This is a genomic window from Sphingomonas sp. BGYR3 (assembly GCF_025153455.1).
Taxonomy (GTDB): Bacteria; Pseudomonadota; Alphaproteobacteria; order Sphingomonadales; family Sphingomonadaceae; genus Sphingomonas.
Genome location: NZ_JANZNT010000001.1, coordinates 973435 through 1428843, shown reverse-complemented (window position 1 = coordinate 1428843; position 455409 = coordinate 973435). Strand labels below are relative to the sequence as shown.

General features: G+C 66.5%; 428 protein-coding genes, 11 tRNA genes and 1 pseudogene (2 of these 440 cut by a window edge). 228 read left to right on the top strand and 212 right to left on the bottom strand.

Features of this window, described 5'->3' with window-relative positions; translation table 11 throughout:
• Window positions 1–933, top strand: partial view of a DUF2332 family protein gene (locus NYR55_RS06625; protein ID WP_260020411.1) — the 3' portion only. Its footprint begins 96 nt before the window's first position; the window shows 933 of its 1029 coding nt (coding positions 97–1029); the start codon falls outside the window, past its left edge; the stop codon is at window positions 931–933.
• Between the two features lie 7 nt (window positions 934–940).
• On the opposite strand, the gene NYR55_RS06620 is transcribed toward NYR55_RS06625, so the two are convergent.
• The 5 genes from NYR55_RS06620 to NYR55_RS06600 all read right to left on the bottom strand — a co-directional run bounded on the left by NYR55_RS06620 (window position 941) and on the right by NYR55_RS06600 (window position 5097).
• Window positions 941–1831, bottom strand: coding sequence for an alpha/beta hydrolase (locus NYR55_RS06620; protein ID WP_260020410.1), 891 nt, complete (start codon window positions 1829–1831; stop codon window positions 941–943).
• On the bottom strand, window positions 1828–2760 hold the full coding sequence (locus NYR55_RS06615) for a pirin family protein (protein WP_260020409.1): 933 nt from the start codon (window positions 2758–2760) through the stop codon (window positions 1828–1830). The genes NYR55_RS06620 and NYR55_RS06615 overlap by 4 nt, the downstream gene beginning before the upstream one ends.
• Window positions 2761–2846: 86 nt before the next feature.
• Window positions 2847–3083, bottom strand: a complete 237-nt coding sequence (locus NYR55_RS06610) for a DUF1289 domain-containing protein (protein WP_260020408.1) — start codon at window positions 3081–3083, stop codon at window positions 2847–2849.
• Between the two features lie 15 nt (window positions 3084–3098).
• Window positions 3099–4511, bottom strand: a complete 1413-nt coding sequence (locus NYR55_RS06605; protein ID WP_260020407.1) for a DEAD/DEAH box helicase — start codon at window positions 4509–4511, stop codon at window positions 3099–3101.
• 97 nt (window positions 4512–4608) lie between these two features.
• Entirely contained in the window at window positions 4609–5097 is a 489-nt protein-coding gene (locus NYR55_RS06600) for a hypothetical protein (RefSeq protein WP_260020406.1), read from the bottom strand.
• A gap of 88 nt (window positions 5098–5185) precedes the next feature.
• Between NYR55_RS06600 and NYR55_RS06595 the strand changes: the two genes are divergently transcribed.
• Together NYR55_RS06595 and NYR55_RS06590 are read left to right on the top strand one after the other, a co-directional pair.
• Entirely contained in the window at window positions 5186–6673 is a 1488-nt protein-coding gene (locus NYR55_RS06595; protein ID WP_260020405.1) for an FAD-binding oxidoreductase, read from the top strand.
• Window positions 6674–6704: 31 nt separating this feature from the next.
• Window positions 6705–7502 carry a SapC family protein gene (locus NYR55_RS06590; protein ID WP_260020404.1) on the top strand — a complete coding sequence of 266 codons (798 nt, stop codon included), beginning with the start codon at window positions 6705–6707 and terminating at the stop codon, window positions 7500–7502.
• Between the two features lie 275 nt (window positions 7503–7777).
• Here NYR55_RS06590 and NYR55_RS06585 read toward each other — a convergent pair whose 3' ends face one another.
• A complete protein-coding gene (locus NYR55_RS06585; RefSeq protein WP_260020403.1) occupies window positions 7778–8635 on the bottom strand; it encodes an N-formylglutamate amidohydrolase in 858 nt (285 codons plus the stop codon).
• A 133-nt stretch (window positions 8636–8768) separates the two neighbouring features.
• Between NYR55_RS06585 and NYR55_RS06580 the strand changes: the two genes are divergently transcribed.
• Window positions 8769–9143 (top strand): response regulator, encoded by a 375-nt coding sequence (locus NYR55_RS06580; protein WP_260020402.1) that lies wholly within the window; start codon window positions 8769–8771, stop codon window positions 9141–9143.
• A 53-nt stretch (window positions 9144–9196) separates the two neighbouring features.
• Window positions 9197–9271: transfer RNA gene (locus tag NYR55_RS06575), tRNA-Val, on the top strand.
• Between the two features lie 38 nt (window positions 9272–9309).
• Here the strand turns inward: NYR55_RS06575 and NYR55_RS06570 are convergent.
• From NYR55_RS06570 to NYR55_RS06545, 6 genes are all read right to left on the bottom strand, one after another.
• Window positions 9310–10068 carry a FadR/GntR family transcriptional regulator gene (locus NYR55_RS06570; RefSeq protein WP_260020401.1) on the bottom strand — a complete coding sequence of 253 codons (759 nt, stop codon included), beginning with the start codon at window positions 10066–10068 and terminating at the stop codon, window positions 9310–9312.
• A 51-nt stretch (window positions 10069–10119) separates the two neighbouring features.
• Window positions 10120–11271 carry an aldose epimerase family protein gene (locus NYR55_RS06565; RefSeq protein ID WP_260020400.1) on the bottom strand — a complete coding sequence of 384 codons (1152 nt, stop codon included), beginning with the start codon at window positions 11269–11271 and terminating at the stop codon, window positions 10120–10122.
• Between the two features lie 130 nt (window positions 11272–11401).
• Complete coding sequence (locus NYR55_RS06560) at window positions 11402–12361, bottom strand: Gfo/Idh/MocA family oxidoreductase (RefSeq protein WP_260020399.1); 960 nt, start codon at window positions 12359–12361, stop codon at window positions 11402–11404.
• A gap of 4 nt (window positions 12362–12365) precedes the next feature.
• Window positions 12366–13139: a GDSL-type esterase/lipase family protein gene (locus NYR55_RS06555; RefSeq protein ID WP_260020398.1), complete on the bottom strand. Its 774-nt coding sequence runs from the start codon at window positions 13137–13139 to the stop codon at window positions 12366–12368.
• Window positions 13140–13258: 119 nt separating this feature from the next.
• Window positions 13259–14767, bottom strand: coding sequence for a tryptophan 7-halogenase (locus NYR55_RS06550; RefSeq protein ID WP_260020397.1), 1509 nt, complete (start codon window positions 14765–14767; stop codon window positions 13259–13261).
• Window positions 14764–16293 carry a tryptophan halogenase family protein gene (locus tag NYR55_RS06545; protein WP_260020396.1) on the bottom strand — a complete coding sequence of 510 codons (1530 nt, stop codon included), beginning with the start codon at window positions 16291–16293 and terminating at the stop codon, window positions 14764–14766. The genes NYR55_RS06550 and NYR55_RS06545 overlap by 4 nt, the downstream gene beginning before the upstream one ends.
• A gap of 162 nt (window positions 16294–16455) precedes the next feature.
• Between NYR55_RS06545 and nadC the strand changes: the two genes are divergently transcribed.
• Both nadC and NYR55_RS06535 read left to right on the top strand, forming a co-directional pair.
• Window positions 16456–17310: a carboxylating nicotinate-nucleotide diphosphorylase gene (nadC, locus tag NYR55_RS06540; RefSeq protein ID WP_260020395.1), complete on the top strand. Its 855-nt coding sequence runs from the start codon at window positions 16456–16458 to the stop codon at window positions 17308–17310.
• 74 nt (window positions 17311–17384) lie between these two features.
• A complete protein-coding gene (locus tag NYR55_RS06535) occupies window positions 17385–17840 on the top strand; it encodes a hypothetical protein (protein WP_260020394.1) in 456 nt (151 codons plus the stop codon).
• A gap of 49 nt (window positions 17841–17889) precedes the next feature.
• Here the strand turns inward: NYR55_RS06535 and NYR55_RS06530 are convergent, their stop codons facing one another.
• From NYR55_RS06530 to aroA, 7 genes are all read right to left on the bottom strand, one after another.
• Entirely contained in the window at window positions 17890–18324 is a 435-nt protein-coding gene (locus NYR55_RS06530) for a DUF4112 domain-containing protein (protein WP_260020393.1), read from the bottom strand.
• Window positions 18325–18331: 7 nt separating this feature from the next.
• Complete coding sequence (locus NYR55_RS06525) at window positions 18332–19777, bottom strand: ABC transporter substrate-binding protein (protein ID WP_260020392.1); 1446 nt, start codon at window positions 19775–19777, stop codon at window positions 18332–18334.
• A gap of 54 nt (window positions 19778–19831) precedes the next feature.
• A tRNA-Leu gene (locus tag NYR55_RS06520) sits at window positions 19832–19918 on the bottom strand.
• A 68-nt stretch (window positions 19919–19986) separates the two neighbouring features.
• The gene (locus tag NYR55_RS06515; protein WP_260020391.1) at window positions 19987–20271 is read right to left on the bottom strand and encodes an integration host factor subunit beta; all 285 of its coding nucleotides are present in this window, start codon (window positions 20269–20271) and stop codon (window positions 19987–19989) included.
• Between the two features lie 176 nt (window positions 20272–20447).
• A complete protein-coding gene (gene rpsA / locus NYR55_RS06510; protein WP_260020390.1) occupies window positions 20448–22151 on the bottom strand; it encodes a 30S ribosomal protein S1 in 1704 nt (567 codons plus the stop codon).
• Between the two features lie 247 nt (window positions 22152–22398).
• Entirely contained in the window at window positions 22399–23040 is a 642-nt protein-coding gene (locus tag NYR55_RS06505) for a d(CMP) kinase (protein ID WP_260020389.1), read from the bottom strand.
• A gap of 4 nt (window positions 23041–23044) precedes the next feature.
• Window positions 23045–24385 (bottom strand): 3-phosphoshikimate 1-carboxyvinyltransferase, encoded by a 1341-nt coding sequence (gene aroA / locus NYR55_RS06500; RefSeq protein WP_260020388.1) that lies wholly within the window; start codon window positions 24383–24385, stop codon window positions 23045–23047.
• A 113-nt stretch (window positions 24386–24498) separates the two neighbouring features.
• Here aroA and NYR55_RS06495 point away from each other — a divergent pair, with 113 nt between their 5' ends.
• Window positions 24499–24819, top strand: coding sequence for a TIGR02300 family protein (locus NYR55_RS06495; protein ID WP_260020387.1), 321 nt, complete (start codon window positions 24499–24501; stop codon window positions 24817–24819).
• A 78-nt stretch (window positions 24820–24897) separates the two neighbouring features.
• Window positions 24898–24973: transfer RNA gene (locus NYR55_RS06490), tRNA-Ala, on the top strand.
• 65 nt (window positions 24974–25038) lie between these two features.
• On the opposite strand, the gene NYR55_RS06485 is transcribed toward NYR55_RS06490, so the two are convergent.
• The 7 genes from NYR55_RS06485 to uvrA all read right to left on the bottom strand — a co-directional run bounded on the left by NYR55_RS06485 (window position 25039) and on the right by uvrA (window position 31723).
• Window positions 25039–25254, bottom strand: coding sequence for a hypothetical protein (locus NYR55_RS06485; protein ID WP_260020386.1), 216 nt, complete (start codon window positions 25252–25254; stop codon window positions 25039–25041).
• A 76-nt stretch (window positions 25255–25330) separates the two neighbouring features.
• Window positions 25331–25543, bottom strand: a complete 213-nt coding sequence (locus tag NYR55_RS06480) for a cold-shock protein (protein ID WP_260020385.1) — start codon at window positions 25541–25543, stop codon at window positions 25331–25333.
• Window positions 25544–26258: 715 nt separating this feature from the next.
• A complete protein-coding gene (locus NYR55_RS06475) occupies window positions 26259–26714 on the bottom strand; it encodes a PA2169 family four-helix-bundle protein (protein ID WP_260020384.1) in 456 nt (151 codons plus the stop codon).
• 79 nt (window positions 26715–26793) lie between these two features.
• Complete coding sequence (locus NYR55_RS06470) at window positions 26794–27003, bottom strand: hypothetical protein (protein ID WP_260020383.1); 210 nt, start codon at window positions 27001–27003, stop codon at window positions 26794–26796.
• A 64-nt stretch (window positions 27004–27067) separates the two neighbouring features.
• Window positions 27068–27727 (bottom strand): hypothetical protein, encoded by a 660-nt coding sequence (locus NYR55_RS06465; RefSeq protein ID WP_260020382.1) that lies wholly within the window; start codon window positions 27725–27727, stop codon window positions 27068–27070.
• 6 nt (window positions 27728–27733) lie between these two features.
• A complete protein-coding gene (locus NYR55_RS06460) occupies window positions 27734–28597 on the bottom strand; it encodes a DUF4747 family protein (RefSeq protein WP_260020381.1) in 864 nt (287 codons plus the stop codon).
• A 231-nt stretch (window positions 28598–28828) separates the two neighbouring features.
• Complete coding sequence (uvrA, locus tag NYR55_RS06455) at window positions 28829–31723, bottom strand: excinuclease ABC subunit UvrA (protein ID WP_260020380.1); 2895 nt, start codon at window positions 31721–31723, stop codon at window positions 28829–28831.
• A gap of 157 nt (window positions 31724–31880) precedes the next feature.
• Between uvrA and NYR55_RS06450 the strand changes: the two genes are divergently transcribed.
• The 6 genes from NYR55_RS06450 (at window position 31881) to NYR55_RS06425 (ending at window position 38821) form a co-directional block, all read left to right on the top strand.
• Entirely contained in the window at window positions 31881–32339 is a 459-nt protein-coding gene (locus NYR55_RS06450; RefSeq protein WP_260020379.1) for a hypothetical protein, read from the top strand.
• Window positions 32340–32546: 207 nt separating this feature from the next.
• Entirely contained in the window at window positions 32547–33422 is an 876-nt protein-coding gene (locus NYR55_RS06445) for a dienelactone hydrolase family protein (RefSeq protein ID WP_260020378.1), read from the top strand.
• Between the two features lie 212 nt (window positions 33423–33634).
• Window positions 33635–35332: an ABC transporter transmembrane domain-containing protein gene (locus tag NYR55_RS06440; RefSeq protein ID WP_260020377.1), complete on the top strand. Its 1698-nt coding sequence runs from the start codon at window positions 33635–33637 to the stop codon at window positions 35330–35332.
• Window positions 35316–36383, top strand: coding sequence for an efflux RND transporter periplasmic adaptor subunit (locus tag NYR55_RS06435; protein ID WP_260020376.1), 1068 nt, complete (start codon window positions 35316–35318; stop codon window positions 36381–36383). Before NYR55_RS06440 ends, NYR55_RS06435 begins: the two co-directional genes overlap by 17 nt.
• A complete protein-coding gene (locus tag NYR55_RS06430; RefSeq protein ID WP_260020375.1) occupies window positions 36380–37828 on the top strand; it encodes a TolC family protein in 1449 nt (482 codons plus the stop codon). The genes NYR55_RS06435 and NYR55_RS06430 overlap by 4 nt, the downstream gene beginning before the upstream one ends.
• A 99-nt stretch (window positions 37829–37927) precedes the next feature.
• Window positions 37928–38821, top strand: a complete 894-nt coding sequence (locus tag NYR55_RS06425) for an ROK family protein (protein WP_260020374.1) — start codon at window positions 37928–37930, stop codon at window positions 38819–38821.
• Window positions 38822–38833: 12 nt separating this feature from the next.
• Here the strand turns inward: NYR55_RS06425 and NYR55_RS06420 are convergent, their stop codons facing one another.
• From NYR55_RS06420 to yajC, 4 genes are read right to left on the bottom strand one after another with little or no spacing between them, the layout of a single operon-like run.
• Entirely contained in the window at window positions 38834–39211 is a 378-nt protein-coding gene (locus tag NYR55_RS06420) for an Mth938-like domain-containing protein (RefSeq protein ID WP_260020373.1), read from the bottom strand.
• A gap of 34 nt (window positions 39212–39245) precedes the next feature.
• A complete protein-coding gene (gene secF / locus NYR55_RS06415; RefSeq protein ID WP_260020372.1) occupies window positions 39246–40217 on the bottom strand; it encodes a protein translocase subunit SecF in 972 nt (323 codons plus the stop codon).
• 10 nt (window positions 40218–40227) lie between these two features.
• Entirely contained in the window at window positions 40228–41829 is a 1602-nt protein-coding gene (gene secD / locus NYR55_RS06410; RefSeq protein ID WP_260020371.1) for a protein translocase subunit SecD, read from the bottom strand.
• Between the two features lie 4 nt (window positions 41830–41833).
• Complete coding sequence (gene yajC, locus NYR55_RS06405; RefSeq protein ID WP_260021582.1) at window positions 41834–42175, bottom strand: preprotein translocase subunit YajC; 342 nt, start codon at window positions 42173–42175, stop codon at window positions 41834–41836.
• A gap of 148 nt (window positions 42176–42323) precedes the next feature.
• On the opposite strand from yajC, the gene NYR55_RS06400 reads away from it, so the two are divergent.
• Window positions 42324–42400 (top strand) — tRNA-Pro (locus NYR55_RS06400).
• A gap of 169 nt (window positions 42401–42569) precedes the next feature.
• On the opposite strand, the gene NYR55_RS06395 is transcribed toward NYR55_RS06400, so the two are convergent.
• The 5 genes from NYR55_RS06395 to rpmI all read right to left on the bottom strand — a co-directional run bounded on the left by NYR55_RS06395 (window position 42570) and on the right by rpmI (window position 46466).
• Complete coding sequence (locus NYR55_RS06395; RefSeq protein WP_260020370.1) at window positions 42570–43322, bottom strand: ThuA domain-containing protein; 753 nt, start codon at window positions 43320–43322, stop codon at window positions 42570–42572.
• 130 nt (window positions 43323–43452) lie between these two features.
• Window positions 43453–44274 (bottom strand): MipA/OmpV family protein, encoded by an 822-nt coding sequence (locus NYR55_RS06390; RefSeq protein ID WP_260020369.1) that lies wholly within the window; start codon window positions 44272–44274, stop codon window positions 43453–43455.
• A gap of 96 nt (window positions 44275–44370) precedes the next feature.
• A complete protein-coding gene (locus NYR55_RS06385; RefSeq protein WP_260020368.1) occupies window positions 44371–45549 on the bottom strand; it encodes a glycosyltransferase in 1179 nt (392 codons plus the stop codon).
• Window positions 45550–45882: 333 nt separating this feature from the next.
• Entirely contained in the window at window positions 45883–46248 is a 366-nt protein-coding gene (gene rplT / locus NYR55_RS06380) for a 50S ribosomal protein L20 (protein WP_260020367.1), read from the bottom strand.
• A 14-nt stretch (window positions 46249–46262) separates the two neighbouring features.
• Window positions 46263–46466, bottom strand: a complete 204-nt coding sequence (gene rpmI, locus NYR55_RS06375; RefSeq protein ID WP_260020366.1) for a 50S ribosomal protein L35 — start codon at window positions 46464–46466, stop codon at window positions 46263–46265.
• 256 nt (window positions 46467–46722) lie between these two features.
• Here rpmI and NYR55_RS06370 point away from each other — a divergent pair, with 256 nt between their 5' ends.
• Window positions 46723–47799, top strand: a complete 1077-nt coding sequence (locus tag NYR55_RS06370; RefSeq protein ID WP_260020365.1) for a glycoside hydrolase family 43 protein — start codon at window positions 46723–46725, stop codon at window positions 47797–47799.
• On the top strand, window positions 47796–48869 hold the full coding sequence (locus tag NYR55_RS06365) for an SGNH/GDSL hydrolase family protein (RefSeq protein ID WP_260020364.1): 1074 nt from the start codon (window positions 47796–47798) through the stop codon (window positions 48867–48869). The genes NYR55_RS06370 and NYR55_RS06365 overlap by 4 nt, the downstream gene beginning before the upstream one ends.
• Here the strand turns inward: NYR55_RS06365 and NYR55_RS06360 are convergent.
• The 3 genes from NYR55_RS06360 to groES all read right to left on the bottom strand — a co-directional run bounded on the left by NYR55_RS06360 (window position 48866) and on the right by groES (window position 52093).
• Window positions 48866–49918, bottom strand: coding sequence for an acyltransferase (locus NYR55_RS06360; protein ID WP_260020363.1), 1053 nt, complete (start codon window positions 49916–49918; stop codon window positions 48866–48868). The two genes, NYR55_RS06365 and NYR55_RS06360, sit on opposite strands and share 4 nt — an antisense overlap.
• A gap of 186 nt (window positions 49919–50104) precedes the next feature.
• Window positions 50105–51748 carry a chaperonin GroEL gene (gene groL, locus NYR55_RS06355; RefSeq protein ID WP_260020362.1) on the bottom strand — a complete coding sequence of 548 codons (1644 nt, stop codon included), beginning with the start codon at window positions 51746–51748 and terminating at the stop codon, window positions 50105–50107.
• A gap of 57 nt (window positions 51749–51805) precedes the next feature.
• Complete coding sequence (groES, locus tag NYR55_RS06350) at window positions 51806–52093, bottom strand: co-chaperone GroES (protein WP_260020361.1); 288 nt, start codon at window positions 52091–52093, stop codon at window positions 51806–51808.
• Window positions 52094–52309: 216 nt separating this feature from the next.
• On the opposite strand from groES, the gene sppA reads away from it, so the two are divergent.
• From sppA to NYR55_RS06330, 4 genes are all read left to right on the top strand, one after another.
• The gene (sppA, locus tag NYR55_RS06345) at window positions 52310–54196 is read left to right on the top strand and encodes a signal peptide peptidase SppA (protein WP_260020360.1); all 1887 of its coding nucleotides are present in this window, start codon (window positions 52310–52312) and stop codon (window positions 54194–54196) included.
• A complete protein-coding gene (locus tag NYR55_RS06340) occupies window positions 54193–54762 on the top strand; it encodes a GNAT family N-acetyltransferase (protein ID WP_260020359.1) in 570 nt (189 codons plus the stop codon). Before sppA ends, NYR55_RS06340 begins: the two co-directional genes overlap by 4 nt.
• A 14-nt stretch (window positions 54763–54776) precedes the next feature.
• A complete protein-coding gene (locus NYR55_RS06335; RefSeq protein ID WP_260020358.1) occupies window positions 54777–55445 on the top strand; it encodes a DUF2490 domain-containing protein in 669 nt (222 codons plus the stop codon).
• Window positions 55446–55520: 75 nt separating this feature from the next.
• A complete protein-coding gene (locus NYR55_RS06330; RefSeq protein WP_260020357.1) occupies window positions 55521–56192 on the top strand; it encodes a DUF2490 domain-containing protein in 672 nt (223 codons plus the stop codon).
• Window positions 56193–56208: 16 nt separating this feature from the next.
• On the opposite strand, the gene NYR55_RS06325 is transcribed toward NYR55_RS06330, so the two are convergent.
• The 4 genes from NYR55_RS06325 to lipB all read right to left on the bottom strand — a co-directional run bounded on the left by NYR55_RS06325 (window position 56209) and on the right by lipB (window position 58734).
• Window positions 56209–56850, bottom strand: coding sequence for a trimeric intracellular cation channel family protein (locus tag NYR55_RS06325; protein ID WP_260020356.1), 642 nt, complete (start codon window positions 56848–56850; stop codon window positions 56209–56211).
• A gap of 46 nt (window positions 56851–56896) precedes the next feature.
• The gene (locus tag NYR55_RS06320) at window positions 56897–57592 is read right to left on the bottom strand and encodes a hypothetical protein (protein ID WP_260020355.1); all 696 of its coding nucleotides are present in this window, start codon (window positions 57590–57592) and stop codon (window positions 56897–56899) included.
• A 114-nt stretch (window positions 57593–57706) separates the two neighbouring features.
• Complete coding sequence (locus NYR55_RS06315) at window positions 57707–57964, bottom strand: hypothetical protein (protein ID WP_260020354.1); 258 nt, start codon at window positions 57962–57964, stop codon at window positions 57707–57709.
• Window positions 57965–58017: 53 nt separating this feature from the next.
• Complete coding sequence (gene lipB, locus NYR55_RS06310; protein ID WP_260021581.1) at window positions 58018–58734, bottom strand: lipoyl(octanoyl) transferase LipB; 717 nt, start codon at window positions 58732–58734, stop codon at window positions 58018–58020.
• Window positions 58735–58795: 61 nt separating this feature from the next.
• Here lipB and NYR55_RS06305 point away from each other — a divergent pair, with 61 nt between their 5' ends.
• Both NYR55_RS06305 and NYR55_RS06300 read left to right on the top strand, forming a co-directional pair.
• The gene (locus NYR55_RS06305; protein WP_260020353.1) at window positions 58796–59626 is read left to right on the top strand and encodes a hypothetical protein; all 831 of its coding nucleotides are present in this window, start codon (window positions 58796–58798) and stop codon (window positions 59624–59626) included.
• A complete protein-coding gene (locus NYR55_RS06300) occupies window positions 59623–60357 on the top strand; it encodes a hypothetical protein (protein WP_260020352.1) in 735 nt (244 codons plus the stop codon). The genes NYR55_RS06305 and NYR55_RS06300 overlap by 4 nt, the downstream gene beginning before the upstream one ends.
• Here NYR55_RS06300 and NYR55_RS06295 read toward each other — a convergent pair.
• From NYR55_RS06295 to NYR55_RS06285, 3 genes are all read right to left on the bottom strand, one after another.
• Window positions 60321–60920: a GNAT family N-acetyltransferase gene (locus NYR55_RS06295; RefSeq protein ID WP_260020351.1), complete on the bottom strand. Its 600-nt coding sequence runs from the start codon at window positions 60918–60920 to the stop codon at window positions 60321–60323. The two genes, NYR55_RS06300 and NYR55_RS06295, sit on opposite strands and share 37 nt — an antisense overlap.
• A 7-nt stretch (window positions 60921–60927) precedes the next feature.
• Window positions 60928–61770 (bottom strand): oxygen-dependent coproporphyrinogen oxidase, encoded by an 843-nt coding sequence (gene hemF / locus NYR55_RS06290; RefSeq protein ID WP_260020350.1) that lies wholly within the window; start codon window positions 61768–61770, stop codon window positions 60928–60930.
• Between the two features lie 117 nt (window positions 61771–61887).
• Window positions 61888–62346 carry a tRNA (cytidine(34)-2'-O)-methyltransferase gene (locus NYR55_RS06285; protein WP_260020349.1) on the bottom strand — a complete coding sequence of 153 codons (459 nt, stop codon included), beginning with the start codon at window positions 62344–62346 and terminating at the stop codon, window positions 61888–61890.
• A 225-nt stretch (window positions 62347–62571) separates the two neighbouring features.
• Between NYR55_RS06285 and petA the strand changes: the two genes are divergently transcribed.
• The 5 genes from petA (at window position 62572) to NYR55_RS06260 (ending at window position 66557) form a co-directional block, all read left to right on the top strand.
• A complete protein-coding gene (petA, locus tag NYR55_RS06280) occupies window positions 62572–63153 on the top strand; it encodes a ubiquinol-cytochrome c reductase iron-sulfur subunit (protein ID WP_260020348.1) in 582 nt (193 codons plus the stop codon).
• Between the two features lie 11 nt (window positions 63154–63164).
• Entirely contained in the window at window positions 63165–64475 is a 1311-nt protein-coding gene (locus tag NYR55_RS06275; protein ID WP_260020347.1) for a cytochrome b N-terminal domain-containing protein, read from the top strand.
• Window positions 64476–64490: 15 nt separating this feature from the next.
• Window positions 64491–65330, top strand: coding sequence for a cytochrome c1 (locus tag NYR55_RS06270; protein WP_260020346.1), 840 nt, complete (start codon window positions 64491–64493; stop codon window positions 65328–65330).
• 199 nt (window positions 65331–65529) lie between these two features.
• Complete coding sequence (locus tag NYR55_RS06265; protein ID WP_260020345.1) at window positions 65530–66081, top strand: adenine phosphoribosyltransferase; 552 nt, start codon at window positions 65530–65532, stop codon at window positions 66079–66081.
• A gap of 95 nt (window positions 66082–66176) precedes the next feature.
• On the top strand, window positions 66177–66557 hold the full coding sequence (locus tag NYR55_RS06260; RefSeq protein ID WP_260020344.1) for a hypothetical protein: 381 nt from the start codon (window positions 66177–66179) through the stop codon (window positions 66555–66557).
• A gap of 6 nt (window positions 66558–66563) precedes the next feature.
• Here the strand turns inward: NYR55_RS06260 and NYR55_RS06255 are convergent, their stop codons facing one another.
• Window positions 66564–68090: a trypsin-like peptidase domain-containing protein gene (locus NYR55_RS06255; protein ID WP_260020343.1), complete on the bottom strand. Its 1527-nt coding sequence runs from the start codon at window positions 68088–68090 to the stop codon at window positions 66564–66566.
• Between the two features lie 110 nt (window positions 68091–68200).
• Between NYR55_RS06255 and NYR55_RS06250 the strand changes: the two genes are divergently transcribed.
• Window positions 68201–68533: a hypothetical protein gene (locus NYR55_RS06250; protein WP_260020342.1), complete on the top strand. Its 333-nt coding sequence runs from the start codon at window positions 68201–68203 to the stop codon at window positions 68531–68533.
• Here NYR55_RS06250 and NYR55_RS06245 read toward each other — a convergent pair.
• Window positions 68518–70689: a primosomal protein N' gene (locus tag NYR55_RS06245; RefSeq protein WP_260020341.1), complete on the bottom strand. Its 2172-nt coding sequence runs from the start codon at window positions 70687–70689 to the stop codon at window positions 68518–68520. The two genes, NYR55_RS06250 and NYR55_RS06245, sit on opposite strands and share 16 nt — an antisense overlap.
• A 99-nt stretch (window positions 70690–70788) precedes the next feature.
• Between NYR55_RS06245 and NYR55_RS06240 the strand changes: the two genes are divergently transcribed.
• Window positions 70789–71469 carry a DUF4197 domain-containing protein gene (locus NYR55_RS06240; RefSeq protein WP_260020340.1) on the top strand — a complete coding sequence of 227 codons (681 nt, stop codon included), beginning with the start codon at window positions 70789–70791 and terminating at the stop codon, window positions 71467–71469.
• Window positions 71470–71500: 31 nt separating this feature from the next.
• On the opposite strand, the gene NYR55_RS06235 is transcribed toward NYR55_RS06240, so the two are convergent.
• On the bottom strand, window positions 71501–72985 hold the full coding sequence (locus NYR55_RS06235; protein WP_260020339.1) for a diguanylate cyclase: 1485 nt from the start codon (window positions 72983–72985) through the stop codon (window positions 71501–71503).
• Between the two features lie 131 nt (window positions 72986–73116).
• Here NYR55_RS06235 and fsa point away from each other — a divergent pair, with 131 nt between their 5' ends.
• A complete protein-coding gene (fsa, locus tag NYR55_RS06230; protein WP_260020338.1) occupies window positions 73117–73770 on the top strand; it encodes a fructose-6-phosphate aldolase in 654 nt (217 codons plus the stop codon).
• Between the two features lie 6 nt (window positions 73771–73776).
• On the opposite strand, the gene NYR55_RS06225 is transcribed toward fsa, so the two are convergent.
• On the bottom strand, window positions 73777–74046 hold the full coding sequence (locus NYR55_RS06225; RefSeq protein ID WP_260020337.1) for a hypothetical protein: 270 nt from the start codon (window positions 74044–74046) through the stop codon (window positions 73777–73779).
• Window positions 74030–74410 (bottom strand): hypothetical protein, encoded by a 381-nt coding sequence (locus tag NYR55_RS06220; protein WP_260020336.1) that lies wholly within the window; start codon window positions 74408–74410, stop codon window positions 74030–74032. The genes NYR55_RS06225 and NYR55_RS06220 overlap by 17 nt, the downstream gene beginning before the upstream one ends.
• Before the next feature lie 375 nt (window positions 74411–74785).
• On the opposite strand from NYR55_RS06220, the gene NYR55_RS06215 reads away from it, so the two are divergent.
• Both NYR55_RS06215 and NYR55_RS06210 read left to right on the top strand, forming a co-directional pair.
• Window positions 74786–75709 carry a hydrogen peroxide-inducible genes activator gene (locus NYR55_RS06215; RefSeq protein WP_260020335.1) on the top strand — a complete coding sequence of 308 codons (924 nt, stop codon included), beginning with the start codon at window positions 74786–74788 and terminating at the stop codon, window positions 75707–75709.
• Between the two features lie 4 nt (window positions 75710–75713).
• Window positions 75714–76610 (top strand): tyrosine recombinase XerC, encoded by an 897-nt coding sequence (locus NYR55_RS06210; protein ID WP_260020334.1) that lies wholly within the window; start codon window positions 75714–75716, stop codon window positions 76608–76610.
• On the opposite strand, the gene NYR55_RS06205 is transcribed toward NYR55_RS06210, so the two are convergent.
• From NYR55_RS06205 to rsmI, 4 genes are read right to left on the bottom strand one after another with little or no spacing between them, the layout of a single operon-like run.
• The gene (locus NYR55_RS06205; RefSeq protein WP_260020333.1) at window positions 76607–77206 is read right to left on the bottom strand and encodes a DedA family protein; all 600 of its coding nucleotides are present in this window, start codon (window positions 77204–77206) and stop codon (window positions 76607–76609) included. The two genes, NYR55_RS06210 and NYR55_RS06205, sit on opposite strands and share 4 nt — an antisense overlap.
• Before the next feature lie 43 nt (window positions 77207–77249).
• Window positions 77250–78206 (bottom strand): glutathione synthase, encoded by a 957-nt coding sequence (gene gshB, locus NYR55_RS06200; RefSeq protein ID WP_260020332.1) that lies wholly within the window; start codon window positions 78204–78206, stop codon window positions 77250–77252.
• Window positions 78207–78261: 55 nt separating this feature from the next.
• Window positions 78262–78615 (bottom strand): YraN family protein, encoded by a 354-nt coding sequence (locus NYR55_RS06195; protein ID WP_260020331.1) that lies wholly within the window; start codon window positions 78613–78615, stop codon window positions 78262–78264.
• Window positions 78608–79453: a 16S rRNA (cytidine(1402)-2'-O)-methyltransferase gene (rsmI, locus tag NYR55_RS06190; protein WP_260020330.1), complete on the bottom strand. Its 846-nt coding sequence runs from the start codon at window positions 79451–79453 to the stop codon at window positions 78608–78610. The genes NYR55_RS06195 and rsmI overlap by 8 nt, the downstream gene beginning before the upstream one ends.
• A 45-nt stretch (window positions 79454–79498) precedes the next feature.
• Between rsmI and NYR55_RS06185 the strand changes: the two genes are divergently transcribed.
• A complete protein-coding gene (locus tag NYR55_RS06185) occupies window positions 79499–80662 on the top strand; it encodes a penicillin-binding protein activator (RefSeq protein ID WP_260020329.1) in 1164 nt (387 codons plus the stop codon).
• Here the strand turns inward: NYR55_RS06185 and hemW are convergent.
• From hemW to rph, 4 genes are all read right to left on the bottom strand, one after another.
• Window positions 80659–81804, bottom strand: coding sequence for a radical SAM family heme chaperone HemW (hemW, locus tag NYR55_RS06180; RefSeq protein WP_260020328.1), 1146 nt, complete (start codon window positions 81802–81804; stop codon window positions 80659–80661). The two genes, NYR55_RS06185 and hemW, sit on opposite strands and share 4 nt — an antisense overlap.
• Complete coding sequence (locus NYR55_RS06175) at window positions 81801–82175, bottom strand: endonuclease domain-containing protein (RefSeq protein ID WP_260020327.1); 375 nt, start codon at window positions 82173–82175, stop codon at window positions 81801–81803. Before NYR55_RS06175 ends, hemW begins: the two co-directional genes overlap by 4 nt.
• Window positions 82176–82366: 191 nt before the next feature.
• A complete protein-coding gene (gene rdgB, locus NYR55_RS06170) occupies window positions 82367–83023 on the bottom strand; it encodes an RdgB/HAM1 family non-canonical purine NTP pyrophosphatase (protein WP_260020326.1) in 657 nt (218 codons plus the stop codon).
• Window positions 83020–83736: a ribonuclease PH gene (gene rph / locus NYR55_RS06165; RefSeq protein ID WP_260020325.1), complete on the bottom strand. Its 717-nt coding sequence runs from the start codon at window positions 83734–83736 to the stop codon at window positions 83020–83022. Before rph ends, rdgB begins: the two co-directional genes overlap by 4 nt.
• A 150-nt stretch (window positions 83737–83886) precedes the next feature.
• Here rph and hrcA point away from each other — a divergent pair, with 150 nt between their 5' ends.
• From hrcA to NYR55_RS06145, 4 genes are all read left to right on the top strand, one after another.
• Window positions 83887–84930, top strand: a complete 1044-nt coding sequence (gene hrcA, locus NYR55_RS06160; RefSeq protein WP_260020324.1) for a heat-inducible transcriptional repressor HrcA — start codon at window positions 83887–83889, stop codon at window positions 84928–84930.
• The gene (gene grpE / locus NYR55_RS06155) at window positions 84927–85523 is read left to right on the top strand and encodes a nucleotide exchange factor GrpE (protein WP_260021580.1); all 597 of its coding nucleotides are present in this window, start codon (window positions 84927–84929) and stop codon (window positions 85521–85523) included. The genes hrcA and grpE overlap by 4 nt, the downstream gene beginning before the upstream one ends.
• 4 nt (window positions 85524–85527) lie before the next feature.
• Window positions 85528–85974, top strand: coding sequence for a hypothetical protein (locus NYR55_RS06150; RefSeq protein WP_260020323.1), 447 nt, complete (start codon window positions 85528–85530; stop codon window positions 85972–85974).
• Between the two features lie 158 nt (window positions 85975–86132).
• Window positions 86133–88880, top strand: a complete 2748-nt coding sequence (locus tag NYR55_RS06145) for a [protein-PII] uridylyltransferase (protein WP_260020322.1) — start codon at window positions 86133–86135, stop codon at window positions 88878–88880.
• 45 nt (window positions 88881–88925) lie between these two features.
• On the opposite strand, the gene NYR55_RS06140 is transcribed toward NYR55_RS06145, so the two are convergent.
• The gene (locus tag NYR55_RS06140; protein WP_260020321.1) at window positions 88926–90245 is read right to left on the bottom strand and encodes a hypothetical protein; all 1320 of its coding nucleotides are present in this window, start codon (window positions 90243–90245) and stop codon (window positions 88926–88928) included.
• Between the two features lie 111 nt (window positions 90246–90356).
• Here NYR55_RS06140 and NYR55_RS06135 point away from each other — a divergent pair, with 111 nt between their 5' ends.
• The 4 genes from NYR55_RS06135 (at window position 90357) to NYR55_RS06120 (ending at window position 94700) form a co-directional block, all read left to right on the top strand.
• Window positions 90357–90998, top strand: coding sequence for an ATP-dependent Clp protease proteolytic subunit (locus NYR55_RS06135; protein ID WP_260020320.1), 642 nt, complete (start codon window positions 90357–90359; stop codon window positions 90996–90998).
• 122 nt (window positions 90999–91120) lie between these two features.
• Complete coding sequence (clpX, locus tag NYR55_RS06130) at window positions 91121–92386, top strand: ATP-dependent Clp protease ATP-binding subunit ClpX (protein ID WP_347709671.1); 1266 nt, start codon at window positions 91121–91123, stop codon at window positions 92384–92386.
• A gap of 205 nt (window positions 92387–92591) precedes the next feature.
• Entirely contained in the window at window positions 92592–93464 is an 873-nt protein-coding gene (locus tag NYR55_RS06125; RefSeq protein WP_260020318.1) for a GGDEF domain-containing protein, read from the top strand.
• An 87-nt stretch (window positions 93465–93551) separates the two neighbouring features.
• On the top strand, window positions 93552–94700 hold the full coding sequence (locus NYR55_RS06120; RefSeq protein ID WP_260020317.1) for an ionic transporter y4hA: 1149 nt from the start codon (window positions 93552–93554) through the stop codon (window positions 94698–94700).
• Here the strand turns inward: NYR55_RS06120 and NYR55_RS06115 are convergent.
• Window positions 94687–96402 carry a M1 family metallopeptidase gene (locus NYR55_RS06115; RefSeq protein ID WP_260020316.1) on the bottom strand — a complete coding sequence of 572 codons (1716 nt, stop codon included), beginning with the start codon at window positions 96400–96402 and terminating at the stop codon, window positions 94687–94689. The genes NYR55_RS06120 and NYR55_RS06115 overlap by 14 nt on opposite strands.
• On the bottom strand, window positions 96399–98147 hold the full coding sequence (locus NYR55_RS06110) for a M1 family metallopeptidase (protein ID WP_260020315.1): 1749 nt from the start codon (window positions 98145–98147) through the stop codon (window positions 96399–96401). Before NYR55_RS06110 ends, NYR55_RS06115 begins: the two co-directional genes overlap by 4 nt.
• A gap of 178 nt (window positions 98148–98325) precedes the next feature.
• On the opposite strand from NYR55_RS06110, the gene lon reads away from it, so the two are divergent.
• The 5 genes from lon (at window position 98326) to NYR55_RS06085 (ending at window position 106187) form a co-directional block, all read left to right on the top strand.
• Window positions 98326–100722 carry an endopeptidase La gene (gene lon, locus NYR55_RS06105; protein WP_260020314.1) on the top strand — a complete coding sequence of 799 codons (2397 nt, stop codon included), beginning with the start codon at window positions 98326–98328 and terminating at the stop codon, window positions 100720–100722.
• A 145-nt stretch (window positions 100723–100867) separates the two neighbouring features.
• The gene (locus tag NYR55_RS06100; RefSeq protein ID WP_347709657.1) at window positions 100868–101140 is read left to right on the top strand and encodes an HU family DNA-binding protein; all 273 of its coding nucleotides are present in this window, start codon (window positions 100868–100870) and stop codon (window positions 101138–101140) included.
• Between the two features lie 106 nt (window positions 101141–101246).
• A tRNA-Val gene (locus tag NYR55_RS06095) sits at window positions 101247–101321 on the top strand.
• Window positions 101322–101771: 450 nt separating this feature from the next.
• A complete protein-coding gene (locus NYR55_RS06090; RefSeq protein WP_260020313.1) occupies window positions 101772–103367 on the top strand; it encodes a hypothetical protein in 1596 nt (531 codons plus the stop codon).
• A gap of 99 nt (window positions 103368–103466) precedes the next feature.
• Window positions 103467–106187 (top strand): TonB-dependent receptor, encoded by a 2721-nt coding sequence (locus tag NYR55_RS06085; protein WP_260020312.1) that lies wholly within the window; start codon window positions 103467–103469, stop codon window positions 106185–106187.
• Between the two features lie 90 nt (window positions 106188–106277).
• Here NYR55_RS06085 and NYR55_RS06080 read toward each other — a convergent pair whose 3' ends face one another.
• Entirely contained in the window at window positions 106278–106940 is a 663-nt protein-coding gene (locus NYR55_RS06080; RefSeq protein WP_260020311.1) for a 2OG-Fe(II) oxygenase, read from the bottom strand.
• A gap of 114 nt (window positions 106941–107054) precedes the next feature.
• Here NYR55_RS06080 and NYR55_RS06075 point away from each other — a divergent pair, with 114 nt between their 5' ends.
• The 10 genes from NYR55_RS06075 (at window position 107055) to NYR55_RS06030 (ending at window position 113977) form a co-directional block, all read left to right on the top strand.
• On the top strand, window positions 107055–107855 hold the full coding sequence (locus NYR55_RS06075) for a hypothetical protein (RefSeq protein WP_260020310.1): 801 nt from the start codon (window positions 107055–107057) through the stop codon (window positions 107853–107855).
• Between the two features lie 47 nt (window positions 107856–107902).
• Window positions 107903–107979, top strand: a tRNA-His gene (locus tag NYR55_RS06070).
• A gap of 52 nt (window positions 107980–108031) precedes the next feature.
• Window positions 108032–109081 carry a Glu/Leu/Phe/Val dehydrogenase dimerization domain-containing protein gene (locus NYR55_RS06065; RefSeq protein ID WP_260020309.1) on the top strand — a complete coding sequence of 350 codons (1050 nt, stop codon included), beginning with the start codon at window positions 108032–108034 and terminating at the stop codon, window positions 109079–109081.
• An 84-nt stretch (window positions 109082–109165) separates the two neighbouring features.
• Complete coding sequence (gene ccmC, locus NYR55_RS06060; RefSeq protein ID WP_260020308.1) at window positions 109166–109882, top strand: heme ABC transporter permease CcmC; 717 nt, start codon at window positions 109166–109168, stop codon at window positions 109880–109882.
• The gene (gene ccmD, locus NYR55_RS06055; protein WP_260020307.1) at window positions 109879–110010 is read left to right on the top strand and encodes a heme exporter protein CcmD; all 132 of its coding nucleotides are present in this window, start codon (window positions 109879–109881) and stop codon (window positions 110008–110010) included. Before ccmC ends, ccmD begins: the two co-directional genes overlap by 4 nt.
• On the top strand, window positions 110007–110441 hold the full coding sequence (gene ccmE, locus NYR55_RS06050; protein ID WP_260020306.1) for a cytochrome c maturation protein CcmE: 435 nt from the start codon (window positions 110007–110009) through the stop codon (window positions 110439–110441). Before ccmD ends, ccmE begins: the two co-directional genes overlap by 4 nt.
• A complete protein-coding gene (locus NYR55_RS06045) occupies window positions 110438–112393 on the top strand; it encodes a heme lyase CcmF/NrfE family subunit (RefSeq protein WP_260020305.1) in 1956 nt (651 codons plus the stop codon). Before ccmE ends, NYR55_RS06045 begins: the two co-directional genes overlap by 4 nt.
• The gene (locus NYR55_RS06040; RefSeq protein ID WP_260020304.1) at window positions 112390–112908 is read left to right on the top strand and encodes a redoxin family protein; all 519 of its coding nucleotides are present in this window, start codon (window positions 112390–112392) and stop codon (window positions 112906–112908) included. The genes NYR55_RS06045 and NYR55_RS06040 overlap by 4 nt, the downstream gene beginning before the upstream one ends.
• Entirely contained in the window at window positions 112905–113324 is a 420-nt protein-coding gene (locus tag NYR55_RS06035) for a cytochrome c-type biogenesis protein (RefSeq protein ID WP_260020303.1), read from the top strand. The genes NYR55_RS06040 and NYR55_RS06035 overlap by 4 nt, the downstream gene beginning before the upstream one ends.
• Window positions 113321–113977 (top strand): tetratricopeptide repeat protein, encoded by a 657-nt coding sequence (locus NYR55_RS06030; RefSeq protein WP_260020302.1) that lies wholly within the window; start codon window positions 113321–113323, stop codon window positions 113975–113977. Before NYR55_RS06035 ends, NYR55_RS06030 begins: the two co-directional genes overlap by 4 nt.
• 6 nt (window positions 113978–113983) lie before the next feature.
• Here the strand turns inward: NYR55_RS06030 and ald are convergent, their stop codons facing one another.
• Window positions 113984–115087, bottom strand: a complete 1104-nt coding sequence (ald, locus tag NYR55_RS06025) for an alanine dehydrogenase (RefSeq protein WP_260020301.1) — start codon at window positions 115085–115087, stop codon at window positions 113984–113986.
• 350 nt (window positions 115088–115437) lie between these two features.
• On the opposite strand from ald, the gene NYR55_RS06020 reads away from it, so the two are divergent.
• The 3 genes from NYR55_RS06020 (at window position 115438) to NYR55_RS06010 (ending at window position 117958) form a co-directional block, all read left to right on the top strand.
• The gene (locus tag NYR55_RS06020; RefSeq protein ID WP_260021578.1) at window positions 115438–117300 is read left to right on the top strand and encodes a potassium transporter Kup; all 1863 of its coding nucleotides are present in this window, start codon (window positions 115438–115440) and stop codon (window positions 117298–117300) included.
• Window positions 117297–117824 carry a 2'-5' RNA ligase family protein gene (locus tag NYR55_RS06015; RefSeq protein WP_260020300.1) on the top strand — a complete coding sequence of 176 codons (528 nt, stop codon included), beginning with the start codon at window positions 117297–117299 and terminating at the stop codon, window positions 117822–117824. Before NYR55_RS06020 ends, NYR55_RS06015 begins: the two co-directional genes overlap by 4 nt.
• A 57-nt stretch (window positions 117825–117881) precedes the next feature.
• Window positions 117882–117958: transfer RNA gene (locus NYR55_RS06010), tRNA-Met, on the top strand.
• Window positions 117959–118049: 91 nt separating this feature from the next.
• Here NYR55_RS06010 and NYR55_RS06005 read toward each other — a convergent pair.
• The 4 genes from NYR55_RS06005 to pdxH all read right to left on the bottom strand — a co-directional run bounded on the left by NYR55_RS06005 (window position 118050) and on the right by pdxH (window position 126167).
• Complete coding sequence (locus NYR55_RS06005; protein WP_260020299.1) at window positions 118050–122234, bottom strand: translocation/assembly module TamB domain-containing protein; 4185 nt, start codon at window positions 122232–122234, stop codon at window positions 118050–118052.
• Window positions 122234–124450: a BamA/TamA family outer membrane protein gene (locus NYR55_RS06000; RefSeq protein ID WP_260021577.1), complete on the bottom strand. Its 2217-nt coding sequence runs from the start codon at window positions 124448–124450 to the stop codon at window positions 122234–122236. Before NYR55_RS06000 ends, NYR55_RS06005 begins: the two co-directional genes overlap by 1 nt.
• 209 nt (window positions 124451–124659) lie before the next feature.
• Entirely contained in the window at window positions 124660–125592 is a 933-nt protein-coding gene (locus tag NYR55_RS05995; protein WP_260020298.1) for a cation diffusion facilitator family transporter, read from the bottom strand.
• Window positions 125589–126167 carry a pyridoxamine 5'-phosphate oxidase gene (gene pdxH / locus NYR55_RS05990; RefSeq protein ID WP_260020297.1) on the bottom strand — a complete coding sequence of 193 codons (579 nt, stop codon included), beginning with the start codon at window positions 126165–126167 and terminating at the stop codon, window positions 125589–125591. Before pdxH ends, NYR55_RS05995 begins: the two co-directional genes overlap by 4 nt.
• A gap of 138 nt (window positions 126168–126305) precedes the next feature.
• Between pdxH and NYR55_RS05985 the strand changes: the two genes are divergently transcribed.
• The 8 genes from NYR55_RS05985 (at window position 126306) to NYR55_RS05950 (ending at window position 134553) form a co-directional block, all read left to right on the top strand.
• Window positions 126306–128789, top strand: coding sequence for a circularly permuted type 2 ATP-grasp protein (locus tag NYR55_RS05985; RefSeq protein WP_260020296.1), 2484 nt, complete (start codon window positions 126306–126308; stop codon window positions 128787–128789).
• Between the two features lie 22 nt (window positions 128790–128811).
• On the top strand, window positions 128812–129690 hold the full coding sequence (locus NYR55_RS05980) for a transglutaminase family protein (protein ID WP_260021576.1): 879 nt from the start codon (window positions 128812–128814) through the stop codon (window positions 129688–129690).
• Between the two features lie 98 nt (window positions 129691–129788).
• Window positions 129789–130718, top strand: a complete 930-nt coding sequence (locus NYR55_RS05975; RefSeq protein ID WP_260020295.1) for a DnaJ C-terminal domain-containing protein — start codon at window positions 129789–129791, stop codon at window positions 130716–130718.
• Between the two features lie 50 nt (window positions 130719–130768).
• Window positions 130769–131722, top strand: coding sequence for a YihY/virulence factor BrkB family protein (locus NYR55_RS05970; RefSeq protein ID WP_260020294.1), 954 nt, complete (start codon window positions 130769–130771; stop codon window positions 131720–131722).
• Window positions 131719–132522, top strand: a complete 804-nt coding sequence (fabI, locus tag NYR55_RS05965) for an enoyl-ACP reductase FabI (RefSeq protein WP_260020293.1) — start codon at window positions 131719–131721, stop codon at window positions 132520–132522. Before NYR55_RS05970 ends, fabI begins: the two co-directional genes overlap by 4 nt.
• A gap of 7 nt (window positions 132523–132529) precedes the next feature.
• Window positions 132530–133057: an N-acetyltransferase gene (locus tag NYR55_RS05960; RefSeq protein ID WP_260020292.1), complete on the top strand. Its 528-nt coding sequence runs from the start codon at window positions 132530–132532 to the stop codon at window positions 133055–133057.
• On the top strand, window positions 133054–134124 hold the full coding sequence (aroC, locus tag NYR55_RS05955; protein ID WP_260020291.1) for a chorismate synthase: 1071 nt from the start codon (window positions 133054–133056) through the stop codon (window positions 134122–134124). The genes NYR55_RS05960 and aroC overlap by 4 nt, the downstream gene beginning before the upstream one ends.
• A 135-nt stretch (window positions 134125–134259) precedes the next feature.
• Window positions 134260–134553: a hypothetical protein gene (locus NYR55_RS05950; protein ID WP_260020290.1), complete on the top strand. Its 294-nt coding sequence runs from the start codon at window positions 134260–134262 to the stop codon at window positions 134551–134553.
• Window positions 134554–134619: 66 nt separating this feature from the next.
• Here NYR55_RS05950 and NYR55_RS05945 read toward each other — a convergent pair whose 3' ends face one another.
• Together NYR55_RS05945 and NYR55_RS05940 are read right to left on the bottom strand one after the other, a co-directional pair.
• A complete protein-coding gene (locus NYR55_RS05945) occupies window positions 134620–135135 on the bottom strand; it encodes a phosphoribosyltransferase domain-containing protein (protein ID WP_260020289.1) in 516 nt (171 codons plus the stop codon).
• Window positions 135135–136154, bottom strand: a complete 1020-nt coding sequence (locus tag NYR55_RS05940) for an adenosine deaminase (RefSeq protein ID WP_260020288.1) — start codon at window positions 136152–136154, stop codon at window positions 135135–135137. The genes NYR55_RS05945 and NYR55_RS05940 overlap by 1 nt, the downstream gene beginning before the upstream one ends.
• Window positions 136155–136270: 116 nt before the next feature.
• Between NYR55_RS05940 and NYR55_RS05935 the strand changes: the two genes are divergently transcribed.
• Complete coding sequence (locus NYR55_RS05935) at window positions 136271–137359, top strand: acyltransferase (RefSeq protein ID WP_260020287.1); 1089 nt, start codon at window positions 136271–136273, stop codon at window positions 137357–137359.
• On the opposite strand, the gene NYR55_RS05930 is transcribed toward NYR55_RS05935, so the two are convergent.
• The 6 genes from NYR55_RS05930 to lgt all read right to left on the bottom strand — a co-directional run bounded on the left by NYR55_RS05930 (window position 137316) and on the right by lgt (window position 144687).
• Window positions 137316–139847, bottom strand: a complete 2532-nt coding sequence (locus NYR55_RS05930; protein WP_260020286.1) for a glycoside hydrolase family 9 protein — start codon at window positions 139845–139847, stop codon at window positions 137316–137318. The two genes, NYR55_RS05935 and NYR55_RS05930, sit on opposite strands and share 44 nt — an antisense overlap.
• 221 nt (window positions 139848–140068) lie before the next feature.
• A complete protein-coding gene (locus NYR55_RS05925) occupies window positions 140069–141382 on the bottom strand; it encodes a cystathionine gamma-synthase family protein (protein ID WP_260020285.1) in 1314 nt (437 codons plus the stop codon).
• Window positions 141383–141469: 87 nt separating this feature from the next.
• Entirely contained in the window at window positions 141470–142243 is a 774-nt protein-coding gene (gene pgeF, locus NYR55_RS05920) for a peptidoglycan editing factor PgeF (protein ID WP_260020284.1), read from the bottom strand.
• Complete coding sequence (locus tag NYR55_RS05915; protein WP_260020283.1) at window positions 142240–142749, bottom strand: GNAT family N-acetyltransferase; 510 nt, start codon at window positions 142747–142749, stop codon at window positions 142240–142242. The genes pgeF and NYR55_RS05915 overlap by 4 nt, the downstream gene beginning before the upstream one ends.
• Complete coding sequence (locus tag NYR55_RS05910; protein WP_260020282.1) at window positions 142746–143798, bottom strand: SAM-dependent methyltransferase; 1053 nt, start codon at window positions 143796–143798, stop codon at window positions 142746–142748. Before NYR55_RS05910 ends, NYR55_RS05915 begins: the two co-directional genes overlap by 4 nt.
• A gap of 10 nt (window positions 143799–143808) precedes the next feature.
• Window positions 143809–144687, bottom strand: a complete 879-nt coding sequence (gene lgt / locus NYR55_RS05905) for a prolipoprotein diacylglyceryl transferase (RefSeq protein WP_260020281.1) — start codon at window positions 144685–144687, stop codon at window positions 143809–143811.
• Between the two features lie 143 nt (window positions 144688–144830).
• On the opposite strand from lgt, the gene NYR55_RS05900 reads away from it, so the two are divergent.
• The 4 genes from NYR55_RS05900 (at window position 144831) to NYR55_RS05885 (ending at window position 150101) form a co-directional block, all read left to right on the top strand.
• Entirely contained in the window at window positions 144831–147077 is a 2247-nt protein-coding gene (locus tag NYR55_RS05900; protein WP_260020280.1) for a molybdopterin cofactor-binding domain-containing protein, read from the top strand.
• Complete coding sequence (hemH, locus tag NYR55_RS05895; RefSeq protein ID WP_260020279.1) at window positions 147074–148081, top strand: ferrochelatase; 1008 nt, start codon at window positions 147074–147076, stop codon at window positions 148079–148081. The genes NYR55_RS05900 and hemH overlap by 4 nt, the downstream gene beginning before the upstream one ends.
• A 31-nt stretch (window positions 148082–148112) precedes the next feature.
• Complete coding sequence (gene phbB / locus NYR55_RS05890; RefSeq protein WP_260020278.1) at window positions 148113–148835, top strand: acetoacetyl-CoA reductase; 723 nt, start codon at window positions 148113–148115, stop codon at window positions 148833–148835.
• 261 nt (window positions 148836–149096) lie between these two features.
• Window positions 149097–150101: an esterase-like activity of phytase family protein gene (locus tag NYR55_RS05885; protein WP_260020277.1), complete on the top strand. Its 1005-nt coding sequence runs from the start codon at window positions 149097–149099 to the stop codon at window positions 150099–150101.
• Between the two features lie 64 nt (window positions 150102–150165).
• On the opposite strand, the gene rpmB is transcribed toward NYR55_RS05885, so the two are convergent.
• Complete coding sequence (rpmB, locus tag NYR55_RS05880; protein WP_260020276.1) at window positions 150166–150462, bottom strand: 50S ribosomal protein L28; 297 nt, start codon at window positions 150460–150462, stop codon at window positions 150166–150168.
• Window positions 150463–150575: 113 nt separating this feature from the next.
• Here rpmB and NYR55_RS05875 point away from each other — a divergent pair, with 113 nt between their 5' ends.
• Window positions 150576–151025, top strand: coding sequence for a nucleoside deaminase (locus tag NYR55_RS05875; protein WP_260020275.1), 450 nt, complete (start codon window positions 150576–150578; stop codon window positions 151023–151025).
• 94 nt (window positions 151026–151119) lie between these two features.
• Here the strand turns inward: NYR55_RS05875 and NYR55_RS05870 are convergent, their stop codons facing one another.
• Entirely contained in the window at window positions 151120–151800 is a 681-nt protein-coding gene (locus NYR55_RS05870; RefSeq protein ID WP_260020274.1) for an OmpA family protein, read from the bottom strand.
• A gap of 161 nt (window positions 151801–151961) precedes the next feature.
• Between NYR55_RS05870 and NYR55_RS05865 the strand changes: the two genes are divergently transcribed.
• From NYR55_RS05865 to NYR55_RS05855, 3 genes are all read left to right on the top strand, one after another.
• Entirely contained in the window at window positions 151962–153272 is a 1311-nt protein-coding gene (locus NYR55_RS05865; protein WP_260020273.1) for a hemolysin family protein, read from the top strand.
• 123 nt (window positions 153273–153395) lie between these two features.
• Window positions 153396–155033: a DUF1800 domain-containing protein gene (locus NYR55_RS05860; RefSeq protein WP_260020272.1), complete on the top strand. Its 1638-nt coding sequence runs from the start codon at window positions 153396–153398 to the stop codon at window positions 155031–155033.
• Window positions 155034–155036: 3 nt separating this feature from the next.
• The gene (locus NYR55_RS05855) at window positions 155037–156194 is read left to right on the top strand and encodes a DUF1501 domain-containing protein (RefSeq protein WP_260020271.1); all 1158 of its coding nucleotides are present in this window, start codon (window positions 155037–155039) and stop codon (window positions 156192–156194) included.
• Here NYR55_RS05855 and NYR55_RS05850 read toward each other — a convergent pair.
• A complete protein-coding gene (locus tag NYR55_RS05850) occupies window positions 156191–156646 on the bottom strand; it encodes an META domain-containing protein (protein ID WP_260020270.1) in 456 nt (151 codons plus the stop codon). The genes NYR55_RS05855 and NYR55_RS05850 overlap by 4 nt on opposite strands.
• Before the next feature lie 146 nt (window positions 156647–156792).
• On the opposite strand from NYR55_RS05850, the gene rarD reads away from it, so the two are divergent.
• The 11 genes from rarD (at window position 156793) to tatC (ending at window position 166815) form a co-directional block, all read left to right on the top strand.
• The gene (rarD, locus tag NYR55_RS05845) at window positions 156793–157707 is read left to right on the top strand and encodes an EamA family transporter RarD (protein WP_260020269.1); all 915 of its coding nucleotides are present in this window, start codon (window positions 156793–156795) and stop codon (window positions 157705–157707) included.
• Between the two features lie 85 nt (window positions 157708–157792).
• Window positions 157793–159517 (top strand): arginine--tRNA ligase, encoded by a 1725-nt coding sequence (argS, locus tag NYR55_RS05840; RefSeq protein WP_260020268.1) that lies wholly within the window; start codon window positions 157793–157795, stop codon window positions 159515–159517.
• Window positions 159517–160239, top strand: coding sequence for an SPOR domain-containing protein (locus NYR55_RS05835; RefSeq protein WP_260020267.1), 723 nt, complete (start codon window positions 159517–159519; stop codon window positions 160237–160239). Before argS ends, NYR55_RS05835 begins: the two co-directional genes overlap by 1 nt.
• A 44-nt stretch (window positions 160240–160283) precedes the next feature.
• Complete coding sequence (locus NYR55_RS05830; protein ID WP_260020266.1) at window positions 160284–161291, top strand: glycoside hydrolase family 3 N-terminal domain-containing protein; 1008 nt, start codon at window positions 160284–160286, stop codon at window positions 161289–161291.
• A 251-nt stretch (window positions 161292–161542) separates the two neighbouring features.
• A complete protein-coding gene (locus NYR55_RS05825) occupies window positions 161543–162367 on the top strand; it encodes a sulfite exporter TauE/SafE family protein (RefSeq protein ID WP_260020265.1) in 825 nt (274 codons plus the stop codon).
• A gap of 29 nt (window positions 162368–162396) precedes the next feature.
• Complete coding sequence (locus NYR55_RS05820) at window positions 162397–163521, top strand: histidinol-phosphate transaminase (RefSeq protein ID WP_260020264.1); 1125 nt, start codon at window positions 162397–162399, stop codon at window positions 163519–163521.
• Window positions 163522–163690: 169 nt separating this feature from the next.
• A complete protein-coding gene (locus NYR55_RS05815; protein WP_260020263.1) occupies window positions 163691–164434 on the top strand; it encodes a ScpA family protein in 744 nt (247 codons plus the stop codon).
• A complete protein-coding gene (scpB, locus tag NYR55_RS05810) occupies window positions 164421–165011 on the top strand; it encodes an SMC-Scp complex subunit ScpB (protein WP_260020262.1) in 591 nt (196 codons plus the stop codon). The genes NYR55_RS05815 and scpB overlap by 14 nt, the downstream gene beginning before the upstream one ends.
• Before the next feature lie 300 nt (window positions 165012–165311).
• The gene (locus tag NYR55_RS05805) at window positions 165312–165545 is read left to right on the top strand and encodes a twin-arginine translocase TatA/TatE family subunit (protein ID WP_260020261.1); all 234 of its coding nucleotides are present in this window, start codon (window positions 165312–165314) and stop codon (window positions 165543–165545) included.
• 59 nt (window positions 165546–165604) lie between these two features.
• Window positions 165605–166054 carry a Sec-independent protein translocase protein TatB gene (gene tatB / locus NYR55_RS05800; RefSeq protein ID WP_260020260.1) on the top strand — a complete coding sequence of 150 codons (450 nt, stop codon included), beginning with the start codon at window positions 165605–165607 and terminating at the stop codon, window positions 166052–166054.
• Window positions 166051–166815, top strand: coding sequence for a twin-arginine translocase subunit TatC (gene tatC / locus NYR55_RS05795; RefSeq protein ID WP_260020259.1), 765 nt, complete (start codon window positions 166051–166053; stop codon window positions 166813–166815). Before tatB ends, tatC begins: the two co-directional genes overlap by 4 nt.
• 89 nt (window positions 166816–166904) lie before the next feature.
• Here the strand turns inward: tatC and NYR55_RS05790 are convergent, their stop codons facing one another.
• The 3 genes from NYR55_RS05790 to NYR55_RS05780 all read right to left on the bottom strand — a co-directional run bounded on the left by NYR55_RS05790 (window position 166905) and on the right by NYR55_RS05780 (window position 169039).
• A complete protein-coding gene (locus NYR55_RS05790; RefSeq protein WP_260020258.1) occupies window positions 166905–167039 on the bottom strand; it encodes an entericidin A/B family lipoprotein in 135 nt (44 codons plus the stop codon).
• A 258-nt stretch (window positions 167040–167297) separates the two neighbouring features.
• On the bottom strand, window positions 167298–168884 hold the full coding sequence (locus NYR55_RS05785; RefSeq protein ID WP_260020257.1) for a sensor histidine kinase: 1587 nt from the start codon (window positions 168882–168884) through the stop codon (window positions 167298–167300).
• A gap of 8 nt (window positions 168885–168892) precedes the next feature.
• The gene (locus tag NYR55_RS05780) at window positions 168893–169039 is read right to left on the bottom strand and encodes a NepR family anti-sigma factor (RefSeq protein ID WP_260020256.1); all 147 of its coding nucleotides are present in this window, start codon (window positions 169037–169039) and stop codon (window positions 168893–168895) included.
• Window positions 169040–169302: 263 nt separating this feature from the next.
• Between NYR55_RS05780 and NYR55_RS05775 the strand changes: the two genes are divergently transcribed.
• Both NYR55_RS05775 and NYR55_RS05770 read left to right on the top strand, forming a co-directional pair.
• Window positions 169303–170100: a response regulator gene (locus NYR55_RS05775; RefSeq protein ID WP_260020255.1), complete on the top strand. Its 798-nt coding sequence runs from the start codon at window positions 169303–169305 to the stop codon at window positions 170098–170100.
• 278 nt (window positions 170101–170378) lie between these two features.
• Entirely contained in the window at window positions 170379–171008 is a 630-nt protein-coding gene (locus NYR55_RS05770; protein ID WP_260020254.1) for a sigma-70 family RNA polymerase sigma factor, read from the top strand.
• A gap of 23 nt (window positions 171009–171031) precedes the next feature.
• Here NYR55_RS05770 and NYR55_RS05765 read toward each other — a convergent pair whose 3' ends face one another.
• Window positions 171032–171223 (bottom strand): hypothetical protein, encoded by a 192-nt coding sequence (locus NYR55_RS05765; protein WP_260020253.1) that lies wholly within the window; start codon window positions 171221–171223, stop codon window positions 171032–171034.
• Window positions 171224–171286: 63 nt separating this feature from the next.
• On the opposite strand from NYR55_RS05765, the gene NYR55_RS05760 reads away from it, so the two are divergent.
• The 7 genes from NYR55_RS05760 to NYR55_RS05730 all read left to right on the top strand — a co-directional run bounded on the left by NYR55_RS05760 (window position 171287) and on the right by NYR55_RS05730 (window position 178234).
• Complete coding sequence (locus NYR55_RS05760) at window positions 171287–173989, top strand: bifunctional [glutamine synthetase] adenylyltransferase/[glutamine synthetase]-adenylyl-L-tyrosine phosphorylase (RefSeq protein ID WP_260020252.1); 2703 nt, start codon at window positions 171287–171289, stop codon at window positions 173987–173989.
• Window positions 173986–174456 (top strand): peroxiredoxin, encoded by a 471-nt coding sequence (locus tag NYR55_RS05755; RefSeq protein WP_260020251.1) that lies wholly within the window; start codon window positions 173986–173988, stop codon window positions 174454–174456. The genes NYR55_RS05760 and NYR55_RS05755 overlap by 4 nt, the downstream gene beginning before the upstream one ends.
• A 21-nt stretch (window positions 174457–174477) precedes the next feature.
• The gene (locus NYR55_RS05750) at window positions 174478–175278 is read left to right on the top strand and encodes a ferritin-like domain-containing protein (protein ID WP_260020250.1); all 801 of its coding nucleotides are present in this window, start codon (window positions 174478–174480) and stop codon (window positions 175276–175278) included.
• A gap of 120 nt (window positions 175279–175398) precedes the next feature.
• Complete coding sequence (locus tag NYR55_RS05745; RefSeq protein WP_347709656.1) at window positions 175399–176610, top strand: M23 family metallopeptidase; 1212 nt, start codon at window positions 175399–175401, stop codon at window positions 176608–176610.
• Window positions 176611–176679: 69 nt separating this feature from the next.
• A complete protein-coding gene (erpA, locus tag NYR55_RS05740) occupies window positions 176680–177021 on the top strand; it encodes an iron-sulfur cluster insertion protein ErpA (RefSeq protein WP_260020248.1) in 342 nt (113 codons plus the stop codon).
• A gap of 14 nt (window positions 177022–177035) precedes the next feature.
• Entirely contained in the window at window positions 177036–177806 is a 771-nt protein-coding gene (xth, locus tag NYR55_RS05735; RefSeq protein WP_260021574.1) for an exodeoxyribonuclease III, read from the top strand.
• Between the two features lie 164 nt (window positions 177807–177970).
• Entirely contained in the window at window positions 177971–178234 is a 264-nt protein-coding gene (locus NYR55_RS05730; RefSeq protein WP_260020247.1) for a hypothetical protein, read from the top strand.
• Window positions 178235–178457: 223 nt separating this feature from the next.
• On the opposite strand, the gene NYR55_RS05725 is transcribed toward NYR55_RS05730, so the two are convergent.
• Complete coding sequence (locus NYR55_RS05725) at window positions 178458–179615, bottom strand: N-acetyltransferase (protein ID WP_260020246.1); 1158 nt, start codon at window positions 179613–179615, stop codon at window positions 178458–178460.
• A gap of 209 nt (window positions 179616–179824) precedes the next feature.
• On the opposite strand from NYR55_RS05725, the gene NYR55_RS05720 reads away from it, so the two are divergent.
• Entirely contained in the window at window positions 179825–180862 is a 1038-nt protein-coding gene (locus tag NYR55_RS05720) for a fatty acid desaturase (RefSeq protein WP_260021572.1), read from the top strand.
• Between the two features lie 27 nt (window positions 180863–180889).
• On the opposite strand, the pseudogene NYR55_RS05715 reads toward NYR55_RS05720, so the two are convergent.
• The 8 genes and pseudogenes from NYR55_RS05715 to lnt form a co-directional block, all read right to left on the bottom strand.
• A pseudogene (locus tag NYR55_RS05715) lies at window positions 180890–184225 on the bottom strand (error-prone DNA polymerase); the annotation flags it as partial.
• A gap of 230 nt (window positions 184226–184455) precedes the next feature.
• Window positions 184456–185988 carry a DNA polymerase Y family protein gene (locus NYR55_RS05710; protein ID WP_260020245.1) on the bottom strand — a complete coding sequence of 511 codons (1533 nt, stop codon included), beginning with the start codon at window positions 185986–185988 and terminating at the stop codon, window positions 184456–184458.
• Window positions 185903–186697, bottom strand: a complete 795-nt coding sequence (locus NYR55_RS05705; RefSeq protein ID WP_260020244.1) for a hypothetical protein — start codon at window positions 186695–186697, stop codon at window positions 185903–185905. The genes NYR55_RS05710 and NYR55_RS05705 overlap by 86 nt, the downstream gene beginning before the upstream one ends.
• Window positions 186698–186854: 157 nt before the next feature.
• Window positions 186855–187535 carry a tRNA (guanosine(46)-N7)-methyltransferase TrmB gene (gene trmB, locus NYR55_RS05700; RefSeq protein ID WP_260020243.1) on the bottom strand — a complete coding sequence of 227 codons (681 nt, stop codon included), beginning with the start codon at window positions 187533–187535 and terminating at the stop codon, window positions 186855–186857.
• 50 nt (window positions 187536–187585) lie between these two features.
• Window positions 187586–188773, bottom strand: a complete 1188-nt coding sequence (locus tag NYR55_RS05695) for an FAD-dependent oxidoreductase (RefSeq protein WP_260020242.1) — start codon at window positions 188771–188773, stop codon at window positions 187586–187588.
• An 83-nt stretch (window positions 188774–188856) separates the two neighbouring features.
• Window positions 188857–189978, bottom strand: a complete 1122-nt coding sequence (locus tag NYR55_RS05690; protein ID WP_260020241.1) for a hypothetical protein — start codon at window positions 189976–189978, stop codon at window positions 188857–188859.
• A gap of 97 nt (window positions 189979–190075) precedes the next feature.
• Window positions 190076–191284 (bottom strand): methionine adenosyltransferase, encoded by a 1209-nt coding sequence (gene metK / locus NYR55_RS05685; RefSeq protein WP_260020240.1) that lies wholly within the window; start codon window positions 191282–191284, stop codon window positions 190076–190078.
• Between the two features lie 81 nt (window positions 191285–191365).
• On the bottom strand, window positions 191366–192916 hold the full coding sequence (gene lnt, locus NYR55_RS05680) for an apolipoprotein N-acyltransferase (protein ID WP_260020239.1): 1551 nt from the start codon (window positions 192914–192916) through the stop codon (window positions 191366–191368).
• An 86-nt stretch (window positions 192917–193002) separates the two neighbouring features.
• Here lnt and NYR55_RS05675 point away from each other — a divergent pair, with 86 nt between their 5' ends.
• From NYR55_RS05675 to NYR55_RS05665, 3 genes are read left to right on the top strand one after another with little or no spacing between them, the layout of a single operon-like run.
• A complete protein-coding gene (locus NYR55_RS05675; RefSeq protein WP_260020238.1) occupies window positions 193003–193425 on the top strand; it encodes a VOC family protein in 423 nt (140 codons plus the stop codon).
• Window positions 193422–193724, top strand: coding sequence for a polyhydroxyalkanoic acid system family protein (locus NYR55_RS05670; protein WP_260020237.1), 303 nt, complete (start codon window positions 193422–193424; stop codon window positions 193722–193724). Before NYR55_RS05675 ends, NYR55_RS05670 begins: the two co-directional genes overlap by 4 nt.
• A gap of 28 nt (window positions 193725–193752) precedes the next feature.
• Window positions 193753–194091, top strand: coding sequence for a hypothetical protein (locus NYR55_RS05665; protein ID WP_260020236.1), 339 nt, complete (start codon window positions 193753–193755; stop codon window positions 194089–194091).
• Here the strand turns inward: NYR55_RS05665 and NYR55_RS05660 are convergent.
• Together NYR55_RS05660 and cobT are read right to left on the bottom strand one after the other, a co-directional pair.
• Window positions 194067–194336: a ribbon-helix-helix domain-containing protein gene (locus NYR55_RS05660; protein WP_260020235.1), complete on the bottom strand. Its 270-nt coding sequence runs from the start codon at window positions 194334–194336 to the stop codon at window positions 194067–194069. The two genes, NYR55_RS05665 and NYR55_RS05660, sit on opposite strands and share 25 nt — an antisense overlap.
• The gene (gene cobT, locus NYR55_RS05655) at window positions 194333–196168 is read right to left on the bottom strand and encodes a cobaltochelatase subunit CobT (RefSeq protein ID WP_260020234.1); all 1836 of its coding nucleotides are present in this window, start codon (window positions 196166–196168) and stop codon (window positions 194333–194335) included. The genes NYR55_RS05660 and cobT overlap by 4 nt, the downstream gene beginning before the upstream one ends.
• Before the next feature lie 125 nt (window positions 196169–196293).
• On the opposite strand from cobT, the gene NYR55_RS05650 reads away from it, so the two are divergent.
• A complete protein-coding gene (locus NYR55_RS05650) occupies window positions 196294–197082 on the top strand; it encodes an SDR family oxidoreductase (RefSeq protein ID WP_260021571.1) in 789 nt (262 codons plus the stop codon).
• 5 nt (window positions 197083–197087) lie between these two features.
• On the opposite strand, the gene NYR55_RS05645 is transcribed toward NYR55_RS05650, so the two are convergent.
• The 3 genes from NYR55_RS05645 to NYR55_RS05635 are packed head-to-tail and all read right to left on the bottom strand — an operon-like array spanning window position 197088 to window position 200452.
• Complete coding sequence (locus tag NYR55_RS05645; RefSeq protein ID WP_260020233.1) at window positions 197088–197948, bottom strand: hypothetical protein; 861 nt, start codon at window positions 197946–197948, stop codon at window positions 197088–197090.
• Complete coding sequence (locus NYR55_RS05640; protein ID WP_260020232.1) at window positions 197945–199264, bottom strand: replication-associated recombination protein A; 1320 nt, start codon at window positions 199262–199264, stop codon at window positions 197945–197947. The genes NYR55_RS05645 and NYR55_RS05640 overlap by 4 nt, the downstream gene beginning before the upstream one ends.
• A 42-nt stretch (window positions 199265–199306) precedes the next feature.
• Window positions 199307–200452, bottom strand: coding sequence for a glycosyltransferase family 1 protein (locus NYR55_RS05635; protein WP_260020231.1), 1146 nt, complete (start codon window positions 200450–200452; stop codon window positions 199307–199309).
• A gap of 89 nt (window positions 200453–200541) precedes the next feature.
• Between NYR55_RS05635 and NYR55_RS05630 the strand changes: the two genes are divergently transcribed.
• The 7 genes from NYR55_RS05630 (at window position 200542) to NYR55_RS05600 (ending at window position 206226) form a co-directional block, all read left to right on the top strand.
• Window positions 200542–200760, top strand: a complete 219-nt coding sequence (locus tag NYR55_RS05630; RefSeq protein WP_260020230.1) for a DUF2945 domain-containing protein — start codon at window positions 200542–200544, stop codon at window positions 200758–200760.
• Window positions 200761–200953: 193 nt separating this feature from the next.
• The gene (radA, locus tag NYR55_RS05625) at window positions 200954–202333 is read left to right on the top strand and encodes a DNA repair protein RadA (RefSeq protein WP_260020229.1); all 1380 of its coding nucleotides are present in this window, start codon (window positions 200954–200956) and stop codon (window positions 202331–202333) included.
• A 301-nt stretch (window positions 202334–202634) separates the two neighbouring features.
• On the top strand, window positions 202635–203174 hold the full coding sequence (locus NYR55_RS05620; protein ID WP_260020228.1) for a CvpA family protein: 540 nt from the start codon (window positions 202635–202637) through the stop codon (window positions 203172–203174).
• A 127-nt stretch (window positions 203175–203301) separates the two neighbouring features.
• A complete protein-coding gene (locus NYR55_RS05615) occupies window positions 203302–203736 on the top strand; it encodes an iron-sulfur cluster assembly scaffold protein (protein ID WP_260020227.1) in 435 nt (144 codons plus the stop codon).
• On the top strand, window positions 203736–205529 hold the full coding sequence (locus NYR55_RS05610) for a cation:proton antiporter (protein WP_260020226.1): 1794 nt from the start codon (window positions 203736–203738) through the stop codon (window positions 205527–205529). The genes NYR55_RS05615 and NYR55_RS05610 overlap by 1 nt, the downstream gene beginning before the upstream one ends.
• Window positions 205526–205897: a diacylglycerol kinase gene (locus NYR55_RS05605; RefSeq protein ID WP_260020225.1), complete on the top strand. Its 372-nt coding sequence runs from the start codon at window positions 205526–205528 to the stop codon at window positions 205895–205897. Before NYR55_RS05610 ends, NYR55_RS05605 begins: the two co-directional genes overlap by 4 nt.
• A complete protein-coding gene (locus tag NYR55_RS05600; protein ID WP_260020224.1) occupies window positions 205894–206226 on the top strand; it encodes a DUF423 domain-containing protein in 333 nt (110 codons plus the stop codon). Before NYR55_RS05605 ends, NYR55_RS05600 begins: the two co-directional genes overlap by 4 nt.
• An 11-nt stretch (window positions 206227–206237) precedes the next feature.
• On the opposite strand, the gene NYR55_RS05595 is transcribed toward NYR55_RS05600, so the two are convergent.
• The 3 genes from NYR55_RS05595 to NYR55_RS05585 are packed head-to-tail and all read right to left on the bottom strand — an operon-like array spanning window position 206238 to window position 208038.
• Complete coding sequence (locus NYR55_RS05595) at window positions 206238–206387, bottom strand: DUF2256 domain-containing protein (protein WP_260021570.1); 150 nt, start codon at window positions 206385–206387, stop codon at window positions 206238–206240.
• Window positions 206372–207502 carry a 3-dehydroquinate synthase gene (gene aroB / locus NYR55_RS05590; protein WP_260020223.1) on the bottom strand — a complete coding sequence of 377 codons (1131 nt, stop codon included), beginning with the start codon at window positions 207500–207502 and terminating at the stop codon, window positions 206372–206374. The genes NYR55_RS05595 and aroB overlap by 16 nt, the downstream gene beginning before the upstream one ends.
• A complete protein-coding gene (locus tag NYR55_RS05585; RefSeq protein ID WP_260020222.1) occupies window positions 207499–208038 on the bottom strand; it encodes a shikimate kinase in 540 nt (179 codons plus the stop codon). Before NYR55_RS05585 ends, aroB begins: the two co-directional genes overlap by 4 nt.
• A gap of 87 nt (window positions 208039–208125) precedes the next feature.
• Here NYR55_RS05585 and NYR55_RS05580 point away from each other — a divergent pair, with 87 nt between their 5' ends.
• Genes NYR55_RS05580 through NYR55_RS05565 form a run of 4 tightly spaced genes read left to right on the top strand, consistent with a single transcriptional unit; the run spans window position 208126 to window position 211958 of the window.
• The gene (locus tag NYR55_RS05580) at window positions 208126–208311 is read left to right on the top strand and encodes a hypothetical protein (RefSeq protein WP_260020221.1); all 186 of its coding nucleotides are present in this window, start codon (window positions 208126–208128) and stop codon (window positions 208309–208311) included.
• Window positions 208292–210091 carry a hypothetical protein gene (locus NYR55_RS14915; protein WP_279338675.1) on the top strand — a complete coding sequence of 600 codons (1800 nt, stop codon included), beginning with the start codon at window positions 208292–208294 and terminating at the stop codon, window positions 210089–210091. The genes NYR55_RS05580 and NYR55_RS14915 overlap by 20 nt, the downstream gene beginning before the upstream one ends.
• Window positions 210088–210993 carry a tyrosine-type recombinase/integrase gene (locus tag NYR55_RS05570; protein ID WP_260020220.1) on the top strand — a complete coding sequence of 302 codons (906 nt, stop codon included), beginning with the start codon at window positions 210088–210090 and terminating at the stop codon, window positions 210991–210993. Before NYR55_RS14915 ends, NYR55_RS05570 begins: the two co-directional genes overlap by 4 nt.
• Window positions 210994–211007: 14 nt before the next feature.
• Window positions 211008–211958 (top strand): acetyl-CoA carboxylase carboxyltransferase subunit alpha, encoded by a 951-nt coding sequence (locus NYR55_RS05565; protein WP_260020219.1) that lies wholly within the window; start codon window positions 211008–211010, stop codon window positions 211956–211958.
• Window positions 211959–212266: 308 nt separating this feature from the next.
• Here NYR55_RS05565 and NYR55_RS14910 read toward each other — a convergent pair whose 3' ends face one another.
• Window positions 212267–213061 (bottom strand): cold-shock protein, encoded by a 795-nt coding sequence (locus tag NYR55_RS14910; RefSeq protein ID WP_279338674.1) that lies wholly within the window; start codon window positions 213059–213061, stop codon window positions 212267–212269.
• A 214-nt stretch (window positions 213062–213275) separates the two neighbouring features.
• On the opposite strand from NYR55_RS14910, the gene NYR55_RS05545 reads away from it, so the two are divergent.
• The 6 genes from NYR55_RS05545 (at window position 213276) to rpoN (ending at window position 218497) form a co-directional block, all read left to right on the top strand.
• Window positions 213276–214073, top strand: a complete 798-nt coding sequence (locus NYR55_RS05545) for a TerC family protein (protein WP_260020217.1) — start codon at window positions 213276–213278, stop codon at window positions 214071–214073.
• 31 nt (window positions 214074–214104) lie between these two features.
• Entirely contained in the window at window positions 214105–214722 is a 618-nt protein-coding gene (locus NYR55_RS05540; protein WP_260020216.1) for a ribonuclease D, read from the top strand.
• Window positions 214715–215362: an LPS export ABC transporter periplasmic protein LptC gene (lptC, locus tag NYR55_RS05535; protein WP_260020215.1), complete on the top strand. Its 648-nt coding sequence runs from the start codon at window positions 214715–214717 to the stop codon at window positions 215360–215362. Before NYR55_RS05540 ends, lptC begins: the two co-directional genes overlap by 8 nt.
• 42 nt (window positions 215363–215404) lie before the next feature.
• Window positions 215405–215914, top strand: a complete 510-nt coding sequence (locus NYR55_RS05530) for an LptA/OstA family protein (RefSeq protein WP_260021568.1) — start codon at window positions 215405–215407, stop codon at window positions 215912–215914.
• Between the two features lie 162 nt (window positions 215915–216076).
• Window positions 216077–216862 carry an LPS export ABC transporter ATP-binding protein gene (gene lptB / locus NYR55_RS05525; protein ID WP_260020214.1) on the top strand — a complete coding sequence of 262 codons (786 nt, stop codon included), beginning with the start codon at window positions 216077–216079 and terminating at the stop codon, window positions 216860–216862.
• Between the two features lie 114 nt (window positions 216863–216976).
• Window positions 216977–218497 carry an RNA polymerase factor sigma-54 gene (gene rpoN / locus NYR55_RS05520; RefSeq protein ID WP_260020213.1) on the top strand — a complete coding sequence of 507 codons (1521 nt, stop codon included), beginning with the start codon at window positions 216977–216979 and terminating at the stop codon, window positions 218495–218497.
• A 39-nt stretch (window positions 218498–218536) separates the two neighbouring features.
• Here rpoN and NYR55_RS05515 read toward each other — a convergent pair whose 3' ends face one another.
• Both NYR55_RS05515 and NYR55_RS05510 read right to left on the bottom strand, forming a co-directional pair.
• Window positions 218537–219262 (bottom strand): NAD-dependent deacylase, encoded by a 726-nt coding sequence (locus tag NYR55_RS05515; protein WP_260020212.1) that lies wholly within the window; start codon window positions 219260–219262, stop codon window positions 218537–218539.
• Window positions 219263–219435: 173 nt separating this feature from the next.
• The gene (locus NYR55_RS05510; RefSeq protein ID WP_260020211.1) at window positions 219436–220296 is read right to left on the bottom strand and encodes an MBL fold metallo-hydrolase; all 861 of its coding nucleotides are present in this window, start codon (window positions 220294–220296) and stop codon (window positions 219436–219438) included.
• A gap of 65 nt (window positions 220297–220361) precedes the next feature.
• On the opposite strand from NYR55_RS05510, the gene NYR55_RS05505 reads away from it, so the two are divergent.
• The 7 genes from NYR55_RS05505 to NYR55_RS05475 all read left to right on the top strand — a co-directional run bounded on the left by NYR55_RS05505 (window position 220362) and on the right by NYR55_RS05475 (window position 223996).
• Window positions 220362–220694 carry a metalloregulator ArsR/SmtB family transcription factor gene (locus tag NYR55_RS05505; protein ID WP_260020210.1) on the top strand — a complete coding sequence of 111 codons (333 nt, stop codon included), beginning with the start codon at window positions 220362–220364 and terminating at the stop codon, window positions 220692–220694.
• Window positions 220694–221209, top strand: coding sequence for a rhodanese family protein (locus tag NYR55_RS05500; RefSeq protein ID WP_260020209.1), 516 nt, complete (start codon window positions 220694–220696; stop codon window positions 221207–221209). Before NYR55_RS05505 ends, NYR55_RS05500 begins: the two co-directional genes overlap by 1 nt.
• A 4-nt stretch (window positions 221210–221213) precedes the next feature.
• Window positions 221214–221978, top strand: coding sequence for a sulfite exporter TauE/SafE family protein (locus tag NYR55_RS05495; protein ID WP_260020208.1), 765 nt, complete (start codon window positions 221214–221216; stop codon window positions 221976–221978).
• Between the two features lie 87 nt (window positions 221979–222065).
• Complete coding sequence (gene dapB / locus NYR55_RS05490) at window positions 222066–222794, top strand: 4-hydroxy-tetrahydrodipicolinate reductase (RefSeq protein ID WP_260020207.1); 729 nt, start codon at window positions 222066–222068, stop codon at window positions 222792–222794.
• On the top strand, window positions 222791–223462 hold the full coding sequence (nth, locus tag NYR55_RS05485) for an endonuclease III (protein WP_260020206.1): 672 nt from the start codon (window positions 222791–222793) through the stop codon (window positions 223460–223462). The genes dapB and nth overlap by 4 nt, the downstream gene beginning before the upstream one ends.
• A 3-nt stretch (window positions 223463–223465) precedes the next feature.
• Window positions 223466–223873: a hypothetical protein gene (locus NYR55_RS05480; RefSeq protein WP_260020205.1), complete on the top strand. Its 408-nt coding sequence runs from the start codon at window positions 223466–223468 to the stop codon at window positions 223871–223873.
• Between the two features lie 46 nt (window positions 223874–223919).
• Window positions 223920–223996, top strand: a tRNA-Arg gene (locus NYR55_RS05475).
• A gap of 10 nt (window positions 223997–224006) precedes the next feature.
• Here the strand turns inward: NYR55_RS05475 and NYR55_RS05470 are convergent.
• Window positions 224007–224690 (bottom strand): gluconate 2-dehydrogenase subunit 3 family protein, encoded by a 684-nt coding sequence (locus tag NYR55_RS05470; protein WP_260020204.1) that lies wholly within the window; start codon window positions 224688–224690, stop codon window positions 224007–224009.
• The gene (locus NYR55_RS05465; protein ID WP_260020203.1) at window positions 224690–226354 is read right to left on the bottom strand and encodes a GMC family oxidoreductase; all 1665 of its coding nucleotides are present in this window, start codon (window positions 226352–226354) and stop codon (window positions 224690–224692) included. The genes NYR55_RS05470 and NYR55_RS05465 overlap by 1 nt, the downstream gene beginning before the upstream one ends.
• Window positions 226355–226730: 376 nt before the next feature.
• Between NYR55_RS05465 and NYR55_RS05460 the strand changes: the two genes are divergently transcribed.
• The 10 genes from NYR55_RS05460 to NYR55_RS05415 all read left to right on the top strand — a co-directional run bounded on the left by NYR55_RS05460 (window position 226731) and on the right by NYR55_RS05415 (window position 236744).
• Window positions 226731–227282: a gluconate 2-dehydrogenase subunit 3 family protein gene (locus NYR55_RS05460; protein ID WP_260020202.1), complete on the top strand. Its 552-nt coding sequence runs from the start codon at window positions 226731–226733 to the stop codon at window positions 227280–227282.
• Between the two features lie 63 nt (window positions 227283–227345).
• On the top strand, window positions 227346–229025 hold the full coding sequence (locus tag NYR55_RS05455) for a GMC family oxidoreductase (protein ID WP_260020201.1): 1680 nt from the start codon (window positions 227346–227348) through the stop codon (window positions 229023–229025).
• Window positions 229025–229969: a TIM barrel protein gene (locus NYR55_RS05450; protein ID WP_260020200.1), complete on the top strand. Its 945-nt coding sequence runs from the start codon at window positions 229025–229027 to the stop codon at window positions 229967–229969. Before NYR55_RS05455 ends, NYR55_RS05450 begins: the two co-directional genes overlap by 1 nt.
• Entirely contained in the window at window positions 229966–231012 is a 1047-nt protein-coding gene (locus NYR55_RS05445) for a sugar phosphate isomerase/epimerase (protein WP_260020199.1), read from the top strand. Before NYR55_RS05450 ends, NYR55_RS05445 begins: the two co-directional genes overlap by 4 nt.
• Before the next feature lie 19 nt (window positions 231013–231031).
• Window positions 231032–232366 (top strand): MFS transporter, encoded by a 1335-nt coding sequence (locus tag NYR55_RS05440; RefSeq protein WP_260020198.1) that lies wholly within the window; start codon window positions 231032–231034, stop codon window positions 232364–232366.
• On the top strand, window positions 232363–233277 hold the full coding sequence (locus NYR55_RS05435; protein ID WP_260020197.1) for a TIM barrel protein: 915 nt from the start codon (window positions 232363–232365) through the stop codon (window positions 233275–233277). The genes NYR55_RS05440 and NYR55_RS05435 overlap by 4 nt, the downstream gene beginning before the upstream one ends.
• A gap of 23 nt (window positions 233278–233300) precedes the next feature.
• Window positions 233301–234107, top strand: a complete 807-nt coding sequence (locus tag NYR55_RS05430; RefSeq protein WP_260020196.1) for a DUF1080 domain-containing protein — start codon at window positions 233301–233303, stop codon at window positions 234105–234107.
• On the top strand, window positions 234104–235300 hold the full coding sequence (locus tag NYR55_RS05425) for a Gfo/Idh/MocA family oxidoreductase (RefSeq protein WP_260020195.1): 1197 nt from the start codon (window positions 234104–234106) through the stop codon (window positions 235298–235300). Before NYR55_RS05430 ends, NYR55_RS05425 begins: the two co-directional genes overlap by 4 nt.
• 135 nt (window positions 235301–235435) lie before the next feature.
• The gene (locus NYR55_RS05420) at window positions 235436–235834 is read left to right on the top strand and encodes a cytochrome c family protein (protein WP_260020194.1); all 399 of its coding nucleotides are present in this window, start codon (window positions 235436–235438) and stop codon (window positions 235832–235834) included.
• Window positions 235835–235880: 46 nt separating this feature from the next.
• Window positions 235881–236744 (top strand): sugar phosphate isomerase/epimerase, encoded by an 864-nt coding sequence (locus NYR55_RS05415; RefSeq protein ID WP_260020193.1) that lies wholly within the window; start codon window positions 235881–235883, stop codon window positions 236742–236744.
• A gap of 57 nt (window positions 236745–236801) precedes the next feature.
• Here the strand turns inward: NYR55_RS05415 and NYR55_RS05410 are convergent, their stop codons facing one another.
• From NYR55_RS05410 to NYR55_RS05385, 6 genes are all read right to left on the bottom strand, one after another.
• Window positions 236802–237467, bottom strand: coding sequence for a DUF1080 domain-containing protein (locus NYR55_RS05410; RefSeq protein ID WP_260020192.1), 666 nt, complete (start codon window positions 237465–237467; stop codon window positions 236802–236804).
• A 32-nt stretch (window positions 237468–237499) separates the two neighbouring features.
• On the bottom strand, window positions 237500–238807 hold the full coding sequence (locus NYR55_RS05405) for a dicarboxylate/amino acid:cation symporter (protein WP_260020191.1): 1308 nt from the start codon (window positions 238805–238807) through the stop codon (window positions 237500–237502).
• A gap of 11 nt (window positions 238808–238818) precedes the next feature.
• A complete protein-coding gene (locus NYR55_RS05400) occupies window positions 238819–239586 on the bottom strand; it encodes a gamma-glutamyl-gamma-aminobutyrate hydrolase family protein (RefSeq protein ID WP_260020190.1) in 768 nt (255 codons plus the stop codon).
• A complete protein-coding gene (gene epsC / locus NYR55_RS05395; protein ID WP_260020189.1) occupies window positions 239583–240572 on the bottom strand; it encodes a serine O-acetyltransferase EpsC in 990 nt (329 codons plus the stop codon). The genes NYR55_RS05400 and epsC overlap by 4 nt, the downstream gene beginning before the upstream one ends.
• 246 nt (window positions 240573–240818) lie before the next feature.
• Window positions 240819–241028, bottom strand: coding sequence for a hypothetical protein (locus NYR55_RS05390; RefSeq protein WP_260020188.1), 210 nt, complete (start codon window positions 241026–241028; stop codon window positions 240819–240821).
• A 181-nt stretch (window positions 241029–241209) separates the two neighbouring features.
• Window positions 241210–241299 (bottom strand) — tRNA-Ser (locus NYR55_RS05385).
• 193 nt (window positions 241300–241492) lie between these two features.
• Between NYR55_RS05385 and NYR55_RS05380 the strand changes: the two genes are divergently transcribed.
• The 3 genes from NYR55_RS05380 to NYR55_RS05370 all read left to right on the top strand — a co-directional run bounded on the left by NYR55_RS05380 (window position 241493) and on the right by NYR55_RS05370 (window position 244270).
• Entirely contained in the window at window positions 241493–242278 is a 786-nt protein-coding gene (locus tag NYR55_RS05380; protein ID WP_260020187.1) for a DUF1134 domain-containing protein, read from the top strand.
• Window positions 242279–242543: 265 nt separating this feature from the next.
• Window positions 242544–243560 carry a hypothetical protein gene (locus NYR55_RS05375; RefSeq protein WP_260020186.1) on the top strand — a complete coding sequence of 339 codons (1017 nt, stop codon included), beginning with the start codon at window positions 242544–242546 and terminating at the stop codon, window positions 243558–243560.
• Window positions 243557–244270 carry an ABC transporter ATP-binding protein gene (locus tag NYR55_RS05370; RefSeq protein ID WP_260020185.1) on the top strand — a complete coding sequence of 238 codons (714 nt, stop codon included), beginning with the start codon at window positions 243557–243559 and terminating at the stop codon, window positions 244268–244270. The genes NYR55_RS05375 and NYR55_RS05370 overlap by 4 nt, the downstream gene beginning before the upstream one ends.
• A 15-nt stretch (window positions 244271–244285) precedes the next feature.
• Here the strand turns inward: NYR55_RS05370 and pyrC are convergent, their stop codons facing one another.
• Window positions 244286–245323, bottom strand: a complete 1038-nt coding sequence (gene pyrC / locus NYR55_RS05365; RefSeq protein ID WP_260020184.1) for a dihydroorotase — start codon at window positions 245321–245323, stop codon at window positions 244286–244288.
• A gap of 92 nt (window positions 245324–245415) precedes the next feature.
• On the opposite strand from pyrC, the gene NYR55_RS05360 reads away from it, so the two are divergent.
• Window positions 245416–246138: a folate-binding protein gene (locus tag NYR55_RS05360; RefSeq protein ID WP_260021567.1), complete on the top strand. Its 723-nt coding sequence runs from the start codon at window positions 245416–245418 to the stop codon at window positions 246136–246138.
• Window positions 246139–246220: 82 nt separating this feature from the next.
• Here the strand turns inward: NYR55_RS05360 and NYR55_RS05355 are convergent, their stop codons facing one another.
• A complete protein-coding gene (locus NYR55_RS05355) occupies window positions 246221–247363 on the bottom strand; it encodes an aminotransferase (RefSeq protein WP_260020183.1) in 1143 nt (380 codons plus the stop codon).
• A gap of 135 nt (window positions 247364–247498) precedes the next feature.
• Here NYR55_RS05355 and mtnB point away from each other — a divergent pair, with 135 nt between their 5' ends.
• Genes mtnB through NYR55_RS05330 form a run of 5 tightly spaced genes read left to right on the top strand, consistent with a single transcriptional unit; the run spans window position 247499 to window position 251506 of the window.
• Window positions 247499–248137 carry a methylthioribulose 1-phosphate dehydratase gene (gene mtnB, locus NYR55_RS05350; protein ID WP_260020182.1) on the top strand — a complete coding sequence of 213 codons (639 nt, stop codon included), beginning with the start codon at window positions 247499–247501 and terminating at the stop codon, window positions 248135–248137.
• Window positions 248134–248685, top strand: a complete 552-nt coding sequence (locus NYR55_RS05345; RefSeq protein WP_260020181.1) for a cupin — start codon at window positions 248134–248136, stop codon at window positions 248683–248685. The genes mtnB and NYR55_RS05345 overlap by 4 nt, the downstream gene beginning before the upstream one ends.
• Before the next feature lie 45 nt (window positions 248686–248730).
• Window positions 248731–249372, top strand: a complete 642-nt coding sequence (gene mtnC / locus NYR55_RS05340; RefSeq protein ID WP_260020180.1) for an acireductone synthase — start codon at window positions 248731–248733, stop codon at window positions 249370–249372.
• Complete coding sequence (mtnA, locus tag NYR55_RS05335) at window positions 249369–250451, top strand: S-methyl-5-thioribose-1-phosphate isomerase (RefSeq protein ID WP_260020179.1); 1083 nt, start codon at window positions 249369–249371, stop codon at window positions 250449–250451. Before mtnC ends, mtnA begins: the two co-directional genes overlap by 4 nt.
• 23 nt (window positions 250452–250474) lie before the next feature.
• Window positions 250475–251506, top strand: coding sequence for a LacI family DNA-binding transcriptional regulator (locus tag NYR55_RS05330; RefSeq protein WP_260020178.1), 1032 nt, complete (start codon window positions 250475–250477; stop codon window positions 251504–251506).
• A 21-nt stretch (window positions 251507–251527) separates the two neighbouring features.
• Here the strand turns inward: NYR55_RS05330 and NYR55_RS05325 are convergent, their stop codons facing one another.
• From NYR55_RS05325 to NYR55_RS05245, 17 genes are all read right to left on the bottom strand, one after another.
• Complete coding sequence (locus tag NYR55_RS05325) at window positions 251528–251761, bottom strand: hypothetical protein (protein WP_260020177.1); 234 nt, start codon at window positions 251759–251761, stop codon at window positions 251528–251530.
• Window positions 251758–252915 (bottom strand): tRNA guanosine(34) transglycosylase Tgt, encoded by a 1158-nt coding sequence (gene tgt / locus NYR55_RS05320; RefSeq protein WP_260020176.1) that lies wholly within the window; start codon window positions 252913–252915, stop codon window positions 251758–251760. The genes NYR55_RS05325 and tgt overlap by 4 nt, the downstream gene beginning before the upstream one ends.
• Window positions 252916–252987: 72 nt before the next feature.
• Entirely contained in the window at window positions 252988–253674 is a 687-nt protein-coding gene (locus NYR55_RS05315; RefSeq protein WP_260020175.1) for an HAD hydrolase-like protein, read from the bottom strand.
• A complete protein-coding gene (locus NYR55_RS05310; protein WP_260020174.1) occupies window positions 253671–254642 on the bottom strand; it encodes a cation diffusion facilitator family transporter in 972 nt (323 codons plus the stop codon). Before NYR55_RS05310 ends, NYR55_RS05315 begins: the two co-directional genes overlap by 4 nt.
• Window positions 254643–254655: 13 nt before the next feature.
• Window positions 254656–255147 carry an EF-hand domain-containing protein gene (locus tag NYR55_RS05305; protein WP_260020173.1) on the bottom strand — a complete coding sequence of 164 codons (492 nt, stop codon included), beginning with the start codon at window positions 255145–255147 and terminating at the stop codon, window positions 254656–254658.
• A gap of 39 nt (window positions 255148–255186) precedes the next feature.
• Entirely contained in the window at window positions 255187–256686 is a 1500-nt protein-coding gene (locus tag NYR55_RS05300) for a tryptophan halogenase family protein (protein ID WP_260020172.1), read from the bottom strand.
• Entirely contained in the window at window positions 256683–257720 is a 1038-nt protein-coding gene (locus NYR55_RS05295) for a cupin-like domain-containing protein (RefSeq protein ID WP_260020171.1), read from the bottom strand. Before NYR55_RS05295 ends, NYR55_RS05300 begins: the two co-directional genes overlap by 4 nt.
• Window positions 257721–257725: 5 nt before the next feature.
• On the bottom strand, window positions 257726–258457 hold the full coding sequence (locus tag NYR55_RS05290; protein WP_260020170.1) for a SapC family protein: 732 nt from the start codon (window positions 258455–258457) through the stop codon (window positions 257726–257728).
• 141 nt (window positions 258458–258598) lie between these two features.
• Entirely contained in the window at window positions 258599–261700 is a 3102-nt protein-coding gene (locus tag NYR55_RS05285; protein ID WP_260020169.1) for a TonB-dependent receptor, read from the bottom strand.
• Between the two features lie 275 nt (window positions 261701–261975).
• On the bottom strand, window positions 261976–263010 hold the full coding sequence (gene queA, locus NYR55_RS05280) for a tRNA preQ1(34) S-adenosylmethionine ribosyltransferase-isomerase QueA (protein WP_260020168.1): 1035 nt from the start codon (window positions 263008–263010) through the stop codon (window positions 261976–261978).
• A gap of 16 nt (window positions 263011–263026) precedes the next feature.
• The gene (locus NYR55_RS05275; protein WP_260020167.1) at window positions 263027–263719 is read right to left on the bottom strand and encodes a peptidylprolyl isomerase; all 693 of its coding nucleotides are present in this window, start codon (window positions 263717–263719) and stop codon (window positions 263027–263029) included.
• Window positions 263720–263784: 65 nt separating this feature from the next.
• A complete protein-coding gene (gene coaD / locus NYR55_RS05270) occupies window positions 263785–264300 on the bottom strand; it encodes a pantetheine-phosphate adenylyltransferase (protein WP_260020166.1) in 516 nt (171 codons plus the stop codon).
• Window positions 264297–265187 carry a farnesyl diphosphate synthase gene (locus NYR55_RS05265; RefSeq protein WP_260020165.1) on the bottom strand — a complete coding sequence of 297 codons (891 nt, stop codon included), beginning with the start codon at window positions 265185–265187 and terminating at the stop codon, window positions 264297–264299. Before NYR55_RS05265 ends, coaD begins: the two co-directional genes overlap by 4 nt.
• Before the next feature lie 17 nt (window positions 265188–265204).
• Window positions 265205–265450 carry an exodeoxyribonuclease VII small subunit gene (locus NYR55_RS05260; RefSeq protein ID WP_260020164.1) on the bottom strand — a complete coding sequence of 82 codons (246 nt, stop codon included), beginning with the start codon at window positions 265448–265450 and terminating at the stop codon, window positions 265205–265207.
• Window positions 265451–265498: 48 nt separating this feature from the next.
• On the bottom strand, window positions 265499–267217 hold the full coding sequence (locus NYR55_RS05255; RefSeq protein WP_260020163.1) for an AMP-binding protein: 1719 nt from the start codon (window positions 267215–267217) through the stop codon (window positions 265499–265501).
• 98 nt (window positions 267218–267315) lie between these two features.
• Entirely contained in the window at window positions 267316–267516 is a 201-nt protein-coding gene (locus tag NYR55_RS05250; protein WP_260020162.1) for a hypothetical protein, read from the bottom strand.
• A gap of 79 nt (window positions 267517–267595) precedes the next feature.
• Window positions 267596–269275: a diguanylate cyclase gene (locus tag NYR55_RS05245; protein WP_260020161.1), complete on the bottom strand. Its 1680-nt coding sequence runs from the start codon at window positions 269273–269275 to the stop codon at window positions 267596–267598.
• A gap of 377 nt (window positions 269276–269652) precedes the next feature.
• On the opposite strand from NYR55_RS05245, the gene NYR55_RS05240 reads away from it, so the two are divergent.
• A complete protein-coding gene (locus NYR55_RS05240; protein ID WP_260020160.1) occupies window positions 269653–269970 on the top strand; it encodes a UrcA family protein in 318 nt (105 codons plus the stop codon).
• Window positions 269971–270078: 108 nt separating this feature from the next.
• Here NYR55_RS05240 and clpA read toward each other — a convergent pair whose 3' ends face one another.
• Complete coding sequence (gene clpA / locus NYR55_RS05235; protein WP_260020159.1) at window positions 270079–272403, bottom strand: ATP-dependent Clp protease ATP-binding subunit ClpA; 2325 nt, start codon at window positions 272401–272403, stop codon at window positions 270079–270081.
• A 133-nt stretch (window positions 272404–272536) separates the two neighbouring features.
• Window positions 272537–272734, bottom strand: coding sequence for a DUF1192 domain-containing protein (locus tag NYR55_RS05230; protein ID WP_260020158.1), 198 nt, complete (start codon window positions 272732–272734; stop codon window positions 272537–272539).
• Window positions 272735–272949: 215 nt separating this feature from the next.
• Between NYR55_RS05230 and NYR55_RS05225 the strand changes: the two genes are divergently transcribed.
• The 5 genes from NYR55_RS05225 to NYR55_RS05205 all read left to right on the top strand — a co-directional run bounded on the left by NYR55_RS05225 (window position 272950) and on the right by NYR55_RS05205 (window position 280279).
• Window positions 272950–273930: an NAD(P)H-quinone oxidoreductase gene (locus NYR55_RS05225; protein WP_260020157.1), complete on the top strand. Its 981-nt coding sequence runs from the start codon at window positions 272950–272952 to the stop codon at window positions 273928–273930.
• 84 nt (window positions 273931–274014) lie between these two features.
• Window positions 274015–274611, top strand: a complete 597-nt coding sequence (locus NYR55_RS05220; RefSeq protein WP_260020156.1) for a YqiJ family protein — start codon at window positions 274015–274017, stop codon at window positions 274609–274611.
• A 2-nt stretch (window positions 274612–274613) separates the two neighbouring features.
• Window positions 274614–276338 (top strand): flotillin domain-containing protein, encoded by a 1725-nt coding sequence (locus tag NYR55_RS05215; RefSeq protein ID WP_260020155.1) that lies wholly within the window; start codon window positions 274614–274616, stop codon window positions 276336–276338.
• Window positions 276339–276481: 143 nt separating this feature from the next.
• Complete coding sequence (uxaC, locus tag NYR55_RS05210) at window positions 276482–277930, top strand: glucuronate isomerase (RefSeq protein WP_260020154.1); 1449 nt, start codon at window positions 276482–276484, stop codon at window positions 277928–277930.
• Between the two features lie 156 nt (window positions 277931–278086).
• On the top strand, window positions 278087–280279 hold the full coding sequence (locus tag NYR55_RS05205) for a TonB-dependent receptor (RefSeq protein WP_260020153.1): 2193 nt from the start codon (window positions 278087–278089) through the stop codon (window positions 280277–280279).
• A gap of 86 nt (window positions 280280–280365) precedes the next feature.
• Here the strand turns inward: NYR55_RS05205 and NYR55_RS05200 are convergent, their stop codons facing one another.
• Window positions 280366–280992: a DNA-3-methyladenine glycosylase 2 family protein gene (locus tag NYR55_RS05200; RefSeq protein WP_260020152.1), complete on the bottom strand. Its 627-nt coding sequence runs from the start codon at window positions 280990–280992 to the stop codon at window positions 280366–280368.
• A 68-nt stretch (window positions 280993–281060) separates the two neighbouring features.
• Here NYR55_RS05200 and NYR55_RS05195 point away from each other — a divergent pair, with 68 nt between their 5' ends.
• The gene (locus NYR55_RS05195; protein WP_260020151.1) at window positions 281061–281378 is read left to right on the top strand and encodes a 2Fe-2S iron-sulfur cluster-binding protein; all 318 of its coding nucleotides are present in this window, start codon (window positions 281061–281063) and stop codon (window positions 281376–281378) included.
• A gap of 213 nt (window positions 281379–281591) precedes the next feature.
• Here NYR55_RS05195 and NYR55_RS05190 read toward each other — a convergent pair whose 3' ends face one another.
• A complete protein-coding gene (locus tag NYR55_RS05190; RefSeq protein ID WP_260020150.1) occupies window positions 281592–282359 on the bottom strand; it encodes a hypothetical protein in 768 nt (255 codons plus the stop codon).
• 36 nt (window positions 282360–282395) lie between these two features.
• On the bottom strand, window positions 282396–283151 hold the full coding sequence (gene rlmB, locus NYR55_RS05185) for a 23S rRNA (guanosine(2251)-2'-O)-methyltransferase RlmB (RefSeq protein ID WP_260020149.1): 756 nt from the start codon (window positions 283149–283151) through the stop codon (window positions 282396–282398).
• 152 nt (window positions 283152–283303) lie between these two features.
• On the opposite strand from rlmB, the gene NYR55_RS05180 reads away from it, so the two are divergent.
• Together NYR55_RS05180 and NYR55_RS05175 are read left to right on the top strand one after the other, a co-directional pair.
• Window positions 283304–283389: transfer RNA gene (locus NYR55_RS05180), tRNA-Tyr, on the top strand.
• Window positions 283390–283439: 50 nt separating this feature from the next.
• Window positions 283440–283724, top strand: coding sequence for a hypothetical protein (locus NYR55_RS05175; RefSeq protein WP_260021566.1), 285 nt, complete (start codon window positions 283440–283442; stop codon window positions 283722–283724).
• Between the two features lie 157 nt (window positions 283725–283881).
• Here NYR55_RS05175 and NYR55_RS05170 read toward each other — a convergent pair whose 3' ends face one another.
• Window positions 283882–286203, bottom strand: coding sequence for a UvrD-helicase domain-containing protein (locus NYR55_RS05170; protein WP_260020148.1), 2322 nt, complete (start codon window positions 286201–286203; stop codon window positions 283882–283884).
• Between the two features lie 103 nt (window positions 286204–286306).
• Here NYR55_RS05170 and NYR55_RS05165 point away from each other — a divergent pair, with 103 nt between their 5' ends.
• From NYR55_RS05165 to NYR55_RS05145, 5 genes are all read left to right on the top strand, one after another.
• Window positions 286307–287446 carry a hypothetical protein gene (locus NYR55_RS05165; RefSeq protein WP_260020147.1) on the top strand — a complete coding sequence of 380 codons (1140 nt, stop codon included), beginning with the start codon at window positions 286307–286309 and terminating at the stop codon, window positions 287444–287446.
• A gap of 113 nt (window positions 287447–287559) precedes the next feature.
• Window positions 287560–287925, top strand: a complete 366-nt coding sequence (locus NYR55_RS05160) for a YciI family protein (RefSeq protein WP_260020146.1) — start codon at window positions 287560–287562, stop codon at window positions 287923–287925.
• Window positions 287926–287929: 4 nt separating this feature from the next.
• Window positions 287930–289144: a DUF6596 domain-containing protein gene (locus tag NYR55_RS05155; RefSeq protein ID WP_260020145.1), complete on the top strand. Its 1215-nt coding sequence runs from the start codon at window positions 287930–287932 to the stop codon at window positions 289142–289144.
• Window positions 289145–289194: 50 nt separating this feature from the next.
• Window positions 289195–289392 (top strand): hypothetical protein, encoded by a 198-nt coding sequence (locus NYR55_RS05150; protein ID WP_260020144.1) that lies wholly within the window; start codon window positions 289195–289197, stop codon window positions 289390–289392.
• A 58-nt stretch (window positions 289393–289450) separates the two neighbouring features.
• Window positions 289451–289849, top strand: a complete 399-nt coding sequence (locus NYR55_RS05145; RefSeq protein ID WP_260021565.1) for a GFA family protein — start codon at window positions 289451–289453, stop codon at window positions 289847–289849.
• A gap of 15 nt (window positions 289850–289864) precedes the next feature.
• On the opposite strand, the gene NYR55_RS05140 is transcribed toward NYR55_RS05145, so the two are convergent.
• The gene (locus NYR55_RS05140) at window positions 289865–290968 is read right to left on the bottom strand and encodes an aldo/keto reductase (RefSeq protein WP_260020143.1); all 1104 of its coding nucleotides are present in this window, start codon (window positions 290966–290968) and stop codon (window positions 289865–289867) included.
• 80 nt (window positions 290969–291048) lie between these two features.
• On the opposite strand from NYR55_RS05140, the gene NYR55_RS05135 reads away from it, so the two are divergent.
• The 4 genes from NYR55_RS05135 (at window position 291049) to pdeM (ending at window position 294761) form a co-directional block, all read left to right on the top strand.
• Window positions 291049–291669 carry a TetR/AcrR family transcriptional regulator gene (locus NYR55_RS05135; protein ID WP_260020142.1) on the top strand — a complete coding sequence of 207 codons (621 nt, stop codon included), beginning with the start codon at window positions 291049–291051 and terminating at the stop codon, window positions 291667–291669.
• Between the two features lie 65 nt (window positions 291670–291734).
• Window positions 291735–293018, top strand: coding sequence for an MFS transporter (locus NYR55_RS05130; RefSeq protein ID WP_260020141.1), 1284 nt, complete (start codon window positions 291735–291737; stop codon window positions 293016–293018).
• A 62-nt stretch (window positions 293019–293080) separates the two neighbouring features.
• Window positions 293081–294061: a retroviral-like aspartic protease family protein gene (locus NYR55_RS05125; protein WP_260020140.1), complete on the top strand. Its 981-nt coding sequence runs from the start codon at window positions 293081–293083 to the stop codon at window positions 294059–294061.
• Between the two features lie 37 nt (window positions 294062–294098).
• A complete protein-coding gene (pdeM, locus tag NYR55_RS05120) occupies window positions 294099–294761 on the top strand; it encodes a ligase-associated DNA damage response endonuclease PdeM (protein ID WP_260020139.1) in 663 nt (220 codons plus the stop codon).
• A 125-nt stretch (window positions 294762–294886) separates the two neighbouring features.
• Here pdeM and NYR55_RS05115 read toward each other — a convergent pair whose 3' ends face one another.
• The 7 genes from NYR55_RS05115 to NYR55_RS05085 all read right to left on the bottom strand — a co-directional run bounded on the left by NYR55_RS05115 (window position 294887) and on the right by NYR55_RS05085 (window position 301556).
• Window positions 294887–295783 carry a hypothetical protein gene (locus NYR55_RS05115; protein WP_260020138.1) on the bottom strand — a complete coding sequence of 299 codons (897 nt, stop codon included), beginning with the start codon at window positions 295781–295783 and terminating at the stop codon, window positions 294887–294889.
• A gap of 68 nt (window positions 295784–295851) precedes the next feature.
• On the bottom strand, window positions 295852–296580 hold the full coding sequence (locus NYR55_RS05110) for a DUF2807 domain-containing protein (RefSeq protein ID WP_260020137.1): 729 nt from the start codon (window positions 296578–296580) through the stop codon (window positions 295852–295854).
• A 62-nt stretch (window positions 296581–296642) separates the two neighbouring features.
• On the bottom strand, window positions 296643–297359 hold the full coding sequence (locus NYR55_RS05105; RefSeq protein ID WP_260020136.1) for a head GIN domain-containing protein: 717 nt from the start codon (window positions 297357–297359) through the stop codon (window positions 296643–296645).
• Window positions 297360–297496: 137 nt separating this feature from the next.
• Window positions 297497–298036, bottom strand: coding sequence for a CarD family transcriptional regulator (locus NYR55_RS05100; protein ID WP_260020135.1), 540 nt, complete (start codon window positions 298034–298036; stop codon window positions 297497–297499).
• Window positions 298037–298356: 320 nt separating this feature from the next.
• Window positions 298357–298698 (bottom strand): ferredoxin FdxA, encoded by a 342-nt coding sequence (gene fdxA / locus NYR55_RS05095; protein WP_260020134.1) that lies wholly within the window; start codon window positions 298696–298698, stop codon window positions 298357–298359.
• 37 nt (window positions 298699–298735) lie between these two features.
• On the bottom strand, window positions 298736–299059 hold the full coding sequence (locus NYR55_RS05090; protein ID WP_260020133.1) for an RNA-binding S4 domain-containing protein: 324 nt from the start codon (window positions 299057–299059) through the stop codon (window positions 298736–298738).
• Window positions 299052–301556 (bottom strand): helicase-related protein, encoded by a 2505-nt coding sequence (locus NYR55_RS05085; protein WP_260021564.1) that lies wholly within the window; start codon window positions 301554–301556, stop codon window positions 299052–299054. Before NYR55_RS05085 ends, NYR55_RS05090 begins: the two co-directional genes overlap by 8 nt.
• Window positions 301557–301846: 290 nt before the next feature.
• On the opposite strand from NYR55_RS05085, the gene NYR55_RS05080 reads away from it, so the two are divergent.
• Complete coding sequence (locus tag NYR55_RS05080; RefSeq protein ID WP_260020132.1) at window positions 301847–303268, top strand: M23 family metallopeptidase; 1422 nt, start codon at window positions 301847–301849, stop codon at window positions 303266–303268.
• An 81-nt stretch (window positions 303269–303349) separates the two neighbouring features.
• Here NYR55_RS05080 and NYR55_RS05075 read toward each other — a convergent pair whose 3' ends face one another.
• The 5 genes from NYR55_RS05075 to NYR55_RS05055 form a co-directional block, all read right to left on the bottom strand.
• A complete protein-coding gene (locus NYR55_RS05075; RefSeq protein WP_260021563.1) occupies window positions 303350–304930 on the bottom strand; it encodes a DUF87 domain-containing protein in 1581 nt (526 codons plus the stop codon).
• Between the two features lie 174 nt (window positions 304931–305104).
• Window positions 305105–305884, bottom strand: coding sequence for a TIGR02186 family protein (locus NYR55_RS05070; RefSeq protein WP_260020131.1), 780 nt, complete (start codon window positions 305882–305884; stop codon window positions 305105–305107).
• Window positions 305885–305886: 2 nt separating this feature from the next.
• On the bottom strand, window positions 305887–306798 hold the full coding sequence (locus tag NYR55_RS05065; protein ID WP_260020130.1) for a sulfite exporter TauE/SafE family protein: 912 nt from the start codon (window positions 306796–306798) through the stop codon (window positions 305887–305889).
• A gap of 85 nt (window positions 306799–306883) precedes the next feature.
• Entirely contained in the window at window positions 306884–307948 is a 1065-nt protein-coding gene (locus tag NYR55_RS05060; protein ID WP_260020129.1) for a hypothetical protein, read from the bottom strand.
• Window positions 307945–309342 carry a glycosyl transferase family protein gene (locus NYR55_RS05055; RefSeq protein WP_260020128.1) on the bottom strand — a complete coding sequence of 466 codons (1398 nt, stop codon included), beginning with the start codon at window positions 309340–309342 and terminating at the stop codon, window positions 307945–307947. Before NYR55_RS05055 ends, NYR55_RS05060 begins: the two co-directional genes overlap by 4 nt.
• 148 nt (window positions 309343–309490) lie before the next feature.
• Here NYR55_RS05055 and NYR55_RS05050 point away from each other — a divergent pair, with 148 nt between their 5' ends.
• The gene (locus NYR55_RS05050; RefSeq protein ID WP_260020127.1) at window positions 309491–315229 is read left to right on the top strand and encodes an MG2 domain-containing protein; all 5739 of its coding nucleotides are present in this window, start codon (window positions 309491–309493) and stop codon (window positions 315227–315229) included.
• A gap of 93 nt (window positions 315230–315322) precedes the next feature.
• Window positions 315323–317410, top strand: coding sequence for a penicillin-binding protein 1C (gene pbpC, locus NYR55_RS05045; RefSeq protein WP_260020126.1), 2088 nt, complete (start codon window positions 315323–315325; stop codon window positions 317408–317410).
• Between the two features lie 44 nt (window positions 317411–317454).
• Here the strand turns inward: pbpC and NYR55_RS05040 are convergent, their stop codons facing one another.
• Both NYR55_RS05040 and bamE read right to left on the bottom strand, forming a co-directional pair.
• A complete protein-coding gene (locus NYR55_RS05040) occupies window positions 317455–317979 on the bottom strand; it encodes an RcnB family protein (RefSeq protein ID WP_260020125.1) in 525 nt (174 codons plus the stop codon).
• 110 nt (window positions 317980–318089) lie between these two features.
• Complete coding sequence (gene bamE, locus NYR55_RS05035) at window positions 318090–318575, bottom strand: outer membrane protein assembly factor BamE (RefSeq protein WP_260020124.1); 486 nt, start codon at window positions 318573–318575, stop codon at window positions 318090–318092.
• Between the two features lie 128 nt (window positions 318576–318703).
• Here bamE and NYR55_RS05030 point away from each other — a divergent pair, with 128 nt between their 5' ends.
• The gene (locus tag NYR55_RS05030; RefSeq protein WP_260020123.1) at window positions 318704–319225 is read left to right on the top strand and encodes a ubiquinol-cytochrome C chaperone family protein; all 522 of its coding nucleotides are present in this window, start codon (window positions 318704–318706) and stop codon (window positions 319223–319225) included.
• Window positions 319222–319749, top strand: a complete 528-nt coding sequence (locus tag NYR55_RS05025) for a DUF177 domain-containing protein (protein WP_260020122.1) — start codon at window positions 319222–319224, stop codon at window positions 319747–319749. The genes NYR55_RS05030 and NYR55_RS05025 overlap by 4 nt, the downstream gene beginning before the upstream one ends.
• A gap of 4 nt (window positions 319750–319753) precedes the next feature.
• Here the strand turns inward: NYR55_RS05025 and NYR55_RS05020 are convergent, their stop codons facing one another.
• Complete coding sequence (locus NYR55_RS05020) at window positions 319754–320386, bottom strand: TetR/AcrR family transcriptional regulator (RefSeq protein ID WP_260020121.1); 633 nt, start codon at window positions 320384–320386, stop codon at window positions 319754–319756.
• A gap of 115 nt (window positions 320387–320501) precedes the next feature.
• Between NYR55_RS05020 and NYR55_RS05015 the strand changes: the two genes are divergently transcribed.
• The 3 genes from NYR55_RS05015 to NYR55_RS05005 all read left to right on the top strand — a co-directional run bounded on the left by NYR55_RS05015 (window position 320502) and on the right by NYR55_RS05005 (window position 325700).
• Complete coding sequence (locus NYR55_RS05015; RefSeq protein WP_260020120.1) at window positions 320502–322832, top strand: TonB-dependent receptor; 2331 nt, start codon at window positions 320502–320504, stop codon at window positions 322830–322832.
• An 84-nt stretch (window positions 322833–322916) separates the two neighbouring features.
• Window positions 322917–324176, top strand: a complete 1260-nt coding sequence (locus NYR55_RS05010) for an MFS transporter (protein WP_260020119.1) — start codon at window positions 322917–322919, stop codon at window positions 324174–324176.
• 27 nt (window positions 324177–324203) lie between these two features.
• Entirely contained in the window at window positions 324204–325700 is a 1497-nt protein-coding gene (locus NYR55_RS05005) for an AarF/UbiB family protein (RefSeq protein ID WP_260020118.1), read from the top strand.
• A gap of 6 nt (window positions 325701–325706) precedes the next feature.
• Here NYR55_RS05005 and NYR55_RS05000 read toward each other — a convergent pair whose 3' ends face one another.
• The gene (locus NYR55_RS05000) at window positions 325707–327278 is read right to left on the bottom strand and encodes a peptide chain release factor 3 (protein WP_260020117.1); all 1572 of its coding nucleotides are present in this window, start codon (window positions 327276–327278) and stop codon (window positions 325707–325709) included.
• 138 nt (window positions 327279–327416) lie between these two features.
• Here NYR55_RS05000 and NYR55_RS04995 point away from each other — a divergent pair, with 138 nt between their 5' ends.
• Window positions 327417–328247 carry an alpha/beta hydrolase gene (locus NYR55_RS04995; RefSeq protein WP_260020116.1) on the top strand — a complete coding sequence of 277 codons (831 nt, stop codon included), beginning with the start codon at window positions 327417–327419 and terminating at the stop codon, window positions 328245–328247.
• Window positions 328248–328310: 63 nt separating this feature from the next.
• Here NYR55_RS04995 and NYR55_RS04990 read toward each other — a convergent pair whose 3' ends face one another.
• Both NYR55_RS04990 and NYR55_RS04985 read right to left on the bottom strand, forming a co-directional pair.
• Entirely contained in the window at window positions 328311–329186 is an 876-nt protein-coding gene (locus NYR55_RS04990) for an aldose 1-epimerase family protein (RefSeq protein WP_260020115.1), read from the bottom strand.
• Window positions 329187–329286: 100 nt separating this feature from the next.
• Window positions 329287–330039 carry an SDR family NAD(P)-dependent oxidoreductase gene (locus NYR55_RS04985; protein ID WP_260020114.1) on the bottom strand — a complete coding sequence of 251 codons (753 nt, stop codon included), beginning with the start codon at window positions 330037–330039 and terminating at the stop codon, window positions 329287–329289.
• Between the two features lie 110 nt (window positions 330040–330149).
• Here NYR55_RS04985 and NYR55_RS04980 point away from each other — a divergent pair, with 110 nt between their 5' ends.
• Complete coding sequence (locus tag NYR55_RS04980) at window positions 330150–330992, top strand: dienelactone hydrolase family protein (RefSeq protein ID WP_260020113.1); 843 nt, start codon at window positions 330150–330152, stop codon at window positions 330990–330992.
• Between the two features lie 31 nt (window positions 330993–331023).
• Here the strand turns inward: NYR55_RS04980 and pheT are convergent, their stop codons facing one another.
• Genes pheT through NYR55_RS04965 form a run of 3 tightly spaced genes read right to left on the bottom strand, consistent with a single transcriptional unit; the run spans window position 331024 to window position 335146 of the window.
• Window positions 331024–333396 (bottom strand): phenylalanine--tRNA ligase subunit beta, encoded by a 2373-nt coding sequence (pheT, locus tag NYR55_RS04975; protein WP_260020112.1) that lies wholly within the window; start codon window positions 333394–333396, stop codon window positions 331024–331026.
• Entirely contained in the window at window positions 333393–334481 is a 1089-nt protein-coding gene (gene pheS, locus NYR55_RS04970; RefSeq protein ID WP_260020111.1) for a phenylalanine--tRNA ligase subunit alpha, read from the bottom strand. Before pheS ends, pheT begins: the two co-directional genes overlap by 4 nt.
• Window positions 334482–334525: 44 nt before the next feature.
• Window positions 334526–335146, bottom strand: coding sequence for a LysE family translocator (locus tag NYR55_RS04965; protein ID WP_260020110.1), 621 nt, complete (start codon window positions 335144–335146; stop codon window positions 334526–334528).
• Between the two features lie 171 nt (window positions 335147–335317).
• On the opposite strand from NYR55_RS04965, the gene NYR55_RS04960 reads away from it, so the two are divergent.
• Window positions 335318–336205, top strand: coding sequence for a UDP-2,3-diacylglucosamine diphosphatase (locus NYR55_RS04960; RefSeq protein WP_260020109.1), 888 nt, complete (start codon window positions 335318–335320; stop codon window positions 336203–336205).
• 5 nt (window positions 336206–336210) lie between these two features.
• Window positions 336211–337236 carry a glycosyltransferase family 1 protein gene (locus NYR55_RS04955; protein WP_260020108.1) on the top strand — a complete coding sequence of 342 codons (1026 nt, stop codon included), beginning with the start codon at window positions 336211–336213 and terminating at the stop codon, window positions 337234–337236.
• Window positions 337237–337239: 3 nt separating this feature from the next.
• Here the strand turns inward: NYR55_RS04955 and NYR55_RS04950 are convergent, their stop codons facing one another.
• From NYR55_RS04950 to purD, 9 genes are all read right to left on the bottom strand, one after another.
• Window positions 337240–338589, bottom strand: coding sequence for a hypothetical protein (locus NYR55_RS04950; protein ID WP_260020107.1), 1350 nt, complete (start codon window positions 338587–338589; stop codon window positions 337240–337242).
• A 54-nt stretch (window positions 338590–338643) separates the two neighbouring features.
• Window positions 338644–338994, bottom strand: coding sequence for a hypothetical protein (locus NYR55_RS04945; protein WP_260020106.1), 351 nt, complete (start codon window positions 338992–338994; stop codon window positions 338644–338646).
• A 55-nt stretch (window positions 338995–339049) separates the two neighbouring features.
• Window positions 339050–340150 carry a redox-regulated ATPase YchF gene (gene ychF / locus NYR55_RS04940; RefSeq protein WP_260020105.1) on the bottom strand — a complete coding sequence of 367 codons (1101 nt, stop codon included), beginning with the start codon at window positions 340148–340150 and terminating at the stop codon, window positions 339050–339052.
• Window positions 340151–340224: 74 nt separating this feature from the next.
• The gene (locus NYR55_RS04935) at window positions 340225–340830 is read right to left on the bottom strand and encodes a TIGR02466 family protein (protein WP_260020104.1); all 606 of its coding nucleotides are present in this window, start codon (window positions 340828–340830) and stop codon (window positions 340225–340227) included.
• 1 nt (window position 340831) lies between these two features.
• A complete protein-coding gene (locus tag NYR55_RS04930; RefSeq protein WP_260020103.1) occupies window positions 340832–341863 on the bottom strand; it encodes a glycoside hydrolase family 26 protein in 1032 nt (343 codons plus the stop codon).
• Window positions 341864–341920: 57 nt separating this feature from the next.
• A complete protein-coding gene (gene pth, locus NYR55_RS04925; RefSeq protein ID WP_260020102.1) occupies window positions 341921–342490 on the bottom strand; it encodes an aminoacyl-tRNA hydrolase in 570 nt (189 codons plus the stop codon).
• 62 nt (window positions 342491–342552) lie between these two features.
• The gene (locus NYR55_RS04920; RefSeq protein WP_260020101.1) at window positions 342553–343206 is read right to left on the bottom strand and encodes a 50S ribosomal protein L25/general stress protein Ctc; all 654 of its coding nucleotides are present in this window, start codon (window positions 343204–343206) and stop codon (window positions 342553–342555) included.
• A 128-nt stretch (window positions 343207–343334) separates the two neighbouring features.
• Window positions 343335–344222, bottom strand: coding sequence for a TraB/GumN family protein (locus tag NYR55_RS04915; protein ID WP_260020100.1), 888 nt, complete (start codon window positions 344220–344222; stop codon window positions 343335–343337).
• A 48-nt stretch (window positions 344223–344270) separates the two neighbouring features.
• Window positions 344271–345536 carry a phosphoribosylamine--glycine ligase gene (purD, locus tag NYR55_RS04910; RefSeq protein ID WP_260020099.1) on the bottom strand — a complete coding sequence of 422 codons (1266 nt, stop codon included), beginning with the start codon at window positions 345534–345536 and terminating at the stop codon, window positions 344271–344273.
• Between purD and xseA the strand changes: the two genes are divergently transcribed.
• From xseA to NYR55_RS04885, 5 genes are all read left to right on the top strand, one after another.
• Window positions 345535–346989, top strand: coding sequence for an exodeoxyribonuclease VII large subunit (gene xseA, locus NYR55_RS04905; protein ID WP_260020098.1), 1455 nt, complete (start codon window positions 345535–345537; stop codon window positions 346987–346989). The genes purD and xseA overlap by 2 nt on opposite strands.
• A 25-nt stretch (window positions 346990–347014) precedes the next feature.
• Window positions 347015–347212: a DUF2093 domain-containing protein gene (locus tag NYR55_RS04900; protein ID WP_260020097.1), complete on the top strand. Its 198-nt coding sequence runs from the start codon at window positions 347015–347017 to the stop codon at window positions 347210–347212.
• 53 nt (window positions 347213–347265) lie between these two features.
• Window positions 347266–348105 carry a M23 family metallopeptidase gene (locus NYR55_RS04895; RefSeq protein ID WP_260021560.1) on the top strand — a complete coding sequence of 280 codons (840 nt, stop codon included), beginning with the start codon at window positions 347266–347268 and terminating at the stop codon, window positions 348103–348105.
• Between the two features lie 33 nt (window positions 348106–348138).
• Window positions 348139–348687, top strand: a complete 549-nt coding sequence (locus NYR55_RS04890) for a superoxide dismutase family protein (protein WP_260020096.1) — start codon at window positions 348139–348141, stop codon at window positions 348685–348687.
• Between the two features lie 131 nt (window positions 348688–348818).
• Window positions 348819–349193: a hypothetical protein gene (locus NYR55_RS04885; RefSeq protein WP_260020095.1), complete on the top strand. Its 375-nt coding sequence runs from the start codon at window positions 348819–348821 to the stop codon at window positions 349191–349193.
• Between the two features lie 61 nt (window positions 349194–349254).
• Here NYR55_RS04885 and NYR55_RS04880 read toward each other — a convergent pair whose 3' ends face one another.
• Complete coding sequence (locus NYR55_RS04880; protein ID WP_260020094.1) at window positions 349255–350295, bottom strand: LacI family DNA-binding transcriptional regulator; 1041 nt, start codon at window positions 350293–350295, stop codon at window positions 349255–349257.
• 181 nt (window positions 350296–350476) lie between these two features.
• Here NYR55_RS04880 and NYR55_RS04875 point away from each other — a divergent pair, with 181 nt between their 5' ends.
• Window positions 350477–353623 (top strand): TonB-dependent receptor, encoded by a 3147-nt coding sequence (locus NYR55_RS04875; RefSeq protein ID WP_260020093.1) that lies wholly within the window; start codon window positions 350477–350479, stop codon window positions 353621–353623.
• A 125-nt stretch (window positions 353624–353748) separates the two neighbouring features.
• Window positions 353749–356445 carry a beta-galactosidase GalB gene (galB, locus tag NYR55_RS04870; RefSeq protein ID WP_260020092.1) on the top strand — a complete coding sequence of 899 codons (2697 nt, stop codon included), beginning with the start codon at window positions 353749–353751 and terminating at the stop codon, window positions 356443–356445.
• A gap of 39 nt (window positions 356446–356484) precedes the next feature.
• Here the strand turns inward: galB and NYR55_RS04865 are convergent, their stop codons facing one another.
• Together NYR55_RS04865 and NYR55_RS04860 are read right to left on the bottom strand one after the other, a co-directional pair.
• Window positions 356485–357264, bottom strand: coding sequence for an arginyltransferase (locus NYR55_RS04865; RefSeq protein WP_260020091.1), 780 nt, complete (start codon window positions 357262–357264; stop codon window positions 356485–356487).
• A 252-nt stretch (window positions 357265–357516) separates the two neighbouring features.
• Window positions 357517–358758, bottom strand: coding sequence for a threonine ammonia-lyase (locus tag NYR55_RS04860; protein ID WP_260020090.1), 1242 nt, complete (start codon window positions 358756–358758; stop codon window positions 357517–357519).
• A gap of 179 nt (window positions 358759–358937) precedes the next feature.
• Between NYR55_RS04860 and NYR55_RS04855 the strand changes: the two genes are divergently transcribed.
• Window positions 358938–360590, top strand: a complete 1653-nt coding sequence (locus NYR55_RS04855) for an amidohydrolase family protein (RefSeq protein ID WP_260021559.1) — start codon at window positions 358938–358940, stop codon at window positions 360588–360590.
• 4 nt (window positions 360591–360594) lie between these two features.
• Here NYR55_RS04855 and NYR55_RS04850 read toward each other — a convergent pair whose 3' ends face one another.
• The 3 genes from NYR55_RS04850 to NYR55_RS04840 form a co-directional block, all read right to left on the bottom strand.
• Window positions 360595–361956, bottom strand: a complete 1362-nt coding sequence (locus NYR55_RS04850) for a glycoside hydrolase family 27 protein (RefSeq protein ID WP_260020089.1) — start codon at window positions 361954–361956, stop codon at window positions 360595–360597.
• A gap of 184 nt (window positions 361957–362140) precedes the next feature.
• Window positions 362141–362851: a response regulator transcription factor CtrA gene (locus tag NYR55_RS04845; protein ID WP_260020088.1), complete on the bottom strand. Its 711-nt coding sequence runs from the start codon at window positions 362849–362851 to the stop codon at window positions 362141–362143.
• Between the two features lie 165 nt (window positions 362852–363016).
• Window positions 363017–363919, bottom strand: coding sequence for a LysR family transcriptional regulator (locus NYR55_RS04840; RefSeq protein WP_260020087.1), 903 nt, complete (start codon window positions 363917–363919; stop codon window positions 363017–363019).
• A 105-nt stretch (window positions 363920–364024) separates the two neighbouring features.
• On the opposite strand from NYR55_RS04840, the gene NYR55_RS04835 reads away from it, so the two are divergent.
• The 4 genes from NYR55_RS04835 to arfB all read left to right on the top strand — a co-directional run bounded on the left by NYR55_RS04835 (window position 364025) and on the right by arfB (window position 366581).
• Window positions 364025–364723 carry a pirin family protein gene (locus NYR55_RS04835; protein ID WP_260020086.1) on the top strand — a complete coding sequence of 233 codons (699 nt, stop codon included), beginning with the start codon at window positions 364025–364027 and terminating at the stop codon, window positions 364721–364723.
• A gap of 27 nt (window positions 364724–364750) precedes the next feature.
• Window positions 364751–365353, top strand: coding sequence for an NAD(P)H:quinone oxidoreductase (wrbA, locus tag NYR55_RS04830; RefSeq protein ID WP_260020085.1), 603 nt, complete (start codon window positions 364751–364753; stop codon window positions 365351–365353).
• 150 nt (window positions 365354–365503) lie between these two features.
• A complete protein-coding gene (locus NYR55_RS04825; protein WP_260020084.1) occupies window positions 365504–366178 on the top strand; it encodes an RNA pseudouridine synthase in 675 nt (224 codons plus the stop codon).
• Window positions 366171–366581, top strand: coding sequence for an alternative ribosome rescue aminoacyl-tRNA hydrolase ArfB (arfB, locus tag NYR55_RS04820; protein ID WP_260020083.1), 411 nt, complete (start codon window positions 366171–366173; stop codon window positions 366579–366581). Before NYR55_RS04825 ends, arfB begins: the two co-directional genes overlap by 8 nt.
• A gap of 3 nt (window positions 366582–366584) precedes the next feature.
• On the opposite strand, the gene galE is transcribed toward arfB, so the two are convergent.
• Window positions 366585–367583, bottom strand: coding sequence for a UDP-glucose 4-epimerase GalE (galE, locus tag NYR55_RS04815; RefSeq protein ID WP_260020082.1), 999 nt, complete (start codon window positions 367581–367583; stop codon window positions 366585–366587).
• A gap of 123 nt (window positions 367584–367706) precedes the next feature.
• Here galE and msrA point away from each other — a divergent pair, with 123 nt between their 5' ends.
• On the top strand, window positions 367707–368258 hold the full coding sequence (gene msrA, locus NYR55_RS04810) for a peptide-methionine (S)-S-oxide reductase MsrA (RefSeq protein ID WP_260020081.1): 552 nt from the start codon (window positions 367707–367709) through the stop codon (window positions 368256–368258).
• Between the two features lie 79 nt (window positions 368259–368337).
• Complete coding sequence (locus tag NYR55_RS04805; protein WP_260020080.1) at window positions 368338–368574, top strand: hypothetical protein; 237 nt, start codon at window positions 368338–368340, stop codon at window positions 368572–368574.
• A 108-nt stretch (window positions 368575–368682) separates the two neighbouring features.
• Here NYR55_RS04805 and NYR55_RS04800 read toward each other — a convergent pair whose 3' ends face one another.
• Entirely contained in the window at window positions 368683–370092 is a 1410-nt protein-coding gene (locus NYR55_RS04800; protein ID WP_260020079.1) for a short-chain fatty acyl-CoA regulator family protein, read from the bottom strand.
• Between the two features lie 129 nt (window positions 370093–370221).
• Here NYR55_RS04800 and NYR55_RS04795 point away from each other — a divergent pair, with 129 nt between their 5' ends.
• Both NYR55_RS04795 and NYR55_RS04790 read left to right on the top strand, forming a co-directional pair.
• Entirely contained in the window at window positions 370222–371814 is a 1593-nt protein-coding gene (locus NYR55_RS04795) for an isocitrate lyase (protein ID WP_260020078.1), read from the top strand.
• Between the two features lie 18 nt (window positions 371815–371832).
• On the top strand, window positions 371833–372027 hold the full coding sequence (locus NYR55_RS04790; RefSeq protein WP_260021558.1) for a hypothetical protein: 195 nt from the start codon (window positions 371833–371835) through the stop codon (window positions 372025–372027).
• Between the two features lie 57 nt (window positions 372028–372084).
• On the opposite strand, the gene NYR55_RS04785 is transcribed toward NYR55_RS04790, so the two are convergent.
• Window positions 372085–373035, bottom strand: a complete 951-nt coding sequence (locus NYR55_RS04785; RefSeq protein ID WP_260020077.1) for an L-threonylcarbamoyladenylate synthase — start codon at window positions 373033–373035, stop codon at window positions 372085–372087.
• Window positions 373036–373081: 46 nt separating this feature from the next.
• On the opposite strand from NYR55_RS04785, the gene NYR55_RS04780 reads away from it, so the two are divergent.
• Together NYR55_RS04780 and NYR55_RS04775 are read left to right on the top strand one after the other, a co-directional pair.
• Window positions 373082–374806, top strand: a complete 1725-nt coding sequence (locus NYR55_RS04780) for an acyl-CoA dehydrogenase (protein ID WP_260020076.1) — start codon at window positions 373082–373084, stop codon at window positions 374804–374806.
• A gap of 11 nt (window positions 374807–374817) precedes the next feature.
• Window positions 374818–375057, top strand: coding sequence for a hypothetical protein (locus NYR55_RS04775; protein ID WP_260020075.1), 240 nt, complete (start codon window positions 374818–374820; stop codon window positions 375055–375057).
• Between the two features lie 19 nt (window positions 375058–375076).
• On the opposite strand, the gene NYR55_RS04770 is transcribed toward NYR55_RS04775, so the two are convergent.
• The 3 genes from NYR55_RS04770 to NYR55_RS04760 form a co-directional block, all read right to left on the bottom strand.
• Window positions 375077–375316, bottom strand: a complete 240-nt coding sequence (locus NYR55_RS04770; protein ID WP_260020074.1) for a hypothetical protein — start codon at window positions 375314–375316, stop codon at window positions 375077–375079.
• A gap of 126 nt (window positions 375317–375442) precedes the next feature.
• Window positions 375443–375799, bottom strand: coding sequence for a GntR family transcriptional regulator (locus NYR55_RS04765; protein WP_260020073.1), 357 nt, complete (start codon window positions 375797–375799; stop codon window positions 375443–375445).
• Window positions 375800–375846: 47 nt separating this feature from the next.
• Entirely contained in the window at window positions 375847–376425 is a 579-nt protein-coding gene (locus NYR55_RS04760) for a nitroreductase (RefSeq protein WP_260020072.1), read from the bottom strand.
• A 190-nt stretch (window positions 376426–376615) separates the two neighbouring features.
• Between NYR55_RS04760 and NYR55_RS04755 the strand changes: the two genes are divergently transcribed.
• Window positions 376616–378193 (top strand): peptide MFS transporter, encoded by a 1578-nt coding sequence (locus NYR55_RS04755; RefSeq protein WP_260020071.1) that lies wholly within the window; start codon window positions 376616–376618, stop codon window positions 378191–378193.
• Between the two features lie 21 nt (window positions 378194–378214).
• Window positions 378215–378907 (top strand): NnrU family protein, encoded by a 693-nt coding sequence (locus tag NYR55_RS04750; protein ID WP_260020070.1) that lies wholly within the window; start codon window positions 378215–378217, stop codon window positions 378905–378907.
• 24 nt (window positions 378908–378931) lie between these two features.
• On the opposite strand, the gene NYR55_RS04745 is transcribed toward NYR55_RS04750, so the two are convergent.
• The 3 genes from NYR55_RS04745 to queF all read right to left on the bottom strand — a co-directional run bounded on the left by NYR55_RS04745 (window position 378932) and on the right by queF (window position 383140).
• Window positions 378932–380209, bottom strand: coding sequence for a glycoside hydrolase family 130 protein (locus NYR55_RS04745; protein WP_260020069.1), 1278 nt, complete (start codon window positions 380207–380209; stop codon window positions 378932–378934).
• A 49-nt stretch (window positions 380210–380258) separates the two neighbouring features.
• Window positions 380259–382535, bottom strand: coding sequence for a glycosyltransferase family 4 protein (locus NYR55_RS04740; protein ID WP_260020068.1), 2277 nt, complete (start codon window positions 382533–382535; stop codon window positions 380259–380261).
• 158 nt (window positions 382536–382693) lie between these two features.
• Complete coding sequence (gene queF / locus NYR55_RS04735; protein ID WP_260020067.1) at window positions 382694–383140, bottom strand: preQ(1) synthase; 447 nt, start codon at window positions 383138–383140, stop codon at window positions 382694–382696.
• 31 nt (window positions 383141–383171) lie between these two features.
• Here queF and NYR55_RS04730 point away from each other — a divergent pair, with 31 nt between their 5' ends.
• From NYR55_RS04730 to NYR55_RS04710, 5 genes are read left to right on the top strand one after another with little or no spacing between them, the layout of a single operon-like run.
• Window positions 383172–384725: a cryptochrome/photolyase family protein gene (locus tag NYR55_RS04730; RefSeq protein ID WP_279338672.1), complete on the top strand. Its 1554-nt coding sequence runs from the start codon at window positions 383172–383174 to the stop codon at window positions 384723–384725.
• Between the two features lie 54 nt (window positions 384726–384779).
• Window positions 384780–385610 carry a 3-mercaptopyruvate sulfurtransferase gene (gene sseA / locus NYR55_RS04725; RefSeq protein WP_260020066.1) on the top strand — a complete coding sequence of 277 codons (831 nt, stop codon included), beginning with the start codon at window positions 384780–384782 and terminating at the stop codon, window positions 385608–385610.
• Window positions 385568–386806: a cystathionine beta-lyase gene (gene metC, locus NYR55_RS04720; protein WP_260020065.1), complete on the top strand. Its 1239-nt coding sequence runs from the start codon at window positions 385568–385570 to the stop codon at window positions 386804–386806. The genes sseA and metC overlap by 43 nt, the downstream gene beginning before the upstream one ends.
• A complete protein-coding gene (locus tag NYR55_RS04715; protein WP_260020064.1) occupies window positions 386803–388107 on the top strand; it encodes a mechanosensitive ion channel domain-containing protein in 1305 nt (434 codons plus the stop codon). Before metC ends, NYR55_RS04715 begins: the two co-directional genes overlap by 4 nt.
• 4 nt (window positions 388108–388111) lie before the next feature.
• Window positions 388112–389248 carry a GNAT family N-acetyltransferase gene (locus NYR55_RS04710; protein WP_260020063.1) on the top strand — a complete coding sequence of 379 codons (1137 nt, stop codon included), beginning with the start codon at window positions 388112–388114 and terminating at the stop codon, window positions 389246–389248.
• A 12-nt stretch (window positions 389249–389260) separates the two neighbouring features.
• On the opposite strand, the gene NYR55_RS04705 is transcribed toward NYR55_RS04710, so the two are convergent.
• The 3 genes from NYR55_RS04705 to NYR55_RS04695 all read right to left on the bottom strand — a co-directional run bounded on the left by NYR55_RS04705 (window position 389261) and on the right by NYR55_RS04695 (window position 394256).
• Window positions 389261–390961 carry a hypothetical protein gene (locus NYR55_RS04705; RefSeq protein ID WP_260020062.1) on the bottom strand — a complete coding sequence of 567 codons (1701 nt, stop codon included), beginning with the start codon at window positions 390959–390961 and terminating at the stop codon, window positions 389261–389263.
• A 68-nt stretch (window positions 390962–391029) separates the two neighbouring features.
• A complete protein-coding gene (locus NYR55_RS04700; protein ID WP_260020061.1) occupies window positions 391030–392598 on the bottom strand; it encodes a hypothetical protein in 1569 nt (522 codons plus the stop codon).
• On the bottom strand, window positions 392598–394256 hold the full coding sequence (locus NYR55_RS04695; RefSeq protein WP_260020060.1) for a hypothetical protein: 1659 nt from the start codon (window positions 394254–394256) through the stop codon (window positions 392598–392600). The genes NYR55_RS04700 and NYR55_RS04695 overlap by 1 nt, the downstream gene beginning before the upstream one ends.
• 124 nt (window positions 394257–394380) lie before the next feature.
• Between NYR55_RS04695 and clpB the strand changes: the two genes are divergently transcribed.
• Entirely contained in the window at window positions 394381–396960 is a 2580-nt protein-coding gene (clpB, locus tag NYR55_RS04690) for an ATP-dependent chaperone ClpB (RefSeq protein ID WP_260020059.1), read from the top strand.
• 59 nt (window positions 396961–397019) lie between these two features.
• On the opposite strand, the gene NYR55_RS04685 is transcribed toward clpB, so the two are convergent.
• From NYR55_RS04685 to folD, 3 genes are all read right to left on the bottom strand, one after another.
• Window positions 397020–399965 (bottom strand): TonB-dependent receptor, encoded by a 2946-nt coding sequence (locus NYR55_RS04685; RefSeq protein ID WP_260020058.1) that lies wholly within the window; start codon window positions 399963–399965, stop codon window positions 397020–397022.
• Between the two features lie 186 nt (window positions 399966–400151).
• Complete coding sequence (locus tag NYR55_RS04680; RefSeq protein ID WP_260020057.1) at window positions 400152–400784, bottom strand: MarC family protein; 633 nt, start codon at window positions 400782–400784, stop codon at window positions 400152–400154.
• Entirely contained in the window at window positions 400781–401653 is an 873-nt protein-coding gene (gene folD, locus NYR55_RS04675) for a bifunctional methylenetetrahydrofolate dehydrogenase/methenyltetrahydrofolate cyclohydrolase FolD (protein WP_260020056.1), read from the bottom strand. The genes NYR55_RS04680 and folD overlap by 4 nt, the downstream gene beginning before the upstream one ends.
• A gap of 149 nt (window positions 401654–401802) precedes the next feature.
• Here folD and NYR55_RS04670 point away from each other — a divergent pair, with 149 nt between their 5' ends.
• Window positions 401803–403266, top strand: coding sequence for a sulfotransferase (locus tag NYR55_RS04670; protein WP_260020055.1), 1464 nt, complete (start codon window positions 401803–401805; stop codon window positions 403264–403266).
• A 109-nt stretch (window positions 403267–403375) separates the two neighbouring features.
• Here the strand turns inward: NYR55_RS04670 and NYR55_RS04665 are convergent, their stop codons facing one another.
• The 4 genes from NYR55_RS04665 to NYR55_RS04650 all read right to left on the bottom strand — a co-directional run bounded on the left by NYR55_RS04665 (window position 403376) and on the right by NYR55_RS04650 (window position 408996).
• Window positions 403376–406585 (bottom strand): TonB-dependent receptor, encoded by a 3210-nt coding sequence (locus tag NYR55_RS04665; protein WP_260020054.1) that lies wholly within the window; start codon window positions 406583–406585, stop codon window positions 403376–403378.
• Window positions 406586–406995: 410 nt separating this feature from the next.
• Window positions 406996–407292, bottom strand: a complete 297-nt coding sequence (locus tag NYR55_RS04660; RefSeq protein WP_260020053.1) for a YggT family protein — start codon at window positions 407290–407292, stop codon at window positions 406996–406998.
• Between the two features lie 78 nt (window positions 407293–407370).
• A complete protein-coding gene (gene argB / locus NYR55_RS04655; protein ID WP_260020052.1) occupies window positions 407371–408270 on the bottom strand; it encodes an acetylglutamate kinase in 900 nt (299 codons plus the stop codon).
• A 72-nt stretch (window positions 408271–408342) separates the two neighbouring features.
• On the bottom strand, window positions 408343–408996 hold the full coding sequence (locus NYR55_RS04650; RefSeq protein WP_260020051.1) for a queuosine precursor transporter: 654 nt from the start codon (window positions 408994–408996) through the stop codon (window positions 408343–408345).
• Between the two features lie 518 nt (window positions 408997–409514).
• Between NYR55_RS04650 and NYR55_RS04645 the strand changes: the two genes are divergently transcribed.
• From NYR55_RS04645 to NYR55_RS04635, 3 genes are all read left to right on the top strand, one after another.
• Window positions 409515–409916: a hypothetical protein gene (locus tag NYR55_RS04645; protein ID WP_260020050.1), complete on the top strand. Its 402-nt coding sequence runs from the start codon at window positions 409515–409517 to the stop codon at window positions 409914–409916.
• A gap of 172 nt (window positions 409917–410088) precedes the next feature.
• Window positions 410089–410571 carry a hypothetical protein gene (locus tag NYR55_RS04640; protein ID WP_260020049.1) on the top strand — a complete coding sequence of 161 codons (483 nt, stop codon included), beginning with the start codon at window positions 410089–410091 and terminating at the stop codon, window positions 410569–410571.
• Window positions 410572–411064: 493 nt separating this feature from the next.
• On the top strand, window positions 411065–412312 hold the full coding sequence (locus tag NYR55_RS04635; RefSeq protein ID WP_260020048.1) for a nucleoside transporter C-terminal domain-containing protein: 1248 nt from the start codon (window positions 411065–411067) through the stop codon (window positions 412310–412312).
• A 27-nt stretch (window positions 412313–412339) separates the two neighbouring features.
• Here the strand turns inward: NYR55_RS04635 and NYR55_RS04630 are convergent, their stop codons facing one another.
• Entirely contained in the window at window positions 412340–413209 is an 870-nt protein-coding gene (locus NYR55_RS04630) for a 3-hydroxyacyl-CoA dehydrogenase NAD-binding domain-containing protein (RefSeq protein WP_260020047.1), read from the bottom strand.
• Window positions 413210–413289: 80 nt separating this feature from the next.
• Here NYR55_RS04630 and NYR55_RS04625 point away from each other — a divergent pair, with 80 nt between their 5' ends.
• Window positions 413290–414414 (top strand): DUF1176 domain-containing protein, encoded by a 1125-nt coding sequence (locus tag NYR55_RS04625; protein WP_260020046.1) that lies wholly within the window; start codon window positions 413290–413292, stop codon window positions 414412–414414.
• A gap of 16 nt (window positions 414415–414430) precedes the next feature.
• Here NYR55_RS04625 and NYR55_RS04620 read toward each other — a convergent pair whose 3' ends face one another.
• The 7 genes from NYR55_RS04620 to NYR55_RS04590 all read right to left on the bottom strand — a co-directional run bounded on the left by NYR55_RS04620 (window position 414431) and on the right by NYR55_RS04590 (window position 422330).
• A complete protein-coding gene (locus NYR55_RS04620; protein ID WP_260020045.1) occupies window positions 414431–415180 on the bottom strand; it encodes a class I SAM-dependent methyltransferase in 750 nt (249 codons plus the stop codon).
• Between the two features lie 99 nt (window positions 415181–415279).
• Window positions 415280–418813: an autotransporter domain-containing protein gene (locus NYR55_RS04615; protein WP_260020044.1), complete on the bottom strand. Its 3534-nt coding sequence runs from the start codon at window positions 418811–418813 to the stop codon at window positions 415280–415282.
• A 225-nt stretch (window positions 418814–419038) separates the two neighbouring features.
• Entirely contained in the window at window positions 419039–419563 is a 525-nt protein-coding gene (gene rpsI / locus NYR55_RS04610; RefSeq protein WP_260020043.1) for a 30S ribosomal protein S9, read from the bottom strand.
• Window positions 419563–420042: a 50S ribosomal protein L13 gene (rplM, locus tag NYR55_RS04605; RefSeq protein ID WP_260020042.1), complete on the bottom strand. Its 480-nt coding sequence runs from the start codon at window positions 420040–420042 to the stop codon at window positions 419563–419565. Before rplM ends, rpsI begins: the two co-directional genes overlap by 1 nt.
• 136 nt (window positions 420043–420178) lie before the next feature.
• Window positions 420179–420982: a hypothetical protein gene (locus NYR55_RS04600; protein ID WP_260020041.1), complete on the bottom strand. Its 804-nt coding sequence runs from the start codon at window positions 420980–420982 to the stop codon at window positions 420179–420181.
• On the bottom strand, window positions 420982–421296 hold the full coding sequence (gene cutA, locus NYR55_RS04595) for a divalent-cation tolerance protein CutA (protein WP_260020040.1): 315 nt from the start codon (window positions 421294–421296) through the stop codon (window positions 420982–420984). The genes NYR55_RS04600 and cutA overlap by 1 nt, the downstream gene beginning before the upstream one ends.
• On the bottom strand, window positions 421293–422330 hold the full coding sequence (locus NYR55_RS04590) for a COX15/CtaA family protein (protein WP_260020039.1): 1038 nt from the start codon (window positions 422328–422330) through the stop codon (window positions 421293–421295). The genes cutA and NYR55_RS04590 overlap by 4 nt, the downstream gene beginning before the upstream one ends.
• Before the next feature lie 119 nt (window positions 422331–422449).
• Here NYR55_RS04590 and NYR55_RS04585 point away from each other — a divergent pair, with 119 nt between their 5' ends.
• The 3 genes from NYR55_RS04585 (at window position 422450) to dxs (ending at window position 425344) form a co-directional block, all read left to right on the top strand.
• Entirely contained in the window at window positions 422450–422839 is a 390-nt protein-coding gene (locus tag NYR55_RS04585) for a MerC domain-containing protein (protein ID WP_260021556.1), read from the top strand.
• A 38-nt stretch (window positions 422840–422877) separates the two neighbouring features.
• Window positions 422878–423342, top strand: a complete 465-nt coding sequence (locus tag NYR55_RS04580; protein WP_260020038.1) for a transcriptional repressor — start codon at window positions 422878–422880, stop codon at window positions 423340–423342.
• 76 nt (window positions 423343–423418) lie between these two features.
• Complete coding sequence (gene dxs / locus NYR55_RS04575) at window positions 423419–425344, top strand: 1-deoxy-D-xylulose-5-phosphate synthase (protein WP_260020037.1); 1926 nt, start codon at window positions 423419–423421, stop codon at window positions 425342–425344.
• Between the two features lie 18 nt (window positions 425345–425362).
• Here the strand turns inward: dxs and NYR55_RS04570 are convergent, their stop codons facing one another.
• The gene (locus NYR55_RS04570; RefSeq protein ID WP_260020036.1) at window positions 425363–426019 is read right to left on the bottom strand and encodes an alpha/beta hydrolase; all 657 of its coding nucleotides are present in this window, start codon (window positions 426017–426019) and stop codon (window positions 425363–425365) included.
• A gap of 124 nt (window positions 426020–426143) precedes the next feature.
• On the opposite strand from NYR55_RS04570, the gene NYR55_RS04565 reads away from it, so the two are divergent.
• The 8 genes from NYR55_RS04565 (at window position 426144) to NYR55_RS04530 (ending at window position 434110) form a co-directional block, all read left to right on the top strand.
• Complete coding sequence (locus NYR55_RS04565) at window positions 426144–426911, top strand: TlyA family RNA methyltransferase (protein WP_260020035.1); 768 nt, start codon at window positions 426144–426146, stop codon at window positions 426909–426911.
• Window positions 426912–426925: 14 nt separating this feature from the next.
• Window positions 426926–427996 carry an efflux RND transporter periplasmic adaptor subunit gene (locus tag NYR55_RS04560; RefSeq protein WP_260020034.1) on the top strand — a complete coding sequence of 357 codons (1071 nt, stop codon included), beginning with the start codon at window positions 426926–426928 and terminating at the stop codon, window positions 427994–427996.
• Complete coding sequence (locus NYR55_RS04555; RefSeq protein WP_260020033.1) at window positions 427996–431097, top strand: efflux RND transporter permease subunit; 3102 nt, start codon at window positions 427996–427998, stop codon at window positions 431095–431097. Before NYR55_RS04560 ends, NYR55_RS04555 begins: the two co-directional genes overlap by 1 nt.
• Before the next feature lie 28 nt (window positions 431098–431125).
• Complete coding sequence (locus NYR55_RS04550; RefSeq protein ID WP_260020032.1) at window positions 431126–431680, top strand: TspO/MBR family protein; 555 nt, start codon at window positions 431126–431128, stop codon at window positions 431678–431680.
• A 22-nt stretch (window positions 431681–431702) separates the two neighbouring features.
• On the top strand, window positions 431703–432008 hold the full coding sequence (locus NYR55_RS04545; RefSeq protein ID WP_260020031.1) for an accessory factor UbiK family protein: 306 nt from the start codon (window positions 431703–431705) through the stop codon (window positions 432006–432008).
• A 107-nt stretch (window positions 432009–432115) separates the two neighbouring features.
• A complete protein-coding gene (locus NYR55_RS04540; protein WP_260020030.1) occupies window positions 432116–432619 on the top strand; it encodes a YbjN domain-containing protein in 504 nt (167 codons plus the stop codon).
• Window positions 432616–433416: a pyrroline-5-carboxylate reductase gene (gene proC, locus NYR55_RS04535; RefSeq protein ID WP_260020029.1), complete on the top strand. Its 801-nt coding sequence runs from the start codon at window positions 432616–432618 to the stop codon at window positions 433414–433416. Before NYR55_RS04540 ends, proC begins: the two co-directional genes overlap by 4 nt.
• Window positions 433417–433489: 73 nt before the next feature.
• Window positions 433490–434110, top strand: coding sequence for a hemerythrin domain-containing protein (locus tag NYR55_RS04530; protein ID WP_260020028.1), 621 nt, complete (start codon window positions 433490–433492; stop codon window positions 434108–434110).
• Between the two features lie 60 nt (window positions 434111–434170).
• Here NYR55_RS04530 and NYR55_RS04525 read toward each other — a convergent pair whose 3' ends face one another.
• The gene (locus NYR55_RS04525) at window positions 434171–434677 is read right to left on the bottom strand and encodes a helix-turn-helix domain-containing protein (protein WP_260020027.1); all 507 of its coding nucleotides are present in this window, start codon (window positions 434675–434677) and stop codon (window positions 434171–434173) included.
• A gap of 91 nt (window positions 434678–434768) precedes the next feature.
• Between NYR55_RS04525 and NYR55_RS04520 the strand changes: the two genes are divergently transcribed.
• Window positions 434769–435863 (top strand): branched-chain amino acid aminotransferase, encoded by a 1095-nt coding sequence (locus NYR55_RS04520; protein ID WP_260020026.1) that lies wholly within the window; start codon window positions 434769–434771, stop codon window positions 435861–435863.
• Between the two features lie 60 nt (window positions 435864–435923).
• Window positions 435924–435998 (top strand) — tRNA-Gln (locus NYR55_RS04515).
• A gap of 39 nt (window positions 435999–436037) precedes the next feature.
• Here the strand turns inward: NYR55_RS04515 and NYR55_RS04510 are convergent.
• Window positions 436038–436832, bottom strand: coding sequence for a FadR/GntR family transcriptional regulator (locus tag NYR55_RS04510; RefSeq protein WP_260020025.1), 795 nt, complete (start codon window positions 436830–436832; stop codon window positions 436038–436040).
• A 131-nt stretch (window positions 436833–436963) separates the two neighbouring features.
• Between NYR55_RS04510 and manD the strand changes: the two genes are divergently transcribed.
• Entirely contained in the window at window positions 436964–438172 is a 1209-nt protein-coding gene (gene manD / locus NYR55_RS04505; RefSeq protein ID WP_260020024.1) for a D-mannonate dehydratase ManD, read from the top strand.
• Between the two features lie 4 nt (window positions 438173–438176).
• On the opposite strand, the gene NYR55_RS04500 is transcribed toward manD, so the two are convergent.
• Window positions 438177–439457, bottom strand: a complete 1281-nt coding sequence (locus NYR55_RS04500) for an MFS transporter (RefSeq protein ID WP_260020023.1) — start codon at window positions 439455–439457, stop codon at window positions 438177–438179.
• Between the two features lie 119 nt (window positions 439458–439576).
• Between NYR55_RS04500 and NYR55_RS04495 the strand changes: the two genes are divergently transcribed.
• Genes NYR55_RS04495 through NYR55_RS04475 form a run of 5 tightly spaced genes read left to right on the top strand, consistent with a single transcriptional unit; the run spans window position 439577 to window position 444962 of the window.
• Entirely contained in the window at window positions 439577–440080 is a 504-nt protein-coding gene (locus NYR55_RS04495) for a DOMON-like domain-containing protein (protein WP_260020022.1), read from the top strand.
• Window positions 440077–441273: a DUF1343 domain-containing protein gene (locus tag NYR55_RS04490; protein WP_260020021.1), complete on the top strand. Its 1197-nt coding sequence runs from the start codon at window positions 440077–440079 to the stop codon at window positions 441271–441273. The genes NYR55_RS04495 and NYR55_RS04490 overlap by 4 nt, the downstream gene beginning before the upstream one ends.
• Window positions 441274–441304: 31 nt before the next feature.
• Window positions 441305–442480 (top strand): hypothetical protein, encoded by a 1176-nt coding sequence (locus tag NYR55_RS04485; protein ID WP_260020020.1) that lies wholly within the window; start codon window positions 441305–441307, stop codon window positions 442478–442480.
• A 50-nt stretch (window positions 442481–442530) separates the two neighbouring features.
• Window positions 442531–443601 carry a hypothetical protein gene (locus tag NYR55_RS04480; protein WP_260020019.1) on the top strand — a complete coding sequence of 357 codons (1071 nt, stop codon included), beginning with the start codon at window positions 442531–442533 and terminating at the stop codon, window positions 443599–443601.
• Window positions 443602–443606: 5 nt separating this feature from the next.
• Complete coding sequence (locus NYR55_RS04475; protein WP_260020018.1) at window positions 443607–444962, top strand: HAMP domain-containing sensor histidine kinase; 1356 nt, start codon at window positions 443607–443609, stop codon at window positions 444960–444962.
• A 9-nt stretch (window positions 444963–444971) separates the two neighbouring features.
• Here the strand turns inward: NYR55_RS04475 and NYR55_RS04470 are convergent, their stop codons facing one another.
• Genes NYR55_RS04470 through gltX form a run of 3 tightly spaced genes read right to left on the bottom strand, consistent with a single transcriptional unit; the run spans window position 444972 to window position 447925 of the window.
• Window positions 444972–445166: a hypothetical protein gene (locus NYR55_RS04470; protein ID WP_260020017.1), complete on the bottom strand. Its 195-nt coding sequence runs from the start codon at window positions 445164–445166 to the stop codon at window positions 444972–444974.
• Between the two features lie 16 nt (window positions 445167–445182).
• Window positions 445183–446466, bottom strand: coding sequence for a citrate synthase (locus NYR55_RS04465; protein ID WP_260020016.1), 1284 nt, complete (start codon window positions 446464–446466; stop codon window positions 445183–445185).
• 19 nt (window positions 446467–446485) lie between these two features.
• Window positions 446486–447925: a glutamate--tRNA ligase gene (gltX, locus tag NYR55_RS04460; RefSeq protein ID WP_260021554.1), complete on the bottom strand. Its 1440-nt coding sequence runs from the start codon at window positions 447923–447925 to the stop codon at window positions 446486–446488.
• Window positions 447926–447997: 72 nt separating this feature from the next.
• Here gltX and NYR55_RS04455 point away from each other — a divergent pair, with 72 nt between their 5' ends.
• Window positions 447998–450148, top strand: coding sequence for a ComEC/Rec2 family competence protein (locus tag NYR55_RS04455; protein ID WP_260020015.1), 2151 nt, complete (start codon window positions 447998–448000; stop codon window positions 450146–450148).
• Here NYR55_RS04455 and lexA read toward each other — a convergent pair.
• Window positions 450142–450831, bottom strand: a complete 690-nt coding sequence (gene lexA / locus NYR55_RS04450) for a transcriptional repressor LexA (protein ID WP_260020014.1) — start codon at window positions 450829–450831, stop codon at window positions 450142–450144. The genes NYR55_RS04455 and lexA overlap by 7 nt on opposite strands.
• A gap of 57 nt (window positions 450832–450888) precedes the next feature.
• A complete protein-coding gene (locus NYR55_RS04445) occupies window positions 450889–452079 on the bottom strand; it encodes a molybdopterin molybdotransferase MoeA (protein WP_260020013.1) in 1191 nt (396 codons plus the stop codon).
• Between the two features lie 141 nt (window positions 452080–452220).
• On the opposite strand from NYR55_RS04445, the gene NYR55_RS04440 reads away from it, so the two are divergent.
• Entirely contained in the window at window positions 452221–453039 is an 819-nt protein-coding gene (locus NYR55_RS04440) for a hypothetical protein (RefSeq protein WP_260020012.1), read from the top strand.
• A gap of 73 nt (window positions 453040–453112) precedes the next feature.
• On the opposite strand, the gene moaC is transcribed toward NYR55_RS04440, so the two are convergent.
• The 4 genes in view from moaC to NYR55_RS04420 are tightly spaced (each overlapping or abutting the next) and all read right to left on the bottom strand, a layout consistent with a single transcriptional unit that may run on beyond the window.
• The gene (moaC, locus tag NYR55_RS04435; RefSeq protein WP_260020011.1) at window positions 453113–453583 is read right to left on the bottom strand and encodes a cyclic pyranopterin monophosphate synthase MoaC; all 471 of its coding nucleotides are present in this window, start codon (window positions 453581–453583) and stop codon (window positions 453113–453115) included.
• Complete coding sequence (gene trpC, locus NYR55_RS04430) at window positions 453580–454365, bottom strand: indole-3-glycerol phosphate synthase TrpC (protein ID WP_260020010.1); 786 nt, start codon at window positions 454363–454365, stop codon at window positions 453580–453582. The genes moaC and trpC overlap by 4 nt, the downstream gene beginning before the upstream one ends.
• Entirely contained in the window at window positions 454362–455345 is a 984-nt protein-coding gene (gene trpD / locus NYR55_RS04425; RefSeq protein WP_260020009.1) for an anthranilate phosphoribosyltransferase, read from the bottom strand. Before trpD ends, trpC begins: the two co-directional genes overlap by 4 nt.
• Window positions 455342–455409, bottom strand: partial view of an aminodeoxychorismate/anthranilate synthase component II gene (locus tag NYR55_RS04420; protein WP_260020008.1) — the final stretch only. It continues 517 nt past the right edge of the window; only the last 68 of its 585 coding nucleotides appear in the window; the start codon falls outside the window, past its right edge — the gene reads right to left on this strand; it ends in the stop codon at window positions 455342–455344. The genes trpD and NYR55_RS04420 overlap by 4 nt, the downstream gene beginning before the upstream one ends.

Here is a 455409-nt window from a genome sequence, read left to right as displayed (position 1 = left end):
CGGATGCTGTCCCGGGGGCCGCGAACGGCACAGATGATCGCCGATTGGCCGGGCAGCCGAAGCGAGGCGGCGGTTGCGCTGCGCTTTTCAGCGGCCATGCACGCGCTTGCCCGCAGGCGGGCCAATCCGGCGCTGGTTGCGCTCTATCACGCACTGGACGGCGATTTCGATGCCGTGATCGGGGCGACGCTGGCGGCGCATGACGATTGGGTGGCACAATGGATGCAATCCCCGCCCCAGACGAACGAAGTGTATCGCGCAGGGCCGATCATGGCCGCGCTGTTGTGTGCAGTAGCGCGGTTTTCGGTGCCGTTCGAGCTGCTGGAACTGGGATCGAGCGCTGGCCTCAACCTCAATCTGCACCGCTTTGCCTATGATCTGGGCGGCGTTCGCGCCGGCAATGCGCTCAGCCTGCTTCGCATTGCGCCGTCATGGCGCGGGCCGCCGCCACCGGCCGCCCCAGTGCAGGTGACACAGACGCGCGGGGTGGATCGCGACCCGCTCGATCCGCTGAACGAGGGGACCAAGGAGCGGCTGCGCGCCTATTGCTGGCCCGATCAGACGGAACGGATGGCCCGGCTGGAGGCGGCGCTGGCGATGGCTGCCGTGCATCCGCCGCGCATCGACCGGGGCGATGCCGCCGACTGGCTTGAGGCGCAGCTTGCCCTGCCGCAGGCCGAAGGGACCGGCCGGGCGGTGTTTCATTCCATCGTCCTGCAATATCTGGACGCGGCGGGCCGGGATCGGGTGGCGCGGGCAATGGCCGCGGCCGGGCGGGCGGCAACGGCTGCGCGCCCGCTGGCCTGGATCAGTTTCGAATGGGACGAGGGGCGATCCTGTGTGGAAATCGCCCTGACATTGTGGCCGGATGGAACGCGGCGGGTGCTGGGGACCAGCCATGCCCATGGCGCGTGGGTCGACTGGACCGGCTGAACGCTGCTCAGGCGCTGGCCAGCCAGCCCCGGATGGCGGTGTTGACGGCGGCAGGCGCCTCCCACGGCACGAAATGGCCCGCCTGTTCGATCCGCGCGATGCTGAGCTGCGGAACCAGTGCGTCCAGACCGTCCAGCTGACAGGGCAGCAGCGCGCTGTCCTTCATGCCCCAGATGACCAGGGTCGGCATGGCGATCGGGGGGAACGGGCCGTCCAGCCAGGCGGGGCGCGTGGGCGCCTCGCCGATTGCCGGCACCTGGATCGCGCTGGCCCGATACCAGTTCAGCATGGCGGTGATCGCGCCCGGTTGCGACCATTCGTCGAGATAGGCCGGCTTTTCCCCGACCAGCAGCGCGGGGTCGGCGTGCCGGGCAAAGCTGGTGTCGAAAAAGGCGGACAGGCCAATCGCGTCCAAATGCGCCTCGATCCCCGGATTGCGGAACGCAGTGATGTACTGGCTGGCGGCGCGCTGGTCCGCATCGTCGAACAATGTCCGCTGAAAGATCAGCGGGTGCGGCGCGTTGGCGATGATCAGCCGTTCGATCCGGTCGGCATGGCGCAGCGCGGCCATCCAGGCGATGGCGCCGCCCCAGTCATGCCCCACCAGGGTGAACCGGCCGATGCCCAGATGATCGGCCAGCGCGATCAGGTCGGCAACGGGATGTTCCGGCGCATAGGCCGCGACGTCCGCCGGCTTGTCCGATCGGGCATAGCCGCGCTGATCGGGCGCGACGACGAAATGGTCGCGGGCAAACTCGGCCATCTGATGCCGCCAGGTGCGGTGCGATTCGGGAAAGCCGTGCAGAAAGATCATGGCGGGGGCGGCAGGATCGCCCGCCGTCCACACATCCAGTGCAACGCCGGTGGCAAGCGCGATCCGGTGCTGCCCCGTGCTCACGGATAGCTGACCGTCTTGGGCACTTCGGGGATGGGGATATATTCCTTGTCATCGCCGGGTACGGTCGGAAACTCGCCGGCCTTCCACGCGCGCTTGGCCTCGTTGATCCGGTCGCGGCTCGATGAGACGAAGTTCCACCAGACATGGCGTTCGGTGCGAAAGGCCTCGCCGCCCGCCAGCATCACGCGGCCGCCGCGGCTGCTGGTCAGCGTGGCGGCGATGCCGGGGCGCAGCACGTACAGCAGTTGCGGCTCCAGCGTCATGCCGTCCAGCGTCGCATCGCCCATCGCCACATAGATGCAGCGTTCGTCCGCATCGGCATCGATCGGCACGCTCGCCCCCGCGCCCAGCAGGATGTCGGCATAGATGGTGCCGGCATGGGTCGTGGTCGGCGCGGTCCGGCCCCACAGCGTGCCCATGATGATGCGCGCCCGCACGCCCGAATCCTCCAGCACCGGCAATTCGGCCCGCGGCACATGCTGGAACGCGGGATCCGTCTCCTCCAGATGATCGGGCAGGGCGAGCCAGGTCTGGATGCCGGACAGCTCCGGTCCATGCGCGCGTTCCGCGCCGGGCGAGCGTTCGGAATGGACGATGCCGCGCCCCGCCGTCATCAGGTTGACCGCACCCGGCTCGATCGTGGCAAAGGTGCCGAGCGAATCGCGATGGTCGATCGCCCCGCCGAACAGATAGGTGACGGTCGACAGGTTGATATGCGGATGCGGCCGCACGTCGATCCCCTCGCCCTTGGGCAGGCGGGCGGGGCCCATCTGGTCGAAAAAGATGAACGGGCCGACCATCGTCCGCGGACGGGAGGGCAGGGTGCGATGCACCTTGAACCCGCCAAGGTCATGGCTGGTCGGGCGGATGACCTGATGAATCAGGCTGTCGGCAGCCGAATCGGCTCCGAAATCGGTCCAGTCGCTCATCGGATATCTCTCTTCTGGCGCGGAATCGCGGGTCGGGGATCAGAATAGCGCGAGGCGGGGCGCAAGTCGCCCCATTTGCCAGACGGTCAGTTCGGCCCGGCGGGCGAGCCCGCTTGCGCCAGCACCGTCATTCGCTGATCCAGCCGGTTCAGGATCGCACGGCGTTCATCGTCGCCGGCGTCGCGCCAGGCGGCGATTTCCTGACCGGTCCGGCCGCAGCCAAGGCACCAGCCGGTTGCCGGATCAAGGCGGCAAATGCCCGTGCAGGGGCTCATCACCCCCTCTGGCGCCACATAGTCCGCAAAGTCATCGTCCGCTTGCATGGCAGGCGCTCCGGCTCAGCGGCCGAGCGTGACCTCAAGAAACGCGGGGAATGGGCCGTTCCAGCCATCGTCCGGGCCGTCATCGGCGGCGGCGCGGTGATCGCGCCGTTCCGGGCGCGGGGCTGGTTCCTGCCGGCGCGGTGCCGCAGGACGCGGTGCACGCTCTGCCCGTTCTGGCCGCTCTGCCGGTTCCGGAGCCGCTGCCTTTGCCGGTGCATCCGACCCCTTGCCGCGCGATCGGCGACGGCGTGGGGCGTCGCCCTCGGCCGGCTTGTCCGCCTCGCCGCTGGCGGGCGCATCGGCGATCGTTGCCGGCGTCCGGTCGAGCCGCGGGATCTGCTGGCCCGTCAGCTTTTCGATATTGGCGATGTTTTCCGCATCCTCCGCCGTGACGAAGGTATAGGCGGTGCCCTTTGCGCCCGCCCGGCCGGTGCGGCCGATGCGGTGGACATAATCGTCCGGATGCCAGGGCGCATCGAAATTGAACACGTGGCTCACGCCCTTGACGTCCAGACCGCGGGCCGCGACGTCGCTGGCGACCAGAATGTTGATCTCGCCCGCCTTGAACCGGTCCAGTTCGGCGATTCGCGAAGATTGATCCATGTCGCCATGGATTTCCCCGGATCGAAACCCGTGCCGCTTCAGGCTCTTGTTCAGTTCGCGGACGGTCGTCTTGCGATTGCAGAACACGATGCCCGTCTGCACATCCTCCGACTGGAGCAGGCCGCGCAGCACGTCGCGCTTCTTCATCGCGCTGGTCTGCACGATATATTGCGTGATGTTCGTGTTGGTCGTCGCCGGGCGAGCGACCTCGATCGTCTTGGGATTCGACAGGAACTTGTCCGCCAGCTTCTTGATCGGCGGCGGCATCGTTGCCGAAAACAGCAGCGTCTGGCGATTGACCGGCAGCTTGGAACAGATCGTTTCGATGTCCGGGATGAAGCCCATGTCGAGCATCCGGTCCGCCTCGTCGATGACGAGCATGGAACAGCCGGTCAGCAGGATCTTGCCGCGTTCGAACAGGTCCATCAGGCGACCCGGCGTGGCGATCAGCACATCGACGCCGCGCTCCAGCGCCTTGACCTGATCGCCCATCTGAACGCCGCCGATCAGCAGGGCCATCGAAAGCTTGTGGTTCTTGCCGTATTTCTCGAAGTTTTCCGCCACCTGAGCGGCAAGCTCACGTGTCGGTTCAAGGATCAGGCTGCGCGGCATCAGCGCGCGGGTGCGGCCCTGCGCCAGAATGTCGATCATCGGCAGCACGAAACTGGCGGTCTTGCCCGTGCCCGTCTGCGCGATCGCGATCAGGTCGCGCATCATCAGCACGGACGGAATGGCCTGTGCCTGGATCGGCGTCGGCTCGCTGTAGCCGGCCGTGGACACCGCCTTCAAAAGTTCATCGGAGAGGCCGAGATCGGCAAAGCTCATGCAAATGTCCGGAAAATGGGCACGCCGAATGGTCGCGCCGCCGCATCGGCGCTCGCGGATTTATGCCCGAATGTCAAGCGTTGAGGGTGTTTGGCGGCTATTGCGCCGGAACCAGGGCATGAAAGGAATTGATCTGGCACTGCCCGCCGGAGCGGGAACGCACCCAATCGCGCTCCGCACAGATTTTGCCGTCGCTTGCCGGTTTCAGATAGACGCCGGAATAAAAATTGAGCGCCGGGCAATCGCTGCCCAGCCGCGCCCGCACCCGTTTGCCGCCGCTCATCACCAGGTCGACACTGTCCGGACGCGTGATCGTGGCAGCGGCAATCTCTCCCAGCGGCAGACAGCGGCCCGCGCGCTTTTCCACCCAGGTGATCGGCGGCGGGGCGGGCGCGCGGGAGGATGCCGGGCTGACACTGGCGGCCAATGCGGTGGTGTTCGGCACCCGGATGACGATTCGCTGGATGCTCATGGTGGTCGTGACGACGCGGCGCTGGCCCTGAACAGGCGGATCAGGCGGCGCACCGGGCAGCAGGGCGCCCGTCACCGCGATCATCAGCCATGTAAACGGGTTCGAGATCGTCATACCTCAGGAACTATAGAGCGGGGGTTTTGAACTGCCGATGAACTGGCCGCAAGGGCGAAAGCCATGCTAGGGGTTTTGACGTATGGCTATGAACGCGCGACCGGCATCGGCGGAAATCGCCGCCCCGACCCCGGCACAGGCGGCGTTGCTGGAAGTGCTGGCAACGCGGCTGCCACCGCAGGCGATCATCACCGACCCTTCGACCATCGACCCCTGGCTGCATGACTGGCGCGGCCGGTATGACGGCATCGCACCGGCGATCCTGTCGCCGGCCACGACGGCGGAAGTGGCGATGATCGTGCGCGCCGCTGCCGATCACGGCGTCGCGCTGGTGCCGCAGGGGGGCAATACATCCATGGTCGGGGGCGCCACGCCGCCGCCGGACGGATCGGCGCTGATCCTGTCGTTGCGCCGGATGCGGGCCATCCGGTCGCTGGATGCGGAAACGGGCCTGGCCGTGGCAGAGGCTGGCGTGATCCTGGCTGACCTGCATGATGCCGCCGCCGCCGCCGGGCGGCGCTTCCCTCTGACGCTGGGCGCGCGGGGCAGCGCGACGATCGGCGGCCTTGTGTCCACCAATGCCGGTGGCACGCAGGTGCTGCGATTCGGCACGATGCGTGCGCTGACCGCGGGGGTTGAGGCGGTGCTGCCCGACGGCACGGTGCATGACGGACTGATCCCGCTGAAAAAGGACAATCGCGGCTATGACCTCAATCAGCTGCTGATCGGGGCGGAAGGGACGCTGGGCGTCATCACGGCGGCCTCCCTGCGCCTGGTGCCCGCAATCGCGGCACGGGCGGTCGCCTGGGTCGGGCTGGACAGCCCGGATGCGGCGCTGAAGCTGCTGCGTGCGTGCGAAGCGCGGGGGCAGGCGGTGGAGGGGTTCGAGATCATCCCCGGCGATTCGCTCGCGTTGGTGCTGCGGCATATCCCGGGCACGCGGTCGCCGGTCGCCGGGACGCACCCCTGGCACGTGCTGATCGAGGCGGTGTCGACCGACCTTGCCGCGCTGCCCGATCCGGCTGCGGCGCTGGAACCGGTGCTGGCCGACGCGCTGTCGGGCGGCCTGATCCACGATGCCATGATCGCGGCGAGCGAGGCACAGGCAGACGCGCTGTGGCGCATCCGCGATTCGCTGTCGGAGGCGGAGCGCGCCGCCGGCCCTGCGGTTCAGCACGACATTTCGGTTCCGGTGCCGGTCATGCCGCGCTTCATGATCGAGGCTGCGGCGGCGGCAGAGGCGCGCTTTCCCGGGACGCACGCCACTGCATTCGGCCATCTGGGCGACGGCAATGTACATTTCCACGTCCGCGCGCCGCACGGTGCGGATCGGGATCGCTGGTATGCCGAGGATGCCCCGGTCATTACGCGGTTCGTGCATGATCTCGTGACTGCGGCGGGTGGGTCGATTTCGGCTGAGCATGGCATCGGCCAGATGAAGATCGCCGAACTGGAGCGGCTGGCCCCCCCGGCGCGACTGGCGGCGATGCGGGCGATCAAGGCGGGGCTTGACCCCGCCGGACTGTTCAATCCGGGGAAACTGGTCAGGCTTGCGGGCGAGGCCCCGGTGCCATAGACGCGCGGGAACGTTGATTCAGGAGATCGGGATGGCCACCGCGCCGCAAAACCAGTCGTTGCCGCTGTTCTATAATGAGCTGACCCCGCTTTCGAGCGAGACCCATGCGGCGTTCAAGCTGCGCCGGTCGCCCGGTGCGCGGTTCATGGTCAATACCCATGCCGTCCCGCTGACGGTCGAGGAATTTCCGCTGGTGCAGCGCAGCCAGCCGATCGTGTTCTCCGTCGGCGACGATCCCGTGCCGCTGGCGCTGTACGGCCTGAACGAGGGCGTGAACCTGTTCTTCGACGAACAGGGTCAGGTGACCGAGCAGGGCCTGTACATCCCGGCCTATGTCCGTCGTTATCCGTTCCTGCTGGCCCGGCTGCGTCCCAATTCCGATGAATTGTCGCTCTGCTTTGATCCGACGACCGACACAATCGGCGCGTTCGACGAGGGCGAGCCGCTGTTCACCGATGGCAAGCCCAGCCAGCTGACCGAGGCTGTGCTGCAGTTCAACGAGCAGTTCGAACAGGCGGGCATGAAGACCAACGCCTTCATGCAGGAGCTGAAGGCGCTCGATCTGCTGATGGACGGCGAGATTTCCATCCAGCCCGAAGGCGCGCCGCAGCCCTTTATCTATCGCGGGTTCAAGATGGTCGATGAGCGCAAGCTTGCTGACCTGCGCGGTGATCAGCTGCGCAAGATGTCGCAGAACGGCATGCTGCCGCTGGTTTACGCGCATCTCTTCTCGCTCGGCCACGCGCAGCAGCTGTTCGAGCGTCAGGCGATCCAGGGCAAGATCCCCGGCGTCGAGTTCACGGCCAATCCGGCGCCTGCCCAGGCCTGACCGCGCTGACACTCTAAACGCGGGCGGCGGATGAGCGATCATCTGCCGCCCATTTGATTCGTGGCCCGTTCGCGACGACCGATGGGAGTGAAAGCGCCGCAAAGCGCGCCGCGCCGCCCCCTTGAACAGCAATACAGCCTTGCCTATGTTGTTCTTGCGCAGCGGTTCCGTGTTCCCCCTTTCGCGGACCTGCGTGGCACGCCTTGGCGTGTCTCCTCCCTGAACCTTGGCCACCTCGTGCATTGCGCGAGGTGGTTTTTTATGTGCCGTCGGGATTATTCGGCGGCCAGCCGCTGCGGCATCACTTCGTCCAGCACGGCATCCAGCATCGCGCGCAGGGCGGCGGTCGTTCGGTCCAGCCCCGGTCCCGGCTGATCCAGCCGGTGATCGAGGTACAGCATCCGGTCCAGTTCGATCTGCACCGCATGGATGCCGGACGTCGGTGCGGCGTGCCGATCCAGCAGATGCCCGCCGGCATAAGGTGCGTTCAGCGCAACGCGCAGCCCAGTCGATCGCGCCGCATCCTCGATTCGCGACACCAGGCGGGGCGCGGCGGAACGACCGAACCTGTCGCCGATCACCAGTTGCGGCGCGCTGCCGGCGGGCAGCAATGGCGGCATGGAATGCAGGTCGATCAGCACGGCGACGCCGAATCGCTGCCGCGCCCGGGCCAGCAGCGTGGCAATCGTGCGGTGATAGGGCCGGTGGTCCTGCTCGATCCGCGCCTCGATCTCTGTCGCCAGCCAGCGGCGGCGCCAGATCGGGCCGCTGCCCACCGCACGGCGCGGTACCAGGCCAAGGCCGCTGCGGACGCGGGGCGACCGGTGCGGCAGGCGCTGGGCAATGCCGGCCTCCTCAATCGACGGATCGCGTTCGTCCTCCCCGCGATTAAGGTCGATCCAGGCGCGGGCGCGGCGGGCGATGACCAGGGTTTCGGCAACCCGCGCGGCCAGCGCCACGGCATCGACGTGCCGGTCCTCCAGTGGCCTCAGCGCCGCCAGCGGCACGCCTAGCGCGGCGCAGAGCGATGGCGGATAATCGCGCCCGGCGTGCGGAACGGACAGCACCAGCGGCGTTTCCGGATCGGCCGGACCGATCAGATCATGGCTATGGGACGATTCGCCGGGCTGCACGGCGCGAATGCTAGCCTGCGGGCTGTCCGCGCGCCAACCCCCCGAAAGAACGCCACGGCAGGGACGGGCTGGAAAATCTTAAGGGCTTGCCGCATAAAATGGGCGAATAGGGCCGCCTGACACCGGAGAAACCATGTACCGTATCCTGCTCGCCGAGGATGATCGCGGCATGCGCGAATATCTGACGCGTGCGCTTGAGCGCTCCGGCTATGCCGTTTCGGCCGTCGATCGGGGGACCGACGCGATCCCGCTGCTGGAAAATGAGCCGTTCGACCTGCTGCTCACCGATATCGTCATGCCCGAAATGGACGGCATCGAACTGGCGCAGCGGGCGGGCGTGATCGCGCCTGACCTGCGGGTCATGTTCATCACCGGCTTTGCCGCCGTGACGCTGAAGGCGGGCAAGGCGCTGCCCAATGCGCGCATCCTGTCCAAGCCGTTTCACCTGCGCGATCTGGTGCTGGAGGTCGACCGGCTGTTCGCGCGGGACGATAGCGGGGCGATTTGATCAAGATGCCGCTTGCCAGCGGCTTGTTCGCTGGCTAAAGCCCGCATCCCGGCGGGCGTGTAGCTCAGTGGTAGAGCACTGTGTTGACATCGCAGGGGTCGCAAGTTCAATCCTTGCCACGCCCACCATGAAAAGCCCCGCTGCCTGACCCAGGCGGCGGGGTTTTTTACGCCGCAGCACCCTCGATCTGCATGGGGTCCAGGCCCCCTTCCATCAGCGCCTTGGCATCGAGCAGCAGCGTGCGGGCCGTCTGTTCGGACCGATCCGCATCGCGCGACAGGATTGCCTCCATCACCTCACGGTGCTGCGCCAGCTTTGCCTCCTCATCCCGGGCGATATTGTCAGTGTAGCGGATGGAAAAGTGCAGTGCCGCCGATACCAGCGGCTTCAGGCGGCAGTAAAAGCTGTTGCCGCTGGCATCGAGGATCGCAAGGTGAAAGGCGATATCGGCGGCCAGCGGATCATCGGCCCCGCGATGGGCAGCCGACATTCGGGCAAAGCCGGCACGGATACGCTCGTGCGCCTCTGCACTGCCCCGGCGGGCTGCCATGGCCGCTGCCAGCGGTTCGATCCCCAGACGGACCATGGTGAACTCGATCAGCAGCGGCAGCGAGAAATTGCGGCGCAGCGTCCAGCGCAGCACATCCGGATCGAACAGGTTCCATTGCGAAGGCTGGGTGACGGACGTGCCCAGCCGGGGCCGGGCGGTGACCAGCCCCTTGGCATTCAGCACCTTGATCGCTTCGCGCAGCACGGACCGGCTGGCGCCGTATCGTACGCCAAGGTCCGCCTCCACCGGCAGCAATTCGCCGGGGGCATGGACACCGGTGACGATGGCGGTGCCCATATCCTCGACAATGGCGCGGGTCCGACGCCCGAGACCAGGCTCAGCAAAATCCAGCGCAGTCTCGATATCAGCGGTCATGTCGCCTGTGTTACGGCGCATGACCGTTGACGGCAAGCGGGCGTCCCGGCCCTATTTTTCGGTCGAGAACGCAAAGATCGTGCGGCTGGCATAGGGCTTGCCCGGGCGCAGGATCGCGTCGGGAAAGCCGGGCTGGTTCGGCGAATCCGGAAAATGCTGGGTTTCAAGCGCAACTGCCGAGCGGAAGCCATAGGCGTTGCCGCCCTTGCCCGTCACGCTGCCGTCCAGGAAATTGCCGGAATAGAACTGGATGCCCGGCTCGTTCGTCGAAATGGTGAGCACGCGGCCGGAACCCGGATCGGCGAGCACCGCGGCCTCGCGCATTCCCGAACCGTTCAGCACCCAGTTATGGTCATACCCCTTGCCGATCGCGATCTGCGGATGCTTGGCCCCGATGTCGCGGCCGATCGGCTTGGCGGTGCGGAAATCGAACGGCGTCCCTTCGACCGGAGCCAGCTCGCCCGTCGGGATCGCCGTCGGGTCGGTGGGCAGATAGCGGTCTGCATTCAGCTTGAGCGTGTGATCCAGCACCGTCTTGGCGTTGACGCCGGCCAGGTTGAAATAGGCGTGCTGGGAAATGTTGAACGGTGTCGCCTTGGTCGTTTCCGCGCCATAATCGACGATCAGGCGATTATCGTCGGTCCAGACATAGGTGACGGTGGCCGTCACCTGACCCGGATATCCCTGATCCCCGTCCGGGCTGACCAGGGTGAAGCGGACGCCCGGGCCATCGGCGGTGTCGACGCGGCGGCCGGACCAGAGCGACTTGTCAAACCCGACCTCGCCGCCATGCAGGTGATTGGGCGCGTTGTTGGTCGCCAGCTGATAGCTTTTGCCGTCCAGCGTGAACCGCCCCTTGGCGATGCGGTTGGCAAAGCGGCCGACGACCGCGCCGAAATAGGGGCTATCGGTCAGATAGGGCGCTGCGGTGTCAAAGCCGAAATTGACATCGGCCAGCTTGCCGTCGCGATCCGGCACGTCCAGCGTCAGGATGGTCGCGCCAAGGTCCATGATGGTCAGGCCAGCGCCGCTTTTGTTGCGCAATTCCCATTTGGTGACGAACCGGCCGTCCGGCAGGTTTTCCATCGCCTTGTCCGTGATGGTGATGCCCGTATCGGCCGGCGTGCTGGCCGCTTCGGTGCCATTGCCCGCATCTCCGCCGCCCGAGCATCCTGCCGCCGTCACGCCAAATGCCATTGCCATCAACAAACCCTTCCGCATCCGTCCTCTCCCTTTCCCGTTTCTGTTGGCGGGCCAGCGTGGATCGGTGTTCCACCCGGCGGTTCGCATGCTCTTCAGACGCGCACAAGTATAAATGATTGCGCTAACAATCCTAGAATTCAAATGGCTCGGCGCTGCGCCGTTCGCCGAGCAGAAACGCGTCGGCAACCAGCTTTATGGGCGAAAGATCGACATCGCTTGCGCCCGTGTGCACCAGTTCCGCAAAGCGGCGATACAGGCGGCGATATTCATGATCGGGGGCGTGCTGTTCCGCCCCATCGCCGATCCTGAGCACCGACCCGCCCATCGACAGGGTCAGGTCGCCAGCATCGGTGGTGACCATCATGTCCCAGCTTTGCGGCCCCGTCTGCAGAAAATCGAAATCGGCATCGACTGGCGTGTCGCCTGAACGAAGGGCAAGCCGGGCGGCGATCGGGGCAAAGCGATTGGCGGGGAAATACAGCCGGGCCGCCTCGACCCGCACAGGCTGCGGCAGGATGCGGGTCAGGATCGACAGGGCGTTGATGCCGGGATCGAATACGCCAAGACCACCCGGCTCCAGGATCCAGTCCTGTCCCGGGTGCCACACCCGGATATCCTCTTTCCAGCGGATGGAGACGCGGTGGATCGCCTTGTCCGCCAGCCATTCACGGGCAGTGGCGACGCCAGCCGCCTCGCGCGAATGCCATGTGGCGAACAGGGTAACGCCGCGCCGGTCGGCTTCCTCGGCCAGCAGCTCGACCTCGCGCACCGTGGCGCCGGGCGGCTTTTCGATCATCAGATGCTTGCCCGCCGCCAACGCCAGCATCGCCTGATCGAACCGGCCCTGGGGCGGCGTGCACAGGGATACCGCATCCAGATCCGGTTCGCCCTCCAGCATCGCCTGAAGCGTGGGATAGCGGATCAGCGGATCGCCGGCCGGCATGCTGCGGCTGGCAGCGGCGCGCAGGCTGATTTCCGGGATATCGGCAATCGACGGCAAATGCTGATCGCGTGCGATCTTGCCGATCCCGACCAGACCGATGCGCAGCGGGGAAGCGGTCGTCCCGACAGACTGGCGTGCGTCAACCATCGGATCAGACCTTCAGCCGCTTGAGCACCGGGGACAGGACGCTGGCCATGACGTCATAGCCCGCATCGGTCGGGTGGACGCCATCGTCCGCCATGCCCGGTTTCATGCCCCCATCCGGCCCGGCAAGGGCGGGGTGGTAATCGACATAGGTCGCCTTCTGCTCGGCGGCGAACTGACGAAGCCAACGATTATGGGCAGCGATGGGCCCCAGCACGTCGAGGCCCGGTCGCCATGGAAATGCCGATGCAGGCGGGATGGATGCCAGGATCAAGCCGATGTCGTTCGCTTTGGCAATCGCGGCCATGGCGCGGAAATTATTGTGCGTGTCCTCTGCCGACATCGGGCCGGTGTTGCCGGCAATGTCGTTGGTGCCGGCCATCAGATGCACATAGCGCGGCTTCAGGTTGACCACATCCTGCTGAAACCGGGCGAGCATCTGCGGTGTCGTCTGGCCGCCGATGCCGCGCCCGATGCGTCCGGCCGAGAAAAAGGCGGGTCGCTTGCCGCGCCATCCTTCCGTGATCGAATCGCCCATGAACACGATGCCCACGGGCTTTCCGGCGGCCAGCACCTCGGCATTTTCGGCGCGATAGCGGAACAGGTGGGGATAATCCTCTCGCATCAAACGCTGCCAGCGCGCGTCCCAGCTTTCGCCGGGCACCGTATCGCGCACCTGCGCTGCGCCAGCAACGCCGGTCAGCGGCAGCGCAGCCGCCAGTCCCAGCAGGTGCCGACGCGCAATGGGCATGCCGCGTCCGGTGCCGACCTGATTCATCATCCCTCCCAACTAGCAATGCCGGACCGCGCAAGGGCGCCGTCCTTTTGTCTGATAATATCCCGCAGCGATCTAGCCCAGCCCGCCCCGCTTTAGCAATCGCCGATGATCGCGGTTGCCGATCACCCCGTCTGTCGAACCAGCCGGTCCTGCAGCCATGCGGAATAGGGGCGGGCCGATGCGATCGCCGCCTCTACGCCCAGCCGGTGTGCCTGCTGTGCCGCCTGGCGTTCCGCATCGGGCGTGCCGAGCAGCCTGCCATTGGCCCCCGGCGTCATGCCAATGCCGAGCAGGAGTTGCAGCCATAGGTCGCGCGGAACGCTGTCCTCCTCGAAATAGGGCAGGCGGGCACGGCGGGTGAACTCGCCCAGGGTGCGCGCAAGGCTTTCCGACCGGTCAAGCGTCCCCACCCGCGTCCAGAAGGGGCCGGCGGGCAGGCCGGGCAGCGCGTAATGGGCGGCGACATAATCGCGCACCCGGTCGGCCAGCATCCCGGCGCGCCGGTTATATTCCGCCCGTTCCTGAGGGATGATGTCCCGGCCGGGCAGCAATTCGGCCAGCAGGTCGATCTGGCCCATCGCCAGATGCAGGTTGGTCCAGCCCAGTGGCTCGAGCGACGCGGCCGCATCGCCAAGCGCCACCAGATTGAACTGAAACGGGTCGTTCAGCCGCCCGGGACGGACGGGGACGATCGGGCCGGGCTCTGCGCCCGTGGTGCGCGCAAGCGCGGCCGCAGCGGCGTCGTCCGTCGTCGCCGCACTGGCATAGCCAAGCATCAGATGCGTGCGATCGCGCCCCGGCGAAACCGAAATCCACCCCTCCGGCACGGCGACCCAGTCATCGACGGGCGCCGTCATCGGCTGGGCCGGGCGGGCGGGCAGCATCAACCGGTCGCAGCCAAGCTGGCTGGTCCAGTCCTGGCGCTGATCGGCCTGTGCCAGCGCGAACAGCCGGGCGCCGGGTCCGGTGCAATCGAGGTAGAGGTCCGCCGCCACCTCCTCGCCATTGGCCAGTCGGACCGAGCGGATCATGCCCGCCGGATCGCGGTCGAGCGCGACCGGTTCGCCGGGGCCCCCCGTCACGCCCGCCCCTTGCGCAGCACTCATCAGCAGGCGCACATAGGCCCCGGGATCGATGCGCAGCGCATAATCAAGGTCGCTGAGCGGCGAGGCGGGATCGTCGGACGGTTCAGCAAAGCGGCCCAGTGCCGCCAACGCCGCCGCCGGACCCGCCGGCCGGTCCATCTCCGCGCTTGCCCCTGCCCGGCCGGATCCCTGCCCGACGAATCCGCCGATCAGGGCGGGATTGGGTGCAGCGCCATGGCCGGTGAACCAGGGGTCGTTGGGCCCCCAGCCGCGATACCGGCAGGCAAGCCGGTGCGTCGCCCCTGTCCGGGTAAGCAGCATATCCTCGTCCAGCCCGACCCGTTCAAAGAATCGGGCCAGCATCGGCAGGCCGGTATGCGCCATGTCGGCGATCGCGCCTTGCGGTTCGCGCGGGACGATCACCCGGATCTGGGCGCCGGGCAGCGTGCGCGCCAGCACAAGCGCGGCCGACAGCGCCACCGGGCCGCCGCCGAAAATGGCGATGCGTGCCAGCGCAGGCCGCGATGCTGCACCCGCTACCGTCATGCCGCGGCCAGCCGCTCCGCCTCTTTTTCCAGATAGGCGCGATGCCCCGGCATCCGCGCGACCGTCGCCTCGATTTCCCGTTCCAGCCCGCCCAGCGCGGCCTTCAGACCGGCAGCGGGGGGCAGGTCGGCACGGGGGTCATAGGCGTCGGGCACAATGCCCTGGCCCAGATAGACCGCGATCCAGCTCGGCTCGAAAAACAACCCCTCGCCATATTTGCTGACGCGGCCGGCCCGGCGCCACAGGTCCAGCTTGTCGGCCAGACTGTCGGGCAGCGCCATGGTGCGCACATGGTTCCAGAAATCGGAATCGGTGCGGCGCGTGGCGTTGTAATGCAGGATCAGGAAATCCCGGATGCGGTCATATTCCATGTCGACCAGCCGGTTGAACTCGGCGCGGTCGGCATCGTGCATGCCATCGGCCGGGAACAGGTCGATCAGGCGCGTGATCGCCATCTGCACCAGATAAATGCTGGTCGATTCCAGCGGCTCCAGAAAGCCGGAGGCAAGGCCGATGGCAACCACATTCCCGACCCAGCTTTCGCGCCGCCGCCCGGCCCGAAAGCGCAGGATGCGGGGATCGGCCAGCGGCTTGCCCTCCACCGCGCCCAGGATCGCGGCGCACGCCTCATCCTCCGACACATGGCTGGACGAAAAGACATAGCCATTGCCGACCCGGTGCTGCAGCGGAATGCGCCAGCGCCACCCGGCGGGCATGGCGACGGCGCGGGTATAAGGTTCGATTTCGCCCGGCGGCGAGGTGCAGGGCAGGGCGGCGGCACGATCGCAGGGTAGCCAGCCGCTCCAGTCCTCCCACGCTGCGCCCATGGTTTCGCCCAGCAACAGGCTGCGGAAACCGGAACAGTCGACAAACAGATCGCCCTCGATGACCGACCCGTTGTCCAGGCGGAGTGCCGCGACATCGCCGCTGTCGCCATGGCGGATCACCTCCACCACCTTTGCCTCGGTCCGCACGACGCCGCGCGTCACCGCATAGTCGCGCAGGAACGGGCCAAAGCGGGTGGCATCGAACTGATAGGCATAGCCATAGGTCGACGCGATGCTGCCATCGCTCAGATCGGGGATCGCGAAGCGGCGTGCCTCTGCCATGCGGACACCCATGGAATAGGTGCCGATCGGCGCATTCGCGCCCGCTGCCTGCGCGCGGAGCCAGAAATGGTGAAAGCCGACCCCGGCCAGATCCTGACCATAGGTGCCGAAGGGGTGGATATAGCGTTCGCCGATCGCGCCGAAATCCTGAAAATCGATGCCCAGTTTGAACGTGGCGTTGGTGGCGGCCATGAACGCGGCCTCGTCAATGCCAAGGCCGGTCACGAATTCGCGGACGTGCGGCAACGTCGCCTCGCCAACCCCGACGATCCCGATTTCGGCCGATTCGATCAGGTGCACATCGGCAATGCCGTCGAGATGGCGGATGAGCGCCGCCGCCGTCATCCACCCCGCCGTTCCGCCGCCCAGCACCACCACCCGGGTGCGCGGGATCATGCCGCCGTCAACGCCTGTCATGGTGCCGTTGTGGCAAGTTTCTGACCGCGCGGCCAGAGGGCATGACTGTCCCCGGCGGCACCCGCTGGAACACCAGCCTGTTGCAGACAATCGGGCGGTAGCGGCTTGCGGGTGCGCGCGGGGACCGGCATGACCCGGCGCACCGTTTCAGGAGTGCCGCCAATGTCCCTGCCGACCTTTACCCTGGACGGGTTCGACCTTGACGCCTTTGTCCGCGCGACCCTGGCCGAGGATCTGGGCACGGGCCGCGACGTGACGTCGGAGGCTGTGATTCCCCTTGATGCCCGGTTCGAAGGGGTGATGGACAGCCGCGATGCGATCATCGTCGCCGGCCTGCCGATTGCAGAGGCGTTTTTTCGCGCGCTGGATCCCGATGTCGAGATCGAGCGGCTGGTTCAGGATGGTGAACGAGTGGCGGCGGGCACGGACCTGATGCGGCTGCGCGGAAATGCGCGGGCGATGCTGACTGCCGAACGGTCGGCGCTGAACACGGTGCAGCATCTGTCCGGCATTGCGACATTGACCCGCAGCTATGTCGACCGGATCGAGGGGACGGGCGCGACGTTGCTGGATACGCGCAAGACCATCCCGGGCCTTCGCATCGTCGAGAAATACGCCACCCGGATGGGCGGCGCGACCAATCACCGGATGGGATTGTGGGACGCGGCGATGATCAAGGACAACCACGTTGCCGTCGCCGGATCGGTGGAAGAGGCGGTGCGCCGCGCCGTGGCCGCCGGTGTCGAACGCATCATCGTCGAGGTGGACCGGGTGGACCAGATCGAGCCCGCCCTGACGGCCGGGGCGACACATCTGCTGCTCGACAACATGGACCCCGCATCGCTGCGCGGGGCGGTGATCCTGGTCGGCGGGCGGGTGCCGACCGAGGCATCCGGCGGGGTGCGACTGGAAACGATCCGCGCGATCGCGGAAACGGGCGTTACCTATATCAGCGTCGGGCGGCTGACCCAGTCTGCCCCTGCCGCCGATATCGGGCTGGATTTTGCCGCGATCTGAGGCGGATGGACGGTTGCGCGGCGAACGGCGCGCGCTAGGATCGCGACTTCTGTTTCGGGGAGGACATCCACATCATGAAGCCTGCATCGATCGTTCAGTTCGACCGTTTCTACCTCGCATCGATCGTCGTCTGGGTGATCGGTGTCGGCCTTGGCTGGCAGACGGCCAATCAGCAGATGCTCGATAATCCGGCCTTTGCCGCCAATCCGGAAATGGCCGGGATGATCCCCGGCATCCTTGGCGGCGTGACGCTGGTCGGCGTGCTGTTTTCGCTTTTGTTCTGGTGGCTGGTGTCCAAGCGGGCGAGCACCGTCGGCAAGTGGATCATCACCATCCTGTGCGCCATTTCCGTCCTGTCGCTGCCGCTGGCGTTCATCAACATGGCGCAGACCGGCATGCTGAACACCATCATTAATGTCGTGGTCGTCGGGCTGACCCTGGCCGCGACGGTCATGCTGTTCCGCGCCGATGCGACCGCATGGTTCCGGGGCGACGGGAACGAGGAGCCGGTCGACCGCACCTTCGGCTGATCGTTTATGCCGATACACGGCGCGGCCAGACAGGCCGCGCCGGCAGCGTTCAGCCCTGATCGATCACCACGGTCGAGGGGTGATGCCGATCCAGATGCCGACGGATGATCCGGAGGTTGCGGGTGTTGGACCGGAAGAACAGGTCAGGTACCGCGCCGATCCAGGGGATCAGGCCGAGCAACCAGTCAAACGCCACATTGGCTGACATTCGCAGCATCGCGCCCTTGCCCATGCCCAGGTTGCGCGCTTCCCACAGCATATAACCGCCCATGATCGCGCCGATCGTCGTGCCGCCGATGGGCAGCAGGTCGAGCGCGACGTCCAGCCCGATGCGGTAATTAATGCCGGGAATCTTGATCGACCGTTCGAGCAGGTGCTCCATCGCCTCGATCCGGCGCCGCACGGATGCGGGATCGGTGCGAACCGGCAGCTTTGCCGCCATTCGGGCAAACTCTTCGCGTCCCAGTCCCTTGCCACCAGCCATTGTCCGGTCACTTCCCTTCGCGCAGCTGATCCAGCGGGTGCCAGGCGCGGGGGTTGGTCTGAAACCGGCGCAGCCTGAGCGCGACCAGCGACCAGCGGAGCGGGCGCGCAATGGGAATATAGGCATGGTCATCGACCAGCGCCACTTCCGCAGCCGCCAGCCGCTCGCGATGGGTTTCGGCATCGGCGGCATCCCGCGCCGCCAGGATCGCCTCGCGCGCTACGCTGCCACAGGGGCGGCACGCATTTTCAAGGAACCAGCGCGCCTGATCCGACGGGGCAACCCGGTCGATCACGCGCAGATCCGCGTCGGCATCGGGCGAAACCCGTTCGACGCGCAGCCCGATTGCGGCAAGGGCGGGGCCGATCCTGCCCCATAACAGGTTGCCGCCGCCATCGGGCGTCAAGGCCAGGCGGATGACCGGCTTTTGCCCGCCGTTACGCGATCGCCAGATGCTGACCCGTGCCCGGGCCGTTGCCTGTCGTTCCTCAAGGCTTTGTGTCAGCCAGGCCGGTCGTGTCGGTTCGCGGCCCAGATCCATGGGGGCGGGCAGGATGGTGTCGACGGCAGGCCAGTCGGGGCGAAAGGCTGCAGTGATCGCCGCCCGGTCCAGCGCCATTGCCAGTGCCTCGCGATTGGCGGCATCGGCCAGGAACCCTTTCCGTGTGGTCACGGCAAGGCCGAACAGACCATGGGCCGGATCGATGCGGATATTGGCGTTGCCTGCCCCCATCCGCTCGACCAGCGGCCAGTCGCGATAGCTGCCGCCCAGCACCAGGTCGCTGTGGCGCTGGACAAACCGGGCGACCGCAATGGCGGCGGGTTCGCCGCGCAACTGGATGGTGTCGGCAGGCGCTGGTTCCGCTTCCGATGCGCTGTCCGCCCGTGCGGGGTCGTAGGCGGGGGCAAGGACGATGGCACCCCGCGCGCGATCTTCGATCCGCATCGGTCCGCTGCCGCCCCCGGCCGTCACGGCAAATTCCGGCTGGGCAAGGCGCAGCAACAGGTCCGGCATCGGGCGGCGCAGGCGGATTTCGATGATCTGGGGCGTCATGGCGACGACTTCATCGACCGGGGCGAGCAGCGACTGGCCCACCGGCAGGCGGCGGCCCCGGGCAATGGCGGCGGCGGCGTCTTCCGCGGTCATGGGCTGGCCATCGGGCCGCTCGGCATCGCCGATCCGGAACACGACGCTGCGACCATCGTCGATCACGGTCCAGCGGGCGGCTAGGCCGGGCTCGATCGCGCCGGCGGCATCCAGTCTGACCAGTCCCTGCCCGGTCGCTGCGGCCAGCACGCGCTGCGGCTCATCCGCCAGATTGCCAGACTGGCCAGCCGTGCCCAGCGTTGGCCCGATCACGCTGGCGACGACGGGGATGTCATCCGGGCGACGGCCACAGGATGCGGCTGCCAACGCGATCAGTGCAATGGGGATAAGGGACAGCCGCGCCATCCCACTGGTCTATGCCGTGAACCGATCAAAGCCAACCTGATCCCCGCGCATTCCTGGTGCGGACGGCGGGACTCGAACCCGCACGAGCCAAGGCCCAAGGGATTTTAAGTCCCGTGCGTCTACCAATTTCGCCACGTCCGCATCAAGGGAAAGCGCCGGTGATGGCGGAGGCGAAAGCGCATGGCGGCGCGCGCGTCAAGCGCGGGCGATCATTCCGCCATGTTCAGACGGATGCGCATTTCCTTACCGGGCTTGAAATAGGGAACCCGTTTGGCCTGAACGGCAACGGTTTCGCCGGTGCGGGGATTGCGGCCCGTGCGGGCATCGCGGGCGCGGGTGGAAAAGGCACCAAAGCCGCGCAATTCGACCCTGCCGTCCTGCATCAGGCGGCTGGTGATCTGATCAAAGAAGATCGTGACGATTCGTTCGATATCGCGAACCGAAAGTTCAGGGTTGTCCTGCGTAAGCAGGCGAACCAGTTCGGATCGGATCATGAGCATCCTCCGGGGCAACCGCCAGGATCAGTATAAGCCCGAAATGGCGCCGTCTGTCCTGCCGAAACCCGGATTTTCTCGCATTTTCTGGTCGCACTAGCAAGCGAACCAACCTGTGCGGTGAATTTGGCGGGCGGGTTTCCCGTGTCGAACGAGAAACCCGCCAACCATATCAATTACTTCTGTTCGCGGCTCGCCTTCAGCGCTTCGCCCAGAATGTCGCCCAGCGATGCGCCCGAATCGGACGAACCATATTGCTGGACCGCCTGCTTCTCTTCGGCGATCTGCATCGCCTTGACCGAGAAGGTCGGCTTCTTGGACCGGTCAAAGCCAGTGACCATGGCGTCGAACTTCTGGCCGACCTGGAAACGCTCGGGGCGCTGTTCGTCCCGGTCGCGGCCAAGGTCGGTCCGCTTGATGAAGCCGGTTGCGCCATCGTCGCCCGCCTGCACCTCAAGGCCGGCATCGCGGACTTCAAGCACGGTCACGGTGACGACCGCATTCTTGTTCAGGCGATCGCCAGCAGCCGCGGTGACCGGGCCACCACGCTCGAGCTGCTTCATGCCGAGGCTGATGCGCTCCTTGTCCGGCTCGATCGCCAGAACGACGGCCTGGACGGTTTCGCCCTTGCGGTGCAGCGCCAGCGCGTCCTCGCCCGAAATGCCCCAGGCGATGTCCGACATGTGGACCATGCCGTCGACGTCGTTGTCCAGACCGATGAACAGGCCGAACTCGGTCGCGTTCTTGACTTCGCCCTCGACGGTCGAACCGACCGGGTGCGCCTCGGCAAAGGCTTCCCACGGATTCTGCTGCGCCTGCTTGAGGCCCAGCGAGATGCGGCGCTTTTCCTGATCCACTTCCAGAACGACGACTTCGACTTCCTGGCTGGTCGAAACGATCTTGCCCGGGTGGACGTTCTTCTTGGTCCAGCTCATTTCCGAAACGTGGACCAGACCCTCAATGCCGGCTTCCAGTTCGACGAACGCACCATATTCGGTGATGTTGGTCACGCGGCCCGACAGCTTGGCGCCGACCGGATACTTGGCGAAGGCGCCATCCCACGGATCGCTTTCCAGCTGCTTCATGCCAAGGCTGATGCGCTGCGTGTCGCGGTTGATGCGGATGATCTGGACGCGGACGGTCTGACCGATCTCCAGCACTTCCGACGGATGATTGACGCGCTTGTAGCTGAGGTCGGTGACGTGCAGCAGGCCGTCGATGCCGCCCAGGTCGACGAACGCACCATAATCGGTGATGTTCTTGACCACGCCGTCGATCACCTGACCTTCGGCCAGCGACTGGATCAGGCCCGAACGCTGTTCGGCGCGGGTTTCCTCAAGCACCGCACGACGCGACACGACGATGTTGCCGCGCTTGCGGTCCATCTTCAGGATTTGGAAGGGCTGCGGGATGTCCATCAGCGGCTGGACATCGCGGACCGGGCGGATATCGACCTGGCTGCCGGGCAGGAAGGCGACGGCGCCGCTCAGGTCGACGGTGAAGCCGCCCTTGACGCGGCCGAAGATCACGCCTTCGACGCGGGCGGTCTTGGCAAATTCGGCTTCCAGCTTGTCCCAGGCGGCTTCGCGGCGGGCGCGGTCGCGGCTGAGCATCGCTTCGCCGTTCGCATTCTCGACGCGGTCGACATACACCTCGACCTCATCGCCGACCTTCAGGTCAGCCTTCTGGCCCGGCGCTGCGAATTCGCGCAGCGGCACGCGGCCTTCCGACTTCAGGCCGACGTCGATGACGGCCAGATCATTTTCGATGCCGGTAACGGTGCCGATGACGACGCGGCCTTCAAAACCGTCGGAGCCGCCGAACATATCGTCCAGCATCGCCGCGAAATCATCACGGGTGGGATTTGCCGAAGTGGCCATAAAAACGAAGTTCCTAACAATAACATTTTCCGGCCAGCCGGTTGTTTCCGGCGGTCTTTTGGCCGAACCGTCGCGAGGGCCGAATGCCCGGCGCGACATCCTTAAAAACGCGGCATCGATTGGGGTCCGCCAAAGCGGAAAGGGCGCCCGGGGCAAATTCCCTGCGCCGCACCCCGTCGGGCACCACACCCTTCGGACGGCGCGCGCATAGCGCCGATGGCTGCGGAAAGCAAGGTTTCGCCGGTGATCAGCGCCCGGCAGGGCCCCCGCGGTTTCGCTGCGCCTCGACCAGTTCGATCGCCCGTTTCACCGCCAGATCGATCGACAGAAAGCTGGTATCGAGCGGTGCGGCATCGGCGGCCATGACCAGCGGGGCGGTTGACCGGCCCGAGTCGCGTTCGTCGCGTTCGCGGATATCGGCAAGCACCCGGTCAAAGCTGACGTCGCGGCCCATCCCCTTCAGGTCGGCATGGCGCCGCCGGGCGCGAATCTGGGGTGTTGCCTTGACGAACAGCTTTGCATCGGCGTCCGGCGCGATGACCGTGCCGATATCGCGTCCGTCCAGCACAGCGCCGCCCGGCTGGCGGGCAAAACGCTGTTGCCGCTGAAACAGGGCGCGGCGAACGAGCGGGTGGGCCGACACGATGGAGGCCGTGCGCCCCACCGCATCGTCGCGCAATTCGGGATCGGCCAGCAATGAATCGGGAAAGTCGCAACAGGCGACTGCATCGGCTTCGATCCGGGGATCAAGTTCCTCGCGCAGGACCAGCGCGGCGACTGCACGATACAGCAGGCCGGTGTCGAGATGCGGCAGGCCATAATGCCGGGCAAGCGCACGGGCGATGGTCCCCTTGCCCGACGCTGCGGGCCCGTCGACGGCGATGATCATGCCGTCACTTCAGCGCCACGCCGGCCAGCGCGTCAAGCGTCGAGAAAAAGCCGGGATAGCTGGTCGCCACCGGAGCAGCATCGTCCAGCGTGACCGGCGCGCGACAATGCTGGGCTGCGACGGACAGGCTCATGGCGATGCGATGATCGAGATGCGTGGTGATCGTTGCGCCGCCCGCCAGCGGATCCCCGCCGGTACCGTCGATGATCATGCCGTCCTCCACCTCCTCGACCCGCGCGCCGATGGCGGACAGGGCGGCGGCCATCGCGGCGATCCGGTCGGATTCCTTGACCCGCAGTTCCTCGGCGCCGCGGGCGATCGTCCGGCCGGATGCAAAGGCGGCGGCGACGAACAGGACAGGATATTCGTCGATCATGCTGGGCGCGAGGTCGGGCGGCACCTCGATCCCCGAAAGCGGCGCATGGCGGACGCGCAGATCAGCAACGGGCTCTCCGCCAACCTCGCGCTCGGCCAGCGCCTCAATATCCGCGCCCATCAGGCGCAGTGCCGTGACGATGCCCGACCGGGTCGGGTTCATGCCGACATTCAGGACGGTGACGTCCGACCCCGGCACGATGCTGGCCGCGACCAGCCAGAAGGCGGCGGAGGAAGGATCGCCGGGCACGACGATCGATTGCGGCTTCAATTCAGCCTCGCCGCGAATGCGGATGACGCGGCCGGCCGGGGATGGCTCGACAGTGAGTTCAGCCCCAAAACCCGCCAGCATCCGCTCGCTATGATCGCGGGTGGGCACCGGTTCGATAACGGTCGTGATGCCGGGGGTGTTGAGCCCGGCAAGCAGGATCGCCGATTTCACCTGCGCGCTGGCGACGGGCAGGGTGTATTCGATGGGCACCGCGGGAACCAGGCCGCGCATCGTCAGCGGCAGGCGGCCGCCGGGGCTTGCGGTGAATTCGGCACCCATGGCGGACAGCGGCTCGATCACGCGGCCCATCGGACGCTTGCTGAGCGAGGCATCGCCAACGAACGTTGCGGTCAGCCGGTGGCTGGCCAACAGGCCCATCAGCAGGCGGGTGGACGTGCCGGAATTACCCATGTCGAGCGCCTGTTCAGGCTGCATCAGGCCGCCGACGCCGACACCGTCGATCGTCCAGCGGCCATCGTCGCCGCGATCGATCCGCGCCCCCATCGCCCGCATCGCCGCTGCGGTGGCCAGCACGTCCTCCCCCTCCAGCAGCCCGTCGACGGTGGTGCGGCCGATGGCCAGCGCGCCGAACATCAATGACCGGTGGCTGATCGATTTGTCGCCCGGCACACGGACCGTGCCACGAAGCGGGCCGGCAGCGGCAATTTCGAGCGGGCGGGCGGGGGCGTGGGCGGGCATGGCGGGCGGGCTTTTGACAGTGCGCTTGCGCTATGGCAAGGCGCCGCCCACTTTACAGGCCGGGCCAGAGCGCACGGCCCGGTCCAGCAGAATCGAAAGGCAAGAGGCGGCACATGGTCAAGCCGGAATGGGGCACGAAGCGAACCTGCCCGAAATGCGCGACGCGCTTTTATGATCTGACCAAGGACGAGCCGGTCACCTGCATCAATTGCGGGTCGACCTGGTATCCCGAGCCGATCCTGAAATCCAAGCAGCCGCTGCCGTTCGAAGCGGCCAAGGGGCCGGTCGAGAAGGTCGAGACGGACAGCGATCTGGGTGCCGACGAGGATCTGGACATCGCGGACGACGATACCGATTCGCCTGATGACGAGGTGGATCTGGGCGGTGACGACGATCTGGGTGTCGATACCACCGACGCTGAAGACGAAAATTAATGGATTAAGCGAGCGCCCCTGCATCGGGGCGCTTGCATTCCCCGAAAGGCGTCGTTAGAGGCGCCTTCCCGGACATGTGGGGCCGTAGCTCAGCTGGGAGAGCGCTGCAATGGCATTGCAGAGGTCAGGGGTTCGATCCCCCTCGGCTCCACCACTTCCCTTTCCCGATCATCGTTGTCGATGGCCAGCGCCGCGGCGGCGCGGGCGGGTGGGTGTTGCCTAATCGGCGTCAGCAATAGCAGTCGGAGTGGCCGGAGCGGTCGCGGCGGCGGCTTCGCGTTCGGCGCGGGCGCGGTCGGTGCGGTCCTGGCGGTCGGCCATGTGGAGCCATGCGGCCTCGGAGCGCAGGGCGCGGTCGCGGACATTGTCGAGGATCGCTGCGTCCGCTTCGGCGCGGGCGCGGGCGGCATTTTCGCGGTAGGGCGGCTGGGCCATCATCATCCTTTCGCTGCAAGGCCGGGAATATGGACCGGACGGCAGGGGGTGCCCGCCGCCCGGCCGGTCGGGTCGATCAGTCCGCAGCGGCCAGATTGACCGCGCTGGTCTTGCCCCGACGATCCTGTTCCAGTTCGTAGGACAGACGCTGATTCTGCTGCAGCGTGATCATCCCGGCGCGTTCGACGGCGGTGATGTGGACGAATGCGTCATTGCCGCCCGCGTCGGGGGCGATGAAGCCATAGCCCTTGTCCGAATTGAAGAACTTGACGGTTCCGGTGATGCTCATGGGTATTTCCTTCATATTGGCGGCCGCGCCCAAGGCGGGCGGAGCCTCGCGCTGGCAGGAGCAGGGAATGAAGGAAGAAGGAGCCGCAAAGCGCCGAAGACCGTCGATATGCGACTGTAGCCTGACAGAGATGGGTACGCGGCCCCCGTTGCGCAAGGGGAGGGGCCGGGGCGCGGGCCGGAGTGCCGGGCCGTCCCCCCTGGAATCACCCCCACCGAGCAGCCGCCGGCCGGGCGGTCGGATTGATGGTTGGCTGACAGTTTGGACACTTTGTACCGGTTTTCATGCGGGGTGACGACACCGCGCGGGCACGCGGCGGCATTGGCCGTCGCCCGGCGGGGCGCAGGGACTGGGTGCGGAAAGTGAGGGTGCCAAAGAGGTGCCATGATCGCCCGACCGCGTGCGCCGCGCAGGGCGGCTGGGCGGGGGAGGATAGGCCGGGAACGGGCGTGTAGGACAGCGCCAAGCGCCCGAGCGATTAGCGGGGGCTAATCGCAAGGCCCGCGCACCAGCGCGGGAGCGCAGGCCGGCCGGCGGGTGGCGCAGCCAGCCCGTCCGACGGCGCGGCTTTGCCGCGACGGCCAGCCCATCCTCCCCCAGCCTTCACCGCGACAGGCTTGCCCCTCCGCCGCGGCCCGCGGCCGTCCCCCAAACGCAAAAGGCGCGGCAAGCCGAAGCCTGCCGCGCCCGTTGCCGTCGCTCTGGCGGGAGCGGGTTACTTGCCCTGAAGCGCGTGCTTCAGGTCGCGCATTTCGTCATGGCCGGCGCGGACCGAGGTCCATGCCTGACCGATGGCGGAGCGGGTTTCGGGCGTCAGGTCGTTGTCCTTCAGTGCGTCCTCGAACTTCGCCTTGATATGATCCTCGCCGCGTTCGACCTCGTTCACGATGGCGGCATCGTTCTGGCCGGTGACGGCGGATTTCAGGTTGAGGAACATGCGGTGCGCGCCGGCAAGGGCGGTGCCGTCATCCTCCGGATCGCCGCCCAGCCGGGCGACTTCGGCCTGAAGCGCGCTCGCGGCCTGACGCCGTTCGGATGCGCGGCTGTTGAACATCTGAACATAGCGGCTGTTTTCCGCATCCTTCGCGGCTTCGGTATAGCCGTCGACGCTGTCGATCGTGGTGGTGATCAGCGAATTGAGGGTGCGGATATCGTGGCTGGTATCGGCCATGGGGGTTCTCCTGCTTCCGGGTGAGGATACAGGGGCAACGCATGAGGGGCGGGAATGGGGGCGTGGGTTCGGGTGAATTTTACCAGCGAAAGCCCTTGGCAGCGGCAAGCCGGTCGATCTCTGCCAGCAGCGCCTTCTTGCTCTCCGTCCGGCGGGTGCCGCTGTTGCGCGGAACGGTCAACGGCTCGCCCGTCTCCGCCTCGATCGCGGCGCGACGTTCGACAAGCGCACGGCCATAGGCCGCCATGTCGAGCCGTCGGCCTGGCCAGTCGTCTTGATCGTCCGCCATTAGCAATAAACCTCCCGCCGGTGCGCCAGCTCGATCGTAAAGGTGGAGATTAGCCTCAAAATGTCTATCTATATAATCTTAATATTTTTGCTAATCCTTTAACTAGAGCAAACCGCCACGTCCTGGTAACTTTGGAATCCTCTTCTTCCTTTAAATCATTGCTGTTCGCAGCAACTGACTTAGCAGGCATTGTCGTAAGGCGCCCTAGCCGAAACATCGCAAGGCCAACAGAAAGCAAAAGAAAAACACCATATATTGTCAAGAAGCAGCCGACAAAATTGCCACCATAATAAGTAAAGAAAAGAGCTACCTGAAGGGCGTCTGCGAAGCCTGGCTTTCCGCCAAACGTGCGCCAATAGAAATCGCCATCCGTAGAAAGCGAAAATAACAAAGCCAAAGACTGAAACAGAACTACATGAAAAAATGTTGCATTTACCATCCTAATTAATGGCATTCCAGACTTTTTATCAATTGCCGTAGAAAGGGCTCGATGTAATGCGCTTCCCATCAATGTAAAAGTGATTGTATAGGCAGCCAAGCTAAAGCCAAGTATGGTAGGTAGGGAGTCTTTAGAGATTTCTCTCCAATCAAAAGAAATAATGTTAAATGAATATAAAATAGAAAATAGAACACTTGAATGAAAAAAAGGCGATGAAATCCATTCGACAAAACCACCGTTCTCTCGCCAGTATGTTTGAATAGTCTTCAGCAGTGATGAATACAACTTCTTCTATCCCCGTCGAAAACGGCGCGCTAGCAACTCAAACATCTGAGGTTGACTCATAACTTCTTCGTCATACTTATCTTGAACGACTTTCGGATAACTATCAGTTGTCACAACCTCATGACCATTTTTCCCATATCCCTTGGCGATGGTGCGGCCGTTACGAATGCTGGCTCCAACTAATCGGCTAAGATCTTGATCTCGGACGATACCTAATCCTTGTTCCGCCTTATAGGAAATCGTCATGCTTCTGGCATTTTTATCATCAAGATGTTCTTCTGCTTGTTCCTCAAAACCTTCACCCCAAATATCTGCATTAGGCTTTTCAATGTAAATCTCTATATCAGTAATTCTAGGGATTGAAAAAATCCGATCTATACTACCCTTGGACTGAACTATAGTCGCTTTGACATCACCAAAATCCTGAACTATTCTCTTATCGTTTAATAGTCCCTTTATAAATGAAAGAGCGGCATTATGTGTAAGCCTATTGCCGTTAGCGTAGTGCTCAAAGATTAATTCATGGTTTTTTACGTCAAATTGAAACAAATGAGGTCTTGAGTTTGGACGAAGGTTTTCAGGAATGTTGATCTTTTGCAGCTCATTATCTGACGCTTCTTCAAGTGTATCAGTATTGAGCCACTTACCATCAACATCAAATTCTAAGAATGTTGTGATAACGCCATTTATGTAGTCAGCGTCATTCCTGATTCTCTGCAGTGACGTCATTAAACCAGAGCGATCACCTCTAATATTCACTACTTGTTTAATCTCAAAAAGGCGTTGGAAAAGATCGCGATAACGTTGGTCACTGTGGGGGTGGAGCCGGATGTTGATGGCGCCAACCTCGAGTTTTAACTTTCTTGCCATTAGACCCTCCCTGCTTCAGCAGGGTGCAAGGAAGCGGCTAGGAGTCAAGGCATTTTGTTTTTCGCAAACTGTGCAGCTTTATAATATCATGTCAGTTCTGCTCATTTTTAAACGACGGCGCCAGATACCGACCCGTAAAGCTCCCCGCCACCTTCACCACCGCCTCCGGCCCCTCGTCTACGTTCTCGGTTGCTCTCAAACTCTGCTCCCGACAGGCTGGTCCCCGCGTCGCTACCCCAACAACCCCTTCAAATACCGCCCGGTAAAGCTCGCCTCCACCTTCACCACCGCCTCCGGCGTGCCCGTCGCGACAATCTCCCCGCCCTTCACGCCGCCTTCCGGGCCGAGGTCGATGATCCAGTCCGCGGTCTTGATGACGTCGAGATTGTGTTCGATCACGACGACGCTGTTGCCCTGTTCGACCAGGGCGTGGAGCACCTCCAGCAGTTTTCGCACATCTTCGAAATGCAGGCCGGTGGTCGGTTCGTCGAGGATGTAGAGCGTCTGTCCGGTGGAGCGGCGGGCGAGTTCCTTTGACAGTTTCACGCGCTGTGCCTCGCCGCCGGACAGGGTTGTGGCCTGTTGCCCGACCTTGATATAGCCAAGGCCCACTTCGGCCAGCATGGCCATGCGTTCGCGGATCGGGGGCACGGCCTTGAAGAATTCCACCGCGTCCTCGACCGTCATGTCGAGCACGTCGGCGATGGACTTGCCCTTGAACTTTACCTCCAGCGTTTCGCGGTTGTACCGCTGGCCATGGCAGACGTCGCAGGTGACATAGACGTCGGGCAGGAAGTGCATCTCGATCTTGAGCACGCCGTCGCCCTGGCACGCCTCGCACCGGCCGCCCTTGACGTTGAAGCTGAACCGGCCGGGTTTGTAGCCGCGCGCCTGGCTTTCGGGCAGGCCGGCGAACCAGTCGCGGATATGGGTGAAGGCGCCGGTATAGGTGGCGGGGTTGGAGCGCGGCGTGCGGCCGATGGGCGACTGGTCGATGTCGATGACCTTGTCGAGATGCTCCAGCCCTGTGATCCTGTCGTGCCGGCCCATGGGCACGCGCGCGCCGTTCAGCGTGCGGGCGGCGGCGGCATAAAGGGTGTCGAGCGTGAAGCTGGACTTGCCGGAGCCGGAAACGCCGGTGATGCAGGTGAAGGTGCCGAGCGGCACGCTGGCCGTCACGCCCTTCAGGTTATTGGCGACGGCATTGTGGACGGTGAGTTTCTTGCCGTTGCCCTTGCGCCGCTTTTTCGGGACGTCGATGCCGCGCGTGCCGTTGAGATAGTCGGCAGTGACGCTGCCCGGCGTGGCGAGCAGTTCGGGCAGGGTGCCGTGCGCGACGATGGTGCCGCCATGGACGCCCGCGCCCGGCCCCATGTCGATGACATAATCGGCGGTGCGGATCGCATCCTCGTCATGTTCCACCACCAGCACGGTGTTGCCGAGATCGCGCAGGCGGCGCAGCGTGGCGAGCAGCATGTCGTTATCCCGCTGATGCAGGCCGATGCTGGGTTCGTCGAGGACATAGAGCACGCCGGACAGGCCGGAGCCGATCTGGCTGGCCAGGCGGATCCGCTGGGACTCGCCGCCGGACAGGGTGCCGCTGGTGCGATCGAGGTTGAGGTAATCCAGCCCGACATTGTTGAGGAAGCCGAGGCGTTCCAGGATTTCCTTGAGGATGGGGGCCGCGATCTGCCGCTGCTGATCGGTGAGGGCGTCGGGCAGCGACTGGAACCAGGCGAGCGCGTCGACCACCGACAGGCGAGTGGCGTGGGAAATCGGCTGCTGCGCGATCTTGACCGCCAGCGCCTCTGGCTTGAGGCGGGCGCCGTGGCACGTCTCGCACGGCTGAGCCGCCTGATATTTCGACAGCTCCTCGCGCATCCAGGCGCTTTCGGTTTGGAGGAGGCGGCGGTTGAGGTTGCCGATGACGCCCTCGAACGGCTTTTTCACGTCATAGGACTTGCGGCCGTCGATGAAGGTGAGCGTGACCGGCTTGCCCTCGGTGCCGTGGAGGATGATGAGCTGAACCTCTCCGGGCAGGTCCTGCCACGGGGTGTCGAGGCTGAACCCGAATTCGCGGGCGAGGCTGGCCAGCACCTGCATGTAATAGGGGCTGGGCGGGTTGGATTTGGCCCAGGGGACGATCGCGCCTTTCTTTAGGGAGAGCGCGCCGTTGGGGACGACGAGGTCGGCGTCGAATTCCTGCCGCTCGCCAAGGCCGTCGCACGCGGGGCAGGCGCCTTGCGGTGCGTTGAAGCTGAACAGGCGGGGTTCGATTTCCGCGATGGTGAAGCCGGAGACGGGGCAGGCGAATTTTTCGCTGAACACGATGCGGTTGGGCGGAATCCCTGCGCCCTTCATCGCGCCTGCGTCCGCGGCCTCATCCTCCCGGCCCGGCACGACGCCGTCGACCAGATCGACATAGGCCAGCCCCTCGGCCAGTTTCAGCGCGGTCTCGAAGCTTTCGGCCAGCCGCGTGGCGATGTCGTCACGCACGACCAGGCGGTCGACCACCACCTCGATATCGTGCTTGTACTTCTTGTCGAGCGCGGGCGCTTCCTCGATCGGATATTGCTCGCCATCGATGCGGACGCGGGTGAAGCCGGCGCGCTGCCATTCGGCCAGTTCCTTGCGATATTCGCCCTTTCGCCCGCGCACGACGGGGGCGAGGAGGAGGAGGCGCGTCCCCTCTGGCAAGGCCAGCACGCGGTCGACCATCTGGCTGACCGTCTGTGCCGCGATGGGCAGGCCGGTGGCGGGGGAATAAGGGATGCCGACCCGCGCCCAGAGGAGGCGCATATAGTCGTAGATCTCCGTCACCGTGGCAACGGTGGAGCGCGGGTTCCGCGATGTCGTTTTCTGCTCGATGCTGATCGCGGGGGACAGGCCCTCGATATGATCGACATCGGGCTTCTGCATCATCTCAAGGAACTGGCGCGCATAGGCGGACAGCGATTCCACATAGCGCCGCTGCCCCTCCGCATAGATGGTGTCGAAGGCGAGGCTGGACTTGCCGCTGCCCGACAGGCCGGTGATGACCGTGAGCGTGTCGCGCGGAATGTCGATGTCCACGCCCTTGAGATTATGCTCGCGCGCGCCGCGGACGGAAATATGGGAAAGGCTCATTCCGGCAGTTCTATCTTTGTTCTGGAGGGGAATCCAGTAGGCGAGATAGGGGGTGCAGGGGCGGGTTGCGAGGGGCAATGGATGTCTGTGCAGCGATGGGGCGTCATGATACCCACCCGACGTGCGTGTTGGCGTACAAGTGCATAAGGGGACGAGTGTGAAACGCAGGATGAGTGCCGCGGTGCTGGCTGTTTCGTGTCTGGCGAGTGGATCGGTTGCGTCCCAGACGCCCGGTAACGACGAACTGGTCGCCGCTCTGTCGAACTGCATGACGATGAAGACGTCGGGTCAGGATCGGCTGACCACTGCACGCTGGACCATCGTGGCACTCGCCCAGGCACCGCAGCTGCGCGATGCGGTGGTTGTCGATCCTGCCAAGAAGGACGCAGCGGACCGGGAAATGGCTGCCCTGTTTACCCGGCTGTTGACCAAGGACTGTGCTGCTCAATCGCGAAATCTGTTCAAGACAGGCGACAGGGCCGGTTTCGAGGCTGCTGGCCGGGTGCTGGGCGAGATTGCGATGCGGGAGTTGACGACCAATCCCGAGGCGAACGAGTCGATGATGGCTTTCGCCGCCTATATCAACGAAGCTGATTTCAAGGCGGTGGTCGAGTAACGAGCGTCCCGACGTTCGACCGCGTCATTGGCAGGCGCGTCCATCGGTGGGTCCGGTGCCAGTGGGCGCGCGATAAGCGAGCACTGTTCGGCGTGTCCCGGCGCGCATAGTCGCCGCCTACCCCCCGTCCCTTGGCCCATGTTGCCGGGGCGGGGTTTGGGGCGTATTCCGGCGCGGCGGCGGGTCTGGCTTTGGGAGCGAGTGACGATGTGTGATCGGGACATGGCGGCGCAGGGGCCGTTCGACTGGGCGATGAACCGGCGGCAGTTCGCGGCGCTGGGCGCGGGGGCGGCGATTGCGGCCTGTGCCCCGGTGGCGGGCGATGCCGGTTCGGCGCAGGCGGGCGGGTTGAGCGAGGGCATGGTTTCCTTTCCCACCGCCGACGGCACGCTGGATGCGTTTTTCGTCCGCCCGGCATCGGGGCGTCACGCAGCCGTCATCACCTGGCCCGACATTGCCGGCGTGCGCGAGGCGTTTCGCGTGATGGCGCGGCGGCTGGCGGCGCAGGGCCATGCCGTGCTGGTCATCAACCCCTATTACCGCGACGTGCCGAGCGACACGTTCAAGGATTTTGCCGGTTTTGCGGCCGGTGGCGGATTCCAGAAGGTCGGCCCGTGGCGCGGCAAGCTGACCCCGGAGGCAGTGATGCGCGATGCCAATGCGGCGATTGCATGGCTGGACAAGCAGCCATCGGTCGACACGCGGCGCGGCATCGGCAGCCATGGATATTGCATGGGCGGGCCGTTCACCGTGTTTACCGCCGCCGCGCAGCCCGGGCGGGTGAAGGCGGCGGTATCGCTGCACGGCGGTGGGCTTGTCCGCGCCGATGCGCCGATGAGCCCGCACAAGATCCTGGGCAAGACGGACGCCAGCTATCACATCGCCGTTGCGCAGAATGACGATGCCAAGGCACCGGGCGACAAGACGGCGTTCAAGGCCGCCGCCGATGCCGCCGGCCGTCCGGCGACGGTCGAGGTCTATGCCGCCGACCATGGCTGGACCGTGATCGACAGCCCGGCCTATAACCAGGCCGAGGCCGAGCGTGCCTGGTCGGTGATGAGCGGCCTGTTCAAGGCGCTGTAACCGCACCGCGCGCCGACAGGAGCGGGCCGGGGCGGCGGCAAGCGCCGTGCCCCCGGCATCCGTTCGTTACGCGTGCATCGCCGCAATGGCGCGTCACCGGAGAATGTGGTAAAGTTCCATAGGATTTGTCTATCACTATGATAGACAGTCCATGCTTGTATCAATGCCCCAGACTCACGATTACGCAGCTGCACAATTTTTCGGGGACAGGAATGGCGGATCAGGGTCAACGCGTCGGTGTTCGCGCCTTTCTGGGCTGGATCAGTCTGGTGATGGCACCGGACGGCGGGTTCGTGCGGCTGGCACTGGTTTATGGCATCGCGATCTCTCTTCTGTCGCTGGCGACGCCGATTTCGGTGCAGTTGCTGATCAATTCGGTGGCGAACATCGCGCTGCCCGCGCCGCTGTTCACCCTGTCGGCCATGCTGTTCCTGTTGCTGCTGATCGCGGGCGTGCTGATGGCGTTCCGGGTGCATCTGATGGCGTTGTTCGAGCGGCGGCTGTTCGCGCGGATCACGGCGGAAATCACGCTGCGCGCGGTGCACGCCCAGAACCCGTTTTTCGGGGATGAGCGGCGCGGCGACCTGTTCAACCGGTTCTTCGACATGATGACGGTGCAAAAGGCGATGCCCAGCCTGTTGATCGGCGGGTTCACCATCGTGTTGCAGGGGGCCGTGGGCCTGATCGTCACCAGTTTCTATCACCCGTTCTTTCTGGCGTTCAACATGGTGCTGGTGCTGGTCCTGTTCCTGATCTGGCAGGTCTGGGCATCGGGCGCGATCCGCACGGCGGTGGGCAAGAGCCACGCCAAGCACGGCGCGGCGCACTGGCTGGAAAGCGTGGGCGGATCCAACGGCTTCTACAAGTCGAGCCGGCACCTGGCGTTCGCCATGGACAAGTCGGAGGCGGTGACCGCCACCTATGTCGATGCGCACAAGCGGCATTTCCGGTATACCTTTGCGCAGACGCTGTGCCTGTTGTTCACCTGGGCCGCGGCCAGTGCGACGCTGCTGGCGCTGGGCGGGTGGCTGATCATCCAGAACCAGCTGTCGATCGGTCAGCTGGTGGCGGCCGAACTGATCCTGTCGGGCGTGTTCTATGGCATCGCGCAATTGGGTTTCTACCTGGAGTCGCTGTACGACCTGGCCGCGGGGCTGGAGGAGCTGGCGCTGTTCTGGGCCATTCCGCAGGAGCCGGAACAGCGGGGCACCGGGCGCGGCCCGGCCGATGGATCGATCCGCTTTCGGGGCGTGCAGCATCATGGCGTGACGCTGGATTTCGAAGTGGCGGCGGGCAAGCAGCTGGCGGTGGCGACGCCGCCGGGGCTGGACCGGACCATCGCGTTCCTGCTGCGCCGGCACGAAACGGCGGAGCGCGGCATCGTGACGGTCGGCGGCGCGGACATCGCATCGTTCGACATGTACCGCCTGCGCGCGGACATCCGCGTGCTGGACCGGCCGACCATCGTGGAAATGTCGATCCGCAACTACCTGACCCTGTCATCGGCGGAGGATGCGATGGGCATCATGGATGCGCTGGACATTGTCGGCCTGACCGAACGGATCGGCGCATTGCCCCATGGGCTGGACACGCATCTGTCCAGTTCGGGATGGCCGTTGTCGGTGGGCGAGACGATGGCGCTGAAGCTGGCCGCGGCGCTGCTGGCGCGGCCGCGCGTACTGATGCTGTCGCCGCTGCTCGACCTGTTGCCGGTTGCGCGGGTGGATGCGGTGCTGGCGCGGATGCGGGAATCGCAGACGACGGTGCTGCAATTCACTCGGCGGCCCGAGGGACTGGCCCGCGACGGGCATCTGTGGATCGGGCGGCGCGAACAGCTGCATTGCGAGGGCGAGGGCGAGCTGATCGCGCTGGCGCGTGGTGAGGGAGGCAGCCATGCCCTTTCGGCCTGAACATATCGTGCATTTCCGGACGCTGGAGCAGATCCGACCGCCGCGCGCGACCCGGGCGCTGGCGTGGATGATCGTGATCGGCATCACCATCGTCACCGTCGCGCTGTTCACCGTGCCATGGGTGCAGACCAGTGCGGGGTCGGGCCAGATCGGCGCGCTGAACCCCGATGACCGGTTGCAGGAGGTGACCGCGCTGGTCCCCGGGCGGGTCGAACGATGGTACGTGCAGGACGGCCAGCGGGTGAAGCGCGGCGATCCGATTGCGCGGATCGTGGACAATGACCCCGACCTGCTGGCCCGGCTGGCCGCAGAGCGGGCGCAGGTGCTGGCCGAGATTGCGGCGGCGGAACAGGCGATGGCGGTCGCGCAGCTGGACGTGAACCGGTCGCGCCAGCTGTTCAGCGAGGGGCTGGCCGCGCGGCGCGATTATGAAGCGACGCAGATCAAGGTGGCGGACCACCGGGCCAAGCTGGCCGAATCGCGCGCGAAGCTGAGCCGGGTGGACGTGACGCTGAACCGGCAGTCGGCGCAGCTGGTGCGGGCGCCGCGCGACGGGCGCATCCAGTCGATCAATGCGGCCGCCGGCGCGACGCTGGTGAGCCCCGGCGATCCGCTGGCGACGCTGGCACCGGAGGCGCCGGTGCGGGTTGTCGAGTTGATGGTGGACGGGCGCGACGTGGCACTGATCCGGCCCGGCCGGCCGGTGCGGCTGGCGTTCGAGGGATGGCCCGCGATCCAGTTCAGCGGATGGCCATCGATTGCGCAGGGGATGTTCGACGGCCGTGTGCGATCGGTTGACCCGTCGGCGCAGATCAACGGCCTGTTCCGCGTGCTGGTGGAACCGATGCCGGGCAAGCCCGCATGGCCTGACGACGATTTCGTGCGGCTCGGCGCCAAGGCGCGCGGGTGGATTCAGATGGAGACGGTGTCGCTGGGCTATGAGCTGTGGCGTCAGCTGAACGATTTCCCGCTGGAGTTCCGCCGCCCCGCCATCGAGGGCGAGAGCAAGGCGGGCGGCATGACGTCCGGCCCGGTGGAGAAGAAGAAATGATGCGCGGCGCGCTGGTCGCGACCCTGCTGGCGCTGACGCCGGGTGCCGTGTGGGCGCAGACCATGGATCCGGTTGCGCCGCCGCCGCCCGTGGCCGAGCCGGGCCGGACCGGCGTGCTGACGCTGGATGCGGTGCTGCGGTCATCGGCGACCCATGCGCCCGCGATCCTCGAGGCGATGGCCAAGGAACGGGCGGCGGACGGCAAGGCGCTGTCCGCGCGCGGGGCGTTCGACCTGTTGTTCGAAGGCGATGCGAGTTCGCGGCTGCTGGGCTATTATGACGGCAGCTATGTAGAAGGTCAGGTGACGCGCCCGCTGCAGACCAATGGCGGCGCGCTGTACGGCGCCTATCGCGTGTCGCGCGGGGATTTTCCCGAATATTATGGCGACCGATTCACCAACCGGCTGGGCGAGGTGAAGGTGGGCGCGGTATTTTCGCTGATGCGCGACCGGTGGATCGATGCGCGGCGCACCGGTGTCGGCCTGGCCGACCGCGATATCGACCTGGCCCGTCTGGACCGCGAGATGGTGGCGATCGGCGTGCAGCGCCGGGCCATCGCCGCCTATCAGGACTGGGTGGCGGCGGGGCAGCGCGTGGCCGTCTATCGCGACCTGCTGACCCTGGCGAGCGAGCGGCAGCAGTCGATCGAGCGGCAGATCCAGCTGGGCGCGCGGCCCGACATTCTGGGCACGGAAAACCGCCAGAACATCGTCCGGCGTCAGTCATTGCTGGTCCGGTCGCAACAGCAGCTGGAAGCGGCGGCCAATGCCCTGTCCTTTTTCCTGCGCGATGCCAATGGCGAGCCGATGGTGCCGCTGGCCGAACAATTGCCGCGCGAATTCCCAGCATTCGAGTTGCCGCCGCTGACCCGCGATCTGGGCCGGCGGGTGGAGCGGCCCGATCTGGACGCGATCCTGGTGCGGCTGGACCAGAATGAGCAGCGCCGCCGGCTGGCGGAAAACGACATGCGGCCGCGCCTGGACCTGAAGGGCGAATTGTCCAAGGATGTCGGGCCGGTCGGGCTGGGCGGCGATACCAAGACGCCGACCGAGGCGATTGTCGGGGTGAAGTTTTCGCTGCCGCTGGAACGGCGGGCCGCGCGCGGGCGGATTGCCGAGGCACAGGCCGAGGCCGATGCGCTGCGCCGTCGCCGCCAGTTGATCGAGGACCAGATCCTGGTGGAGGTCAACGGCCTGGCCATTCAGGTGCAGGCGGCGGAAAAGCTGGCCGGGCTGGCGGCGGACGAGGCGGCGCTGGCGACGCGCATGGCCGAGGCGGAGCGGCGGCGGTTCACGCTGGGCGTCAGCGATTTCATCCTGGTCAATCTGCGCGAGGAAGCGGCGGCGGACGCGCAGCTGCGCCGGCTGGATGCGCAATATGCCCGGTCGGCGGCGCGGGCCGAGCTGGTCGCGGCGACGGTGGACCGGGATCAGCTGGGCCTGTGAGCCACGCCTGACCCGGATTTTCGGGGCCGTGCCGCACGGGCCGGTTGACGACCCCGCATCGCCAGCGCATCGGGTGCGCGTTCAACGGGCGGAGCGCGCATGACGGCAACGAGAGTGGCGGGGATCGAGCTGGGCGGGACCAAGTGCATCTGCACGCTGGCCACCGGACCGGACGGGGTGCTGGACCAGCGCGAGGTGCCGACCGAGGCGCCGGAGACGACGCTGGCGGCGTTGACCGCGATCCTGACCGAATGGGCAGAACAGACGCCCTATGCCGCGCTTGGCGTGGCGAGTTTCGGGCCGATCGACCTGAACCCGTCATCGCCCACCTATGGCTATATCACCCAGACGCCCAAGCCCGGCTGGCCGATGACCGACCTGTTGCGCCCGCTGGCCGCGGTGGCGCAGGTGCCGGTGGCGTTCGACACCGATGTGAACGGCGCGGCGATGGCCGAAATGCGCTGGGGCGCGGGGCAGGGGATGGACGATTTCGCCTATATCACCGTGGGCACGGGGGTTGGCGTCGGCCTGATCGTCAACGGGCGGCCGACGCGCGGGCTTGGCCATTGCGAGCTGGGGCATTTGCGCGTCCCGCGCCTGGCCGGGGATACGATGCCGAGCGGTTGCCCCTTTCACGACGATTGCGTCGAGGGGATGGCCGGCGGCGGCGGGCTGGCGCGGGCGATGGCCGGGCGCGACATGGCGTCGCTGGCCCCCGACGATCCGGTGTGGGACCGGGTGGCCCATGCCGTCACCTGTCTGTGCCATGCACTGGTCGTGACCGCCGGGCCGCGCCGCATCGCGATTGGCGGCGGCGTGTTCGGGCGGCAGCCGCAATTGCTGCCCCGGATCGAGCCGATGCTGCGTCAGAGCATCAACGGTTATGTCCCCATCCCGGATGACCAACCCTATATCGTCGTGCCGGCGCTGGGCGGGCAGGCGGGGCCGCTGGGGCCGATTGCGATGGCGATGAGCGCGCTGGCCGAGGCCTGACGCGGCAAGGCGTCATTCGAGCGGATAGAGCGCGGCCGCGACCCAGCGCAGTTCGGCCCTGAGCACGCCCCAGGCGCGGGCGGCGGCGCGGCTGTCCATGAATTCAAGCCCGATGCCGCGCGCATCCAGCGCCGCGATCAGCGCGGCGGGCGGGCGCTGCATCGTGCCGCCCGTGCCGATGATCACAAATTCCGGCTGCGGATTAAGCGTCAGCAGCGGGGCGAGGGCGTCGATGCCAAGCGCGTCCAGCGGCGGCGGCGACCAGCCATCGGCGCGTTCGGGCGTGATCGCCAGCCCTTCATAGACGCCGCCATCGACGCGGAAGCCGCGCCCGACAATGCCGGAGATCAGCGGCCCGGTGCCGCGTTGATCGCGGGTGAGATTGACCATCGGGCCGATACCCCCTGTTCAGCGCGGCGCGGCGTCAGACCTGAGCGCCGTCGCCGCCGATCCGTTCGGCACCGGCGGGTCCGGCGGTCGCTTTCTTGTTGAAGCTTTCCGGCCCGACCTTGAACTGGATGAGGATGCCGTTGCCGACGAACATCGACGACCAGGTGCCGATCACGATGCCCAGCCACATGGCGACCGAGAAGCCGAAGATCACGTCCGGCCCGATGAACACCAGCGCCGACAGGGCGAGGATCAGCGTCATCGACGTCATCACCGTGCGGGCCAGCGTTTCGTTGATCGAGAGGTTGAGCAGCGGCACGATTTCCATCTTGCGATATTTGCGCAGATTTTCGCGGACGCGGTCAAAGATCACGATCTTGTCATTCAGCGAATAGCCGATGATCGTCAGCAGGGCGGCGATGGTGTTGAGGTTGAATTCAAGCTGGGTCGCGGCGAAGAAGCCCAGGGTGACGATCATGTCCTGTGCCAGCGCAAGCAGCGCGCCGACGCCGAACTGCCATTCGAACCGTACCCAGATATAGATGGCGATGGCGATCATCGCGAGGCCGAGGGCCAGTGCGCCCTTGGTGAACAATTCGCCCGACACCTTGCCCGACACTGCTTCGACCGAGCCGATCTTTGCGCCGGGATAGTTGGTGGTAATCAGCTGGCGGACGCGGGCGGCGCTGGCGCTGGCGGCTTCGTCGCCGCCCTTGGGCACCGGCAGGCGGATCGCGATGTCGCGGTCCGACCCGAACTGCTGAATGGTGGAATCGCCAAGGCCGAGCGAATCGACACGCTCGCGCAGCTGGTCGATCTGAACATTCTGGGAAAAGGTGACGCGCACCGTCTGGCCGCCGACAAAGTCGATGCCGAAATTGAGGCCGCGCACCGTCAGCATGGCGATCGAGGCGATGACCATCGCGATGCTGATCACGCCGGCGATATGACGCCAGCGCAGCCAGTCGATGTTCACCGTGTCGGGGACGAGTTTCAGGGGACGCATGACCGGTTCCTCAGATCACAAGCTGTTTCGGCCGGTTCTTCTTCAGCCATTCAGCGACCATCAGGCGCGTGAAGGTGACGGCGGTAAAGACGGAGGTGACGATGCCGATGGTCAGCACCACGGCAAAGCCGCGGACCGGGCCGGCACCGAACACGAACATGATGATCGCGGCGATCACGTTGGTGACGTTCGCGTCGAAGATGGCGCGGCTCGCCTCCTTGTACCCGAACTCGACCGAGGCGATGACGGTGCGGCCGCGCCGCTGTTCCTCGCGGATGCGTTCGTTGATCAGCACGTTGGCGTCCACCGCCGCGCCGATGGTCAGCACGAAGCCGGCGATGCCGGGCAGGGTCAGCGTCGCGTTGAAGATCGCCATGATGCCGATGATCATCAGGACGTTCACGACCAGCGCGATATTGGCATAGACGCCAAAGCGCAGATACGCGACCAGCATCAGGATCACGACCGCGCCCGTGCCGACAATGCCCGCGATCACGCCAGAGCGGATCGAATCGGCACCCAGTTCCGGGCTGATCGTCGATTCCTCGATCACGGTCAGGTCAACGGGCAGCTTTCCCGAACGCAGGGCGATGGCCAGCTGATTGGCGCTTTCGACGGTGAACCCACCCTCGATCAGCGCGCTGCCGCCCAGGATCTCGCTGCGGATCGAGGGGGCGGAGATGACGACATCGTCGACGATGATCGCAAACCGCTTGCCGACATTCTGGGCGGTGGTGCGCGCAAAGGCGCGGCCGCCGGTGGTGTCGAAGCGCATGGTGACGATCGGCGCGCCGGTTTCGGGGCTGAATTCCTGACGCGCGTCGGTCAGCTGTTCGCCGGAAATGATCGTCTGCCGCTTGAGCGCGATCCGCTGCTGAAAGGCGGGATAGGGCAGGATTTCGCTGCCGACGGGGGCGCGGCCCTGCGCCACCAGCGCGGGATCGGCGTTTTCGTCCACCATCTTGAATTCAAGCCGCGCGGTGCGGCCGAGCAGCGCTTTCAGCTCCTCCGGATTCTGAAGCCCGGGGACCTGCACGACGATGCGGTTCGCGCCCTGACGGATGATCGTGGGTTCGCGGGTGCCCAGTTCGTCGATGCGGCGGCGGACGACTTCGGTCGCGTCCTGCATCGCCCGTTCCACCGCCTGAGCCTCGCCCGCGCTGGTGGGGGTGATCACGAACCGCTGCGTGTCGACGACGTTGAGGTCCCATTCGCGCTGGCCGGTCAGACCCGCGCCGCTGCCGATCAGGCCGTCGTCCAGCAGCCGCTGGCGCGCGGCATCGACCTGGCTTGCGTCGCGCAGCAGGAAGCTGACCCGGCCGTCGCGGACGGAAATGTCGCCAACGCCGATGCGCGGCGCCTTGCCAAGCGAGGTCTGAACCTGATCGCGCATCGATTCGAGGCGGTTGGTGGCCACATCCTCGGTCTTTGCCTCAAGCAGGATGTAGCTGCCGCCCGCAAGGTCGAGGCCCAGGTTAACCGCAGGCATCGGCACCCATGCAGGCGCCTGTTGACGGATGTTTTCGGGCAGCAGGCTGGGCACCGCCAGCAGCGAAACGACGATGACCGTGGCCCAGGTCAGCCACTTCTTCCAGCTTGGGAAGTCGAGCATGGGATCAGTCGTTCGCCGGCTTGCCGCCCAGCGGCTGAACCTCGGCCAGCGTCGCCTTGACCGCGCGCACCTTGACGTTCGGGCCAAGCTCCAGCTCGACATGCGCGTCCTCGACCCGCAGCACCTTGCCCACCAGGCCGCCGGCGGTGACCACGGTATCGCCCTTTTTCACCGCGGCCACGGCTTCGCGCAGCTGCTTCATCTGCCGCTGCTGCGGGCGGATCATCAGGAAATAGAAGGCGACGAAGATCAGGAGCAGCGGCGCCATCGAGATGATGCCGGCCATGGTGCCGCCACCAGCGGCAGCGCCGGCCGAGGTCTGAGCAAAAGCGGAGGGAATGAACATCGTGGTTACGAAACCTGTCATCGCGGCACGGCCCCGGCCGCCCGCTTCAAGCCGCGCGCTATCACGCGCCCGACCGACGCGCAACCGGCGTTATGCCGCATGGCCCCTTGCATCGCGCCCCCGTTCGGCATAGGGGCACCCCCTCGGTCGGGACGTAGCGCAGCCTGGTAGCGCATCACACTGGGGGTGTGGGGGTCGCAGGTTCGAATCCTGTCGTCCCGACCAACTTCACCCCGCACGCATCATCCATCCGCGCCAATGCGCCATTGCCACGGTTTGCCGGGCGCAAAGGCGATGTCGCGGCGCTGGCCGTTCCAGGCGAGGCTGCGCGTGACGCGCGTGCGGGCGGTGATGCGAATCGCCGCCAGCGGGTGTCCGGGATGCGACGGTCGGGTCAGCGCCGGCCCGCGCGGCCAGCAGCCCAGTCAATTCCGCCGGCCAGATGCGCGGTCATCACCGGATCGGTCCAGCCGTCCGCCGTGTGGCCGAGCCCGGTATAGAATACCCGGCCGCCGTCGAACCGGTGCGCCCATGCAATCGGCTTTGGATTGACGCCCGCCCCGCCGGTGCCGGCGGGATCGAAGGTAAGCAGCAGGGTCGAGCGGGGGTCGCGGTCCTTGTAATAATACCATTCGTCCACCCGGTCGAAGCTGTCGGGCAGGCGCGCGGTGGCGGGGTGGCGGGTGTCGTGCCGGTGCAGGCGCGCGGTCGGGGTGCCGCGCGGATGGCTGTCGAACCAGCCGCCGATCATCTGTCCATACCAGGGCCAGTGATAATGGGAATCGGCCGCCGCATGGATGCCGACGACGCCGCCGCCGCCGCGCACATAAGCCTGAAACGCGTCGCGGCGGGGGCCGACGAACCATTCGCTGGCCGGATCGTCCGGCTTGGTCGTCGTGCTGACCAGAACGATGGCGGCAAAGCCGCGCAGCGTGTCCACCCGGTCGAAGATGGCCGGATCCGCGCTGGTGGTGACGGCATAGCCGCGTTGCCGGGCAAGGGCGGCGATGGCAACCGCGCCCGGTTCGATCGAGGCGTGGCGATAGCCGGTGCTGTGCGTGAAGATCAGCAGGCCGGGCTGTGGCGGCGGCGCGGACGCCCCGGTCAGCAACAGCGCGCCCAGCAGCAATGCGATCCAGCGGCCCATGCCCGTCCCCTCCGTTCGATCCGTCAGCGTCGGATCGGTTGTCCGCGCCGTTCGATATCGCTACCATAAAGGGGTAGGGCGGTTGATCCACCCCCGAAAATCAGGGGCCGTCAATTCCGGCGAAAGGGGATCAGAGGCGGAAGCGGCGGGAGAGGCCGATGCCCAGGACAAGCTGCATCCGCTGGCCGCGTTCCTGAACCAGCGTGGAGCCACCCGCATCGCCGCTGAGCCGGTCGACCCCGCCGAACAGGGTCACCACATAGGTGCGGGACAGCGGGCGGATGACTGTGCCGCCAAGGCCGACCGAGACCAACCCGCCATCGGCGCGAAAAGCGGTAATGCCGCTGGCCGCCGACTGCGCAGGGGTGATGCCGAAATAGGTCTGTACATAGTCGCGCCCGGCCAGGGTGGCGCGCGGGCCGACCGACCAGATGTTGCGACCCACCCGGCCGCCAAGGCTGGCCGACAGGTCGATCACCAGCGCCTCGTGCCCGCCAAAGCCCTGACGCACCTCTGTGCGCAGGCGCACCTGTTCGCGCGCGCCCAACCGCTTTTCGACGAACAGGCCCGCCTCGCCCGCGGCGGGGATGTTGCCCAGGCCGATCAGGGCATCGCTGCCGCCGCTGACCAGAAAGGGCGAGCCGCCATTGCGTTCGTCCCGGCCGAAGCGCAGCTTGACCAGCGGGCCGGCGCGCCAGCCCTGTTCGCGCACGGCATTCCAGCCAATGCCGTCGGGGACGGAGGCGAAGAATTCGTCCCGGTAATTGATGCGCAGATCGGGGAAGATCGACAGGGCGGCATCAGTCGAACCCTGCCACACGGGCGAGACGACGGGGGCAAAGCCGACCGAGACGGTCCAGCCATCGGCGCCGACGCCGGGCGGCGGACCGGCCGGGCGCTGCGCGGCGGGCGGCGCGACCGGGGCGTCCTGCGCCATTGCGGGGGTGGCCAAGGCAAGTCCAAGCGCAGCAGCCGCAATGTTTCGCACGCAATACTCTCCCCGAAAAAACAACCTTGTTACGCTGGCGTCATTTTGCCGAGCGCCCGATCAAGTCAAGCGACCTATGGCATTGCGGGCCAGCGCGGCAAGGTGGGCGTGGAGTTCGGCCGCGTTTCTATCCCAACTGAACGGATCGGCGGCGGCGACGACATCGGCGGTCGCCGGCGGATTGGCCAGCAGCGCGGCGATGCCCGCAGCGATGGCGGGGGCAGAGCGATCGACGATGCGGCCTGCAGCGGGGCGGTCCACCACCTCGCGCGCGCCGCCCGCATCGGGAATGACGATGGGCGTGCCGCAGGCCAGCGCCTCGACCCAGGCATTGGCCAGCCCCTCCGATGCCGAGGCGAGCGCCATGACGTCGGCGGCGGCGATCAGCGGGGGAAGATCGGCATGGGGCAGGGGGCCGAGCAGACGGATGCGGTCCGCAGCGCCAAGGGTGTCGATCCGCGCCTGAAGCGCCGCCTGTTCCGGCCCCTGTCCCGCGATCAGCAGGGTGACGCCGGGCAGGGCGGCGACGGCGTCGATGACCAAGTCATGCCCCTTGCGCGGAATGAGCGCGCCGATGCTGACCACCAGCGGGCCGGCGATGCCGAGCGCCGCCTTTCCGCCCGTGCGGTCGCGGGGATGGAACAGGGCGCGGTCGATGCCGGTGCGGTGGACGGCCGGGCGGGGGATGCCAAGGGCGGCCATGTCGTCGGCCATGGCGTCGGATACCGCGAGCAGGCCATGCGCCGCGCGTCCGGCGGCAATCACCTGATCCGCCGTTGCTGGCGCTGTGCCCCAGTGATGAATGTCGGCCCCGCGCGCCTTGATCGACACGGGCACGCCGAAATGCCGACCGAGCGCCACGGCGGCGGGGCCATCGGGAAAGAAGAATTCGGCGTCGATCACGTCGAACGGAAAGTCGCGGCGGATGCCGTTCAGCACCGGGATCAGCGCACGGACCAGCATCGCGGCGTGCCAGCGGCCATGCGTGCCGGGCAGGTTCAGGAAGCGGGGGCGGTGGACCGTGACGTCCTTCCACCGCTCCCGCGCCGGCTGCGCGGCGAGGGTGCGATAGATGGCCATGCGGTCGAGCGGAAAGGGGGGCAGGCCGCGCGGGGCGACGACCTGAACCGTCACGCCGTCGCGGGCGGCAAGGCCCAGCGTCTGGCGTTCGACGAACACGCCGAAATTGGGGCGCGCGGCATCGGGAAAGAGCGTGGCAAGGGTGAGGACGCGCAGCATCGCGGGCGGGGATAGCAGCGGGCGATTGCGATTGGCTTAAAGAGTGCGCCGCAAGCGCGGGTCCTTGGGGCACGCCCCCACCCCCGACCCCTCCCCTGAAGGGGAGGGGAGAAGGTTGTTATCTTGGTCCGCTGAGGCGATCGCGTGAGGCTCAACGCTTGTCCCTCGTCACCCTGATCCTGGTTCAGGGTCCATGTTTACGCACGCGCATTGCGCGGGGCGGACTGGATACCGAACCCGGTTCAGCATGACGATGGAAGCTAGGAGCGCGTCGGGCACGAAAAAGGGCGCCGGGTTGCCCCGACGCCCTGATCCGTTTGCCGTAAGGCGCGCTTACGCTGCCTGGGGCAGTGCAGCCTTTGCCTGAGCGACGATCGCGGCGAAGGCAGCGCCTTCGTTCATCGCGATGTCGGCCAGCACCTTCCGGTCGAGTTCGATGCCAGCGAGCTTCAGCCCGTGCATGAACTGCGAATAGGTGAGCCCTTCGGCCCGGACACCGGCGTTGATGCGCTGGATCCACAGGCCGCGGAACGTCCGCTTCTTAACCTTGCGGTCGCGATAGGCGTATTGACCGGCCTTTTCGACCGCCTGACGCGCGATGCGAATCGTGTTCTTGCGACGGCCGTAATAGCCCTTCGCCTGATCCAAAATCCGCTTGTGCTTCGCCTTGGTCGTCGTGCCGCGCTTGATGCGTGCCATGGTCTATCCTCCTATCAACGCAGGCCGTACGGCGCCCACGCTTTCACGTGTGCGACATCGGCGTCCGACAGCACCGAAGTGCCGCGATTCTGGCGGATATACTTGGCGTTGTGCGAAATCAGGCGGTGGCGCTTGCCGGCGACGCCGTGCTTCACCTTGCCCGTGGCGGTGAACTTGAAGCGCTTCTTCACACCGCTCTTGGTCTTGAGCTTGGGCATTTTCATCTCCTCAGCTTGCGATCCCAATGAATGGCCGTGGCAGCCCGTATGAGCCAGGCCATTCCGGATGCGGGATCGCGGGGAAGCGGGGCCGATAGCCGAAGCCGCGACGGAACGCAACCACATCGCCCGTCAACGCCGGGGGTTTCCATCTCGCCTGTCCGGCGTTAATCGTGTTAGCGCTCACTTTGCCGGCACGACACGGCGACCAACGATGGATCAGGAGAGGAAGACGATGCGGATACGGCACGCAGCCATGATGATGGCAACCGGGATTTCGGCACTGGCGCTGACGGCGTGCCAGACGGCGACGACGGGCGGGGCGGCAGCGGCCAGCGCGTCGGACGGCAAGTATCTGAGCCAGCCGCTGGTCCGCGACATCTATACCGCCGATCCGTCCGCCCATGTGTGGGCCGATGGCCGCATCTATATCTACCCCAGCCACGACATCGAAACCGACATTCCCGAGGACGATCTGGGCAGCCATTTCGCGATGCGCGATTACCGCGTCCTGTCGATGGACACGGTGGGCGGGCCGGTGACGGTGCATGGCGTCGCGCTGGACATCAAGGACGTGCCCTGGGCGGGCCAGCAGATGTGGGCGCCGGATGCCGCGTCGAAGGACGGCACCTATTTCCTGTATTTCCCCGCCAAGGACAAACAGGGCGTGTTCCGCATCGGCGTCGCCACGTCGAAATCGCCGACCGGGCCGTTCAAGGCCGAGCCGCAGCCCATTCCCGGCAGCTTTTCCATGGACCCCAATGTGTTCAAGGACAGCGACGGGCAATATTACATGTATTTCGGCGGCATCTGGGGCGGCCAGCTGCAGAAATGGGCGAAGGGCAGTTATGACCCCAATGGTTCGGCAACCGACCTGGGCGACAATGCCGCGCCCGCGCTGACCGCCAAGATCGCGCGGATGAACCCGGACCTGAAAACCTTTGCCGAAGCGCCGCGCGACGTCGTGATCCTGGATCAGGCGGGCAAGCCCATCCTGACCGGCGACCATGACCGCCGCTTTTTCGAGGGCAGCTGGACGTTCAGGAAGGACGGGAAATATTATTTCACCTATTCGACCGGCGATACGCATTACCTGGTCTATGCCACCGGCGATAATCCCTATGGACCGTTCACCTATCAAGGCCGCATCATGGAGCCGGTGCAGGGATGGACCACGCACCATTCGATCATCGAGACAGGCGGCAAATGGTATCTTTTCTATCACGACACGCAGATTTCCGGGAAAACCCATCTGCGCAACGTCAAGGTAGCGGAGCTGACGTTCGAACCGGACGGCAGCATCCGGACATTGCAGCCGATCCGGCCGGAATGACGCCGCGCCGCCGCCGCCCCCGGTTGCCCATGCTGGCGCTGATCGCGCTGGCATGGCCGATGGCGGCGGGGTTCGGCCCGGATGTCGACAAGACGCCGCTGCCCGTCCATGTCGGCGGGCGCACGGTGGACGAGGGCAAGGCGGGCCAGCGGTTCGGATGGCCCGGGGTCTATGTCGAGGCGCGCTTTACCGGCGAGAAGGTGCGCGTTCAGTTTGATGCGCCGACCGATTTCATCCGGCTGAGCATCGACGGGCGCGAGCGGCAGGTGTTCCGCGCGCCGGGCAAGGTGGACACGGTGATCGAGGGGCTGGGCAAGGGCGAGCACCTGATCCGGCTGGACAAGCTGACCGAGACGCAGGGCGGGGAAAGCCGCTTCATCGGGTTTGAACTGATCGGCAAGGGCCGCGCCTATCTGGCCCCCGAACGGACGATGCAGATCGAGGTGATCGGCGATTCGCACAGCGTCGGATATGGCAATGTGTCGACCAGCCGCGAATGTACCGAGCAGCAGGTCCATGACCTGACCGACACGACCCAGGCCTATGGCGCGATGGTCGCGCGGGCGATGGACGCCGATTACCGGATCAACGCCTATTCCGGGTTCGGCGTGGTGCGCAATTACAATGGCGGCGAACCGGGCGATTCCATGGTGAACCGCTATCCCCGCGCCATTCCGGGGGCGGCGGAACCGCTGGCCGGGGGCGATGCCGAATGGCAGCCGGACGTGATCGTCATAAACCTGGGCACCAATGATTTTTCGACGCCGGTAAAGCCGGGCGAGAAATGGGCCGATGCCGATGCGCTGAAGGCCGATTACCGGGCGACCTACATCGCGTTCGTGCGCAATCTTGCGCAGGCGCAGCCCCAGGCGCGGTTCGTGCTGATGGGCGGGGACAGCTTTTTCAGCGAGGTCGAACAGGTGAAGGCCGCGCTGGACGGCGACCTGCCGGGGCGGGTGACGGCTCGGCACGTCACCGGGCTGACCATGACGGGATGCCATTACCACCCGTCGGTGGCGGACAATGCGAAGATGGCGGCGCTGGTCCGCGGGGCGATCGAGGGGCGCTAGGCCGGTTTGCGCAGATAACGGGCCGTCAGGCGGCGGCGCAGCGGCGTATCCCAGCGATAGGTGAGGAGATGCGCCAGCCCGATGGCGATGGGCAGGGTGATCGGCGCGGTCGATCCGTCCGGCGTGTAGGTGGCCGCATCCGATCCGCTGAGCATCAGGAACCGCAGCCCCTCAACCGACATGATGACCGGTGCGTGCAGCACATAGAGCGCATAGGAAATGTCCCCGAGCCAGGTGCACAGGCGGGCCACCACGCCGCGCGCCACGCTGGACGCGCCAAGCCAGATCAGCGCGGGATTGAACAGGAACAGGACAAAGGCGCTGTAGCTGCGTTCCTGACGCGGGGCGAGGGCGCACATCAGGACGAGCAGCGCCATCAGCAGCACGGCGGGCAGCGACAGGCGGGGCAGCCACTGCCCCTGCCATAGCCGGAACAGGAGGACGCCGGCGAAGAAGGAGAAGAAGGTGCGGGGAAAGGCGCCGGCAAAGCTGTGCCAGCCGGTCGTCCCGCCGGTATAGAGATAGATGCCGAGCAGCAGCAGCGGCGCGCTGATCCCGACAATGGCGATGACCCAGCGCCAGCGGATGCCGACGAACAGGAACACCGCATTGGCGATCAGTTCGAACGACAGCGACCAGCCGGGCGGATTGAGCGGGATCGTGTAGCTGTCATAGGGCAGCAGGATAAAGAAGGGCGCGGTCAGGATCGACAGGACCAGCGCGGTCGGCGTCCAGTAGGACCAGCCGAACAGCGTCATCCCGATCGCCGCAGGCAGCGCGATCAGGCAGCCGACCAGATAGAGCGGCCAGAGGCGGATCAGCCGCGCCTTGACGAACCGCACCCGTTCGGCCGCGCTGTCCAGCCGTTCGCCATAGGCATGGGCGAGCACGAAGCCGCTGAGCATGAAGAACAGATCGACCGCCATGACCGACGATGGAAAGATCGTCACGCCGTGCAGCACCAGCACCATCAGCGCCGCGACGCCGCGCAGGCCGTCCAGCGCGACGAACCTGTGCCGTCCGGCATCCCCGTCGATCGATTGCGACACCCGTTGTTCCCCCTTGTCCCCGCAGGGAGCATGGCCGAACGGCCGGGGGCGGGCAAGAGAAAGGCCGGAGGGTTGCCCCTCCGGCCTTTCGCTGTCGGTTTTCGGCGGACCGGTCGGCCGGAACCGACCGATCGCCTTCTGCCCTGAAGCGGGTGGGGCCGGCCGTGGCCAGCCCCGGCGTCAGGATCAGAAGTCCATGCCGCCCATGCCGCCCATGCCGCCGCCCATGGCAGGCGCAGCGGCCTTGTCCTCGGGCAGTTCGGCAATGGTTGCTTCGGTGGTGATCAGGAGACCAGCAACCGACGCAGCGTTCTGCAGCGCGGTGCGCACGACCTTGGTCGGGTCGATCACGCCGGCGGCAACCAGGTTTTCATAGGTGTCGGTCGCTGCGTTGAAGCCGAACGAGGTATCGCTCTGATCCAGCAGCTTGCCCGAAACCACGGCGCCGTCCTGGCCCGCGTTGCTGGCGATCTGGCGAACCAGAGCGGTCAGCGACTTGCGGACGATGTCGATGCCGCGCGTCTGGTCTTCGTTCGCACCGGTCAGGCCTTCCAGCGCCTTGGTGGCGTACAGCAGGGCCGTACCGCCGCCGGGGACGATGCCTTCCTCAACCGCGGCGCGGGTCGCGTGCAGCGCGTCGTCGACGCGGTCCTTGCGCTCCTTCACCTCGACTTCGGTCGCACCGCCAACCTTGATCACGGCAACGCCGCCAGCCAGCTTGGCCAGCCGCTCCTGCAGCTTTTCACGGTCATAGTCGGACGTGGTGACTTCGATCTGCTGACGGATCTGTTCCGTGCGGGCCTTGATCGAATCGGCTTCACCGGCGCCATCGACGATGGTGGTGTTGTCCTTGTCGATCGTGACGCGCTTGGCGGTGCCCAGCATGCCCAGCGTGACCGTTTCCAGCTTGATGCCCAGGTCTTCGCTGATCACTTCGCCCTTGGTCAGGACGGCGATGTCCTCGAGCATCGCCTTGCGACGATCGCCGAAGCCCGGCGCCTTGACGGCCGCGACCTTCAGGCCGCCGCGCAGCTTGTTGACCACCAGCGTGGCCAGCGCCTCACCCTCGATATCCTCGGCGATGATCAGCAGCGGACGACCCGACTGCACGACCGCTTCCAGGATCGGGAGCATCGACTGAAGGTTCGACAGCTTCTTTTCGTGGATCAGGATGTACGGATCAGCCAGCTCGACCGCCATCTTTTCCGGATTGGTGATGAAGTAGGGCGACAGATAGCCGCGGTCGAACTGCATGCCTTCGACGACGTCCAGCTCGAATTCGAGGCCCTTGGCTTCCTCGACGGTGATGACGCCTTCCTTGCCGACCTTTTCCATGGCTTCGGCGATCTTTTCGCCGACTTCACGGTCGCCATTGGCCGAAATGATGCCGACCTGCGCCACTTCCTGCGAACCCGACACGGGCTTGGAACGGGCCTTCACGTCCTCGACCACCTTGGTGACGGCCAGATCGATGCCGCGCTTCAGGTCCATCGGGTTCATGCCGGCGGCAACCGACTTCATGCCTTCGCGCACGATCGCCTGAGCGAGCACGGTCGCGGTGGTGGTGCCGTCGCCGGCCGCGTCGTTGGTCTTGGACGCCACTTCGCGCACCATCTGGGCGCCCATGTTCTCAAACTTGTCCTTCAGTTCGATTTCCTTGGCGACCGACACACCGTCCTTGGTGATGCGGGGGGCGCCGAAGCTCTTTTCGATGACCACGTTGCGGCCCTTCGGACCCAGCGTGACCTTGACCGCGTCGGCCAGGATATCGACGCCGCGCAGAATGCGTTCACGCGCGTCGCGGGAGAATTTTACGTCCTTGGCTGCCATTTGACTGCCCTTTCAAATCAGATTGGTTGACGAAATTGACGGTTCAGGTCGTGGCGATCAGCCGACGATCCCCAGAATGTCGCTTTCCTTCATGATCAGCAGGTCTTCGCCGTTCACCTTGACTTCGGTGCCCGACCACTTGCCGAACAGGATGCGGTCGCCGGCCTTGACGTCCAGCGGGCTGACTTCACCCTTTTCGTTCTTGGCGCCGGCACCGGCGGCGACGACTTCGCCTTCCTGCGGCTTTTCCTTGGCGGTGTCGGGGATGATGATGCCGCCTGCCGTCTTTTCCTCGGCTTCGACGCGGCGAACGAGCACACGATCGTGCAGCGGACGAAAGTTCATGGCTCTATGATCCTTCCTGAGTTCAGATAGTGGTTAGCACTCAAGCATGGCGAGTGCTAACGAAGCGGCATATGTGGCGGTGCCCCGGCATCGTCAACGGGCGGCGGCAAAAAATTGCGGCAGGATGAACGTGCGTGCGACGGGCGGTCAGAGGCGTTTACTCGATCCGGCCGATCCTCTAGCGTTTTGCGCGGCCATCAACAGGAGCAACGGCACGTGAGAGTGATCAAGGGCATCTGGAAAGTCCTGGTGGGCATCAAGGACATGCTCGTCCTGCTGTTCATGCTGCTGTTTTTCGGCCTTATCTTCATCGGGCTGGCATCGAGCCCCAATCCGTCGGCGATCAAGGACGGCGCGCTGCTGCTGGCGCTCAACGGATCGGTGGTCGAGCAGCCGAGCGAGGTCGATCCCCTTGCCGCGCTGAGCGGGCAGGAAATGCTGGCCGAACATCGCCTGTCGGACCTGGTCCGCGCGCTGGATGCGGCGATCACCGACAAGCGGGTCAAGGCCGTGGTGCTTGACCTTGATCGCTTCACCGGCGGCTATCCCGCGACGGTCGCCAATCTGGCCGATGCGGTGCGCCGGGTGCGGGACAGCGGCAAGCCCGTGCTGGCCTATGCCACCGGCTATACTGACAGCGGCTACCTGTTGGCGGCAAACGCCAGCGAGGTCTGGGTCAACCCGCAGGGCGGCACGCTGTTCGCCGGGCCGGGCGGGGCGCAGCTTTATTACAAGACGCTGCTCGACAAGCTGGGCATCAACGCGCACGTCTATCGCGTCGGCACGTACAAGTCGGCGGTCGAGCCCTATACCCGCAGCGACCAGTCGCCCGAGGCCAAGGCGGCGAACCAGGCGCTCTACGGCAGCATCTTTCAGCAATGGGTCGACCGGGTGAAGCAGGCGCGGCCCAAGGCTCAGGTCGATGCGTTCGTCCAGCGCCCGGCCGAGCTGGTGCAGGCGGCGCAGGGCGACATCGCGACGGCGAACAAGAATGCCGGACTGGTCGATCAGATCGGCGAGCGGCTGGCGTTCGACAAGCGCGTCGCCCAGCTGGTCGGTGCCGAGCCGAACAAGGCCGAGGGCACGTACAAGACGATCAAGATGGCCAACTGGATCAACGCGCATCCGGTGAAGCAGGTGGGCAGCCCGATCGGCGTCATCACCATCGCGGGCGAGATCGTCGACGGCGAAGGCGGCAGCGGCACGGTGGGCGGCGATACGATTTCCAAGCTGATCCTGGACGCGCTGGCCAAAAAGGATCTGAAGGCGCTGGTCGTGCGGGTGGATTCACCCGGCGGTTCGGCGCTGGCATCGGAAAAGATGCGTCAGGCGATCCTGGCGGCCAAGGCGCAGAAGCTGCCCGTCGTGGTGTCGATGGGCGGGCTGGCCGCGTCGGGCGGATATTGGGTATCGACGCCGGGCGACGTGATCTTTGCCGAGCCGAACACGATTACGGGGTCGATCGGCATTTTTGGGATCATCCCGACCTTCGAAGGCACGCTGGCCAAGATCGGCGTCAATGCCGATGGCGTGGCGACGACTCCGCTGACCGGCCAGCCCGATATCTATCGCGGCACAAATCCGACGGTCGATGCGATCCTGCAGTCAGGGATCGAGCGCGGCTATGCCCGGTTCATCGGCCTGGTCGCCCAGTCGCGCAAGCTGACGCCGGAGCGGGTCAACGAGATCGGCCAGGGCCGGGTGTGGGACGGCGGCACCGCGCGCCAGATCAAGCTGGTCGACCGGTTCGGCAACCTGAATGACGCGGTTGCGGAAGCGGCGAAGCTGGCCAAGCTGGACCCGGCCAAGGTGCATCCCCGGTTCCTGGAAAAGGAGCCGGATCCGTTCACCCAATTCCTGGCCCAGCTGACCAAGCCGAGCGACAGCGATGGCGAAGCGTCGGGCACCGATCTGTTCGCGCGGATGACCGCCGAGCGGCAGGCCGTGTTCGCGCAGGCGCTGGGCGATGTCCGTCGCCTGATCGCCGGGCCATCGGCGGGCGTGCAGGCGCGCTGCCTGGAATGCCAGGCCTATGGCCCCGTCCGCACCCAAGCCGGCGACCGCCGCGCCGCCCTTACCCTGATCGAAGGAGCCCTTCGTTGATCGACATCCGCGCCGCCACCCCTGACGACGCCGCTGCCATTGCCGCCATCTACGCCCCCTATGTCATCGGCGGGACGGTGAGTTTTGAAAATGTCGCGCCGGACGCTGCCGAAATGCGCGCCCGGATGGAAAAGGCCGCCGGTTTCTACCCTTGGCTGGTGGTGACCCATGGCGAGGGCGATGAGCGCGGCGTCATCGGGTACGCCTATGCCAATGCGTTCCGCGATCGCCCGGCCTATCGTTATGTCGTCGAAACGTCGATCTATGTCGCGGGCGATGCGCAGCAGCGCGGCGTCGGCCGGCTATTGCTGCACGCGCTGGTCGACACGCTGCGCGCGCAGAACTTTACCCAAGCGATCACGGTCATCACCCTGCCCAACGAGGCATCGGTGGCGCTGCATGAATCGCAGGGGTTCCGCCGGGCGGGGCAATATCGCGAAATCGGGTTCAAGATGGGCCGGTGGATCGATGTCGGGTTCTGGCAGCGCGAATTGAACGACAGCGTCGTGCCGCCCGAAGAGCCGCTGCCCTTTGCCGAGGTCGGCGTGGTTCGCCTGGCCGGCTGAGCCCCGTCGTCGCAATGATCCGCCCGATCCTGGCCGGTGCGGCGATGATCGCTGTGCCTTCGGTCGCCTATGCCGACGATCGCGGCGTCATCTGGAGCGGGGTGACCGCGCAGGGCAAGGTTGCGGGCAATGTCGTCCTGCGGATCGAGGGGCAGTGGCGGCTGACCGATGGCATCGCCAACAGCCAGCAGATCGTGCTGCGCCCGGCGATCGGCGTCGAGTTGTCCCCGGACAGCCAGATCCTGGCGGGATATGCCTATTTCCGCACGCGATCCGGGGAGGGGCGCGATCAGGACGAGCATCGCTGGTGGCAGCAGGTCCAGTTCCCGCTGCTGCGCGACGAAGAGGGGCGGCCGATCCTGATTTCCCGCACCCGGATCGAGCAGCGGTCGGTGATCGGGGCAGAGGACACGGTGTGGCGGCTGCGCCAGATGATCCGGCTGCGCCGGCCGCTGGCCGACGGCGTGACGGGCGACGTCAATGCCGAGCTGTTGTGGAATGCCAATAGCGGCGACTGGGGGCAGCTGGCCGGGCGCGAGCAATGGCGCGGGGGTGCGAACCTGAGCATCGCCATCGCGCCGCGCGTGCAGATCGAACCGGGATACATGGTGCAGTTCGTCCGGCGACCGGGCGAGGACCGCATCAATCACGTCGGCATCCTGGTGCTCGCCTATCAGCTATAACTGCGGGCGGGGTTGCAGCACAGGACCCGCCACGGCAAAGGCGGACGGCGTCGCCCCATGCCGGAGTATCGTGCCATGCGTCCCCTGATCGCCGCAATCCTTGCCATGCTGCTGCCCGCCGCCGCCCATGCGGAAGAGGATACGCAGGCCTGGGGCGCGGCCATCGCGCAAGGGACGGTCAAGGGCGATGCGTTTGTGTGGCTGGAGGCGCAATGGCGGCTGACCGACGATGCGTCGCGCACGGGCCAGGTGATCCTGCGCCCGGCGGCGGGCATCCGCTTTGCACCCGACAGCACGGCGCTGGCCGGATATGCCTATATCCGCTCGACGCCGGAGGGCGGGGCGGCGACCAACGAGCACCGGTTGTGGCAGCAGGTGCAGCTGCCGCTGGTGCGCGATGCCAATGGTCGGCCGCTGGTGATCAGCCGCACTCGGCTGGAACAGCGGATGGTGGAGGGGCGCGACGACACCGGATGGCGGCTGCGCCAGTTCGTGCGGGTGCAGGTGCCGCTGAACCCTGAAGGATCCGTGCAGGCGGTCGGCTATACCGAGGCGTTCGTCGCGCTGAACGATACCGACTGGGGCGCGCGGGCCGGGTTCGACCAGTGGCGCAATTTCGTCGGCATCGGCGTGCCGCTGGGCCGGCGGCTGCGCGTGGAGCCGGGGTATCTGAACCAGCGCATCTTTCGCCCCGGCGAGGACCGGACCAATCACATCGTGAACGCGACGCTGTTTTACCGGCTGTAACCGCGCGCGGCGCGGGTCAGTCGTCCTGTCGCCGCCCGCGATAGGAGGGCAGGGCGAGTTTCCAGCGGATCGCCGCTGCGCGAAGGCCGAATCCAGCGAGGGCAGCGGGCACGGCGGCGGCCATGACCGGCAATCCGGCGATGCTGAGCCCGACATGGGTGCCCGCGGCCAGCGCCGCTGCCGTCACATACAGTTCCGGGCGCATCAGGATCGAGGGCTCGCCAGCCAGCACGTCGCGGATGATGCCCCCGGCACAGGCGGTGATGACCCCCATGATGAAGGCGGGAACCGGTTCGACGCCATAGCCCAGCGCCTTGGCCGCGCCGAACACGGCATAGGCGGCAAGGCCAAGGGCATCCAGCCAGTCAAACCCCTGACCGCGCCACCACGCCTCTGGCGTCACCCAGATCAGCAGCGCGGCCGCCAGGCAGATGGCGGCGATGAAGGGATGATGGACCCAGAAGACCGGCGCGCCGATCAGAAGGTCGCGGATGGTGCCGCCGCCGACCCCGGTGATCAGTGCAAAGAAGCAGGCGGTGACGAGTGTCTGCCGCGCCCGCGCGGCCGCCAGCGCGCCGGTTGCGGCAAAGACGGCGATGCCGAACCCGTCGAACCAGGGCAGCAGCGGCGACAGCAGGGGCAGGGGCAGCGGCGTCATCCGGCGTGTCCGGGGCCGCGGCGATCACCCTGCCCGGGCGATCCGATCAACGCCGCCTGGGCGCTTCGCCCTGAAAGGGCGGCCCGCACCGCTTCGGCTGCCATTCGTCCTTGCGCCAGCAATTCGGCTGACCGAAGGCGGCCGGGACGCGAAAGGCATAGGCGAGTTCGGGTGCCTGCCAGCCATAGAATTGCTGTTCGCCCCACGGGACCAGCGATCCGCGCAGTTCGCGCATCCGGCGCAGGGCGACGGTATGCAGCGACCCGCGCGGGGTGAACACCACTTCCCGGCCGATGGATTCGGCGGTGAGGCAGAACATCAGCTGGGCCGAGACGGTCGAAAAGCCGGAATAGATGCGCGTGTTGAACTGATCGAGCGCGGTCTGGGCCGCCCGCTTGTTCTTGGGATTTTCGCGCTCGTAATAGGTGGCGATCGCCTTGTAGCTGTCGGCCAGTTCCTCGCGATGGTTGCGCAGCATCGCGTTGTAGTTTTCGTCGGTCAGCAGTGTCGGTTCGAACTGGCACTGCAGCGCCGCGACGTTGAGCGCGGCGCGCACGCTCCAGACGAGGGCCGCGCGCTGTTCCTCCGGCTTTGCATTGGGCATCAGCTGGGTGATGATCCCCGGCTCTGCCCCGGTGACCGGCGGCGAGGTGAGGTCATAGGGTTTGAGGAAGAATTGTGCGTGTGCCGGCGCGGCACCGAACAGCACCGCAAACAGGCATGAAACCAGAAACTTACGCATGGAAACTGACATCCTCCCCCGGGACCGGGACAAGGCCGCGGCACCGAACCTGACCCATCGATGCCCTGTTTGAATCCGACCGCGCGTCAAATCAAGGGGATGGGTGGGATGTTCCTACATCGCGTTGGCCGGTTCCGCCACATTATCCATCGCGCCGACATCGGGGGCCATGGCGGCGTTGTCGGAATCGAGCGTCGCGCCGTCCAGTACGGTCATGTCGTCGCTGATCGTGCCGTCCACCGTATCCAGCTGGTTCAGCTCGGTAATCAGCGTGTTGTCGGTCCGCGCCGCTTCCTCTCCGCCGCCGCAGCCGGACAGGGCGGCAAGGGCAAGGGCGGGCGTCAGCAGCTGGCGCAGGCGGCGGTTCATCATGTCTGTCCCCAATGGTTTGCGACCCGGACCGTCAGGTGCCGTGGCGCCCAACCCTAAAGGGCGTCATCCGCGCGCTCAACCCCGCATCGTCCGGATGCGGCCAGCCGGTCGCAAAACTCGGGAAAGCGGGCATGGAGCGCGGCATCGAAGGCGGCGGGCGTGACAGGGCGGCCAAGCGCAGCGGCGCTGGTGACCGGAAATTCCGGCAGGCCGCAGGGCACGATGCCGCCGAAATGCGACAGATCGGGCGACAGGTTGATCGAAAATCCGTGCATCGTCACCCAGCGACGGACGCGCACGCCGATCGCGCCGATCTTTGCCTCTGTCCCGCCATCGGCCGTCCAGATGCCGACCCGGCCATCCACGGCATAGGCATGGATGCCAAGGTCGCCCAGCGTCGCGATCAGCCATGCCTCAAGCTGATGCACGAAACAGCGCACGTCGCGGCCCCGGCGGGTCAGGTCGAGCATCAGATAGCCGACGCGCTGGCCCGGCCCGTGATAGGTATAGCGCCCGCCGCGACCGGCGGTGTGAACCGGAAAGCGGCGGTCGATCAGTTCGGCGGGGTCCGCGCTGGTCCCGGCGGTGTAGAGCGGCGGGTGTTCGAGCAGCCAGACCAGCTCGTCCGCCGTGCCCGCACCCACCATCGCCGCCCGCTCGGTCATCGCCTGAAGCGCCGCGTCATAATCGGTCAGGCCAGCACTGACGCGCCATTCCACCCCGTCACGCGGGGCGAGCGGGGTTGCGACGGGATGATCGGCGGCAAGCATTGGCAAGGGGCGGTCCGGGGTCTAGAGCGGCGGCCTGTTTCACTTGGGGAGAAGCGCCCTGATGGTCAATATGCGTGCGGTCTGGGCCAGGACGGCGGCGTTCCTGAACGAACGCGCCGGGATGCTGGCTCCGTTCGCGCTGGCCGCCATCTGGGTGCCGACGGTCTTGGCTGCATTGATCCCGCCGCTGGCTGCAGAGCGCGGGACGGCGGTGCAGGTCGTCGTGATCCTGGCCGGGCTGGCGCTGAGCATCCTGGCCTATTGGGGGCGCAGCGTGGTGATGACCGCCGCCATGGCCCCCGAACAGGGCATGGCCGCGCGGCGGCTGGCCACCCGGCGCTTTCCGGTGCTGATCGGCGTCATGCTGGTGCTGGGCATCGTCCTGATCGTGGCGGTATCGCCGGTGTTCCTGATCCTGATGATGTACGGCGTCGATCCGGCCGTGTTCGTCGGCGCGTCGGATCAGTTGATCCCGGCCGATGCGGCGATGATGGCGGGCGGATATTTCCTGTTGCTGATCCCGATCCTGCTGACGCTGGGCGCGCGGCTGGCGCTGGTCGCGCCGGTGGTGATCGCCGAGGGGATGGGCATTGGTGCCATCAACCGGTCGGCGGCGCTGACGCGGGGCATGACCGGCAGGCTGATCGGCATGATCCTGCTCTATGCGGCCGTCGCCTTGCTGACGACATTGGGCGTGACCGATGGCCTGGGCCGCGTGCTGATCCCCGCGCTGGGCGGCGATGGGCCATGGGCGCCGGGCGTGCTGGCGACGTTGGTGCTGCTGGCGCTCGCCGAATCGCTGCTGGGCGTGGTGGCCGCGACGTTTGTGGGCAAGCTCTATCTGGCGGCGGTGGCGCGCCAGCACCGGACAGACGCGGCGGCCGCGGCATGACCCTTCGCCTGACCGAGGGGTTCGAGGTTGCGCTGACCCTGTTGCGGCGCGACCGCAGCGTCCTGATCCCGCTGGCCGGATTGTTCTTTGCCTGGCCCGCGCTGGCGCTAAAGCTGCTGGTCCCGCCGCTGGACTTCAAAGGCGTGGCGCAGGATGCGCAGCTGGCGCTGGTGCTCGGCTATCTGGCCGACCATTCGCTGATGCTGGTGCTGTCGATGCTGATGAACAGTTTCGGCACGGCCGTCATCCTGACCCTGTATCTCGATCCCCGGCGGCTGGATGTCGGCGGGGCGATGATCGCGGCGCTGCGCAGCTTTCCCCGCTATCTGACCGGGGTGGTGCTGGCCGGACTGGTCGCGGGCATCGGGTTTTTCCTGCTGATCGTGCCGGGCATCTATTTCACCGCGCGGGCGATGATGATCGGTCCGCGCCTGATCGCGCGGGCGGACGAGCCGCTGAACGATGCCGTCGGCCAGGCGGTGGCGATGACGGCAAAGGGCGGGTGGATGATCGCGGCGATGTGGCTGACCATCCTGATCGGCAGTTTTTCGGCCAACATCGTGGCGAACGGCATCAACAGCATGGCAAAGGCGACAGGATCGACCGGGCAGATCGTGGAATTGCCCGCCGCGTTCGTGCTGGCGCTGGCCAGCGGGGCGGCGGGGCTGGCGCTCGCGCTGTTGCAGGTGGCGCTTTACTGGCGGCTGGCCGGTTCGAGCAGGGGGATCTGAGGCGCGGCATCGCGCGGCAACAGGCCGGCAAGGCGCGGATCGGCAAAGGTTTCGATCGTCCGGCGCAGCGGCTGAAACCCGTGCCGGCGGTAAAAGCCGAGCGCGGCGGGATGATCGAGGGTGCAGGTGTTGACCCGCACCTCTGCAATGCCCGGCCGCCATATCAGCGCCATCGCCATGGCCATCAGCCAGTCGCCCTGTCGCTTGCCCGTCCATTCGGGAACCAGCCCGAAATAATCCAGACTGGCCCACGCGCCGTCGATCAGCGTGAATTCCAGCAGCCCGACCTCGATCCCCCGGCGGTCGGTGACGGCGTGCACTTGTGTCCCCGGCTTGCGGATCTGCGCAAGCAGCGCGGCGTCGTCCAGCGCCAGGCGGGAAAACCACAGCCAGGGCGCGCCGACCCGTTCGAACAGGATGCGATAGGCCGCCGGCGAAGGGTCGGCCCAGCGCACCAGGCGCAGCGGCGATGGCGGCAGCGGCGCGGGGCGCGGCCGATCGCGCAGGACCAGGGTGGTCACCACCGCCGCGATCTGGCCCGGGGCGACCGGCGTCAGTCCCATCGGGCGATCAGTCCCAGACGGCTTCCGGCGGAAGGCTCATCAGAATGGCGTCGATATTGCCGCCGGTCTTGAGCCCGAACAGCGTGCCGCGGTCATAGACCAGGTTGAATTCGGCATAGCGGCCGCGCCAGACCAGCTGGGCGTGCTTGTCCTCGGCGGTGAAGGGCTGGTTCATCCGTTTGCGGACCAGGGGCGGATAGGCGGCAAGGAACGCGTCGCCGACCGATCGGGTGAGGGCGAAGTCGGCGTCGAAATCCCCTTCCTGATGATCGTAGAAGATGCCGCCGACGCCGCGATGCACGCCGCGATGGGGGATGTAGAAATAGTCGTCGGCCCATGCCTTGAACTTCGGATAATAGGCCGGGTCGTGCGCATCGCACGCGGCCTGCATCTGCGCATGGAAAAACGCCGTATCCTCGTCATAGGGGATCGGCGGATTGAGGTCGGCACCGCCGCCGAACCAGCGGCGCGTGGTGACCAGGAACCGGGTATTCATGTGCACGGCGGGGACGTGCGGATTGGCCATATGGGCGACCAGGCTGATCCCGGTGGCGAAAAATTCCGGCTTTTCGGCCGCGCCGTGAATGGACTTTGCAAACTCCCCCTCGAACGTGCCGCCGACGGTGGAGACGTTGACGCCGACCTTTTCGAACACCTTGCCCTTCATCAGGCCGCGCACGCCGCCGCCGCCCGGCTCGCCCGACGGATCGGTCCGGTCCCAGGGCAGATAGTCGAAGCTGGCGTCGGATCCCGCTTCGCGCTCGATCGCCTCGAACTCCGCACAGATGCGGTCGCGCAGGGATTCGAACCAGGTGCGGGCGGCGGTTTGCTGTTCGTCGAGCGGTTTCATGCGCGCCGTTCTAGCCATGGAACGAGCCCGGCGTCGAGCCATGGATGACTGGCATGACAATGTTTGTTGTCAGACGCGCGATACACCGCGATGGCGTCGGCCGGCGTCCGGGTGCGTTCAGTCTTGCGCCTGTGGCCAGCCGCCCGTCTGGCGCAGCGCCTCGCCCAGCACCATCGCGCAGCTGACTGCGACGTTGAGGGAGCGCAACCCCGCCGCCATCGGCACGCGGACGCGCGCATCGGCGCGGGCGTGCACGTCCGCCGGTACGCCCGACCCTTCGGACCCGAACAGGAGGATATCGTCGGCATCGAAGCTGAACCGGTCCAGCCGGTCGGCCCCGGCGATGGTGGCCAGCACGATGCGGCCGGGCGTGGCGGCAAGGAAGCCGGGCCAGTCGGCATGGCGGACCAGCCGGGCACGATCGGCATAGTCCATGCCCGCGCGGCGCAGCGCCCGATCCCCGAACGGGAACCCCATCGGTTCGATCAGATCCACCGGCACGTCCATGCACGCCGCCAGGCGCAGGATGGTGCCGACATTGCCCGCAATGTCCGGTTGATAGAGCGCAATCCGCATGAAACCGCCTTAACGGTTGTCGCGTCCGGCGCAATCGCGGCCCCGCTTATCGATTTTGACGATTGCCAGAGCGGTAAATTGTTATTGGCATTTGGGCGTTTCTCTGTCTATCACGCCGCCAGCCGCCGGGGGCAGACGGCCGTGCACCGTGCGTGCGCGCTCGTTTGTCCAACCGGAACGAGGCGTTTTCTGCGCCGAAATCCATGGTTAGCAAGGCTGATATAGATGGCAACGGTTGACAATCTGACCCCCGGCGATTCGGCAGTGAGCGCGGACGACACGCTCGCCGATCCCCGCCGCCGCGACTATCTGAGCATCGCCGCCGTGTCCTTTGCGGGCGTTGGCGCGGGCGTGATCGCGCTGCCGCTGATCAATCAGATGAATCCTTCCGCCGACGTGCTGGCGCAATCGACGACCGCCGTCGATCTGTCCGCGATCCAGCCGGGCCAGTCGATCAAGGCGACGTTCCGCAAACAGCCCCTGTTCGTGCGGAACCTGACGCCCGAGGAGATCGCCCAGGCGAACCAGGTCGATTCCGCCAGCCTGCGCGATCCGCAGACGCTGGCCGAGCGGACCAAGGAAGGGAAGAATAACTGGCTGGTCACGCTGGGCGTGTGCACCCATCTGGGCTGCGTGCCGCTGGGTGCAGGCGAGGGCGAGAACAAGGGCCCGTTCGGCGGATATTTCTGCCCGTGCCATGGTTCGGCCTATGACACGGCCGGCCGCATCCGTTCCGGCCCGGCGCCAAAGAACCTGGCGGTGCCGGAATACGCATTCACCAGCGACACCACGATTCAGGTTGGTTGAGGAGCAGAACCATGAGCTTCCCCTGGGCCAAGAAGTACGAGCCGAAGAATCCGGTCATGCAGTGGGTGGATCAACGCCTGCCGCTGCCGCGCTTTGTCTATGGTGCGGTCGGTGGCGGTTATCCCGTTCCCCGCAACCTGAACTATATGTGGAACTTCGGCGTGCTCGCGGGCGCGGCGCTGGCCATTCAGATCATCACCGGCATCGTGCTGGCCATGCACTATGCGGCCAACGCAACGATCGCGTTCGACAGCGTCGAACACATCATGCGCGACGTGAACCAGGGCTGGTTGCTGCGTTATGCGCACGCCAACGGCGCCTCGATGTTCTTCATCGTCGTCTACACGCACATCGCCCGCGGCCTGTATTACGGGTCGTACAAGGCGCCGCGTGAAATGATCTGGCTGCTCGGCGTGGTCATCTTCCTGCTGATGATGGCGACCGCGTTCATGGGCTATGTGCTGCCCTGGGGTCAGATGAGCTTCTGGGGTGCGCAGGTCATCACCGGCTTCTTCACCGCCATTCCGCTGGTGGGCGAGCCGATCCAGATCTGGCTGCTTGGCGGATATGCGCCGGACAATGCCACGCTGAACCGCTTCTTCTCGCTCCACTATCTGATGCCGTTCGTCATTGCCGGCGTGATCGTGCTGCACATCTGGGCGCTGCACATTCCGGGGTCGAACAACCCGACCGGCGTCGATGTGAAGGGCGAACAGGACACGGTGCCGTTCCACCCCTATTACACGGCGAAGGACGGTTTCGGCCTGGGCGTGTTCCTGCTGGTGTTTGCGGGCCTGCTGTTCTTTGCGCCGAACGCGTTGGGCCACCCGGACAACTATATCCCGGCCAACCCGCTGTCGACGCCGGCGCACATCGTGCCCGAATGGTACTTCCTGCCCTTCTACGCCATTCTGAAGTCGTTCACCGTCGACTTCATTCTGGAAGCGAAGCTGTGGGGCGTGCTGGCCATGTTCGGCTCGATCCTGCTGCTGTTCTTCCTGCCCTGGCTGGATGGCTCGCCGGTCCGGTCGTCCAATTACCGGCCGACCTATCGCGTGTTCTTCTGGATCCTGATCGCTGACGTGTTCGTGCTGGGTTATGTCGGCGGCGCCGAACCGACCACGCCGAACGTCATCATCGGTCAGATCGCGACCGCCTATTACTTCCTGCACTTCCTGGTCATCCTGCCGATCGTGTCGATGATGGAGCGGCCCCGCCCGCTGCCTAATTCGATCACCGAAGCCGTGCTTGCCAAGAAGGGCGGAACCAGCCCGACCAAGACCGCGATTGCCGGTGGCCCCGCCGCCGTCCCGGCCGAATAAGGACTGAACCCGACCATGATCCGTCTTGTTTCCATCCTGATCGGCATTGGCGTGGCGATCGTGCTGCTGATCGGCCTGTTCGGCTCGATCATGGCCGAAGAAGCGCCGCACACCGTCGAGCATGAATTCCACCTGAAGCCCAAGGACGTGAGCTTTGCGTCCGACGGCATCTTTGGCGGGTTCAGCAAGAACCAGGCCCAGCTGCAGCGCGGGTTCCAGGTGTACAAGGAAGTCTGCTCGGCGTGCCACTCGCTGCGCCTGGTGTCGTTCCGCGACCTGGAAGGCATCGGCTACAGCGAAGCGCAGGTGAAGACGATCGCCGCCGAATGGGCCGTGCAGCAGCCGACGATCAACGAGGAAACCGGCGAGGCCGGCACGCGTCCGAACCTTCCGTCGGATCGCTTCCCGCTGGTCTATGCAAACGAAGCCGCTGCCCGCGCGGCGCAGAACGGCGCAGTGCCGCCGGATCTGTCGCTGATGACCAAGGCGCGTCCGTACGGGCCGCAATATGTCTATTCGCTGCTGACCGGATATTCGGACGTTCCGCCGGAACTGCTGAAGGAATTCCCGAACTATCAGGTGCCGGGCGGTCTGAACTTCAACCGTTATTTCCCGACCTTGGCGCTGGCCATGGCGGCGCCGCTGGCAGCCGATGGTCAGGTGACCTATCAGGACGGGACCAACCCGACGGTCGATCAGATGGCCAAGGACGTTGCGTCGTTCCTGGTCTGGACGGCCGAACCGAAGCTGGAAGTGCGCAAGCAGACCGGCGTTGCGGCGATCCTGTTTATCCTGATCTTCACCGCGCTGGCCTATGGTGCCTATCGCAACATCTGGCGCGATCTGAAGCATTGATCGCCTGAACCGGCAAACGCATCCGGCCCGCCCGACCCAGTGTCCGGCGGGCCGTTTGTTGTCCGGCGCAGTGGCATTTGCGCTGACCGAAGCGGCTTTTAGCACGAGGCGCAGCGGCATTTTGGATTGAGCGCACCGGCATTTTGCATTGAATGCGGCGCCCGCCCGGCTATGCGGATCGGCGACAAGGGGGACGGCCATGACACAGGAAACCATCACCGGCAGCGCAGATATCGCCGCGCGCATCCGCACCATTCCCGATTTTCCCAAGCCGGGCATCCTGTTCCGCGACATCACCACCCTGTTGCTGGATGGCGAGGGACTGAAGCTGGCGGTCGAAGGGATGCTGGCTGAGGTCGAGGGGCCGGTGGATCTGGTCGCGGGCATCGAGGCGCGGGGGTTTGTCTTCGCGCCCGCCCTGGCGCTTGCCCTTGGCGCCGGCGTGCTGCTGATCCGCAAGGACGGCAAGCTGCCCGGCGCGACCATCGCCGAGGATTATGCGCTGGAATACGGGACGGACCGGATCGCCATCCATGTCGATGCGGTGGCACCGGGCGCGCGCGTCCTGCTGGTCGACGACCTGATCGCCACGGGGGGTACGGCGCGGGCGGCAGTACGGTTGCTGCGCAAGGCGGGGGCCGTGGTGACGCAGGCGGCGTTCGTCATCGACCTGCCCGATCTGGGCGGAGCGGAACTGCTGCGCGCTGACGATGTCGCGGTCCATACGCTGGTCGGTTTTCCGGGACACTGATCGCGATCCTTCGCGTTCCGCGACGACGGGTCGTTCAGCCGCCGCTCAGCGTCGGCATGGGACCATCCGGCATCAACGGAACGGGAGTGGATGCGGTGAACCATGCGCTCAAGACCCTGGCCCTGACGATCGCGGCGGGGGCCGGACTGACGGCCTGCACCGATTATGGCTATGGCGGCTATGGCTACAGCTCGGTCGCGGTCGGGATCGGCGGGCCGGTCGGCTATGCCGACGATTGGTACGACCCCAGCTGGGGCGACCCCTATTGGGGCTGGCATCGCGGCTATTATTATCCGGGCACCGGCTATTACGTCTATGACCGGTATCGCCGCCCGTATCGCTGGAACGGCTATCAGCAGCGATACTGGCAGGGGCGCCATCATGGCTGGCGCGGCGATCGCCGGGCGTTCCGACCGTACTGGAATGATTTCGACCGGGGCTGGCGCGGCGGCGGACGGCGCGGCTGGCGGCGCTGATCCTGCTCAGCGAGGCTTGGCGGCAGTTCCCGGCGTGCAGCGATAGGTGAGCCATTCATTCGGCCGTGCGGGCAAGGTCTGGCGCAGCGCAGCCTGATCGCGGGCCAGCTGATCCAGCGTCGCGCGGTCGGTCGAACACGCCTTTTGCGTCACCCCGTCGCGCAGCCTGCGCGCCTCGGCCAGCCGTGCGCCGGGCAGGTAATAGCGGCTGTCGGTCAGCGTCATGCTGGCCGGATCATAGCGCATGACGGAAACGGTGGTTTCGGTTGAGGGGACGAGGACCCGTTCCCACGCCTGACCCGCCGGCGTGTACTGGGTGGTGCCGTTCATGCAGCCATCGCCGCGCCAGTCGATGGGAACGTCCTGTGTTTCGGAAACGGTAATCCGGCTGCGCTCGGTCAGGATGGTGCAGGTCATCGGCCCGGTTTGCGCGGCACGGGTTGCGGGCGGCACGGCGGCGCCGTCGCGGGCCGCCTCTGCCAGTGCTTGTGTGCCCGGGCGCAGCAGGAAGGCAAGGATCGCCGTGATCATCAGCAGCCCGCCAAGGACCGCCAGGGCGATGGCCGGTCCCTTTCGTCCCCGGTTCGCCAGCAGCCCGGCCCCGCCCAGCGACAGGACGGACAATGCCAGCGCCAGCGCGGCCGCAGCGATGAAGTTTTCCCGCACCGATTGCTGTTCCGCGCGGGCGAGATCGAGGCGGCGGGCGCGTTCCGCCGCGCTCTGCTGTTCGGCGGCACGCGCGGCATCGGCGGTGCGTGCGGCGGCCAGATCCTCTGCCTCCCGCTGTTGTTCCAGCAATTCCTCTGCCCCGACACAGGGCACGCCGATGGTGCGCACCGGCTGTTTTGCCTCCCGCAGGAACGCCGCCAGTTCCGCCTCGGTCACGGCGATGCCGAAGCTGCTGTCCCCTTCCTCGCCGCGGGTCAGCGCGCTGTTCACGCCCAGCACCCGGCCGCACCGGTCGAGCAGCGGGCCGCCGGAATTGCCGCGCGCGATGCTGGCGGTGTGCAGCAGGACATTGGTGCCAACAAGGCTGCGCTGGCCCGACAGGACACCCTGCGAGCGGACGGGGGACAAGGGCGTGATGAAGTCGCGGGCCGAGCGGGCGGTCGCCAGATCGACATTGCCGGGATAGCCGAGCGCGACCACCGCCTCACCCTCGCCCATCGGGCCGGTGAACAGGACTAGCGGGCTGAGGCGCACGCCGTCGAATTCGATCAGGGCAAGATCGCGGTCCGGGTCGAGCGCGATCAGCCGACCCTGAACGGCGCGCGCGCCCTCTGACGGCACCACGCCGATGATGACATTGCCGGGATAGCGGGCCGCCGCCTCCACCACATGGGCGTTGGTGACGATGCGGTTGGGCGCGACGGCAAAGCCGCTGCCATGGCTGAAATCCACAACCTCGTCATCGATGACCGCGATGGTGACGATGCGGACGACGCCGCGCGACGATGCCGCGATGTCATCGGCACGGGCGGGCGCGCCAAGGCCGATCAGGAGAGCAAAAGCCAGGATCAGCCGGATGACCATCAGCGGCAGGGATTACCGGCGGGACCGTGCGCTGTCGAGCGCGGCTTGAACCCATTCTTCATCTTTTGGGCCAAAACCGGTGCCCGCCATTTTGCGTCAGGAGTTCGGCGTTGAGGATCAAGGATCGGCCATGGAAGCTGTTGGCCGGAGCCATCGTCCTGCTGATCGGGCTGATCGGGTTCGGCATGGACCTGACCGACGGGTCGATCGAGTTGCGGCGCCATGGCATGATCGACGCAGAAGAACATCCAGTCCGCTTTGCCATGGTGTGTTTCATGTACGCGCTGGGATGGGTGCTCTGGCTGGTCTGCTGCGTCGCCGTGTTCGACGAATGGCAGATGAATTACAGCCCGCCGCCGAAGGATAGGTTCATCGACCCCGATCGTGTTCGCTCGCACCGGCCCAGTCTGTGGCGGCGAGGAAGGGATCAGACAAAGCTGTAGGGATCGACATCCACGGCCACGCGGACCTTGGCGGACCATTCGACGCTGGCCAGCCAGTCGCGGATCGCATCCTGTAGCGGGGCCGAGCGGGGGGCGTGGGCCAGCAGCCGCATCCGGTGGCGGCCGCGCAGCATGGCGAGCGGAGCGGGGGCGGGGCCATAGATGTGCAGGTCATCGCCGCGCGGGGCGGAGCGGGCGAGCGCATCGGCCGTCGCCTCTGCCGCGCCCTTGTCCTCGCTGGACACGATGATCGCGGCATAACGGCCAAAGGGGGGCACGCCAGCCTCGCGCCGCGCGTCTGTTTCCGCGGTATAAAAGCCGTCGGCATCGCCGTTCACCAGCGCCTGCATCACCGCTGCGCCCGGCTGGGTCGTCTGAATGAGGACATGGCCCGGCTTTTCCCCGCGCCCGGCCCGGCCGGCGACCTGCATGATCTGTTGAAACGTCCGTTCGGCCGCGCGCAGATCGCCGCCCGACAGGCCAAGATCGGCATCGACCACCCCGACCAGCGTCAGGTTGGGGAAATGATACCCCTTGGTCACCAGTTGCGTGCCGATCACGATATCGATGGCCCCTGCCTCCATCCGCGCGACGAACTCGGCGGCGCGGGCGGGGGACCAGAGCGTGTCCGAGGTGACGATGGCGGTGCGCGCTTCCGGCCATAGCGCGCGCGCTTCGTCGGCGATGCGTTCGACGCCGGGGCCGCAGGCGACCAGCGAATCCTCCGTCTCACATTCCGGGCAATGGTCCGGGCTTTTGATCGTGTGGCCGCAATGGTGACAGGTCAGCCGCGCGATCAGCCGGTGTTCGACCATCCATGCGGTGCAATTGGGGCATTGGAACCGGTGGCCACAGGTGCGGCACAGGGTCAGCGGGGCATAGCCGCGCCGGTTGAGGAACAGGAGCGCCTGTTCGCCGCGTTCCAGCGTGGCGTCGATCGCCTTGACCAGTTGCGGGGCCAGCCAGCGGCCGCGATCGGGCGGCGTGGCGATCAGGTCCACCGCCTCGATCGACGGCAGTTCGGCGGGGCCGTATCGGCCGGGCAGCTTGAGTTCGGTGTAACGGCCCATCGCGACCTGAACCCGGGTTTCGATGGCCGGGGTGGCACTGGCCAGCACGACCGGGCACCCCTGAAACCGGCCGCGCATCACCGCGACGTCGCGGGCGTGGTAATGCACGCCCTCTTCCTGCTTGAAACTCGTCTCGTGCGCCTCGTCCACGACGATCAGGGCAAGGTCGCGATAGGGCAGGAACAGGGCGGATCGGGCGCCGACGGTCACCAGCGCGTCGCCGCTGGCGATGGCGCGCCACGCGCGGCGGCGCTGGGTGGCGCGAAGGTCGGAATGCCATGCGACGGGGGCGCAGCCGAACCGCGCCTCGAACCGTTTCAGGAACGGTTCGGTCAGCGCGATTTCGGGGAGCAGCACCAGCGTCTGCCGCCCGGCGGCGATGGCGGCGGCCACCCCCTCGAAATAGGTTTCGGTCTTGCCGGAGCCGGTGACGCCGTCGAGCAGGAACGGGGCGAAGGCGCGGGCATCGACGGCGGCGGTGATCGCATCGGCCGCCGCCTGTTGTTCGGCGCTGAGCCGCGGCGGGCCAAAGGCGGGGTCGGGCACGGGCAGGGGGCGGTCGGCCATCGCCTCAACCGGTTCCAGCGCGCCCGCCTTGACGAGGCCGCGCAGCACCGCGTCGGAGGTTTCGGCCATGGCGGCAAGCTCGCGGATCGTGCCCTGTCGCACGCCGATCCGGGCCAGCGCCTGTTCGCGCTGCGGGGTCAGCCGGTCGGGAACCAGGCCGGTGGCGCGATATTCGATGATCGTGCGATCGCCCGCCAGCGCGGCGGTGGAGGCCAGCGCCATGCGCAGCACCGATGCCAGCGGGGCGACATAATAATCCGCCGTCCATTCGATCAGCCGGCGAAGCGGCAGCGGGACGGGCGGCGCATCGGCGACGGCGATCAGGTTGCGCAGCCGGTTGTCTCCGACCGTTTCGCCGGGCAGGCGATCCTCCTCCCACACCACGCCCAGCATCTGGCGCGGGCCGAGCGGGGCGACGACGATGCTGCCCGGTGCAACGGTCATTCCCGCCGGCACGCGATAATCGAGCGGGCCGAGCGCTGAATTGAGAACGATGACGCGGGCGCGGGAGGATGCCATGACCCCCATATCGCGGTTCCATGCCGTTCCGAAAACCCCGCCCGTTCATCCGTTGGCCAGCCCCGTGCGTTATGGGGAACGCATCAAGGGAGTGAGCATATGATCGAGGGTGTGATCCGGCGCCGCCATCTGCTGATCGGCATGGCGGCGTTGCCATTGGTGGCCGGGTGTACCGGCATGGGCGGCATGGCCAGCATGGACGAGGCGATCCGGCGGCTGTTGATGCTGTCGACGCAGCGCGCCTTTGCGCGGCTGGCGGCGCAGGACGGGTTTTTCGGCGACGCGGTGCTGCGTATCGGCGTGCCGGAACGACTGGCCAGCAACCAGGCGGGCGGCGTGCTTCAGCGGTTGCTGCGCACGCCCGTTGTGCAGGGGCAGCTGCTGCGGCTGGTCAATGATGCGGCATGGGATGCGGCGGAACGGACGACGCCGATCCTGTATGATTCGATCCGCCGGATGAGCTTTGGCGATGCGATCGGCATCGTGCGCGGCGGGCCGCAGGCAGCGACGGATTATCTGGAACGGTCGGTCGGCGACCGGATCGTCGATGCGCTGTTTCCCGAAGTGGGCGGCGCGCTGCGCGAACTGGATGGCGGCGTGCTGGGCCAGTTGCTGGGTGCGGCGACAGGCGTCGATTTCACCGGCATCCAGCGCGATGTGTCGGGATCGGCCGCCCGCGCGATCTGGAGCGCCATTGGGCGGGAGGAAGCGGGCATCCGCGCTGATCCGCGCTCTACCGGCGATCCGGTGCTGGAATCGGTGTTCGGCCTGATCCGGTAAGCCCGCCGGATGCGGGCGGGGCGGCGCGGGGTCAGTCCGCGCCGCGGGTATGGCCGCTGGGCCGGAACAACAGGCCGGAATAGCGGCGTGCCGTGCCCCGTTCGATGCGCTTTGCCTCGTACAGGGCGGTGTCGGCCCGGTGGATGAACTCGCGCTGCGACCCGGTGAGCGGACCATATTCGGCATAGCCGATGGTGCCCGATATCGGCAGGCGTCCTGCACTGGTATGAACCGGCATCTTGAGGTCGCACAGCAGCCGTTCGACCAGACCGCCGATATCCCCGCACAGCGCGGAATCCGTTAGGATCAGGGCAAATTCGTCGCCGCCAAGTCGTGCTGCAAAAGCGCCGGCGAGATAGGGCGCCCGCATCCGCCGGCCAACCGCACGCAGGATGTCGTCGCCCGCCATATGGCCATGGGTATCGTTCACGCCCTTGAAGCCATCCAGGTCGATCAGCACAAGGATCAGGGGATGATCGCCCCGTGCCGCACCGTCGATTGCGGTCTGAAGCTCGCGGTTGAATGCGGCGCGATTGCCGATCCGGGTGACTTCATCGACATTGGCGGACCGGCGCAGGGTCCGCTCCATGCGGTAGCGGTCGGTAATATCCTGGATCAGGCCAGTGACGGCAACCGGCCGGCCATCCTCAAGCTCAAGTTCGCCGATTGAACGCACGCGCAGGCGACGGCCGCGGGCGGTGTCGAAATCGACCTCCAGGTGCATCGGCTTGCCGGTGGCGATCACCTCGTCCAGCGCGTTGACCACCGTTTCGCGGGCGTGGAGCGGATAGAAATCCAGCGCGCTGATCAGCGAGATGTCCGTGCCCGGATCCAGTTCGTGAATCCGGAACACGCCGTCGGACCAAGTCACGTTGCGGTCGGGCAAGGTCATGCGCCACGATCCGATCATCGCCATGCGCTCTGCCTGTTCAAAGGTGCGGCGCTGATGGCGCAGGGCCTGGGCCTGATCGCGATACTCGTTCGACCGGTTTTCAACGGCGACGATTGCCGCCCGCATCTGGATGACCTGTTCCGCAATCCGTGCCAGCGCCTGAAGCCGCTCGACCTGTTCGGCGGTGAAGCTGCGCGGCTGGACATCGAACACGCACAGGGTGCCGATCGGGCACATCACGCCGCCGCCGGGATCGCGCAGCCGCACCGGAGCGCCGGCATAGGCGCTGACCGCATTTGCCCCGCGAGTATGGGGATTGTCGCGGCTGCGCGGATCACTGGACAGGTCCTCGATCACGACAAGTTCATTGTCGCGCAGGACGAGATCGCAAAAGGCGGTTTCGCGGGACGTGCCCGGCGTGTCGATGCCCACGCGGATCTTGGCCCAGAGCTGGCAATCGTCGATCAGCGTGACCAGTGCGGTCGGCGTACCCATCAGTTCGGCGGCGAGCGCGGCTATCTGTTGCAGTTCGCTGCCCGCCATCGCCTGATGCAGGCTGAGCGATTCGATCAGATGGAGGCGGTATTCGTCCTGAACCGGGGCGAAGTCATGGGCGTGAAGCATGATGCACGGTTTAGCGCCGGTTTGGTTAACAACTGGTGCCGCGGCGATCCCGTTCGGGCCGCCCTTGCCCGCGGCCTGCGGATGGGCGAAAGGGCGGCGAGGGCGACTCCGCCGACCGCAAGAGGGATATCATGAAGTTTTTTGTCGACACCGCCGACACCGCCGAGATCGCCGATCTGGCCGCAACCGGCCTGCTGGACGGCGTGACCACCAATCCCTCGCTGATCCACAAATCGGGTCGCCGGTTTCTTGAGGTCGTGGCGGAAATCTGTGGCCTGGTCGACGGACCGGTTTCGGCCGAGGTGGTCGCGCTGGATTATGACGGCATGATGCGCGAGGCCGAGGTGGTGCGCGCCATCGCCGACAATGTGTGCGTCAAGCTGCCGCTGACGCTGGATGGCCTGCGCGCGTGCAAGGCGCTGAGCAGCCAGGGCGTGATGACCAACGTGACCCTGTGCTTTTCGGCCAATCAGGCGTTGCTGGCGGCCAAGGCGGGCGCGACGTTCATTTCGCCCTTTGTCGGGCGGCATGACGATCTGGGGTTCGATGGCATGGACCTGATCCGCGACATCCGCCTGATCTATGACAACTATGCGTTCGGCACCGAAATCCTGGTCGCCAGCGTGCGTCACCCCGTTCATGTGCTGGAGTCGGCGCGGATCGGTGCCGATGTGATGACCGCCCCGCCGGCCGTGATCCGCCAGCTGGTCAAGCATCCGCTGACCGACAAGGGGATCGAGGGGTTCATGGCCGATTGGGCCAAGACCGGCGAAACCATCGCCTGAGACGGATCAGGGTCGGCGCGCCGGCCGGGCGAGGGTGTGAAAACGGACCAGCGCGCGCCGCTCCGTCGCGGGGGCCGCATTGGTACCGATGACCGCCCGCGCCGCCAGCCGGGCGACCCGCACGCCGGATGCGCCAAGATCGCGTTTCAGCCGGTGCGCGACCGCGATCATGCCGCAAACCCCGGCCGGGCGCCCGTCGCGGATCGCCCGGATCAGCGCGGCATCGAACAGCGCCGGGACGGCCGTGCCGAGCGGTTCGTCATCCGGCGATGACATAGACGAAATCCCCGACGGTTCGGCCGGTCCGTGCCTCGCACCGCGCGGTTCCGATGGCGGAGGCGGCGGGTCGCAACCGGACCCAGGCTTCGCTGTGCGCCTCGATCGCGGCGACGAAGCGGCAGCCATTGCCCTGTTCATCGACATAGCTGAGTTCCAGCCGGTGCTGGTCCGCCTCGGACACGGGCACCATGATCTTGCCCAATGGGCTGCCCAGCCATTCCGCCGATCCGGGCGCAATGCGCGCGGTGGGAGCATTGACGAAATGGCCGGGCATCCGGTTTTCCCGCAGATGGACAGGCCGCTCGGTCCGGTTTTCGATCACTACTGTCTTTGCCGGGGCAGGGGTGAGCAGCAGTGCCATGATGGGCCATAACGACGTCGGCATAACCCTCTCCATCCATCTGCGGGTCCGCGCCATGCGAACATGGCCGACCCATGAGTGAGATGGCGGCGGGCAGGCCGCCATCCCGGGTGGTCCGACCGGGAGCCCTGGTCAGGGGGCTCCCGGCCGGCGCAGAGCCACGGGCGCAAGACCTTGGTCGCGTCCTGTCTGCGCCCCGCCGTCCATGTCGCGTGGATCGGCTTTGGGAACAGGCTCTGCGGTTGCGGACCGGTGGGGGCAAGGGGACATTGGCCCGCTGGAAAAGGAATGCCCGTGACCAACCCAAAGCTCAAATGGATTTAGGATGGTACTTTTGATAGGTTTTCGCTATGCCCGGCGGAAAGGGGAGTGCCCATGGTCAAGCTGCGCCAACTCGAATATCTCGTCGCCATCGCCGATGCGCATAGTTTCGGCCAGGCCGCGGTCAGCGCCAATGTGTCCCAGCCGACATTGAGCCAGCAGATCCGCGTGCTTGAGGAAGAACTGGGCATCACACTGGTGGAGCGGCGGGCGAACGGGGCGATCCCGACGCCGATCGGCCGCGCGATCATCGACCGGGCGCGCGCGATCCTGCGCGATGTGCGCGAGCTGGAGGCGGTGGCGCGGCAGGGGCGGCATGGCCTGTCCGGCACCCTGCGGCTGGGCACCACGCCGACGCTGGGGCCGTATCTGTTGTCGCCGATCATTTCGCGCCTGCACGAATATGCGCCGGACCTGCGCCTGTATGTCCGCGAAGGGATTCCCGCGCATCAGGCGCTGGAGCTTTCGCGCGGGCAGATCGACCTGCATCTGGGGCCGTTGCCGATCGGCGGCGAGGGCGTGGTGATCGAGCCGCTGTTCCGCGAACCGTTGCTGCCGGTGGTGGCGGCCGACCATCCGCTGACCCGGCGCGACGAGGTGACGATTGCGGACCTGCGCGGCGAAGTGATGCTGTCGATGGATCCGCGCCATCATTTCCACCGCCAGCTGGCCGAGGTTGCCAGCGATCACGGCATGGCGATCAGCCCGGATTATGAGGGCACCAGCCTGGACAGCCTGCATCAGATGGTGGCCAGCGGCATGGGCATGACGCTGTTGCCCGGCCTGTACCTGTCGTCGGAGGTCGGCGGCAGTTCCAGCCTGAAAATCCTGAAAATCCCCGGCTGGAACGTCTATCGCTCCATCGCGCTCGCATGGCGCAACGGGTCGGCATACGAAACGGAATATCGCGCGCTGGGCGAGCGGATTGCCGACCTGGCCCGTGCGATCCTGACGCGGCGCGAACCCGCCGGGAATTAGGGGCATGGAGGGGCCGCCGCCGCTGCCGCTGGAATACGCCCGGCACCTTACGCGCGACCGGCGGCGGTCGGCGCACACGGTCCGCGCCTATCAGGCGACGGCGGAGCGGCTGATCGCGTTTCTGCAGGGGCATTGGGGCGGCCCGGTCGACCGGGCGGCGCTGGGCGGAGTGAATGCGGCCGACCTGCGCGCGTTCCTGGCGCATCGGCGCGCCGATGGCCTGACCAACGCCTCTGCCGCGCGGGAGCTGTCTGCGGTGCGCGGGTTCCTGGCCTGGGCAGGCGGGGAGGGGGCGGCGCTGCCCCGGCTGAAAGGACCGCGCGTGAAAAAGGGGCTGCCCCGGCCGGTCAGCCCGGACGAGGCGGTCGCGCTGGCCGAGGATGTGGCCGAACAGGCGGATGAGCCGTGGATCGCGGCGCGCGACTGGGCAGTACTGCTGCTGCTGTACGGCGCGGGGCTGCGCATCGGGGAGGCGATGGCGCTGACCGGGGCCATCCTGCCGCTGGGCGAGACCATGGTGGTGACGGGCAAGCGGGCCAAGACGCGGATCGTGCCGGTATTGTCGCCGGTGCGTGCGGCAATCGAGGAGTATGTGCGGCTCTGCCCCTATGGCACGGCGCGCGATGCCGTGCTGTTCCGGGGCGCGCGGGGCGGGCCGCTGTCGCCCGCGATCATCCGCAAGTCGGTGCGCGCGGCACGGGTGCGGCTTGGCCTGAACGGACGGACGACGCCCCATGCGCTGCGCCACAGCTTTGCCACGCACCTGCTGGGCCGGGGGGCGGACCTGCGCTCGCTACAGGCGTTGCTGGGCCATGCCAGCCTGTCGTCGACGCAGGTCTATACCGGCGTGGATGCAGCGCATCTGATGGACGTGTATCGCAACGCCCACCCGCGCGCCTAATCCTCCTTTTTCCAGGTGATGACGCGGTAGAGATAGATGACGATGATCCCCACCGTCATCGCCACCGCGATCGGCCCGACATAGCGGTCGAGTTCGCGGAAATTGGCGCCCAGATAATAGCCGGCGGCGATCAGCACGGCGTTCCACACGCTGCTGCCCGCCAGCGTCCACAGCGAAAAGCGCCACACCGACATCCCCGTCATGCCGGCGGGCAGCGAGATCATCGTGCGAAACGTCGGCAGCATGCGGAACACGAACACGGTGATCCCGCCATGGCGCAGGAAGAAATGGTGAACTCGCTCCACATCCGCCCAGTCGAGCGTCAGCCACCGGCCGTGGCGTTCGACAAAGGGGCGAAGGCGGTGATAGCCGACGCGGCGGCCGACCCAGTACCACCAGTAATTGCCGGCCAGCGTGCCCAGCGTGCCCCAGATGAGCAGCGGCCAGAAGCTCATGTCGCCGCGCGCGATCGCCATGCCGCCCAGGCCCATGATCACTTCGGACGGCACCGGCGGCACGATGTTTTCCAGCGCCATCAACAGGAAGATGGCGACATATCCGCCCCAGGCGATCCAGTCGAGAATCCAGTCGGTCATGCCGCCCCAACGCACGAGTGCGGCAATCGCACGCAGCGCATGATCAGCCGCGGGCCGCGACCCGAGCCTCGATCGCGTCCCAGATCATGGCGGCGGTATCCGTGCCGTTGAACCGGTCGATGGCGACGATGCCGGTCGGGCTGGTCACGTTGATTTCGGTCAGCCATTCGCCGCCGATCACGTCGATGCCGACAAAGATCAGCCCGCGCCGTTTCAGTTCCGGGCCAAGCGCGGCGCAGATCTCGCGCTCCCGCGGGGTCAGGTCGGCCTGCACCGCCGAACCGCCGACCGCCAGGTTCGACCGGATCTCCCCAGCGCCGGGGATGCGGTTGATCGCGCCCGCAACCTCGCCATCGACCAGCACGATGCGTTTGTCGCCGTGTGCCACGTCCGGCAGGAATGCCTGAACCATGTGCGGTTCGCGATAGGCGGTGTTGAACACCTCCATCAGCGAGGACAGGTTCTGGCCATCGGCGTCGATCTTGAAGATCGCCTTGCCGCCATTGCCGTGCAGCGGTTTGACGACGATCGCGCCGTGCTGCGCCAGAAACGCCTTTGCCTCGTCATAGGACCGGGTGACGAGCGTCGGCGGCATGAAGCGGGCGAAATCGAGGACCCAGACCTTTTCGGGCGCATCGCGCACCGAACGGGGATCGTTGACGACGAGGGTGCGGTCTCCGATCCGCTCCAGCAGGTGGGTGGCGGTGATGTAGCTGAGGTCGAAGGGCGGATCCTGACGCATCAGCACCACGTCCGCTTCATCGCCCAGATCAAGATTGACTGGATCGCCGAGGTCGAAGTGATTACCCGGTTCGCGCCGCACGGTGACGGGATGCGCCCGCGTCCATAGCCGCCCGTCGGACCAGCTGAGGTCCTGAACCAGATAATGGAACAGCCGGTGGCCGCGCGCCTGGGCGGACAGCATCAGGGCAAAGGTCGAATCGCCCGCAATGTTGATGGTGTCCAGCGGGTCCATCTGGACAGCGACGGTCAGCGGCATGGTTGGTCATTCCCCTCGATAGCTGGCGGGCAGATAGGGGCTGGCCCGGCATATGTCACCCGATCCACGCATTCTCGATATGCCGGGGCGGATGACCGGGCGCGATGAGCAGGACGTCGATGCGGATATCCTGTCCATCGGTGGCGTATCGATGCGCCAGCGCCTCGGCAGCGGCGGCGACCCGGGCCAGGCGATGTTCGTCGATGGCGAAATCCAGGTCGGCAGGGGTTGCGCGCAGCTTTACCTCGACAAAGGCGATCAGGCCGGGACGGGCGGCGATCAGGTCGACCTCGCCCGCGCGCGTCCGCACGCGGCGGTCCAGGATGTGCCATCCCTGCTGTTCCAGCCATCGGGCGGCGCTGTCCTCACCCGCCCGGCCCATCGCCTCTGCCGCGCGGCGGTCACGCATCCGATTCGCCTTTCAGCGCCATGGCGCGTGCATAGAGTTCGCGCCGGTCGAGGCCGAAGCGTTTCGCCACCTCGCCCGCGGCCTTTGATGCGGGCAGGCGGGTCATCGCCTCTGCCAGCGCGGCGTCGGCATCCTCGATGGCGGGGGGCGGCGCATCGGCAGGCGGGCCGACGATCACCACGATTTCGCCCTTTGGCGGGGCATCGGCATAGCGTTCGGCAAGCTGAACCAGCGTGCCGGTGACGCATTCCTCGAACTTCTTGCTGATTTCGCGCGCCACCGCCGCTTCGCGATCCCCCAGCCCCTCGGCCAGCGCGGTCAGGCAGGCGGCAAGGCGGGGGCCGGATTCATAAAGGATCAGCGTGGCGCGGATGCCAGCGACCTCGCGGATCGCCTCTGCCCGCGCCCCCGATTTGGCGGGCAGAAAGCCCAGGAAGAAGAACCGGTCGGTGGGCAGCCCGGCCAGCGTCAGTGCGGCAATCGCGGCGCAAGGACCGGGAATGGTGACGACCAGATGCCCGGCCGCCCGCGCATCGCGCACCAGTTTGAACCCCGGATCGGAAATCAGCGGCGTGCCCGCATCGCTGACCAGCGCAACCACTTGTCGTGCCATCCGTTCGATCAGGCCAGGGCGGACCTGATCGGCATTATGGTCATGATAGGGTGTCATTGGCCGCTTGATGCCGATATGGCGCAGGAGGCCTGCTGTGACCCGGCTGTCCTCCACCGCGATGACATCGGCGCGGGAGAGGATGTCGGCGGCGCGCGGCGAGAGATCGCCGAGATTGCCGATGGGCGTGGCGACGATATAGAGACCGGGCGAGAGTTCGGCGTGCATGAGGACGGGAGTGGCATGACTGAGGCGGCAGGGAAACCCGGAAGGATGACGACGTGGTTCAGGCTGGCGGCAATCGGCCTTGGCCTGGCGCTGGCCGGATGTCAGGTCGTGCCGAAACAGGGGCCGCAACAGCCCGGCCCGGTCACCCGGCCACGCCCCGTGCCACCGCCGCCCGTCACCGGCGGCATCCCGGAGGACCGCGAGCGGCACCGGGTCGCGCTGCTGGTGCCGTTAACCGGTGCCAATGCCGGCGTTGGGCAGAGCCTGTCCAACGCGACCACGCTGGCCCTGCTGGACACCAATACCAAGGCGGTGCGCATCACCACCTATGACACCGCAACCGGCGCGGCGGCGGCGGCGCAGCGGGCGATTGCGGACGGCAACCGCCTGATCCTGGGCCCCTTGCTGGCCGAGGATGTGCGCGCGGTGACGCCGATTGCGCGCCGGGCGGGCGTTCCCGTGCTCAGCTTTTCCAACGACGTGTCGGTGGCGGGCAACGGCGCCTATGTCATGGGTTATTCCCCCGACCAGTCGATCGAGCGGGTGGTCGGTTTTGCCCGGCAGAGCGGCATCACCAGTTTCGCGGGCCTGATGCCGCGCGGCGTGTATGGGGAGCGGGCATCGACCAGTTTCCTGCGCGCGGTCGAAGGGGCGGGCGGGCGCGTGGTCGCCATGCAGAGCTATGACCGCAGCCAGGCATCGATCAACGCGGCGGTCGGCCGGCTGAATGGCGCATCGCCGTTCCAGGCCGTGCTGGTCGCCGACAGTTCGGGGACGGCGGCGCTGTCCATCCCGGCGATCCGGCGCGGCAAGAATGCCGGTGCGCGGCTGCTGGGCACCGAATTGTGGAATACCGATACCGGCGTGGCGGGCAATCCCGCGCTGAACGGCGCATGGTATGCCAGCGTGTCCAACGGCCTGTATCGCACCTATGCTACCAAATATCGCACCCGGTTCGGTGCCGCGCCCTATCGTCTGTCCAGCCTGGGCTATGATGCGGTGCTGCTGACCATCCGGATCGCCCGCGAGTGGAAGGTGGGAACGCCGTTCCCCGAGGCGCGGCTGGTGTCGCAGGACGGCTTTGCCGGTCTGGACGGGGCGTTCCGGTTCGGGCGCAACGGCGTGGCGGAGCGGGCGCTGGAGGTTCAGGAAATCCGTGGCGGCACGACGACCGTGGTGTCGGCGGCGCCGCGCAGCTTCGCCGACTAACGCGCCAGGTCGCGCAGCACGGCATCGAGCAGCGGCATCCCGGCGGGAGTCAGGCCGATCCGGTCGGGCGTCCGCCAGACAAGGCCGTGCCCGGCCAGCCTGTCGGCCGCGCTCATGTCGATCCGCGTGTCCGCAGGGGCATTGCCGACGTTCGTCAGGTGACCAAGGTCCAGCCCCTCGGCCAGGCGCAGGCCCATCACCATCGCCTCTGTCGCGCGTTCATCGGCCGTGAGCGCGGTTTCCTCTCGCAACCCATGGCCGTTGCGTTCGACCGCCGCGATCCAGTTTTCCGGCTTTTTATGGCGGAACGTGGCGATGCCGCCCCGCCGCCCATGCGCGCCGGGGCCGATGCCGGCATAGTCGGTATAGCGCCAGTAGCTGAGGTTATGGCGGCTTTCCGCGCCCGGCCGGGCATGGTTCGACACCTCGTACAGCGGCAGCCCGGCGGCGGTGGTCAGCGCCTGTGTCGCGTCCCACAGATCGGCGGCGGCATCGCCATCGGGGATCACCAGATCGCCCTTTGCCGCCAGCGTGGCGAAGCGCGTGCCGGGTTCGATGGTCAGTTGATACAGCGACAGATGCTCGGTGCCATAGGCGAGGGCACGGGTCAGTTCCGCCTCCCACCCCGCAAGCGACTGACCGGGGCGGGCATAGATCAGGTCGAAGCTGACGCGGCCGAAGGACGCCTGCGCCGTGGCGAGCGCGGCCAGCCCCTCGTCAACGCCGTGCGCACGGCCCAGAAAGGCAAGCGCGGCATCCTCCAGCGCCTGCAGCCCCAGCGAGACGCGGTTGACGCCCGCGGCGGCAAGATCGGCAAAGCGCGCCGCCTCTACCGAGGACGGATTTGCCTCCAGCGTCACCTCCAGGCGGTCGACCGGCGACCAGGCGGCGGTCGCCGTGTCGATGATCGCCGCGACGGTCGCGGGCGGCATCAGCGACGGCGTGCCGCCGCCGAAAAAGATCGATCCCAGCCGCCGCCCGGGCAATAGGGCGGCTTCGTGGGCGAGGTCAGCGAGCAGCGCGGCGGCCCATGCGTCCTGATCCACCGTCTCGCGGACATGGCTGTTAAAGTCGCAATAGGGGCATTTGCTGACGCAGAACGGCCAGTGGACATAGAGGGCGAGTGGGGCGGATGTCGTCATGCTTCCGCCTTCTCTCCCGTCAGGGGGAGGTGGCAGTGCGCAGCACTGGCGGAGGGGGCGGTGCCCGCATCGATCCGTTCATGGGTGACGGACATGATTTGCCGGACCACGGCATCCAGGTCGCTCGCCACGTCACGGGCGCTGAACCGTAGCGTCACAACCCCATGCGCCGACAGCCAGGCGTCGCGCGCCGCGTCCCGTCCCGGCCGGTTTCCCCGTTCATGCGCCTCACCATCCACCTCAACCGCCAATTTTGCCGGAGCGCAGTAAAAGTCCAGAATGTAGCTGCCGGCAGGATGCTGGCGCCGAAATCGGACGCCCGTCCTGTTGCCGCGAAGGGCGCTCCATAGGGCGAGTTCTGGAGGCGTCATTCGTTGGCGCAGCGCTTTCGCAGCCTGTCTTGCTTTGGTGGTTCCTGTCAGGCGCACTGGATTCCGCCCCCTCCGTCGCCGTTGGCGACACCTCCCCCTGGCGGGGGAGGAGTAGTGCGATCCTCCCCCGCCAGGGGTAGGTGGCAGTGCGCAGCACTGACGGAGGGGGCGGTGCCCGTCATCGCCGGCGCCTAGAACACCGCAGCGACCAGTTGGCGGAAGGCGTCGGCGCGGTGGCTGATGCTGTGTTTTTCCGCCGGGTCCATTTCCGCAAAGGTGCGGGTGTCGCCTTCCGGCACGAATACGGGGTCATAGCCGAAGCCGAGCGTGCCGCGCGGCGGCCAGACCAGGTGGCCGTGCGCGCGGCCTTCGAACCATTCGACATGACCGTCGGGCCAGGCGAGGGCGAGGGTGCAGGCGAAATAGGCCGAGCGGTTGGCATCGGGGCCAAGTTCGGCGAGTTTCCCCTCCACCTTGCCCATCGCCATGTACCAGTCGCGGCCCTTCGGCCCCTCATACGGATGACGCTCCGCCCAGTCGGCGGTGAACACGCCGGGCGCGCCCAGCAGCGCCTCGACACACAGGCCGCTGTCGTCGGACAGGGCGGGCAGGCCGCTGAGGTCAGCGGCCTGCATCGCCTTCAGCTCCGCATTGGCGAGGAAGGTGGTGCCGGTTTCGATGGGTTCCGGCAGGTCCAGTTCCTTGGCGCTGACCGGTTCGATGCCATAGGGGGCGAGGAGCTCGCGGATTTCGCGGACCTTCCCCTCATTATGGCTGGCGATGACCAGCTTGCCGGGCGCCAGCTTGCGGATCGCCTGGGGCGGCACGGCGTCCTCGTCCGGGGTCATCGACCGACGGCCTTTGCCTGCGCGGCGAAGATCTGCGTGCAGCCGATCCGGGCGAGGCGGAGCAGGCGGAGCAGCCCTTCCTCGTCATAGGTCGCGCCCTCGGCCGTGGCCTGCGCCTCTGCAATGTTGCCATTGCCCAGCAGCACGAAATTGGCGTCGGCATCGGCCGCGCTGTCTTCGGGATAATCAAGGTCGAGCACCGGCGTCCCCTGCCAGATGCCGCAGCTGACCGCCGCGACCTGGGCAGTGATCGGATCGACGGTCAGCTTGCCCTCTGCCATCAGCTTGTCGACGGCGAGGCGCAGCGCGACCCATGCGCCGGAGATGGAAGCGGTGCGGGTGCCGCCATCGGCCTGAATCACGTCGCAGTCGATCGTGATCTGGCGCTCGCCGAGCAGTTTCAGGTCGGTGACGGCGCGCAGGCTGCGGCCGATCAAACGCTGGATTTCCTGAGTCCGGCCGGACTGCTTGCCCTTTGCTGCCTCCCGGCTGCCGCGGGTATGGGTGGCGCGGGGCAGCATCCCATATTCGGCGGTCACCCAGCCTTCGCCCTTGCCGCGCAGCCATGGCGGCAGCTTTTCCTCGATGCTGGCGGTGACCAGCACCTGCGTGTCGCCGAACGCGATCAGGCAGGAACCTTCCGCATGGCGGGTGAAATTGGGCGTGATGGTGATGGCGCGCATTTCGTCGGGCGCACGGCCGGATGGACGCATGGGGTTCTCCTGTGGCTGTCGCTGCGTCCCCTAGACCCGATGGGCGCGGGGCGAAAGGGGCGCGCAAGGTGGCGAGGGCCGGACGGCGCAAGGGGAGAGGGATTCTGGATGCCGCTTTGATTCTGCGCAAAAATCCTTAAATCTGCGTCCATGATGGGGCCGCCGATTACCGAATTGACCGACCGGGCGCGCGATGTGTTCCGCATTGTCGTGGAATCCTATCTGGACACCGGCGCACCGGTGGGATCGCGGACGATTTCCAAGGTGTCCGCGCTGAACCTGTCGCCCGCGTCGATCCGCAACGTGATGCAGGACTTGGAGGAGCTGGGCCTGCTGGCCGCGCCGCATACCAGCGCGGGGCGGATGCCGACCGACATGGGCCTGCGCCTGTTCGTCGACGGCATGATGCAGGCGCATGAACCGTCGCTGGAGGAACGCAGCGCCATCGAGCGCGAGGCGGGGCAGGGCGGGCCGGTGGACGCAGCCATTGCCGGAACCACGGCGGCGCTGTCCGGCCTGTCCGCCTGTGCCGGCCTGGTGCTGGTGCCCAAGCGTGAGCCGGTGCTGCGCCAGATGGGGTTCGTGCCGCTGGCGCAGGACAAGGCGCTGGCCGTGCTGGTCGGCACGGACGGGACGGTGGAAAACCGGGTCATCGACCTGCCCCCCGGCCTGCCGCCCGGCGCGCTGGAACAGGCGGCCAATTACCTGTCCGCCATGCTGGCCGGCCAGACGCTGAGCGAGGCGCGCGCCCGGCTGTCGGCCGAGATCGCGCGGGAACGGGCGGAGCTGGACGCGGCGGGCCGGGCACTGGTCGAACGCGGCCTGGCGGTGTGGAGCGAGGATGGCGATCAGCGCCCGGTGCTAATCGTGCGCGGTCAGGCGCGGCTGGTGGACAGCGCGGCAGCCGAGGACCTGGAACGGGTGCGCCAGTTGCTGGACGAACTGGAGGGCAAGCAGGAAATCGCCCGCCTGCTCGATTCGGCGCGGCAGGGGGATGCGGCGCGCATCTTTATCGGCAGCGAGAACAAGCTGTTCGCCCTGTCCGGTTCGTCGGTGATCGCAAAGCCGGTGCGGGCGCTTGACGGGCGGGTGGTCGGCGTGGTGGGGGTGATCGGCCCCACCCGGTTGAACTATGCCCGCGTGGTACCCATGGTGGATTTCACCGCAGCGACGCTGGCGCGTCTGCTGGCATAAAGACGAAGCAGAACAGGGACATGATGACCGAGGAAACCGAGAACGCCGGGCAGCAGCCGGGCGGCGAAACCGTCAGCGAGGAATTGCGCGAGGCAACCGCCGAAGCAGCGCCGGAAGTGGCGATGCAGGACCGGCTGGCCGCGCTTGAAGCCGAACTGGTCGAGGCACGGCAGCAGGTGCTGTATGCCCGCGCCGATACCGAGAATGTGCGCCGCCGGGCGGAAAAGGAAGCGCAGGACGCCCGCGCCTATGCCGCGACCGGATTTGCCCGCGACATCCTGTCGGTGGCCGACAACCTGTCGCGCGCGCTGGCCGCGATCCCCGACGAGCTGCGCGCGGACGAGAAGATGAAGGGCCTGGTCATCGGGCTGGAGGCGACGGGCCGCGAGCTGGAAACGGTGTTCAGCCGCCACGGCATCACGCGGATCGAGGCGGTGGGCCAGCCGCTCGACCCCAACCGGCACCAGGCGATGATGGAAATGCCGTCGGACGCCGAACCGGGCACGGTGGTGCAGGAAATCCAGGCCGGATACATGATCAAGGACCGGCTGCTGCGCCCCGCGCTGGTGGGCGTGGCGAAGAAGGCGGAGTGACGGGGTGGCGCGGACGTCGCTTTTTGAAAAAGTGACGTTGCGCTGCTTTTGCTATCTGTCGCTGTATGGCCTGGTCGGCTGTGCCGCCGAACCCTTATGCTCGACCAAGGTTCTTCAGGTTGCACGCGATCCTGGCAGCGACCGATATGCTTCGACGGTGCTGCGAGATTGCGGGGCGACGACGGACTATGCGACCGTCGTTCTGGTCGGTCGCGCGAACGAGCGACCGTCCGATGCCGTCGAAGTGTTCGTTGCCGACAGCGACCATGGTAACGCTCCACGGGCGAATGCGGGCGGGATCTGGACAAGCGTCGTCTGGTCAGCGCCGGGCCAGCTATCGATCGTCCATGAGGCAAAGGCTCGTGTCTTCAAGCGGATAGGCACGGCGAAGGGCGGAGTGATCTCCTTCAGAGCGGGAGAGCCATACCTGTCGGTTCCCCCCGTTGACTGACGCTGAAGACACGGTCGCACGGGCGTTGAGCCGAGGCTGGGCTGATCTTTCGGGCAAGGTGCCCGACCCCGGATCAATTCCGGGGCGGCGCATTGTTTTGGGGCTGTGAACAGAAATCAGCCGTGACGCGGGGGCGTGGACCGCTTATCTGACACCCCATGCCAGAACGCTTTGCCGCCGTCCGCAATCGCCGTGAGATCATCGACCGCCGGGCGCTTGCCGAGGGGCTGGCGGCGATCCCGCAGGGCGATGCCGGGCCGATGCGGCAGGCGGCGACGGCGGCGCTGAAGGCGGCGCTGACCGCGGGCTGGGCGGAAATCCGGCGGCGGTTCGAGGAGAGCCCCGGCAATGGCATGATCGCCGCGGCATCCGGCGCGTTCCTGACCGACCAGATCCTGCGCCTGCTGTGGGATTTCACCACCGAGCGGCTGTATCCGCTGGCCAATCCGACCGCGTCGGAGCGCATGACGTTGATCGCCGTCGGCGGCTATGGCCGGGGCGAGATGGCGCCGTTTTCGGACGTCGATATCGGCTTCCTCACCCCCTATAAACAGTCCGCCTGGCACGAGCAGGTGATCGAGACCATGCTTTATGGCCTGTGGGACCTGGGGCTGAAGGTCGGCCAGTCCAGCCGGTCGATCGACGAGATGGTGCGGCAGGCGAAGAGCGACATCACCATCCGCACCGCCCTGCTGGAGGCGCGATATGTCTGGGGCGACACCGGCGTCTATGAAGAGGCTGCCCGGCGGTTCAAGACCGATGTGCAGGCGGACGGCGCGCGCAGTTTCGTCGTGGAAAAGCTGGCCGAGCGGGACGAGCGGCACCGCAAGATGGGCGACAGCCGATATGTGGTCGAACCGAACGTCAAGGAAGGCAAGGGCGGCCTGCGCGACCTGCACACGCTGTTCTGGATCGGCAAATATGTGCACAATGTCGGCGATGCCGCCGCGCTGGTCGATGCGGGCCTGTTGACCAAGACCGAATATCGCCAGTTCAAGCGCGCGGAAAATTTCCTGTGGTCGGTCAGGTTCCACCTGCACCTGCTGGCCGGACGGGCCGAAGAGCGGCTGACGTTCGATGTGCAGCCGGAAATCGCGGCGCGGATGCACTATGCCGACCGGCCGGGAAAGAGCCGGGTCGAACGGTTCATGCAGTTCTATTTCCTGCAGGCCAAGCGGGTCGGCGACCTGACCGGCCTGTTCCTGGCGCATCTGGACGAGCAGTTCGCCAGCCGGACGGCGCGGTTCGGCCTGCCGCGCATCCGCCGGTCGCCGCGCAAGCTGAACGGGTTCGTGCTGGATCGCGGGCGGCTGGCGCTGCCTGCCGACGACTGGTTCGCGGCCGATCCGGTGCGGCTGATCGAGATGTTCTGGCTGGCCGACAAGCACGGGCTGGAGGTGCATCCGCTGGCGATGCGGGCGGCGGCGCGCGATGCCAAGATGATCGACGACAAGCGCACCGATGCACGGGCCAATGCGCTGTTCATGGATGTGCTGGCGTCGCCGCGCGATCCGGCGCTGGTGCTGCGATGGATGAACGAGGCGGGCGTGTTCGGCCGGTTCATGCCCGATTTCGGCCGGGTCGTGGCGCAGATGCAGTATGACATGTACCACCATTATACGGTGGACGAGCATACCATCCGGGCCATCGGCCTGCTGAGCCGGATCGAGCGGGGCGAACTGACCGAGGATCATCCGCTGGCGTTCGGGATTTTCCCGCAGATCGTGTCGCGCCGCGCGCTGTATGTCGCGGTGCTGCTGCACGACATTGCCAAGGGGCGGGGCGGGGATCATTCGATCCTGGGCGCAGAGGTGGCGGAACGGCTGTGCCCGCGCCTGGGCCTGACCAAGGCGGAGACGGAGACGGTCGCCTGGCTGGTGCGGTATCACCTGCTGATGTCGGCCACCGCGTTCAAGCGCGACCTGTCGGATTTCAAGACGATCCTGGATTTTGCCGAGGTGGTGCAAAGCCCGCAGCGGCTGATGATGCTGCTGGTGTTGACCGTCGTCGATATCCGCGCAGTGGGGCCGGGCATCTGGAACGGGTGGAAGCGCCAGTTGCTGACCAACCTGTATGACAGCGCCGAGGAAGTCCTTCGCCTGGGCCACAAGCAGAAGGGGCGGGGCGAGCGGATTTCAGCGAAGCAGGACGCCGTTGCCAAGGCGCTGCGGTGGAGTCAGGCCAAGCGCGACAAGATGGTCCGCGTGCTGCCCGAAGCCTATTGGGTGGCAGAGCCGGTGGATGTGCTGATCCGCAACCTGAAACTGATGGAGGAGGCGGGCGATGCGCCGCTGTCCATCGCGACCGAGCCGGATGCGGAGCGTGCCGCGACGCTGGTGACCGTTTATGCCGCCGACCATCCCGGCCTGTTCTATCGCATCGCGGGCGCGATCCATGCGGCCGGGGGCAACATCATCGATGCGCGCATCCATACCACGCGGTCGGGCATGGCGCTGGACAATTTCCTGGTTCAGTCGCCGCTGGGTGGGCCGTTCGACGATGCGGGGCAGTTGCAGCGGTTGAAGACCGCGATTGCCGATGCGCTGGCCAACCGGGCGAAGCTGCGCGAAAAGCTGGACCGCAAGACGGCGATGCGCCCGCGGACCGAGGCGTTCACGATCGCGCCCAACGTCCTGATCGACAATCGCGCATCCAACCGGTTCACGGTGATCGAGGTGAATGCCCGCGACCGGCCCGCGCTGCTCCACCACCTGGCCAACGCGCTGTTCCAGTCAAAGGTGACGATCCATTCGGCCCATGTCGCCACCTATGGCGAGCGCGCGGTGGATACCTTTTATGTCACCGACCTGATGGGCGACAAGATCGGCAGCGGCACCCGGCTGCGCGCGATCGAGCGGCGGCTGCTGGAGGCGGCGGGGGGCGAGGTGCTGGCCGAGGCAGCCTGACGGGTCCGTTCCCGGCCGGCTGCGGCGCGGGGCATCCCCCGGCGATCAGGCAGCGGCGGGCATCGGGATCGCGGGGGCGCGGTATCGGGCAAGCGCCCAGCGGGCCAGCCGCACCAGCGCATCGGCCGCCAGCATGACCAGCAGGCCATAGACAAGATAGCTGTACCGCTGAACCGGCTGCACCACGGCATAGGGCAGCGCCACCGTGCCGAGATAGACGGCCAGCATCCCGTATCCCGGCCGCCGCTGCCACAGCCCGGCGGCCAGTCCGGCCAGTCCGATCGCGCTGACCACGCCCATGATGCCGGCGCGCAGGCCTGGCAGGCCGAACATCAGCTGCCAGGATTCCGGAAAGAAGAACTGGCGCAGGTGGCGCAGGAACAGCTGCGCAAAGCCGGCGGGGTGATCGGCGATCCATTGCGTCGCCTGTCGCCCCAGCCCGCGGGCATAGGCGACCTCGCCGCCCGCATCGCGGATCTTTTGCCGGGCCGGGACGCTGAAATAGGGCTGCACGGCCAGCAGGCGTTCGAAATACACCTCTCCATTCGGCCGCCCGGACAGTGCGGCGGGATGATTGGCGATGGCCAGTTCCAGGCCGGCGTTGCTGCGCAGCAGAACGGGTTCGCCCATCACCGCAGCATTGCGCATCGCCCAGGGCAGCACGATCAGGCCCAGCGCGGCGGCGCTCATTGCGGCAAAACCGGCGATGCGCGGCAGCGACAGGGTGCGGATCGCCCAGATCGCCCAGCACAGGTCGATGGCAAGGCCGGCGGGCGGACAGAGGAAAAAGGTGAATGCAGTCAGCGCGGCGATGCCAGCAAGCCGGGGCCAGCCGGGGTTGCGGCGGCCGGTCAGGTCGTGGACGAGGATCAGGTTGGCGACGACCAGCGCCAGCGTCAGCGCCCCTTCCCAGAAGCGGAAGACGATCACCTCATCCCCCATGAACACCGGGACCAAGGCCAGGATGCCGATGCCCCAGCGCAGCGCCGCGCCATCGACGCCGAGGCGGCGGAACAGCGCGAGCATCAGCACCCAGCCAAGGATCACCTGTCCCAGCGACCAGCAGAGCAGGGCGATGTTCGATGCCGCCGTATCGACGCCGAGCAGCATCATCACGCCCGCCGCAATGGCCGGACTGATCGGGGTCAGATGCGCGGTATGGCCGTATCCGGCGTAAAAGGCGTCGGCAAACTGCCCCGTGCGGGCAAGGCTGAGCGCGACTCGCGTTGCCTCTCCAGCGCCGATGAAGTTCAGCAGATTGCCCTCTGCAACCGTGAACCACGCCAGCCGCAGGGCGATGCCGACCGCGATCACGATGAGGATGAAGGGCCAGTCAAGGGCGGGGCGGGCGACGTCGCGGTGCATGGCGCCGGTTTAGGCCAGGCGGTGTTGCGATATGGTTGACGAAAGCTTGCCCTCTTGCGCTTGGCACGGGCAGGGCCGATGTAGGTCGCTCAATTTCCTGAGCGGGATTTTATGAACGACACCTTCGACCCCATGAATGCCCTGGTTCCCATCGTTATCGAACAGTCGAGCCGCGGCGAGCGCAGCTTCGACATCTTTTCCCGCCTGTTGCGGGAACGGATCGTGTTCGTGAACGGGCCGGTCGAAGACGGCATGGCTTCGCTGATTGTGGCGCAGCTGCTGTTTCTCGAGTCGGAAAATCCGAAAAAGGACATCTGGCTGTACATAAACTCGCCGGGCGGCGTGGTGACGGCCGGCATGGCGATCCACGACACCATGCATTACATCCGCCCGCGCGTCGGCACGGTGTGCATCGGGCAGGCGGCATCGATGGGCAGTTTCCTGCTGGCCAGCGGCGAGCCGGGGATGCGCGTTGCGCTGACCAACGCCCGGATCATGGTACACCAGCCGTCGGGCGGCGCGCAGGGCATGGCTTCGGACATCGAAATCCAGGCCAAGGAAATCCTGCGGATCCGCCGCCGGATGAACGATCTGTACGCAAAATATACCGGCAAGCCGCTGGAAGAGATCGAGCGTGCGATGGACCGCGACACGTTTCTGGAAGCCGAAGAGGCCAAGGCGTTCGGCCTGGTCGATCAGGTGTACGACAAGCGGCCCCAGCCGGCCGAGGAGGGTGCGACGGGGGGTGCCTAACCCCCTGTCCATCGGACCGGCGTTACCGGCCAAGCTAATTAGGCGATTGCCGGATGGTCCCGTCAGTGTAGGATGGCGGGTGGACAAGCGCCCGCCGATGCGTGCGAAGGATGGACGTTATGGTGGACAAGGTTAAGGGCGGCGACGCCAAGAGCACGCTTTATTGCTCGTTCTGTGGAAAGAGCCAGCATGAGGTGCGCAAGCTGATCGCGGGGCCGACCGTGTTCATCTGCGATGAATGCGTCGAGCTGTGCAACGACATCATCCGCGAAGAGACCAAGTCCGCGCTGATCGCGAAGAAGGACGGCGGCGTCCCGTCGCCGCAGGAAATCTGCGACGTCTTGGACGATTATGTGATCGGGCAGAAGCGCGCCAAGCGCGTGCTGTCGGTGGCGGTCCACAATCACTACAAGCGTCTGAACCACGGGGCCAAGGGCGCCGATGTCGAACTGTCGAAATCGAACATCCTGCTGGTCGGCCCGACCGGCTGCGGCAAGACGCTGCTGGCGCAGACGCTGGCCCGCATCCTGGACGTGCCGTTCACCATGGCGGATGCGACCACGCTGACCGAGGCCGGATATGTCGGCGAGGATGTGGAAAACATCATCCTCAAGCTGCTTCAGGCATCGGACTACAATGTCGAGCGGGCGCAGCGCGGCATCGTGTACATCGACGAGATCGACAAGATCAGCCGCAAGGCGGAGAACCCGTCGATCACCCGCGACGTGTCGGGCGAAGGCGTGCAGCAGGCGCTGCTCAAGCTGATGGAAGGCACCACCGCCAGCGTGCCGCCCCAGGGCGGGCGCAAGCATCCGCAGCAGGAGTTCCTGCAGGTCGACACGACGAACATCCTGTTCATCTGCGGCGGCGCGTTCTCGGGCCTGGAAAAGATCATCGGCGACCGGTTGCAGGGCAAGTCGATCGGCTTTGGCGCCTATGTGGCCGCGCCGGAAGAGCGCCGGACCGGCGAGGTGCTGCGCCAGACCGAGCCGGAAGATCTGCTGAAGTTCGGCCTGATCCCCGAATTTGTCGGTCGTCTGCCCGTCATCGCGACGCTGGAGGACCTGGACAATGACGCGCTGGTCAAAATCCTGACCGAGCCGAAGAACGCCCTGGTCAAGCAGTATCAGAAGCTGTTCGACATGGAGGGCGTCGAGCTTGGCTTTAACGACGACGCGCTGACCGCGATTGCCAAGCGCGCGATCGAGCGCAAGACCGGCGCGCGCGGCCTGCGGTCGATCCTGGAGGCGATCCTGCTCGACACCATGTTCGACCTGCCGTCGATGGACGGCGTGGAACAGGTGGTCGTGGACAAGGACGTGGTCGAGGGCCGCAAGGAACCCGTCCGCGTCTATGCCGAAAAGAAGAAGACCGGCGACGCCGCCTGACGGGCGCGTCACCCGATGAAACAGACGGGCCGGCCCCCATGGGCTGGCCCGTTTTCGTTTGTGCGATCCGCGGGCGGCGCAACGGCCCCCCGCATGGCGGCAACCGGTGGCCGGACGGGCGGATGGCTTAACCATGTCCGTCAATGTTTCGGTTACCAATGACCGGCACCCCTGAACGCCCCCTGTTGTTTCCCGGATGCCGACGATGCGTTTTTATCGTGCGACCCGATTTCTGTTCCCCAACAGCCTGCGCCTCAGGATGTTCGCCATCTGCTTTGTCGGCACGCACGTGCCGCTGTTCGCGCTGATCGGGTGGGAGGCGTGGCGCGGGGCGATCGGATGGACCCCGGTGATCGTCGTCCTGATCGCGATGCTGGCCGGCACGGCATTCAGCCTGGCGGCGATCAATGCGCTGCTCCAGCCCGTGCGGGCCAGCGCCCGCGCGTTGCGGGCGATGAGCGATGGCAAGGCCGCGCCGCTGGACCAGATGGACAGCCGCGACCTGATGGGCGCGCTGATCGCCAGCGTGAACCGGGCCGCGACCAGCGCGGGCGAGCGGATGCGCGAACTGGGCGAGGCGGCCAATCGCGATGCGCTGACCGGCCTGCTCAACCGGCGCGGCTTTCATGCGCTGATCGAAGGGGGCGAGGGCGAGGAGGAGCGGCCGGGCGGCACGCTGGCGCTGATCGACATCGATCATTTCAAGGCGATCAACGACGATCACGGCCATGGCGCGGGGGATCATGTGCTGCGGTTGTTCGCCCAGCGGCTGATCGCGGGGCTGCGGCGCGGCGATGTGATCGCGCGCTGGGGCGGAGAGGAGTTCCTGATCTTTCTGCCCGCCACAACGATGGGCGATGCCCGCGCGATCATCGACCGGTTGGCCGGTGAAAGCCGGATGGAGCCGGTTGCGGCAATCGGCGGATGCGCCATCACCTTTTCCGCCGGCCTGACTCCATGGGTCGCGGGCCATCCGCACGAAGCCGCGCTGCTGCGCGTGGATGCCGCGCTCTATGCGGCAAAACGGGCCGGGCGCGACTGCATCCGCGAAACGGCGGGAATGACGCTGTCCGCCTGATCGCAGGAGAACCGGCCGGATATCACGGCACCGCAGGAACGATCGGGCCCCCGATGCGCTTGGGATAAAGCAGCCACAGGGGAGCCAATGCCAGCATCACCGGAACAGCATCATCCTGATAAGGGGTCAGGCGCGGGCATTGATCGCGCGCTGATCGATCTATCCATCCTGCCTGTCTGGTCCATCGCATTTCCGGTGATCGGCGTGCTGATGGTACTGATCGGTGCGGCAAAGCTGGGCGGGATCGGCATTGCGGCGGCAGCCATCGTGCTGGGCGGCGCAGTGATCGCGGCGGTCCATCATGCCGAGGTCGTGGCGCACCGGGTGGGTGAGCCGTTCGGGACGCTGGTGCTGGCCGTATCGGTGACGGTGATCGAGGTGTCGCTGATCGTGTCGCTGATGCTGTCGGATAACGGCAATGCGTCGGCGCTGGCCCGCGATACGGTATTCGCCGCGATCATGATCATCCTGAATGGCATTGTCGGCATCTGTCTGCTGGTCGGCGGGGTGCGCCATCATGAGCAGCGGTTCGCGCTGCGCGGCGTGAGTGCCGCCCTGTGCGTGCTGGCCGCGCTGGCGGTGCTGACGCTGGTCATGCCCAATTACACATCGACGCTGAGCGGCCCCTATTATGCGCCGTCGCAGATGATCTTTGCCGCCATTGCCTCGCTGGTCCTGTATGGCGTGTTCGTGCTGGTCCAGACGGTGCGGCACCGCGACTATTTCCTGCCCGATGCGCCCGGCGACCTGCCCAAAGATGCCCATGCGGAGCCGCCATTGGCGCGGTCGGCATGGATGGCGTTTGGCGTGCTGATCATCGCGCTGGTCGCCGTGGTGCTGCTGGCCAAGCAGCTTGCCCCGGCGCTGGAGGCGGGGATCGGCGCGCTGGGCCTGCCGCTGGCGCTGGTCGGCGTGGCGATTGCGGCGCTGGTGCTGGCCCCCGAAAGCCTGGCGGCGATGCGCGCGGCGCGGCGCAACCGGTTGCAGACCAGCCTCAACCTGGCGCTGGGATCGGCGCTGGCGACCATCGGCCTGACCATCCCGGTTGTGGTGATCGCGGCGCTGGCGCTGGATATCCCGCTGGCGCTGGGGATCGAGCCGAAGCACGTCGCGCTGCTTGGCCTGTCGCTGGTCGTCGCGGTGCTGTCGCTGGGCAACGGGCGCACCACAGTGTTGCAGGGGGCGGTGCACCTCGTGCTGTTCGCGGCCTATCTGTTCACGATCATTGTGCCATAGCGCCCGCCTGAACCCGGTCGATCGCGTCCGATTGGCGCAGCACGCGGGCATTGGGATCGACGATCAGGTGCGCGCCCGCCGGTGCGGGGACAAAGCCGCTGCCGCCGGTCATCGCCACCCGCTGAACCACGCCGTCCACCGACACCTCGACCGGCAGGGGAAAGGGCCGGCCGCCCGGTGCCCTCCACGTCAGGCGAAGGCCGTTGGCGGATCGCTGCTCGATCAGCCGGGGCAGGGCGGCCTGGCGCAGATAGACGTCGAAGAACCAGTCGAGCCGCTGGCCCGACGCCTCGGTCATCAGCCGCTCGAACTCCGCAGTCGTGGCAAAGCGGGGCGCGAAATTGCCGGGGCGCGGATCGGGTCGGCCATAGACCAGCCGCCGCGTCGCATCGAAAAAGGCCGTGTCCCCGATCAGGCTGCGCAGCGTGTGCAGCACCCAGCTGCCCTTGAAATAGATGTCGACGCCGGGCCCGCCCAGCTTTGCCTCATACACCTCTTCCGCCGTGCGGGTGCGGCCGGAAACGATGGGTGATTTGTTGGCGATGCGCAGCCGCTGTTCAGCCATCATCGCGGCATAGCGGGCCTCGCCCTCTCGCCAGCGGCCGTAAAGCGGCTGCATGTACTGGCCATAGCCTTCGTGGAGCCAGAAATCGTCCCAGTCGGCGGCCGTCATCTGATTGCCGAACCATTCATGGCCCAGTTCATGGTGGAACAGCCAGTCGAACCCCTCGACCGACGGTTTATAATCGTTGCCATATCCGTTGAGCGTCTGATGCTCCATGCCGAGATAGGGCGTCTGAACCACCCCCAGCTTCTGGTCGGCAAAGGGGAACGGGCCGATCACGCTTTCAAAGAAGTCCAGCGTCGGGGCGAATTCGGCGAACAGGCCCATTGCCTCTGCCGTGCGGCCCAGATGCCAATAGTGCAGCGGCACCCGGTTGCCGAAGCGGCTGGCATAATCGCCCTTCAGTTCCGCATAGGCGCCGATATTGATCGTGATGAGATAGGGATTGATCGGCCCCGACCGCCAGTGAAAGGTTCGCGCGCCGCCGGTCGCCTGCACCACGCCCATCGCCCGGCCATTGGACAGGGCGACCAGCGGCGACGGCACGGTGATGCGGATATCGGCATCCGCAACCTCACCCGACGGATGGTCGATGCACGGCCAGATCAGGTCGCAGCCATATCCCTGTGCCGTGGTGGCGATCCAGGGCTGGCCATCGGGCGATCGCGCCCATACCCAGCCATCGTCCCAGGGCGGATTGGCCGCGACATGGGGTGTGCCGGCATAGACGATATAGGCCTTGATCGTCTGACCCGCCGTCGTCCGGGCGGGCAGGTCGATGGTGAGCCGCCCGTCGTGATTGCGCCAGCGTCCGGCGGCCAGTTCGGCGCCGTCGATCCGCACGGCGCTGACCGCCAGATTGGTGTCGAGATCGAGGAGCAGGCGCGATACCGGCCGCTGCGCTTCCAGCGTCAGTTCGGCAACCCCGCTCATTCCCTTTGCCTCCGGCGTCACGGCAATGCTGAGGTCGAGGTGGCGCAGGCGCAGCGCCGCCTGCTCCGCCGGTTGCTGTCCCCCCGACCGCATCGTCTGCGCCGTGATGGGCGAGTCCGCTGGCTCGCCCGCCTGCACCGGCGGGATCGCCGCCAGCATTAGTGCCGATACGGCCGCCGCGGACCCTTGCCAGAAACGGGTCACTGCGCTGCCTTTGCCTTTTCCGCAGCCTTTGCCGCGTCCTGTTGCGCCTTGAACCGCGCCTCGCTCCAGTCGCCGAACGCGCTGACCGCTTCGGTGTGGCGCAGCACGCGCGACATTGGGTCGATGACGACATGCGCCCCGTCCGGCACGGCAATGGAGCCGCGTCCGTCCGTCATGGCCACGCGCGTCACCTTCCCATCCACCGACACGTCGATTGGCATCGGAAAGGGCTTGTTCCCTTCGGTCGTCCACTGAAGCGACAGCATCCCGCCCTTGCGCTGTTCGATCAGGCGGGGTAGCGCGGCAGAGCGCAGATACACGTCGAAGAACCAGTCATAGGTGCCGCCGCTGGTCTGATTGACGAACCCGATGAACTCCGGCGTGGTGCGATAGACGGGTTTGAAATTGCCGGGTTTCGGATCGGTGCGGCCATAGATGGCGAGCCGCAGCGCGTCGAAGAACGCCTTGTCCCCGATCAGTCCCCGCAGCGTGTGCAGCGTCCAGCTGCCCTTCACATAAATGTCGCTGCCCCGGCGCGCTTCGGAATTATAGACGTCCTCTGCCGATTGCGGTTTGCCCGCGACGATCGGCGCGCGGTTGTAGATGCGCGCGACCGAACCCAGCATGTGCGCGATATAGCCGGCATCGCCCTGTCGCCACTGCACATACAGGGGCTGCATGTAACTGCCCGTCCCCTCGTGCAGCCAGAAGTCGTCCCAGTCGGGCACGGTCAGCTGATTGGCGAACCATTCATGGGCAAATTCGTGCTGGAACAGGTCGTCAAAGCCCCAGACGGTCTTTGCATAGTCGTTGCCATAGGCATTGATGGATTGATGCTCCATGCCCTTGTGTGGGGTTTCGACGACGCCGAGCTTCTGGTCGGCGAACGGATAGGGGCCGATCATCGTTTCGAAGAAATCGAGGGTGGGGGCGAACTCCGCGAACAGCTTTTGCGGCTTGTCGTCGCTGCGCGGCAGGTGCCAGAAATACATCGGAATGGTGTTGCCGAACCGGCTTCGGTACGTGCCGCTGATCTCTTCATACGGGCCGACGTTGATGGCGACGCCATACAGTGTCGGATCGCGCGCCTCCCATCGCCAGGTGGTGCGGCCGTCGGCCAGCGTGTCGACCCCCTTCAGCACCCCGTTCGACGGTGCCTTCAGCCCCGCAGGCACGGTGATGGCGATCTTCATCGTTGCCGGTTCGTAGGTGGGATGGTCGATGCACGGCCAGATGAGGTCGCACCCCTCCATCTGGACCGACGTCGCGACCCACGGCTTGCCATCCGGTGTCTTTGCCCAGGTCCATCCGCCGTCCCATGGCGGGCGGACGGCGACGTGCGGCTTGCCAGCGTAACGGATGGTGACGGCGAAGGAGGCGCCCTTTGCCACCGCGCGGGGCAGACGAACCATCATGCGCCCTTCAGGATTGGCATAGGCCGAAGCGGGCAGGGTGGTGGCGCCGACCGACACCGCCTCGACGCGATAATTGGTGTCGAGGTCAATCGCGATCCGGTCCGTGCGTTCGGTTGCGGTAAAGGACAGGGTGGCGGCACCGGCAATCGTCTCGCTGGCGGGAAACACTTCGACCGACAGGTCGACCGTGTCGAGCCGGACGCGTTTCTGCGATGGGTCCAGCGGCCCGCCCGAACTGGATGTCTGGGCAGTGATCGGCGGGTTGCCGGGGTCGGCCGATGCGGCAGCCGGAATAATCAGGACAGCGGAGAGGAGCAGGGCAGCGCGCATTCAGGCATGATCCCGTGATGATCCGGATATGCCGATGGCTGCCGCGCCAGGGGCGCGGACGCAAGCCGTTTCGCATGCGGCCATCCGCCGTTACCGGAAAAACCCGCGATTGATGGATTGCTTACATTCCCCATATACATGTCGTGAAACGTCCCCGATGGGGATGATCGGAGTTTGCATGAAGTCTTCTTATCCAGTCCTGCCGCTGCGCGACATCGTCGTTTTTCCGCACATGATCGTGCCGCTGTTCGTCGGTCGGGACAAGTCGGTCGCCGCGCTGGAAGCGGCGATGGCCGACGACAAGAGCATTTTCCTGGTGGCGCAGCTGGACCCGGCCGAGGACGATCCGGCGCGCGACGATCTGTATGACATTGGCGTCACGGCCGAGGTGCTGCAGATGCTGAAGCTGCCCGATGGCACGGTCCGCGTGCTGGTGGCCGGGCGCGAGCGTGCGCGGCTGGAGGGATTGTCGGAGCAGGAGGGCGTGCTGACCGCGCAGGTCAGCCCGGTGGCCGAGAGTGAGGCGGACGGCACCGAGGTGCAGGCGCTGATGCGGTCGGTGGTCGAGCAGTTCGAGAATTACGCCAAGCTCAACCGCAAGTTGCCGAGCGAGACGGCGGTGCAGGTCGCCGAACTGACCGAGGCATCGCGGCTGGCCGATGCGATTGCGGCGAACATCGCGGTCAAGGTGGCCGACAAGCAGGCGCTGCTGGTCGAGACGGACCCGCAGAAGCGGCTGGAGATGGTGTTCGCGTTCATGGAGGGCGAGCTGGGCGTCCTTCAGGTCGAGAAGAAGATCCGCAGCCGCGTGAAGCGGCAGATGGAGAAGACCCAGCGCGAATATTATCTGAACGAGCAGCTGAAGGCGATCCAGCGCGAGCTGGGCAATGAGGGCGAGGAAGGCGATGGCGACGAGATCGCCGACCTGACCCAGAAGATCGCCACGCTGAAGCTGTCGAAGGAAGCGCGCGCCAAGGCGCAGAGCGAGCTGAAGAAGCTGAAGACCATGGCGCCGATGAGTGCCGAGGCGACGGTGGTGCGCAATTATCTGGACGTGCTGCTGGGCCTGCCCTGGGGCAAGAAGTCCAAGCTGAAGCGCGACATTGCCGAGGCGCAGGGCGTCCTGGATCAGGATCATTACGCGCTGGAAAAGGTGAAGGACCGGATTGTCGAATATCTGGCCGTGCAGGCGCGTACCAACAAGCTGAAAGGGCCGATCCTGTGCCTCGTTGGGCCGCCGGGCGTGGGCAAGACCAGCCTGGGCAAGAGCATCGCCAAGGCGACGGGGCGCGAATTCATCCGTCAGTCGCTGGGGGGCGTCAGGGACGAGGCCGAGATCAGGGGCCATCGCCGCACCTATATCGGATCGCTGCCCGGCAAGATCGTATCGAACCTGAAAAAGGCGGGGACCGGCAATCCCCTGTTCCTGCTCGACGAGATCGACAAGCTGGGCCAGGATTTCCGGGGCGACCCGGCCAGCGCGTTGCTGGAGGTGCTGGACCCCGAACAGAATGCCAAGTTCAACGACCATTATCTGGAGATCGACATCGATCTGTCGGATGTGATGTTCGTCTGCACGGCCAATTCGCTGAACCTGCCCCAGCCGCTGCTCGACCGGATGGAGATCATCCGGCTGGAGGGATATACCGAGGACGAGAAGGTTGAGATCGCTCAGCGGCATCTGATCGCCAAGCAGATCGAGGCGCACGGGTTGAAGGCGGGCGAGTTCGAGCTGACCGAGCCGGGCCTGCGGGACCTGATCCGGTACTACACGCGGGAGGCGGGTGTCCGCACGCTGGAACGCGAGATCGCCAAGCTGGCGCGCAAGGCGCTGCGCCGCATCCTTGAGGGTAAGGCCGAGAGCGTCACGGTGACGCCCGACAATCTGGCCGAGTTCGCCGGCGTACGGAAATATCGCCATGGCGTTGGCGAGGAGGAAAACCAGATCGGCGCGGTCACCGGCCTGGCCTGGACCGAGGTGGGCGGCGAATTGCTGACCATCGAGGCGGTGACGGCCAGCGGCAAGGGCATGATCAAGACGACCGGCAAGCTGGGCGATGTGATGAAGGAGTCGGTGGAAACCGCCTTCAGCTTCGTCAAGGCGCGTGCGCCGGGCTTTGGCATCAAGCCCAGCCTGTTCGCGCGCAAGGATATTCACGTCCATTTGCCCGAAGGTGCGGTGCCCAAGGACGGACCGTCGGCGGGCATCGGACTGGTCACCGCGATCATCTCGACCTTGACCGGCGTGGCCGTGCGCCGCGATGTGGCGATGACCGGCGAGGTGACGCTGCGCGGCCGGGTGCTGCCGATCGGCGGCCTGAAGGAAAAGCTGCTGGCGGCACTGCGCGGCGGCATCACGACCGTGCTGATCCCGCAGGAGAATGAAAAGGACCTGGCGGAAATCCCGTCCAACATCCGCGAGGGGCTGGAGATCATTCCGGTGCGGCACGTCGACGAAGTGCTTCGGCTGGCGCTGGTGGAGGGGCTGTCGCCCATCGACTGGAGCGATGCCGACGAGCTGGCGGCACAGCCTCCGGCGGCGATTTCGGCGGCCGGTGATGCACTGCACCATTGATATTTGAGCAATTTTGAGCCGAATTGCCCGGAAAACGGCCGATTTGCTTTGACAGCTGGGGGTCAAGCAGCCTTACTGCGCGCCCGGCCCCAGGCCGCGATTCATTTTCGATAAACCCGTTAGTCAAACAGGGACCCACAGGACAATGAACAAGCAAGAGCTGATTGGACAGGTTGCCGAGCAATCCGGACTGAGCAAGAACGACGCCAGCGGCGCCGTCGAGGCAGTATTCGATGCCATTTCGGCAGCGCTGAAGAAGGGTGACGAAGTGCGCCTGGTCGGTTTCGGCACGTTTTCGGTCAGCAAGCGCAAGGCGTCGACCGGCCGCAACCCGCGCACCGGTGAGGAAATGACGATCAAGGCGTCCAACCAGCCGAAGTTCAAGGCCGGCAAGGGCCTGAAGGACGCGGTGAACTGATCCGCCTGGCCCCGCCGCCTGTCGGCGGGGCTGGACAAGGCGGGAAGCGGGCCTTATGGGGCCGCTTCCCGGCGGTCTTCGGACCGCAAGGACCATGGATATCCATGGGCGCGTAGCTCAGCGGTAGAGCACACCCTTCACACGGGTGGGGTCACAGGTTCAATCCCTGTCGCGCCCACCATCCGCCAAAAGCCCGTCGACCATCCGGTCCGGCGGGCTTTTTGTTTGGCGCAGGGCGCAGGGCGTGGTGGCCGGCGTGTCTGCGGCGCGAGCAATGCGGTGCGAACCCCTGCGCGGCGATCGTCTCCCGCAATCCTGCTGATGGTGTTGCCGGTCTTGCATCCTTCGACAGGCTCAGGATGAGCGGGGAGGGGTGATGGCGCGGCTTGCCGTTTGCGCGCTGCGCGGTGCAGGCCGGGGGGCCTGTGCGGATGACCTCGAAGCGGCCGATTGGTTGGCCGCCTGTCATTGAACCGTCATTTTCGTGTCACTCAACTGACCCGAAATTCCAATTTTCCTGTCATCCAACGCTCCTACCGCACGGGTCGAGGTCGACAGGGGGATGTCCGAGTCGATCGGGGGGCGGTGCAGTCCCCGTCCTTGCAACCGGAACGACCCGACGGGAGATCTTATGCGAAATCCGAACCGCCTTGCCCTCATCCTGCTGACTGGCGCTGCAGCTGCTGCGCTGTCCGCCTGTGATGGTGCGACCAGCGTCGCATCGCCCGGCGAAGGCGTGATCGTGCTGCCCGCGCCGACGCCCGCGCCGTCGCCGACCCCCAGCCCGACGCCCACCCCCCCGCCGACCACCGGCCCGGCCGCGTCCTGCCCGACCGGCACGACCAATGTCGGCACCATCGGCAATTTCCGCAGCTGCCGCCTGCCGTCGCTGGTCAACACGCTGACCCTGCCCGCGCTGGCCGGTGTCGCCTATGAACTGAACGGCCGCGTCGATGTGGGCGTCGACCGGGGCGGTGCGGGCACGGCGGGCAGCGCTGGCAGCCTGACCATCGAGCCGGGCGCGATCATCTATGCCAACACGACCAACGCCGACAACGACCTGCTGGTCGTCAATCGCGGATCGACCATTTCGGCCGAAGGGACCGAGGCGCGCCCGATCATCTTTACCGCGCAACAGAACCTGACCGGCAATGTCACCGACGAAAGCCAGGGCCTGTGGGGCGGCATCATCCTGCTGGGCCGCGCGCCGATTTCGAACTGTAACCTGAGCGGCGTGACCGGCGGCTCGGCGAATTGCGAGAACGTCGTCGAAGGCACCGGCAACGCGCTGTATGGCGGCGCGACCGCGGGCGACAGCTCGGGCGTCATGCGCTATGTCCAGATCCGCTATTCGGGCACGGTCATCACGCCGGGCAACGAGCTGCAGGGCCTGACCACCGGCGGCGTCGGTTCGGGCACGCGGCTGGAATATATCCAGATCCACAACAGCTCCGACGACGGTATCGAGATTTTCGGCGGCACGCACAACGCCCGTTACTTCGTGGTGACCGGCGCGGATGACGACAGCATCGACACGGATGTGGGCTGGAAGGGCTTCCTGCAGTTCATGATCGCGTCACAGCGGCCGAACAACACGCAGACCGACACGTACATGATGGAGATCGATTCGAACGGGAACGAAGACGCCACGCCGCGTCAGTTCGGCCGGATTTCGAACTTTACCTTCATCCACCGGTCGACCGGCGTGAACGCGGCGCTTCGCCTGCGCGGCGGTGCGGACTTCACCTTCGTCAACGGCATCATGACGAGCGGCCAGCCCTGTCTGAATGTCGTTGCGGGCACCACGGACAATGGTGGCAAATCGACCATCCGCGCCGCCAACGCATCGCTGGACGAACAGGGCCCGCCGGTGTTCAACTCCATCTATTTCGGCTGCCCGACGCTGACGGCGGAAACCGCCGTCAACAGCGTGACGGTGACCAATGCGGAACAGGCCGCGCTGGTTTCCGCCGGCACGAACAATGTGGCGAACGGCACTGCGGCCGCCGCGCTGAACGGCTTCCTGCCGGGCACCGGCGCTGCCGGCGTGACGGCGTTCAACGCCGCGTCGCTGAACCCGACGGGTACGTCGTTCCTGGTCACCACCAACTATATCGGCGCAGTCTCCGGCGCGTCCGACAACTGGTATCGTGGCTGGACCTGCAATTCCAACCGCGGCGATTTCGGCACGACCAGCGCAAGCTGCACCGTGCTGCCCGGCCTGTAAGCGACGGGGATGATGTGTCCGGCGGATGCGGCAAAAGGGGGCCGCACCCGCCGGATCATGCCCGCGACCTGATGCTCCCGAGCCGGAAACAGAACGACCATGAAGAACAAGATCGCCTTTGGCAGCCTGCTGCTCCTGACCTCAATGCTGGTGGCGCCCGCCGCCGTTGCGCGTGAGGCGGCACCGGCCGCCGATGTGCCGGGCCTGAAGACGCAGGACATGCCGCCGCCCCCGCCCGCCGAGGGCGAAGTGGCGCAGGAAACGCCGCAGGAAGAGGTCGAGATTTCCGCGCCGGGTGCCGGCAATGTCGAGGACATCGTCGTCGTCGGCCGGTTCATCCCCAATGTCGTGCGCTCGACGCCGCAGGTCGTGTCCGTCCTGTCCCAGGCGGACATCGAGCGGACGGGCGAGGGCGACATCGCCGGCGCGCTGCAGCGGGTGACCGGCCTGAGCGTCGTCGGCAACGGGTTCGTGTTCGTCCGCGGCCTTGGCGACCGTTACTCCTCGTCCCTGCTCAACGGCCTGCCGCTACCCAGCCCGGAACCGCTGCGCCGCGTGGTGCCGCTCGACATCTTTCCGACCAACGTCATTGCATCGGCGCTGGTCCAGAAAAGCTATTCGGCGAACTATCCCGGCGAATTCGGCGGCGGCGCGATCAACCTGACCACCCGCGCGGTGCCCAAGGACAGTTTCATCCAGCTGGGCGGCTCCGTCGGCTTCGACACCTATTCGACCAGCGAGCTTGGCTATGTCTATGACGGCGGGTCGCGCGATGTGTTCGGATATGATGACGGGACGCGCAGCGTGCCGCGGTTCGTGCGCGATGCCGGACAGAACAATACCGGCCTGACCCCGGAACAGGCGACGCAGCTGACCAACGCGCAGACGACGCTGTTGCAGGAAAACCGCGACATTCCGCCCAACTGGTCGGGCGATCTGTCGCTGGGCACGGCCGTGGACGTCAGCGATAGCGTTCGTGTCGGCCTGATCGCCGGGGGCGGCATTTCCAACAGTTTCCGCACCCGTTCCGCCCGTCAGCAGACGGCGATTTCCGCCGACGGCCTGCTGGCCAGCGATTTCACCACGGTGACGACCGACAACCGCATCCTGGTCAACGGCCTGATCGGGCTGGGCGCGGAAGTGGGCGAACACCGGTTCCGCCTCACCAACGTCTATATCCACGACACGCTGAAGCAGGGCATCCTGGGCGCGGGCGATTTCGACAATCTGGGCATTCCCGGTCCGTTCGCGCCGATCCCGACCTATATCGAGCAATATACCAACTGGTTCGAGCGCCAGCTGTTCACCAGCCAGTTCGTAGGCGAGCTGGATTTCGACAAGCTGCAGGTCGATTTTCGCGGATCTTATTCGAATACCAAGCGCAAGGCGCCGTATGAGCGGTTCTTCCGCTATGAATATACCGATGCCAATGGCATCAACGATTACATCAACACGCTGGGCGGCACGACGCAGACCGCGCAGATCGCGTTCAGCGACCTCAATGAGGACCTTTGGGCCAGCGCGATCGATTTCAGCTATGATCTGGACCTGGATCGCCCGGTCACGCTGTCGGCCGGATATGCGTTCAGCGATGCCGAGCGTACGGCCAGCCGCTATCAGTTCCGCTATGTCGGCCCGAACAACGCGACGCTGCCGATCGAGATCGGCCAGTTGCGGCCCGACTTCCTGCTATCGGATGCGATCATCAGCCTGTACGGCATCAACCTTCAGAACATCTCCGGCTCCGGCGCCAATGCTGCGCCCGCCTATGACGCGGGGCTGACGGTTCATGCGGTCTATGGCCAGATGGAGGCCGAACTGCTCGACGGGCTGCGCGCCACGGTCGGCTATCGGTACGAGGATGCCAAGGAAACGGTGGCGCTGCGTACCACCACGGGCGTGCAGCCGGGCACCAACCTTGAGAATAGCTATATCCTGCCAGCGGCGACGCTGACGTGGAACTTCGCCGATTCGATGCAGCTGCGCCTGCACGGGTCAAAGACGATCGCCCGGCCGCAGTTCCGCGAGCTGGCGCCGCAGCTGTACGTCGATTTCGATTCCAACCGGCAGTTTTTCGGCAACCCGAACCTGCAGGATTCGGAACTGCTGAATGCCGAGGCGCGGTACGAATGGTTCTTTGGCCGTGACGAGCGGCTGACCGTTGCCGGGTTCTTCAAGCGGATCGACAGCCCGATCGAACAGATCGCGGTGCTGGCGCCGGGCAGCAGCACGTTCTTCACCGGATTTTCGAACGCGCCCAAGGCCAATCTGTATGGCGGCGAGATCGAGGTTCAGAAGTATTTCCCGATCGATTCGCTGTGGAGCGGCGCGCGCATCCTGGCGCTGGCCAACTACACCTATACCAAGTCGGAACTGCTGATCGGCAACGAGCCGGTGTCCAACCCGATCTTTGGCGCGCCGCCGGTTGCCGCCGATCTGGTGTTCGTCAACGGCGCGCCGCTGGTCGGCCAGTCGGACCATCTGATCAATGCGCAGCTGGGCATCGAGAATCAGGACAGCCGCACCCAGGCGACGCTGCTGTTCAATTATGCCACCGACCGCGTCGTCAGCCGTGGTCCGGTGATCGACGGCCTGCGCCTGCCCGATATCGTCGAGCGGCCGGGCATCCGGCTGGACGTTGTGGTGCGGCAGGGGATCGCACTGGGCACCGACCGCGAAATCGAGCTGAAGTTCGAGGGCCGCAACCTGACGGCCACGCGGTCGCAGGAATTCCAGAGCTTTCCCAACGATGTCCGCGTCGACACCAACACGTTCCAGCTTGGCCGGATTTTCTCGGTCAGCGCCAGCGTCAAACTCTGACGGCCCCCAAGCCAGAGGTACTGACGGTGTCGGAGCCATGCGCTCCGGCACCGTTTCTTTATGTGGAAGGGCCAGGCCGCATCCGGCCGATTACCCCCAGGGGCGTTCGCGGAACCATTTGGTCAGCACATATTTGGTGCCCGCCCGCACTTTCATTCCATGATGCAGCGTGGCGGCATTGGGGCTGCCATCGGCGCGCAGATTGTTCCACGCGAGCAGTTTTCCGGTTTCGGGCTGAACGATCTTGTCGATGGATTTGAAGCGGGTGGCCCCGCCCGCATCGGGTTCGTTCAGATAGATCATGACGGTCCAGGTGCGATTGCCCGCGACCGAGCAGAACCGGTCGAAATCTACGCCGGTCGGCTCGAAATAATCGGTATGCGCCTTGAACTCCTGCCCCACGGCGTATCGCTGTCCCTGAAGCGGTTCGCCATGGGCGGGGTCGATCCCGCTAAAGGCGGTAATCCGCCGCTCCACCTCCATCACCGCGGGGGCATCGGCGGCCAGATCGCAGGTTTCGCTGGTGCGAAAGGCAGCGTCGCCATTGTCGTCGCTGATCGTCGACGGGCGGCGATCGCGGTCGATCATCGCCATCAGAACGGTGCACAGATCGCGTTCCAGAAACCCGCGCATCTGGAACAGGTCCAGCTTTGGGCTGGGCACGCGCTGAACGCCGGACTGGGCGGTGATCCGGGCGATGACGGGCTGTGCCGGATAGCCGGAACCGAGATGAAGGGGCGCCAGGTCGTTCATGCCGGAACCATGGCAAAGCGCGGGGCGAATCGAAAGGGGCTGAAGCCGGGCGACACCGCCCCTCGCCGGGCGCAATAAAACTGCAAGAAAAGCGCAACATCGCGGCGTTAGCGGATGACCGGGCGGGTCAGGGGGCTGCGGCAGGGGATGACGATCAACGGGCCGGGGGACAGCGCGACGATCGTGCCGCCATCGGCGGTCGCGGACCCCATGCTGTCGCACCCGGCGCAGGATATGGCGCTGGCCCGCGCGCTGGCCCGGCGAACCGGCCTGTTGCTGGTGGCCGGACACGGGGGCAGCGGGCGTTCGACCACGCTGGCCCGCATGGAGCAGCGGCTGGGCACTGCGGATGCTGGCGATGATGCGCCGCCGCTGCTGATCGACGGCATCCATGACCGGCGCAGTGCCGACCATGCCGTGCAGGCCGCGTTGCAGGACCGGATCGTGCTGGCCAGTATCGATGCGGCGGGTGCGCTGGCCGCGATCCAGACGCTGCGCGACATGCGGCAGGACGATTTCGCCATTGCATCGACGCTCAGGCTGGTGATCGGCCAGCAACCGGTGCTGCGCCTGTGCCCCGTCTGTCGCCATCCGGTACAGGCATCGAACAGCGTCGCCGCTCTGCTTGGGTTCGATCCGGGGTCGGTGGTGCACCATGCGCCGGGCTGTCCCGCCTGTGACGACAGCGGGATTGCCGGGCGGCTGACGATTCACGAGGTGATCGAGGTGGATTATCCGCTCCGCCGCCTGATCAACGGGGGCGGGGATGCCGCGATCCTGGCCCGCCATGCGTTCGTCCAGATGCCGACGATGGGATCGATTGCCCGGCAACTGGCGCGGACCGGCATCATTTCGGGAGCCGAGGCAGTGCGGGTTTCGCGCGGCGATCCGCTGGTTCTGCGGGACCGAAACTGATATGCTTGACCAGCGCGGGCAAGAGCCGCTAAGCGCGCGGCTTCGCGGCGACCGTAGTTCAATTGGTTAGAGCGCCGGCTTGTGATGCCGGAAGTTGCGGGTTCAAGTCCCGTCGGTCGCCCCATTGCTCCTGATGGCGGATCCGCCCACCGCCCTTTGCCCGAAGAGATGGAACCATGCCCACCGATTGGGGATTTCCCGATTTCGACGACCATGAAGGCGTCCACCTGGTCACTGACCGGGAAAGCGGCCTGACGGCGGTCATTGCGGTGCATTCCACGGCGCTGGGCCCGGCGGCGGGCGGTGTCCGATTCTGGCATTATGCCGATCACGGCGCGGCCATCACCGACGCGCTGCGCCTGTCGCGCGGCATGAGTTACAAGAACGCCATGGCCGGACTGCCGATGGGCGGGGGCAAGGGCGTGATCCTGGCCAATGCCGAGCGCGCCAAGTCGCCGGAGCTGCTGGCGGCATTCGGCCGTGCGATCGAATCGCTGGGCGGCCGGTATATCACTGCCGAGGATGTCGGCATGAGCGAGGCGGACATGCAGGCGATCGCCGCCGAAACCCGCCATGTCAGCGGCCTGCCGGTGGGCAGCGGCGCGGCGGGCGGCAATCCTGGGCCGACCACGGCGCATGGCGTCTATCTGGGCATTCGCGCGGCCGCACGCCGGGCGCTGGGCACCGACGACATGCATGGCGTTCGCGTCGCCATTCAGGGCGTGGGCAGCGTTGGCGGCGGCGTGGCGCGCAAGCTGGCGGCCGATGGCGCGGACCTGATCCTGGCCGATGTCGATTCGCGCCGGGCCGAGGCGCTGGCCGCCGAACTGGGCGCGCGGACCGTGCCGACCGACGCGATCCTGGCCGAAGAGGCCGAAATCGTCAGCCCCAACGCGCTGGGCGCGGTGCTGACCGAGGCGAGCATCGCGGCGCTGAAGTGCAAGGCGGTGGCGGGCGGTGCGAACAACCAGCTGGCGACCCGCGCCGACGGCGCCCGGCTGCACGCGCGCGGCATCCTGTATGCGCCGGATTATGTCATCAACGCCGGCGGCATCATCAACGTCGCGCTGGAATATCTGGGGCAGGGCGACCGGGCCGAGGTGGATGCCCGCGTGACGCGCATTCCGGAACGGCTGATCGAGGTGTGGGACGAAAGCGCCCGCACCGGCCAGCCCGAGGCGGAAGTGGCCGATGCCATTGCCCGCCGGCTGATCGGGCGCGGCTGACCGCAATCGAGCGGGGCTATTGCCCCACGGCCCAAAGCCGGTGTGGCATGGCCCGCATATTGTGTGTAGTGGACGGATAACGCCATGCACGCCCTAGCCAATCCAGCCCGTTTCCTGCGTATCGCCCGGCCGTTGACGCCGGTGCTGTTCTGGCTGGGTCTTGCGCTGATTCTGGTCGGGGCCGGGGCCGGGCTGTTCGTGACGCCGCCCGATTACCTGCAGGGGGATAGCGTCCGCATCCTGTACATCCATGTGCCCGCCGCGTGGCTGGGCATGGGTGGATGGACGGGCATTGCGGTGTCCAGCCTGTGCTATCTGATCTGGCGGCATCCGCTGGCCGCGCTGTCGGCGCGGGCGGTTGCCGCGCCCGGTGCGCTGTTCGCTGCATTGTGCCTGATCACCGGCTCGATCTGGGGTCGGCCGACCTGGGGCACGTGGTGGGAATGGGACGGGCGGCTGACCAGCATGCTGATCCTGTTCTTTGTCTATCTGGGCTGGATCGCGCTGGAACGCGGCGATGCCGAGCGCGGCGGCGATGGGCGCATCCCCGCCCTGTTCGGCGTGGCGGGGACCGTGTTGCTGCCGGTCATCAAATATTCCGTCACCTGGTGGAACACGCTGCATCAGCCGGCCAGCATCACGCTGACCCGCAACAGCATCGACGACAGCCTGTTATGGCCGCTGTGGCTGACCGTTCTGGGCTTTTCGCTCTGGTTCGGCGCGATCGTGCTGATCCGGATGCGGGCCTATCTGGCCGAGGCGCGGGTCGAGGCGCGGATGCGGCGGATGGCGGCGGCATGAACCCCTGGCCATTCGTGATCGCCGCCTATGGCGTGGTGATGCTGGGCGTCGTTGCCCTGTCGCTGGCCAGCTGGCGCGCGATGCGCCGGGCCGAGCGGGCATCGGATGCAATGAAGGACCGGCGATGAAGGCAAAGCATCAGCGGCTGGCCCTGGCCGGGCTGGCCATCGTCGCCCTGATGGGGGCAAGCGCGCTGGCGCTGTCCGGCCTGCAGGATCAGGCCGCGTTCTTTTATGCCCCCGCCGATGCAGTCGCCAACCCGCCAGAGCCGGGCCGCGCCGTGCGGCTGGGCGGCATGGTGGAGGCAGGGTCGATCCAGCGTCAGCCCGATGGCGTGTCGATCCGCTTTACCGTCACCGACGGCAAGGCGCGGGTGCCCGTGACGTTCAGCGGCATCGCCCCCGACCTGTTCAAGGAAGGATCGGGCGTGGTGGCCGAAGGCAGCTTTACCGGCCAGGGCAGTTTCCGCGCCACCAACCTGCTGGCCAAGCATGACGAGCGGTACATGCCGCCCGAAATGGCGAGCCGGATGAAGCCGCAGGATACCATCGCCCAATGATCGCAGAACTGGGTCTGGCCGCGCTGTGGCTGGCGGCGGCAATGGCGCTGTTTCAGCTGTGCGCCGCAGTGGCGGGCATCCGCCTGGACGGACGCAGCACGGTGGTGGCGGATCAGTTTCACGCAGCCGTCCGCCCCGTCGCGGTGGTTCAGGGCGTGCTGGCCGCGATCAGTTTCGGTGCGCTGATCTGGCTGTTCGCGGTCACCGACCTGTCGGTGCTGATCGTGGCGGAAAACAGCCATACGGCCAAGCCGATGCTGTACAAGATCGCCGGCGCATGGGGCAATCACGAAGGGTCGATGCTCCTGTGGGTGACCGTGCTGGCGGTGGCCGGCGGCGCGATCGCGATCATCGAGCGGCGGTTGAGCAAGCCGATGCTGACCGCGACGCTGGGTGCGCAGGCGGCCATCGCGCTTGGCTTTTATGCCTTTATCCTGTTCGCCTCCAACGCCTTTGCCCGGATGAACCCCGCCGCGCCGGAGGGGCTGGGCCTGAACCCGCTGTTGCAGGACCCCGGCCTCGCCTTTCACCCGCCCACCCTGTACATCGGTTATGTCGGCCTGTCGGTCGCCTTTTCCTTTGCCATCGGCGCGCTGGTCGTCCGGGATGTCGGGCCGGCCTTTGCCCGCGCGATGCGGCCCTGGATCCTGATCGCGTGGATTTTCCTGACGCTGGGCATCACGGCGGGCAGCTATTGGGCCTATTACGAGCTGGGCTGGGGCGGCTGGTGGTTCTGGGACCCGGTGGAGAATGCCTCGCTGATGCCGTGGCTTGCGGCGACGGCGCTGCTGCATTCGGTCAATGTGCTGGCGGCGCGGGACGGTCTTAGGTCATGGACGGTGATGCTGGCAGTCATCGCCTTTTCCATGTCGATGCTTGGCACGTTCCTGGTGCGGTCGGGCATCCTGACCAGCGTCCATGCCTTTGCCGTCGATCCTGAGCGGGGCACGTTCATCCTGGTGCTGCTGGGCCTCTATATCGGCGGTGCGCTGGCGCTGTTCGCGCTGCGCATCGGGACGGTGCGGCAGGGTGCGACGTTCGAATTGCTCAGCCGCGAAGGCGGGCTGGTGTTGAACAACCTGTTGCTCAGCGTGATCCTGGGCATCGTGCTGATCGGCACGCTGTATCCGATTGCTGCGGCAGCGATGGGCCAGCAGCTGTCGGTTGGCCCGCCCTTTTTCAACAAATCGACGGCGCCTATCGCGCTGGTGCTGATGGCGGGCATGGCGATCGGGCCGATGCTGCGCTGGCGCAGCGACGATCAGGCGCGGGTGACGCGCAAGCTGTTCGCGCCGGTGCTGGCGATCTGTGTCACGGCGGCGGCGACATGGCTGATGGCGCCGGGCGCGGGCTGGGCGGCGATTGCGGGCCTTGCGCTGGCCGCGGGGCTGGCGGTGGGCAGCGTCCAGCCGCTGATCGTGTCCAACTGGCGGCGTCTGCCGATGGCGACGGTCGGCATGGCGATCGCGCATCTGGGCGTTGCCGTCAGCGTGGCCGGCATGGCCAGCGAAGGCGCGTTCACGCAGGAAAAGCTGGTTGCAGCAGCGCCGGGGGAGCGGATTTCCGTGGGGCCGTTCAGCGTGACCTTTGACGGCATCCAGCCGGTGGTGGGCCGCAACTGGTCCGCCATCGAGGCCAAGCTGACCATCCAGCGGGGCGAGGCGGGCAAGCCGTTCATTCTGCGCCCGCAGCAGCGGTTCTTTGCCTCCCCGCCGACCGAAACGGCCGAGGCGGCGATCAGCACCCTGACCGACGGACAGCTTTATGCCGTGATCGGCAAGGATGATGGATCGGGCCGGGCGCAGATCCGGCTGTGGTGGAAACCCTGGGTCACGCTGATCTGGTTCGGCGGCGGCATGATCGCCTTTGGCGGAGCGCTGGCGCTGCTCGGCCGGGTGTGGCGCGAACGCCGGCAATGGCTGGCCCGCCGTGCGCGTGAGGCGATGGCATGAACCGCTGGCTGATCTGGGCGCCGCTGATCGCCTTTGCCGCGCTGGTCGTGCTGTTCGTTGCCGGGTTGCAGCGCGTTCCGCAGTCGATCGTGGCGTCCAAACTGGTCGGCAAGCCGGTTCCGGCGCTGGCGCTGCCGGCGCTGATCGCGGGCAAGCCGGGGCTGGACAAGCCGCTGTCCGGGCCTCGGCTGATCAACGTCTTTGCCAGCTGGTGCGTCCCCTGTGCCGCAGAGGCCCCGCAGCTGATGGCGCTGAAGCAGCGCGGCGTGACGATCGATGCGGTCGCCATCCGCGACACCGCGCCCGCCGCCACCCAGTTTCTGAGCGATTATGGCGACCCCTATCGCGCGATCGGGGACGACCGGGAAAGCCGGTTTCAGCTGTCGCTGGGATCGGCGGGCGTTCCCGAAACCTTTGTCGTCGATGCAGGCGGCGTCATCCGTGCCCAGCATATCGGGCCGATCCGCGACGAGGATGTGCCGAAGCTGATCGCCGCGCTGGAGGCCGCACGATGAGGGGGATGAGGGTTGCCATCGCTCTGGCGGGTGCGCTGATCGCCGCGCCGCTTGCCGCCCAGTCGGACATGCCACAGGCGCGCATGGCCAATACCCAGCTGTCCGATCCCGCCAAGGAGGCCGAGGCAAAGGCGCTGATGAACACGCTGCGCTGTCTGGTGTGCCAGGGCCAGTCGATCGCGGACAGCGATGCCGACATGGCCGGCGATATGCGCGCGCTGGTGCGGCAGCGGATTGCGGCGGGCGACAGTGCGGAACAGGTGCGCGACTGGCTGATCGAACGCTATGGCGATTATGTCAGCTATGATCCGCCGATCAGCGCGGCGACCGCGCCGCTGTGGATCGCGCCCATCGTCATGCTGATCATCGGCGTGATCGTGGCAGCGACCAGTTTTCGCAGGAAGAAGCGCGCATGATGGGCTGGGTGATCCTGACGGCCCTGCTGGTCGTCGCCGCGCTTGTCCTGTGGCGCGCGCGCGTGTCCGGCGGCGTGCTGCGGCTGGCGCTGGCGGCGCTGATGCTGGGCGCGGCGGGATATGCGCTGCAGGGGCGGCCGTCGCTGACCGGCAGTCCGACCGAGGCACAGCGGGCGACCCGCCCGATGGACCCCGGCCAGCTGGCGCTGCGGCGGTCGATGTTCGGGCAGTTCGTGTTTTCCGACCAGTATTTCATCGCATCCGACGCCATGCTGCGGACCGGCAAGACCGAGGCGGCGGCCAAGGTGCTGCTGAGCGGATTGCAGCAATCGCCGCGCGATCCCGCGCTGTGGGCCGGGCTTGGCCTCGCGTTGCAGGAGCATGACGGCAACGCGCTGTCCCCGCCGGCGCGCCGCGCCTTTGCCCGTGCGGTGCAGCTTGGCCCGGACCAGCCGGGCGTGTGGTTCTATCTGGGCCTGGCCCATGTCCGCGCGGGCGATTTTGTGCGGGCGCGGGGGGCATGGGCGCGTGCGGCCCGGCTGGCGCGGCCGGGCAGTGATGCCAGCCAGTCGATCATGACCCGGCTGGTGCTGCTGGACGGTGTGCTGGCCAGCCAGCCCGGGGCGGAAGGCGCGACCGCCCCCCGCCGCTGACCGGGATTAGGCCCAGGCTTCGAACGGCAGGTCCAGCGCATCGGCCACCGCCTGATGCCGGATGCGGCCGCCGGACACGTTCAGCCCCGCCGCCAGATGCGGATCGGCGCGCATCGCGGCCTCTGCCCCATGATCGGCCAGTTTCAGGACGAACGGCAGGGTGGCGTTGTTGAGCGCAAAGGTGCTGGTGCGCGCCACCGCGCCCGGCATATTGGCGACGCAATAATGGATGACGCCGTCCACTTCGAACACCGGATCGTCATGCGTCGTCGCGCGCGAGGTTTCGAAACAGCCGCCCTGATCGATCGCGATGTCGACCAGCACGCTGCCGCGCTTCATCGTCTTCAGCATCTCGCGCGTCACCAGTTTCGGGGCGGCCGCGCCCGGAACCAGGACAGCGCCGATCACCAGATGCGCGTTCTTGACCGCCGCGGCGATCGCCGCCTTGCTGGCATAGGCTGTCTTGATCTGGCTGCCGAAATGCATGTCCAGTTCGGCCAGCCGGTCATTGTTGATGTCATAGATTGTGACATCGGCGCGCAGGCCCGTCGCCATCTGGGCCGCGTTGATGCCGGAAACGCCGCCGCCAAGGATCGCCACGCGCGCCGGAGCGACGCCGGGCACCCCGCCCAGCAGGACGCCGCGACCGCCCTGTTCCTTTTCCAGATAATGCGCGCCGACCTGAACCGACATGCGGCCTGCCACTTCGCTCATCGGCTTGAGCAGCGGGAGGGAGCGGTTGGCGCTGGTGACGGTTTCATAGGCGATGCAGGTCGCGCCCGACGCGATCAGCCCTTCGGCCTGCGGCTTGTCGGCGGCCAGGTGCAGATAGGTGAACAGCGTGTGCCGCGCCTCCAGCATCGCGATTTCGGACGGCTGCGGCTCCTTCACCTTCACGATCATGTCGCTGCCGGCAAAGACGGCTGCGGCATCGGGGGCGATGGTGGCGCCGGCGGCCTGATAATCGCTGTCGGCGAAATCGATGCCGCTGCCCGCGCCCGTCTGAACAACCACCTGATGGCCGCGCGCGGTCAGCTCCGCCACGCCGGGCGGGGTCAGGCCGACGCGATATTCGTGGTTCTTGATTTCCTTTGGCACGCCGATGCGCATGGCCCGATCCTTCTCCGTAACGGTTGTTGGTGGCGGTTTAGCACCATGCGCCGCGTAAGGTCCGCTCGATAATTGCGCCGTTGCTGTTGCATTATATCTTGAACATCGCCCTGCGCCCTGCATCCGTTGCCAAGGCGGCGGGGGTCCGAGTCGAGCCCTTGTTCCCCGGTGCTGCGGATGCTAACGCCGCGCGTCTTCACTTGGGGCATGAACGCGGGCCTTATGAACTTGGCCGTTTGCATTTGGTGGCGGACATCACGCCCGTGAACTCGGAACCTCCGACCGATCTCGCCCCGTCGGCGCGCGATGCGTCCGACGCGGCCGCTGGCGCGCATCATCCGTCGGGTGCGCTGTGGAAGCTGTGCCTGGGGGCGGTCGGCATCGTCTTTGGCGATATCGGCACCAGCCCGATTTATGCGTTCCGCGAAACCTTTGCCGGGCATCATCCGCTGACGCCGGACGCGACGCACATCCTGGGCGTGCTCAGCCTGATCTTCTGGTCGATGATGATCGTGGTCAGCATCAAATATGTATCGGTCATCATGCGCGCCGACAACAAGGGCGAGGGGGGCAGCCTGGCGCTGCTGGCGCTGATCAACCGGCAATCGGGCGGCGGCAAGCGGTGGACCGGGCCGATCGTGATGCTGGGCGTATTCGCCACCGCACTGTTCTATGGCGACAGCATGATTACCCCGGCGATGTCGGTGCTGTCGGCGTCGGAAGGTCTGACCACCGTCGATCCGCGGTTCGGCCCGTGGGTTCTGCCGATTTCGGTCGGCATCCTGGTAGGCCTGTTCGCCATTCAGGCGCGCGGCACGGCCAAGGTGGGTGCGTTGTTCGGCCCGATCATGGTGTTTTATTTCATCACCCTGTCGGTACTGGGCATCATCCACATCGCCTCCGATCCCACGATCCTGATGGCGCTGAACCCGTGGTACGCCGTCCAGTTTTTTTCGCGGGATTTCGGCTCTGCCTTTCTGGCGCTGGGTTCCGTCGTGCTGGCGGTGACGGGGGCAGAGGCGCTGTATGCCGATATGGGTCATTTCGGGCGCAACCCGATCCGCGTGTCGTGGATGTTCTTTGTCCTGCCCGGCCTGATGCTCAATTATCTGGGGCAGGGGGCGATGATCCTGTCGCTCGATCCCGTCGCGGCGCAGGAGGCGATCAGGAACCCGTTCTTCCTGCTGGCCGACGAACCCTTTCGCCTGCCGCTGGTCATCCTGGCGATGATGGCGACGATCATCGCCAGCCAGGCGGTGATTTCCGGCGCGTTCAGCCTGACGCAGCAGGCGATCCAGCTGGGCTTCATCCCCCGGCTGCGCATCACGCACACCTCGGCCAGTGCGCAGGGCCAGATCTATATCCCCGTCATCAACTGGGCGCTGATGGTCATGGTGCTGTTGCTGGTGCTGACGTTCCAGTCGTCGAGCAATCTGGCCGCCGCCTATGGCATTGCGGTGACCGGGGCGATGTTCATCGACACCTGTCTGCTGGTCGTCGTGCTGTTCAGCCTGTGGAAGTGGAACAAGCTGGTCGCGGGCGGGGTGCTGGCGCTGTTCTTCTTGGTCGACACCGCCTATTTCGCGGCCAACCTGACCAAGGTGCCGGATGGCGGCTGGTTCCCGCTGCTGGTCGGCCTCATCGTGTTCACGCTGCTGACCACCTGGGCCAAGGGCCGCAAGCTGATGATCGACCGGTTGCGCCAGAGCGCCATGCCGATTCAGGTGTTCATTCAGTCAGCGGCGAACAGCGCGGCGCGGGTGCCGGGCACCGCAGTGTTCATGACGTCCACCCCCGACGGCGTGCCGCACGCGCTGCTCCACAACCTCAAGCACAACAAGGTGCTGCACGAGCGGGTCATCCTCCTGACCGTCAAGATTTCGGACGAACCCTATATCTCCGATGACCGGCGCACCGATCTGACCGATCTGGGTCAGGGGTTTCACCGGCTGGTCCTGCGCTATGGCTTCATGCAGGAGGCGGACGTGCCCGCCGCGCTGAAGCAGGTGCGCGAGTGCGGTTCGGCGTTCAAGATGATGGACACCAGCTTTTTCCTGGCGCGTCAGACGCTGCTGCCGTCGGCCAATCCCGGCATGGCGCTGTGGCGGGAAAAGCTGTTCGCGTGGATGCTGCGCAACGCAGAAAGCGCGATGGAGTTTTTCCGGCTGCCCACCAATCGTGTGGTCGAGCTGGGCAGTCAGGTCGAGATTTGACCGGACCCGATGACCCGTCCGGTGCGGCGCCGGTCATCGTGACGGCATTGTTCGGGCAACAGGATTTTGCCTGGCTGGACGGCCTGCGCCGCGCGCATTTCCCGCCAGAGCGCAATCAGGTGCCGGCGCACATCACGCTGTTCCACCATCTGCCGCCCGCGATCATGCCCGAATTGCGGCAGCGGCTGAATGCAGAAACGCGGGGGCAGCACGCGCCCCGGGCATGGATTGCGGGTGTCGTCACGCTGGGCCGGGGCACCGCCTTTCGCATCGAAAGCCCCGACCTGGCCGCGCTGCGCGACCGGCTGGCCGATGCGTTCACGGGGATGCTGGTGCCGCAGGATCAGGCCGGATGGCGTCCGCACGTGACGATCCAGAACAAGGTCGAGCCGCATCAGGCCAGGGCATTGCGCGCCGAGATGGAGGCCGGTTTTCGCGTCCGTCCGCTGGCCATTACGGGCATTGGCTGCTGGGCCTATCGCGACGGGCCATGGGAAGCATTATCCCGGCATATGTTCGCTTGACCGGCGCGCCCGCCCGCACTAAGTCGCCGCTTCGCCCGCAAGGGTGCCCTGTCATGGGGCGGAGTAGCTCAGTTGGTTAGAGCACGGGAATCATAATCCTGGGGTCGGGGGTTCAAGTCCCTCCTCCGCTACCATTACCCCCAAAATTATCGGCGCAGTCGCGGGATCAGGCGTCCCGCGAATGACGCAGATCGCACCCCCACCATCACCGCCGCATCCGCGGGATCAGTAATCCCGCGAATAGCGCAGATTGACGCTGGATCCGCCGAAGCTGCCCGTTTGCGACAGGAGCGACAGGGCACGGGTCAGCGCGATTTCCAGCTGGGTTGCGGTAAAGCCGCGCGCGTCGGTGATGATTTCGACATAGATGTCGTCGGTCAGATACTGGCCGGCGGCAAGGGCGGTGCCCCGGCCGGCGGTATCGTCCGCGCCCAGGATGCGGAGCCGGTCGATCCCGCCCGCCTGACGCAGTTCGCCCAGCGGGTTGAGCCCGCCTCCCGATCCGCGCAGCGAATTGAGCGCAGAGGCCAGCTGGATCGCCTGAATCGCCGACAGGTTGGTGACGGACCGGCCGAACAGGATGCGGGACAGCACCTCGTCCTGCGCCAGCGCGGGCGTGGATGTGAACGCGACCTGTGGCCGCTGGGCAGTGCCGGTGACGTTGATGATCGCCGTCACCCCCTCTGTCGTCGTCGATGCCGAGATCGCGATATTGGGGTTGAGCAGGTCATTGCCCTCATAGGTCACGTTGCCGTCGTCCAGTTCGAACCGGCGGCCGGCAAAGCTGTACGTGCCGCGAATCGCCTCGATCTGGCCGGAGATGCGCGGGTTGGCCGACGTGCCGCGCACGCGCAGATCGGCCTGCCATTCGCTTTCCAGGCCCATGCCGGACACATAGAGCCGGTTGTCGGCCCGGACGCGCAGGTCAAGGCGGAAGAGCCCAGCCGATGGTGGCGGCGTAGAGCCGCGCGGTGCATTGGCGGCCTCCAGCGCGGTGGTGCGGCGGCGCACGCCGGTCAGTTCGGCAACCTCTGCCGCGCCCTGCCGAATGATCTGGTACCGCGCCTCCGGAATGCGGATATCGCCCTGAATCTGGCCGCCGTCCGGGCCGTTGGTCAGGCGGATTTCGCCTGTGGCGGTGGCGCCGATCATGTCGCTGCGCGCAAGCCGGGCGTTGTTCAGGCGGGCGGTCACATCCACCGGAAAGCCGCTGTTCGACGACAGGCCGACAAAGCCCCGTGCCGTGACATTGCCTTCACCCGCCGTGGCGCGCAGGTCCTGCAGCTCGAACCGGTCATTGGTGAATCGGCCGGTGATCCGCATGGCGGACAGGCGCGTGCCATAGGTTTCGTTTTCGTAGACAAGGTCGTTTGCGCGGACCAGGCCGGTGATGCGCGGCGCGCCAAGCGTGCCGGAGAAGTCGGCGGCCAGGCCGATCGGTCCGGACAGCTGCTGATCCGCGATGCCACCCAGTGACCACAGCACCTCTGCCGGGCCGTTGTACCGCACCCCGCCGGTCAGCGGTGCCCCGGCGGTCAGCCCGGTGCGCGCCTGTACCCGGCCGATGGTCGCGCCGCCGCGCTGGATCAGCGCGCGCACGTCCGCCTGCCCGGCATTCAGGGCAAGGATCGACTGGATATCGACCGGGCTGGACACCGTGGCCAGGCTGGACCGGGTGAAGTTGCTGATCGCGATGCGGGCATTGCCATTGGGGTTGCCGCCCGCGCCCTGATCCACGGTAAAGCTGCCCGTGGCCGTGCCGCCGATGCCGATGCCGGGGGCAAAGGCGTTGGCGATTTGCAGGTCGAGCCGGTCAAGCTGACCCTGAAGGCTGTAGCCATTGCCATAGCGCCCGGCGATCCGCACCGCCCCCTGATCCAGCGTGATGCGGGTGGGGAGCAGGCGATAGTCATTGCCGCTGACGTCGATGCGGGCGGGTTCCTGTGTCCGGAACCCGACGCCGTTGCCCTTGCCCTTTAGCGCGACGGTCCACAGGCGAGGCGTCAGGTCGGCATTGGCGGCCAGTTCGAACGGCACGCCGGTCGTGCCGCGCGCCACCGCCTGAACCGTGCCGCGCCCGCCGCGATAATCGCCGCGCGCACGGGCTCGGGTGACAACATATTCGCCCTGACGCAGATTGGCGACCTGAGCATCGAAGGTAACGGCGGGGGCATCATCGTACAGGACCACCCGGCCGGTCGCCAGCGCCTGACCAATGGTCAGGCCCATGTCGCCGGGAATGGCGGCGTTGGTGGCGCGGGCGTTGATCGCCGCCGTCTGGAACCGCCCCTGTGCGCCAAGGTCAGCGCGGCCGGTGACGCCGGAACCGGCAAAGTCCAGCGCCCCGGCAAACGGGCCTGCGGGTGTCGCCGCAACTTGGCCGTTGAACGTGATCCCCGCGAACAGGGTGTCGCGGATCGTCGCGTTCAGGCGTGGGGCGGTGCGGACGACAAGGTTTGCGTTGAATGGCCCATAGTTGGTGCCGCCGGTGGCGGTGATGGCATAGGCATCGCCCTGGCCACGCACGCGCGCTTCCAGATTGGCAAGGCCGATGCCGACGCCCGGACGCGGCGCGCGCAGCAGCACGAGCGGCGCGGCCACGGTGCCCGATACCCGCGCGGACAGCGGACCATATTGCGTGGAGACGGCATCCGCATCGATCAGCAGCGGTCCGGCGAAATCATAGCTGCCCCGCCCGCGCGTGATGCGGAATTGCGGGGCCGACAGGCGCAGATTGTCGAACCGGACGATGTTTTCGGGTGTCAGCACGACATCCACCGCGGCCTTTGCATTGCCGCCCAGGAACGTTGCGATCCCTTCGTTGAACAGGCGCTTTGTCCGGGTCACCAGCCGCCCGCGAATCCCGTAGCCGCCGCCGGGCGCGGTGTAGAGATCGGCGTTGGTTTCAAGATCGAAGATGCCGAATGATGCGAGTTCGTAATTGTTCACCCGGCCCTGCAGCGCGCCGGTATAGCGGCCCGTCGCGACATCGGCGGCGATGATCGCGGTGGCGTTCACCCGGTCGGACCGGATGCGCAGATTGTCGGACAGGATCTGGGTGCCGTTGATGGCGATATCGCCGTTCAGCGCGACATTGGTTACCAGCCCGCCGACCGCGGCGTTCAGGCCAGCAATGCGCGCGGCGCGGGCATTGACCGGCACCAGGATGCGGTTGGCATCGATCCGTGCCTGCCCCTCGGCATAGAGCCGTTCGACCACCGTTTCGCCAAAGCCCAAGGCAGCGGCGGCCAGTTTGTAATCCACGGTCGGGGTGGCGAAGGGGCCGTTCAACGCCACATCCAGCCGCACGGCATTGCCGTTCAGATTGTCGGCAATCGCGCCGGGGGTCAGCAACTGCGCCTCTGCCCGCACGCCGTCGAACCGGCTGCGGGCGAGGTCGATCAGGCCCTGCGTGGCGACGGCCATCGCATCGGAGCGCAGGCGAAGCTGCGTGTCCAGCCGCCGGTCGCCCAGCAGCCGCGCGTCCATCGCGATCTGCAGCCGCGGCGCGGTCAGCCGCTCGACAGGGCCGGTCAGATAGAGGCCCGGCCGCGCATCGCCGCGCACCCGGAACAGGCCATTGGCCGCATCCAGAGCAAGATTGGCGATCGACTGACCGCCCAGCGTGCCGGCAAGCGTGCCGCGCCAGCGTTGCCAGCTGCCATCGCCGTCAAGCGTGGCGACCAGCGGCGCCTTTAGCCCGGCCAGCGAGCCGACCAGGCCATTGGCAGGCGCGTTGAGGCGCATGTCGACATCCAGCCGGTCGGCATCCGGAACGGCATCAAGACGCAGGGCAACCCGGTCGCCGCCGGCAAGGCCGGGACCGTTCAGCGTGACGCCATCGGCCCGCACCTGTGCCCGGCGATCCGCGATATGCGCGTCCCCGGCAAGGCGGGCGAGATAGCGGCGGCCCGCCACAGCGGGGGCAAGCTCGATCCGGTCGATGACCAGCCGGTTCACGTCGATATCGATATCGGGCAGCAGCGGCGCGTCGGGATCGGTCGGCGTTTCCTTTAGCTCCGGCAACCGGTCGACGCGGACCAGCGGGCTGGTCAGGCTGCGCACATCGACATGGTTGGACGCAAAGGCGAACGGCCGCCAATCGACGCGCAGTTCGGGCGAGGTTGCGAACACGCCCTTTTGATCGCTGGCCCGGACATCGCGCAGCACCATCGCGCCATAGATCGACCCGTCGATCCGCCCGACCTTGAGGTTCAGGCCGGATGCCAGCGTGTAGCCGCCGATCTGCCGGGCCAGAAACGCCCGGCCGGGACCGGTGTTGAGGCCAAGCACCAGCGCGCCGAGCAGCAGCACCAGGCCGAGCAGCACGATCAGGATGATCCGCGCAATCCGTTGCCAGCGGGGGCGGCGGACGATCACGGGTTCATCGACGGGCGGTGCGCTGGCCATCAGAATGCCTGTCCGATCGAGATATAAAGAGCGATGCGCGATTCACCCGGCTGGCGGTTGATCGGCGTGGCGATGTCGACGCGCATCGGCCCGAAATTGGTATAGAAGCGCCCGCCAATGCCCGCGCCGAAACGCAGATCGCTCCCCCTGGGCAGGGTGCTGTCATACACCTGGCCCGCATCGACGAACGGCACGATGCCGAAATTGCCGAAGCGATAGCGCGCCTCCAGCGCGAATTCGTTGAGGCTGCGCCCGCCAAGCGGACGGAAGATCGTGGGCGGATCCTTTTCGTTTGGATTGGTCGGGTCGAAATCGGGATTGGGTTCGATCGTGCGGGGCCCAAGCTCCTGAAAGCCGAAGCCGCGCACCGACCCGCCGCCACCCGCATAATAGCGGCGCGAGGGGGCCAGATTGTCGCGCGAAATGCCCGCAATCGATCCGGCGCGGGCGCGCCCTGCGATGACCAGATCGTCCGTGATCGGGTAATATCCCGTCACCTCGACCATCGAGCGCAGATAGGGGCGCGTGCTGCCCTGAACCGATGCCTCGGGGCTGAGGTTCAGCTTGACCCGGAAACCGCGCGTCGGATTGAGCAGGTCGTCCGACGCGTCATAGCCCAGGAACAGCGGCAGCGCGGCAATGCCATAGGTACGCCGGATGCGTTCGTTGCGGTCGAAACTGAACACATCCTCGTTCGTGCCGACCAGTTCCGCACCGAAATAATAGGTCCAGCGTTTCTGCCAGATCGGGGTCGAATCATAGCTGATCCGGGCCGACAGCGTGCCGGTGAACGCTTCGAACGCGTCGTAATTGGACCGGTTGGCGATGGCCGCGAGGCTGAAGGTGCGGTCACGCTTGCCGGCATTGGACCGGCGGAACGTGACGCCCGCGCCCTGTTCCTGCGTCCCGGCAACGGCGCTGACGATCAGCGCGCCCTCTGGCGGGAACAGGTTGCGATGGGTCCAGGTGCCTTCGACCCGGATGCCCTGTCCCGTGCCATAGCCGCCCTCGGCCGCCAGCGTGCGGGCGGGGCCGGCATTCTGGCGGACGAGCAGATCGACCTGTTCGGTGCCGTCGGGGCCGGGCGTGCCGGTCCGCTGCGGTTCGACCGAGACGGTGGAGAACAGGCCCGTCGCGATCAGGGCGTCGCGCAGATCGTCGACGCGGCGGACATCGTACAGCTCGCCCGCCTTGAACCGGGGAAAGACGGCCAGATGATCGACGTCGAAGGCCAGTTCGCCCTCTGTCTTCAGGCCGCCAAAGCTGCTGCGCGGGCCGGTGTCGACGGGCAGGGTATAGTCGCCGGTAAAGTCGCGTTCGTCGAGCACGATGTCCCGCTGACCCACCTGGACAAACGGATAGCCCTGGCGCGGCAGCTGCAGGGCGACATTCGCCTCTGCCCCCTGAACCCGGTCGGCCTCGATCGGATCGCCGGATTTCAGCGGCAGGACGCTTTCGACAAGACCCGGCGGCACGGTGGGTTCGGCGCGGACGGCAATCGCGTCCAGCCGGTATTGCTTGCCGGGCGTTGCCGACACGGTGGCGCGCAGCCGCCCGGAATTGGCCGGATTTTGTTCGACGGTCGAAATCGCGGTGCCGTCATAATAGCCGCGTGAGCGCATCAGGCGGACGGCAAGCTGTTCGTCCTCCCGCGCACGGGCAGCCACCATCGTGGCATTGGCGGCCTTGCCATCGCCTTCCCGCAGGGCCGACAGATCGTTGAACAGGTCCTTCAGGCCCAGCGTATCCAGCCCCTCGACCACCGTCGTATATCGGATTTCGACGGTGCGGGGATCGGTTTCCGCCGCAACTTCGACGGGCGGGGTGACGTCGAATCCATCGAGTGGCGGCAGCGGTTCGGCCAGCACGGGTTCGGCGGGCAGTGGCGCGGGGGCGGCGATATCTCCCGATGTTGCGGGCGAGGCCGGGTTGGCGGGCGGTGCCGGCTGTCCCTGTTCCTGCTGCCCCTGCTCCTTCGGCTTTGCCTGGTCCGCCGGCTTCCCCTCAAACGCGCTCATCGGTTCCAGCGGCGCGTTGGGATCGTTCGACAGGGCGGGCAACGCGTCCTCGAACTCCTTATCGGGGACGATCGGGGTGTCGGTATCGCTGTCCGGCGATGGTTCGGGGGTCGGCGCTGGCGCCGGTGCAGGGGTGGGCACGGTCTGTGCGGGCGCGGTGCTGCCCGATTCCTGCGCATGGGCAGCCCAGGGCAGCATGGCCGCGCTGGCCAGCAACACGTGCCGAGCCGTTCGTCCGAACCTGATTGTCACCGCCCCTCACCATTCCCGGATCAACGGCACACTTGCCCCCGATCAACGCTCCCCAACGCAGAACGCGTCGTTTGGCTCCATCTGCTGGACAAAATCGGCCGCATCTTCAAGGCTTAACCGTCGATATTCGTCGCAATGCGGGCGAATGGGGACGATCAGCCGGGACTGCGCAGCTGTGCGACCTCGTCCCGTTCGGCCAGCGGGTTGCCGGGATGATCGACCTGACCGACGGGGTCGATATGGATCAGCACCTCCATGCCCGGAAATTCGGCCTCAAGCGCGCGTTCCAGCGCCTCGACCACGTCATGGGCCGCAGCGACGGTCATGTCGGGGTCCATCCACATGTGAAACTGGGCAAAGTCGCGGTTGCCGCTGGTGCGGATGCGCAGGTCGTGCAGCCCCTTCAGCTCCGGATGACGGCTGGCAACCTCGACAAAGCGGCGCCGCTTTTCCTCCGGCCATTCCTTGTCCATCAACTGGCCGATCGCCTCGATCGAGGCGCGCCACGCGCCGAACAGCAGCCACAGCGCAATGCCGATGCCGAACACCGGGTCCGCGCCGCGCAGGCCAAGATACTGTTCCAGCACCAGTGCCGCGATGACGGCGGCGTTGAGCAAAAGGTCGCTGGTATAATGCACCCGGTCCGTGCCGATGGCGAGCGATCCGGTGCGCGCGACGACATGCGCCTGATACCGGGTCAGCGCGAGCGTCGCGATGATCGCGATGACGCTGACACCGATGCCATATTCGGCCTGGGCGACGACCCGATCTGCCGAGAGATCGCGGATGGCGCGGCCCAGGATGCCGATGGCCGACACGGTGATGACCGCCACCTGGAACAGCGCGGCCAGCGCCTCTGCCTTGCCATGGCCGAACCGGTGATCCTCGTCCGCCGGACGGGCCGCGATCTGAACCCCGAACAGTGTGACCAGCGATGCGATCAGGTCGAGCGCGGAATCGGCCAGCGAGCCGAGCATCGCGACGGAACCGGTCGCCCAGGCGGCATAGCCCTTGATCCCGCCCAGAAACAGGGCAGTGCCGACGCTGGCCAGCGCAGCCGACCGGGCGAGCCGCGCCGGATCGGTCACGGGAACAGCATCCCTTCGCGCCAGGCATTGCCGTCGCGGGTGAACACGTGGCGTTCGTGCAGCCGATAGTCGCGGTCCTGCCAGAATTCGATCCGTTCCGGGGTCACGCGATATCCGCCCCAGTGCGGTGGGCGCGGCACGTCGGCGCCGTCGAACCGGGCCTCTGCCTCGGCCAGGCGCAACTCGAACGTCGCGCGCGCCGTCAGCGGCCGGGACTGGTCCGACGCCCATGCGCCAAGTTGCGAGGCGCGCGGGCGCGTGGCGAAATAGGTGTCCGATTCGGCATCGTCGATGATCGAAACCGGCCCCTCGATCCGCACCTGTCGGCGCAGCGATTTCCAGTGGAACAGCAGCATGGCGCGGGGGTTGGCGGCCAGTTCCAGCCCCTTTCGGCTTTCCCGGTTGGTGTAAAAGACGAATCCGCGCGCATCATGCCCCTTCAGCAGCACCGTGCGGACGGCCGGGCGGCCATCCGCATCGGCCGTGGCCAGCGCCATGGCATTGGGATCGTTGATCTCGCTTGCCTCGGCCTCGGCCATCCAGCTGTCGAACAGGGTGTGGGGGTCAGTGCTCATGCGCGCTCATTACGCCGGCGGGTCAAGGTTATCCACGGGGAAGTTCGCCATGTGGTTCCTGCGCGGTTGCGCGGGGGGATGCTTTGTGGTTGCACGGAAACCGCATTCAGCGGGGGCGGTGCATGACGGGAACGGCATTTGGCTAGCCTGGCGACAGGATCGACCGGCACCGCGGACGCCGCGGAGCAATGGATCCGCGATTATTGCGGCGACGGTAATGCCGGCGACATGCTGTGCGCTGCCGACGGGGCAGAGCGCGATGCGTGGCTGGCGATGCTGGACGAACTGGCCGGCGCGTCCGGCGGCAGGCTGGACGAGGTGCGCGAGCGGGCGCAGCGTCAGGCAGACGATATCGGCACGGGATACCGCATCCCTGGCGAAAGCGAGGAGCGGCCATGGCCCCTGTCGCCGGTGCCGCTGATGATCGGTTCGGCCGAATGGGCAGAAATCAGTGCGGGCGTGACCCAGCGGGCGACGCTGATGGAGGCGTTGATCGCCGACATCTATGGCCCGGGCGATCTGGTCAGCCAGGGCGCGCTGCCCGCCGCGCTGGTCACTGGCAGCGCGCTGTTCCTGCGGCCGATGGTCGGGCTGACCCCGCCGGGGGGCAGGCACCTGCATTTCTATGCCGTCGATCTGGGCCGGGGTCCGGACGGGCAGTGGCGCGTGCTGGCCGATCATGTGCGAGCACCGACCGGCGCGGGCTATGCGCTGGAAAACCGGCTGGCCATCGGACGAGTGCTGGACGGGTTACAGCTGCGGCTGAACATCCAGCGGCACGCGCCGTTCTTTACGGCGATGCGCGACGGCCTGGCCGCCAGCTGCCGTCGGGCGGAGCCGCGCATCGGCCTGCTGACGCCCGGGCGCTACAATGCAAGCTATGCCGAACAGGCGCATCTGGCCCGGTATCTGGGCTTTCTGCTGGTCGAGGGCGCCGACCTCGCGGTGCGGGACGACAAAGTCTATGTCCGCACCGTCGCCGGGCTGAAGCGGATCGACGCGCTGTGGCGGCGGCTCGATCCGCGCCTGCTCGATCCGCTGGCGTTCGATTCCCATTCCGAAATCGGGGTGGCGGGGCTGGTCGATGCGATGGCGGCGGGCGATGTCGTGGTGGCCAATGCACCCGGTGTCGGCGTGGTCGAGGCGCCGGCACTGGCCGCGTTCCTGCCCGCGCTGGCCGAGCGGCTGGTCGGCGCGCCGCTGCGCCTGCCCAATGTCGCAACCTGGTGGTGCGGGCAGCCGGCCGAGCGCGACCATGTGCTGGCCCATCTGGACCGGATGGAGCTGTCCCCTGCCTTTTCCGATCCGCCGCTGGGCTTGCCGGGCGGGCAGGCGCTGCTCGGGTGCGAGCTGGATGCCGCCGGGCGCGCGTCGGTCGAGGCGGATATGGCGCGGCGGCCGCAGGATTATGTCGGGCGCGAAGTGGTGCGGCTGTGCACCATGCCGGTGGTGCAGGGCGACCGGATGGTGGCCCGCCCGTTCACGCTGCGCGTGTTCGCCGCGCGCGGGCCGGATGGGGAATGGGCCGTGCTGCCCGGCGGCTTTGCGCGGATCGCCGATCACCCGGACCCGCGTGCGGCGGTGATGGGCGAGGGCGTCTGGTCCGCCGATGTGTGCATCCACGGCCCCGACCCCGTCGATCCGGTCAGCCTGTTGCCCGCAAGCACGACCGTGCAGCTGCGGCGCAACCCCGGCACGCTGCCCAGCCGGGTGGCGGACAACATGTTCTGGCTGGGCCGGTATCTGGAACGGGGCGAGGCATTGCTGGCCGTGATCCGCGTCCTGCTGGGCCATTCGATCACCGCCGACACCGGCGCTGCGCTGTCCAGCGGCACGGTACAGCATCTGATCAACCTGATCGTCGCCACCGGGGCGGCCAGCGAACCGGCCGGGCGGGGGCGCAGCGAACTGGCGGCGTTCGCCATGGCGGCGCTGGGCAATGACAGCCCGTTCAGCGTGGCGGGCATCAACCGCGCGATCGCCGGGATCGGCGCGATATCGCGCGACCGGCTGTCGGCGGACATGACGCGCCTGATCGATGCGCCGTTTCCCGACCGGGGCAGCGTGCTGGACCGGGCGGGCACGCTGCAGCGCCGCTATGCCGCGATCGCCGGCCTGTCCGCGGAGCATATGGCGCGGACCGATGCCTGGCGCTTTCTGGACCTGGGCCGCCGGATCGAGCGGGGGGCGGGGATGATCCAGAATGTCCGCGCCTTCATGGCGATGCACGCGACGGCCGACGACCTGTCCACGCTGCTCGACCTGGCCGACAGCCAGATCAGTTACCGCCAGCGTTACCTGACCGGTATTGCGCGGGTGCCGGTGATCGACCTGGTGCTGCTGGATCCGGGCAATCCGCGCAGCTTGGCCTATCAGGCGCAGGTGATCCGCGAGCATCTGACCCGGCTGCCCATGCTGGCCGATGACGGGATACAGGAGCCGCAACAGGCGTTGGCGGCGGAACTGGCCGCGCTGGTCGACCTGACCCGCGCCGCCAGCATCGAGGAGGTGCAGCTGAACCGCCTGAATGCCATGCTGGCCGATCTGTCGGACGCCATCGCCCGCCGCTATTTCCTGCACGGGTCGGAGGCGCTGCGTGCCCCCGGCCTGACGCTCGCCTGATCGCGCGGGGACGGCGGCAATGATGCGCTATGCCATCCGTCACATCACCCGGTTCGATTATGCCGAGCCGGCGGGATTCGTCCGCTGCAACCTGCGGCTGAAGCCGATCCTGTGGTCGGGCCAGACGCTGGAGGCGCACACGCTGGCCATCGAGCCTGCCGGGCGGCTGGCCCCGGCCCGCGCGCAGGCGGGGCTGGCCAATGTGCAGCGGCTGGTGGTGGAAAACACGACGCGCAGCCTGGTGATCGAAAGCAGCGCGCTGGTCACGCTGACCCGGCCGATCCCGATGCCGCAGCCGGGCGACCCGACCCTGGCCGAGGTGGCGGCGATGGCGCGCGCCAGCCGCGACATGGGCCCGGCCAGCCCGGCCAGTTACCAGTTTCCGTCGCCCCGCATCCCGCTGGACGCAGAGATCGGCGCATGGTGCGCGGCCGAGCTGGATCCCCGGCGCGGCGTGCTGGAGGCAGGCATGGCGCTGGCCCGGCGCATCCAGAGCGAGTTCCTGTTCGATCCCAGCGCGACATTGGTCGACACCCCGCCGATCGAGGCGTTCCACAAGCGCGGCGGGGTGTGTCAGGATTTCGCCCAGATCATGATTTCGGGGCTGAGGACCGCGGGGCTGCCGGCTGCATACGTCTCCGGATATCTTCGCACCCTGCCGCCGCCGGGTCAGGAGCGGCTGGTCGGGGCCGATGCCACCCATGCATGGGTGATGCTGTGGGCAGGCCCCGCCATCGGATGGGTCGGCGTCGATCCGACCAATGGCATCTGGATGGCGGAGGATCATGTCGTCGTCGCCATCGGCCGCGATTATGGCGACATCGCGCCGATTGACGGCGTGGTGCTGGGTACCGGGGGTCAGACGATGCACGTATCGGTCGACGTGGCGCCGCTGGACTGACCGACACGCCGGGCGGGAATGGCTTCGTCCATCCGCCGGAATTGCGTCAGCGCCTGCTTTCCCCCACATAGGCGCGCGACAGGAGTAACGGACCTCAAATGGCAGCAGATCCCTATACCACTCTGGGCGTGGCACGCGGTGCGAGCGAGGCGGAGATCAAGTCCGCCTATCGCAAGCTGGCCAAGGAGCTGCACCCCGACCGCAATCGCGACAATCCGCGTGCGGCCGAACGCTTTGCCACGGTGACGCAGGCCTATGACCTGCTCAGCGACAAGGACAAGCGCGCCCGGTTCGACCGGGGAGAGATCGACGCGGACGGCAATCCGGCCATGCCGTTCGGTTTTGGCGGCGCGCGCGGGCCGGGTGGACAGGGCCGCCCCGGCGGGTTCGACTTTTCGGGCGACAGCGGGGATTTCACCGATATTTTCGAGGGGCTGTTCGGCGGCGGTGCAGGCGCGCGGGGCGGCGGTTTTGCCAGCGGGTTCGGCCGACGGCCCCAGCCAAAGGGCGGCAACATCCCCTATCGCCTGGCGGTATCGTTCGTCGATGCGGCCATGCTGGCCCCGCAGCGCATCACGCTGAACGATGGCAAGACCATCGACCTGAAACTGCCCGCCGGGGTGGAGACCGGCACGCAGATGCGGCTGGCGGGCAAGGGGCAGCCGGGGCCGGGCGGGGCGGGCGACGCCATCGTCACCATCGAGGTTCAGGCGCACCGGTTCTTTACCCGCGACGGCGACGATGTGCGCATCGACCTGCCCATTGGCCTGGCCGAAGCGGTGCTGGGCGGTGAGGTGAAGGTGCCGACGGTGGACGGCAGCGTGATGCTGAAACTGCCCGCCGGGTCGACATCGGGCAAGGTGATGCGCCTGCGCGGCAAGGGGTTTCACAAAAAGGGCGGCGGCCGGGGGGATCAGCTGGTCACGCTGATGATCGACCTGCCGGCCGACGATGCCGCGTTGACCGCGTTCGCCCGCGACTGGCCCGGCGCTGCCACGCATGACCCGCGCAGCCGGCTCGGCCTTTGATCCTGCCAGCCGGTGCGGAGCAAAGTGACGGGCAGCGGGTTATGACTGGCATGACTGAAGGCTCATCGCAAACACCCGAGGCACGTCGTGAACAGGGTGGGCTCCAGCAGCGGCTGGCCAATCTCGGCATCAGCCAGCGCGTGTTCGAGGTCGCCAAGCGCGTCGTTGCCGGCGTGTTTGCCGAAGGGTTCACCCATGCGGGCAATCTGGCCTATCTGAGCCTGGTCACGTTGTTCCCGTTCTTCATCGTCGCCGCCGCCATCGCCCGGCTGTTCGGCCGGACCGAGGACGGGCTGCGCACGGTCGAGGCGTTTTTGCGCACCATGCCGCCCGATGTCGCGTTGGTGCTGCAAAAACCGATCCTGGACGTGCTGCAGGCCCGTTCGGGATCGCTGTTGTGGCTGGGCGCGATCGTCGGGCTGTGGACCACGGCCAGCTTTGTCGAGACGCTGCGCGCGATCCAGCGACAGGCCTATGGCGTCAAGATGAGCCGGCCGTTCTGGGAATACCGGCTGAGCGCGATCGGGATGATCTTTGCCTCGGTCATCCTGGCGATGACGGCATTCAGCTTTCAGGTCGCGCTGACCGGGGTGGAGGCGTTCATTACCCAATTCTTCCCCTTTGCCACCGACATCCAGACGACGCTTAGCCTGTCGCGGTTCGTGCCGGGCATCGCGCTGTTCGCCGCGCTCTATATCCTGTTCTACGCCCTGACCCCCGGCGTTTATCGCCGGTCGAACAATCCGAAATGGCCGGGCGCTGCGCTGACCACCGGATGGTGGCTGGCGACGACCGCATTGCTGCCGATCATCCTGACCAATCTGGCCAATTACGACTTGACCTATGGCAGCCTGGCGGGGGTGATGATCGCCCTGATCTTCTTCTTCATCGTGGGGCTGGGCGTCGTTGTGGGTGCGCAACTGAACGCGGCGCTGGCAGAATCGCCCGAAACCGGTCTAGAGAGCGCGTCGAACAAGGACTTGGGCGCGGAAGGGAACGCATGACTGGATTGATGGCGGGCAAGCGCGGGCTCATCATGGGCCTGGCGAACGACAAGTCACTTGCCTGGGGCATTGCCAAGCAACTTGCCGAACATGGCGCCGAGCTGGCCTTTACCTATCCCAATGATTCGCTGGCCAAGCGTGTGGTTCCGCTGGCCGCCGAACTGGGATCGGATTTCTGCTTTCCGTGCGAGGTGTCCGACATGGCCAGCGTGGACGCGGCCTTTTCGACGCTGGCGGCCCGCTGGCCGACGATTGATTTCGTGGTCCACGCCATCGGCTTTTCGGACAAGAACGAGCTGCGCGGCCGCTATTACGAAACCAGCCTCGACAATTTCCTGATGACGATGAACATCAGCGTCTATTCCTTCACCGCCGTGGCGCGTCATGCCAAGGCGCTGATGCCGAATGGCGGCAGCTTGCTCACGCTGACCTATTACGGGTCGGAAAAGGTCGTGCCGCATTACAATGTCATGGGCATCGCCAAGTCGGCGCTGGATACCAGCGTGAAATATCTCGCCGTTGACCTTGGCCGCGACAATATCCGCGTCAACGCGATCTCGGCCGGGCCGATCAAGACGCTGGCGGCGAGCGGCATCGGCGATTTCCGCTATATCCTGAAGTGGAACGAGCTGAACGCGCCGCTGAAGCGCAACGTGACGATCGAGGATGTCGGCGGCGCCGGACTGTATCTGCTCAGCGACCTGTCGGCCGGCGTGACGGGCGAGATCCATCATGTCGATGCCGGGTACAATGTCGTGGGCATGAAGGCCGAGGACGCGCCCGACATCGCATTGTCGTGACGGCACGATGACGTTGACCGTCCGCCCCGCAGGTGCCGGCGACGTGGCTGGCATCGACCGGTTGATGCGCCAGAACTTCGCCGCGCCGGCCGAGGCGGAGCTGCTGATGCGGCTGTGCCTGGATGGCGACATGGTGCTGGCGATGGTGGCGGCGGACGAGGCGGGCGGCACGCTGGCCGGGGCCGCGATATTCAGCCGGATGCACGTTGAGCTGGATGGCGATCCCGTTGCTGCGGTCGCGCTGGCGCCGCTGGCCGTGCTGCCCGAATATCGGCGACAGGGGGTTGGCGAGGCGCTGGTTTCCGCCGGGTTGGAACAGCTGTCCCGCGCCGGGCTCGGCCTGTGCTTCGTGCTGGGCGATCCGGCCTATTATGCCCGGTTCGGGTTCAAGGCCGAGACGGCAGCCGGGTTCGACAGCCCCTATGCCGGGGATCATTTCATGGCGGCGGTGCTGACCGGACGGCCCATGCCGCCCGGCGTGCGCGGCGTGGCGGCGCATGCCCCCGCCTTTGCGGCGCTGGGGGAGGACGCATGAGTTTCAACACGTTCGGGCGGGTGTTCCGCTTTACCACCTGGGGCGAAAGCCATGGCCCGGCGCTGGGCGCGGTGGTCGATGGCTGCCCCCCCGGCCTGTCGCTGAGCGAGGCGGACATTCAGCCGTTCCTGGACCAGCGCCGTCCCGGCCAGTCGCGCTTTACCACCCAGCGGCAGGAACCGGATCAGGTCCGCATCCTGTCCGGCGTGTTCGAAGGGCGGACGACCGGCACGCCGATCAGCCTGATGATCGAAAACGTCGACCAGCGGTCCAAGGATTATTCGGACGTCGCAAAGGCCTATCGCCCCGGCCATGCCGATTATGCCTATGACGCCAAATACGGCTTTCGCGACTATCGCGGCGGCGGGCGATCCTCGGCGCGGGAAACGGCGGCGCGGGTCGCGGCGGGCGGCGTCGCCCGGCTGGCGATCCCGGAGGTGACGATCACCGCCTGGGTCGAGGCGATTGGCGGCGATGCGATCGATTATGCCAATTTCGATGCGGCGGAAATCGGGAACAATCCCTTTTTCTGTCCCGATGCAGCGGCCGCAGCGCGCTGGGAGGCGCTGGTCGACGGCGCGCGCAAGAGCGGATCGTCGCTGGGCGCGGTCATTGCGTGCGAGGCGCGCGGCGTGCCCGCCGGATGGGGCGCGCCGCTCTATGCCAAGCTGGACAGCGAACTGGCCGCCGCGATGATGAGCATCAACGCGGTGAAGGGCGTGGAGATCGGCGACGGCTTTGCCGCAGCGACCCTGACCGGCGAACAGAATGCCGATGCCATGCGGCCGGGCGAGGACGGGACGCCGCAATTCCTGGCCAATCACGCGGGCGGCATTGCTGGCGGCATTTCGACTGGCCAGCCCGTTCTTGTGCGGGTGGCGTTCAAGCCGACCAGTTCCATCCTGACCCCCGTCGAAACGGTGACGCGGGAGGGGGAGGCGACCGAGATCCTGACCAAGGGACGGCACGACCCGTGCGTCGGCATTCGCGGCGCACCGGTGGTGGCGGCGATGATGGCGCTGGTTCTGGCCGATCAGAAGCTGCTTCATCGCGCCCAGTGCGGTTGATTTGCGTAAGGGGCTGAATTCCGGCCGGTGAAACGGCACGGCTGACCGAAAGCCGTGGCAATCCGGCGACGGATCGATTGAACCATGGCGGGGATCGGCAGTTTTCCTTGGGTGTCCTACCAAAGGAGAGTAACTATGCTTACCAAGTTCCTCACTGCCAGCGCCCTGATGCTGTCGGCCACCGGCATTGCCGCGGCCCAGACGACGCCGGGCACGCAGACCGCCCCGTCGGCCCCGACCGATACGCAGCAGACGCAGACCCCGTCACCGGAGCAGACGCCGGACGCATCGACCGCGCCGACGACCAGCCCGACGCCGACGACGGAGCCGCAGGATCCGAACGCGACGACCAGCCCCGCGCCGGAATCGCAGACGGATGAGGCCAAGCCGACCGAAGAGAGCGAACCGGCCACGCCGCAGGTCCGCTAACGCAAGCAAACCCCCGGATTGGAAAGGGCGCGGGCCACACCCGCGCCCTTTTTCACGTCCGCGCGATCAGGCGGTGCGTTCCGGCACCTCGGCCGCGTCGGCGGCAATCGCGCTGTCCGGGGCCATCGCCTCCCACGGAAAGATGAACCAGTCCTTGGTCACTGCCCGGTCGATCATGCGGGCGCGGTAATCGACCTTTTGCGTGGAGCGGACATTGTCGAGCAGCGTGGCAAAGCGGACCTGACCCATCGCCGCGCCCTTGGCCGCCATGCGTTCGCGCAGCTTGCCGATGGTGCCGCCGGTATCGTTGATGTCATCGAGGAACAACAGCCGCTCGCCGGCCCGCGTCCGTTCCGCCAGCCGGTCGAGCGGCGCTTCGGAGAAATCAGCGTTCTTCGAAGAATAATCCACCGACAGCGTGGCCAGCCCCGTGGCGTGGCTGAGATAGACACCGGGGGCAAGGCCGCCCCGGCCGATGCCGATGATGAAATCCGGCTGCCAGTCGTCCGCCGCCAGTTCGGCCGCCAGCGCACGGATCAGATCGGCAAAGGCATCGTGCAGAATGGGCGTGAAAATCGGCATCAGGCGTGTTCCGCGACAAAGGCATCGACTGCGGCGACATGGGCTGCAATGCTGTCCGCATCAAGGAAGCTGCCGGTAAAGCTGTTGCGGGCCAGCGTTGCCAGATCGCCGTGCGACAGCCCGCGTGCCGCCGCGACCGCGCGGTAGTTTTCGGCGACATAGCCGCCGAAATAGGCGGGATCGTCGCTGTTCACCGTCGCGCGCAGGCCCAGTTGCAGCATCCGGTCGATGGGATGGGCATCCAGCGACGGGACGACGCACAGCTTCAGGTTGGACAGCGGGCACACCGTCAGCGTCATGCCCGTTTCGGCCAGCCGCCGGGTCAGCGCATCGTCCTCAAGACTGCGATTGCCATGGTCCAGCCGGTCGATGCGAAGCACATCCAGCGCCTGTTCGACATAATCGGGCGGTCCTTCCTCTCCGGCATGGGCGACCAGTTTCAGCCCGGCATCCCGGGCGCGGGCAAAGACGCGGGCAAACTTTTCCGGCGGATGGCCAAGCTCGGACGAATCCAGGCCGACGCCGGTGATCCGGTCCAGCCACGGCTCCGCCTGAGCCAGGGTGGCAAAGGCCGCATCCTCATCCAGGTGACGCAGGAAACAGAGGATCAGTTTCGAGGTAAGGCCATGCCGTTCCTCTGCCGCTGCCATCCCGGCAAGCAGGCCCTGCATGACCGTATCGAACGCAATGCCGCGGTCGGTGTGCGTCTGGGGATCGAAGAAAATCTCTGCATGGACGACGCCGTCCGCCGCCGCCCGGTCGAAATAGGCGATGGCCAGATCGCGGAAGTCTTCTGCGGTGCGCAGCACGTTCGCGCCCTGATAATAGATGTCCAGGAAATCCTGCAGCCGGCTGAACTGATAGGCTGCGCGGATATCCTCCACCGTGGCGAAGGGGATGTCGACGCGGTTGCGCCTGGCCAGCGCCATCATCAGCTCCGGCTCCAGGCTCCCCTCGATATGCAGGTGAAGCTCCGCCTTTGGCAGGCCGGTGATGAACGGTTTGGTAACGGGTGTCATGCCAAGAACGGTAGGCGCAGAGGGCGCACCGCTGCAACACGGTATCGTGTCTCCGGGGGCAGACGATCGTGACGGACAGCGTGCCGAACCGTGGCTCAAGGATATTGGAAGCGGGGTTGACCGGAGCAGCGCCACGCCCCCGCTTCAGCAATTTCGACTGGCTGCGCCTGGTGGCGGCAAGCGCCGTGATCTTTTCGCATTCCTTTCCGATTGCCGAGGACAGCGAGGTCAACGAACCCTTTGTCCGGTATCTGGACGCGCCGATTCTGGGTCTTTTCGGCGTTGCCATGTTCTTTGCGATGAGCGGATTCCTGATTGCGCAGAGCGCTGGATTCAACCCATCGTGGCGGGCATTCCTGCTCAATCGCGCGCTGCGAATCTATCCGGCGTTGCTGGTCGTACTTGTCCTGACTGCGTTCGTGGTTGCCCCGTTCTTCCACGCCCGCGGTGCGATGGGTTTCCTGACCTCGACGATCCCTTTTCGATATGTGGCAAAGGGGCTGTTGCTGCTCGACGGACTACTTCTGAGCGGCCTGCAATTCTATCCCGGCGACTATGGCTGGGTGGTCAACGGGTCCATGTGGACGATCTTGTACGAAATCGCCTGTTATGTGGCGATCGCGCTGCTGATGATGCTGGGCATCATGCGCCTGTGGGCGGTTCTGGCCATAGGGCTGGGCACGGTGCTGGTCGTGCCGTTGCTCATGTCGCCATGGGTGGGGCTGGCCGAGGCGCGGATCGTGCTCCTCGTCGTCCCGGCCTTCTTTGCGGGCGCGGCGATCCATTTCCTCTTGCGCGGCCGGCCCGCCTATCCCGCCTGGCCGATCGCCCTGTGTGCGATGCTGGCCGTGGTCGGTTTTCGCATCGGCCTGCCCCTCGAAACCTTCGGGCTTTGGGGCGCCTATCCGTTGATCTGGATCGCCACCCATCCGCGCTGGCAATTGCCGGGTCTCGATCGCTTCGGCGACATATCCTACGGCATGTATCTTTACGGCTGGCCGGTGCAGCAGGTGTGGCGCGTTCTTTTGGGCGAAGGGGCGACGTGGCAGGCGGTTTTCATGCTCAGCCTGCCGACTGCGGCGCTGTTCGGCTATGCCTCATGGCACCTGATCGAGCGTCGTGCGCTGGCCTTCAAGGCCAGAGCACGTCGACCCGACGGGATTACCGCGCCGCCAGTTCGTTGGCGGCGTTGGCGAGCTGGATGAAGGCAGGACCCAAGTTCACGACATATTCGTTTTCGCCCCAGAAGAACGGCCAGTCCTCCTTGTTCTCCGGAAAATCGGGCTTCAGCATCAGGATACCGGGCACCACGCCGCCTGCGATGAAGCTGAAATCAGCACGGTTGCTGCCATAGCTGACTTCCTTCGACCGCGTGCCGACGCCGGAGACGAGCGACAGATTGTGATAGGGATGCGTGCCCATCAGGAAATCCATCGAGCGGAACACTGCGCTGCCATCGACTATCCCGGGAAACGCCTTGTGCAGCGCATAGGCGGTCAGGCCATGGCTGACGACCGCGCCGGACCCCGCCCAGCCCCCCTCTGTCACCGGCACGCCGAACGGATTGGCCTTTGCCAGTCCGGCATCGACCGCCGCCCATTCGCGCGCCGCCGTTTCCAGCTTGCCGCGATAGGCCGCATCCATCATCGGCAGCGCCTTTATCGCGGTCTGCCAATCGACCATGTTCTTCGCCGCCAGTTCGTCCCACAGCCGGGCGACATGGGGGGCGTATTTCGTCCTGTCGCCGGTGGTCAGCAGCAGCTCGACCGCCGCGTCGAACATTTCCGCCTCAAGCGGTCCGCCGGTGGTGTTGCCGTGGCTGAAGGTGAAGGGCGGGTGCGACTGTTCCTCATCCCAGACCTGAATGGCCAGCTTGCGCGCCTTTGCCGCCAGCGCGTCGTCAACCCCGCCCAGCACGCGCGATGCCGCCGCCATCGCTGCGGCCGATCCGTAATTCAGGGCAGAAGATCTGCTGGTAAACACCCAGCGGTCATCCGGCTTGCCGCTGCGTCCGCCCTTTTCCTCGCCATATTTCAGCGACGGGTCATAGATCAGGCCATCGGTCTTGGCCGCCGCATCGCCCAGATGCGTGTATTGCGCCACGTCCGGTTCGACCACGCCGTGCACGGCATAGCCGACGGCATCGTACATCGACACGAGGTAGCGGGTGCCGTGCGCCACCTGTTGCACCACGTCCGGCTTGCCGTCCGGCACGTGCAGTTCGACGCGGCGGAGCGCAGTGTCGATCCAGGTCGTGTCGCGCGCCGGTTTCCAGCTTTCCCAGGCGTTCACAAGGCCGCGAATGGCGGCATATTGCGTCTGGGTACGGATGTCGAAATCGCCGGCGTCCAGCCAGCCGCCGACATTCAGGCCGGGGATATGCTCGCCGGGTTTGAAGCTGGTGTCGGTGGTCGGTCCCTGACGATACAGGTCGATATGTTCGTGATTGACGGGCGCCTGTCGCGCATCGTCGCGGTGCGGATCGCTGTGCCACACGCGATACGCCTCGTTCACGAACATATGGTCCATCTGGACGTTCATGAACACGTCGTTGGTGGGGTGCCAGGCATCGGCGAACACATCGGCGCTGATACGGAACGTGGCAGTGCGCGTGCCGTCATAATCGATCTGATACAGGCCCGGCGCGGTCGTCGCGGTGAAATCGGCGGTCAGATACTGGTAGCGCTTGTACTTGCCCCACGCCTTGGCCGGCACGGTGCCCGCCACTTGTTCGCCGGTTTCAGTAATGCGGATCAGTCGCGCGTTCACCGCGGGACGGGCATTGGCGTCCAGTTCAATCACCGCGACCTTTTTCTGCGCCGGGGCATAGCCAAGCTGCGAATGGCCGATATTGGGCGGACGGGTCCAGCCGGGGACGCTGTTCGCCTCCAGCGTCCAGTCGATGACCGCGCCGGTCTTGCCCGAGGGCAGGGCACCGCGCACCACGAACCAGCCATTCTGGGCCATGTTGCGCCCGTCGTGCAGGGTCAGCGGGCCGCTGGCCGAGCGGATCGTCACGCGGCGGGCGTCGTCCTCTGGCGCCAGCACCAGGGTCGATCCGGACGCAAAGGGCAGGGTTTCCGCCCCCGGCCCGACCTCTCGCCCCGACGCTGCATTGCGGTCGCCGCCCGCCACCATCGCGGAGGCGGGATAGACCGGCATGGTGCCGCCCCTGCCATCGGCGAGGAAGCTCTTGTGAAAATAGGCCGAGGGCAGGAATTCCAGATTAAACCCCGCCTTGCCCGCAAGCGCGGCCGGCAATGGTTGGTCCAGCACGACCTGCAACCGCATCGCCTTGCCTGCGGGCGTGCCGATGATGCGGTACCGGAAATTGTGCTCCGGATATTCCAGGATCGCCTCGATCGTGCCGGAGGCTTTGTCCACTTTGCGTTCGACAAGCCGTCCGATGGGATCCCATTGACCCGGCGTCGCGGACAGGCGGACGTCGCCATTGGTCGCGGTGCGGACGCCCTGCTGGATCAGTTCGACGCCGGAATGTTTGGCATCGGCGAACAGGCCATCATACCAGTTTGAAAAGACCAGCCAGTTGACGCCGCGCGCTTCCAGATACTCTTGATCGGACAGCTTCAGCCGGGTTTCGGCGACGGGCGTTTGCGCCTGATCCTGCGCGATTGCCGGGATCGAAACCCCCAGCATCGCGGCAGCCGCCACGGTCAACAGCGTGCGCGCCATCATCCTCTCCCTGTCCCAACCACAGGGTCATGCCCTGCATTTTGATAGCGCTATCATTGGGCGCGTCGGACGGGTAGGTCAACCATCATTCTTGTCTGGGAGGTGGAAGGGGAAAGCAGACCCTCACCCTTCCGCGCCTGACGGCGCTGCCTTCCTCTCCCGCTGGCGGGAGAGGAAGGGGCCTGCCGAGAAGCGGTGGGAAGGGTAAGAGTTCTTTACCGTCAAACCGCTGCCAATGCCTGATCGAAATCGGCGATCAGGTCGTCGGCATTTTCAACGCCGATCGAGATGCGCACCAGATTGTCGGTGATGTCGAGCGCGCGCTTGCGATCATCGGGCACCGACAAATGGGTCATTGCGGCGGGCGCGCTGGCCAGCGTTTCCGTGCCGCCCAGGCTGACCGCCAGCTTGGCGATGCGCAGGCTGTCGAGAAAGGCGAACGCCTCCCGCTCGCCGCCCTTCAGATAGAGCGAGAAGGTGGAGCCAGCCCCGGTGCAATGGCGGCGGTAAATGTCCGCCTGGGCATCGTCCTTCAGAAAACCCAGATAGCCGACCCGCTCCACCTTGGCATGATCGCGAAGGAACGCGCAGACCCGCGCCGCATTCTCGCCCGCCCGCGTCATGCGCAGTTCAAGCGTTTCCAGCGATCGCAGCAGCATCCATGCGGTGTTCGGGTCGCAGATCGTGCCGATGGTGTTCCGGATCGCCCGGATCATGTCCATGTGCCGTTTCGACCCCAGCACGCCGCCCGCCACCAGATCGCTGTGCCCGCCGGCATATTTGGTGAGCGAATAGACGACGAGGTCGGCGCCATGCCGCAGCGGTTGCTGCCACAGCGGCCCAAGGAACGTGTTGTCGATGGCGATGGGCGGGCGATCCTCACCCGTGCCGAACACCGCATCGCGGGCCGCAGACACCGCCTCGATATCCACCAGCACATTGGTGGGGTTGGCGGGGCTTTCGAGGTAGATCAGCGGCACCCGGCCCTTTGCCTTGGCCTGTTCCAGCACGCCCTCGATCGTCGCGCGCGATGCGCCGGCGGGGAAATCCAGCCAGTGGACGCCGAACTTGCCCAGCAGCCGCGCGATCATCGTTTCGGTCGCCGCATAGAGCGGGCCGGAATGGACGATCACGTCGCCCGGCTGGACAAAGGTGAGGAACAGGGTGGCGATGGCGCTCATCCCCGAGGAGAAGGCGAGCGCGTCCTCCGCCTCTTCCCAGACGCCCAGCCGGTCCTCAAGGATTTCCTGATTGGGGCCGTTGAACCGGGAATAGACAAGGCCGTCTGCGCCGCCCGGACGCTTGCCCGTCACCCCTTCGAAATGCCGCTTGCCCGCCGCGGCGTTGGGAAAGACGAAGGTGGAGGTGGCAAAGATCGGCGGTTTCAGCGCCCCTTCGGACAAAGCGGGGTCGAAACCGTGCCCCATCATCAGCGTGGCGGGGCTCAGTTTTCGTCCGCCGATCGTTTCGATATTCGCTTTTGGCCTGCGGCGCGGGGTGACGCCGGTCAGATCGGCCTCGGTTTCGTTGGACATGAATACTCCTGATACGGATGACCGCCCGTCTGGTGCGGGCGCGATTGCATCAGGGTAGCGGATCAAACGGCCCCAAGGAACCGCCCGTCACAGACCGATCAGGCTGATCTGGCGGCCATAGTCCGGTTCGCCGCGATGGGTGGCCCGGCGAAAGCTGTAGAAGCGGTCGGTTTGCGGATAGGTATCCTCGCCCAGCATCGCCACGCGGCCGACGCCCGCGCTGGCCAGCCGATGCGCGACATACCCCTCCAGATCGAACTGGACATGCCCCTCCCGCCCATCGGCGAAAAAGCGTTCATTGGCCGCATCGTCGGCGCAAAACCGCTCGGCAAAGGCCAGGTCGACCTCATAGCTGGCGCGGGCGATGCACGGCCCGATGGCGGCGACGATGCGGTCGCGGCGGGCGCCCAATCGCTCCATCGCATCCAACGTCCGGTCGGTGACGCCGCTGATCGCCCCTTTCCACCCGGCATGGGCCGCACCGACCACGCCCGTCTGTGCATCGGCGAACAGCACCGGGGCGCAATCGGCGGTCAGGATGCCGAGCAGCAGGCCCGGCGTGCGCGTAACCATCGCATCGGCATGGGGGCGGGCATCATCGGCAATGGCGGCATTGACGATCACCGCCTCTGCCGAATGAACCTGATACAGGGTGACGAGCGTCGCGCCCGGCAGCACCGCATCCACCGCGCGGCGGCGATTTTCGCTCAGTTCCGGCGACAATTCCGCCTGTCCGCGCCGCCCCATGTCCAGGCCGGCCATGACGCCGGTCGAAACGCCGCCCCGGCGACCCAGAAAGCCGTGCGCGACCCCGTCCAGGAGGGTGGAACGGAGCACCTCGACGGGTTTGTCGCCGTTCATAGCGCCAGCCGCAGGACGATGTCGGCATCCTCGTGATTGCCGACCTTGAACACATAGGGGCCGACTTCGTCGAACCCGTAGCGGGCATAGAAGCGGCGGGCGCGGTGATTATCGGTGAACACGGACAGATACAGGTCCTGTGCCGCCGTGCCGCGGGCGGTGTCGATCGCCCATTGCATCAGATCGGCGGCAAGGCCCGTGCCCTGCCAGGGTTTCAGTACATAAAGCTGGCGCAGTTCGATGGACGGGCCGCGCGCCTCGAACGGCAGGCTGGGCGGGCCAAGCTTGGCATAGGCGACGGCCCGCCCGTCTGCCTGTCCCATGCGCACGCGAAAGGCCGGGTCGGTCAACTCGCCCAGCCAGCGTTCGGCGCTGTGCCCGGCAAGGAACAGCGCCAGATCGTCGGGATGGTACAGATGGCCAAAGGTTTCGGTGAACGAATCGCGGGCCAGCGCCGCCAGCGTTGCGGCATCGTCCGGCGTCGCGTCGCGCAGATGAACGGTCATGCCAGCCCCGCCGGTTCGGGCCAGCCGGGTGCGGTGACGGCAATCACCTTGAATAATGCGCCCATCTGATCCGGCGCGACAAGGCGCAGCCGGTCCGCCTCGACCTGTTCCATCCGGTCGGGCGCGGCATTGCCGAGCGCGGCGGCGCGCGGGCCGATGCCGAGCGCGGTCAGCCATGCGCCCTGTTCAACAGGGCCATAGGCCAGCGCATCCTCTGCCCGTGCCGCCTCGACCAGCGTGGCGAAATCGACATGGGCGGTCAGATCGCGGCTGCCCGGTTCCTCGAACGGATTGGCATATTGATGGCCCGACACGGCCTGAAGCGTGTCGGCAAGCGTGGGGCCGCCATCATAGCCATAATCGATGACCAGCGCGATGCCGCCCTGTGCCACCAGCCGCTGGCTGAGCGCGCGCATCACCGCGACGCTGGCGGGCGAGGTTTCCAGGATCGACCCCGGCGGTGCATCGCGCAGGTGCGGCGGGATGATCTGATCGAACCCGGTCTTGCCGGGAATGGGCAGGAACAGCGTATCCTGACTGGCCACCAGCCGCTCGCGCCAGCCCTCTGCCGTCTTGATCAGCTGACGGATGGGCAGGGCGTCGAAAAATTCGTTGGCGACGATCATCAGGGGCAGGTCGTCGGGCACCCCGACCAGATCGACGTGCCATTCCGCATGGGGCACCCGTTCCGCCTGGGCCGCGCGCAGGACAGGGCTGGTTTCGACAAAATGGACGGGCGGGGCAAGGCCGACGGTCGCCATCGCGCGCAGCGCATCGGCGGCCAGCGTGCCGCGACCCGGCCCCAGTTCGACATAGCGCACCTCTGGCCGACCCGCCCGGTCCCACGCATCGGTCAGTGCAAGCCCGACCAGTTCGCCGAACATCTGGCTGACCTCTGGCGCGGTGATGAAGTCGCCGCGTTCGCCCAGCGGATCGCGCGTGGCATAATAATGGGCGTTGGCCGCGCCCATATATTGCGCGACCGGGATCGGCCCGGCCAGCGCGATGGCGCGGGCCAGCCGTTCGGGCAGATGATCCTGTTCGGCCATGTCCATGGGATCAGGCGACGCTCTGTGCACCCGCAACCGGCTCCACCCGCTGGCGCCGCCCCTTGGCCGTCAGGATCAGGTAGATGCCGCCGACGATCATGGGCAGCGTCAGGACCTGGCCCATGTGCAGCACATTTTCGAAGAAGGTGCCGGCAAACTGGCTGTCCGGTTCGCGGAAGAATTCGACGATGAACCGCGACAGGCCATAGCCGAGCAGGAAGATGCCGACCAGCTTGCCCGGTTCGTACCGCGCCCTGGTGCGCCAGAAGGCAAAGGCGAGGACCGCGAACAGCACCAGCCCCTCCAGCCCCGCCTCGTAAAGCTGGCTGGGATGACGGGGCGGGTCGATGCCGCCTGCAATGGTGCGCGGAAAGATGATCGCCCAGGCGACATCGGTCGGTTTGCCCCATAATTCGCCGTTCACGAAATTGGCGATCCGGCCGAAGAACAGGCCGAAGGGGACGCAGCACGCGACATAATCATGCACGCGCAGCCAGTTCAGCCCCTCCTTGCGGCTCATCCAGATTAGCGCAAGGCTGGTGCCGATCACCCCGCCATGGAACGACATCCCGCCGTCCCACAGCCGGAGCACGCGCACCGGATTGACCAGCATGTCGGGGGCATAGAACAGGATATAGCCGATGCGGCCGCCCAGGATGATGCCCAGCGCGGCATAAAAGACCAGATCATCGGCATGGCGCCGCGCCATCGGCGACCCCGGCTGCGCGATCAGCCGCAGCAGATACCACCAGCCGACGATGATCCCGGCGATATAGGCAAGGGAGTACCAGCGGAGCTGAAAGAAACCGACGTCGAGCGCGACCGGATGCAGCCCCAGTGTTTCGAACCGGAGATAGTCGGTGCTCTGGGCGAGCAGGGAAAGGATCACGGCAGGCTCCTGTTGGTTGCGCGTTCCATAAAGGGGGCAGGCGCAAAACCCAAGCGCGAGTGCCCGCCGCGCGCGATCTTTCCGATTTTGCATGGGCTCCCGGGCGCTGGCGCTTCCGCCCGGCGATGGCTAGAGCGGGGCGGATGGCACGCAAGGCGCAGCAACGGGGACCCGCGATCGACCGGCGGACGCTGATGATCGGCGGGGGCGCGGGCATCGGGCTGTTGCTGGCATGGAGCGTGTGGCCGCGCCGCTATCCCGATGCGATGGCCGCTGCCGAAAACGAGGTCCAGCTGGCCGGATGGGTCAAGGTCGGCCGCGATCATCAGGTGACGATCGGGATGCCGCAGGGCGAATTCGGCCAGGGCATCTGGACCGGCCTGTCGATGGTGCTGGCCGACGAGATCGGTGCTGACTGGCGCTATGTCGGGGTGGAGCCGGTGGCGGACGGGCCGAAATCGGCCAACGCCATGGCCGCCGATGCCGTGTTCGGCGACGGGCTGGCCGGCGTGCCCGGCGCGGTGCGGGATGAATGGCTGCGCCGTATCGGCCTGACCCTGACGGGGGGATCCACATCGGTGCGGCGGTTCGAGGCGGAATTTCGCGCCGCCGGTGCCGCCGCCCGATGCCTGTTGCAGATGGCGGCGGCGGACCGCTGGGGGGTCGACTGGCGGCAGTGCACCGCCATCGGGGGTACCGTCCGCCATGGCGACAAGACGCTGCGGTTCGGCGAGATCGCGGAGGCTGCGGCGGGGTTTGACGCGCCCGACCCCGCGCCGCTGCGCGACGATACCGACGGACGCCTAATCGGCCAGCCGCTGCCGCGTCTGGAAATGCCGGCAAAGATGGACGGATCGGCGAATTTCGCCGGCGATATCCGCCTGCCGGGCATGGTCCATGCCTCGGTCCGAGGCGGGCCGGTGGGGGACACCGAACTGATCGGTGCCCGGCAAAAGGCCGCGCGGGCGATGCCCGGCGTCATCGACCTGTTCACCTATGCCGATTGGGTTGCGGTGGTCGGGACCAGCTGGTGGGCGGCGGACCGGGCGCTGGACGTGCTGGCCCCCCGGTTTCGCACCGACAGCGGCATCGTCAATTCCGACAGCATCGACGCCGCGCTGGATACCGCGCTGGAGGGGTCGGGCGAGCGTATCGTGTCGCGCGGGGACCTGTCGGCCAGTTTTCGCGGCGCGCGGATCATCACCGGCAGCTATCGTGCCGGCCTGGTCGTCCATACGCCGCTGGAACCGGCCAGTGCGACCGCAGCGTGGCAGGACGGCCGGCTGACCCTGTGGATCGCGACGCAGGCGCCGTCGCTGGCGCGCGAGGCCGCCGCCGCTGCCATCGGAATCGATCCGATGGCGGTCATCCTGCATCCGATGCAGGGCGGGGGCGGGTGCGGTGCCAAGCTGGAGACGCGGGTGGCGGCGCAGGCGGCGATCCTGGCCCGGCGGCTGGAAAAGCCGGTGCAGCTCACCTGGTCGCGCGCGGAACAGAGCGTGCAGGACCGGTTCCGTCCGCCCGCCGCCGCGCGCATGGCGGCGCGGCTGGATGCCAATGGATCGATCACCGGCTGGGCCGCGCGGATTGCCGCACCGTCGACGGGGCGGGAAATGGCGGACCGGCTGATGCGGCCCTATCTGGCCCGCGCAGCCGGATCGGTCATGCCGACGGGCATTGGCGACCGCGCGGCGGTGGCGGGGGCGGAAACCCCCTATGGCATCGCCAATCTGGCCGTGGATCACCACCCGGCCGAAATCGGCGTGCCTACCGGATATTGGCGGTCGGGCGCCCACAGCTATACCGCGTTCTTCACCGAATGTTTCGTCGACGAGCTGGCTCGGCTGGCCCAGACGGAGCCGCTATCCTATCGCATCGCGATGCTTGGCGGATCGCCGCGCCTTGCCCGCTGCCTGACCACCATCGCCTCGCTTGGCGAATGGCAGGGGGCGGAACCCGGCAGCGGTCAGGGCATTGCTGCACACAGCTTTGCCGGGTCGCACATCGCCGTGCTGGCCGAGGCGCGGATGGAGGGTGCGCGCGTCCGCGTCGACCGGCTGGTCGCCGCGGTGGATTGCGGGCGGGTGATCCATCCCGACCTGGTGCAGCAGCAGATCGAGGGCGGAATGCTGGCCGGAATGGCCGCCGCCATCGCCGGTGGCACCGGTTTTACGGAAAACCTTGCGGATGTGCGCGGATTTGCCCAGATGCGTCTGCCGATGCTGTCCGAATGTCCGGATATCACTGTGGAGATCCTTCGCAGCGATGCCGAACCGGGCGGCATTTCCGAATTGGGGGTGCCGGCAGTCGCCCCTGCCATCGCCAATGCGCTCGCAACACTGGGAGGGGACCGGTTGCGGACGCATCCGTTCAGGACAGCAGACGAATGACGCTCCCTCCCGATCATCCGCCCGTCGTACCGCCCAGGATCGGCGTCCTGGTCGTCAATCTGGGCACGCCGGATGCACCCGACACCGCATCGGTCAGGCGTTATCTGCGCCAGTTCCTGTCCGACCCGCGCGTGATCGAAATTCCGCAGCTGCTGTGGCAGCCGATCCTGCGCGGCATCATCCTGAACGTACGGCCGCGCAAGTCGGCCCATGCCTATCAACAGGTATGGACCGATGACGGGTCGCCGCTGGCCGCGATCACCCGCGCCCAGGCAAATGCGCTGAAGGGCCGGTTCGGGCCGGGCGTGACGGTCGATTATGCCATGCGATACGGCAAGCCCGCCATCGTCGACCGGCTGCGCGCGATGAAGGATGCCGGGTGCGACCGCATCCTGATCGCGCCGCTTTACCCGCAATATTGCGCGGCGACGACCGCGACGGCGAATGACGAGGCGTTTCGCGAGCTCGGCCGGATGCGGTGGCAGCCGGCGCTGCGCACCCTGCCGCCCTATCACGACGACCCCGTCTATATCGCCGCGCTGAAGGACAGCCTGACCGAGGGGCTGGCCGGGCTGGATTTCGAACCCGATGCCATCGTCGCCAGCTTTCACGGGATGCCCAAGCGGACGCTGATGCTGGGCGACCCCTATCATTGTCAGTGCCAGAAGACCGCGCGCCTGTTGTCAGAGGCGATGGGCAGGCCGCTGACCGTTGCGTTCCAGTCCCGATTCGGCCCGGCAGAATGGCTTGGCCCGCCAACGGACAAGACGCTGGAAGAATTGCCGGGCAAGGGCGCGAAGAAGGTCGTCGTTTTTGCCCCCGGCTTTTCCGCCGACTGTCTGGAAACGCTCGAGGAAGTCGCGATGCAGGGGCGCGAATCGTTCATCGAGGCGGGCGGCACCCATTTTGCCTATCTGCCGTGCCTGAACGACAGCGCGATCGGCATGGCGATGCTGGAACGGCTGATCGGTCGCGAGCTTGAAGGCTGGGTGCGACCGGCTTAACCCTGTCGGGCGACAACAAGGAGAGGATCACATGGCACGAGTGGCAATCGTTACTGGCGGCACCCGCGGGATCGGCGAGGCGATCAGCCTGGCGCTGAAGGAGCAGGGGATCACCGTTGCCGCAAATTATGCCGGCAATGACGAACGCGCCCGCGCCTTTACCGAGCGGACCGGCATCCAGGCGTTCAAATGGGATGTCGCCGATCACGAAGCCACGATGGCCGGGGTCAAGGTGGTCGAGGATGCGCTTGGCCCCGTCGATATCGTCGTCAACAATGCCGGCATCACGCGGGACGGCACGCTGCTGAAGATGACGTATCAGGCGTGGAAGGAAGTGATCGACACCAATCTTGGCGGCTGTTTCAACATGGCCAAGGCGACCTTTCCCGGGATGCGCGATCGCAAATGGGGCCGGATCGTCAATATCGGGTCGATCAACGGCCAGGCCGGACAATATGGCCAGGTGAACTATGCCGCCGCCAAATCGGGCATCCACGGCTTTACCAAGGCGCTGGCGCAGGAAGGGGCGAAGTTCGGCGTGACGGTGAATGCCATCGCCCCGGGCTATATCGACACCGACATGGTCGCGGCCGTCCCCGCCGAGGTTCTGGAAAAGATCGTGGCCAAAATCCCGGTCGGCCGTCTGGGCCAGGCGACGGAAATCGCGCGCGGCGTTGCGTTCCTGTGTTCCGACGAGGCAGGGTTCGTCACCGGATCGACCCTGTCGATCAACGGCGGTCAGCACATGTATTGAGGCTTTGCCGGGATGGGCGGCCGACCGGCTGAATGCTGGTCGGCCGCGATCCTCGCTACGCTACCGGAGGACAAATCGGATTTGGCAGCCGCGATACGCAACAAGCGGCCATCCGGTATGCAACGCCATCGCGGATTGCCGCTGATCGGTTCCTGAACACCCAATTCATCTGGCGTTCATCCCGGGGAGCACCGTCCGGCGGGGGCGCAGCGGCATCGACTTTGTCAGTGTGCAGTGCCGCATGAATGGGTATGGGGGAGCGTGCGCATCCCCGTTCCCATCGTCCTTGCCGCCATGCTGTTCGTGACGCCCGGCTATGCCGGACTGGACAAGCTGCCCCTATACGGGCCGGACCCGCAGGTGACGTTCACCGAGGTAGCGCTGTACCCGGATCAGCCGGAGAGGCGCGACCTTGGCCCGCTCACCTATCTGGGCGGCATGGCGATGGCCAGTTTCGATCCCGCCTTTGGCGGCTTTTCCGCCATGACGACCGATGGGCGCACCTTTTTGCTGCTGAGCGACGGCGGCAACTGGATGCGGTTTTCGATGCCGGTGTTCGGCCGGCCGGGCAAGCCGGTCTTTGGCGACCTGACCGACGGGCCGGGCGGCGGCTGGTTGAAGGAAGACCGCGATACCGAGGCGATGACCGCCGATCCGGCAACCGGCCGGATCTGGGTGGCGTATGAACGCAAGAACGCCATCTGGCGCTATGTCCCCGGACCGGGTCCGGTTCGTTCCGATGCGCATGTCCGGCCAAAGGCGATGCGCCGATGGGAGCTGAACCGCGGGGCAGAGGCAATGGTCCGGTTTGCGGACGGCCAATTTCTGGTCCTGGGCGAAGATCCGATCTGGGGCGTGCCGGACCATTTTCCTGCGTTCCTGTTTGCCCGCGATCCGACCCTGCCCGGCGTGAAGGCCGTTCCGCTACGCTATCGGACAGAGGACAAATACCGCGTCACCGACGCGGCGGAGCTGCCGGACGGCAACCTCATCGTGGTGCTGCGGCGGTTCGACATGCCCTATCGCTGGCGCGTCAGGCTGGGCATCATCGACCGCGCGACCATCGTGCCGGACGGGACCGCTCCGGTTCGCACCATTGCCGAGTTCGGCGAGGGTACGCGCGTCGAGAATTACGAGGCGCTGGCGGTGACGCGGGAGGGAAAGGACGTGATCCTGTGGATCGCATCCGACGACAATCAGTCGATCCTTCAGCAGAGCCTGTTGATGAAGTTTCGCTTGGACATGCGAAAGGCCGGCGCGGAATGACCCGCCCGGCCTGTTGCATGGATCGTGGCCGGACACGCTGAACGCATCCGGCGGATCGAAGGGATCAGGCGCTCGCCTTGCCAGCCAGCTTGCGGGCCACGTCGCGCTTCAGGCGGCGGGCACGCAGCGACAGCGAATCGTCGCCGGTCTTCAGCAGCCAGTTGTCCAGGCCGCCATTATGTTCGACCGAACGCAGGCCATGGGTCGACACGCGCAGACGCACCGAACGCTCCAGCGCGTCGGAGATCAGCGTGACGTTCTGCAGGTTCGGCAGGAACGTGCGCTTGGTCTTGTTGTTGGCGTGGGAAACATTGTGGCCCACCTGCCGGCCCTTGCCGGTCAGCTCGCAAATGCGCGACATGATGTTCAATCCTGATTTCGGGGTTGCCCGGAAAGTCGGTGCCGCTACTGGAAAAGCGCCGGGGCGTCAACCGCTGGCTTGCACCCGGCCTTGACGCGCCGCATAGCAGCGCAATGTTTCCCCTGCCATCCCCGATGCTTGCCGCGATCGAGGCGGCGCGCGCCGCAGCGGCGGTCGGGGAGGTGCCGGTGGGGGCCGTGATCGTCCGGGACGGACAGGTGATCGCGACCGCCGCCAATGCCCCGCGCCGGATGCACGATCCCACGGCGCACGCCGAAATCCTCGCGATTCGCGAGGCTGCGCGCGTGCTGGGCCGGGAACGGCTGGAGGATTGCGACCTGTGGGTGACGCTGGAACCGTGTGCGATGTGCGCGGGCGCCATCGCCCATGCGCGCATTGCCCGGCTGTATTTCGGGGCATCGGATGAAAAGGGCGGCGCCGTGGATCATGGCCCGCGATTCTTTGCGCAGCCGACCTGTCACCACCGGCCGGATGTCTATGGCGGGATCGGCGCGGATGCGGCGGGCGCGCTGCTGCGCGATTTTTTCGGGCAGCGCCGCTAGGCCGCACCGATTCGGCGCATCGCTGCGGCACGAAACGGAAAAGGGCGAGGCATCGCTGCCCCGCCCTTTCGCGTAACGCCAGTCCGGTAAGGGATCAGCGGGCCAGTTCGTTCTGGCTGATCGGCACGACCTTGATTTCGACGCGGCGGTTTTCCGCGCGGCCGGCCTCGGTCGTGTTGTCGGCAACCGGCTGCGTTTCGCCGAAGCCGCGGGTGCCCATGCGGGCGCGGGCCACGCCGCGGGTCGACAGATAATCGGCAACCGCATCGGCGCGCCGCTGCGACAGGGTCAGGTTATAGCTGTCGCTGCCGGTCGAATCGGTGTGGCCATACACATCGACATAGGTCTGGTTGTAATCGGCCAGCACCTGCGCGACCTGATCCAGCGTGGTGCGGAACTGCGGCTGGATGCTGGCGCTGTCGGTGGCAAAGGTGATGCCCGACGGCATGTTGAGCAGCAGGTCGTCGCCCTGGCGCGTCACCTCGATATCGGTGCCGGCCGTGCGCTGGCGCAGCTCGCGCTCCTGCCGATCCATGTAATTGCCAATGCCCGCACCTGCGATGCCGCCAATGCCCGCGCCGATGATCTTGGCCGTGCGATCATTGCGGCCGCCGACGATGTCGCCCAGCAGATAGCCGCCCAGCGCGCCGCCCAGGCCGCCGATCGCGGTCTTGGAAATCCGCTTTTCGCCGGTCACCGGATCGGTGACGCAGGCGCTGGTCACTGCCATCGCGGCAACGGCACCGGCCATCATGATCTTTTGTGCAGTCTTCATCTGTGTTCCTCCGTTTTACGTCTTTGCCCCATTCTGACGCCGGGGGCCTTCATTCCACCCTACAACCGTAAAAATTGCCAGTTGTTCCGCAAGCGCATCGGACTGTTTCGCTGAACCCATTGTGAAGCGTGGGGCGTTCCGGCTAAGGCGTCATCACGCAGATGGAACCGCTTCCCCCATTTCCCTGGCTCGACGTCGTCATCATCCTTGCGCTGGTGGCGCTGAACGGCGTGTTCGCCATGTCGGAACTGGCGATCGTGTCGGCACGTCGCGCCCGGCTGGACGGACTGGCCAAGGGGGGTAGCAGGGGCGCGGTCGCCGCGATCGAGCTGTCCGAAAATCCCGGCAAGTTCCTGTCGACCGTTCAGATCGGCATCACCCTGATCGGCATTGTTGCCGGTGCCTATTCGGGCGCCAGCCTTGGCGGGCCGGTGGCGAAGCGGATCGAGATGCTGGGCCTGGATGCCGAACTGGCGCAGACGCTGGGGTTCAGCGTGGTGATCGGCATCACCACCTACGCATCGCTGATCGTCGGCGAACTGGTGCCCAAGCAGTTTGCGCTGCGCTCGCCCGAACGGATCGCGATCTGGGTCGCGCTGCCCATGCGCTGGCTGGCGGTGGCGACGGCGCCAATCGTTTGGCTGTTGGATGCGTCGAGCGCGCTGGTCTTTCGCCTGCTCGGCCTGGCCCGCGAATCGGAAAACCGGGTGACGGCAGAGGAGCTGCACCTGATCGTGTCGGAAGCGACCAAGTCCGGCGTGATCGAGGAGCATGAACGCTCCATCATCTCGGGCGTCGTGCGCCTGGCCGACCGGCCGGTGCGCGAGGTGATGACGCCGCGCACCGAAGTGGACTGGCTGGACGCCGGGCTGGACGAGGCGGCGCTGCGCGAGCGGCTGCGCGAAACGCCGCATACCCGGTTGCCGGTGGCGGACGGATCGATCGACAGCGTGCTGGGCGTCGTGCAGGCGCGCGACATCGTGGCAGCGATGGTCGCGGGCGAGCCGCTGAACCTGCGTGCGCTGATGCGGCAGGCGGCGGTGCTGCCGGATCAGCTGGATGCGATGGACGCGCTGGAAATGCTGCGCCGGGCGGACGTACCGGTGGGGTTCGTTCATGACGAATATGGGCATTTCGAAGGGATCGTGACCCCGGCCAACCTGCTGGCCGCGATCGCGGGCGAATTCGCGTCGGATGCAGAGCCGGGCGAGGGCGCGATGATCGTCGAGCGAGAGGACGGATCGCTGCTGGTCGCGGGACAAGCGCCGGCCGACCTGCTGGCCGACCGGATCGGCATCGACCTGCCCGAAGATCGCGACTTCGCCACCGTGGCGGGGCTGGCGCTGGCGGTGCTGAAGCATCTGCCGGACGAGGGCGAGGTATTCCGCGAACAGGGCTGGCGGTTCGAGATCGTCGATCTGGACGGACGCAAGATCGACAAGCTGCTGGTCAGCCGGATCGCGCGCGACTGACCCCGACGAACGGCGACCAGACGGTTTGCCGCAGCGGTGAAGCGTTGAGTGATCCGTTTGGCTGGGACAGTTTTGCGACAGACAGGCATTATCCCCGGACCGAGAGGATAAGGGATAGCGCCGATGGCCAGTCTTCAGATTGCCGAAAACCGATTTGGGCTGGGCGCCCGGCCCGACCGGTCGGACGGCGGCGATGCCCGGCAATGGCTGATCCGTCAGCTTGACGGGTTCGACCCGCGGCCGGCCGTGCTGGCATCGGTGCCGGGCAGCGAGGCGGTTGCGCGCGCTGTGATCGACTATCGCCAACAGCTGATGGAAGAAGGCGTGCAGCCGGGCAGGGCCCGCAATCAGAATGGCGATCAGGGCACGTCGCCGCCCGCCGGACAGGGATCGCCCCAGGACCAGCGCCGCGCGCGCCGCCGGATGATGCAGCAGGGCGCGAACGCCCCCATGGCCGGCCCGATGTCGGAAATGGACGGGCGCGATCCTGCGATGCCGGGCATGGCCGGGCAGGCGATGGCTGGGCAGGGGATGGACACCATGGCCGCGATGCCGCCGGGACAGCAGAACCCGATGGGCGGTCTGGAACAGCGGGTGCAGCAGTTTGTTCGGGAGCGGGGGCGTGAACTTTATCCTGTTGCGGTGGCCGCGCGCGTGCAGGCGGCTGTTGCCACGGATACGCCGTTCGCCGAGCGGCTGGTTCATTTCTGGTCCAACCATTTCGCGGTTTCCACCGACAAGCCCGCTGTGCTGGCCCTGGCCGGGCCGATGGAGTTCGAGGCGATCCGGCCGCACGTGATGGGCACGTTCCGCGACATGGTGCGCGCATCGACGCGGCATCCGGCGATGCTGATGTTTCTGGATCAGGCGCAGTCGGTCGGCCCGGACAGCGTGCTGGGCCAGCGGGCGCGGCGGCGGCAGCTGGGCCTCAATGAAAATCTGGCGCGCGAGATCCTGGAGCTGCACACGCTGGGCGTGAAGGGCGGGTATAGCCAGAACGACGTAACCGAATTCGCCCGCGCGCTGACCGGATGGACGGCGGCGGGATTCGGCCGGGGCCAGATTGCCCGGCGGTTGGCGGGACAGGCCGATGCCAGCGACGGCGCGTTCCAGTTCGTACCGCAGATGCATCAGCCGGGCGCGCGCACCATATTGGGCCGGACCTATCCCGATGGCGGGGAGGAACAGGCGCTGGCGGTGCTGGACATGCTCGCCGTCCATCCGATGACGGCGCGGCATATCGCCACCAAGCTGACCCGGCATTTCGCGGGCGACACGCCGCCGCCCGCCATGGTCGCGCGGCTGGAAAAGGCGTTTCTGGCATCCGATGGCGATTTGCCGACGCTGTACCGCGCGATCATCGATTCGCCGGAGGCATGGGTGCCGGAGCCGGTGAAGTTCCGCACACCATGGGAATGGAACATCGCCGCCCTGCGCGCGCTGAATGTCGAGGAGGCGCCCCGGTTTGCCACGGTCGGCCTGTTGGGTCAGCTGGGCCAGCCGGTCTGGCGACCCGGATCGCCCGCCGGGTTCGATGATATCGCCGCCAGCTGGGCCGCGCCCGATGCCGTGATGCGCCGCGTCGAGGCGGCGGAGCGGCTGGCGATGCGGATGGGTCGGGCGGCCGATGCCCGCGCGCTGGCCCCGAAACTGTTCCCCGACACGCTGGGCGCGGCCACCAGTCAGGCGATTGCCCGTGCCGAGGATGGCACACAGGCGCTGGCGCTGTTGCTCGCCTGCCCCGAAATGATGCGGAGATAGACGATGACGCTTTCCCGTCGCGCCCTGCTGGCCGCCGCCGGACCGGCCACCCTGTTGACCTTTGCCGCGCCCGGCATGGTGATGGCCGCGCCCGCCACCGACCGGCGGTTCGTGTTCATCATCCAGCGCGGCGCGGCCGATTCGCTGGGCATCCTGGCCCCAACCGGCGACCCGGCATTCGCTGCGGCGCGCGGCGTGCTGGCCGAGGATTTCGCAAGCGCCCCGACCATGGGCGGCCTGTTCGCGCTGCATCCGGCGCTGACGGAGGTGTCCGCCCTGTATGGCAAGGGCGAGGCGCTGTTCGCCCATGCCGTCGCCTCCCCCTATCGCGAGCGGTCGCATTTCGATGGGCAGAACGTGCTGGAGACGGGCGGGGCCGCTGCCTATGCGGTCAAGGATGGCTGGCTGAACCGGCTGCTCACCCTGTTGCCGCGCACAGAGGCAAAGGCGATTGCCATCGCCGCCACCGTCCCCGTCGCGCTGCGCGGGCCGGTGGAGGTCGCATCCTATGCCCCGTCCAACCTGCCCGATGCGTCGGACGACCTGCTGGCGCGGGTCGGCGCGCTGTATGAAAGCGATGCGCAGCTGCACGCCCTGTGGCAGCAGGCGAATGCCACGCGGATGCTGGCCGGCGATCTGGCCGCAGAGGCGGGGCGCAATGCCGCCGCGACCGGGGCGCTGGCCGCCCGGATGCTGGCCGCGCCAGCGGGCGAGCGGGTCGCGATGATCGAAACCGGCGGATGGGATACCCATGCGGGGCAGCGTGGCCGCCTGACCGGGCAGCTGCGCGGGCTGGATGCGATGATTGGCGCGCTGCGCACCGGCCTTGGCGACCATTGGGCCAGCACGCTGGTGCTGGTGGCGACCGAGTTCGGCCGGACGGTCAAGGTCAACGGCACGCAAGGGACCGATCACGGCACGGGCGCGATGGCGATGCTGATCGGCGGCGCGGTGAAGGGCGGGCGGATCGTGGCCGACTGGCCCGGCCTTGCGCCCGACAAGCTGCTGGAGCAGCGGGACCTGCGCCCCACGCTGGGGCTGGACGCGCTGATCGCCAGTGCGGTGGCCCAGCATTTCGCGCTGGACCGGGAACGGGTGGCCGCCACGCTGTTCCCGGCATTGCCGCGCAGCGCAGATGTGCCGGGCCTGATCCGCGTTTAGGGCAGTCGCCGCCAGCGATAGATGCCGCCATCGTCGGTCAGGGCAAGATACAGGTCGCCGTCGCGCACGACATAGGACGCGACCTTGCCAAGATCGCGCGCGATCAGCATGTCCCAGGTGCCCGGCGGGCACATCGCCCGCGTCGTCGCCCCGCTGGTCATCGTCAGTGTCGCCCCATCCGCGCGCCACTGGCCCATCCCCCGATTGCAGTCGAGCTGCATCGCCAGCCGCCCGTCGGCCTGAAAATCCAGCTTGTATCGGTCGGGTGCAGCCGGGCTGATCGTTCCGATGCGATCGTTCGGCGACTGAAATTCGACCAGTTGCCAGCGCGTGTTGCCAAGCGGGGGCTGGCTCATCTCGTTCTCCTTGCCCGGCGGGCCGGGCGCATTCGGCATGGGCTGGCACGCGGCCAGCATCAGTGCGGCAACCGGGATTAAATGGCTCAGACGCATGGCCGCTCTCCTGCCAGGGCGGGGATCGCCCCGCCGGTTGGGACGGGATCACAGATAGGCGGCCGGGACGATGCGGCAAGCACGGCCATGTGCGCCCAAACCACAGCTGTTTTGACGCGGCGCAGCATCGCCCCTAGATCGCGGGGGTGGAACCCGCCATCGCCCCCGTCCAACCATTGTGCCGCAAGGGGCTGACCCAGGCGTTCGGCGCCTATGTCCTGTGGGGGCTGTTGCCGCTTTATTTCGCGTTTCTGGCCCATGTGACGGCGTGGGAAGTGGTCGCCATGCGCATCCTGGGGTCGGTCGTGCTGCTGGGCGCGATCATCCTGATGCTTGGCCGGTGGGAAAAGCTGCGCTCGGTGCTGGCCAACCGGCGGACGATCGCCATGCTGATGGCCAGCGCGGCGCTGATTTCGGTTAACTGGCTGGTCTATATCTGGGCGGTTCAGCATCATCAGGTGCTGGCCGCCAGCCTGGGCTATTTCCTGAATCCGCTGGTCAACGTCCTGTTGGGCGTGACCTTGCTTGGCGAGCGGCTGAACCGGGTGCAGGGCGCGGCGATCGCGCTGGCCGCGGCGGGCGTCGCGGTGCTGGCCAGCGGCGCGGGCGCGGCGCTGTGGATCAGCCTGGCGCTGGCCTTTTCCTTTGGATTTTATGGCCTGGTGCGAAAGCTTGCCCCCGTTGAATCGCTGGAGGGGCTGGGCATCGAAACCGCGATCCTGACCCCCTTTGCCGCCGGCTGGATGTTCTGGCAGGCGGGGCATGGCGGCGTTGCGCTGGGCAGCGATGCGGCGACGACCACGTTGTTGTTGACGGCGGGCGCCATCACGGCAGTGCCGCTGTTACTGTTCGCCGCCGCTGCCCGCCGACTGCCGCTGACCGTGCTTGGCCTGATCCAGTATCTGGCCCCGACGATGCAGTTCGTGCTGGCGATCAGCGTGTTCGGAGAGGTGATGACGACGGCGCACCTGATCTGTTTTTCGCTGATCTGGGCGGGCCTCGTCCTGTTCGCCGGCAACAGCTGGATCGGCAGCCGACGACGCGCGGTCGCTGCGGGCTGACGCCCGCGCCCGCTGTCCCACCCCTTTGCCCTTGATCCGCGCATGGTCTAAGCGCCGCGCTGATCCGAACCGCTTGGAACCTGCAATGTCGCTTTATGTCCGTTTCGCCGCCCATCTGAACGCCGCGCTGGATGCGCTAGAGGCCGATGGCGTGTTGCCCGCCGGGCTGGAGCGCCGGTCGATCACGGTCGAGCCGCCCCGCGATGCCAGCCATGGCGATCTGGCGACCAACGCCGCGATGGTGCTGGCCAAGCCCGCGGGCACCAATCCGCGTGCGCTGGCCGAAGCGATTGCCGGCAAGCTGAATGCGCTGGATACGGTTGCGGCGGTGTCGGTCGCCGGGCCGGGCTTTATCAACCTGACCCTGATCGACGATGTGTGGCGCGGCGAGATGACCGAAATTGCCGGGCAGGGCGACGGTTATGGCCGGTCGACCAGCGGACAGGGCGTCACCGTCAACATCGAATATGTCTCTGCCAACCCCACCGGGCCGATGCACATGGGCCATTGCCGGGGCGCGGTGGTCGGCGATGCGCTGGCCTCGCTCCTGGAATTTGCCGGGCACCGGGTGATCCGCGAATATTATGTCAACGATGCGGGCGGGCAGGTCGACGTGCTCGCCCGGTCGGCGCATCTGCGGTACCGCGAGGCGCTGGGCGAGACGATCGAGATCCCCGAGGGGCTGTACCCGGGCGATTACCTGAAGCCCGTGGGCGCCGAACTGGCGGCGGAATATGGCGACCGGTTCGTCGGCGCGGACGAGGGCGAGTGGCTGGCGCTGTTCCGCACCCGCGCGGTGGCGGCGATGCTGGTGATGATCCGGGCCGATCTGGCGCTGCTCGGCATCCATCACGACCTGTTTTCGTCAGAGGCGGAATTGCAGGCGGCGGGCAAGCCCGAAGAGGCCGAGGCATGGCTGCGCGCCCGCGACCTCGTCTATGACGGCGTGCTGGAAGCGCCCAAGGGCGAGACGCCCGAGGATTGGGAGCCGGTCGAGCTGCCCCTGTTCCGCGCGACCAAGTTTGGCGACGATCAGGACCGGCCGATCAAGAAATCGAACGGCAGCTGGACCTATTTCGGTGCCGACATGGCCTATCATTTCCAGAAGGCGCAATCGGCCGATCAGCTGATCGACATCTGGGGCGCGGACCATGCCGGCACGGTCAAGCGCATCCAGGCCGCCGTCGCCGCGCTGACCGAGGGCAGGACGCGGTTCGACGTGAAGCTGGTGCAGATGGTGCGCCTGCTGCGCGGCGGCGAACCGGTGAAGATGTCGAAGCGGGCGGGTAATTTCGTGACGCTGGCCGATGTCGTGCGCGAAGTGGGCAAGGATGTCGTCCGCTTTACCATGCTGACCCGCAAGGCGGATGCGCAGATGGACTTTGATTTCGCCAAGGTGGTCGAGGCGTCGAAGGACAATCCGGTGTTCTACGTCAACTATGCCCATGCCCGGGTTCATTCGATGAAACGGCGCGCGGCAGAGGCGGGAATCGCCGACGGACCGGCCGACCTGTCCCTGCTTGGGACGGAGGAGTTGTCGCTGGTCAAGCTGGCGGCGCAGTTCCCGCGGGTGGTCGAGGGGGCGGCCGCGGCGCGCGAACCGCACCGGATTGCGTTCTATCTCTATGATCTGGCAGCGGAATTCCATTCGCTGTACAATGCGGGCAATGATGATCCCGCCCGCCGTTTCGTCATTGCCGACCGTCCCGACCTGACACGGGCGCGGCTGGCGCTGGGCGATGCCATCGGGCAAGTAATTCGAAACGGTCTGTCGATTATGGGTGTCGCGGCCGTGACGGAGATGGGGTGATGACCGACAGACGCATTGACGGGTTCGAGGACGGCGAAAAGCTGCCCTGGCTGGAAAGTGCGCAGGATTTCGACGAGGCCCGATCCGGCTGGTCGCGCATCGGCCTGTTGGTCGTGGCGGGCATCGTGCTGCTGGCCGCGCTCGGCTTTGCCTATTCGATGATGTCGCGCCCGTCCGGCGGCGACGGGGATGGATCGCTGATCGCGGCGCCCCAGGGCGATTACAAGGTCAAGCCGACCGATCCCGGCGGCATGAAGATGGCGGGGGAGGGCGACAGCGTCTATGCCGCGACCGAGGGGGCCGTGACCAACGCGTCGGTCGATCTGTCCCGGACGATGGAAACCCCGGTTGCGGGCAAGGTGGTGCCCAGTGCGCCCGCGCCCAAGGCAACCGGCGCGCCCAAGGTGGCGGCGCCCGTGCCGGAAAAGGCAAAGCCGCTGCTGCCCAACACGGCCGCCCCGGCTGCAGCGAGCAGCGGCGGTGGCGGATCGGTCGTCCAGCTTGGCGCCTATCCGACCAGCGTGGCCGCCGATCAGGCATGGTCTGCGCTCAGCCGCCGCTTTCCCTGGCTGGCCCCGCTGGGCAAGTCGGTCCAGTCGGCCGAGGTGAATGGCCGGTCGGTCAGCCGCCTGCGCGTCAATGCGGGCAGCGCGATGCAGGCGCGTGAGCTGTGCCAGCGGCTGAAGGTCGCGGGCGAAAGCTGTTTCGTCGCGGCGGATTGAGCGGGGCGGTTTCCCAAGCCATCCGCTTGAGCTAGGCGAAGGGCATGAAGCCCGTCATCTATGGCCTGTCCGGCCCAGCGATCACCCCCGACGAACGCGCATTTTTCAGTGAGGCCGATCCCGTCGGGTACATCCTGTTCCGCCGGAACGTGGTGGACCGTGCGCAGCTGCGCGCGCTGACCGACTCACTGCGCGACCTGTCCGGGCGGGGCGACCTGCCGATCCTGATCGATCAGGAGGGCGGCCGGGTGGCGCGGATGGGGCCGCCGGAATGGCCCGCCTTTCCCGCCGGTCCCCGGTTCGATGCGCTGTACGATATCGCCCCCGCCACCGCGATCGAGGCCGCGCGGATCAATGCGCAGGCGATCGGTGCGATGCTGGCCGAGGTTGGCATCACCGTCGATTGCCTGCCGCTCCTGGACGTCTGTCATCCCGACACCACGCCCGCCATTGCCGAGCGCGCTTATGGCCACGACCCGATGCGTGTGGCGGCGATGGGCCGCGCGGTGCTGGACGGGCTGGCGCGCGCAGGCGTGGTCGGGGTGGTGAAGCATATGCCGGGCCATGGCCGCGCCCGGGTGGACAGCCATTACGACATGCCGACAGTGGATGCGGACGAGGCGGCGCTGGAACAGGATCTGCACCCGTTCCGCGCGCTGGCCGATGCGCCGATGGGCATGACGTCGCACATTCTGTTCAAGACATGGGATGCCGAACGGCCCGCCACGCTGTCGCCGGTCGTCATTGGGGACGTGATCCGCCGCCGGATCGGCTTTGACGGCCTGTTGATGACCGACGATATCGACATGAAGGCCCTGTCCGGCACGGCGGGACAAAAGGCGGCGGGGGCCATTGCGGCCGGATGCGACGTGGTGCTGGATTGCTGGGCGCGGATGGCGGAGATGGAGGATATCGCCGCCAGCATCGGCGATGCACCGCAGGTGACGCTGGACCGGCTGGACCGGGCGATGCGCCAGCGCCGGGCCGGGACGCAGCCCGACGATTTTGCAACACTGATCGGGAAACGTGACGCGTTGCTTTCAATTGCATGAACAACCCTTGCCGCGTTGCGCGACGCTGCTAGGGTTCGGTCGCGGCGTGATTCGCAGCGCGCCGCCCGCCGGATTCCCGGCGCGACAGAGGAACCCACGATAAACCTCGCCACCGCGTGACAGCCCGTACAGGGCGCCTCGGACAGGCAGGATCGGAGAGACCTGGTTTTCACCCTTTTGAAAGGGCGTCCCATGTCACGCGGGTTATTTGTTCGGAACGGTTCGGCGCGCCTCGCACACGGGGTGCGTGCATGACTGCTGACCTGCTGATCACCATTTTGGCCATGCTGGCCGCTGGCCTGCTCGCTGGCTTTGCCGCGGGCATTTTCGGCATCGGCGGCGGCTTCGTCGTCGTCCCGGCGCTGTTCCTGGTGCTGCCGCTGTTGGGCACGGCACCGAACGAGATCGCGCATGTCGCCATCGGCACGTCGCTGGCCACCATCGTCGTCACGTCCATCCGGTCGGTTCAGGCGCACGCCAAGCGCGGCGCGGTGGATTTCGACATGCTGAAAAGCTGGGCGCCGTGGATCGTGCTTGGCGTCGGCGCGGGCGTGGTACTGGCGGCGCGGGTGCCGGGCGGTGGCCTGGCCATCATCTTTGGCGGCGGCATGATGATCATGGCCGTCCATTTCCTGTTCCCGATGTTTGCCGGGCGTCAGGTGGCGCAGGCACTGCCCGGCGGCGCGGCAAAGGTGGGGATTGCCGGCGGCCTTGGCGCCTTTTCCTCGCTGCTTGGCATCGGCGGCGGCACCATCGCGATCATCGTGATGACGTTGTGCGGCAAGTCGATCCACCGCGCGATCGCCACCGCATCCGGCATCGGCTTCATCATCGCATTGCCCGGCGTGATCGGGTTTTCGATCATCGGGTGGAACATGCCCGGCCTGCCCTTTGGCTCGCTGGGTTACGTCAACCTGCCCGCGGCGGCGGCGATTACCGCCACGTCGATCTTTTCCGCGCCATGGGGGGCCGCGGCCGCCCATCGCCTTAGTCCCGAGATGCTGCGCCGCATCTTTGGTCTGTATCTGGTGTTTGTCGGCGCAATCATGATCCGCAACGGAATGCACGTGCTGTGAACAGCATGGCTGATCGAGGAGTTCAGACGATGACGATGACCATGTCCCGGCGGTCGCTGATCCGCGCCGCTTCCGCTGCCCCGCTGATCGCGGCGGCCGGCAATTCCACCTCTGTCTTTGCCGCCAGCGCCGCCGAACCGCCGCTGTTCGGGCCGGGCGATGGCGTGGCCCTGCTGTCGCGCAACGAAAACCCCTATGGCCCCGCGCCCAGCGCGCTGAAGGCGATGTACGATTGGTCGTCCAAGGGATGCTATTATGCCGAGGGGGGTGCCCAGCGGCTGACCGCGATGATCGCGGAAAAATTTGCCGTCACCCCGGACATGGTGCTGCTGGGCAGCGGATCGACCGAGGTGCTGTCCGCCACCGCGCTGGCATGGAAGGACAAGGGGTCCATTCTGGCCCCCGAACTGTTCTGGGACACGACGGTCGGTTATGCCGAACGCAAGGGGGCAAAGGTGATCCGCGTTCCCCTGACCGCGATGCTGGACACCGATCTGGACGCGATGGCCGCCGCGATGACGCCGGACGTCAAGCTGGTCCATATCTGCAACCCCAACAATCCGACGGGCGTCCTGATCGACAATGCCAAGCTGCGCGCGTTCATCGCCAAGGTGTCGCCCCAGGCGACGGTGCTGGTGGACGAGGCGTATAACGAACTGCTCGATTTCCCGGAGCAGAACAGCGTCGTCGACCTGGTGAAAAAGGGCGAGAACGTCATCGTCGTTCGCACCTTTTCCAAGATCTATGGCCTGGCCGGGCTGCGCATCGGTTATGCCATCGCATCGCCCAAGGTGGTTCAGGAAGTGCGCGGATATGAAATGAGCATGGGCGGCAACACCGCCGGCCTGGCCGCCGCCATCGCATCGTTCAACGACACCGCCTTCACCACCTATTCCAAGGCAAAGGTGACGGAGGGCCGCCAGATGATCGAGGCCGCGGTGAAGAAGGCCGGGCTGACCGCCCTGCCGTCGCAGACCAATTTCGTGTTCGTGAAGGTGCCCGACGCCAACAAGCTGCGCACCGCGATGGCCGACCGCCAGATCATGATCCGCGGCGCCTATGGCAAATGGACCGAATGGTCGCGGGTCAGTTGCGGCAAGATCGAAGATGTGGAACGCTATGCCTCTGCCCTGCCGCAGATCATGCAGGCGTAAGGGCGATACGTCCCCATTTGAGCGGGGGGCGTTGGAGGGGACGGGTCGGGCGTGGGGGCGCCCGGCCCGTTTTCGTTTGCGGTTATGGCGAAGGGCGGCCCCGGTCCCATGCGGCGGAATTGCAAAAGCCGGGGATGACAAATCGCCCATCCCCTGCTGATATGACGGGATGGGCGAGGGGGAAGCCGATACGCTGACTGTGGACGTGGACGGGTGGGAAGGGCCGCTCGACCTGTTGCTGGCGCTTGCCCGGACGCAGAAGGTTGATCTGCGCCAGATTTCGATCCTGGCGCTGGTCGATCAGTATCTGGCCTTTATCGCCGAGGCGCGCGCGCTGAAGCTGGAGGTTGCGGCCGATTACCTCGTCATGGCGGCCTGGCTCGCCTATCTGAAATCCGGCCTGTTGCTGCCGCGCGATCCCGATGTGGAGCCCAGTCCCGAAGAACTTGCGCTGCGCCTGACGTTGCGGCTGGAGCGGCTGAACGCGATGCGGGAGGCGGGCGCCCGGCTGATGGCGCGCGACCGGCTGGGCCGCGACGTTTTTGCCCGCGGCGCGCCGGAGGGGCTGCGCACGGTGCGCCATGCGGTGTGGCAGGCGGAAATCTATGACCTGATCGCGGCCTATGGCCGGGTGAGCGCGCGCAGCCGCCCGGTGCTGCACGTGGTTGCCCGCCGCCCGGTGATGACGCTGGAAACCGCGCTGGAGCGGGTGTCCGCGCTGGTCGGGGCGCGGATCGACTGGGCGACGCTGGACAGTTTCCTGCCCGATGCGGTCGATGCGGGGTATCGCCGGTCGGCGCTTGCCTCCAGCTTTGTCGCCGCGCTTGAACTGGCGCGGCAGGGGCGGGTGGCGCTGCGCCAGCAATCGCCGTTTGCCCCGCTCTATGTCAGGGCCGCCGATGCAGCCGGATGACCCCGTGGCCGACGAGGCGAAGCGCGCGGTGGAGGCGGTGCTGTTCGCATCCTCCGCGCCGATGACGATTGCGGAGATCGCGGCCCATGTCGGGCCGGACACCGATGTGCGCGGCGCGATCGACCGGCTGACCGGCGATTATGCCGGGCGGGGCGTCGTGCTGGTCCGGCGCGGCGACCGGTGGCATTTCGAGACGGCGGGCGACCTGGCCCATTTCCTGCGCCGCGACCGGGAAGAGCCCCGCAAACTGAGCCGGGCGGGCATCGAGACGCTGGCCATCATCGCCTATCACGAGCCGGTAACCCGCGCCGAGATCGAGGCGATTCGCGGCGTTCAGATCAGCAAGGGAACGATCGACGTGCTGATGCAGGCCGGATGGATCCGCCCCGCCGGCCGGCGCGAGGTGCCGGGCCGGCCGCTGACCTATGCCACGACGCCGGCGTTTCTGACGCATTTCGGCCTGTCGAGCCGCCGCGACCTGCCCGGTATCGACGATTTGCGGGCCGCAGGACTGCTCGATCCGGTCGATCTCGCCTTTGAGCAGCTTGAGGTGGAAAAGCCCGACGAAGACGCCTAGGCTCCAAACTCGACCGGGACATGGTCGAGACGGAGCGGATTTTGGTGCACGGCTAGGCGCAAGGAGGGAGCGATGCCGAAGCATCGTGACCGACGCGCAACGACGCCGTGGGCCAAAATCCGCCCGCCGCTTTGCGATCGCCCGTCGAAGGCCGCCGAGCATCGTCGCTTGCTTGCGCGTAGCGTTGGCTACGCGACTGCGCTGCGCTTCTTGTCGGCGGCGTTCGACGGGCGATCTCGATCCTTGTCCCGGTCGGGTTTGGAGCCTAGATGCGGTGGGCGGATTCGAGGAGATTTTCCGATGGGTGGTATGAGCCTGATGCACTGGCTGGTCGTTGCCGTGCTGGTCATCCTGTTGTTTGGCGGCAGCCGCTTTTCCAACATGATGGGCGACGTCGCCAAGGGTATCAAGAATTTCAAGAAGGGCATGGCCGAGGACGATAGCAAGCCGGAGGCCGAACCGACCCGGATCGAGGGACAGCGGGTCGACCCGACGCTGGACCGCGACGCCGACCGCGCCCGCGACGCACGCTGATTTCTCGCTGACCGGGACGACGAACGCCATGCGCTGGACGATCGGCGGATTGCGCCACGATGTTTGACGTCGCACCGACGGAATTGATGCTGGTGGCGATCGTTGCGCTGCTGGTGATCGGCCCAAAGGATCTGCCAAAGGCGATGCGGTTCGTCGGCCAGTGGGTCGGCAAGGCGCGCGCGGTGACGCGGCAGTTCCGCGCCGGGTTCGACAATATGGTGCGCGAGGCCGAGCTGGCCGAGATGGAAAAGAAATGGGCAGAGGAAAATGCCCGGATCATGCGGGAATTCCCGTCCGTCGATGCATTGCCCGCCCCCCATCGGCCCGAAGCCGACGGGACGGCGGCGGCCGAGCCGGTTGTCGACCCCTATGCCGACGCGCCTGCATTGCAGACGCCCCGGCCCGACATCGTCGATAGCACGCCGGACGCACGCGATCCGGCATCCTCTGCACCGGCCGATCAGCCGGCCCCCGCCGTTCCGCCCGCACCGGATGCCCCCCGCCCGTGAACGAGATTGACGATAGCCAGGCACCGCTGCTGGACCACCTGATCGAGCTTCGCCGACGCCTGCTGTTCAGCGTGATCGCGCTGGTGATCTTCTTTTTCATCGGCTTCACCTTTGCCAAGCCGATCTTTGGCGTGCTGGTTCAGCCGCTGGCCGATGCGGGGCAGAACAAGCTGATCTATACCCAGATTTTCGAGGCGTTTCTGGTGAAGGTGAAGGTGGCATTCTTTGCCGCGCTGATGCTGTCCTTTCCGGTGATCGCCAACCAGTTGTGGCAGTTCGTCGCCCCCGGCCTGTACCGGCGGGAGAAGAAGGCGCTGCTGCCGTTTTTGCTGGCGACGCCGGTGCTGTTCACCATGGGAGCCTGCCTCGCCTATTTCATCGCCATTCCGGTCGCGCTCACCTTTCTGCTGGGCATGGAGGGCGATCTGGGCGGCGGGGTGACGCAGGAGGCGCTGCCATCCGTTGGCAACTACCTTGATTTCGTGATGCAGTTCCTGTTCGCCTTTGGCCTGGCGTTTCTGCTGCCGGTGCTGCTGATGCTGCTGGAGGCGGCGGGCCTGATCACGCGGGCGCAGCTGAAAAGCGCGCGGCGTTATGCGATCGTCGGAGCGTTTGCGATCTCGGCCGTGCTGACTCCGCCCGATGTGGGATCCCAGCTGTTGCTGGCCGTGCCGCTGGTCATTCTGTACGAGCTGGCGATCATCGGCATCTGGTTCACCGAAAAGCGCCGCAAGCGCGAGGATACGGCTGTAGAGGGCTGAGGTAGGCCCAGTTCACGCAACAAGCCGACAAAAAATGGGGCCGTGGTTTCCCACGACCCCAGCTTGGGACCGACTGCACTCAGAAACGATTATTTCGCGCCGCTCGCGGTGTCCGCAACGGTGTCGCCGACCGACTCGACGTCGCGGCCGACGCCTTCGACGGTGTTGCACGCGCTGACCAACAGGGTTCCGGCCATCAGGGCCATTGCGACGACTTTACGCATGATCATGCTCCATTCTTAACTCGCCCGATCAAAATGCTTTGAGCCGGATATGGTTCCAAGCCGGTCCGGCGGAGCGAGAAACGCAGATTTTTCCTGGAAAAAACGCCCGGAAATGAATGAACCCGGATGCGCCGCCGGGGGGGGAGGGTCGGGCACATCCGGGTTCTGTTCTTGGACAGCGAGAGCGGGGGGCGTTGATCGCTATCCGAAGGTTATAACGGTGCGGGTCGTTTCGGGTTCCATCCCCCGAAACATTTTTTATCCGTTCACCCGGCGACGGGCGGCGATGGCGATTTCATAAGCGCCGACCAGCGGATCGTGGTGCAGCGTCGCGCGAAGCTGCCGCGACAGGCCGGTCATCACGCGGCCATAGCGGCTGTCATACAGCTCGCGGAACTCGGCATTGTCGACCAGACCATTGGAACTGACGCGCAGAATGGCCAGGCCCTCCTGTTCCTCATCGGGATTGATCGAGATGGTGATGGCGGGCGAGGGGGTGGCCTGCATTGCCAGTTCGATCAGCTCGGTAATCAGGAATGCGACGGCGACGGCAACATCCTGCGATACCAGCAGCGGGGCGATGTCGATGCCGATCGTCATCCGCGATGCGGTTTCCGGTGCCGTGGCGCGCAGGTTCGACGCCAGTTCGCCGATCACCGAGCGCAGTTCCAGCCCCTGATTATCCTCAAGTTCCGCAAAATGATGGCGATGGACCACTGCCAGGGCATCCACTCGCCGCTGGATCAGGGCATAGGCCTCCAGCGCCGCGGGGACGGGGGCGGCGCGCGAATGGAAATTGATCAGGCTGGCAATCACCTGAAGGTTGTTCTTTACCCGGTGATGCACTTCGCGGGTCAGTTTCGTCTGGCGCGACAGCCCGTCGGCCAGATCGGTCTGGTGCTGCTGAACGGTGCGTGAGATATCGGCAAAGGTGCTGCCAAGATCGGCCAGTTCCTGCGACGAGATCGTACCGAACTGCGCCGCATCGATGACGTCGCCCGGCCGATAGGCGCGCACGCCGGCATGAACCAGGCGCAGTGGACGGATCAGCAGCCGGTCGACGACGAACCAGCCGATGATTGCCGCCGCGGCCCACATCAAGAGCGGCAGCAACAGGGCGATCAGCAGGGCAGAGGTGACGGCCGGCCCGCGCATCTGCAATTCAAGCCGCAAGCCGTCCAGGCCCAGCTGCGCGCGGACGCGGTCGACCCGGTCCAGCCATCCGCTGCGGGGCAGCGGCTCCAGCTGAAGGGTCTTGTCCTCATGGATCAGCGTGGTTCCGAATGCGGAGAGAAATCCCTGCGGCCGGGCCGAGGCGGCGACCATCGGGCGCGGATAGAGCGCGACGGCCCGGACGCCATTCATGCCGCTGGCCAACAGCATCAACCCATTGTCGGTCAGCCTGACCTCCGGTCCGCTGACCATGGGATCGGGCGCCCCAATGCCCGCGATCGCCGTTCCGCAGAGAAGTCGGCCGTCCCTTGTCAGGATGGCAAAAACGGCACCCTGCGCCGATTGCGCGGCAAAGACGCCCCGAATTCTGGCACAACTGGCCGCATCGTCCGGGTTTTCCGCCAGCGCCTGTGCTGCAACCGACAGGGCAGTGATATCGCCGACCAGTTCGATGGAAAGGGCGCGTGCGGCATCGGTGACAGCGGCCTGCATGCGTTCCGCCTGGTCGCGGTCCACCTGTCGTGCGGTCTGCAGCGTCGCGGACAGGGCAATTACCGCCAGCGGGAACAGGGCCCCGGCAAGGATCAGGAATACGCGGGTGCCCGTCGGCCAGCGGGATCGGCCCGGGGTGATCGATCCCGGGTCAGGTTCTTGCCGACCCGGCGAGTTCATGGCCGGGTTCAGGACAATTTGTTGAGCAGATCGAGCAATTCGCGCGGAATGCTCTCGTCAACCGCATCATGATAAACGGCACGCAATGCGTCGCCGACATCCCGTGCGGCCGCAGGTTTCCGGCTGCCCGGTTTGGTTGTCTGTGCGTCCGTCACTGCCTTGCCCGTCCGTTTATCCGTCGATCCCACACCGTCCCCCTGGCCACCTTGCAGCGTCGAATATCCCTGTTGGCATCAACCCGTCTGCTGCAGCATTTTCAAGATGTATCTGCGCGCATGAAACCAAAGAGCGGGTCGTTTGTTCCATGCCTGGATGCGATTGCGCTTGCGTACCGATTTTCATGCGCGATCAATCAGACTAACATCGCGCTGCGGAACCGATCAGGGGGGCCGTTCGCTGGAATGGAGAATGAAAAAATATGTCGCTCGGACAGCAGCTTGCGCCGCACTTGCCCTTTCTTCGCCGTTACGCCCGCGCGCTGACCGGCAGTCAGACCCACGGGGATCACTATGTCCGCGCCGCGCTGGAAACGATTGTCGAGGCGCCGGAAGAATTTCCCGACGTCGCGCCGCGTCTTGGCCTGTACCGGGTGTTTCAGTCGATCTGGATGTCCGCAAATGCGGATGACCTTGCCAAGGCATCGGGCTTTGCCGAAGAGCATGAGGCGGTCGCCCGTGCCCGGCTGGCACGGCTGGCGCCGTTGTCGCGGCAGGCATTGCTGCTGACCGCGATGGAAGGCTTTACCAACGAAGACACCGCCTATCTGCTCGATACCGACATTGACGAGGTCGAGCTGCTTGTCACCGATGCGCTGAACGAAATCGAGCGCCAGACCCGCGCCCGCGTGCTGATCATCGAGGATGAGCCGATCATCGCCATGGACCTGGAAACCATCGTCCGCGATCTGGGCCATGAAGTGACCGGCGTCGCGGTGACCCGTGACGAGGCGGTGGCGCTGGCGATGGAGGATCGGCCCGGACTGGTGCTGGCGGACATTCAGCTGGCGGACGACAGTTCCGGCATCGATGCGGTGAAGGACATCCTGTCCGAGTTCAACGTGCCGGTGATCTTCATCACCGCCTTCCCCGAGCGGTTGCTGACAGGTGAGCGGCCGGAGCCGACGTTCCTGATCACCAAGCCGTTCCAGCGTTCGACGGTCAAGGCGGCGATTTCGCAGGCGCTGTTCTTTGATCAGAGCACCGTTCCGGCGAACTGATCGCAAAAAACTCGGGGTCGATACGGACCCAATATGGTTTTGGGGGGTTCTGGTCTTATGGTTGACGATCAAGACGCCCCCCATATTTCCGCCCAGGACGCCCGGGCAGGATCAACGCCGCACATGACGCGATATATCCTCGGAGTATCGCTGGTCTTGGTAATCACACTGTTCGCCCTGCTTCTGCTGGCTTGACGCTGGCGAAACAGCCTATGACGATGGTGATGCAGGGGAGTGGCCGCATGTGCGGTGATGGGGCATCGGCGCGTGGAGTTTCCGTGACAGACGATTCCGATTTCGAGCAGGACGAGCCGCGCGCGCCGGTTGAGCCGCTGGATGACAATGCGTTCAAGAAGGAACTGGCGACCGTCATTCCGCATTTGCGCGCATTTGGCCGGTCCCTGTCGGGCAACCGTGATCTTGCCGACGACCTGGTGCAGGAAACGCTGATGAAGGCGTGGGCCGCGCGCCAGCGGTTTCAGGCGGGCACCAACATGCGCGCATGGACGTTCATCATCCTGCGCAATCTGTATCTCAGCCAGATGCGCCGTGCCCGGTTCAAGGGCGAATGGGACGATCTGGTCGCCGACCGCCTGCTGGCCGCGCCGGCGGGTCAGGACCGGTATCTGGAGCTGGACGATATCCAGCGCGCACTGTTGCACCTACCCGAAGCGCAGCGTGAGGCGCTGATCCTCGTCGGCGCGGGCGGCTTTGCCTATGAAGAGGCGGCTGAAATCTGCGGCGTTGCGGTCGGCACGATCAAGAGCCGTGTCGCACGCGGGCGTGTTGCGCTGGAGCAGTTGCTGAACGATGGACAGTTGCCGCGCCGGTCGGAATCGCCCAACACGGCGCTGGGTGCGCTCGATTCAATTCTGGATGATGTGGAGACGCTGAGCCGCGACCGCTGACGCGGGTTAAGCTCGGCAGCGACCTAATCGTGGCGACGGGGCGCCCGAGGATCGCGTTCGTCCGCACGAATGTCGATTTCCATCAGCAGCGCCACCATGTCGTCGGGCAAGCTGCGCATGTCGCCATAAGCCGAACGCAGCGCCGGCGACAGCCGATCCGCAATGCGCGGTCGATCGATCGGGATCGTCTTTGGCTGGGGGGCGGCTCGGGTCATATTCGATAAACGCTGCACAGGCTGTTTCGTTGCTCAACGCTTCGGAATATGTCCGGTTTTGGGATGGATATGAACATCGACCAGGGTCGCTTTGCCGACGCATTGCATCGGTTGGACCGATATTCGCCGTTCCTGCGCAGGCTGGCCGAACGGTTTCCCGACATCGCGGCCGATCCCATGCCCTGGATCGACGATCCGCTGGGCAGGATCGAGCCGATTCTGGCATCGGCTGACCCCGCGCCGCGCCGCCTGCGAATCGCCCGCGCGCAGATCGCACTGGCCGTTGCCATCGGCGACCTGTCGGGCGCGATGCCGCTGGAGTCGGTGGTCGCCGCGCTGACCGGATTTGCGGACCGCGCGCTGCACGAGGCGATCCGGATCGCCATTGCGGAACGGACGCCGGATGCGGACCCTGTCGGCTTTTGCGCCATTGCATTGGGCAAGCAGGGCAGCGGCGAACTCAACTATTCCTCCGATATCGATCCCATCCTGCTGTACGATCCCGATAGCTTGCCCGTGCGACCGGGCGAGGCGGCGGACGAGGCAGCGGTGCGGATCGCCCGCCGGGTCATCGACCTGCTGCAGACGCGCGACGGCGATGGCTATGTCCTTCGCGTCGACCTTCGCCTTCGTCCTTCGCCGGAAGTGACGCCGATCGCGCTGCCGGTGGGCGCGGCGATCAGCTATTATGAATCGCAGGCGCTGCCGTGGGAACGCGCAGCGTTTATCCGCGCCCGCGCGGCGGCTGGCGATATCGACCTTGGCGAACGGTTTCTGGACGCCATCCGGCCCTTTGTCTGGCGGCGATCGCTGGATTTCGGGGCGGTTGCCGAGCTGCGCCTGATGTCGCGCCGTATCCGCGACCATTATGCGCAGGGCCAGCGGCTTGGCCCCGGGTTCGACCTGAAGCGCGGGCGGGGCGGCATCCGCGAAGTCGAATTCTATGCCCAGATCCATCAGTTGATCCATGGCGGCCGCGACCCGGCCCTGCGCAGCGGTACGACGCTGCCCGCGCTGGCCGCGCTGGCCGAGGCAGGCTGGATCGATGCGTCGGTGGCGGCCACCATGGCGGATGGATATCGCCTGTTGCGGACGATCGAGCACCGGTTGCAGATGATCGACGATCGCCAGACGCATCAGCTGCCGGTGCAGGCGGAGCCGCTGAACGCTGTGGCCGGCCTACACGGCCTGGCCGACGGGGATGCGCTGATCGCCCTGCTGGCGCCGGTGTGCGGACCGATCGGCACCGCGTACGACGCGCTGGATGACGGGCGGGAGGAGCGGTTTCCGGTCAATGCCGACGATCTGGACCGGTGGCTGACCGAGAATGGCTTTGCCGAGCCGGATCAGGCGGTCCGGCGGCTGGCGGCGTGGCGATCCGGGGGGTATCCGGCGCTGCGCAGCCCGGCGGCGCAGACCGCGCTGGAGGCGGCATTGCCCGGCATCATGGCGGCACTGGCCGCGGCGGCCGATCCGCAGGCTGCGCTGGTGCGGCTGGACACGCTGTTGTCCCGCCTGCCCAGTGCGATCAACCTGTTTCGGTTGCTGGAGGCGCAGCCGGCGTTGGCCCGGCTGCTCGGCGCGATCCTGGCCCATGCGCCGACGCTGGCCGATGCGCTGGGGCGGCGGGCCGATCTGCTGGACGGGTTGATCGATGCGTCCGCGCTGGACCCCATCGGCAGCATCGAGGCGCTGGCCAAGGATATGCGGCGGGGCGATGCCCGCGATTATCAGGCGCTGCTGGATCAGGTGCGGCAGGTGGTGAACGAGCGCCGATTTGCCCTGGGGGTTCAGATCGTGGCGGCGGCGGCCGACCCGCTGGACGTGTCGCGCGGCTATTCCCGGGTTGCCGAGGCGGCGGTCGAGGTGCTGGCACAGGCGACGATCGAGGCGTTTGCGGAGCGCCATGGCAGGGTGCCGGACAGCGAGCTGGTAATCCTGGCGCTGGGGCGGCTGGGCGGCGGGGCGTTGACCCACGCATCGGACCTTGACCTCATCTTTCTGTTCACGGGCGATTATCTGGCCGAAAGCGACGGCGAGAAGCCGCTGGGGGCGGTGCTGTATTACAACCGGCTGGCGCAGCGGATCATCGGCGCGCTGTCGGTGGCGACCGCATCCGGCCCGCTGTACGAGGTTGATACCCGGCTGCGCCCATCCGGGACGCAGGGGCCGATTGCCGTGTCGCTTGCCGGATTTGACCGGTATCAGCGCGAAAGCGCGTGGACATGGGAGCATATGGCGCTGACCCGCGCGCGGCCGGTGTTCGGTTCCGATGCCGCCCGGGCCGCAGTGCAGGCGGCGATCGACGCCGTGCTGGCCGGCGACCGTCCGGAGCGGGACATTGCGCAGGAGGCGGGGGCGATGCGGGCGGAGATGGCGGCCCACAAGCCGCCGCAAGGGCCGCTGGACGCCAAGCTGTTGCCCGGCGGCCTCGTTGATCTGGAATTTGCGGTACACAGCCTGCAACTGATCCACCGCACGGCGTTTTCGGCGGACCTGCGTTTGGCGATCGGCGCGCTGATCGCGCAGGGGCTGTTGCCCCCCGCGATGGAACAGGCGCACGACCTGCTCAGCCGCCTGCTCGTCACGCTGCGCCTGGTCGCGCCGGATGCGCAGGAGCCGCCGGTGGCGACCCGCGGCCTGATCGCCCGCGCCGTGGGATGCGAGGATTGGCCGACGATGCTTGCACGGTTCGAAGCGGTGCGGCAGGAGGTCGTCGCCTGTTGGGCGGCCATCGCCGGGACGGGCGCAGCGGAGCAAGAATGATGACGATAGCGATTGGCGATCGCCTGCCTGATGTTGCCCTGACCCTGTCCGATGACAGCGTCGTCCGGTTGCCCGATTATGCCGGAAAACCGCTGGTCCTCTATTTCTATCCCAAGGACGATACGCCCGGCTGCACCAACGAGGCCAAGGATTTTTCCGCGCTGGCCGGGGAGTTCGCGGCTGCTGGCGTCACCGTGCTGGGCGTGTCCAAGGATACACCGGCCAAGCATCGCAAGTTCATCGCCAAATACGACCTCAACCTGCTGCTGGGCAGCGATGGCGACGACAACAGCGTGCTGTCGGCATTCGGCGCCTGGGTCGAAAAATCCATGTACGGCAAAAGCTATATGGGCATTGATCGATCCACATTCCTGTTCGCGGCCGATGGCACGCTGGTGCGCGAGTGGCGCAAGGTGAAGGTCAAGGGCCATGCCGACGAGGTGCTGGCCGCCGCCCGCGCGCTATAGGCGGAACGTCCGGTTCCCGGCATGACCCGTCAGAGCATTGCATCGTCGGCGCGCACCGTCCTGATCGCCAGCGATCCGGTGGACAAGGTGATGGCCGCGCGCGCCACGGCCCGTGCCTGGCGTCGCGGTCAGCTTGACCACCGGTTCGACGTGGCGATGCCCGACCGGCCGGGACGGCCCGCCGCCCCGGAATTGCTGCCCCCCAACCGGATGCCGAAACGCGGCAAGGCAGGGTCGCTGCGCGGGCGGATCGCGCTGATCCACGCGCTGGCGCATATCGAATTTGTCGCAATCGACCTGGCGTTCGACCTGATCGGCCGGTTCGGGGACCAGTTTCCGCGCGAGTTCGTGGATGATTGGATCGCGGTCGGCGCGGATGAGGCGATGCATTTCGCCCTGCTCGACCGGCGGCTGAGGACGCTGGGTAGCCATTATGGTGAAATGCCCGCGCATGACGGGTTGTGGGAGGCGGCGATCGCGACCGCCGACGATGCGCTGGCCCGGCTGGCGGTCGTGCCGATGGTGCTGGAGGCGCGCGGCCTGGACGTGACGCCAGCGACGATCGAGCGGATGGAGGCGGCCGGGGACACGGGCACCGCGCGCATCCTGACCCGCATTCTGACCGACGAAATCCGTCATGTCGGCGCAGGGACGCGGTGGTTCGAATCGGGTTGTGCGGTGCAAAACCGGGACCCGCGAACCCATTGGAAAAGCTTGGTCAACAGGCATTTCCGCGGTGCGGTTAAGCCACCGTTCAACGACTCGGCGCGGTGCCAGGCCGGTTTGACGCGCGATTACTACCTGGCTCTTGCAGAAAGCTGACGCAGCCGGTCTGTACTGTGCATCCGGAGCGGGGGGGTGCCACCCGGATCCATGTTACGCATGACCGCCATTGGGCGGCTGCACAAAGCGGGTCGCAGAACGTACATGATGCAAACAACGTTGAATTCATCGAACGCCACCCTGAGTGAGCGGTTCCGGGATTTCTTCGTAACCCGTGATTTTCTGTTTCATGACGGCCGGGGCCTTCGCCGGTTCAGCCTGAGCGGCCGGGTGCAGGCGTGGATCGCCGGCGCTGCCGCTGTCCTGTTCCTGCTGTGCCTGTATGGCGCGGTGTCCGCCACCACCCAGGCGCTGATCGCCAGCGGCGCGCTGGGCGACCAGACCCCCGCCGCCAAGGTTGCCCGCATGGAGCGCAAGGTTGCGCAGATGCAGTCCGATGTCGTCCGCCTGCGCCGTGCCGCAGCGGTGCAGGCCGCCCGCGTCGAAAAGCGGCAGGCTTTGCTGGCCGCCGCGCTGACCGGCGACACGCCCGATGCCGAGACGCTGCGTGCCGCGTTTCTGAACCATGACGATGGCGAATTCCACAATGAGCAGCTGGCCAGCGCGGTGCTCGCGCCGTTGCAGCGCGTGGAACAGGGCCAGGCCGCACTGGCGGCGCAGGCCCGCCGCACGCTGGACGCGCGCTATCGCCTGACCGCCAGCAGCCTGCGCCGGATGGGCCTGGACCCCGCCCGCCTGACCCCGGTTCGCGGCGCGATGGGCGGCCCGTTCGAGCCGGTCGAGGATGTGGCCACTGCGGGTGATGCAACCGCGCCTGCCCCCGGCACCGAAGCCGACGCGCAGTTCCGTTCGCTGTTCATGAGCTGGAAGAAGCTGGATTCCCTGGAACAGGCCGTGATTGCGGTGCCTGCGGCTCAGCCGGTGGACAATCTGACGCTGACCAGCACCTTTGGCGTGCGTTCCGATCCGTTCCGCGGCACCGCCGCCATGCACGCCGGGATCGACATTCCCGGCCCGATCGGCACGCCGATCTATGCCACCGCCGACGGCGTGGTCGGCCGGTCCGGCCGCTATGGCGGCTATGGCAATCTGGTCGAGATCAACCATGGCAAGGGGATCGAGACGCGGTACGGCCACCTGTCCAAGATTATGGTCGAGCCGAACACCCGCGTGCGCCGCGGCCAGATCATCGGCCTGATGGGTTCGACCGGCCGTTCCACCGGCAGCCACCTGCATTACGAAGTCCGCATCGATGGCCGCGCGGTCAACCCGGTCCCCTATCTGCAGGCGCCCGCCACGCTGCTGGCGGCGCAGGAGCGCGCCGCTGACGACAGCGTTTCGGTCGGCGGCCCTGCCGGCGCCAGCAAGTAAGATCGCGATCGGCCGGGCGCGGATGCCCGGTCCATTGCCCCGTCGCCTTGCAGCGCCTATTTCCCGTTCATGGCTGAACAACCCTCCCCCGAATTCGAACTGACCCCTGCCGCCGCGGCGCGCGTGGCGTGGATTGCCGAGCGGCAGGCCAAGCCGGCGGTGCTTCGCCTGTCGGTGGAGGGGGGCGGCTGTTCCGGGTTTCAGTACCGGTTCGGCCTGGCCGAAACCGTCGAGCCGGACGACCGGGTTGCGGAGACGGACGGCGTGCGGCTGGTCATCGATCCGGTCAGCCTGGACCTGGTGCGGGGCGCACGGGTCGATTTCGTCGAATCGCTGGGCGGCGCGGCGTTTCAGGTGAGCAATCCCAATGCGGCGGCCGGTTGCGGCTGCGGCACCAGCTTTTCGATCTGACGGCCGCCGTTCCGGTGAAGATCGTCAGTTACAACATCAATGGCATCAAGGCGCGGATGCCCCGGCTGGTCGATTATCTGACCGAGGAGCAGCCGGACATCGTCTGTCTTCAGGAAGTGAAGTCGGCCGATCCCGAAACGCTGGCCGAACCCATCCATGCCGCCGGGTATCGCGGTGTCTGGCATGGGCAAAAGGGGTTCAACGGCGTCGCCATCCTGACGCGGGGCGATGCGCCGACGCTGATCCGCAAGGGACTGGATGGCGAGCCGGAGGATGAGCAGAGCCGGTATATCGAGGCGGAGGTCGGCGACCTGATCGTCGCGTCCATCTATCTGCCCAACGGCAATCCGCAGCCGGGCCCGAAATTCGATTACAAGCTGCGCTGGATCGACCGGCTCCACGCCCGTGCCGCAGAACTGCTGGCGATGGAGCGGCCGGTGATTTTGGCTGGGGATTACAACATCATCCCCAATGACGACGACGTGTTTTCGGTGTCCGCCATGGCGCAGGACGCATTGATGCAGCCCGAATCCCGTGCGGGGTATCGCGCGCTGTTGGCGCAGGGGTGGACCGATTCGCTGCGCACCCGGTTCCCGGCCGGTGGTGCATGGACCTATTGGGACTATCAGGCCGGCGCATGGCAGCGCGATAATGGCTTTCGCATCGACCATCTGTTGCTGAGCCCGCAGGCGGCCGACCGCTTTGTCGATGCCGGGGTGGACAAGGCGCATCGCGGACGGGAACAGGCGAGCGACCATGCCCCGACCTGGGTTCGCCTTCGCTGAACCGGCATCCGCCGACTATTGGCATAATTCCCCGCAGCTTGGCAAAAAGAGCCAAACCCGATTTTGCTAAGTCATTGAATATACATGGTCGCAGTGTTTGGCACGGCTAATGCACTGTCGTTGGCACAGGCAACTGCCCCCGCCTGTGACAAGGGAGGAATACCATGTTTCGTGCCGTCAAGCTGCTGTCCGCCACCGCGTCCGCCATCATCGTCGCCGCCACGTTCGGCGCCGTTGCCCAGGCCCGCCTGCCCGAGCCCAAGCCCGCCCCGGCGGTTGCCAAGCAGGACGCGGTGCATACGCCCAAGGCCAAAAAGGGTCCGCGTTACTGCATCGACACCGAATCGACCGGTTCGCGCATCGTCCGCCGCGTGTGCCAGACCCGCGACGAGTGGCTGCCCCTCGGCGTCGATCCGCTGAAGCTGTAATTGCCATCGGCCTGTCCCGCGCCGTCCCCAGCGGCGTCGGGCCGGGTCCGACATCGGTCGCCGGTTGCCGGGGGATCGGCATGGCGACTTTGCCCCGTCGCCCGATCTGGTCCCAACCCAGCCGGGCGGCAAACCTGGGCCCGATTGCCGGCCGCGCTGCTGCCCCAACACAGCAGGCTGCGATCGGGCCCTTTTCATTATACCCGTGCGGTGCGTCAGCGGATCAGAGGCTGCGCGCGTACAGTTGATAGACGCGGTTGACCTTTGCCTCGATTGCGTCGGCAATTGCCTTCATCCCCTGATTATCATCGAGGATCCAGCCGATCTCGCCGCGCCGCGCGCCGAATTTCGCCACCGCGTCGCGGCGGATATATTCGATCATCATGAAGGCAAGCTGGCTCGCCATGCGCGAGGATTGCAGCCGCTTGACCACGCCCATCAGCGGGACGCGCATCGTCCGGGCCTTTGGCCTGCGCAGCCACCAGAGCAGGCGGATGAAGTTGAACGGGAACAGCTTGCCGTCGAACGGGGCAATCGCCTCGTTCAAATCGGGCAGGGTGATCATGAACGCCACCGGCTCGCCGTCGATTTCGGCGATGCGGATCAGATCCTCGAACACCACGGGTTTCAGCTTCTTGCCGACATCGTCGATTTCCGGCTGGGTCAGCGGGACAAAGCCCCAATTGTCCGACCATGCGTCGTTGAGGATCGCCAGGATCGTCGCCGCCTCTTCGGCAAAGCGGGATTTGTCGACCCGGCGGATGCGGATCTTGCTGCTTTTTTCCCCCGCCGCGACGATGCGGTTGACCAGCGCGGGAAACCCGTTGGTGATATCGAGGTCATAGGTCAAAAGCTGCTTGACCGGGGCATAGCCCGCCGCCTCGATCCATGGCTGATATTCGGCGCGGTTGTGGCCCATCATCACCGTGGGTGGATGGTCGTGACCCTGAATCAGCAGGCCCGGCTCTTCCCAGATCGACAGGCTGACCGGGCCGACGGCGCGGGTCATGCCCATTGCGGCCAGTTCCGCCTCTGCCCGCGCGATCAGGGCATGGGCGACGGCTGCGTCCTCCGCCTCGAACATTCCCCAAAAGCCGGTACCGGGGCCAAAGCCCTGATCGGCCGGCATTTCCAGCGCCAGCCGGTCGATATGCGCGCTGATCCGGCCGACGGTGCGGCCATCGCGTTCGGCCAGGAACAATCGCGCCTCGGCATGGCTGAACCAGCCATTTTTTGCCGGATCGATGCGCTCGGCCATTTCCTGACGCAACGGCGGAACCCAGTTCGGGTCGTCGCGGTTCAGGCGATAGGCGAGGTCAATGAACGCCTGACGATCGGCTTTGCTCTCCACGGGGCGAACGGACAGTTTCGGATCGGCCACGGCTGCCCCTCTTGAACTTGGGGCGGTCAACGCCCTTGTTAACGGCTGTATCGTCAAGCGAGCACGCTCGTTCGATGTCAAGAGCTGATGGCGCTGGCGACGCCACCATGCTGCCATGTTTGTTCGCCATGAGTGTTGGTGTCATGAACGCTTATGCCAGTCTCGACCGGCGGGATGCCGAACGTGTTGCAGTGCCTGCGGGCGCTGGAATGACGCGCGGCCGTGTGGCCGATGATCGCCAGATGTTGCGGACGGCGGCCGAATTGAGCCGCGATCTGCACCGTGCCCGCCCGGCCATTTACTGGACCGACCTGATCGCATCGGCGCTGCTCGGCTATGCCGCGCTGGCGCTGGCGATCGGCCTGTCGTCCGGCGTTGCGGCGCTGGCGGCGGCGACGGTGGCTGTGTTCGCGCTGTATCGCGCGGAAAGCTTCATTCACGAACTGACCCATGTGAAGCATGACCAGCTGCCCGGCTTTCGCACCGGCTGGAACCTGCTGATCGGCATTCCGCTGTTCGTGCCCAGTTTCCTGTACGAAGGGGTGCATCAGCTGCACCATGCGCGTCAGCGGTACGGCACGGCGCAGGATCCCGAATATCTGCCGCTGGCGCTGATGAAGCCGTGGAGCGTGCCGCTGTTCGTGCTGGTTTCCGCGCTCGCCCCGCTGGCGCTGATGATCCGCTTTGCGGTGCTGACCCCGCTTGCCGCGCTGTTTCCGGCGGTGCGCAACGCCCTGATCCATCGCTGGTCGGCGCTGTCGATCAACCCCGATTTCCGTCGCCGGATGCCGGAAGGACCGGCGGCGCGCCAGTGGCGCTGGCAGGCGGCGGGTGCCAGCCTGTGGGCCAATGCGCTGATCGCGGGCATGATTTTCGGTGTTATCCCGGTGCGCGCGTTCGTCATCTTCATGGCGGTGCTCAGCATGGCGGCGGTGGTCAATCAGGTGCGCACGCTGGTCGCGCATCTGTGGGAAAATGACGGCGAGGAACTCAGCCTGACCGCGCAGTATCTCGATTCGGTCAATGTGCCGCCGCCCGGCCTGTTGCCGTTCCTGTGGGCGCCGGTGGGCCTGCGCTATCATGCGCTGCATCACCTGTTGCCCGGCGTGCCCTATCATTCGCTGGGTGAGGCGCATCGCCGGCTGGCCCGCACGCTGGAACCGGATTCGGCCTATCACCGCGCCAATTATGCGGGGCTGGCCCCGCTGGTCGGCGCGCTGGTGGCCAAGACGGTCCGTCGCGGCTGAACCCCGGCGGGCCGGCCAGCGCCGGTCCTAATGAAAATCCCGCGATCCCAGCAGGATGCGCATATCGCGCGGATGCCGGTTCTGGCCGACGGGCCGCGCCACTTCGTCGACCGGGCATAAGGGCGGGCGGGGCGCATCGTCCGACAACAGGCCGAGCAGGCCGGTGCGGTCCTGAACCCGGTTGGCCATCAGGTGGACGACCCCCTCCGGGCTGCGCTGAACCTGGCCGGACACGACCATCAGCCGCGATGCCATGACTTCGCGGCGGAACCGTTCGAACAATCGTGCCCAGAGCAGGATGTTGGTCACGCCCGTCTCATCCTCGATCGTGATGAAGATGGCGTTGCCCTTGCCCGGCCGCTGGCGGACCAGCACCACGCCGCCGGTGCGCACGAACGCCCCCGCCTTTGCCGCACTGGTTTCCGCACAGGACAGCACGCCCTCTGCCCGCAGGGTCGGGCGGATGAACGTCATCGGATGATCCTTCAGCGACAGGCGGAAGCTTTGATAATCCGTTGCCACTTCCTCGCCCAATGGCATGGCGGGCAGGGCGATGGCGGGCTCCTCCCCCAGTTCGCGGGCGCGGGCGGCGGCGAACAGCGGCAGTTCGCCGGATGGCGTCCGCCGCGCCTCCCACAGCGCCGCGCGGCGGTTCATCGCCAGCGAGCCAAAGGCATCGGCATCGGCCAGCAGGCGCAGCGCACGGGCGGGCAGGCCGGCCCGCCGCGCCAGATCCTCGGTCGAGGCAAAGCGGCCCTCGTCCCGCGCCGCCGCCATCGCATCGGCCCATTCCTGGCGGAAACCGTCAATCTGACGCAGCCCCAGCCGCAGCGCCAGAGCATCGCCGTCCGGCTCCATGTGCGAATCCCAGACGCTGTGATTGATGTCGATCGGCCGCACCACGACGCCATGGTCGCGCGCGTCGCGGACGATCTGCGCCGGGGCGTAAAAGCCCATGGGCTGCGAATTCAGCAGCGCGCAGGCAAAGATGCCGGGGTGATGGCATTTGATCCAGCTCGACACATAGACCAGCCGGGCAAAGGACAGCGCATGGCTTTCGGGAAAGCCATAGCTGCCGAACCCCTCGATCTGGCGATAGCAGCGTTCGGCGAAATCGGCGGTGTATCCGCGCGATGTCATGCCGCCGATCATCTTGTCGCGGAACACATCGATGCCGCCGCGATTGCGGAACGTCGCCATGGCGCGGCGTAGCTGGTTCGCCTGTGACGGGGTGAATCCGGCGGCGGTGATGGCCAGCTTCATCGCCTGTTCCTGGAAAATCGGCACGCCATAGGTCCGGCCGAGCAGGTTCCTCAGCTCATCGGGATCGTGCGGCGGGCAGGGCGATGGATATTCCGCCGCCTCCAGCCCCGCCCGCCGCCGCAGATAGGGATGGACCATGTCCCCCTCGATCGGGCCGGGCCGCACGATCGCCACCTGCACGGTCAGGTCATAGAGCGAACGCGGCTTCAGGCGCGGCAGCATGTTCATCTGTGCCCGGCTTTCCACCTGAAACACGCCGATGCTGTCGCCCCGTTCCAGCATGGCATAGACGGCGGGATCGTCCGCCCGGATATCCACCTCCAGCGTGTGATTCCCCAGGCCATGGTCCGCCATCATGGCAAAGGCGCGGCGGATGCAGCTGAGCATCCCCAGTGCCAGCACATCCACCTTCATGATGCCCAGCGCGTCGATATCGTCCTTGTCCCATTCGGCAAAGGTGCGATCCGCCATGGCGGCATTGTGCAGCGGCACCGTTTCGTCCAGCCGGTCCTGCGTCAGGATGAAACCGCCGACATGCTGGGACAGGTGCCGGGGAAAGGGCGCGGCCAGCAACTGGCCCGACAGGTCGATCAGGCGACGGATTTCCGGCGCATCCGGATCGAACCCGGCATCGGCAAAGCGTTTTTCCGGCATTTCGCGGCTGAAACTGCCCCAGACGGTGGAAACGATGCGGGCGGTCACATCCTCGCTAAGGCCCAGCGCCTTGCCCACTTCGCGCACCGCGCTGCGCGGGCGGTAATGGATGACGGTCGCGGCGATGGCGGCGCGGTGGCGGCCATAGCGGCGATAGACATATTGCATCACCTCCTCACGCCGTTCGTGTTCGAAATCGACGTCGATGTCGGGCGGCTCGTTCCGCTCCTCCGACACGAACCGGGAAAAGAGGAGGTCATGTTCGGACGGGTCGACCGAGGTGACGCCCAGCAGGAAACAGACGATGGAATTGGCCGCGCTGCCCCGTCCCTGGCACAGGATCGGCGGATCCTGAGCCCGCGCGAACACCACCAGATCATGGACGGTCAGGAAATAGCAGGCATAATTCTGTTGCCGGATCAGCGCGAATTCCTCGTCCAGCCGCCGGCGCACATCCGGCGTCAGATCGGGGCCATAGCGGGCATGGGCCGCTTGGATGACGATATGTTCCAGCCATGCCTGCGGCTCCCACCCGTCCGGCACCGGTTCGTGCGGATATTCATATTTGAGCTGTTCCAGATCAAAGCCGATGCCGTCCAGGAACCGGATCGTCTCATCCAGCGCGCCGGGATGATCGCGGAACAGCCGGGCCATTTCCTGCGGCGGTTTCAGGTGGCGTTCGGCATTCACCTCCACCCGGGTGCCCGCCGCCGATATGGTCACGCCGTCCCGGATACAGGTCAGAATGTCGTGCAGCGGGCGTTCGTGCGGCGCGGCATACAGGACATCGCCGGTGGCTAGGACCGGCACGCCAGCCTCTGCCGCGATCGCTGTCAGCCCAGCCATCCGCCGCGCATCGCGCCCCCGCCGCTGCATCGCCCCGCCCAGCCACACCCGGCCGGGCGCAATCCGGGCCAGCCGGGCAAGCAGCGCGGCCAGCCCGTCCGGTTGCACCAGCGCCAGCGGCGGCACCGGATCGGCGCTGTCATGATCGACGGGATTGCGGCGTTCGCGCTGCGGCGTGGCGGTGCTGGTCGGCAGGACGATCAGCTGCAGCCCGTCCTGAAACGCCAGCAGATCGGGCAGGCGCAGGATGCAATCGCCCTTTTCCGCGCGCAGATTGCCGGTGGTCAGCAGCCGGGTCAGCCGGCCCCATGCCGCGCGATCGACGGGATAGGCGACGATATCCGGCGTGCCGTCGACGAACACCAGCCGCGCGCCGACGACGAACCGGGGCAGGGGGCGGCAATCGCCAGCCTCTGCCTGCGCCTCCCGCACCCGTTTCAGCGCGCTCCAGGCGCGGACCACGCCTGCCACCGTGTTGCGATCGGCAATGCCGATGCCCGCAAGGCCAAGATCGACCGCACGCAGGATCAGATCGGCGGGGTTCGACGCCCCGCGCAGGAACGAGAAATGCGTGGCGGTGACCAGTTCGGCAAAGGGTGGGGGCTCGCCTGGCTGTCGAACAGCCCGCGCCGCTGGAACAAAGGGAAGGACACACCCTGATCCTCCCCCTGGCGGGGGAGGTAGCGTCGAAGGTGTCGGAGGGGGTGGAACCCCGGCGATTGGGTCTCCGCCCCCTCCGTCACGCTGGCGCGTGCCACCTCCCCCTGGCGGGGGAGGATCATTCTGTCCCCCGCTCACGCGAACAGGCGTTTCTGTCGGGCCTTCTTCGCTCACGCGAACAGGCCGTGGACATACCAGCGGGGATCGGCGCGTTCATCGCCATACAGGCCGTGGCGGAACAGCCAGAAGCGGCGGCCGCGCACATCCTCTACCCGGTAATAATCCCGCGTCAGACCGGGATCGCCCGGCGCGCGCCGCCACCATTCGGCGCTGATCCGTTCCGGCCCCTCGGCCCGTGCCACTTCGTGCAGGGTCCGGCGCCAGCGGAATCGCTGGGGCGGCCCGTCGGGCAGGCCGGCGATCACCTCGACCGGCTGGGGCGGATCGAACAGGTGAACGGGACGCAGCGGCGGCTCGCCCGCTTCCGGTTCGGGCCAGGGGGCGGGCGCCTGAACATCCATGGCGGGCAGGGCGAGCGACGCCTGTTCGGGCATATGGCTGTCGCGCGTGACGAACCGGCGCACCCGCTGGCGACCGACGCGGGTGCTGAGCCGGTCGATCAGCGCGGCCACCGCCTCTTCCCGCGTCTCGCCCCCCTCCAGTGCCAGTTGAGCGGCAGCCAGCGGCTCGTCCTGCGGCACGGCCAGCCGGATCATGTCGAACCCGAAACCGGGGTCGATGGGATCGGCCAGCGCTCCCACCCGTTCTTCGAACAATCGCTGAATCCGCGCCGGATCGCGCAGGGGAAGGCCGCTTTCGACGGAAAGGTCGATGACATGGCCATCGCTGCGATACAGGCGCGCGACAAAGCGGCGTCCGCCCCGGCGGCGTTCCTCAAGCGCGGCCGACGCCTCGACCGCCAGTTCGCCGATCACCGCCATGGCAGTGTCGGCCGTCGCAATCGGTTCGGCAAAGCGGCGCTCAAGCATCAGCGCAGGCAGCGCGCGGCGCGGGGTGATGCGGCTGTCGCTGCGCCCCAGCACCCGGTTCAGCCGATCGATAGCCTCTGTCCCGAACCGCGCGGCAAGCGGCGCCGGCGGCTGATCGGCCAGATCGCCGATGGTCTTCAGCCCCGCCCGGCGCAGGCCATGTTCGCTTTCGCTGTCCAGTTCCAGCGCACTGACCGGCAACCGGCGCAGCGCCGCTGCCTCATCGCGCGCGGGCGCGGACTGGAACCTGGCGAGCGCCCTTGCCCCCTCTGGCGTTGCCGCCATCGCCAGCCGGATACCGCTGGCCCAGCGCCGCATCGCTGCCGATACATCCGCGATCAGCCCCGCCTCGCCATCATGGCGGTGCAGGCATCCGGTCATGTCGAGCACCAGGGCGTCTGGCGGCTCCGCCTCGACCAGCGGCGTGAACCGGTCGCACGCATCGGCGATCCGTTCCAGCCATTGCCGGTCGGCCGCCGGATCGGCGACCACCGTGATCAGCGCCGGCACCCGCGCCTGTGCATCGGCCAGCGTCATGCCGGGGGCAAGGCCATGCGACAGCGCATCGGCATCGCACGCGGTCAGCCGCATGGCGCCGCGCTGCTGGTCGATCAGGACCAGCGGGCCGTCATCCCGCCTGGCGAAGGGGCGATCGCGCAGCAGCCGGTCGGTCGGCAGGAACGGGAACCACAGCGCCAGGAAGCGCCGCTGCATCCCCGTTCCGCCAATCGCATAATCGTCCCTGTTCACGGTTCCACTCCACGCGCCAGTGGCCGCCATCCGGTCGGCCGCGCTGGCGCATCAATTCGATATCCCAGGCCGGATGGCCGGGGGCATTGGCGGCCAGCGGGACGGACGGGGCCGCCGATACCCGCCACCGTGTCTGCGCCGCATTGGGCGATGCCGCGCCGTCCAGCCGCAACAGGATCGCGGTGACCCCGTGCGATTCGGCCGCCAGCGCCAATCGCCGGCTGGCCGTCAGGTCGAGGGCGCGGGGATCGCCCGCCAGTTCGATCGCCACCGCGCCCAGTGCCGGACAGCGAAGGCCATCCACCGCCGCCCGCAGCACCGCCGCCGCATCGGGCAGCACGCCGACGATCAACCGCGCCGGGTCCATGCCGATCGCGGCCAGCCCGGACGGGCACAGCGCCCCCGCCATCCGCCAGGCCGGTTCCTCGACCAGCCACAACATCTCCCCCCCGATCAGCTGAGCGCACAGCGCCGCAAATCCCGATCCGCTGCCCGCATCCGCCGATGTCGCCAGCACCTCGTGCAACCGGCCGCGCATCAACCCACCGCCCAGCGCGCGGTCGATCGCCGGATGCCCGGTCGGCGAGCGGTCGGCCGGCCGCGCATCGACCAGCGGCCCCCGCCGTTCGATCCTGGCGATCCTGCGCCGGACAAGGCGAAGCGATTCGGACATATGTTCTACTTATGTTCCAAACGGGGTCCGCGTCAACGCCGCCTGAAATCGCTGTTCCGGGAAAGGGGGGCGCGCAGCACGACGCCGCGCCCGGTCAGCGGACGGGCGGAACCGGCGCGATCCCCGCGCCGTGCCTTACCGTATCAGCGATCCGGCGTCAGACGCGCCGGTAGCGGAAATACCAGACCTCGTGCCCCTGCCGCCGGGCCTTTCGCTCATAGCGGGTTTCGGGCCAGTCATCGGGCCGTGTCAGGAAATCGGTGGCGCTGGTGGCCAGCCATTCGAAATCGCGGCGTTGGTTCATCACCATCATCGACCAGCGGCAATAGGTGGGATCGTCGGTGCCCAGCCGGAATTCCGCGCCCGGTTTCAGCTTGGCGGCGATCAGGTCGAGCGGGCCGTGATTGACCATGCGCCGTTTGGCATGGCGCGCCTTTCGCCACGGATCGGGGTGGAGCAGATAGACGCGGGTCAGGCTGGCATCGGGCAGCCGCTCGATCACTTCCAGCGCATCGCCCATGTGCAGCCGCACATTGGTCAGCCCGCCATCGCGGATATGGCCCAGCGCGCCGACGACACCGTTCAGGAACGGTTCGCACCCGATAAAGCCATGGTCGGGCCGCATCGCCGCCTGTCCGGCCAGATGCTCGCCCGCGCCGAACCCGATTTCCACCTCCAGCGGGCGGTCATCGCCGAACAGCGTTTCTGCCGTCACCGGCCCGCTGTCGGGTACGCTGACCTGTGGCAGCAATTCCTCGACCAGCGCGGACTGGCCCTGACGCAGCTTGTGCCCCTGGCGTCGGCCATACAGGCGGCGGATGGTCGTCGGATCGTTCATGGCCGTGCGCTTTGGCGACAACCGGCCGCCGGGGCAAGCCGCGCGCGGCGTCAGGCCGCCGGCTTGCCCGCAAACAAGGCCGCTGCCTCGTCGATCCCGGCATAGGCGGCCGCCATGTCCGGCACCTCGCTGTCGTCGCCGAACCCGAAATAATCATCATCGCCCAGCGGCTGCACGACGATGCCGTCGCGCCGCGCCAGCACCGACAGCTTGCGGTAGTAAATGCCATAGGTGACGCCCGGCTGGGGCAGCAGCCAGGCGATCTGGCCGCGCACCGGCACCAGCCGCTCGTCCCCGAACAGCGCCTTTGCCGCATAGCCGGTGCAGTTCATCACCACCGGTTCGGCAATCCGGCGAAGGTCGCGGACGGAGGCGAATGTGTCGTGCACAAAGCGCCCCCCGGCGGCCAGAAACTCCGCCTCCAGCTGCCGGCAATAGGCCGCGACATTATAGGTCATCGTCGATGTCCGCCGGGCATAGGCGGTGGGGAAGGGGTGCTGTGCCGGGTCCAGCGGCTGGCTTTTGGGCACCATGTCGGCGACCATCGGGTCCAGTTCCGCGAAATGCGCTCGTCCCGGATGTGCCGCCTCCAGCGCCGCCAGCCGCGCCGCCCGCGGTTCGGCGGGCGTATCCGACAACAGATAACGGTCGGTCCATTCCACCGGATCGCCCGCCATGCCCAGATAGCTTTGGTGCATGGCAAAGCTGGCCCGCGCCATCCGTTCCCATGTCGCCGCGAAATCGGGGCCGGCGGCATCGACATGGGCGATGCGCGAGGATGGCGTCCATGCGCCCGTCGCCCAGGAAGATCGCGTGTCGGGAAAGCGATCCCTGGTATAGATTGTCACATCCGCGCCCATGCGCTGCGCCGTGATCGCGCTGGTCAGGCCGATACAGCCCGCGCCGATCACCGCGATGCGTTTCCCCTCTGCCAGCGCCAGCGGGACCGCGATCTGCGCCGATCCCCAGGACAGCGACCAGCCGCTGCCGCCATGGCCGTAATGATGCACGACCCGCTTGCCGCCCACCCGCTCCAGCTCGATGCGCGGCCCGGTGGCCAGGAAGGGGCGCAGGCACACGGTGACGCGGAACATCCGGTCGCGCCGGGCCATGACGGGGACGATCGGCGGGGTCGGGGCAAAGGTCATGCCCTGCGCCGTGGCGGCGCGCGGAGCCGTGCCAAGTCCGATGGCGGCAACCCCGCCGCCCATGATCAGGCTGCGCCTGTCGAGCACCATGGTTCCCCCCGTCGCTTTTGTTGGTCGGCCCAGCTTACGGGCTTTACTGCAAAGCGAAAGGGGGGAATGGCGGGCAATCGGCGTCAATCGCCGCCCAGTACGCCCGTGCTGATATTGACGTTCCGGTGCTTGCCGACGGTACTCACCGAACTGATCGGCTTTTCCTCGCTCACCACCGCAAGCGCCCGGTCGGGGGAGGGGAGCGCATCCTGTGTCGGCAGCACATAGGTGTTTTCCAGATCGACGAAGCGCACCACCCATCCGTCCGGCACGCCATCCTCCAGCTTCATCTGCGGGTTGACGCTGAAGCCGCGCCCGCTGTCGGATGATGCCAGGAAATAGCCGTCGGTCGCCGCATTCGCGCGGTACACGCCATCGTCGCCCAGCTTCGGGTCGCGGCACCAAGTGACGGGCTGTGCCGGTTCCTTCGCCGCCTTGCCCTTGATGTCCGCCGCCGCCACCGACATGAACGCACCCAGGATCGCCGATGCGCCGTCGTCCTTGACCGTCCGGGTCGATGCGGCGGTGGCGATTGCCGATGGGCAGTCCTGTACCGGCGTCAGCACCGCCGGCGGCGTGTCCTTCTTCCCCAGCTTGGGCCAGCGCAGTGACTGGATCGCCTGAATCGCGCGCTCGCGGGCTTGTTCCGGCGTCGCCGTCTCGCTGGAATAGCGGACCTTGATGATCCATCCTTCGATGCCGGTCATGGCGACCGCGGTGGCACGATACTGCTTTTCGGTCCGATAGGCGGCGACCAGCCCCGCCTTGTCGCCCGGCCCGCTGCCCTGAAAGGTCAGCGGATCGCCGGTCAGCACGGGCTTTCCATAGACTTCCGGCCGATGTTCGATCGACCAGCGCGCGCGGTCGAACCAGACCGGGATGGACGCACCCGCCAGCCGGTAGACATAGATGGAATAAAGGTCCGACCTATCCTCTGACTCATATTTGAATGACACGTCGCTTTGCGTCTGCGTCAGGTCCAGCGCGCTTTGCATTCGCGCACCCAGAACGGTCCCCGGTATCTCGATCCCGCTGGGTTTGTGGCGATAGGGATTGCCCGGCTTTACCTTCAGCTCGCGTGCCTGTTGCGCGGCAAGGGAAGGGGCGCCGTCAGCAGCAACAGCGAAAACGCCAATCGAATCATCATGCTGCGCCCCGCCCGACGTTGTAGCGGGAAGGGTGGCGACAAGGCCGGTACACGGCAACCGGATTCTTCCGGCGATCCGGTGCGCGCCAATGAAAAAGGCGGCGCCTCCCCGGGGAAGCGCCGCCCTTTCCTTGGTTCGTTGCCCCCTGAGGGGTTCAGGCCAGTGCGGCCTTCAGATCATCGACCAGGTCCAGCCGCTCCCACGGGAAGAAGTCGCCTTCCGGCGTGCGGCCGAAATGGCCATAGGCCGCGGTCTTCTTGTAGATCGGCTTGTTGAGGCCAAGATGCGTGCGGATGCCGCGCGGGGTCAGGCCGCCCAGCTTCTCGATCGACTGAATCGCCGCTTCGATCGCATCGTCGCCGACCGTGCCGGTGCCATGCGTGTCGACATAGAGCGACAGCGGCTTGGACACGCCGATGGCATAGGCGATCTGGATCGTGCACCGCTGGGCAAGGCCCGCGGCGACGACATTCTTCGCCAGATAGCGGGTGATGTACGCCGCCGACCGGTCGACCTTGGTCGGATCCTTGCCGCTGAACGCGCCGCCGCCATGGGGCGAAGCGCCGCCATAGGTGTCGACGATGATCTTGCGCCCGGTCAGGCCGGCGTCACCGTCCGGGCCGCCGATTTCGAAGCTGCCGGTCGGGTTGATGTGATAGACGGTCTGGTCGCTCAGCAGTTCGGCGGGGATCACGTCCGCGACCACCGATTTCACATAGGCGTGCAGTTCGGCTTCCTTGTCGCCCGTATCGTAACCCGGCGCGTGCTGGGTGGACACGACGATCGCGGTGCAGGCGACGGGCTTGCTGCCCTCGTACCGCAGCGTCACCTGGCTCTTGGCGTCCGGTTCCAGGAACGGGGCCTTTTTCGAATGACGGTCGGCCGCCATCTGCTCCAGGATCTTGTGGCTGTAATATAGCGTGGCCGGCATCAGGTCGGGCGTATCGTCGGCGGCATAGCCGAACATGATCCCCTGATCGCCCGCGCCCTCGTCCTTGTTGCCGCTGGCATCGACGCCCTGTGCGATGTGTGCCGACTGGCCGTGCAGGTTGTTTTCGAACCGGAGCGTCTGCCAGTGAAAGCCGTCCTGCTCATACCCGATCTGGCGGACGGTGTTGCGGACGGTCGCCTCGATCTCTTCCTGTGCGCCCGGCGCCCATTCGCCGTTTTCATAGACGCCCTTGCAGCGGATTTCGCCCGCCAGCACGACCAGCTGGGTCGTGGTCAGCGTTTCGCAGGCGATGCGCGCTTCGGGATCCTTGGACAGGAACAGGTCGACAATGGCGTCGGAAATCTGGTCGGACACCTTGTCGGGATGGCCTTCGGACACCGATTCGGACGTGAAAAGATAGCTGGAACGCATGGTAATCCTCTGGTCGGGATGAATGTCGCGGAAAAGCCGGGCCGTTGCCATGCCCATATAAAGCTTTCCTTATATGCGCCTCTAGCGAGCGAAGCGGCGCGCGGCAAGGGCGGCGGCTGCCAGAAGCACCGTGCAGACTAGGGCCAGCCAGTTGCCCAGCCGGGCAAAAAGGGTCGGCGGCAGCGCATCGGGCAAGGGCACGTCGATCACGCCCCGTTGCCCGTGCGGCACCGTGCCGATCAGGCGGCCGTGTGCGTCTATCACCGCCGAAATGCCGTTGGGGGTGGACCGCAGCACCGGCAACCCTTCCTCGATCGCGCGCAGTCGCGCCTGGGCCAGATGCTGGGGTGGGCCCCATGCACCGAACCAGCCGTCGAGCGAGGGATTGACGATCATGCGCGGCCGCTGGCGCGGATCGACGGTCTGACCCGAAAAGATGATCTCGTAACAGATCTGAACGCCGACCAGGCCAAAGCCGGGCACGGGGATGTTCGCCGGGCCGGATCCGGGGCGGAAATCGATGTCGCCCATCACCAGCCGCGACAGGCCCAGCGGCTGCAGGATCGAGCGCATCGGCAGATATTCGCCATAGGGGACCAGATGCGCCTTGTCGTACCGCGGGCCGATCTGGCCATCGGGGCGGATCAGGAACACCGAATTAGTTGCCGCATCGATGATCGGATCATCGCCGAACAACAGGGCGTTGCCGCCGACCAGCGCCCGGTCCTGTGGCCGAAGGCGGGCGGCGATCCGGCGGCGGGCGACGCTGGCCGGCATGTCGAAATACCAGCCGGGCGGATAATCATCCTCCAGATAATATTCCACCGACCCTTCCGGCCACACCACCAGCGTCGGTTCGGGATGCTTGGCCGGGGTCATGTCGAGCAGGGTGCGGAAGATGCGCTCCTCATAGCCGGGATCGCGCACCGATTCCTGGCCGATATTGGGCTGAAGCACGCGGACGCGGGGCGGCGGCGTCGCGTTCACTGGCCGGGTCAGCTCAACCGGCAACAGCAGCAGCGCGGCTGCGGCAACGGGACCGATCACGGCAAGGGCAAAGCGCCATCGACGCTGCACGAGCAGCAGCAGCGCGCCCGCTACCAGCATGGTCAGCCCGGACAGCGCATAGGTGCCCGTCCATGCCGCCAGCTGTGCCACGCCGCCCACCGGCAGCCACGCCACCGATAGCGGGTTCCAGCTATAGCCGGTGAACAGGCTGGCCCGCAGCCATTCGGTGACGATCCACGCCGCCGCCGTCATCAGCACGAACGCCGCGCCCGGCCGATCCCCCGTCCGCCCGAACCGCCAGGCAAGGCCCCCGGCCAGCATCGGATAGACCGCCAGATACAGCGCCAGCGCCACGACTGCGAAATAGCCGAGGACCGGCGGCATCTTGTCTTGATAATCGAAGGCGTGTTGAATCCAGTTGTTGCCGATAGTGAAATGCCCGACGCCGAACAGCCAGGACCGCCACAGCGCGGCCTTCAGCGTCGTCGCATCGTGCAGCGTCCACAGCCACACCGCCAGCGCGACCAGCAGCACCGGCCAAAGGTCCAGCGGCGCGAAACCGACGGGAGAGGCAAGGCCCGCCGCAAGGGCGATCCACGGCGCAAGGCGAGGGGGCAGCGTCATGCGCGCGCTGTAGCCGATCGGTGCGCGGCAGGGGAGGGGCTTGCTTGGCCCTCGCCCAGCCTGCCCGGCTTTGCTAGGGATGGTGCATGACCGGCCTTCGCCCCTTTCATCTCGCCATTCCCGTCCATGATCTGGCCGCCGCACGCAGCTTTTACCGCGACCTGCTCGGCTGTCCGGAGGGGCGGTCCGATGCGCACTGGATCGATTTCGACCTGTTCGGCCATCAGCTGGTCGTCCATGTCAGTGAAACGGCCCGCCCGGCAGAGGCGAGCAATCCGGTGGACGGCCATGACGTCCCGGTGCCGCATTTCGGCGTGGTCCTTACCATGCCGCAATGGGAGGGGCTGGCGGATCGGGTGCGCGCGGCTGGCGTCCCCTTCGGTATCGAACCCCATGTCCGGTTCCGCGGCCAGCCGGGAGAGCAGGCGACGATGTTTTTCCGCGACCCCAGCGGCAATGCGCTTGAGTTCAAGGCATTTGCCGACGATTCGATGTTGTTCGCCCGATGAGCGCGCCGATCGAGGTCGATCTGCCGCACCAGCTGGGCCGCACGGGTGCACGCGAGCGGATTGGCAAGGGGATCAACAAGCTGGCCGAATGGATCCCCGGCGGCAGCATCCACGATCCGCAATGGGATGGCGACCGGCTGGCCTTTGCCGTCATCGCACTGGGCCAGCGGGTCGAGGCGATTGTCGATGTTGCCGACGATCATGTCCATCTGAGGCTCGACCTGCCGCCGATGCTGGCGCTGGCGGCCGGCCGCATCCGCGACAAGCTGGAACGGGACGGCCCGAAACTGTTGACCTGATGCAACCATCGGCGCGATGCTGCGCTTCATGGCGATGAAGCAGCGTCGACTGACAAAAGGCCGGACGGTGCGCATGGTGGCCGGGGTGATCGGTGTGGCCGTCCTTGCGGGCACATTGGCCGGTTCGTGGATCGCCAGCGACCTGCGCGACATTGCCCGCCCGCCGCGCTTTGCATCCCAGCCCGCACTGGCGGAACTCGGTACCGCTGAAGCTGAGGAGGCGCGGTATCGCCGTGCCGTGGCCGACGGCACGCTGGTCGACCGGCGGCAGACGCAGCACTGGACCGGCCTGCGCCCCGTCGTTCGCGAACCGGCGGTGCAGCCCGCCTTTACCCGCGCCGATTACGAAACCGAACCGGCCCCCTGAGCCTGAACCAGCAGCCAGCTGCGGATGGCGCTGGCCAGATTGGGGGGATCGTCCGCCACGATCCGGGCCGCATCGATTGCCGCGATCAGCGCGGACAGCGGCAGGGCACGGGCGGTCGCCTCTGCCTCCAGCGCGGCCCAGAATACCGGTTCCAGACTGATCGAGGTTTCATGCCCGGCAATGGTGACGCTGCGCTTTACCGGCCCGGCAAAGCCCCCGGCTGGCGGCGCAACGGCCATGCTCATTCGCTGTCGAACAGGCTGGCCAGCTGTTCCACCATCGTGCCCGCCAGCTGATCCGCATCCATGATCGTCACCGCGCGGGCATACCAGCGGGTCACGTCATGGCCGATGCCGATGGCGACCAGCTCCACCGGCGAGCGCCCCTCGATCCACCCGATCACCTGTCGCAGATGCCGGTCGAGATAGGAGCCGCTGTTCACCGACAGGGTGGAATCATCGACGGGCGCGCCATCGGAGATGACCATCAGGATCTTGCGATCCTCGGCCCGCGCGATCAGCCGGCCATGCGCCCAGAGCAGCGCCTCGCCATCGATATTTTCCTTGAGCAGCCCTTCGCGCATCATCAGGCCGAGCGATTTCTTGGCCCGGCGCCACGGCTCGTCCGCCTGTTTGTAGACGATGTGGCGCAGATCGTTCAGGCGACCCGGCTGGGGCGGGCGACCGGCGGCCAGCCATGCCTCACGGCTTTGTCCGCCCTTCCACGCGCGCGTGGTGAAGCCCAGGATTTCGACCTTTACCCCGACGCGTTCCAGCGTGCGGGCCAGGATGTCCGCGCTGATCGCGGCAATGCTGATCGGGCGGCCGCGCATCGACCCCGAATTGTCGATCAGCAGGGTGACCACCGTATCCTTGAAATCGGTGTCCCGTTCCACCTTGTAACTGAGCGACTGCATCGGATTGACGATCACGCGGGCAAGGCGCGCGGCGTCGAGCAGCCCTTCCTCCTGATCGAAATCCCAGCTGCGCGCCTGTTGCGCCATCAGGCGGCGTTGCAACCGGTTGGCCAATTTGGTCACTGCGCCCTGCAGATGCGCCAGTTGCTGATCCAGATAGGCGCGCAGCCGGGTCAGCTCTTCCTCGTCGCACAGTTCGGCCGCGGTCACGACCTCGTCATGCGCGGTCGAAAACGCCTTGTACTCGAATTGCGGGGGCAGGTCGGCCAGCGGGCGGTTGGGGCGCACGGGCAGGATGCCGTCCTGCCCCTCATCCCCCGGCTCGCCGTCCATGTCGTCGAGCCCGTCCTGCTCCTGCTGCTGGGTCTCGCCGTCCTGGCTGTCGTCCTGAGCCTGTTCGCCGCGCGCCTCGAACTCGCCCTGGCCGTCGGCGCCGCTTTCGCTGTCCTGTTCGGCGTCGTCGGTATCGTCCTCGCCGTCCTGCGTCCCTTCATCATCGGACCCGCCGGCTTCCTCGTCATCCGGCGTGATCTCACCCTCGATCAGGTCGAGATCCTCAAGCAGCCGGGTGGTCAGCGTCTGGAATGCCTGCTGATTGTCGAGCGCAAGGGCGAGTGCGTCCAGATCGGCCCCGGCGCGATCCTCGATCCAGTCGGACACAAGCGCCATCTGCACCGACAGGCTGGCCGGCGGCGCCTTTCCGGTCAGGCGTTCGCGGATCATCAGCTGGACGGCGGTGGACAGCGGCACCTCGTCCCGGTTGCGCGCGCGTGCGATCGGATCGGAGCGCAGCCGCATCATCAGCGCGTGATCCAGATTGTCGGCAATGCCCGCATAGCCCCGCGCGCCCAGCGCCTCGATCCGGGCGGTTTCGGCGGCGTCGAACACGGCGCGGGCGACGGGATCGGCGGGCGCGCCGCGCCGGTGCAGGCCGGTGTCGTGCAGTTTCAGCCGCAGCGAAAAACTGTCGGCAAAGCCGCGCGCCTCGGCCACCTGATCCGCAGGCAGGGTGCGCGAGGGCATGGGCACGCGCAGCGTCCGCCCGGACTGGGCCGGCGCGTCTGGGGTAAAGGCCAGTTCGACGTCCGCATCGTCGGACAATGCGCGGCAGGCACCGCCCAAAACGTGCTTGAACCGGTCGAGGGGTGAGTCACTGGCCATCCCTGCCTTGTTGTGTCTCACCCGCGCCGATGCAAGGGGGCATGGCGCCGACGATGATGCTTGGCATCCCGTCATCCGGCAGCTATCCCGGCATTTCGAAAAACAGGTATGGAAAGGATGCGGCCATGGATGTGACGTCGCTGTTCCGGCTGGATGGCCGGGTCGCGCTGGTGACGGGCGGATCGCGCGGCATCGGGCGGATGATCGCAGCCGGGTTCGTCGCATCGGGCGCGCGCGTCTATGTGTCGTCCCGCAAGGCAGAGGCGTGCGAGGAGACGGCGGCGGAGCTGGGACCGGATTGCATCGCGCTGCCCGGTGACGTGTCCACGGTCGAGGGTTGCCGCACGCTGGCGGCGATGCTGGCGGAGCGGGAGGGCGCGCTGGACATTCTGGTCAACAATGCCGGTGCCGCCTGGGGCGAGCCGTTCGAACAGTTCCCCGAAAAAGGTTGGGACAAGGTGATGGACCTGAATGTCAAATCGCCCTTTTTCCTGACCCAGGCGCTGCATCCGCTGCTGAAGGCGTCGGGCAGCGCGGCGCGCCCGGCAAAGGTGATCAACATCACCTCCATCGACGGGATCCGGCTCAACCCCTGGGAAACCTATAGCTATCAGGCGTCGAAGGCGGCGCTGATTCAGTTGACCAAACGGATGGCCGCGCGGCTGATCCGCGACGGCATCAACGTCACCTCAATCGCGCCGGGCGCCTTTGCCAGCGACATGAACAAGGCGGCGCGCGATCATGGCGATGCCGTGGCGCGGGTGATCCCGGCGGGCCGGATCGGCATGGCGGAGGACATGGCGGCGACGGCCATCTATCTGGCCGGGCGGGGCGGCGATTATGTGGTGGGCGAAACCATCGCGGTCGATGGCGGGCTGGTCCATGCCAGCCTTGGCGGCAGTCTGGACGGCTGACGCGGCTAGACCACGCCCAGCGTCCAGCCTTCGGTCGCGGCAATGCGCGGGGTCAGTCCCTCCGGATGCCACAGCGCGGGATCGCCGGCTAGCGCACGCAGCCACGCCGCCGTCATCAGCACATCCGTCTGATGATCGCTGAGCGCGTCGTCGCCCGTCCAGTGCCCTGACCCGAACGCCGCCAGCGCGTCATTCAAGGCTTGGGTATGGCGCAGCTTTGACAGCCCCTTGCGCAGGCCCGCCGCGCGGGCGGCAATGCTGGTATAGATTTCGGTGACGGCCGGGCCGTAATCGGGCAGCGGATCGAACGGCCAGACGGGAATGTCGCTGCCCAGATGGTGGAGCAGCCGCATCCCGGCAAAGCTTGCCTTTGCAACCTGAGCCGCGCCGATGGCGTCATAGACGGTCGATGGCTTGCCCCCGCCGCTCTGGCGATAGCGTTGTTCGCACTGGCGAAAATGCATGAAGCGCGCCTTGGCCCCGTCCGCTGCGCCCAAATAGAAATGCGCGCCCCGGTGCCGTTCCAGGAAACTGGTCGCGCCCAGATCGGCGTCATCGCATTGCCGGTCCAGCCATGCCCAGAAGGGGCGGGCCGTGGCGGGCGCGTCCAGCCCCGGCAGATAGGCGCCGCGTTCGATCAGTGGCGGCGCGAAGCTGAAGTCGAACCCGATCAGCGTGTCGGTGCCCGCCTGCGCCTGTACCCAGCGGAGCACCTCTGTCCGCGACCATGCGCCGCCGGGCGGATCGATCAGTATCGGCGCTGCATCGCCCGCCTCTGCCAACGCGATGGCGATGCCCCGGTGCCGGTGCCCCTTTGCCCCGGACCAGTCGATCGCGGCAAAGCGGGTGAAGCGCGGCCCGCTCATTCCCCGCGCAGTGCGCCGCGTCGTTCGTCCCACCAGGCCATGCGTTCGGCGATGCGCTTTTCCGTGCCGCGATCCGTGGGGACGTAGAACCGCTGCGGCTGCATTTCGGCCGGCCAGTAATTGTCGCCTGAAAAGCCGCCTTCGGCATCGTGATCGTAGCGATACCCCTTGCCATAGCCGATGTCCTTCATCAGCCGGGTCGGGGCGTTCAGGATGTTTTGCGGGGGCATCAAGCTGCCCGTTTCCCTGGCGCTGCGCCACGCGGCCTTTTGCGCGACATAGGCGGCGTTCGATTTGGGCGCGGTGGCGCAATACAGGCACGCCTGCACGATGGCCAGTTCGCCCTCCGGGCTGCCCAAAAAGTCATACGCATCCTTGGCCGCCAGGCACTGTACCAGCGCCTGCGGGTCAGCCAGGCCAATATCCTCGCTGGCAAAGCGGGTCAGGCGGCGCAGGACATAGAGCGGTTCCTCTCCGGCGGTCAGCATCCGGGCGAGATAATAGAGCGCGGCCTGCGGGTCCGATCCCCGCAGCGATTTGTGCAGCGCGGAGATGAGGTTGTAATGCCCCTCCCGATCCTTGTCATACACGGCCACGCGGCGCTGCAGAAACTGGCCTAGCCCGGCCGGGTCGAGCGGCGCATCGAAGTGGACGGAGAACAATGTCTCCGCCTGATTGAGCAGGAAGCGGCCATCGCCGTCGGCGCTGGCGATCAACGCGGCGCGGGCATCGGCGTCCAGTGGCAGGGAGCGTTCCATGATCGCCTCTGCCCGGTCCAGCAACAGGCCGAGTGCGGCGGCATCCAGTCGGTGCAGGATCAGCACCTGTGCCCGGGAAAGCAGTGCCGCGTTCAGTTCGAACGACGGGTTTTCGGTCGTCGCGCCGACCAAAGTGACGGTGCCATCCTCGACATAGGGCAGGAAACCATCCTGTTGCGCGCGGTTGAACCGGTGGATTTCGTCCACGAACAACAGCGTGCGCTTGCCCGTCCGGGCGTGGTCGCGCGCCTCGGCAAACACGCGTTTCAAGTCGGCGACGCCCGAGAACACCGCCGAGATGGCAGCATAGCGAAGGCCGACCGCCCCGGCGAGCAGCCGGGCGATGGTCGTCTTGCCCGTGCCCGGCGGCCCCCACAGGATCATGCTGGACAGTTTGCCCGCCGCCACCATTCGCCCGATCGCGCCGTCCGGCCCGGTCAGGTGATTCTGACCCACCACATCGCCCAATGTTCCGGGCCGCAGCCGGTCGGCCAGCGGCGCATCGGGGGCGGGCGTGTCCGCAGCGGGTTGATCCGGGTCGGCGAAAAGATCGGCCATGGGCAACAGATAGGGACTGTTCGGCGGCTTGCCCATCCCGCCTCAGCGGGCGGTCAACAGGTCCCGATAGGCGTCGAGCACCGCCTGGTTCGCGGTGTCCCAGATGAAGCGCTGAGCAGCGCGGTGCCCGGCCTGACCCGACGAGCGGCGCAGTGCGGGATCCTCCACCAGTTTCTGGATCGCGTCGGCATAGGCGCGCACATCGGTGGGCGGGACCAGGAATCCGGTCACCCCTTCCTCGACCAGATCGACCGCACCCGTTGCCCGCGCGGCGACGACGGGGACGCCCGCCGCCATCGCCTCTGTCGTCACATTGCCAAAGGTTTCGGTGACCGATGGCATGAAGAACACGTCCATGCCCGCAACCGCCCGGCCCAGATCGTCGCCCGACTGAAATCCGGTGAACACCGCCTCTGGCACCCGTTCGGCAAACCAGTGGCGGGCCGGCCCTTCGCCGATCACCAGCACCTTGTGCGGCACGCCGCGCGCCTTCAACTCCGCAATCACATCGGCAAAGATGCCCAGTCCCTTTTCAAGGACCAGCCGGCCCAGAAAGCTGACCGCCACCTCATCATCGCCAATGCCGAGCGAGCGGCGCCAGGTCAGATCGCGGCGGCCGGGATTGAACCGGTCGTGATTGATCCCCCGTGACCAGATGCCGATGGGTGTCGTCACGCCCCAGTCGCGCAGCACATCGCCCATGCTGGGGCTGGGCACCATCACCCGGTCGACCCGGTTGTAAAAGCGCGTGGACAGGTTGATCGCCAGCGGCTCCAGAAAGCCGATGCCGTAATATTGGGCATAGGTTTCGAACCGGGTGTGGAGCGAGGCAAGCGTCGGAATCTTGCGCCGCCGCGCCCAGGTGACGGCGCGGTGCCCGCTGACATCCGGGGCGGACACATGGACGATGTTGGGGGCATATGCCTTGAGGTCCGCCCGCACCGATAGGGGCAGGCCCATGCCAAGCCGATATTCGTCCCGCCCGCCGGGCAGGGCCAGGGCGGGGATATCGACCAGTTCGCCCGTCGCCGGAAAGGCCGGTTCGGGCACCGTGGGCGAATAGACGCGCAGTGTGACGCCGCGTTCCAGCAGATATCCGGCGAGCAGGTTCAGCGCCTGGTTCGCGCCATCGCGGACGTAGTTATAGTTGCCGCTGAACAGGGCGATCCGCAGGTCGGTTGGCTTCATGGCGCGGGGCGATACCGCAACTCGTCGCGCATGGGAACGCTTTGCCCCGTCGATGCGTCCTGTGCGGACAGCAGCGACGGAGCAGCAGGATGGCAAACAGCTTTAAAAAGGGTCAGGCCGTGACCTGGTCGTGGGGCAAGGGCACGGCGGAGGGCAAGGTGGCGGAACGGTTCGAACGGCGCGTCCAGCGGACGATCAAGGGCAGCAGGATCGTCAAGAACGGGACCAAGGACAACCCCGCCTATCTGGTTGAACAGGCCGATGGCGGCAGCGCGCTGAAGCGCGGGAGCGAGCTGAGCGCGGCCTGATTCGGGATCAGAAGGTGGCGAAGGTGATGCTACGTCCACTTGAAAATCCGCCCCCGCATTCGTCCGGCGGGGAAGCGGGGTCAGGCCGAAGATGGGACTGCGCATCCGGCGAGCCTAGCCCGGTCATCGCCGGGTAGGACAGCGCCGACGCTTCGATATTCCCTTTTTGTTCCGGCCGTGCTAGCGCAACCCCATGGCCAAGCCGAAGAAACGATATGTCTGTCAGCAATGCGGTTCGGTCACGTCGCAGTGGCAGGGGCAGTGCGGCGATTGCGGTGAGTGGAACAGCCTGGTCGAAGAGGCGGGCGCGGTCGTCACGCCGTTTCAGGCCAAGCACAACCTGCAATCCGGTGGCCGTGCCATCGTCCTGTCCGGGCTGGACAGCGATGTTGCGCTGCCCGACCGGATGGCGACGGGGATTGCCGAGCTGGACCGGGCGCTGGGCGGTGGGTTTGTCGAGGGGTCGGCGACGCTGATCGGCGGGGATCCCGGCATCGGCAAATCGACCCTGCTGCTGCAGGCGGCGGCCAGGCTGGCACTGGCGGGCAAGCAGGTCGCCTATGTCTCTGGCGAGGAGGCGGCGGATCAGGTGCGGCTGCGCGCGCGGCGGCTGGGGCTGGGCAAGGCGCCGGTGCAACTGGCCAGCGCCACATCGGTGCGCGACATCCTGACCACGTTCGGAGATCGGGGAGAGGCGCCGGACCTGCTGATCATCGATTCCATCCAGACGATGCACAGCGACCTCATTGAAGGGGCGCCGGGCACGGTCAGTCAGGTGCGCGCCGCGTCGCAGGAACTGATCCGCTTTGCCAAGGAACGCGGCACTGCCGTCGTGCTGGTCGGCCATGTCACCAAGGACGGATCGATCGCGGGTCCCCGCGTGCTGGAGCACATGGTCGACACCGTGCTGAGTTTCGAGGGCGAGCGCAGCCATCAGTTCCGCATCCTGCGCGCGGTCAAGAACCGGTTCGGCGGGACGGACGAGATCGGCGTGTTCGCCATGGCGGGCGAGGGGCTGACCGAGGTGGCCAATCCGTCCACCCTGTTCCTGACCGACCGGGCGGAGAGCGTGACCGGATCGGTGGTGTTTCCCGCGCTGGAAGGAACGCGTCCCGTGCTGGTCGAGGTGCAGGCGCTGGTCGTGCGGCTGGCCAGCGGGGCGACGCCGCGCCGGGCCGTGGTCGGATGGGACAGCGGGCGGCTGGCCATGATCCTGGCGGTGCTGGAGGCGCGGTGCGGCCTCAGTTTTTCGACGTGCGAAGTCTATCTGAACATCGCTGGCGGATACCGGGTTCAGGACCCGGCAGCGGACCTGGCGGTGGCGGCCGCGCTGATCTCTGCGCTGGCGGAACGGCCTTTGCCGTCGGACGGGATTGCGTTCGGTGAAATCGCGCTGTCGGGCGAGGTGCGGCCGGTGGCCCATGCGGGCCTGCGGATGAAGGAAGCGGCGAAGCTGGGCTTCAACCGCGCGCTTGGCCCGGCCGCGCAACCGGCGGACAAAAGCCCGATGCGCCTGTCGGGCTTTGCCACGCTGAAGGCGTTCGTCGACCATCTGCTGGCGCGGGGCGGGTAGGCGCCAAGCTGCTGCAACGCCATCCTCCCCCGCAAGGGGGAGGTGGACCGCGACAGCGGGCCGGAGGGGGAGGATAGCCGCCGCCTGCTGCTGGGATTCCTCCCCCTCCGCCGCCTCTGGCGGCACCTCCCCCTGGCGGGGGAGGATCGATGAGGGGCGGCATCTGGTTACGGGCATCGACGTTCGTCCCCATGTGTCTCGACTTCGTTCGATACGAACGGCTAGGGGTGGACGGATGGACGGCGGCCACCCCGATGCAGGGGCGCGAACGGGGCAGGGCGCTGTCGATGAGGGATTTGTAATGGAACTGACCGCGCTGGACATCATCGTGCTGCTGACCGTTGGCGGATCGGCGGTGATGGGCCTGTGGCGCGGGTTCGTGACCGAAGTGTTGTCGCTGATGGCGTTCCTGTTCGTGATCGTCGCGCTGCGCTTTGGCCATACTCCGCTGACCGCGGCGCTGGCCGATCCGGTTGGCACCGATGCGGGGGCAGCCGTGCTGGCGTTCGCGATCATCTCCGGCTCCACCTATGTCGCCGGACGGCTGGTCGCCAATGCCATCGGGTCGCGCACGCGCAATTCGGTGCTTGGCCCGATCGACCGTGCGCTGGGGTTCGGATTTGGCGGGATCAAGGGGCTGATCGTCGCCAGCCTTGGCTTTCTGCTGATCGTGCTGGTGATCGATACGGTCAGCGGCGGGCCGACGCGCCGCCCGCCCTGGATGACGGACAGCACCAGCTATTCCCTGCTTAACGCCACCAGCGCGGGCATCGCGGAGTTTGTCGACAAGCGGCGGCGGGGCGAGCCGGTGTTCCCTGAAAGTCCGCAGCCGCGGGAGTGAGACGGTGTCTGCCAGGCGGTAACCGTGTCATTGCGAGCGCAGCGGGTGACGGGCGGTCACCCGCCCGCGCGGGAAAAACGTCCTCTCCCCCCTCGCGCTTCGGGCTGATCCAGCCTATCTGTCGGCTATGGCGGGGCAGCTTTACAACACCGAGATTTTGCGGCTGGCGGCATCGACTGCCGGGCTGAAGCGGCTGGATGCCCCAATGGCAACCGTCGAGCGGCGCTCGCCCATCTGTGGCAGCCGGGTCACCGCCGATGTGGTGCTGGACGATGATGGGCGGCTGAACGAGCTTGGCCTGATGGTCCGCGCCTGTGCGCTGGGGCAGGCATCGGCCGCGCTGTTTGCCGAATACGCGCGGGGGCAGACGCTGGCCGAGATTGCCGATGCCCGCGATGCGCTGACCCGCTGGCTTGCGGGCGAGGGCGCGGTGCCGGACTGGCCCGGTCTTGCGATCTTTGAACCCGCAATCCCGCACGCCGCCCGCCACGCCTCCATCCGCCTGCCGTTCGAGGCGGCGGCCGATGCCATGGCCGAAGCGCGCACCCGGCGGGCCGCCTGATGGAGGCGCATCACGGCCTGTCGATGACGCGGGAATTTGCCCCGCTGCTGGGCTTTGCGCTGGTGTTCGTCCTGTTGTTCCGCAAGCTGGGCCTGGGTGCGACGCTGGGCTTCCTGGTCGCAGGGGCCGTAGTCGGGCCGGAAGTGCTGGGCATTGTTGGCGATGCGCAAAACAAGCTGGTCATTGCCGAGCTTGGCATCACGCTGCTTTTGTTCCTGGTCGGGCTGGAACTGAGCCCGGCGCGACTATGGGCGATGAAGCGCGACATTTTCGGATTCGGCCTGGCACAGGTGGTGCTGTGCGGCATCGCGCTGACCGTGCTGATCGCCTATTATGCCAATTTCAGCTGGCCTGCCGCGCTGGCGCTCGGCCTGCCGCTGGCGCTGTCGTCCACGGCGCAGGTGCTGCCGATGCTGCAATCGGCCGGGCGGTTGCGCACCCCGTTCGGCGAGCGCGCCTTTTCCGTCCTGCTGTTTCAGGACCTGTCGATCGTTCCGCTGATCACCATTGTCGCGGCGCTGTCGCGCAATCCGGCGGATGCGGCGGGGCCGCCGGGATGGCAGCTGGCGCTCTATACCGTGCTGGCCGTGACCGGCCTGATCCTGGCAGGGCGGTTCGTGCTGCGGCCGCTGTTCAAGCTGATCGGCAATCTGGGCGAGCGCGAGATGTTCGTGTTTGCCGGGCTGTTCACAGTGCTGGCCAGCGCGGCGATCATGGAGGCGATCGGCCTGTCCACCGCGCTGGGGGCGTTCATCGCGGGCGTGATGCTGGCCGACAGCCCGTTCCGGCACGAACTGGAGGCGGATGTGGAGCCGTTCCGCTCGATCCTGCTCGGCCTGTTCTTTCTGGCCGTCGGCATGATGCTCGATCTGGGCGCGATTGCGGAACGGCCGGTGTTCGTCCTGTCAATGGCGCTGATGCTGATCGCGACCAAGGCTGCGGTCATCACCGGGCTGGCCATGCTGTTCGGCACCGCGTGGCGACCCGCACTGGCGCTTGGCCTGCTGCTCAGTCAGGGCGGCGAGTTCGGATTCGTCCTGTTCGCGCAGGCGCAAGGCGCGCTGCTGATCGCGCCGGAGGCGGCCAGCGTGTTCGGCGCGATCATCACGATCAGCATGGCGACCACGCCGTTCCTGATGATGTTCACCCGGCGATTCCGGGCCGAACCGGCGGGCGAGGGGGCAGAGGTGCGTGACGCGCCTCGCCATGACGGGGCCAGCGCGATCGTCGTCGGCTATGGCCGGTTCGGGCAGACGGTGGCGCAGATGCTGATTGGTCAGGGGATTGCCGTCACGCTGATCGACCGCGATGTTCAGATGATCGACGTGGCCGGCACCTTTGGCATGAAGGTCTATTATGGCGACGGCCTGCGTGTCGACCTGCTGCGGCGCGCGGGGGCGGAGGATGCGGAGCTGATCCTGCTGTGCCCCGACGGCAACGAGGTCGATGCCGAAAAGCTGAACCAGATTCACGAGGCGTTTCCCGACGCCATGGTCTTTGTCCGCGCCTATGACCGTCGGTCGGTGATGAAGATGCACGGCGCGCCGGTAGAGGGCATCGTGCGCGAAGTGATGGAAAGCGCCGTCGTGATGGCGCGAAAGGCGATGGCAGCGGTGGGCGTCGATCCGGGCGAGATCGAACGCACCGAACAGGAATATCGCGACCGCGACCTCAAGCGGCTGAAGCTGCAGAAGGAATCCGGCGACCTGTACGCCGCGCGCGAGGTGATGTTCAGCCAGAACAGCAAGGGCGGCAACGTGTCCGTCCATTCCGACGAGGCGGTGGCCAAGTGAAGAACCGGCCGTTCCGCGAACGGCTTGGCTTTGCGGTTTCCGGCATCCGGTTCGGCTGGATCAGAGAACGCAGTTTCCGGGTCCAGACGGCGTTGGCTATTGTCGCGGCCCTCGCCCTGCTGCTGCTCAGGCCGCCTGCGATCTGGTGGGGGCTGGTCGCGCTGACCATTGCGCTGGTGCTGGCGCTGGAACTGGTCAATTCGGCGGTCGAGGCGCTGGTCGACCTGCTGCATCCGGCCATTCACCCCGAGGTGAAGGCGATCAAGGACATGATGGCCGGCGCTGTGCTGCTGATCAGCATTGCGGCGCTGGGCGTCGGCGGGGCATTGCTGTTCGACCGTTTCATCCTGTCCGGAGTGTTACCATGAACGCGTTGTTGATCGTTGCTGCCCTGTCCGGGGCGATGGCCGTGGTGGCCGGGGCGTTCGGGGCGCATGGGGCGAGCGGACAGGCGCAGGAGTGGCTGAAGACCGGCGGGATGTATCAGCTGATCCACGCCGTCGCCGCCGTCGCCGCGATGCAGACGGGTGCGCGGGGGCCGGGATGGGCGTTCGTCATCGGCGGCATGATCTTTGCCGTCACGCTGTACCTGATGGCGCTGGGCGGCCCGCGCTGGCTGGGCGCGATCACGCCGATCGGCGGGGCGGTGATGATCGCGGGCTGGCTGTGGTGGGCGTGGACGGGCGTGCGCGGCTGACCGGGCGCCGCTTACCCCCGCTTGCCGTCGCGGCGGCAGCGGTCGGAACAATAGATGACATTGTCCCAGGCCCGCTCCCACTTCTTGCGCCAGGCAAAGGGGCGGTTGCACACCGGACAGGTTTTTTCCGGCAGATGCTGTTTTTTTACCCCGCGGGGAATGTCACGCCCTCCAGCGTCCGGGGTTGCGCATCGAGGAACGCGGCGACGTCCGCCAGGTCGACGGTCTTGTCGAGATAGGTCCGGCCGATCCCGCGCGCGAGCAGGAAGGGCAGGGTGCCGCCCGTCATTTTCTTGTCATGCAGCATATGGCCGACCAGCGTTTCGCCATCGGCATGGACATGGGCGGCGGCAAGGCCGTCGGGCAGGCCGCTGGCGCGCAGATGCGCCGCGACGCGGGCGGCATCTTCGTCCGGACACAGCCCCTTTGACGCGGAATAGGCAAAGGCGAGCGCCATGCCCGCCGCTACCCCTTCGCCATGCAGCAGCCGGTCGGAAAAGCCCGTCTCTGCCTCCAGCGCATGGCCGAAGGTGTGGCCGAGGTTGAGGAGCGCGCGGGTGCCCGCCGTCTCCCGTTCGTCCGCGCCGACGATCCGCGCCTTGGCCCTGACCGACCGGGCGATGGCATATTGGCGGGCGACCGGATCGCCATCGAGCAGCGCCGCGCCATGTTCTTCGCACCAGGCGAAGAAGTCGGGATCGTCGATCAGGCCGTATTTGACGACCTCTGCATAACCGGCGCGCAGTTCGCGGGCGGGCAGGCTGTCCAGCACATCGGGGTCGATCAGCACCAGCGCCGGTTGATGGAATGCGCCGATCAGATTCTTGCCCGCGCGCGTGTTGATCGCGGTCTTGCCGCCGACGCTGCTGTCCACCTGAGCCAGCAGGGTCGTCGGCACTTGAATGAAGTTGCAGCCGCGTTTCAGGATCGAGCAGGCAAAGCCGACCAGATCGCCGATCACGCCGCCGCCCAGCGCGATGACATGGTCGCTGCGTTCCACGCCCATGTCGAGCAGCCGGTCGGTCAGCACCTCCAGCGTGTCCCATCCCTTGGTTCGCTCGCCCGGGGCCAGCACGATGCGTTCGCTGGCGATGCCCGCCGCCGCCAGCGATTCGCCCAGCCGTTCGGCATGGATGGCGACATTGGCATCGGTGATGATCGGCATCGGCCGCCCGCGGGACAGCGGGGCCAGCGCCTCGCCCGCCCGGTCGATCAGGCCGCGTTCGATCCGCACATCGTAACTGCGATCGCCCAGGGAAACGGGAATGGTCGTCATCGGCAAATCGCCTCCAGGATTTTCTGAACCGTCACGTCGTGCGGTGCCTGTTGGCTGATGACGCGGACGGGCGCCAGCGCATAAACTGGGTTTCGCATGGCGGCCAGATCGCGCAGTACCGTGCCGGGATCGCGGCCGCGAAGCAGGGGCCGGTGATCGCGTTTGCGCACGCGTTCGACCAGCACGTCGATATCCGCGTCGAGCCAGACGGCCAGCGCCTGATCCAGGATCAGGGCGCGGGTATCGTCCTGGATGAACGCGCCGCCGCCCGTGGCGATGACGCGCGGACGGCCGTCGATCAGCCGGGCGATGACGCGGCGTTCGCCATCGCGGAACTGCGGTTCGCCATAGCGTTCGAAGATTTCGGCGATGGTCATGCCGGCGGCCTGTTCAATCTCGTCATCCGCATCGACAAAGGGCAGGTGCAGCCGCGCCGCCAGCCGCTTTCCAATGGTCGATTTGCCCACGCCCATCAGGCCGACCAGCACGATCGGCTTGCCGGTCCAGCGGGAATCGGTGGGGCGTGGCTCAAACATTGCGGCGGGGGCTATACATTGAGGGCGCCTGTCGGGCAAAAGGCCCGCGACAACCCCCGACGACAATAGAGGATCCGACCCCCGATCATGGCTCGCCGTAATGCGTTTTCCAGTCCTTCCCGCCGTCGCGCCGGGCCGATGCGCCCGCTGGTGATTGCCATCATCGTCCTGGTGCTGCTGGTCGGCGGCATCTTCTTCCTTGCCAGCCGCTCCACCGAAAAGGCTCCGGTCCGGGTGGAAAAGGAAGTGTCGCTTGAAAATCTGGCGCAATAGCACCGCCATATCCCTGATCGCGGTCGCGCTGGCGGCGGCGGGCATGGCGATCCCGGCGCTGGGCCAGGATGCGCCGGAAAGCCTGTTGCCGCCCGGATTTGGCGACCCGGCCCCGACCCCACGGCCCGCGCAGCCCCGCCCGGATGCACCCCGCACGCCGCCGCCGAGCGCCAGCCCGGCGCCGACCCCCGCGCCCGGCGTCGCTGCGGCGGACGATCCCCTGTCCCCGGAGGCGACGCCGACGCCCGGCGCGACGCCCAGCCCGACACCGGCCCCCGCGCTCGCCATGTATGCGCTGCCCGATTATGCCCGCCGCGGCACCGCGCAGATCGGCGTGGCCGATGCCGCCAGCCTGTCCGGCCCGATTTACGGCAATGCGAACGGCCCGCTGATCCAGATGCTGATGCGGCGGATGAATGCGCCCATCGCCTCCCGCTGGCTGTCGATCACGCTGCGCCGCGTGCTGCTGGCCCCCAGCGATACGCCGCGCGACCTGAATGGCGCGGATTTCGCCGCCGAGCGCGCGTGGCTGCTGATCCGGATGGGCGAGGCGAATGCCGCCCGCGCGCTGGTGCAGTCGGTCGATGGCGAAAATTATACGCCCAAGCTGGATCAGGTGGCGATGCAGGCGATGCTGGCCGCCGCCGATCCGGGCGGTGTCTGTCCGCTGGCCGGCACGGCCGGGCAACGATCGCGCGAGCGGGGCTGGGTGCTGGCTCAGGCATGGTGCGCCGCGCTGGAGGGCAAGGCCGCCGATGCGGGGCGCATGATCGATGCCGCCCGGCGCGCGCGGATCGCGCGGGGCATCGACCTGGCGCTGGCCGAAAAGATGCTGAGCCGGGGCGCGCAGGGTCGCCGCGACGTGACGATCGACTGGGACGAGGCGGATCGCCTGTCCAGCTGGCGCTATGGCCTGGCAACCGCGCTGGGCGAGGCATTGCCGGAACCGCTGCTGGCCGCTGCATCCCCGCAGATGGTGCTGTGGCAGGCACAGGCACCGCAGCTGGCCCCGGTCGACCGGCTGACCGCGGCAGAGGCGGCGGCGGCGGCGGGCGTCCTGTCCTCGGCCGCCTATGCCGACCTGTACGGAGCGATTGACGAAAGCGGCGTGGATGCGCCCGCGGCGGTCGCGGTGGCATCCGATCTGCGCACGGCCAATGTCGGCCCGACGCGCCAGAGCCGCATGGAAGTGCTGCGCCGGTTGTGGGACGAGCCGACGACGCCGGTCGGCCGATACGCCCGGCTGGTGCTGACGGCAAAGGCGGCGGGGGGCATCGGCCCCGATCCCGCCATTGCCGGGGATGCAGACCGCCTGATCGCGGCGATGCTGAGCGCGGGCCATGATCTGCGCGCCGTCCGCTGGCGATCGGTGGCGACGCCGGGCAGCGATGGCTGGGCGATGCTGGCGCTGGCCGACCCGGCGGGCCGGACGTTGAGCCGCGATGCCGCCGCCAGCTATCAGGGACAGGGGCGAAAGGCGCAGCTGTTCGTCGCCGCCCTGGCTGGGCTGGGGCGGCTGGCCCCGGCCGACGCCGAATCGCTGGCGGCGGACAATAATGTCCCGATCGGCGCGCAGAATCGCTGGACCCGCGCGATCCAGGCGGCGGCCAATGCGCGGCAGGCGGGGACCGTCGTCGTGCTGGCGGGGATCGGGATGCAGACGACCGACTGGCGCGGCGTACCGGCCCATCACCTGTTCCACATCCTTGCCGCGCTGCGCGCCGTGGGCATGGATGCCGAAGCCCGGATGATCGCGGCCGAGGCGATCGCACGCGGATGAGCGGGGGCGGGGACGCCGCGCTGATCGGCCGGTTCCTCGAAATGATGGCGGCAGAGGCGGGGGCGGCGCGCAACACGCTGATGGCCTATGCCACCGATCTTCGCCTGGCGTCGGCGGCGCTGGGCGGGCGGCTGGTCGATGCCGATGCGGCTGCGCTGGCGCGGCTGGCCGATGGCTGGGCCGACCTGTCGGGGGCGACGGTCGCGCGCAAGGCCGCGACGCTGCGCCGCTTTTACGGGTTTCTGCTGGATGAAGGGATGCGGGCCGACGATCCGGCGGCGGCGCTGCCCCGGCCCGGTATCCGCCGCCCGCTGCCCAGAACCCTGTCGGTCGGGGATGTCGACCGGTTGTTCGCGGCGATTGCCGAACGCACGGCGCGCGTGCCGCCGGTGCCCGCTGACCTCCGCCTGTCAGCGCTGGTCGAGCTGTTGTACGGATCGGGCCTGCGCGCGACGGAGCTGGTGTCCCTGCCCCGCAATGCGGTGGCGCCGGATCGCCCGTTCCTGATCCTGCGCGGCAAAGGCGGGCGGGAGCGGATGGTGCCGATTTCGGACCGCGCGCGTGCCGCCGTCGCGGTCTGGCGCGATCATGTGCCGGTGGATGCGCAGTGGCTGTTCCCCGGCGGCAAGGGGCATTTGTCGCGCGTCCGACTGTATCAGCTGATCCGCGCCATCGGGGCAGAGGCGGGCATTCCGCCCGACCGGATCAGCCCGCACGTCCTGCGCCACGCCTTTGCCACCCACCTGCTGGAAGGGGGCGCGGACCTGCGCGCGCTGCAGGCGATGCTGGGTCATGCCGATATCGCCACCACCGAAATCTATACCCATGTCGATGCCAGCCGGCTGGTCGCACTGGTCAACGCGCGCCATCCGCTCGTTGACGCGGGCCGTGCGCGGCCCTAACCGGGCCGGCAGCCATGACCACCATGTTCCTAGATTTCGAAAAGCCCATCGCCGAGCTTCAGGCCCGGATCGACGAGCTGCGCGACACGGCCGCCGATGGCGCGGTGGATATCAACGCCGATATCGCCCGGTTGCAGGCCAAATCCGACCGGCTGCTCAAGGACACCTATGCCCGGCTGACCCCGTGGCAGAAGACGCAGGTCGCCCGGCATCAGGACCGGCCGCACTTCACCCATTATGTCGCGGGCCTGTTCGAGGATTTCGTGCCGCTGGCCGGGGACCGCGCCTTTGCCGACGATCAGGCGATCCTGGGCGGGTTCGCCCGGTTTCGCGGTCGCCGCGTCATGGTGATCGGCCATGAAAAGGGCGACGATACCGCCAGCCGCCTCAAGCATAATTTCGGGATGGGCAAGCCGGAGGGCTATCGCAAGGCGATTCGCCTGATGGACCTGGCCGGACGGTTCGGCCTGCCGGTCGTCACGCTGGTCGACACGTCGGGCGCGTTCCCCGGCATCCAGGCCGAAGAGCGCGGGCAGGCCGAAGCGATTGCCCGTTCGACCGAGGCGATGCTGAACCTGGGTGTGCCAGTGATCGCGTCGATCCTGGGCGAGGGCGGATCGGGCGGCGCCATTGCGCTGGCCGCGGGCAACCGCGTGCTGATGATGGAACACGCCGTCTATTCGGTGATTTCGCCGGAAGGCTGCGCATCGATCCTGTGGCGGACCGCCGACCGCGCGGCCGATGCAGCCGAGGCGATGAAAGTGACCGCGCAGGACCTGAAGGCGCTTGGCGTCATCGACCGGATCGTGGCCGAGCCGCTGGGCGGCGCGCATCGCGACCGGGATGCTGCCATTGCCGCGCTGGGCGATGCGATCGAACGCGAGCTGGCGGCGATCGAGGGCGATGGGCCGGATGCGCTGCGCAAGGCGCGGCGGGTGAAGTTCCTGTCGATGGGGCGGCTGTAACGCCGGACACGCAGGGTCGAGGCGAACTGCCTCGCCCGCTTTCCTAGGCTTATCGAACCATCTTCCTTCGCCACGTGCGGCGGAGGGGGCGGGATCGCGCCGATTGTGTTCAGCCATCCTTGCCCCGCGACTCGCTGGCGCAGATCATCTTTCTGTGTTGGATGACGAGGGTGCTATCCTCCATGGCCGTGGGACCCGACCGACATGAGCGCATGGACCCGACGCCAATCACGCTGCGCACGAAAAAGGCCGGGCGGTTCGTGCCGCCCGGCCCATTCTCCTCTCCAAACCAGTTCGGTCGGCTGTAATCAGCCCGACGTCTGCAGGTTCACGGCGGCCATCTTGCCCCGCCGGTCAACCTCTAGTTCGAATTCCAGCCGATCGCCTTCGTTCAGCGTCGCCATGCCGGCACGCTCAACGGCCGAGATGTGAACGAACGCATCCGGCTGTCCATCGTCGCGCTGAATGAAGCCAAAGCCCTTCATCGCGTTGAAGAACTTGACGGTGCCCGTGGCCTTTTCACCGGTCAGCTGACGCTGCGGCGCGCCGAAGCCGCCACCAGCGCGCGGAGCGGCGTCGCGGTCACGCGGCGGGCCGCGGTCGGTAACGGGCATCGGCTCGCCGTCGATCTTGAGATCGGTGGCCGAAATCTTGCCGCCACGATCGACCAGGGTGAAGCCAAGCGGCTGACCCTCGGCCAGGCCGGACAGGCCCGCCTGCTCGACGGCGGAGATGTGGACGAACACGTCCTCACCGCCATCGTCACGGACGATGAAGCCGAAGCCCTTTTGCCCGTTGAAGAACTTTACGATGCCGGTGCCTTCGCCAACGACCTGGGGAGGCATGCCGCGCCCACCGCCGCCACCACCACCACGGAAGCCGCCACCGCCGCCGCCACCGAATCGGTCGCCGCCGCCGAAGCCGCCGCCGCCACCGCCGAAGCGATCACCGCCGCCAAAGCCGCCACCACCGAATCGATCACCGCCGCCGAAGCCGCCGCCGAACCGGTCGCCGCCGCCAAAACCGCCCTCATCGCCAAAAGAATCGCGCTTGTCTCTGCCGCGCCCGCCGCGTTCACCCCGGCGCCCTCGATCAAAACCCATTGCCCTGTTCGTCTTCCGTGCTCGGCCTCATTTCCGTCAACAAACCCGGGCGTCGGACGAGAAACGCGGGGGTTCGGGCGCGAAACCAAATTGCGCCGCTAGCCTGTGCATAACCCATTACGGCCCGTGCGGCGAATGAAATCGTCGCAACGCATTCGGTTATTGCTTAGGCGTGGCGCTTGCGCGACAGGGTGAGCCGAACAGGGAGCATCGAATGTCCGAAATCGCCACGCTGATTACCGATCCCGCCGCCTGGGCTGCGCTTGTCACGCTGGTTGTTCTGGAAGTCGTTCTGGGGATCGACAATCTGATCTTCATTTCGATTCTTTCGAACAAGTTGCCAGTGCATCAGCAACAAAAGGCGCGGCGTATCGGCATTGGTCTGGCGCTGGTCATGCGATTGGCGTTTCTTTCGATGATCGCGTTCATCGTTTCGCTGACAACGCCGGTGTTCGATCTGGGGCTGGTCGGGCCGCTGGATGAACATGGCGCGCCGGCGTTCGAGACTGCCTTTTCATGGCGCGACCTGATCCTGATTGCAGGCGGCCTGTTCCTGGTGTGGAAGGCGACGAAGGAGGTGCATCACACCATGGATCCCGAACCGTCCGGCGCTGCGCTGGACAAGAAGGGTCCGGCCTCGCTGGGTTTCGGGGCCGCGATTGCGCAGATCGTTGCGCTCGACATGGTGTTTTCCATCGATTCGATCCTGACCGCGGTCGGCATGACCGAACATGTGCCGATCATGATGACCGCCGTGATCATCACCGTTGCCGTGATGCTGGTGGCGGCCGATCCGCTGGCCAAATTCATCAACGCCAACCCGACCGTCGTCATGCTGGCGCTGGGGTTCCTGCTGATGATCGGCGCGGTGCTGATCGCCGACGGGTTCGGCGTGCATGTGCCCAAGGGATATATCTATGCCGCAATGGCGTTTTCGGCGGGTGTCGAAACGCTCAACATCCTGGCCCGCCGATCCCGCGCCCGAAAGGAAGCAGCTGGCGAGCGCCATTGAGCCCCGGCACGTTTAGGATTAGGCCCGCGCCATGACCGTATATTTCCACGAAGAAGACCTGCCCGCCGACGTGCTGCGTCCCGGTGCCGTTGCCGTCGATACCGAGACCATGGGCCTGATCACGCCGCGCGACCGGCTTTGCGTCGTCCAGATCAGCGACGGATCGGGCGACGAGCATCTGGTCCGGTTCAATCCGGGCAGCGATTATGCCGCGCCCAACCTGAAGGCCGTGCTGGCCGATCCGGATCGGGTGAAGCTGTATCATTTCGCCCGGTTCGATCTGGCCGCGATCCAGCATTATCTGGGCGTGGTCGCCGCGCCCGTTTACTGCACCAAGACCGCATCGCGGCTGGTCCGCACCTATACCGACCGGCACGGTCTGAAGGAGCTGGTGCGTGAATTGCTGGGCGCGGAGCTTTCCAAGGTGCAGCAATCGTCCGACTGGGGCGGCCCGGTGCTGAGCGAGGCGCAGCGCGATTATGCGGCATCCGATGTGCGCTATCTTCACGCGCTGAAGGCGGAGCTTGACGTCCGACTGGCGCGCGAGGGGCGCACCGCGCTGGCCCAGGCCTGTTTCGAGTTCCTGCCCCACCGCGCGGCGCTGGACCTGGCCGGCTGGCCAGAGGTCGATATCTTTGCTCATGTCTGAAGCCATCGTCCCGGCAGCGGACGCCCGCATCGCGCGCAGCCGGTGGGCGTTGCCGGGCGGGCGCCATGACCGGGTCGTCGGCATGTTGCAGACGGTGCTGCCGATCGGCATCGGCGTGCTGGCCGCGTTTCTGGTGATGGCCCCGCTGACCATGGGCGGCGATGTCAGCTTCATCCTGGACAAGAACAAGGTGGAGGTCGCACCCGAGCGGCTGCGCATCGAGCGCGCCCAGTATCGCGGGGCCGACAAGGGCGGGCGCAGTTTCCAGATCACGGCCGGTTCCGCCGTCCAGAAAAGCGCATCCGAACCCATTGTGCGGATGGACGATTTGGCCGCGCGCATCGACCTTCAGGACGGGCCGGCGGCACTGACCGCGCAGAGCGGCCGATACGACATCGATCAGCAAAAGGTGGCGATCGACGGCCCCATCCAGTTTCGCGCCGCCAATGGCTATTCGCTGGATACCCGCGATGCGATCGTGGACCTGCGCACCCGCAAGATGCAGAGCGGCGGCGCCGTGACGGGCACGACGCGCATGGGCAATTTCAGCGCAAACCGCCTGGATGCCGATCTGGAAGCGCGAACGGTGACGCTGCGCGGCAATGCGCGCTTGCGTATTGACCCGACACGCACGAAATAGCGCGTCATGATCCGCGCCATCCCGATCCTGTCCGCCGCCGCCATGCTGGGTGCGGCCCTGCTGGTGATTTCCCCGGCCGAGGGGCAGGTGCGCCACGATTCGAACGCGCCGATCGATTTCGATGCCGCGCTGATCGAATTGCAGGACAAGGCGAACCGCGCCGTCCTGTCCGGCGGGGTGACCATCCGGCAGGCGACGATGCGGCTGAACGCCGACCGGGTGACGGTCGCCTATACCGGACAGGTGATCGGCGGATCACCGCAGGTATCGCGGCTGGATGCGGCAGGCGGGGTGACGGTGACGCGGCCCGACCAGACGGCGCGGGCGCAGTTCGCGGTCTATGACCTCAATGCCCGGCGGATCACCATGGTCGGCAATGTCCGCCTGACGCAGGGAACCAACACGCTGAACGGCGGCCGGCTGACCATCGATCTGGACACCGGCCGTGCGGTTATCGACGGGCGGCCGTCGGGCAGCAGCAAGGCGCCGGGCACCACGACCACATCGGGTGGCCGCGTGTCGGGCCGTTTCTCGGTCCCCGACCGCAAATAGCCGCCGCCCCGCGCCGATAAGGGGCGGCAGGCCGCACGTTTTGCGCGGACGTTCGGATGACGGCGCGTCATGCCCCCTTGGCAGGAACCGGCAAATCATGCAGGATTCCTGCCAATTCGACAAAGCGCGGGCGCACCGCGCCAGTGCAGGACGGACGAACGCATGAACGACATAGTCGCGCCGGTTGCGGCCGATGTCTCCTCGCAACAGGCAGAGCCGATCGTGGACGATGGCCTGTCCGTCGTTTCGATCGCAAAGGCGTATGACAAGCGCAGCGTCCTGTCCGATGTGTCGCTGAACGTCGGCAAGGGCGAGGTGATCGGCCTGCTCGGCCCCAATGGCGCGGGCAAGACGACGTGCTTTTATTCGGTGATGGGCCTGGTGAAGCCGGATGCCGGGCGCATCCTGCTGGACGGCACGGATATCACCGGCCTGCCCATGTATCGCCGCGCGGTGCTGGGCCTTGGCTATCTGCCGCAGGAAACGTCGATCTTTCGCGGCCTGTCGGTGGAAAAGAACATCCTTGCCGTGCTGGAACTGGCCGAGCCGGACAAGGACCGGCGGCAGGCGCGGCTGGACCAGTTGCTGGACGAATTCGGCCTGACCCGGCTGCGGGCCAGCCCGTCAATGGCGCTGTCCGGCGGTGAGCGGCGGCGGGCGGAAATCGCGCGCGCGCTGGCCGCCAATCCGACCATCATGCTGCTGGACGAGCCGTTTGCCGGCATCGACCCCATTTCGATCGCGGACATCCGCGACCTGGTCAAGGACCTGAAGACGCGCGGCATCGGCGTGCTGATCACTGATCATAATGTGCGCGAGACGCTGGAAATCGTCGACCGCGGCTACATCATCTATGACGGCCGCGTGCTGTTCAGCGGATCGCCCGCCGAGCTGGTCGCGGATGCCAATGTCCGCCGCCTGTATCTGGGCGAGGGCTTTTCGTTGTGAATGTGTTTGCCGGAGGGCGGCGCCAGCCCGCTCCCCCACCCGGCCACCCATCGGCAGGATATTCTGAAATGGGTGGCCGGGTGGGTGAGCGAGCCGGCACCGTGTCCAGCTAGGATGTCGCTCGCGCCGCGCCTCGATCTGCGCCAGACGCAATCGCTGGTAATGACGCCCCAGCTGCAGCAGGCGATCCGCCTGCTGGCGCTGTCCAATCTGGAGATCGAGGGGTTCATTGCCGAGGAGCTGGAAAAGAACCCGCTGCTCGACGCGCAGTCCGGCGATGATGACGGCTCTTCGGGTGGCGAGATCGAGCTGCCGCCCGAACTGATCGTCGATCCCGCCGAACCGCGCGACGGCCCGGCCGATGCCAGCGAACTGCTGACCAGCGGGGGCGCCGCGGACGAGGCGGCGCTGGACGTCGATTTCACGGCAGAGACATTTCATCACGACAGCGCGTCGGATTCTATCGGCGGGCTGGACGGCGGCCTGTCGGTATCGGGCGCCAGCGGCGCGGGGCCGGAGGACGGGCCAGACCTGGATGCGATTGCCGGTGCCGACATCTCACTGTCCGATCACCTGCTGTCCCAGGCCGGGCAGTCGGTGTCGGGTGCGGACCTGTTCATCGCCGCGCATCTGATCGATCAGATCGACGAGTGCGGATATCTGACCGTGTCGCTGCTGGACGTGGCCAACCGGCTGGGCGTGCCGCTGGTCCGGGTGGAGGCGGTGCTGGCCATCATCCACACGTTCGACCCGTCGGGCGTGGGTGCGCGCAACCTGGCCGAATGTCTGGCGATTCAGGCGCGGGAGGCGGACCGTTACGATCCGTGCATGGCGCGGCTGATCGACAATCTGGACCTGCTGGCGCGCGGGCAGATCGCCCAGCTGAAGCGGATGTGCGGCGTCGATGACGAGGACATGGCCGACATGATCCGCGAATTGCGCGGATATGACCCAAAGCCCGGCTGTCGATACAGCGGGGAATCGGCACAGGCGGTGACGCCCGACGTCTACGTATCCCGCCGGGGGGCGGGATGGGCGGTCGAGATCAATTCGGCGACGCTGCCCCGGCTGCTGGTCAATCGCAGCTATTATGCCGAATTGTCGGGCAGCGCGGGCAAGGACAAGGCGGGCAGGGCGTGGCTGTCGGATTGCCTGGCCAGCGCCAACTGGCTGGTCAAGGCGCTGGATCAGCGGCAGCGGACGATCATCAAGGTGGCGACCGAGATCGTGAAGCAGCAGGAGGCGTTTTTCCTGCACGGCGTCGCGCATCTGCGCCCGCTGACCCTGGCGCGGGTGGCCGAAGCGATCGAGATGCATGAATCGACCGTCAGCCGGGTGACCAGCAACAAATATCTGAGCTGTGCCCGGGGCCTGTTTGAGCTGAAATATTTCTTCACCAGCGCGATCCAGTCGGCGGACGGCGGCGACGCCGTGTCGGCCGAGGCGGTGAAGGCGGCGATCCGCACGCTGATCCAGGCGGAGGACCCGAAGAAGATCCTGTCCGACGACACGCTGGTCGAGATGCTGAACGCCAAGGGGTTCGACATCGCGCGGCGCACCGTCGCCAAGTATCGCGAGGCGATGGGCATCGGCAGTTCGGTCCAGCGGCGGCGGCAAAAGGCGCTGGGGGGATAGCGTGCTGCTAACGGGCGGCAGGCTCATGCTTCGACAGGCTCAGCTTGAGCGGGTTGGGGTGGCCGCACCAAGCATTTCCTCCACCCAGGCGGGCACCAGTTCGCCGGCGGGCCCCATGCGGCTTTCGTGGAAGAAGATGCTGCCCGCCGAGGGATCGAGGTTCATTTCCAGTGTGCGGGCGCCGACATAGCGCGCGGTCTGGACAAAACCCGCAGCCGGATAGACTGCGCCGGAAGTGCCAATGGAAACGAACAGGTCGGCATCGCGGATCGCGGTTTCGATTTCATCCATCCGGTAGGGGATTTCGCCGAAGAACACGATGTCCGGCCGCATGGCCGGGGCGGTGCAGGCGGGGCAGACACTTCCGGGCGGCAGGTCGCCGTCATGCGGCTGGCGGTGATCGCAGGCGGCGCACAGGGCGGACTTCAGCTCGCCATGCATATGGATCAGGCGACGGGACCCGGCTCGTTCGTGCAGATCGTCGACATTCTGGGTGACCAGCAGCAGGTTGCCGGGCCATTCGGCATCGAGCCGGGCAAGCGCGTGGTGGGCCGCGTTCGGTTCGACGGTCGCCAGCGCGGCACGGCGCAGATCGTAGAAACGGTGGACGAGATCGGGATCGGCGGCCAGCGCCTGCGGCGTGCACACATCCTCGACCCGGTGTCCCTCCCACAACCCGCCGGGGCCGCGAAAGGTGGCGATCCCGCTTTCGGCGGAGATGCCAGCCCCGGTCAGGATGACGATGGATCGGAGGTCGCTTGTCATGGCTGACGGCTGACAGTTTTGACACATTGAACGGGTTTTGCACGCAGGACGACTGTCAAACGTGAGGGTTTCGCTGCGGTGCGACTGGCGGGGCGGGGGGCGGAGCGCGGCATGGGCATGGCCGCAGTTAAGCAGGCCAAATCCAACATTGCGAGTGGCTCTGCACCGACCCGTCAGATCGCGTTGAGGGGGATGCGCAGATAGACCTGACCCGTGGGCGAAGGGGGCGGCATGGCACCGGCGCGGATGTTCACTTGCAGGGAAGGCAGGATCAGGCGCGGAGCGTCGAGCCGGGCGTCGCGGGCGGTGCGCATCGCGACAAAGTCCGCCTCGCCGACCCCGTCATGGACATGGATGTTGTGCGCGCGCTGATCGCCGACCGTCGTTTCAAACGCATGGTCGGCACGTGAGGACGGCAAATAGTCATGGCCGACGAACATCCGGGTTTCGGGGGGCAGGGCGAGCAGCCGCCGGATCGAGCGATACAGCATCGCCGCATCGCCGCCGGGAAAGTCCGCGCGGGCGGTGCCATAGTCCGGCATGAACAGCGTGTCGCCGACGAACAGCGCATCCCCGACATGATAGCTGACACAGGCGGGCGTATGGCCCGGCGTATGGATCACGTCGATGGTCAGATCGCCGAGCGGCAGGGTGTCGCCATTGCTGACGAGCCGGTCGAACACGCTGCCGTCCGGGGTCACGTCGTCCGCGCCGAACAGCGGGGCGAAAATCTGCTGCACGTCAGCGATATGGCCACCAATGACGATGGGCGCGCCGGTGCGTCCGCGCAGCCAGTGTGCCGCCGAGAGGTGATCGGCATGGGCGTGCGTTTCGAGCAGCCACTGCACGGTCAGGCCATGGTCGCGGACATGAGCGAGCAGCGCATCGGCGCTGGCCGTGCCGGTACGGCCGTTATTGGGCGTGAAATCCAGCACCGGGTCGATGATCGCGGCCATGCGGGTCGCGGGATCATGCACGACATAGCTGACCGTGTTGGTGGCGGGATCGAAAAAGCCGTGGACGATGGGATGCATGGTCAATCTCCTTGGCCATTATATTAGAACTTGCTAAATTAGATTCAACTGATATATTCCACGTCATGCTTGACCTGACCCGTTTCGACCGCGCCGTTTTCGAAGCCAGCGCTTCGCGTGCCGCGGCCCTGCTGCGCCTGCTTGCCAATGAGCGGCGGCTGATGGTGCTGTGCCAGCTGGCCGATGGCGGCGAATTGCCGGTGAGCGAATTGCAGCGGCGCGTCGGCATCAGCCAGTCGGCGCTGTCCCAGCATCTGGCGATGCTGCGCGAGGACGGGGTGCTGGCCACCCGGCGCGAGGGGCAGGCGATCCATTACCGGATCGCCGACCCCGCCGCGCTGAAGGTGATGGGCACGCTGGCCGAGATCTATTGCCCCCCAGACCCGGAGTGCGTGTGATGACCCTAATTTCCCTGAGCCCCGAACAGGCCCGTGCCCGGATGGATGCCGGGCAGGCCGTGCTGATCGACATTCGCGAGGCGGACGAGTTTGCCCGCCGCCATGTGTCTGGCGCGCTGTCGCGGCCGCTGTCCGCCGGACAATTCGCCGCACCGGGCGGGGCAGAGGCGATCTTTACCTGTCGAACGGGGATGCGGACGGCGGGGGCGTGCGACCGGCTGGCCGCCGCGGTGCCGGGCACAGCCTATGTGCTGGCGGGCGGCGTCGATGCGTGGGAACAGGCGGGTCTGCCGGTGGTGACCGATGCCAAGGCACCGCTGGAGATCATGCGGCAGGTGCAGATCGCGGCGGGATCGCTGGTCCTGATCGGTGTCCTGCTCGGCCTGTTCGTCGCGCCGGGCTGGCTTGCCCTTTCGACGTTTGTCGGCGCGGGCCTGACCTTTGCGGGGGCAACCGGATTTTGTGGCATGGCGCGGCTGCTGATGCTCGCCCCGTGGAATCGCCGGACGGCCTGATGCGATGGATGCGCCCGAAACCCTGATGCTGGCGGCGCTGGGCGGGGCGCTGGTCGGCCTATTGCTGACGCTGTTCGGCGGGGGCGGGTCAGTGCTGGCGACGCCGTGGCTGATCTATGTCGTCGGCGTTGCCGACACGCATCTGGCGATCGGTACATCGGCAGCGGCGGTGGCGGTGAATGCTGCCGTCGGCCTGACGGCGCAGGCACGGGCGGGGACAGTGAAGTGGCCGTGCGCCAGCGTGTTTGCGGTGGCGGGCCTGGCGGGTGCGATGATCGGTGCGGAGGTTGGCAAGCAAACCGACGGCGCGGCGCTGCTCAACTGGTTCGCGCTGGCGATGATCGCGATTGCGGTGTCGATGATGATCCCGCGCAGGAGCGAGGGCGATCCGGCGGTGCACCTGTCCCCTGCCATGGTGCCGAAACTGGCGCTGGCGGGGCTGGGCGCGGGGCTGGCCGCCGGGTTTTTCGGCATTGGCGGCGGGTTCCTGATCGCGCCGGGCCTGATGGCGGCAACCGGCATGACCATCGCCAATGCTGCGGCATCCAGCCTCGTGTCGGTCACCCTGTTCGGCGGCGCGACCAGTGCCAGCTATGCCCTGTCCAGTTCGGTCGACTGGGCGTTGTTCGGCGCGCTGGTGGCGGGCGGAGCGCTGGGCACCGTGGCGGCGATGCCGATGGTGCGGTGGCTGGCGAGCCGTGCGGGTGTGGCGCGGCGTCTGTTCGCGCTGATGATCATGGCGGTGGCGGGCGCGATCCTGATCGGTTGAGCAGGGGGCGGGCGCTGCAATCCGCCCTTGGGTCGTCCGGTTGCCGCTGCTATGCCCCCGATGATTGCAGCAGACACAAGGAACGGCATGACCGGCATCGGCATTTTTGGCGCGGACGGGCGCATGGGGCTGGCCATCGCGGCGGTGGCGGAGCGCATGGGCGTGGCGATCGCGGGCCGCGGCGATGCGGGCGGCGACCCGGCAGCGGTGGCGGCGGTGTCTGACGTGCTCATCGATTTTTCGGTGCCCGCCGCGCTTGAGGCCAATCTGTTGGCCGCACGGGGGGCGGGCAAGCCGATCCTGATCGGCACCACGGGCTTGAGCGACGCGCATCACGCGATGATTGACGCGGCGGCGGGCGAGATTGCGGTGCTGCAGACGGGCAATACCTCGCTTGGCGTCACGCTGCTGACCGACCTGGTGCGCCAGGCGGCGTCGCGGCTGGGCGATGGATGGGATATCGAGATCGTCGAGGCGCATCACAGCGCCAAGCGCGACGCGCCGTCGGGCACCGCACTGATGCTGGGCGAGGCGGCGGCCGAGGGGCGCGGGACGACGCTGGCCGAAGTGGGCGTGACGGGCCGGGCTGGCCTGACCGGAGAGCGGGTGGCGGGCACGATCGGATTTGCCAGCGTGCGCGGCGGGACGATCCCGGGCGATCACAGCGTCATCATCGCCGGGCCGGACGAGGTGATCGAGCTGAACCACCGGGCCTATGACCGTACCATCTTTGCGCGCGGGGCAGTGCGCGGCGCGCTGTGGCTGACCGGCAAGGCGGCCGGGCGGTACACGATGCAGGACGTGCTTGCGCGTTGAAAAAGGCGGACGTCATCGCATTTTACGAGCAGCTGGCGGCGGCGAACCCGTCGCCGGAAACCGAGCTTGCCTATGGCAATCATTTCCAGCTGCTCGTCGCGGTCGTCCTGTCGGCGCAATCGACCGACGTGGGGGTGAACAAGGCGACCCGGCGGCTGTTCGCCGAGGTGCATACGCCCGAACAGATGGTCGCGCTGGGCGAGGATGGGCTGAAACAGCACATCAAGACCATCGGCCTGTTCAATGCCAAGGCGAAGAATGTCATCGCCCTGTCCGAAGCGCTGATCCGCGATCATGGCAGCGAGGTGCCGAACGACCGCGATGCGCTGGAGGCGCTGCCCGGCGTGGGGCGAAAGACGGCGAATGTCGTGATGAACTGTGCGTTCGGGGCAGAGACGTTCGCGGTCGATACGCATATCTTTCGCGTGGGCAACCGCACTGGCCTCGCCAAAGGCAAGACGGTGCTGGCGGTGGAAAAGAAGCTGGACAAGGCAACGCCCGCGCCGTTCCGGCTCAACGCACATCACTGGCTGATTCTGCACGGCCGCTATGTCTGCAAGGCGCGGACGCCCGAATGCTGGCGATGCGACGTTGCGGCCTTCTGTGCGTTCAAGCCCAAGACGCCGCCGCCCGCGGCAAAGCGCAGAACGCCGGCAAAGGAGGGCTGAACGATGCGTGCCATCATTCCGATCGCACTGATGTTGACCGCCGCAGGATGCGCCACCGCGCGCGATCAGGCCGGCGCCGAACAGCAGGCGGCCGATGTCCGCCCCGCCGCGACACCAACGGGCGATCCGGTCGACTGCATCTCAACCATCCGCCTTCGCCAGTCGCACGTCCGTTCGGACCGGGTGATCGATTTCGAGATGGTGGGCGGCAAGATGTATCGAAACACCTTGCCCAACCGCTGTCCGTTGCTGGGACTGGAGCGGCGCTTTTCCTATGAAACGCGCATCAACCAGCTGTGTTCGGTGGACATCATCCGCGTGCTGAGCGTGCAGGGGGCCGGATTGCAGCCGACGGGCGCGTGCGGCCTTGGCCCGTTCCAGCCCGTGAAGCTGGAAGGACAAAGCCGCTAAAACAGGCTGGCGCGGCGCGGAATGCTCTGCTAACCGGCCTGACCACGCACCCATAGCTCAGCTGGATAGAGCGCTGCCCTCCGAAGGCAGAGGCCAGAGGTTCGAATCCTCTTGGGTGCGCCATTACTTCCGATCAGACGGGCGGCAGGCCCAGTTTTGTCAGCACACCGCGCAGATGGGCCAGCGCCTCTGTCGTGGGGCCGGGATAGGGGCCGGTGGTCGGCGTGTTGCCCAGATAGCCGATCTGCTGCCAGCCTTCTTCCGTCGAATAATAAGCGAGCAGGGCGATCGAGCGCACGCGGTCGAAGAATCGTGCCGCCTGCTCCAGCCCCGGCTTTACCCGTCCGCGAAAGGCGATGTCGTCGCAGATCGCGGCGCGCTGGGCATTGGTGACCGCGGCAAAGGGCTTGCCGAAGCGGGCGGTGCTTTCGGCATCGATCCAGGCAAGGCCGGGGACGATCAGCGACCGGTCGTCCTGTTGCGCGGGATAGGGCGCGCTGATCCATTCATCGACGAACGCCGGGACGCCGAGCGCTGAGGCGGCACTGGCGCCGATGGCGGGTTCGGCGGGGAGCATCATGTCGACCAGCGCGGTCGTCGCCGCGCGTTCCGCCGCAGTCATGGTGAGCGGCCACGGCACCTTTGGATCGAGCAGGTCGGGATCGCCGCCATAGCCGGGCGCGGTGATCGGGGGCAGGGCGTCCGCGGGCCATTTCACCCCCTGAAGCCCCATGCCGTGCGCGGCGGCGGGCAGGCTGGCCATGGCAGCGGCGAGCCAGGCGATCGTCGTGCGGCGATCCATCACGGGTCCGGTCATCACAATTCCCCCTGACGCAGGCGCGTCGCGACATGATCGGCGGTGCGCATGGCCAGCGCCATGATGGTCAGTGTCGGATTCTTGTGCGCCTTGGACGCAAAGACCGATCCGTCCGCCAGATAGAGATTGTCGACATCCCAGCAGCGGCCATAGCTGTCGGTCACCGACGTGCGCCGATCGCTGCCCATGCGGGCGGTGCCGACTTCGTGAATGATCTCTCCGCCCTTGGCCATGCTGCGGTCGATGGGCCCCGCGTCGTGCAGCCGGCCGCCCATGGCAGTGACCAGATCGCCGACCGCCTGGCGGAAATGCTGCACCATGTTGCGCTCCTGATCGGTCTGGCCGAAATGGAATTTCAGCACCGGGATGCCGAACTTGTCCTTGGCCACCGGATCGATTTCGCACCAGCTTTGCGCGTTGGGGATCATTTCGCCGCGCAGGGCAAAGCCGATGCCGGTGCCGTACTGGCGCCAGGCATCGCGGCGGAGCGACGGGCCATAGCCATCCAGGCTCGTCATCCCCGGTTCGCCGAACCCGCCATAGAGTTCGATATGATAGCCGCGCGCGAAATTGAGCTTGCCCGCCTTTTGCTCCTGATACTGCCAGAAGGGGACATAGACGTGGAGGCCCATGGCCCCGTCCTCGTTATAGCGGGGCCGCCCCTCCAAGGCGGGGAAACTGGCCGACAGGTTCGATCCGACCGTGTCCATCAGGTTGCGCCCGACCTGGCCGCTGGAATTGGCCAACCCTTCTGACCGGCCCGAAACCTTGGTATTCAGGAGGATGCGGGCGGTTTCGCCCGTGCTGGCGGACAGGATGACGACGCGGGCCTTTGCCTCGCGCTGGGCGCGGGTCTTGCGGTCGATATAGCGGACGCCCGATGCCTTGCCGGTGCGATCCACCATCACTTCATAAACCATGGCGTCGGTCTGCACCGTCAGCTTGCCGGTGGCCCTGGCATAGGGGATCAGCGAGGTCGTCGTCTGAAACGCCGCGCCGATGGCACAGCCGCGCCCGCAATCGGACGCCCAGTAACAGGGCTGGCGATCATCGACCTGCCGCGTCAGCACGGCGCGGCGGGCGGGAATGACGGGCATCCCGACCTTTGCCCCGCCCGATTTCAGGAACAGTTCCCATGCCCGCGGCTTGGGCGGATCGTGCAACACGCCCGGCCCGCTGTCCGGATGGTTTTCAAGCCCCGGATTGTCGCCATAGACGCCGACGACCGTTTCGGTGCGATCATACCATGGGGCCATTTCCTCGTAGGATACCGGCCAGTCCACCCCCAGCCCGTCGCGGCTGAACGGTTTGAAGTCATAGGGCCCCATGCGGAAGGAATTGCGGCCCCAGTGATTGGTGCGGCCGCCCAGCATCCGGTTGCGCCACCAGAGGAAATCGGTCCCCTCCGCCTTGGTATAGGGCTCGCCCGGAATGTCCCATCCGCCATCGACGGCAGCCAGATAATAGCCGAAATCCTTGTCCGGCGTGCCCACCCCGCGCAGCGGCGCATCGCGCGAGGGGCTGAGCATCGGGGCCTCGTTCGGGTCATAGTCGCGGCCAGCCTCCAGCATCAGGACGCGTGCGCCGGCCCGGGTCAGCATCCAGGCCGCCATGCCGCCGCCCGCACCCGATCCGACGACGATCGCATCATAGCTTTCCTGCATGGCGTCCTTTCCCCCGACACTGACCTGTGGCTGCTGATGACAGCCTTGTCAGGCATGGATCAGCCGAACAGCAGCGGCCGTCAACCCGGCTTGGCAGGGATCCGGCATGCGGATCGCACGAAAACGGACGCCACCCGATCGTCACGCGACAGGAACGATCCCCGGCGGCCGGTCGTGCATACCAATTCTTTTTTGCCGATCCGACGATAGCATTTGGCCCGCTGGACAGACCGCCCTAAAGCATATGTATTAGTACGGTGTGCGGCCGGGATGGTATGACAATGATGTCAACCATGGATATCGGCGATTTTGGCCAGGACGATGTGCCCGGTTTCCAGGATCGGGCGACGCGCCGGGCGGAATGAGGGAGAGAGGCATGGTTGATCGGCGATTGGTGTTGGGCGGGTTGATGGCATCGCTGGGTGCATCCGTCTTTGCGCCGCTGGCGCGGGCGGAAGCGGCTGGCGTGCTGGTCGGCCACGCAATGCCCGACACCCCCGTCTTCAATGATGCGCAGCGCGCGCTGCTGGCCGAACTGGGCGAGCGGATCATTCCGACGACCGACACGCCGGGGGCAAAGGCCGCCGAAGTGCACGCCTATATCGAACAGCTGCTGGCCGAATGGGCGATGCCGGACGAGGCCGGGCTGATCAAGGCGGGGCTGGATGCCGTCGATGCCAAGTCGCGTGCGGATTTCGGCAAGCCCGCCACGGCGATCGATCCGGCGCAGCTTGACGGCCTGCTGACCCAGGCGATGAACGGCACGCTGGGCGACCGCGCCTTTTTCCCCGCGCTGAAGCAGATGGTGATTACGGGATATTACACGTCGGAAATCGGCGTCACCGTGGAGCGCAGCTATCTGCCGGTGCCGGGCAAGTATGACGGCGCCTATCCCTATGCCGAAGTCGGGCGCGTCTTTTCCGCCTGAACCATTTCCCCCGCGATGGCCGATGGCCCGCAGATGCAATTCATGAAGAAGGTTTGAGAGCAGATGGCGACGACGAACCGGTATGACGCGATCGTTGTGGGATCGGGTGTCAGTGGCGGATGGGCGGCCAAGGAGCTGACCGAAAAGGGGCTGAAGGTCCTGGTGCTCGATCGCGGCGTGATGGTGGAGCACGGCAATTACGATTATGACGGCAAGCCGCCGTTCGAGATCCCGGCCCGCGACCGGATGCCCGCCCGCGAGCTGCAAAGCGACTATTTCATCGCGCGGCACGGCTATGTCGCGCCGGGCATGAAGAAGCATTACAACAACGACCGCCTGAACCCCTATGCCTATGAGGACGGGGACAAGTTCTACTGGATCCGGCCGGGCGCGGTGGGCGGCAAGTCGCTGATCTGGGGCCGCTGGTCGTTCCGCTGGGCCCCCATCGATTTCGAGGCGAACAAGCGCGACGGGCACGGGCTGGACTGGCCGATCCGGTACGAGGACCTTGAACCCTGGTACAGCTATGTCGAGAAATATGCCGGCATTTCCGGTTCGCGCGAAAACCTGTCCTATCTGCCCGACAGCGAGTTTCAGCCGCCCATTCCGATGAACGTCGCCGAGACGTGGCTGAAGGGCAAGCTGGAGAGCGCCTATCCGGGCCGCAAGCTGATTAATTGCCGCGTGTCGAACATGACCGAGGACAAGCCCGATCAGGGCCGGACCAAGTGCCAGTTCCGCAATCAGTGCGGTCGCGGCTGTTCGTTCGGCGCGTATTTTTCCAGCCAGGCGGTGACGCTGCCGGCCGCGCAGGCGACCGGCCGGATGACGCTGCGGTCCGATGCGCTGGTCACCAACCTGATCTATGACGCCAAGAAGAAGCGGGCGACCGGCGTGCGGGTGGTCGATACGCAGACCGGCCAGGCGGAAATCATCAATGCCCGGCTGATCATGATGGCCGCGTCCACCGCCGCGACGGTGCAGATCCTGATGAATTCGCGCGCCGAGGGCAGCGAGCGGAGCCATTTCGATACCAGCGGCACGCTGGGCCGGTATCTGATGGACCATATCTTCCGCACCCATGCCTCTGGTGAGGTGCCGGGCAATCTGGACCTGATCGAATATGGCCGTCGCCCGGGCGGCGTCTATATTCCGCGCTTCCGCAACCTGGAAGGCGATGACGGCCTCGGCTTCCGCCGCGGCTATGGCTATCAGGGTTCGGCCAGCCGGTCGCCGCTGATGAAGCCGGGCTTTGGTGCGGACATGAAGCACGGGATGCGCGGCTATGGCCCGTGGATGTTCGGCATGACCGCGTTCGGCGAATGTCTGCCCTATGAAGACAATCGCATGACGTTGCACCCGACCAAGAAGGACCGGTTCGGGATGCCGCAGGTGCAGTTCAACGTCACGTTCCGCGAGAATGAGCTGAAGCTGATCGAGGATGCGCGCCAGCAGGGCGAGGCGATGCTGAAGGCGGCGGGCCTGATCAACGTCACGTCCGGCCGGCAGGAACATGTGCCCGGCGACGGCATCCACGAAATGGGCGGCGCGCGCATGGGCGCCGATCCGCGCCAGTCGGTGACCGACAAGCACAGCCGCCTGCACGATGCGGAAAATGTCTATGTCGTCGACGGGTCGCAGATGACGTCGATTTCCTGCGTCAATCCGTCGCTGACTTTCATGGCGCTGTCCGCCCGCGCGTCGGACCATGCGGTCAAGGCGATCAAGGCCGGCCGCATCTGATGCCGGATGCGAACGCGTTCGACCCCGCCGGCGACGGCCGCCCGATGATCGGGCGGCGGCAGGCCATCGGGCTGGCCGGAGCGGCCGTGGCGGCGGGCATGGCGCCGTCGATCGCGATGGCGGCGGCCCGCCCCGGCCTGTCCGGTTGGGCCGTCAATGTCGATACCTGGTGGCGGGACCGCCCGCTGGAACAGCGGATCGACGCGGCGGCCGCGATGGGATTCGACAAGATCGAGATCTGGGGCGTGGAAGCGCCCAAGCGCGACGCCGCCGCCATTGCGCGCCAGTGCCGCGATGCGGGCATTTCGATCGTCCAGTTCACCGCCGTGCCGCAAAAGATCGCCGACCCCGCCCAGACCGAACAGCAGTTTCTGGACGCGGTGAAGCAGACGCTGGATTTCGGCGTGACGCTCAATTCCCGGATGGCCACTGTGGTCGGGCATCAGGCGATCGAGGGCGTCCGCTATGCCGATGCGCTGGCCCGGTATCAGGACCGGCTGGCGCTGGCTGCGCCGCTGGCGGAAAAGGCGGGGCTGACGCTCATCGTCGAACCGTTCAACCCGCGCGATCATCTGGGCTTTTTCCTGTACGGGTCGGACGACGCGCTGAAGGTGATGCGCGCGATCAACAGCCGGGCGCTGAAACTGAACTGGGACCTGTTCCACATGCAGCGGGCCGAGGGCGACCTGATCGACCGGTTCCGCAAGGGGATCGACCAGATCGCATACGTCCAGATCGGCGATTCGCCCGCCCGCAACGAACCGGGGACAGGCGAGGTGGATTTCGGCCGCGTGCTGACCGCGGTGCGGCAGGCGGGTTATGCCGGGCCGATCGGGCTGGAATTTTTCCCCAGCAAGGGCAAGCCCGACCGGCAGCTGCGCAGCGAGCTGGAGGCGCTGGCCCGGCAGTTTGAACCGAATGGCAAGAAGGCAAAGACACGATGAAGGGTCCGGCGATTTTCCTGGCGCAGTTCATGTCGGACGAAGCGCCGTTCAACACGCTGGCCTCTGCCGCGAAATGGATGGCCGAGGCGGGCTATGCCGGCGTGCAGATCCCGACATGGGATCCGCGCTGCATCGACCTGGCCAAGGCAGCCGAGAGCCAGGATTATTGCGACGAGATCGCCGGCATCTGCCGCGAGGCGGGGGTGGAGATCACCGAGCTGTCCACGCACCTGCAGGGTCAGCTGGTTGCGGTTCACCCGGCCTATGACGCCGCGTTCGACGGCTTTGCGCCGGAAGGCGTGCGCGGCAATCCGTCCGCGCGCCAGCAATGGGCTGTGGAGCAGCTGCACCTGGCGGCAAAGGCCAGCCGCCGCCTTGGCCTCAATGCCCATGCGACCTTTTCCGGGGCGCTGGCCTGGCCCTATCTCTATCCCTGGCCGCAGCGGCCGGCGGGGCTGGTCGAGGAAGCGTTTGGCGAGCTGGCCAAGCGCTGGCGGCCGATCCTGGATGCGTTCGATGAACAGGGCGTCGATGTCGCCTATGAAATCCATCCGGGCGAGGATCTGCACGACGGCGTGACCTATGAGCGGTTCCTGGCGCTGGTCGACAATCACCCGCGCGCCAACATCCTGTTCGACCCCAGCCATTACGTGCTGCAGGCGCTGGATTACCTGTCGTTCATCGACATTTATCATGAGCGCATCCGCATGTTCCATGTGAAGGATGCCGAACTGAACCCCACCGGCCGATCGGGCGTCTATGGCGGGTTTCAGGACTGGGTGGACCGGCCGGGCCGGTTCCGGTCGCTGGGCGACGGACAGGTCGATTTCGGGGGCATCTTCTCGAAACTGACGCAATATGGCTATCAGGGCTGGGCCGTTCTGGAATGGGAATGCTGCCTGAAGCATCCCGAGGACGGCGCGCGGGAAGGCGCCCCGTTCATCGCCGCGCACATGATCCGGCGGCCTGAACGCGCATTCGACGATTTCGCGGCGGGCAGCGATCCCGCCGTCAACCGCAAGCTGCTCGGCCTGGACGGCTGAACAAGGGGCGGGCCGCACAATGGATAAGACGATGATGGGGGATGGTGCAGTGAGCGAAGGCGTGTTTGATCGGGCACGGTTGTTCTGGCTGAGCGTCATGGCGCTGTTTACCGCCGCTGCCGGACTGGCGCTGCGCGGGGCGATTGCCGGCGGGCTGAAGACGGAATGGATCGACCCCGTCGCTCCGTTGCAGGCGGGCGAGCTGATCGCGGGCGCGCTGGGTGCGGCGTTCCTGGGCTTTGCCATCACCCTGTTCGTGACCAGCGCGCTGCTCGACCAGATCGGGATGAAGCGGATGCTGCTGGGCAGCGGCCTTTGCTTCATCGTCGGGACGGCGGCGATCGCGCTGGCCGGGACCATCGCCAGCGGCATGACGATCTATTGGATCGTGTGGTTCGGGATGCTGGTCAGCGGCATCGGCTGGGGCCTGTGCGAGGCGGCGATCAACCCGCTGACCGCGCAAATCTATCCCGAAGAGGCGACCCACCGGCTGAACGTGCTGCACGCATGGTTTCCCGGCGGCATCATCATCGGCGGCCTGCTGGGCTTTTTCCTGGGCGATGCGCTGCCGTGGCAGGCGATCATCGGCCTGACCATCATTCCGGCGATCATCACCGTGGCTATGGCGGCGACCACCCGGTTCCCGCCGCCGCTGCGCGCGCAGAGCGGGGTATCGTTCGGCGAGATGATGGGCGAGGTGTTCCGCCGCCCCAGCTTCTTCATCTGGTTCGGCGCGATGTTCCTGACCGCCGCGTCGGAACTGGCCCCCGGTCAGTGGATCGACGTGGCGCTGACCAACCGGGTGGGGATGCGCGGCATCCTGCTGCTCGTTTACGTCAACGCGCTGATGTTCGTGTTCCGCCACTTTGCGGGCCGTCTGGCGAACAAGATTTCCAATCCCGGCCTGTTGTGGCTGTCCAGCCTGCTGGCCATGATAGGGCTGTATATGCTGTCGCTGGCACAGTCGCCTGCGGCCGCGATTGCGGCATCGACCGTCTGGGGTCTGGGCGTCTGTGTGATGTGGCCGACCATGCTGGCGTCGGTGGCGGAACGCTATCCGCGCGGCGGTTCATGGGCCATGGGTCTGGTCGGATCGGCGGGCGCGCTGGCCAGCTATGTCGTGCTGCCGCGTCTGGGTGCGATGTATGACGAGGCGAAGATCAGCTTTGCCGGCGGGGCGGACGCCTATGCCGCGCTGGTCGGCGAGGCGAAGCTGGCGGTCGAGGATCTGGCGGCGTCGGCATCGTTCCAGCGACTGGCGATCCTGCCGCTGATCCTGCTGGTCGTGTTCGGCATCGTGATCCTGCGCGAACGGGGCAAGACGCGCGCGCAGCTGGCGGGCGAGGCGGCGTGACCCTTAGCCGCCGGGCGATCCTGGCTACCGGGCTGGGCGCAGCGGGTGCCGCCGCTGCACTGCCCGTGGCGCAGGACAAGACGCCATCGGCGGCCAGACTGGCGCTCAACTTTGCGCCGCATCAGGGCAGCTTTGCCAGCAGGGGCAGTCTGACCGATCAGATCGCCTTTGCCGCTGATCAGGGCTTTCGCGGCTGGGAAGATAATGAGGCGGGCAAGCGGCCCGTCGCCGAGCAGGAGGCGATGGCCCGCGCGCTGGCCCGGCATGGCATGACGATGGGCGTGTTCGTCGCGTCGCTGCCGCAATGGTCGACGTTTCAGCCGGTGCTGGGCGGCGAGGACGATGCGCCGCGTCAGGCGTTTCTGGCCGATATCCGTGCGGCGGTGAACGTCGCAAAGCGGCTGAACGCGAAATGGACGACGGTGGTGCCGGGGTTTCTGGACCCGCGCGTGCCGATCGACATGCAGACCGCGCGGATCATCGATGTGATGCGGCGTGCCGCGGACATCATGGCCCCGCACGGGATCGTGATGGTGATGGAGCCGCTGAACACCCGCACCGATCACCCGCGGGTGTTCCTCCAGACCATTGCGCAGGGCTATGCGCTGGCAACCGCGGTCAACAGCCCGTCGGTCAAGGTATTGGCCGACCTCTATCATGAGCAGATCCAGTCCGGGAACCTGATCCGCGCGCTGGAGGCGTGCTGGGACCAGATCGCCTATCTGCAGTTCGGCGACAATCCGGGCCGCAAGGAACCGGGCACGGGCGAGATCAACTATGCCAATATCTGTGCCTGGCTGAAGGCGCGGAGCTATGCCGGCGTGATCGGCATGGAACACGGCAATTCGGTAGCGGGCCGTGCGGGCGAGGATCGGCTGATCGCCGCCTATCGCACGATCAACCCGGCCTGAGCAGGGCGGACAAGGAGGAAGATGTGAAGCGTTGGACAATCGGGGCCGTCGCGGCGTTGACGGTGACGGGGGCGGCCAGCCTGGCCGCGGCACAGGACAAGCCCGGATTTCGGGACACCCCGATGCTGCCCGGCGGCAAGTGGCACGTGCATGATCCCGATCGCCCCGCACCGACCGTGGTGACGCCCGGCCCGGTCGTCGGGGCGCCGCCATCGGATGCGGTCGTGCTGTTCGACGGCAAGTCGGCCGATGCGTGGACCACGACGGGCATCCCCTGGCTGGTCAAGGACGGGGCGCTGACGGTGCCGCCGCGCGTCGGGGGCAAGGACAGCACGCTGATCAGCAAGCAGGGATTCGGCGACGTTCAGCTGCATCTGGAATTCCGTTCCCCCAACCCGCCGCAGCGGACGTCACAGGACCGGGGCAACAGCGGCATATCGTTCATGCAGCGATATGAGGTGCAAGTGCTCGACGGGTATCAGAACCCGACCTATGCCGATGGTACGGTGGGTTCCGTCTATGGCTGGAAGCCGCCGCTAGTGAACCCGTCGCGCAAGCCGGGCGAATGGCAAAGCTATGACATCGTGTTCGAACGGCCGCGCTTCGATGCCGCCGGTAAGGTCGAACGACCCGCCTATGTCACCGTGTTCCTGAACGGCGTGCTGGTGCAGCATCGCCAGCGGATGCTGGGCACGACGGTGTGGCGAAAGGTCGCGACCTATGAGCCGCATGGCGATTCGCTGCCCATCCAGTTGCAGGATCATGATTCGTCGGTGTCGTTCCGCAACATCTGGGTCCGCCCGCTGAAGCTGGACGAGGCGGGCGAATGAGCGGCGCGACCCCAAGGCTGCGGTACGGCATGGTCGGTGGCGGGGAGGGCGCGTTCATTGGCGCGGTCCATCGCATCGCCGCCGCGATGGACGGCGAATGGGACCTGGTCGCCGGGGCATTCAGCAGCGATGCGGCCCGAAACACCCGGTCGGCAGCGGCCGTCCATGTGGTGCCGGACCGCGCCTATCCGACACTGGAGGCGATGCTGGCGGGCGAGCGGGCGCTGCCGCCCGAACAGCGGATGCAGGCGCTGGCCATCGTCACGCCCAACCATCTGCACAAGCCGGCGGCGATTGCCGCGCTGGATGCGGGGTTCCACGTTTTTTCCGAAAAGCCGATGGCGCTCGACCTGGCCGAAGCGCTGGAGATCGAGGCGGCGGTTGCCCGGTCCGGGCGGCTCTATGGCCTGGCCTTTACCTATAGCGGTTATCCGCTGGTGGCCGAGGCGCGGGCGCGGATCGCGCGCGGCGAACTGGGCCGGATCCGGCTGGTCGAGGTGGAATATCTGCAGGGCTGGCTGTCCACCGCAATCGATGCGGACGGGCAGAAACAGGCCGAATGGCGCACCGATCCCGCCCGTGCGGGGCTTGGCGGCTGCATCGGCGATATCGGCACCCACGCGTTTCAGCTGGCCGAACATATCAGCGGCCTGTCGGTCGAGGCAGTGAGCGCGCAACTGAGCATCCATGTGCCGGGCCGCAGGCTGGACGACGATGTCGCCGTGCTGATGCGGCTGGCGGGCGGGGCGACCGGCACGCTGCGCACCAGCCAGGTGGCGGCGGGCGAGGAAAACGGCCTGAAAATCCGCGTCTATGGCGAAACGGGCGGCATGGAATGGCGGCAGATGGAGCCGAACACGCTCGTCATCCGCTGGCACGACCGGCCGGTCGAGACGCTGCGCGCAGGCGGGCCGGGGCTGGACCCGCTGGCCATCGCGCGCCAGCGCACCCCATCCGGGCATCCCGAGGGGTATCTGGAGGCGTTCGCCAACCTGTATCGTGCGTTCGGCCGGTCGATCCATGCCGGGGCAAGCGCGACGCCGGCACCCGGGTCGCCCGACTGGTTCCCCGGCATCACCGATGGCATCCGCACCATGACGTTCGTTCAGGCGGCGATCGCCAATTCGGCGGGCAATGACAAATGGACCGGGCTGGCCGATGTGGAGCGGCTGGCACGGCAGGGGGGACACTGATCCCCGCGGGCACCGGGATATTCAGGCGAGGGCAAGGCCCGCGTCCGTAACCCGGCGCAATGAAGACAAGGACTTGAGGCTGTACCCGCCGCACCGGGACAAGGTTGCGGAGGGCCAGCGCGAATGGAGGCAGACATGAAGAAGACCGTTCTTTCCGGGGCCGCGATTGCAGCGGCAATGACCATCGGCTTTACCGCGTCCAGCCAGGGCGGGGCGACCCAGGCGCAACCGGGCCAGTCGGGCCAGACGGCGTTCGCCCAGTGCCGGGCGTGCCACACGGTGAACAAGGGCGGTGCCAATGGCGTCGGCCCCAATCTGAACGGTGTGGTCGGGCGCAAGGCGGCATCGGTCGCCGGGTTCAATTACAGCCCCGCGCTGAAAAAGTCGGGCATCACCTGGACCGAGGCAAAGCTGGACGCGTATCTGGCGAATCCTGCGGCGACCGTTCCGGGCACCAAGATGGTGATCCGCGTCAACGATGCGAACAAGCGCGCCGCGATCATCGCCTATCTGAAGGCCGAAGCCGCCAAGTGATCATTGATCCGCGCCGCCGGGCGGCCGGGTCCAACGGGAGGGACATATGAACACCACACGTCGTCAGATGCTGGCCGGGGCCGTCGCGGTCGGCGGAGCAGCCGCACTGGCCCCGGCCGCCTTTTCGCAGGCAACCGGAGGCGGCGCGATCAAGGGCGTCGGGCTTCAGCTTTACACCATCCGCGCGGCATTCGAGAAGGATCCGGTCGCTGCGCTGGAGCGGGTTGCGGCCATCGGCTATCGCGAGGTCGAATATGGCGGTGGCGGGTATGACAAGCTGGACCCGGCCATGCTGCGCAAGACGCAGGACCGGCTGGGCCTGACCGCGCCGTCGCTGCATGTCGGTTATCAGCAGATCGTCGAACAGCCCGACCAAGTGATCGAGCGCGCGCGCGTCCTGGGCGCGTCGGTCATCGTCGTCCCCTATGCCGAAGCGCCGCTGCGCGAGGCGGCGGCATGGCGCGGGCTGATCACCGGCCTGAATCGTTTTGGCGAGCGGTCGAAAAAGGCGGGCATCCAGCTGGCCTATCACAACCATGATTTCGAATTCACGGTGAAGCATGACGGGCGCAGCCTGTACGACCTGATGATCGCCGGGCGCGACCCCGCGCTACTGAAGTTCGAGCTGGACCTGTTCTGGACCATTGCCGCGGGCCAGGATGTCAATGCGCTGATCGACCGGCTGGCAGGGGACATCGTCGCCTATCACGTCAAGGATCGCACCAAGGACGGGGTGATGGTGAGCGTGGGTGCCGGCGTCATCGATTTTGCCGCGATCTTCAAGCGGAACGCCAAGGCGGGCGTGCGCCACCTGTTCGTCGAGAACGATTTTGCGGCGACCCCCTATCGCCCGGACGAGTTCCCCAGCATCGAGTTCAGCTATGCCACGATGAAGGCTCTGGGCTATTGATCCGGCGCAGCGGGCGGCCCCGAACGGTCGCCCGCTGTTTCAATGCCGCCCGCTGCGTCAGAAGGTGCGGATACGGATGTTGCGGTACCACACGGCGTCGCCGTGATCCTGCAGCGCGATCTTGCCCCGCGGTTCGCGCGCGAAATGCGGCATGGCGGCGAATTTGGATTCCGCGACCCTGCGGTTCCAGGCGGGATCGCCATAGCGGGTGGCGACGACCCGCTTTCCGTTTAGCCAGTGTTCGATCCGCCCGTCGCGGGACAGGATGCGCACCTTGTTCCACTGACCCACCGGCCGGGCGGCGGCAGATGCGGGGACGATCAGGTCATAGAGCGCACCGGCGCGGTGCGAGGGCAGCTTACCATCGGCGTGGCGGGCATCGTCCAGCACCTGCATTTCCGGGCCGGTCAGATAGGTCTGATCCGTGTCGGCCAGTTCGCGCACGAAATAAAGGATGCCGCTGTTACCCCCGGCGGAAATCTTCCATTCCAGTTCCAGCTCGAAATCCCCGAAACTGTCCGCGGTGACCAGATCGCCGCCCGTGCCATCGCGGCCCAGGGTAAAGGCGCCGTCCTGAACCCGCCATTTCGTCGGCACCGGCGCGCCCTTGAACCCGGACCAGCCGGCAAAGTCGCGGCCGTTCGACAGGCTGCGCCACGCCGACGGCGCGGCAGCCGTTGCCGGGGTACAGGCGATCAGGGCAGCGATCAGGGCCAGGCGCATCGTCACTCTCCTTGTACGGTCCGGCGGACCGATCAGGCGGCGACCATCGTTCCTGCCGATGGCTGTTCCCGATCGGCCAGCAGGCCGGCGCGTTTCGATACCACCAGCGGCACCAGCGCCTGACCGATGACGTTCACGGCGGTGCGGCCCATGTCAAGGATGGGATCGATGGCGAGCAACAGGCCCACGCCCTCCAGCGGCAGGCCAAGGGTGGACAGGGTGAGGGTCAGCATCACCACCGCCCCCGTCAGCCCCGCCGTCGCCGCCGATCCGAGGACGGAGACGAGGACGATCAGCAGATACTGTTCGACCCCCAGCGCGATGCCATAGAATTGCGCGACAAAGATCGCGGCGATGGCGGGATAGATGGCGGCGCATCCGTCCATCTTGGTCGTTGCGCCCAGCGGCACGGCAAAGGCGGCATAGGCGGAGGGCACGCCCAGCGCGCGCTCCGTCACCTCCTGCGTCACCGGCAGGGTGCCGATCGACGAGCGGGAGACAAAGGCCAGCTGAGCCGCAGGCCAGACCCCGCGATAAAAGGCGATGGGCGACAGGCCATTGGCTTTCAGCACGACCGGATAGACGATGAACGCCACCGCCGCGAGACCGAGATAGACGGCAAGCGCGAACCAGCCGAGCGAGGCGAGCGCATCCCAGCCATAGCGCGCCACGGCATCGCCGATCAGCGCCGCCGTGCCGATGGGCGTCAGGCGGATGACCCAGAACAGCAGGCGGCGGACGATCGCCTGAAGCGAGGCGTTGAAGGCAAGGAACGGTTCGCCCGCCGGGCCGACTGCGACCGCCGCCGCGCCCAGCGCCACGGCGATGACGATCAGTTGCAGCACGTTGAACCCGAGCGCGGTGGTGGCGGCGCCATCCTTCAGACTGGTCGATGCGGTCAGGCCAAGGGCGTTGCCCGGCACGATCCCCTTCAGGAAATCGAGCCACGATCCGGTCGTCGTCGGCGCCTTTGCCGCGGCGATATCGACACCTGCCCGCAGGCCCGGTTCAAGCACGATGCCCAGCACAATGCCGATCAGGACCGCGGTAAAGGCCGTGATCGCGAACCAGCCGAGCGTTGCCGCGACCAGCCGCCCGGCATTGTTCAGCGTCCGCAGCGCGGCGACCGATGCGATGATGGCCGTGACCACGATGGGCGGCACCAGCGCCTTCAGCAACTGAACAAAGATCGTGCCGATGGTGCGCATCGCCTCTGCCAGCGCATTGCCATCGCCCAGCCCGCGCGCGAAAAACCCCAGCAACAGGCCGATGGCCAGACCGATCAGCACCTGAAGCCCGAAATTACCCCTCAACCCCGCGGCCGGGTTCGCCTGTGCCATCCTGTCGATCCTTACAGTTCGCGGCGCAGCGACGCGCCCATCCGCTGAAACAACCGGGCGCTTTCCGGGGCGTCGGCCTGCCATTCGGGGTGCCATTGCACCGCCAGCACCTCTGCACCGCAGGGCCGGGCATGAAATGCCTCGATCAGGCCGTCCTCCGGATCCGTCGCTTCGATGGCCAGCCCTTCGCCCAGCCGGTCGATCCCCTGACGATGCACGGAATTGACCGTCAGCCGCCGCTGGCCGGTCAGCCCGGCAAGCACGCCGCCATCGGCCAGATCGACGCTGTGCGCATGATCGAACAACGCCTCGAACGCGCCGTCGCGCTCCACCCCGTGATGGCGGCCCTCGCCCAGATCAAGGTGCAGCGACCCGCCGAACAGCACGTTCAGTTCCTGAAGCCCGCGACAGATGCCAAACACCGGCCGGGCCGTTTCGATCATGCGGGCGGCAAGGCGCATGGCCACTTCGTCCCGCTGAACGTCCAGCCGCTCGGCACAGGCGTCGCTGTTGATGCCATAGCGCGCGGGGGCGACATGGCTGCGCGATCCCGTCAGCAACAGCCCGTCGAGCCGCGCCGTGACCGATGCGATGTCCACCGCATCGGTGATGGCCGGGACCAGCAGCACGGTTACGTCGGACAGGCGGTGCAGCGGCTCGATAAAGCGGCTCGCTACCGACTGGATCGGCCGGTCGAACCGTTCGTTGCAGCACAGGACGCCGATGACCGGGCGCGGCTCCACATCATGCCGGGGCACCCGATGCCAGGGCAGGCTCATGCGCGCGCGCCCTTCAGCGCGGCAGCAACATGGATCGCGGCTTCCCCGTCCAGCTGGACGGCGCCCGGCTGAACCACCACCGCGCCTGCCGGCACATCCTCCAGCAGCCAGACATTGCCGCCGACCGTCGCGCCATCGCCGATCTGGATGCGGCCAAGCAGCGTGGCCCCGGCATAGATGACCACATCGTCCCCGATCACCGGGTGCCGGGCAAAGCGTTCGCGCGGGGTCAGGCCGGTCGCCGCCGCCGGGCTGCGCGCGCCCAGCGTGACGTGCTGATACAGCCGGACATTGGCACCGATGACCGTTGTTTCGCCGATGACGACGCCGGTGCCATGGTCGATGAAGAACCGGGGGCCGATCGTCGCGCCGGGGTGGATATCGATGCCGGTTCTGGCATTGGCCAGTTCCGAAATCACGCGCGCCACGATCACCGCGCCCAGATTGTACAGCGGATGCGCCAGCCGGTGATAGAGGATCGCGTGTGCGCCGGGATAGCTGATCAGGATTTCATCGACGCTGCGTGCCGCCGGATCGCCCGCGAACGCCGCCTCCACATCCGCGTCGATCGCCGCACGCACATCGGGCAGATGCTCGGCGAAATGGGCGACGATCTGTTCCGCCTGATCCGGGTCAAAGGGGTGGGGCGTTTCCGCCTGCCAGTAATCCAGTTCGGCTGCGACCTGATCGGTCAGCAGCGCAAGACCGCGACCCAGCTCTGCCGCGACCCACGCGTCCTCGGTCGCCGGATCGCCCGAATAGCTGCCCAGACGGCGGGGAAACAACGCGCCGGAAATGGTTTCGACGGCAAGCTGCACGTCACGCGGTTGTGGAAAGCGGCTGATCGCGCGGCGGCCATCCTGACGCACGCGCCACTGGTTGCGCGCATCGCGCAGCGCCGTGACCAGCGGTCCCAGCCGGTCGGCGCCCCATGCGCCCGGTTCGATCAGCCTGTGCACCGTCATCGGCATATCCCGCTGTTCCATTACAGCGTTCAATATCGACCGATTTGATGGGATATGCGACCAACATCTGGTTGGCACCGGCCAAATCCGGCTTGCCCAAGGTGCGACGGACGTGACGACCGCGGCGCGGACACGTCAAAAAGGCCCGGCACGAGGCCGGGCCTTCAAAGGCAACGCCGGGAGCATTCTGGCGTTGTACAAAGCCCTGTTTCCCGGGATCGGCGGCGCGGATTCGGCCACGCCGCAAACCCCATAAGCGGGACGGGCTTATTCGGTGATGTTGTCGCCGCTGTTGCCCAGCGCATCGATCGAGGCGCCGTTGTCGATGCTCAGCTCGTTGCCCAGCGATTCGTCCAGCACCACGTCGTTCGACACCAGATTGGCATCGGCATCGGCCACGTTCGCTTCACCCCCGCCACAAGCGGCCAGCGTCAGCGAAAGCGCGGCGGCAGCGGCAAACCCGAACTTCTTGATCATGTCATTCCCCATCAAAATTGGCGGCAGCGCGCGCGGCGAGAACCCCCCGCTACGCCCCGATTCCGTGAGTGATGGCATATTCCTATCGAGTCAATAGGAAATTAGTCCAAACGATCAGCACCGGGCAGCTGCGCCCGGCCGGCGCAGGATGGCCGGTGTCCATTTCCGATGAAGATCGAGGTGGCGGAGACGGAGGGATTCGAACCCTCGATACGGTTTCCCGTATGACGCTTTAGCAAAGCGTTGGTTTCAGCCACTCACCCACGTCTCCGGATGCGCCGAGCGGTGGGCTATAGCGATGGGCAGGGGGTTGATCAACCGGGGGATTTCATTGTCGGTCCGGCCGATCGTTTCGCGGGCAATCCGGTCATCCAGCGCAAAATCGATTCGGGTCGTCGTCTGTTCATTGCCGGGACAGGCGGCGCGGGCATAAGGTTAATGCTGGCCGACCCGGGGGTTTTGATATGAAGCGGTTTGTGTTGAGCATCATGCTGGCGATCGGCCTGGCGATGCCGGGTCTTGCGCATGCGCAGATCGCGACGGTCGATCCTAACACCGCGATGGATCAGGACCTGAACGGCACGCTGCCCCCCGCGTCGCCGCCGCCGGTGACGACCACCAATCCGCCGCCGGTCCAGCCGACGACGCAGGACGGCGTTCCGACCGACGATCCCTATGCCACCACCCGCAGCCCCTATGGCCAGCCCTATGGCGCGCAGAGCGGCACGGCGCCGGCGGGCACCACGACGGCGGACGCCGACACCACCAAGACCTATCGCGAACAGGACCTGATCGGCGCGGCCGAGGGCGTGTTCGGCAAGGGTGCCGAGGGCCTGGCCGGGATCATCGAAAACATCCTGAAAGATCAGGGCGAGCCCAGCGCCTATATCGCCGGGCGAGAGGCGGGCGGCGCGTTTGTCGTCGGCCTGCGCTATGGCTCGGGCACGATGAGCCACAAGCAGCTGGGACAAGCGCCGGTTTACTGGACCGGGCCGTCGGTGGGCTTCGACATTGGCGGCGATGCGGCCAAGGTGTTCGTGCTGGTTTACAACCTGGCCGAACAGCAGCAGCTGTATAAGCGATTCCCCGCCGCAGAGGGCCGCGTCTATTTCGTCGGCGGCTTTTCGGCGAGTTACCTGCGGCGCGGCGATACGGTGCTGATCCCCATCCGGCTGGGCGTCGGATGGCGGCTGGGCGCCAATGTCGGCTATATGCGGTTCAGCGAAAAGCAACGCTGGCTGCCGTTCTGATTGAAGGCAGGTCGATAACGCCCACGCCGCCCGCATCCCTCAGACTGGCGGCCCGATCTCCGAACGTGCTGCGGCGCTTGCCTGTCACATTTCGATCAAGATGCATCGGTTCAACGCAGGTTGGCACAACAGGCGGACGCGTCCCGCAAAAGTGCCGGTCAGACATGAGTTGGTTCCCCGGCAATTGATGGATTTCGGCATAGGGTGAACGCAGATCACGAAAGCCATTGGTAGCGAGTGACCCGACGGCAATCCCTTGCTACCATTGGCTATCGTCGCCGGTACTGCTGGATCGCCCTTGGGTTTTGTTCTTATCAAGCACGATGTGGCGATTGCACTGGCGGTCGTACCCAAGCTGTTCAGGCGGATCGATGACTGGCTGACGGTAATGGTTGCCGTACCGCTGCTGGCGCTGATTGCGCGGGTGGCGGTCGGCGGGTTGCCGTCTGATCGCCGATCGATGCTGGGCGTTGCAATCACCGCATTGATCGCAGCCGGTGTAGCGAAACTGCTGATTGAACGCTTACGGTTTCATCGCGCCGATGGGGTGCTTGCGCATGAAGCGCAACGGCTTCGCGCGCGTGTCGGATATGCGGTGTCGCTGACCCTCGGCGCATTTGTCATGGCGATTGCAACGCTGGCTGTCCTGGGCCTGTTCGATGAAAACGGCATCCTGATCGGCGGGTGTATCGGTCTGAGTGTGGGGGTGCTCCTGCCCCTTGTGCAGGCACATGGCCATCGCCTGAGGGGCCGGATTGCGTCGCCGGGGCTTCACCGCTTTCCCCGTGCGTGGATTGCGGCGGCGGCGGTGTCGGTTGGCGTTGGCGTCGGGAGTGTATTCATTCCTTCCAGCCATGATTTGAACGCCATCGTCATCATAAGCTATGCATTGGGTGTGCTCGCACTGACCGCGCGGGTAGACGCAGAGGTTGTCCGGTTCATGACGCTGGTCGGGCATGGCGGACTATCGCTGTTGCGCCATTGGCTGTCGGTCCAGATTGCGCTGCTTTGGCCCCTTGCAATTCTGCTGATGGTGGCGGGGAGTTGGCCCCTGGCCATAGCCATTTGTCTGGTTTCGATAGCGGTGCCGCTTGTGACAGCATTGCGCATCCTTGCCTATCGCGCACTGAGCCCGCTGGTTGCGGACTGGACGGTGGCATTGGTTGTCGGCGCCGCCGGCTATGCAGGCTTTACCCTGCCACCGCTTGGCGGCGTGATCATTGCGATCGCCATGCTGGGGTTGGCCCGACGCGGGGCGAACGCACGATGGTTGCTGCAATGACGGCTGCGCTGACGATCACGGGTATTGACGTCAGCCGAGTCGGGCGGCGGATCGTGCATGATGTCACCGCATCTGCGATGGTCGGACAATGGCTGGGCGTGATCGGTGCCAACGGATCAGGCAAGACCACTCTGCTGCGCGCCATCGCAGGGCGATTGCCGATTACGGCAGGCAGTTGCGCAATTTTTGGCCGCGAAAGCGCCGCAGACCGTGATGCGCGGGCACGGACGATCGGTTTTGCTCCGCCAATCGAGCATTTTCCGGCGGCCTTGCGGTTGGGTAGCCTGCTGGAACTGGCCGGCGATCCGCTGGAGGTTCAGGAGCAACGAAACCGGGGTCTTTGGGAAGCGCTGGGGATCGGCGCGCTGCTCGACATCCCGGCGGCCGAATGTTCGTCGGGGATGCGCCAGCGTGCCGCCCTTGCCATGGCCTTTGCGCGGCCGTGTCGCATCGTGATCCTTGATGAACCGTTCAACTGGCTGGATCCGGTGGCGGCGTTTGATGTGCGTGCGGTTCTGGCCCGGTTGGTGGCGGACGGGCTTGTCCTGATCACCGCGCTGCATGACCTGACGACATTGTGCGGCTTTTGTGACAGCGGGATCGTGATGGCCAAAGGTCGCATTAGCCTGACGCTGGATCGTGCCATGCTGCATGCCGGACGCAATGATGCCGCACGCTTCGAAAGTGATCTGGTAGCTGCGCTCCGCTGAACAGCGCTATGTGGGTCAGCCGACCATTCGCCAGCCCAGCGTTTCGCCGGCATGGAAGGGCACCACGCTGGTGCCGGCTGCCGGGATGGATGCGGCCACCGTTTCGCCGCCGCGGGTCAGCGTGATCGTTTCCTCGTTCACCGGCAGGCGGTAAAAGGCGGGTCCGTTCAGCGAGGCGAATGCCTCCAGCCGGTCGAGCGCGCCTTCCTCGTCGAACACCTGCACATAGCTTTCGATGGCATGGGGCGCGTTGAAGATGCCGGCACAGCCACAGGCGGTTTCCTTGCGCTCCAGCGCGTGGGGTGCGCTGTCCGTGCCGAGGAAGAAGCTGGCCGAACCGGAGGTGGCGGCGCGGCGCAGCGCCAGCCGGTGCTTTTCGCGCTTCACCACGGGCAGGCAATAGGCGTGCGGGCGGATGCCGCCATCGAAGATCGCGTTGCGATTGAGGTGCAGATGCTGCGGCGTGATGGTCGCGGCGATGTTGTCGCCGGCGCTTTCCACGAACTGCACCGCATCCTCGGTCGTGATGTGTTCGAACACGATGCGGAGGCCCGGAAAGTCGCGGACGATGCCGGACAGGATGCGGTCGATGAACACCGCCTCCCGATCAAAGATGTCGACATGATGGTCGGTCACCTCGCCATGGATGAGCAGCGGCATTTCCGCCGCCTCCATCGCCGTCAGCACGCCGCGGATGTTCGCGATATCGGTAACGCCGTGCGAGGAATTGGTCGTCGCATGGGCCGGATAGAGCTTGCACGCGGCAAAGGATCCGCGCCGGAAACCCTCGACGATTGCAGCGCCATCCGCCCCATCGGTCAGATAGCAGGTCATCAGCGGCGTGAAGTTCATGCCCGGCGGCACCGCGGCCAGGATGCGGTCGCGATAGGCATCAGCCTGATCCGCGCTGGTGATCGGCGGGGCCAGATTGGGCATCACGATGGCGCGGGCGAACTGGCGGGCGGTGTACTGCGCCACGGCCTGCAGCATGGCGCCATCGCGCAGATGGACGTGCCAGTCGTCGGGGCGGCGGATCGTAAGCGTATCAGTCATGCCATCGCCCTTAGGCAAAAAGCGGCGTCAGCGAAACACCCCGGTGCGGGGCTGACGCGCCCGGTGCGGCGGCCTATATCGGCGCGATGGACATGATCCCCACCGAACTGGCCGACCGGGCCGTCATTGCGATGCGCGGTGCGGATGTGCGCCCTTTTCTGCAGGGGCTGGTGACGAACGATGTCCTGTCGGTCGCGCCGGAGCGGCCCGTCTGGGCCGGGCTGCTGACGCCGCAGGGCAAGGCGCTGTTCGATTTCATCGTGTGGGACGATGGCGCGGACCTGCTGATCGATTGCGAGGCGGGTGAGGCCGACGCGCTGATCCGGCGGCTGTCCCTGTATCGCCTGCGCCGCGCCGTCACGATCGATCGGACGCAGATCGCGGTGCACTGGTCGCCCGATGATGCCGCGCGGGGCGTGGCCGATCCGCGCCTGGCGGCGCTCGGCCACCGTTGGCTGGGCGAGCCGGGCGGGGGGGATGCGTCCCCCGCATGGCGGGCACACCGGCTGGCGCTGGGCGTGACGGAGGGTGCGGGCGAACTGGGCCAGGACAAGACGCTGTGGCTGGAATGCAATGCCCGCGAGTTGAACGGGGTCAGTTTCACCAAGGGCTGTTATGTCGGCCAGGAGAACACGGCGCGGATGCACCACCGGTCAAAGGTGAACCGCCGCCTGATGGTCGCCCCGCTGGGCGAGGCGGGGGAGCGGACGCGCGCCACCTATCCCGACCTTGGCCTGATGGTCGAGCATCGCCGGGTGGAGGCACCGGGCGATGCGATAGTGCCGGAATGGTGGGGGGATTTGGCCCAAGGTTAGCGTTCGGGATACCCCCTCTCCAAGCGCCGCTAGCCGCTGAAGCGGCAAGCTATGCTATCCTCCCCCTCAAGGGGGGAGGAGTTCAGGGTCTCGCCCGCGCCAGCCGTTCGATCGCGGCGTCCAGTGTCGCGTCGGATTTGGCGAAGCACAGGCGGACATGGGTGGTCACCGGGTCCGCGGCGAAAAAGGCGGATAGGGGGATGCTGGCGACGCCGGCATGGTCGATCGCCCATTCGCTGAATGCCACATCGCCCATCGCAATGCCGCTGGCCGGCAGATCGACTGACAGGAAATAGGTGCCGGCGCTGGGCGTCGTAACGAACCCCGCCTGTGCCAGCCCCGATGCCAGCCGGTCGCGCGACCGCTGAAGATCCGCTGCCATCCCCTCGATCCAGCCGCGTTCATGGGTCAGGCCATGCGCGACGCCCCATTGCAGCGCGGGCGGCGTGGTAAAGGTGATGAACTGATGCGCCTTTGCCAGCACCGAGGACAGGGCGGGCGCAGCGCACAGCCAGCCGACCTTCCATCCCGTCAGCGCGAACAGCTTGCCGGCCGAACCGATCTTGATCGTCCGTTCGCGCATTCCCGCTTCGGTAATCAGCGGGCGATGGCGGCGGCCGTCGAAGGTCACGCCCTCCCACACCTCGTCGCAGATGGCGATGACGTCGTGGTCCACGCACCATGTGGCGATCATCGCGCGGGTGGCATCATCCATCATCGCGCCGGTCGGATTGACGGGATCGTTCAGCAGGATGAAGCGCGGCCGGTCGGCAGCCGCGTCCAGCATCTCGCGCGTCAGCCGCCAGTCGGGCGGGGCAAGCGTGATCAGCCGCGCATCGCCGCCCGCCCGCTGAACCAGCGGCAGATAGGCGTCATAGAGCGGCTGGACGAGCACGACCTGATCGCCGGGCGACACCAGCGCCAGGATCGCGGCGGCCAGCGCCTCTGTTGCGCCGGAGGTGACGATGACTTCCTGTGCCGCAAAATCGGTGCCCTGCGTGTCGTTGTACCATCCTGCCACCGCATCGCGCAGCACGGGCAGGCCCGGCATCGGGGGATATTGGTTCGACTGGCCGGTCAGCGCGGCGGCAGCGGCGGCGATGACGGCGGGGCAGCCATCCTCTTCCGGAAATCCCTGACCCAGATTGATGGCGCGGCTTTCGCGTGCCCGGGCGGACATCGCCTCGAATATGGTGGTGCCGAGCGAGGCAAAGACGGGGTTCAAGCAATAGGTTCCCGGTAATTTTACAGACGGGGCAGCGTTGCCTGCTTCGCCCCTTCGCCGCAAGGGGGCGCGGCGGAAGGGCGGGTGGTCGGGTGATCCTTGTGGCTGACCGGGCTTGCGCCTAAATCCCTGAAGATGAGCATAATTGCCCCAAAGACGGATACCGCAGAGGGAGCGATCGCGGCGTTGATCGCGGCGACCGCGCGGCTGGATGCGCGCGGGCTGGCAGCGGCGACCAGCGGCAATCATTCGGTGCGGCTGGACGCCGAAACGATCGCCATTACCCGGTCCGGCACGCACAAGGGGCGGCTGACCCCCGCTGATCTGATGCTGGCAACGCCGGAGGGTGAGCCGCTGGAGCCGGGTCGGCCATCGGCCGAAACCGCGCTGCACGCGCTGATCTATCGCCAGTTTCCTGACGCTGGCGCGATCCTGCACTGGCATTCGCCGGGCGGCGTTGCGCTGAGCCGCACCCTGGGCGACGCATTGGTGCTGGCCGGGCACGAGATGCTGAAGGCATATCCGGGCGTCGAGACGCACGACACCGAACGGGTCATCCCGGTGGTCGACAACAGCCAGGACATGGGCGAGATCGAGGCGGCGCTGGGCGGGCGGTTGACGGCGGAGGATACCGCGCCGGTGTTCATGATCCGCGCGCATGGCATCTATGGCTGGGGCCGGGATGTTGCCGAAGCCGAGCGGGTGGCCGAGGCGACGGAATTCATGATCGCGGCAGAGATCGCCGCGCTGACGATCAGGGGAGCAAGACCATGAGCCGGTTGCGCGTATATGCCGAGGATGCGCCCGATGCGGTGCTGCTGGACAGCGCCGATGGTGCGGTGATCGTGCGGGAGATGGCCGGGATCGGCGTGCGGTTCGAACGCTGGCCGCTGCGCGATGTGCCGCATGGGGCGGATAATGACGTGATCCTGACGCTGTATGCGCCGGAGATCGACCGGCTGAAGGCAGAGGGCGGCTATCAGTCCGTCGATATCGTCCGCATGGTGCCCGATCATCCCGACCGGGCGAGCCTGCGGACCAAGTTCCTGGACGAGCACGCCCATGCCGAGGACGAAGTGCGATTTTTTGTCGAGGGCGAGGGGTTGTTCACGCTGCACGCCAACGGCCATGTCCATGCGCTGCTGTGCACGGCAGGCGACCTGATTTCCGTACCGGCGGGCATGACCCACTGGTTCGACATGGGGCCCAGCCCGACCTTTACCGCGATCCGCCTGTTCGTGAATCCGGACGGCTGGGTGGCGAAATTCACTGGCGACGATATCGCAAGCCGATTTCCACGGCACGACCCGGTCGCGGCATAGCACTTGCCCCTCCCCTGACGGACAGGGGCTTGATAAGGGCGCTGCATGACCAAGCCCAAGGCCCTGCTGCTCGATATCGAGGGCACCACATCCTCCATCGCCTTTGTCGCGGAGGTTCTGTTTCCCTATGCCCGCGCGCATCTGCGGGATTGGGTGGCGGCGCATCCCGATGCGGCCGCGGCCATCCTGAACGAAGTGGCCGCGATGGAACCGGGCGATCCGGTCGACACGCTGATCCGGTGGATCGACGAGGACCGCAAGGTAACGCCGCTCAAGACCATTCAGGGGATGATCTGGGCCGATGGCTATGCCGATGGCACGATCCGCGGCCATGTCTATCCCGACACGGTGGCGGCGCTGGCCCGGTGGCGGGCGGCGGGCGTGCCGGTGCACATCTATTCCTCCGGCTCGGTCGAGGCACAGAAGCTGTTGTTCCGTCATTCCGAGGCGGGCGACCTGACCCCCCATCTGGGCGAGCATTTCGACACGCGGGTGGGCGCAAAGCGGGAGGCGGCGTCCTATGCCGCGATTGCTGCCGCGCTGGGGCTGCCGGCCGGCGAGGTGCTGTTCGTCAGCGACATGATGCCGGAGGTCGAGGCCGCGCGGGCCGCAGGGATGCAGGCGCTGCTGATCGACCGGGTGGGCGGTGCAGGCGATGTCGCCACGCTGGCGGAGGTACTGCCGTGAAGCTGAACGGCGTTGCCACCCGGTCGATCATGCGGACGCAGGATGGGGCGGGGTGCCGCATCCTGGACCAGCGGCTGCTGCCCTGGGAAATCCGGTGGGTCGAAATCCGCGATGCACAGACAGCCGCAACGGCGATCCGCGAGATGTGGACGCGTGGGGCGCCGCTGATTGGCGAAACTGCCGCCTATGGCCTGGCGATGGCTCTGGCGGTCGATCCGTCGGACGAGGGGCTGACGCGGGCGGACTCGTTGCTGGGGGCGGCGCGGCCGACAGCGGTCAATCTGCGCTGGGCGCTGGATCGGGTGGGGCGCATCGTCCGGCCGCTGTCGCCGGATCAACGCGCCGCCGCCGCCTTTGCCGAGGCGGACCGCATCTGTGACGAGGAAGTGGCGATCAACCGCGCGATCGGCGAACACGGCCTGGCGCTGATCCGCGATCTGGCGGCGCGCAAGGCGGGGCAGACGGTCAATGTCCTGACGCATTGCAATGCCGGATGGCTGGCGACGGCGGATTACGGCACCGCGACCGCGCCCATTTACCTGGCGCATGACGAGGGCGTGCCGGTCCATGTCTGGGTCGACGAGACGCGGCCGCGCAATCAGGGCGCGCTGTTGACCGCATTCGAACTGGCCGGGCATGGCGTGCCGCATCACCTGATCAGCGACAATTCCGGCGGCCTGCTGATGATGCGGGGACAGGTGGATGCCGTGATCGTCGGCACCGACCGGGTGACGGCGAACGGCGATGTCTGCAACAAGATCGGCACCTATCTGAAGGCGCTGGCCGCGCACGACAATGGCGTCCCCTTTTACGTGGCGCTGCCGTCCACCACGTTCGACCCGGCGACGCCCGATGGCGCGGCAGTGCCGATCGAAGAACGGTCGGGCGATGAACTGGCCTGGCTGACCGGGCCGACTGCCGATGGCCGGATTGAAACGGTGCGCGTCACCGCATCGCCCGCCGCCAACCATGCGTTCGACATTACCCCTGCCCGGCTGGTGACGGGATATATTACCGAGCGCGGCGTCCTTGACCGGGACGGCCTGGCGGGGTTGCACCAAAGCGGGTTGCCAGCGTAGGTCATCCGCGAAGGAAGGACCGTTTGACCAAATCGCCGCCCCGCCTGACCTCCGTCGAACTGGCCGAACGCGCTGGCGTTTCGCAGCCGACCGTATCGCGGGCGTTGCGCAACGATCCGAGTGTCGCTGCCGAAACGCGCGAACGGATTCAGGCGATTGCGCGGGAAATGGGCTATTCGCTGAACGTGCCCGCATCGCGGCTGCGCACCGGGCGCACGCAGACGCTGGCGCTGGTCGTGCTGGCCCCGCCGGGCGGCCGGGCGGGGGACGTGAACCCGTTCTACCTTTCCCTGCTGAGCGCAATCTCGGTCGCGGCGGCCGAGCATGGCTATAGCCTGCTGGTCAGTTTTCAGGGCGCGGGCGGCGATCCATTTTTCGGCGCCTATGAGGATTCGGGGCTGGCCGACGGGGTGATCGTGATCGGTTCGGGGCAGAACCGCGACGGCTGGGCCTTTTTTGCCAGGCTGGCCGAACAGGGCAAGCGGATCGCCGCATGGACCGGATCGGTCGAAGGGATTGCCGCCGTCCATGCCGATAACCGCGCGGGCGGACGGCTGGCGACCGAGCGGCTGATCGCGCGGGGGTGCAGCCGCATCCTGTTCCTTGGCCCCAGCGACAACAGCCTCAGGCAGTTTGGCGACCGGTGCGTCGGGTATCGCGCGGCGATGGCAGCGGCCGGGCTGGCCGCGATCGAGGTGGATCCGGTCGCCGTCCCCTTTGGCGGGGATCGCGAATCCTATGGCATTGCGGCGATCGAATGGGCGCTGGGCATCGGCCTGACCTTTGACGGCGTGTTCGCCGCCAGCGACCTGGTTGCGCTGGGCGCGATGCAGCGGTTGCAGGAAGCCGGGATCAGCGTGCCGGGCGCGGTGCCGGTGATCGGGTTCGACGGCATCCGCGCCGGACTGTACGCCAGCCCGCCGCTGACCACGATCGAACAGGATTACGACCGGGCCGGGGACGAGCTGGTCGAATTGATGCTGGCCATGCTGGACGGGCGCGAGTTTACGCCCGCCCCGGTGCCCGTCCGCCTGCTGGAACGTGCCAGCGCCTGAACGGGCCGGGCCAGCGACCGCTTACTTCTTGCCCTTGCCCCGATTGGCGTAGAGCAGGGCAGCGACCAGCGCAGCCGAACCGACGCCGATGCCCGCGGCCAGGCCAACGGTGCTGCTGGGCCAGCGCTTTTTCTGGGCATCCGCTTCGGCCGGGTCGTTGGCCTTGGCCTCCTCGATCGCCTGCAGCGTCGATTTCGCGCTCAGCGCGACATCGGTGATTTCATTGCCCACGGGTTTGGTGGTTTCGTCCGTCAAGATTTCCCTCCAGTCGCATCAGCCGCCTTGCCGCTGGAATAGCGGCTGCGGAATTCATTGGCGAATAGCGTCAACCGACCCTGGCCGATGGCGTTCCGCAGATCCTGCATCAGCGCCTGATAAAAGGCGATATTATGTTCGGTCATCAGCATCGCGCCCAATATTTCGCCCGATTTAACGAGGTGGTGCAGATAGGCGCGGCTCCATTTAGTGCACACCGGACAGGCGCAGTCGGGATCGAGCGGGCCCTGATCCTCGGCAAAGCGGGCGTTGCGCAGGTTGATCGGGCCGGACCGGGTGAACGCCTGTCCCGTGCGGCCGGACCGGGTGGGCAGCACGCAATCGAACATGTCGACGCCGCGTTCGACCGCGCCGACAATGTCGTCCGGCTTGCCGACGCCCATCAGGTAGCGCGGCTTGGCCGCATCCAGCTGACCCGGCGCGTAATCGAGGACGCCGAACATCGCTTCCTGCCCTTCGCCGACCGCCAGGCCACCAATGGCATACCCGTCAAAGCCGATGTCGAGCAGCGCATCGGCGCTCGCTTTGCGCAGCCCCTGATCCAGCGCGCCCTGCTGAATACCGAACAATGCGTTGTTGGCGGCATGATCGCCGCCCGCGTCGAATCCGGCCCGCGACCGGCGCGCCCAGCGCATCGACCGTTCCATGGCGGCGGCCTGTACCTCTCGCGTCGAGGTGGTGGGGACCAGTTCGTCGAACGCCATGACGATGTTCGACCCCAACAGTCGCTGAATTTCCATCGACCGTTCCGGCGACAGCATGTGCCGCGTGCCGTCGAGATGCGATTTGAAGACGATGCCTTCCTCGCTCCGCTTGGTCAGCTCGGATAGGCTCATCACCTGATAGCCGCCGCTGTCGGTCAGGATCGGGCGATCCCAGCCCATAAAGGCGTGCAGGCCACCCAGCCGCGCCACCCGTTCCGCCGTCGGGCGCAGCATCAGGTGATAGGTGTTGCCCAGAATGATGTCGGCCCCCGCCGCGCGCACGTCCTGCGGCTTCATCGCCTTGACCGTGGCGGCCGTGCCGACGGGCATGAAGGCAGGGGTGCGGATGGTGCCGCGCTGCATCGCGATCTCGCCAGTGCGGGCGCGGCCATCGGTGGCATGGATGGTGAACTGAAAACGGGAAGGCATGACGCGCGCCTTAGGCGCTATGGCCGGCAAAATGAAGCGGGCACCTGCGCACCGGGGCGCTGGCAGATGCGCCTATCGGCCCAGGATCGTGCGGACCACATGGTCGGGGCCGGTAAACAGCCAGTCGGGGTGCATCGCGCCCAGGATGCCGGGATTGGCATAGCCCCACAGGACGGCGCCGCACCGCACCCCCGCCTTGCGCGCGGCGGTGACGTCGCGCGTTTCATCGCCCACCGACAGCGCCTCGTCCGGACGGACGTTCAGCTTGCGCATCAGCCGCCGGAACTTGCGCGCCTTGCCGAACAGGCTGGCCCCGCATTCGAAATGTTCGACCAGCGCGACATTGTCCGGCCCCAGCACGGCCTTTGCATTGGCTTCGGTGTTGGACGTGCAGATGGCGATGCGGATTCCCGCGTCATGCACCTGTGCCAGCATGTCGGATACGCCGGGAAACAGTTCGATCCGGTGGGCATTTTCGGCAAAGCGCGCCTGAACATAGCGGGCGATTGCGGGCAGGCGCCAGCGGGAGATGCCGACCGCGCGGATCACCTCGCGCGTGGTGCGGCCGCGCAGCGTCTCGATCTCCTCTGGCGAGACATGACGAAAGCCGAACCGGTCGGCCAGTTCATCGACGATCGACAGGAACCAGGTACCGCTGTCCGACAGCGTGCCGTCGAAATCGAAGATCGCCAGCCGGCAGATCGGGTCAGCGGGATCGGCAAGGATTGCAGGCGCAATCGGCGCCTCGCCATCGCTCAACGATGCCCTCCATGCAGCCGACATTCGGTTCCCGTTCCCGTTTCAACCTGAACGGTCATGTGCCCGATCCGGTGATCGTGCGCTAGCCGATGTTGCAGTGCGAGCAGAAAATCGTCGCCGGGGTGCCCGTCGGGCATGACGAGATGTGCGGTCAGCGCCGCTTCGGTCGTGCTCATTGGCCAGATGTGAAGGTCGTGCACCCGCGCCACGCCGGGCTGGGCGGCCAGCATCGCCTCCACCGCCACCGGGTCGATCCCCGCGGGAACGCCGTGCAGCGCCATCGCAACCGATTCCCGGAACAGGCCCCAGCCGGACCACAGGATGACGGCGGCGATGACAAGGCCGACCAGCGGATCGACCCACCATGCCCCGGTCAGCAGCAGGATCGCGCCCGCCGCGACCACGCCGGCCGACACCGCCGCATCCGCCGCCATGTGCAGGAACGCGCCGCGAATGTTGATGTCGCCATGCCGTCCCCGCGCAAACAGCAGCGCGGTGCCCAGGTTGATGACGATGCCGATGCCCGCAACGATCATCACCGTGAGGCCAGGAACGGGCGCGGGGTCGACGAACTGACGCACCGATTCGGCGGCAATCACGACAATCGCCGCCATCAGCATCAGCGCATTGGCGAGGGCCGCAAGGATCGATGCGGCGCTGAGCCCATAGGTGAACCGCGCAGAGGGCGAGCGCCGGGCCAGGCCGGAGGCGATCCATGCAATGACCAGGCCCGCGACATCAGTGAGGTTATGGCCAGCATCGGCCACCAGCGCGATCGACCCGGTCCAGAACCCCCATGTCCCCTCGATCAGGACAAAACCGAGATTGAGCAGCGTACCGATGGCAAATGCCCAGCCGAAATCGCCGGCCGGGGCGTGCCCATGACCGTGACCATGGCTGTGCCCATGACCGTGGCTATGACCGTGGCCATGATTGTGGCCGTGGGCATGGGAATGATGGACGCCCATGGCGATTGCCGCTCTATCGCCTGCGCTGCGGGGGGCGGTCGCGGCGCATGTCGCCATCCATGCCGCGCGCACCCGCGATGGTGAGCATTTCGGCACGGGTCAGGCGGCCGTCCTTGTCCCGGTCCATCCGGTCGAACCCCTGGTTCATCGCGGCCAGACATTCGTCGGGCGTGATCCGGTCGTCCCGGTCGCCATCGACCGCAAAGGGGCTGGGCAGGGCATTGCGATCGCCCAGATAGCGTTCGGCCCAGTCCGACCACGCGATATAGCCGGCCGCAACCCCGCCCTTGTCCAGCATCGGGCGAAAGGTGCGATCGACGCAGGCGACCAGTTCGGCCCGCGCCAGCACGGCATCGCCATCCCCGTCGCATCCGGCAAAGAACAGCGCCAGCGGCTCTGCCATGATCAGCGCGCGCGGCATGGTCTGCACGACCGGCGGCGGGGCGGGGGGCGCGGCCTGCTGACCCGACAGGGCGAGCAGGGCGGCAAGGGCAATCGCACTCATCCGATCAGCGTGGCCGCGCTTGGCAGCGGGCGCAAGGGGTCAGGCCGCGCGGGCCGGACAATATCCCGCCACGAAATCCGCATGATGCGGCATCTGGCCCACCGCACGGTCGATCTGCTGCTTCAGGTCGCGCAGCGATTCCGCCAGCCGGGGCGGCGGGATCATGCGCGCGACGGCGTGCCAGTCCTGCGGCTCGACCCGCTGGCCCAGCATCACCTGAATCCAGCTGTCGACCCGGAAGATATCCTCGCCCGCCTGAAACGCCTGTGCGCTTTCGCGCCACAGGGTCATGCGCGCCCGCAGGCTGTCGGGCAGGGTCATCGAACGGCACCGCTGCCAGAACGGACTATCGTCGCGCTGGGTCGCGGCATAGTGCAGGATGATGAAATCGCGCACGCCCTCCAGCTCGGCAATGCTGATCGCGTTGAACCGGTCGGCCAGCGCCTGATGGCTGCCCATGCCGAACGGGAACATCTGGATGAGCCGCGTGACCGCGATCATCATCAGGTGGATGCTGGTTGATTCCAGCGGCTCCAGAAACCCGCTGGACAGGCCCATTGCCACCACGTTGCGTTCCCATAGCCGCGCGCGGCGGCCGGTGGTGAAGCGCAGCTGGCGCGGTTCGGTCAGCGGCCGACCCTCGATCGCGCCGAGCAGCCGGTCGCGCGCCGCGTCGTCGGACAGATAGTCGGTCGAATAAACAAGACCGTTGCCGACCCGCGTCTGCAGCGGGATCTGCCAGCGCCAGCCGGCATCATGCGCGATGGCGCGGGTATAGGGCACGGCCGGGCGCACCGCTTCGGTCTGCACCGCCTGCGCCGCGTTCATCGGCAGCCATTCGCTCCAGTCGACATAGGGCACGCCCAGCGTCTGGCCGAGCAGCAGGCTGCGAAAGCCGGTGCAATCGATGAACAGGTCGCCGGCGATCACCGTGCCGTTTTCAAGGTGAAGCGCGGCGATATCGCCGGTTTCGCCATGCTGTTCGACGCGGGCGATCCGCCCCTCGACCCGGCGGACGCCCTGCCGTTCGCTGATCGAGCGGAGGAAACGGGCATAGGCGGTGGCGTCGAGGTGAAAGGCATAGCTGATCTTTGCAGCGTCCGAGACGTAAAATTTTTCCGCGTCCGCCGCCTGATGCTCGAAACAGTAATCGCCGATCGGCCCGGCAATCCCCTGTCGCCGCGCCTCCAGCCAGATATGCTGAAAATCCGCCATCCAGGTGGATTTGCCGACCACGCCGAAGCTGTGGAGATAGCGGTCGCCGGGCCGTGCCCAGTTTTCGAACGCGATGCCCAGTTTGAACGTCGCCTGGGTGGCGGCCATGAATTCGCGCTCGTCGATGCCGCACAGGGTGTGGAACGACCGGACGGTGGGGATCGTCGCCTCGCCCACGCCGACCGTGCCGATCTCGTCCGATTCAACGAGGGTGATGTCGATGAGCGCGCCCAGCTGTTTCGACAGGGCGGCTGCGGCGCACCATCCGGCGGTGCCGCCGCCGGCAATCACGACACGGGTGCGGGCAGGGGAGCGATCGGTCATCGGTTCATCTTTTGCAGGATCATGGCGCGCAGGCGGCGCGCCTCCATCGGGTCCATCGGCGCGGCAAGCGGTCCGCGGGCATGGGGGGGCAGGGGATCGCCCGCGCGGGTTGCGGGGCCGAACACATAATGGTCGAACAGGGCGCGCCACGCCGCCTTTTCCCCGTCCGGCCGGTCGCGCAGCGAAATAAGGCCATGCAGCAGGGTCAGCATCGGCGTGTCCATGTGCGGCGATGCCTGGTTCCACCAATAGTTGATCATGGCGTTGAACGGGTCCAGCGCCTCGACCTGATGCCACCACAGCGCGGGATAGATCAGGGCATCGCCCGGTTCCATTTCCGCAACCTCCGCCGCGGCAAGGGCATCGGCGAAACCGGGATGCCGCGACAGGTCGGGCGCGGCGAAATCGACCGTGCTGATCACCTGACCCGCGGGCGTGGGATCAAGCGGGCCGGGATAGAGATTGCCGATCTGATCCGGCGGGAACAGGGTGAAGCGGCGGCGGCCGACCATCGTCACGGCGATGTTGTTCGACATGTCGAAATGCGCGCGTGCGGTGGTGCGGTTACCGATCCAGATGCTGACCAACGGCGGATGCGCGGCAAGCGACGGATCGCCAAAGGGCAATGCCGCCTGTGCGCGCAGGCCGGGCAGATACAGATCGAGATCGGTCGATCCGACATACAGGCTTGGCGCGGCGGGATCACCCAGCGTGGCGGCGATCCGGTCCAGCGTTTCCGACAGCCCGGCACGGGTGGCGGAAAAATTCAGCCCGCGATACTCGTCGGCATAGCCGAACCGTCCGCCAATGGCGGGATCGCCGCAATAGACGGTGATCGGGCGGCCGCCATCAAAGGTCTTGAGATAGGCGATGGCATGATCCGGCCCGGCGCGGCCTGCCGCGACCAGCGGCAGATCGCGGGCGATGCCGCGCAGGATCGCCGGCCGCCCCTCTGCGATCAGATCGGCGATGGGCAGCGTGGCTGCATCGGTTCCGTCGATCACGCGGGTCCGGGCAGGCACGGGCAGCGCCATGGCCGCTACTCCCCCTCTGCCGCTGCCAGCAGCGCGACCTTGCGGTCGATCAGCGCGCTGATATTGCCGAGCGAGGCGATCAGATACAAAGCGGGGGCAAGGAAGCCGCGCGCGTGCAGCGTGCCCAGTTCATCGCCGCTGAGATCGGCAAAACGCGCCTGGCTGATCGTCAGATAGTCCTCAAGCGCATAGATTTCGCGATCGTTGAGCGCCAGTTCGAGTGCGATCGGCTCGATCAGGTCAAGCGCCTCCCACGCCGCATAGCAATCGGCGGCGACGACGTGCCCCTCATGGATGGTCCGCAATACCTCGATCGTCGCGTCGAGCACCGGGCCATTGCCGCCATGGGGCAGGAATACCGGATGGCCCATGCCGCCATCACTGACGATGCGGGGATGATCCAGATCGATATGGATCATGGGTTCGCGCACGCCGTCGCGCTCACCCAGTCCGATCAGGAACGGGCCGCGCGCCATCAGCGCGGGGATATAGCGCGCGTCCCAGCGTTCGTCAGTGACGAACAGATTTTCGCCCCGGTCAAGGCCAAGCAGGGCAACCGTCTGCAACGCGCCGTCCTCATCGCGCATCAGCAGCATGGGATAATCGCGCTGCACGGCCTCGAACTCATTGGGCAGCACGGCGATCTGGTTCACCGCCTCCCCAAAGCGGGCGCCATGGCCCGGCGCGATCTTCAGTTCGGCATGGTCGATATTGTTGAGCAGGGCATAGTTGGTCATGGCGACAGTCTATCGGATTTGCGGGTGGGCGCGATCCCCCCCAGGGGCAGCGGATGGAAAAAGGCCGTTGCACACAGGCAACGGCCTTTCCCCCCCTCCTGAGCGGGTAAACGAAGCGGCCTTGTGAAAGGCCGCCCGTCATCAGAAGCGGTAACGCGCGCCGACCAGGATGCGCGGCTTCAGCTCCTGAGCGAACACCAGGTTCGTTTCGGTGCGGGCATATTGCCGCAGCGATTCGCTGGTCAGGTTGATCGCTTCCAGCGACACCGCAATGTTGTCCGAGATGTCGTAGCTGATGTTCGCATCCAACGTGCCGAACGCGGCCGTGAACAGCGGGTTGCGGTTCGCGCCCTGGTTGGTCGCCGTCAGGAACTTGTCGCGCCAGTTGTACGACACGCGGGCCGACAGGCCGTTCTTGTCGTAAATGCCGGTCAGGTTGGCGCTGTCGCCAAGGCCGGTCAGCGCGAACACGTTCTCGTTCGGGTTGGCATAGGGATCGACATTCACGTCGCCGTTCACCTTGGTGTACGACGCAGCAAAGCCGAAGCCGCTGTTCCCGAAGAAGTGCGTCCAGGCCACTTCAAAGCCGTTGATCCGGCCTTCGCGGTTGTTGATCGGCTGAGACACCGCAAAGTTGAACAGCGGATCGTTGGCAGCCGCCACCACATCGACCTGTGCCAGCAGTGCGTTGACGAACGCATCGTTCAGCGCGCCATTGGCATAGTTGGAATTGAACGCCGCCGTGGCTGCTGCCGCGTTGCCGTTGTTCTGGACCAGCAGCGCCGTGTACGAGAACAGGTTGATGTCCGACACGTCGTAATTATTGGCGCGCAGGAAATCGAGCGCCTGGCCCGAACGCGTGCCCGCCGTCCCCGAGCTGGGATCGCGCAGCCCGAACAGGTTCCGGTTTTCAACGCCGGTGCCGATGAAGTTGCGGACGCGCTTGTCAAAGAAACCGACCGAGATGAAGCTCGACGGCTTGTAATACCATTCCAGCGACACGTCGAAATTGTCCGACAGCAGCGGCAGCAGGGCGGGGTTCTGCGAGCTGCCGGTCGGCACGCCGCCCGTCGCGGTGGGACGCGGCGGGGCAAAGGCGCTCGCGGTAGCGAACAGGTTGCCATAATCCGCGCGGGCCAGCGTCTTGCTGAACGACACGCGGCCGACCAGGTTTTCGACGATGTCGATGTTGAAATCGAGCGACGGCAGCAGGTTTTCATAGCTGCCGGTGCCGACCACTTCCGACCCGGCACCGCCGGCATCGACGAAGAAGTCGTTGTCGGCCGCCCAGCGGATGGCGGACGGGATCGCCTGGATACCCACCGAACGGACATCGGTCTGTTCGTAGCGCACGCCGATCACGGCGCTGGCGCGGCGGCCGGCGATTTCGCCGTTCCACGTCATCTGACCGAACACGGCCCAGGTCTTTTCAGCGACCGTATCGTCCGACGGCGGGTTCGGACCGACGGGCTTGCCCCGCTGCGCATAATAGGGGCTGAGCACGTTGTTGAGATCGACGGCATTGCCGCGGAACGCGATCAGCGCCGAACCGGTCGAGCCGGGGTTGAACGCATCGAACTTGCAGGTCAGGCAGTAGGTGCTGACCAGATCGCCCGCGATCTGGTTGATGAGGCCGGTATCGGTGATGCCCCAGTCGCCAAGGGTCTGCGTCGTCTGCTGAGAGGTCGAGCGCATCTTGGAATCGACATACTGGCCGCCGAAATCGAACCGGCTGCCTTCACCGAAATCCCAGGCGAGGCGGGCGGTTGCGCCGTTGATCCGCTGTTCCTGACGCGAGGTGACGGTGCGGCCGACCTGCGAGCCGAGATCGGCCAGGTCAAGCGTGTTGTTGCAGTTGCCGCCGCGATTGGTGCAGTCGTTGATGGTTTCGGCCTGCTGCGGGAAACCGTCGACATAGGTCAGCGAATGGCTGGACCGCACCGGCGCGCCGATTGCCACCAGCGTGGCAGAGGTGCCGTTGGGGTTGTTCGGGTTCGACACCGACTTCGAATGATAGCCATCGACGATCACGCTGAGATTGTCGGCCACTTCCCACTTGGCGTTGCCGCCGACCGAGTAGAGCTCGGTCTTGGTGGCAAAAGCCTGCTGCTCATAGCCCTTGTCGGCCTGGATCGCTTCCTGAAGGAAGATCGCTGACTGCATCTGCGGGTCGCCATCGAACCGGATGCGGCCAAACGGCCGCTGGAACCAGTTGGTCTGCTCGCTGCGGTCTTCCTGCAGCGAGTTGCTGGCATACAGCGCGTCGATGCTCAGATCGAGCGAGTCGGACGGGCGGAATTGAACGACGCCCTGCGCGTTGATGCGTTCGCGGCGGTTTTCCGAGAACTGATAGCGGCTGTCGTTCGGGATCTGAACGAACGAAGTGGTCGGCCGGTTTTCGATGACCGTGTTGGCGTTCACATAGGTGCCCGAATTCAGGAATTCGTTCAGCGGCACGATGTTCCAGTAGTTCGGGTTCGCCTGAACCGACGCCGAGTTGCGCAGCTGATAGCTGCCGAACAGGGTCGCGCCAAAGGTGCCGTCCGGGTTGCTCCAGTTCAGTAGGCCGGACAGTTCCGGGGTGATGTGGCTGCGGTCGTTTTCCGCATCGCTCATCGACACATCGTACAGCGCCTTGGCGCCGATCGAGCCGGAAAAGCCGGTTTCGCGCGAATCGAGCGGCTTGCGCGTCACGATGTTGATGGCAGCGCCGATGCCGCCCGACGGCACGCTGGCGCGGCCGGTCTTGTAAACCTCAAGCGCGCTGACGCCTTCCGAGGCGAGATTCTGGAAATCGAAGGAACGGCCAGTGCCGCGGGCAAAGGCGTTGCCGGCGCTGGTATCGACGTTAGATGCCGGCAGCTGGCGGCCGTTGATCGTGACCAGGTTGAAACCGCCAGAGAAGCCGCGGACCGCGACCTGCGAGCCTTCACCGTTCACGCGGTTGATCGACACGCCGGTGATCCGCTGCAGCGATTCAGCGAGGTTGGTGTCGGGAAACTTGCCGATGTCTTCGGCCGAGATCGCGTCGACGACGCCGGCGGAATTACGCTTGATGTCGATGGCCCGGTTGATCGATGCGCGGACGCCGACGATGACGATGTCTTCATCGGTCTGATCCTGGCTGGTCGCGGCGGGATCAGCTTCCTGGGCGGATGCAATGGTCGGAACGGCGAGGCTGGCGGCGACGGCAATGACCGACGCAGAACGGACCAACGCCGTGGACAGCGAGAACTGCTTCATATTCCCCCTCCTAAAATCGGCCGGATGCGTGTCCCGCCGTTGTTAAAGATACCGGTGAATCACGCGATCCACGCTGTTAGCGGTATCACAGTCACAATGACTGTCAAGCGCCGCGGTAACAATTTGTCCTACGTTGTCAATCCGACAATGTGGGATTTCGACCGGAACTGTTCAAAACCGGTTATACATCTGACCGTTTATAATCATATATATGATTATTTTAGAACTAAATATCGCCGGTTTTAGATTTGTCTGAGTTGGGGTCTGGTTTCAGGTCAGGCGCGGGGCGGCAGCAACAGGCTGGCATCGCCATAGGAATAGAAGCGGTACCCCGATGCAATGGCATGGGCATAGGCTGCCTGCATCCGATCCAGCCCCATCAGCGCCGATACCAGCATGAACAGCGTCGACCGGGGCAGGTGGAAATTGGTCATCAGCCCGTCGATGCCGCGAAAGGTGTAGCCGGGGGTGATGAAGATCGCCGTGTCGCCTTCGAACGGACGGATGATCCCGTCCGGGCCGGCGGCGCTTTCGATGAGGCGAAGGCTGGTCGTGCCGACCGCGATGATGCGCCCGCCGCGCGCGCGGACCGCATTCATCCGGTCGGCCGTCGCGGCGTCGATGCGGCCCCATTCGGCATGCATCCGGTGATCGTCGGTATCGTCCGCCTTGACCGGCAAGAAGGTGCCAGCCCCGACGTGCAGCGTCAGGGTGGCGGTTTCGATCCCCGCCGCGGCAATGGCGTCCATCAGCGCGGGCGTGAAGTGCAGCGACGCGGTGGGCGCGGCCACGGCACCCGCCTCCCGCGCGAACATCGTCTGGTAATCCGCCCGGTCGCGATCGTCGATCGCGCGCTTTGACGCGATATAGGGCGGCAGCGGCACCGTGCCCGCCCGTTCCAGCAGCAGTTCGACCGGCTCCGTCCCCTCGAACTCAAGGGCCAGGCTGCCATCCTCGCCCCGCTCGCCGGCAATGGCGGTGACGCCCGCTGCGAAATCGATCCGGTCGCCGTCGCGGACACGCCGGGCATTGCGGACAAAGGCGCGCCAGCGACGCGGCCCTTCGCGTTTGTGCAAGGTCGCGCCGATCCGGGCATCGCCGCGCATCCCCTCCAGCTGGGCGGGGATGACGCGGGTGTCGTTGAACACCATCAGGTCACCGGCACGCAGCATCCGGGGCAGATCGGCCACGCCCAAGTCCAGCGTCGCATCGCCGTCCAGCACCAGCATCCGCGCGGCATCGCGCGGCTCGGCCGGGCGCAGCGCGATCCGATCATTCGGCAGTTCAAAATCGAAGGCGTCGACCTTCATCGGTCAGGGAACCGGTTCAGTTGCCGGCGGGCGGGATTACCAAGTCGGCATCCTCGTTCGGCACCGCTGCCTTTGTCTGATCCGCCTGATAGGGCGGGGGATTGTCCGCCGCGATCCAGGCATGAACGATGCGGGCAGGCTGGGCCGGCGGCTCGCCGCGCGGGATGGAATCGACATATTGCATCCCCTCCAGCACGCGGCCGAACACGGTATAATCCCGGTCCAGCGACAGGCGGGGGGCCAGCATGATGAAGAACTGGCTGTTCGCGCCATTTTCGGCCTTTGCCACGATTTCCGCCGGTGCGCCCTGCGGCGCGCCGGGGCGGGCCGCGGACACGGCACCGCGGACGTGGGGCAGGTAATTGAATTCCTTTTCCAGGTCCGGCAGCTCCGATCCGCCCGTGCCGTCGCCCTTGGGATCGCCGCCCTGTGCCATGAAACCGTCGATCACGCGGTGAAAGACAAGGCCGTCATAGAATTTCTGCCGGGTCAGCGTCTTGATCCGCTCGACATGCTTTGGCGCAACGTCCGACCGCAGCCAGATAGTGACGCGCCCGCCGGTCGACAGATCGAGGATCCAGAGGTTTTCCTTGTCCGTCGTCGACGGGGCAGGGGGACGATTGCTGGGCACCAAAAGCTGCTGCTGCGCCGAAGCGGGGGTCGCCCAGAGGGTCGCCAGGGAGAGGAACAGGACGGAAAGAAAACGCATGCAAACCCCGACTGGCCGGATAATCCGGCGCGGCTTAGCCCAATTCCGCGCTTAGTCCAATGCCATCAGGCGCGGCTGCCCTTGCGCCCGATGCTGTCCACCCGGGCGACGACCTCTGCCTCCACGGCCGGGGTGACAAAGCGGTTGATCGGCCCCCCAAACAGCGCGATTTCCTTGACCAGGCGGCTGGCAATCGGCTGCAACGCGACATCGGCCATCAGGAAGACAGTGTCGATGCGGTTGTTGATCTGCTGATTCATGCCCGCCATCTGATATTCATATTCGAAATCGGCGACGGCGCGCAGGCCGCGCACGATGATCCCCGCGCCCTCCCGCTCGGCAAAGTCCATCAGCAGCGAATCGAAACTGACGACTTCGATGTCGCCTTCGATCCCGGCAACCTCTCGCCGCACCATCGCCATGCGTTCATCGACACTGAACATCGGGTTCTTGGACGGATTGGTCGTGACGCCGATAACCAGCCGATCAACCAGTTTGGCCCCGCGCCGGATGATGTCCATGTGACCCAGCGTGATCGGGTCGAAGGTGCCGGGATAAACGCCGGTGCGGGGGGCGCTCACCGGTCGCGTTCCAGCACGTAGCGGGCGATGTCGCGCAGCAGGTCCGCTTCGGGGCCATGGGCGTGGAGATGCGCGATCGCCTGATCGACCAGCAGCCGGGCCTGTTCGCGGGCTCGGTCGATGCCGAGCAGGGAGAGGAAGGTTTCCTTGCCCGCCTCGCCATCCTTGCGCAGCTTCTTGCCGGCCGCTTCCTCGTCCCCCTCGACGTCCAGAAGATCATCCGCGATCTGGAACGCAAGGCCGATGTCGCGGGCATAGCCGCGAAGGCCGGTGCGCCCCTCGACCGGAACCCGGCCCAAGATGGCCCCCGCCTCGACCGAGGCGGAGATCAGGGCGCCGGTCTTCATCGCCTGAAGCCGGGTGACGGTGGGCAGGTCGAACGTTGTCTCTTCCGCCTTCAGGTCCATCATCTGTCCGCCGCCCATGCCGGCGGGGCCGGCGGCGCGGGCCAGATCGGCGATCAGTTCGACCCGGACGAACGGATCGGCATGGGTATCCTCATGCGCCAGCACGTCGAAGGCGAGATCGTGCAGGCAGTCGCCGGCCAGGATCGCCGTCGCCTCGTCAAATGCCTTGTGCACCGTCGGCTTGCCCCGGCGCATGTCGTCATCGTCCATCGCGGGCAGATCGTCGTGGATCAGGGAATAGACATGGATCGCCTCGATCGCCAGCGCAGCGCGGGCCATGCAGCGCCGGTCGACGCCGAACAGCCGGCCGGTGGCAAAGACCAGCAGCGGGCGCAACCGCTTGCCGCCGCCGATGCTGGCGTGGCGCATCGCCTGATACAGGCTGGCACGGGCATCGTCCGGCACGGGCAACAGCCGGTCGAACTGCCGGTCCATTTCCTCGCCCACATCCCCCAGCGCGGCGGCGAGCAACGGTGTCATCCCCCCCATGGCGTGGATTATCCTGCGTTGAAGGGCTGAGTGCCCGTCGGCTGGCCATCGGCCCCGGCGCGCACCGCCTCGATTCGCATCTGCGCGCGCTCCAGTCGTTCCGCGCACTGGCGGCGCAGGGCATCGCCCTGTTGATACAGGTCGATCGCGCGGTCCAGCGGCACGTCGCCGCTTTCCAGCTGGGTAACGATCCGTTCCAGTTCTTTCAGCGCGTCTTCGAACGAGAGCTGCGCGACTTGGGTGTCCTCGGCCATGGCGGCAGCTATGCGGCAGCCCCCGGCAGCTTGCAACCGGGGAAGCGTTCAGCCGCGCGCCGCCGCCTCTGCCATCACCTCGGCGACCAGGTCCTTGCGGCTCAGTTTGCCAATCATCGTCTTGGGCAGGGTCAGGCGCACGATCACTTCGGCCACGCGCTCATGCTTGCCCAGCTGCGGGTTCAGCCAGTCGCGCAGCGCCGCGCCGTCGATCGGCTCCGCCTCCGGGTGCAGCGTGACATAGGCGTGCGGCCGCTCGCCCAGATACGCGTCGGGCAGGCCGATCACCAGCGTCTCCTTCACGGCCGGGTGGTGATACAGCAATGCCTCGATCTGGCTGGGGAACACCTTGAACCCGCCAACGGCGATCATGTCCTTCAACCGGTCGACGATGCGGATGAATCCGTCGGCATCGATCGTGCCGACATCGCCGGTGCGCAGCCAGTGGCGGCCGGGCACGCGGGTGTCGGGATCGTCGATGAACACCTCTGCGTCCGCCTCTGGCCGGTTCCAGTATCCGCACATGATCTGCGGCCCGCATACCACGATCTCGCCCGGTTCCCCCTCCGGCGCGGGGCGGGTGGGATCTTCCTTGTCGACCAGTCGGACGCGGGTGCCGATCAGCGGCTGGCCGATGGTGCCGGTCTTGCCTTCCGCGTCATAGGGATTGGTCGAGACGACGCCCGAACTTTCCGACAGGCCATAGCCCTCGATCACCCGCGCGCCGGTCTTTTCCTCGAACGCCGCCTTCAGCTCGGCGGCAAGCGGCGCGCCGCCGGAGATACAGATTTCCAGCGACCGCAAATTGGTCTGCGCCAGTTTCGGATGGTCCAGCAGCGCGCGGTACATGGTCGGCACGCCGGGCAGGGCGGTACAGCGCGCCCGCTGGATCGCGTCCAGCGCCTGACCCGCATCGAACCGGGGCAGCATCACGATCTCTCCGCCGGTCACCACGGTCCGGTTGAGGACGCAGGTATTGGCAAAGACGTGGAACATGGGCAGCACGCCCAGCACCCGGTCCTCCCGCTTGCCCAGCCGCGGGTCGAGCCAGGCCACCTGACGGGCATTGGCGGACAGGTTCTGGTGGCTGAGCATCGCCCCCTTGGGCGTGCCCGTGGTGCCGCCGGTATATTGGATCAGGGCAATGTCGCGTTCGGGATCGATGGCGGGCGGGGTGTGCCGTCCGTCATTGGCGATCAGTGCGGAAAAGGCGGTGACGCGCGGGTCATGCGGCCTTTCCGTCACCTCGCTCTGCCGGAACAGGCGATAGAGGATGGATTTCGCCATCGGCAGCGCACCGGCGACCGATCCGACGATCAGGCGTTCCAGCCCGCTGCGGTCCAGCACCTTGAGCGCGGTGGGCAGCAGCGCGCTGGCCGACAGGGTGAACAGCGCCCGCGTGCCCGAATCCGCGACCTGCGCGGCCAGTTCGTCGACGGTGTAGAGCGGCGAGAAATTGACGACGGTCGCACCCAGTTTGAGGATGCCGTAATAGGCCGCGACATAATGGGGCACGTTGGGCAGGAACAGGCCGATCCGGTCGCCCTTGCCATAGCCCATCCGCGAAAGGCCGGCCGCGACCCGGTTCGCCCCGTCCAGCGTTTCGGCATAGCTGTAATGCCGGCCCAGGAAATCGATGAGCGGCGCCTGGCCCCTGGCGCGCGCGGTTTCGTCGAACAGGTCGATCATGGTGGCCGGCGGCAGGGCCTGATCCCAGGGTCCCGGATGCCGATAAAGCGTGCGCCACAGGGGGTCGAAGTCCGTCATTGACACAGGTGTAAGCACCGGATTTCCGGCGTGCAACCGTGCTTTTTCATGTGGTTCGACGGTTCAGTGGCGGGCACGCAGTTGACGCTGCGGCATGCTTATCCCGCGATGCGACGACCGGTCCAGGTGACCAGAATATTTACGGCCAGAACACCCAGATCGAGTGCCGCCTGCACCTTGTGCGGGGCCGTGTCGCCCGAATCATGGGTGATGATGCGGATATCGGCATTGGGCTGACGCAGGGCCACCAGCGCGAACAGCGCCAGCACCGCTACACCCATCATCCGCCGCTTGCGCATAGCGCGTCTCCCCGATCTCGCATTCATTAACCTGAATGGCGCCCGTGGGCAAGGGAACCGTCCGCCGGGATGCCCGGGTTCAGGCAGCGGCGCCCAGCGCGCTGCGCACGCGGTCGCGCCCGGCAGCCTTGGCATCGAACAGCGCGCGGTCGGCGCGGCGGTAAAGCGATTTCCAGTCCTTTTCGTCAGACAGCGGGCCGGTGCAGCAACCGATGCTGGCCGTGACGGTCAGGTCGAACGGCATCCGTGCAGCACGCAGCCGGTCCAGCACCGCATCGGGGCTGATCGCCGATGCAGCATCCTGCACCAGCACGAATTCCTCGCCCCCGATCCGTGCCGCCAGCGATCCTTGCCCCGCCACCTCGCGAAGCATCCGGGCAAAGACGCGCAGCACCTCGTCCCCGCCATCATGGCCCAGCGTGTCGTTGACCCGTTTGAAATGGTCGATGTCGATGATCATCATCTGCTGCTCGCCTGGCCGACCGATGGCGCGCGACAGGAACGACCGGCGATTGAGCAGCCCGGTCAGCGGATCGGTGTCGGCAAGCAGCTGAGCCGCAATCGCGCCGGCCCGTGCAGCATCGCGTTCCCGGCTGAGCAGGTGAATGCGATAGGCGATCGCCAGCGACGACAGCAGCGATTCGGCTGCCATCGCAATGATCGTCGAATTGTCGGCCCAGAAGTTCCAGGGGAGCAGCCCCAGATTGATCATGGTCCGCGTGGTGCCCGACAGGATCGGCATTGCCCAGGCAAGGGCGAACATCCAGCGATAGCGGCTGCGCCGCGCCCAGCTGGCCCACAGCATCATGCCGGCCAGCAGCATGACAGCCCCGAAACTGAGCGTGTACAGCCGGTCGGCCAGATGGATCGACCAGTGCGACAAGGGCGTAAAGCCAACGCCCACCAGGATCAGCAGGCCCGACACGAACAGCTGAATCCGGCCGAGCCAGCCGTCCATCACCCGCGGTTCGAAATAGCTGCGGGCAAAGAAGAGCGCGGCGGAGGCGGACGCGGCAAGGAAGAAGTGATTGAACCGGATCCGGTCATTGTTGGCGATGTCGGGCACCGCCCACGCCAACAATCCCGACGAGGACAGCGTATAGCCGAGCAGCAGCGCCACCATCATGCAATAGAGCAGCTGGAACCGGTGGCGCAGTGCGCCCCACATGGCGAGGTTATAGACGATCAGTGCGATCGCGAGGCCGGCGAACCCGGCATAGACCGCCGCCATTTGCAGCGAGCCGCGCCGCGCCTCTTCCCGCGTCATGACATGCGCCCCGACCAGGACACCGCGCATGTTCGCACTGTCGTCAACGCGCCAAACAAGCCGGCGCACGGGCGCATCATGCGCCGGAATGGTCCATCCGATCAGCGCGCCGAGTTCGATATGCCGGCTGATGTCGCGATTGGTGAGCGATTGGGTGACGCGCCGGCCATCGGCGTAAAGCACGGTCAGCGCGATATCGCCCTGCCACAGGCTGGCGATGCAGATGGTCAGCGGATCTGCGGCCGTGGACGTCCGATCAACCGGGCCGGACACCGCCCAATAGTCGCCGGGACCCAGCTTGCGCTGCTGTTCCCCGCAGGTCATCCGGTCTGCCGGGGCCTGCACGATGGTATCGGGCGTATCCCCGGCCTGCACCGCGGCAACGCAGACCGGCAACAGATCGGCATTTGGCGGGCCGACGGCATGAACCGCCGCCGGGGCCAGCCAGGCAGAGAGACAAGCGAACAGGCCAAGGAACCGGATCATCGGCATTAACCGCAAGGATAGCGGGGGTTCGCAAAGATTAGGTAAATCCGAAAGTTAGCATTGTCAGGCGCGCTCCCGACGGCCCTCGAAAGCATCTGGCCGGGCACCGTTCATGGCGGCAAGCAAGTCGGTTGATCTGCCCCGCCCGGATCGACCATCCGGTCAGTATAATCGAAATCGACAGCGTGCCGGTGCCAAGTCTCTTCGCAGCTGCAACTTGATACCTTTGCAATAGAAGCCACGGCACCGATGGAATATGGCGCTGCCATCATTGGGGTGGAACCGGCAACAGCCGGGCCGCGTTCAATGGCACGACGCGATCAGGCAAACAGCCGGCGCGGCGTAGACAAAAAAGAATTTCGCAGACGCAGGAGTTGAGGAACATGACCCGTACCCTTTTGCTCGCCGTGGCTGCCGCCGCGGCGGCGACGGCTGTTCCAGCCACGGCTGAACAGCGTGTCGTTTCGACGACCGTCCATTTTGCAGACCTGAACCTGACCAGCGCCGCCGATCGGGTAGTGCTGAACGATCGCCTGGGCACCGCCATCCGCCGGATGTGCCGCGCCTATGGCAAGCAGACCGATGCCGAGCAGATCACGGCCGAAGGCTGCGTTGCCGAAGCGCGCGCGGATGCCGAGGCCAAGCTGGGTCGTCTGAACGGCGGCGCCGGTTCGGTCGAGGTGATGTCGATGATGCGCTGATCCCGGCTGCGGATCGGAAATCAAAAACCCCGGCGGGCGGTGGCCTGCCGGGGTTTTTTCTTTGCCTGAGTAACCAGAGACGGTCCGGCCAGAGCCTGTCTGATCGGATTAGGCCTCGGTCGGGGCGGATTTGCGGCCGCCCTTGCGCTTGGACTTGCGGGGCGGGGCGGGGACCATTTCAAAGGCCAGCGCCCCGTCCTTCAGCTTCACGCTGACCTCGCCGCCATGGACCAGCTTGCCGAACAGCAGTTCCTCGGCCAGCGGCTGCTTGATCTTTTCCTGGATAAGGCGGCCCATCGGGCGCGCGCCATACAGCTTGTCATAGCCCCGCTCGGTCAGCCACGCCTTGGCCGCATCGTCCAGATGAATGTGGACGCCGCGATCCGACAGCTGCAACTCCAGCTGCAGAATGAACTTGTCCACGACGCGCGCGACCACTTCCGGCGGCAGATAGCCGAACGGCACGATCGCATCCAGGCGGTTGCGGAATTCCGGCGTGAACAGCTTCTTGACCGCGTCCTCCTGCACATCCTCGCGCGTGAACTCGCCGAACCCGATGCTTTCGCGGGCCATGTCGGATGCACCGGCATTGGTCGTCATGATCAGGATGGTGTTGCGGAAATCCACCGTCTTGCCGTGGTGATCGGTCAGCTTTCCGTTGTCCATCACCTGAAGCAGGATGTTGAACAGATCGGGATGCGCCTTTTCGATTTCGTCCAGCAGCAGCACGCTGTGCGGGTTCTGATCGACGGCATCGGTCAGAAGGCCGCCCTGATCATAGCCGACATAGCCCGGAGGCGCACCGATCAGCCGGCTGACCGAATGGCGTTCCATATATTCGGACATGTCGAACCGCTGCAGCGGAATGCCGAGCAATTCGGCCAGCTGCTTCGCCACTTCCGTCTTGCCGACACCGGTCGGGCCGCTGAACAGGTAATTGCCGATCGGCTTTTCCAGTTCGCGCAGGCCCGCACGGCTCAGCTTGATGGCCGATGACAGGACCTCGATCGCCTTGTCCTGGCCGAACACGACCCGCTTCAGGTCGGTTTCCAGATTGGCGAGCACGCGGGTGTCGTCGGTGCTGACCGTTTTCGGCGGGATGCGCGCCATGGTGGCGATCACCTGTTCGATCTCCTTGACGGTGATCGTCTTTTTCCGCTTCGACGGCGGCACCAGCATCTGCATCGCGCCAACCTCGTCGATCACGTCGATCGCCTTGTCGGGCAATTTGCGGTCGTTGATGTACCGGCTGGACAGCTCGACCGCGGCCTTGATCGCGTCGGGCGTGTACTTGACCGAATGATGCTCCTCGAACGCCGAACGCAGGCCGGCCAGGATCTTGATGGTGTCCTCGACCGTCGGTTCGTTCACGTCGATCTTCTGGAACCGGCGCAGCAAGGCGCGGTCCTTTTCGAAGTGGTTGCGAAACTCCTTGTAGGTGGTGGAGCCGATGCAGCGGATCGATCCGCCCGACAGTGCGGGCTTCAAAAGGTTGGACGCATCCATCGCCCCGCCGCTGGTCGCGCCGGCACCGATGACGGTGTGAATCTCGTCAATGAACAGCACCGCATGGGGCAGCTTTTCCAGTTCGGAGACGACCTGCTTCAACCGCTCCTCGAAATCGCCGCGATAGCGGGTGCCGGCCAGCAGCGCGCCCATGTCGAGCGAATAGATGACGGCCGGCTTCAGCACGTCGGGAACGTCGCCCTCGACGATCTTGCGGGCCAGGCCCTCTGCAATCGCGGTCTTGCCGACGCCCGGATCGCCGACATAGAGCGGGTTGTTCTTGGACCGGCGGCACAGGATCTGGACCGTGCGGTCGACCTCTGGCCCGCGGCCGATCAGCGGATCGACCTTGCCGTTCTTCGCCTTTTCATTGAGGTCGACGCAGAACTGCTTGAGCGCGCTTTCGCCCTTGCCGCTTTTCTGTTCCTGCTTGGCCGATTTCTCCTCCTCGGCCGCGCCCTTCACCTCGCGGCTTTCGGCGGGGGTGCCGCCCTTGCCGACGCCGTGGCTGATATAGCTGACCGCATCCAGCCGGCTCATGTCCTGCTGCTGCAGGAAATAGACGGCATAGCTCTCGCGTTCGCTGAACAGGGCGACCAGCACATTGGCGCCGGTGACTTCGTCCCGGCCAGAGGACTGGACGTGCAGGATCGCGCGCTGGACGACACGCTGGAACCCGCTGGTGGGCGACGGATCGGTTTGTGTATCGACCTTCAGCGCCTCAAGCTCGGTATCCAGATATTTCGCCACCGTCGCCTTCAGGTCGCCCAGATCGACGCCGCACGCGCTCATCACCTTTGATGCGTGCTCGTCGTCGATCAGCGCCAGCAGAAGATGCTCCAGCGTTGCATATTCGTGGCGGCGCGCGGACGCGGCCTCCAGCGCCTTGTGCAGCGTGGATTCCAGGGCAGAGGCAAAGGACGGCATTATTCATTACTCCAGGCGGGGCGGTGGGACGCTGGCCCCGCAAACCCTATGTCGGGATTGTGGGGCCGGTCATCAAGCGGGGTGCCCCTGCACCGGATGCGCGACGACGGGGTCGGGTCCGGTGCGATCATGTTCATCGCTTGAATAAACTGTCTGCAACGGCGCGGTGACTGACCGCTCGCGCCTTGTGCGCGCGGACCCGTGCAACCTCTGCCTCAAGCGCGGCGATGCGCTCGTCCAGCTCGGCCACGGAAAGCGGGTCCAGATCCTGGCGCGCCAGCTGGTCGATCAGGTCGCCCGGGCGGGCGCGGGGAAGATCGTCCATATCCATGGCGCGGATGCTCGCCCGCCTGCCTGCCCGTGTCAACGTCGCCGGGGGGAATTTTCCGCTGGTCGCGCGGATGCCCCCGATTATCGCGTCCGTGGCGGTTGACCCGCCGCCGGGCGCAAGCGTAAGCGGGCTGGCGGGACCAGCGCGGCGCGACATGGCGGCCGCGCGCCGGCGCCCGGGGGGAGCTGAATACCGGTATGGCGATTCCCGAAGTGATGCGAGCGATCGACCCTGCCACCGCAGGCGGGCCGGAGGTGCTGGCCATCGTCGAACGGCCGGTACCGCAACCTCAACCGGGCGAAGTCCTGATCCGGGTCGCGGCGGCCGGGGTGAACCGGCCCGATGTCCTGCAGCGCCGGGGAATGTATCCGCCGCCGCCGGGCGCGCCGAGCATCCCGGGACTGGAAATCGCCGGACACATTGTCGCGCTGGGTTCCGATGTCGGGTCGGAATGGATCGATCAGCCGGTCTGCGCCCTGATCGGTGGCGGCGGTTATGCCGACTATGCCGTCGCCCCGCTTGGCCAGTGCCTGCCCGTGCCGGATTCTCTGTCGATGGACGAGGCAGCGGCAATGCCCGAAACGCTGTTCACCGTGTGGACCAACCTGTTCGAGCGCGCCTATGCGGCAGAGGGCGACCGGGTGCTGATCCATGGCGGCACGTCGGGCATCGGCACCATGGCGATCCAGCTGGCCCGGCTGTTCGGGCTGACCGTGATCGTCACCTGCGGATCGGACGACAAGGTCGCGGCCGCCCTGTCGCTGGGCGCGCATCATGCGATCAATTACCGGACCGAGGATTTTGTGGACCGGGTCAGGGACATCACCGGTGGACGCGGTGTTCATGTGGTGCTGGACATGGTGGGCGGCGATTATGTTGCCCGCAACATCGCCTGCCTGGCCGATGACGGCCGCCATGTGTCGATCGCGGTGCAGGGCGGCGCGATGGCGACCATCCCGGTGTTCGAGGTGATGCGCCGCCGCCTCACGCTGACCGGATCGACGCTGCGGGCACGCGATGCCAGTTTCAAGGCGCTGGTATGCGACGAACTGTTCCGCACCGTGTGGCCACTGGTTCGGGAAGGGCGGCTGAAACCCGTGATCGACCGCCGCTTTCCGCTGGAGCAGGCAGCGGACGCGCACCGCCGGATGGAAGCGGGCAACCATATCGGCAAAATCGTGCTGACGATGCAATGATGCGAACCGATTTCGCTAGATAAAAAATCTGATCTTCCCCTAAATTGAGTGTCGAATCGTCGGGGGGTTTGCGTGATTTCGTCAATGCTTGCGCCAGACAACATCGCTTTTTCCGGCGCGCTTGCATTGATGCTTGCGCTTGGTCTGGTGCGGGCACTGGGCTTTGCTGACGGCATGGATCTCGACGTCGACAGCGATCTGCCCGATGCGCTGGCATGGCTTGGCGTCGGCAGAGTGCCGATCATGATCCTGATCGTCCTGTTCCTGGCGCTGTTCGGCCTGATCGGGCTGATCGGTCAGCAGCTTGTCGCAGCAGCGCTCGGGCAACCGCTGAGCGGCTGGATCGCTGTTCCCGTGGCAGCGACCGCCAGTCTGGCAATGCTGCGCGGCAGCGCCGGCTTGCTGGGTCGGGTGCTGCCGGGCGACCTGACGACCGCGATCGACACGGATGACCTGATCGGCGGGACGGCAACCATCGTGGTCGGAACCGCTCGTCAAGGCTCTCCTGCCCGGGCCAGGGCCGAGGACCGGTTTGGTCAGGAGCATTATCTGATGGTCGAGCCTGACAATCCCGGCGTGCATTTCGAGCAGGGCGAGCATGTCCTGATCGTTCGCCGCGAAGGTCAGGTCTTTCGCGCCATTTCACGCGGCGACCATCGTCTGCCGCACCTTGGAGGTTAGTCATGGGTGAACTTGTTCCGGCGTCCACCGGCAGCGCGCTGATCAATATCGGCCTGCCCGTCGGTATCGTCCTTCTTGCCCTGATCATCATCGGCGTGATGCTGGCGCGCCTGTATCGCCGCGCATCCAAGGAGATCGCCTTTGTCCGGACCGGCATGGGCGGCGAAAAGGTGGTGATGAACGGCGGCGCGCTTGTCCTGCCCGTGTTTCACGAAACCATGCCCGTCAACATGAACACGGTGCGGCTGGCGGTGGAGCGAAAGAATGCGGATGCGTTGATTACGCTCGATCGGCTGCGGATTGATGTGAAGGCCGAATTCTATGTTCGGGTAAAGCCGGACGGCCAGTCGATTGCGATTGCTGCCCAGACCTTGGGCATGCGCACGATGAACCCAGATGCGCTGAAGGAACTGGTCGAGGGCAAGTTTGTCGACGCATTGCGCTCGGTAGCGGCCGGAATGACCATGGCGCAGTTGCACGAGCAGCGCAGCGACTTTGTGCAGAAGGTGCAGCAGGTTTCGTCTGCTGATCTGGCCATGAACGGGCTGGAACTGGAGAGCGTGTCGCTGACCGGGCTGGACCAGACGAGCATCGAGCATTTCAATGCCAACAATGCGTTCGACGCCGAGGGCCTGACAAAGCTGACCGAGCAGATCGAATTGCGCAAAAAGGCGCGCAACGACATCGAGCAGGACACGCGTGTCCAGATCGAGACGAAGAATCTGGAAGCGTCGCGTCAGTCGTTCCTGATCGGACGGGATACCGAATTTGCCCGGCTGGAGCAGGAACGCGAGATCGAGATGAAGCGCGCCGAACAGTCGTCCGAAGTGGCGCGCGAACAGGCCATTCGTCAGCGCGAGGCCGAGCAGGCGCGGATCGAAGCGAAAAAGCAGATCGACAGCCAGCAGATCGAGGCTGATCGTGCGGTGAAGGAAGCGCGGATCGCGCAGGAACAGGCGTTGGAACTGGCGCGGCAGGAACAGCAGATCGCGGTGCAGAACAAGAGCCGCGAAGAAAGCCAGGCAAAGGCTCAGGCAGATGAAGCTCGCGCAAAGGCTGTGGCCGCCGAAGAACAGGTCAGCACATCCCGCGAAACGGAAATCGCGGAGCGAACCAAGCGGATCGAGTTGATTGATGCCGCACGGGAGGCCGAGCGCCAGGCCATCGGCACGCGCGTTCAGGCCGAAGCGGAGAAACAGGCAGCCGCCGACAGGGCAGAGGCAGCGCGATTGCTGGCCGAAGGCGAGGCAGAGGCCGCGAAGCTGAAGGCAGAGGCGGATCGCGTGCGGTTCGAGGTCGAGGCAGCCGGTCAGCGTGCGGTCAACGAAGCCGCCAATCTGTTGTCGTCCGATCAGATTTCGCTTCAGACCAAACTCGCCCTGCTGAAGGTGCTGCCGGAAATGGTACGGGAATCGGTGAAGCCCATGGAAGCGATCGACAGCATCCGGATCGTGCAGGTCGATGGCCTGAATACCGGTGGTGGCAATGGTGGCGGCGGGCACGACACGGGTGACGGCAACCTCGCCAATTCTGCGGTCGCGGCGGCGTTGCGATATCGGGCTCAGGCACCGGTACTTGACGGATTGATGCGCGAGCTGGGTTTTGACGGCAGCACGCTGGACAGCCTCGCCAAGGGAGCGGTGGCGACGACTTCGGCGCAATCAGCTGCCGTTCAAGGCGGCGGCGTGATCGCCGGCGACGGCAAGGATGTCGGCGAACCGGCCTGACCTTGGGCACGGGCGTTGGGCCGCAGCGTCATTCGCACCGGGGGCAGGGTGGGTTTGCTGCATTCCTGCCCTCCGCGACTTGCAATCGACTCGAACGTCCGTTCTAAGGCCATGGTGACCGCTATCATTCTGCAGGGACTGTCATGACCCGCCCGCTGACCCTTGATCCCGATCGCCTGTTTCCGGCCGAAACCCGGACCCGTGCCATTGCGCGGGACCTGTATTCGACAATTGCCGGTCTGCCGATCATCAGTCCGCATGGCCACACCGATGCCGGCTGGTTTGCGCACAACCGCAACTGGACGAGCGCGACCGAGCTGTTCCTGGCGCCCGATCATTATGTCTATCGCATGCTCTATTCGCAGGGGATTGCTCTGGCGGACCTGGGCGTGCCGGATCGCAACGGCACGCCGCCACACGATCCCCGCCGGGCATGGCGGATCTTTGCCGATCACTATTACCTGTTCCGCGGCACGCCGTCGCGGATGTGGCTGGATCACGTCTTTGCCAATGTGTTCGGCCTGGACGTCGCGCTGGATAGCGGGACCGCCGACCAGTATTTCGACCGCATCGGCGAGCAGCTGGCCAGTGAGGCGTTTCGCCCGCGCGCGCTGTTCGACCGGTTCAATATCGGGTTTCTGGCCACCACCGAAGGGCCGCAGGATGACCTGTCCGCGCATCACGCCGTGCAGGCATCGGGATGGGGTGGGCGGGTCGTCACCACCTATCGCCCCGATGCCGTCATCGATGTGGAGCATGAGGCGTTCCGTCCGGCGATGGACCGGTTTGCCGAGGTGACGGGCGAGGATGTCTGGTCGTGGCGTGGCTATCTGGCCGCTCATCGCAAGCGGCGGGCGGATTTCCGCGCAGCAGGCGCGACCGCGACCGATCACGGCCATATCACTGCCCAGACCGCCAATCTGACCCCTGCCGAGGCAGAGGCATTGTTCGACCGGGTGACGCGCGGGGAATGGGTGGCCGCCGATGCCGAGCTGTTCCGCGCGCAGATGCTGACCGAAATGGCAGCGATGAGCATCGAGGACGGGATGGTCATGCAAATCCATCCCGGCGTCGACCGCAATCATAACCACGGCCTGTTCACCTCGCACGGCCGCGACAAGGGCGCCGATATTCCGCTGCGCACCGATTATGTCCGTGCGTTGCGCCCGTTGCTGGACCGGTTCGGCACATTGACCGAGCTGTTGATCATTCTGTTCACGCTGGACGAGAGCACCTATGCCCGCGAACTGGCGCCGCTGGCCGGGCATTATCCCTGCCTGAAGCTTGGCCCGGCATGGTGGTTCCATGACAGTCCGGAGGGAATGCGCCGGTTCCGCGAGATGACGACGGAGACGGCCGGGTTCTACAACACGGTCGGGTTCAACGACGATACCCGTGCCTTCCTGTCCATTCCCGCGCGGCACGATGTCGCCCGCCGCGTCGATTGCGCGTTTCTGGCGCGGCTTGTCGCGGAAGGGCGGTTGCAGGATTGGGAAGCGGCAGACCTTGCCTATGAACTGACCAATGGCCTGGTAAAGCGCGCCTATCGCATCGATGCGGGCGACCGCTCGCCGGAACGCGTCGCCGCCTGACCGGCCGGCCCGGCACAGGCGCGCCGTCACCGGTTGGCGGCGGCCGGTGGGCGGGCGCTGCACCCATTACTCGCAAATGCAGCATCACTATTGTAATAGTGTAACATATCGTTAGGAACGGCCCCGATACCGAGTCGAGTTCAAGGGGTTTTTCCAATGTCGATCCTCAACGCCCTGCTGGCATCGTCCGCGCTGATCGCGGCACCAGCACCTGCCCCGCGCGAGCCGGTGGCCGCGCCGGTCACCGCCGCCCCGGATGAGGCTGACCCGCAGTCGCGCGACGGCGTGCATGGCGAGGCGTCAACGGACATCATCATCACCGCGCCCTATGTCCGCGAACTGGACGTCCTGGCGCAGAAGTCGGTGCTGACCGGTGATGCGTTGCTGCGCGATCTTCGGCCGCAGATCGGCGATACGCTGACCCGGCTGCCCGGCGTGTCCGCCACGTCGTTCACTCCCGGTGCGTCGCGCCCGGTGCTGCGCGGCTTTCAGGGCGAGCGGATTCGCGTCCTGACCGACGGCCTGGGCTCGCTGGACGTGTCCAACACCTCTGCCGACCATGGCGTGACCATCGACCCGCTGACGGCAGAGCGGGTAGAGGTGCTGCGCGGTCCGGCCGTGCTGCTGTTCGGCAGCCAGGCGATCGGCGGCGCGGTCAACGTCATCGACCGGCGCATCCCGCGCGCGGTGCCGGAGAACGGCGTCCATGTCGATGCGATCGGCAGCTATGGATCGGCGGCTGAGGAGCGGAGCGTCGGCGGTGCGCTGGATGTGGCGCTGACGCCGCAGATCGTCGCCCATGTCGATGGCAGCTATCGCAAGTCCGGCGACCTGCGCGTCGGCGGCTATGTGCTGTCCCCGACGCTGCGCGCCGAACAGCTCGACATCGCGGCCGAGGAGCGGGCGGAAGGCAATCTGGACGAGGCGGCGGAGGCAGAGGCGCTGGCCGGTCTGCGCGGCCGGGTGCCCAATACCGCGACGGAGACGTACACGCTGGGCGGCGGCATCGCGCTGATCAACGATGGCGGCAGCCTCGGCATCTCTGCCGGCTATTATGACAGCAACTATGGCGTGCCGGCGCGCCCCGGCAGCGGCCACGCCCATGGCGAGGACGGCGGCGCCGAAGTGGCAGAGGCCGAAGAAGGTCCGGTGACCATCGGGATGAAGCAGTTCCGCGCCGACATGCGCGGCGAAATCAACGTCAATGGCGGATTTCTGGACACCATTCGCACCCGTGTCGGCTTTTCGGACTATGAGCATACCGAGTTCGAGGGCGCAGAGGTCGGCACCCGGTTCCTGTCGGAAGCGTTCGAGGGCCGGCTGGAACTGGTTCAGGCCGACCGCGACGGCTGGCGCGGCGTGACCGGCGTTCAGGGCTTTACCCGCCGGTTCGACGCGATCGGGGCAGAGGCATTCGTGCCGCGCAACGACACCGCGCAATTCGGCATCTTTACGGTGCAGGAAGTCGGGCTTGGCCCGCTCGAGCTGGAAGTCGCCGGGCGGTACGAGCGGACGGACGTGTCGTCCAATTCGGTGCTGATCGGCGGCGAGGAGGATGGCGAGGTCGTTGCGATCGATCGCGGGTTCGACACCTTTTCCGGTGCGGTCGGCGTCACCTATGCGCCCAGCGATCAGCTGCGCATCGGCATCACCGGATCGCGGGCGGAACGCGCCCCGGCGGCCGAGGAGCTGTTTTCCAACGGCCCGCACATCGCCACTCAGGCGTTCGAGATCGGCAACCCGTTCTTTACCAAGGAAAAGAGCTGGGGTGTCGAAGGGTTCGTGCGCGGCACTGCCGGGCCGTTGAAGTTCAACCTGGCTGCCTATGCCACCTGGTTCGATGATTACATCTATGAGTTCAACACCGGCGAGGAGCTGGATGAGCTGCCCGTGTTCCAGTATCAGCAGGCCGATGCCCGCTATTACGGGTTCGAGGCAGAACTGTCCGCGACGCTGGTGCAGACCGACGGCTTTGCCCTGCGTGCCGACGGCGTTGCCGATTATGTCGACGCGCGCCTGACCGCGACGGATACGGCGGTTCCCCGCATTCCGCCGCTTCGCCTGCGCGGCGGGCTGGAGGCCGATGCCGGGCCGGTCAATGGCCGGGTCGAGGTCGAGCATGTGTTCGAACAGGACAAGGTTGCGGCATTCGAGTTGCCGACCGACGCATTCACGCTGGTCAATGCCTCAGTCGCATGGCGTCCGTTCGGCAGCGCCAGCGAAAGCGCGGTGATCCTGTCGGCCAACAACATCTTTGACGTCGACGCCCGCCGGCATGCCAGCTTTACCAAGGACTTCGTGCCACTGGCCGGCCGCGACATCCGGGTGTCGCTGCGCCTGAGCATCTGACGGCTCCCTCTCTGGCCCCGATCATCCAGGAACCAGAGCAACTGCCCCACCCCCTTTCGCCAGCACCCCGGCGAAAGGGGGATTTTTTATCCGACCGGTACGCCCCCCTGATAATGGTGCCAGGCAAAGATGGCGGCGGCCCCGCGATGCGGGCGCCATGGATCGGCCAGCGCACGGGTTTCCTTTTCGGTCGGCTTTTCGGACAGGCCAAGGATGCGACCGACGGCGATCTGAACGGCAAGATCGCCCGCGGGCCAAATATCGGGCCGCCCCTCGGCAAACAGCAGATAGATTTCGGCCGACCAGCGCCCGATCCCCTTGAGCGAGACGAGCGCGGCAATCGCTTCTTCGTCATCGGCCGGCAGCTGGTGCAGGTCGATGCGGCCAGAAGCGACCGCCTCAGCGAGGCCAAGGGCATAGCCCGCCTTTTGCCGGGAAAGCCCGGCGGCGCGCAGGGTTTCGGCATCGGCGGCCAGCAGGGCAGCGGGGTCGAGGACCGCGCCGTCCAGCAGGGCATCCAGCTTGTTCCACACCGATTGCGCGGCCTTTACGCTGACCTGCTGGCCGATGATCGTGCGCAGCAAGGTGGCATAGCCCCGTTCGCGAATCCGCGGGGCGGGATAGCCATAGTCGGCCAGCGCAGCCGCAATCGCGGGTTCCCGCTCCGCCAGAGCGTCCATCCCGGCGTTCAGTTGTTCAGCGCTCAATCCCATGTCACCCGTCCTTGATCTTTGCCGATCCCAGCGGCAGAGGCGGTCAGGCAATAGCCGTGGAGTCCGCAATGCCAAAACTGATCGTCGTCACCCGCGATGGTACCGAACACCCCGTCGACGCCACGCCCGGCCTGAGCGTGATGGAAGTGATCCGCGACCATGGGTTCGACGAGCTGCTTGCCCTGTGCGGCGGCAATTGTTCGTGCGCGACCTGTCATGTCCATGTCGACCCGGAATTTGCGGCCAAACTGCGCCCGGTCAGTGCGGACGAGGACGACCTGCTGGACAGTGCGTCCGACCGGGATGCGACGTCGCGCCTGTCGTGCCAGCTGCTGTTCACCGCCGAGCTGGACGGCATGAAGGTGCGGATCGCCGAAGAGGACTGATCCCCCGGTCGGCTGACAGTTTTGACACATTGAACGGGTTTCACGCGGCCGACCGCCCGGTTGACCGGCCGTGGCAACGTGCCGGTCAAGCATGGGCATCAGGGCTGATCCAGTCGGGGTCATCGCACCGACTGGATCAGAAAAAATCCAACATTGCCAGCCCGTTGACGGGGTTGCCCTTCGTCTGCGCACTCGCGCGCCGACTGGCCCGGATCAGCGGGCCGGGGGCAGGGGGGCCAGTTTCAGGACTGCCATCGGCGCGTCCTTGCTGATCGGGGTTGCCCGCCAGGTCACGCTGCGCCGGCCATTGGCCTCTGTTGCGCCATCCTCGTTATTCTGGCTGATGATTTCCGCATCGGTGGTCAGGGTGAAGGTACCGTCCAGCCGGTCCGCTGCCTTGCTGGCGCTGCTGCCGGCCATGCCGCCCGACTGCTGGTTGCCCTCGCCAAACGCAGGGGCTTTCACCCGGACCCGTTCATTCCCGCGCAGTTCGATGGCGACGAACGGCAACACGATCTCCGCGTCGAGATTATAGGGATAGACAAAGGCGTGATCGAGCCGCCCGGTGATCGCATAATCGATCAGGAACAGGCCATCGCCCTTATATTCCACCGATCGATAGCCTGCCTCGCCGCGCAGGGCATCGGCGATCGCGCGGTTCTTGCGCTCCTGTTCCGCCTTGTCGTCATCTTCTTCGGAGAAATCGCCCGAATCCTGCTTCAGCGACGCGGGCTGCCACGATGCCTCGCCCTCGGTCACGGCTTCGCCGTCCTCCTCGGCGCCCTCTTCATCAAGGTCGCCAAGCCCCTGCATGCTTTTTTCAAGGTCGAGGGCGAACACCTCACCCTTGTAGGTAAAGGTGAAGCTGCGATCCCGGTTCACGTCGAGCGTCGAGACGAACTTGCCCGGAGCGATAAAGCAGCTGGTCAGCATCAGCGGCGCCAGCACCGCCATGAGCACCGCGACCATCCGTTTCAGCATTGCAGCGCCCCCGTTCCGATGTGTTCCAGCCGACCCCTAGTCCTGGCGACGATGCGTTGCCGCCGCGTAAAGCGCAATGGCTGCTGCGTTGGAAACGTTGAGGCTCTCCATGCGCGGGCTGATCGGCAGGCGGGCCAGCACGTCGCAATGCGCCATCGTGTTCTGTCGCATCCCGTCGCCCTCTGCCCCCAGCACCAGCGCCACGCGATCCGTGCCCAGCGCGCTGTCCAGCGTGGTTTCGGTCGCGCCGGCCAGGCCGATGCGCCAATAGCCCGCCTCGCCAATCTCATCCAGCGCGCGGGACAGGTTGACCACGCGGACCCAGGGCACGAACTCCAGCGCGCCCGATGCCGCACGCGCGACCGTGCCCGATTCCGGCGGCGAATGGCGATCCTGGGTCACGATGCACAGGGCATCGAACGCGGCGGCGGATCGCAGGATCGCGCCGACATTGTGGGGATCGGTCACCTGATCCAGCATCAGGATCGGGCGATTGTCCTTTTCCCCCTGACCCAGCACTTCGCTGAGCCACAGATCCTCCAGCGGTTCGACCTCCGCCACCAGCCCCTGATGCGGCGCATCGGACGGCACCAGCCGGGCCAGATCGGCAACATCGGCATAGGTGATCGGCAGCACCGGCGGCAGGTCGAGCGTCGACAGCGCCTCCCGCGTTCCCCACAGCTTTCGCACCGTGCGTTCGGGATTGGCGAGCGCGGCCAGCACGGCATGGCGACCCCAGAAACGGGGGCGGCCGGCCGGGGCCTGAGAGGGGCGATGTCCGCGTCGTGCCATGATGCTGTTCTTTCCGATCGCCTGTAACGATGATCCCGCCTGCTATGCCCACGGCCCCGCGCGCGCAAGACATTGACGGCGGGACGCACGCGGGGCGTTGACAGGCGGGGCAGGGGACGGCAAAGGCTCGCGCTCGCTTCGGCGGCTGGCCCGGAAGGGTGGCCGAGTGGTTAAAGGCAGCAGACTGTAAATCTGCCCGCGTGAGCGTACACTGGTTCGAATCCAGTCCCTTCCACCATCGCCGCCGCCGAAGCGAATACTCCCACCCGGAGGATGAAAGACCCGCGTATGGCCACCGGCCCGGCAGGCGCGGTTCCGATCCGTGTGTCATTCCGGTGTAATTGCGCCCGTCATGGCCGCGTCGCATCGCCCGTACCGTCGGCCCTGGTCGCGTCCGGTCGATCATGGAGGCAGCGGCCATGCCTGGCGGGCACCATCGACCGCGCGATCGGGCGCGAAAAGCTGGTTAAGAAATGGCGGCGCGAATGGAAGTTTGCACTGATCGAAAAGGATAATCCCGATTGGGATGACCTGTGGGATCAGTGGTTCGCAACCGGGATGTCCAAGAGATAGCCAAGCCCCGTGTCAAGCACGGGGCGACGATGAGTAGAAGAGCCTGTTCGGGGTCGTTTGCTGACCAGCGGCTGTTGTGGCGCAGATGCTTTATTGCCGCCGATCAATTGCGGTTCGGTGCTCTCCGCATGCCTGGCCCGCCGGGGACCAAGGCCGGTCAGCCCAATGTAACGAAGCTGTCGAGGACGCGTTTGCGGCCCGCCTGTTCGAAGTCGATTTCCAGCTTGTTGCCCTCGATCGCGGCGACCGCGCCATAGCCGAATTTTTGGTGAAAGACGCGCATCCCGATGCTGATGTCGTCGCGGCCCTTGTTGCCCAGGCTGACCGCCGGGGCCCGGCTTTCCACGACGCGGACCGGCTCTCGCGTGAAGCTGCGGGGGGTAAAGCTGCCGCCGGGGTTTTTAAGGTCCACGCCCGCCGCGCGTTGCCAGCCCGGCCCGCGCCCCTGCCCACGTGCGACATCGGCAAAGGGGTCGGCGCGTTCGGACCAGTTGGCGCGCCACAGGCTTTCGCCGCCCGACATGGTCGTTTCGCTTTCCACATGTTCGGGCGGCAGTTCGGCGATGAAGCGGCTGGGCAGGCTGCTGGTCCACTGGCCATAGATGCGGCGATTGGCGGCGTGCAGGATGGTGCTGTGGCGCCGTGCCCGCGTGATCGCGACATAGGCGAGGCGGCGTTCCTCCTCCAGGCTGGCCAGGCCGCCCTCGTCCAGCGCGCGCTGGCTGGGGAACAGCCCTTCTTCCCATCCCGCCAGGAACACGGTGTCGAATTCCAGCCCCTTGGCCGCGTGGATCGTCATGATCGTCACCTTGGCCCCGCCGTCGCTGGTCTCATTGTCCATGACCAGGCTGACATGCTCAAGGAACGCGCCGAGGGTTTCATATTCCTCCATCGCGCGGACCAGTTCGGTCAGGTTTTCCAGGCGGCCGGCGGCCTCTGCGCTGCGATCCGCCTGCCACATTCCGGTATAGCCGGATTCGTCGAGAAGGATGCGGGCCAGTTCCGGGTGCGGCAGGCTGGTCGCCATGTCGCGCCAGCGGGCGATGTCGCCAATCAGGTTGCCGAGCGCGCGCCGGGCCTGCGGCGTCAGTTCGTCGGTGTCGAGGATGCGGGCGGCGGCGATCGTCAGCGGGATGCCCTGACCCCGGGCGAGCTGATGCACCTTCGCCAGCGCCTTGTCGCCAAGGCCGCGCTTGGGCACGTTGACGATCCGTTCAAAGGCCAGATCGTCGGCCGGTTGATTAACGACGCGGAGATAGGCAAGCGCGTCGCGGATTTCCTGACGCTCGTAAAAGCGGAAGCCGCCGACGATTCGGTAATTCACGCCGATCTGGATGAACCGGTCTTCGAACTCGCGCGTCTGATGCTGGGCGCGGACGAGGATGGCGATGTCGTTGAGGCTGGAGCCGCGCCGCTGCGCTGCTTCGATCTCGTCGCCGACACGGCGCGCCTCCTCCGGGCCGTCCCACACGCCGATGACGCGGACCTTTTCGCCGGCGTCCAGTTCGGTCCACAGCGTCTTGCCCAGCCGCCCGGCATTGTTGGCGATGACGCCCGATGCCGCGCCCAGGATGTGCGGCGTTGAACGGTAATTCTGTTCCAGCCGGATCACCTTCGCGCCCGGGAAATCGCGTTCGAATTTCAGGATGTTTTCAACCCGCGCGCCGCGCCAGCTGTAGATCGACTGATCATCGTCGCCGACGCACGCGATGTTGCGCCGCGCCTGGGCGAGCAGGCGCAGCCACAGATACTGGACGCTGTTCGTATCCTGATATTCGTCGACCATGATGTACCGGAACCGCTGCTGATACTGTTCCAGCACCTCTCGGTTATCCTTGAGGATGGTCAGGCTGTGCAGCAGAAGGTCGCCGAAATCACAGGCGTTCACGGCGCGCAGTCGCGCCTGATACTGGGTATAGAGTTCCTGCCCCCGGCCATTGGCGTACAGTTCGCTTTCCCCGGCATCCAGATCGGCCGGGGTCAGCCCCTTGTTCTTCCACCCGTCGATCAGGCCAGCGAGCTGGCGCGCGGGCCAGCGTTTTTCATCCAGATCGGCCGCAATGACGAGCTGTTTCAGCAGGCGCAGCTGATCGTCGGTGTCGAGGATGGTGAAATTGCTTTGCAGGCCGACCAGTTCGGCATGGCGGCGCAGCATCTTTGCGCCGATCGAGTGAAAGGTGCCCAGCCACGGCATCCCTTCCACCGCATCGCCCACCAGCCGCCCGACGCGTTCCCGCATCTCGCGCGCGGCCTTGTTGGTGAAGGTGACGGACAGGATCTCCGACGGATAGGCGCGCCGCGTGTAAAGGAGGTGCGCCAGCCGCGCGGTCAGCGCCGCCGTCTTGCCCGTGCCGGCCCCCGCCAGCACCAGCACCGGGCCGTCCGTGGTCAGCACCGCATCCCGCTGTTCGGGGTTGAGGCCGCGCAGATAGGGCGGATCGTCGGACAGGGTTCGACCGGGGGCGGCGGGAGCATTCATCGGTGAACAGTTAGGGAACAGCGGCGAACGGGGCAAGCGCCGATCCCCGCCTGTCATCATTCTGTTACCTTGATCCAGCAACCATCCGTCGAGGAGTATGCGTATGCCGATTGCCCGTCGTGATGTAATGATTGGCGGCGCCGCCGCGATGATGATGAGCGGTGCTGGCCGGGTGCTGGCACAGGGCAGCGGGGCGGCGGGCGTGCCGATCAAGCTGACCGACAGCCGGTTGCTGGTGGCGGGATCGATCGGCACGTCGCCGACGCTGCCGATGGTGATCGATACCGGCGGCCAGTTCGGCCTGATCCACACCGACCTGGCCCAGCAGCTGAAGCTGTCCCGGATCGGCTATCGAAAGCTGCGCCTGTCCTGGGGCCATGCCGAGTATCCGATTTACCGCGCCAGCGGCCTGTTGCTGGGCGGGCGGTTCGAGGTGCCGGTGCTGGCGCTGGCCGGGATCGATCGCGGGCTAGGGGACGGGGCGGTGATATCGCTGCCCGGCCGCGTGCTGACGGTGATGGACGGCGAACTCGACATGGATGCCGGCCAGTGGCGCGTCCATCCGCAGGGGTTGGGCGACATGGCCGGGTGGACCCGGTTCGACAAGGCCATCGTCCAGCGCGGGCAGAGCGAGGACAGCCGGTTCCTCTATGCCGATGCCAGCATCAACGGCGCGCCGCCGATGCGGTTCGGCCTGGACACGGGGATGCCCCCGGTCATCCGGCTGTACCGCAAGGCGGCGGAGGCGGCGGGATTGTGGAACGCCGCCAAATGGGCACCCGCCGCACCGGATGGCGAAACGCGCGTCGTGCGGGCGGAACGGATCGAGCTGGCCGGGGCGGTGATCGAACGGCCGCTGGTGTTCATCAAGGACCGGCCCGACTGGAACGAGTTCGAAAACGGGATTATCGGCCTGCCACTGCTGCGCCTGTTCAACATCGCGACCAGCAACCGCGACAACGCCGTGCTGATGAAGCGCAATCGCCAGACCATGCAGCCGGACATGTACAACCGGACCGGCATCTGGATCGAACGGGCGGGCGATGCCATTGCGGTGGGCAAGGTGGGGCCGGGCAGTCCGGCGGAACAGGCCGGTCTGAAACCCGGCGACAGGCTGCGCGGCATGACGTTCGAGGCGTTTGTCCAGCGGACCTACGACCCGGCGGGCACCGTGCTGAACCTGACGGTCGAGCGGGACGGGACCAGTCGGCCGCTGCCCCTGACCCTGGCCGATTACCTGTAAGGCTTGGCCGGGCGAAAAACTTTTTTCCGGCGGTTGTCGAAACGCGCGGGGGTCGCGGCTCATCGTCACGGGTGCTGATTGCCAGCGCGCCGATGATGAGGAAGGATATCCCCATGCAGTATATGCTCGTTTACCGCGAAACCGCCGCCGAAATGGGCAAGCGCGACGATCCGCAGGCCGCCGGACCCTATTGGGGGGCATGGATGGCCTATATCGGCGCGATGCAGGCCGCGGGCGTCATGCTGTATGGCGACGGGCTGATGCCGCCGGAAACCGCAACGCTGGTCAGCGTGGGCGCGGACGGCCGCACCATTCAGGACGGCCCGTTCCCCAATACCAAGGAACAGCTGGGCGGTTTCGTCGTGATCGAGGTCGCCGATCTGGACGTGGCGATCGAATGGGCCGCCCGCGCGCCCTGTGCCGCCGATACGCCGGTCGAGGTGCGGCCGGTCGAGGCGCCGCCCGCCGGCATGGAATGAACCGGTGACGACGGACGCGCGCCGCACCGCCGAACGGGTGGCGCGCGATTCCCATGGGCGGCTGGTGGCGATGCTGGCCAGCCGGACCCGCGACATCGCGGCGGCCGAGGATGCGTTGAGCGAGGCATTTCGCGCCGCGCTGGCCACCTGGCCCGAACGGGGCGTGCCCGACCGGCCGGAGGCGTGGCTGCTGACCGCGGCACGGCGGGCGATCGGCCATCAGCGGCGGCACGAGGGCGTGCGGGCGACGGCCGAACCGATGCGCGCGCTGATCGAGGCGGAGCGGGAGGCGATGCGCGGAACGGCATTTGGCGACCATCGGCTTGGCCTGATGTTCGCGTGCACTCATCCCGCGCTGGCCGCGGATATTCAGGCGCCGCTGATGCTGCAGGTCGTGCTGGGGCTGGACGCAGGCCGGATTGCGGCCAGTTTCCTGATCGCGCCGGCCACCATGGGTCAGCGCCTGTCGCGGGCCAAGGCGAAGATCCGCGACGCCGGCGTCCCCTTTGCCATGCCCGATCCGGCGGAGGCGGGGCCGCGCATGGCGGCGGTGCTGAACGCGATCTATGCCGCCTATGGCACCGGATGGGACGACCGGTTTGCGGGCAACGCGGCCACCCGCGGTCTGGCGGAGGAGGCGCTGTGGCTGGCGCGGCTGACCGCCGGACTGGCCCCGCAGGATGCCGAGGCAAAGGGGCTGCTTGCCCTGATCCTCTATTGCGAAAGCCGGGCCGGTGCGCGGCGGGATGCGGCGGGCGCGTTCGTCCCGCTGGACCGGCAGGATCGCGGAATGTGGGATGCGGCGATGATCCGTGAGGCGGAGACGCTGCTCACCGAGGCCGCGCGGATCGCCACGCCGGGCCGGTTTCAGATCGAGGCGGCGATCCAGTCGCATCGGATGGTTGCCATCGCCATGCCGGAGGCCGCGCCGCCTTATGCTGCAGCCATGCTGCACGACCTGCTGGTCCGCATCGCGCCGTCGATCGGGGCACAGGTGGCCCGCGCCGTGGCGCATGGCGATGCGGGGCGGCCCGCCGACGGTCTGGCCATGCTGGATGCCATGGCGGCGGCGGCACAGGGATATCAGCCATGGTGGGCGGCGCGTGCGCATCTGCTTGAACGGATGGGCCAGGGGGCGGCGGCGCGTGCGGCGCGGATGCGGGCGGCGGGGATGACCGACGACCCGGCCGTGCGCCGCTGGCTGCTTACCCAGCCCTAGCGCCGACGGGCGGCTGGTGTATGGACGGGGCAACCCGCCCGGAGTCGTCCATGCCCATCAAGAATCGCATGATCCGCAAGATCGCCGTCGCCCTGCTGTTTTCCGGCCTGACCGTGCTCGTCTGGCGGATCGGGGTGGCGCAGGGCTGGTTCCCGGACGAGAACAACTGCACCGCGGACCGGCAGGAAGAACGGGATGCACAGGGCAAGGTGACGCGCATCGTCCGCAAGACCTGTTATTCCGGTTGACCCTTTACCCGAATGGCCGGGTGGGGTAGAACATATGGCGAACAAGAGGGAGCAGTCGATGCTGACGGGACAATGCCATTGCGGGGCCATCCGCTATGAAATGCCGGACACGTTCGACCATCACGCGCTGTGCCATTGCAGCGATTGTCGCCGCCATGCCGGTGCGCCCATGGTCGCATGGGCGCTGGTGGCGGCAGATGCGCTGACCGTGACGGGCGATCCGGTCGTCTATGCCTCGTCCGACCATGGGCGGCGGCATTTCTGCGGCACGTGCGGCACCGGCCTTTTCTATACCAACGATGCGATCTTTCCGGGCAAGATCGACGTTCAGTCAGCGACGCTGGACGATCCGGACGCCCTGGCCGGTCCGTTCGGCCATATCCAGATTGCCGAACGGATCGGATGGATGGCGGGCGCGGACGGATTGCCGATGTTCGACCGTTATCCGGGCGGATGAGCCAAAGGCGATCGCTCAACCCGGTTTAGACCAGCCAGTGACCGAGGTGCCGCCGAACACGACTTGCTGGCGCATGGCCGGGGCGGACAGGGCGTACAGCATCGGCAGGTCGGGCAGGCTGGCAGCATCCAGCACCGCACGCTGTTCCGCAGGCAGTACCAGAGCGAGCGCGGCGATATTGTCGTGAAGCTGTGCCACCTTGCTGACCCCGAGCAGTGTGGTCACGACGCCGGGGCGGTTAATGACCCAGGCAAGCGCCACCCGCGCCATCGGCTCGCCCAGTTCGTCCGCCACACTGCGCAAGGCATCGACGATCCGCCAGTTGCGATCCGTGAACAGCATGTCGCCGAAGGGATTGGCCCCATCGAGCCGATTGCTGTATGCTCCCGGTCCCGCGCCCATGGTCAGGCCACCGGCGCGCGGCCCCGCTGCTTCCACTGACGCGCGCTCATATTTGCCGGTGAGCAGGCCATAGGCGAGCGGGCTCCACGGCATCATCGCCAGGCCGGTATCGCGGGCGAGCGGCAGATGCTCTGCCTCTACCTCGCGGCTGACCAGCGAATAGAAATATTGCAGCGCGATCGGGCCCGGAAGGGCATGGGCGGACGCCAGCGTGACCAGCCGCGCCACATACCAGGCGGGCGTGTTCGAGATGCCCCAATAGCGGATCTTGCCGAGGCGGACGAGCGTGGCCATCGTCTGCAGCAGGTCCTCCGCCGGGGTGACGCCGTCCCAGACATGCACCCAGTACAGGTCGATGCGGTCCGTGCGCAGGCGCCGGAGCGAGGCGTCGAGTGCGACATGAATGTGCTGTGCGCCGTTTCCACCGGCCAATGGCCCCTTGCCCATGGCGAAACCGGATTTGGTAGCCAGCACCAGATCGTTGCGGATGCCGCGTTCGGCGATCATCGCGCCGATCATCGTTTCGCCCTCGCCTCCGGCATAGACATTTGCGGTGTCGATCAGGTTGCCGCCCGCCGCGACATAGGCGTCGAACACGCCCTCCGCCGCTGGGCGGTCCATCCCCCATCGCCCGACGCCGAAGGTCATGGTGCCGAGTGCCAGCGGGCTGACCGCAAGACCGGAACGGCCGAGGGTGCGATAGTTGGTCAGGGTCATGATGCACGCTTTCATAGTGTTCGTTACAAAACGCCTGCCGTCCATTGCTGCATGGAGTCAATGATTCTATATCAGTCGCTATGGAAATAGTTCGGGACCGCCGCCGTACGGGACGACCGCGCGGCTTTGATCGCGACGGCGCGCTGGACGCGGCAATGCGGCTGTTCTGGGCGCATGGTTATGAGGCGACGTCGATCGCCATGCTGACCGCCGCCATGGGGATCACGCCGCCAAGCCTTTATGCCGCATTCGGCGACAAGCGGGCACTGTTCCGCGCGGCGGTCGACCGCTATCTGGGCGGCGGGGCCGATGCAATCGCAGCGGGCATCGCCGGTGCGCCCGATGCCCGGACGGCGGCGCGCGACTTGTTGATCTCGGCGGCGATAGGGGACACTGGCGCGGACACGCCGCCCGGTTGCCTGCTGGCCAGCTCGATCGTCAGCGCATCGCCCGAGGCCGCGACGGTGCGCGAAGAGCTGGCGGCGATGCGGCGGGCGATACAGGCGGCGCTTCGGATGCGGATCGAGCGCGATGTGACGGCGGGCGCGATCCCCGCCGATACCGATGCGGTTGCCGTTGCCGCCCATCTGTTTGCGGTGGTGCAGGGCATGTCCACGCTGGCAAAGGACGGGGCGGACCGGGCGACGTTGCTGGGCATCGTGGATCAGGCGATGCGAAGCTGGCCGGGCAGGGCGGAATAGAAAAACGCGCTGGACCGGCGGCGGCGATCCCGGCAGGGGGCGCGGGCGATTTCGGGGGGAACGGCATGAACGGCGGATTGGCGGGGGGCAGGCGACCGGCGGGGATGGGCCGCATCCTGTTCGCCAGCCTGACCGGAACGGCGGTCGAATTTTACGATTTCTATATCTATGCGACCGCCGCCGCGCTCGTTTTCGGCCCGCTGTTCTTTCCGGCCAGCGATCCTGCGGCGCAGTTGATGCTGAGCTATGCCAGTTTCGGTCTGGCGTTCCTGGCCCGGCCGCTGGGCGGCATTGTGTTCGGCCATTTCGGGGACCGGGTGGGGCGCAAATCCACGCTGGTCGCATCGCTGCTGCTGATGGGCGGATCGACGGTGCTGATCGGGTTCCTGCCCACCTATCAGATGGTCGGATGGGTGGCGCCGGCGCTGCTGTGCGTCCTGCGGTTTGGTCAGGGGCTGGGGCTGGGCGGCGAATGGGGCGGGGCCAGCCTGTTGGCGGTGGAAAATGCGCCGCGCGGCCAAACCTATCGCTGGGGGATGTTTCCGCCGCTGGGCGCGCCGGTGGGGTTCATCGCGGCCAACGGGTTTTTCCTGATCCTGGGCGCGATGCTGGACGATGCGGCGTTCCGCGACTGGGGCTGGCGGCTGCCCTTTATTGCGAGTTCGGTGCTGGTCATCCTGGGCCTTTGGGTGCGGCTCAGCCTGACCGAGACGCCGGCGTTCGCGGCGGCAGAGGCGCGGGGCGCGTTGCCCAAGGTGCCGATCGGCACGCTGTTGACGCAGCATCCGCGCGAAACGCTGGCCGCGACGGGGGCGACCATCGCCTGCTTTGCGCTGTTCTATCTGTCGACCGCCTTTGCGCTGGGCCATGCAACGGGCACGCTGGGCATGGACCGGGAACTGGTGCTGGCGATCCAGATTGCGGCCATCCTGTTCCTGGCGCTGGGCATCGTGGTGGCGTGCGTCGGCGCGGACCTGATCGGGCCGGAACGGATGCTGGCGGTCGGATTTGCGGGCGCGGTGCTGGCGGGGGTGCTGATGGGGCCGCTGCTTGGGCGGGCAAGCGTCGGGGGCGTGTTCCTGTGGCTGGCCATCGCGCTGTTCCTGATGGGGTTCGCCTATGGCCCGCTCGGCGCGTGGCTGCCATCGCTGTTCCCGGCGGGCGTGCGCTATACCGGCACGTCGATCGCGTTCAACGTGGGCGGCATCCTGGGCGGTGCGCTGGCCCCGGTTGCGGCCCAAGCGCTGGCGGCGGATGGCGGGATTGCGCGGGTTGGCGTGTATCTGATCGCGGCGGGGATCGTCAGCGCGGCGGGACTGGCGCTGGTGCCGCGGGCGATGCGGCGCTGACCCGGCGGCTTGTGCTGCGCCGCATGATTGCGGGGCGGCCGCGACAGGCATATCGTGGGTCCATGACGGGCTGGCTGTTCACCTTGCTGGCGATGATCGGGGGCGTGGGCGAGGATCGCCCGGCCCAGCCCATGCCCGCGCCGCCCGCCGCCACGACCCCCACTGGCGATGCCGCGCTGACCGAGGCGGAAGTGCTGGCCATCGGGTATCAGGAAACGCGGATGACCGTGCCGGTCGAGATTGCCGGGATCGGTCCCCATGCGTTCATGATCGACACCGGGTCGCAGCGCACGGTGATCGCCCGCCAGCTGGCCGAGCAGCTGCGGCTGACCGCCGGGCCGGTCATCAGCCTGACCGCGATGAGCGGGACCAGCCGGGTGCCGACGGTCACCATCCCCTCGTTGCGGCTGACCGAGCGCAGCCGGTCGAGCGCGATCACCGCGCCCGCGCTGGAGGCGCATCATGTCGGCGGCATGGGCCTGCTGGGCGTCGACGTGCTGCAGGGGCACCGCGTCGTCATCGATTTCGATGCCAACCAGATGCAGCTGATGCCGTCCAGCCGCCGCACGGCAACGCGCGCGCGGTCGGACGAAATCGTGGTGGAGGCGCGCAACAGGGCGGGCCAGCTGATCCTGACCGAAGCCTTTTATGGCGGTCATCGCGTCCGGGTCGTGGTGGATACCGGATCGTCCGTCACCATCGGCAACAGCGCGCTGCGCGCAATCGTCGCGCGCCGCGGCGGCAAGACGGTGCCGATGTCGCTGCTCAGCGTCACGGGGGGCCAGGTGACCGCCGATTACGGCTATGTCGACCGGCTGAAGCTGGGGGCGATGAGCTTCACCAACCTCCCCATGGCGTTTGTCGACGTGCCGCCGTTCGCACGCCTGGGCCTGGACAAGCGGCCCGCGATCATGCTGGGCATGGACGCGATCAGCAAGTTCCGGCGGATCGAGGTGGATTTCCCCAACCGGCAGGTGGTGTTCCGGATGCCGCGCGAAGTAGCGGCCGGGCCGCGCGGCATCGCCGACCGGTCGGCCATATAGGCTTGCCGACCGGGCGGGCGGCGGGCATAGCGGGTTCATGGTTCCCTTTTCGTTCGCAGGTCATGGCTTTGCCGCGCTGGCCGATGGCGCGCTGTACTGGCCGCGCCGCCGGGCGTTGATCGTGGCCGACCTGCATCTGGAAAAGGCGAGCTGGTTTGCGGCGCGGGGCCAGATGCTGCCCCCCTATGACAGCGCGGCGACGCTGGCCGCGCTGACCCGGGCGGTGGAGCGGACGGGGGCGCGCGAAATCTGGTGCCTGGGCGACAGTTTTCACGATAGCGCCGGGGTCGAGCGGTTGCCGGCAGAGGTGCGCAGCGGGCTGAAGCGGCTGATTGGGCCGCGCCGCTGGGTGTGGATCGCGGGCAATCACGACGGCGCGGTGACCGATGGCCTTGGCGGCGAGATCATGGACGAGGCGGTGGTCGACGGCCTGACCCTGCGGCACGAGGCGGTGCCGGGCGATCCGGTGCCTGAGCTGTCCGGGCATTTCCATCCCAAGTTCCGGGTGCAGGTGCGCGGGCGGCTGGTGTCGCGGCGCTGTTTCCTGACCAGCCCGACCAAGATCGTGCTGCCCGCGTTCGGCGCGCTGACCGGCGGGCTGGACGTGCGCCATCCGGAACTGGTGCGCGCGGTGGGCCGGGAGGCAGAGGCGCTGGTGGCGCTGGACAACCGGCTGCTGCGCTTTCCTGTGGCGGCGTAGGGGGCCGGGGCGGCCGGTTCAGGACAATGGCATCATGTCCGCCTATTGGGTGGGAAGACGAACGGTGGCTTTTGAGTGAGCAGGGCAGACAAGCGGACGTTTAATTGTCACACGCGCATGAGCTCCTAAACGAACATCCGGATCAGCAAGAGCCCAGCGATCACCCACGCGGCCATTCGCAACGAAGTAATCATCTTCAGCGTCTCTTGCGCTCGGCTGTCGCTCACGAACTCAAGTTGCGCTGGTCTATCGACCGGGCGACCGTCACCGTGGGTGGTGTCCGCCTTATCCGGTTCGTTGTCAGGATAGTCGTCCTCTAGGGCGAGATCAAACTTGGTCGCAAGGGATAGCTCCGCTTCCTCCACCTCGCCAAGGCGCGGTATCCGCACCGCATCGATCGCACCTTGAATCTCATGGTGCCGGTTGCGGGTGAGCACCTTGATTTTGTCGGTGGTGATCCTTGGTGACCAGTCGGCATAGAAGCCCTGCACCCCACCAAGGCTTAACGAGAGGCTGTCCACGGCTCGCGACGCGATCTGGCGCGCGATGTCATCGAACCGTTCGCGCTTCAGGTAAAAATAGAACACGATCGTGTCGGGCGAGGTCACGTCGCGGAAATCGACATCGGCGGTGTAGCTCACACCGCCCCATACGACGCACCGTTCACCCTTTCCGTCTGCTTCCTCAATCCGAAGATCGAAATGGGTGATGGTCCGATCGGTGCCCAACATGGAGTAGCGCGGGGCGTAGCGACCCTGCTCTGCCGGGTAGAGGGTAGCGGTGATGATCCGCTTGCTCTTGGCACCGGCCTCGTCAGCTGGCTGCGCGTACCGATCGCCGATCTGCGTATGCTCGCTTAGCGCGATCCCCTTGCCCTTGAAGTGCAGGGTCCACTGCCAAGGAATGTAGTCCCGCCCGACCTTCTCCCCGGCCTCATCGTGCTCGTTGAGGCACCACTTGTAGAGGTTCTTCAACTCCGACTGGTCGTTAAACCGGATAGTGCGGTCGAAATGATGTTCCAATGGTGCCCCCCCCCCCGGACTTATCTGGCGATGGTACGTGATGATCGCGGCCCGTGCCCGCCCGTTGTCTATTGGCCGGCCTGTCCCTGCCGGCCGTCGCCCTTGCCGCACTGGATGGGGGCGGGGCCGCTGATCCGGCATTCGGGGTTGCCGCCGATGGTGATGCTGCCAAGGCCCAGGCCGCTGACATCGGCGCGGTAGCGGGCTGTCATCTGGATCGTGCCGGTGCCTTCGGATCGCACCAGTGCCTCGTCCGCCACCAGGGTAAAGCCGGTGATGCTGCCGCCTGCGTTCGACAGGATGCGGGCGCGGCGCACAGTGCCGGCGAGCGTCATGGCGCCGGGGCCGATGACCGTGGCGTTGAGTTCGTCGGCATCAATGTCGCCGACCGACAGGCGGCCCGATCCATTGACGGCGACCTGAACCCGCGCCCCCTCAATCCGGTCGATGCTGAGCGTGCCTGCGCCGTTCAGGCTGGCCCCGGTCAGGGCGCGGGCGGACACCCGGATGATGGGGCCATCGGGCGCGGGTGCCGCCCCGCCGCGCCATGCGCCGTCCGCGCCGCGCACGGGGGAGACGATCAGCGTGCTGCCCTCTTGCCGCACCTGAACCCGTTCCAGCGCCGGACGGTCGCCGGTCAGCGTGGCGCCGGTGGTGCCGCCGCTGGTCACGTCCACCTGCCACGGGCCGTCGACGCGGATTTTGTCGAACCCGCTGAGCACCACGCGCCGTTCCAGCGATTGCGGTGCCGCCCCGATCAGCAGGGGCAGGGCGAAGAGCGGGATCAGGCGTTGCATGGCCATTGATCGCACCATCGCCGCGCTGCTGGCAAGCAGGATCGCACGTGCCCCGCCTGCTCCTATCGGCCGCAGCGGACGGTGCCCGATCCCCGCTTGTTGATGGTGCAGCGCGCATCGTCGCCCAGATCGGCATTGCCGGAGCCGAGGACGGAGACAGTCGCGGTGCCATTGACGTCGATGCGGACATCGCCCGACCCGGCGATGGAAACGCTTGCGGATGCGGCGCGCAGCTGTTCGGCGCGGATATCGCCGGAACCGGCAATGCTCGCCTCGACCGATCCGACCTCGCCCGCCACGGACAGCGTTCCCGAACCGGCGACGGCGAGCGTTGCCCGATCCCCGGCAAGGCGGCCGACGGTCAGGTTGCCGGAGCCGGCAAGATCGCCGGCAAAACCGGTATCGGCACGGTCGATGGTCATGTGCCCCGAACCGGCGAGCGAGGCGCCGGTGATCCGCGGCAGGACGATGGTGAGCCTGGCCTTGTCATCGCTGCCCCAGTTCCAGCCGGCGTCCTTTTTGCGGGCGATGACCAGCGTGCCGTCGCGATTGACCAGTTCAAGGCTGTCCAGCACCTTTTGCTGCCCGCGCGCCGTGACGCTGAAGGCGTCGCCGTGACGGACGTCGACGGTGTCCGACCCCTTCAGCGCGATGCGATCGAACCCGGCGACCGAAAAGCTGCGCGTGCCATCGGCATCGTCGGGAGGAGGGGTGCCGGTTGCGGGCGTGCAGGCGATGGCGGCAAGCGCCAGGGCAGTGAGGGTGGCAGAGCGCAGCATCGGGGTTTCCCCTTCCCATGTGTATTACGCGTATCATACACGTCGGCGGGAAAGCGGGCAAGCGCGCATCGGCCAGAACGAAACGGGGCGGCCCGTCGCCGGACCGCCCCGTTGCCATGTGACGAAAGGCGCTGCCGTCAGGCGGCGGCGTCTTCCTTGTCCTTATTGTAGATCGCGGCCGCAGCCTTCAGGATCTCGATCAGCTTCTTGAGCGCGGTCGGTTCGTCCACCTGCTCCATCGCAGCCAGTTCGCGCGCGAGGCGCGAGGCGGCGGCTTCGAAGATCTGCCGTTCCGAATAGCTCTGTTCCGGCTGGTCGTCGGCGCGATACAGGTCGCGGACCACTTCGGCGATGGAGACGAGATCGCCCGAATTGATCTTTGCCTCATATTCCTGCGCGCGGCGCGACCACATGGTGCGCTTGACCTTGGGCTTGCCCTTCAGCGTGTCGAGCGCTTCCTTGAGCGTCTTGTCGCTGGACAGTTTGCGCATGCCGACGCTTTCCGCCTTGTTGGTCGGAACGCGCAGGGTCATCTTTTCCTTTTCGAAGCGCAGCACATACAGCTCAAGCTGCATGCCCGCGATTTCCTGCTTCTGAAGTTCGATTACACGGCCCACGCCGTGCTTGGGGTAAACGACATAATCGCCGACGTCGAAGGACAGCGCCTTGGCAGCCATGTAGGAGGAACCTTTCCGTGAACTCGCGCCCCGAGGGGTTGCACGAACAACACTGGCCCGCTAACCGGGCTGGGTTGGTGCGACCGGGGGCATTATTGTCAACGTCTCCGCGGCGGGGGGCATCGAATCCACCCGTCTGGCCATTGTGTAACACGTTGGACACAGAAATGCCAGCGCGGCGCGCCGGGCCTGTCCATTTTATCCATTTTGGCACATGTTTCGCGCGTGGCACGACCATTTGCCCCGGCGCGAAACGGCCCCCGCCATTTGCATGGCGGAGGCCGTCATGGTGATCCGTGTCGAAGCGTCGGCGGTTTCGATCAGTCGCCGGCGCCGGGCTCTGGCGAGAAATACTTGTCGAACTTGCCCTCTTCGCCCTTGTGCTCATCGGCATCGGCAGGCGTCTGGCCGGCATTGTTGGTGACGTTGGGCCATTGCGCGGAATAGGTCGCGTTCAGCTCAAGCCATTGTTCAAGGCCGTTTTCCGTGTCGGGCAGGATCGCCTCTGCCGGACATTCGGGTTCGCACACGCCGCAGTCGATGCACTCGTTCGGGTTGATGACGAGCATGACCTCGCCCTCATAGAAACAGTCCACCGGGCAGACCTCGACGCAATCCATGTATTTGCATTTGATGCAGGCGTCGGTGACGACATAGGTCATTGGGGCGCAGGCTCCGTTCGTGTTGTGCGCACTTCTGCTATGCGGCGCTGTCCGGCGCGTCAACGGGGTTGGCATCGCCGGTGACAAGGTTTTCGTAGCAGCCAAGCGCTTCGGCAGGCGGGCCGCGCCGGTGGGGCAGGGCGGTGACGCGCACCACGCGCACCTGGCCGTGCAGCGGAAAGGCGATGATCGCGCCGACGCGGACGGCGGCATGGGCGCGGTCGATGCGCCGTCCGTCAAGGCGCAGGCGGCCGCCCTCTGCCAGCGTCTGGGCCAGGCTGCGCGATTTCGTCAGCCGCGCATACCACAGGAACCGGTCGAGCCGCATCGACGGCCCGTGATCGCCCGCCCGGTCAGCCATTCAGCATCAGCTCTGCCAGCCCGGAAAAGGCGTTGCCGGGGCGGGCGACGGGTTCGGTACGCTGACGGGGCGGGCGGCGGCGGCCATGCCAGACCCAGCCGGGTTCCTGCCCACGCCTGCGAAAGCCGAGCGCGGTCATCAACCGGTCCTGCGACGGGGCGGTCAGGCCGATCGAGGTGGCGAGCGCCATGGGCGGTTCGAACGGCTGATCCGCAGGAGCGGCAACGCGCGCGTCGTGGATGCCGCGCGCCAGCCGCTCGACAAGGTCGATGCGCACCGCCTGATCCCCGATGCGGCGAAAGCCGGGGGCGGCATTGCCCGATGCGGCGATCACCGTCGCACCGGCAGGGGCGGGTGCGGGCACCGGCGACCCCGACGCCTGAAACAGGGCATGGCGAAGGCGTGCGGCATGAGGCTTCAGCATCCGGGGATCGAACAGGTCGAGCGTGCCGATGGTGACCCCGGCGCGGCGAAGGGCATGGCGCGCCGGGCCGGGCAGTGTGTCCACCGCCGCCGCCAGGCCATCGCGCGGGGCGATGCCCAGGCCATCGAGCAGCGCGGCCGCCACGACGCGCACGCCCGGCGGCGCATCCATGGCGCTGGCCAGCGCGGCAAGCGGGGCAAGGCCGGGCAGATGCCGGTTCAGCTGATCCGCCAGCCAGCGGTCCAGCCTGCCCTGAACCAGATCGCGGGCGCGGGCGGGCAGGGCAGCGGTCGCCCGGTCCAGCCGGACGCGCGGGCGATGGGCGGCGGGGCCGGCGGCAAGCGCAGCGACCGGCACGTCGTTCCAGGCGATCCGGGGCTGACCCGTGCCGTCGTCGGTCAGCGAAAAGGCGGCGTCTGGCGATGCGGCCAGCGCATCGGCGCGTGCGGCAAGTTCGCCCGCCAGCCGCTTTTCAGCCGCCGCCAGCAGCATCCGCTTGTCCGACGCGCGCGCATCGGCCGCGACCTCGAACCGGAAGCCGCTGAGGCGGCCAAGCGGCTCGCCCTCCACACTCACTGCGCCATCGGCATCGACATCGACCGGCAGGGCGGCGGGATCGGCGCCGATCTGACGCAGCAGCACGCTGGTCCGCCGGTCGACAAAGCGTTGGGTCAGACAGGCGTGGAGCGCATCGGACAGGCGTTCCTCGATCGCGCGGGTCCGTTCTGCCCAATGGGCCGGGTTTTCCAGCCAGTCGGACCGGTGGGCGATATAGGCCCAGCTGCGCGCCGCGGCGATCCGCCCGGCGATGGTTTCGACATCGCCGCCCAGCCGGTCGAGCCGGTCGATTTCCTGCGCGAACCAGTCCTGCGGGATATGGCCCGTCCCTTCCGACAGGTGGCGGAACAGGCGGCCGACGAAGCGGGCATGGGGATCGGGGCCAAGCTTGCGGAAATCCGGCAGACCGCACGCGGCCCACAGGCGGCGGATCATGGCGGGATGGCGCGCGCGGTCCCGCACCCAGCCTTCGGCGGCCAGCCGCTTGAGCACGGCAAGGTCCACCGCCTCTGGTGCGGCGCGGAGCACGGGATCGGCGGGCCGTCGTTCAAGGCTGTCGATCAGCGCATCGATGCCGGAAAAATCGGGCGCGCCGTTGCGCCAATAGAGCTGTTCCAGCGGGGGCACGCGATGCCCCTCGATCGCCAGCACCTCTTCCGGTTGAAACGCCTCTGGCCCGTCCTCGTGCAGCGCGCCGAAGGTGCCGTCGCGCTGATGCCGACCGGCGCGCCCGGCGATCTGCGCCATTTCCGCCACGGTCAGGCGGCGGTGACGGCGGCCGTCGAATTTGTGCAGCGAGGCAAAGGCGACATGGCCGACATCCATATTGAGGCCCATGCCGATCGCATCGGTGGCGACCAGATAATCGACCTCGCCCGCCTGAAACATCGCGACCTGTGCATTGCGGGTGCTGGGCGACAGGGCGCCCATGACAACGGCGGCCCCGCCGCGCAGCCGCCGGAGTGCCTCTGCCACGGCATAGACCTCCTCTGCGCTGAACGCGACAATGGCGCTGCGCCGGGGCAGGCGGGACAGCTTTTTCGCGCCCGCATAGCTGAGCGTCGAAAAGCGGGGCCGGGTGATGATTTCGGCATCCGGGATCAGCGACCGGACCATCGGGCGCAGCGATTCCGACCCCAGGATCATGGTTTCGTCGCGCCCGCGCACGTTGAGCAGGCGGTCGGTAAACACATGGCCGCGTTCCGGATCGGCACCCAGCTGCGCCTCGTCCAGCGCGACGAAGCCCACGCTGCGGTCCGTCGGCATGGATTCGGCGGTGCACAGCAGCCAGCGGGCATCGGGGGGCAGGATTTTCTCCTCTCCCGTGATCAGCCCGACCTGGTTCGCGCCCTTGATTCGGACGACGCGGTCATAGACTTCGCGCGCCAGCAGGCGGAGCGGAAAGCCGATCATGCCGCTGGAATGGCCGCACATCCGCTCAATCGCCAGATGAGTCTTGCCCGTGTTGGTCGGCCCCAGCACGGCAGTGACCGGTCGATGCGCGAACTGGGCCATAGCCATGCCAAGATTGGCCATCGCGGTGCCCATGGCAACCGGCATTGCACGATTTAACCGATCGGTTGCCGGTTGCGCGTCCCGGTCGCCCGGCCAGCGGCACGGTTCGTCGCACGCGGAGCCATTACCGGGCCGGGTTAATTTGACTTTAGGACCTTTGCTTCACAGAAATCATGCCGGTCCAGCAACCGGAATGGGTTGCCGGATCAACGGGTTGGGGGTGCGGGTTTTTGTTCCTGCGGGGCGAGCATGAATGGTTGGACGGCGGCAGCGGCGCTCAGGGCGCTGCGGTGCCGGCCTTGCGCCTTCGCCGTCCGGCCTGGGTCGAGACGCTGACCGACCGCTTTCCCGATTTCGATCCCTTTCCTGACCTTGGTTCGCGCATCGGCAGCGGCGAATGGTATCGCGGCGCTGCAACCTGTGCCGGGATGCTGGCGCTGGCCTGGCTGTTGTCGCCGGGGTTCGAGCGGCCGATCCTGGGCCGTGCGCCCGCGCCGCTGACCGGCGATGCGCTGGATCAGGCGCGCAGCCAGGGCGTGACGGCGCTGGCGCTGGGCGCGAACAGCGGGACTCGCATGGGCGCGACCGCCGCCGCACGGCCGCTGAACGATACGCCCGAACGCCCGGTGATCGATGTCAGCGGAACGATGAGCGGGTCGTTCGAACGGTTCCTGACCCGGTCGGGCATGGCCGATGACGAGGCCGCGCGCGTGGCCGCCATGGTTGGCGATGCAGTGCCGCTGGACGCGATCCGGCCGGGCACCCGCATTGCGATGAAGCTGGGCCGCCGCCCGGAAAAGGATGCTGCCCGGCCGCTGGAGATGCTGGCATTTCGTGCGCGGTTCGATCTGGCGATCGACGTGAAGCGCACCGATGGCGGCGCGCTGGCGCTGAAGCGTATTCCCATCGCCATCGACAATACGCCGCTGCGCATCCGGGCACGGGTGGGCGGCAGCCTGTACCGCGCGGCGCGTGCCGCCGGTGCCCCGGCCCGCGCGGTCGAGGCGTATATCCGCGCGATGCGGCTGCGCCTGCCCATGTCGCGGATCGGCGCCAATGACCAGTTCGACCTGATCGTCGAGCGGCAGCGGGCGGAAACCGGCGAGGAACGGCTGGGCAAATTGCTCTATGCCGCGATCGATCAGGGCAACCGCCAGATCCAGCTGGTCCGGTGGGAACAGGGCGGGCGCACCGAATGGTTCGATGCCAAGGGCGTCGGCGAAAATCGCGGCGAGATGGCCCGGCCCGTGCCGGGCGCGGTGTCCAGCGGCTTTGGCGCGCGGTTCCACCCCGTGCTGCGGTATCGCCGCCAGCATAACGGACTGGATTTCAAGGCAAGTTATGGCACGCCGATCCGCGCGGCATCCAGCGGCGTCGTCGCCTATGCCGGCTGGCATGGCGGGCATGGCAAGTTCGTGAAGGTCAATCATGCCGGCAGCCTGGCCACCGGCTATGCCCATATGAGCCGCATCGCCGTCAGTTCCGGCACGCGGGTCAGCGCGGGGCAAGTCATCGGTTATGTCGGATCGACCGGCCTGTCGACCGGCCCGCACCTGCATTACGAGGTGTATCGCGGCGGCCGCCCGGTGAACCCGGCCAATTTCAAGTTCACCGTCCAGCAACAGCTGAGCGGCGGCGAACTGCGCCAGTTCCGCGCGATGCTGGCCCGGCTGATGGCCGTCCCTGCCGCGAATGGCGGGCGGGCCAAGTAAGCGGACCCAGTAAGCGGGCGACCTGAACGGACGCCGTCCTGCCTGAACCGGTTTCCGGAACGATCGTCGAGCGACGCGGGCTTAGCGGCCCTGTGAGCGCCAGCGTTTGATGGTGCGGGCGATGATATCCTCATCCCCGCCCGACTGACGCCAGAGGTCGGAGAAGACGGGGTCTTCCGATGCCGGCCGGCGATGTTCCTCAAGATTGTCGAACGCCACGCGCACCGGGGTCGATACGCCTTCGCCGCAGACGATGCATTCGCGGTTGCGCAGCGCCGGGATGGAATCGAGGAAGCCCCGCGCCCCTTCGGGCATGGCGGCGCGGACGAACGCCTGGTCGCGTTCGTTGTTCAGGCGCATCGAGATGATCGTGCCGACCTGTGACAGCACCCCTTCGGCAAGGTCCGACGGCCGCTGCGTGATCAGGCCCAGCGAGACGCCGTATTTGCGCCCTTCCTTGGCAATCCGGCTGAGGATGCGGCCGACCGAGCTGGCATCGGCGTGCCGTTCGTTCGGGATGTAGCGGTGCGCCTCTTCACACACGAGCAGGATCGGGCGCTGCGGTTCGTTGCGCGACCAGATGGCGAAATCGAACACCATGCGGGCAAGCACGGCCACCACGACCGAGGTGATTTCGTTGGGCACGCCCGACACGTCGATGATGGAAATCGGCTTGCCATCGCTGGGCAGGCGGAACATCCGGCCGATGAACTGCGCCATGCTGTCGCCGACCAGCATGCCGGAGAACATGAAGCCATAGCGCGGATCGGACTTGATCTCGTCCAGCTTGCCCTTGAGCCGCAGGAACGGCGCGGTGTCCGTCGCCTTGTCCATCTTGCCCATCTCGTTCTGGATGGCGGTCGACAGGTCGGACAGCAGATAGGGGATCGGCGCATCGACGGTCAGCTTGCCGACCTCTTGCGCAATCCGGTTCTTTGATTTGGCGGCGATCAGGCAGCGGGCGAGAATGTCGGCATCCACCTGTCGATCCGAACCGGTCGAGGTGAGCAGCACTTCGCAATGTTCGGCGAAGTTCATCAGCCAATAGGGCAGTTGAAGATTGCTGGCGTCGAACAGCGCACCGTTGGTCGAAAAGGCCGCGGAATATTCGCCGTGCGGGTCGATCATCACGATATGACCCTGGGGCGCCATGTCGCAGATGCGGTGCAGGATCAGCGCGGCGCTGGTCGATTTGCCGGTGCCGGTCGATCCCAGCAGCGCGAAATGCTTGCCCAGCAGCGCATCGACATAAAGCGCGGCGCGAATGTCGCGCGTGGGATGGACGGTGCCGATTTCGATATTGGGCCGATCCTCGGTCGCATAGATCTGCGACAGGTCGACCGTGGACACCGGATAGACCAGCGTGCCGGGTGCGGGATAGCGGGTGACGCCGCGACGGAACCGGAACAGCCGGCCGGTCAGCTTTTCCTCGTCCCCCTCGCCCAGAAAGTCGATCTGAGCCGACAGTTCATTATGTTCGGCATTGGTCAGGCGGGTGTTGCGGACGGTGGCGACCAGCCAGACCGATCCGGCGCGCAGCTTGATCTGGCTGCCGATCTGTCCGGCATGGGCCAGGCCGCTGTCGGCGTTGCCGGACAGGGCGGCCAGGGCATTGCCGTCGAGCACGATTTCGCCCGAGCCGCCGGAAACCGAGGTGAGCATCCCGACCGGTTGAGCCACCGCGGCAACCGCGCCGGCCGCACCGCCCGCTGTCACCGCCGGTTCAAATCCGCGCGCACCCTGCATGTCCGCCATTCGTTCCAACCCCACCCCATTGACCCTGCGCCTTTTGCAGAACAGGCGTAAAGATATGGTTGTCGGACGATAACCGGATGCTCACCCTGTGCGGATGCGCTGCCACAACTGGCCCGCCAGCCAGCCCAGCCCGAGCGAAAGGGCGACCGCGACGATCCCGTACAGGAACGACCATTGATCGGCGGCGGCAGCAACGAAGCGTTCAAAGCCGGATTTGCGGATTTCGATGTCCCGGACCGCAGCCGCCAGCACGCGGCCATCGCGGATCAGCAGCGTTTCGGCGGTAAACCGGCCGACCGGCACGCGGGCAGGGATGGCGAGGCGGGCGCGATAGAGCACGTCCTCGGTGATTTCTACCGCGCCCGGCGCCTCGTAATAGAGGCCGGCCCGACGCTTCAGATCGACCAAGCCATCGGCAAAGCGGCGCTGCTCCTGCGGCGTGGCAGCGGTGATCGGGGACAGTTGCAGGCTGTCGAGGCCCAGTTCGTAAATCGCGCGGGTGCGCTCATCCACCACTTCGTCGATCGGGCGTGACGAGGCGATGGCGTAAAAGGATGGGGCGGATCGGTAGCGTGCGCTGTCCGCATTGACCCAGATGCCGGCGACCTTTCGCTTTTCGCGCAGGCGGATGCTTTCGGTCGGCCCCTTGACCACCACGACGATGTCCGCCGGTTCGTCCCCGCCGGGCACGCGGCCGCCGGGATAGAGGATCGCCCCGAACAGCAGCAGTTCCGCCCCGGTAAAGCTGTACACGATTTCGATATCGCGCTGCGACACGTCGGGCACCAGCACCGGCTTTGCCGCGCCCAGCGTCAGCGGCAGGGCGAGGGCAAGCAACACGGGGCGCAGCCAGCGGGCCATCGTCAGCCAAGCTCGATCGAATAGATCTCGTCCGGCCGCCATGCGAGGCCGAGCAGCATCCGCGCCCCCACCGCCAGCACCAGGATGGCAAGCAACAGGCGGAGATATTCAGGCTGGACCCGCTGGGCCAGCCGTGCGCCGATCTGTGCCCCGCTGACCGATCCGATCAGCAACAGGGCGGCCAGCACGATGTCCACCGCCTTGGTCGTCAGGGCGTGGACCATGGTGGCGGCCGCCGTGACGAACAGGATCTGAAACAGCGACGTGCCGACAACGACGCGCGTGCTCATGCCCAAAAGATAGATCATCGCCGGCACCAGCACGAAGCCGCCGCCGACGCCCAGCAGCATCGTCAGGATGCCGACCGCGATCCCCAGGACAAGCGGCGCGATGGGCGAGATGTACAGGCCCGACCGGTAGAAGCGCCAGCGAAAGGGCAGCGCGGCGATCAGCGGCCAGTGCCGTTTGCGCAGCGGCTGGGGCGTGCCCGACCGCGCGGCATTGAGCGAGGCGAGCGATTCCCGCAGCATCAGCCCGCCGATCGATCCGAGCAGCAGGACATAGAGGATGTTGATGACCGTATCGATCTGGCCCGTGCCGCGCAGCCAGTCGAACAGCACGGCGCCGATCAGCGATCCGACCACGCCGCCCAGCACAAGGACGCCGCCCATCTGAAGGTCGACGCCGTCGCGCCGCATATGCGCGATGACGCCGGAAACGCTGGCGCCGGTCACCTGGCTTGCGGCAGAGGCGGCGGCGACCGTGGGCGGGATGCCATAGAAGATTAGCAGCGGCGTTGTCAGGAACCCGCCGCCCACGCCGAACATCCCGGCCAGCAGGCCGACCGCGCCGCCCAGCAGCACGATGACCAGCGCATTGACCGACAGGTTGGCGATGGGAAGGTAAAGGTCCATGTCCGACGACCGATAGCGCGATCACCGGGCAGGAAAAAGGCGCGATGGTGGCGTTCGCCGCTTTCCGCCGCAGGGCCGCTGCCCGCTAGAAGTCGAAACCGACGGTCAGGGCAGGGCCGCTGTCGGGGGCGGCATCGCCCGCAACGCGTTGCCGCCAGTCGAGCGAGACGCGCACCGGCTGTTGCCCGAGGCGCATGGTCGCGACCGCGCTGGGGCCGATATCCAGCCGCGCGGCATCGCGCTGAGCGCCGCCCCACACCCCGCCGCCAAGCGAAATGCCGCCCCCCACGGGACGCAGCGCACGGGCCGCGCCATCGGCATAGGGCTGAATCCGGTCGCGGACGAGTGCGCCGCCCTGGCCATAGAGTTCGACCGAAACGCCGCCGCCGATCGGGCTTGGCCCCATGCCCATCACGGCACCCGCGCCAACGGCGGTCCCGGCCCCGCCGTCAATTGCGTCGCGGCGCTCGGCAATCAGGGTGATCGGCGCGCGCACCGGCCGCCATTCGATGCCGGTGACCAGTTCGCGACCGGTTGTCGCCAGCGGCAGGTTGACGCCCGCCATCGCGGTCAGGGCGGGGCCGGCGACCGGATAGCGCAGCCGCGCGCCGGCCTGTGCCCCGCCAAGCTGCCCCTGACCGGCGACCGTGCTGCCAGCGCCGCCGCGCGCCACCAGCCAGGCCGAACCCGAAAGGCCGCCGGGCCGCGGGGCAAGTGCACCGGCATCGGGTATCAGCCGCGGGCTGATTTCCGGGACGACGAGATGGATGGGGTCGAGCAGGGCGATGGCGGCACTCGCCATGCGGATGCGGCCCGGTTCTGCTGCGTGCGCCGGGGCGTGGATGGCGAGCAGGCCGGGGACGGAGCCGATTGCGGGCGGCTGTCGCAGCGGGCCGATCCGGGGGGCGGGCGCGGGCGGGGCGAGGCGGGGCAACGCGGCCTCAGCCGCTGCAGGTCCGGGCAGGGCGGCGATCAGGTCCGTCTGCGCCACCAGCCGTTCCATCATCGCGCCGCCCGGCACGCCCTGCCGGATCGCATCGGGCAGATCGCCCGTTTGCGACCAGAGGACGAGCACGCGCAGCGAGACCCAGCCCGTCAGGACAAGGCCCGCAAAGCGCAGCGGGCGACCGGCTGCCTGGCCCAGGCTCATCGCGTGGCGCGATCCGGGGCGACGGGGAAGTGGTGCGCCGTCTTGTCCCAGTGCAGGCGCGCGCCGCGCAGCAACCGGAAATAGGCGAACAGCGCCCGCCGGGTGGCGAGCAGCGCGATGAAATTGCCGACAATCGCGCGCGGGGCGGACAACAGCGCCTGTCCCCAGCCATAATGGGCGCGTACGTGGAGCGCGCGGACGATCAGCCGCCAGCCGAGCAGCACGGCATTGATCGGCATCAGCCAGGCGATCCAGGGATCGGTTGCAGGCACCGGCACCCCGGCCAGCCAGTGGCCGACGCGCCCCATGCCCCATCCGAGCAGCGCCAGATAGGCCGCAGCCAGGACCATCACGGCGATCAGCGTGCGCCGGTCGCGCATCCGCATCCAGTGATCCTGCCACTGCCGTGCGCGGCTCCACCCCGTCCGGTCCCACCCGGCCAGCGCGATGCCGGTGATCCAGCGCGCCTTTTGCCGGACGGCCGCGTCGATGGTGTCGGGGAAATAGGCGCGGACGGCGACCAGCGGACCGCCGGGCCGCTCTGCCATGCGGACCAGCGCGCCGCGACCGCCCAGCCGGTGGATGGCAAGGCCCAGTTCGTAATCCTCGGTCAGGCTGTCCTCATCGAACGGCTTGCCGCCGCGCGCAGTGGCGATGGCCACCAGCATGGAAAAGCGGATCGCACAGCCCACGCCCGCCAGCGGCAACCCGGCACCCAGCCGTTCGCGCACGGGCAGCGACTTCAGATGCGCCTCGGAAAACTCGTCCGCATAATGGCCGGATACGAAGGGCGACGTCGGATGAACCAGCGGCAGCACCGGAATCTGGACCACATCGTACCGGCCGATGTGATGGGCATAGACGGCCAGTTCGCCGGGATGCACCCAATCCTCTGCATCATGCAGCACGATCAGGCCGGCCGGATCGTTCCCCGCCGCCTGATCGGCAAGCAGCGCGGCCCATAGCTGATTAAGGCAATGCGCCTTGGTCGTCGGACCCGGACGATCGACGACCACCGGGCGGACGCGAAGGTCGGTGCGGGCGATCGCGGTGACCGCGCCCATGGTGGCCGGATCGTTGGGATAGACGCCGACATAGATGCGATAGCGCGATTGATCGAACCGGGCGAGCGCGCCCGACAGCATCGGGCCGATCACCTGCGATTCGTCCCAGGCGGGCACGAACACCGCGATCATGGACGGATCGGCGGGTACCGGCAGTTGCGACAGGGCGATGCGCGGGCGGCGCGGACCAGATATCCGGTCGCGCAGCAGATGCCAGCCATGGATAAGGTCGATGGACAGATCGTCGATCCCGCCGATCAGAAACCCGATCGCGGCGAATAACAGCATCTCATGCGTCAACGCATCGACCAGACCGAGCAGGAAGATCATCAATCGCCACACCCCCCAACCTGCGCGATTTACGTAGTTCAATGTTCACCGATAAATGACGAATGTAAACAAAGCACTGTCAGGCATTCTGGACACTGCTATGGTCCGGCCGGTAGTCCCGGTGGACAACCGGGCAGGAGGGATGCCCATGATGCTTGCAGTGCGCGTTGCGCTCGCCCTGGCCGTGATCGGCGTGCCGCTGGCCATGGCCGATGATGCCCCGCGCGTGACACTGGCAACGCCGGGCATGAGCAATGGCGCGATCGAGCGATTCACGCTGCGGTTCAGCGCGGCGATGGTGCCGCTGGGCGATCCGCGTGCCGCCGCGCCCGCTGCCATCGCCTGTCCCGTGGCGGGCGAGGGGCGCTGGGTCGATCCGCAAACCTGGGTTTATGATTTCGCCAGCGGGTTGCCGGGCGGCGTCACGTGCCGGTTCGACCTGCGCGATGGATTGAAAAGCGCGGCTGGCTATGCCGTGGAGGGAACGCGCAGTTTCAGCGTGGACAGCGGCGGGCCGGTGGCGCGCGCGGTGCTGCCCGGCGGTTATGGCGGCGAGATCGAGGAGGATCAGGTGTTCCTGGTCGCCGCCAACCTGGCCGCATCGCCGGGGTCGGTTGGGGCCAATGCCTATTGCGCGATCGACGGGTTGAGCGAACGCATCCCGGTGGATGTGCTGGGCACCGATGCGGCCATCGACCTGTTGAAGAAACTGGGCAAGGACGACTGGCAAAGCCGCAGTTTCCTGTCGAGCGCGGGGCTGCCCGAAACGGTGCCGGCCAGCGCGGGCGAGGCGAAGCGGGCGCTGGCCGGGGTGACGGCGCTGCGCTGTCGCCGGCCATTGCCGCCGGGGCGCGACATGGCGCTGGTCTGGGGCGCAGGGATCGAGAGCGGCGGACGGACGGCGGGCACCGACCAGCGGTTCGATTTCACGGTGCGCAAGCCGTTTACCGCGCGTTTCGAATGTTCGCGGGTCAACCCGCAGGCGGGGTGCAATCCGGTGTCGCCCGGCTGGCTGCGCTTTTCCGCGCCCGTGCCCGCCGAGGTGGCGAAACAGGCGCGGATCGAGGTGCCGGGCGGCAAGGTGCTGACCGCCGCGATCACCGACGATGACAAGAACAAGGCGATGGTCAGCCAGGTGCGCTTTTCCGCGCCCCTGCCCGAGGCGGTGGCGGCCAAGCTGGTCCTGCCCGCCGGGGTGAAGGATGAGAGCGGCCGGCCGCTGAGCAATGCCGAACGCTTTCCGCTGGAGGTGCGGTTCGACGAGGCGCCGCCGCTGGTGAAGTTTGCCGCACCGTTCGGGATCGTGGAGGCGAAGGAGGGCGGCACGTTGCCGGTCACCATCCGCAATGTCGAAAACCCCCTGGCCGGCAGCAATGCCGCGCTGGCCGGACAGGCGCTGCGCGTTGCGGGATCGGATGCCAGCGTCGCCAAATGGCTGCGCACCATCGACGAGGCCGATAATTACAAGAGCCATGAGGAGCAGCGCGGCGGCGAGACGGTGACGGTCAACGACACCGGGTCGAAGCCCATCCTGAGCGGCGGCGCGGGCAAGGCGTTCAACCTGCCCCTGCCCGCAGGCGGCAAGCCGATGGAGGTGGTGCCGATCGCGCTGGGCAAGCCCGGATTCTATGTCGTCGAATTTGCCAGCCCCCGGCTGGGCGCGGCGCTGCTGGGCCGCAATGCCCCGCGCTATGTCGCGGCGGGCGCGCTGGTCACCAACATGGCGGTGCATTTCAAATGGGGCCGGGGCGGATCGCTTGCCTGGGTCACGGCGCTGGATACCGGCAAGCCGGTGGCGGGGGCGGAGGTGCGCGTCACCGACAGCTGCACCGGGGCCGAGCTGGCGCGCGGGCGTAGCGATGCTCAGGGCCGCGCGGCGTTTGCCAAGGGGCTGCCGGAACCGGAAACCTATACCGATTGCGGCCCGTCGAGCGAGGCGCATCCGTTGATGATTTCCGCCCGCGCGGGCGATGACATGAGCTTTACCCTGACCCAGTGGGGCGAGGGCATCCGACCCTATGATTTCGACCTGCCGTTCGGCTGGTCGGCGCGGGAAGAGGTGATCCACACCGTGTTCGACCGCGCGCTCGTCAAGCAGGGCGAGACGGTGAACATGAAGCATTTCGTGCGGATGCCGTCGCCGCGTGGGTTCAGCCTGATGCCCGGCTTTACCGGCAAGCTGGTGCTGAGCCATTCGGGCAGCGGGACGGAGTTCGAATTGCCGCTGACGATCCGGCCGGGCGGATCGGGCGAGACGACTTGGGCAGTGCCTGCCGCCGCGCCGATGGGCGATTATTCGCTGCGCTTCGTCAATGGCGACCGGACGATCTGGTCCGGCCAGTCGGTGAAGGTCGACGAATATCGCCTGCCCACGATGAAAGCGAGCGTCAGCGGGCCGAGCGCGCCGATGGTCAAGCCCAAATCGGTGCCGCTGGACCTGTTCGCCGGATATCTGTCGGGCGGGGGCGCATCCAACCTGGCCGTCGATCTGCGCGTCGCGTTCATGGAGGGGGTTCGCCGGCCCAAGGGATATGACGGATACAGCTTTGCCGGGCGGCGGATGGTGGAGGGCGTCAAGCCGCTGAACGGCGATGGCGAGGAGGAACTGTCCCCGCTGCCGCCGACGCAGACGCTGCCGCTGACCCTGAACGGGGAAGGGACTGCGCGAACGAGTGTCGATGTGCCCGCAACCCTTTCCGGCCCGACCGACCTGCTGGTCGAGATGGATTATGAGGACGCCAATGGCGAAATCCTGACCGCGTCGCGCCGGGTGCCGCTGTATGACAGTGCCGTCCAGATCGGGGTGAAGACCGATGGCTGGATGATGAAGGACGACGATCTGCGGCTGAAGCTGGTCGCGCTCGATCCGACGGGCAAGCCGATCAAGGGACAGCGGATCACGGTGGAACTGTTCAGCCGCGAGGTGCTGACCGCCAGGCGGCGGCTGATCGGCGGCTTTTATGCCTATGACAACCAGATGAAGACGACGCGGATCGACGAAAGCTGTTCCGCGACAACCGACCAACTGGGGCTGGCCGAATGCCGGATGGACCCCGGCGTGTCGGGCGAGGTTTATGCCGTTGCCACTGCCGAGGATGCCGATGGCAATGCGGCAGTGGCCGGCACGTCGGTCTGGCTGGCCGGTGAGGACGACTGGTGGTTCGGCGGCGACAATGGCGACCGCATGGACGTGATCGCCGAGGCGCCGGAGGTGAAGGCGGGCGGGAAGGCGCGGTTCCAGGTGCGGATGCCGTTCCGCGAGGCAACGGCGCTGGTCACGGTCGAGCGCGAGGGCGTCATCGACAGCTTTGTCACCGAACTGAGCGGCAAGGACCCCGTCGTCGAAGTGGCAATGCCCGGCGGATATGCGCCGGAGGTCTATGTCAGCGTGATGGCGGTGCGCGGGCGAATCGGCGGATGGTCGCTGTGGCTGGCCAATCTGGCGCGGGAATGGAACCTGCCCTTCTTCTCCCGCGAGGGCGCGCGGCCGACGGCTTTGGTCGATCTGGCCAAGCCCGCTTATCGGATGGGCGTGGCGCGGGTGAAGGTCGGCTGGGACGATTTCCGCATGGGCGTGGCGGTAAAGGCTGACAAGGAACGCTATGCCGCGCGCGACACGGCGCAGGTGGCGATCGCGGTGACCAACCCCGATGGCAGCCCGGCGCGCGATGCCGATGTCGCGTTCGTCGCGGTGGATGAGGCGCTGCTTCAGCTTGCCCCCAACGAAAGCTGGGACGTGCTGACCGCGATGATGGGCGACCGGCCGCTGTCGGTGCTGACCTCTACCGCGCAGATGCAGGTGGTGGGCAAGCGGCATTACGGGCGCAAGGCCGTGGAGGCCGGCGGCGGCGGGGGCGGCGACCTGTCCGGCCTGAACCGCGAAAACTTTCAGCCGGTGCTGTTGTGGCGCGGGCAGGTGGCGCTGGACGGCGAGGGCCGGGCGAAGGTTGCGGTGCCGCTGTCCGATGCGCTGTCCGGATTCCGGCTGGTCGCGGTGGCGGGCGCGGCCGATGGCAATGCGTTCGGCATGGGCGAGGCGAGCGTGAGGACCGCGCAGGACCTGTCGATCTTTGCCGGCGTGCCGCCGCTGGTGCGGGGCGGGGACCGGTATGCGGCGCAGTTCACGCTGCGCAACGGATCCGACCGCGCGATGAAGGTGACGGCGGATGTGACCGTCAGCCCCCGCGTAGCGACGGGCCGACCGATCAGCGTGACGATCCCGGCGGGCGGCGCGGTGCCGGTGGCGTGGAACCTGACCGCGCCGGGCGGCACGGGCACGCTGACCTGGACGGTCAATGCGCGCAGCGAGGATGGCCGGGCGGTCGACCGGATGACGGTGGTGCAGAACGTAGTGCCGCCAGTGCCCGTTGAAACCTGGGCCGCGACGCTGGTGCGGGTGGGCGCGGGCGGCGACATTCCGATTGCGCCGCCGGGCGGATTCCTGCCGGGGCTGGGCGCGGTCGAGGTGACGTTGACCGACACGCTGGTGCCGCCAATGCAGGGCGTGCGCGATTACATGGCGGCATATCCCTACACCTGTTTCGAACAGCGGCTGTCGCGGGCGGTGGCGCTGGGCGATGTGGGGGCGTGGAACCGGCTGGCCGGGGAAATGCCCGCCTATCTGGATGCCGACGGTCTGCTGAAATATTTCCCGGTGGAGGGGATGAACGGGTCAGAGGCGCTGACCGCTTATGTCTTGTCGATCACGGCCGAGGCTGGCCTGCCGCTGCCCGGCGGGTCGCGCGACCGGATGATCGCGGCGATGCAGGCGGTGCTGGACGGGCGGCTGCGGCGCGAGGAATATGGCGATGTGCGCATCCAGCGGATCGCGGCGCTGGCGGCGCTGGCCCGGGCGGGCGCAGCCAATGCGGCGATGCTGGGTCAGATCGGCATGACCCCCGCGGAAATGCCGACCGCGACGCTTGCCGATTACCTGTCGGCGCTGGGGCGTATTTCCGGCCTGGCCAACGGGGCGGCGTTGCGGGCGGCGGGCGAGGGCGAGCTTCGCAAGCGGCTGGCCTATGAAGGCACGCGGCTTGACCTGACCGATCAGGGGCAGGCGGCGTGGTGGATGATGTCGTCGGGCGACGAGGCCGCGATCAAGGCGCTGATCGCCGTGCTGGGCCGGCCCGGATGGGACGGCGATGGCCCGCGCATGATGACCGGCATCGCGACGCGGCAACAGCGCGGGCATTGGGACACGACCACGGCCAATGCCTGGGGCACGATCCTGGCCCGGCGCTTTGCCTCTGCCTATCCGGCAGAAGCGGTGGCGGGGGTGACGACGGCATCGCTGGGGACGGCGCGGATCAGCCGCAACTGGCCACTGGCGGCATCGTCGCGGCTGCTAAGCTTTCCGCTGCCCGCAGCGCGAACGCCGCTGTCGCTGACGCAGAGCGGCGGGGCCGGGCCATGGGCCTTTGTCCGCGTCAAGGCCGCCGTGCCGCTGACCCGCCCGCTGGCCGCGGGATACCGGATGACCCGCAAGGTCGATGTGGTGCAGGCACGGACGAAAGGCGTGCTGACCCGCGGCGACGTGCTGCGCGTGACGCTGACCATCGAGGCGAGCGCCGAGCGGAGCTGGGTGGCGGTATCCGATCCCGTGCCGGCAGGCGCGACGCTGATCGGCGGCATGGCCAACCAGTCGGCGATGCTGGACGAGGGCGGGACCAGCGAGGGCACGGCCCCCAGCTATGTCGAGCGGGGACAGGACGCCTGGCGCGCCTATTTCGCCTGGTTGCCGGCGGGGACGCACACGGTCAGCTATACGGTGCGGCTGAATGGCGCGGGCACGCTGCAACTGCCGCCCAGCCGGGTGGAGGCGATGTATTCCCCGGAAATCCGCGCGGCGGTGCCCAATGCGGCGGTGGTGGTGCGGCAGCGGTGAGATGAGGGTTTGTTATGCCGCTTTTCGCGTGCTCCTGCTTTCGCATGAGTACGGTGGGGGCCGGTGGTGATCGCTCGCCGTTATTGGGGGTTGGTGGCGCTGGGTGTTGTCGCGGCGCTGTATGCGGTGCTGAGCTGGCTGACCCTGCCGCCGCCTTTGCCTTCGCTTGCCAGTGTCCGGGGGGCGTTCCGGCCGTCCGAGGCGTGGCTGTATGACCGGCACGGCGCGCTGATTGACAGCGAGCGGGTGGATTTTGCCGCGCGGCGGCTGGCCTGGGTGCCGCTGGATGCCGTGTCCGCCGATGCGCGGGCGGCGATTGTCGGGGCGGAGGACAGGCGCTTTGCCGACCATGGCGGCGTGGACTGGTGGGCGCTGGGCGGCAGTATCCGCGACCGGGTGACGGGCGCGCGGGTGCGCGGGGCGAGCACGATTTCGATGCAGGTTGCCGCGTTTGTCGCGCCCGACCTTGCCCGGCCCGGCGCGCGGGGATGGCGGGACAAGGTGCGGCAGATGCGTGCCGCATGGGCGCTGGAGCGGGCATGGGGCAAAGACGCGATCCTTGAGGCCTATCTGAACCTGGCTGGCTTTCGGGGCGAGGCGCAGGGGGTGGGCGCGGCGGCGCTGGGCCTGTTCGGCAAGACGCCGGGGGCGCTGACGCGGGACGATGGCGTGCTGCTGGCGGCGCTGTTGCCCGCGCCGGGGGCGGATGCTGCGGCGGTGGCGCGGCGGGCCTGTGCGATTGCAGGCGAGGGCGATTGTGCGCGGTTTCGCAGCGGGGCGGCGTCGATGCTGGGCCCGGCGCGCAGCCTGCGCCTTGATCCCGGCCTGGCCCCGCATCTGTCGGTGCGGCTGTTGAAAGCGCCGGGCGCGAAGGTGACGACGACGCTGGATGCGGGGGTGCAGCGCATGGCGATGGCGGCGCTGACCCGGCAGCTGAAGGGGCTGGGCGGATCGCGGGCGCGCGACGGGGCAGTGGTCGTGGCCGATACCGTGACGGGCGAGGTGCTCGCCTATGTCGGCGGGGTCGGCGGCGCATCGACGGCATCGGCGGTGGACGGGGCCAGCGCATACCGGCAGGCGGGATCGACGCTGAAGCCGTTCCTGTTCGCGCAGGCCATTGAGCGAGGATACCTGACCCCGGCATCCATCCTGGACGATTCACCGGTTCAGCTGGACACGGCATCGGGCCTGTATGTGCCGCAGAATTACGACCGGGCGTTCAAGGGGCCGGTGTCAGCGCGGGTGGCGCTGGCCGGATCGCTGAACGTGCCGGCCGTGCGGACGCTGCTGCTGACCGGGGTGGAGGCGTTCCGCGACCGGTTGTGGGACACCGGCTATCGCGGGCTGACCGAGGACGGGCAATATTACGGCTATTCGCTGGCGCTCGGCTCGGCGGAAGTGACGTTGATGGAACAGGTCGCCGCCTATCGCAGCCTGGCGCGGGGCGGACAGTGGCAGAAGCTGCGGCTGACCAAAGGGGAGGCGGCGGAGGAGCCGCGCGCCGTCACCACGCCTGCCGCCGCGTGGATCGTGGCCGACATGATCGCTGATGCCAATGCGCGCGCGGCGACATTCGGTACGGACAGTGCGCTGCGCCTGCCGTTCTGGGCGGCGGTCAAGACGGGCACGTCAAAGGCGATGCGCGACAATTGGTGCATCGGCTTTACCGACCGGTATGTCGTCGGTGTGTGGGTCGGCAATCTGGAGGGCGATCCGATGCGCGCGGTGTCGGGGACCAGCGGCGCAGCGCCGGTGTGGCGCGACGTGATGCTGGCGCTGCACCGCGACCGGCCGGGGCGCGCGCCGCCGATGCCGACCGGCGTGGAGGCGCGGCCGGTTCGCTTTGCCGCCGGACTGGAACAGCCAAGGCGCGACTATTTCCTGGCCGGAACGGGGATGAGCGAGGTGGCGCTGGCCCCGGCGACCGCGCGGCGGCCGCGGATTACCAGCCCGGTTTCGGGCAGCGTCTATGCACTGGACCCCGACATTCCGGTGGATCGCCAGCGGCTGGTGATCGGCGTGTCGGGCGAGGTGACGGGCCATCGCCTGATGCTGGACCGGCGCGATCTGGGCTCGGCAGACGGGCGGCCGCTGGTGCTGGCCGGGCCGGGGGCGCACCGGCTGGCGCTGGTGGCGCCGGGCGGCCGGGTGGTGGATCAGGTGCTGTTCACCATGCGGTGACCGGCAAAAAAGGGGCGGCCCCGAAGGACCGCCCCGATCAACGCTTACCAGAAGAAGTTGTTGTACACCCGGACGACCCGGCCGCGGCGGGTGTCGACCAGCAGGACGTCGTCATAATGACGGACGTACTGAAAGCCGCGCGCCGGGGGCAGACGATAACGCCACGGGTCGGAAATCCAGTACCGCTGTCCGTAATAGCCGGGCGCGATCCGCGCGCCGTTGTTCCATCGCGTGTAGCGGAACGGCGCACGCCAGTTGCCGCGGGCATAATCGCCGCGATGGGTGGCCCGATAGTCGCGCCAGTCATTGTCGCGCCAGGCATGGTTGCGGTCGAACTGACGTTCGGTCCGGCGAAGGTCGCGGGTTTCGCGGCGCAGCTCGCGGCGTTCCTCGCGGATGTCGCCTCGGTCGCCCCGGCGATAGGCATCGCGCAGTTCGCGGCGCTCCTCGCGCACGTCGCGGCGATCGTCCCGCAACTCGCGCCATGACTGGGCGCTGGCCGCCGTCGGCATGGCGGCCGCAGGAACGGCTACCGCCGCCATCAACAGCATCAGCATGGGCTTGCGCATCTTCAATTCCTCCTCATGCGCGGCGGTTCGGTCCGCCGCTGATGAGAGGAAGCTAGGCCGATTCGCCTGAACGGGCCGGGAATCGCCCGTTTAGCCGGGCGAAAGGAAGATTACTGGCCGGGGCCGCCGCCGCCGGGGCCGCCAGCGCCGACGGGCGCGCCGACCGTGCCGATATTGCCGAACAGATCCTCGAAAAAGCCGCGTTCGCGGCCAAGGGTCGGCGTCTTCTTGTCGCTGGGCGCGACGAACGCGACCTGATCCACCCCGGTCTTGTCGATCGCGGTGACGGTGCCGGCATCGTCAAAGGTGATGCGGATGGCGGTCTGTTCCACCGGACGCGGGCGGTTATAGGCCAGGTTCCGGCTGTCGCGGGACAGATAGATCCACTGCTTGTCGTTGAACTGCGCAACGAAGGTCGGGCTGCCCAGCGTCTGCGTGACCGAGTCGCGCGTGTCGACGCCCGGCTGGACCGAGTTCACCAGATCGGGATCGATGACATAGCCCTGATGGCTCTTGAGCTTGGTGCAGCCCCCGCTGACCAGCGCACCGGCAACCGCCAGCGACAGGCCGAGCGCACGAACCGAAAGGAGCTTCATCGACACTTCTCCGCGAAAACCACAAGGCGGCGGCGCTATCCATTGCAACCATCGCCAGCCCGCTCAATATGCCGCCAATCATGGCGCCACAAGGGCGCAGTGGACGGATTGCCGAAAGGGCCGGTTGAATGAAGCTGTTGGAACGCCTGTTCGGTGGAAAGGGAGAGCTGCCCGCGCAGCGTCCCTATGAGGTCGTGATCGCCCGCGCGCGGGAGCCGCACTGGTATCTGGACGGGCAGGTGCCCGACACGATCGACGGCCGGTTCGACATGGTGGCCGCGGTGCTGGCCATGCTGTTGCTGCGGCTGGAGGAGGAGGCGGGCGATGCGGCGGCGGTGCTGAACGCACAGCTGGCCGAGCGGTTCGTTCAGGACATGGACGGCCAGCTGCGCCAAATCGGATTTGGCGATGTCGTCGTCGGCAAGCAGGTTGGCCGCATGATGGGGATGCTGGGCGGGCGGCTGGGCGCCTATCGCGACGGGCTGGCCGAGGGGGATGCAAGGCTGGGCGAGGCGCTGGTGCGCAACCTGTACCGCGGTGAGGCACCGGAGCCGGCGGCGCTGGATCATGTGGTGGCGGGCCTGTCCCGCTGGCGGCGGGCGCTGAGCCAGGTGCCGCTGGACGCCATTCAGCGGGGCGAATTGCCATGACGCCGGAATTCAGCCGCCCGCAGCGGATCGACCGGATCGGCACCGCGCCCGCAACGGTGACGATCAGCGCAGAGGCGGACGAGCGGGAACGGCTGGCCGCACGGTTCGGCCTGATCGCCGTCGATAGGCTGTCGGCCGAGTTTGCGCTGCGCCGGCAGGGGGCGGATGTGCTGGCCGAGGGGCGGGTGATCGCCGAGGTCGCGCAGCCCTGCATCGCGACGGGCGAGGCGGTGGCGGCGCGGATCGAGGAGGCGGTGACTCTGCGCTTCGTGCCGGAGGCGGATCTGGACGCCGCCCCTGCGGACGAGGTGGAGATCGACGCGGAGGCGGCGGACACGCTGTTCTACACCGGCGGCGCGATCGACCTGGGCGAGGCGGCGGCGGAGACGATGGCGCTGGCGCTCGACCCCTATCCCCGCAGCCCGGCGGCCGAGGCGGCGCTTCGCGAAGCAGGGGTCAAGCGCGATGACGAGGTTGCGACAGGTGCCTTTGCCGGGCTGAAGGACTTGCTGAAGGGGGAGTGATCGGTCAGCCGCTGGGGGCAAGGCCGTTGGCCAGCAGGTCGGCAACCCGGTCTGCCACCCCCTCTGGCGGTTCCGCATCGCTCCACACGCCGTAGCGCAGGCCCAGAAACACGTTCATGCCCATGATCGCCCAGGCGTGAACCTCGTCCACATCGCCGCGCACCTCGCCCCGCGCGGCGGCGGCGGACAGGCGGGTGCGGATGCGATCGGCCGTCGTCGTGTAATGGCGGCGGAAACTGTCGGGATCGACAAATTCAGCCTCATCGATGATGCGATAGATTTCCTTGTGCTCACGCACGAAGCGGATGAATTGCAGCAGGCCCGCGCGTTCGGCGGCCAGTTGATCCGGCGCGGCGCGGATCGCCGGGGCGACCTGATCGCGCACCTGATCCGACATGTCCTGAACCAGCGCGCGAAACACGGCGTCCTTGCTGTCGAAATAGGTGTAGAAACTGCCCAGCGCGACGCCCGCGCGGCGGGTGATCCCGCTGATCGATCCGTCGTGAAACCCCTTTTCCCCGAACTCGGCGGCGGCCGCATCCAGGATCGCGCGCAGCGTGCGGCGGCCGCGTTCGGTCCGCGGTTCCTTGCCCGCACTGGCCGCCGATGCGCCCGCCGTTCCCGGTTCCGTCCCCATCCGGCTCCCTCCGATACATTCCCAAGTTGAAACCCGGTTCAGGTTTCAGTATAGCGGATCGCAACACGGCACAACCCGCGTCCGACGGGCTGCCATCCAAAGGGGAGGTTTTGCCATGAAGCATCGTTCGTCCAGCGTCCGCGCGCTGATCCTGTCCGCCGCCGCCTTGCCCGCGCTGATGGCGGTCCCGGCCCAGGCACAGCAGGCGGAGCAGGAAACCGCCGCCAGTGATCCGGCCGATGGCGACATCATCGTGACTGCCCGTCGGCGCGAGGAATCGCTGCTCGACGTGCCGGTCGCGATCACCGCCTTTTCGGGCGATCAGCTGGAGCAGCTTGGCGCGATCGACGTCACCGATCTGGCCGCTGTCACGCCCAACGTTACGCTGGAGGTGTCGCGCGGCACCAATTCAACGCTGAGCGCCTTTATCCGCGGTGTGGGTCAGCAGGATCCAGTTGCGGGGTTCGAGGCAGGCGTCGGCATCTATCTGGATGACGTATACCTCAACCGCCCGCAGGCGGCCGTGCTGGACATTTACGATGTCGAGCGGATCGAGGTGCTGCGCGGGCCGCAGGGGACGCTCTATGGCCGCAACACCATCGGCGGCGCAGTCAAATATGTCACCCGGCGGCTGGGCGATGATCCCACGCTGAAGGTGCGGGCGGCCTATGGCAGCTATGATCAGGCGGATGCCGTGATCAGCGGCAGCGTGCCGATCGGCAATGGCGTGGTGAAGATCGGCGGTGCAGCGGCACGGCTGTCGCGCGGCGGCTTCGGCGAGAACCTGACCACGGGCGAGGCGAATTACAACAAGGACATCTGGGCGGCGCGCGGCACGCTGCAGATCGAACCGGACGACAGCCTCTTCATCCGCCTGTCGGGTGATTATACCGAGGACAGGAGCAATCCGCGCGGCGGCCATCGCCTGATCCGCGGCATCGCCACCGGTGCCCCGGTGCTTGAGGATGTGTACGATTCGCGCGGCGGCCTGCTCGACCCCGAACAGAAGGTCGAGGCATATGGCGGTTCGCTGTTCATCGAAGCCAAGCCCGCCGACTGGCTGACCTTCCGCTCGATCACCGGCTATCGCAAGGACGATAGCGGCACGCCGATCGATTTCGATGCCCTGCCGGCGGTGCAGGTCGATGTGCCTGCATTCTACAATAACGAGCAGTTCAGCCAGGAAGTGCAGATGCTGATCGGCACGGACCGGTTCAACGCGCTGGTCGGCCTCTATTATCTGGATGCCAAGGCGCGGACCGTGTTTGACGTCCGCCTGCCCGGCGGCGTCACCGCGCTCACCTTCGGCAATGTGGAAACCGATACGGTCGCGGTATTCGCCGATGCGACCTATGACCTGACCGATCAGCTGAGCCTGTCGGTCGGCGGTCGCTATACCTGGGACACGCGGCGGTCGACGATCCTTCGCCAGACGTTCCTGGGCGGTGGCTCGCCCTTCTTCAACGGCAATGGCACGCTGTTCGCAACGACGTCGAACTTTTCGGGCGCAGCCGATTTCGGGGACTTCACCCCGCGCGCCTCGATCCAGTGGCAGCCGACGGGCGACCTGAACGTCTATGCAAGCTATTCGCAGGGCTTCAAGGGCGGCGGCTTCGATCCGCGTGGCCAATCGACCGCGTGCCGCACGCCGACCGGCGGTATCTGCAATGCCGATCAGGTGTTCGACTTCCTCTCGTTCGATCCGGAAACGGTCGACACCTATGAAATCGGCTTCAAGGGTTCGGTGTGGGACCGTCGCCTGAACTTCGCGCTCGCCGCGTTCCGCTCGGACTATACCGATGTGCAGGTGCCGGGATCGATCGGCACCACCATCAACGGCCAGCAGACCTTTATCGGCGTGACGACCAATGCCGGCCGCGCACGGATCAACGGGATCGAGGCCGAGGTGAACCTGGTCGCCGCCCGCGACTTTGCTGCGGCGGGCGACCGATTCACGCTATCGGGCACGATGGGCTATCTGGATGCCAAATATACCCGGTTCATCGATGGCCGCGGGATCGACGTGGCCGATCGCCGCGCGTTCCAGAACACCCCTGACTGGACCGCCAGCGGCACGATTGCCTATTCCGCGCCGGTCGGGGCGGGCTCGGTCGATCTGAGCACCACGGTCAGCTATCGCGGCGATAGCCAGCAGTTCGAATTGCGCACGCCCCTGCTTGACCAGCCGGCATATGCGCTGTGGGATGCCAACTTCGTCTGGGCGATCAACGACAGCTATTCGATCGGCGTCCATGGCCGCAACCTGACCGACAAGCGGTACATCGTGGCAGGCTACAACTTCCTGGCGCAGAATCCCGATACGGGCGCGTTCCTGACCAATGCGACCACCGGCAATTTCATCCCCACACTGGGGACCGAGGGCGTGCTGACCGCTTATTACGGCAATCCGCGTCAGGTCTTTGCGACGTTCACAGCAAAGTTCTGATCCGGCGGGCGCGCATTGGCGGGCAGTGCGCGCCCTGCTAATCACAACGGACCGCGTGACAGTCGCGGCGGGCAAGGAGCGGGCATGAACGGGTCAAGCGCCCCCACGACGCCGGGGTATCGCGCGGCGGCGCTGGCGATGCTGTTGCTCGTCTATACCTTCAATTTCCTGGACCGGCAGATCCTGGGCATCCTGGTTCAGCCGATCAAGGCGGACCTGAACCTGACCAACACGCAGCTGGGCGCGCTGGGCGGGATCGCGTTTGCGCTGCTTTATTCAACGCTGGCCATTCCGCTGGCGCTGATTGCCGACCGGACCAGCCGCACCTGGGTCATCACCCTGTCGCTGACCGTGTGGAGCGGATTTACCGCGCTGTGCGGCATGGCGGGCAGTTTCTGGCAGCTGTTTGCGTTCCGCCTGGGCGTGGGCGTGGGGGAGGCGGGGGGCGTTGCGCCGAGTTATGCGGTGATCGCCGACACATTCCCCCCGCATCAGCGGGCACGGGCGCTGGCCATCTATTCGCTGGGCATCCCCATTGGCCTTGCCAGCGGGACGTTGCTGGGTGCGTGGATCGCGGCCAGCGTGGACTGGCGCTGGGCCTTCATCGTCGTCGGCATTGCGGGCGTGGTCATCGCGCCGCTGTTCCGCGTAATCGTGCGTGAACCCGCGCGGCCCGCCCAGCCGACGGGCGAGCGGGTGCCGGTCAGCGCGGTGTTCCGCATCCTGGCCGCCAAGCGCAGTTTCTGGCTGATGAGCTTTGCCGCCGCGTTCAGTTCGATGTGCGGCTATGGCCTGGCCTTCTGGGTGCCGTCGGTGCTGATGCTCAGTTTCGGTTTCGACCTGTCGACGACCAGCTATTTCTTTGGCTCGCTGCTGCTGGTTGGCGGGACCATCGGCGTGTTTTCCGGCGGCTGGCTGGCCGACCGGCTGGGACAGGCGGATCGCGGAACCTATGCGCGGCTGCCCGCTTTTGCCTGGCTGGCCAGTATTCCGCTGTTTCTAGGCGCGTTCCTGATGACGGGATCACCGGTCATCGCATGGTTCCTGTTCCTGATCCCCAACGGCCTCAACATCCTGTGGCTTGGCCCGGTGACGACTGCCGTGCAGCATCTGGTGCCGCCGCATATGCGGGCGACGGCCAGCGCGTCGTTCCTGTTCATCAACAACCTGATCGGGCTGGGTGCCGGATCGTGGATCATGGGCGCAGTCGCGGATTCGATGACGGCAACCCATGGCGATGAGGCATTGCGCTATGCCGCGATGGCGGCGCTTGGCTTTTACGCGGTGGCGGCCGGGCTGATGCTGCTGGCGGTAAGGCCGCTGCCCCGGGACTGGGTTGGATAGGGTACGGGCCGCCCCTACCTTCAACTGATGTTCGATACGATCCGCGTCGCCGCCCGTGACCGCCAGCGCCTGAGCGAAATTGGCGGCGTCATGTCGCGTTATGGCATCGGGGTGCTGGCCGCGCGGCTGGGCCTTGCCGATCGTGGCGGCGATGCGCCCCCCGACCTGCCGCGCCGGACGCGGGAGGCGATCGAGGCGCTGGGTCCGACCTTTATCAAGCTGGGCCAGATCCTTGCCACGCGCGGCGACCTGTTGGGGCCGGAATGGATCGAGGAGCTGTCCGCGCTGCACGCCGATGCGCCGACGCTGCCGTTCGAGACGCTGCGGCCACAGGTCGAAGCGGCGCTGGGCGATGCGCCGGAGGCACTGTTCGCCACCTTCGATCCGCAGCCGCTGGCAGCCGCGTCGATCGCGCAGGTGCACCGCGCGACGCTGGAGGACGGGCGCGAGGTTGTGCTGAAGATCCGGCGGCCCGGCATATCGGAGACGATTGCCGCCGACCTGCGCCTGATCGCCGAACTTGCCGCCATTGCCGAACGCGCCAGTGCGGAGGCGCGGCGATTTACCCCCGTCGCCATGGCCCGCCAGCTGGCCACGGCCATGCTGGAGGAACTGGACCTGGCCAGCGAGGGACGGCACGCCGATGCGTTGCGTGCCGATTTCGCCGGGGACGACCGTGTCGTCGTGCCGGTGATCCATTGGCGCTACACCAGCGAAACCCTGTTGGTGATGGACTATATCGAGGGCATTCGCCCGGTGGATGGCGATACCCTGCGCGCGGCGGGGATCGACCCGGTGATGATCGCAGAGGCGGGCGCGGACATCGTGCTGGACATGGTGCTGCTGAACGGCCGGTTTCATGCCGATCCGCATCCCGGCAACCTGCTGTGCCAGCCGGGGAACCGGATCGCGCTGCTCGACATGGGCATGACCGGACAGATCAGCCACCGGCGGCGTCAGGAGTTTATCGGGTTCGTCCGCGCGCTGGGCAGCGGCGATGCGGCCGCGCTGGCCGACACGCTGGCGGTATGGACGGGCAGCGGGCCGGGGGGCGGCCAGAAACTGACCCCGGCGGCCGAGGGGCTGATCGCGCGGCATGGCGGCGGGCAGCGGATCGTGCTGGCCGCGCTGGTCACGGACATGCTGCGGGTGATGCGCGAGGAGCGGCTGGTGCTGCCACCGGACCTGTTGATCGTGTTCAAGGCGCTGATGACGCTGGACGGCGTGCTGGGCCGGATCGCGCCGGACAGTGACCTGTCGGGCGCAATGGCGCGGGCGACGGCACGGGTGACGCTGGACCGGGTGTCGCCCGCGACGTGGACCGCGCAGCTGGCGCCGATTGCGTGGGAGCTGTCGCGGCTGGGCGACGATGCGCCCGCGCTGATCCGGGCGGCGGTGGCCCGGCTGCAGGCGCCGCCGGTGATCGGTCCGGGCGAACAGGCGATCGTATCGGCGCTGCGCCGGTTGAGCGCATCGGTGCTGGTCGCCGCCGTCATCGTCGCGGCGGCGGTGCTGCTGACCTGAGCCGGTTCAGCGTTCGCGGGTCGCGGCGAACTTTACCTTGGCATAGCGGTCGGCGATGTAGCTGACTTCCCAAGCCGATTTGGCGAGGAACACCGGGTTGCCGTCGCGGTCCTTTGCCATGGCGCCGCGGTTGATGGACATGAAGTCCTCAAGATCCTTTGGGCTGTCCGACGAGATCCAGCGGGCGGTTTCGAACGGCGCGCCCTCAAGGTTCGCGCCGACCTTGTATTCCGCATCCAGCCGGGACAGCAGCACTTCCAGCTGAAGCTGGCCGACGACGCCGATGATCCAGTTCGACCCGATATCGGGATAGAAGACCTGGATCACGCCCTCCTCCGACAAATCGTCCAGCGCCTTGCGCAGCTGCTTGGTCTTGGTCGGATCCTTCAGCGCGATGCGGCGCAGGATTTCCGGCGCGAAATTGGGCAGGCCGGTAAAGCGGACACCCGTCTTTTCGCTCAGGCTGTCGCCGACGCGCAGCACGCCGTGGTTCGGGATGCCGATGATATCGCCGGGATAGGCCTCGTCCGCCAGTTCGCGTTCGCGGGCAAAGAACAAGATCGGCGAATGGATCGCGATCGGCTTGCCATGACCGGTCGGGGTCAGCTTCATGCCCCGCTTGAACGTGCCGGAGCACAGCCGCATGAAGGCGATGCGGTCCCGATGGTTCGGGTCCATGTTCGCCTGCACCTTGAAGATAAAGCCGGTGACTTCGTTCTGCGCCGGATCGACGGGCGCAGGCTCGGCGGGCTGGGGCCGGGGCGGGGGGGCGTGGGTGGACAGCGCCTCGATCAGCGAATCCACGCCGAATTCCTTCAGCGCGGAACCGAAATAGACGGGCGTCAGATCGCCGTTGCGATACGCATCCATGTCGAATTCGGGATAGCCCGCCTGCGCCAGCTCCACATCCTCGCGCAGCTTGGCCAGCGTGTCGGCGGAGATGATCGCGTCCAGCTGCGGATCGTCCAGGCCGCTGCACTGGACCACCTTGCCCTGAAATTCGCGGCTGTCCCCTTCGGGCAGCAGCAGGCGGTGGGTGACGAGGTCGTAAATCCCCTCAAACTGCCCGCCCATGCCAACCGGCCAGGTCATCGGGGTGACGTCCAGCGCCAGCAGTTCCGCGATTTCATCGAGGATGGCGAACACCTCGCGCCCCTCCCGGTCCACCTTGTTGACGAAGGTGATGATGGGAACCGAGCGCAGGCGGCACACCTCGAACAATTTCCGCGTCTGGCTTTCGATGCCCTTGGCGACGTCGATCACCATGACTGCGCTGTCGACGGCGGTCAGCGTGCGATAGGTGTCCTCGCTGAAATCCTCGTGGCCCGGTGTGTCGAGCAGGTTGAAGGTCACGCCCTGCCGCTCGAACGTCATCACCGAACTGGTGACGGAGATGCCGCGCTGCTGCTCGATCTTCATCCAGTCCGACCGGGCACGCCGCGCCTGGCCCCGCGCCTTGACCTCGCCCGCCAGATGGATCGCGCCGCCGAACAGCAACAGCTTTTCGGTCAGCGTCGTCTTGCCGGCATCGGGGTGGGAAATGATCGCAAAGGTGCGACGGTCGAGGGGCGAAGTCATGCGCGCGCCCTAGCCGCCCGGCCCTGCCAAGTCGAGTGCGGCACATTCCGACATCGCTGTCATGACAGCGACCCGCATTCGGAGCATCCTGACGGGCGGCGACTCGGCCATTGAGGCTCAGGCACAAGGAGCAGCATCATGCCATTCATCACCACCGACGACGGCACCGAGATTTTCTACAAGGACTGGGGGCCAAGGGATGCGACCCCATTGGTGTTCCATCATGGCTGGCCGCTCAGCAGCGACGACTGGGACAACCAGATGCTGTTTTTCCTGCACAAGGGGTACCGGGTGATCGCGCATGACCGGCGCGGGCATGGCCGATCGACCCAGACATGGCAGGGCAACGAGATGGACACCTATGCCGCCGACGTGAAGGCGCTGGCGGCGGCGCTGGACCTGAAAGGGGCCATCCATATCGGCCATTCGACAGGCGGCGGCGAAGTGGCGCATTATGTCGCCCGGGCCGAACCGGGTCGGGTGGCCAAGGCGGTGCTGATCGGTGCGGTGCCGCCGATCATGGTGCAGACGCCGGACAATCCGGAAGGCCTGCCGATGTCGGTGTTCGACGGCTTCCGCGAGGCTCTGGTCGCCAATCGCGCCCAATTCTTCCTCGACATCCCTACCGGGCCGTTCTTCGGCTTCAATCGCGAAGGGGCAAAGGTGGATCAGGGCGTGATCCATAATTGGTGGCGGCAGGGGATGATGGGCGGCACCAAGGCACATTATGATTGCATCAAGGCATTCAGCGAGACGGACTTTACCGAGGATCTGAAGGCGCTCGATATCCCGGTGCTGGTCATGCATGGCGAAGACGACCAGATCGTGCCCATCCACGACAGTGCAATGAAGGCAATCAAGCTGCTGAAGCACGGCACGCTAAAGGTCTATCCCGGTTTGCCGCATGGCATGGCGACGACCCATGCCGATGTGATCAATGCCGACCTGCTGGCATTTATCGAAGGATGAGCGATGCGCCCCCGCCGGTTGCCGACACAACGGGCGGGGGCGATCCCCAACCGTCAACAGCGGTCAGGCAAAGACGGTGATGGTCATGGCGAAGCGGCGCGCCTCGCCCGGTGCGAGGATCCGGATGCCCGGCTTTTGGCTGATCTCGCCGGTAAACCCTGCCGGATCGGCAATGCCCCACCAGGGTTCGATGCAGATGAAGCGCGAGCCGGGTTTCGTCCAGATGCCCAGCTTGTCGGCATCGGCATAGTCGATACGGAGCGATGCACCGCCGGGCGAGCGATAAGTGACGGCGCGGCTGGCCGGTCCGTCCCAGACCAGCGCATCCTGAACGAACAGCGCGTCGTCCAGCGGCAGGCGGTTGCCCCCGATCAGCGGGCTTGGCCGGTCATGGCCGGCGATCAGGCCGCCCGATACGCGGGCAAGCGGGGCAGGCTCGGGCTGGTCGAATTCGATGACATGCCCCTGCTTGTCCACATTGCCGGGCAGCGGCCAGGCGAAGGCCGGGTGATAGCCGAAACTGACGGGCATCGGCGTGTCGCCCGTATTGGCAGCGGTGCAGGCGATGGTCAGCGCATTGCCGTCGATCCGGTATTCGGCATCGAGCGTGAAGGAAAAGGGATAGACGGCCCGGCTGTCCGCATCGTCCACAAGGCGGAAGCGGGCATGATTGCCGCCATGATCGATCACCGCGAAGGCGCGCCGCCGGGCAAAGCCGTGCTGGGCCAGGGCATATTCCGATCCGCCATGCCGATAGACGCCGCCATTCAGCGCGCCGACAATGGGGAACAGCAATGGCGAGCGGCCGGTCCAATATGCCGGGTCCGCATCCGTCATCCATTCGCGGCCATCGGCATCGGTCAGGGAGGACAGCTCCGCCCCGAACGGATTGATCCGGGCGGTCAGCGCGCCGCCGCCGATGGCCAGCCAGTCCTGCATCACCCTCACCCTTCCCACCGCCTGTAGGCGGCGGGCCCCTTCCCTCTCCCAATGGGAGAGGGAGGGAGGCGCAACGGCACCGGAAGGGTGAGGGTGCGCGTCATCCCTGTCCCTCCCGATGGATGGCAAAGCCGGCAAAGCTTTGGTGCACCGGCATGATCTCAATGCGGTTGATGTTGAGGTGCGGGGGCAGGGTGGCGATCCACAGCATGGTGTCGGCCAGATCCTCCGACGTGATCGGGTTCACGCCGGCATAGAGATTGTCCGACGCCTGCTGGTTGCCGCCGGTGCGCACCACCGTGAATTCGGTTTCCGCCATGCCCGGTTCGATGCACGTCACGCGGACGCCCGTGCCGTTCAGGTCGGCGCGAAGGACGTGGGACAGGTGGTTCACGAACGCCTTGCTGGCGGCATAGACGTTGCCGCCGGGATAGGCATAGTTGCCGGCAATCGAACCCAGGTTGATGATCGCGCCCTTCCGTTCGATCAGCACGGGCAACAGCTTGTGCGTGATCGCGACCAGGGCGGAGATGTTGGTGTCGATCATCGTCTGCCAGTTGGCGAGGCTGGCCTGCTGCGCAGGCTCCGTCCCCAGCGCCAGGCCGGCATTGTTGATGAGCAGGTCAATGCCCGCAAACGCGGCGGGAAGGCCATCCAGCGCTGCATTGCGCGCCGCTTCGTCCCGCACGTCGAACGCCAGCGGCAGGAACGCATCGCCCAGTTCAGCCTTCAGCGCATCCAGCCGTTCGGCCCGGCGACCGGTGCCGATTACCTGCCATCCGGCACTGACAAAGGCGCGCGCGGCGGCCGCGCCGAACCCGGCGGTTGCGCCGGTGATGAGGGCGGTTGGCATGGAGCTGGTCCTTTCGCTTGATCCGTTCCCTTCCCTTTCGACGCGGGTCGATTCGGTCAAGCCCGCTGGCGGGATTGGCGATGCGGCGGCCGGGATGATAGGCGGTCGGCATGACCCATCCGTTCGACGCCGATGATGCGACCACCCTGTGGGCCGATGCGCCCGTGGAGGGCGCCTTTTCGCTGGCCCCCGATACGCGCCCGGCGGTGGTGACTGCCGTGGCCCGCCCGGTGCTGCTGACGTACTTGCCCCGCAATCCCAATGGCCGGGCCATGCTGGTGCTGGGCGGTGGCGGCTATACCGCGCTGATGGTGGAGCGGGAGGGCGTGGCCGTGGCCCGATGGCTGACCGGACTTGGCTATGCCGCCCATGTGCTGATCCACCGCTTTCCCGATGCCGTCGGTGGCCCGCAGGCACCGGTCGACGATGCGATGGAGGCGATGCGCGTCATTCGCGCGGGCGGGACGGTCCCCGGGGGCGTCGGGGTGGTCGGCCTGTCGTCGGGCGGGCATCTGGCCGCGTGCCTTGCCGCATCCTATCCCGCCGACTGGCAGCCCCCGGCATCGCGGCACGCCGATCAGCCGACGCGGCCCGATGCCATGATCATCGGCTATGCCCCGATATCGACCAATGCGCGGGGGCGGACGATCATCCCGGACAAGCCGCCATTGCCGCCGGCCGAGAAACAGGCGCTGTACGATGCGCTGGCCCCCGATGCGCAGCTGCTGCCCGATCCGCCGCCCTGTTTCATCGTCTATTCGGGCAATGATCCGGTGGTTCCGGTGGAAAACGCGCGGCGGCTGCATGGCGCGATGGCAGCCGCCGGGCGCGATGCCGAACTGCACATCTTTGCCGACGCACCGCACGGCTTTGCGCTGGATACGGACGGACTGCCGGTCGCGGTCTGGCCCCGGCTGTGCGCGGCATGGCTGAACCAGACGGGGTTTTGCTGACCCCGCCTGTCCATCCGCTGATCCGCCCGGATCAGCCGCGCAGCGTCGCGCCCAGCTTTGCCGCGGCCGCCACGACCTTGTCGGCAATCGCCTTCAGCTCCGCATCGGTGAAGCTCTTGTCGCCCGGTTGCAGCGTCACTTCGACCGCCAGGCTGAGCTGACCATCCTTTTCGAACCGGTCGAACAGGCGCGCGTCGGTGATCGCGCCCTTGTCCGCACCCCGGATCGCGCGGACCAGATCGCCCGCGACCAGATCGGCGGGAACCAGGAACGCGAAATCGCGGGTCACCGCCTGAAGCGCCGGGGGCGCATAGGCAGGGCGCATAAAGCCCGATGCACGCTTTGGCGGGATGGCGTCGAGATAAACCTCGACCGCTGCCACGGCCACACCATCGAGGTCGAACGCCTTCAGCGTTGCGGGATGGATCATGCCGAATGCGGCCAGCACGGTTTTCGGCCCCAGGCGCAGCGTGCCCGACTGACCGGGATGCCATGCATCGCCAGCTTCACCCATCACCTGAAGATTAGCGATCGGTGCGCCTGCCGCCTCCAGCAGGGCCAGTGCCTCCGCCTTGGCATCGAACGGGCCAAAGGGTTGCGCCTTGCCGGTCGTCCAGCCGCGCGGCGTGCGCTCGCCCGCCAGCAGGACGGTCAGCGTCGGGCGCTCTGCATTGGCCAGATAGCGGCGGCCGATTTCGAACAATCGCACGCTGGTCGCCCCGCGCCGCAGATTGCGGTCGGCCGCGCCGAACAGGCCGGGCAGCAGCGAGGGGCGCATGACCTTCATGTCCGCCGCGATCGGATTGGCAACGGTCCATGCACCGCCGCCGAATGCCGCTGCCTGCGCCTCGCCAATGAAGCTCCAGGTGACGGCTTCGGACAGGCCGCGCGCAGCCGCCGTGCGGCGCAGGCGGCGCTCCAGCTTTTGCGCCGGGGTCGCGGTGGGCGTGGCGACGCCGGGCGTGCGGGGCAGGGGGGTGGACGGAACCTTGTCGATCCCCTCGATCCGGATGACTTCCTCGACCAGATCGGCCGGGCCATCGACATCGCGCCGCCAGGTGGGAACGGTGACGACATCGCCGTCGACCGCAAAGCCCAGCCGTTCCAGGATCGCGCGCTGACGATCGGCGGGGACGGACAGGCCGCCCAGCGTTTCGGCCAATTCGGGGCGGAACGCCACGGTGCGCGGTTCCAGCGGCGGCTGGCCCGCGCGCGTGATCGCGCTGGGGACGCCGCCGCAGATGGACAGGACCAGCCGCGTGGCGATGGCCAGGCCATCGTCAAGGAACGCCGGATCGACGCCGCGTTCGAACCGCTGCCGCGCGTCCGACGTCAGGGCGAGTTTCTGACCCGTCACCGCGATATGTTCGGGCGTGAAATAGGCGCATTCGATCAGCACGTCGGTGGTCGTTTCCGAACAGCCCGAATGTTCGCCGCCCATCACGCCGCCAATATCGTGCACCGCCACATCGTCGGCGATGACGGTCATGGTTTCGTCCAGCGTATAGGTCTTGCCATTCAGGGCCAGCACCTGTTCGCCGGCCGCCGCCTTGCGCGCGACGAGGCCGCCGGTCAGCTTTGCCCGGTCATAGACGTGCAGCGGGCGGCCAAGGTCGATCATCACGTAATTGGTGATGTCGACGAGCGCGCTGATCGGTTTCTGTCCGATGGCGGTCAGGCGGCGGGCGATCCAGTCGGGCGCATCGCCATTGGCGACGCCGCTGACGCTTTGCGCATAAAAGGCGGGGCAGCCCGCGGGATCGTCGGTCCGCACGTCCGGTGCGGGGCCGGTGCCGGGCATCGGCTCGACCGGAAAGCCGAACACGTCCGCCAGCGGCTTCAGCGTGCCGATGCCGGCCGCGGCCAGATCGCGGGCGATGCCGCGCACGCCCATGCAATCCTGGCGGTTCGGCGTGATCGACACGTCGATGACCGGATCGTCCAGCCCGGCATAGGCAGGGAACGGCGTGCCGACCGGCGCATCGTCGGGCAGTTCGATGATGCCGTCATGATCCTCGCCCAGCTCAAGCTCGCGCGTCGAACACATCATGCCGTTGGATTCGACGCCGCGAATGGCGGAAACCTTCAGTTCCATGCCGTTCACCGGCACGACCGCGCCGGGCAGGCCCAGCACGCCGACCAGCCCCGCACGGGCATTGGGCGCGCCGCACACCACCTGAAGCGGGGTGCCGCTGCCGGTATCGACGTTCAGCACCTGAAGCTTGTCGGCCTGCGGGTGACGTTCGGCGGTCAGCACGCGCGCGACGGTGAAGCCGGCGAACCGGTCGGCGGGATTGTCCACGCCCTCTACCTCCAGCCCGATGCGGGTCAGCGCATCGAGGATCGCGGGCAGATCGGCAGGGGTGTCGAGATGGCTTTTCAGCCAGCCAAGGGTGAACTTCATGCGCCCACTCCCCCCGACAGCGTGGGCACGTCAAGCGCGCCGAACCCATAGTGTTTCAGCCAGCGGATATCCCCGTCGAAGAAGGCGCGCAGATCGTCCATCCCGTATTTCAGCATCGCCAGCCGGTCGACGCCGGTGCCGAAGGCAAAGCCCTGCCACTCATTGGGGTCCAGCCCGCAATTTTCGAGCACGCGGGCATGGACCATGCCGCTGCCCAGCACTTCCATCCAGCCGCCATCGGCCGCATTGCCGTCGCCGCCGATCACGCGCTTGCCCTTGATCCAGGTGAAGCCGACATCGACCTCCACCCCCGGTTCGGTGAACGGGAAATAGCTGGGGCGCAGGCGCAGGACGATGTCGTCGCGTTCGAAAAACGCCTTCAGGAACGTCTCCAGCGTCCATTTCAGGTGCGCCAGCGTAATCCCCTTGTCGATCACCAGCCCCTCGATCTGATGGAACATCGGCGTGTGGGTGGCGTCGCTGTCACTGCGATAGACGCGGCCCGGCGCGATGATGCGGATGGGGGGCTTTTGCGACGTCATCGTGCGGATCTGCACCGGCGAGGTATGGGTGCGCAGCACGCGACGCTCGCCGTCCGGGCCGTCCACGTAAAAGGTATCGTGCATCGCCCGCGCCGGATGGGTTTCCGGAATGTTGAGCGCGGTGAAATTGTGCCAGTCGTCCTCGATCTCCGGCCCGGTGGCGACGGCAAAGCCCATATCGGCGAAAATCTCCGCCAGCTCGTCCATCACCTGCGCCACCGGATGCACGCCGCCCGGCGGGGGCATGTCGGCGGGCAGGGTCAGGTCGACGCGTTCCGCCGCCAGCTTTGCCGCCAGTGCGTCCGCCTCCAGCACCGCCTTGCGCGCGGCGATCGCGTCGGTCACCGCCTCGCGCAGCGAATGGATGCGCGGCCCCTCGCTCGTCCGCTGTTCGGGCGTCATGCCGCCCAGCGTCTTGAGCAGCGCGGTAATGCTGCCCTGCTTGCCAAGCGCCGAAACGCGCATGGATTCCAGCGCGTCCAGCGCGGGGGCCTGTTCAATGGCCGGGATCAGGTCGGCGCGGAGTTGGTCGAGATCGCTCATGCCCCGCGTCGAAGCCGACAAAGCAGGCAAAGGTCAAGCCCGGATCACACCCGGCTGCCCAGCAGCGCCAGACCGAAGGCCATGAAAATGCCGCCCGTCGCCCGGTTGAACAACCGCTGGCGCGCGGGCGGGGCCAGGTATCGGGCCAGCGACCGGCCGCCCAGCGCATAGGTGGTGAACCAGAACGCCTCGATCACGGTGAAGGTGGCGATCAGGATGCCCAGCTGCGGCGCGACGGGCCGGCCCGTGTCGATGAACTGCGGAAACAGCGCGGCGGCAAAGACGATCAGCTTGGGATTGGAAAAGCCGGTGCCCATCGCGGTCAGGAACAGGCTGCGCGCCGATCCGCCGGTGCGCGGCGTGTCTGCCGCCCCGGCCTCCACCGGTGCGCGCCACGCCTTGATGCCCAGCCAGACGAGATAGGCGACGCCGATCAGCTTCATCGCCTCATACAGCATGGGCGAGGCGCGCAGCAGGGCGCCAAGGCCGGCGGCCGAGGCAAGCAGGCAGATGATGTTCGCCAGCATCAGGCCGGCCATGGAAATGGTCGACCGGGCAACGCCGTGGCGGATGCTCTGCGCCATCACGTGCAGCATGTTCGGTCCCGGCGTTGCCGAAATCAGGAACACGGCGGTGACATAAAGCCACCAGGTCTGGATGGACATTGCACGGCCCCCTTGGCTGAAGCGGCCGCTATCGCACGGCCCGCCCCCATGCGCCAGCCGTCCGGAAGGGGCGGAAATGTGACGGTTTGGCGACTCCGGCGCGATTCCAGATGTAACATTTGCGGGGCATTGGCGGGGCATCGACAGGCTGATCCAAGAAGGCGGCACCCGATGGCGACCATCACCAGATTACCGTTCGGCGCGGACATCAACGACCTGGCGGATTTCACGCGGTCAGCGCCCAGCATCCCCGAAAAGGCTGTGACGCAGCGGCGGCAATATCGCACGGTGTGGATCAGCGACGTCCATCTGGGCACGCGCGGCTGCAACGCGGAAATGCTGATCGATTTCCTGGATCATGTCGACAGCGAGACCATGTATCTGGTTGGCGACATCATCGATGGCTGGCGGCTGAAAAAGAAGTTCTACTGGCCCGCCGCGCACAATGACATCGTCTGGCGCATCCTGAAACGCGCGCGGCGCGGCACGCGCATCGTCTATGTCCCCGGCAATCACGACGAAATGTTCCGCCAATTCACTGGCCTGAATTTCGGCGGGGTCGAGATCAAGCGGCAGGCGATCCATGAAACCGCAGACGGGCGTCGGTTGTTGGTGCTGCATGGCGATGAATTCGACGCGATCACCCTGTCCCACCGCTGGCTGGCGCATCTGGGCGATGCGGCCTATACATTCATGATGGCCCTGAACCGCTGGGTGAACACTTATCGGCGCTGGGCCAATCTGCCTTACTGGTCGTTGTCGAAGCACGCGAAGAAGAAGGTGAAGAACGCGGTGGAGTTCATTTCGAACTTCGAGGAGATCGTGGCGCGAGAGGCCGGAACGCGGGGCGTCGACGGCGTCATCGCCGGTCATATCCATACCGCCGATGCGCGCATGATCGACGGCATCGAATATTATAACGACGGAGACTGGGTGGAAGGGTGCACCGCGCTGGTGGAACATTTCGACGGCCGCATGGAAATCCTGCACTGGGCCGACGAAATGGCGCTGCGCGACGGTGTGCCGCCGCCCATGGTGGAAACGCTGGCGGCGGCATGAGGCCGATGCGGATCGCGCTTGTCACCGATGCCTGGGAACCTCAGGTCAATGGCGTGGTCCGCACCCTGCAATCCGTCCGCCGCGTGCTGGAGGGGCAGGGGCATCAGGTGATGGTGATCTCTCCCGACCGGTTCTATTCCGTGCCGTGCCCCACCTATCCCGAAATCCGGCTGGCAATGGCGCGCACCGCGACCATCGGTGCGATGCTGGAGGCGTTTCGCCCCGATGCCATCCACCTGGCGACCGAGGGGCCGTTGTGCCTTGCCGCGCGGCGATGGTGCCTGCGCGGGGATTTTCCGTTCACCACCGCCTATCACACCCAGTTTCCGGACTATGTGTCGGCACGCACGGGGATCCCGGCCGAGCTGATCTGGCGCTATATCCGCTGGTTCCACCTGCCGGCGCAGGCGGTGCTGGCATCGACGCCCAGCATCCGCCAGACGCTGAACGACCATGGCCTGACCAAGGTGCGCCATTGGGGCCGGGGCGTCGACCTGACCAATTTCCGGCCGGGCATCGCCCCGCATCCCGACATGGCCGCGCTGCCCGGCCCGGTGCAGCTGTATGTCGGGCGCGTCGCCATCGAAAAGAATCTTGAGGCGTTCCTGAAATCCACCCATCCGGGCAGCAAGGTGGTGGTCGGCGATGGGCCGGCGCGCGCGTCGCTGGAGGCGGCCTATCCCGACGCGCTGTTCCTGGGCCCGCGGTTCGGCGCGGAACTGGCGCAATGCTACAGCGCGGCCGATGTCTTCGTTTTCCCCAGCAAGACGGACACGTTCGGCCTAGTGATGATCGAGGCGCTGGCCTGCGGCGTTCCCGTCGCGGCCTATCCGGTGACCGGACCCATCGACGTGGTGACGCCAGAGGTCGGCGCGCTGGACGAGGACCTGACCGCGGCCATCGCCGCCGCGCTGACCCGCGACCGGGCCGCCTGCGCCGCTTATGGTCAGGGCTTTACGTGGGAGGCGAGCGCGGCGCAGTTTCTGGACGCGCTCGTCCCGTTCGACAGCGTGTTCCGCCGGGCGGCCTGAGCGTTACTGACCGACGGTCAGTTTCAGGAACCCGGTCAGCGCCAATGGATCGCGGCCATAGGCGGTATCGAGCGCATCGGGCTTGAAATAGGTCGCGACCGATCCGCCCATCGCCAGTTCGACATCGCGGGTCAGCAGGATGCGGTGGGCATAGCCGCTCTCCAGCTTGGCGACGCGGAACGGCCGGCCGTGCAGCGGGTCCCCTTCGGGAAACAGTTCGTCATTGGCGACATTTTCGTACCGCCCGAACAGGCTGTGACGCGGGGTCAGGTTCCAGTTCGCCTCTGCCAGCCAGGCGGTCAGCACCGGGCCGGGCAGGCGGTTTTTGGATGAAAAGGCTAGGGTCGCGTTCACGTTCCGCGTCGCATAGTGGACGCTGGCCGTGGTCCGCGCCTCATCCTCATCCGGGTGCAGCGCCTCCGGTGCCTTCAGCCGCCCGAAACTGACCTGTGCCGCCCAGTGGTCGTTCGGCACCCAGGTGGCCCGGACGGACCAGCTGTCCAGTGCAGGCGTTTCGATGCCCCAGCGTTCCTCGTCCGGTTCGCGCCCGCGAAACGCCGATGCCTCCACCTGAAACCGCTTGGCAGCGATGCCGCCGGTGACGACGCCATAGGCGATGTGCGTGGAATCGAACCAGTGATGGGTGATCGGTCCCAGCGCCAGATACTGCGCCGACCGCCGGTGCATGAAGGCACTCGGCCCCAGCGCCGGTTCGCCGACCGGGCCGCCATAGACGAACAGGCGGGTGTCGTTCGTCTCGCCCAGCGCGACATCGACCCGCGCGGCCAGTTCCATGAACAGGTCGTGCGGATGCTGACGGTCGATCAGCGCCTCGCCATTCGCCGTCTCGCCCGTGGTGAACAAATTGGGATAGCCGCGCGCGCCCATGGTCGGATCGGCGCTCATGCCCAGCCTCAGCTGAAGCTGCGTCCGGCCATTCAGCGCGCGATCGGCCATCAGCATGGCCATGCTGGGGGCATAGAGCTGGCTATCGCCGCGCGGGCCGGACTGGTCGGTCACTGCGCCAAAGACAAAGCCATGGATCATCACGCCCCAGCCACCGGCCTGTGCGTGGATCGCCCGCATCGGCTCTGCATCGGGCAGCCGGGCGGTGCCCGATCCGGCGTTCATCATGGCCGGGTGCATGGCATGGCCGCCATGGTCCATCGCGCCGTGATCCATGGCAGAATGATCCATGGCGGCGTGATCCGGGGATGCTGGCGCTGGCGCTGGTGCTGGTGTCGGGGATGGCTGGTGCTGGCCGTGCTGGCCATGATCCATCTGGTCCTGCGCCATTGCCGGCATGGGCAACAGCGCGCTCGCGGCAACCGCCGCGAACAGGGTAATCTTCATTCTCTATACTCCGCTTGTCCGAACTGATGCGGGCGGCATGGCCCGCCATGGGGTTCAGACGGTCGGGCGCGGAGGGGGCGTGGCGGGGCTGGCGATCGGCAGATGCCGGCCGTCCCGGGCAATCGGCCGGGCGGGCAGGGCGCGCAGCGGCAGCGGCTGGGCAAGGATGACCGGGCGGATCGTCGCCGGCGCGACGCAGCCCATGCACAGGTCCGGCGCGCGGTCCGGTTGCGGTTGGTCCGGTGCCGGGGTGCGGGCCGTCCGGTGACAGTCATCCGCCATGGGCATGGCGTGCGCGGCGGCGGTTGCTGCGGCCGGTTCCACCCGCGGCTGATGACAGGCCATCGCGGCCTGTGGCAGCGACAGCGCGGCCAGGATCAGGGCAAGGAACAGCCGGGCGAGCATGGATGCATTCTAGAGCAGGTGGCACCGCATTGAAATGGGGTGCCGCCCGATAAGCCTAGACGTTGAAGCGGAACAGCATCACGTCGCCGTCCTTGACGACATATTCCTTGCCCTCGGCGCGCAGCTTGCCGGCATCGCGCGCCCCTGCCTCGCCCTTGAACTGGATATAGTCTTCAAACGCGATGGTTTCGGCGCGGATGAAGCCGCGTTCGAAATCGGTGTGGATCGCGCCTGCGGCCTGCGGAGCCTTTGCCCCCGCCTCGACGGTCCAGGCGCGCGCTTCCTTTGGCCCCACGGTAAAGAAGGTCAGCAGGTGGAGCAGGCTGTATCCAGCGCGGATCACGCGGGCGAGGCCGGTTTCAGTCAGGCCCAGCTCGGCCAGAAACTCGGCGCGGTCCTCGGCCGGCATGGTGGCGATATCCGCCTCGATCGCGGCGGAAACGACGACCGCCTCTGCGCCCTCTGCCTTCGCCTTTTCGAACACCTTGGCCGACAGGGCGTTGCCGTCGGCTGCATCCTCTTCATTGACGTTGCAGACATAGAGGACAGGCTTGGCGGTCAACAGCTGGGCCTGCGCGAACACGCGCGCCTCGTCCGCATCCTTGGGCTGGGTCAGCCGGGCGGGCTTGCCATCGCGCAGCAGGTCCAGCGCCTGGCCCAGCACGGATGCCGCGACCTTTGCCTCCTTGTCGCCCTGCGCCGCCTTTTTCTGAAAATTCGGCACGCGCTTTTCGAGGGATTCCAGATCGGCCAGCATCAGTTCGGTTTCCACCGTTTCGGCATCCGCGATCGGATCGACCCGGTTGTCGACATGCTGGATATCGTCATTTTCGAAACAGCGAAGGACATGGACGATTGCGTCCACCTCGCGGATATTGCCCAGGAACTGGTTGCCCAGCCCCTCGCCCTTGCTTGCCCCGCGGACCAGGCCCGCAATGTCGACAAAACCGAGCTGCGTTTCGATAATCTTGGCCGAACTGGCGATGGCGGCCAGTTTCTGAAGCCGTTCGTCCGGCACCGCGACATTGCCGACATTCGGCTCGATCGTGCAGAACGGGTAATTCGCCGCCTGTGCCGCCGCCGTTTCGGTCAGCGCATTGAACAGCGTGGATTTGCCGACATTGGGAAGGCCGACAATGCCGCAGCGAAAGCCCATGGGGTACTCCGGAAAAGAAAGGAAATCTGGCCCGCGCCCTTAAGCTGCATGGGTCGGGAAGGGAAGGGGCGGGATCAGCGGCGATAGTTGAAGCTGATGCTGATCCGCTCGCCCTTGCCCGCATGGGGCATCACCTCGTGCCGCAGCCAGCTTTCCCACAGGAACACCGTCCCGGCGCGGGGCTGGGCATAGACAAAGGGTTGCAGCGCCTCTTCGGCATCGGCCGTACGGGTCGGCGCGGCCATCATCAGGCCAAGGCGCGGATCCTCAAGCTTCAGCGCGCCCGCACCCGGCGGCACGGCGATATAGACGGTGCCGCTGACGACGCTGTGCGGGTGGATATGGCCGCTATGCGTTGCGCCTGGCTTCATCACATTAACCCACAGGCTGTCGAGCCTCAGCCGCTTGCCGCCAAGGTCGAACGCGCAGTCGGCGGCAAAGGCGGCGACGTGGCGATTGAGGTGGCGAACCAGATCGGCGATCGCCGGATCGCGCAGCGGCAGATCGTTCAATGAGGCATAGCTGGTATAGCCGCGATAGCCATGGTCCCGGCTCCACCGCTGACCCGCCCGGTCCTCCGCCGCCAGGGTCAGCGCGCTGTCCTCCAGGTCGGCAAGCAGCGCGGCATCGGCCAGCGTGCCTTCATAGAAACGGGTCGCGAACAGGCTGCGGCTCGGCATGTCAGCCCTTCAGGTCCGGCAGTTCGGAGAGGGTGACATAGCGGTCGGACGCGTAGGCGGCCCTCAGCCCCTCGGCCGTGTTCTGGTCCGGTCCGGTCAGCCAGCGGGTGTGCCAGGTGAGGAACCAGAGCCAGTCGGCCTGTGGACCCAGCCCGGCGGGATCGGGAACCGGCCCGTTTTCGTGCAGGCAGATCGGCACGCTGGTCCCCACGATCGCCTGTACCGCGCCGAACATATCGGCCAGCGGGCCGTGATGATCGACATACAGGTCGGCCCCGGCGATATCGACCATCGACCGGCCGGGGTAATAAGCCGGATCGATATTCTGGCCCGCATAGCCCAGCACCCAGATCAGGTTGTTCAGCCCGCGAACCCGCGTGAAATGGTCAAAGATCAGCGCCCACAGCGCGCGGAACCGCGCCGGGCCCCATTTGCCCCACCAGAACCAGTCGCCCGAAAATTCGTGCAGCGGCCGCCACAGCACGGGGATGTTGCGATCGCGCAGCACGGTCAGCTGATCCGCGATCTGATCGATGTCGCGCATCATCGCCCGGTTCTGGGGAGTGCCGGCGCGCATCGCGGCGGGCAGGTCGAACGGCTTTTTCGAATTGTCGTATCCGGTGCCCTGATCGGGCGCGCCCCAGTGCCAGCAGATGCTGGGCAGGCCGCCGCCATCGAACCAGCGGGTCGCGCGGTCGTTCACATTGGCGAAGTCCGCCGGCTCGATATAGTCGAGGCCCAGGATCGCGGGCAGTTGCCCCGTCGTGCGGCGCAGATAATCGAGTTCGAAGGTCGGCCCTTCGGGCAGCCAGAAGCTTTCCTGCTGTCCGGTCAGCGTCCGCTTGCCATAGATCGACCAGAGATAGGCATAGACGGCGCGGGCGCGGGGCGTGGCGGCCGGATTGCACAATGTCGCCGCCGCCGGTTCCTGTGCGGCAAGGGGGGCGGCGGGCAGGGCCAGCATCGCCGCGGCGGTGGCGGTGCCCGCCAGCAGGTCGCGGCGCGTGGGCAGCAGGCGTGAAGGATCAGTCATCGTTTCACCGTCATGCCGGTCGCGCCGCGCGAAGTCGAGCGGCCGGCGTTCCATCGATCAGGGCTGAAGCCGCAGCGCGACATCGTTCATGAACCGGACGTCGTCCCGTGCGGCCAGCCACGGCGCCTCTGCCGCGATGGCGCCAAGCATGTCGGACAGCGGCTCGATCTCCGCCTTCGCGTAATTGCCAAGGACATGGCCGGTCACGCGGTCCTTGTGCCCCGGATGGCCGATGCCGATGCGGACGCGCCGGAAATCCGGGCCGATATGCTGGTCGGTGGACCGCAGGCCATTATGCCCGGCAGTGCCGCCGCCGATCTTTACCTTGACCTTGAACGGCGCGAGGTCGAGTTCGTCGTGGAAAAGGGTCACGTCGCCCGGCGCGAGCTTGTAGAAATCCAGCGCCGCGCGGACCGCACGGCCGCTTTCGTTCATGAAGGTACCGGGTTTCAGAAGGATCAGCTTGTCGCTGCCGATCCGCCCTTCCTGCGTCCAGCCCCGGAATTGCTGGCGCGGCGGGCCAAAGCCATGCACTTCGGCAATGGCATCCATCGCCATGAACCCGACATTGTGCCGGTGCATTGCATATTGAGCGCCCGGATTGCCCAGGCCGACCCACAGCTGCATCAGGTCGCTCCGTCACGTCATCCCGGCGAAAGCCAATGCCTTCGCCGGGGTAACGGTTTGCCTTATTCGGCGTCGGACGCTTCGTCCTTGGCGTCGGCATCATCGCCGGCTTCCGCTTCCGCGGCAGCTTCTTCCTGCTCGTCGACCAGGGCGGTCGGCGCAGCGATGGTGGCGATGGTGAAATCGCGGTCGGTGATCGCGCTTTCCGCGCCCTTGGGCAGCGTGATGGCAGAGAAGTGGAGCGATTCGCCCACGTCCAGGCCCTTCAGCGACACTTCGATGCTTTCCGGGATTTCGGAAGCGTCGACGACCAGTTCCAGCTCGTGACGAACGACGTTCAGAACGCCGCCCTTCTTGATGCCGGGGGCCAGTTCTTCGTCGGTGAAGGTCACCGGAACGGCGACGGTCACGGTCGCGTGCTTGGAAATGCGCAGGAAATCGACATGGACGGGGCGATCCGTCACCACGTCGAGCGTCACGTCCTTGGCCAGCGTGCGAACCGCCTTGCCACCGACATCGACCATGATGACCGAGTTCATGAAGTGGCCGGTCATCAGCGCCTTCATCAGCTCGCGCTCATTCAGGCTGATCGCGGTGGGTTCTTGCTTGTTGCCGTAGATCACGGCGGGCACGCGGCCTTCACGACGAAGCGCGCGGGAGGCTCCCTTGCCAACCCGCTCGCGCGTCTCGGCCGACAGGTTGAGCACGTCGCTCATATGTCGTCTCCGTTTGCGCTAGAAGTTCAGTCCAGTTTCACCGGGCAGGCCTCCAGGGATGACCCTGCACGCGGCAAGCGCGGGCCGTTAGCGGAAAGCGGGCATGAAGGCAAGCTAGGGCAGGGGCGTCAGGGGCGAAGCCGATCGACCTTCAGCCCCGATCGCTCCAGTTCCGCCTGCACGCTGCCCGGCCCGGCAAGATGGCCGGAGCCGACCGCCATGAACACAATGCCCGGCCGGTTCATCCGCGCGCGGACCCATTCGGCCCAGCGGCGGTTGCGCGCGGTGACCAGCGGATCGGTCAGCGCGCGCGGCGATTTCGCCTGATCCTCGGCAAGCACGGCGGCCATGTCAGCGGTATCCGCGCTGGACCAGGCGGCGACGGCGCGTTCCGTCCCCTGATGCACGGTCGCCTGATTGTCGAGGATGCGGGTGAGCATCGCGATCTGGTCCGCCTCGCTCAATCCGGCAAAGATGGCGTACTGGTCTGTTGGCTGTTCCAGCCCGCCGACCGGCTTTCCCGCGCGCTCGGCGGCGCGGACCAGCACGCGCTCGACGCCCAGCGCCTCGTCATAGCCAAGCTCGCGCAGCGGCAGCACCGACAGGCTGGTCGCCGCCAGCCATGGCGCGGTGCGGTCGAACGCGGTTTCGGGATAGCCGACCCGCCTCAGCGCGGCCCGCAATTTGTCGGCATAGCCGGGGGGCAGCCGGTCGGGCAGGGCGGGGGTGCCGTCGGGCAGGGTGCTGAGCCGCTGGAAATCGCCGCGCGCCGCCGCCTGCGCGCCCGGTGCCAGTTCCATCACCACCTCGTCCGACGCATTGAACGCCGCCGCCACCTCGTCATTGAACCAGGCGAGTTCGGGTTTCAGCCAATGAACCGTGCCGAACAGATAGATTGTCGTATCGGCATCGCGCACGACCCAGACGGGCGGATCGACGTCGCGCTGGGGCACCTGAACCGCCGGTCCCGCCAGCGCAAAGGCCGCGAACAGCAAAAAGAGCTTGGGCAGCGGCATGGCGCTCATCCTATCCGCGCACGACCGGCAAAGTCGAGGTGCTGCAGGTCAGCGCCCCTCCCGTGCAATCTCGCGCCAGCCGATGTCGCGGCGGGCAAAGCCGCTGGGGAAATTGAGCGCGTCGACGCCGCGATAGGCGGTGGCCTGCGCCTCGGCCACGGTGGTGCCAAGCGCGGTGACGGCAAGGACGCGGCCGCCATTGGCGACCAGCCCGTCATCGGTCATCGCGGTGCCGGCGTGGAATACCTTGGTCCCCTGTGCCTCGGCCGCGTCCACGCCCGTAATGCGGCCGCCCTCTTCCGGGGTGCCGGGATAGCCATTGGCGGCCATCACGACGGTCAGCGCCGTGCGGTCGCTGAACCGGGCGGGGGGCAGATCGCCCAGCGTGCCGCGATCGGTGGCGATCATCAGGTCGAGCAGATCCGATTCGAGGCGCATCATCAGCACCTGACATTCCGGGTCGCCGAAACGGGCGTTGTATTCGATCAGCTGCGGGCCGGTGTCGGTCAGCATCAGCCCGGCATAGAGCACGCCCTTGAACGGCACGCCGTCCGCCGCCATCGCCGCCACGGTCGGCCGGACGATGCGGTCGATGGCCAGCGCCTCCAGCTCCGCCGTCAGCACGCGGGCGGGGCTGTATGCGCCCATGCCGCCGGTATTGGGGCCGGCGTCGCCATCGCCGACCCGCTTGTGATCCTGTGCCGATCCGATCGGCAGGATGGCGGTGCCGTCGGTCAGCACGAACAGGCTGGCTTCCTCTCCCGTCAGGAACTGTTCGATCACCGCCTCGCCGCCCGGTTCGGCGAACAGGGCGGTCAGCGCCGCGTCCGCATCCGCCGCCGTCTCTGCAATGGTCACGCCCTTGCCCGCGGCCAGGCCGTCCGCCTTGATCACCACGGGCAGGCCGAAATCCGCCAGCGCTGCGCGGGCGGCGTCGAGCGACGTCACGCGGACATAGCCAGCGGTCGGGATATCCGCGCGGGCGCACAGATCCTTGGTAAATCCCTTTGACCCCTCAAGCTGCGCTGCGGCGGCATCCGGGCCAAACACGCCAATCTCCGTCGCGCGCAGGGCATCGCCCAGACCGTCGACCAGCGGCGCTTCCGGCCCGATGACCACGAACGTGATGGCGTGCTGCGCACAGAATGCGATGACGGCGGCATGATCGGCGACGTTCAGCGCGACGCAGGTCGCATGATCGGCAATGCCGGGGTTGCCGGGCGCCGCATAAAGCGTCGATAAGGATGGCGACTGGGCGAGTTTCCACGCCAGCGCGTGTTCCCGCCCCCCAGAGCCGACCAGCAGGACGTTCATGCCCGATCCCTTTTCCGATGAATCCCAATCCGGGCGGCTGCTAGCCCAAAGCACCCCCGGCGACAACGCTGCGCCCGAAAGCGTGTCCGAACTGTCGGGCCGGCTGAAGCGGATGGTGGAGCGCGAGTTCGGGCAGGTGCGGCTGCGCGGCGAAATCTCCGGCTACAAGCGGGCGGCGTCGGGCCATGTCTATCTGGCGCTGAAGGACGAGAATGCCGTCATCGATGCCGTGATCTGGAAAGGGGCGGCGGCGGCCATCCCGTTCGTGCCGCAGGATGGTCTGGAGGTAGTCGCGACCGGCAAGATCACGACCTATCCGGGGCGGTCGAAATACCAGATCGTGATCGACCGGCTGGAACTGGCGGGCGAGGGCGCGCTGATGGCGCTGCTGGAGCGGAACAAGGCGCGGTTCGAGGCGGAGGGCCTGTTCGCCAAGGGCAAGGCGCGGGCGCCCATGCCCTATCTGCCCGGCGTGATCGGGGTCGTCACATCGCCCACCGGCGCAGTGATCCGCGATATCCTGCACCGGCTGGCGGATCGCTGGCCCAGCCATGTCGTCGTCTGGCCCGTGCTGGTGCAGGGCGATGGCGCGGCGCGACAGGTGGCAGCCGCGATCCGGGGGTTCGACGCGCTGACGCCCGGCGGGCCGGTGCCGCGCCCCGACCTGTTGATCGTCGCGCGCGGCGGCGGGTCGATCGAGGATCTGTGGGCGTTCAACGAGGAGCCGGTGGTGCGCGCCATCGCGGAATGTTCGATACCCGTTATTTCCGCCGTGGGGCATGAAACCGATACGACGCTGGCCGATTACGCGGCCGACCGGCGCGCGCCCACGCCCACGGCCGCCGCCGAAATGGCGGTGCCGGTGCGGGCCGAGGTGCGGTTGACCGTCGACGGCCTGGGCGCGCGGGCGGAGCGGCTGGCGCGGCGCTATGCCGAGCGGGCGGGCGAGCGACTGGCGGCCATCGCGCGATTGATGCCCAGGCCCGACCTGCTGCTGAGCCCGCAGCGCCAGCGGCTGGACGAGGCGGGGCAGCGGCTGGGGCTGGGGCTGGAACGGCGGATCGCGCTGGCCCGGCGGCGGCTGGATCAGTTCGACGCGCGGCTGCGCCCGGACGTGCTGGCGCGCAAGGCGACGCTGGCAGGCGAGCGGCTGGACGCGCTGTCCCGCCGCATGACGCCGCAGGTGATCGAACGGCGCATTGCCGCCGACCGCCAGCGGCTGGACGCCCTGTCGCGCCTGCTGGATGCGGCAAATCCCGACAACCTGCTGAAAAAAGGCTATGTCCGCGTCAGCGCCCGGATCGGCGACAAACCGGTGGTGACGGCAGAGGCCGCCCGGGCGGCGGGCGCACTGGTGCTGCATTTCGGCGACGGCGATGTCGATGCGCGGGTTGAGCGCGGCGGCGGCAAGCCCTATCCTGATGCAAAGCCCGAACAGCCCAGCCTGTTGTGACCGCCGATCAGGAAAGCCAGACCCCATGTTGATGTCGAACACCCGTCGCCTCGCCAAACTGCATTACATGGCCAACGGGTTTCGTGTGCTGGCCAATGGCGACCATGTGCTGTGCGCCCGTTCCGGTGCGGTGATCCCGCTGGATGAACTGCGCTACTGGAGCGTGGAGCGGCAGGAGCCGTACGCCAGCGCCGAACTGTCGACGGAAGCCCTGTCGCACTGATGCCGGGCCGCAATGGCTGGCGCGCGGCTGCTGCCTGGATGATGCTGCCCGCCATGCTGACCGGAACCGCCGTGGCGCAGGATCGGGCAGTCGGCCGGGCCGATGGTTTCGTGCTGGATGGCCGGATCGTGCAGGGCGGCATCGTGCGTGGACAGGCACCGCGCGGCACCGTGTCGCTGATGCTGGGCGACGTGCCGGTCCCCGTCGCTGCCGATGGCCGGTTCCTGATCGCGTTTGACCGCGACGCGCCGGTTCAGCTGTCACTGACCGCCACGCTGACCGATGGCCGCCGGATGACCCAATCGCTCGTCATCGACCGGCGCGAATGGCGGATCGAGCGGCTGAACAGCCTGCCGCGGTTCAGCCAGCCCAGCGCCGAGTTTCAGGCGCGGCGGTCGGGCGAACTGGCGCGGATCGAGGCGGCGCGGAATATCGGGTCGGACAGTCAGGGCTGGCGGCAATCCTTTGTCTGGCCAGTGACCGGGCGGATATCCGGGCTGTTTGGTGCACAGCGCATCTATCGCGGCGAACCGGGGGCCTATCATGGCGGCGTCGATGTGGCGCGGCCGACCGGTACGCCGATTGTCGCGCCCGCCGACGGCGTCGTCATCCTGGCGGCGGATGCGCCCTTTACGCTGGAGGGCAATCTGTTGATGCTGGACCACGGCATGGGGTTGAACAGTGCGTTCCTGCACCTGTCGCGCATCGATGTCCGGTCGGGGCAGCGCGTGCGGCAGGGACAGGTGATCGGGGCGATCGGGACGACCGGGCGGTCGACCGGGCCGCACCTGCACTGGGGCATGAAATGGGGCGATGCGCGGATCGATCCGTTGCTGGTTGCCGGGCCGATGCCGGCAGGCGCGACCGGAACCGACGCGTCGATCGTTCATTAACGAATGACACCAAGCGAACAGGAGCGACAGGCGATGAACAGGGCGATTTTTGCAATGGCGGCAGGCGCGATGGCGCTGTCCGCCTGTACCACGACGAGCCAGACGGCATCGGCACCGACGGCCCCGGCCGCCCCCGCCGGCGCGCAAGTCCTGAGCGCCAGCCTGCGCACGGGCACCAATGCGCCGGTCGGCACGGTGACGGCGACGGCTGCAACCGATGGCGTGGTGATGACGATCGAGGCGATGAACATGCCGCAGGGCACGCACGGCGTGCACGTCCACACGGTCGGCAAGTGCGACGCCCCCGATTTCACCACCGCGGGTGGCCACTGGAATCCGGCCGGGCGTCAGCACGGGCTGGACAATCCCGCCGGTTCCCATGCCGGCGATCTGCCCAACCTGCTGATCGGTGCGGATGGCAAGGGCACGCTGAATTACACCGTGCGCGGCGCGACACTGGCCGCAATGATGGATGCCGACGGATCGGCATTCGTCGTTCATGCCGGGCCGGATGACATGAAGACCGATCCGTCCGGCAACAGCGGCGGCCGGATTGCGTGCGGCGTGTTTGCAGAGGGGTAATGCCCCTTTCCTGAACGATCGTCGCGGCCTTGCGACAATTGCGGACAAGATTGCCCTGTCGCTGACACATGGTGGCGACAGGGCAGGGCCAGATTGCCTCTCGACCACAAGGTCGCATGAGGAGACAAGCCATGAAGAAACTGATCCTGATCGCCGCTGGCCTTGGTATCGCCACGGCAGCCCTGCCTGCCGCAGCGCAGGCTCAGTCCTATCGCCCGCACGCCCAGGCAGTCCGCTATGACGCCAATGGGTGGCAGAGCATCAACCAGCGTCAGGCAAATCTGTACGCCCGCATCAACACCGCGCAGCGTCGCGGCGCGATCAGCGCCCGCGAAGCGAACAGCCTGCGCGCTCAGTTCGGCCAGCTGGCCCGGCTGGAGGCACAGTATCGCCGCAGCGGGCGCGGCCTGACCATTGCGGAACGGCGCGATCTTGACCGTCGCTTCGACGGGCTTTCGCAGCGCATCCGGTATGAGCGGCTTGATCGCGACGGCCGCCGGGGCTGATCCCCGTCGCCCAGGCGCAGCACAGGCAGGGGCGGTCCGGTTCGGGCCGCCCTTAGTCTGTTTATGGCGCCGGGGGTCCGTCCGACTGGCGACGCACCAGCAGATGGTCCAGCTCCACCCGCTCCCCCTCATCCGCCACACCGCCGCCGACCCGCTGCATGATCATGTCGAACGCCCGCTGGGTCAGCGCCTCGTTCGGTTGGCGAATCGTCGTCAGTGCCGGCCAGATGGTGGAGGCGAGCGGCGTATCATCGAATCCGCAAACGGACAGGTCCGCCGGCACATCCAGGCCCATGCGATGCGCCACCGCCATGGCCGCCGCCGCCATGTCGTCGTTGCTGGCGAAAATGGCGGTTGGCGGTTCCGCCAGCGACAGAAGTGCCTCTGCAGCGGCAAGGCCGGATTGATAGGTATAAAGGCCCTGTGCGATCCGGTGCGGATCGACGGCAATCCCGGCGGCCGCGAGCGCATCGCGATACCCGTCCAGCCGGCATTGCGACGATGCATGGTTCGGCCGGCCGGTGATGATTCCGATCCGGCGATGGCCCAAACCCAGCAGATGGGCCGTCATCGCCCGCGCCGCAGCGCGATCGTCGATGCCGACGCTGGCCAGGCCGCTTTCAGCATGGATCGACCCGGTCGCAATGACCGCCAGTCCTTCCTGTCGCAGACCCGCGATCAGGGTGCGGTCATTGCCCATCGGCGGGGCAAGGATCACGCCGCGGATGCCATCCTGTCGCAGTTCGGCGATCGTGTCGGCCTGTCCGCCCTCCGGCACCTCATGCAGCACCATGCTCGCATGGGCGCGGGTCGCCGCCTGCAACAGATGCACCAGGTAATTGCCCAGCGATCCCGCATTGGGAAAACGGTGGAGCAGAGCGATCCGGGCGGGGACGGCATTGGACAGGGCGCGGGCCGCCTCGTTCGGCGAAAAGCGCAGATCCCGGATCGCCTTTTCGACCAGTTCGCGGGTCTGCGGACGCACTGCGCGATCGCCGTTGATGACGCGCGATACGGTCATGTGCGAGACACCGGCATGGCGGGCGACATCCCGCATGGTTGCCGTACGACCCGTCGCCACGGACTGATCGCCGTTGCTCATCGTTCCTCCCCATCCGGTCGCATGCGCGGACTCGTTCAATACGCGGCGGCTCCGCCGGTGCAAAAGATTGTTCCCGTGAACATTACAGAATTGACACGGGCTGCAAAATGATATTCTTCTTATGTTACCGCGAACATCCCGGCATAAGATTGGGGAAGATCGCAGGGACAGGGAGAGGACCATGACACGCACTTCGTTTGCGCTGCGCCGGGGCGCCGCACTTTCCGCAATCCTGATGGCCGGCTGTGCCTGGCCCGCACTGGCTCAGGATGCTGCATCACCGGCAGACCAGTCGGCCCAGAGCCAGCCCGCGACACCCGAAGTCGATCCGGCCGCGCCGGCTGAGGCAGGCGAGGACATCCTGGTGACCGGTTTCCGCCAGTCGCTGCAGAGCCAGGTGCGGGCCAAGCGCGAGGCGGTCGGCTTTACCGACAGCATCTTTGCCGAGGATATCGGCAAGTTCCCGGACACCAACATCGCCGAATCGGTGAACCGCATCCCCGGCGTGACAATCACGCGCGAAGTGACGGGCGAGGGCGCCAATGTCGCCATTCGCGGCCTTGGCACCAATTTCACCCGCGTCCTGCTGAACGGCGCGCCGGTCGCCGTCGCATCGGTCCGCTTCGATGCGCAAAGCACGAACCGCGAGGTCGATCTCGACCTGCTGCCCACCGAATTGTTCACCCAGCTGACGGTCAGCAAATCGCCCACGGCCAGCCAGGTCGAGGGCGGGGCCGCGGGCACCGTCAACCTGCGTTCCGCGCGCCCGTTCGACAATCCGGGTTTCCATTTCAACTATGGCATCCAGGCCAGCCAGGTCAGCACGACCGATGACTGGGGCTATCGCGGCTATGCCCTGGCCAGTGCGACCTTCGGCAATTTCGGAGTGCTGATCGGCGGCACGATCGTGCGCAACAAGTTTCAGGTGAACGGGTACGAGACGATCGGATTCACCAATCCCAATCTGACCGCGGCGCAAAATCCGGCGACGAACCGCAATTCCACGGGCGGCGGCAATTTCACCATTCCGGCGACGGTGCCGGTCAATGCCGGAAACGGCCTGACGCCGGGTGCCGTGATCGATCAGGCGTTCCTGCTGGCGAACAATCCCGGCGCGTCGATCACCCAGATCGACAATGGCATCATCCCGCGGCTCAGCCGTCCGCGCACGGAAATCGGCGACCGCAACCGCGAAAACGCGATCGCGTCGATCGAATGGCGGCCAAGCGACAGCCTGCGCTTCTATGTCGACGGCATGTATGGCTATCGCACGAACAATTTCGAGCGGACGGCAATGAACTGGGTCGGTCGCAACGGCGCGGCCATCCCGCTCAATACCACCTATGACCGCGAGGATTGCACGGCGGGCTGCGTCGTCACCAGCGGCACCTATGCCAACGCGCAATTCTTCCTCGAATATCGGCCGTACAAGGACTGGGTCGATTTCTATGGCGTGAACCCCGGCATGGAGTTCACCGTCAACGACTGGATCAGCGGCGATCTTCAGGCGAATTACACCAAGTCCAATTTCCGCCGCGAAAGCCCGACCGTGCTGGTCATCACGCCCCCCAGCAGCGGCGTGACGGTGGACTATGACAACACGTCCGGCGGCATTCCGATCGTCAGCACCAATGTCGACCTCAACAATCCCGCCAATTTCGGCTGGGCGGGCGGCGGCCGCGTCAACCTGAATGGCGAGGAACGCCGGACCGAGACAAAGGGCGTTCGCGGCAGCCTGTTGTTCGGCGATGCCAGCCGGTTCAGCGCCCGTGTCGGCGCGGCCTATGACGAAACCAGCCGCCGCATCACGCCGTTCGACAACACCGGTCCGTGGCAGAACCTGATCTGCGGTAACGGGCCGAGCATCAATCTGCCCGCGCCGAACACGTCCACGACGCCCTGCACGGGTCTTAATCAGCCGGGCAGCGCGACACCGGCGGGATTTCCGGCATTTCCCGGCTATGGCACCAACTTCACGGCGGGCCAGCCGGCGATCACCTATGCCGGATCGCGGGTGCCGACGGCGGCCGTGCCCGGCTATCTGCGGCCCGGCACGAACGGCTTCATCACCGTCGACTGGGACCGGTTCCGCGCGGACACCGATTACGACACGCTGCTTGCCGCGGCCGGCGAAACCGGCACGGGCAGCAGCGGCGCGAATGGCGGCCTGATCGACGAACGGGTGACGGGCACCTTTGCCGAGCTGAACGGCATTTTCGATATCGGCGAAAACCGCCTGCGGCTGAACGGCGGCCTGCGCTATGTCCGCACCGAACAGATTGTGGGCGGCCGGATCAGCGTGCCCGATCCGCGCAACACGCTGCCGGGCGGTGCGCAGATTGCCGATGGCGGCCGGTATCCCAACACGATCAACTTTGCCCGGACGCGGACGGTCTATTCGAACTTCCTGCCCTCGCTGAGCGCGGCGTTCGAGGTGGGCAGCGATCTTGTCCTGCGCGCATCGGTATCACGCACCATGACCCGGCCCGATCCCAATTCGCTGCTGCCGGGCGCCAGCTTTGTCCAGCCATCGGCCGATATCGGCACGGTCGGCAACAACGAGCTGGATCCGTTCATCTCGAACAACATCGATCTGGGCGCGGAATACTATACCGGCGGCGAAGGCGTGATCGCGGTGGCGGCGTTCCGCAAGTCGATCACCGGCTTTACCGTCAACGGCCTGACCAACCGGCCCTTCTCGTTCCTCGAACAGTTCGGCATCAACATCGAATCGCTGACCCAGGCGCAGCGGGACGCGCTCGCCGCCCGCGCCACGCCGGGCCAGGCACTGCGCGACGTGCCGATCGTCATCCAGCAGCAGGTCAATTCCGACGGCAAGCTGATTGTCAACGGCCTGGAGTTCCAGCTGACCCAGCCGCTGGATTTCCTGACCGACTGGGCAGGGATCAACGGCTTTGGCTTTCAGGGCAACCTGACCATCATCGATCAGAAGGGCACGGGCACGGGTGCGCCCGCGGTTGCGCTGGGCGTTGCGCCGATGACCTATGTGCTGACCGGATATTATGAAGGCGGCGGCCTGGATGCCCGGCTGACCTATACCTTCAACGAAGGGTCGCAGGGTTCGGGCCTCAATCAGAACGGCATTCCTGCCGCCGCGATCTTTGGCCGCGATTACGGTCAGCTCGATTTTTCGGGCAACCTCGATCTCGGCACCGTGTTCGGCGCCAGCTATCTGCCGACCCTGACGCTCAACGTGATCAACATCACCAAGGAAGCGCAGAGCACCTACTTCCAGTTCGAGAACGCGACCTTCAACGAATATAATCCGGGTCGCACCGTGCTGGTCGGCATTCGCGGGCGCTTCTGACGTGCCGGCGCGAATGAACAGCTTCCCGAATTAACCTCCCCCTCGATGGGCAGATCGCTTGCGGTCTGCCCATTTTTGTTTCCGTTTCGACGGATCAGACCGTCTGCAAAGGTTCGGAGGAAATGGTGCCGAAAACGATCATCCGCCACTGGACGGCACTCCTGCTGATGATGCTGGCGATGGTGGTGACGTGCGGCCCGGCAACTGCGCGGGACCGCGTGCTGATCGACACCGGATGGCGCTTTGCGAAGGGCGAGCCAGCCGGCAGTGACGCGGGACTGGACTATGATGTCCGGCCCGAAGTTACCCAGAGCGCCGATGGCAAGGTTGCCGATGCGCGGCCCGACGCGGCAGTGGCCGTCGATGCCCGCAACGCCCGCATCCTGAAACCCTGGATCCTGCCCAGCGCCAATGCCCTGATCCGCGATCCGGCCCGCCGCCATGTGCGCCCTACCGGCGATCCGGGCAGCGACCATCCCTATGTGCAGGCCGGGTACGACGACAGCCAATGGCAATCCGTCACGCTGCCGCACGACTGGGCGATCACCGGCCCGTTCCTGGAAACCGGCCCCTATGGCGGGATGGGGCGCCTGCCGAGCTGGGGCATCGGCTGGTATCGCCGCGTCCTTGACATACCGGCCAGCGACCGGGGCAAGTCCATCTTCCTCGATATCGACGGGGCGATGTCCTATTCGACGGTGTGGCTGAACGGTCGGCTCGTCGGCGGCTGGCCCTATGGCTATAACAGCTATCGGCTGGACCTGACCCCCTTTGTCCGGTTTGGCGAGGCGAACCAGCTTGCCATCCGTCTCGACAATCCGCCGGAAAGTGCCCGCTGGTATCCGGGCGGCGGCCTGTATCGCAACGTCTGGCTGACCAAGACCGACCCCGTCCATGTCGCACACTGGGGCGCGGTCGTCACGACGCCGGAAGTGTCGGCCGAGCGCGCTACGGTGAAGCTGGACGTGACGATCGACAATGATGGCGCAGGGCTGGCGGATGCAGAGGTTGCGACGACGCTCTATGCGCTGGACGGTCAGGGACGGCGTACCGGCAAGCCGGTGGCCAGCATCGCGCGTGCGCCCGTCCGCGTCGCTGCCGATGGTCAGGCGACCGCCAGCGGGTCTGCCGTGATCGAAAAGCCGCGCCTGTGGGGGCCGCCGCCGACCCAGGTGCCGAACCGCTATGTCGCAGTGACGCGCGTGATGCAGGGCGGGCGTGTGGTGGACGAGGTGGAAACCCGCTTCGGCATCCGAACGATCCGCTTCGATCCCGATCGCGGCATCATCGTCAATGGCGAGCATATCCGGTTTCAGGGGGTGAACAATCACCACGACCTTGGCGCGCTGGGCGCGGCGTTCAACACGCGCGCGGCCGAACGTCAGCTGGAATTGCTGCGCGACATGGGCGTCAACGCCGTCCGCATGAGCCATAATCCGCCTGCGCCGGAACTGCTTGAGCTGACCGACCGGATGGGTTTTCTGGTCATCGACGAGGTGTTCGACAGCTGGGAGCGGAAAAAGACACCGCTCGATTTCCACCTGATCTTTCCCGACTGGCACGAGCCGGACCTGCGCGCAATGCTGCGCCGCGACCGCAATCATCCCAGCATCGTCCTGTGGAGCGTCGGCAACGAGGTGGGCGAGCAATATACGGGCGAGGAAGGGGCGGCGATCGGCCGCAAGCTGGTGCAGATCGTGCGCGAGGAGGACCTGACCCGCCCGACGACCAGCGCGATGAACTTTGCCAAGGCGGACATGCCGCTGCCCGGCGTCGTCGATGTGCTGAACATCAATTATCAGGGGCATGGCATCCGTACGCTGCCCAGCCAGTATCCGGCGTTCCGCGCGCGCTTTCCCGACAAGGCGATCCTGCATTCGGAAAGCGCATCGGCCCTGTCCAGCCGCGGCGAGTATCTGTTCCCCGTGCCCGGCGCCATCAGCGCCAGCGTGCGGCCGGGGGCGGGCGGCGATCCGGTGACCCAGCAGGTCAGCGCATATGAGCTGTTCGCATCCGATTTCGGATCATCGGCAGACCGCGTCTGGGCGCTGGACGATCAGCATCCGTGGAATGCGGGCGAGTTCGTGTGGACGGGCTTCGACTATCTGGGCGAGCCGACCCCCTATTATGGGGCGCGCAGTTCCTATTCCGGCATCCTCGACCTCGCCGGTTTCCCCAAGGACCGCTATTGGCTCTATCTGTCGCGGTGGAAGCCCGACCTGAAATTCGCACATATCCTGCCGCATTGGAGCTGGCCAGGGCGCGAGGGGCAGGTGACGCCGGTCCATGTCTTTTCCAGCGCGGACGAGGCGGAGCTGTTCGTCAACGGCAAGTCGCAGGGGCGGCTTAAGCGTGCGCCTTTCGCCTATCGCTTTCGCTGGGATTTCGTGACCTATGAGCCGGGCGAAATCCGCGTGGAAACATGGAAGGACGGCAAGACTTGGGCCAGCGCCACGCGGCGGACTACCGGCGAACCCGCGCGGCTTTCGGCAGAGGCGGACCGCACGCGGATTGCGGGGGATGGCAAGGATCTGTCATTCATCACCGTCCGGGTGCTGGACAAGGACGGTCAGGTCGCGCCCCGCGCCATGACCCCGCTGCGCGTCACGGTAACCGGACCGGGCGAGCTGGTTGCCACCGACAATGGCGATCCGACCAGTTTCGTGCCGTTCCAGTCGGCGGAGCGCCGCGCCTTTAACGGCATGGCGCTGGCGATCGTCCGGGCACGACCGGGCGCCCGGGGCACGATCACGGTGCGGGTCGAGGGCGACGGGGTTCAGCCGGCCAGCGTCGGCATCGTCACCGGCAACGCCCGGCAATGACGGGCGGCCGGATGATCTCCGGCCCGTCCATGCCTTTGTTCAGGCGGATTCGCGCTGCCGCGTGGTGACCGTGTCGGTATCGGCGTCGTCGGGCATCAGGCGCCAGCCATTCGGGCCAAGCGCCTCGATCGGGCGATAGCGTGCCTTGTACGCCATCCGTGCCGATCCCTTCACCCAATAGCCGAGATAGACATAGGGCAGGCCCACCGTCCGCGCGCGCAGGATGTGGTCGAGGATGATGTACGTGCCCATGCCCGGCCGGCTGTCGTCATCGGCGATGAAGAAGCTGTAGATCATCGACAGGCCATCCGCCTGCTGATCAGTGATGCACGCGCCGACCAGCCGGCCCGGCGTGCCGCCGACCGACGGTTCGCGATATTCGATCACATAGCTGTTGACCGGGCTTTGCTCGACCATGTCGGCATAGTCATGCTCGTCCATCTGGCTCATCCCCCCAACCGGGTGGCGGGCGGACAGATAGCGGCGGAGCAGGGCGTATTGCTCCTCCGTCGCCCATGGACGGCACGCCGTCACCTCCAGATCGTCATGCCGACGCAGCAGCTTGCGCTGGCTGGCATTGGGCTGGAACTCGCGGGCGCGCACGCGGACGGAGACACAGGCCTGGCAGTTCGGGCAGGACGGACGATAGGCAACGGACTGGCTGCGGCGAAAGCCGATCTGTCCCAGCGCGTCGTTCAGTTCGGCCGCGTTCTCGCCATTCAGTTCGGTAAAGACCTTTCGCTCCTGCCGACCCGGCAAATAGGGGCAGGGGCTGGGGCTGGTGACGAAAAATCGGGGGAACCGGAAGGGGGCGCTCACCGAGAATACTCTCCAACCAGGCCGCACCGCGCGGCGAGAACTGGACTATGCAGGCTCGATTCGATGATGAAAAGCGGCTTTACCACGAAAAGCGGTTAACGCCGCCGCATTGCCTGTGGATAAGCGGAACGGGGCCGCAGCGGTCCGGGACGCTCATATGCCATGATAGGGCAGCCGGCCCGTGCTGGCGACGGGGCGCGGATTCGGTTTGCCGCGCGACCGATTCCACTCGTCGTTTCGGGGGGCGCCGGCTCAGGCCAGCTCGACCTGGCTCACCTCATAGCTGGCATCGCGCAGCGCCTGGATCAGCCGGTCGAGATGCGCCCGGTCGCGGGTTTCGCATTCGATATCGGTGATCAGCCCCTTGGCCGGCAGGGTGGTGAACACGCGCTGGTGATACACCTCGATGATGTTCACGCCCTGATCGTGAAAGATCTTGGCGACATGATAGAGCGCGCCGGGCCGGTCCTGAAGCCGGATGCGCAGGCGAGCGAGGCGGCCCGAACGCGCCAGATCGCGCAGCAGGACATTGGCCAGCAGCCGGGTGTCGATATTGCCGCCGCACAGCACGATGCCCACGGTCCTGCCGGCAAAGCGTTCGGGATGTGCCAGCAGCGCGGCAAGGCCAGCGGCGCCCGCGCCCTCGACCACCGTCTTTTCGATCTGGACGAGCAGGCTGACCGCCTCTTCCAGATGCCGTTCGCCGACCAGCACGATGTCGTTGACCAGCGCCTCGACGATCTGGCGCGTGTGACCGCCGGGTTGCTTGACCGCGATCCCCTCCGCCAGCGTATCGCCCTCGCACGCCAGGGTGGTGCCGTTGCGGGCATTGTACATGGACGGGAACAGTTCGGCCTGAACGCCGACCACATCGATCGGGCGGCCCGTCGCATGGGCAACCGTTGCCACGCCGGAAATCAGGCCGCCGCCGCCGATCGGCACGACCAGCGTGTCGATATCCGGCGCATCGGCCAGCATTTCCAGCGCAACGGTTCCCTGGCCAGCGATGATGCGCGGATCGTCGAACGGGTGGACGAATGTGAAGCCGCGTTCCGCCTCCAGCTTGCGGGCATGGGCATAGGCGGCGTCGAACGTCTCACCCTCCAGCACCACATTGGCGCCATGCCCCTCTGTCTGCGTGATCTTGATCGTCGGCGTGGGCTTGGGCATCACGATCGTGACGGGCACGCCCAGACGGGCGCCGTGATAGGCCAGGCCCTGGGCATGATTGCCGGCCGATGCCGCGATCACGCCCTTTGCCCGCGCCGCATCGTCCAGTTGCAGCAGCGTGTTGAGCGCGCCGCGTTCCTTGTACGCGGCGGTGAACTGAAGATTTTCGAACTTCAGATAGACGGTGGCGCCGGTCAGTTGCGACAGGGTGTGGCTGATCAGGGTGGGGGTGCGGACGATGGATCCGGTTACCCGATCATGCGCGGCGCGCACATCGTCGATGCTGACGGGAAGGGGGGTGTCGCTCTTAGCCTGGGTCGCCACGTCTGGTCCGGTCCTTGATCCGTTCGGGGCGCAGGGTCGAAGGGCGCGCGCACTTTCCCGGCGGAAAGGGACATGGCTTCGACCAGCACAGCCTGAACGGGCATTTCTGCTTGTCCAATCTGGCCCCTAGACCATCTGGCGCGGGCGGGGAACAGGGCTTATGCCCGTCGTCCATGAACATGACGCTTCGCATCGCCGCACTGGCGGCCGCCGCCCTGATCCCCGCAACCCCCGCGCTGGCCGATGCGCTGGTCGATAATGTTCAGGGCGTGGCGCTGGACGAACAGGGGCGCACGGTGCGCTTTACCGGCATCCTGATCGACAAGCAGGGCAAGGTCGTCCGACTGCTGAAGGATGGCGAGAAGCGGCCGGAGCGGCCGGACTGGCGAGCGGATATGAAGGGGGGCATCGCGATCCCCGGCATGATCGATGCGCATGGCCATGTCATGGACCTGGGCTTTCGCGCGCTTCAGCTTGACCTGTTCGACACCCGCTCGCTGGACGAGGCGCTGGAAAAGTTGCGCGTCTATGCCGCGGCCAATCCCAATGCCCGCTGGATCATCGGCGGGGGATGGAACCAGGAACGCTGGGGCCTGGGCCGCTTTCCGACGGCGGCCGAACTGGACGCGGTGGTCGGCGACCGGCCGGTCTGGCTGGGCCGTACCGATGGCCATGCCGGATGGGCGAACAGCGCTGCGATGCGCGAGGCGGGCGTGACCGCCGCCACCAAGAGCCCGGCCGGCGGTCGCATCGAAAAGGGCGCGGGCGGCCGGCCGTCTGGCGTGTTCGTCGACGCCGCCATGGCGCTGATCCAGGACAAGGTGCCGCAGCCGACCCCGCGCGAGCGGGCGCAGGCTTTCCTGAAGGCGCAGGACGCGCTGCTGTCGATGGGCGTCACCGCGACCGCCGACATGGGCACGACGACCGACGACTGGCTGACCTATCGCCAGATGGGCGACACCGGCAATCTGCGGGTGCGCATCATGTCCTATGCCGCCAATATCGGCCCGGCGCTGGCCGTTGGCGGGGCGGGGCCGACGCCATGGCTGTATGACGACAAGCTGCGCATGGGCGGGATCAAGCTGTATACCGATGGCGCGCTGGGCAGCCGGGGCGCGTGGCTGAAGGCGGATTATGCCGACAAGCCGGGCGAGCGCGGCCTGGGATTCCTGACCGATGCGCAGCTCAAGAACCTGATGACGCGCGGGGCGATGGACGGGTTTCAGATCGCCGTTCACGCCATTGGCGACCGCGCGAACCAGCAGGTGCTGGATGCCATCGACGAACTGTCCGAGACCTATGGCGGCGACCGGCGCTGGCGCATCGAGCACGCGCAGGTGATCGAGATGAAGGATCTGCCCCGGATCACGCAGCACACGACCATCGCGTCGATGCAGCCGGTGCATCAGACCAGCGACCGGGAAATGGCCGAGGCGCGGCTTGGCCCGGCGCGGCTGGACGGGGCCTATGCGTGGAACACCATCCTGAAGGCGGGCGGGCGCATGGCGTTCGGGTCCGATTATCCGGTGGAAAACCCCAATCCGTTCGTCGGATGGGCGGCGGCGTTCACGCGGCAGGACCCGGCGGGTCAGCCCGCAGGCGGCTGGCGCGTGCAGGATGCGGTGACGCGGGAACAGGCGTGGCGGTTTTTCACCACCGATGCCGCCTATGCCGGCTTTGCCGAAGAGCGGTTCGGCACGCTGGCCCCCGGCAAGCGGGCCGATTTCCTGATCGTCGACCGCGATCCCACCCAGGCGGCGCCAGAGGCGCTGCGCGAGACGCAGGTGCTGGAAACTTGGGTCGGCGGGCAGCAGGTCTGGCGGCGCCAGTAACGGTTCAGGCGACCAGGCGGTAAAGCCCCGCGCCATGGGCGGGCAGGGTGCGGGCAAACCGCCCCTGCACCCCGGCCGTCCGTTGCCCCGACCACAGATCATGGACCGCAGACACGCGGTTCAGCCCCAAGTCGGTGACCGGAACCGCAACCTCCAGCGGCTTGGCTGTCAGGTTGAACAGCGCGACATAGCGGTCGCCCGGCGCTGCATCGGGAATGGCGGACCAGATGCGCGTCCCGTCCGCGATGAAATGCGGCCGGTTGCCATTGCTCGCCTGATTGACGGCAAGGACCGCGCGGTTGGTCAGCAGCGCCAGCGTTGGCGGGTCCAGATGGCGCAGGTCCCCGCCCATGATCAGCGGCGACCGGGCGATCGACCACAATGTCATCACCATCCGCTGTTCGTCGGGGGTAAAGCGCGTATTCCGCTCGCCCAGGGCCAGCCGCCCCAGCGGCAGCATGTCCGCATCGGGCCAGCCGCCCCGCCCGATATAGGGCGACCAGTTTTCCAGCCGCGTGAACTGCGCCTCCAGCAGCGGCCATTCGTCCCAGAAATCGTCGGATATCCGCCACATCTGTGCATGACGGCCGACATGATCGGCGCGCGGCACCGGCGTTTCGCCGGGCGACAGGCTGAGCAGGATCGGCCGGCCGGTGCGTGCGATGGCGCGATGCGCCGCCTCAATCTCGGCCGCATGGGCGTCATAGGGGCGGCTCATATCGTCCATCTTGACGAAATCGACGCCCCATTCAGCGAACAGCGCAAAGACGCTGTCATAATAGGCCTGCGCCCCCGGGCGGCGCATATCGACGCCGAACATGTCGGGGTTCCACGGACAGATGCTCGTCCGGTCGGCAATATCCTGCGCGCGATAGCGGGTGCCCAGGATCGGCAGGTTCCGTTCAACCGCCAGCCGGGGGATGCCGCGCATCAGATGGACGCCGAATTTCAGGCCAAGCGCATGGACCTTGTCCGCGATGGGCCGGAACCCCGCACCGTTCGCGCTGGATGGAAAGCGGTTCGGCGCGGGCAACAGGCGGCCATGATCGTCCATCGCGGGCTTTGGCGCGCGGTTATAGGTATAGCTTCGCGCTTCCGGCTCGTACCACTGAATGTCGATGGCAAAGATGTCATAGCCAAACGGGAGCAGCCGGTCCGCCATGATCCGGGCGGTTTCCAGCGACTGCGCCTCGTCGATTGTGGTGGCAAAGCTGTTCCAGCTGTTCCAGCCCATGGGCGGGCGCGGCGCGAGTGCGGGTGCGCCGGCAGCGGATCGGGCCATGGCGGGCAGGCTGGCGGCGGCTGCTGTGCCGATGGCCGCCCCGGCCAGTACCGACCGCCGGCTGACGGATCCTGCATCAGTCATGTGCCCGACACCCCCCCCATTTTCGTGTTCCAGTTATGCTGGCCGGGCCGAGTGTCGGGCAATTGTCTGATCATTTCAAGCGACAGCAGCGCGGGGCGGGCGGACAGGGAAAGGCCCGCGGTTCCCCCCGAAACCGCGGGCCTCGACACGCCCCTCACTCAAAACGAATATCGTGCAGCGCCGTTCAGGCGACGGCAGCGACAGGTTCCCCCGCGTCCGCATCGGAATCGCGCAGCACATAACCGCGGCCCCAGACGGTCTCGATGTAATTCTCGCCCTCGCACGCCATGCTCAGCTTCTTGCGCAGCTTGCAGATGAACACGTCGATGATCTTCAATTCGGGTTCGTCCATGCCGCCATACAGGTGGTTCAGGAACATTTCCTTGGTCAGCGTCGTGCCCTTGCGGAGCGAAAGCAGCTCCAGCATCGCATATTCCTTGCCGGTCAGGTGAACGCGGGCGCCATCGACCTCGACGGTCTTGGCATCCAGGTTCACGGCCAGCTTGCCCGTGCGGATGACCGACTGGGAATGACCCTTTGACCGGCGGACGACAGCGTGGATGCGGGCGACCAGTTCGTCGCGGTGAAACGGCTTGGTCACATAATCGTCGGCGCCAAAGCCGAACGAGCGGACCTTGCTGTCCATTTCATTGATGCCGGACAGGATCAGCACCGGCGTCTGCACCCGCGCCACCCGCAGCTTCTTCAGCACGTCATAGCCGTGCATGTCGGGCAGGTTCAGGTCGAGCAGGATGATGTCGTAATCATACAGCTTGCCAAGATCGAGGCCTTCTTCACCCAGATCGGTCGTGTAGACATTGAAACCCTCGGTCGTGAGCATCAGCTCAATCGCCTTGGCCGTGGTCGGTTCGTCCTCGATCAACAATACCCGCATCGCCAATCCCCTGTTTCGGCGCGATCGCCCCTGATAGGCCGACGCATCAGCAGCGATTCATTAACCTAAGCATCACTGAACGCAAAAGGTTAATTTCTTCCTAACCGGCCTGAATCCGCGAGTCGTGATGGTTAAAGCGGTTAAGCGAGCGTGAAGGTCGATGGGTCAGGCCGCCGCACAGCTCGATCGAAGCCGGTCGGCCAGGTGGGTCAGCAGCGCCTCGACCCGCGCCGGACGAAGCGCGCTGGGCGGGGTAAGCAGGTGCAGCGCAACGCTGGCGCTGTGCCATTCGGTCAGCACCGCCTCCAGCCGCCCGTCGGCCAGATCCTTGCCGACGATGAAATCGGGCAGGCGGGCAACGCCAAGCCCGGCCCGAAGCGCGGGCAGCATCGCCTCGCCATTATTGGCCCGCAGCGGCCCTTGCGGGCGGACAGCCGCCTCCTCGCCATCCGGCCCGCGGAAATGCCAGAGCTGAGCGACATTGGTATAGGCGATGCAGGGGAACCGGCCCAGATCGGCCGGATGCTTCGGCCGGCCGATCCGATCGAACAGCGCCGGTGCGCCGACGATGTAGACCGCCACCGGGGCGACGCGGCGCGCGCGCAGCGAGGAATCGGGCAGGTCGGCGATGCGGACTGCAATGTCGATCCCCTCCGCCACGATGTCGATCTTGGCATCCGACAGCGTAAGGTCGATTTCCACTCCGGGGTTCAGCGCCAGAAATTCGGCAATCGCTGCGGACACGTGGTGCACGCCGAACGTCATCGGTGCCGCCACGCGGATCAGGCCGGTGGGGGCGCTGGCCTGATCGCGCGCTGCTTCCTCGGCGGCCTCTGCCTCGGCCAGGATCGCGGCCGCCCGTTCCGACAGCGGCTTGGCGCTTTCGGTCAGCGTCAGCTTGCGCGACGTGCGGTGGAACAGGGTCGTGCCCAGCCGCTGTTCCAGCCGGGCTATCGCCTTGGACACCGTCGCCTTGGACACGCCCAGGCTGTCAGCCGCGCCGCTGAAGGAACGCAGTTCAACGACGCGGGCAAAGATCGCCCAGGCTTCGAAATCGGGCAGGTTCACTGCGAAGGCATAACATTGCTATTGCGTGGAAACAATCCGTTTCATTCGTTTCCATTTACGTCTGCGCCCTGACGCTTATCTCCCAAGGCAACAAGGAGACACGTGATGGTCGACAGACGCGAATTCGAAAGCCTGGGCCATGCCGATCATGGCTGGCTGAAGGCACGGCATCATTTTTCGTTCGCCAGCTATTATGATCCCGCCCGCATGGGCTGGGGCTCGATCCGGGTGTGGAATGACGACGAAATCGCCCCGAACAGCGGCTTTCCGCCCCATCCGCATCAGGACATGGAGATCATCACCTATGTCCGGTCCGGCGCGATCACGCATCAGGACAGCATGGGGAACAAGGGCCGTACCGAGGCGGGCGACGTTCAGGTGATGAGCGCCGGTTCCGGCGTGCGGCACGCCGAATACAACCTTGAGCCGGAAACCACGCGCATCTTCCAGATCTGGATCAGCCCGCGCGAACAGGGCGGCTCGCCCAGCTGGGGCGCAAAGCCGTTTCCCAAGGGCGAGCGTTCCGGCCGGCTGGTCACGCTGGCCAGCGGTTTTGCCGATGATGGCGACGCGCTGCCCATCCGCGCCGATGCGCGGGTGATGGGTGCGACGCTGAAGGCGGGCGAAAGCCTGACCCACAGCATCGGCGATGGCCGTCATGCCTATCTGGTCCCCGCAACCGGCGCGATCGAGATTGACGGCGTGCCGTTCAAGGCCCGCGACGGTGCCGCGCTGAAGGGCGGGGCGACCGTGACGATTACGGCGATCGAGGACGCGGAAATCGTCCTGGTCGACGCTGACTGATCCCAATTCAAACACAGGAGATACGCCATGGCCAAGGTTCTGGTCCTTTATTATTCGTCCTATGGTCACCTCGAACAGATGGCCGATGCGGTTGCCGAGGGCGCGCGCAGCGCCGGTGCCACCGTCGATGTGAAGCGCGTGCCCGAAACCGCGCCGGAGGCGGTCGTCGCCGCTGCCGGGTTCAAGACGGACAGCGCGCATCCAGTGATCGGCAATGTCGAGGAACTGGCCGATTACGACGCCATTATCCTCGGCGCGCCGACCCGGTTCGGTCGCCTGCCAAGCCAGATGGCGGCGTTCCTGGATCAGGCCGGCGGCCTGTGGTTCCGCGGCGCGCTTAACGGCAAGGTCGGTGCCGTGTTCACCAGCACGGCCAGCCAGCATGGCGGTCAGGAAGTCACGCTGTTCAGCATGATCACCAACCTGCTGCATTTCGGCATGACCATTGTCGGGCTGGACTATGGGTTCCAGGGGCAGATGGGCGTCGATGAGGTCAAGGGCGGATCGCCCTATGGCGCGACGACCATTGCCGATGGCGATGGCAGCCGGATGCCCAGCGCGGTCGAACTGGACGGCGCCCGGTATCAGGGCCGCCGCGTCGCCGAAACGGCGGCCAAGCTGTTCGGATAACCGAACCGGATCATCCACCCGCTGCGCCGCCCCCCCTCCCTCCCCCCGAAGCGGCGCCGGGTGGATGTCAGGGACCGCGAACCCAATTCCCCCCCGGGGGTTCGCGGTCCCGCCCTTTCCCTATTCGCCAAAGCCGCTATGGCTGCGGTCATGCTTTCCGATCGCGTCCTGTTCATCGATGGCGAAGCCGTCGTCATCGACAAGCCTTCGGGCCTGCCGGTCGACCGGCCACGCGACCGGTCCGCCAGTGTCGAGGACATGCTGGATCAGCTGACCTTCGGGTTTCAGCGTCTGCCCCAGCCGGTGCATCGGCTGGACCGCGATACGTCCGGCTGCCTGTTGCTGGCCCGCAATCCCAAGGCCATGAAGCGGTTCGGCCAGACGTTCGAGGCGGGCCGGGTTCAGAAACGGTATCTCGCCGTGATCGACGGTATTCCGGCGGACAGTTCCGGCACCATCGACCTTGCGCTGTCAAAGGTCAGCAGCCGCGAAGAGGGCTGGCGGATGCGCGGCGACCCAAAGGGGAAGCCCGCGCGGACCAACTGGAAACGGCTGGCGACCGAAAATGGCCGGGCGCTCATCGGCTTTTATCCCGAAAATGGCCGCACGCATCAGATCCGCGTCCATGCGGCAGAGGGGCTGGGGATGCCGGTGGCGGGCGATCCGGTTTACGGCACCGTGCTGACCGGCATCCCGATGCTGCTCCACGCCGCCGGACTGATCGTCCCGCGCGAGGGCAAACCAAAGATCGAGGCGTTTTCGCCATTGCCCGAACGGTTCATGGCGCTGGGCTTTGCCGATCCCTTTGCGCAGCCGGATGGCTGACCTTGCCTCCCCCTTCGACCATGCGATCGTCGAGGAAAAGTTCCTGGCGGCGACGGGGCCGGGTGGTCAGAATGTGAACAAGGTGGCGACCGCGGTGCAGCTGCGCGTCGATGCCTATCGCCTGGGCCTGCCGCCATGGGCATGGGCGCGGTTCAAGGAACTGGCCGGATCGAAACTGACCAGCGGCGGCGAGCTGGTGCTGGTCGCCCGCAAGTTCCGCACGCAGGAGGCCAATCGCCAGGATGCGCGCGAACGGCTGGCCGATCTGGTCCGCAAGGCGCATGAGCGGCAGGCCAAGCGGATCAAGACCAAGCCCAGCAAATCGGCCAAGGCCAAACGCGTCGACGAAAAAAAGGGCCGTTCCGCGGTCAAGGCCGGACGGGCAAAGGTCCGGCCCGACTGACCGTCAGCCCTGACGCTCGGCCAGTTTGCGTTCCCATGCCAGTGCATCGCGCACGATGCCGTCCAGATCGTCATGCTGCGGCCGCCAGGGCAGGGTGGCGAGGATGCGGGCATTGTCCGCCACCAGCGCGTCGGGATCGCCGGCACGGCGACCCTCCATCCGCCGGTCGATCGTCTGATTGGTGATCCGGTCGACGGCGTTCAGCACCTCCTGAACCGAATAACCCCGGCCATAGCCGCAGTTCATCGTATGGCTTTCGCCCGGCCGCGCGATCAGCAGTTCCAGCGCATGGACGTGCGCCGCCGCCAGGTCGCTGACATGGATGTAATCGCGCACGCCGGTGCCGTCGGGCGTATCGAAATCCGTGCCGAACACGCTGACATGGCTGCGCCGCCCGATCGCCGCCTCGACCGCCACCTTGATCAGGTGCGTTGCCCCGGCGGTGGACTGGCCCGACCGGCCCTGCGGATCGGCGCCCGCCACGTTGAAGTAGCGCAGGGCGCAGTAATTGATCGGATGCGCGGCGGCGACGTCCTTCAGCATGATCTCGGTCATCAGCTTGGACATGCCATAAGGATTGATCGGCAGTTTCGGCACGTCTTCGCTGACCGGCACCTGTTCGGGGATGCCATAGGTGGCGGCGGTGGACGAAAAGATGAAATGGCGAACGCCGGTCGCCACCGCGCTTTCGATCAGGCTGCGGCTGGCGGCGGTGTTGTTGCGATAATATTTCAGGGGGTCGCTGACCGATTCCGGCACGACGACCGAACCGGCAAAGTGCATGATCGCGGTCACGCCATGGTCGCGGATCGCGCCGCGGACGGCGGCATCGTCCTGAATGTCGGCAACCACCAGCGTGGCGCGCGGATCGACCGCCCAGTCGAACCCGGTGACCAGATTGTCGACCACCACGACGCGCCAGCCCGCATCCAGCAGCGCCAGCACCGCATGGCTGCCGATATATCCGGCCCCGCCCGTCACCAGCACCGTCCCGTCCCGCATCACTTCATCCTTCTGCCAATCAGCCTGTCGCAGGCGCCGTATCCCAGGCGCCATATCGCAGCCAATTGTGCGCGGCCATCGCATTCCTATCTTAAGAACATATTCCACGATGGAGATGTTTGGATGGCGAGCGAGACCGCAACCTTTGCCGGCGGCTGTTTCTGGTGCACCGAGGCGGTGTTCACCGATGTGATTGGCGTGAATGCCGTCGAAAGCGGCTATATCGGCGGCACCGTGCCCAACCCGACCTATAAGCAGGTGTGCAGCGGCACGACCGGCCATGCCGAGGCGATCCGGATCACGTTCGACCCCGATCAGGTGAGCTATGCCGATCTGCTCGACATGTTCTTTGCCACCCATGATCCGACGCAGCTCAACCGTCAGGGCAACGATATCGGCACCCAGTACCGATCGGCCATTTTCCCGCATTCGCCGGGACAGGAAGAAGCGGCACGGGCGGCGATCGCGCGCAATGCGCCCAACTGGCCCGCGCCCATCGTGACGACGATCGAACCGGACGCGCCCTGGTATCCGGCAGAGGATTATCATCAGGATTACTGGTCGGGCGAGGGGCAGCGAAATCCCTATTGCATCGCCGTCATTCCGCCGAAGCTGAACAAGCTGCGCAAGAGCTTTGCCGAGCGGCTGAAGAGCCAGGTTGCGACGAATGGATGAACCGGCGGGGGAACCGAATGCCCCGCCACCTGTTTCGGGGACCACGGGAATTTGCCCGACCCAACAGGGAGATAGGATTATGAAGGCATTGCTGGTTCCCGCGCTTGCGCTGGTTGCCCTGCCGCTGGCCGCTTGCACGAACTCGCCGCAGGAAGCGGTGGCCGAGAATGTGGAAGATCAGGCTGAGATGGCCGCTGATCAGGCCGAAGCCAATGGCGCAACCGACGCGCAGGCCGATGCGATCGAGGAAGCCGGTGAAAACCGTGCCGATCAGATCGAGGACGGCAACATGATGGCGATGCCGAACGCCATGTGATCCCCCTTCGCCGGCGCCGGGTGCCCAAGCAAGCCCGGCCGTCGGCGGAGTTCAGGCGAGATCGGGGCCGTCCTGAAAGGGGCGGCCCTTTTCTGTTCATGCCGCCGTTCAGATGGCGCGAAACGGGTAGGGCGAGGCCGGCCGCGCATAATCGCTGAGGTCGAGGACGCGGGTGACCGGGGGCAGGGCGCGGTCGGGGCATCCCGCCCGTTCGCACAGATGGCAGCGCGGGCCGATCGGGATGGCGTCGACCGGCGGCGCGCTCATCCGCGTCAGGCCGCTGATCTGTCCTGCGTGTCGGTCCGGACAGCCCAGGATGATCATCGACGGTGCCCGGCCCGGCCGCGGCGGGATGGCGCGGGCCACTGTCACGAACCGTTCGCCATCCGGTGCCTCGACCAGCGCGGTCACCGGCTCGCCTGGCTGGCGGAATGCGCGCTGCACGCCCCATCGGGCACAGCCGCCGCCGGCGCGCGCAACCCATGCCCCGTCCGACGTGCAGCGTTTCGATACCGCGCCGGCCCAGTCGATCTTCATCATGAACATCGGTACGCTCCGCGCCGTGGGCCGGGTCAGCGTCACCAGCCGCTGCGCCGCCTGTTCATAGGACACGCCGAACCGCGCCTTCAGCAGTTCCATGTCATAATGGCTGTCCTGGGCCACCTGAAGGAAGCGGGCATAGGGCATGACGATGGCGGCGGCGGCATAGCTGACCAGCGCACGGCGCAGCAGCATCCGGGTTTCATCGTCCGGCGCACCGGCCCGGTCCACCTCGGCCCGGATGCGGTCGGCAAGGGCCGATTCCGCCAGCCGGACGGCGACGGCGAACTGCCGGCTCTGTTCGTCCATCCGTTCCGACAGCATCAGGCGGCGGCGGTGGAAATCATAATGCCACAGTGCATCGACCAGCACCCCGTCCTCGACCACCTGAACCCGGATGCCATAGCGATCGGCCAGCATCGCGCGCATCGCCGGGCGCATCGCTTCCAGCCCCGCGCCCAGATCGGCGGCCAGTGCCTCTGCCGCATCATCGATGTCGGACAGGTGATAGCGCCGCGCCTGAAGCATGTCGCGCAGCCACTGGACCGCGTTGGACGCCGAAACCGGCCGCACGGTCAGTTCCTCGACCCGGCCCGGTGCTTCGCGCAGGTCAGTCAGCGCGCGATACAGCCGCATGATCGCCTCGCTGACGCCCGGATAGTTCTCGGCAACCTCCATCACCTCATTCCGGGCAATGCCGATGTCGCGGACCAGCCCGTCGGCGAACACCGATTGCAGGTCGCCTCCATCTGCCTGCGCCGCGCCCGCCACGAAATCGCGCACGTCGATTTCATAGGTGTTGGCCAGCCGCAGCAGCATCTGCGCCGTCAATGGCCGCTGATTGCGCTCCAGATGGTTGAGATAGGAGGGCGAGACGCCGAGTTCCTGCGCCATCTGCGCCTGATTGAGGCCCAGCTCACGGCGCAGGACGCGCAGCCGGGGGCCAAGGTACAGCTTGCGATCCTGGTGCGTCGTCATGCGGATACATTGTCAATTATTCACAATGTGATCAAGTCATGTGATGACAGGCCGTCACTAATCGCCCTGCCATGCGGTGCCGCAATGCGTCATGCCCCCGATCCGACACGCAGTTGGAAAGGAACGACCATGACCTATCAGTCAGCGATCCGGGCCGCGGATCAGGCGATCGAGCCGAACGCCGAACGCTGGAGCGGCATCGGTGCAGAGGCGGTGGCGCGGATGCGATTGCAGAACCGGTTCCGCACCGGGCTGGATATCGCCCGCTATACCGCGGGCATCCTGCGCGCCGACATGGCCGCTTATGACGCGGATCCGGCCGCCTACACCCAGTCGCTGGGCGCATGGCACGGGTTCATCGCGCAGCAGCAGGTGATTTCGATGCGCAAGCATTTCGGCAGCACGCGTCGGCGCTATGTCTACCTCTCCGGCTGGATGGTCGCGGCGCTGCGTTCCGATTTCGGGCCGCTGCCCGATCAGTCGATGCACGAGAAAACGGCCGTCCCCGCGCTGATCGAGGAAATCTATACCTTCCTGAAACAGGCCGATGCCCGCGAACTGGGCATGATGTTCCGCGCGCTGGACAAGGCGCGGGCGGCGGGCAACGCGGCCGAGGCGCGGGCGATCGAGGATCGCATCGACGCTCATGAAAGCCATGTCGTTCCGATCATCGCCGATATCGACGCAGGATTCGGCAATGCAGAGGCGACCTATCTGCTGGCCAAAAAGATGATCGAGGCGGGTGCCTGCGCGCTTCAGATCGAAAATCAGGTGTCCGACGAAAAGCAGTGCGGGCATCAGGACGGCAAGGTCACGGTCCCGCACGAGGATTTCCTAGCCAAGATCCGCGCCTGTCGCCACGCGTTCCTGGAACTGGGCGTGGATGACGGGATCATCGTGGCGCGCACCGACTCCCTCGGCGCTGGCCTGACCAAGCAGATCGCGCTCAGCCGGACGCCGGGCGATCTGGCCGATCAGTATAACGGTTTCCTCGACTGCGAACCGGTGACCAGCCTGGATGCGATCCGGGGCGATGTGCTGATCGAACGGGACGGGGCGCTGATGCGACCAAAGCGGCTGGCATCCAACCTGTTCCAGTTCCGGCCCGGCACGGGGGAGGACCGGGTGGTGCTCGACTGCATCTCCGCGCTTCAGCACGGGGCCGACCTGTTGTGGATCGAGACCGAAAAGCCGCACATCGAACAGATTGCGGGGATGGTGGACCGCATCCGCGCGGTCGTGCCTGATGCCAAGCTGGTCTATAACAATTCGCCGTCGTTCAACTGGACGCTGAACTTTCGCCAGCAGGTCTATGACGCCTGGGCGAAATCGGGCCGCGATGTCGCCGCCTATGAGCGCGATGCGCTGATGAGCGTCATCTATGACGGCACCGAACTGGCGCAGGAGGCGGACGAGCGCATTCGCCGCTTTCAGCGGGATGCCAGCGCGCGGGCGGGGATTTTCCACCACCTGATCACGCTGCCCACCTATCACACCGCCGCCCTGTCCACCGACCTTCTGGCCCGCGACTATTTCGGTGAGGCGGGGATGCTCGGTTATGTCGCCGGGGTGCAGCGGCGGGAAATCCGCGACGGCATTGCCTGTGTCCGGCACCAGAACATGGCCGGATCGGACGTCGGCGACGACCATAAGGAATATTTTTCGGGCGATGCCGCGCTGAAGGCGGGCGGCGCGCACAACACCATGAACCAGTTCGCCTGAACAGGAGGAAAGACGATGATGATCACCATGATGGAAACGCCCAAGCGCACCCGCACCAGCCCGGAGCCGACCCGCGCCCGCCCGGTTTTTTCCAGCGAGGATTTCCGCCTGATCCGCGCTGCCGTGCTGAGCCACCTTCAGCGGGAGGATGTGCAGGGCACGCCGGATTCGGTGAAGTTCAGCCACCTGTATCACCGGCTGGGTCGGCTCTGACCCACCGTTCAACCCTGCACGTCCCAAGCAAGCAGCGGGGACTGGCGCCGGCCGGCGTCAGTCCCTGTCTGCTGCGGCCCGCGCCAGCCGGTCGTTGATCGCCGCGCCCAGACCGTCCATCGGCACCGGCGCGATGGCGATGCTTTCGGCCTCGCTGGCATCGGCGCGGTGCAGGCTGTCGAACAGGCGCGCGCCCGCCTCGATCAGGTCGCCGGTGGCGGACAGCGTGTCCTGCCCCGCCACCGCGCCGAACCCGATCAGCCATTCGCCCGGCCGGGCATCGGCGGCATTCAGCCGCAGCGGCTTGGACGGGGCATAATGGCTGGCCATCATTCCCGGCGCGACCACCGCGCCATCGCCCGCCGCCAGCACCGGCTCGCCCAGTGCCGCCGCCAGCGTCGCCGCCGCGATGGGTCCGGGCCGCAGCAGCCGGGCCTGCGTCCCGGTCAGGGCGATGATGGTCGATTCCAGTCCCGCCCGCGTCGGCCCGTCGTCCAGGATCAGCGGGATGCGCCCGTCCAGCGTCGCCAGCACATGCGCGGCGCGGGTCGGGCTGATCGTACCGCTGGCATTGGCCGATGGCGCCGCCAGCGGCTTGCCCGATGCGGCCAGCAACGCCTGCATGGCGCGGTGGGCCGGCACGCGGATCGCGATGCTGTCCAGCCCCGCGGTGACCAGCGACGCAATCTCGCCGCCCGGGCGCAGCGGCAGGACAAGGGTCAGCGGCCCTGGCCAGAATGCCGCCGCCAGCCTGTCGGCCCGCGCATCGAACACCGCGATCCGGCGGGCGGCGTCGGCATCCGGCACGTGCACGATCAGCGGGTTGAAACTCGGTCGCCCCTTTGCCGCATAGATGCCCGCCACGGCGTGCGAATCGGTGGCGTCGGCGGCCAGCCCGTAAACGGTTTCGGTGGGCACCGCGACGCATTGCCCGGCACGAATCGCCGCAGCCGCATCCGCAAGCGCGGCCTCGCCGTAGGGTAAGGTTCGGGTGCTTTGAAGCGTCACGAAACCGCCGCTATACTCCCGTGAAAACGCCGACAAGAGAGGATTCATGAGCTTCACCGCCCCCGTGACCGAACAGCGGTTCGTGCTGGACAGCATCGCCGGAATTGCCGCCCTTGCCGACAGCGACCGTTTCGCCGCCGCCAGCGCCGATGTTGTCGACGCCGTGCTGGAGGGGGCGGGGCAATTCGCCGCGGGCGAATGGGCGCCGCTGGACCGCACCGGCGACACAGTGGGCGCGCGCCTGACCCAATCGGGCGTGGTGATGCCGGACGGCTTTGCCGCGGCATACCGCGCCTATGTCGAGGGCGGATGGGGCACGATCGGCACGCCCGAGGCCTATGGCGGACAGGGGCTGCCCTTTTCCCTGACCACGGCCGTGCTGGAAACGCTGGGCGGCGCGAACATGAGCTTTGCGCTGTGCCCGACGCTGACCGTCGGCGCGATCGAGGCGCTGGCCCATCATGGCAGCCCGGAACAGCAGGCATTGTACCTGCCGAAACTGGCGACCGGCGAATGGACCGGCACCATGAACCTGACCGAACCGCAGGCGGGCAGTGATGTCGGCGCGCTGCGGGCGCGGGCGGAGCCGATCGGCGACGGTCGGTTCCGGATTTCGGGCACCAAAATCTACATCAGCTTTGGCGACCATGACATGGCGGACAATATCGTCCACCTGGTGTTGGCCCGCACGCCCGGCGCGCCAGAGGGGACGCGCGGCCTCAGCCTGTTTCTGGTGCCCAAATACCGGCTGAACGAAGATGGCACGCCGGGCCCGTTCAACGACATCCGCGTCGTGTCGATCGAACACAAGATGGGGCTGCACGCATCGCCGACCTGTGTCCTGTCGTTCGGCGACAATGGCGATTGCATCGGCGAACTGATCGGCCCCGAAAACGGCGGCATGCGGGCGATGTTCACGATGATGAACAACGCGCGCCTGAATGTCGGACTTCAGGGGGTGCAGGTGGCAGAGCGGGCGACCCAGCGCGCCGTTGCCTATGCGCTGGACCGGGTGCAGTCGGCGCGGGCCGGATCGCCGGACAAGTCGCCGGTTGCCATCGTTGAGCATCCCGATGTGCGGCGGATGCTGATGCGGATGAAGGCGCAGACCATGGCCGCCCGCGCGCTCGTCTATTACGCCGCCGGACAGGTGGATCAGGCCGCGCTGGGCGATGCAGAGGCGCAGGCGCGCGTCGATTTGGTCACCCCGCTGGCCAAGGCGCATGGCACCGATATCGGCAACGAAGTCGCCAGCATCGGCATTCAGGTGCATGGCGGCATGGGCTATGTCGAGGAAACCGGCGCGGCCCAGCATTTCCGAGACGCGCGCATCACCCCGATTTACGAAGGGACGAACGGCATCCAGGCCGCCGATCTGGTCGGCCGCAAGCTGGGGCTGGACGGCGGGGGCGTGTTCGACCGCTTTGTCGCCCAGCTGGCGGCGGAGGCACGCCATGCCGCGCTGGGCACCCTGATCGCAGAGGTGACCGCGATCGGCGGTGCGCTAAAAGGGGCGTCGGCCGATGACCGGCTGGCGGCCAGCTATCCCTTCCTGACCATGATGTCGGTCGCCACCTGTGGCTGGCTGATGGAACGGCAGCTGGCGGCGCTGAACGGCTGGACCGGCGATCCGCAATTTGCCGCTATGAAGCGCGCCGCGATCCGCTTCTATCTTGATCAGGTGGTGCCGGAGGCGCTGGGCCTCGCTCATGCTGCACGGGCGGGGGCGGATCAGCTGTATGCCGTGCCCGCTGCCGCCTTTGCCGCATGATCGGGGTGCGGTTGGTCAGCGAACGGGACGAGGCGCTCGTCCTGTTCGAACTGCTGTGCCGCTGGTTCGATGATGACGCCATGCCGCCGGGCGACCATTTCGCCCATCGCGCCGAATATGCGGTGCTTGACGGGCTGCGTCAGCGGCTGGCCGTGACGCTGGATGAGCCGTTCCGCGCCGACTATCTTCGCCTGCTGACCGAGGCGCGCGACCGGATTGCCGATGCCTGGACGGGCGAGTCCCCCGAATAGATCGCTTGGCGCCGACCGTTCAGGCGGCGAGCGTGCCGGTCAGATTGCTGGTGCCGGTCATCATGTAACTGCGCAGGCCGCTATGGCTGAGCGGCAGTGCGGCACCGCAGCACGCGCATTCGGCGGTCATCCGGCCGACGAACCACTGGCTTTCGCCGCAATCGGGACAGTCATTCACCTTGTCCAGCCGATAGGTCAGGCCCTGTTCGCCCCGGCCGATCGTCCGGCTCAGCATCAGAATGTCGTCACCGCGGGCCATGTTGCTTCCTCCAGACTGCGGACCATAGCATGAACGCAGCGATGAGCCGCCCTGTTCCGTCGATCAGCGGAAGATTTTTCTGTGGATGAATCATAAATGCAACGCTGCCCGGCGGGGCACCGGCAATCAGGCGATTTCGCGGTCCAGCAGGTCGTCGACGCTCAGGCCGAGCAGTGCGATCTGTTCCTGAACGCGCGGCCAGGTTCCGGCCAGAAATCGCTCCCGTTCCGCGGTGCGCAGCCGTTCCGCCGTGCCGGGCAGGACAAACATCCCGACCCCGCGCCGCACCTCGACATAGCCCTCGTCCTGAAACCGCTGATACGCCTTTGCCACGGTCAGCGGATTGGCACCATGCTCGGCGGCCAGCGCGCGAACCGAGGGCAACTGGTCGCCCGCGCGAAACCGTCCCTTCAGGATCGCGGCCACAATGGTTGCCCGCAATTTCAGGTAGACCGGGCTTTCATCGTGATCGAGCAGCGCCATAGGACCTTAATACACCATCGGTCCGGCCTGTCCAGCGTCGCTGTGCGTCAACCGTGCCAGATGGAGGCAATATCGTCGATCAACGGGCGGGGCCGCTCCTCCAGCGGTTTGGCCGCCGTGCCGATGAACACGAAACCGGCAATCCGCTCGTGCGCGGCGCCGAATGCGTCCCGCACGCGGTCCGACGTGCTGGCCCAACCGGTCAGCCAGCCGCCGACATAGCCATGGGCATGGACGGCGTGCAGCAGGTTCATGGTCGCCGCGCCCGTCGACAGTTCCTGTTCCCATGCCGGGATATGGCTGGGTTTCGGCGAATGCAGCACCACGACCAGCGCGGGGGCCATGCGCGCGAAATTGTCCATCGCCTCGATCTCCAGCCGCCCTGCCTCCGGCTTTTCGGCGCGATAGGCATCGGTCAGCATCGCGGACAGCGCATCACGCGCATCGGGCGGCACGATGACGAACCGCCATGGGGCGAGCTTGCCATGATCGGGCGTGCGCGCCGCCAGCGCGATCATCGCGCGCAGCTCTGCCTCATCCGGGCCGGGGGCAGTCATTTCGCGCGGGCGACCCGACCGGCGGGTGGCAAGCAGGGTCAGCGGACTGGTGCGATCATTGAACTTCATGCCATGCGATCTAGGGCGGCACCGGCCGGCGCACAATAATTGCTTGGCAAGCCAGTTTCGCTGGCTAGGCTGCAGCGCATCTTCGGTCGGGGTGCAAAGTGCGTCCGGGCCGTGCATTTGTTTTGCCGAAAGGGTGCCCGTTTTGTCTTCCTTCAAACCAATTGCTGCCTGGGCGGAAGCGGACTGGATCATGGCCATCGCCATGGCGGTGCTGTTCGCGTTCCTGGCCGTCGGACTGATGATCGCGGCCAGCCGCAAGCCGGAATTCGCGGGCCATCCCAAGGGCCTGTACATGCTGTTCTTTGCCGAAATGTGGGAGCGTTTCTCCTATTACGGCATGCGCGCCATCCTGATCTTTTACCTGACGCAGCACTGGTTGTTTTCGGACGGCAAATCGAACCTGATCTACGGCGCCTATACCTCGCTGGTGTACATCACCCCGGTGCTGGGTGGCTATCTGGCCGACCGCTATCTGGGACAGCGCAAGGCGGTGCTGTTTGGCGGCCTGTTGCTGGCGGCGGGCCATTCGCTGATGGCGGTCGAAGGCACCGGCGGGCAGAGCGACCCGACGATCAACGTCTTCTGGGCCGCGCTTGCCTTCATCATCGTCGGCTCGGGATTCCTGAAGGCGAACATCTCGGTGATGGTGGGTCAGCTCTATAACCTCACCGACACGCGCCGCGATGCCGCGTACACAATCTTCTACATGGGCATCAATGTGGGGGCGGCGATGGGCACGATCCTTGTCGCCTATCTCGGTCAGACGCTTGGTTGGGGCTATGGCTTCGGATTGGCGGGGATCGGCATGCTGGCCGGCCTGATCGTCTTTGCGCTGGGCAAGGGATCGCTGCGCGGGGCCGGAGAGGCGCCTGCACCGCTTGCCCGCGGCAAGGAATTGGCCCTGTACGGCATCGGCATTGCCTCCGTCGCCGTGATCTGGGCGCTGGTTCAGTATCAGGACGTGATCCAGGGGTTGCTGGTCGTCTCCGGCGTCGCGCTGCTCGCCTATGTCCTGTTCGAAAGCTTCAAGCTGGAAAAGGAACCGCGCGAACGGATGTTCGCCATCCTGTTCCTGATTTCCCTCAATCCGGTCTTCTGGGGCCTGTTCGAACAGGCGGGCGGTTCGATGAACCTGTTCACCGACGAATTTGTCGATCGCGGCGGGGTGCCGGCCGGCATCTTCCAGTCGATCAACCCGATTTACATCATCCTGTTCGCCCCGATCTTTGCCGCCCTTTGGCAATGGCTGGGCAAGCGCGGGCTGGAGCCGTCTGCCCCGGCCAAGTTCGGCATCGCCCTGTTGCAGATGGGTGCTGCCAACCTTGTGCTGGTGTTCGGTGCGCAGGCATGGGGGATCGAGGCGATGACGCCGGTGTTCCTCGTGTTCGCCTATTACCTGCTGGCGACCACGGCCGAACTGTGCCTGTCGCCGGTCGGCCTGTCGGCGATGAACCGGCTCGCTCCGAAATTCCTCGCCTCGCTGATCATGGGGGCGTGGTTCTACATGACGGCGGTCGGCAATTTCGTTGCGGGCAAGATCGGTGAGGCGACAGGCGGCCATGACGGCCAGATGACCAAGACCGGCCTGCTCGACATTTACGAACTGTTCGGCTGGATCGCGATCGGCATCGGCGTCGCCGTCGTGCTATTCAGCCCGGTGGTGAAGAAGTGGATGCACCTCGATACGCTGCGCGATGACGGCGATCGGGCGGTCGATACCCTGGCCGAACCGGATGCCGCTGTACCGCCGCGCCTGGCAACCTTCTGACCCGATGGAGGCGTGCCGCCGATGATGATGCTGATCCTTGCCTGCATCGCCTTTGTCGGCACGCATTTCCTGTTGTCGCACCCGCTGCGCGCGCCGCTGGTCGCGCGGTTGGGGGCGAACGGGTTTCTGGGCGTCTATTCGATCGTCGCCTTTGCCACGCTGGGGTGGATGGCCCATGTCTATCAGACGCTGCCGGCACAGGAGCCGCTATGGCCGGTCGGCAATGGCCTCGGGGCGGCGGGCACGGCGGTGATGTGGGTTGGCGCGGTGCTGTTCGCCGGATCGCTGGTCCGCAACCCGGCGCTGCCCGATCCAAAGGGGCCGCCCGCCACCGTGCCGACGCCGAAGGGCGTGTTCGCCATCACCCGCCATCCGATGATGTGGGGGTTTGGCCTGTGGGCGCTGGTCCATGCGGCGGTATTTCCCATCCCCGCCAATCTGGTGCTGACGGCGGCCATCGCCGTGCTGGCGCTGGTCGGGGCGGCGTTGCAGGATGCAAAAAAGGCAACGCTGCAGCCGGGATTCTGGCCGGAATGGTCGCGGACGACCAGCTACTGGCCGTTCGCCGCGCTCATCGCCGGGCGCGTGCCATGGCGTTCGGCCATGCCCGGCGCGCATGCCCTGGGCGCGGGCACCGTGATCTGGGCCGCCGCGACCTGGGCACACATCCCGCTGGCGGGTGTCGCCGCTGGCATCTGGCGCTGGATTGCCTGAGCGCGTGGCTAGCGTCCTCGTCGGCTAGACCATCGCCGCAATCAGCGAGGCAGTGGAGACAAACGCAAAGGCGATCGAGCTGTCCGCCACGCCATAGGGGATGAAGATGCGGTCGTCATGCCGCATCCCGCCGCAGCTATAGACGACGTTGGGCACATAGCCTTCGCGGTCCTGATTGGCGGCGGACAGGATCGGTTCGGCCGTGCGGCCCAGCACCTTTGACGGATCCTGCTTGTCCAGCAGCACCGCGCCAATCGAATATTTGCGCATCGCGCCCACGCCATGCGTCAGTAGCAACCAGCCCTCATCCAGCTCGATCGGCGGGCCGCAATTGCCGATCTGCACCAGCTCCCACGGATAATGCGGGGTCAGCAGCTTTTGCCCCTCGTCCCAATGGGTCAGCGTATCCGACTGGATCAGGAACAGGTTTTCGCCATCCTGCCGCCCGATCATCCAGTAACTGCCGCCGATCTTGCGCGGGAACAGACCCATGCCCTTGTTGCGCGCGGCACTGCCGCTCATCGGGACCAGGTCGAAATTGCGGAAATCGCGGGTCCGCAGCATCTCCGACTGAATCGCCGACCCGTTATAGGCGGTATAGGTGCCCAGCCATTCCACGCTGCCATCGTCATGCGTGAACTGGACGAGGCGCAGGTCCTCCAGCCCCTTTGACTGGGCGTGGGTGATGGGAAAGATCACCGTGCCGGACAGGGTGCTGTCACGGTGGCGGCACACAGTCACCGGACCTTCCGGAATCTCCTCACCCTCCACATCGACCGCCGTGGCAAAGGGCGGTTCGGGCGACAGGCGCAATTCGTTGCCCGGCCCGACAATCCCCTCGCGGAACGCGACGGACGAGATATGCCCTTCGCCCACGGCGCGCATCGACATCAGGATGCGGGTGGACCCCGCCGGCATCCCGGACTGGTCGAAATGCGGCACCACGCTGGGGTTCATCAGCGCGGCAGCGGCATAGCTGTATTCGTGACAGAAATAGGCGCCGATCAGCTGGCGGCGCTCGTCGCCGATCACCGCATCGTCCAGGCCGAGCACCTGCGCAATCTGTTCATACCGGGTCATGAACACGCGCCGCGTCTGCCAGTGCCGCGCCTCGAAATCCTTGAGCACCAGCTCAAGCTCGGCGCGCGCCTCCGGCAGGGACAGCGCCAGAACGGCACTGACCAGTCGTTCCGTGCGGCTCGGCCCGCCGCCATTGGACGACCATCCGATATGGAACGGCCGCACGACCACCCGCGACGGATCGGCATACAGCCGGGCCGGGTGATGGAACAGGTCGAGCATCAAATCCCCCGCGTGCGAACCCTTGATGCGTTGCCGCGAGGAATTGGCCTCAGGCAGCGCGTTCCTGACCGTTTGACACGGACTCGCGCCGTTTTGAAAGGGCAGAAATCGCGCATGAGGCAAGTTGCAGTGCCAAAATGGATTCGGCACCCTGATTGCGGTTGAGGCCCGATGGCATCAATCCGTCGAAACATCCGCCATCGGCTCCGCTGGCCAGCGGCAGGTCAAGGTCGTTGACCCCCAGATACCAGCGATAGGCGCGTTCCGCCTCGTCGATCCAGCGCGTGTCGCCGCTGGCATGGAATGCGGCGGCACAGGCATCGATCGTCGCCTGCGCCTCCAGCGGCTGCTGGTCAAAGGGCAAGGGATCGGCATAGGCCCGGCCGAAACTGTCGGTGCCGACCGCACGGAACCGGCCATCGGGCGATGTCTGGCGCGAAACGATCCATTCCAGCGTCGCAAGGCCGGTGTCGATGAAATCCTGCCGTTCCAGCACCTGGCCTGCGCGTAGCAGCGCCTCGGGCAGGCGGGCATTGTCATAGGCAAGGACGATTTCGAACCATTCCCATTCCGGCCGCCGCGCCGCATCGAGCAGTGCGGTCAGCTCCTCGCCGAACCGGGTCAGGATGGTATGCGATACCCCATGGTCGGGCCGCGCTTCCAGATAGGCGGCGGCACCCAGCATGGCGAATGCGCGCGCGCGGGGGCTGCCCAGGTTCAGCGCGATCGGCGCCGTCCGCTCGAACCATTCGCCGGCCCAGATGCGATGCTTGGGAATCCGGCCCTCCGCCGCGCCGACACCCAGCGCCCAGAGGGTGCGGCCATTGGAATCCTCCGACCCCGTGTCTTCCAGCCATTGCCGGTCGAACCCCATGAAATTGCGGAACCGGCGCTGATCCTCATTCCAGGCGTGCTGGATGAACGAGGCATAGACCGTGGTCCATTCATCGCGCACCTGATCGTCCAGCGGGTCGATCCGGTGCATCAGGATGAAGGCGCGGGCATTATCGTCGATGCAATAGCCGTGGCGGCGATCCGGCACGGAATGGATCGCGTGCTGCAGCATCCCCGTCCCGTCGCTCATGCGGATGACGGCGGCCAAGTCCGGCTCCAGCGGGGGGTGATCCGCCGATCGTTCGACGCGCAGGACGCGTGGCTGGCGCTCGATCGCGTCCTCGATCACCGCCATCGCCGTATCGGCAAGGCGCGGCCACAGCATCGTGCGTCCCCGGGCATAGGCGCGCGCCGACAAGGCATCGCGCCGGTCCGCCTCGTCGAACAGGCCGTTGATCGCGTCGGCAAATCCCGCACTGTCGCCGAACGGCACGATGATGCCGTGATTGTCGGCCAGGATTTCGGTGGCGTGGACATAGGGGGTCGAAACGACCGCCGCGCCGACGCCCACGGCATAGGACAGCGTTCCCGACGTGATCTGGGCCGGGTTCGGGTAGGGCGTGGCATAGACGTCTGCGGCCTGCAGATAATCCAGCAGCTCTTCCTGTTCGATGAACCCGTCGATGAACCGGACGTGTTCGGCAACGCCCAGCGCCTCGGCATCCGCCTTCAGCCGCTGGCGATACGCTTCGCCCTCATGCGCGACGACGTTGGGATGCGTCGCGCCCAGCACGATATACAGCGCCTCCGGATGGCGTGCGGCAATGGCCGGCACGGCGGAAATCAGCGTCTCGATCCCCTTTGACGGGGCGAGCAGGCCAAAGGTCAGCACGACCTTGCGCCCCTGCCAGCCGAACTGTTCCTTCATGCTGTCGGGCGCGACCAGCGGGCGGTCGGGCACGCCGTGCGGCACGGTGACGATCTTTCGCGTATCGGTGCCGTGCGTGCGCATCAGGATTTCGCGGCCCCGTTCGGCCATCACCATCACCCGGGCGGCGCGGGCGATCAGCGCCTCGATCACCCGGCGCTCGTCCGGGCTGGGCTGTTCCAGGATGGTGTGCAGCATGACGACGACCGGAATGGTCAGTCGGTCGATCAGCGCCAGCAGATGCTCGCCCGCCGCACCGCCATAGATGCCATATTCATGCTGAACCCACAGCGCCTGCGCGCCCGACGCCTCGATCCGGCGGGCCGCGTCCAGATAGGCGGCGCGATCATGCTGGGGGATGCTGTGCGTGACGGCGGGGGGGTAGGCATAGCTTTCGGCGCGGTCGTCCATCGCATAGACATCGACGGTGAGGTCCGGAAACTGTTCGACCAGCGCGTCATGACAATGGGTGGTAAAGGTTGCGAGGCCGCACCGGCGGGGCAGGAAATTGCCGAGCAGTGCGACATGGCCGGTCCCTGCCGGCGCAAGCGGGTGATGCGCCATAATGCTCTATCCCTGATCTGTTAGGTGGGTGCCACGCGGCGGCACCCGAACCTAAACCCCGGATGAACACTATGGTTGCATCGATGCTGCGGTGCAACAGAAACAAAATGATGCAATTTTCAACTGTTAAGCGCCGCCGATGGTGCGGCCTGCGCGACTCACCCGCGGCCGCGATATCCCGGCACGCCCTGATCCGGCAGCCACAGCCCGGCCGGCGGTTCGCCCGATTGCCAGAACACGTCGATGGGAATGCCGCCGCGCGGATACCAGTATCCGCCGATGCGCAGCCATTTCGGCTTCATTTCATCAAACAGGCGGCGACCGATGCCGACCGTGCAGTTTTCGTGAAACGCCTGATGGTTGCGAAAGCTGCCCAGGAACAGTTTCAGCGATTTGGATTCGACGATGGTCTGGTCCGGGGCGTAATCGATCACCAGATGGGCGAAATCGGGCTGCGCCGTCACGGGGCAGAGCGAGGTGAATTCCGGCGCGACGAAGCGCACCAGATACAGCTGCCCGGCCTGCGGGTTGGGGACATAATCCAGCACCGCTTCTTCGGGGGTCTGGGGCAGGTCGGCGGTCTGGCCAAGGAATTTGGGTGTCATGGTTCGCGCATTTAGGAAGGAACGGGGCGGAATGGAACGGGGCATCGACACGCTGATCCCGGTGCTGGGCGATCAGCTGAGTTTCGGCCTGTCCGCCCTGAAGGATGCGGACCCCAAGACCAGCGTCATTCTGATGATGGAGGTGGATGAGGAGGCTACCTATGTCCGCCATCACGTCCGAAAGATCGCGTTCCTGTTCGCCGCGATGCGCCACCATGCCGAAGCGCTGCGGGCGGCGGGATGGACCGTCGATTACATCGCGCTCGATGATCCCGCCAATGCCGGCAGCTTTACGGGCGAGCTGGCGCGCGCGGCCGAACGGCACGCGCCGAAACGGATCGTGGCGACCGAAGGGGGCGAATGGCGGGTGCGCCAGGCGCAGGACCAATGGGCCGACAAGTTCGGATGCGCGGTGGAGATCCGCGAGGATGACCGGTTCATCGCCGACCATGCCGATTTCGACGCTTGGGCCGAGGGGCGCAAGCAGCTGCGCATGGAGTTTTTCTATCGCGAGATGCGCCGCAAGACGGGCCTGTTGCTGGATGCGGACGGCAAGCCGGAGGGCGGGGAGTGGAATTACGACAAGGAAAACCGAAAGCCCGCGACCCGCGACCTGTTGATGCCACGGCCGCTGTCCTTTGCGCCGGACGCGGGGACAAAGGCGGTGCTCAGCCTTGTCGCGGACCGGTTTTCCGATCATCCCGGCAGGCTCGACGGATTTGATTTTGCCGTGACGCGCGCGGATGCCCTGGCGCAGCAGGCGCATTTCATTCGCCACGCGCTGCCCCGGTTCGGCGATTATCAGGATGCGATGCTGACCGGTGAGCCGTTCCTGTGGCACTCGATCCTGTCGCCCTATCTCAACTGCGGCCTGCTCGATCCGCTGGCGCTGTGCCGGCTGGCGGAGGCGGAATATGTCGAGGGCCGCGCGCCACTGAACGCGGTGGAGGGCTTTATCCGTCAGATCATCGGCTGGCGCGAATATGTGCGCGGCATCTATTGGCGGGAGGGGCCGGACTATACCGCCCGCAACTTCCTGGACGCCAAACGGCCGCTCCCACCCTTTTACTGGACCGGCGAAACCGACATGCACTGCCTGTCGCAGGCGATCGGCCAGACGCTGGATTTCGCCTATGCCCATCATATCCAGCGGTTGATGGTGACGGGCAATTTCGCGCTGCTGATCGGGGCGGACCCGGCCGATGTGCAACGATGGTATCTTGAGGTGTATGCCGATGCCTATGAATGGGTGGAGGCGCCCAATACGCTGGGCATGAGCCAGTTTGGCGATGGTGGCCTGCTGGCATCGAAACCCTATGCCGCGTCGGGTGCGTATATCGACCGGATGAGCGATTATTGCGGGCATTGCCGGTACGACGTCAAACAGCGGACCGGGCCGAAAGCGTGCCCGTACAATGCGCTTTACTGGGATTTTCTGGACCGGAACGAGGATAAGCTGGGCAAGAATCAGCGGCTTGCCATGCCCTACCGCAACTGGGCCAAGATGAAAGACGACGACAAGCGCGCGCTGAAGGCGCAGGCCGCGCATTTCCTGAAACGGCTGGATGCGGGCGAGCGGGTTTGACGCTCTCGACTTGCCGCCATCCAAGCGGTTAGGGGTGGAGGCAAGGAGGCGCGCATGGAAACGCTGGTATCGACCGAATGGCTGGCCGGGCATCTGGCAGACCCCGATCTGGTGATCGCGGATGCAAGCTATCACCTGACGCCCCGCGATGCCGCCGCCGAATTCGCCGCCGCGCATATTCCGGGTGCGGTGTTCCTGAACCTGAAGGCGCTGGCCGACCCGGATCACCCTGCGCCGATGATGCTGCCCCGGCCGGATGCGTTCGCCGCCGCGATGGGCGCGCTGGGCATTGGCGAGGGGCGGCGCGTTGTCCTGTACGACGACAGCGACATCCGCACTGCCGCCCGCGCGTGGTGGATGCTGCGGACGATGGGCTTTGCCGATGTCGCCATTCTCGACGGCGGATTGGCCAAATGGCGGGCGGAGGCCCGGCCGACCGAGGCGGGGGACCACCGGCCATGTCCCGCAACCTTTACCCCGCGACCGGCAATCGATGCGGTGCGCGACAAGGCGGCGATGCTGGCCAATGTGACGAGCGGTGCGGAACAGGTGGTCGACGCGCGCGGCGCACCCCGGTTTTCGGGGGCAGAGGCCGATCCCCGGCCCGGCGTTGCGGCGGGGCATATCCCCGGCGCGCTGAACCTGCCCTATGGCCGGATGTTTCAGGCCGACGGGACGTGGAAGTCGCCGGACGCCATCCGCGCCGAATTCGATGCGGCGGGCATCGACCTTGACCGCCCCATCGTCGCCAGCTGCGGATCGGGCATCACCGCATCTGTTCTGCTGTTCGGGCTGGACCGGATCGGGCAGGGCGGCGCGCTGTATGACGGCAGCTGGTCCGAATGGGGCATCGACCCCGAAACCCCAAAGGAAGTGACTGCGTGAGCAAGACGCCGCCCGACGATCAACGCCCTGCAACCCGCCTGATCACCGGCGGCCGGCGCGCGGAATGGACCAACGGCATCGTCAATCCGCCGGTCTGGCGCGCGTCAACGATCCTGTATGACAGCGTCGCCGAACTGCGCGCGCGGGGCGGGGCGGATACGCATCACAGGCTGTTCTATGGCCGGCGCGGCACGCCGACCCAATGGTCGCTGGCCGACGCGCTGACGCAGCTGGAGCCGGAGGCAGAGGCGACGTTCCTCTATCCGTCCGGCGTGGCGGCGGTATCGGCAGCGTTGCTCGCCTGTCTCAACCCCGGCGACGAGCTGTTGATGACCGACAGCGCCTATGACCCGACGCGCAGCTTCTGCGATCATTTCCTGGCCCGGTTCGGGGTGGCGACGCGCTATTACGACCCGCAGATCGGCGCGGGAATCGCCGACCTGATCGGCCCTGCCACCCGCGCCATCTTCATGGAGAGCCCCGGCAGCCTGACGTTCGAGGTGCAGGATGTGCCCGCCATCGTCGCGGTGGCCAAGGCGCGGGGGCTGACCACGCTGATCGACAATACCTGGGCGACGCCGCTGTTGCTGCCCGCCATCGGCATGGGGGTCGATTATTCGATCATGGCCTGCACCAAATATGTCGTCGGGCACAGCGACGTGATGCTGGGCAGCGTCACCGCAGGGCCGGGCCGTTTCGACGCGCTGCGCACCGTCAGCCATCAACTGGGCCAGACAGCCAGCCCCGACGATGCCTGGCTTGGCGCGCGGGGGCTGCGCACCATGGGCGTCCGGCTGGCGCAACAGGGGGCGGCGGCACTCAGGATCGCCGAATGGCTGAAGGGGCGGGAAGAGGTGGCGCGGGTGCTGCACCCCGCCCTGTCCGATTGCCCGGGCCATGCCCTGTTCCAGCGGGATTTTCGCGGTGCGTCAGCCCTGTTCAGCATCGTGCTTGCGGGTGGCAGCGACCGGGCGCGGGCGGCGTTCATTGACACGTTGGGCCTGTTCGGCATCGGCTATAGCTGGGGCGGCTTTGAAAGCCTGGCGCTGCCCGTCGATCCGCAGCGGCATCGCAGCGCGACCCGCTGGCAGGCAGAGGGGCCGGTGGTGCGCCTGCAAATCGGGCTGGAGGATCCGGACGACCTGATCGCCGATCTCGATCGCGGCTTTGCGGCCTGGCGATCCATCACGGCATGAACGGCATCGGCGCCTGGCTGGTCGCGCGCGGCATCGACGTGCCCGACGGGCCGGAACTGGTCGAGGCGGCGGTGGCGCTGGGCATCATTGGCCTGGCGCTGATTGCGGGTTGGGCCGCCGCGCGCTGGATCGGCCCGGCACTGGTGTCCATGCTGGGCGAGCGGACGGGATTTCAGGGCACGCCGATCCTGCCCCGCATCGCCCCCATCCTGCGCCATCTGACCATCGCGCTGATGCTGGCCATTGCCAACCGGCTGTGGCCATGGTCGGGCCTTGCCACGCTGCTGATCGGCCTTGTCTGGAGCATCGCGGCGGCGCGCGGCGTGATCCAGATCCTGCGCGGTCTGCGCGTGGTGGGCGGGCTGGCCTGGGCGGTCGGCCTGTTCGTCTTTGTCGCGATCTTCACCCGCGCGGTCGGCGGCCTGACGCCGGTCACGGAACTGCTCGATTCGCTGGCGGTTCAGGTGGGTAGCCGCCGCATTTCCCTCCTCGATCTGGTCACGATCACCATCGCCGGCGTCACCCTGTTCGCCATCGCCCGGCTGACCAACAAGCTGATCGCCCATTCGATCAGCGGATCGCGCGCATTCGATCCGACGCAAAAGCTGCTGTTCCAGAAACTGGCCGGCATTGCGGTGGTCGTCATCGCGTTCTTTGTCGGCATCGACCTGTTGTCGATCGACCTGACCAGCCTTGCGATTTTTTCTGGCGCATTCGGCCTGGCGGTGGGCTTCGGCCTGCAAAAGACCATCGGCAACCTGATCGCCGGCATCATCTTGTTGATGGACCGGTCGATCAAGCCGGGCGATGTGATCGTGGTGGGCCAGAGTTTCGGCTGGGTGAACAAGATCGGCGTGCGCGCGGTCAGTGTGATTACGCGCGATGGCAAGGAACACCTGATCCCCAACGAAAACCTGATGACGCAGGAGGTCGAGAACTGGTCCTTTTCCGACCGCGACGTGCGCATCCGCATCCCCGTCACCATCGCCTATTCCAGCGACATGGCGCTGGCGCAGCAGTTGATGATGCAGGCCGCGACCGATAGCCCGCGTGTCCTGAAAAGCCCGGCGCCCAATGTATGGATGACCGCCTTTGCCGAAAATGGCGCTGCGTTCGAAATCCTTGTCTGGATCAACGATCCCGAAAGCGGCGTCGGCAATGTGAAGTCGGATGTGCTGAACCGGCTGTGGCGGCTATTTCAGGATCATGGTGTCGAGGTGCCGTTGCCGCAACGGATCGTGACAATGAAGCCCGCGCCGCTTGATCAGCCATTGCGGGCGAGCGACGCCGCCCTACCTTGATGGCGTGACCGCCCGGCCCATCACCGCCCGCATCGCCGAAAGCGTAACCGCCATTCCGGCGGCCGAATGGGACGCGTGCGCGGGCACCGGCAATCCGTTCCTGTCCCACCGGTTCCTGTCGATCCTTGAACGGTCGGGATCGGCGTCGGCACAGGCCGGTTGGCAGCCGCTGCCCATCGTCGTCGATGGCGCGGATGGCCGCCCCGCCGCCATCGCGCCTGCCTATGGCAAATCGCACAGCCAGGGCGAATATGTGTTCGACCATGCCTGGGCCGATGCGTGGGAACGGGCCGGCGGGCGCTATTATCCGAAACTTCAGGTGGCGGTGCCGTTCACCCCCGTGCCGGGCGCGCGCCTGTTGCTGCGCGATGCCGATGCGGCCCCCGGCCTGATCGCCGCGATCGAGGCGGTGACGGATCAGAACGGCCTGTCATCGGCCCATGCGACCTTTGTCGAGGAGGCGCAGCTCGACGCGTTTCGCGCCGCCGGCTGGATGATCCGGCGGGGTGTTCAGTTCCACTGGGCTAATCGCGGCTATGGCTCGTTCGACGATTTCCTGGGCGATCTGGCCAGCCGCAAGCGCAAGAACCTGCGCAAGGAACGGGCGGCGGCGGTGGAGGGGCTGACCATCCGCCACTTGACCGGCGCGGCGATCACCGAGGCGCATTGGGACGCCTTTTGGGTTTTCTATCAGGATACGGGCGCGCGCAAATGGGGTCGGCCCTATCTGTCGCGCGCTTTCTTTACCCTGCTGGGACAGGAAATGGCGGACGATGTGCTGCTTATCCTGGCGGAGCGGGACGGGCGGCCGATTGCGGGCGCGCTGAACCTGATCGGGGCGGATGCGCTCTATGGCCGATATTGGGGCTGCCGCGAGGACGTGCCCTTCCTTCATTTCGAGCTGTGCTATTATCAGGCGATTGACGCCGCCATCGAACGCGGGCTGGCGCGAGTGGAGGCGGGGGCGCAGGGCGAGCACAAGCTGGCGCGCGGCTATGCGCCCGTGCCCACCTGGTCCGCCCACTATATCCCGGATGCCGGTTTTCGCCGGGCCATCGCCGATTTTCTGGCGCGCGAGACGGCGGCGATGGAAAGCGAAGAGGCGTTTCTGGGCGAAATGACCCCGTTCAAGCGGGGTTAGGCATCGCGGCCCTTACCGTTCCCGCTCGTTCGGGGGATCAAGCTCGCGCCGTTCGATCCGGTCACGCAGTTCGCGCAGCCGCACCTCGCGCCGGGCCAGCCGCTCGATGGCGAACGGGCCGTAGGGGCCAAGGTCTTCCACCGTCACCACGGCGGGCGGCACGACAGGATTGACGCGAAACAGCGTGCTCGACCCGTTGGTCCACACCGGCACCAGCCCCTGATTGAGCCGCTGGTCATAGGGCGGGGCGTGGATCAGCCAGACATGATCGAACGCATCGCGCGGGAAATGCGTGATCGCCCAGGCCAGCGGCCGCCACCATTCGCGGCGGCACTGGTGACTGGTCACCAGTTCCGACGGATCGGACGCATAGCCCAGCCCGGCGGCGTATCGCGTCGTCATCAACTGGCCACCGACCATCGACCATTGATCGTTGGCAAAGGCGAGCTTTCGCGCCAGCGCCAGCCCGGCCAGATGCTCGACCCGCGTCATGGCCCAGGGTTGGGCACAGGACACGCCGACGAATGTGATCAGCCGCGATTTGGGCGGCAATGCCTCCAGCGCGGCAAGCTCACGCTTGTAGCTCTGATCATACAGGTAGAAACTTGCCGTTGTGCCGCCCAGCCGCACCAGGAAAAAAGCAAGGCCGATCCCCGCCAGCACCGATGCCCCGCGGATCGACAGGCCCGGTTTCGGGCGCAGCGCGATCAGGCCGACGGCAAACAGATAGGGCGCAAGGCGCATGTCGGCATAGGCCGATCCGAACACGATGCGCGGCAAGAGGACATAGACCAGCGCCAGAAAGGCAAGCGAGATGAGGAGGTTGCGCGAATATTCGATATTCGGATCGCGCACCCCCTTGAACAGCACCAGATACAGGACGCCGACACTGGCCAGGTCGAACAGCTGCCACCGGTCGCGCAGGACCATGGTCAGCCACATCATCTTGGCCTGCCAGTTAAAGAAATCCGTGGTCGCCCCCGATGCCTGGCCGGTGCGCCATGCGATCATCAGGATGACCGGCGGGGCCAGCACGAGGCACTGGATACCGGCAACGAACCAAGGCTTTACCCACCGCTGGATGAAATCCCCGCCCGGCCCGCGCATGTCGTGGCGGCGGATCAGTTCGGCCGAAAAGGCAAGAACGCCCAGCGTGCCCCAGCCAAAGGTGTGCGTGACCCAGATCAGGCAGGCGATCGGCGGAAAGATCCAGTTGCGCAGCCGCAGCTTGCCCAGACGCGCCAGCCGCAACCACAGGGCAAAGGCGTTGAGCGCCAGCGCCATCGACAGCGCGAAATTGACGAAGCCGAAATGCAGCGGAAAACTGTACGCCAGCGGCAGGGCGAACAGCGCCGTGGCCGGCACCCGCCCATGCACCTCCCGCGCGATCCACAGCAGGCCCAGCGCGGTCAGCGGCGGGATGGTGATGACGATCGCCTTGACCGCCGGTTCCAGGCCCAGAATCGGTTCCAGCACAAAAACGAGCAGGTCGACGCCCAGATTGCCGATCAACTGCCAGTCGAACCGGTACCATTCGGCCAGATGGGGCATTTCGCCCCACATCTGCTGCACCCGATACCGCCCGATATGGCCGGGCAGGTCCAGCAGCGGCGGCACCTGCGGCCACAGCATCGGGATCGCACAGGCAAGCGCCGCCGCCCATACGAACCAGCGTGTCTGCCACCAGCGAAGTCGGTCTGCCCCTGCCTCCATCGCGCGCTTCTAGGCGAGGGGACAGAGATGCTGCAAGCGGCGCGCAATTCCGCTGGTCGCGCTTTTGCCTAACGATCGATCCTGAACAGTTTGCTGTCGCCGTTCGACCAGATCAGCGTCATGCCCCTCAGCTGTTCGGGGTCCACAGGATGCGGCCGGATCAGCCACAGATGCGTGAACCGTTCGCGCGGAAAGGTCGCCAGCGACTGGCTTTGGGTCATATTCGCCGGAAGGTCGGGGCAGCGAACGCGCAGCACGATCTGCGACGGGTCCGCATCGAAATAGCCGGGCCGGGGGTTGCGAAAGCGCATCAGCGGCGCGCCCAGGATGGGCCACTGACTGTTCACAAAGGCGTCGCGGCGCGCCATCGCCAGTCCGGGAAGATGGATCAGACGCGGCAGACCCCATGGCTCGTCACAATCGCGCGCGACCATCGCCATCACCCGTGCGCCGCGTGGCAGCGCCTCGATCGCACCGGTCTCGCGCTGCCAACCCTGATCGACGACGATCAGGCTGACCGTCGTCGCCGCAAGCCGAATCAGGCAGAACGCCATGCCGACAAGCAGATAGCCGCGTATCCTGTTTTCGCTGTCCGTCGGTGCGGGTGCGATGCCAACCAGTGCGACGATCATGGCATAGGGCAACAGCCGGACATCCGCATAGGCCGATCCCATCACCATGAACGGCATTGCCAGTACGGCAGCTGCCATCACGCCGCTCATCCACGCGGCAACGGGGTGCAGGCGACCCAGCCGACCCCGCACGGCCGCATAGACAATCAGGACGACCAGCAACGTCGATGGCAGGTCAACCCAGATCCACTGGTCCCGCATGATGCTGGCCAGGCCGCGAGCCTTGATGACCAGGTTGAAAAACCGCTCGATGGTGCCGCCGCCGGACCCGGCATTGAGCAGCATCAGGACGATGGGTCCGGCAAGGGCAAGGCAGGATAGCGCCGCCCGGATCAGTCGTTCCGCCATGCTTTCGCGCCGGTCTGCCCGTTCCGCCACTGCCGCACCGAACGCCAGCAGGCACAAGCTGCCCCAGCCCACGATATGGACCGTCCACACCAGGAAGCTGAACGGCACCGCCAGCGCCGCCCGCAGCCGATATCGCTTTTGCCGGCCAAGCCGCAGCCACAGGCTGAGGCCCGCCAGCGCAAGGCCCATCGCCATGCAATAGTTCAGGAATCCGAAGTGAAAGGGTTGGTGATAGACCAGCGGCACTGCGAACAGAACGAACGGCGTGACCCGGCCGTGCACCTGCCGCGACAGCGCCAGGATTGCGGCCACGCTGCCGCACTGGATCAGGATGACCGTCGCTTTGACCGCCGGCTCCAGGCCCAGCAGCGGGGCGAGCGCCGCGACCATTGCATCCATGCCCAGATTGCCGACCCATCGCCATTCGAACGTGAAGAACCGGGATAACGGGCCGGTGCCGTCTGCAGTCATCACGCGGTAGCGTCCGACATGTCCGGGCAGGTCGGTCAAGGGCGGCAGTTCGGGCCAGAGTAGCGGGACAGCCGCCAACAGGATGACGGCGATGGCAAACCAGCGTCGGTTCAGGATGCAGGCCGCCGCATCAGCGCCACGCGCACGCGCCGGTGTCTGGCTGGCGGTGGTCAGCGCTGTCTGCATCAGCGATGCTGATCCGTGTGGCCAATCTGCCGAATGGAAAGGTCGTTCGAACCGGCGCACTGGATCACGTAATCGGCGCCCAGATCGCGCTCGATCGTGCGCTGCGCGGCCGGGTTGGCGTGGAAATAATCGATGATGGCCAGGTTGCCGTCCGTGTTGCGGTGATAGGCGCCGGCAATCACATGGTGCCGGGTCGCGCCCAGCAGGTGACTGCTCAGGTCAATCGGGGCGATCACCCGGCCGGGGGGCAGGGCCGCGGCCTTGGCCAGCGCGGCCGGGGTCGCGCAATCGGATGCGATTGCACGGGTGGCCGCACCTTCATCGCCGCTGCCCGTCCCGCCGATCATTCCCCCGATCAGCGTCCAGAACACGCCAGTCGATACCAGCCAGCCGGCAACGCGTCTTGCCGTGTCGCCACGTGTCCGCAGGTCGGCGATCATCGCGGCCAGCACGGGCAGCGCCAGCGCGGCGGCGGACGGGCTGCCCCGCGCCTGGATCATCGCGGCGACCGACGCGGCCAGGATCAGCGCGGCCATCGCCCGGTCCCGACGCCGGTTGAGCGACACGGCCCGCACGAGCGCCACGATCAGGCCGGTGACGAACACGCCGCCGTAGCCGATGGCCGTGCCGACAGGCAGCGCCATCAGCGGCTGCGCCTCGGCCACATGGCTCAGCCACAGGCTAGCCAGGCGCGGATCGACCGCGCCATAGGGACCGGCCAGACACGCATGGCCCGGCCCGATCAGCACCGCGCCCATGGCCAGCACGGCCGCCCCCGCTGCCGCCATCCGCATCGGCTGGCTCAACCGTTTGCCCAACATGGGCAACAGGATCATTGCCGCTGCGCCCGCCGCCGCACCCAGGGTCAGCGCGGGCGTCAGGCTGTCGCAAAGGTCCGCCGGCCAGATGCGCGGCCGCAGCAGCAGCGTGGTGATAGCCAGGCCAACCGCCATGCCCGCCCCCATACCGAACAGGCGCCGCTCCGAATCCGCCCTGCGGACGATCCAGGCCAGTCCGGCCAGCGTCGGAATGACCGCCAGCGGCAGGACATTTTCCAAGCCCACCGCCAGGCTGAGCGCAATGCACAGGCCGGCGACCGGCGGCCCGCGTCCGCGCGGCCCGCCCAGCGCGGCATCGGCCGCCATCAGCAGCATGACGATCTGAAACCCGTGATGGTCGATCTTGCCCGGCAGGAACATGGCCGTCATCGGATAGGCCAGCGCGCCCAGGACAACCGCGATAATCCCCGCCGACCGCCCGCTGCCCAGCCGCAGCGCAATCCGCGCGATCAGGGCGAGCGACACCGCGAACAACAGGGCGGGCGCAGCGATCACCGCCGCCACCTCCGCCATGTGAACCCCGATCACCGGCGTCAGCACCGCGATGATTGCGCCGGGCACCAGGTCGGGCAGCCGCGACCAGTGCATCGGCAGTCCGCCGTCCCCGCCCAGCCGGTATTGTGTCAGGTCGTTAAAGGATTGTCCGCCCAGCCAGTCCCGCACCTGCGCCAACCGCGCCATGTCGTCGGTATCGGGCAGGGCAAGCGCGGTCAGCGACGGCCATGCCGCAATGGTCCATGCCGTCGTCATCGCCAATGCGATGGCAACTGCCGGGCCGGTGGCCGCCAGCGGGGGCAGGGATCGGTGCGCCTGGTTCATCGGACTGGCCGCGATGCTACGCCTGACATGGTTAAGATTGCTTTGACCATCAGGACGGCCGGGCGCCCCCTTGTGTTGCATTAATACAACACTATGTTGCTGGTACGAAGGACGGGGACCACCAATGAATCTGGAACAATTCACTGATCGCGCCAAGGGCTTCCTGCAATCGGCGCAGACCGTTGCCATCCGCATGAGCCATCAGCGGATTGCGCCCGAACATCTGCTCAAGGCGCTGCTGGAGGACAAGGAAGGCATGGCGTCCGGCCTGATCCGCGCGGCGGGCGGGTCGGCCGAAACCGCGCTGCGTGAGGCGGATGCGGCGCTGGCCAAAATCCCGGCCGTGTCGGGCGGCGGGGCGCAACAGACGCCCGGCCTCGACAACGACATGGTCCGCGTGCTGGATCAGGCGGAACAGGTGGCGAAAAGGGCAGGCGACAGCTTTGTCACCGTCGAACGGATGCTGCTGGCGCTGGTCCTGTCGCCGCAGACCGCAGCGGGCAAGGCGCTGGCGGCGGCGGGCGTCCGGGCCGATGCGCTGAACGCCGCGATCAACGACCTGCGCAAGGGCAAGACCGCCGATACCGCGGGGGCGGAGGATCGCTATGACGCGCTCAAGAAGTTCGCCCGCGACCTGACCCAGGCGGCGCGCGACGGCAAGCTGGACCCCGTGATCGGGCGGGACGAGGAAATCCGGCGGACCATCCAGATCCTGGCCCGGCGGACCAAGAACAACCCTGTGCTGATCGGCGATCCCGGCGTCGGCAAGACCGCGATTGCCGAGGGGCTGGCGCTGCGCATCGCCAATGGCGACGTGCCCGACACGCTGAAGGACCGCACGCTGATGGCGCTCGACATGGGCAGCCTTATCGCGGGCGCCAAATATCGCGGCGAGTTCGAGGAACGGCTGAAGGGCGTGCTGGATGAGGTGAAGGCGGGCGAGGGCGATATCGTCCTGTTCATTGACGAGATGCACACGCTGATCGGCGCGGGCAAATCCGAAGGGGCGATGGATGCCGGCAACCTGCTGAAACCCGCCCTGGCGCGCGGCGAGCTGCACTGCATCGGCGCGACCACGCTGGATGAATATCGCAAATATGTGGAAAAGGACCCCGCGTTGCAGCGGCGGTTTCAGCCAGTGTTCGTGGGCGAACCGACGGTGGAGGACACCATCAGCATCCTACGGGGGCTGAAGGAGAAATATGAACTGCACCACGGCGTGCGGATCACCGACGGTGCGATCGTCGCGTCGGCCACGCTGTCCAACCGCTACATCACCGACCGTTTTCTGCCGGACAAGGCAATCGACCTGATGGACGAAGCCGCCAGCCGCATCCGCATGGAGGTGGAAAGCAAGCCGGAGGAGATCGAAACGCTCGACCGGCGGATCATCCAGCTCAAGATCGAGCGCGAGGCGCTGCGCCGGGAAAGCGATGCCGCCAGCCGCGACCGGCTGACCACGCTGGAGGGCGAGCTGGCCAATCTGGAGCAGCAATCGTCCGAACTGACTGCCCGGTGGCAGGGCGAAAAGGACAAGATTGCCGGTGAGGCCAAGCTGAAGGAACAGCTGGAGGCGGCGCGGCTTGAGCTGGAACAGGCGCAGCGTGCGGGCGACCTGGGCAAGATGGCGGAGCTGAATTACGGCACCATTCCCGCCCTGACCCGTCAGCTGGAAGAGGCACAGGCCCAGACCGGCAGTGCGATGCTGCGCGAGGAAGTGACCGCCGACGACATTGCCGGCGTCGTCAGCCGCTGGACCGGCATCCCCGTCGACAAGATGCTGGAGGGCGAGCGCGAAAAGCTCCTCAAGATGGAGGAGGCGATCGGCAATCGTGTGATCGGTCAAGCGCAGGCGGTAAAGGCCGTGTCCACCGCCGTCCGCCGCAGCCGTGCGGGGCTTCAGGATCCGAACCGGCCGCTGGGCAGCTTCCTGTTCCTGGGGCCGACGGGCGTGGGCAAGACTGAACTGACCAAGGCGCTGGCCGGATTCCTGTTCGACGATGACAGCGCGATGGTGCGGCTCGACATGAGCGAGTTCATGGAAAAACATTCCGTGGCCCGCCTGATCGGGGCCCCGCCGGGCTATGTTGGTTATGAAGAGGGCGGCGTCCTAACCGAATCGGTTCGACGGCGGCCCTATCAGGTCGTGTTGTTCGATGAGGTGGAAAAGGCGCATGGCGATGTGTTCAACGTGCTGCTGCAGCTGCTCGACGATGGCCGGCTGACCGATGGGCAGGGGCGGACGGTGGATTTTTCCAACACCATCGTCATCCTGACCAGCAATCTGGGCAGCCAGTATCTGACCGCGCTTGCCGATGGCGAGGGGGTGGAAAGCGTCGAGCCGCAGGTGATGGAGGTGGTAAGGGCGCATTTCCGGCCAGAGTTCCTCAACCGGCTGGACGAGATCATCCTGTTCCACCGGCTGGGCGCTGAACATATGGCGCCGATCGTCGACATTCAGGTGGCGCGGGTGGCCCGGCTGTTGAAGGACCGAAAGATCGGCATCGAACTGACCGATGGCGCGCGCGCCTGGCTGGGCCGGGTCGGTTACGACCCCGTCTATGGCGCCCGCCCGCTGAAACGCGCGGTTCAGCGGTATCTTCAGGATCCGCTGGCCGAACTGATCCTGTCCGGCGGGGTGATGGGCGGCCAGACCGTCCGGGTCGAAGACGGCGACGGCGCCCTGAACCTCAGCGTCGCGTGATCAAAAAAGGGGCGGCCTCCAATGGAGACCGCCCCGATTTTTTAAGGTTCTGATCGGGATCAGAAGCGCAGGCGCGCACCCGAATAATAGCGGCGACCGAACACGTCATAGACGTTTGCCGCCGTGTCCGTGCCCGTCGTGTTGAACGGCGAACCCGACAGGATGTTGGGCGCACGGGTGTCGAGCAGGTTGTCGGCACCGACGAAGAATTCCATCTTGTCGCCCGCCCGGACCGTCAGCTGGCTGTCCAGGTAAAAGCGTGCGGGAACCGAAACGTCGTACCGGCCCACATCATAGGATGCCAGCGTCAGATCGTCTTCGAACGACTTGGCCAGGTAAGTCCCGGTCAGGTTCAGGCGAAGATCGTCGTTGCTGTACACCAGCGAGGTGGTGAAGCGGTCGTTCGGAGTGCCGATTTCACCGGCGAAGTTGTCGCGCGGTGCACCCGGCAGCGGCACCAGATAACCGCGGAACAGGTGGGTATAGGACACGCGCAGGCCGACGCGGCCATTGCTGCCGATACCGACCGGAACGTTCATGCTCAGCACCGCGTCGATACCGTCGGTCAACAACTGGCCGCCATTGAGCGCGGGGGCGTTGATGAACTCAAGCGAACCGGCGCTGTTGACGGCCGTGCCCACTGCACGACGATCGATCAGGTCGCAGAAAGCCTGAACATTCTGCTGATAGCACTGGTTCAGCGTGAACTGACGCGGGGGCGCGGTGATGACGTTGTCGATGTCGATGTTGAAGTAATCGACCGACAGCGTCAGCGAGGATAGCAGGCCGCCGACACCGAAATCGCGCGCCGAAAGGACCGCGCCGACGGTCCAGGACCGCGACGATTCTTCCTCAAGGTCCGGATTGCCGCTGTTGAAGCCGCTGATCCCCTGCGTGTCGAGCTGCGTTGCGGTGAACGTGCCGTTGGCGGCGATGTTCGCCAGCACGCCCGGTGCTGCACGGCAGTTGTCGCCAAGCGTACCGCCACCCGTCGCACCGATGCCGATGCACGGATCGCTGATCCCGGTCGGGAACGTCTGTGCCGGACCCTGGAACAGCTCGCCGATGTTCGGCGCACGCACCGAGCTGGCATAGGTGCCGCGGAACCGCAGACCGTTGAACGGCGTCCAATCACCGCCGACATTCCAGGTATAGACCGTGCCGACCGTCGAATAGTCGGACACGCGGCCCGCTGCACGAAGGTTCAGCGCCTGGAACAGGGTGGTGTCGGCCAGCAGCGGAATGTTGATTTCGCCATAGGCTTCACGGACGTCGAACGACCCCGACGTGTCGGGCAACGCGTTACCGGCGTTCAGGCCGGCATTGGTCAGCGCGTCGTTGTTCTCGACACTCGATTCCTTGCGGTATTCAGCGCCAACGGCAATTGCCAGCGGACCGGCCGGCAGTTCGACCAGCGTGCCCGACAGATTCGCCTGAGCCTGCTGCTGCGTGATCGTGGTCTGTAGCGTCTGGTCAGCGGCGATATAGGCCACTGCCTCCGGCGAGATGCTGCCGGCGCCATAGATGTTGATCGGAACGCAGCCCTGTGCCCGTGCATTGGGATCGGCGCAGACGACAGTACCGTTCTCACCCGGAATCGCGCTGAGCGCGTTGCGGAAGTTCAGGACGTTGACCTGACCGTTCGACTGCTGCGATTCAGCGGTCCGGCCATAATTGTAGCTGACATCCCAGCGGAAGTCGCCGAACACCTGGCCTTCAAGACCCACCACAAAGCGATAGAAGTCGCGGTTGGTGCTGCCGTTGCGGGTGCCGAACTCGCTGATGCGGCGCGCGAACTGAATGTCGCGGATGCCGTCGCCATTGGTGTCGGTCGCCGCATTGAAGATGGCGTCCGGCACGAACGGGTTGCGCACCAGCGCGCCGTTGACCAGCGTCTGCAGCGGAACCGCGCCGCCGACGCCCGGGAAAATCCCGTTCACGCCATTGGACTGGAGCGCGAACGGCTCGATCTCACGCGACGCGCGGGTGTTGTTGTACGTGCCTTCGGCGAAGACGCGGACATTGTCGCTGACGTCGAAATGGCCGCGCGCGGCGAACAGATAACGCTCGACCGGAACGGCGATGGTGCGGAAGAACTGACGGTTGAACCCGTTGACCGGGGTCGAGAACCCTTCCTGCAGCTGACCCGTGGGGCTGTAGGTGAACGTGCGGCCACCGGCGGTGAAACGGCCCTGCGGGGCAAAGCCCGACAGCGCGCCTTCGCTCGCAACGCCGTAATCGGCAGGGTCGCCGGTCACGAAGAAAAATGTGTCGACATCGTCGAGCGCGGTTTCCGGACGCTGGCGCGACAGCAGCCCGCTCTCGTTGGTGTAGCCCAGATGGACCATCATGTTGCCGCGACCATCGGCGAAGTTGCCGCCGGCGGTCAGGTTCGCCTGATAACGGGGCGAATCGCCACGCTCGGTGATGCCATACTGCGCGTTGGCTTCGACGCCTTCGAAATTGTCGCGATAGATGAAGTTCACGACACCAGCGACAGCGTCCGAACCGTACAGCGACGACGAACCGCCGGTCAGCGTGTCGACCGTCTGCAGGAACTGGGTCGGGATGACGTTAAGGTCGACGGTGGCCGCTCCGGGAACGCCCGAAACGACGCGGCGGCCGTTGATCAGGACCAGCGTGCGGGCGGTGCCCAGGTTACGCAGTTCGGTCGAGGCGATACCCGTGCCCGAGGTCAGGAACGCAGTGTTGGTGCGCGAAAGGGTCGGCGCGCCGAACGCAGGATTTTCCTGCAGCAGTTCCTGGATGTTGACGACGCCGGAATCGGTGATTTGCTCTGCCGTGACCGACTGGATCGGGGCGACGGAACGGATGTTCGGCGACTGAATGCGCGAACCGGTGACAACGATCGTGTCATTCTGTTCGGCTTCAGTGGTTTCCTGGGTCTGGGTGGCGTCCTGCGCCATGGCGGGGGCGGCAACGGCCGCAATGGCGAGCGCAATGCCCGCCGTGCCGGCCCGCAGGCCGACGGTGAAACGCTTCATGTGTTACTCCTAAGCAACGCAACTAACAGGCATCGTGCAAACATCGCGCGATGCCGGCCCCTCGTTTCCTTGGTTCCTGGCGGCGGGAGACCATGGTCGCGGCTTCAGCGCAAGCGGTTCGATCATCGGCGGTTCACAATCCCGCCGATTGTCGCATTTAAGTAACACTACGTAAGGGTGTAACGATCAGCCCAGGCTGGCCCGCACGCCGTCGATCACGAACTGCGTCGCCAGCGCGGCGAGCAGGACGCCGAGCAGCCGGGTAATCACCGCCTCGATCCGCGCGCCCAGCACCCGCATCAGCGGCCCGGCCGCCAGCAATGCGGCCAGTGTGAGCAACAGGTTGATGCCCAGCGCCGCCATCACCACCGCGCTTTCCGCCCAGCCGCTCGTCCGGCCGACCAGCAGCATGACCGTGGCGATGGATCCCGGCCCGGCGATCATCGGCATTGCCATGGGAAAGGTGGAAACGTCCTCCACCTCCGGCGTCCTGGCGTTGTGATCGGCGATCTTGTGCGCGGTGTCCTCCTTGCGCTGGTTGCGCTTCTCGAACACCATTTCCAGCGCGATCAGGAACAGCATGATGCCGCCCGCGATGCGAAAACTGTCGAGGCTGATGCCCAGCTTGTCGAGCAGCGCCTCTCCCGCCAGCGCAAAGAACAACAGGATCGCGCCTGCGGTCACGACCGCGCGGATCGCCATCGACCGGCGCTGTGCCGGGTTCGCCCCGCTGGTCAATCCGGCATAGATCGGCGCACAGCCCGGCGGATCGATGATGACGAACAGCGTGACAAATGCCGAGATGAACAGCTCGATCATGGCAGGTCGGCCGTGGCCAGCCCCGTGCGGCGATGTGCCGCATGCAGCGTGTTGCGCAGCAGACAGGCAATGGTCATCGGTCCGACCCCGCCCGGGACCGGCGTGATCGCCGCCGCCACGCTGGCCGCTCCGGCAAAGTCGACGTCGCCGACAAGTCCGTCATCGGTGCGGTTGATGCCGACATCGATCACGGTCGCGCCGGGCCGGATCCACTCGCCCTTCACGAAATTAGGGATGCCGACCGCGGCGATGACGATGTCCGCCCGCGCGACATGGCCGGGCAGGTCGCGGGTACGGCTATGCGCCAGCGTCACCGTGGCGCTGCGTGCGGTGAGCAGCGCCGCCATCGGCTTGCCCACGATGTTCGACCGGCCAATAACGACGGCGTCCATGCCGGACAGGTCACCCAGCGTATCCTCAAGCAGCATCAGGCAGCCGAGCGGCGTGCAGGGGACAAAGCCATCCAGCCCCGTCGCCAGCCGCCCGGCATTGACCGGGTGAAACCCGTCGACATCCTTGTCCGGATCGATGCGAAGCAGCACTGCCTGAGCATCCAGATGACGGGGTAGGGGCAGCTGGACCAGAATCCCGTCAACCGCCGGATCGGCGTTCAGCGCATCGACCAGCGCGATCAGCGTTTCCTGATCCGTGTCGGCGGGCAGGCGGTGCTCGAAACTCTCCATGCCAGCCGCTACGGTCGCACGGTGCTTTGACCGGACATAGACGGAGGAGGCAGGATCCTCACCCACCAGCACGACGGCCAGCCCCGGCGCACGTCCGGCGGCCGCGCAGAATGGGGGCACGGCGTCCGCGATGCGGGCACGAAGCTGTTCGGCAAACCCCTTGCCGTCGATGATGCGGGCGCTCATGCCGCCGCCCATATCGCGGGGCGACGATTTGCGCCAGTCAGGACATCCGTCCCCGTTTTCCGTTGCTTTTCGGGATTGCGCAGCCCGCAATTGCACCCGGCTGGCAGTCGCCCATTTCCCCGTTGGCGCAAGGGGGGTAAGCGTCCCCAATGACTGAAGCAAAACCCGGCGCGTTCGTGGTGCAGGCACTGGCCGCGTTGCAGCATCATGATCGCGGCGCCGCCGCACAGCTGCTCGCCCGGGAACTGGCGGTCGGGCCACCTGGCGGCGATTATTGGCGCAGTTGCGCTGCGCTGGCGATGCAGATCGGAGAGATCGATACGGCATTGCAGGCGATGCGCCGTTATGCCCGCACGCCGCCAGTGCGGATCGATCGCCTGCTGCACTATTGGGGGGAGATGGCCGGCAACGGACGTGCCGAAGCCGTGCTGGCAGAAATCGATGCATTGCCCGATGCGGCGCGGCGCCATCCGGGCGTCCTCCACCTCCTCGGCACGCTGGCGAGTGAGGCTGGCGATGCAGCACAGGCGCAGGCTAGGTTCCGGGAGGCGCTGGCGGCCAGTCCGGACGATCCGCAGATCTGGTTCGCGCTGGCGATGGTGAAGCGGTTCGACGCAGGCGACGCCGATCTTGCGGCAATGGAGCGCCTTGGTCAGCGGCTGACAACCGCACCGGCGGTACTTCGTGCCCGGCTGCTCTATGCCATTGCCAAGGCCTATGAAGATTGTGGCGACGCGGATCGCGCGCTGACCCTGTATGCCGAAGGTGCTGCATTGCGCCGCACGGAAAGCCGGTTCAATCCGGACGGGCTGGCGGCGATGGCCGACCGGCTGATCGCCGGGTTTCGGCCTGAACGGATGTCGGCGCTGGTGCCGTCCGGTCATCGCGGCAGCCGTGCGGTGTTTGTCAACGGCCTGCCCCGTTCCGGAACGACGCTGGTCGAGCAGATCCTGGTCAGTCATTCGGCGGTGATGGGCGGGGCGGAAATCAACCTGGTCCGGGCTGCGCTGATCCCCACTGGCGATCAATCGCTGGCCGGCGCGCTGACCTATCAGAACAGGGTTGGCGCGGCGGCCGATCCCTGGGGCGCGCTTGCCCGCGATTATGAGCGGATGCTGGCCATGCGCTTCGGGTCGGCGGGTCTGGTGGTCGACAAGACGCTGGTCCAGTCGCATCATCTGGGACTGCTGCTGCATATGATCCCCGATGCGCGGGTGATCTGGCTGCGCCGCGATCCGGCCGATACCGCCCTGTCCTGTTTCCGCAGCTATTTTACCGCGTCGGTTCCGTGGAGCTGGTCGTTGACGGACATCGCAGCATTTTTTCGGATCGAGGATCGGTTGTTCGCCCATTGGACGGCCCAGTTCCCGGACCGGATTCTCACCCTGTCCTATCGCGATCTGGTAAGCGATCCCGATCGCTGGATTCCGGCGGTGCTGGCGTATGTTGGACTGGCGGATGAGCCGCAAGTGCGCGCCTTTCATGAAACGGCCCGGCCGGTGCGCACCGCCAGCGTGCATCAGGTGCGGGCACCGATTTCGACGGCACGCATCGGCACCGCAGCGACGCATGAGCGGTTCATGCGGCCATTTCACGACGCCTATTACCGGTAAACGGCCCCGATCCCCTGCCGGGCAGGACGCTGGTTCCGGCGATCAAACAAAAGGGGCGGACATTGCTGCCCGCCCCCCTTGGTCCAGGTTCAAACCGGGATGGTGTGGATCAGAAACCCACACCCAGCTGGAACCGGAAGAACCGTGGCTGCTGAAAGGTGAGCGGCGAACCATAATCGCCGCGCGGTGTACCGTTATTCAGCGTGCCGACTTCGCGGATGTCGTTCACCGCCTTTTCGTTGAACAGGTTGAACACATCGACGCGGAAGAATGCGTCGAATGCATCCGTCGGCACTTCGAACGTCACAGAGACGTTGGTGAACGTCTGCCAGTCGCTTTTCAGCACCGACCCGCGCGGGGTCAGCTGAAGCGTGGTCGCCGTTGCCGAGTTGGTGAACGGGAACAGCGGGTCGGTGATGACTTCGCCATTTGCGTTGAGGTTGCAGTAGAACCCTGCCGCGCCATAGGCGCCCGCGAACGCATCGACCGAAACCGGCACACGGCCGAGACAGCCGAACTTACGCGGGCTGAGCGCCTGGAACTGTCCGCCGATGGTGATCGAATCGAACAGTTTGTACGAACCGAACAGCTTGAAGATGTGGGTCCGGTCACCCGGCAGCGGGCCGTATGCACCGTTGGTCAGGCCAGGCTGGTCGAACGCGGTGGTCAGGCCGGAATCGGTCTGGCCATTGTCCGAACGGATGCCCCCTTCGATGTTCCCCTCGGTCTTGGACCAGGTATAGTTGGCGCTCAGGCTCCAGACCCCGTCGAATTCACGATCAAAGGTGACCGTGACCGCCTTGTACGTGCGCTTTGCCTGGGGATAGCCCAGCTCTGCGCCCGTGAAGTCGATCGTCCGCAGGGACGTTTCGCCCGGAAGCGGGTCAGACAGGGTGATCGTCGCATCGGCACCCGGATTGGCCAGCACATACTGATGGAATCCGGTCCAGATATCGCCGCATCCAGCGATATTATTCTGTTCGCAATACGCGTTCACCGCCGCGTCGATGGCGATGTCTTCCAGCGATTCATTCAGCTTGCGGTACACGCCGAACACACCCAACCGAACCCGGTCACCGACGCGCTGTTCGGCGCCCAGGATGAATTCGTCCACCGACTGCGGCTTCAGACCCTGGGCCACGGTTGCGATGGTCGGGGTGGGCTGCCCATCGGAGATGATGTCGCAGTTGCGCACCGATGGGTTGTCCGGGCACGCCGTGGCATCGGGGAACCCGGTGACCGGGGCGCCCAGGATCGGGGTGTTGTCGGAATTGACCCCGTTAACGAGGAAATACCGGGTATAGTCCAGCTCGGCGCCGGCCAGACGGACGTTGGTGTTCGACGGCACCGGCAGGAAATACCGGCCATAGGAGCCGTACAGCTTGGTGCGGCCATTGCCGGCCGGGTCGAACGCGAACGAAAGACGCGGTGCGATGTTGCGACCGGAATCGTAGTAGGTGTCGCCAATGACGTTGTCATTGGTGAACTGGTCACTGCGTACGCCAAGGTTCAGCGTCAGGCGGTTGTCGAACAGCTGCCAGCTATCCTGGATGTAGAACGCCTCGTTGTCCGACGTGAACAGGCCACCGTTGATGAAGGTCCGGCCCGCGACATAGATCGCGTTCGGGTTCTGCACATAGGGATCGCCCGCCGCACCGCGGTAATAGGTCCAGGCAACGCCGCCGGTATAGGAAACCGTCTGGTTGGTGGACAGCTTTTCGCGGTCATAGCCGAACTTGATGTGGTGATCGCCCAGCAGGCTGAAATACAGATCGATGTCGCCGCGATAAAATTCGCGCTCGTCTTCTGCCGTCTGAAGCGTAGTATCGGCGTTACCGGCATAACCATTGCCTGTGGTGTCACCGATCGACGGATAGTCGGGGCGGCTGGACGTGACGTTCACCCGGCGCTTGTTCTTGCCATAGGCACCGGACACGGTGATGAAATCCGCCAACTGGCCGGTGTAGCGGCCGACATAGTTTTCACCGCCGGCTTCCTGAAGACCCAGGCCCTGGAACGCACCGATCGTCGGCGTCGGGCCGTCGATGCGGCTGTCATAGGCGCCGCCGTTTGCGTCGGTGACGGCAAGCGACCGGATCTTCGTGATCCGCTCCGAGTTGAAATAGGTGAACTCGAGGCGATGGCCGTCGAACGGAATGAAATCGAGCTTGCCGCCATAGAATGGCGAGTCGAAATTGACCTCTTCACGCCGCAGACCGGTCGAATAGGGTGCGAAGGCGATCGGGGCCGTGACCACCTGACCGGTTACCGGATTGATAACCGGCGCTCCACCAGTGGCGGCAGGCCGCAGCACGGTCGACGGCGCGACGGTCAGCAGCGTATCGCCCGACGACACATTGTTATGCTGATAAAAGGCATAGAAGAACAGGCGGTCCTTGATGATCGGACCGGACAGGCTGACAAGCGTTTCAAAGGTTTCGCGCGTATCCTGATCATTCTGTTCGATCAGCGTATTCGGACGATCGGAAGTGGCCTCGTCCGGAATATAGGTCGACAACACCTTGCCATGGAATTCGTTCGATCCCGACTTGGTGATGGCGTTGATGAAGCCGCCGGTGAACCGGCCGAATTCGGCCGGAATGCCGCCGTTCTTGATTTCCACCGTGTCGTAAAATTCGAACGGCACTTCGACCGAGCCAAGGCCCTGACGGAAATCGGTGATGTTCAGACCGTTGAGGAAGAACGAGTTTTCCGAAACCGACGAACCCGAGACGGCGGCCAGATTGCCGAATGCACTGTCGCCGGCGCTGGTGCCGGGCGCCAGCAGCACGACCGAGGTAAGATCGCGGGCCACCGGAACGCGGGTGGCCAGTTCGCCGATCGAGATGACCGCGCCAACCGTGGTGCGATCGAAATCGGCCACCTTGATCCGGGTGCCGGTCACGACGATGTCGTCGCCCGTGCTGGCGGTGCCTTCCGACAGCTGGAAGGTGTTGCCGGCAGCCGACTGGCTGAGTGCGATGCCGGACTCGCGATAGGTACCGAACCCGTCGGCGTTCACTTCGAACGTGTACTTGCCGGCCGGCAGCTGCGGAATGCGATAGCTGCCCGAACCGTCCGTCGTGACCGTGCGTTCAAAGCCCTGGTCGTCGGACGTGATCTTGACCGTCGCGCCCTCGATGGGGGCGCCCGTCTCATTCGTCACGCGGCCCGTGGCGGTAACGAAGGTAAAGTCCTGCGCTGCGGCAGGGGCTGCGAAAGCGACCGATCCGGCAACGCCGACACCCAGCAGGGCAAGCGCCTGCAATGCGGTGCCCGCGCGGAAATGCCTGCCGCGCTTGCAAGAAGTTCTATTCATGAAACACCCCTCAAAATATGGCGCCGGTTCCCATGCCAACGCCGCCCCAACAAGTGTCACGCCCATGCGCTGCCCACGCCGGTTGTGACACCAGCGTGACATTCGATTGGACACCGGTTCATGTAAAGCTAAACGCAACGGATCTGGGCGGTTTCGTCCCTGCGTGGTAAATCTGTCACATTTTGTGAAATTCTGTTGTGATGGGCCGTGCTTCGATGCAACTTTGTTGCGTTGCAGCGCGAAGGGGGTGCTGAAATTTTGCGCCTGCGCAGCGTGCATCGCCGCAACCACGCCGCACGTCAGGCCGAAGCGTGCGCTTTCAATCGGTCACGACGGTGCCGGCGCCCCGACGGGATGGCCATGCGCTGAACGATGGCCGCCCGGCGGATTCGCCAGCATTCCCGATGGAATTACATCCCGCTGGAAGCAATCGCGCCGGCCAGCCACGGGATGATCGCGCGGTTCAGGATCGACATGGCGACAAGCACGGCCAGCGGCGCCAGATCCAGCGGCCGCGTGTCGGGCAGCACTCTGCGGATCGGCGCGAACAGCGGCTCTGTAAGCCGATTGAGCCCCTGATACAGGCCCGCCACCACCTCGTTATAGGTGTTGATGACGTTGAAGCTGATCAGGATCGACAGCACAAACTGGATGATGATGATCCACCACAACACGTCGAGCAGAATCTGCACGATTCCCAGCAGCATGATCAGGAACGAACCCAAGGCGACCTCCGCGTGACTGTGTTGCTCGATTAATACAGATAGGGAGCGTTTTGCGCAATCCTAGCGGCGGACGAGCGTGCCCGCACCCCTGCGCGTAAAGATTTCCAGCAGCATGGCGTGCGGCACGCGGCCATCAAGGATGACCGCCGCCTCCACGCCCGCCTCGACCGCGGCGATGCAGGTATCGACTTTCGGGATCATGCCCCCCGAAATCGTGCCATCGGCCTTCAGCGCCTCGATCCCCACCCGGTCCAGGTCGGTCATCAGGTGCTTGTCCTTGTCCAGCACGCCGGCCACGTCGGTCAGCAGGAAGAACCGCTTGGCCCCCAGCGCGCCGGCGATCGCGCCCGCCATGGTATCGGCGTTGATGTTGTACGTCGCGCCATCAGCGCCCAGCGCCACCGGGGCGACCACGGGGATATAGTGATCCCCGGCCAGGTTGCGCAGGATCGTCGGGTCCACCGACACCGGTTCGCCGACAAAGCCCAGGTCGACATGCCGTTCGATACCCGAATTGGGGTCGGGTTCGGTACGGCTGACCTTTTCGGCCAGCACCAGATTGGCGTCCTTGCCTGAAATGCCGACCGCCCGGCCGCCCAGCGCCGCGATCCAGCTGACGATTTCCTTGTTGATCTTGCCCGCCAGCACCATTTCCGCGACCTCGGCGGTGGCGGCATCGGTGACGCGCAGGCCGCCGACAAACTGGGATTCGATGCCCAGCTGTTTCAGCATCCGGCCGATCTGCGGCCCGCCGCCATGCACGACGACGGGATTGATGCCGACCGCTTTCAGCAGCACCACGTCCTCGGCAAAATCGCGCTGCGCCTCTGGATCACCCATGGCATGGCCGCCATATTTGATCACGAACGTCTCACCGGCGTAACGCTGCAGATAGGGCAGCGCCTCGACCAGCGTTTCGGCCTTGGCGAGCATCGCCGGATCGGGTGCGTTGTCGGTCATCGGCGTGCCTTTAGCGGCCAGTTTGCGCGTGCGAAAGCCTTCTTGCCGCTGCGGCCCGCGGCCGGGCAGCGATCAGGCGCGATCCAGCCGCCGCCCCAGCGCCACCGCGGCCATGATCAGCGGGGGAACCAGCAGGATCGACAGCGTTACCTTTGCCGTCATCTGGCCGATCAGCAGGTTGGCGATCGGAAACACGCCCAGGAACGCGACCGTCACGAAAATCAGCGTATCGACAATCTGGCTCAGCACGCTGGCAATCCCCGCGCGCAGCCACACCATCTTGCCTTCGCCGCGTTTCAGCGCGTCGAAAATGGTGACGTTCAGCACCTGCGAAATGCCATAGGCCAGGATGCCGCCGGCCCAGATGCGCCCCGTCGCGCCCAGAATGATCTGAATGGCGTCGCGGTTGGCGGGCAGCATTTCGGGCGACGCGGGCAGGGCAAAGACCAGCCACGACAGCAGCATCGACGCAAGCAGCGGCACAAAGCCGATCAGCACCAGCCGATTGGCCACCGCGCGGCCGTGCAGCTCCGCCACCGCGCTCGACACCACGACCAGCAACAGAAAGGCAAAGATGCCCGCCTCTACCGCCAGCGGCCCCAACGACACCTGTTTGTTGCCCAGCACCCCCGCGATGCACACCATCCCGCCATAAAAGATGGCAAAGGCGAACAGGGACGGGGAAAGGGCGGTGGCAGGCGCTGCGGCGCGGGTCGGCTGGTCCATGCCCGTTGCTAGCGGCAAAGCGGGCAGGGGAGCAAGCGGGGGCGAGGGAGGAGAGTGGCGCGTGCCTAGCGGCGATGCTGTGCCGCTGCCGTCGAACATGGCTGACTTCCGGTATTGGGCTGGGAGCGGAAAGGCATCTTACAGGCAGCCTTGACCTCCATGCAGACTTTCGAACTGTCGGCCCTGTGTAAACGAGAGGTTGAGAGGGGGCCGTCGTATTGCTGCTCGTTTCAGAGCCTGCGGCGGTCCGAGAGGAAACTTGCGATGCAGGAGCATTTGCACTGTCCTACAACGTATTGTTCCTGCCTTGTTCGTTTTGTCAGCGTGTCTGCTGGCGAGATAGGGAGCATGCAAATGGCTGTTGAAGCTACGGACGATATCATCGTCACTGGCCGCAAAATGGTCCAGCCAGACGGCAGTTTTACCAACATAACCGTACGCAGAATGTATGTCGAATCTACAAGCCTTTAGCATCTGGCGGTTACACGAAGGAGGTTCTTCCGGGTCCTCCGTCAGACGTGGAGGACAATCCCGATTTTGGGGTTGACGCAGTAAAGATCGAAGCCGCTGACCCGGAGAATCCTCTTCTGGTCGCTGCGGCGGCAAACGTCGTGCGCACAATTAACATCGTATTGGCTGCTCTTACGGCTGCCAACCAAAGTCAAGAAGTGCAAGTCGGTGAAAAAGTTATGACCGTAGGACAGCTAAGAAATTTTCTTAGCAAGTCGAAATTCACTGTCACAGACCGGCCTTTCTCGAACGGAGGCTATGGCAGCGCATCGCCTAACGGAGCTGGCGGCGGCACATTCGAATGGAACTATAAAGCCTTTGATGGTGATCCGCTCAATTCTGGAAGTATGGATTATGCTCATCCAAACTATTCAAAAAAAGCCGGAATGAACGACTTGCTCACGACGTAGCTAGGTTAATCGCTACCGCGGCTGGAATCAACATTGTAGGCTGGACTCCCTCGGAAGGGTTCGGCGCCATGCGGCCGGAAATAATCTATAATAACTTTTAAAACCGGTAGTCTGCCGACGCTTGCTTACGCTATGACAGAATCCTTGTAGCGTAAGTGAGTAGGGTTTGCGTATGAGCTATGTTTATTTGGCGGCTTTTGCGCTCTTGTTTAGTGGTGTTCCGGCTGCCGCTTCGGCAGCCGGGTCTCGGCAAACAGCGGAACCAAGCGAGCAGATCATACAGTTCCAGTCGTATATGATTGGACGACGCCCTGTGGAGAACAAACCGGAAATCAGGTGGTCGGCCACGCCGACGGCTTCCGAACTCGCGGAACTGTACGACCCTGCGCTGCCTCGCAACATTGGTGCCTACTTCAAATGTAGGGTGGCAAAATCGGGTGTCTTGAAATCGTGCCGCGTTGACGAAGCGGCACCGAGCGATGCCGCTTCTCTAAAGTACGCTAAGCGATTGGTTCGCCTCTTCAAGCTTGATCCGCAGGTAGCGGACTGGGCCCGCCGCGAAAATGCCGTCGTAAGCCTCGCTCTGTCCGTTCAAGGGGCCGGTGCGAAGCAGACCGGTTCGGTGTGCATCACGTTACTTTGTGTCACGCACTGAACCCGTCATGACATAAGGCGTGAATGCTTGCGCTTGCGAATGACGCCATGGCGAGCACGGCAACAAAACCACTCGCCTAGACACTCGGGAACGCAAAGCAGTCGCTCTGGAGGTCACGTCCCGACGCACATACCCGCAAGCCAACCAACCCAGCACCCCTTCCAATGTAGGACTTCCCAGGCCATGCTCCCCGCATGGCCCGCGCTCTCGACACCATCCAAGATACACCCTCCATTCACCGCCAAAAACCCTCGGACCGTCGACGTCCGGCTCCGACGTGCCGTCACCTTCGTCACCTTTCGATCGCGACCCCCTCCCGTCACCCACCGGCTCCGCCGCAACGGGACCACGCTGCCGCCACCGCCGACGTAGCCCCGTGCCCCTTCACCACGCTCGCCTCTGGCGCGGCGCGTCGCCCTGTGTATGACTGCGTTCCCGATGGGCGCGCTCACGGGGCGGCGCGGCCCGCTTGTTCCGGGACCGTGATCCTCTGATGAATCGTTACCTGATCGGCATTGCCGGCATCATCGCCATTCTCGCCATCGCCTATCTGTTTTCCACCAATCGCCGCGCGATCCGCCTGCGTGTGGTTGGTGCGGCCTTTGCGCTGCAGGCCGGGGTGGCGGTGCTGGTCATCTATTTCGAACCGGGCCGGCAATTCATCGCCGCGCTGTCGACCGGGGTTTCCGCGCTGCTCGGCTATGCCGGGGCCGGCACCCGCATCATCCTGGGCGGGCTGGCGACGGACCCGGTGTTTTCCAACAGTTTCGCCATTTCGGCGATTCCGGCGATCATCTTTTTCGCCGCGCTGGTCGCGGTCCTCTATCACCTCGGCATCATGCAGCTGATCGTGAAATGGATCGGCGGCGCGATCGAAAAGGTGACGGGCGTGTCGCGGGTGGAATCGCTGTGCGCCGCTGCCAACATCTTTGTCGGCCAGTCCGAATCGCCGCTGGTCATCCGCCCCTATCTGGCCGCGCTGTCGCCGTCGCAGATGTTTGCCGTGATGTCGGTCGGCATGGCCGGGGTCGCGGGCACCATCCTGGCGGCCTATGTCGGGATGCTGGGATCGGGTTCGCTGCCGTTCCTGCTGGCCGCGGCGTTCATGTCGGCGCCGGGCGGGCTGTTGATGGCCAAGATGATCATGCCCGACGAACCGGCAGAGGCGGTTGCCCATGCCGAAGGGGATCCGGTCATCGCGGTTGAGGGCGCGGGAGAGCATGAGCGCGCTTCGAACATCATCATGGCCGCTGCGATGGGCGCGGAAACCGGGGTGCGCATCGCGGTTGCCGTGGCGGCGCTGGTCCTTGCCTTTGTCGCGCTGGTGGCGCTGGCCAACGGCATCCTGTCGGGCGTTGGCGGCTGGTTCGGGATCGAGGGGCTGACGTTTCAGCGGATCCTGGGCGTCCTGCTGGCGCCGGTCGCGTTCCTGATCAACATCCCCTGGGCAGAGGCGAGCACGGCCGGCGGCCTGTTGGGGACGAAGGTGGTGCTGAATGAATTCGTTGCCTTTGCCGATCTGGGCACGGCAACCGGCCTGTCCGAACGCAGCCGCGCGATCATCACCTTTGCGCTGTGCGGCTTTGCCAATTTCAGCTCGATCGCGATCCAGATGGCGTCGGCGGGCAATCTTGCCCCCAATCAGCGGCCGGTGATCGCGAAGCTGGGCCTGCGCGCGCTGCTGGCGGGCACGCTGGCCAATCTGATGAGCGCCGCGCTGGCCGGCATCCTCCTGCCCTGATCGGCGGAGGATGCCGGGCCGGGCAGGTTAGCGGGTCGGCACCGGTTCCGGCCCGGAATAGTCGTAAAAGCCGCGACCGACCTTTCGCCCGTACCAGCCGGCCTCGACATATTTGACCAGCAGCGGGGCAGGGCGGAACTTGGGATCGCCCGTCCCCTCGAACAGGACGCGGGTGATTTCCAGGCATGTGTCCAGCCCGATAAAGTCCGCCAGCGTGAACGGCCCCATCGGGTGGTTGAGGCCAAGGCGGCAGGCGGTATCCACGTCGCGGATCGTGGCCACCCCTTCACCCAGGGCAAAGCACGCCTCGTTCAGCATCGGCATCAGCACGCGGTTGACGATGAACCCCGGCGCATCATTGGCATGGACGATCTCCTTGCCCAAAGTACGGCCGAACGCCTCCACCGCCGCCACCGTTGCATCGGACGTCGCAAGGCCGCGGATCAGCTCGATCAGGCCCATGACCGGCACGGGGTTGAAGAAATGCACCCCCATGAACCGCGCCGGATCGGGCGATGCCTGCGCCAGCCGGGTGATGGGGATGGACGATGTGTTGCTGGCCAGGATCGCGTCGTCCCGCATGACTGCGCCGACGCTGGCAAAAATCTGCCGCTTGATCGCCTCTCGCTCTGTTGCGGCTTCGATCACCAGATCACATTCGGCCATGGCGGCGACATCGCCGACCGGTTCGATCCCGGCCAGCGTGGCATCACGGGCCGCACCGTCGATCTTTTCCTTGGCGACCAGCCGGTCCAGACCCTTGGCAATGCCGGCCTTGCCCGCCTCTGCACGTTCCTTGCTGACATCGGACAGCAGGACGCGATAGCCCGCCGCCGCCGATACCTGCGCAATGCCCGCGCCCATCTGTCCCGCGCCGATCACGCCGATGATTTTCATGCCGTTCACGCTCCTGAATCGATGATGGGGTTCAGATAGCCGCTTTTGCCCGGCCTGCCACCGCGATATGACAGCGCCCCATGCGATCCATCCCCCTGTATCTGTTTGTTGCGCTTGCCGCCTGCACCGAAGCTCCGCCCGTCGCCAATCAGGCGGAGGGTCCGGACAACAGCGTTGCGGCCCCGTCGCCGTTGCCCACCCCGATTGCCGAGGAGGCGGACAGCAATGCGCGGCCGCGGCCGGGCGAACTTGGCACGTTCCGCGACTGGACCGTCGGCTGCGACAACGGCCTGGCGTGCAAGGCGGTGGCGCTGGCGCCAGAGGATGGCGATGTGCCCAGCGTCCTGATGTCGATTGCGCGCGATCCGGCCGATTCGGGCGGCATGATCGTCCGCTTCACGGGCAGCGACCTGCCCGCACTGCCGCTGACGGTGGCGGTGGACGGCAAGACCGTGGCCAGTGGCGGGGAGCGTGAGGACGAACGCACGATCCGCCTGACCGAGGCATCGGCGCGGACCATCGCGCTGGAGGCGGTGAACGGCACGCGCCTGACCGTGGCGGGGGCGAATGGCCCTGCCTATCCGATCTCGCTTGCCGGATTGTCGGCGGCGCTGCGGTACATGGACGCTGAACAGGGCGTCGCGGGTACGGCGCAGGCGATCGTGGCGCGCGGCGGCAGCAAGGGGTCGCTGGGCAAACGCGAGCTTCCGGTGATCCGCGCCATCAATCCCGCCGGTGCTCCGCCGCCGCTGGATGCCGCGCTGGTCGACCGGCTGCGCAAGGAAGCGAAATGCGCGATTACCGAGTTCATGGACGAGCCGCCTGCCGCCGAGGCGCATGCGCTGGGCGACGGCGCGACGCTGATCCTGCTGCCCTGCGATGCGGGCGCCTATAACCTGATGTCGCTTGTCTATGTGGCGCCTGCCGGTGGGGAGCCGGTGCTGGCGCAGTTCGACGTGGATGCCGGCATGGGCGGGCCGGACGGGCCGCAGACATTGGTCAATGCCGGTTTTGCCGACGGCGTGCTGAGCAGTTTTGCCAAGGGGCGGGGCATCGGCGATTGCGGCGTCGGCCAGAACTTTGTCTGGGACGGCAAGCAGTTCCGCCTGTCCGAACAGGTCGAAATGGGCGAATGTCGGGGCAGCGTGGATTTCATCCCCACCTGGCGCGCGCGCGTCGTCCGGGCGGCTGCGCCCGCCGGCTGAGCGACCCGACGCTGGTTCAGCGCAGCCTTTTGCCGATCAGCGTCCCCTTGGTCCCGCGATTGACCAGTTCGAACCGGAAATCGGGCCAGCGTTTGCGCCACCGTGCGGCAACCACGCGCTCGCCGGGGCGTGCCGCATCGTCCAGCAGGATCGTGCCGCCCACCGCGATCTTGTCGAACAGGCATTCCGCCGCACCGCGGACGAACGGGTGGATGGTCCAGGGCGGCCCGTCGATGACCAGCATGTCGATGCGATCGGGCAGCGGCCCGGTATCGTACCAGATACAGGGCCAGGGTTCCGGTGCGCGGCGGAACGGGACGGCCCGCAATTCCGGATGCACGCCCTGTTCGGCCAGCCATTCGCGCGTCGACGATACGAACCCGCCATGCTGATCCATCGAAATCAGCTGTCCGCCGCCATTCATCTGAAGCGCGCGGGCGATGATCAGGCTGGATGCGCCCATGCCCAGTTCGACGACCGTGCCGGGGCGTTCATCGCGGATATGCTCGACGATCAGCGATAACAGGCCGGTATCGGCCTTCCAGCTGCCCAGATTGGGCAGGGCGTCATCGTCCAGCCGCAGCTCTGCCAGCAACCGCGCCTTGGCCGCACGGCTGCCGCCGGACAGGCTGCGCGCCAGCCAGGGCCACTGGATCGCGCCCCAGGCGATGGTGAACAACCGGTCGCTCAACGATTTGGTCATGCCGTCGGGCCATGGATCGGCATCGTCCAGGGGAAGGAATTGCGTCGTCTCGCGGCTGGTCATGGATCACTTTGCACTGAGGATTCGGTTGCGCAGTGCTGGACCCGCAATCGGCAAAAGGCAATCCGGCGCAGCACGAAGCCGCGCCGGATCGTTGGTGGTTCAGAACCGGACGGTCAGCGACGCCCGATAGGCCTGATTGCGGACGTCCGACCGGTTGACGGTCGATTCGGCCGAGAAGGACGCGGCGATGTTGCCCGTGTCGATCACCAGGCCGCCGGTGACCTCGCCCCAGTCGTTGTCCGTACCGGCCAGTGCCAGAAGGGCGCTGGGCCCGCGGCCGCCGATCAGGTTCACGCCGAACGCACCCGGCCGTTCGCCAAAGTCATAGACATATTGCGCCGACGCAAAGGGACGAACGCTGCCCGCACCCGTGGTCAGCGTGACGCCGCCGCGCGCCTGCCAGCTTTCGAACTTGCCGAGATTGTAACGCAGCGCCGGGCCGCCGCCGGTTTCGAACACATCGTCGAAATCGAGGAGGTTATAGCGCAGCGCGACCCGCGGCATGATCGACAGGGCCTGACCCTCCGGCGCGACGCCGCCCAGGCCCAGTTCGGCGGAGACCGCCGTCGCCTGATCCTTGCTGCGCAGCGTGAAGGGCACGGCGCCCAGGGTCGCGTTGCGCTGCGTCGTGGTGTCATAGGAGCCGACGCTGATCACGCCGTCCAGCGCAGCCAGCTTGCCAAGACCCAGCGTGCCATAGAGCGTGCCCTGATAGAGCGCGGCATCGGCGAGCTGCGCGCCGCCGGGAATGCGGCCGTCCATGTCGGCATAGGAAATGCCGATGCCAAGCGTGCCGCCGCCCAGATCCTTTTCGATGCCGCCGGCGATGTAATAACCGTCAAAGCGGTTGCGGCCGAAATTGACCGCACCGGGCAGACCCTGGCCCGATCCTTCGACATAGCCGCCAGCCAGATAGACCGCGACATCATCGGGCAGCGCGCCCTGCTGCACGCTCATGCCGTTGCCGCTGTCGCTCTGCACCTGGGCACCGCCCGGGTTCATCGTGGCCAGCGAGGCAAGCTGCACCGGACGGCCATACATGGCGATGCTGCCATAGGTGCCGCCGCGGGCAACCGTGCCCATGCGGTCGCGATAGAAGCGGCTGAGCGTGTCGGTCAGCACGATGCCCATATTGGCGGAAAGCTGGGCCGCGTTGGGCGCCAGCGTTTCCAGCGTGTCGCGCAGCTGCGGCGCGCCGAGCAGGTCGAGTTCGCGATACAGCTCCGCCGAAACCGCCGTGTTGCCGCGGTTGGTGTCGAGCAGGCTGGCATAGGCGCGCTGGATCGGCGAGGCGGCGTTGATCACGTCGGCATAGCGGCCAGCCTCGATCTCCACCTGCACGGCGGTGGTGCCGTAAAGGATCCGCGGCGTCAGGATCGCGGACAGCGGAGCGGTGGCGGCGAACCGGCCGGTAATGCCGCCCGTTGCGGTCAGGATGGTGAACACATCGCCATCCGCCGGCCGGTATCCGCCGACGGTCGAGAAGCCGACCGTGCCGCCGAGATCGGCCTGGCCCGTCTGGCCGCTGCCCGCGACCAGTGCGATTCGGTCGGATACGCCATTGGGGCCAAGGTCGATCAGCAGCTGGCTGCCCGATGTCAGGATCAGGTTGCCGCCGATGGTCAACGTGCCGGTGGTCCCGATCGTGCCCGGCGCGATCGTGCCCATCACGCTGGTGGTAAAGGGCGCGTTGATCCGGCCGGAACCGGTCAGCAGGCCCGACAGGAACAGGAAATCGCCCTGCGACGCCAGGATGCCGTTATTGACGATGGTGCCGGTATTCTGCCGGATTTCCATCAGGCTGGTCAGCGAGGCGTTGCTGGCGATGGTCAGCTGCGACGTTGCACCCTGAATGGTGAAGCGGTCGATGGTGACGGTCGAATTCAGCGTGACATTGCCCGTGTTGCGCAGGGTCACGTCGAAATACCGGCCGATCTGGCCCGTGGTGCGGACGCCATCGACATTGTTCGGCACGAAATTGGTCGCGCCGGGCAGGCCGTTGGCGATGGTCGCGGCGGGGCGGGCGGTGTCGCTGTATCCGGGCGTTGCCTGTGCCGTTTCCAGACCCGGTACCAGATCCCCTTCGCCGACGACCTGTGTGACAGCAGGGGCATTGGTGTCCGTGGCGCGGTTCGGAATGCCGTTGCGCTCCCGACCGGTCGACAGGTCGACGCATTCATTGGTCGCCGGATTGGTCGATGTGTTGGGCGACTGGAAACAGGCCTCACCAAACTCCGGGCCGTTCCCGGAATTGGCGCCGCCCAGATTGGTCGGCACGCCATTGACCAGCTGACCATTGCTGATGATCTGGTAATTCGGGTCCAGTTCGGTGACCCAGGCGGCCGCATTTTCCCAGTTTACGTTGCCGCCGACTGCGGAGACGTAGCGATAGGGGTTGTTGGCGACGATCCAGTCCCAATAGAGGAACAGCGGCTGATAGAAGCTCTGCGTCCCATAGCTGCCGCCAGGCTGGCCGGCAAAGAAGGTCGATCCGCCCGACAGGACGCCGATTACGACCTGCTTGGAAAACGTGCGGTCGAGGATCAGCGGGCCACCCGAATCGCCGGGGCCGGTGGTGCCTTCGCGGGTCAGCGCGTTGTCCCGGAAGCCGTTGAAATCGCGGGTATTGGCCGCTGGCGTCCCGCGGGCCGGGTCGTCAAAATCCAGGAAATAAAGCTGCTGCGGCCGGGATATCGCACCGGGCGATCCGAACAGGAACGTATTGCGCGAATTGAAGGAGGTGAGCGCCCCCAGCATGTTTTCGGCCGCGCGGCGGCGGAAGTTGCCATTGCTTGCCGAACCGGTCGTCCCGTTGCCGAACGCGCCATAGCCCGCGATGTTCACATGATAGCCGGTGCCGTTGACCGGATCGATCGCGCCTGGCGTCGGCAGCGGGGAAAACAGCAGCGCCCAGGTCGGGATATCCTTGGCAGGCGTGTCGAGCACCGCGGTCGCCACGTCCGCTTCAAGGAAGCACGACGTGGGCGTCGTGCACGACGCGGCCGATAGCGAGCGCGGGTCGTAAAAGACCTGATTGATGTTGTAGAACGCCTGGGCCGTGTTCGTCTGGAACCGTCCGGCCTGTGTCGGGCCGGAACCCAGCAGCCAGCGGACCAGCTCGTCCACCTGTCCGGGGGCATTGGCGCGGGTGTTGGTTTCAAATCCGATGCCGACCGCGACGCCGCCCGAATTGGCGCCATAGGCAGTCGCGCTGCGCGTGTTCACGCAGTGCGCGGCAAAGATGACGGTGCGCGGGTTGATCAGCGACCCTGTGCACGTGCCGATAAAGCCGCCGCCCGAATCGCTGATGATCTGACCGACGCCGGTGATGTTGGTGGGATCATAGGCCTGAACCGGCGTGAAATTGTTGTTGATGGTGATCTGCGGGGTTTCTTCCGCGTCGTCCGGCACCACGTGAATCTGCTGCTGGACAGCCGGTGCGACCGATACGCGATGTGCGGATTCGATCGCCAGATCGGGGCGGCCGCCTGTCGCGTCCGGCGCTATGCTGACCAGTTCCAGACCCGGCGTCGTGTCGCTGTCCCCGGCCATTGCCGGCGTCGCCATCGCGCACAGACCCAGACCGGCCGCCGACAGCAGCAAAGATGCGCGCGTGGTGCGAGCAAGAATCATGGAAATCCCCCATCGAAAGAGATGAAACCAGAGCGTTTCACCGCATGGCGTCAGAGGCTATTGCGCTTTGACACCGGGTCAATAGCGCCCGGCAACCCCAATCCACTTGGCGGCCAAAGCGATGCGCAAAGGCAACACATTGTTTCGCAAAGCGAATAGGTGCGGAGCACAAAAAAAGGGCGGCCCGAAAGCCGCCCTTTTCTGTTGTTCGTCGTTGAAAGCGGATCAGCGCTTCGAGAACTGGAAGCTGCGGCGGGCCTTCGCCTTGCCGTACTTCTTGCGCTCGACCGCGCGGCTGTCACGCGTCAGGAAACCGGCACGCTTGACGGGCGTGCGCAGCGCAGGCTCGTACTTGGTCAGCGCCTGGGCAATGCCGTGCTTCACGGCACCGGCCTGACCCGACAGGCCGCCGCCCTTGACGGTGGCGATCACGTCATACTGGCCCTCACGCTCGGCAACGCCGAACGGCTGGTTGATGACGAGACGCAGCGTCGGACGCGCGAAATAGACTTCCTGATCACGGCCGTTGATCGTGATCTTGCCCGATCCGGGCTTGATCCACACGCGGGCAACCGCGTCCTTGCGGCGGCCGGTCGCATAGGCGCGGCCATAGGCGTCGAGTTCCTGCTCGCGCAGCGGCGCGGGCTCATAGGTCGGCGCCTGAACGCCCAGGTCGGTGCCCTCTTCGGCCAGCGGCTGGCCCTGGACGACCGCGCCCAGATCGGAAAGGGACTGGCGATTGTCGGTCATTATGCGCCCACCTTGTTCTTGCGGTTCATGCCCGCGATATCCAGCACTTCGGGGTTCTGGGCGTCATGCGGATGCTCGCTGCCCTTGTAGATGCGCAGATTGCGCATCTGCTGACGGCCCAGCGGGCCGCGCGGGATCATGCGCTCGATCGCCTTTTCCAGCACGCGCTCCGGGAACCGGCCGTCCAGCACCTTGGCGGCGGTGATTTCCTTGATGCCGCCCGCATAGCCGGTGTGCTTGTAATACACCTTCTGCGACAGCTTCTTGCCCGTGAAACGGACCTTGTCCGCGTTGATGACGATGACGTTGTCACCGCAATCGACATGGGGGGTAAAGCTGGTCTTGTGCTTGCCGCGCAGCACATTGGCGATGATCGTCGCAGCGCGACCGACCACCAGGCCGTCGGCGTCAACGATATGCCACTTCTTTTCCACTTCCGCCGGCTTTACCGACTTGGTGGTCTTCATCAGCGCCTTCATGGGCTTGGTGACCTTATCCGGGTTGAACAGCAAGCGCCGCCCCAGTGCGGAGCGGCGCGATGGGTGGCCAATGTTCAATCCGTGCCCGAAAGTCAAGCGAAAGCGCGGCTCTGCTGACGGGTATAGGAATACCGGGTCAGTTTGCCGATGGTGGATCCACGGTGATGCGCGTGGTCGTGACCTGTGCTGCATCGCCGCTGGCCGTGCGCCGGACGCGGACCGACGACCGGATCAGCCCGGTTGCCGGATCGATGGTGCGGCGATGTTCGACGGACAGGTCGAACGCACCCTGCGGACTGCGGCCCTGACCGGTCAGCCGGTCGTCGATCACCAGCCAGTCATCGGCAGAGCGAAAGGCGCGGCGCGTGCCGGACAGGTCGGCGGCTGCGCTTTTCTGATCGATGGGCGTTTCGGTGACCGGGGCGGCCGGCAGATCGGAGGTAGGGATGATCGCGCCCAGCATGGAAGCGAACATGTCCAGCCGGGCAGGGGCGGGCATCGCGGCGAACCGGTCGGCCAGCGCCTTGGCGATCGGCGCGCGCTTGTCGGCATTCACGCCGCGCAGGCCGATCGCGACGATCCCGTCGGTCCACCGGTCAAAATGCCGGTCCAGGTCGTCGACCGCCGTGACCCGCCCGGCCGAATCCAGGTGCATCTGGATCGGCACGCCGACAAATCCGCTCATCCCCGCCTCGAACATCGCGCCGGGGCCGCTGGCAATGCCGCCATCGACGGCAGTGACGGTCAATACGGCGGTAAAGCCGCGTTCGGTGCGTTTGAACCGCACGATGCGCTCCAGTCGATAGCGATCCGTCCGCCCGTCCTGTTCCCGGGTTTCATCGATCCGGTAGCGCCAGTCGCTGTCCAGCGGCGGGGAAAAGCGGTGCGCGGCAACAGGCGCGGTCGCCTGAACAGCCAGCAGGATCGCAGCGGTCAGCATCAAGCGACGCTTTCGGCCAGCCAAGCGAGCGCGCCGGGCGTGGTCGATGCCGGCCACCATTCGATGACCGGCAGATCATAGGGGTGCAGCACGCCCAGCCGTTCGATCAGCCGTTCGGCATCGGTCGAAGCCACCTTCAAAAGCAGCGGCCATTCCTGTGCGGTTTCGACCTTGCCTTGCCAGCGATAGGTTGACGTGATCGGCGCCAGAACCTGCGCGCAGGCGGCCAGCCGTTCCTCCACCACAGTCCCGGCGATGTCGGCGGCGCGATCGACGCTATCCAGGGTCGTGTAAACCAGCGTCAGCCCAGTCACGCGGGCGTCCGGCCCAGACGATGCGCGCCCAGGGTCACGGCAATGACCAGCAGGGCGCCGACCAGCTGATGCGTGACCGCAACGTGCAGGTTCACGCCCGTCATCACCGTGGCAATGCCCAGCAGGATCTGCGTGCCGAGCAGCGCGTGAATGGCGATGGATGCAGGCCGCGCGCCTGCCCGCTTTACCCGCACGGCCAGCACGATCAGCGCGATGGCGGCCACCCATGCCCACCAGCGATGGACGAAATGGATGACGAACGGGTCGTTGAACACCGCGTCCACCGCCGACCGGCCGGCAAATTCCTCCGCCGGAAAGAAGCGGCCGTTCATCAGCGGCCATTGATCGGTGACCAGGCCCGCATTCAGCCCGGCGGTATAGGCGCCGAACAACAGCTGGATGAACAGGATGCTGCCCGCAATGGCGGCCAGGGGCACCAAGCGCGCCGGTCGTGCGGCAGGGGCGGTGGCGAGCAGTCGGAGATCAAGCGCAGTCCACACCGTGCCAGCCAGCAGGAACAGGGCGGTCAACAGATGCGCGGCCAGCCGGTAATGGCTGACGTCCGTGCGGTCGGCCAGGCCAGACTGCACCATCCACCATCCCAGCGTACCCTGCAGCCCGACCAGCGCGACCAGCGCGACCAGCCGCGGCGTATAGCCATGCGGGATGCGGCGACGAACGGCGAACCAGATCAGCGGCAGGGCCAGCGCCAGCCCGATCAGGCGGCCAAGCTGGCGATGCACCCATTCCCAGAAAAAGATGAACTGGAATTCGCCCAGCGACATTCCGCGATTGATCTGCTGATATTCCGGGGTCTGGCGATACAGGTCGAACGCTGCCTGCCAGTCCGCATCGTTCAGCGGCGGCAGCGCGCCCGACACGGGTTTCCATTCGGTGATCGACAGGCCCGATTCGGTCAGCCGGGTGATGCCACCGACGACGACGATCATGACGATCAGGATTGCGACGATTCCCAGCCACCGGGCAAGGGTTGCGGGACGTGCGGACGAGGGGATGAAGCCGGGTTGAAGCACGCCATGCGACATAGGCGAGGTGTCCCGCGCTGACAATGCGGCCCTTGGGCCGTGGCATGGCAGAAACAACGTGATGATATGTTGTAACTCTGCGGATGCACTTCTATATGCGGGCCGTGATGACGACTCAGCGCCTTGTTCTTGGCTCCCTGATCCGCGGCATGCCGGGAATCGACCGGCTGGCGATCGGATTGTCGGGCCTGTGCGCCGTGCATTGCGTCGTCACGATCCTGATGGTCAGCGCGCTTGCCTCTGCGGGCAGCGGGATCGTCAGCCCGCATCTGCATGAAATCGGTCTGGTTCTGGCGATCGCCTTTGGTGCGCTGGGCCTTGGGATCGGGGCGTGGACGCATGGGCGGATGCTGCCCGCAGCGACTGGCGCGTTCGGCCTTGGCATCATGGCGGGGGCGCTGAACCTGCCGCATGGCGGGGCGGAAGCGGCGGCCACCGTGCTGGGCGTCGCGATTGTCGCGCTGGGCCACGATCTCAATCGCCGCGCCCGCGGCTGATGCTTGCCGCCGGCCTCGCCGGCCATTAGGTTCAGTCCATGCACGCCCATGATCATCAGGAACGCAGTGGCGCGGCGCTCGCCAGCGCGGCGCAGGCCCAGCTGGAGGACGCCGGCGAACAATGGACGGCAATGCGTGCCAGCGTCTTTGCCGCCCTGGCCGAGTTTACCAAGCCGGCCAGCGCCTATGACATTGCCGATGCCGTTTCCAAGCGGGAAGGGCGGCGCATTGCGCCCAACAGCGTCTATCGCATCCTCGACCTGTTCGTCGGTGCCAATCTGGCGCGCCGGGTGGAAAGCCAGAATGCCTATGTCGCCAATGCCCATCCCGGCTGCCTGCACGACTGTATTTTCCTGGTCTGCGACAGTTGCGGACAGGCGACGCATCTGGACGATGACCGGATTACCGGGTCGGTGCGCAGTGCGGCCGAAAAGGCAGGATTTGCGCCGGTCCGTCCCGTGATCGAGGTGCGCGGCCGCTGCGCCGATTGCGACGAGGCGTAACCCAACGGTCTTTTTACTGGCCGCCTGTTGCATCGGAACAATCGACTTCGCGTCGGGAACACAGTACACCGGGACGATGACTGACCGTCCCGCGACACCGCTGCTCGACACTGTTCCGACGCCCGAGGCCCTTCGCAAGCTGAAGCCAGCCGACCTTCGGCAGCTTGCCGACGAATTGCGCAGCGAGACGATTTCGGCGGTCGGCACAACGGGCGGCCATCTGGGGTCCGGGCTTGGCGTGGTCGAATTGACTGTCGCCATCCATTACGTCTTCAACACGCCGGACGACCGGCTGGTGTGGGACGTTGGCCATCAATGCTATCCGCACAAGATCCTGACCGGGCGGCGCGATCGCATCCGCACGCTGCGTCAGGGGGGCGGCCTGTCCGGTTTCACCAAGCGGGCGGAAAGCGAATATGATCCGTTCGGCGCGGCGCACAGCTCGACCAGCATTTCCGCAGCACTGGGCTTTGCCGTCGCCAACAAGATGGCGGGCACGCCGGGCAAGGGCATTGCCGTGATCGGCGATGGCGCGATGAGCGCCGGCATGGCCTATGAGGCGATGAACAATGCCGAACAGGCGGGCAATCGCCTGATCGTCATCCTGAACGACAATGACATGTCGATTGCCCCGCCGGTCGGCGGCCTGTCGGCCTATCTGTCGCGCATCGTGTCCAGCCGCGAATTTCTGGGCGTGCGCGAAACGCTGAAGCGGCTGGCGCGCAAGCTGCCCGAGCCGCTGCAAAAGGCGGCGCGCAAGACCGATGAATATGCCCGCGGCCTGGCCATGGGCGGCACGTTGTTCGAGGAACTGGGCTTTTACTATGTCGGCCCGATCGACGGCCACAATCTCGACCATCTCGTCCCCGTGCTGGAAAATGTGCGCGACGCGGCGGAAGGGCCCTGCCTGATCCATGTCGTGACGAAAAAGGGCAAGGGCTATGCCCCGGCCGAAAACAGCGCCGACAAATATCACGGCGTCCAGAAGTTCGACGTGATCACGGGCGCGCAGGTCAAGGCACCGCCGGGGCCGCCGGCATATCAGAACGTGTTCGGCGAAACGCTGGCCAAGCTGGCCGAGACCGATAAGCGGATCTGCGCCATCACCGCGGCCATGCCGGGCGGGACGGGCGTCGACAAGTTCGCCAACGCGCATCCGGATCGTAGCTTCGACGTCGGTATCGCCGAACAGCACGCCGTCACCTTTGCCGCCGGTCTTGCGGCGCAGGGGATGCGCCCGTTCTGCGCCATTTATTCGACCTTCCTTCAGCGCGCCTATGACCAGGTGGTGCATGATGTTGCGATCCAGAATCTGCCGGTGCGCTTTGCCATCGACCGGGCGGGGCTGGTCGGCGCGGATGGCTGCACCCATGCCGGCAGCTTTGACGTGACCTATCTGGCGTCGCTGCCCAATTTCGTGGTGATGGCTGCGGCCGACGAGGCGGAGCTGGTCCACATGACCTATACCGCCGCCTGCCATGACAGCGGCCCGATCGCGTTCCGCTATCCGCGCGGCAACGGGGTCGGCGTGCCGTTGCCAGCGGTGCCGCAGCAGCTGGAAATCGGCAAGGGCCGCGTGGTGCGCGAGGGCAAGAAGGTCGCGATCCTGTCGCTTGGCACGCGCCTGTCCGAGGCGCTGAAGGCGGCCGACGTGCTGGACGCCAAGGGGCTGTCGACGACCGTCGCCGATCTGCGCTTTGCCAAGCCGCTGGACGAGGAACTGATCCGCCGCCTGCTCGCCACGCACGAAGTCGCCGTGACGATCGAGGAGAATGCGATTGGCGGCCTTGGCGCGCACGTCCTGACCATGGCGAGCGATGCGGGCCTGATCGATGGCGGGCTGAAACTGCGGACGATGCGTCTGCCCGACCTGTTCCAGGATCAGGACAAGCCGGAAGTGCAGTATGACCAGGCCGGCCTGAACGCCCCGCACATCGTCGATACGGTGCTGAAGGCGCTCCGCTGGAACGAGACGGAGACAGAGGCGGGCGCGCGCGCCTGACCGAAGGCCGATCCGGCGTTAGCTGCTGCCCAGGCCAAATCCGCGCGGATCCCCCGCCGGGTTGCGCCAGCCGGGCGGCACGCGCCGGGTGGCGGTCCGGTGGATCGACCCGTCGCTGAGCCGGGCGAGCAGCTCCTGCCCCTCGGGCCAGCTACCGAGGCCGCTGTCGGCATTGATATGCCCGGCCGCCCCCGCATCGTGAAACAGGCTGCCCCAATGGGTTGCCAGGTGGTGCGCCCGTTCCACATCCAGCCACGGATCGTCGCGGCTGGCGACGAGGATGGAGGGGAAGGGCAGCGGCTCGATGGGAATGGGGCGGAAGGTCCGCAGGATTTGCGCATCCGCCCAGTCGACATCGGCTGGCGCCACCATCAACGCGCCGCCAACCCGCGCCAGCACCTCCGGCGCCGCCATGGTCGCCCACCAGGCGATGGCGATACAACCCAGGCTGTGCCCGGCCAGCACCACGGGTGCGGATGATTCGCCGATCGCCTGATCCAGCCGGGTGACCCACGGATTGCGCTGCGGCGCATTCCACAGGCCAAGCTCGACCCGGCGCACGTCCCCGCGCACCGATTCCCAGATCGTCTGCCAATGGCCCGGGCCGCTGTTATCCAGCCCGGGCACGGTCAGAATGGTCGGGCCGGTACGGTCATGCGTGTCAAAGATCGCCATCGCGGTCACTCCCTCGTCCAGCCCCCGGTGACGCATGATAATCCTACTAGAATGATAGGCAATAAACTTTGCGTTGGGTGGGCCGGGGTTTGCGTTTGTCCGCCCGCCCCGCCAAAGGACCGGCATGGGAAAGACGCGGATCGATCAACTGCTCGCCGAACGGGGCCTGGCGGAGAGCCGAACCCGGGCTCAGGCGCTGGTCATGGCCGGGGTCGTTTTCGTCGGCGATCGAAAGGTGGACAAGCCCGGGCAGCAGATCCCCGACGATGCCGAGATCACCGTCAAGGGCCGCGACCATCCCTGGGTTTCGCGGGGCGGGATCAAGCTGGCCCATGCGCTCGATCATTTTGCGATCGATCCCGTGGGCGCGGTGGCGATGGATGTCGGATCATCGACCGGCGGGTTCACCGACGTTCTGCTGACCCGCGGCGCGGCGCGGGTCTATGCCGTGGACAGCGGCACCAACCAGCTGGCGTGGAAACTGCGTCAGGATCCGCGGGTGATCGTGCATGAACAGACAAGCGCACGCATCCTGACCGCCGATCATGTGCCCGAACTCGTCGATCTGATCGTCTGTGACGCAAGCTTCATTGCGCTGCACAAGGTGCTGCCCGTGCCGATGTCCTTTGCCGCACCGGGTGCCTGGCTGGTCGCGCTGATCAAGCCGCAGTTCGAGGCGGAACGGCACGAAATCGGCAAGGGCGGGGTGGTCCGCGATCCGGCGGTTCACCGGCGTGTGTGCGATGCAACCAAATCATGGCTTGGCACGATTGGCTGGACCGTGCAGGATGCGGTGGAAAGCCCCATCACGGGGCCGGAAGGAAATGTTGAGTTTCTTATCGCGGCGCGAAACGACGTTCGCGCGCTTGCGTTAGGGTCCTCTGCAGAATAGCGGCCTAGGCACCGATGCATAAGCAAATCCTGATCCTTTCGCTCGCGCTGATGGCGGCGGGCTGCGGCGGCGGTTCGCAACCGGCGGCCAAGGGGCGCGCGGCGCCGCTTGTTGCCGTGTCCCCGGTGGTTCAGGAACGGTTTGTCGAACGGATCGAGGCGGTCGGCACCGCCAATGCGAATGAACAGGTGACGCTGGCCGCCCCCGTGACGGAGCGGATCGAGCGCCTGGCATTCGATGATGGCGATTTCATTCGCAAGGGCGATGTGGTTGCCGTGCTGGCCCGCGGTCAGGAAACGGCCCAGCTGGACGTTGCCAGCGCCCGCGCGGCAGAGGCCGAAAAGCAGCTTTCCCGCCTGGCTGAACTCCGCCAGCGCGGATTCGCGACGCAAAGCGCGCTGGATGCGCAGACCGCACTTGCGGCGCAGGCGCGCGCTCAGGCGGCTGAGGCGCGTGCGTCCATCGGCGACCGGGTGCTGCGCGCGCCGTTTTCCGGCTATGTCTCGCTGCGCAACATCTCCGCCGGGGCGATCGTCAGTGCCGGAACCGAGGTCGCGCGGATCAGCGATCTTTCGGTGATCAAGCTCGATTTCTCGGTCCCCGAAACCATGCTGTCCGCCCTGAAACAGGGTCAGCCGATCGAGGCGCAGGCCGCCGCCTATCCCGATGAGCGGTTCCGTGGCCGGATCGATGTCATCGATGCGATCGTGAACCCGGAAACCCGCGCCGTCACCGTCCGCGCCCTTATCCCCAATCCCGACGCCCGGTTGAAGCCGGGGATGCTGCTGACCGTGGTGGTGGAGGCGCAGGCACGCACCGCGCCGTCTGTGCCCGAACTGGCGGTTGTAGGCGATGGGGACGAAAACTTCGTGTTTGTCGTCGAACAGGGCAAGGCCAAGCGCGTGGCGGTGCGCACCGGCATTCGTCAGGGGGGCAAGGTTGAAATCCTGTCCGGCCTTGGCCCAGATGCGCGCGTGATTACCGAAGGGGTGGTTAAGGTTGCCGATGGGCAGCAGGTCCGCCTTAACGGTCAGGAACAGGCCGCTACCGGCATCGGCAAGCCGACGGGCGGGAGCGCCAACTGATGCAGTTGTCGGACCTATCCGTCCGGCGACCCGTCTTTGCGGCCGTCCTGTCAATCCTGCTGACCCTGTTCGGGCTGGTCGGCTATCTCAGCCTGTCGATCCGCGAATATCCGGACACCGATCCGCCGATCGTGTCGATCGAAACCGTCTATACCGGTGCCGCCGCGTCCGTCATCGAGGCGCGGATCACCCAGCCGCTTGAGGATGCGCTGTCGGGCATCGAAGGGATTCAGACGATCACCTCGACCTCCCGCGACGGACAGTCGAGCATCTCCATCGAATTTCGTCCCAATCGAGAGGTCGATTCGGCCGCCAACGACGTGCGTGACCGCGTCGGCAGCGTGCTGGAGGACCTGCCCGAAGAGGCGCTGGCCCCGGAAGTCCGCAAGGTCGATGCCGACGCCTCGCCGATCATGTTCATGGTGGTGTCGCGGCCCGGCTGGACGCGGCTGCAGCTGTCCGATTACGTCAACCGCAATCTGGTCGACCGGTTCGGCACCATCGACGGCGTTGCCCGCATCTTTGTGGGCGGTGAGGCGCGGCCTTCGATGCGCGTATGGTTGAATGCGCAGAAGCTGGCCGCCTTTCAGCTGACGCCGACCGACATTGAAAATTCGCTGCGCAGCCAGAATGTCGAACTGCCGGCCGGGCGACTGGAGTCCAGTCAGCAGAATGTCACGCTGCGCGTCGACCGTGCCTTTGCCGCGCCCGACAGCTTTTCCCGCCTGATCGTCGGCCGTGGGCCGGACGGTTATCTGGTGCGGCTGGGCGATGTCGCGCGGGTCGAGGTGGGAGCCGAAAATCCCTATAGCAGCTTCCGCCTGAACGGCGGTTCGGCGGTCGGCATGGGCATTGTCCGTCAGTCGGGAGCCAACACGCTGGCCGTCGCCGATGCAGCCAAGAAACTGGCCGAGAACCTGAAGCCCGACCTGCCGCAGGGGATGACGATCACGATCGGATCGGACGATTCGCTGTTCATCGGTGAAGCGATCGAAAAGGTCTGGCACACCCTGGCGGAGGCCGCGATCCTGGTGGTTGCCGTCATCTTCCTGTTCCTGGGATCGTGGCGGGCGACGATCATCCCGGCGGTGACCGTGCCGATCTGTCTGCTGGGCGCCTTTGCCGTGCTGTGGATGGTCGGGTATTCGGTCAATCTGCTGACCCTGCTGGCAATGGTCCTCGCCATCGGCCTCGTTGTCGACGATGCCATCGTCGTCCTTGAAAACGTCTATCACCGGATCGAGGAAGGGGAATCGCCCCTGGTCGCGGCGTTCAAGGGCACGCGTCAGGTCGGGTTCGCCGTCATTTCCACCACGCTGGTCGTCTGCGCCGTGTTCGTACCGGTCATGTTCCTGGCCGGGCAGACCGGCCTGTTGTTCCGCGAGCTTGCGGTGGCCATGATCGGCGCAATCGCCTTTTCCGGTTTCCTTGCGCTGACGCTGACGCCGATGCTGTGTTCCAAGATGCTGCGCAAGGAAAAGCGCGGCCGGGTCACCGGCTGGGTCGACCGCCAGTTTCAGCGGCTCGAAACCGGCTATTCCAACCGGCTGGATGGCGTGATCCGCAAGCCGTTGCTGACCACGATTGTCGTCGTCGCCTTTCTGGCCTTTGGCGGATTTTCGTACACGCTCATCCAGTCCGAACTGGTGCCGGCCGAGGATCAGGGCGGCCTGAACGCGACGATCAATGCGCCGGAAGGCACCGGTTTCGATCAGATGGACAAATACACGCTGGAGGCGCAGGCAAAGCTGTTGCCGCTGCTGGATCAGGGCGCGGTGCGCACCATGATCACCCGCGTGCCCGGCAGTTTCGGCCCCAGCGACGATTTCAACAGCGCCGCGTTCGTCATTTTCCTGAAGCACTGGGACGAGCGCACGGTCAGTACGCAGGACGTCGCCAATCAGGTCAACGGTATCCTGCAGACGCTGCCCGCCGTGCGCGGCAACGCTCAGGTCCGCTCCGCCCTTGGCCGCGGCCGGGGCCAGCCGCTGAACCTGGTCATTGCCGGCACCACCTATGAAGGGCTGGCCGAGGCGCGTGACCGCATCCTTGCCGCCGCATCGAACAACCCGGGCATCATCAACCTCGATTCCGATTACAAGGAAACCAAGCCGCAGCTGCGCATCGATGTGGATACCACGCGCGCAGGCGACCTTGGCGTTTCGGTGCAGGAGGTCAGCACCGCGTTGCAGACGCTGCTCGGATCGCGCCGCGTTTCCACCTATGTCGACCGGGGCGAGGAATATTATGTGGTCGTGCAGGCGGAACCGACCAACCGGTCGACCCTGACCGATCTGGCGACCATCTATGTCCGCGCGCGGTCCGGTGCGCTGGTGCCGCTGTCCAACCTGGTCACCACGCGGGAAGTGTCGGGGCCACGCGATCTTGGCCGGTTCAACAAGCTGCGGGCGATCACCCTGTCGGGCGGCCTTGCCCCGGGCTACACGCTGGGCGAGGCGCTGACCTTCCTGGAAACCGAGGCGCGCAAGTCGCCCGAGGTGCTGGCCGTCGGCTATCGCGGCGAAAGCCAGGCGTTCAAGGAAACGGGCGGATCGATCCTGCTGGTTTTCGGCCTGACCATCGTCATCATCTATCTGTTGCTGGCGGCCCAGTTCGAAAGTTTCGTTCATCCAGCGGTGATCATCACCACCGTGCCGCTTGCGGTCGCCGGCGGCCTGATCGGTCTGCTCTTGTTCGGCAAGACGCTCAACCTTTACAGCCAGATCGGCATCGTCATGCTGGTCGGGCTGGCGGCAAAGAACGGCATTCTGATCGTCGAGTTCGCCAATCAGCTGCGCGATGAAGGGATGGAGATCGTTCAGGCGATCCGTGAGGCTTCGGCCCGCCGCCTGCGCCCCATTCTGATGACCTCGATCGCGACCATCGCCGGCGCGGTGCCGCTGGTGCTGGCCGGCGGGGCGGGCAGCGCGGCACGATCGTCCATCGGCGTGGTCATCGTTTTCGGCGTGCTGTTCGCCACGGTGATCACGCTGTTCCTGATACCGCTGCTCTATAGCCGCCTTGCCAAGCGGACCCAGTCGCCGGAGGCGGTGGGACGCGAACTGGATGCCGCGTTGGGGGCACCGCAGCCGGCCGAATAGCGAGACAAATCGACGAAAAGGGGGGATCGTGAACGAAATCGCGTCAAAGGGGCAGTTGCGGCTATCATTCTTGCGCTGGGCCGTGGTCACGGTTCCGCTTGTCGTCCTGCTGGGGCTGGGCGCGGGGCGGCTGGTGCAATCGGGCGAGGACAATGCCTGGTACGCTGCCCTGGTACGGCCGGATATCACGCCGCCCGGCTGGCTGTTCGGCGTTGCGTGGACGACGCTGTACATCCTGCTCGGCCTTGCCATCGCGATCGTTCTTCATGCCCGCGGGGCGAAAGGGCGGGGCGTGGCCATCGCCCTGTTCGTGGTGCAGCTGGCACTGAACCTGGTCTGGTCGCCGCTGTTCTTTGGCGCGCATCAGGTCACGCTCGGCTTCTGGTTGATCGTCGCGATCCTGGTGCTGGCCATCGCCACCACCTTTGCCTTTGGCCGGGTCCGCTCGCTCGCAGCCTGGCTGATGGTGCCCTATCTGCTGTGGCTCAGCTTTGCCTCGATCCTCAATTTCCAGTTCGATCAGTTGAACCCGGATGCGGAAACCCTTGTGATTTCACGCGCCTCCACCCAAGTTCCGCTTTGAAGCGATTGAGGACAACCGGCAGATGCAATCCGACAACAAGCTGATCGACGATCTCGTCAAGTTCATGAACGGCGCGGCCGGCACCATTGCAGGCATGGCGCGCGAGGGCGAATCGGCGGCGCGCGACCGGGCCCGCGAATGGATCGGCGGACTTGATTTCGTCAGCCGCGACGAATTCGACGCGGTCAAGGCGATGGCAGTTGCCGCGCGGGACGAGGCGGATGCGCTGAAGGCGCGCCTTGATGCGATCGAACAGCAGCTGGCCGGCCTTAACGCTGCAAAAACCAAGGCGGCAAAGGCGCCCCCTGCCGAACCCAAGGCCGAATAAGCTGCTTTTCCACAGCTTTTTCGAAAGGGCTGGTGGACAAGCCTTGCCCGTCGCACCGCCAACCGGCACCCCTTGCATCCGCAGGAATGCGGGGACAAGGACGGGCCATGCTTGAAGAATCCGATTTCGATCGCGACGACGCCGCCCCGATCGAGATGCTTGAAAACTATTTCTCCGCGCATGGCTGGTCGTACGAGCGCGAAGAGGACGAGATCGTCGCCAAGGTAAAGGGCAGCTGGACCGAGTTCGAGCTGCGCGCGATCTGGCGGGCCGAGGACGGCGTGATCCAGTTCCTCGCCTTTCCCGACATCCGCGTGCCGGACGAGCGTCGGCCCGTGCTGTACGAGGCGATTGGGCTGGTCAACGAACAGCTGTGGATCGGGCATTTCGAACTCTGGTCTTCGTCCGGCATCCTGCTGTATCGCCATGCCGCGATGATCGATGCGGGAGATGGCGGCACGCTGTCGCTGGCGCAGGCCGAATTGCTGGTCGAAAGCGCGATCGACGAATGCGAGCGGTTTTACCCGGTGTTCCAGTTCGTCCTGTGGGGCGGCAAGACCCCGCGTGAGGCGATTGCCGCGTCGATGATCGAGACTCAGGGCGAGGCGTGACGCTGCGCACCATCGGCCTGGTCGGATGCGGCGCCATGGCCGGCGCGATGCTGGCCCGGTGGATCGCCACTGAAACCATTGCCGCCCGGGACGTGTTCGTGGTCAACACCGCCGACCGCGCGCTGCCCGATGGCGTGGCGCAGGGCAGGGCGTTTCCGGCAGACGCGCAATTCGATGCCGTGATGATCGGGGTAAAGCCCCAGCAGCTGGGCGAGGCGATTGCCGCGCATGGGGACATGCTGGCCGCTGCGCCGCTGCTCCTTTCCATCCTGGCCGGAACCAGAGAGGCTGATCTGATCGCCGCAACCGGTGCGGGTTCCGTGGTCCGCGCGATGCCGAACCTGCCCGTCGCGATCGGCCGGGGCGTCGTGTCGCTCTGCGGTGCCAGCGCCACCGCGGATCATCGGTCCTCCGTCACGCTGTTGATGGCCCCGCTCGGGCTGGTCGAATGGGTCGATGAACCGCTGTTCGATGTCGCCACCGCGCTGGCGGGCAGCGGCCCGGCCTTTGTCTATCGATTCATCGACGCGCTGTCGGCCGGTGGGGCGGCGCTGGGGCTGGATCCGGCACAGGCGCTTCGCATGGCGCTGGCCACGGTGGTCGGCGCGGCAAGGCTGGCCGAAGATGCGCGGGAACAGCCCGGCGTCCTGGCCGACCGGGTGGCCAGCAAGGGCGGATCGACGCGCGCGGGCCTTGATGTCCTGGATGAGGACGCGGCACTGGCCCGGTTGGTCGAAGAGACCCTGGCCGCCGCCGAACGGCGCAATCGCGAATTGGCGGCACTCAACACCCGCTGACCCCTTCTGCCGTCCGGGAACCGACGGGTCCTGCATGGGTTGCTTGTTGCAGGACCCAGGACAGGAGGATGCCATGACCACGACCAAGGAACGCCAGAACAAATCCCATAATGGCGCCGCTCGGAAAAGCGCGCGTGCCGAGGGCAAGGGACTGAGCAATTTCACCGTGCTGGCCGGGGCGGTCGGCGCGGGTGCCGCGCTGGGCGTTGCCGCGCTGATCGGGCGCAAGGCGGTTGTGCAGGCACCGACCGCACTGGCGAGCGATTGGGCAGAGGCGCTGGCTATCGAGCATAGCTCGGTCCGCAAGCTGTTCGACCAGATCGAGGCGACCGAGGACAAGGCGGTGACCAAGCGCACCCTGCTGCTGGCCCATCTGAAGCAGGCGTTGACCAAGCATGCGGTCGAGGAAGAGAATGTGATCTACCCCGCGCTGCGCGAGGCCGGGGAAACCGAAGCGTTCGAAGAACTGTCCAGCGAACACGCGCTGGTCAAAAATTACCTGTTCCGGCTGGACACCATGCCAAAGGACAGCGCCGCATTCCTGACGCTGGTTCGCGAATTCCGGCAGGAGATCGAGGACCATATGCGCGAGGAAGAGGACGTCCTGTTCCCCAGGCTGAAGGCGCAGCGGGACGAGGCGGGGAACAAGGCATTGTTCGCGGCGATGAACAAGGAAGGGTTCAAGGTCGCCTGAACCCGTTCGGCACGGGGAACGGCAGGCCATCCGCCGTGCCGGTATCCGTGCACGGCCGTGTCAGCCCCGGCGCAACCCTTCGATCCGGTTGCGCTCGCTGGACGGGATCAGCCCCTCCAGCACGGCCCAGAACCCGCCGACCGCGCCCTGGCCCGCGCTTTGATAGGCGCTGCTCATCCGTTCGCGCAGTGCCTCGAACAACTGGCTTTCCAGGGTGCGACCGGCCGGGGTCAGCCGCAACAGCCGCTGGCGGCGATCCCGGTCGCCGGGCCGCATTTCGACCAGTTCGCGATCGATCAATTCGCCAAGCACACGGCCCAGCGATTGCTTGGTAATCGCCAGCAGGCCGAGCAGCTGGCTGACGCTCAGATCCGGCTGACGCGCGATGAAGTAAAGCGCGCGGTGATGCGCCCGGCCCAGACCTTGTTCGGCCAGTCGTTCGTCGATGGACCGCGTCAGATGGCTGTATCCGAAATAGAGCAGTTCCACGCCGCGCCGGATTTCCTGTTCGCGCAAGAACAGGGGAGATGCGGAACGCAGCGGATCGGAAGTGTTTTGGCCAGCCATGTTGACCTAATTTGGCACCGCGCCTAAGTCGACGCAAGCCATTCCGGCGCCCGTCGCGGCGCGGATTGCCGCACAGGGAAAGGATCAGTTGGTGCAGCCCGAACGGCCCAGTTTCGTCGTCGAACCCCATGCTTCTCCGGTTGCCGCGGCCGATCGTGACGCGCTGCTCGCCAATCCCGGATTCGGCAAGCTGTTCACCGATCACATGGCCATCATCCGCTACAGCGAGGATCGCGGCTGGCACGACGCCGCCATCCGTGCGCGCGCGCCCATCGCGCTCGATCCCGCTGCATCGGTGCTGCATTACGCGCAGGAGATTTTCGAGGGGCTGAAGGCGTATCGCACTGCTGATGGCGGCGTCACCCTGTTCCGGCCCGACCGCAACGCGCACCGGTTCCAGCAATCGGCCGCGCGTCTGGCAATGCCGCAATTGCCCGCCGACCTGTTCCTTCAATCGGTCCGCGAACTGGTCAGCATTGATCGCGACTGGATCCCCGCCATCGACGGCGGATCGCTCTATCTGCGGCCGTTCATGTTCGCGTCGGAGGTGTTTCTGGGCGTGCGTCCGGCCAAGGAATATCTCTATTGCGTGATCGCATCGCCGGCTGGTGCCTATTTCAAGGGCGGGACGCCGGCCGTGTCGCTGTGGGTGAGCCAGGATTATACGCGCGCGGCGGCGGGCGGCACGGGCGCTGCCAAATGCGGTGGCAATTATGCCGCCAGCCTGGTGGCGCAGGCCGAGGCAATCGAACAGGGATGCGATCAGGTCGTGTTCCTGGACGCGGTCGAGCGCCGCTGGATCGAGGAACTGGGCGGCATGAACACGTTTTTCGTGTTCGATGACGGCACCATGATCACGCCCCCGCTGACCGGTACGATCCTGCCCGGCATCACCCGCGATGCCATCCTGACGCTGGCCGCTGATATGGGCGTTGCGGTTCGCGAGGAACGCTATTCCCTGGATCAGTGGTGCGCGGACAGCCAGTCGGGCCGGCTGCGCGAAGCTTTTGCCTGCGGCACGGCGGCGGTGGTGACGCCGATCGGGTCGGTTCGCGGCCATGATATCGATTTCCGGATCGGCAATGGCGGCCCGGGCATGGTCACTCAGGGCATCCGGGAACGGCTGGTCGCGATCCAGCGCGGCGAGGCACCCGACCCCCATGGCTGGGTGGAACGCATCCTTTAATTGACCATCCCCTTTGACGTGCGCGGCATCTATCGCTAGAGACGCCGCCCTGTCGCCTGCTGGGGCGTCGCCAAGCGGTAAGGCACCGGTTTTTGGTACCGGCATTCGTAGGTTCGAATCCTGCCGCCCCAGCCAGCGACCATCTGTTCCATCCCCAGTCGTGCCGAAATCGGCTTATTCCGTGGGTCGTCCCGCGAACCGGCGGCGGCGGGCGGCAGCATTGGCGCGGGCTGCCGCCACTGCCTCCACCTCCGTTGCATCCAGCATGTAATGGAGCACGCGGCTCAGGTGATCGCGCATTGCCGCGCGGGCGCGGGCCGGATCGCGTGACCGCAGCGCATCCAGGATGGCGCGATGTTCGGCCACCACCGGCCGCACGCCCCAGTCGCGCGATTTTTCGAACAGGCGGGCACATTGCGGCGAGCGATTGCGCGTCTGCCACAGCTGTTCGACCGTCGCGGCCAGCGCGCTGTTCTGCGTCGCGCGCGCAATGGTCAGGTGGAATTGTTCATCCAGCAATTCGTCCATGCGGGGCCCACCCGTCGGATGCCCGGCCTGGCGGTCCGCCTCCACCGCCGCTGCCATTTCGGCAAGCAGCCGGTCCAGCTCGGCCAGTTCTGCCTCGGTGATCAGGCTGGCGGCCAGCGCCGCCGTCTCGCCCTCGATCAGCAGCCGCGCCTCGGTCAGTTCGAACGCGCCCACGTCCATCGGCGCAGTAGCCGCGGGGGGCCGGGGCTGGATCACATAGACGCCCGATCCGACGCGCACCTCGACCCGTCCGTCCAGCTCCAGCGCGATGATCGCCTCACGCACCGTCGGTCGGCTGACGGCATAGGCGGCGGCCAGTTCCCGCTCGGCGGGCAGGCGGTCGCCAACCGCATGGGTACCCGCCGCAATCGCCCGGGTCAGCCGCTCTGCCACCTGCTGATACAGCCGCGGTGCCCGGCCGGGTTTCGCATTGTCCGTCATCGCCAGCATCCGCCATGTGGTCGTCCAACCAAATTGGTCAGGACAATTCGCTGAACTTGACAGACCAATATCATATGGTCAACGCATTGGGTATCCAGCCGGCAGGGTCGGCAGCACAGGGAGTCGGGATCATGCGGATTACGTCAGCCAGGGTCATCGTCACCTGTCCCGGCCGCAATTTCGTCACGCTGAAGATCGAGGTGGAGGGCGGCCAGACCGGGATCGGTGATGCAACGCTAAACGGCCGCGAACTGGCTGTCGCCGCCTATCTGACCGACCATGTCTGTCCCAATCTGATCGGACGCGATGCCCGCCGGATCGAGGATATCTGGCAGTTTCTGTATCGCGGCGCCTATTGGCGGCGTGGCCCCGTGACGATGCGGGCGATTGCCGCCGTCGACATGGCGCTTTGGGATATCAAGGCAAAGGCAGCGGGGATGCCGCTGTATGACCTGCTGGGCGGGGCCAGCCGCGACGGCGTGCTCGTCTATGGTCATGCCAATGGCGCCGACATTGACGAGACAGTCGAGGCGGTCGGCCGGTATCGCGACATGGGGTACAAGGCCATCCGGGCACAGTCGGGCATTCCGGGCGTCAAGGGTGCCTATGGCGTGGCGCGCGGCGACCTGTATTACGAACCCGCCGATGCGGCGCTTCCCACCGAAACGCTGTGGAATACGCCCGCCTATCTCAATTATGCGCCCAAGCTGTTCGAGGCGCTGCGCGACAAGCACGGCCACGACATCGAACTGCTGCACGATGTGCATCACCGCCTGACCCCGATCGAGGCGGCGCGGCTGGGCAAGGCGCTGGAGCCGTCCCGCCTGTTCTGGATGGAGGATTGCACCCCGGCGGAAAATCAGGACGCCTTTCGCCTGGTGCGACAGCATACCGTGACGCCGCTGGCGGTGGGCGAGATTTTCAACACGATCTGGGATGCAAAGGACCTGATCCGCGATCAGTTGATTGATTATATCCGCATGACTGTGGTTGGATCGGGCGGCATCACGCACCTGCGCCGCGTCGCCGATTATGCCGCGATGTATCAGGTGCGCACCGGCTGCCATGGCGCGACCGACCTGTCGCCTGTGACCATGGGCTGCGCCCTGCATTTCGACCTGTGGGTGCCCAATTTCGGCATTCAGGAATATATGCGCCACACCCCGGAAACCGACGCGGTCTTCCCGCATGCCTACAGCTTTTCCGACGGATATCTGCACCCCGGCGATGTGCCCGGCCATGGTGTCGAGATCGACGAGGAGATGGCGGCCAAATTCCCCTACAAACCGGCTCAGCTGCCCATTGCGCGGTTGCAGGACGGGGCAATGTGGAACTGGTGACGCTTTAGCGGGCGCGCCCCACACCCATCCGGGGCAGGGCGATCAGAAAGCCGATCGCCGCAATGGTCAGCGCACCCGCCAGCATCGCCATCGGGGCCAGGGTGCTGCCGGTCGCGTCGCGCACCATCGGCACCGCGTTCTGGGCGGCAAAGCCCCCAAGATTGCCGACCGAGTTGATCACCGCCAGCCCGGTTGCGGCATGGGCGCCGCGCAGCAACCCTTGCGGCACGCTCCAGAACACCGGCTGAGCTGAAAACACCGCCGCCGCCGCGATGCACAGGCAGGCGAATTTGAACCCTGCACCGGGCAGCAGCACGCTGCCCATCAGGCTGGCGGCAGCGATCAGCAGCGGCCCGGCAATGTGCCACCGGCTCGCACCATGTCGGGCCGCATGGCGCGGCACTGCCCACAGCGCCACGGCAACGAACAGCCAGGGGATGACGTTCAGCGCCCCGTTCTGAAGGTTGGACGCACCGAACGCCTTGACGATGGTCGGCAACCAGTAGCTGAGTCCATAGGCACCCAGCGGCATCCCGAAATACAGGATCGCCAGCAATAGCACGCGCGGATCGGCCAGCGCCCGCCACGCCGATTCCCCGGCCCGTTCCGGCGGAGCCTCTGCGGCCAGCGTCGCCGCCAGCCAGGATTTTTCCGCATCGGTCAGCCAGCGTGCCTCGCCCGGCGTGCTGGGCAGTTTCATCAGCACCACCGGCACCATCAGGATGGCGGGGATGCCCGTCGCGACGAACACCCATTGCCATCCCGCCAGCCCGGCCGCTCCGTCCAGTTCCAGCAGTGCACCGCCGACGAGCGATCCTGCGGCGTTGGCAAAGGCGCTGGCGATCATGAACAGCCCGACCATCTGCGCCCGCCGCGCCTGGGGAAACCACAAGGTCAGCAGATACAGCACGCCGGGAAAGAAACCCGCCTCCGCCACGCCCAGCAGAAAGCGCAGCACATAGAACATTGCGGTGTTCTGCGTGAAGCCGAGCGCCACGGTGATCGCGCCCCAGGTCAGCATGATCCGCGCGAACCACAGCCGCGCGCCGACCCGCGACAGGATCAGGTTGGCCGGTGCCTCGAACAGGAAATAGCCGAGAAAGAACAGGCTAGCGCCCAGGCCATAGGCGGCCTCCGACAGGCCGAGCGCATCGACCATCTCCAGCTTGGCATAGGAGACGTTCTGCCGGTCGATATAGGCCAGCAGATACATCACGCACAGGATCGGCATCAGCCGCGCGGTAATCTTTCTGACCGTGCTGTCCGGCGACACCGCCTGTTCCATGCCATCCCCTCTTCGTCGGCGGGGATTAACAGAAGAAGTCCGGGCGGCCCACAGCCTTGTTCGCTCCGCCTGGCCCGTCGCCCTCGACTTGTGCCGATGGGAGCGCATAGACACCGGCCATGGAATATCCCCTGACCTGTCATCCCGATACGCCGCCGACGGGCGTGACCGGCGTGTTCGTGACGCTGAACCGATCCAGCCTGCACTATCGGGTGGCGGGCGCGGATCAGCTGCGCGTGCCGCCGGATGCGCTGCCGGAGCGGACCGATGGCCTGTGGCGGACGACCTGTTTCGAGCTGTTCGTCCGGCCCGCGGGGGAGAGTGGCTATATTGAATATAATTTTGCCCCGTCCGGCCAATGGGCTGCCTATGGTTTTTCCGATTATCGGGCGGGGATGCACCCGCTGGAGCGTGCGACGCCGCCGCGGATCGGGCGCAGCGGCGACACCTGGCACGTCGATCTGGCCGACCCGCTGCCCCGTGGTCGCCTGTCCCTGACCGCGGTGATCGAGGAACTGGATGGTACGCGGTCGTTCTGGGCGCTTGCTCACCCGGCCGGCGCGCCCGATTTTCATCATGCCGATTGCTTTGCGATCGATCTGACGGCACCTCATTCGTCATGAATTTCGGTATCGACCGGCTGCTCGCCGACCCTGAGCTTCGACGCCCCCTGGCGGGCAAGCGCGTGGCGCTGCTAGCGCATCCCGCATCGGTGACGCGCGACCTGACCCACAGCCTGGATGCGCTGGTCGCTGCCGGGGTCGAGGTTAGCGCGATGTTCGGCCCCCAGCATGGCGTCCGCGGCGATTTGCAGGACAACATGATGGAATCGCCCGATTTCGTCGATCCGACCTATGGCGTGCCGGTGTTCAGCCTGTATGGCGAGGTGCGCCGGCCGACCGCGCAATCCATGGCCACGTTCGACGTGATGCTGGTCGACCTGCAGGATGTCGGCTGCCGCATCTACACCTTTGTCACCACGCTGCTTTATGTGCTGGAAGCCGCCGCCCGGTACGAAAAGGCGGTATGGGTGCTCGACCGGCCCAATCCCGCCGGACGCCCGGTCGAAGGAACGCTGCTGCAGCACGGTTGGGAAAGTTTCGTCGGGGCAGGGCCGATGGTGATGCGCCACGGCATGACGCTGGGCGAGATGGGCCACTGGTTCATCGACCATTTCGGACTGAACGTCGATTACCGCGTGATCGAGATGGAGGGGTGGGTACCCGATGCCGCGCCGGGCCATGGCTGGCCACCCGAACGCCCATGGATCAACCCCAGCCCCAATGCACCCAACGTCAACATGGCGCGCGCCTATGCCGGCACGGTGATGCTGGAGGGGACGACCCTGTCCGAAGGGCGGGGTACCACCCGGCCGCTTGAACTGTTCGGCGCGCCCGATATCGATGCGCGCGCGGTGATCGGCGAAATGCACCGCATCGCGCCCGAATGGCTGGTCGGATGCACGCTGCGCGATTTCTGGTTTCAGCCGACGTTTCACAAGCATAGCGGGCAATTGTGCAGCGGCGTATTCATTCACGCCGACGCCCCCGGTTACGATCATGCCGCATTCCGCCCATGGCGCGTGCAGGCCGCGGGATTGAAGGCGATCCGGTCGCTGTACCCCGAATATCAGCTGTGGCGCGACTTCCCCTATGAATATGTGTTCGACCGGCTGGCGATCGACGTGATCAACGGCGGCCGTGCCCTGCGCGACTGGGTGGACGATGCAGCAGCTACGCCAGCCGACCTGGATGCCATCGCCCTGCCGGACGAGGCGGCATGGGAAGAAACGCGTCGTCCGTTCCTGATCTATTGACCATGGCGCATGGCCCTGTAACGCCGCGATCATGCTGGCGGGGCTGATCTTTGCGACTGAGGATGCCGAGGGGACGGGCGGCGGACTTGCCGCCACGCTTCCCTTTGGCGGGATGACCTTGCTTGAATATCAGGCACGCCTGCTGATCGCGGCGGGTGCCGGGCATCTGCTGATTGCAGTGACGCGGATGACGCCGCCGCTGCTGGGCGCGGTCAATCGCATCGCAAAGCGCGGCGTGCCCGTCGACATGGTCCGTTCGGCAGAGGAAGTCAGCGGGCGGCTGCATCCGCTGGCGCGGGTGATCGTTCTGGCCGATGCGCTGGTCACCACGGATCAGGCGGTCCATGCGCTTGCCTCGGTCGGGCGGGAAACCATACTCGTGACAGACGACCCAAGCCCCGCACTGGCGGTGGAGCGGATCGATTCGACGCGTCACTGGGCGGGCATGGCGATGGTCGATGCGCGCCGGGTGGCAGAGGTGGCGGCGCTGCCCCGCGATTATGATTTCCAGTCAAGCCTGTTGCGGCTGGCGGCGCAGGGCGGGGCGGAACATCTGCCCCTGTCCACCGCGGCGCGCCGGGCCGGGCATGGCGTGGATCGCCACCCCGATGGCCTGGCCAGCCGCAGCAACGGCGTGCTGCTGGCGCTGGCCAATCAGCGGATCGGATGGGCCGACCGATATGTATTCACGCCGCTGACCCGCATCCTGTTGCCGCAACTGGTCCGGCGGAACGTGGCGGATACCGCGTTGCTGGCGGTGGGCGGCATCCTTGGCCTGATTGCCGTCCTGGTCATCGCATTGGGCTGGCCACGGATCGGCATCGTCGGATTGCCGCTGTCGGTCGCGGCGCTGACCACCGGCTCGCTGCTCAGCGGCCTGCGCGGCAATGACCGGATTGCGATGATTCAGGATCGCGCGATTCAGGGCGTGACCGGGCTGGTCGTCGCTGCGCTGGCCATCGTGACCGGGTTTGCCCAGCAATCGCTGACCGCCCCGGTGCTGGCGGCGGCGCTGATCGCGGTGACGGCAATTGGCGAACGGGTCCCCGGTGCCCGCCGCCCCTGGTATGGCGGTGCGCCGCTTTATGCACTGTTGCTGACCCCATGGGTGCTTGCCGGCGTTCCGGTCCTTGGCCTTGGCGTCACCGCCATTGCCGCCACGGCAACCCTCGCAGCGCTGGTCGAGACGTTGAGGAAACAGGCTTAGGGCCAAATTAACATCCGTTCCGCTAGGAAATGGGTATGTCCGGCACAGTGGTGGACCCTGGTTCCGCAGCAGCGGGTTCGGCCGCCGACGCGGTGGCGATGGCCATTGCGGCGGACCGCCGCGTGCGCCTTCGCCTTGCGGCGCTGGGGGCCGATTACGCGCGGCCTGTCGACCATCGCATGACCGACCGGCTGCGTCACGGGATCGACGCTGCGCTGACGGATGCGGTGGCCGAGGTTGAACGGGCGCTGCGCCTGCGCGCCCAGCGGATGCTTGCCGCCGATGGTCACGACGCCCTTGCCGCCATTCTTGCCCATGCGCCCGACCGACGCGACCTGACGGCGCTGATCGCTGCCATTCCCGAATTGCCGACGCAGATGGCCGTTCGTGCCGCCATTGCCGGACGTGCTGCTGCCATGCCCATCCATGGCGGCGATGATCCGGACGAGCCGGGATTTCTTGCCGCCCTGACACAATCGGACGATCGGCGGATTGCGGCCGCCGCCCGGTTGTTGATGCAGGCTGATCCGCTGGATGGCAGTGCGGGCCGCCCGCCGGCCGATCTGCGCGCAGCGATTGGCTGGTGGCTGGCCGGTGCGATCGAACGCGAGCCCGCTGCGATCACTCCGTCCGCCCGGCTGACGCTGCGCCGTGCGCTGGTCGCCGCGGCCGAAGGGCTGGCCGATGCCGGCGATGCCTCCGGCGATCCCGTGGCGGCCGCCCTGCATCTGGTTCAGGCGATCGATCCCCGGCCGGGCGAGGTGCCCTTTCTGTTGATCGAGGCGGTTCGCGACCGCCGCCTTGCCCTGTTCTGTGCCATTCTGGGACGGGCGGCCGGTCTGGCCGCCGACCGCGTGCTGCCGATGCTGGCGGCGACGGATGACGACCGCCTATGGCTCGCGCTGCGCGCAGCGGGGCTGGACCGGACGGCAATGGCGAACATCCTTTCTGTGCTGACCACCGGCATTGATCCCGTCGCTGCGCTGGCCCGCGCCGATGCGCTGTCCGATGCGGCCAATATGTCGCCGGAGATGGCGGGCGCGCTGATCCTGCCGCTGCGCTGTCCTGATGTGCACGCGTTGGCGCTGGGTGCGCCGGACCGCTTGAGCGCCCTGCGGTGAACCGGATGGCCGACACGCACTCTCCCGTCCTTGCCCGGCTGGACCCGCAGGGGTGCCTGGTCGAAGGGGATGCCCGGCTGCTTGACCTGAATGCTGCCGCTGGCGGCGCGCTTGGCAAGCCGTTGTCGCTGCCCGAACTGTCGACGCTGGCATCGCTGGCGCTGCGGCTGCGCGTTCCGATCGCTCGCACGATCGACCTGGCCGATGGCGACATCGACCTGCGCATGGCTGTCCGGCTGGTGCCCGACGAACAGGGCGTGCGGATCGAGGGCGGGCGATGGCAGGCCGCGATGCCACCGGCGCCGACCGATACTGCGACCGTCGCATGGGGGCTGGGCGCTGCCGGATCGGCGGGCAGCTGGACCGTGGACGGCGCACTGCGCCTGACCCGCATTGGGGCCGACCTGACCGCGCCGGAACCGGACGGTGCCGCCCATCTGCTGGGTGCGCCCGTCACTCAGTTGTTCCGGCTGGAACCGGACACCGATGGCGGCCTTCCCATGCTGGCCGGGGTTGCGGCAGTCGCCGCCTTTTCCGGACAGCGCGCGGTGCTGCGCGCCACGGGGCAGGCGATGCTGCTGTCCGGCCGCTCGCTGACGGACGCGGTTGGCCGCTTTGCCGGGATTGAGGGGGTTGCCGAACCGGTCCCGGATGCCGCGGATCAGGTGCCGGAGGCGGATGCAGCGGCATCGCCGCTTGCCATTGCAGAGCGGCTGGAACGGGCGCTGCGTGTGCCGCTGCGCCGGATCATCGCCAATGCCGATTCCATCGGCGAACAGTCCGATGGGCCGATCCGCAGCGAATATGCCGCCTATGCCCGCGATATCGCCACGGCGGGCCGTCATCTGATCGGGCTGGTCGAGGATCTGGCGCAGGTGCAGACAATCGATTCGCCCGATTTCCAACTGGTCGTCGAACCCGTCGATCTGGCCGAGCTGGGCCGCCGCGCTGCGGGCCTTTTGTCCGTGCGGGCAGAGGCGGGGCAGGTGCGGATCGATGCGCCGACGCCCGGTGACCGGGTCGATGCGCAGGGCGATTATCGCCGCGTGCTGCAAATCCTGGTCAACCTGATCGGCAACGCCGTCCGCTATTCGCCGCCCGGCGCTTCTGTCTGGGTGCGGCTGGAACGCGACGGGCCGAATGCCTGCGTGATCGTTGCCGATCAGGGCAAGGGCATCGCGGTCGAGGATCAGGCCCGGATTTTCGAAAAGTTCGAGCGAGTGGACCCGGCCGAACCGGGTGGCAGCGGCCTAGGCCTCTATATCGCGCGGCGGCTTGCCCGCGCGATGGGCGGGGACATTGTCGTTGATAGCGCCCCCGGGCAGGGCGCGCGCTTCACGTTGACGCTGCGCGCCGCCTGAACCCGCCGGTCAGTGGCGGCGGTTGCGAAGGATCAGGACCGCGCCCAGCACGGCCGTAAGCGCGCCCCGCCATACCCAGTCGCGCTGATCGATCATGAAACTGGACTGGGGCCAACGCACCCAGCCCAGTCCCTGAGCCGTCCATAACAGGCCAAGCAGGAACAGGACCGCCCCCAATACGGCAAAGACGGTCCTGATCCGCATCCTGTCCGTGCCCTTCTTATCGCTGGTTCAGCGGAACATAGTCGCGCTGCGTCGGGCCGGTATACAGCTGACGCGGGCGGCCGATCTTCTGATCCGGATCGGCGATCATCTCGTTCCACTGCGCCACCCAGCCCACGGTGCGGGCCAGCGCGAACAGCGCGGTGAACATCGTGGTCGGGAACCCGATGGCCGACAGGATCACGCCGGAATAGAAATCGACGTTCGGGAACAGCTTCTTTTCGATGAAATAATCATCGTTCAGCGCCATTTCCTCAAGCTGCAGCGCAACTTCGAACACGGGGTCATCGACGTTCAGCGCCTCGAACACTTCCCGCACCGTCTTTTGCATCACGGTCGCGCGCGGGTCGTAATTCTTGTACACGCGGTGGCCAAAGCCCATCAGCCGGAACGGGTCGTCCTTGTTCTTTGCCCGGGCGATATATTCGGGAATCCGGTCGGGCCGGCCGATTTCGCGCAGCATGTTGAGCGCCGCTTCGTTCGCGCCGCCATGGGCGGGGCCCCACAGGCATGCAATGCCCGCCGCGATGCAGGCGAACGGGTTGGCGCCCGACGAACCGGCCAGCCGGACGGTGGAGGTCGACGCGTTCTGTTCGTGATCGGCGTGCAGGATGAAGATGCGGTCCAGCGCCTTTTCGACGACCGGGTTCACCACATATTCCTCGGCCGGGACGCCGAACGTCATCTGCAGGAAGTTGCCGGTGTAGGACAGCTCGTTCTTGGGATACATGAACGGCTGACCGACCGAATATTTGTACGCCATCGCCGCGATCGTCGGCATCTTGGCGATCAGCCGGTGGCTGGCGATCAGCCGGTGCTTCGGATCGGTGATGTCGGTCGAATCGTGATAAAAGGCGCTGAGGGCACCCACGACGCCGCACATGATCGCCATCGGGTGCGCATCGCGGCGGAACCCGCGGTAAAAGGTCGCCAGCTGTTCGTGCAGCATGGTGTGACGGCTGATCGTATAGACGAACTTGTCCAGTTCGCCCTGATCCGGAAGCTCGCCGTTCAGCAGCAGATAGGCGGTTTCCATGAAGCTGGACTGTTCCGCAAGCTGACCGATCGGATAGCCGCGATGCAGCAGCACGCCCTCGTCGCCATCGATATAGGTCAGCGTGGATTCGCAGCTGGCCGTCGAGGTGAAGCCGGGGTCATAGGTGAACATGCCCGTCTGGGCATAAAGCTTGCGGATGTCGACGACCTGCGGGCCAACCGTGCCCGACATCACCGGATATTCGACATCCTTGGTCGGTGTCTGCAGCTTTGCGGTATCCGTCATCGCATTTCCTTTCCGTTGTTCATTTGGCCGCTTGCGCAGCCTGATCGGCGATCCGGCCCAGGCTTTCCTCGCGTCCCAGCACCGCCAGAACGTCGAAGATGCCCGGCGAGGTCCGCCGGCCGGTCAATGCCGCGCGCAATGGCTGTGCCACCGCGCCCAGCTTGACCCCCATGTCTTCCGCCACGCGGCGCACCGCCTGGTCCAGGGGTTCGGCCGACCAGTCCGCTTCGGCAGCCAGCGCATCATGCACCCGGGCCAAGATCGATCGTGATTCGCCCTCAAGCAGGGGTTTTGCATCCGCGTCAATCGCTAGCGGGCGAGTGCGAAATAGAAACTGCGCCCCATCGGCCAGATCGTTGAGATTGGCGGCCCGCGGTTTCAGGAACGGCATGGTGCGCAGCAACAAGTCGCGCTGCGTATCGTTCAGGGGCATGGCGATGCGCGCCGCGACCAGATCGGTCAGCCGCGCATCGTCCGCCTCGCGCAGATAATGACCGTTCAGGTTCTCCAGCTTCTTCAGGTCGAACCGCGATGGTGAGCGGCCGACGCCCGCCAGGTCGAACACCTCTGTCGCCCGTTCCCGGCTGATGATCTCTTCATCGCCATGCCCCCAGCCGAGCCGCAGCAGATAGTTGGACAGCGCCTCCGGCAGCACGCCCAGCTCGTCGCGATAGGCCTCTACGCCCAGCGCGCCGTGCCGCTTGGACAGCTTTGCCCCGTCCGACCCGTGGATCAGCGGGACATGGGCATAGACCGGTTCCGGCCAGTCCATGGCGCGAACCAGCGCGAGCTGACGGAATGCGTTGTTCAAATGATCGTCGCCGCGAATGACATGAGTGACGCCCATGTCGTGATCGTCGACCACCACCGCAAGCATATAGGTGGGCGTACCGTCGGACCGCAGCAGCACAAAATCATCGATCTCGGCATTCTGCACTGTCACCGGGCCCTGTACCTGATCCTCGATCGTCACGGCGCCCTCGCGCGGGGCTTTCAGCCGGATGACCGGCGCGCGGTCAGTGGGGCCAGTCGCCGGATCGGCGTCACGCCAGGGGCTATCGACGCGAAACGGCCGCTTTTCCGCCTGAGCGCGGACACGCATTTCGGCCAGCTCGTCCTGGGTCAGCCAGCAGCGATAGGCATGACCGCGTTCCAGCAGTTCATGCGCCACGGCGGCATGGCGATCGGCCCGGGCGAACTGGAACACGGCGTCGCCGTCCCAGTCCAGGCCCAGCCAGCGCATCCCGTCAAGGATCGCGTCAATCGCCGGCTGAGTCGATCGAGCCCGGTCGGTATCCTCGATCCGCAGCAGGAATTGCCCGCCGTAATGCCGGGCATACAGCCAGTTGAACAGCGCCGTGCGAGCGCCGCCGATATGCAGGAACCCCGTCGGCGACGGGGCGAAACGGGTGACGACGGGGCGTGTGCCCGCGCCGCCGGATTTGCTGCCGGATTCCATGGTTGCGCTCAACCGCGCTTGCTCCCAGACACTGTGTTTTCGATGGCCAGATCAGCCTTTGCCGCCCCTAGCATGGCGATCCGGCCACGACAAATCCGGGCCGCGATCGGTGCTGCATTCGATTGGCTGGAACGCCGGCTGGAGGCGGAGCGGGGCCAGTTGCCCCTGTGGATTCCCGTCGCCCTGGGGCTGGGCATCGCTGCCTGGTTCCTTTTGCCGGGGCCTGCTGCGTGGCTGGCCGCGGCGGCGGGGGGTGGGGCGGTCGCGCTGATCGGGATGGGTATCGGCATCGGCCGCCGGGCAGGGGCCGCGCTGTTTGGCCTGGGCCTGCTTGTCGCCATCGGCATCGCCTTTGCCTGGGTGCGGGCGGAGCGGGTCGCGCATCCGGTGCTGGAACGACCCGTAACCACCAGCTTTGTCGCCCGAATCGAGCGGGTGGAGCCCTTGCCGGCGCGCGATCTCGTCCGGCTGCGCCTGGCCCCTGTCGATGCGGTCGGTCTGCCGACACTGGTGCGGGTGAATGTTCGGGCCGTCGATGTGCCGCCCGGTGCTGGCACCGGCGCCGAAATCCGGCTGCGCGCCCGGTTGATGCCACCTGCATCGCCGGCCCTGCCCGGTGCCTATGACTATGCCCGCGCCGCATGGTTCGATGGCATCGGCGCGACCGGGCGCGCCCTTGGCCTGGTTGAGGTCATTCATGCGGCCCAGGGCAGCGGTGCGGGGGTCCGCAACCAGCTGTCGGCGCATATCCAGTCGCGGATCGGCGGCGGGGCCGGGGCGATCGCGGCGACGCTGGCCACCGGGGATCGCGGCGGCATCGATGACGCGGATGCAGAGGCGATGCGCCGGTCTGGCCTTGCCCATTTGCTGTCGATCAGCGGCCTGCACGTCACGGCGGTGGTAGGAGCCGCGATCCTGGCCGCCATGCGGATCCTGGCCTTGTTTCCGGCACTCGCCCTGCGGGTCCGGGTGCCGTTGATCGCTGCGGGGTTCGGGGCGGCGGCTGCGCTTGGCTATACCTGGCTGGCAGGCGCAGAGGTGCCGACGGTTCGGTCGTGCATCGCCGGGCTGCTGATCCTTGCCGCGATGCTGCTGGGGCGGGAGGCGATTACGCTGCGGCTGGTCGCCACGGGTGCGTTCGTCGTCCTGCTGCTGTGGCCGGAAAGCCTGGCCGGCCCCAGTTTCCAGCTCAGCTTTGCCGCCGTTACCGCGATCATCGCGCTGCACAGCCATCCGGTGGTGCAGGGCTGGTTCGAACGGCGGGACGAGGGGCGGCTTGCCCGGCTGGGCCGGGCGCTTGCCTCGCTGCTGCTGACGGGGTTGGTGGTGGAGGCGGTGTTGACGCCGATTGCGCTGTTCCATTTCCACAAGTCCGGCGTGTACGGCGCGATTGCCAATCTTGTCGCCATCCCGCTGACCACGTTTATCATCATGCCGGCCGAGGCGGCGGCGCTGCTGCTGGATGCGGTGGGGCTGGGCGCGCCGCTATGGTGGGTGACGGGGCAGGCCATCGACCTGATCCTGGCGATTGCCCATTGGACGGCGGACGCACCCGGATCGGTCCGGATGCTGCCCGCGATGCCGGGATGGGCGTTTGCCGCGATGCTGGGCGGGGGGCTGTGGATCGCCCTGTGGCGGACGCGATGGCGGCGATGGGGCGCGGTGCCCATTGTTATCGGTGCGCTGGGCGCGCTGTCCGTGCCGCCGCCCGACCTGCTGGTCACCGGCGATGGCCGCCATGTCGCCATCCGGGCCGGGGAGGGGCTGGCGCTGCTGCGCGACCGGGCGGGGGACTATACCCGGTCGATGCTGGGCGAGGCTGCGGGGGTGGATGGCGAGGCGCAGTCGCTGGACACCCTGCCCGATGCGCGGTGCAGCGCGGACCTGTGCCTGGCCGATGTCCGGGATGCCGATGGCCGCACCTGGCGGGTCTTTGCCACCCGCAGTGCCCATTTCGTCGAATGGACCGCGATGCGCGATGCGTGTGCCGTTGCCGATATCGTCATTGCCGACCGCCGGTTGCCGGCCGGATGCGTCCCGCGCTGGCTGCGCCTGGACCGGGCGACGCTGGCAGAGACCGGCGGCGTGGCCATCACCCTGGCCAGCGGAACGGTTCGCACCGTGCGCGGGCCGGGGGCGCACCCATGGTTGAACCCGCCGACGGTGATGCCGCCACGGCCGGTCCGCCCCGTGGCACCACCGCCCATGCCAGTTGGTCAGTAACGGCGGAGCAGCCCCGACAGTCGGCCCTGCACCTGCACCTGATCAGGGCGGTAGCGTTGCGGATCATAGCTGCGATTGGCGGGGTCCAGCCGGACCATTGCGCCTTCGCGCCGGAAATATTTGAGCGTTGCGTCATGCCCGTCGATCAGCGCGACCACGATTTCGCCATCGCGGGCCGATTCCGTTTTGCGGATCAGGGCATAATCGCCGTCGAGGATGCCCGCCTCGACCATCGAATCCCCGGACACTTCCAGCGCATAATGTTCGCCCGATCCGAGCAGCGCGGCGGGCACCGGCAGCATCTGCGATCCCTCCATCGCCTCGATCGGCACACCGGCGGCAATGCGGCCATGGAGCGGGATTTCGATGACGTCGTTGGCTGGTTCCGGCATCCGCTGCGTCGCGGAAGGTGGCGAAAGTGGTGCCACGTCACCGCGTTTTGCAGCCTTGCCCCGCTTTGCATCGACCCGTTCCGGCATCTTCAGCACTTCGAGCGCGCGGGCGCGATTGGGCAGGCGGCGAATGAACCCGCGCTCCACCAGCGCCTCGATCAGCCGGTGCACCCCAGATTTCGATTTGAGGTCGAGCGCCTCCTTCATCTCCTCGAACGAGGGGGAAATGCCGTCTTCGCCCAGGCGTTCGGCAATGAAGCACAGCAACTCATGCTGCTTTTTGGTGAGCATCCCCAATCCTCCGTTTCGGAACAGACTGGGAACGTATATGCTTTGTTCCGTATGGCGTCAAGCGATCACAAGGATATCCACAGGATCGCCCACAGCCGCCGCCGGGGCATGAGCGGGTCGGTGGATCAGGCAGGAGGCGCGCGCGAGCGTCAACAGCATCGAACTGTCCTGCACCGCCGCCGCGCTGACCCGCCCGTCGGGCAGGATCGCCGCGCGCAGGAAATCCGTGCGCTCGCCATTGGCGGGCAGGGGTTCGGCCAGGATCGCGGGGGTCAGCCGGGGCAGGGGGTCGACCGATCCGCCCAGTGCGGCGATGGCGGGTCGGACGAATAACATCGTCGTGGCGAACACCGAAACCGGATTGCCGGGCAGGCCGAGGACCAGCGCATCGCCGCGCCGCCCGGCCATCACCGGCTTGCCGGGGCGCAGTGCCACCCGCCAGAAATCAATGGACCATCCCGCCGCCGCCAGCGCGGGTCGCACCAGATCATGGTCGCCCACCGACGCCCCGCCGCTGGTGACGAGCAGGTCGGTATCGACGTCGGCAAAAGCGCGGGTAAGCGCGTCCAGATCGTCCGGTAGGATGCCAAGGTCGATCAGCTCGACCGGCAGATCGGCCAGCATCGCAGCCAGCATCAGCCGGTTCGTTTCCGGTATCTGTCCATCGCCAACCGGCGTGCCGGGCGGGCACAGTTCATCGCCGGTCGCCGCGACGGCAACCCGCACCGGGCGGCGGACCGTCAGCGTGCCATGCCCCGCCATCGCAGCCATGGCGAGCCGCGCCGGCGTCATCCGCTCCCCCGCCCGGATCAGGTCGGTTCCGGCCGCGAAATCAAGCCCGCGATGCCGGACGTTGCGGCCGGGCGCGGCCGGGCCAGCTCCGGTCAGGATCAGCCGGTCGCCGTCGCGCGCGGCCTCTTCCTGCACCAGCACACAGTCCGCGCCCGCCGGCATGACTGCGCCGGTAAAGATGCGCACCGCCTGTCCCGGCCCGACCGGCCCGGCATGGGGCCGCCCGGCGGCGCTTTCCCCGATGACCGTCCAGGGCCCGGGCAGGGCGGCGTGGGCGATGGCATAACCGTCCATCACCGACAGATCGCTGGCCGGTTGCGTGCGCAGCGCGGTTACCGGTTCGGCGGCCCAGCGTCCGGCGCAACCGGCGATGGGCAGCGCCTCTGCCGCCACCGGCACGGCCATGCCGATCAGCCGGGCCTGTGCATCGGCCAGCGGGAGGAGCGGAGGTGCCATCGGCCGGATGTGGCACGGGCATCGGCGCGGGGAAAGAGGGCGAGCGGGGAAACTGCACCATGCCTGCCACGCTGCCTTGTCTTGGCCGCATCTGCACCCTAACCCGACAGTCAGCCCTGCCGCCCCCCGGAAGTTTCTCGCGTGGTTTCACAGTCCATCGAACGCCCGACGTGGCGAACCCGGATCGGGGAACGGTTGCGCGGGCGGGGAGGCCCGTTTCTGCTTGCGCTGCTGGTCGAAGGGCTGATCGTGCTGGTGCTGATGACGCTGGCGCCCCGGCTGGTCCGGCGCGAACCGGTGGACATGGCGCTCAGCACCTTTGACGCCGCTGAAGTGTCGGAAAAGCCCCCCGCCGCCGCCAGCGCGCCCCGCCCCGCGGTCGCGCCGCCACCGCCATCGACCGAACAGCCCCGCGAACCCGACGACCGCCCGCCGCCCAGCCCCGTCACGCCGTCCGTCCAGCCAGCCCCGGTCGTCAAGAATTTTGCGCCCAAGGCCCCGTGGATCGAATTGTCGCGCGATCAGATGGCACAGGCCGATATCGGGCGCGCCCCGCCCCCCGGCCGCGCAGGCCCGCCCGCGCCGCGCGCGACCATGGGGCCGCCGGATACCGGATTTCCCGGCGATACCCCGCGCGTCGACGGCAGCGGCCCCAATGGCGAGCCGCTCTATGCCGCCGCCTGGTACCGCGAACCGTATGATTCCGAACTGGCGGGTTATCTGTCCAGCGCCGCCGGACCGGGATGGGGCATGATCATGTGCCGCACCGTACCCGATTATCGGGTGGAGGATTGCGAGATGGTCGGCGAAAGCCCCGGATCGCGCATGGGCCGGGCGGTGCTGGCCGCCGCCTGGCAATTCCGCGTCCGCCCGCCGCGCGTGGGCGGCAAGTCGAAATATGGCGAATGGGTGCGCATCCGCATCACCTATGGCGTGAAGCAGCGCCGGAGCTGGGAGTAAGGCGGCGCGCGGCATCCGTCCACGCGCTCAGGATGCGCCGGGGTTGGGGAGGGTGCAGCCGACCCGTTGCCAATCAGCCCGCGCGCCAATCCCCGGATTTGCCGCCGGTCTTGGACAGCAGGCGAATATCCTGAATAGCCATGCCCTTATCCAGCGACTTTACCATGTCATAGAGGGTGAGCAGCGCCACCGACACCGCCGTCATCGCCTCCATCTCCACGCCCGTCCGGCCGGTCAGACCGACGGTCGCCGTCACCGTCACGCCGCTGTCGTCCGGAACCACATCCAGCGCGATGCGGGTCAGGGGCAGGGGGTGGCACAGCGGGATCAGCTCGTGCGTACGCTTGGCCGCCATGATGCCGGCGATGCGCGCGGTGGCGATCACGTCGCCCTTGGCCGCCGTCCCGTCGCGGATCGCGGTTGCGGCCGCGGCAGACATGGCGATGCGGCCGGTTGCCACCGCCTGACGCGCCGTTTCCGCCTTTCCGCCGACATCCACCATATGCGCGGCCCCTGCGGCATCCAGGTGGGTCAGGCGGCTCATCCGACCAGCGCCCGCGTCGCTGCCTCGACATCCGGCTGGCGCATCAGGCTTTCGCCGACCAGAAAGCAGCGGATGTCATGCGCGGCCAGCGCATCGCAGTCCGCCCGGCCGCCAATGCCGCTTTCCGCGACAAAGGTGCAGCCCGGCGGGGCCAGGGCGACAAGATCGAACGTGTTCTGAAAATTGACCTCGAACGTCTTGAGATTGCGGTTGTTTACCCCGATCAGCCGCGAACGGAGCCGCGCCGCGCGGGCCATTTCGTCGGCATCGTGCACCTCGACCAGCACGTCCATGCCCAGTTCCATGGCCGCTGCCTCGATCTCTGCCATTTGCGCATCTTCCAGTGCGGCGACGATGATCAGAATGGCGTCCGCCCCCAGCGCGCGGGATTCGGCGCATTGCCAGGGGTCGATCATGAAATCCTTGCGGATCGCGGGCAGGGGACAGGCGGCACGCGCGGCGACCAGATACGCGTCATGCCCCTGAAACCACCGTTCGTCGGTCAGCACCGACAGGCAGGTTGCGCCGCCGGCGGCATAGGCGCGGGCATGGGCGGGCGGATCGAAATCCGCGCGGATCAGCCCCTTGGACGGGCTGGCCTTCTTGATCTCTGCGATCAGAGCGTATCCGGTGGCCGCGCGGCTATCCAGCGCGGCGCGAAACCCGCGCGGCGGCCCGGCGGCGGCAATGCGCGCGGCAAGGTCGGCATCGCCCGTCTGCGCCTTGCGCGCCGCAACCTCGTCTGCCTTTGCCTCAAGGATCTGTGCCAGCATCGTACTCATGGCCATGCGATCCAGCAGTCGAGCAGCGCGTTGGCAAGCCCGTTGTCGATGGTTTCCGCCGCTTCCTCTGCCCCGGCCATCAGCGTGTCGCTGTGCCCGGCAAGGACGAGCGCGGCCGCGCTGTTCAGGATCACCGCGTCGCGATAGCCGCCGGGCTCGCCCAGCAACAGGCGGCGCAGCGCATCGGCGTTATGCGCCGCATCGCCGCCGCGCAGATCGTCCAGCGACCGCGGGGCCAGCCCGGCCAGATCGGGCGTGACCACCGTCGGCAGGCCGGTATCGCCGATGCTGGCCACTGCGCTTGGCCCGGCGGGGCTGAGTTCGTCCAGCCCCTCCAGCCCGCAGATCACCGCCGCCTCGTCATAATCCAGCATCGCCATCGCCTCGGCATAAACGGGGACCAGTTCGGGGCGGGCAATGCCGATCATCTGCACGCGCACGCCGGCCGGATTGGCGAGCGGGCCGAGCAGGTTGAAGATCGTGCGCCGGCCCATCCGGCGGCGCAGCGGGGCCAGCGCCCGCAGCGCGGGGTGGTGATCGGCGGCGAACAGGAATGCGATGCCCAGTTCGGCCAGGCTTTCCTCCGCCCGCGCCGCCGCCCGCGTCAGGTCAAGGCCCAGCGCCTCGAGCGTGTCGGCCGCGCCCGACCGGCTGCTGGCCGCGCGGTTGCCGTGCTTGGCCACCGGCACTCCGGCAGCGGCCACGACGATGGAGACGGCGGTGGAGACATTCAGGCTGTGATGCCCGTCGCCGCCCGTGCCGCAAACGTCGATTGCCCCTTCCGGCGCCCGGACGCGGATCATGCGCGCCCGCATCGCACGGGCGGCAATGGCGATTTCCAGCGGCGTTTCCCCGCGATCAGCCAGCGCGGTCAGGAACCCCTCGATCGCCGCCTCGTCAACCCGGGCGTCGAGGATTGCGGCAAAGGCGTCCTCTGCCGCGTCGGCGGACAGGGGCTGGCGGGCATCGGGCAGCGTCACACGCGTTCCCCCGCCTCGACCCCCGCAATCGACAGGAAATTGGCCAGCATTGCATGGCCATGTT

Bases quoted from the DNA above. Each gene is read 5' to 3' on its own strand.
- NYR55_RS04620 (WP_260020045.1), bottom strand. From the start codon at position 415,180: ATGACCAGCCGCGAGACGACGCAATTCCTTCCCCTGGACGATGCCGAT.
- NYR55_RS05675 (WP_260020238.1), top strand. From the start codon at position 193,003: ATGACCGGCCTTCGCCCCTTTCATCTCGCCATTCCCGTCCATGATCTG.
- mtnC (WP_260020180.1), top strand. From the start codon at position 248,731: ATGACCAAGCCCAAGGCCCTGCTGCTCGATATCGAGGGCACCACATCC.
- NYR55_RS05425 (WP_260020195.1), top strand. From the start codon at position 234,104: ATGAGCGGCGCGACCCCAAGGCTGCGGTACGGCATGGTCGGTGGCGGG.
- trpC (WP_260020010.1), bottom strand. From the start codon at position 454,365: ATGAGTACGATGCTGGCACAGATCCTTGAGGCAAAGGCAGACGAGGTT.
- NYR55_RS05305 (WP_260020173.1), bottom strand. From the start codon at position 255,147: ATGAGTGCGATTGCCCTTGCCGCCCTGCTCGCCCTGTCGGGTCAGCAG.
- ychF (WP_260020105.1), bottom strand. From the start codon at position 340,150: ATGGGCTTTCGCTGCGGCATTGTCGGCCTTCCCAATGTCGGCAAATCC.
- NYR55_RS04805 (WP_260020080.1), top strand. From the start codon at position 368,338: ATGAAGGCATTGCTGGTTCCCGCGCTTGCGCTGGTTGCCCTGCCGCTG.
- NYR55_RS05290 (WP_260020170.1), bottom strand. From the start codon at position 258,457: ATGACCAACTATGCCCTGCTCAACAATATCGACCATGCCGAACTGAAG.
- NYR55_RS04935 (WP_260020104.1), bottom strand. From the start codon at position 340,830: ATGCCGAGCCGCAGCCTGTTCGCGACCCGTTTCTATGAAGGCACGCTG.
- NYR55_RS05870 (WP_260020274.1), bottom strand. From the start codon at position 151,800: ATGAAGACTGCACAAAAGATCATGATGGCCGGTGCCGTTGCCGCGATG.
- NYR55_RS04945 (WP_260020106.1), bottom strand. From the start codon at position 338,994: ATGCTCGCCCGGCTGTTCCTTGCCCTGATCCTGGCCGCGCTGTCGCTG.
- NYR55_RS04740 (WP_260020068.1), bottom strand. From the start codon at position 382,535: ATGGCGCATCACCCGCTTGCGCCGGCAGGGACCGGCCATGTCGCACTG.
- NYR55_RS06125 (WP_260020318.1), top strand. From the start codon at position 92,592: ATGCGTTTTTATCGTGCGACCCGATTTCTGTTCCCCAACAGCCTGCGC.
- rpmB (WP_260020276.1), bottom strand. From the start codon at position 150,462: ATGTCGCGCATTTGCGAGCTGACCGGCAAGGGCCGGCAGGTGGGCCAC.
- NYR55_RS06320 (WP_260020355.1), bottom strand. From the start codon at position 57,592: ATGCGTAAGTTTCTGGTTTCATGCCTGTTTGCGGTGCTGTTCGGTGCC.
- NYR55_RS05275 (WP_260020167.1), bottom strand. From the start codon at position 263,719: ATGCGTTTTCTTTCCGTCCTGTTCCTCTCCCTGGCGACCCTCTGGGCG.
- NYR55_RS06480 (WP_260020385.1), bottom strand. From the start codon at position 25,543: ATGAGCATCACCGGAACCGTCAAGTTCTTCAATTCGGACAAGGGCTAT.
- NYR55_RS04490 (WP_260020021.1), top strand. From the start codon at position 440,077: ATGAATTTCGGTATCGACCGGCTGCTCGCCGACCCTGAGCTTCGACGC.
- NYR55_RS05865 (WP_260020273.1), top strand. From the start codon at position 151,962: ATGGAACCGCTTCCCCCATTTCCCTGGCTCGACGTCGTCATCATCCTT.
- NYR55_RS06225 (WP_260020337.1), bottom strand. From the start codon at position 74,046: ATGTCATCGCCGGATGACGAACCGCTCGGCACGGCCGTCCCGGCGCTG.
- NYR55_RS06210 (WP_260020334.1), top strand. From the start codon at position 75,714: ATGGAGGGGCCGCCGCCGCTGCCGCTGGAATACGCCCGGCACCTTACG.
- NYR55_RS04995 (WP_260020116.1), top strand. From the start codon at position 327,417: ATGCCATTCATCACCACCGACGACGGCACCGAGATTTTCTACAAGGAC.
- rpsI (WP_260020043.1), bottom strand. From the start codon at position 419,563: ATGACCGACAATCGCCAGTCCCTTTCCGATCTGGGCGCGGTCGTCCAG.
- NYR55_RS06370 (WP_260020365.1), top strand. From the start codon at position 46,723: ATGATGATGGCAACCGGGATTTCGGCACTGGCGCTGACGGCGTGCCAG.
- erpA (WP_260020248.1), top strand. From the start codon at position 176,680: ATGGCTGAACAACCCTCCCCCGAATTCGAACTGACCCCTGCCGCCGCG.
- NYR55_RS06185 (WP_260020329.1), top strand. From the start codon at position 79,499: ATGACGACGTGGTTCAGGCTGGCGGCAATCGGCCTTGGCCTGGCGCTG.
- galE (WP_260020082.1), bottom strand. From the start codon at position 367,583: ATGCGGGACGGGACGGTGCTGGTGACGGGCGGGGCCGGATATATCGGC.
- NYR55_RS06265 (WP_260020345.1), top strand. From the start codon at position 65,530: ATGACACAGGAAACCATCACCGGCAGCGCAGATATCGCCGCGCGCATC.
- NYR55_RS05415 (WP_260020193.1), top strand. From the start codon at position 235,881: ATGAACACCACACGTCGTCAGATGCTGGCCGGGGCCGTCGCGGTCGGC.
- NYR55_RS05705 (WP_260020244.1), bottom strand. From the start codon at position 186,697: ATGTCCGAATCGCTTCGCCTTGTCCGGCGCAGGATCGCCAGGATCGAA.
- pyrC (WP_260020184.1), bottom strand. From the start codon at position 245,323: ATGACTGATACGCTTACGATCCGCCGCCCCGACGACTGGCACGTCCAT.
- NYR55_RS05245 (WP_260020161.1), bottom strand. From the start codon at position 269,275: ATGCCGATGATCCGGTTCCTTGGCCTGTTCGCTTGTCTCTCTGCCTGG.
- NYR55_RS05090 (WP_260020133.1), bottom strand. From the start codon at position 299,059: ATGGCTGACCGGGCGGGCGATCACGGGCCGTCGATGCGGCTCGACCGG.
- NYR55_RS04875 (WP_260020093.1), top strand. From the start codon at position 350,477: ATGACACGCACTTCGTTTGCGCTGCGCCGGGGCGCCGCACTTTCCGCA.
- NYR55_RS04895 (WP_260021560.1), top strand. From the start codon at position 347,266: ATGCTGACCGGAACCGCCGTGGCGCAGGATCGGGCAGTCGGCCGGGCC.
- NYR55_RS04530 (WP_260020028.1), top strand. From the start codon at position 433,490: ATGACCACGACCAAGGAACGCCAGAACAAATCCCATAATGGCGCCGCT.
- NYR55_RS05530 (WP_260021568.1), top strand. From the start codon at position 215,405: ATGCTGGGTGCGGCCCTGCTGGTGATTTCCCCGGCCGAGGGGCAGGTG.
- NYR55_RS06035 (WP_260020303.1), top strand. From the start codon at position 112,905: ATGAGGGGGATGAGGGTTGCCATCGCTCTGGCGGGTGCGCTGATCGCC.
- NYR55_RS05450 (WP_260020200.1), top strand. From the start codon at position 229,025: ATGCCGGATGCGAACGCGTTCGACCCCGCCGGCGACGGCCGCCCGATG.
- NYR55_RS05040 (WP_260020125.1), bottom strand. From the start codon at position 317,979: ATGCGCAAGCCCATGCTGATGCTGTTGATGGCGGCGGTAGCCGTTCCT.
- NYR55_RS06045 (WP_260020305.1), top strand. From the start codon at position 110,438: ATGATCGCAGAACTGGGTCTGGCCGCGCTGTGGCTGGCGGCGGCAATG.
- NYR55_RS04715 (WP_260020064.1), top strand. From the start codon at position 386,803: ATGAACGGCATCGGCGCCTGGCTGGTCGCGCGCGGCATCGACGTGCCC.
- NYR55_RS04545 (WP_260020031.1), top strand. From the start codon at position 431,703: ATGCAATCCGACAACAAGCTGATCGACGATCTCGTCAAGTTCATGAAC.
- NYR55_RS06000 (WP_260021577.1), bottom strand. From the start codon at position 124,450: ATGCTGCCCTGGGCTGCCCATGCGCAGGAATCGGGCAGCACCGCGCCC.
- pdxH (WP_260020297.1), bottom strand. From the start codon at position 126,167: ATGAGCACTGACCCCCACACCCTGTTCGACAGCTGGATGGCCGAGGCC.
- NYR55_RS04615 (WP_260020044.1), bottom strand. From the start codon at position 418,813: ATGATTCTTGCTCGCACCACGCGCGCATCTTTGCTGCTGTCGGCGGCC.
- NYR55_RS05460 (WP_260020202.1), top strand. From the start codon at position 226,731: ATGGTTGATCGGCGATTGGTGTTGGGCGGGTTGATGGCATCGCTGGGT.
- NYR55_RS05015 (WP_260020120.1), top strand. From the start codon at position 320,502: ATGAAGCATCGTTCGTCCAGCGTCCGCGCGCTGATCCTGTCCGCCGCC.
- NYR55_RS04855 (WP_260021559.1), top strand. From the start codon at position 358,938: ATGACGCTTCGCATCGCCGCACTGGCGGCCGCCGCCCTGATCCCCGCA.
- metC (WP_260020065.1), top strand. From the start codon at position 385,568: ATGGGGCATCGACCCCGAAACCCCAAAGGAAGTGACTGCGTGAGCAAG.
- NYR55_RS05720 (WP_260021572.1), top strand. From the start codon at position 179,825: ATGACGCGCGGCCGTGTGGCCGATGATCGCCAGATGTTGCGGACGGCG.
- NYR55_RS04540 (WP_260020030.1), top strand. From the start codon at position 432,116: ATGCTTGAAGAATCCGATTTCGATCGCGACGACGCCGCCCCGATCGAG.
- NYR55_RS06305 (WP_260020353.1), top strand. From the start codon at position 58,796: ATGGTCAATATGCGTGCGGTCTGGGCCAGGACGGCGGCGTTCCTGAAC.
- NYR55_RS04650 (WP_260020051.1), bottom strand. From the start codon at position 408,996: ATGGACCAGCCGACCCGCGCCGCAGCGCCTGCCACCGCCCTTTCCCCG.
- NYR55_RS05000 (WP_260020117.1), bottom strand. From the start codon at position 327,278: ATGACTTCGCCCCTCGACCGTCGCACCTTTGCGATCATTTCCCACCCC.
- NYR55_RS05650 (WP_260021571.1), top strand. From the start codon at position 196,294: ATGGATGTGACGTCGCTGTTCCGGCTGGATGGCCGGGTCGCGCTGGTG.
- NYR55_RS05075 (WP_260021563.1), bottom strand. From the start codon at position 304,930: ATGCTCACCTCGGTTTCCGGCGGCTCGGGCGAAATCGTGCTCGACGGC.
- NYR55_RS05515 (WP_260020212.1), bottom strand. From the start codon at position 219,262: ATGACAAGCGACCTCCGATCCATCGTCATCCTGACCGGGGCTGGCATC.
- NYR55_RS05695 (WP_260020242.1), bottom strand. From the start codon at position 188,773: ATGGTGCTCGACAGGCGCAGCCTGATCATGGGCGGCGGGGTTGCCGCC.
- NYR55_RS05010 (WP_260020119.1), top strand. From the start codon at position 322,917: ATGAACGGGTCAAGCGCCCCCACGACGCCGGGGTATCGCGCGGCGGCG.
- NYR55_RS05020 (WP_260020121.1), bottom strand. From the start codon at position 320,386: ATGGGGACGGAACCGGGAACGGCGGGCGCATCGGCGGCCAGTGCGGGC.
- NYR55_RS05910 (WP_260020282.1), bottom strand. From the start codon at position 143,798: ATGGCCGAACAGGATCATCTGCCCGAACGGCTGGCCCGCGCCATCGCG.
- NYR55_RS04990 (WP_260020115.1), bottom strand. From the start codon at position 329,186: ATGCAGGACTGGCTGGCCATCGGCGGCGGCGCGCTGACCGCCCGGATC.
- NYR55_RS05440 (WP_260020198.1), top strand. From the start codon at position 231,032: ATGGATAAGACGATGATGGGGGATGGTGCAGTGAGCGAAGGCGTGTTT.
- NYR55_RS04850 (WP_260020089.1), bottom strand. From the start codon at position 361,956: ATGACTGATGCAGGATCCGTCAGCCGGCGGTCGGTACTGGCCGGGGCG.
- NYR55_RS06065 (WP_260020309.1), top strand. From the start codon at position 108,032: ATGCCCACCGATTGGGGATTTCCCGATTTCGACGACCATGAAGGCGTC.
- NYR55_RS04745 (WP_260020069.1), bottom strand. From the start codon at position 380,209: ATGCTCGACCTGTTCCATCACCCGGCCCGGCTGTATGCCGATCCGTCG.
- NYR55_RS05600 (WP_260020224.1), top strand. From the start codon at position 205,894: ATGAACGCGTTGTTGATCGTTGCTGCCCTGTCCGGGGCGATGGCCGTG.
- NYR55_RS06615 (WP_260020409.1), bottom strand. From the start codon at position 2,760: ATGAGCGACTGGACCGATTTCGGAGCCGATTCGGCTGCCGACAGCCTG.
- NYR55_RS04780 (WP_260020076.1), top strand. From the start codon at position 373,082: ATGAGCTTCACCGCCCCCGTGACCGAACAGCGGTTCGTGCTGGACAGC.
- NYR55_RS06610 (WP_260020408.1), bottom strand. From the start codon at position 3,083: ATGCAAGCGGACGATGACTTTGCGGACTATGTGGCGCCAGAGGGGGTG.
- NYR55_RS05940 (WP_260020288.1), bottom strand. From the start codon at position 136,154: ATGACACCCGTTACCAAACCGTTCATCACCGGCCTGCCAAAGGCGGAG.
- folD (WP_260020056.1), bottom strand. From the start codon at position 401,653: ATGAGCGCCCGCATCATCGACGGCAAGGGGTTTGCCGAACAGCTTCGT.
- hemH (WP_260020279.1), top strand. From the start codon at position 147,074: ATGACGCTCCCTCCCGATCATCCGCCCGTCGTACCGCCCAGGATCGGC.
- NYR55_RS04685 (WP_260020058.1), bottom strand. From the start codon at position 399,965: ATGAAGCGTTTCACCGTCGGCCTGCGGGCCGGCACGGCGGGCATTGCG.
- pdeM (WP_260020139.1), top strand. From the start codon at position 294,099: ATGGTTCCCTTTTCGTTCGCAGGTCATGGCTTTGCCGCGCTGGCCGAT.
- NYR55_RS05860 (WP_260020272.1), top strand. From the start codon at position 153,396: ATGGCCAGTCTTCAGATTGCCGAAAACCGATTTGGGCTGGGCGCCCGG.
- NYR55_RS05195 (WP_260020151.1), top strand. From the start codon at position 281,061: ATGCCAAAACTGATCGTCGTCACCCGCGATGGTACCGAACACCCCGTC.
- lnt (WP_260020239.1), bottom strand. From the start codon at position 192,916: ATGACGCTGCCCCCTCGCCTTGCGCCGTGGATCGCCCTTGCGGCGGGC.
- NYR55_RS04790 (WP_260021558.1), top strand. From the start codon at position 371,833: ATGATCACCATGATGGAAACGCCCAAGCGCACCCGCACCAGCCCGGAG.
- NYR55_RS06140 (WP_260020321.1), bottom strand. From the start codon at position 90,245: ATGCACCGCGACGTCGCCCGCCCCGCCCTTGACTGGCCCTTCATCCTC.
- clpA (WP_260020159.1), bottom strand. From the start codon at position 272,403: ATGCCGTCCTTTGCCTCTGCCCTGGAATCCACGCTGCACAAGGCGCTG.
- NYR55_RS06435 (WP_260020376.1), top strand. From the start codon at position 35,316: ATGCCCTTTCGGCCTGAACATATCGTGCATTTCCGGACGCTGGAGCAG.
- NYR55_RS06470 (WP_260020383.1), bottom strand. From the start codon at position 27,003: ATGGCGGACGATCAAGACGACTGGCCAGGCCGACGGCTCGACATGGCG.
- NYR55_RS05925 (WP_260020285.1), bottom strand. From the start codon at position 141,382: ATGTCCAACGAAACCGAGGCCGATCTGACCGGCGTCACCCCGCGCCGC.
- NYR55_RS05065 (WP_260020130.1), bottom strand. From the start codon at position 306,798: ATGGACCTTTACCTTCCCATCGCCAACCTGTCGGTCAATGCGCTGGTC.
- NYR55_RS05570 (WP_260020220.1), top strand. From the start codon at position 210,088: ATGAGCGGGGGCGGGGACGCCGCGCTGATCGGCCGGTTCCTCGAAATG.
- NYR55_RS06040 (WP_260020304.1), top strand. From the start codon at position 112,390: ATGAACCGCTGGCTGATCTGGGCGCCGCTGATCGCCTTTGCCGCGCTG.
- queA (WP_260020168.1), bottom strand. From the start codon at position 263,010: ATGAAGGTCGACGCCTTCGATTTTGAACTGCCGAATGATCGGATCGCG.
- NYR55_RS05825 (WP_260020265.1), top strand. From the start codon at position 161,543: ATGACTGCTGACCTGCTGATCACCATTTTGGCCATGCTGGCCGCTGGC.
- NYR55_RS05265 (WP_260020165.1), bottom strand. From the start codon at position 265,187: ATGACACCGTTGCTCGCCGCCGCGCTGGGGGATGTGGGCGAGGAAATG.
- NYR55_RS06440 (WP_260020377.1), top strand. From the start codon at position 33,635: ATGGCGGATCAGGGTCAACGCGTCGGTGTTCGCGCCTTTCTGGGCTGG.
- NYR55_RS06535 (WP_260020394.1), top strand. From the start codon at position 17,385: ATGAAGCCTGCATCGATCGTTCAGTTCGACCGTTTCTACCTCGCATCG.
- NYR55_RS04470 (WP_260020017.1), bottom strand. From the start codon at position 445,166: ATGCGGATCAGGACCGTCTTTGCCGTATTGGGGGCGGTCCTGTTCCTG.
- NYR55_RS04705 (WP_260020062.1), bottom strand. From the start codon at position 390,961: ATGGAGGCAGGGGCAGACCGACTTCGCTGGTGGCAGACACGCTGGTTC.
- NYR55_RS06560 (WP_260020399.1), bottom strand. From the start codon at position 12,361: ATGGTTGACGCACGCCAGTCTGTCGGGACGACCGCTTCCCCGCTGCGC.
- pth (WP_260020102.1), bottom strand. From the start codon at position 342,490: ATGCAGCTGTGGGTCGGCCTGGGCAATCCGGGCGCTCAATATGCAATG.
- rpmI (WP_260020366.1), bottom strand. From the start codon at position 46,466: ATGCCCAAGCTCAAGACCAAGAGCGGTGTGAAGAAGCGCTTCAAGTTC.
- NYR55_RS06090 (WP_260020313.1), top strand. From the start codon at position 101,772: ATGCGAAATCCGAACCGCCTTGCCCTCATCCTGCTGACTGGCGCTGCA.
- NYR55_RS04665 (WP_260020054.1), bottom strand. From the start codon at position 406,585: ATGAATAGAACTTCTTGCAAGCGCGGCAGGCATTTCCGCGCGGGCACC.
- NYR55_RS06605 (WP_260020407.1), bottom strand. From the start codon at position 4,511: ATGAGCTTTGCCGATCTCGGCCTCTCCGATGAACTTTTGAAGGCGGTG.
- NYR55_RS04955 (WP_260020108.1), top strand. From the start codon at position 336,211: ATGCGGATCGCGCTTGTCACCGATGCCTGGGAACCTCAGGTCAATGGC.
- hemW (WP_260020328.1), bottom strand. From the start codon at position 81,804: ATGACGACATCCGCCCCACTCGCCCTCTATGTCCACTGGCCGTTCTGC.
- NYR55_RS05615 (WP_260020227.1), top strand. From the start codon at position 203,302: ATGGCGGGGCAGCTTTACAACACCGAGATTTTGCGGCTGGCGGCATCG.
- tatB (WP_260020260.1), top strand. From the start codon at position 165,605: ATGTTTGACGTCGCACCGACGGAATTGATGCTGGTGGCGATCGTTGCG.
- NYR55_RS05765 (WP_260020253.1), bottom strand. From the start codon at position 171,223: ATGACCCGAGCCGCCCCCCAGCCAAAGACGATCCCGATCGATCGACCG.
- NYR55_RS05540 (WP_260020216.1), top strand. From the start codon at position 214,105: ATGACCGTATATTTCCACGAAGAAGACCTGCCCGCCGACGTGCTGCGT.
- NYR55_RS05130 (WP_260020141.1), top strand. From the start codon at position 291,735: ATGAACGGCGGATTGGCGGGGGGCAGGCGACCGGCGGGGATGGGCCGC.
- NYR55_RS05875 (WP_260020275.1), top strand. From the start codon at position 150,576: ATGTTTCCCCTGCCATCCCCGATGCTTGCCGCGATCGAGGCGGCGCGC.
- NYR55_RS04465 (WP_260020016.1), bottom strand. From the start codon at position 446,466: ATGACGGATACCGCAAAGCTGCAGACACCGACCAAGGATGTCGAATAT.
- NYR55_RS05470 (WP_260020204.1), bottom strand. From the start codon at position 224,690: ATGACCGGACCCGTGATGGATCGCCGCACGACGATCGCCTGGCTCGCC.
- arfB (WP_260020083.1), top strand. From the start codon at position 366,171: ATGGCTGACCTTGCCTCCCCCTTCGACCATGCGATCGTCGAGGAAAAG.
- aroA (WP_260020388.1), bottom strand. From the start codon at position 24,385: ATGCCCGCCCACGCCCCCGCCCGCCCGCTCGAAATTGCCGCTGCCGGC.
- msrA (WP_260020081.1), top strand. From the start codon at position 367,707: ATGGCGAGCGAGACCGCAACCTTTGCCGGCGGCTGTTTCTGGTGCACC.
- NYR55_RS05405 (WP_260020191.1), bottom strand. From the start codon at position 238,807: ATGGCACAGGCGAACCCGGCCGCGGGGTTGAGGGGTAATTTCGGGCTT.
- NYR55_RS06590 (WP_260020404.1), top strand. From the start codon at position 6,705: ATGGCCACCGCGCCGCAAAACCAGTCGTTGCCGCTGTTCTATAATGAG.
- fabI (WP_260020293.1), top strand. From the start codon at position 131,719: ATGACTGGATTGATGGCGGGCAAGCGCGGGCTCATCATGGGCCTGGCG.
- NYR55_RS05950 (WP_260020290.1), top strand. From the start codon at position 134,260: ATGCTTACCAAGTTCCTCACTGCCAGCGCCCTGATGCTGTCGGCCACC.
- NYR55_RS05660 (WP_260020235.1), bottom strand. From the start codon at position 194,336: ATGAGCATGGCCGTTGCGCCGCCAGCCGGGGGCTTTGCCGGGCCGGTA.
- NYR55_RS04825 (WP_260020084.1), top strand. From the start codon at position 365,504: ATGCTTTCCGATCGCGTCCTGTTCATCGATGGCGAAGCCGTCGTCATC.
- NYR55_RS04885 (WP_260020095.1), top strand. From the start codon at position 348,819: ATGAAGAAACTGATCCTGATCGCCGCTGGCCTTGGTATCGCCACGGCA.
- NYR55_RS04600 (WP_260020041.1), bottom strand. From the start codon at position 420,982: ATGCTGACCGCTGCGATCCTGCTGGCTGTTCAGGCGACCGCGCCTGTT.
- NYR55_RS06205 (WP_260020333.1), bottom strand. From the start codon at position 77,206: ATGACCGACTGGATTCTCGACTGGATCGCCTGGGGCGGATATGTCGCC.
- NYR55_RS04670 (WP_260020055.1), top strand. From the start codon at position 401,803: ATGACTGAAGCAAAACCCGGCGCGTTCGTGGTGCAGGCACTGGCCGCG.
- NYR55_RS05835 (WP_260020267.1), top strand. From the start codon at position 159,517: ATGACCGACAGACGCATTGACGGGTTCGAGGACGGCGAAAAGCTGCCC.
- NYR55_RS05345 (WP_260020181.1), top strand. From the start codon at position 248,134: ATGAGCCGGTTGCGCGTATATGCCGAGGATGCGCCCGATGCGGTGCTG.
- gshB (WP_260020332.1), bottom strand. From the start codon at position 78,206: ATGCCGCTGACCGTCGCTGTCCAGATGGACCCGCTGGACACCATCAAC.
- rplM (WP_260020042.1), bottom strand. From the start codon at position 420,042: ATGAAGGCGCTGATGAAGACCACCAAGTCGGTAAAGCCGGCGGAAGTG.
- secD (WP_260020371.1), bottom strand. From the start codon at position 41,829: ATGCTCGACTTCCCAAGCTGGAAGAAGTGGCTGACCTGGGCCACGGTC.
- NYR55_RS05820 (WP_260020264.1), top strand. From the start codon at position 162,397: ATGACGATGACCATGTCCCGGCGGTCGCTGATCCGCGCCGCTTCCGCT.
- NYR55_RS05165 (WP_260020147.1), top strand. From the start codon at position 286,307: ATGCCGATTGCCCGTCGTGATGTAATGATTGGCGGCGCCGCCGCGATG.
- NYR55_RS04485 (WP_260020020.1), top strand. From the start codon at position 441,305: ATGCTGGCGGGGCTGATCTTTGCGACTGAGGATGCCGAGGGGACGGGC.
- NYR55_RS05960 (WP_260020292.1), top strand. From the start codon at position 132,530: ATGACGTTGACCGTCCGCCCCGCAGGTGCCGGCGACGTGGCTGGCATC.
- NYR55_RS06475 (WP_260020384.1), bottom strand. From the start codon at position 26,714: ATGGCCGATACCAGCCACGATATCCGCACCCTCAATTCGCTGATCACC.
- NYR55_RS06215 (WP_260020335.1), top strand. From the start codon at position 74,786: ATGGTCAAGCTGCGCCAACTCGAATATCTCGTCGCCATCGCCGATGCG.
- NYR55_RS05545 (WP_260020217.1), top strand. From the start codon at position 213,276: ATGTCCGAAATCGCCACGCTGATTACCGATCCCGCCGCCTGGGCTGCG.
- NYR55_RS05945 (WP_260020289.1), bottom strand. From the start codon at position 135,135: ATGCCGATTTTCACGCCCATTCTGCACGATGCCTTTGCCGATCTGATC.
- NYR55_RS05445 (WP_260020199.1), top strand. From the start codon at position 229,966: ATGAAGGGTCCGGCGATTTTCCTGGCGCAGTTCATGTCGGACGAAGCG.
- NYR55_RS05215 (WP_260020155.1), top strand. From the start codon at position 274,614: ATGGGTGAACTTGTTCCGGCGTCCACCGGCAGCGCGCTGATCAATATC.
- NYR55_RS05815 (WP_260020263.1), top strand. From the start codon at position 163,691: ATGGGCGAGGGGGAAGCCGATACGCTGACTGTGGACGTGGACGGGTGG.
- lexA (WP_260020014.1), bottom strand. From the start codon at position 450,831: ATGCTCACCAAAAAGCAGCATGAGTTGCTGTGCTTCATTGCCGAACGC.
- NYR55_RS06445 (WP_260020378.1), top strand. From the start codon at position 32,547: ATGTGTGATCGGGACATGGCGGCGCAGGGGCCGTTCGACTGGGCGATG.
- NYR55_RS05240 (WP_260020160.1), top strand. From the start codon at position 269,653: ATGACCCGTACCCTTTTGCTCGCCGTGGCTGCCGCCGCGGCGGCGACG.
- NYR55_RS05360 (WP_260021567.1), top strand. From the start codon at position 245,416: ATGATCCCCACCGAACTGGCCGACCGGGCCGTCATTGCGATGCGCGGT.
- NYR55_RS04800 (WP_260020079.1), bottom strand. From the start codon at position 370,092: ATGACGACGCACCAGGATCGCAAGCTGTACCTTGGCCCCCGGCTGCGC.
- NYR55_RS04750 (WP_260020070.1), top strand. From the start codon at position 378,215: ATGATGATGCTGATCCTTGCCTGCATCGCCTTTGTCGGCACGCATTTC.
- nadC (WP_260020395.1), top strand. From the start codon at position 16,456: ATGTCCCTGCCGACCTTTACCCTGGACGGGTTCGACCTTGACGCCTTT.
- NYR55_RS06085 (WP_260020312.1), top strand. From the start codon at position 103,467: ATGAAGAACAAGATCGCCTTTGGCAGCCTGCTGCTCCTGACCTCAATG.
- NYR55_RS04960 (WP_260020109.1), top strand. From the start codon at position 335,318: ATGGCGACCATCACCAGATTACCGTTCGGCGCGGACATCAACGACCTG.
- NYR55_RS05900 (WP_260020280.1), top strand. From the start codon at position 144,831: ATGGCACGCAAGGCGCAGCAACGGGGACCCGCGATCGACCGGCGGACG.
- NYR55_RS06330 (WP_260020357.1), top strand. From the start codon at position 55,521: ATGCGTCCCCTGATCGCCGCAATCCTTGCCATGCTGCTGCCCGCCGCC.
- argS (WP_260020268.1), top strand. From the start codon at position 157,793: ATGTCGCTTTATGTCCGTTTCGCCGCCCATCTGAACGCCGCGCTGGAT.
- gltX (WP_260021554.1), bottom strand. From the start codon at position 447,925: ATGGAATCCGGCAGCAAATCCGGCGGCGCGGGCACACGCCCCGTCGTC.
- argB (WP_260020052.1), bottom strand. From the start codon at position 408,270: ATGACCGACAACGCACCCGATCCGGCGATGCTCGCCAAGGCCGAAACG.
- NYR55_RS05050 (WP_260020127.1), top strand. From the start codon at position 309,491: ATGATGCTTGCAGTGCGCGTTGCGCTCGCCCTGGCCGTGATCGGCGTG.
- NYR55_RS04635 (WP_260020048.1), top strand. From the start codon at position 411,065: ATGAATCGTTACCTGATCGGCATTGCCGGCATCATCGCCATTCTCGCC.
- uvrA (WP_260020380.1), bottom strand. From the start codon at position 31,723: ATGAGCCTTTCCCATATTTCCGTCCGCGGCGCGCGCGAGCATAATCTC.
- NYR55_RS05855 (WP_260020271.1), top strand. From the start codon at position 155,037: ATGACGCTTTCCCGTCGCGCCCTGCTGGCCGCCGCCGGACCGGCCACC.
- ccmC (WP_260020308.1), top strand. From the start codon at position 109,166: ATGCACGCCCTAGCCAATCCAGCCCGTTTCCTGCGTATCGCCCGGCCG.
- mtnB (WP_260020182.1), top strand. From the start codon at position 247,499: ATGAGCATAATTGCCCCAAAGACGGATACCGCAGAGGGAGCGATCGCG.
- NYR55_RS05135 (WP_260020142.1), top strand. From the start codon at position 291,049: ATGGAAATAGTTCGGGACCGCCGCCGTACGGGACGACCGCGCGGCTTT.
- yajC (WP_260021582.1), bottom strand. From the start codon at position 42,175: ATGTTCATTCCCTCCGCTTTTGCTCAGACCTCGGCCGGCGCTGCCGCT.
- NYR55_RS06285 (WP_260020349.1), bottom strand. From the start codon at position 62,346: ATGCGGATTGCGCTCTATCAACCGGACATTGCGGGCAATGTCGGCACC.
- lptB (WP_260020214.1), top strand. From the start codon at position 216,077: ATGAACGACATAGTCGCGCCGGTTGCGGCCGATGTCTCCTCGCAACAG.
- NYR55_RS06315 (WP_260020354.1), bottom strand. From the start codon at position 57,964: ATGATGAACCGCCGCCTGCGCCAGCTGCTGACGCCCGCCCTTGCCCTT.
- NYR55_RS05170 (WP_260020148.1), bottom strand. From the start codon at position 286,203: ATGAATGCTCCCGCCGCCCCCGGTCGAACCCTGTCCGACGATCCGCCC.
- fdxA (WP_260020134.1), bottom strand. From the start codon at position 298,698: ATGACCTATGTCGTCACCGACGCCTGCATCAAATGCAAATACATGGAT.
- lipB (WP_260021581.1), bottom strand. From the start codon at position 58,734: ATGCTTGCCGCCGATCATCCCGTCGCAACCCCGCTCGCCCCGCGTGAC.
- NYR55_RS06485 (WP_260020386.1), bottom strand. From the start codon at position 25,254: ATGGCCCAGCCGCCCTACCGCGAAAATGCCGCCCGCGCCCGCGCCGAA.
- NYR55_RS05250 (WP_260020162.1), bottom strand. From the start codon at position 267,516: ATGCGCAAGCGGCGGATGATGGGTGTAGCGGTGCTGGCGCTGTTCGCG.
- rsmI (WP_260020330.1), bottom strand. From the start codon at position 79,453: ATGCACGCCGAACTCTCGCCCGGTCTCTATATCGTCGCCACGCCCATC.
- rdgB (WP_260020326.1), bottom strand. From the start codon at position 83,023: ATGACCCCGGACGAGGACGCCGTGCCGCCCCAGGCGATCCGCAAGCTG.
- NYR55_RS05030 (WP_260020123.1), top strand. From the start codon at position 318,704: ATGAAGCTGTTGGAACGCCTGTTCGGTGGAAAGGGAGAGCTGCCCGCG.
- NYR55_RS05420 (WP_260020194.1), top strand. From the start codon at position 235,436: ATGAAGAAGACCGTTCTTTCCGGGGCCGCGATTGCAGCGGCAATGACC.
- clpB (WP_260020059.1), top strand. From the start codon at position 394,381: ATGAATCTGGAACAATTCACTGATCGCGCCAAGGGCTTCCTGCAATCG.
- NYR55_RS06110 (WP_260020315.1), bottom strand. From the start codon at position 98,147: ATGCGCGCTGCCCTGCTCCTCTCCGCTGTCCTGATTATTCCGGCTGCC.
- purD (WP_260020099.1), bottom strand. From the start codon at position 345,536: ATGAACGTCCTGCTGGTCGGCTCTGGGGGGCGGGAACACGCGCTGGCG.
- NYR55_RS04980 (WP_260020113.1), top strand. From the start codon at position 330,150: ATGACCCATCCGTTCGACGCCGATGATGCGACCACCCTGTGGGCCGAT.
- NYR55_RS05310 (WP_260020174.1), bottom strand. From the start codon at position 254,642: ATGGGCGTCCATCATTCCCATGCCCACGGCCACAATCATGGCCACGGT.
- radA (WP_260020229.1), top strand. From the start codon at position 200,954: ATGGCCAAGCCGAAGAAACGATATGTCTGTCAGCAATGCGGTTCGGTC.
- NYR55_RS05140 (WP_260020143.1), bottom strand. From the start codon at position 290,968: ATGACCCTGACCAACTATCGCACCCTCGGCCGTTCCGGTCTTGCGGTC.
- NYR55_RS06145 (WP_260020322.1), top strand. From the start codon at position 86,133: ATGCCAGAACGCTTTGCCGCCGTCCGCAATCGCCGTGAGATCATCGAC.
- NYR55_RS04630 (WP_260020047.1), bottom strand. From the start codon at position 413,209: ATGAAAATCATCGGCGTGATCGGCGCGGGACAGATGGGCGCGGGCATT.
- NYR55_RS04930 (WP_260020103.1), bottom strand. From the start codon at position 341,863: ATGACTGATCCTTCACGCCTGCTGCCCACGCGCCGCGACCTGCTGGCG.
- tgt (WP_260020176.1), bottom strand. From the start codon at position 252,915: ATGCCTTCCCGTTTTCAGTTCACCATCCATGCCACCGATGGCCGCGCC.
- NYR55_RS05005 (WP_260020118.1), top strand. From the start codon at position 324,204: ATGTTCGATACGATCCGCGTCGCCGCCCGTGACCGCCAGCGCCTGAGC.
- rlmB (WP_260020149.1), bottom strand. From the start codon at position 283,151: ATGGCACGACGCGGACATCGCCCCTCTCAGGCCCCGGCCGGCCGCCCC.
- cobT (WP_260020234.1), bottom strand. From the start codon at position 196,168: ATGGCCAGTGACTCACCCCTCGACCGGTTCAAGCACGTTTTGGGCGGT.
- NYR55_RS06525 (WP_260020392.1), bottom strand. From the start codon at position 19,777: ATGGCGCGGCTGTCCCTTATCCCCATTGCACTGATCGCGTTGGCAGCC.
- NYR55_RS04890 (WP_260020096.1), top strand. From the start codon at position 348,139: ATGAACAGGGCGATTTTTGCAATGGCGGCAGGCGCGATGGCGCTGTCC.
- NYR55_RS04495 (WP_260020022.1), top strand. From the start codon at position 439,577: ATGGAATATCCCCTGACCTGTCATCCCGATACGCCGCCGACGGGCGTG.
- aroC (WP_260020291.1), top strand. From the start codon at position 133,054: ATGAGTTTCAACACGTTCGGGCGGGTGTTCCGCTTTACCACCTGGGGC.
- dxs (WP_260020037.1), top strand. From the start codon at position 423,419: ATGACTGACCGTCCCGCGACACCGCTGCTCGACACTGTTCCGACGCCC.
- NYR55_RS04500 (WP_260020023.1), bottom strand. From the start codon at position 439,457: ATGGAACAGGCGGTGTCGCCGGACAGCACGGTCAGAAAGATTACCGCG.
- hemF (WP_260020350.1), bottom strand. From the start codon at position 61,770: ATGAAACCGCTCGACGAACAGCAAACCGCCGCCCGCACCTGGTTCGAA.
- manD (WP_260020024.1), top strand. From the start codon at position 436,964: ATGCGGATTACGTCAGCCAGGGTCATCGTCACCTGTCCCGGCCGCAAT.
- NYR55_RS05635 (WP_260020231.1), bottom strand. From the start codon at position 200,452: ATGAAGCCAACCGACCTGCGGATCGCCCTGTTCAGCGGCAACTATAAC.
- pheS (WP_260020111.1), bottom strand. From the start codon at position 334,481: ATGAGCGATCTCGACCAACTCCGCGCCGACCTGATCCCGGCCATTGAA.
- NYR55_RS06555 (WP_260020398.1), bottom strand. From the start codon at position 13,139: ATGATGAATCAGGTCGGCACCGGACGCGGCATGCCCATTGCGCGTCGG.
- NYR55_RS05220 (WP_260020156.1), top strand. From the start codon at position 274,015: ATGCTTGCGCCAGACAACATCGCTTTTTCCGGCGCGCTTGCATTGATG.
- NYR55_RS06495 (WP_260020387.1), top strand. From the start codon at position 24,499: ATGGTCAAGCCGGAATGGGGCACGAAGCGAACCTGCCCGAAATGCGCG.
- NYR55_RS06515 (WP_260020391.1), bottom strand. From the start codon at position 20,271: ATGATCCGATCCGAACTGGTTCGCCTGCTTACGCAGGACAACCCTGAA.
- NYR55_RS04730 (WP_279338672.1), top strand. From the start codon at position 383,172: ATGGAACGGGGCATCGACACGCTGATCCCGGTGCTGGGCGATCAGCTG.
- NYR55_RS05760 (WP_260020252.1), top strand. From the start codon at position 171,287: ATGGATATGAACATCGACCAGGGTCGCTTTGCCGACGCATTGCATCGG.
- NYR55_RS06365 (WP_260020364.1), top strand. From the start codon at position 47,796: ATGACGCCGCGCCGCCGCCGCCCCCGGTTGCCCATGCTGGCGCTGATC.
- NYR55_RS06195 (WP_260020331.1), bottom strand. From the start codon at position 78,615: ATGCGTGACCGCCGCGCGGCAGAGGCGATGGGCCGGGCGGGTGAGGAC.
- NYR55_RS06270 (WP_260020346.1), top strand. From the start codon at position 64,491: ATGATCCGTCTTGTTTCCATCCTGATCGGCATTGGCGTGGCGATCGTG.
- rplT (WP_260020367.1), bottom strand. From the start codon at position 46,248: ATGGCACGCATCAAGCGCGGCACGACGACCAAGGCGAAGCACAAGCGG.
- NYR55_RS05190 (WP_260020150.1), bottom strand. From the start codon at position 282,359: ATGCTGAAACGGATGGTCGCGGTGCTCATGGCGGTGCTGGCGCCGCTG.
- NYR55_RS05645 (WP_260020233.1), bottom strand. From the start codon at position 197,948: ATGAGCGGGCCGCGCTTCACCCGCTTTGCCGCGATCGACTGGTCCGGG.
- NYR55_RS06080 (WP_260020311.1), bottom strand. From the start codon at position 106,940: ATGAACGACCTGGCGCCCCTTCATCTCGGTTCCGGCTATCCGGCACAG.
- uxaC (WP_260020154.1), top strand. From the start codon at position 276,482: ATGACCCGCCCGCTGACCCTTGATCCCGATCGCCTGTTTCCGGCCGAA.
- NYR55_RS06240 (WP_260020340.1), top strand. From the start codon at position 70,789: ATGATCGAGGGTGTGATCCGGCGCCGCCATCTGCTGATCGGCATGGCG.
- NYR55_RS06395 (WP_260020370.1), bottom strand. From the start codon at position 43,322: ATGGGCCGCTGGATCGCATTGCTGCTGGGCGCGCTGTTGCTGACCGGG.
- rpsA (WP_260020390.1), bottom strand. From the start codon at position 22,151: ATGGCCACTTCGGCAAATCCCACCCGTGATGATTTCGCGGCGATGCTG.
- dapB (WP_260020207.1), top strand. From the start codon at position 222,066: ATGACCGGCATCGGCATTTTTGGCGCGGACGGGCGCATGGGGCTGGCC.
- NYR55_RS05060 (WP_260020129.1), bottom strand. From the start codon at position 307,948: ATGAGCCTGGGCCAGGCAGCCGGTCGCCCGCTGCGCTTTGCGGGCCTT.
- NYR55_RS05465 (WP_260020203.1), bottom strand. From the start codon at position 226,354: ATGCAGGAAAGCTATGATGCGATCGTCGTCGGATCGGGTGCGGGCGGC.
- NYR55_RS06505 (WP_260020389.1), bottom strand. From the start codon at position 23,040: ATGATCATCGCCGTCGACGGGCCCGCAGCGTCGGGCAAGGGGACCATC.
- NYR55_RS06595 (WP_260020405.1), top strand. From the start codon at position 5,186: ATGAACGCGCGACCGGCATCGGCGGAAATCGCCGCCCCGACCCCGGCA.
- NYR55_RS04585 (WP_260021556.1), top strand. From the start codon at position 422,450: ATGACGACTCAGCGCCTTGTTCTTGGCTCCCTGATCCGCGGCATGCCG.
- rpoN (WP_260020213.1), top strand. From the start codon at position 216,977: ATGTCGCTCGCGCCGCGCCTCGATCTGCGCCAGACGCAATCGCTGGTA.
- NYR55_RS05390 (WP_260020188.1), bottom strand. From the start codon at position 241,028: ATGATCAAGAAGTTCGGGTTTGCCGCTGCCGCCGCGCTTTCGCTGACG.
- sseA (WP_260020066.1), top strand. From the start codon at position 384,780: ATGGAAACGCTGGTATCGACCGAATGGCTGGCCGGGCATCTGGCAGAC.
- NYR55_RS05055 (WP_260020128.1), bottom strand. From the start codon at position 309,342: ATGATCTTCCTGCTCGGTCTGGTCGATGCGTTGACGCATGAGATGCTG.
- NYR55_RS04965 (WP_260020110.1), bottom strand. From the start codon at position 335,146: ATGTCCATCCAGACCTGGTGGCTTTATGTCACCGCCGTGTTCCTGATT.
- NYR55_RS06530 (WP_260020393.1), bottom strand. From the start codon at position 18,324: ATGGCTGGTGGCAAGGGACTGGGACGCGAAGAGTTTGCCCGAATGGCG.
- NYR55_RS05410 (WP_260020192.1), bottom strand. From the start codon at position 237,467: ATGCGCCTGGCCCTGATCGCTGCCCTGATCGCCTGTACCCCGGCAACG.
- NYR55_RS04950 (WP_260020107.1), bottom strand. From the start codon at position 338,589: ATGAAGATTACCCTGTTCGCGGCGGTTGCCGCGAGCGCGCTGTTGCCC.
- NYR55_RS05975 (WP_260020295.1), top strand. From the start codon at position 129,789: ATGGCAGCAGATCCCTATACCACTCTGGGCGTGGCACGCGGTGCGAGC.
- aroB (WP_260020223.1), bottom strand. From the start codon at position 207,502: ATGACGACCATTCCCGTTTCCCTGGGCGATCGCAGTTACGATGTGCGG.
- ccmD (WP_260020307.1), top strand. From the start codon at position 109,879: ATGAACCCCTGGCCATTCGTGATCGCCGCCTATGGCGTGGTGATGCTG.
- NYR55_RS05755 (WP_260020251.1), top strand. From the start codon at position 173,986: ATGATGACGATAGCGATTGGCGATCGCCTGCCTGATGTTGCCCTGACC.
- wrbA (WP_260020085.1), top strand. From the start codon at position 364,751: ATGGCCAAGGTTCTGGTCCTTTATTATTCGTCCTATGGTCACCTCGAA.
- NYR55_RS06550 (WP_260020397.1), bottom strand. From the start codon at position 14,767: ATGACGGTAGCGGGTGCAGCATCGCGGCCTGCGCTGGCACGCATCGCC.
- NYR55_RS06295 (WP_260020351.1), bottom strand. From the start codon at position 60,920: ATGGGACTGACGCCGGTCGCCCCGGGCCAGATCGCGGCGGTGGTGACC.
- NYR55_RS04920 (WP_260020101.1), bottom strand. From the start codon at position 343,206: ATGAGCGACGTGCTCAACCTGTCGGCCGAGACGCGCGAGCGGGTTGGC.
- NYR55_RS05255 (WP_260020163.1), bottom strand. From the start codon at position 267,217: ATGACGGACTTCGACCCCCTGTGGCGCACGCTTTATCGGCATCCGGGA.
- secF (WP_260020372.1), bottom strand. From the start codon at position 40,217: ATGCGTCCCCTGAAACTCGTCCCCGACACGGTGAACATCGACTGGCTG.
- NYR55_RS05510 (WP_260020211.1), bottom strand. From the start codon at position 220,296: ATGCATCCCATCGTCCACGGCTTTTTCGATCCCGCCACCAACACGGTC.
- NYR55_RS05175 (WP_260021566.1), top strand. From the start codon at position 283,440: ATGGCCACCGGCCCGGCAGGCGCGGTTCCGATCCGTGTGTCATTCCGG.
- NYR55_RS06075 (WP_260020310.1), top strand. From the start codon at position 107,055: ATGACCGGGCGGGTCAGGGGGCTGCGGCAGGGGATGACGATCAACGGG.
- NYR55_RS05500 (WP_260020209.1), top strand. From the start codon at position 220,694: ATGACCCTAATTTCCCTGAGCCCCGAACAGGCCCGTGCCCGGATGGAT.
- NYR55_RS05730 (WP_260020247.1), top strand. From the start codon at position 177,971: ATGTTTCGTGCCGTCAAGCTGCTGTCCGCCACCGCGTCCGCCATCATC.
- NYR55_RS04985 (WP_260020114.1), bottom strand. From the start codon at position 330,039: ATGCCAACCGCCCTCATCACCGGCGCAACCGCCGGGTTCGGCGCGGCC.
- NYR55_RS04510 (WP_260020025.1), bottom strand. From the start codon at position 436,832: ATGACGGACAATGCGAAACCCGGCCGGGCACCGCGGCTGTATCAGCAG.
- NYR55_RS05750 (WP_260020250.1), top strand. From the start codon at position 174,478: ATGACCCGTCAGAGCATTGCATCGTCGGCGCGCACCGTCCTGATCGCC.
- NYR55_RS05205 (WP_260020153.1), top strand. From the start codon at position 278,087: ATGTCGATCCTCAACGCCCTGCTGGCATCGTCCGCGCTGATCGCGGCA.
- NYR55_RS04625 (WP_260020046.1), top strand. From the start codon at position 413,290: ATGCGATCCATCCCCCTGTATCTGTTTGTTGCGCTTGCCGCCTGCACC.
- lptC (WP_260020215.1), top strand. From the start codon at position 214,715: ATGTCTGAAGCCATCGTCCCGGCAGCGGACGCCCGCATCGCGCGCAGC.
- NYR55_RS05640 (WP_260020232.1), bottom strand. From the start codon at position 199,264: ATGGCCGATCTTTTCGCCGACCCGGATCAACCCGCTGCGGACACGCCC.
- NYR55_RS06175 (WP_260020327.1), bottom strand. From the start codon at position 82,175: ATGACGCCTCCAGAACTCGCCCTATGGAGCGCCCTTCGCGGCAACAGG.
- NYR55_RS06235 (WP_260020339.1), bottom strand. From the start codon at position 72,985: ATGCTTCACGCCCATGACTTCGCCCCGGTTCAGGACGAATACCGCCTC.
- NYR55_RS04765 (WP_260020073.1), bottom strand. From the start codon at position 375,799: ATGGCGCTGCTCGATCACGATGAAAGCCCGGTCTACCTGAAATTGCGG.
- groES (WP_260020361.1), bottom strand. From the start codon at position 52,093: ATGAACTTTCGTCCGCTGCACGATCGTGTGCTCGTTCGCCGCGTCGAA.
- NYR55_RS05300 (WP_260020172.1), bottom strand. From the start codon at position 256,686: ATGACCGATCGCTCCCCTGCCCGCACCCGTGTCGTGATTGCCGGCGGC.
- NYR55_RS05630 (WP_260020230.1), top strand. From the start codon at position 200,542: ATGGCAAACAGCTTTAAAAAGGGTCAGGCCGTGACCTGGTCGTGGGGC.
- NYR55_RS06425 (WP_260020374.1), top strand. From the start codon at position 37,928: ATGACGGCAACGAGAGTGGCGGGGATCGAGCTGGGCGGGACCAAGTGC.
- NYR55_RS05610 (WP_260020226.1), top strand. From the start codon at position 203,736: ATGGAGGCGCATCACGGCCTGTCGATGACGCGGGAATTTGCCCCGCTG.
- NYR55_RS04640 (WP_260020049.1), top strand. From the start codon at position 410,089: ATGAGCTATGTTTATTTGGCGGCTTTTGCGCTCTTGTTTAGTGGTGTT.
- NYR55_RS04570 (WP_260020036.1), bottom strand. From the start codon at position 426,019: ATGGCGATCTTTGACACGCATGACCGTACCGGCCCGACCATTCTGACC.
- NYR55_RS04445 (WP_260020013.1), bottom strand. From the start codon at position 452,079: ATGGCACCTCCGCTCCTCCCGCTGGCCGATGCACAGGCCCGGCTGATC.
- fsa (WP_260020338.1), top strand. From the start codon at position 73,117: ATGAAGTTTTTTGTCGACACCGCCGACACCGCCGAGATCGCCGATCTG.
- NYR55_RS05670 (WP_260020237.1), top strand. From the start codon at position 193,422: ATGAGCGCGCCGATCGAGGTCGATCTGCCGCACCAGCTGGGCCGCACG.
- pheT (WP_260020112.1), bottom strand. From the start codon at position 333,396: ATGAAGTTCACCCTTGGCTGGCTGAAAAGCCATCTCGACACCCCTGCC.
- NYR55_RS05710 (WP_260020245.1), bottom strand. From the start codon at position 185,988: ATGCAGCGGCGCTTCCTGGCGCTGTGGTTCCCGTTCCTGCCGACCGAC.
- NYR55_RS04755 (WP_260020071.1), top strand. From the start codon at position 376,616: ATGGCCATCGCCATGGCGGTGCTGTTCGCGTTCCTGGCCGTCGGACTG.
- NYR55_RS05105 (WP_260020136.1), bottom strand. From the start codon at position 297,359: ATGCTGCGCTCTGCCACCCTCACTGCCCTGGCGCTTGCCGCCATCGCC.
- NYR55_RS05830 (WP_260020266.1), top strand. From the start codon at position 160,284: ATGAAGCCCGTCATCTATGGCCTGTCCGGCCCAGCGATCACCCCCGAC.
- NYR55_RS05100 (WP_260020135.1), bottom strand. From the start codon at position 298,036: ATGGCTGCCAAGGCGCTGTCCTTCGACGTCGGCGATTATGTCGTTTAC.
- NYR55_RS04760 (WP_260020072.1), bottom strand. From the start codon at position 376,425: ATGAAGTTCAATGATCGCACCAGTCCGCTGACCCTGCTTGCCACCCGC.
- NYR55_RS05295 (WP_260020171.1), bottom strand. From the start codon at position 257,720: ATGGCGCTGCCCGTGCCTGCCCGGACCCGCGTGATCGACGGAACCGAT.
- NYR55_RS04660 (WP_260020053.1), bottom strand. From the start codon at position 407,292: ATGCTGCTGGGAATCGTGCAGATTCTGCTCGACGTGTTGTGGTGGATC.
- NYR55_RS06420 (WP_260020373.1), bottom strand. From the start codon at position 39,211: ATGGTCAATCTCACCCGCGATCAACGCGGCACCGGGCCGCTGATCTCC.
- hrcA (WP_260020324.1), top strand. From the start codon at position 83,887: ATGATGGGGCCGCCGATTACCGAATTGACCGACCGGGCGCGCGATGTG.
- NYR55_RS05620 (WP_260020228.1), top strand. From the start codon at position 202,635: ATGGAACTGACCGCGCTGGACATCATCGTGCTGCTGACCGTTGGCGGA.
- bamE (WP_260020124.1), bottom strand. From the start codon at position 318,575: ATGAAGCTCCTTTCGGTTCGTGCGCTCGGCCTGTCGCTGGCGGTTGCC.
- NYR55_RS04900 (WP_260020097.1), top strand. From the start codon at position 347,015: ATGTTGATGTCGAACACCCGTCGCCTCGCCAAACTGCATTACATGGCC.
- NYR55_RS05260 (WP_260020164.1), bottom strand. From the start codon at position 265,450: ATGGCCGAGGACACCCAAGTCGCGCAGCTCTCGTTCGAAGACGCGCTG.
- NYR55_RS06545 (WP_260020396.1), bottom strand. From the start codon at position 16,293: ATGACAGGCGTTGACGGCGGCATGATCCCGCGCACCCGGGTGGTGGTG.
- NYR55_RS05565 (WP_260020219.1), top strand. From the start codon at position 211,008: ATGACCACCATGTTCCTAGATTTCGAAAAGCCCATCGCCGAGCTTCAG.
- NYR55_RS04455 (WP_260020015.1), top strand. From the start codon at position 447,998: ATGGCGATCCGGCCACGACAAATCCGGGCCGCGATCGGTGCTGCATTC.
- NYR55_RS05145 (WP_260021565.1), top strand. From the start codon at position 289,451: ATGCTGACGGGACAATGCCATTGCGGGGCCATCCGCTATGAAATGCCG.
- moaC (WP_260020011.1), bottom strand. From the start codon at position 453,583: ATGAGCCGCCTGACCCACCTGGATGCCGCAGGGGCCGCGCATATGGTG.
- NYR55_RS06570 (WP_260020401.1), bottom strand. From the start codon at position 10,068: ATGACCGCTGATATCGAGACTGCGCTGGATTTTGCTGAGCCTGGTCTC.
- NYR55_RS06430 (WP_260020375.1), top strand. From the start codon at position 36,380: ATGATGCGCGGCGCGCTGGTCGCGACCCTGCTGGCGCTGACGCCGGGT.
- NYR55_RS06120 (WP_260020317.1), top strand. From the start codon at position 93,552: ATGCCAGCATCACCGGAACAGCATCATCCTGATAAGGGGTCAGGCGCG.
- NYR55_RS06275 (WP_260020347.1), top strand. From the start codon at position 63,165: ATGAGCTTCCCCTGGGCCAAGAAGTACGAGCCGAAGAATCCGGTCATG.
- NYR55_RS05110 (WP_260020137.1), bottom strand. From the start codon at position 296,580: ATGCAACGCCTGATCCCGCTCTTCGCCCTGCCCCTGCTGATCGGGGCG.
- NYR55_RS05970 (WP_260020294.1), top strand. From the start codon at position 130,769: ATGACTGAAGGCTCATCGCAAACACCCGAGGCACGTCGTGAACAGGGT.
- NYR55_RS04475 (WP_260020018.1), top strand. From the start codon at position 443,607: ATGGCCGACACGCACTCTCCCGTCCTTGCCCGGCTGGACCCGCAGGGG.
- NYR55_RS05025 (WP_260020122.1), top strand. From the start codon at position 319,222: ATGACGCCGGAATTCAGCCGCCCGCAGCGGATCGACCGGATCGGCACC.
- NYR55_RS05085 (WP_260021564.1), bottom strand. From the start codon at position 301,556: ATGGCCCAGTTCGCGCATCGACCGGTCACTGCCGTGCTGGGGCCGACC.
- NYR55_RS06255 (WP_260020343.1), bottom strand. From the start codon at position 68,090: ATGGTCATCCGGCTGATCCTGGCTTTTGCTCTCCTGATCGGCCTTGGC.
- NYR55_RS05915 (WP_260020283.1), bottom strand. From the start codon at position 142,749: ATGACCGTTCATCTGCGCGACGCGACGCCGGACGATGCCGCAACGCTG.
- NYR55_RS05070 (WP_260020131.1), bottom strand. From the start codon at position 305,884: ATGGCCCGCTGGCTGCGCCCCGTGTTGCTTGCCCTCGCCCTGCCGCTG.
- petA (WP_260020348.1), top strand. From the start codon at position 62,572: ATGGCAACGGTTGACAATCTGACCCCCGGCGATTCGGCAGTGAGCGCG.
- phbB (WP_260020278.1), top strand. From the start codon at position 148,113: ATGGCACGAGTGGCAATCGTTACTGGCGGCACCCGCGGGATCGGCGAG.
- NYR55_RS06460 (WP_260020381.1), bottom strand. From the start codon at position 28,597: ATGGCAAGAAAGTTAAAACTCGAGGTTGGCGCCATCAACATCCGGCTC.
- NYR55_RS05230 (WP_260020158.1), bottom strand. From the start codon at position 272,734: ATGGATATGGACGATCTTCCCCGCGCCCGCCCGGGCGACCTGATCGAC.
- NYR55_RS05980 (WP_260021576.1), top strand. From the start codon at position 128,812: ATGCGCTATGCCATCCGTCACATCACCCGGTTCGATTATGCCGAGCCG.
- xseA (WP_260020098.1), top strand. From the start codon at position 345,535: ATGCCCGATCCCTTTTCCGATGAATCCCAATCCGGGCGGCTGCTAGCC.
- epsC (WP_260020189.1), bottom strand. From the start codon at position 240,572: ATGGAACAGCGGGATATGCCGATGACGGTGCACAGGCTGATCGAACCG.
- NYR55_RS04845 (WP_260020088.1), bottom strand. From the start codon at position 362,851: ATGCGGGTATTGTTGATCGAGGACGAACCGACCACGGCCAAGGCGATT.
- NYR55_RS05775 (WP_260020255.1), top strand. From the start codon at position 169,303: ATGTCGCTCGGACAGCAGCTTGCGCCGCACTTGCCCTTTCTTCGCCGT.
- scpB (WP_260020262.1), top strand. From the start codon at position 164,421: ATGCAGCCGGATGACCCCGTGGCCGACGAGGCGAAGCGCGCGGTGGAG.
- NYR55_RS06030 (WP_260020302.1), top strand. From the start codon at position 113,321: ATGATGGGCTGGGTGATCCTGACGGCCCTGCTGGTCGTCGCCGCGCTT.
- NYR55_RS05495 (WP_260020208.1), top strand. From the start codon at position 221,214: ATGGATGCGCCCGAAACCCTGATGCTGGCGGCGCTGGGCGGGGCGCTG.
- lon (WP_260020314.1), top strand. From the start codon at position 98,326: ATGAAGTCTTCTTATCCAGTCCTGCCGCTGCGCGACATCGTCGTTTTT.
- NYR55_RS05150 (WP_260020144.1), top strand. From the start codon at position 289,195: ATGCCCATCAAGAATCGCATGATCCGCAAGATCGCCGTCGCCCTGCTG.
- ald (WP_260020301.1), bottom strand. From the start codon at position 115,087: ATGCGCATCGGCGTGCCAAAGGAAATCAAGAACCACGAATATCGCGTC.
- NYR55_RS04880 (WP_260020094.1), bottom strand. From the start codon at position 350,295: ATGAGCAACGGCGATCAGTCCGTGGCGACGGGTCGTACGGCAACCATG.
- groL (WP_260020362.1), bottom strand. From the start codon at position 51,748: ATGGCAGCCAAGGACGTAAAATTCTCCCGCGACGCGCGTGAACGCATT.
- NYR55_RS06245 (WP_260020341.1), bottom strand. From the start codon at position 70,689: ATGGCATCCTCCCGCGCCCGCGTCATCGTTCTCAATTCAGCGCTCGGC.
- NYR55_RS05585 (WP_260020222.1), bottom strand. From the start codon at position 208,038: ATGTTTGAGCCACGCCCCACCGATTCCCGCTGGACCGGCAAGCCGATC.
- NYR55_RS04695 (WP_260020060.1), bottom strand. From the start codon at position 394,256: ATGAACCAGGCGCACCGATCCCTGCCCCCGCTGGCGGCCACCGGCCCG.
- NYR55_RS06600 (WP_260020406.1), bottom strand. From the start codon at position 5,097: ATGACGATCTCGAACCCGTTTACATGGCTGATGATCGCGGTGACGGGC.
- NYR55_RS04555 (WP_260020033.1), top strand. From the start codon at position 427,996: ATGCAGTTGTCGGACCTATCCGTCCGGCGACCCGTCTTTGCGGCCGTC.
- NYR55_RS05930 (WP_260020286.1), bottom strand. From the start codon at position 139,847: ATGGCGCGCACGCTGTTGACCGTGGCGGCTGCCGCGATGCTGGGGGTT.
- NYR55_RS04580 (WP_260020038.1), top strand. From the start codon at position 422,878: ATGCACGCCCATGATCATCAGGAACGCAGTGGCGCGGCGCTCGCCAGC.
- NYR55_RS04795 (WP_260020078.1), top strand. From the start codon at position 370,222: ATGACCTATCAGTCAGCGATCCGGGCCGCGGATCAGGCGATCGAGCCG.
- NYR55_RS06300 (WP_260020352.1), top strand. From the start codon at position 59,623: ATGACCCTTCGCCTGACCGAGGGGTTCGAGGTTGCGCTGACCCTGTTG.
- NYR55_RS05480 (WP_260020205.1), top strand. From the start codon at position 223,466: ATGCGTGCCATCATTCCGATCGCACTGATGTTGACCGCCGCAGGATGC.
- NYR55_RS06135 (WP_260020320.1), top strand. From the start codon at position 90,357: ATGAACGACACCTTCGACCCCATGAATGCCCTGGTTCCCATCGTTATC.
- NYR55_RS04915 (WP_260020100.1), bottom strand. From the start codon at position 344,222: ATGCCGCTGCCCAAGCTCTTTTTGCTGTTCGCGGCCTTTGCGCTGGCG.
- NYR55_RS05225 (WP_260020157.1), top strand. From the start codon at position 272,950: ATGCGAGCGATCGACCCTGCCACCGCAGGCGGGCCGGAGGTGCTGGCC.
- NYR55_RS05160 (WP_260020146.1), top strand. From the start codon at position 287,560: ATGCAGTATATGCTCGTTTACCGCGAAACCGCCGCCGAAATGGGCAAG.
- NYR55_RS05370 (WP_260020185.1), top strand. From the start codon at position 243,557: ATGACGGCTGCGCTGACGATCACGGGTATTGACGTCAGCCGAGTCGGG.
- NYR55_RS04560 (WP_260020034.1), top strand. From the start codon at position 426,926: ATGCATAAGCAAATCCTGATCCTTTCGCTCGCGCTGATGGCGGCGGGC.
- pgeF (WP_260020284.1), bottom strand. From the start codon at position 142,243: ATGAACGGCGACAAACCCGTCGAGGTGCTCCGTTCCACCCTCCTGGAC.
- NYR55_RS05850 (WP_260020270.1), bottom strand. From the start codon at position 156,646: ATGCGTCTGAGCCATTTAATCCCGGTTGCCGCACTGATGCTGGCCGCG.
- NYR55_RS05580 (WP_260020221.1), top strand. From the start codon at position 208,126: ATGGCTCGCCGTAATGCGTTTTCCAGTCCTTCCCGCCGTCGCGCCGGG.
- NYR55_RS05400 (WP_260020190.1), bottom strand. From the start codon at position 239,586: ATGAGCCTGCCCTGGCATCGGGTGCCCCGGCATGATGTGGAGCCGCGC.
- NYR55_RS05455 (WP_260020201.1), top strand. From the start codon at position 227,346: ATGGCGACGACGAACCGGTATGACGCGATCGTTGTGGGATCGGGTGTC.
- NYR55_RS06325 (WP_260020356.1), bottom strand. From the start codon at position 56,850: ATGACGCCGCTGCCCCTGCCCCTGCTGTCGCCGCTGCTGCCCTGGTTC.
- NYR55_RS06580 (WP_260020402.1), top strand. From the start codon at position 8,769: ATGTACCGTATCCTGCTCGCCGAGGATGATCGCGGCATGCGCGAATAT.
- NYR55_RS05785 (WP_260020257.1), bottom strand. From the start codon at position 168,884: ATGAACTCGCCGGGTCGGCAAGAACCTGACCCGGGATCGATCACCCCG.
- NYR55_RS06220 (WP_260020336.1), bottom strand. From the start codon at position 74,410: ATGGCACTGCTGCTCACCCCTGCCCCGGCAAAGACAGTAGTGATCGAA.
- NYR55_RS05665 (WP_260020236.1), top strand. From the start codon at position 193,753: ATGGCGATGAAGCAGCGTCGACTGACAAAAGGCCGGACGGTGCGCATG.
- NYR55_RS05125 (WP_260020140.1), top strand. From the start codon at position 293,081: ATGACGGGCTGGCTGTTCACCTTGCTGGCGATGATCGGGGGCGTGGGC.
- NYR55_RS04835 (WP_260020086.1), top strand. From the start codon at position 364,025: ATGGTCGACAGACGCGAATTCGAAAGCCTGGGCCATGCCGATCATGGC.
- NYR55_RS06385 (WP_260020368.1), bottom strand. From the start codon at position 45,549: ATGCTGCGCGTCCTCACCCTTGCCACGCTCTTTCCCGATGCCGCGCGC.
- trmB (WP_260020243.1), bottom strand. From the start codon at position 187,535: ATGAACGATCCGACGACCATCCGCCGCCTGTATGGCCGACGCCAGGGG.
- NYR55_RS06005 (WP_260020299.1), bottom strand. From the start codon at position 122,234: ATGGCCAGCGCACCGCCCGTCGATGAACCCGTGATCGTCCGCCGCCCC.
- NYR55_RS04770 (WP_260020074.1), bottom strand. From the start codon at position 375,316: ATGGCCCGCGGTGACGACATTCTGATGCTGAGCCGGACGATCGGCCGG.
- NYR55_RS05805 (WP_260020261.1), top strand. From the start codon at position 165,312: ATGGGTGGTATGAGCCTGATGCACTGGCTGGTCGTTGCCGTGCTGGTC.
- NYR55_RS05505 (WP_260020210.1), top strand. From the start codon at position 220,362: ATGCTTGACCTGACCCGTTTCGACCGCGCCGTTTTCGAAGCCAGCGCT.
- ccmE (WP_260020306.1), top strand. From the start codon at position 110,007: ATGAAGGCAAAGCATCAGCGGCTGGCCCTGGCCGGGCTGGCCATCGTC.
- NYR55_RS05285 (WP_260020169.1), bottom strand. From the start codon at position 261,700: ATGAAGCAGTTCTCGCTGTCCACGGCGTTGGTCCGTTCTGCGTCGGTC.
- NYR55_RS04700 (WP_260020061.1), bottom strand. From the start codon at position 392,598: ATGCAGACAGCGCTGACCACCGCCAGCCAGACACCGGCGCGTGCGCGT.
- queF (WP_260020067.1), bottom strand. From the start codon at position 383,140: ATGACACCCAAATTCCTTGGCCAGACCGCCGACCTGCCCCAGACCCCC.
- NYR55_RS04525 (WP_260020027.1), bottom strand. From the start codon at position 434,677: ATGGCTGGCCAAAACACTTCCGATCCGCTGCGTTCCGCATCTCCCCTG.
- NYR55_RS06335 (WP_260020358.1), top strand. From the start codon at position 54,777: ATGATCCGCCCGATCCTGGCCGGTGCGGCGATGATCGCTGTGCCTTCG.
- NYR55_RS14910 (WP_279338674.1), bottom strand. From the start codon at position 213,061: ATGGGTTTTGATCGAGGGCGCCGGGGTGAACGCGGCGGGCGCGGCAGA.
- NYR55_RS05790 (WP_260020258.1), bottom strand. From the start codon at position 167,039: ATGCGTAAAGTCGTCGCAATGGCCCTGATGGCCGGAACCCTGTTGGTC.
- NYR55_RS04680 (WP_260020057.1), bottom strand. From the start codon at position 400,784: ATGATCGAGCTGTTCATCTCGGCATTTGTCACGCTGTTCGTCATCATC.
- NYR55_RS04565 (WP_260020035.1), top strand. From the start codon at position 426,144: ATGGGAAAGACGCGGATCGATCAACTGCTCGCCGAACGGGGCCTGGCG.
- metK (WP_260020240.1), bottom strand. From the start codon at position 191,284: ATGCGTTCCAGCTATCTTTTCACGTCCGAATCGGTGTCCGAAGGCCAT.
- NYR55_RS05380 (WP_260020187.1), top strand. From the start codon at position 241,493: ATGAAGCGGTTTGTGTTGAGCATCATGCTGGCGATCGGCCTGGCGATG.
- rph (WP_260020325.1), bottom strand. From the start codon at position 83,736: ATGCGTCCATCCGGCCGTGCGCCCGACGAAATGCGCGCCATCACCATC.
- NYR55_RS06100 (WP_347709657.1), top strand. From the start codon at position 100,868: ATGAACAAGCAAGAGCTGATTGGACAGGTTGCCGAGCAATCCGGACTG.
- NYR55_RS05200 (WP_260020152.1), bottom strand. From the start codon at position 280,992: ATGGGATTGAGCGCTGAACAACTGAACGCCGGGATGGACGCTCTGGCG.
- NYR55_RS06565 (WP_260020400.1), bottom strand. From the start codon at position 11,271: ATGGCAATGGCATTTGGCGTGACGGCGGCAGGATGCTCGGGCGGCGGA.